This window comes from Burkholderia sp. THE68, assembly GCF_009938265.1.
GTDB lineage: Bacteria > Pseudomonadota > Gammaproteobacteria > Burkholderiales > Burkholderiaceae > Caballeronia.
This window is the reverse complement of the sequence record NZ_AP022316.1, coordinates 1,188,420-1,649,792: the sequence shown is the minus strand read 5'-3', so window position 1 is coordinate 1,649,792 and position 461,373 is coordinate 1,188,420. Positions and strand designations below refer to the sequence as shown.

The following is a 461,373-nucleotide window of genomic DNA, read 5'->3' as shown; positions in this document are numbered from 1 at the left end:
CCGACCAGCCCATGCACCGACGCGATGTTGATCACGCGGCCCCAGTTGCGCGCGCGCATCTGCGGCAGCGCGACGCGCATCGTGTGGAACGCCGAGCTCAGATTGATCGCGATGATCGCGTCCCAGCGATCGACCGGGAATTCATCGATGGTCGCGACGTGCTGGATGCCCGCGTTGTTCACGAGGATATCGACGGCGCCGAATTGTTCGTGCGCGAAGGCGATCATCGCTTCGATCTCTTGCGGCTTGGTCATGTCGGCGGGGTGGTGCACGGCTTTCGCGCCGGTCGCTTCGATCTGCTTGAGGGCGGGGGCGGTATCGCCGAAGCCGTTGAGCACGAGGTTCGCGCCGGCCTGTGCGAGCGCAGTGGCAATGCCGAGGCCGATGCCGCTCGTCGAGCCGGTGACGAGTGCCGTCTTTCCTTCAAGCGATTTGTTCGATGCGGGTTGGGTCATGGGCGGTTTTGTCTTTCCAGATGGTTTGGGTTTGTTTCGAGGCCATTGCTTGGCCCGGCGCTTTGGTTGGTCTTGCTCTGGTTGAGAGTTTGGCTTGACGGTTGTGGGCGCGTAATTAGGGTTGCCGATGGGTTTTTTTTCTCGCCGGATCCCGTTGGCGTGTTGGTCTATTAGCGTTGCCCCTGTGCGGGGCGGCAGTCACTTTCTTTGCTGCTGCAAAGAAAGTAACCAAAGAAAGCAGCTCGAGACGCCCGCGGTCACACGCAATTTGGGTAGTCTTCTCCTCGCTCGTGGCGTCTGTAGCGAGTGCCCTCACAGGCCACCTCGGGCTTGGACCGCGCACGGTCTGCCACATCGCACCACGTGCGTGGCTGGTTCAGCACGAAAAGGCTCCGGCCTGCTTCGCGGCCGATGGGTCAATCGGGTCTGCGTGTGCTTCTGCGTTTCCCTTTTCTCGTCGGTTTCCCTTGCATACCCAACGGCAGCGCGCAGCGCTGTGCCGAAGCTATTTCGTGCTGAACCAGCGCACTATAAGAACTAGCTAGTCAGACCGTGCGCGGTCCAAGCCCGGTTAGGCCTACGAGGGCACTCGCTACAGACGCCACGAACAACGAGAATAGTGGCCAAATTGCGTATGACCGCGGGCGTCTCGAGCTGCTTTCTTTGCCTACTTTCTTTGCAGCAGCAAAGAAAGTAGGTGCCGCCCCGCACAGGGGCAACGCTAATAAACCGACACGAAACCGGGATCCGGCGAACACCTGGTGGCACAACTGAAGTTTGACTTTGGCACGGCGGAGAGTTTGGCATTTTCCCGCCAAATTCACCCCTTCACAGTCGATTTCAACACTAGACGGTCGCGGAAAGTTTGTCCTTTTCTCGGAAATGGGTCAGAAGTCTGGCAATTTGCGGATTTTATGACGAGGTAGCGTCCACTCCGGGCCCCGGAAGTCTGTGGTCTTGACGATCGTCCAAGATGCGCTGCATGAATTGGAATCGCAGTACTGCTCGTGTGCTCGCTGACTCCGACGTCGGAAGGAAACAATCTCCAGACATATTAGCTTAAAGCTCATTCTTTCTTGGTTACTTCGAGGCAGTCTCGGAAGACTACGAATGAGAATTGTCCGACTGCTGTGGAATAAATGGGGTTGCATCAATGACTGAAGGCACTGGTTGCGCGCCGCGTTGCCCGAACATCGGCACTTCGCAAAGATTCCCGCGCCCGGGCTACGGAAACGCACAAATGGTGGACGTCGAGTAAACCGGCATTCTGGAAGGTCGATCATATCCAATCCACACGGCGCAAACCGCGCACGCGATTCTTCGCCGGACGCGCCTTTGACCTTGTTGCGTCCGTGCAACGCTGAACGAGCTTCGCTACCAATGTTGGCGCTTGTTGACAATCGGCGTGGTGCACACGGCGGGCGGAAGCAATGCGACATTCAGCCGATAGCTGCGATGCGCCGTGAGCGCGCGAAACCACTAAATCGGTCCCTGAACTTCGCGGAGGTCCGGCTATTGAAAGGGGCAAGTGAAAAGGGCCACACGAGTCTCAGGCATGAAAATAGATTTGTACGAAAGGCGGCGAGCAACGCAAATCCATTTGAATTTTCGGACTTCTCAAGACGGGCTGTCCGAGGACGGTTGGCTACTCGGATCCCAGCACTTCAATGTCCGCGATATGGGTAATCCTTCTGCGACGCTGTAACCAGTGACGTGGGTCGTCTGAGCGACGATCTGACCGATTCGGGAACTATGCTCTCTTCGTGGCGGCGCGCGCAGGAAGGCGGTCGGACATCATGCGTTTCGACCGTATTCAGTCTTCAGCCACCGTCGGAGTTCGAGCGTTGGGGGTGGACTTTGCCGGAAACTCCTCGTTGCAAGTTCAGCAGGCGTGCGGAGGTCCGTTACATCGGCGCTACCAAGCAAGCCGCTGGCAGTCGCAGAGGGACGGGGCCGACCCCTCGCATTTTTCTTTGCTGAGGAGACCAGGAGGCACCCTCTTAGAGCCAGAGGTCGATTCTTCAGACCTCGATGCCGATAAATACGTCGTCTTTTTCCGGAAAAGCGGTGCTCAGAACAGGCCAGTTGCACAACCCTGTCTGGCTCCATCTGAGTGTGCGAGTTACTGCGTAATTGAAGTAAAGTTCGCCAACGCGGCTACCAGAGGCGGCTGCAAGTCTTGCAATAAGTTGATTGTCCGGATGTGCATGCCCTTTTCCGCTTGTACTGAGGATGAAGCGGTGGCACCCAATTGATTTCAATAGGCTTGCGTCAGTGTTAGCCTTGCTGCCGTGATGGGAAACCTTCAGCAGGTGAACCTCAATGTCGCGCTTGAAGCAGTTGAACAGTCCAGACTTTACGTCGCTCGCGAACGCGTCGGCGGCGAGTAAAAGTCGCCGCCCGTCATATTCGAGCAAAAGCGCGATGCTGCTACCGTTCGGGACCGACTGATCCGCATTGAAGTGGTCTGTCGAGGTGAGCGTTTTGAAGTTGCCCGGCGGCCACGGGTCTTTTTGTCCCAGCAAGTCACTTGGTGCGTGTTTCGTTCCAGGTGGAGTGCCAAGGGTGCGCCATTGTTGCGCAAGGGCTGAAAGTCGCCTCGGGCTCGGGGAAAGGACATACACCTTCATGTCACCGGTAAGCTTAATAGGCGCGACCACATGAAGCACAGCTTTGTTATCAAAGGCTTTGTTCCAGCAATACTTGCCCTCGATGAGGGCGGTAAGCTCGTCGCCCTCCTTAGGTCCCAATCGATCGGCTGTCCCATGAACGTGCGTGTAGCCGTTGAACCAGATGTCATTAATCTCGAGCCAATCAGGCTTATCCGTTAGCAACTCAATGACGCCTTGGATGTGGTCGAGGTCGTAATGGGTTACTACCAGCGCCTCGAGCCGCAAAACACTGTCGACCTTGCTCTTTTCGAGGACGGATATCAGGTTGGCGCATGTACCGCTGGGCCCGCCATCAATCAAGATATGACATGGCGCTTCTGGCGTACCATAACTGATAAGCAACGCGTCACCATGTTCGGCCTGAATCGCCTTGACCTCAAACATGCTCGGCTCCTTTGTGAAATGGATTCGGCGCTAAAACAACGGAAGCATCCCCATAAGCTACCAATGCAAGTCCCAGCGCGATGTCGGCCACTAGGAGCTTTCTCCTTAAACGAAGCATGAGTTCGCCGATTGATACCACTTCAGTGCTTTCGGGCGAAACAGCTTCTCGCAGAGCGAGCGCCAGCTCGAGGGCGGATTTGTTCGCATGGCGTCCAAGTACATCGGTCATGGCAGCGATCACCACACGGGCCCCTTCTCTCATGAGCACGTACGGAAGCCCTGCGCCGACCATGCGGCTATACCCCGAGGAACATCCTATTGCAATCGCGATGGGGTGCTCGTTTCCAATATAAGCAGGAGAAATTGCACCAATGATCAAGGTGTCGTCGGCGCCCAGATGTAACTCGTTGTTTTCGATATGAACAACAAGCATTAACAAGGATGGACGCTCGCTTCGAATCGCGTTCACCCACTCGCGCCATGAATTTGGACGAATGCAATCCAGCGTCTCGACAACGTCGCTTGTGCGAAGATGTCTCTGCGGCGACGCATCTTGCTCTTGGTCGAACTGGTCCGCTTCGTTGCTAGCACAAAACAAGATCGGATTGACGTTCGTTATCTGTTCGCGTTTATTAAGCGCGGTCGGAGACGCGAGCCAGATACCTGGCGGGCTGCCCCGAAGCCATGTTTGACGCTCAATAACTGCGGTGACGCCGAGGAAACCCATCGGACAAAATTGCGTGAGAGCCGCCCGCTTGGGACAGGCCGGAACTGCTTCGCCCTTGGAAAGACATGCATTGCTCTCTGTGCACAGTCCACCAACATTATTTGGCGGAATTTGCCCATCGTACAGGTATTCCAACGGGAAAAAGGCGTCTGACTGTGTCGTCAGTTGAACTCTGTCAATGTGGAGGGGCCATCCTTCGACGTGATCTCGGAGGTAATTGAGTAGAAGTCTTCCATGGTTAGCCAGATAGAAAAGCGTTTGTGCCGTCGACGCGTCTGGATTGACGACAGCTCCTTCCAGGATCTTTAGCATCTCCTGCCGCGCCGTGTCGGCTTGTGTATTCGAGATTGGCGATAACTGAATCCTCAAATCCATCAGCGACGTGAGACTCGGCTCGCCTCCGAGACTATCGTTGACCAGCAAGGCGAGATCGAATCGACTTTGATGATGAGCAATCGGAGAGGCGATGCTCTCAACATTGAATTGAACCCAGTCGTCAGGATCCCCCTGCAGGCGCGCCGTCTGAAGAATGCGTGCGCCATCGCTAACAATGAAGCGAAGGTCCATACGTCGATTTTGCAACGCATAGTCGAAGCACGCGGCGGTTGAACGCCCGTAAGGAGGAACGTCAATTGCAAGAGTTACGGGGTCCGAGCCAAGCTCGAGCATGTGGACCTGGAATTTCTTTGCGTCACCCTGCCACTTGACTTCCTCGTCGGGAAAAATCTGCCGATCCTCATCGAGCTTAGTCTTCGGACGGATGTCAACGAGGATCTCGATGCTTCCCGACGTTGGTAGGCGTCGGATGAGTTTAGATCCAGACATCAATCGCGCATCAAGCACGCGCGTGCTCGGTTGCGAATCGTCCTCCGATTCCACGAGCGCGATACCATCCCCTGCGCGGGCGTCACGCGCGGATGTACTGAACGCCGCGCCTTCCTTCAGGACCCGAGATCCGGTCTTCGACGGCGCACCGTCTGTGCGTAAATCGGAGTCCGGCTCGTCCACCGGCCTCCAGGGAGAACTTGGGGCAACAAGATCATCTTCTGGATCGCGTCTGGGTGACTCGATGGCCGGCCCTGAAGGCGCGCGTTCGACTGAGGTTAGCGGCAAATATGAAGGGCCATCGTCTGGGCGGATGAACCTGCTATTGCTGTCCAGAATGAATGTCTGCGTCGCCGCCACTACCCGCGCCTTCTGTCCGGTTTTGGCATTTGCGGCTTTCACTGCATCGTCAATCGGCGTCCAACGTTCGGACCACGCGGAGAAGAACGCTTCTAGCCAAGGGCGAGCCTGAACACGATCGACTGGCACAGAAATCAAGCAGCGGGCGCGATGCTGTTCGCGCGAGTGCAGGAAGCGTTCAATAGTGCCATTGGTCTCCGCGCCAACCATGATCGCGACCATTGTCGGCACCCGAGTTCTTGGCAGCTCCTGGGAGGACAGGACGTAGACGTCGGTCGCCGACGCATCAGTCTGCCACGTGGCATTGGGCAAAGCATGGAAGCCATCCGGGTGCTCACTGCGCACCAAGTTGGACGCTTCCACGACCAGGCGATTTGACTGTGCTCGACGAGTCGTTGGCAACGGGACGGACGCTCGTCCGGGCCATTCGACAAACACATGCTCTGGGCTGACAACTTGGCTCAGGTCGCTCACGATCGCGTCAACAGACGCTGGTTGCTGCTCCCATACGGACTTAGAAACACGGATTCGAAGCCCTTCTCGCTCTACAATATCCTTCAACGCCTCTGCAACTTGGATCGCTAGGCCGGGCTCTACAAAGTCGCTGGCAGCGAGCACTTGGGGCGCATGGCCCCAAAGCGCAACGCGGTGCCATGGGATGTTTCGTTTAAGGAGCCGTCCGATCTCACGGGGATCCGTCGGTACAAAGCGAACGTTCCGTGCCAGCAAAATCCCAAGGCCTGCACGAGCAGAAGGTGCGAATCGTGCGTCGGATCCAAGCCATTTATTGTCGTCAAACATTTCGCCCTTTCTTCAATCAAACACTGCTGGACTTGGTTAGCAAGCGGGCTTTTCCTCAATGGAAGAGCGTCCGTCCCTATCCGTTGAGGTAACTCGGTGTGTTATGAAAAAGGGGCGATTCTTAATCAGCGAACAGCCTGCTCTTGGAGGCTATCAACCACTCTTCGCACAGACCGCCCTTCAACGTGAGCATCCGTCTAACTCCGGATCATCGGATCTAGATTGAAACGGGCCTTAGGCGTTAACGGCGGAAGCATTAATTTCTTGAGGGGAGGAGTTCTCAGCCTTTTGCGACAGGGCCCTGCGTCTGTGTGTGAGGTTAATTTCCCACTGTCGGACATCAAACAAGTCGCAACTTGACCGCTCCAGATCCTACAATGTCCAGATATCTCTCCAACATCTTCGCGGCGAATTCCCTACTTGCGATTTCGATGAATTCGGTGACTTCCTTCGTATTCGGGCGTAACAGCCTCGTGCTCGGACCGACGCCGGCGCTCGCGGTCCGTAAGGCGGAGCCGGAGCATCCAATACACCACGACGTCGGCCGTCGTGAGCGACAAAAACTGCAGCTTACGCTCGATGATGGACGAAGTAGAACTCCCTCGACTTATTCTTCTATGCGTCCGTGTCGTAAGAGCAGCCTCGTCTTGGTCTGCGCAAGGGGGCAGAGCGCGTCTTGGATTGGTGTTGGCGCTAAGCGGCCACGGGAGGGTTGCGGGCACACGAACGCGACGCTACTCGACATCCAGCTTCCAAGGCCTGGCTAGGTATCTGCTATCTTTTCACCAACGAGACCAATCATGAGGACATCAACTATCAAGCGAAACGTTATGTAGCGTCAGCCGAATCGATAAGACCGCTCTTCGCTGCAAAGCCATCAATCTTTCGAGTTACTTTTTGCCGGCCGTTCCGTGAACAACGCCCTGATGTTTCCACTGGTGGGCTGCAACACCGCAAGTGAATCATTGTGCATCTGTTGCCACTCGCGACACATTCCGTTAAACGAGGAAATTCCGTCTGCAAAGTGTGGAGGGGTGCCTTCGAGGTAGCTATCAAACGACGAGATGCAAGCTTGGACCGGTGTGGCGTCGTCGAAGGCGTCCGACCACAAAGGTAACAAGAGTGACCGTGTGCGAATCATATGTTGCAGTAGTTCCATATATCCGCGATGGCACGACATCAGAAGGAAGTCCGGTGGCGTGCTATGCAGTAAGAGCGACTTGACCTTATGCATAATTGATCGTCGGTCGCGTCTATTCGCCAGTTCAATGTGCAGACACTGCGATGAAGGTGACTCGACGATAAGTTGCAGCACCCCTTGTGGTGCAAATCCCTGTCGACACGGCCGTTGAGTGACGTACCAGACCGTGTTCTCGGAGACTGTGGTCAAAAGATAGCTCGAATCCGAGCTCTCTTCAGAAACATTGGTTTGTCCTTTTTTCATTGAAGCCTCAAGTTTGGGTGATTTGCAACAAATGCGCTCTACGAATGCATTACCGCTTCGAATGCCGCGTCGAGCGCATCGGCGGAGAGCGTTCGGACGAGCTCTTTAGCGGACCGTAGGCTATCCACTCCTATTACATCGAAGGAAATGTGGGCGCTAGCCGAACGAGGACGGAGATCATCGAGTTTCCGAGTCCAGTCGGCTTCTTGTGTGGCATCTATGCCCTCGATCAAGACGCCAATTTTAATCGGCTCGTTCAGCGCAAAACTGCTCAGCGGTAACGTTTCGAATGCAAACCTAAGCTGAGTAGCTCCGAGGGCGGCTTGGCCGCGTAGGATGCATCGACACCAATTAGCGGTGCTCTCATTGAGAATGGCGTCGCCCGTTGCAGGCGCATCCTGAACGGCGGTCGGCTCTCGAACCGAGAATATTGCATCGCCCATTGAAAGTATCGCGAGGGCGGATGCCGCCGCATTGGGCTGCTTTTGAAGCAATTCAATCTGATGAATTAAGAAATTTTTTTCTCCTGGGTTGGTGGCGTAAAAGGACCGAAGGGCCGGTGTGTCGCCTCCTTCGGCGTGAAGATGTACGACGGGCGCTGGTATCGGAAAGCGCATTTTCTCTGTTCGACATGTTGTCTGGCGGCCGGATCTGGCTTTCGCGGCGCGGACATTCGGTCCGATCTGAGCGAGCCTCTTTGAGATCTGCGTGTCGGTCGGCAAGCGCCGGTCGTGGGAGAGCACGAAGCGCGGATTCCAAATGCGGGCGTCGCACGGGCTCGCCTTTGAGTCGAATCTTGCGTGCAATGTAGACGCGTGGCGGCGCTCGGTGTCTGATTGCCGGAGTGCTGATGAGCCATTTTTGCTGTTCCTTTGAATTAAGCCCGACACATCGCGCCCAACACATGCGATGGCGGCATCATGTCCTGTTTCCTCGGGCGCTGGACCGCAGAAATCAATATCGTGCACGGTCACGACGTCGCGGCCTGCAAGAAAAATGGGGCGATCTTTGATGACTTGCTGTGCTATGGCCAGCTTTGTTGAATCTGCCTTAAGTTCCTCGCCGCCCAGCGCCCACAAAACGGGGGACGAAAGTCTCCGGAAGAGACACGCAGTTTTGTCTACAGGCCCGTGATCGCCTGTGGCCAAAACGATATCCGTCGGTTCCTTCGGCAACTGCGCGAAGACAGTCTCATTAAACGAACCCTTCAAATACAAGAAGGACGAGACGTGTTGACCAAACCAGAGCTCTGCAGCTTCATGCCTGGACGGTGATGGGAAACCACGCAATGAGCAGATGTCCTCTCGACATATCTGATTGACATCAAAACCAAAGTTGTCAGGTACAAGATTCTCCACGACGACCTCCGGTAAGGAGTTGAGTTGGGGGGGGCGCCCCCGTTTCCTGCACCTTTTCGAGCAGACTCGATCGAGAAGGGCTTTGTTGAAGAAGCATTGCAGCTTGTAACGCCGACAGTAGCGCCCATCCTTGCAAAATCCCGCTTGTCCAGTCAATCAAAAACATAGTCATGCTAAGCAACTAATTCATGAAGAGAATCCAGCTTGTTCAGCACGGCGTTATGTAAGGGTCGCAGCCCGCATCCGGCGCATGTTTTAGGCTGAGCAGAGGGATGGGCCTTGTACTCGATCTCGGCCCAAGATCCGTCTTCGTGGAAGACTTGATGGCGCCCCAAAAAACACGGTGCCGCACAAAGTACGCCGAGTGTGTACAGCCTAACTTCCTCCGACTCCTCAGTGCACTTTCCAGAGGAATCGGTCGACACCCAGTGACGTGTGTAGCGCGCGGCGACAAGCAAGCGGTTAGGGCATCCCTGAGCGTTTGGCGCGAGAGGTGCCGACCGGAGGTTTGTGGAGCCAGCCATGTTGCGCATTGTTGAACTCCTTTTGAAGTGAGAAAAGAGGGGGGGCAGGCGAAGTGTAGGTCATGATCGGCGTAAACCAAAGAAGAGCCGCTCCGAAGCGAGCAGGCTGAGCTTCTCGCTGGGATAATTAAAGCAACAGCTGTGAGCACTTCGAAGTCACAGGTAAACCTTGCGCCTTAGGCGTTCGTGATCTATCTTTCAGGACCAGGGGGCTGCCACCTTGCAATACGTTGGGGCTGGTACTTAGAGAAGGATGGAGTGCAGCGCAGTTGAACATGTGCAGTACAACTATGCGATCTGGCTTCACGAAAGAATTCGCGTTGTTGGTCGATTGATTTACTGACGCACGCTCGAGTCATCCGTCGGTACAGGGCTTGGGATGAGATCCATGAAGCCTCTGCGCCTTCAAGTGGAGCAAGTCCACGCGGTTCCCGCGCGACTCGACACAGATGTCGAAGTTCTACGTACGGACACACGCTGGGATGTAACAGGCAGGAAGTTGTTGGTCGCATCGACGAAGACAACGAACAGGGCGCAAGTGTTAAGGCTCTCTGGGTTTCCGACCTACACAGGAGAAACGTCATGAAAGCAGCAGAAAGAAGCTTCGTGCAAAACGATAAGTATGCCTACATAGTGAAGCTGTCGACGGGCGAGAAGCTATTTTGGGGGGCACCGGAACGTGTAAATGTCTCGGTAACTCTGGAATCTACTGGGCCCGCGCAGGACCGCACAATCATGGACGACTTTTACGGGCGTCTAGAGGCCTACCGAGATACTGGCCGAACAATTCGAGGCAGTAATTGCATCGTGTACGTTAAGTTGGACGCGCGCGTCGCAAATGTATTTGCGTACCCTCACCGCAAAGAGGGCAGCAAGAAGATGCGCAAGCCTCAACAGCTTCATTGAGGTCTTCTGCGACCCGAACCGGTGACTTTCCGTCGAGTGCGGCGGGACGGTGTCGCGAGAACTGCGAGTCACAATTAATTTAAGGAGGGCTGCAGTATGTCCGAAAATGAATTGGAAAGTGTCGATGGGAACAAGACGGACCGACGCGTTATGGATCGTCGTTCGAGAGACTTAAGGTCGAGCCATGCCGTTCCACTGTTTTCGAAGCGCAGAGACGCTGACGCTGACGGCCACCGTCTTGGCTCGATCGAAGTGGGCCAGGAAGCGCCGTCGGCGAAAACTCGCGCGTTTAACGGACTCATGCGCTTTGTCACGAGCGTTCGCAATGTTTTAAGCAAAAGCGGGGGTCTGCAAGCAGGCTTGAGTGGGCTCGATCAGGAGGCCGGGAACGTCGTGAAATCACTTTCGCGGGTCAAATCGACTGGAGCTGAAGATGACCTCCAAGGTCGCGAAAACGAAAGCTCGTCAATCGCGAGTCTGCAGACAGAGAGTCGTCCATGGTATAGCGGAACTCCGTTACTCGGTGAGCCGCGTGCCCCGAGTTCAAATGGCTCGTGTGCTGCACTTGGTGAGGACCAATCTATGGTCGACCAACGCGTCATTGCGCTGATGGGCGACAATCGACGGAAATTTCGTTCAGGCGAATCTGTTCCGGACCTCGCCTCAACACCGCCGGGAATGAGCGACACGGAAACGTTGGACGAAGTCTGCCGACGGATTGTGGGGGGGCCTGTCTATCCAGAAGGGGTTAGAGTGGAGAATGATGAGATATTGTCACCTTTCGAATTCTGGTATGCCGCTTGGTTCGAGCGCCGTGGGCGGCCTTGCACACTCGTGGTGTGCAAATTTGGACGAGACCCGACCGATGTCTCACACTTGTATTTCACGTCCGAGCGTAGTCAATTGACAATCTTTCACGGAATCCGTCGTTGCAAAAGGGACCTCGATCTTTCGCGTGCCTCTCGCAAGAGACTAGAGGCCATGTGCGTCGACATGTACGAGCTAGACGGAAGGAACCGGCAGATGCCTGAAGTACCGCTTCACGAGCGCATAACAAACGAGTGGCTTGGCGACGACTTGATCCGCGCCATGCGCATCGCGGGGATCCGAACCATCGGTGAGGCAAATAAGTTCCTACTCAGTCACATGAAGCGCCGCAACGCTGACCGTCAGCGCAGCGCAGGTCCCGCAATCTACCACGCCACAGAGCGTGGACCTGTTTCGAGAGGCATTGATATCTCGTCGTCGCCCCCGTGGGCACATGTGCTTCGCGAGACGGAATACGACTCTCGGAATCCGAGGGCAGCTGAGGTCGAAAAAAGGAAGAATGGAGACGGATGCGCGATCACGACGCTGAAAGGGGATAGTGCAGTTGGCCGTGAAGCTGATGCGAGCTTTCGCTCGTCCGGTAGAAGGGTGCTGCAGGACAACACATTTATATACAGGAATGTCCAATACCGCGTGAATGTCGTAAGCGGAGACCTCCGGACGGAGCGGGGACGCGTTGAGATTTGGGAGCGAGCTGATGGGTCAATTCGCGTAGGTCCTGACGCGCAGCATTCAGTGACACGAGTGTTACCAATTCGTCGGTCTGCGAGTGGGCGGGGAACCGCGTTCTTTCCAGCGACACAATTCCAGCGCAGGTCATAACGACGTCTGACATCCCTCGGTGTTCAAGGCGCCCAACAGACGAGCGTGTCGTAAAAAGCGGCCCGCGCTGGACATGACGCCTGAGAACTACCCCTACTAGCCGCATCACCCAGATCCTCAAGGAGGGGACATGGGCACCTCAGAAAACAGCATCATTTCCAGCCAAGCCATGGTCGGCCTCGGTGATCTTGATCCTCTTCACAACCCACCAAAAGCCTCGTTGTCCTTTAGTGAACTCCCCAGCGTGCTTGCGAGCGCGGGAATGACTCGCAAGGGCAAAGCGTGGGCTGAGCGGCTCTTTCTGCAACGAATCGATTTCTTGCAGCGAAAGGTTCCGGAGGATCTCTATCCTGGTGAATCCGAGCTATTTGAGCAGGTTTGCAGGAAGCTGCATTACGGTACTGTAGACAACGAGCTGAAACAGGCCGTCAGGGAATGCCTCAGCACGGATGTTCTGCAGATTATCACTCAGGTCACCCTTGCAGATGTCATGGTGCCAGATTCCACCGGGCTGTTCGACTCATGTCTGATAGACCTTACTTTCGATGCGCTTATCATCGAAAAGAGGCGTGCATACTTGCTCGACTACCGACATTTCTCAAGTATGAGAAACAACCCGCTCTATGTTGAGACCAATCGAGGGTGGCGAGCACCAAGGATCAAGGCAGCGGCGGCGAAGCTGGGCATCAGTTACGGATTCGTCATCGGGCGACTCCTTCCAGACGAACCGATCGAGTTGGAGGATATCGCAGGGCGTCACGGAGAACATTGTGTTGAGTGGACCCCGCTGCCGCATTCTTCATCCGTAACCAATAGGGTTCAAGCCGAACTTTTCGCAGGCGGCGCGACGAGTTGGGAAGAACTGAACCGACACGGTCACGATGATGACCAAATCGAGCGGGCGATAGCTCATGGCCGAGCCTACTGCCCCAAGCGGGACCCCATCTTTGCCGGATTCGAGGGAGCGACCCTTGACCTGTACCCTAATCGATCGACCTACTTGAGTTCATTGGCGTCGGCTTGAGTCTGAGAAACGCGGGTGACTTTAATCGACCTTTTTTATCTAGGAGTGTTCCGATGAGTGTTGTACATAAGAAACTGACGCTGGAGCCGCAGTCTTTTGTCACAGACACGATGAAGTGTCTGCCCGACGAAGACCAGAGCAGTAAGCATAAGAGAATTTTGGATTTTCAAGCACCACGCTGGAGTATTCCAGCCTGGTCCTTTGGCTCCAGCGGAAAGAGCGCAAGTCGCGTAAAACCGAGCGGAGGGTGTTGGTCAAGAGGTGACCGTCCGCCTATCGGCCTGCGCGACCGAACTTTGATTCGCGATGCGCCAGCGCAACCTGGCGCGCACGGTTTCGTTACTGTGATAGCGCAGGTTTAGGAATGGAAGTTGGTTCATCGCGGCTGAGTAAGGAACTCCGCGATGGGTGTGTCGGAAAACGCAGCAAACTTACAGGAAGCGGACGATCACGTTGTTATTTCGACCATAAAGCCAGGAACGCCGCTGACGGATGCACAACTGCAGAGTCTCATGCGAGCTGCAGGCGTTCTGCCCCTTGGTCAGGCGTTTATCCGGGAGGTACGGAAACGGCAGCCTGACACGGCGCCAAAGTCAGATCGGGAATGCCAGAATGTCACGGGTCGCTACGTAAGCGGTTTGATGTCCCGTGTTATGCAGTTTGGCAGCGTTTTTCCCGAACTTTGCGCATTGTTTGTGGCCGATAGCCGTCTCTTGAACCCGGGAGTTATTGAGTTCTGGAACAGAATCAGGCTTCGTGGGGTTGAGACGTTTGATGCAAACGGCCGCCGGTGCGGGCCGGTCTCGCGTCCGATGCACGCGCTCGTGCTTGAGAAAACGAACGCATATTTTCTTGAACTCAGGCGCGTATCGGAGGTTCAGAAGTCGTCGCATTTCGTCCAGGCCAAGGATGGAACATGGACGTCTCCCAACACGGAGGCGGCGGCAGCACGATACGGTATCGGCTATCGATTGATGCTTGATACCCAGATTGGACCGTATCTGCAAGGGAATCTCTCGTATCTGTCGTCCTGCCTTCTGCCTGACTATCGGAAGCCGGACGAGGCTGAGATAAAAAAGGTGATACAAGCCGTTCGCGAGAACGGAGTCGTGCGGCGTAGGGATTTGATCGGAGCGGGTCACGCCGGCGAAGCTGTCAAGTGCGCGATCGCGCAAGGGCGTGTCTTTTTCGCTCTTCATGAAAAGGACCTGACGAACGTTGAGACGGCGTATTTGTATTCGGACCGGGCAACATATGTCCGTCACCAGCTAGAGCAGAAAGCGCAAGGCGCTCTAGCACCGCCGCCGCTTAAGCCACTTCCTGTGGAAAAGCAGGTGTTCACGTGGGACGGTAAGGCTTGGATCGTAGTAAATGCAGGAGACACGAAATACTGGGTTCGGCGCGATGTGAATGGGCCTACCCAGGAAGTAAGAATCGATGAGGTCCGGGACTACTGCGCACGTGGAGAGTGGGTCTATGAGGCAGTGACGCCGCCCCGAGTCATGCGTATCAGCGACAAGCGGCGGACGGAGGCGGAGGCGCTTTACGAACTGATCGGGCGGCCGGACTCGGAGTGGCGATGGCCGTATGGGCCGAATCAAGATGTCCTTATGTCGACGCGCACGGTATCGAGGATCCGGTGCGCAGTGCAGAAGGCGGAATTGGAAGGCACGTCGCCTATTGACGCGCTCGTACGCAACTACGATAACTGTGGTTCTCGGTTCGATCGAGTTGAAGAAGCGGAATACGGGGTATGGCTTGAGTGTCTCAAGGAGGATTATCTCCATGATATCAAGCCAACCTTTGGTTCGGTAACACGGGTCTATGGCTCGCGATGCAAGGAAAAAGGTGTAACTCCGGTTAGTGGTGAGACGATTCGGAGAAGGTTGAGACGGATCGACAAGGCCGTAGTAGTGCTCGAGCAGGATGGTCGATTTGCTGCCTATGAATACGGGTCGTTTGTTCCTCGGGACAAAATTAATCGACTTGTTAAAGGGAGAATCCCGTTCGAGCTTGCGCATATAGACCACACACCTGTGCCGGTCACGCTAGTTTGCAGCGTTACCGGACGTGTGCAGACCCGCAGGGCTTGGCGGAGTGTCATGCGCGATGCGGCGACTTTTCGCGTGCTCGCACATACCATCCATTATGGAGTACCGAGCTATGAAACGCTGTATCGATTGCTGAGGGAAGCAGTTCGTCGTAACGAAGGGAAACTGCCTCAGTACCTTGTGTGTGATCGCGCGCTGGAATTTCAAGCAAAACAATTTCACGCGACCATCGCAAGGTACGGGATTATCAAACTAAACAGGCCGGCGCGAACTCCCCGTGCCGGGCAGCCTGTGGAGGCCGGGTTCAAGAAGGATGACAATGAAATCCTGATGAACATCTCGGGGCATGCGAAATATGATGTGGACTTTCGTAAGTTGCTGGACCGATTCAAAGTTTGCGAGACCGCAAGGCATACGCTGACTGAGATTCGAGATATGTTCGATAAGCTTTACTACGAAATCGAACCAATGTACCCGTCGTCGCGAACTGGGCATGAGTCGATTGTTGACTATGAGAAAAGAGTACTGGACAACGTGGGTCGTTCTCACATTCGAATGGTCAAGAATGACTTAGAGTTTAATTATCTCTGTATGCCCGCTGTGCCTAAGGGTTACAGAAAAGTGACCGATGAGGGCACGATTGAGGTGCTCACGCTCGAATACCATGCATCTGAATTGAAGGATGCCGAAGTCAAAGGGAGGTATGTTCTTGTGCGCTATGACCCCGACAATATCGGGCGCGTGGCAGCATGGGTTAAGGGAGCATGGGTAGAGTGCAGATCAAATCACTACGATGTGTTGAGGGAGTTCTCTCACTTGGAGCGTCTGGCTTACCAAGAGTATTTGACAGGTGAAGGAGAGGACAAAGCAAAGAGTAGGACTGCGCGCGGCATGGCCCTCGGACGATTGCTGCGCGATATGCGAACGAAAGCGGACGGGAAGGTGCTTCACGGCATCGCTCTCGAGAATGCGGGCAAGACCTACACGCCTGAGAACCAAGAAAGACCGAAGGTCAAGATGAAGGTCAAGCTCAAACCGCCGCCGGTAGCTAGTCCTTACGAAGACGGCACATCGGACGAGGATTTGGGCGTGGATGATGACCACAACTGGACCGATGACGACATACCGGTCTTTGCGTCGTACGCTGACAGAGTCTGATAGGCTCTGGCTGTGATGTTTAACTGTTTAAGGAGAGTTCGAATGCAACGAATGCACGCACAAAATCGCGCCCCGTCTCTTATTCGAGATGGACCAAGTCACATGCCAATGGGAGCCTGTGAATGGCTGATGTGTTATGCAAACCCGAGACGCGCCGGCTTGCTCCGGAGCAAATAGCGCGCATTACTTATATGCGCGACCACTGGACCCTCGCGTATGATCGGTTCACCGAGTGGTTCGAGATTCTGATGGACGCTGTTGCTACGGACGAGCCTGGGAAACTAGTCGTCCTCATCGCGCCCACACATGTTGGCAAGACCGCGTTAATGAAGCACGCTGACCGGGCGCTGGTCGAGATGGCTCGTCAGGACGGCCTTCCTGTGATGGGTGGTACCTATATTCGCCTTCCAGCTCCAAATCGAGGTAGCCTCGATAAAGGCGAATTCGTTGATCGCCTTTTGGAGGCGACAGGGCAGCCTCGGGAGTTGCTCGCGCATACCGTTTCGTACGGTGATATTCGCGACGGGGCGCTCAAGCCTTGGTCCTTGCCAAGGGCGGGCCGGGCGCCGACACACGCCGCTCGGATGCGGTTGCTTATAGACAGAATCAATAAGGGTTACTATTCAGCAGTTTTTCTCGACGAAGCGGGTGAGATCCCGCTGCTGCTAAAAAGCGGGAGGATGATGGAGGCGGCGATGCAGATCAAAGAGATCGCCGATCTCACGAGAAAAGTGGCGTTTCTCGCGGGCGGCCCAGAGATCGCACCGCTTCTATGGCAAAACGCGCAGCTCACAGCGCGCATTCAGCCGGTTTGGATGTTGCCTCTCGATCCCACGGAAGAAGATGATGTGAAGCAATTCGCGGGCGTCGTTAACGCGATGGCTGAAAAACTCGGCCCGGATTATATTAAGGAGGGCGTTTTTACGAAATCACACTGCGCGTATATGGTGGAGAGGCTTTGGGGAACAGTCGGCCTCGGCACAAAGGTCATACTTCGGGCGACAGCCGCTTCGTTACGTCGAGGAGGAGAGCCGTTGGATTGGGATGATCTTCGACTGTGGGTGGACTATTTGCATCAACACATGGCTGGTCAGATGGAAATCGAGCATAAGATGTTTTATGCTGCCATGGATCCGGAGAGCCGTGAAAACTATTGGGCTAGTGCGTCTCATCTTGCCGTCACGCCCACGAACTTTCACAAAAAGGGAAAGGACGCCATTCTTGTCCCCTCCGTGTTGCCGAAGGCTGCGTCTAACGCGCCCGTGTCTCGCGCAGGAAAGCGTGGGCTCACGCGTAAGAACCTGCCCGAACGCCCGCCTATGAACAACTTGCCTGGCGAGCCTGGTGCAGACGCTGCTCCATCAACCCCCAGTCAAGCAGCCAACTAAATGTCGTTGAAGAAAGCGGCCACGAGGTGGCCCGCTTTCTTCTGGTTGATTTTGCTCCAATGACGGAGTCCTACATGCCGCTGAACTATTTGGCGATACAAAACGAAGGAACATGGGCGGTTGAGTCATTAAGCAGTTTTGTGCATCGACAAGCGGAAGCGCAGCACGTTGCAGTAAATGCGTTTATCAGAGCGGCAATCGGTGATGAGACAGCGTCACATAGGCGGTATATGGCAAGTCGAAATGTAGAAGCGGGAAACGATCGCGGAGAGCAATGGTTGTCACGATTGGAAACTCTTACGCAGCGTTCAGGTTTAGATTGCATGACGTTTAAGCGTTTCCGGGAAATCGTAGACATAGACCTCGATGTTCACGCTTATCGAACCTTTTGCCCTTTCTGTCTTGAGGAAAGCGCCGACGAGCCAGGCGGTTGTTTTATACCGTTGATATGGCGTTTGAAGTCGTATAGGTCGTGCATCAAACATCGCCGTTCGATGACACGAATTTGCCCACATTGCGCATGTTCAACGCTTCGTATATTCGCGGCCGGCGGAAGGAATGGGTGCTGCACGAAGTGCGGCCGATGGATGGGGCTGAAGGTCGGCGACGATAGGGCCGGCTCGTGCATAGTCAACGACGACGAGTTGCACTTAAGTCTTTGCGCAGCGGAATTGATGGCGGTCTGTCAAAGCGACGAGGTAGCTTGGACGAATGCGCGAACGTTTGTCCCTCAGCTTATCTCGGAGCAGTTTCCGGGTCGACGCACGCGGCGTTTCAAACGAGGGCTGGGCGCAACGCTGAACCGTGCCACGTATAAAGGGCGGGAGTTTCGTCTCAATCTGATGGAGTGGAGAGCGTTGTCACATGTCACGGACACGAGCCTGCTTCATACGTTACAGGCGCGTCCAATCCCGGATATCAAATCACACACGTGGTTTTCTGACACATCAAGAACAGCGGCGAATGGCAGGCGTCCCAGTTTCGGCGCAGTAGTGCTGAGAGTGTTGGAGAAAGCACGCGATGCGGCCGTACCCGTGTCCGTGCAAAGCTGTATGCTCGAGGCAGGGTTCGCCTCTGCGTACAACGCATATATCCATCATCCGGATCTTGCACGATTAGTCGCTCGTCGATTTTCTGAGTACCAGAAGTCCGCGCGCGAATTGCGGAAGCTGTCTCTGGAAGCGGCTGTTATCGCAGCGATGAGCCAACTTAAGGAGGCTGGAGAACCTGTTTCCTGCCGACGAGTGGGAGAAATCATCAATCACGAAGGTTCGATCGGCGAACTGCAGAAAGCATACACCGAGGTCTGCCGGAGTTTCCGAGAATAAACAAGTAACGCACTGAATTGATAAGTCCAAAACGGGCCTGCAGCCATGTTTATGCCGCATGGTGGGTAAAATATACAAAAACGCGGGATGTTAGGGTAAACCTTATATTGAAGCTAGGACAGTGGCATTTCGGACACTGGTCGAGCCGCGAATACGTTACGCGACCGCGAGGTTGTTTGGGGTCGACCCTGAGGCGCAGCAGGTCGGCCGGCTGTCGTTTGACCGCGTTAGCCCGTGTTTCGGTGCAAGGTGTTCATCACGGTCCTCGGCTGGCCTCAAGGAGAAACGGAGATGCGTGCGAGCGTTCCGGCGGGACGTCCATCTGTGTACACAGATATGGTGATGGGCGCTGGCACGTCGTCCGAAGCGGAAAGGCCCAGAGTGAGGGCGCTTGCCGCGATTTTCGGCAAGGTCAATCGTTTTTCCAGCAGGGACAACGGCAGGCTGAAGTATTGCACCTGCCTATTCACTGTTTCGAGCTCCGTCTCCGCCCACGATGCGAGGAGATCCTTCAGGCCGAAGGTTCGCTCTGGATGAAAGGTCTACGCGCCAGCATGGTGTACTAGCAAGATAACTAATCATGCGGGCTCTTCCGTCGTGGAGAGGTTTTTTTTGCGCTTCGCGACACCTTTTGGCGCGACCTGGACAGTGGCGTTTCCCGCCCCGGCCTTGGCCTTAGAGGGACGTTCCGCTCGAAGCTTCTGTTCCTTCTGCTTATTGAACTCGGCTTCCCTTTCAGCCGAAGGCTTAGGTCGTGGGCTCGAAATAATCATTCCTTTCTGCAGCGCTTCCTCGAGTTCCGGAATATCTAGCTCGGCTCGTTTGACACCTAACACCATGAGGCATTGAATGTAGAAGCCCAACGAGAAGCGCCCCCGCTTAATCTTTATTGCCAAGGAACGGCGCGCTTCCGGCGCTCCAATTTGTTGCAATAATAGGGACAGTTCCTGGATGTTGATTTCCCGCTTCGCCATCTCAGCGCGCAGATGGCCACGAGCAACCTCATAGATATCCGTCGGACCTTTGGGAGTCAGCACCATCGCCTCGTATCTGAAAAAATTACAAACCGTGTCGAGCAGATTCCAACCTTAACAGAGAAATCTTCGAAAAGCAGGCGCATCAGTGCTCTCGGTGATCTCGACCTTGAACAATTCGCGGCCTGAGGATCTCTCTGTCGAAGGCTCTCACCGCACAAGTAGCGTGGGTTCGCGTCGCAAAAAAACCTTATAAGTAAAAAATACAATCGATCAAAAGCGCCTGTATTGAGGGTGGGCAACTTTCATCAGATTTAACAATTGTCTTCCGGACTGTTGCTTTCTGCGGTCCCCGAGACCGTAGGATGGGGACGTTATCAAAGGATCTCGCGCTCGGCGTTGTTAATATAATCGATGACCAACGGGGCGTACATCTTGAATTGATAACTTGGCCAAACGTATTTTCAAAGGCCATAGCAGGGCCGGTCCTGCCTCACGGCCGAGCACACTCTCGCCCTTGGGAGGCATGCGGCAAAACTATGGCGGAGCCAGAAAGGGCAGCTAGCGTGTGCCCCAGAACGTGTAACCATCGAAAACAGAGGCGACGCTCTGCTAGCGAATCCGTCCGAAGTCACTGAGGTGCGACCGTCCGCTGCAGAACGTCACAACTCATGCTTTTCGCCTTCGATCTCCTCACCGCCGACATATCCATGCGGAAATTCGTGCTAGCGATGACAGTGAACGATAGTCGGTTCCACGACCACCAAGGGTTGGAGAAGGGAACGCATCCCTCATCAACAGCATCTCGGTCGTGGCTCCCGTCGAGTCGTCAAGCTCCGGCCTGCGCAACGGTGCATATCTCGTTGCTCCCTATGTGGTCAGCATGGACGAACCCCGACGTATTCTGTAGTAATGTTTGCCCGAGTGAACGCCGACTGTAGTTCATTTGCGTCGCGGATGTCTCATCGGCGTCACTGACGACACCCGTGCGGCGTGTGTTGAGGTTCTGCTACGACGGTATAGCTCGCAAGTCGATCTCCCGGGCGATTGATACAGATTTCACGGCCGCCGACTTCGACGACCAAGTTCTCATCCCAAACAATCCTAATCGGCGTTCTCCCGTGCGACGATGAGCGTGCCGCTTCGCAAACGTTGCGTTCTGAACCCTCAGCTCTGGAGACCGAGGCGGGCCTATCGCGAAGCGCGCCTTCCTCAATCGCATCTGAGTCGCGAATGAGTCGCGAATGAGTCGTTGAGGGAGGCATATGCGGCGTTGGCCAATGCGCTGTCGGAGCTGCTCAACCATATCTACGGTTCGTGCTCGGCGCTTCCAAAGTCCGGTTCGTCACTCCGATTCGACTAAGGCGCGTGAAACGGGTCGGCGACTTGAGTCTGCTATGCTGCGGGCGCGCACCCGCCAGTACGCAGATGCACTTACGCGCATGAGTTTAAAATTTGAGAATGCTTCAGAATTTGTGACAAATGCCTATCCGTAATGCGGCTCGACGGTCGGCGCTTGACGCGGTCGGTCCATTGATAGGAGCTACTGGGCTCTTACCCGTTGCGTCAGTTCCAGACGCTTTCTGGAAAGCGCCGATGAAGTAAACGTCGGGTCGTTTCGACAGGAAATAATCCGCACCCAAAGACCCTTGGCGAGACACTCAGCCCATAGCGAATGGCGGGTTAAGCCGAGTCTGGTCGTGGATCTCGATTTCGCCGAATGGGCAGCCGGCGGTGTCGCAGTAACAGACCATGATGGCATTCAGTAGGGGCGCCAGCGCTCCGATTTTCGTGCGTCACCCGGTGAGGTTGCGCGAGCCGAATTTGTCGCTGCAGTGCTCGTCTACTCTTGCTCGCCGTGGGGTATATTTCTCTACCGTCAACATGTGTTTCCCCGTTGAAGCGGAAGCTAGGTCATGGAGAAACAGGGGCGACTGATTAATTCTTTCGACCGTCCGCGAAATTGTCGACAGGTCGCTACCGTAGATGGAACATCGTCGTATACTTCGCGTTGATTCTCAGAAGCACGTCTTTGTCAACTCGAGATGGCAGATGGAAAAGAGCCTCGAACCTGGTGCTAGCGCATCGAGCATTGAAGAGCAGTCGTCTACGAAGTGGACGATGGACATGCCTTTTCAGGCTCTTGCTCTCACAGGCGGAGGCTATCGAGGCCTTTTCACCGCTCAAGCACTTGATGTGATGGAAAAAGAGGCCGGGCCCATCGCTCGGCATTTCGATCTCATTTGCGGAACTTCGATTGGCGGCATCGTAGCTCTCGCAGCCGCCTTTGAGGTTCCTATGTCGCGAGTGGTGGAGGTCTTCGTCAGCGAAGGTCAAACCATCTTTCCGCCGGGTAAGAAACCTACCGGGCTGGGTGTGGTCTTGGATCTGTGGAAGTACAAGTCAACGCCTCGTTATGCGAGTCAAAATTTGCGCGCGGTCATCTCGCAACTCATACCCGCCGACGCCACGCTCAGCGATGCACTCCATCCGCTCTGTATCCCTGCCGTCAACGTGACGGAGGGCAAGCCTCAGATATTCAAGACGCGCCATAAGGCGGAGTGGCGACGTGACTGGAAGCTGAAGGCAGTCGACGTTGCGCTCGCGACGGCGGCGGCGCCAACGTTCTTCGAGTTGGCGGAAGTCGGGAACAGTCGGTATGCGGACGGAGGCTTGTTTGCGAATGCTCCTGATCTTGTCGCGATACATGAAGCCGAGCATTTCTTCGATGTTCCGAGGGAAGGAATAAGGCTGCTGAGCGTCGGCACAACCACACGAAAGTACTCGGTGTCGCATAGTGCCGGTCGCGCGTTTGGCGTCCTAGATTGGATGAGCGATCAGCGGCTTTTCAACGTCATAATCTCGGCGCAGCAGCAGTTCGTGGACCAACTCGTAAGTCATCGGCTCGGCGAAAACTATCTACGCATTGACCACGAGCCTTCCAACGAACAGGCGAATGACCTAGGTCTTGATGTTGCGACCGAAGCGGCGCGCACGACGCTATTGGCTTTGGCAGATAAGGCCGTCACGGACGTGCTTGGCACGAAGCTGCGGCCATATCTTAAGCATGAGCCACAACTAGAGCTGGTGAGGGGAGACTGATGGGGAAAGCAGTTCGGCTGTTCAACGGTGGCGCAGAACAGACGCTATATGGCCGCGTCACGCCGACCCAGGAGCAGCGGCAGTTTTTGCAGGCGCAGTGGAACGCGATGGCCGATCACCTGAAGGCGAGGTTGTCTGGTTGGGGCTTTCCTGTCTCCACCTGGCTGCAGGGGTCCTACAAGTACGGCACGCTCATCAAGCCCGTGCATAAGGGCGAGGAATACGACGTCGATGTGGGTATTTACTTTTCATGGAATGCGAGAGCGAATGAGGCCCGTCCCACCGCGCAGCAGATCCGGGACTGGGTGCAGGAGGAACTGCGGGAATACAAGAAGTCGGCTCCCGAATTGAAGGAGGTGGTCGAGCCTGCGAAAGAACGGTGCTCCCGAGCCATCTATGCGCAACAGTTCCACATCGACACGCCGACCTACCATCTCGATCCTGCGACGGACACGAGGCGGCTCGCGTGTCTCTCCGGCGCGTGGGAAGACAGCGACCCGAAACAGCTATACAAGTGGTTCAGAGACGTGGTTGGTCCTGACAATCGTGACCAACTCCGACGCCTCGTGCGCTATCTGAAAGGTTGGGCCGCAGTTGCCTTTGAAGACGCACCCGAAGCGAGGCCCAGTTCGATTTTGCTAACGGTGACTACCGCAGAAGCATACAGTCAGATGTGGGGCGTGAGGCTGCTGGGCGCCGATGACGACGACGCTCTGATCGCGGTCGTCGGAAAGGTTTACGAGCGTCTGGCGAAAGACCGCCGCGTCCCCAACCCCGTCGACCGCAACGAAGACCTGAATCGGATTCGCGACGAATCCTGGACTGCATTTCTCATGCGGTTGTCGGTACTGAACGACGCGGCGCAGACAGCTGATACCGCCGAAGATGAGGCGGCCGCCGCCCTCGCATGGGAAGGCGCATTCTCATTTTTGATGCCACTTCCTGAGACCGACGAAGTGGAGGTGGTCGAAGCAACAACTGATCGAGCGCTCATGCAGGTTCCCGAGATCAACGTGAAGGTGTACGACCGTCGCGGTGGCAACCTCATTGCGACCTACCGCAACGAGGTGCCAGGCGTACCGAAGGGCAGTTGGCTTGTGTTTGAAATCGACAATAGGCACGTCGTTCCGCAATACGCCGACATTTGCTGGACCGTGCGTAACGACGGTGAAGAGGCAGACCACATCGGAGACTTGGGACATATCAGGCGTGGCATAAATATGCACACGACTGAGGAGCACACCGCCTACCTGGGAAAACACTACATGGACTGCGTCATCAGACTCAATGGGTCGATCTTCGCGGTGCGTCGGGTTCCGGTGAACATCAAGCGAGAGCAACAGAAGCTTCTCGGCCAAACGAAACGGGCCTGGATGAAATTGCGGACCCGAAAAGGGCGCAGGGGCTAGTGAAGACGGCGATCACCATTGCGGAGGTCTTCGCTGAGTAGCGTGGTTCGGTGGAGGTCGGATGCGATAATCGCAGAAAACAGAATCAAAAATCCCGACGAGGCCAACAAGAGTGACGACCGAAAGCGTTCCGCCCAACCCCCCACGAAGCCTGGGGCAGCTGGCGCTTGCCCTGCACCGCAGCGGAAAGCCGGACCTAGCAATCGACATATCTCAGGATGAGACAGACGCACTGGCGACCTCCGAATTTGCGCATTCCTTTGGCATTTCGGAGCAGCGGCTGATATTCAACTCCTTGACCGGACGGAATGAGCAAGTCGCGCGAGAGGTTTTAACACACGACGGAGTTGATTCACCTCAGGGGCTCTTCGATGCTGCGACGCGGTTGCTGCGCGAGGAACGTTTCCAAAGGCCGTATGCCGCATCGCGGCTGATCGCGCTGGCCAGTGCAACGCGCGACGTTCTCGCCGAGGCCGCTGTTTACCTCGGTGCAGGGCCTCGAGCGGTATGGGAAATGGCGGAGATCTTCGGCGATGTGCTTTTACAACTCGAAGGAGTCCGGTTCGAAGCCCTTCTCTCGTTTTGTTCAGCTGTGAAGCCCGGCTCGCAAGGCTCCCTCCGAGCGTCGCAGTTGTTCGAACCTCTTGTAGCGCTTTTTGAGACGAGGCCGGACCTTCGCGAAGCGGCACTCCAATTGTGTAACACGCAACTTAACGCGGAAACTGTCGATGTGTACAGCGCTTCCCTCTACGCATTGGATCGCACAGATCGCGACGTTGCGCTGTCGCAGATGCTTCAGGGGTTAGCGTCGCCAGATGCTCTGAGACGTACAGCATGCGGTTGGATGCTCGTCTTCGTTTGTAGGAAGCAAGATCTTGCGGAGGTAGAAATTGCGGCCATCAAGCCTCAACTCCTACTACATCTTTCTGACACAAAGTCAAACGTTCATGACCTTGCATGTAGCGCAGTGGTCGCAGCGCTGCCTGGTCGCGAACTCGCTCCCGAAGAGTGGAGAGTGTTGCTTGAGAAGGAGGACGTGTCCGCTCTCAAGGCGCTCGCCGCTGGCCTTCGGGATATTCACCGTGCATTGAGCAATCCCGAAGACATCGTCGGTTTCATGAGACCGTGTCTTTTCTTCGATGCCAGCTTTCCGATGGAACTCCTGCACGTCGACCACATGATGTCGCTGCTCGCCGAGTCCGGTCATGAACAAATCTCACTCACCTGGTTCACTGACTGGATTGCTCGGCATGGCAGCGGAGTTTTCAATGACCATGCGTTCGCGGAGTCGTTCGATCAGACCGTGCACTGGCTTTTTGAAAATCCGTCGTTTTTCAGCAAACTCACGACTCAGTGGTTGCTCAGCGAGCACCGCAATTTGCCAGCAGCAGCTGGCGGGCTATTCTCGTACGCGTCTATAACCAAAGTTGCGCCGGTCGGCTTCGATATGTCGATTGTTGATGAGCTCGACCTCGAAGGCCTTGTCTTCATTTGTAGAAGAGTCGCTGGTTTTCTGCTTCACGAAGCTCAGTCGCTTACCTTAGTTTTGTCGATGCTCAAAACAAGGGACTCGGCTACTCGTACGTATGCGCTCGTGCGAGAAATGTTGACCAACGAAATCGGTTACGACTATCCGGCGGCCACAATCGATAAGGTCAAGGTCCATCGGATGCGATGCGACGACCCTGTTGAGCAGAAATTCCTCGAAGAAATCGTCCAGCACATCGAAGACGTGAACGCAGCACTCAACGCTCTTCCTTTCGCGAACGAACTTCAGCCGCCGACACGCCTGGCTCGCAGCTTCGCGAGAGCGCGCGACAAAGAGATGTCCCAGAAAGTGCGGGAAGCAAGCGACAAGTCCGTCTTTGCGCAAATCGTTCACAGGGTGCCGCTAAAAGCAGGAAAGGGCTTCTTCAGTTATGCGGCAGACACCTATACCGAAACCACTGACATGGTTACATTAAGCAGCAGCGCGACTTTGCCTCGGCGAGACGTCCACGACTCTGTAGGAGCGGCCCTGCGACGTCTCCGGTTTCAGTCGGCGAAACGAGGCGAAAAATGAAGCTTGTCATCTCTAGCTTCCTTCGGACGTTGCGCGAACGAGACGAGTTCGACAAGTTGTTGCCGGACCTCGTTCTTGCTATGGGCTACAGGCCGCTTGTCCGGCCGCAAACGGGTGTACGCCAATTCGGTGTGGACCTGCCAGTTGTCGGAACAAATCCCGACGACAAGGTTGAAGAGTTGGTGTTGTTCACGATCAAACGGGGTGATGTCGGACGTCATGATTGGTCAAGCGGCTCACAGGCGGTCGGTCCGAGTCTCGATGAGATTCGCGATGTATACCTAACGAAAGACGTTGAACCGGCGCATCAAAAACTACGAAAGCGAATTGTTCTCGCGACCACCGGCGACTTGAAGCAGGACGCGCAGCGAAACTGGACCGCATACTGTGAAAAGTACAAGCATGAAGCGCTGTTCGAGTTTTGGGGTGGTGACAAGGTAGCGGAACTGATCGAACGGTATATGCTTGACGAGCATGTCTTCTTCGAGGAAGACCGAACTGATCTTCGGAAGGCGCTTGCCTTTGCGGGAGAACGTGACTACTCGATGACCGACCTGGACCGGATGTTAATGCGACAGCTCGGCCTGGTCGGCGATGGGACGCTCGCGGCGGATTCGAAAGACGGCAAGCATCTCGCTAAAGCGCTCACCCGGCTCAACTTGGCATTGCACATGTTCACCAAGGCCGCGCAAGACGCGGGCGACACGCGACAAGCCTTGTGGGCTGCGGAGCGCTTTATTCTGAAGGCATGGCACCGAATTCAACTTTCACAGGAACCGGACGATCGGCTCGCGCTGGTGGCATACACGAGCTTGGTGAAGAGCTACTTGGACTGCGGTCTGACATACCTCAGAAAAATTTCACCTTACGTCCAGATTCGCGAAGGGATGTCTGGATATTGTCGCGAGAGCAGCGAATACGCGGTCGTCTTGCAAGAGCATATCGGTCTCATCGCGAGCGTGGGTTTGTCAGTCCTTTGCATCGCCGGCGCGAAAGAAGGACCTGGCGAAGCGGCCGCTGTCGCCGACCTTCTCGTCACGATGCTGGATAACATGGAAGCGACCGGTTCGCCTCGGCTGGATGAAAATGCGGTCGACATCGCCCTTGCACTTCTGTTGTTGACTTTCACGGATCGAATCGATGCAGCGAAGCAGTGGCTTGAGAAGCTTTGCGTAATGGTCGAATTCGCGTTTGCGCGACGTATGGGTTTTCCAATCAGCAGCGACTCTTTTGATGACCTCGTTGACATCACCGTGCATCCGGACGAGACTCTCCTCGCTGATGCGATGGGAGCCTCATGGCTGACGGCTACGCTTGCGACTTGGTGCGCCGTACTTGAAATGGACGCCCAATATGGTTTCCTTGCTAGTCGGTTAAAGGAGAGGTCGCCGACCGTTCGACCTCAGCTTTGGCACCCAGACGCCGAATCTGTGAAACGCTGGTATAGCGCAGCATCACACAGGGAAACCGGTGACACTGAGGTCATTGACCTGCCGCTAGACATCGGACGGTTGCGGGAGCGAATGAAGCGCTTCTTCGAGCTTGACAAACGAGACGTGATGAAGACGTCGCCAGCTCTGCGCTCAGGCTTCTACTGTCTCGACTACATCGCCAGCCGGCACTACCGCACGCCTGTCCCGGCACGAAATTGGTATGGGCTAGCGTTTGCGGCGCCGCAGTCCGAAGAAAACGTACCTTCTAAGAGCGGCCCGGAGCAGACGACGGGCGATTGAGCGTTAGCGTGTTTGAGCTCAGCGACTCACGTCCGAATTATCACGTCTACCGTGAACTCGCCGTATCGAAGTCGTCGCTCCAAAGCCATCTACCGGTTCGCCATTCGATGTTGGGTGTCCAAGCAAGAATGGGCCCCCACGGACCGCTCATCGACGATGGACGATTCGGGCGATGCTGTCCCAATCTGGTGTCGGGGCGACCTTTATTCCATGAGCGTTAGCATAGTCGACCACGTACTGTGACTCTTTCCACGGTACCGCCGGGTCACTGGTAAAGCCATGATCGGCGGCTGCCGAAGGCTTACCGCACCACGCCATGACGACAGCTTTGCCGTTGTCTGTTGAAAACTGCTCGGCGGCGATCGATTTCGTCTCCAACGACTTATCCTGCATGAACTTAGCAAAGACGGTCATGTAGACATAGGGCAAGTTTTGCTCGCATTCTGCAAACGACGCGAAGGTGTATTGCGTGGTGCTCCAGTGCACTTGCCATTCCGGTAAGTTATAGACCGTCAGCATGACCTGCACAGCTTCCGTAGTTCGCTCGGGATGGAAATAGCGCTGGTCGAACGCTTTCCAGTCCTCCACGGATTTCGCCGCGATGTGGCGATTAGTCGGTTCAGCATGCGCTGCCGTCGCAAACATAACACATAGGCTTGTGCATAGCGGTGGGACCACGTGCGCGAATGTTTTGCGGATCATATCCGTCTCCTTATTCGACTGCGGATCAAAGCGATCTCCATTCAGGGTAATTGCCGGGGTGCTGTGATCGCCGATACTTGTCTGGAATGGCGCGCGAAAAAACGAGGAGAATGTTCCCTATTGCTTTTCGCGAAGCGGGTGCCTTGAAAAAGCTGCTGAGCGAAAACTCTTGCAACTCGGCAGCTTCGGCCCATGTCGCTGGTATGCCGTTGTTCAGTCAGCATGATCTTGCCCATATGGAAAAGACAGGAACAATCCTCGGAACGTGGAGTCCCCAGCGATTTGCTCCATGAACCGTGAGCAATCCAAGCTCGAAGACCCTCTCATCCGTAGATCTTTGAAGCAAACGGTTAAATCTAAGCTGTTGCCCCACTGCGGTCAAATTGCATGTGTGCAGCAACCAACTTAACCTCAACCGGGCTTGCGTGCCCCGGGGCCGGAATATGACGTACAGCGTCCTCAGGCGGCGAGCGCGTCTTGCCCCGCAGCGACTGGGACCGGAATGCCAATATGAAGCCGTGGGTCGAATCGGTCGACACTCGATGAGCACGTCGATAGACCGGGCCTAACTGCTCTCGCTTCAGGCTTTGCCCAAGGCGTTCATGTTCGACCTCGACGAACTCACTTCGACGCTCGATTGCGGCAGCGGCAAGCGCTCGGCTGCCTGATTGACGTGGATTGACCGAGCGACCCTGACCACTTACCTTCAATGCCAACCGGCGATGCGATGTCGAAAGTCCTCGGACAAGCCGCAAAGATTGCTGTCTTCTCGGCGAAGGCGCAAAAATTGCTACTAATGGTACCGTCGCATTGGGCGATATCTTTGTGCCTCAGGAAACGCATTGATGAAACTGCCGATTCTTGTCGTTGAAGACGATCCGCGCGACTGTGAACTGACGCTGATGGCCTTGGAGAATTGTGGCGTGCGCGTCCCGGTCGATGTAGCACGTGATGGCAGGAAAGCGCGAGACTATCTTTTGTGTGAAGGGAACTGGGCCGGACGTCCTGCGGTGAATCCATCAATGGTCTTACTCGATATGCAGCTTCCCGAAATCGACGGGGTTGACGTGCTTGAATTAATTCGTGGCACTCCGTCCACACGCTTTGTTCCCATTATTGCGGTGGCGGCCTCGAACCGCTCGGACGACGTCGAGCGGGCTTACAAGCAGAAGGTCAATGCGTACATCGTGAAGGCATTTGATTTGCAGACGTATGTCGAGTCGATGTGCACGCTGCTCTCAGCCTGGTCGCGAAATCGTACGCCTCATTAATTAGACGGGCGCGATGATGGCGCGCTCTGGGAATCACAAGGAATCACATGAGCACCTCGTCAATGCCCGGTACGCATGCCATCACCTTTGACGTTCCCCATCATCTTGTTGAAGCGTTCACGGAAATCACAAACGATTTCTTCGCGCGGGCGCATGAGGGCACGACGCCTGCTCAACGCGCGGCAAAGGTTCGCGCACAGGACAGGGAACGTGGACTGACCTCACTCGTGGTTTTGCTCGATGTAGCGGGGAGCGATGCCGTGCAAACTCGGGTGATCGCAGCGTTCTTGGCTGGCTTGTACAACGGAGAAAAATATCCTTTCGATCTCCGGGAGCTTCGCCGTCTCGACGACGACCTGTTCGAGCACTGTCTTGCCGTGCTGCGAGTGTACAACGCTGCGTCGAGCGCGGTTCGGAAGTATTTTTCCGAGGATGCAACACGGTGGCAGTCACTGATTGAGCGCTGGACTGGCCTGCGCGACGAGAACGCAGTAGAGGAGCAGACACTCCCAGGTGGGCAGAGCTATTTGTGCGACTACGTTGCATATAGTGATTCGCCGGGATACCGAGACGTGACGCTGTTTGCAACGATCCGCACCGCAGGCAAAGTCAATCGGGCAGTCGGGTTGTCGCTTACCGCAAGCAGTTGCGCACGGCTTGCTGAAGATCTCCTTGAACTGCATCGGCGCGCGTGGGAGAACGGACCCGCGATTGATGCGACCGAGGGGGAGTCACGGCCGCCTTGGATTTGAGGCAAGGGTCTCAACAGCAGCAACGAGCAGAGATGCATCGCCGGCGTTCGACCGGAGATCCCGATATCTCGTTAATCTCAAGGCGAACCTATCAAACGGTTGTTCCACGTAGTCGACGGAGCTGTGCTTGCGTCGCCCCAACGCCATGAGAAGCGGACAAATTCCAATTGAAAGATGTCGATGACCCAAGGTCGTCAAAATCGCAGATCTCGTCTAATGCGCCCCAATAACTCAATAAGCATCATCGGATGCCCTTATAGCAAATGATAATTATGACGTATTTTGTAGTAATGTTTACCCTCATGTTGTTTGGCGTATTTTGTAGTAATATCCGTCGTGCGCCGCACCCTGATGATGTCTGCGTCGTATTCAACTAGGAGATGATCATGCGACTCCATGTGGCCTCAGACCTGCATTTGCATAATGATCGTGGATTGCAGCCAGACTCGCGTCTTCTCCCTGTTAAAGCAGATCTGCTGGTCCTTGCAGGTGACATCGATTACGTTGAAAAGGTGTCCTCGCGCTACGGCAATTGGCCTTACGACGTGGTTTACGTGCGAGGAAACCACGACCTCTACTTCCGCCCTTATGAACGCTCAATTTCCAAGGCCGCTGAGCACATGGGTGCTGGGCGAGTGCGGATGCTTGAGCGAAGACAGATTTGCTTCGAGAGCGTTCGCCTGTTGGGATGTTGCCTTTGGACCGATTTCGAATTAGTCGGGGACGTCGACGACGTTATGCTGCTGAACCAGGAACTCGGGCCAGATTATCGATGCCTTCGCCGAACCGACGGAAGGCTCCTCACTTGCCAAGATACGCGAGCGGAACATCGAACTTCCGTTCAATGGCTGGCAAGAACGCTTCGCGAGCCGTTTGACGGAGCGACCGTGGTGATTTCGCATCACGCGCCGCATCGACGGTCGGTCAACCCTGAGTACGGCGTTAGCTGGAGCAGTGCTGCTTTCGCGAGTGACTTGTCCCATCTCCTGCGGCGAGTGAAGCTTTGGATTCACGGTCACACGCACGTCTTCGCTGATTACAAAGAAAGGGGATGTCGCGTGCTCTGTAACGCCGCCGGCTCCGTGCAGCGGCCCAATTCGTCCTTTGTTCCTGACCTGGTCGTTGAGGTATGAACACCGACCTGGCCGCATCGCGTGTGCCGCTCGTACCGCAACCCGAGGTCGGCGGCAGAAACACAGGGAGAATTGAGCAACTTTCAAGCTTCGCGATCCGATACGCAGAAGCGCAACACGTTCAGTTCATTCACCTGTATCGGTACGTCATTCACCCGCTGTTGAGTCACACGGATACTGTACGGACACGCGTTATGGTGCCGACCGGCGTGGTCATCGAGGCGATCAGCGCGTCCGCGTCCGAATGGACATCGGCACTGACCGCGTTGAGTGGGGTGCCGGAACTGCGATTGTGTTCGATGCTGCCGTTCTACGGCGCTATCGCTGCACGCCGGCTGATATCAGCGGGTCGTCGCTGGTGCCCGCAGTGCCTTGAGGACATGGCCGATGCCGGTGAATCGTGTATCTACGAGCCGCTCGTGTGGCGGTTGAGCGAGGTGAGAGTCTGCCCACGTCATGACGCTTCTCTGGGTGACACCTGCACAAGCTGCGGGCGCGGCGGACAAGCATCGCTCACTGCCAATGCACGCGTGGGCTGTTGTCGGCACTGCGGAAAGTGGTTAGGCAGTCGAGAGTCTCGTGCCGAACAGCGCGCTGTTTCTACGTTCGAGCGGTTCTGTGCAGAAGCTTGCGAGGATTTGCTGATACTCACTCAGACGTTGGAACCAGGACAGGAGATCTTGCCGTCTAGAACGTCAATAACCGGGTTGCGCGACGTGTTCTTCTCCGGTAATGGAAGCGCAATGGCTCGGAGACTCGGCGCTTTGCCTTCCATGTTGAACGCCTATGCGAGCGGCGAGCTTCCAACACCGCTCCACATTTACCTGCGCGCCGCCTATGTGACGGGCGCTTGCCTGCGACAGATACTTGTCACCCAACAATTTGATTCTCTCCAGGAAGCGCACACTGATACCGAATTCGTGCTCCATCGCGCCCGTTCGAAGGCGTCGTACAAACAAGAACTCGTTGACGAGCGCCTTCACGAGGCTATTGCCGGATCGGGTGAGATGTCCGTCGAGGCAATAGCACGTAGTCTGAACCTCGAGCCAGTCACCGTATGGCGGCGCAGCGGCAAACTCGCGCGGCAGGTCGCTAAGAAACACGCACGATTCGTAGCACGACGCTCTGCACAAAAGAAGGCGAAGTTCGTTGAAGAAGTCCGGGCCCTTGCCAAGCGTTACAAGTCGTCTGGGCGTTTAGCAACCCAGACAGACATCAAGCACGAACTCAATGACGCAGGGTGTGGAATCGATCCGTGGAAGCGCTCGGTCATTGATGCGATCCTTGCGGAAACATTCGGCTTTAGATCACCTTCCCGAGAAGGCCTGACAGGAGAATGATATGGCAACTCGCAGAGTCAAGAATGAGACGATGCCTAGCGATGTGGTCTCTGTTGCGGTCGCGGCTCAGCTTCTCGGTAGAACGGACGAGGATGTCGAGTTTCTTCTCCGGACGCGGATCCTCACGCCTGTGAAGCGCGGCAAAAGCACCGGTGCGGTACGACTCGCTGACGTTTTGGAGATTCGTCGCGAATTTTGGTCTTCGCTGGCCGAACTCGCCGTTCAGTTTATCCGCGCCGTCGAGCACGAAACCTTGGATCTCGCGCTCGAAGAGACAGAGGGGGCCACTAAGAAGGGCCGAGTCAACAGCAGGAGCGCCTCGTCTTGACGGTGTTAAGCGACCAAAGACAAGGCGCGTGTCGACTTACGGAACGAGAAGCGCGAGAAACGTCTCACACTCCCGTTTGATTTCATCGATTTTGGACTTTGGCATCGACAGTTGCCCCCAGAATCGCGGCTCGTTCCAAGCCATTACGCGCTCCTTCGTGCTGGAATTCTGCGTTAAGAAACCCCAGAACCAGAGGTCGTCCCAAACGAGCATGTCCTCGGCTATGAATCCGGCGGCGCAAAGTCTTGCATTCATTGAATCGAAGCTCGTCCCCAGACCGGCAGCAGGGATTGCTTGCGAGATACGTTTGATGACGGCGTCAACCGGCAGGAATACGCGGTCGTCTTTTCCAAAGATCTCAGCGGCGTCCGCCTCCTCGAGAAAGTGTGAGTCGTCGCACTTTGATCGGTGCAGTTTAATGACGCATTTAACGAACAATGCAGACGTCTTTGGTCCCCAGCCGGGCACGTTCATTAAAGACCGGAACAGACGCTCCCAGGGCTCCCTACTAAAGTTGGGCAACTTGCTGAGCTTCGATATGTACTCGCTAAGTTCGCCCAGTCCGGGCATGCGGTCATCCCAAGGCGCCGCCTCGATGTGCTTCCAGAAATTCGACAGAGCCTCGAGGTCGGGAGACGGCTGCGTATGAGCGATCAGATGAAGCAGTGCGCAAATTCTTGCCTTCGGCGTTCGGCAGTGAGCAAGGGTTCGCCGATATTCGGCAATCTGGAACTCCTCGTTCCAGTGATGGTTGGATTTAAGAAATTCGAAGACTTGATGCAGCTTGTTCATCTTGGTCAAGTGTGCAGGAATTAGATCTTTTTGGAGACACTCATGTGGGTGCGTCAGTTAACGGCAAGAAGCTGGCGAATCTTGATGATGGATTTGCATGCCGAATGAGGCACTAAATCCATTGCGTTGGGACCTTTGAGGGAAGGAGAAGATGTTTCGAGTCGAAATTGCTGTTTCACCTCGTCGAGGTCCGCCTGAACGACTTCAATGGTTTGTGTTACTCAACTTGACCGGCCGCGCCACCATCATCGTCAACGAAGCGGGAGATCGAATCTTTCGCTCGACGTCGATATTGAGGATTCGGCGGTCCCCGACCCTGTAAAGCTGGCCGCAAGTCTTTGGCCAAAATTGATCGCAGAGGGCGTGAGTCTGTGCCACGACGTTGACGTCGTCGACTACATCCAGGCGGAGATCCGAACGCGAAATGGAGGTCGAATGTGGCGCCAAGCCAACACATGGCTGTGGCAAGACGGAACGCTGCACGTGTTGCGTTCACATCCAAAAATACGTGGTCGGACTCTCGTCATAGCACGAAGTGACGCAGATTCGCTCGCTACTCGGTGCTTCTCGTCTGCCGCTGATCTCAAATAGTGGCAGAACTACTGTCTAACAAATCCTATTTAAGCGAGCGCCGTCTATGCGGATGCCCGGCTGTCCGTCACGCTTGCATCGAAGAATTCCTGTGCCTGCGCTAACTCCTCGAGGGCGAGTTCCAGCTGCGATTGAACGTCAGCATGTTCAACGGGTGTCTTATCGGGGCAACATGCGCGAAATGCACGAAAGGCGCGATCCGCGTTCCGAGACGCAGCCATGAATCGCACTGCTGCGCTCGCCTCTGGCGAATGTGATGTCACAGACATGCTTTCTTTCTCCATCTAATCGGTCATTCAATAATAGCGGGCCGCAGCGACGTCCGTTTCGCGCTCGATCCGTGCGGTCGTCTTGCCACCTGGCGAAGTTCAGCCGCTTCCAAGCCTCTGATCCGTTAAGAGTGACACAGTTGAAACATAGCAAATGTTCGCGCTACGGGAGCTAGGTCGCGTCTACGGCTCGCCAATCACTTTGGTCGCAGTATTCAATAGGGCTAATTTATAGATATAATGCATGGTATGGAAGCCCTTGATGATGATTTTCCGGTTAAGCATCTCCTAGGATGCCTTGCGGCGGATTCCCGCTCGTCCAGCGAAATCGCACGCTTGGCGGGCGTAAGTCAACCAACCGTCTCAAGACTTCGGTTGTCAGACGGTATTCGGGTTCGGCGCAGCGCCCCATTCAGTAAGCTATGTGAGTTCTATGGTATTGAATATGCGCCGAGCAGGCTCCGCAGCGCCTATAACGACCTCCTGAGAGCGGCGATTCTTGAGTCATGGGACGGGACGGAGGAGCATGGCGAGGCATTGCTTGTAGTCATTCGAGGCCTCAAAGCGTTGCGCTGAATTCATTTGCGGCGCGGCATAGCTGAGACGCTCGAACTACGCGACGGCATAACCTCCGCCGAATAATTCACGAGCTGAAGCAGAATATCTTCGAATCGACTGAAGTTCTAAACAGGGTGAGGAAGAAAGCAGCTTCGTTTCGTTGAAGGTATACGGTCGTCATTGAAGCGCGCGGCCCTATTGTTCATGCAGTATTTGCTACCGCAGTCTCCCGATGCTAGGCTTGAAAGAGGTTCCTTAAACCGGATGCGCTGAGAGAGTCAAATTGCTGGGAAGGCACTTCCAAGTGGTGCGCGGATTGTTCCCGTGGCATAGTTCAGCGCTTTCAACCTAATGAGGCCAAATGTGGCTACGCTCGAGAATGTAGAGGCACAACTCAGGAAGCTGCAGGCGCAAGCCGAACAGATCAAAGCAAAGAGTTCTGCCTTGGTTGTTCGGAGGATCCGAGATTTGATGACTGAACACGGGCTCACGATCGCTGACCTCTCAGAGAGACCGACGACCGGCGCAGCGAGAGGACGTTCCTCTACCAAGACACCTTCGGCTCCGGGAGAAGCGAAATATCGGGACCCAGCGACGGGAGCAAGTTGGTCGGGGCGTGGTCGTGTTCCAGGGTGGATCGCAGGGGCCAAGGATAAGACCAAGTTCTTAGTCGACGGGTTGGCTCCGATCGCGTCGACGCTCTCTCCCGAGAAGAAGAAAACTGGGAAATATCCGCGCGGTCCACAGCCCGCCAAGTTCCGAGACCCGAAAAGCGGGGCGACTTGGAGCGGACGCGGTAAAGCGCCGGCGTGGCTTGCAGCAGCCAAAGACCGAACCAAATTCTTGATCGACGGCGCTGCCGATGGCACTAGTTTTGAGGTCATTGGGCGCGGCGCAGGAGGGTCGACAAAAAAAGCGGTAGCACAAAAGGTCGCGACGAAGAAGGGTAGTAAGAAGGTTACTGCCGTTCGGGCGTTGGCTGGCGCGTCTGAAAGCGCGCCGACGAGCAAGGCAGTGGGCAAGAAAGCGGCAAAGAAAGTCGCTAAGAAGGCTGGGGGCAAAAAAAAGGTGGCCGCGAAAAAAGTCGCAGCACGAGGCCCCGGCAAGAAGACCGCACGCGTTGCCGCGAATTTCGGCTCAACGCGTGGTGCTGCTACTAAGAAGGCAGCCGGTAAAAGCGCTGCCGCCTCAGTTGAGTCCACGCCTGTCGAGTTGAATGCAGCGTCGAGCGAAGCTGGAGCACAGGTCGCAGAATGAGGTTCAACGATTCGCTGTCAAAATAGGGAGGCGTAGGTACTCAGACGGCGAAGTGTACGTTGAATCGTCAAAACTATCGTTATCTGCGTTATGGCGGCAGACGCTTCCCGCCGCTGCGGCATGATGCCAGTTCAACTGGACCGACAATCCGGATCGGGCGCACTTTCGGCCCCTGCTTAACCAGAAAGAGCGGGTGGAGTCTATCGACTCACGCCGCATCGGGGATGAAACCGGTCTTCGACGCCTGGCCTCGAAAATTGACGTCCTTGCGCGAATTTCCTTGCCGCCTCGCAATGATGAGCCACCGCAACGCCGTTGCCCACTCTACTGATCAGGGTGGCTATTCCCTGCGTAAAATCGAAACCCGTACAGTTACGAAAGTCGTACGATGCGGCCGAAGTTGAACTGTACGAAGAGCGGGCAAAGGCCGTCTGCAGCGACATCCGGATCTTGATGGAGCGCTGCGTAGAAAACGTGTTGCTCAACGGAGTCGTAGTGCGATTTCGCCGAAGTGTGACAACGCAAGGAAGGATTAGCAGGCTCGCGAGAATCACAACGGAGGACTGTGCAACGATCGATGATCTCATTGCGAGATACTCGGCTTTCGAGCACTCGCAGACCAACGAGCTACCTGCAGAGTGCCCTGATATCGAAGTCCTTGAGCGCGATGTCGAGATGCTCTGCGGGTGGGTGAAAGAATTCTCGTCTCGTTGAGCGCCGGCGGAGTTCGGCCATATTCTCTGGCTGGCGGGGAGCGCGGGTCAATGAGGCCGAGTGACGACCAGTGCAAGTAGGTCGATGCTACAAACCTACTCGGCCGATACTAAGCGCCAATGGATCGAAGGGTGATTGCGGTAGCGATCTCAATTGCGATAATGTGAGGACGTGTAGCAACAGGCGTCGAGTGAGGTGTCGCGCTGAAATTCGGCCAGCTGGAGTGCAATATAGAGTAGAACCCGCCCGTCAAAGGTGCTGAGATCAAGGCCGGTAGCGTCGCTGATTTTGCGGATACGATAGTCGAGCGTGTTGCGGTGAATACCAAGTGCCTCGGCTGTCGCACCCGGGTGACCGTTATTTGTGTACCAGGCTCTCAAAGTATCGAGAAAACTCTCCGAACCCCGTTGACTCTGATTTATCCGGGAAAGCGGAACCATTAATTGGGTTGCTTGCCAACTCTCGGCTAGCCCGGACAGCAGTACTGGCAGTCGGAAGTCGTAGTATGAGTACTTGATTACCTCAGGATCAAGCCTCTGACCCACCCGCATCGTCGCGCGAGCACTCTCCCACGATTGGTATAGGCCCTCAATGCCAGTTAATGCAATTCCAAGGCTGAGCGAGTATTTCGCCTTTGTACACCGTGCGAGAAGCGAGCTGAGTCTTTGGATAGCCCTCTCTGCCACACCGGCGATTGGAGACCAATTGTTATCAGTTTGTTCTAAGGTTACGAAGACAACTACTTCCTCTCGTGAAGTCCGGGCGGTTAGGATGTTTGATTCTTCGTGCAGCAAGAATTGCTGGATGCTCTCGAAATCCTGAAGCTCATCTTCTGGCCTTTCGAACGGCGCCGTCAGTCTGCAGATTACTGCCGCGCGCGTAAGCCCAATATCAATGCCGAGCCGACGAGCCCACGTCCTCAATTCTTGCTGAGACTTGGCGTCGGTCTGTCTTAGCGTCTGAAGGACAAACTCCTCACGATGCCGAGTATTTTGCCGCAGTTCATTTGTAAGTTGGTCGCGCTCCACGACCATCTCGGCGATAACCCGCAATAATTTCGCAAATCCGCGTACTTCAGAGGGCTCACCTGTAATGCCCAGAACCCCACATAAGTAGCCATTTGCGTGCAGCGGCAGATTGATGCCAGGCTTTACTTGAGGCAGACGCTTCGCCATCTCAGTGTCGATCTCGACGTCGCGGTTGTTCGCGAGTACAAGTTGTGCTCCCGAATGCAGCGTGCCGATGCGCATAGGGTCGGTACTCGCAATTACCGACCCGTGTGCGTCCATAACGTTGACGTCGAAAGGTAGCACGCTTGTCGCGCGTTCTACAATTTCGGCTGCGAGTCTGGAATCGATCTGAGAGCTCATGAGAGCCGAGCTTATCAGCTTTTCTCGCTTTCTTGGTCGCTCGCTACCAGCTCTCGCGCTACCTTTGAATTATGCTTTACCAGTTACCTCTTCGGGAGAGACAACTCGAAGCAAATTTGTGGAGCCTGGTCGGCCGAACGGCACGCCCGCTGCCACTACGATGGACCGTCCGGTATTCGCAAGCCCTTCGGCCCGCACACTGCTGACTGCGGTCACGATAATGTCTTCCACTCCGTCGGCCTCCTTCGTCACACGAGAATGCACGCCCCAGACAAGCGCAAGGCGCCTGGCGACTTCGACTCTGGGTGCCAGGCTCAAGATCCCCACGCGCGGACGCAAACGGGCCAGCCGCATCGGAGTAGTGCCCGAAGACGTATAGGTGACCGCGATGGCTAGAGGCAAGGTGTCGGACACTGCCTCGATTGCAGCACCGATCGCGTCCGTACCATTTGACGAGCAATTGATCGAAATTGCTTTCATGAGCTCTCGGTACAGAGGATCGCGCTCCGTTGCCGCGATAACTCGGTGCATGATTTCCACGGACTCCACGGGGAAGCTTCCGGACGCCGATTCTGCCGAAAGCATCACAGCGTCGGCACCGTCATAGACAGCGGTTGCAACGTCTGACGCTTCCGCGCGAGTCGGAATTGAGGAGGTCGTCATTGACTCAAGCATTTGCGTCGCAACAATCACGGGTTTTCCCGCGTCTCGCGCCAGTCGAACAATACGCTTTTGTACACCAGGCACTTCTTCTGGGCGCATCTCAACACCTAAGTCTCCCCGGGCAACCATCAGACCATCTGCTGCCCGGACCACTCCAACGATATTTTCGACCGCTTGGGGCTTTTCAATCTTGGCAACAATCAACGCTTGTTCACCGATCAACTCTCGCGCTTCGTGAATGTCCTTCTCGGATTGAACGAAGGAGAGGGCGACCCAATCAACGCCGAGCTCGAGCCCGAACGAAAGATCCTCTCGATCCTTCTTTGAGAGTGCGGGAATATCTAACGTTGCCTCGGGCAGGCTGACTCCCTTTCGGTCCGAGATCGTCCCCTCGGTCATCACACGCGTCACGATCTTTCCCGGCACCACTCTCTCGACCTGGAACCGCATCTTCCCATCGTCTACGAGCAGATGATGTCCCGCCCGGATAGCTGCGAAAATCTCGGGATGTGGGAGGAAGACCCGCGTGTTGTCGCCAGGACGATTATCGTCGTCAAAGGTGAAGGTTTGATTCTTCTTGAGCTTTTCGCGCTCACCTTCGAATGGGCCGACTCGAAGCTTTGGCCCTTGCAAGTCCAGCAAGATTCCGAGGGGCCTGCCGATCTTGGCTTCCACTCTTCGGATCGCGCTATGGCGTGCAGCGTGATCGTCATGTGAGCCGTGACTGAAGTTGAGTCGAAAAACGTCAACGCCCGCCTGGGCCATCGTCTCGATTACCTGTTCATTCGAACTTGCGGGTCCGAGGGTTGCGACGATTTTGGTCGATTTGAGTGTTGACAGCGTGCTACCAGATTTGTCGCACATGACTGGCCTCTGATTCAGGTTTAATTTGATCCGACTCGTGGGTTCGTTGGTTAAGGCTTGCGCACAGCGAGATGCTTTTACTTCGCTCTTGCCGAGGCTTAATTAAAGGTAGCCTTCAACGAAACGCCAACTTGCAACGTTGCTGCGATATTCCGCGCGGTGGCCTTGACGTTTGCTCCAGCCTCAAGCAGAGCCTCTTCGAGCGTGCAAGCTCGTTGTACAGACGGAAACACAGCAGCGATCCCTGCGTCGAAAACGGCCGCAGAACTAGGCAATACGCCGCCACCAACCGCGATTACCGGAACGCCATACAATCGGGCAATCTTGGCGATGCCGATTGGCGCCTTCCCCCGAGCGGTTTGCCCGTCGATGCGGCCTTCACCTGTAAGGACAAGATCTGCTTCACGAACCGCTCCCGCGATGTTCATGGCCTCAGTAACGATGTCGATTCCCGGCCTCAGCGCGCCCTTCAAGACTCCCAGAAACGCGGCCCCGACACCGCCCGCAGCACCCGCCCCAGGCGTTGACGCTACGTTGATGCCAAGATCAAGCGCCATTACAGCCGCATAATTCCTTAGAGCGTTGTCGAGCAATTCGATGGTTTCCGACGTTGCACCCTTTTGAGGGCCGAATACTGCTGATGCACCCTCTGCTCCGATCAGTGGATTGTCGACATCACATGCCACGTCGAACTGACAGAGATGAACACGGGGGTCGAGTCCGCTCAGGTCGATATTCGCCAGGTCCGCCAGCGGGAGGCCACCAAGAGGAAGTGGCGCACCGGCAGAATCCAAAAATCTCGCTCCGAGCGCCGAGAGAAGCCCTGCACCCCCATCATTTGTTGCACTTCCGCCTATTCCGATGATGAACTTGCGGCTGCCAGCATCTAACGCGTGCCGGATCAGTTCGCCTGTACCGAGGGTGGTAGTGAAGCGAGGGTCACGTCGTGTAGGCGAAACGAGGTTAAGTCCGCTTGCGGCCGCCAATTCGATGACTGCGGTGCTGTCACGCAGAATTCCGTATGTTGCCTCAACAGGCCGACCGAGCGGGTCGGTGACAGTTGCCGTGCGACGTGCTCCGCCGCACGCTTCGAGTAGAGCGTCAACTGTGCCTTCACCGCCATCGGCAATGGGGAACCGCACGTAGGTTGCATGAGGAAGAACTTCGCGGAAGCCGGCCTCGATCTGTCGGGCAGTCTCAGCAGCAGTCAGGCTTTCTTTGAACGAATCTGGAGCGATAATTATCTTCAAGTTTTCGACCCGGGCGGTAGATTAACGTTGAAGAAATTCTATGGTCGTAATGGGCCGATCCACATCGTGCAAATGCCTAATCGGACCTCGTCGACAGCTCGCCTATATTGGTCGCTCGCACAATGCGTGAGTACGATGGGACTTCAGGCAAGCCCAAGGGCCATAGAAGCACGGGTGGTGAACAGTGTCAGCGAGGCTACGCTTAGCTATGTCTGCGAGGAAAGTGTGTTAAGTGACCGTTTCAGTTCAGACCGATTATGCAAGGTACGTGTCATCGATCCAGGCCGGCTTGCGATCTCGACCTGGCAGCGAGGGCTTGCCCCATGTCATACTCCATAGTCTCTTGCAGCGACCGAGGCGTAACGAGTCCTCCGTCGTTCAGATGCACAGCCAGCCCGACCCCATTCAACTCACCGAGGCGCGCCCAGGAAAATAGCTCTTCGTACACTTTGTCGCGGATAACACATACGAAGTAGGATGCCTCGCCAATCTGTCGCCGCCAAATCCTATAAACGGTAGAGCAGTCGATGCTGCCGTCTTTCTGTTGGTCGAAGGGAATCATAGATATTCCAGAAGGTCATATCTCACCATCTGGCAGCGATCGTTTGAAGTTTCTAGATTTAGATTCCATTAACCATAAAAGTCAAGATAGGGTTTGACAGCCCTTCGTCGAGACGCGCGCGCAGCAACGAGCCGGGGCCGCCGATTCGATCATCCAGCTTCTACGCATAGAGGCGCGCTTGAGTAGCGCGCCCGTTCGGTAGCGGGGAAAGAGGCACTCAGAACCTACTTTAAACGCGCGCCCTGCGCTCGATGAGCTGAGTTGAGAGGTCCTCGATAACGTTTGACCCCAAGTCGAACGCACTAAAAAGGGCGTACAAGGGCGCCAGCGTCGGAGTCAACAGCCCGCCTATAGCCGAAGGAGGTGTGCTCAGCGGGACTGACGCACAGAGTGTTATTTCATCTTGGTAAGCCTTACGTCCCGGCGAGAGGTAGCGTCCAGGATACGTCCACGAGGTCAATTCCCGACCTTGAAGGCCGGACCATCTAAAGGCGAATTCGAGTGTAGACGTCTCCTCGGCGCAGCCCATAGCCTTGGCAAAGGCAAGCCCAACAGCAATGGCCTCGGTGCAATCCAGAACTGGCAATGTGAGATCCAAGGCCGTGCCTGGAGCAGGACTATTATTTGTCAGTTGGAGGTCGTCAAACAGGACGCGAAGTTGGTAAAACGCTCCTCTTGGATCGAATTGCATGAAGTCGGTCTGCCTACCTTTGGGAAGTACAACGAGCGCCTCCCACAGTCCGTTGTATATGTGCGGTCTATCTGATTCATCGGCGAAGCTTTCTCTAACGAGCCACATCGGCCAGCCCGTGTACTCTGGATTGGTCGCGCTTAGAAGATGGAGGAAAGTGTTAAGACTCTGCTGGGCAACCGGTCCGTTGACAAACATCGCGACCTCCCAGAATCCGGTGGTCGGCAATTTGACAGACCGGTCGACAACAACCGTCGAGAACCGACGTTTTCCTTGGTCTAAGATCTCCTGAAGGTGGTTCTCTATTCCGTCGCGCTTGGTTACCGCCACATCAAGCGCACCCAATGCCTCTCTCACCGTTTCTGCAGAAAGTCCGCTCAGATGCCGACGCAGAAAACACCCGATGTCGGCCTCACGATTGTGGACGCAAATATCCATCAAAGAGGGCCAATCGTTCCAATTCGCTCTGGCACTACTCGGTCTTCTATTTGTGTTAGGAGAGCGAAAATAAACGTCACCAACCGCTACAACTTTTTTTCCTTCCACGATGATGTCCGACTTCGCGGCAATTGGTGTGCGCACACCTGAAGGAATTGCGATCACGGGAAAATTAATCCCATCTCGCGCTACGAAGCGCACAGCTACTTCGAAAGGTTCCGACGCGAACCGACCGATGAGAGAGTGAATCTTGTCAGGATGGAAAACCTCCATCACGTTGTCGGGAACACGAGTCAGGTCAGGGACGAGTAGCTCGTCATCGAATCCGACTAAGAATAAGCCCCCGTCATAGTTGCGCAATGACAACATGCCCCGAACAAGCTTCGCTTGACCCTCCAACGCGTCGGGATCGAACCATGTCTTGATCTCAACGGAAAGGGTCTCACTTGGTCGGTCGACGAGCGCTTGAATCCTGGAATTATCAAACTCCAACACATGTCTCTCCAAGGTTGCGTTGCGGGGCGTGTATTGGACTTTTCGACCGAGTCCCCTTGTCCGGTCGCGGTCCAAAAAATCGCATCAGCTTCCCACGCTCAAGCTCATCGCCGAGGAACGCAGTTCGAAGCTGTCTAGTTGAACCGCCGATGTACCGCACCTCTTCGATTGCTGTACGTTCACCCTGAATCTTTCCTTCGCGAGCGGGGCGAAACACTCTTCGACCGTTTGGATCTTCGACGAACAATCCAAAATGGGCGGCGTTCGAGGCAGCATCGACAATCTCGTGGTTGATATGCTGATCCCTGAAGCTGTACCCGATTGTCATCAATCGGGCCCCCGCCTCGCGCAGGCGTGCTCGAAACTCCTGCATATATTGAAGTTCGGATCGGTTGTCAGTCGGCGATGAAGATCATCATGGTCCGACAGACGCCCGGTCAAATCGTCGGCAAGTTCGCCGGCCAACCAGCCATTCCAGTTAGGGGTGAAACCGGCGCCATGTAAGGGGAGATGTGTCATCTGGTTCTCGAGGGCGATGCGTGTCCGAGCATTCGACGTTATGAATGTGGCTCGTCTATGACGAACCGCAATCGAGACCTGCAATGCACGACAAACTTGTCCAACTCAGCTGGACAACTGCTGCCACCCGATATCGGTGCATTAGAATAAAAATGAGGCTCAGTTGAGCGCCGAAGCTGCGAAGAGGTCGACGCGCGGCTTCAAGAGTAGGAGCGGCAGTCAAAAGTGAGGAGACTGGCGAACGCAAAGTTCCTTGGTGCGACGACAGCCTGCTCTCAGGAGGCGTTTGGCAGGCCGCCAGCCACCACCTTACGCTTTCAATTGAGGTCCGGCGAAAGATCGACTACCACGTTCGGCTCGACCCACGAGATAGCTGAATGAGGCGCCAAGCGAAATCCAGAGAACGAGCTGCAAGCCTACGGATGCAATCCTAAAATTCCAAAGAAGTGAAGCTGGGAAGTTCGAGGGAACCTCGTCAACGGTTGGAAAGAGCAAGAGCCCAAGCACGAGTAGAACGATATACAGAGCGCCAGTCGTACAATTCGTCTTCCAATCATCCAGCCTACCCTTGAGCGTTCCATGCACTCCAGTGCAAATGATCAGTGCGGCGACGGAGAAAACAAGGAAGAGAAAATATACCGCTGTCCGAGATCCGATAGTCTCCGGGTCCCCGATCGATGGCGGATTGGGTGGATATTTGACCGCCGGGATGGCGGCGAAGGCAAGGAACGCGAAGAGCGCTGGCCGGATGCTCAATTTCGGCGCAGCGACATCGTTGACCCGTCCGTTGAAGAACGCAAAGGTTAGAGCGAACAATCCTCCGACGGAAACACCAAAGACCACCACGGCAGTCAATAAGCCTAACCCTGCCTGGGTTGGCCGCGAAACTATCTCTTCATCATGGTCATGCGTGTTGTTGCTTGAGGCATGCTTTGCGGCCTCGCATTGAGCTTCGAACGCGATGGCCTGGGTAACGAGAGGCTCGCCTGTTGCGCGAGCGAATCCGAACGAAACCAGTCCTGCTAGCAATCCTGCAAACATGCCTTTTACAAGAAGTCGCCCGACCATGATGAATCTCCATTAGTGGCAGGGGAAGCCGAGCAAGTGTCGGCCGTCATGAACAAACTCATGAACGTACATACCAGGAATCAGCGAAGTTGCCCCCTCTTCGGCGCCCACAAAATAAATGGCAACGAGAAGGAGCAATCCACCGAAGATAGCCCACGGAAGGATCTCTCTGACAGGAATCGGCGAAGGCAGCGCAATAGGGTCTAGCGTCATGTCATTCATAGTAATGGCTCCGAGTTTGCGAGTTAACCTACCCATGGCGACTTAGGGTTCTGCTCGAAACAACATCAATTTCAACTAGTATCGACAAAGCTGCTCCGATTTCGTCAATGTGCCAAACAACTTCTAAATCCTTCCTCAAGCTCTTTGCGATCGAGATTGCGCCCAATCAAGACGTATTGCGTTTCCCGAGCTTGCTCCTGCCTCCACATCTCGAGTCGCTTCACCGACGTCAACATGCGTACGCTCTGAAATGCCACACGTTCGTTAAAGCCTTTCGCGCTGAAGAGGCCCTTCGAGCGTAAGATGTCGCCGCCGCCCTCCTGCAGTAGCATGCCTATCCACGTCATGAAGCGATTCATGTCGATTGGCCGTTGTTCAGAAAGAACGATGGAAGAGATGCTTTCATCGTGTGTATGCGCGTGACCGTCCAGAAATTGTGGGTCGACCTCCAGCTTGACCTCGAGTTGAAAAGCGTTTGTTCCGATCAGTTGAGAAGGGTCAATCTCCGAATTTGTCGTGCGGTAGACCTTCGCTATCGGATTCAGCCGTCTCACAACATCCTCGATTTGGGCAAGCTGGCTAGCGCTCACGAGATCGACTTTATTCAACAGAATGATGTCCGCAAAACCCAGCTGCTCACGGGCTTCTTCGTGCTCCGCTAGGCTCTGAGCGAGATTTATCGCGTCAACTACAGTGACAAATGCGTCCAAACATATGGCCGACCGCACTTCGTCGGATACAAAGAACGTCGAGGCCACGGGCGCGGGGTCCGCAAGTCCTGTCGTCTCGATGAAGATGCCATCGAGATTGCTATGCCGTTGTCGCAACCTCCCGAGTGTTTCAATCAGATCGCCGCGAATAGTGCAGCATAGGCACCCATTGTTGAATTCGATGAGTTGCTCGCCTTCGTCTCTAACCACGAGTTGGCCATCGATCCCTACTGCTCCGAATTCATTGACTATCACAGCCAACTTGCGGCCCTGTTGATTCTTCAGAAGATGATTCAGGAGAGTCGTCTTTCCGGCGCCCAGAAAGCCTGTGATGACTGTCGCCGGGATGCGCTCATCATGGATAGCAGTTTGCATTGATCATCCGTCAGAAGGTTGGTATTCCGCCGAGCAAACTGCATCGGCGGGCTGACGCGATTAGCCAACAGCAGCAGTTTCGGCGGTTTTCGGATCCCCGCCGGGTGTCGTTACAACGGTTCTGGTCATTGGTGCGATCGCGTTCGCGAAGATCTCTTTCCGAGTCGCCGGAGGAAGCTTGTCGCCTCGAAGTTCGTCGTAAGGGACGACAATCCAGCAGGCACATCCCCAGATGCACTCTCCGGCAAGCCCTTGGAATCGAATCGCCGGTTCAGAGATCATCGGCCCTATGTCGATTAGCCACGAGTGCTCGTTGAGCTTCTCTTCCCAGCTCAACTTATCGTACGCATCTCTGCTGGACCAAAACGCGTTCAAATCGGTCTTAGCCATACCCGGGAGAATAATGACCGAATAGGCGGTGAGCGCGTCGAAGAATTCGTGAGGAAAAACCTGAACGGGCTTGTCGCCGCCTTCAAGAAGGTAGTTCTCCGTTATCATGTCCTTCATTTTCTTGCAGACAGCGTCGGAGTCCATGTCGCGCGGTACATGTACGTGAACTTCTGCATAGTCCGTTCGAAAGGCGTCCTTCACTCCGTCATACGTTGGAACAAAGTCCGTCCATTGATTCACGACCGCATCCCACTTTTCGCCGTGTTCACCTGGGAGCACCTGAACTCCCGGATGGGTAAGCTTGGCCACATTGAACAGCGTCCAGTTCCGGGCCTTGGCACTGAGGGTTTCATGTGGCGCGCCCGTGAATCCTGCGGGCCGCAGCGCCTTGAAGAGTACCCGCCCATGCTGGTCAACCGCGAAGCGCATAAATGAGTCAGCCACGAACCGATTCGTTACCATGTGTCGGAACGAATCGCGGATACGTTGCTCCCCCGTTTCCGTGTAGGCCGTCAGTCGCATCCAACTTTGTTCCGGGTTGACAACAAAGAATCCACCAGTGAACGGATTCTTGTAGAGGTCGCCCCAGACGGTCATGACACCATTGTTCTTTTCATCATCGAGCATGCAGTCAAGATCATTGAGTGCCGTGTACATCGTGGGTGTGTCGCGGTGGACGTCCGGATCACCGCTTGATGACAACTGGCCAACTCCGATAACCGGCAAGCGCCGACCAAGCTTCACGTTGGACAAGTGCCTTGCTAGGTCAACGACGATCCCTGTCCCCGTCCCACCAGCCAGGCTGAACGGGACGAGGACCATCGAAGGGATCTGAGCTTGTTCGATATGTGCGACGAACTTGTCCAGCGCATCGTTCAAAACTCGATCTCCGTCATAGTAGGCCTTCGCGTAGATCGCCTTCGCAACAGCCCTCGGAATGTGCTCGCCGGCCTTCGGCAGCGGTATGTTCCGGTTGACCCACGATTCATAGTTGGGATTCCAGTAGTAGCGCGGATACTCTAGTTTCAAGAACTCACGCATCCGGTTCGTCGAATTGAAGAGATCCTCCTTCGATGGGACTTGGAGGGCAATGGGGTGGAAAAGAAACCGTTCCTGCGGAATTCCACGGGATTCGAGACGTTTGCGGAAAGCCCCTGCATAATCTGTAACGATTCCCATGTCCTGATCGCCGATGTCGACCACCATCGCAGCAAAGCGCGCGCGAGGATCTTCAAGTAGGTCTTCGATTTCACCTGTTCGTAGCAGCGCCTCGACATACGCGGCACCGGTTCGACCAACTCCGACAACATGGATGCAATGCTCTGATTGATTTCCAGTACTGCTGTGGTAGAGCGACTTAGCCATGGCACAGGCTCCTTAGCAATTTGCGTTGGTGAGTGGTACGGCTTGACAAGCTTGCTGCTCGCAGTGGACCTGATGCTTAGCACCTGATCGTGAAGGTTTCCGTTTGGTCCACGAAGCCAAGATCACGCAGCACGTGCGCGACCGAAGTTGCGCGTTCGTTAGCGACGTACAAGATGTAGTCTTCGACGAAGAGGCCCGGATCTCGCGAAATCGTTCCGCTTTCGATGAGTTCAACACCCTTCTCAAGATTATTCCGATGCAGGGTGGCGCTCCAGATGGGTGATTCAATAAAGATTGCCGTGTCGTCGGCACGGACAATTTTCAAAAATTTTCCACCCGAGACCGTGGGCACGAGGGCGCCATTACCGTACTTTGAGACCACGATGGACCAGTCGAGCGGCATACGGCCTCCTCAAAAAAGCCGAGTCTTCAAAATCGCGACGATGGATTAGCCGAGCGAACCTATGGCAGAAGGACTTTCGTCCCCACGGACATTCACGTACGGGACCTGAATCCACCTCGACCTTGCTCCAAGGCTCGCTCCCGCCATTCCCTGAAAGGTTGTCGACGGTTCGCACAGAATGACTCCGTGCTCAAGTAGCCACGAGTGTCCTCCAACCTTCTGAGGTCGGTCTTGAGTGTCATACACAGTTCTCGATTGTCCGAAGATGCGCAAATCGTTCTTTCTAATCTGGGGCAGGATGAATTGCACGGAGCCCGGATGGCCACCTTCGCTTAGAACTGGCTTGATGGATGGGTGAAATGCGCTTTCTATGCGCGCCGCTAGGCCGCCCGCGCCACTCTCACCATTACTTGTGCGCGCCTCGACGAACTCCGGTCGATATGTAGGAAGAAGGCCAATTTTTCCCAGAAAGCCTTCCTCGATGGGAATATCTCCTGTGTCGACATCCGCGAACCCGAACATATGAATCCATCGCTTTCCGTATTGCGTGCGCGAGGCCGAATGTTGCGTGGCAGGCGCCGCGATCCAATTCAGCAACCTTAGCGCTTCCCAGAAATTTGCTCCATTTCGCTCAGTGATGAGGGAGGCCAATTCGGAGTCGACGCGTGCGTGCGTGGCGGGCAAGCTCCTGGTTGCTTCCCATACATGCTGTTGAGGGACATATAAGAAACCAGCAGTGAATGGATTGCGGTAAAGGTCTCCGCACGCTGTGACGGCACCTTGGTTCAACAACTCGTCGCTCATGCAGTCAAGTTCGTTGAGGACCGGGAAGATGTGAGCGCCAACGTGCCGGGGCGCGTCGCCATCGCATGGACCGATTCCCACCCCGGCAACTAAAATGCGTCGGCCAAAGCGAATATTCGAGAGATGCCTCGCGAGGTCCATCACGATACCGCTCGACGTGCTACCACCGATCCCGAAGCAAATTGAAACTAAGGATTCGCCGGGGGTGTTACTGACATTCTTCGCGAAACGGCTTAACGCCGTGGCGGCAGGTCTTTCGCCGTCATAGTAGGCCTGTCCGTAAATGGCTTTCGCTAATGCTCTTGAGGGAGATGCTTGCGTGTCATGAGCCTCATTGGCATTGAGCCAAGGCTCAAATCCGTCTGCGCTGTTGCTGAATGGGTACTCCAGTCTCAAGAACTCAGGGTAGCGCTCGAGCGTACTGGTCAGGTCCACCTTCGTCGGTACCTCCAGTTGCAAGATCTCAATATGAGCTCTTTCACCGGCGAGCCGCATGCTGTGCCGTCGGATCGCGTCGAACGACGAATTTTCCCCGACGTCGATTACCAGCACGTTGACGATCGAGCCCTCATTGGTCAGTTGTGTCCGGTCAATGCAGCTGAGAGACTTCTCAACGCTGGCGGCGCCGGCTGATCCAATCCCTACGACATGAAGGCGTAAGGGGAGGTTGCTCGCATCCTTTACTCGATGAACGCCACGCTTTAAGGAATCAATCTTCCTCTTTTGGATTTTTTCTTCGGTGCTGGCGATCCCGGGTGTTGGGCGACCACGAAGGGGATCGATGCCTGTATTGCTGACCATTTCATACTCCCATGAAGGCAGATTGAAACAACGGCAGCTCGGCGAACCGTCAAGCAAAAGGGCCCCAACCGCACGTCGTTCGGTTGGGGCCCTTTTGCCCGAGACCTGATCGACTCTCTTGGCGATCGGTCTGAATTTATTTGCTGTGTACAGCAGTCATTGCATGGCTAAATTTATAGGCAGGACAAGTACGTGTGTCAAGAACGAATCAATGCTCTGGTCTTAAAATTTTGGTGTAACCTGTAAAAATAGGCGTAACTGGAAAATGTTGAAGACAAAGGTATCTATAGTCATAGCGCCGGCGGTCTAGCGCGAACGAATCGGTAGCGCGGCGCAGCTCGATCTTTCCTAACGTTCGTCTCTTTTTTCGCACATCTGCAACCCAATGAGTTCAGATGAACGAACACGGGCGCAGACACACAGGATCTGACGCGCCCTTGTTTGCAGCGATCGTTTTTCCGGAGTATGCGAACGACTTGCAGCAGGATGCACCATAGCGGCCGTGATCCCTTGTGGCACTGCTGTGTCACCAGCAACTCGCTCAGTAAATCCTTCGTCGCGTTAGCTCGCGCTTGTGACTAGTACTACCGGTCCGTTCGTGCGCCGTGCTTCGATTTCTGCATGGGCGCGCGCCGCATCGGCAAGCGCATAAGTGTGAACGTCGGGAATAGTCACCGCCCCCGCTCGGACAACCTCGAAGAGGGCCTCCGTCGACTCCGTCAAGCTTTTCTTGTCGAAAGTGAAATGCGGCAAGCTTGGGCTGGTCACGATCAGTGAACGCGCCTTAAGGCTATGGACGTCGATGAGAGGGGCAGATCCCCCCGCATTGCCAAGCACCACTGCCATCCCGCGAACTCGGAGCAGGTCCAAAGAAGGCTTGAAAGTCGGCCCGGCAACTCCGTCGTAGACAACTGCGATCGAGTTTGCACCATACACGCTGCGGATCCGCTCGTCCCACCTCACCGGCTGTTCACCAGTCAGAAATACCTCATCACACCGTCCGACTTCGCGCGCAAGCTTCGCTTTCGCTTCGCTACCTACGGTTCCAATTACCGTAGCTCCCAGATGTTTTGCCCATTGAGTCAGGATTAGGCCGACGCCTCCCGCCGCTGCGTGCACAAGTACTTTGTCCCCGCGTTGAACTGGAAATACTTTACGCACGAGGTATTCTGCTGTCGTGCCCTTCAGGAGGATTGCCGCTGCCTGGACGTCGCTGATGTCGTCGGGAAGAACAACGATGCGGCCAGCGGGCACCAAACGGTGCGTTGCATATGCGCCAATTGCCAGCGTGTAGCCCACACGTGCACCTACCGTGATGTTGGGTTCGCTCACATCAGGGCCGACTGCCTCAACAATACCGACTCCCTCAAAGCCGTTGATGAAGGGTAGCCCAGACGCAGGTTTGATTTCTCCTCGGCGATGATAGATGTCTAGGAAGTTGACACCAACTGTAGTTTGTCGGAGCAGAACCTGTCCAACGCCGGGCTCTCCAATCTCAACATTTTCATAGGTTTGAATGTCCGAATCGCCGTAATTTCGTGCCAGAACTGCGTGAGCTTTCATATATCTCTCCTCGAATTTGATCCGCTTGTCACTACTTAAACTGGTGACGAACGGTAACACGTTGTTCAGGCGTCGGCAACCGGTTAAACTGGTGACATGGAAAAAAAGCTCAGTTTCAGATTTCCGAGTGCGCGGCCGGGACTTGATTTGTTGTCGACCGTTGGCGCTAGGGGCACAGACACTAAAGTCGAGCGCCTCAAGGCTCCTTCGGACCTTGCAAGGTGGCTTTTCGAGGCTGGCCTGGTACGGGCTCCGCATGCCAGCCTCAATGAGGGCGATGTCGAGCGTGCGAAGAAGTTGCGCGAAGCGATTTATCACACCGTCCTGAGCCGTATGTCGGGCGGAGCGGTTGCGCAAGACGATGTACAAACGATCAATCGGATGGCTCGGGTCGGCTCGCCGGTTAAACAATTGACAAGTGATGGTCGGTCCTTGGCCCAAGTTCCACCGGATTCCCTGGAGGAGCCCGGCGCGGTGTATTTGGGGCAGGTTGCAAGAGATGCGATTGATATATTGAGTTCACCTCTATCTGAGCGGATCAAGGCGTGCGCTAATCCAGTGTGCCAAGCGGTTTTCCTCGATCTTTCACGTCCGAACAGCCGGCGTTGGTGTTCAATGGGAGAGGGCGGTTGCGGGAACCGTGCAAAAACTAGAGCTCGACGAGGGCGGCTGAAAGAGTCCCCAATCAAGATGTAGAGCCATTGTCGTTACCTCAAATCTCGAGGGTATGGGTCACCAGCGCCGACTGAGAACGCCCGAAGCGTGCGTCAATTTCTGGGTCCGCGATGCAAGCGTGGATTCGCAGGTTCCGCCATGGGAAGGGCAAATAGAATTGTTTATATTCGGTGCGCTTGCATATATTTATATGTGTCCCGAGAACTGTCCGTGCTCTTTTGCAGTTGCCTGCTTCGACAACTGCCGACTGAGAACCTGGCCGCCGATTTGGCGGTTGCGTGGTTAGAGCGCAAGGGAGTCTTTAAGCATCTAGTCAAGACCCACGGGCGCTACCGCTCGCACGCCACAGCGTTTGGAGGCCGCAGATCCATCGGTTGTCGCCGCGATTGTTGCGACCGCGCTCTGGCCGATCCGGCGCGATGACGGGTTCGGCAACGTCACATCACCACAAGTCGACCGAGGTACCCTTAAGACAGGCGTTCGCGCGCCCGTATCCTTGGGACGGGCTTTGCTCAAGCATCCACCGGAGGGCACTTTTACAGTTCGTCGGCGAAGAACGTGCACGCGCGTGGATGAGTTGTACTTATGGTAGCCGTGCGGGTAGCAGCTCGCGCAACTCGTCCCAGAAGGGGCCTTCTAGGCCGCTCTGCCAGCGACCAGCCTGCATGGCGCTGCGAAAAGTCTTCTCGCGCAGTAGTAGGTCTGACGCAAGCCTGTCTGAGTACTACTGTTCAAATTAGCGAGAGCAGTCACGTTGCGGCGTCGTGGAGTTGCGACCCAACGTTATGGAGCAGAAAGAGAGTCATCTGCAGCGGTGCACGGCCTTCGAAAACTGATATTCGCATAGCACATCAATGCGGCAGACTCGGTGTGTCATCGGTGCGCTGGAGCCTCTCCCTTTTCACCAAAAAACTGGACCGGGACCGTATGTGTGCCGGTCAGAAAAAGTTCGGAATCGGGAAAAAGCTCATAAAAATCATGGGCGTACGAGGTTTACGGATTCGACGAAAACTACGTGAAAGAAGGCAAGCTAAACGTGTTTCATACCGCCGCCCTGCGCTAGGCCGAACTGGGCATCATGACTCATCACGGACCAAAAAAATGTAACCGGAGAAATGTCTCTTGAAAAGTTACACAAACCAGCTAGCATTGCGACATCACATAACCCAATCCACGCCGATGCGTGGGCACTCAAGGAGCCTTAAATGTCGAACGCGAGCGTAGTGCCAGGTCTTTCAATCAAGCAAGTTGAGGCAGACGGTGTCAGCGTTTTTTACCGGGAGTCGGGTCCGACCGACGCACCCGTAGTTTTGTTGCTGCACGGCTTTCCGTCTTCGTCGCACATGTATCGTGACCTGATCCCGCGCCTCGCGGATAAGTACCGTGTAATCGCCCCGGATCTGCCTGGTTTTGGGTTCACGACGGTGCCGGAAGGTCGCGGTTACAAGTACACGTTCGACAGTCTTGCTGAGACGATCGCCGCGTTCGTGGATGTGTTGAAGCTGAAGAAATATGTTGTGTATGTCTTTGATTACGGCGCACCCGTGGGGTTCAGGCTAGCGTTAAAGTATCCGGAGCGCGTGAGCGGGTTGGTCTCCCAGAACGGCAACGCGTATGAAGAAGGCCTTGGAGATGCATGGGATCCGATTCGCAAGTACTGGGCGGAGCCGACGCAGCAACATCGGCAGGTGGTGCATGATGCAATCCTCAACTTCGAAGGAACGAAGTTCCAATACGTACATGGCGTGTCGAATCCAGAAAGCATTGCGCCCGAGTCATACACGCTGGACGCAGCGCTGTTGGAGCGCCCGGGACAGAAGGACATTCAGCTCGATTTGTTTTTAGACTATCAAAATAATCTTAAGTTGTATCCGCAGTTTCAGAGTTTTTTCCGGTCTAAGCAACCGCCGACGCTGGCAATCTGGGGCAAGAATGATCCTTTTTTTATCCCGCCAGGCGCGGATGCATATCGACGCGACAATCCGAAAGCGGTGGTCGAGATGCTGGATACGGGGCACTTCGCGCTTGAGACGCATGCTGAGCACATCGCAACGTCAATTCGCGAGTTTCTGAGCAACAATCTGTAAAGCGGAGCTCTGAAAGCGTGGGCAATTGAAATTCATAGGACGCAACTAGGAGTTCACAATGAAAGCGGTTGTTCTAGATGGATTTGGCGGTCTTGAGGCGCTTGTATTTAAAGACATTCCGAAGCCGGAGCCCAAGGAAGGTACGGTTGTAATTAAGATTAAAGCGTTCGGTATCAATCACGCTGAGATGCACATGCGTCGGGGGGAGTGGGCCGAATCGGCGCGTGTGAGCGGGATTGAATGCGTAGGGGAAGTCGAGGCCTGCCCGGGCGGTGAATTCGCTCATGGTACAAAGGTGGCCGCCCTGATGGGGGGGCTGGGGCGAACGATCAATGGCAGCTACGCGGAGTACACGCGGGCGCCGGTGACGAACGTTGCTTCCATCGAATCGAATCTGTCCTGGGCCGAATTGGCGGCAATCCCAGAGACATACGCGACGGCGTGGACGTGCCTGTTTCGCAATCTCAAGATCGAGCGTGGGCAAACTATCTTGATTCGAGGCGCCACGTCATCTTTTGGTGTGGCAGCTTTGAACATGGCGGTCAACGCGGGCTTGACGGTTATTGCAACGACCCGCAGCGAAGCGCGGTTCGAGAAACTGTTGAAGCTTGGGGCGACGCGCTGCGAAATTGAACGCCCTGATCTGTCTAAGCATATCGCGGAATGCAAGCGACTTGATGCTGTTTTGGACCTTGTGGGAAACAGCACGGTGCTTGATTCTTTGTCGATGGTGCGGCGAGACGGAAAGGTATGCTTGGCGGGATGGCTCGGTGGCTTGGCACCAATCGCTGATTTCAACCCGCTTTTGCAGATGCCGAGCGGGGTTGATCTGACGTTCTTCGGCAGCTTCGTGTTTGGTACTCCCGGCTTCCTGCTGCAAGACGTGCCTCTGCAGAAAATCGCGGAGGAGGTTGCTGCAGGCAAATATTCTGCGAAGCCGTCGCGAGTGTTTAAGTTTGATGAAATTCGCGAGGCACATCGCGCGATGGAGGCGAACGAGGCCAATGGCAAGATGGTCGTTGTGATTGACTAAGAAGTTATGAACGAGACTGCGGCGCATTAGGGCCGCAGTTATATCATTTGGTTTGGGGAACCTGCTAGCGGTCGATCACTGGTCGTTAAGGTGATGAGGCATTGGGGATGTAGTCGCAATGTGTTTCCGCATTGCGTTTGAGAATGAGTCGCCGGATTTCAATGTGCAAAACCTTATGGACACACGGACCGCTCGGTTGGCACCCAATGGCCGAAGGCTTGGCCTGCGGGGGATCTTGGTCGAGGGCCACGAGGGAATGGCTTGAGACAACGTCAAACTGGCGCCTACTTCGCATGCGGGCGTGCAACTGAAACCGGTAAAGCAGGGGTATGCGTGTAGCTAGGGAAGGGCCGGTCGCTTGGAACTAAGCCGGGCCGAGGAACGCCTTCGAACGAGAGGACGCGGCGTCAATCTACCTGGTATCAGACTGGTTTGACATTCGCAACCAATCCGTGTAACTATTTTGAGAATAATTCTTAGGTTACGTATCAGCAAGCATCTGACCCGAGATTGATGGTCGTGGTGGCGGTAAGCCATCCGAAGACGGGCGAGGCGCTGTGCGGCGACGACCTCAACGCAGCTCGACCACCACTACATGAAGAAAATAATTACTAAGCTGGACGTTGTCAGGGAGCGCGGCAACGAAGTTCAAAATCACGTCGTTGACGAATTTTTGGGAGGGCGGCTCTCTCGTCGTGAACTCCTTCGTGCTGGAAGCGTACTCGGCTTGTGGACGCTGACAGGCGGGAATGTCAGTTTGGCAAGGGCTACGGCGGTGGACAACCCCGTTGGGACAACGCTAAGGATTGGTCATCCAACGCCGTCGAGTGCAATCGACCCAGTGACGGCTTTCGACGTAGCAAGCCCGGCGCTTCTGAACCAAGCTGGGGAGTATTTGGTGAATGTCGACGGCGGGACTGGCGTTCTTAACCCGTGTTTAGCAACTTCATGGTCGGTGAATTCGAAGGGCGATATTTGGACCTTCAAGATTCGAACTGGAGTGAGGTTCAACAATGGCCAACCTCTTACAGCGCGGGATGTCGTGGCAACGTTCGCGCGATTAACCAGCCCTTCGGTTGGCTCAGCGGCATTGTCGCTATTCAAGGGAACGCTTTCGGCTAATGGGGTGCGTGCGGTTGACGATCATACCGTTGAATTCCACTTAGACGGGCCAAATGGGGCGTTTCCGTATTACGTATCGTCTGACAATGTGAACGGCGTGGTTTTGCCCTTCGACTATGCTGGTCCGTACGAGAAATCCTTCATCGGTACAGGACCGTACAAGTTGTCCGAGTTTCTGCCACAGGTAGGCGCCTCGTTTGTCCGAAACCCGGGATATTGGGGTCAAGCACCCTCGATCCAACGCGTCGAGTTCAAATTCTACGAAGATCAGCAACGGCAACTGATCGCGATTCAAGGTCGAGAAGTGGATTTGTTGACCCGGTTCACGGTCCATGGTGGGTTGGGGGTGATGAACAATCCGCAGTTCAAGATCCAGGGTACACGATCTAGCACCCACCGACAGTTGCATATGCGAACCTCGGACGGTGAGTTCAAAGACAAGCGGGTGCGGCGAGCGCTGGCAATGAGCTTGGATAGAGACGCGATCGTTCGGGGCCTCCTGCGTGAGAAGGCGGTGATTGGTAATGACCATCCCTTTGCACCATTCTTCTCGACCTTCGACTCAACAGTCCCTCAGCGCGGACGAGACATTAATGGGGCAAAGGCGCTTTTGGCACAAGCTGGGGTGCCCAACGGCTTCTCTGCGACCCTGACCACAGAGGCTTTTCTGGAAATGCCAGATCTTGCCGTCGTAATACAGAACGCGGCGAGGTCGATCGGTATCAATTTGGCGCTCAGAGTGGAGCCTCAGGCAGCGTATTACGGAGCTGGTACCTTAGGAAAGTCGGACTGGCTGGACTCGCCGCTCGGCATGACGGACTATGCGCATCGTGGCGTCCCAGATGCTTTCCTAAAGGGTCCGCTGATGGCGAATGGACCGTGGAACGCGGCGCGTTTCGCAAATCCCCGCTATGACGAGCTCGTCAAGGTGTACTTGTCGACTTTGGATGTAAGTGCAAAGAAGCAAACCGCCGGGCAAATTGAGCGGTTGCTAATCGATGAAACTCCTGTGATTATTCCCTACTTTTCCGACAGCCTTACATTGACCCGTGCAAATGTAAGCGGGGTGCGGTTCACGCCAATGGCTCAGTTGTATGTTGATCGTGCTATTGTCAGTTAAGACGAAAGCGTTATGTAAAAATTCGGTTGCGGCTCAGTCGAGCAATCACCGAATCCGGCGAAACGATCGAAGTGGTGCGAAGTGTTTCCTCTAGTCTGAGCCAATCATGAAAAGTAATGTCGACCACCAGCTTCGCCTGTTCATCGAAATCGCCAGTTGCAAGTCGCTGTCAGCTGCGGCCGAAGCTTTGTCACTCACGCAATCGGGGTTGAGTCGCCAGCTTGCCAGCCTGGAGGAATATGTGGGCCAGCCTGTGTTCGTCCGGCATGGACGAGGTGTCCAACTTACCGAGGCAGGTCAGAAATTGCTGGAGGCCGCGAGCTCCGCGTATCAACTGGTCGACAATACGATTGTTCAGTTGCGCAATCAGCACGGGGTGACCGCTGGCAACCTGCATGTCGCCACGATTCACACGCTTAGCTATTACTTTATGGCCGATGTGGTTGCGAAGTTTATGGCGCAACGGCCCAACGCAAGCGTGGCGCTACTGGGGCGCAGCTCGCCCGGAGTGGTGGAACTGGTCGAAAGCGGCAAGGCTGAGATTGGATTTGTGTATGACTCGGCGGTGGCGTCGGATCAGATTGAGATAACGCCTCTGTTCGAAGAATATATGTGCCTCGTTGTACATGAGAATTCGCGCTTTGCCTCGCAGAAGAGTATTGACCTGACTGCGGAGGCGCCGCCGCTTATCGTCTTCCCCGCGAGCTATGCGCTCCGAAGGATGTTACATACTCGAGACTTTGATGCCAAGATTGCGGCGGAGGTAGAAACCGTCGACGCAATGCTGAAATTGGTTTCACTGACTAACGGTCAATGCATCCTTCCGGACCTCATCCCTGCAAAGCTGCTGCAAGAGTACCAGCTCGTGCGCGTCAAGATCGATCAGCCACTAATGAAACGCAGGATAGTCTGCGTGACTAGACGAGGCCGCCCTCTCTCTTCCATGACTTCCCTGATGCTGGAGATCGCGCGCGAAAGCGCTCCGAAAGCAAGGGTGTGATCATAGCAGCTATGAACTAGGGTTCATGGCTGCAATCAAAATCATCTCCGATACTAGTGGTCATGATCTTCCGAATAAAAGTGCTTCGGAGGGTTATGCAGTGAACTCGGCACCCGTCGTCGGTATATCGATTCTCGAGGAACTTGTACGGCGTAGCGCCTTTACTGTGATGTCAGATTCGGAATGCTAAGTATGATCCCGCGACTTGTTTAAGATCCGCGAGGATCACAGATAAATCTGGCGGTTGCGTTAGGTAATTGAGGGCGAGGGGCCGAAGACGATCGGGCTCAGTGGAAAGTTGCGTCAATGCCGTCTCATAGCTGACGACGCGTCCATTAATCATGTCACCAACGGAGTTATCTTCATGCAAATCGGTACTGCAATCGTGTCCGGCGCTAGTCGTGGCATCGGCCGCGCTACTGCCATTCGCTTGGCGAAGGATTTTGGCTCGCTCGTGCTTATTGCGCGTGATGAAGGGCTGCTGCAGAAAACGGCGAAAGAGGTTCAGTCAGCGGGTGCAGAGGCGTTGGTATTACCTGTGGATCTTCGAGAACCTGCCGCAGCGAAGACAGCTGTGGAGCGAACGATTGCGGAGTACGGACAGATCAATGCAGTGGTGAATATCGCAGGGGCAGTTCCGCAGGTAGATGTCCTGGAAATGACGGACGAGCAATGGGAAGACGGCTTCGCGCTCAAACTCCACGGTGCGCGGCGATTGGCGATTCATGCATGGGATGCGCTCAAGAAGTCGAACGGGTCAGTGATTTTCACGTCGGGGAATTCTGCGCAGGCGCCCAAATCAGGTTTTGCGGCAGTTGCAACGGTCAATGCAGCCATCGTCGCAATGGCGAAGGCGTTCGCAGATCGAGGTGTTGCAGATGGCGTTCAGGTAAATAGCATCTTGCCAGGCCCTGTCATGACTGACCGTCGGCGGTCTTACATGGAGAGGTATGCGCCGGCGCATGGTATGACTGTCGAAGAGGCACTGGAGAAATTCCCGGAACAAGCTGGTATTACGAGATACGGCAAGCCTGAAGACATTGCGGAGTTCATGGCGTTTGTACTGTCACCAGCGGGACGTTGGTTGATCGGTGCGTCACTGCGCATGGATGGTGGAGAAATCAAGGGGCTTTGATCGCTGCGGTGCAGCGCGCGGATTGACATTCTTGGCATCGCAGCCGCGCGCTTGTTCGAATTTGAAGAATTTTTGGAGATTGAAATTGAAGCGCTTTTCGGCTGGTTTGAAGTTAATCGCAGTAGTCGGTGCTGGCGTGGTGTCGTGTTCCGCCTCCGCAGCCCTGAACTCAGCAAACGAGTTGTTGCCGATTCCGCACAGCCTTGAATTGTCGGATAAATCGCCAAAGACAAAGGCGGTAGAAGTGGCGTCGTTGCGGTATGCGGCGTTCTGGAACACAGGCGACGAGGATTACGCCAAACGTGCGTTGGCAGATGACTTCGTGGACAGGACGCTGCCGGCGGGTCGTGCGCCGGGACTCGAAGGTGCGTTGCAGGCTTCGAAAAATTTTCGAGCAGCAGTACCAGACCTTACGTCCGACGTCGATGATATGACCGTGGTTGGCGACAAGGCGCTTCTGCACCTTCATTTTAAAGGTCATTTCACTGGAAAGTTTAAGGATCTGCAAGGTACAGGACAGACGATTGATTTCCAAGCGTTCGACTTGTATCGCGTTAAAGACGGCAAGATCGTTGAGAATTGGCATCTAGAAGACAATCTTACTTTGCTGAAGCAGTTGGGTGTAGTTAAGCAGTAGTCAAGCGAGCATCGGAACAGTACAAGGGGAAAGTAATGAAGGTCGCAGAGGATACGACGGTGGTATTTGCCCATGGCGCGTGGGCAGACGGTTCGAGCTGGAGCAAGCTCCTTGGTCCACTTAAGGCAAATGGCGTCAACGTGGTATGCGCACCGCTTCCTCTGCGCTCGTTACAAGATGATGTGGAGATGGTGGCGTCGGTAGTCGATCGCAGTGCTGGGCCTGTGGTCTTGGTCGGACACGCGTATGCCGGCGCAGTGATTGGAGCTGTGACGCATCCACGAGTTCAATCATTGGTGTTCGTCGCTGGATTGGCGCCAGATGAGGGGGAAACGGTAGCTGATGTGTTTTACCGTGATGCAAAGCATCCGGACACGCCGGAACTTGCACCGGATGATCATGGATTTATCTGGATGTCGACGCGGGGGTTCCAAAAGGCTTTCGCCCAAAATGCTCGGACCGATGAAAAAGATCTATGCGAGGCCACGCAGCGCCCAATCTCCGTTCGATGCATACAAGAGAAAGTGGGCACGCCCACGTGGAAGTCGACGCCAAGTTGGTATCTTGTAGCCGAGCAAGACCGAATGATCAATCCAGATACACAGCGGTTTATGGCCGATAGGATGAACGCCCGGATACGTGTCGAGAATGTCGACCATACCCCTTCGATTACGGCTCCGGAGGTTGTGCTGGAGGTCGTTTGGGAGGCAGTGAAGCACGGATTGAGTAAGGCAGACGCCTGAAGGTTTTGGGATGGATGACTCGCCTTAGAAGCGGTCGCAAAGTAAGACGAGTCGCTAGGAGGCAGAAGCGATGGAATCGATGGAAATGGAAAGGCGCCAAGCATTGGTGCACAACCTTAAGGTTGCACGTCAAGATGCTAAAGCCAATTACCGTGATGGGATGGCCGCGTTAGCAGGTGCCGTAAATGTAGTGACGACATTAGTAGGTGGACGCGCTTTCGGTTTTGCTGCGACGTCGGTATGTAGCATCACGGACGAGCCGCCGACGTTGCTAGTTTGCCTGAACCAGTCAGCGTCCGTGTTCGAACCGTTCCAGAAGGCGTCGCGACTGTGTGTGAACACGCTCGGCGCCGGCCAGAAGACTGTTGCCAGCGTGTTCGGCGGCAAGTCTAGTCAAGAGGAGCGGTTTGGCACGGCCGACTGGACGAGCTTAACGACAGGCGCTCCTGTATTGGTCGGAGCGACTGTGTCGTTCGACTGCCGAATCAAGAGTCGCACGGCCGTCGGCACTCACGACATCATTATCTGCGAGGTTGAGTCGATCAGTCGATTGGCGGACGCATCGGGATTGGTCTACTTCGGCCGAAAATATCATGCGCTTCGATAGAGCATTTTGAGTTCGGCGCGCCCCCGCACCGGATCAGGCGGGCGCGCGATACCAGCTGACCTGTCGTGATAATGCAGCCTTGATCCGGTCTACTCCGCACTGCATTTCTGTTTCGTTTAAGCTTGCATAGCCGAGCCGAATGGCTCTCACGTTGTGAGAGTCGGCCGAGAAAGTCGAACCGAGAAGGATTCGGACCTTGTTCTCGATTGCGTCATCGAAGAGCTGTGCCATGTCGACACCTTCCGACATGCGAACCCATAGTGCCAGTCCTCCGTCGGGAATGTCGAGGCTGGCAAAGGATCCTAGATACTCGCTCACGAGTGCTGCGGCCGTGTGGCATCGAGCGTGATATACCTTCGCCGCGTGCCGGATGTGACGTCTCAGCTCCCCGCTCTGCATGAGATCAGAGACAGCGCGCTCGGTTACTGAGTTCCCTTGACGGTCGATAAGAACGATCTCGTTTGCCATTCGATGAATGATCGATGGCGGGGCAACCACATAGCCTACCCGGAGTCCGGGGGCCAGAATCTTCGACAGCGAACCGATGTAAATCACTTTGCCGGTTCGATCGTTCGCCGCCAATGGTTGCATGGGGTTGTGATTAAAGTGGAATTCGTGGTCGTAGTCGTCCTCGACAATCACAAAACCAAATTCGTGTGCTAGCTGCAACAGCTCCATCCGCCGTTCAATAGGCATCGTCACCGTGGTCGGGAACTGATGATGAGGAGTGAGATAGACGGCGCGGACACGGTGCAATTGGCAGGCAGCCCTCAAAGATTCCGGCCTCATTCCGAAATCGTCTTGCTCGATGCTAACTACGGACGCACCACACGCTCTGAAGGCGTCTCGTGCTGGAGGGTAGGTCAGTTGCTCTAACGCAACTGCATCACCCGCTCGCACCAAGATCCGGGCTGCTAGATAGATTCCCATTTGACTTCCGCGAACCACGCATATGCTCTCGGGATCTGCTTTCAGTCCTCTTTCAATGCCCAGCATCGACGCTAGCGTAATTCTGAGTTCAAGAAGCCCCCGAGGATCGGAATATCCCAACTGATTGCCCCGCGCAGACTCAAGTAGCGCCAGCCGAAATGCACTTGCAAGCGCACCAAATGGAACGAGACGTGTATCGGGTGCACCGTCCGTAAAGTCGATGATTCCCTTTGGCGCGGCCGCCGGTAGTGGTTGGGTCGAGCCGTACACAGGGTAGTCAGGATGGGCAATCGCTCCTTCAACAATCCTGCCGCCCGGATTAGTCCAACTAGCGCCATGCACCTGCGGAAGATTGGGTGAGACGAAGGTACCTCGACGACCCTCCGTCGTAAGCCAACCTTGAGCCGCCAATTCGTCGTACACAAGAACGATGGTTTTCCTGTTCACGCCAAGAATTGCCGCAAACTCGCGTGAGCCTGGTAGGGGCGTACCCGGCAAAAGTAATCCTGCCCGAATCTTCTCAACGATGCCTTCCCCGATCTGGACGTTGAGGGGACGAGATGAGTCGCGGTCGGGCGACATCGTCCATTCCCAAGTTCTCAACGCACACTTGCGTCCCGCCATCCTCGTCCTCCGCGTTAACGAGCATACCTGGACCCGTCAAATCAAAAAAACTGGATGACTACCCGGGTCCAAGGTCAGCTTACCATCGTCTCAACTCAAGAGAGAAGCAGAACCGAGGAAGATTGGCATAAAGGGTTCAACGCATCCGTGCTGGTGATTTGTAGTGGTGCATTGATACTCGAAGAATTCAAATTAAGCATTCATTGAATAGGATTACGAATCAATGGAATGGAGGTGGAGAAGCGCGTACATCCGGATCCGGACGTACAACCATGCTGCGGAACGGACGCGGTGTATTCAAACCGAAGTAAATCTCTTTAAGGAACGTCGGACGTGGGCAAATTCGATTCTGATGAGAAAGTGCTGGGAAACGTCGATGATACGACCGGCAAGGTTTGGTCTTCGCGGCGCAAGGTCATCAAACTATCCGTGGCAACAGCTGGGGCAGTTCTGACTGGGCAACTGATGCCGATGCGCTTAGCGCGGGCTGATAGTGGAGAAATCCACGTGGCGAGCATGTTCGATCTAACCGGAAACCTGAACATTTATGGTGTTCAGGCGATGAACGTCTCGAAGTACGCGATTGAGGCGATCAACAAAAGCGGCGGTGTTCTGGGAAAGAAGCTCGTGCTACACGCGTACGATACGCAATCCAAGATTGAACTGTACTCGCGCTATGCCCAAGAGATCGGATCGGACGATCGTGTTGCCGCTGTCGTCGGGTGTTTCACTGGGGCATCGAGAGAGGCCGCACGTCCAGTTCTGAGTCGGTACGGAAAGATTCTTTTTTTCCCAACGATTGACGAGGGCGGCGAGTGCGACAAGCTGACCTTCATGCAGGGCAGTGACTGTCTTCAGCAAGAAGCACCGTTGATCGAATGGGCAGCAAAGAACGTTGGGAAAACCTTCTACATTGTTGCTGCTGACTATGTCTATGGGCACGTTGCGACGGCGTGGACGCAGTCGCTTGTGAGCAAACAGGGTGGGACGATCAAGGGTATCGAGTATGTCCCGTTGGACGTGTCGGACTTCGGCTCAACGATTAGAAAGATTCAAACTGCTGGTCCCGCCGTCGTCATGTCAAATCTGGTGGGGAACAATCACATCGCATTTTACCGACAGTTCGCCGCCGCCGGCTTGAACAAACATATCAAGATTATCTCGCCTACATTTGGCCTAGGGAATGAACAGAAGGTCTTGACGCCGGAAGAAGCGAGCGGAATCGTGGTCGCGTACTCTTACTTCGAATCAATCGACACCCCCGCGAACAAGCAGTTTATCGACGGCTTTAGAAAGATGTTTCCGAATGCAGGCCCCATTTCCGACCCGCCGGCGCAAGTGTGGAACGGGTGGCAGCAATGGAAGGTCGCCGTGGAGAAGGCGGGGACGACAGATACTGCGAAGGTCGTGGCAGCGCTCGAATCTGGTATTCCCTATGTTGGGCCGAGCGGGAAAGTGTCTACCGATGGATCGTCGCATAGAAACATTCAAGACATTCACCTTGCCAATGTATCGAATCAGCAGGGCTACGAAATCATCCAGTCGTTCAGCCAGGTCAAACCATCTAGGGAAGTTGTGGGTGCGGGAGCGTGTGATTTGACGGGGAAAGACGCAGCGTCCCATCGAATGATCAACCCACGATTCTAGGAGAGAGGAATGTCAGCTTTACTGGTCATTGCTTCTTCGATCCTGACAAGCGTGTCTGTACTCGTGCTCATCTCGCTCGGGTTGGCGCTTATATTTGGTCTGATGAAGATCGTCAATATGGCTCACGGCGAGTTCATCATGGTGGGGGCATTCACGGTTGTGTCTCTCGTTCGCTTCATGAACTGTCCGCTTTGGATAGCGGTATTACTTGCTGGTGTTGCAAGTGCAATTCTGGGCGCCGTCGTCGAGAGAACACTGGTTCGTCCCCTTTACAAACTCCGCCTGGTTGATACGCTTCTTGTTACATTCGGGCTCAGCCTTGTGTTGTTTCAACTCGCGGTCGACATCTTTGGAACGACTTCACCGGGAATTTCGACGCCGCTCGGGGCGATAAGCGTCGGAGAGTATTCGCTTTCGGTGTACTCGGCCGTTGTGCTTCCTTGTTCCGCAGTTGCGGTGATAGGCGCGCTATATCTCATTTTCACAAAGACGAGGTACGGACTACTCGCTCGAGCAACCGCACAGAATCCTGAAATGGCGAGTGCATTAGGGGTGTTTGCACCACGTGTGAATTTGCTGACTTTTTCACTCGGCTGCGGTATCGCGGGGTTAGCTGGCGGCCTTATTGCGCCAGTCGTTGCGGTCAGCCCGTCCTTGGGACAAGCGTACGTAGCCCAAGCCTTCATGGCTGTGGTGACTGGCGGTCCCGCATTCCTGATGGGATCAGTGGCCTCGTCCGCTCTGCTGGGTAGCATCGCAAACATCGTCTCTCAGGTGCTGACCACACTCTGGGGGGTTGCTGCGCTACTGCTGGCGGCAATGTTCATCATCCGATTCATGCCTAGAGGCCTCTCTGCCTCCTGGACCCGTAAGTTCTAAATCTTACGTAGATCGAGGAATCCATGCAGATCGACCACCATTTGGAGAATGACGCTGTCGGCGTCCCCGTCGCCGAGCCGGAGCATGTAGTCCCGGCGGGATGGTTCAGCCGAGCGTCTCGTCGTGGACTTGTTTGGCCATTGTTGGTCGCAATTATTGCGATGGTCATCGGGCCACATTTGCCCACACCGCTGCAGTTGAAGAGCACGCTTTGGTTAAGTTTTGGGATTGGAGCCCTAAGCCTCGACCTCGTCTGGGGTAAGGCTGGCATCTTCAGCTTCGGGCAGAACGCCTTGTTCGGAGTTGGCGCGTACGCCTATGCCATAGCTGCTATCAACCTATTTCCAGCGACTAATGAAACCGCCTCGGCACTGATAATCGCGGTTGTAGCCTCCGCTGCGTTTGCGGGCTTGCTTGGCTACGTTCTGTTCTATGGCCGAATTGGAGACGTGTACTTCGCGATTGTCACGCTTGCAGTGACTCTGGTCTTTTACACAGTAATTTCGAGTACGTCAGGACCCGAGTTTCACCTCGGTGAAGCACAGTTGGGCGGGTTCAACGGCATTCCATCAGTTCCATCTATCGCACTGGGGATTCCGGGGAGTAACAGCAATAGCGAATTTACGCCACCCCAACTTTTTGGGTTCGCGGTATGTGTGTCTTGTTTTCTGTATGGCTTGGTCAGATTCCTGGTGACAGGACGGTTCGGCGCTCTGTTGGCAGGCATTCGGGAGAATGAGCTTCGAATGGAACTGCTGGGTTACGACACGCGCAAGCTCAAACTCAGCGTATTCGTGATAGGTGGAGCGATCGCTGGTGCCGGCGGAAGTTTGTTCGCTGCTTGGGGCACATTTGTGAATCCCTCCATGTTTAGCCTCTCGCAAGCCGCGTTGATCGTAATTTGGGTCATGGTTGGCGGTCGCGGTTCGCTTTTGGGAGCGTTCGTAGGTGTCGCCCTGGTCCAGTGGATTTCCGATGCGGCCGATGTGGTGGTGAGTCAGCAAACCCCAATGGTCCTTGGCGTCCTTCTGATCGCTACCGTTCTTTTGGCGCCGTCTGGCTTGTTCCCGCTTGCATGTCGCGCGGTACGAGGTGTTCTTAAGCTGGGCGCTTTCGCCAAGCCACGGTTCATCCCGGTTCCGTTACAGAAAACCGAGGAGGCGACTACCACCGACACGCGTGGGGCCCAGCCTCCGGTTGTTGGAACCGCCCGCGTAGGTTTGGACGGAAAGCTGCTTGCGCGAGACGTCAAAAAGAGCTTCGGTGGTCTCACCGTGCTTCGAGGGGTGAGCGTTGAATTTGCAGGCCCGGGGATCCATGTCGTGATCGGCGCGAACGGCGCCGGGAAAAGCACGTTCTTCTCAGTGCTGACGGGGCGGTATCTCGCATCCAGTGGAAGTGTGGAGCTCGACGGAAAGGACATTACGACGATACCCACATACAAGCGAGCGCGAAACGGACTTGGCATCAAAACGCAAGTGCCCAGTCTTTTCCCAGGGCTCACCGTCGATGAAAACCTTGCGCTCGCTTCTCGTGTTCAGGGTGCTTCAAGCGATGCCTCCGACGTCAGAAGCACTTTGGAGACTGTTGGACTCCAGCGAAAGAGGCACGTTCTGGTTTCTCAGCTTGCGCACGGCGAACAGCAATGGCTTGAAATTGCAATGGTGCTCAGTCAAAACCCGTCAGTGATTCTTTTGGATGAGCCAGCAGCGGGCATGACGGCGGAAGAGCGAACTGCGACAGTCCGGCTAATCAGGCGCTTAGCGGTGACCCATACCGTGATTGTGGTGGAGCACGATATGAACTTTATTCGCCTATTGGAAGCTCCGATTTCAATGCTGCATCAGGGAGAGATCTTCAAGCAGGGAACGTTCGAAGAAATGACTTCTGATCCTACCGTAATTGACGCTTATCTGGGGCGAAAGCATGTTACTCAGCGCTAGCAATGTTTGGTCAGGCTACGGCGACATCGTAATCCTGAGCGGGGTGGATCTTCAGGTTGATGTCGGAGAGCGCGTTGCAGTCTTGGGTCGCAACGGCGTGGGGAAAACAACCCTTGTACGGGCCTTGTCGGGTGCTCTTCCCTGTAAGCGAGGAGCGATTCGTTTCAACGGCGAGGAGATCACTTCGGAGGCGGCCCATGAACGAGCTCGAAAGGGTATTGCATACGTGCCTCAAGGGCGTCAGATTTTCTCTCAGCTGACCGTCCTGGAGAACATGTTGGTCGGCGCATATGCAGCAGGTTTCAATAATGCGAGGGTCGTTCAGATGACTGACGAGCTACTGACCTACTTTCAGACACTCAAGCCGAAGCTGAAAGACCTTGGCGGGAGTCTGAGCGGGGGGCAACAGCAGCTTCTTGCACTTGCAAGAGCGCTCATGACGGAGCCCAAGATACTGTTGCTTGACGAGCCCTCAGAGGGAATTCAGCCTTCTCTTCTCGATGACATCGCCGAGGTACTCAACAAAGTCTCGAACGATACAGGGTTGGCGGTACTGCTGGTCGAGCAGAATTTGGACTTCGCCAAAAAACTGGCAAGCCGAGGTTATTTGATGGAATCCGGCCGCATAAGGCGCAACGTGGCAATAGATGAATCTGCCAACAATGGCGAACTAGAGCGTGAATTATTTGGCGCGGTTGCTTCGACCGGAGCGTGATGGTCGAAGGGCGTTGAAGTAGTGTCCTCGATAACTTTTAATCTGCTAGGGTTAATTCCAGGAAAATTATGTCTACGCTTTTGAAGTCCACTGTGGTATCGGCCTCTGAGCTTCACTACATTACGGCAGAGGATGCTATCCGTAGCTTTAAAGACGGTAGCCTGTCTCCGGTTGATTTGATGAAGGCTGTGATCGATCGTTGCGAAAAGGTCAACCCGATTGTGAATGCAATCACGAATCGGTTCTACGAGCAGGCTCTGAAGCAGGCGGAGCAGGCTGCTGAGCGCTATCGATCCGGCAAGAATGTAAGACCGCTTGAGGGCATCCCGTTGGCCGTGAAGGAGTTGCATCCAATTGAGGGCGTGACCACGTCCTGGGGGTCCAAAATCTTTGAGGGCGTAGCGGCCGATCGTACCCTTCCGGCGGTGGAGCGCCTGCTTGGCGCCGGTGCGATCATGCACATTCGAACGACAACTCCAGAGTTCGCGCATTGTGGTCATTGCCACAGTCCGCTGTACGGCGTCACGCGAAATCCCTGGAATCAGAAGTACAGCAGTGGGGGTTCTTCAGGTGGCGCTGGGGTAACCGTCGCAGCAGGCATGACGACATTGGCAGAGGGGGATGACGGCGGCGGCTCGATTCGGATGCCTTCGTCGATGTGCGGCATCGTTGGCTATAAGCCTTCGTACGGTCGAGTGCCGGGACTGTTGCTCGACACGATGTTCGAGTCGATCGTCCATATTGGTCCGATGACACGGTCGGTTAGTGATGCTGCGATGATGCTCAATGTGATGTCTGGGCAACATCCAGATGACATTACGAGTTTGCGCGACACCGTAAAAATTCCGGAGAGTAACACAACGCCCTCTTTGAAAGATGTGCGCGTTGCTTTTTCGCCTGACTTAGGCTATTACGAGATCGATCCCGAAGTGGCTCGAAATACTCGCATTGCCGTAGAGAAGATGGCAGACGCGGGGGCAATCGTCGAAGAAGTTGATCTGGGCTGGAGCGACCTGGTCTATGACGCATGGGTGACTCACTGGGAGGGCCTGCTTGCGACGCTCGCACACCATCACATCCCTGAATGGCAGTACAAGATGGATCCGTTCGTGAAGAAACTCATTAACAAGGGGCTTTCGCACAGTGCAGTTCGGGTGAAGCAAACAGAGATGGTCCGCTCGAACATGTGGAAGCTGCTGTCCCCGATTCTCGCGCGAAATCAGATTCTGGTTACACCCACAATCGCACTTCCGGCGCTTAAGGCTGAGCATCGCAACGACGATCCTGCGTTCAACATCAACGGCAAAGCTGTTGATGCCTTCCTCAATTGGGCTTTGACCTACCCGTTCAATCTGCTCAGCCAATGTCCCGCGTTCTCGCTGCCCTCTGGGTTTAGCGAGTCAGGCGTGCCCACGGGCGTGCAATTCATTGGTCGGCCGTTCGAAGACGCTGCCATCTTCGAGGTTGCGCGAGGGTTCGAGGCGATTGCTCCGTGGTCGTCTAAGCATCCGAAGCTCTGATTGTTAGAAAAGAAGGGGTCGGCGGCTCGCATTGTGCTAAGCGTCCATTCAATCTTTTGCCACGGGGCGATGCATCAGCCGTCCTGACATGAGATAGCTATTGGCCACCAGACCTTCAACTACATCGACTTTATTGTTGCGATACAAACAACCGAGATTTTGAAATGGCAGAAACGTTGTATCTATCAAAGGCAGAGCTTGTCGCCAGGGCACTTGCGCAGATGAATGGTGAGTTGACTGAGGAGCAATGGACAGATAGACAGAAGCTGGCGCTGACGTGCAGAATTCTTTTCGACGGTGGCCATGATTCAGGCTTGGCTGGCCAAATCACCGCGCGTGCTCCTGAGTCAGAGACGTTCTATACCCAGCCTTTCGGCCACGGATTCGACGAGATCACTGCGTCGAATCTTTTGCAAGTGAACGAAGATCTGAGGACACTGGACGGTAAAGGGATGCCAAATCCAGCAAATCGGTTCCATACATGGATCTATCGGGCACGTCCCGACGTAAATTGCATCATTCATACGCATCCCCGATTCGTTTCGTCGCTTTCGACCCTCGAAGTGCCGCTGATTGTCTCTCACATGGACATGTGCCCACTGTACGAGGACTGTGCATTCCTCGAAAAATGGCCTGGAGTTCCTGTCGGCAACGAGGAAGGCGAGATTATCTCCGGTGCGTTAGGTGACAAGCGAGCCATCTTGCTTTCGCATCACGGGATGCTGGTGACGGGAAAATCAGTGGAGGAAGCCTGCGTGCTCGCCTTGCTGATGGAGCGTGCGGCACAAATGCAACTCACGGCGATGGCTGCGGGAGAAATGAAACCGATTCCTCCTGAGCTTGGTCGTGAGGCTCATGACTGGATTTCGACGCCGAAACGTCATTCAGTGACCTTCGGATATTTCGCGCGGAGGGCATTGGCCACCCACGCAGACTGTCTCAAGTGAACAACCTCAGATCTTGTTCACCTGTTATAACCTTCAGAGGCACACATGGCACAACCCAAGTTCAAGGGAATTATTGCTTACCCCATCACGCCGTTTCACCCCGTGGAAGGCGGAATCGATGTAGAGATGCTGTCGCAATCTATCGAGAAGCTTGTCGGCGATGGCGTCCACGCCATTGCTCCACTTGGCAGCACAGGCGAAAGCGCCTATTTGTCGGATGACGAGTGGGACTGCGCTGCGGAAGCGTCGATCAAACAGGTCGCGAAGCGGGTTCCCGTCGTGGTTGGAATTTCAGACCTTACGACGCGCAATGCGATTCGTCGCGCCAAATTCGCGGAGAAGCAAGGGGCGGACGCCGTGATGGTTCTCCCTATCTCGTATTGGAAACTGTCCGAGCAGGAGATTTTCGACCATTACGCTGTAATCGGAAAAGCAGTTGGAATCCCGATCATGGTGTACAACAATCCGGCGACGAGCGGCATCGACATGAGCCCGCAATTGATCGCGCGAATGGTCCAGGACATCGACAGTGTCACGATGGTGAAGGAGAGCACCGGCGACATTCAACGCATGCACAAGCTCCACCAGCTGTCGGACGGGGCCATTCCGTTCTACAACGGCAGCAACCCTCTGGCTCTCGAGGCGTTCGTGGCGGGCGCGGTGGGTTGGTGTACGGCAGCGCCGAACGTAATCGCAAACCTAACAGTCGAGCTCTATGAGTCGGTAGTGGCCGGGGATCTAGATCGTGCGCGAACCGTCTTCTATCGCCAGCTCCCGGTGCTAGAATTCATCCTGAAAGGCGGGCTTCCTACGACCATCAAGGCAGGGCTCCAGCTTGCGGGGCTTGATGTGGGCGTTCCTCGTGCGCCGTTGGCACCATTGTCTACTGAAGGGAGAGAAACGCTTAAGAAGCTGGTCAAGCAGGCCCTCCAAGCGTAAAGCGCCCGCTGACGGCTTTGGTTGAACTGCCGGGTGGTGTTGTCTGATTGGTAACGCCCGGCAGTTTGCTTTGAAAAGCAGGGCAAACGGCGATGCGTTCTTCTCGCGGTCCCACCGGCAAATGCCTTACCATGCGGTGATCAACGTGGGGTCGTCCGCCTCAATCTCATTGCGCCCAGATGGTCGAGCGCGATGCAGCGTGCTTCCGATGAACTTTTTCCAGTTTTACGCGTTGCAACACTTGCTATTTGATGCGCGCGTATGAGCTTCACTGCGTCGGTGGTCTCAGAATTCTGTCTTCGGTGGTTGCGTTCTACTCGAACGTGCGCGCTCCACTGGCCGACTTACACGCACTTTTCGTTGTCTCTGGGCTACCTGTCACGACTTTCCTTGTGTGGGCTTTCGCAGAATGCAGCACGGGACCCACGGTCCGTTTCAGAACGTTCGGCTTTTCCCGACTAAAAAGCTTGTGATCCGTGACTCACCCTTCCGAGTCACGGCCACCAAGTTCCGAGCGAAATGCAGAGCCTCAGCAGAGAGTGTCGGCTGATCGACCGGTATGGCCGCATTGTCTCGATTCTCGCTCTGAGTCGGGCTGATCGGATGTCGGATTGGTCGCTCCTCGAACGGGGAGCTAAATTCAACCAACACGTCAGTCGTCGCCAGTTCCTCATTTGCGCGGTATGAGTGCGCTGACACGGGGCGCCTTTGAGCGGAGGAATTCTGCGCGAGTTGTGTAACTTTGAGGCTTTCGGGTATTTCCTGGGACGCATCCACGAAACCAACGTCTACAGCACCTGTGCCTACATGATTGACGATTTCCGCAGAAGTTGCTTCCATGACCATCACGTCCACAGTCGTCTGTCGGCCGAAAAGGTTCGTCAGGACTTCGCGTACGACTACCTGCGTCGTACCGTGTACCGTTGCTACCCTCAATTCACTTGGCGCGGGCTTTCTCGAAACCTGCAGTTGACTAATTGTCGTATCTACAAGTTTGTAGGCGGTCTGCGCCGCGCGCCAGAGAGTGTCGCCCTGTTCCGTGAGTTCGATTCCGCGCCCGTGTCGTCGAAACACTGGGTGGCCAACTACCGTTTCAATTTCCCGAAGTTGTTTGCTCAAGGCAGACTGAGTCACGCCGAGAGTTATCGCGGCATCTGAAAGCGACTTATGTTTCGCTATCTGGATGAACTGGCGGAGTTGGTAGTCAACGCTTTTCATGCTAGGCCTCGCTTCTCCACCGACACTTGTGCGTCGGTGGATCCGGGTTCCAGTAGGTTTTTTTAACGCGGTTTCATTTGCCTAGTCTTTTTTCATCAGACTGACCGACAAGATCGCAACTAATCCAAGCAGGCAAAGATACCAGGAGAGGTACAACGGGCTTCCGTTGCCTAGCTTAACCAGGTACGTTGCAATCATCGGGGCCAAGCCACCACCGATTGCCCCTGACGTTTGCACGGCGAGAGAGATGCCGCTGTATCGCACGGATGCGGGGAATTGTGTCGAGAAAAGATTACCTTCCGGTCCGTAAAGCAACGCATAAACGCCTGCAAGTGCGACGAGCATTGCCACATACATCGACGTCGTCGAAGCAGCAAGAAGGTCAAAGAACATGAACCCGAAGACGCATATACCGACTGCACCTAGCCCGAACATCGCTCGGTGTTGAAAACGGTCGGCAAGCAAGCCGGCGATGGGAATCGTAACCAGAGCAGCTGCGGATCCCCAAATCATGGCATTCAAGATCAATGAACTGGAGATGTGAAGGTGCTGGGTCGCGTACGACAACGAGAACGTTGCGACTGTATAAAACCATGTCACCTCAGCCAGGCGGGCACCGGCTACGGTGAGAAGCTCGCGCTTGTGGTTTCGCAGCACATATAGCACCGGTGCGCTGACCTGTTCCCCTTGCTTCTGCGCCTTCACAAAGTCAGGAGACTCGGAGATCTTGAGTCGAATAAACCAGCCTACCGTCAGTAGTGCAATGCTTGCCCAGAAAGGGATCCGCCACCCCCAGGCAAGCATGTCTTGCTGCGGTAGCTTCGACACTGCTGCCATCGCAAGCGAGGAAAGTACCAGACCGAATGCAACGCCGGCCTGCGGGAGACTTCCGAAGAACCCTTTCTTCCCTTTTGGCGCGTGTTCCACCGCCATGAGAACGGCGCCACCATACTCACCACCAATCGCGAGGCCTTGGACAACTCGCATCAGCACAAGAATAACGGCCGCCCAGTACCCAATCTTTTCATATGTGGGCACGAGACCAATTAAGACGGTCGGCGCGCCCATCATGATTAAGGTCAGCAGAAGCATGGACTTTCGGCCAACTTTATCGCCAAAATGACCAAATACGACTGCGCCGATCGGGCGTGCGAAAAATCCTACTGCGTATGTTCCAAACGCTGCGAGCGTTCCAGTGATAGGGTCGAACGCAGGGAAGAAGATTTTGTTGAAGACAAGCGCCGCAGCGGTACCGTACACAAAGAAGTCATACCACTCAATTGTGGTACCGATTAAGCTCGCAATCCCGACGATGGTATAGGTTCGCGGTGAGTGTTTCTCACGCGCGGCGCCTGCCGCGCCGTCGATGGGCGACATAGACATGGTTCTCCTCCGTGCTTTGGGAATCCGGCGTCGGGCCGGTGTTGATGATTACCGCCTATTGCCTTTCCTCTTCAGCAGAACCGATGTGCTACGCTGACAAGACATAAGTTGCGGGTGTGACAAGCGAACACACACTGATAGTATCGACGGCTAGTTTGTAATGAGCTATGCAATCAGCCTCATAGCTGATATGAACAACTGATGCGATCGGAGCGCTGCGGAGAGCCGCAGCGCTCCGATCACTGACATCAATGTGGACTGGAATTTTCGGGCGGAACCTGGGTTGTCGCGAGTGCGTTTCAGGCATCACCCTCAGCGAGCGCTCGTCGTACTGCTTCTTTTTTCGAGCCGGCAGGTGCCTCTTTATTCACAAGCCACAATGCCAGGCCAATCAAGACGCCACCTGCCGCTTGCATCCACGTCAACGACGTTCCGAGAATGAAGTACGACAGGACTACTGTGAACAGCGGAGCCAGAAACAGATAGCCGCTGGTCTTTGTCGCACCGCCTTGTTTCAAGGCCACGAACCAGAGCCCAAAGGACCACGTCGACGCCGGGACCGCGAGCCAGAAGAACCAGCCCCATTGGGCCGGCGTTGTTGTCGTAGGCCAATGTTCGCCACTTCCATAGGCTATCGCGAGGATCACGATTGAACCAATCAGCATCTGCCAAAAACTGAGCGCCCAGGAGCCCATCCGCAAATTCGCACGCTTGTTCACGATCGTCGCTGCTGCCCAGCAAAGCGCAGAGCCCAAACCAACGAGTTCTCCGGTCAGCGCACCGGGTGCCGTCGTTCCGGCTCCTGATGTCAATCCGATGGCGAGCACGACACCAACAATGCCCAGAAGCAGGCCTACGATGCGTCCAGCACTCAGGGCCTCACCGAGAAACAGGCGACTCAGCACAGCAACCCAGATGGGATTGGTGAACAGCAGGATGGCGGCAGTAGATGCAGATACGGTGCGCATTGCAATGAAGAGCAAGCCCATCACTGCGGTCGTCTGCAAGAAACCGATCACGATGATGAGCGATGCGTCCTTCAGTGAGAGACCGTCTGGCAAAAGGGCATGAAAAAGAGAACGATTGTCGAGAAATATGAGCGGAAGCGTGGCGAGCGCCGCGACGAGAAACCGCCAGCCCACCAACAGCATCGCTGAAAATCCCTGATTCAACAGTATTTTTCCGGACACGAAACTTGAGCCCATCAGGAACGTTGAAGCAACTAGGACAAGGAAGAACTGTGCACTCGATCCACCGGGGCTCTTGGAGTGTTGTGGCATAAATACCTCACTAGTACTGGTGTCAAAATGGATGCGAGCCTCAACAGGCCGCCTCTCGCAACGGATGGTGTACATACTAGTAGGTACAGTTTCATGTGTCGATATACTTTTTGTATCGACTACATGGAAGAAATGGTTGGAATTAGCCTTCGAGAACAGAGGCTGCGATGGTAAGACAAGTTGTCACTACTTTAGCCCTCGATGTTTGCCGCCCATGTCATGTTGGGAAAGATCACAGGGCTTTCGCCTGAAACACTTCATCAGATTCGATCGGCCAAGGTGACGGGCGACCCGAAGAGGGAGGCGCTCATTCGCTTCGTACCAAATCCGCTGAACCTACGCGGAACGATCAACGAACGCGAACTGAGCACCATCCGCGCCGCTTCCTACACTGTGGACAGGGTGATGGTTGCGCTGATTTTGTAACGTGATAGCGCACAGGTTCAGACAATTAATCTGAGGTTCCAGAGTGACGAGTCCTACGCTCCCAAAACTGCCCACGTAGCAAAGGCGCTTCCTGAATGCCGCGCGGAGATTGCCAGCTATCTGGAAGCGTCTCTCGAGGTTGTCATTTTTTCTCGCAGAACCGGTGCGGTGGAGACGTCCCGCCATTCGCAATTGGTGTAGCGGTACTGACTTTTGAATCAACTGCTGCCAGAAGCGGAGGACGCCGCTCGACAGGCGACGCTGCTCGGTCTCACGAAGACGCGGCTGTCGCGGGCGGTGAAGGTACGGTGGCTCGATGTTTTGACGTCCGATCGAAGCTACGGATAGTCGCCGGACAACGATGTGTTAGGAAATCGCCAGTGTCCGAGAACTCGACTTCTATGATTCAAGCCTCACTTCCGAGCGTACTTTCCTGGATTGCCGGTTATCCTTCAACGATTCTCACAGGCTGCGTTCCTGCTGAATTCCGCCGCATCCTCCGATAGTCAGTTAATCCGTTCTATTTTGAAATGCACCTCCGCGTAGGCGGCATTGCAACTCCATACTTCCTTTCCATCGCGATAAAAAACAGCGACCCCCTTCGTTACAGTGCATTGCGCTCGTGGCCAAACCGCGCTGTGGCCGTTCATCGCTGCGGACAGAGCGTTCCGCTCCTTACAAGTGGCTAGATAGCTGCCGTCGCGTAGCGACATGACCGACATGAGAGAAAGTTGCGAATACCAATATCTTAACCCGTCAGTACGTCAGTTACCTAGCGACGACTGAGTCACAAATCGAGGAAACTTTGCAGCGATTAGGCTCGACTGGCGGCCACGGATGACAGCCCGACTGCATCGCTTGATGGTTCCCAAATATATCAGCCACCTCATGGCTTACGCGAGCGCTGACTTTTATGGCCCATCACGGCCGAGAGGCCGTGCGGTATTGTTGCTGGCGGAAATTTCGGCCCGGTGATTGGGCCCGTACAGCAGAGAAGCCGCGCTTACTTCCATGCGCGGCTTCCTGTTATTACTGATACGCGTCGCACGATACCCTGAGGTACCTTCGCCGAGAGCTTCACTTGTTTTTGGCTTTCACGCGCGATCGATAGGCGTGGAGCAGAGGCTCGGTGTAACCGCTGGGCTGATTGTGACCTTCGAACACCAATGCACGGGCCGCTGCGTAAGCAATCGAGGAATCAAAGTTGGGCGCCATCGGAAGGTAGTCTGAGTCGCCCTTGTTCTGTTCGTCGACTACTTTTGCCATCCTTTCGAATGCGCCGTTCACGTAGTCCTCGCTAACGACCCCGTGGCGCAACCAATTGGCAAGATGCTGACTCGAGATTCGCAATGTTGCGCGATCTTCCATCAAGGCGACATCGTTAATGTCAGGAACTTTCGAGCAGCCAATGCCTTGGTCGATCCAGCGAACAACGTAACCGAGGATACCTTGTACATTGTTTTCGACTTCTGCTTTCTTGTCTTCTGGCGTCCACTCAGACGAAGAAGACACCGGTACTTGCAGCAGCGCCTCAAGCAACTTGTCTCGCTCGGACTCATAGGACGAGCGGGCGAGATCATCCTGTACTTGTTGGACGTCGACCTGATGGTAATGAAGAGCATGCAACGTCGCTGCCGTGGGCGAGGGCACCCACGCCGTGTTGGCCCCGGCTTTAAGCTGGGCGCCTTTCTGTTCGAGCATGGCATGCATTAGATCCGGCATGGCCCACATACCCTTTCCAATCTGAGCTCGTCCTTTGAGCCCAGCGGAAAGCCCAGCCAGGACGTTATTCCGCTCGTATGCGGCAATCCACGGTGTCGCCTTCATGTCACCCTTGCGCAGCGCGGGGCCTGCCAGCATCATAGTGTGAATCTCGTCGCCCGTACGGTCGAGGAACCCGGTATTAATGAAGGCGACTCGCCCACTGGCCGCCGCAATACATGCGGACAGGTTCACACTCGTACGTCGCTCTTCGTCCATAATGCCCATTTTGATCGTCCCAGCAGGCAGTTTGAAGAGCGATTCAAGGCGCGCGAAGAGTCTGTCTGCAAAAGCCACTTCGTCTGGCCCATGCATCTTCGGCTTGACGATGTAAATCGAGCCAGCCTGAGAGTTGAGCTTCATTCGGAAATCGTGAAGCGCACACAGGGTTGTCACCACACCGTCGAGAATTCCTTCGGGAATCTCCCGATCATCGCCGTACAGTACAGCATTGTTGGTCATCAAGTGACCAACGTTGCGGATAAACAAGAGCGAACGGCCCCGCAGGTTGACCTCGTTTCCTTCGGTGCCTTCATACTTTCGATCTGCGTTTAGCCTACGAACAAACTTAACTCCACCTTTGTCGACCTGTTCTGAAAGGGTACCTTGCATAAGTCCCAGCCAGTTCCGATAAAGATGCACTTTGTCCGCCGCGTCGACAGCGGCGACCGAGTCTTCACAATCAATGATCGTGGTGATAGCTGATTCTACAACGATGTCCTTTATCCGAGCCTTGTCTACCTTCCCGATCGGGCTATTCACATCAAACTGGATCTCGAAGTGCAACCCATTGTTTTGGAGCAGAACACAAGTGGGAGCGTCGGCCGGTCCGCGAAAGCCAACGAACTTGCTTGGATCCAACAATGTTGTTTCACTCGCCTCTACCCCTACCACCAGTTGCCCTTTCGAAACATAGTATCGAATCGCGGCAACATGGGAGCCATTCTTTAGCGGAACAGCTGAGTCGAGGAAGCTCCGGCCGAATTCAATGACCTTGGCACCACGAGCCGGATTATAGGAAACGCTCCGCTCCGCCCCGTTGTCCTCGGAGAGTGCGTCCGTGCCATACAGTGCGTCATACAGGCTGCCCCAACGTGCGTTGACCGCGTTGAGTGTGTAGCGCGCATTCGACAGCGGAACAACAAGTTGCGGGCCTGCTTGCGATGAGATCTCCGAGTCAACGTTGGCAGTCGTAATTCGTGTGTCGAACACCGGCGGCTTGATGTATCCAATCGATGTCAGATAGGTCCGGTAGGCAGCGATGTTCTCGATCGGCCCAGGGTTACCGCGATGCCACTCGTCTATAGCAAGCTGAAATCGGTCGCGCTCTTTTACCAGTTCACTGTTTTGCGGGGCCAAGTCGTTCACCAGGGCGGCGAATCCACTCCAAAACTCCGAAGCCTTCAGCCCCGTGCCCGGAAGAGCCTCATCCTCAATGAATCGGACCAACGACGATGCGACGCGAAAGTCGCGCGCTTGCTGTACGTAAGACATGATCTACCTTTTTCCTCAGAATTTACTGCTGAACAACTTGCACACCGGCCGTCGCCACAAGCGCGTCTTCGTTTGGTTTTGCGCCAGAGACGCCTACGGCGCCGACCACCTGGCTGCCCAGGGTAATCGGAACTCCGCCTCCTAATGTTGCACTCAGCGGGGCGCTCAGGAACGCGACTCGCCCTCCATTAATCATATCCTCGTACTGCTGAGACTCTCGACGACCAAGCGCGGCCGTCCGTGCCTTTTCAATAGCAATGTACGAGCTGACAGGAGCGGTATTGTCCATGCGCAACAGTGCGAGAGGATGGCCGCCATCGTCTACGATTGCGATTGCCATATTCCATCCATTCTTCGTTGCTTCCGCAGTCGCTGCCGCCAGAATACGGTCAAGCTCTTTCTGACCGATGATTTGCTTACTTTGCATTACTTTTTCTCCTATTTTTCGAGAGATTCGTCGACGAGCTCAATCCAGTGTCGAACCGGAGTTCGGCCTGCGCTTGCAAGATGGGTTTGGCACCCAATATTAGCTGTTAAGATTTCTGATGGATCTTCCGCCTCGAGTGCATCAAGCTTGTTGTCGCGAAGCTTCATTGCCAACTCAGGTTGGGTTATCGAGTACGTCCCAGCCGAACCACAGCAAAGATGTCCGTTCTCCACTGCGGTAAGTTCAAAACCCAACCCCGTCAACACCTCCTCAACTGCGCCCCCAAGCTTTTGAGCGTGCTGAAGCGTGCAAGGGCAGTGAAACGCGACGCGCTTCGATTGCCTTTCCCGAAGGTTTTCGAGCGGCTCTCGCGCAAGGACCTCGACTAGATCTTGAGCGATCTCGCTCACGCGCGCTGCTTTTGCTGCATACCGCTTGTCATGCCGCAATAGATGACCATACTCCTTCACGAACGCACCACATCCGCTAGCGGAAATGACCACGGCTTCAGCACCTGCCTCAATCGCTGGCCACCACGCGTCGATGTTTCGCCGAGCACGGGTCAACCCTTGCTCATGTGCGTTGAGGTGGTAGTCGGTCGCACCACAGCAGCCCGCACCCTGAGCGGGTGTCACGCTTATGCTTAAGCGATCAAGTACGCGGGCCGCAGATGCGTTTGTGTTAGGTGAGAGCGTGGGTTGGACGCATCCCTCAAGCATCAAGACTCGGCGACTGTGTCGTGGTTGCGGCGGCTCCTTACCGAGCGCGATCGCAGCAGGAATCTTCTGCTTTAGCTTTTGCGGCATGAATGGTCGCGCGAGCTGGCCCGCTTTGAACAGCGTAGCAAAAATACTCTTTCTCGGAATGACATACCTGAGACCGGATCGAAGCGCTTTCGCACCGAGGGAGCGTCCCACGCGGCGTTCGACTTCCGCACGTCCGATATCAAGGAGCGAGTGGTAACGCACGCCAGACGGGCAAGTGGTTTCGCAGTTCCGGCAACTCAGGCAGCGGTCGAGATGGGTTTGCGTCTCTTCTGTGACTTCGTGACCCTCAAGTACTTGCTTGATAAGGTATATGCGGCCCCGTGGTCCATCGAGCTCATTCCCAAGTAGTTGATAGGTCGGGCAAGTTGCATTGCAAAATCCACAATGCACGCATGACCTCAAGATATCTTCTGCTTCACTAGCTCTTTCGAGCGACTTAGCCTCTGAGCTGAGATTGGTTTGCATCTTTGGCCCTGTCCTTAAATCTCGGGGTACATACGGCCCGCGTTGAAAATATTGCTCGGGTCCAGTTGGCGTTTGAGCCGTTGATGCAGTTGAAACAACGGAGCCGAAAGCTTGTGGAACGGATCGTCGGTAACGTCGGGCGTGTAACACGTGGCGTGACCGCCATGGCGCTGTGCCAACTCTCGGATTGCAAGCGGATCTGCTTCAGATTTCAGCCAACGTTGAGTGCCACCCCAATCCGTCACGCACCGACCCGGCAGCTCGATGTGAGGTGCAGCTGCTGGCATTGACAAGCGCCAAAGCGGCCGTTCGTCCTTGAAGAACGGAAGGTCAAATTCGCGCAATTCTTGCCAAAAACTGGTGCTGACCTCGTCGCCTCCGACTAGTTCGCGGGCGGCCTTAACTGATCCGCTTCCACCCTCGATTCTCAAATGAAGGACATCATCGATATGGCAAGCGCCGGAGATCGGAATCCCTTCGCTGCGCCACTTAGCAAGCATGCTAAGCGCCGCTTCCGAAGTTGCCTCCAAGCCGACACTCAAGACCGAACGCGGTCTCGGTAACACTTTGAGCGACACCTCTGTCAACAATCCAAAAGCCCCAAAGCTGCCACACAGTAACCGTGACACGTCGTAACCTGCAACGTTCTTCATTACCTCACCGCCAAACCTCAAGTGCTTGGCCGAACCCGTAATCAGCCGGCAGCCCAGCACGTAATCGCGCACGGACCCGCTGTACGCGCGCCTGGGACCGGAAAGGCCGCTCGCGACCATGCCACCAATGGTTGTCTCTCCACCGAGGACAGGGGCTTCGGAAGGGAGCATCTGGCCAGCGGCGTCGAGAATGATCTCGAGCTCTTGCAGAGTAGTTCCCGCTCTGACTGTGACCACCAATTCTGTCGGATCGTAAGACACGATTCCGCGATGTCGACGGGTATCGATTTCCTTGCCAAGAGTTGATCGCCCCAAAAATGACTTCGAGTCACCGCCTCGGATTCGCAGTGGCTGCTTTGAGTTCAGCGCTGTACGCACTTCTCCAAGCAACTCTTCGCTACAGTCTTGCTCAGCAATTTGCGCAAACATCAGAAACGCTCCAATTCGGGAAAAGGCAATTGGCCGTGATGCACGCGCATGCCACCATACTCTGCACATCGATGCAGCGATGGGATGTTCTTTCCAGGGTTGAGCAAGCCGCTCGGATCGAATGCAGCTTTCACGGCGTGGAAAAACTCGATTTCATCGGAATTGAACTGAACACACATTTGATTTATTTTTTCACGACCGACACCGTGCTCGCCTGTGATGCTACCTCCGACCTCTACGCAGAGTTCAAGGATCTTCGCGCCGATCGCCTCAGCTCGGTCGAGCTCTCCTGGCTGATTGGCGTCAAACAAGATTAGGGGATGCATATTCCCATCGCCAGCATGGAACACGTTCGCTACACGAAGTTGATACTCTTCTGAGAGCCTCGCGATTCCGCTGAGCACCTTCGGAAGCTCGCGTCGAGGAATCGTCCCATCCATACAGTAATAATCAGGCGAGATTCTCCCGACTGCAGGGAATGCGTTCTTTCGCCCGGCCCAGAATTTAAGACGCTCAGCTTCGTCGCGCGCAATCCGAATATCAATAGCGCCGGCATCGCGAAGCAGTTCCTCAACCCTATTCATGTCCTCCTCGACGTCGCTTTGGGTGCCGTCAAGTTCACACAGTAGAATTGCTTCTGCCTCGACCGGGTAGCCCGCACGAATAAAGTCTTCGGCGGCTCGGATTGCCAAGTTATCCATCATTTCCAGGCCGCCAGGGATAATCCCCGCCCCGATAATGTCAGCGACAGCTGCCCCGGCTTTCTGGACATCGTCGAAGCTTGCGAGAAGGACCTTGGCGCTTTGAGGCTTCGGAAGCAACTTGACAGTCACTTCCACGACTACACCCAACATTCCCTCGGACCCCGTAAATACCGCCAAGAGGTCGAAACCGGGACTATCAAGAGCCTCGGACCCCAATTCGACTACGTCCCCATCGATCGTCACCATCGTAACTTTCAAGATGTTGTGAACCGTCAGGCCATACTTGAGGCAATGAACGCCACCAGCGTTTTCTGCAACGTTGCCACCGATAGAGCAGGCAATCTGAGATGACGGATCGGGTGCGTAGTACAGTCCGTGCTTAGATACCGCTTGAGAGATGGCAAGATTTCGAACCCCTGGCTGAACTCGCGCCGTGCAAGACAGAGGATTGATATCGATGATATTGTTGAACTTCGCCATAACCAGCAGGATGCCTTTTGCGAGTGGCATTGCGCCGCCAGACAGACCCGTTCCTGCGCCCCGAGCTACTACAGGAATGGAGTGTTTGCGGGCGAAGTTCAACACGCTTTGCACTTGCTGGACCGTCTCTGGCAGGGCGACGCATAGTGGCACCGTTCGATACGCCGAGAGCCCATCGCATTCATAGGGCCGCAAATGTTCGTTGCTGTGAAGAATATTCACATCAGGAAGCGCCAACCGCATAGCCGCAACGACCTCATCGCGATCAAAGTCTGGCAGCTTGCCGTCAACAAGTTCGTCGTACGCGAAACTCATAAGCCTTCTCCAAAAATCGACGAAGATCCCTGCTCAAACATGCTGGGGCGATCTTCCTTGCCGCATATTCTTCCGTCGTCAGTAGGGTGATGTCCAGCAGATTACTGCTGGTCGTACCAGTTTGTTCGTAACTTCTAAAAGCGCATAATAGCGGTTGAAGCGGCGCAATCCCAAAGCGGCAGCGGCGTTGGCGACGATTGGCGTCGCTTTTTTTAGAGGAGGGTTCATGGTCGTACCACCTTGGGAAGATGAGATCCGGAACCGAGAGGACGGAGCGCAGCAACTGGCGGACGTAGTCGCGGATAGAATCGAGAGACTGATCGTCGACGGCGTTTTGAAGGCCGGTCAATTGTTGCCGTCTGAACGGCGACTCACGGAGAAGCTGGGTGTTTCCAGAACGGCCGTGCGAGAAGGCATCAAGATATTGCGGGCACGCGGTATGGTGAAGACCTCACATGGTCGAGGATCCTATGTCACCGAGATCATCGGAGATACGACTCTACCTCCGATGATGCATTTGCTGACGGATCATCCGAGAACACTGTATGACCTCCTCGAAGTACGCTCATTGCTCGAGGCGGAGGCCGCTCGGTTGGCCGCTTTGCGAGGAACAGCGGCAGACTTCACGATGATTCAACTCAGGTATCGCGAGATGCTTGCTTCGCATGAAAGCAACGTGGATGCGGCGGTTCACGCAAAGCTCGACCATGCTTTTCACTTAAGCATTTGCGAGGCTTCGCACAATCCGATCTTGGTACACATGCTGCGCTCTCTTACAGATTTGCTGCTTAGTTCAATCTATGCTTCGGTCAACAACCTGTATCACAGAGAGCCATACAAGAAGAAGATTGATCAGCAGCATAAGAAACTCTTTGAGGCGGTGATCGGGAAAGCCCCCGACTCTGCTCGTAGGGCCGCCGCCGAGCACGTAAGGATCGTTAGCCAGAGCATGCAGGACCTGGAGCAGGAGGAGCGTCGGCTTGTCCGTGCGACACTCCGTCTTGAAGGATGGCGGTAGCATGAAACTGTGGCTCTGAAAGTCGCAGGCCGTTCTTCGCTACGGATAAAGAAAATCGTACGGTTGAGTCGTCGTTCTATCTCACTCAGCCTTGCGTGGACAAGTCAGGGTGCTTGCTGCATATATCGGCAATCCAGTTGGTAAGGCATCTCGTTGCTGAACTGACGTGGTTGCGGTGTGGATAGACGATTGAGATCGGAATAGCTGGCGTTCGAAATTCTGAAAGGACTTCTTTCAGTGTTCCGTGTTTGAGGTATTCCTCGACGATATACCGGGACGGTTGAATAATTCCAAATCCTTGCAGGGCTGCATCGACGTACGCGTTGCCCTCGTTCACAGTAAACTTACTTTTCAATGTGAGTTTGTATAGTTGTTGATCTTGTTCGAATTCAAAGGGCACGACTTTGCCGGTCTTCGATGAAAAATAGTTCACGGCCGTGTGTGCAGTCAGGTCCTTGGGGCAGCCTGGAATTCCATGCTTTTCGAAGTATGAAGGCGCTGCACATGTCACAACTTTCGCATTGCCGATTCGCCGAGCAACTAGACTGGACTCTTCGAGCGAACCCGCACGAATCACACAATCAACCCCCTCTTGAATGAGGTCGATGTTTCGGTCAGCAAGACCGACTCTTACGTCGATATCTGGATAGAGGTCAAGGAATTCCTGCAAAGAAGGCAGGATGAGAGAACGAGCGATCGTCCCTGATGTATCAATTCGAACGGTTCCCGATGCCGATGACCTTGCAGTTGAGAGCCTTGCTTCAACCTCCGAGAGATCACCGATGATTTTCGCGCATTGCTCGTAGTACATCCGACCCGCATCGGTGAGACTGACCTGGCGGGTACTACGACTGAACAAACGAACGCTAAGCTGATCTTCTAGCGTCTGAATGGTCCGACTCACCGTGCCACGCGGTAGGTCCAACAAGTCGGCCGTTCTTGAGAAGCTGTTGGTTTCAGCAACACGCGTAAAGATCTTTATGGCTTCCAATCGGCCCATGAATGCTCCTGATTACTTTGTCTGTTTGTACCGTGAGACGACAGTACCTAGGTTCGCAGTTCGCATCTCCCTGCAGAGGCCTGCGTCGATTTTCTCTTGTGCACCGATGGTCTCCAAGGTATGACTGCCTGCTCATATCTGGTGGGGTCGTCAGCACAGGTGGATACTTTCAGTTCCTGAAGATTTGCGCGCGATCACTGTCGGCACGGGCGCGGTCTTGAGGATTCAAGCACCGTCAGTACCAGGTGAATTAACGGAATGTAACTTGTTTTGGGCGAAAATAACAGTTACTGTAAGTGAAGATGCACAAAAGGAGAAAGTTGACATGACCGCCGGACCCTCTGTCCCGGTGACAGACCTTGTGCTTGATTTTATGAACACCGTCATCAGCGAACACGGAAAGCAGATCGACCTTCTAGAGACGGACGAGGCGGTGCTGCGTTGGTTGGAGGCGTCGAAGACGCCGGGTGCAGTAGAAGAACGCTTGTCCCACGTCGAGGGTATCGCGGAGGACGCACGAGGGCTTCGTGAGGTCATCCGCGACCTCGTGGTGCAACGCAAGTCAGGACAAGGATTGGCGATTGAAAAGCTCAACTCTGTCTTGGCCGGGAGCGTGTTCGCATTCGAACTTGTCGAAGCCGGTGAGGGAGCCTGGGTCTCACGTCGGAAATGCGTAACTTCAACGCGGGCCTCAGTGCTTGCACCAGTGGCAGTTGCGGCGGCGGAGTTTCTCGCATCTGAAGACTTTAGGCTTGTCAAAAAATGCGAGAGCGAACAGTGCTCGGTGTGGTTCTATGACCGGACAAAGGCGCATCGACGACGTTGGTGCAACATGGGGTTGTGTGGAAATAGACAGAAGGTTGCGAGATTTCGCCAAAAATTAAGGGAAAATTGACAATTTCTTCGAAATCACCCAAGCCAGTTGCGGTTCAGTTGAGCTGTGGGTGCCTTTGCGGTCGCTCCACGCCATAACCACGCATAGCTGCTATGAATCAGGATTCATGGCTTAATTGCGTCGATTCCTCAATACTTCAAACCAGCGGACAATCTCGCACGACACGCGGCGAGTATGTCTATTTGGACGGCAGCGCGTTAGCGCTAGCGAAATGTTCTGTCGAAATGGAGATGGAGACGACAATGGACTTGCGAGCAAAAGAATACTTCGACGATCGTGCCACGCGCGAGATGCAGGAAAACTTGAAGCCGAAAGAACGGACTCTTCAGGAAAAGCTTGCGTATGCGTGCAAGATTTTGGCAATGACGGGACAAGAGGCAGGTCTGGCTGGACAAATTACTGCGCGATCGGATAAGCCGCGATGCTATTGGACGTTGAGATTCGGGCTCGGATTTGACGAAGCAACACCGGATGACTTCATTGAAGTGGACGCAGATCTTAAGACGATCAGCGGGACGGGGATGGCAAATCCGGCGACACGATTCCATCTGTGGGTGTACGAGGCGCGCCCGCAGACCAATTCAATTATCCACACACACTCGCCTTATGTGTCAGCGTTGGTGTCGGCACGCCAGCCGCTTGTGATTTCGCAAATGGATATGACGCCGCTGCATAACGACTGCGCGTTCTTGGCGGACTGGCCTGGAGTGCCTATCGCCGACCAAGAGGGCGTGATCATCTCGAAGGCACTCGGCGACAAACGAACGATTTTGCTGGCGCACCACGGGCAACTGACTGCAGGCGCATACGTGGAGGAAGCGACGTACTTGGCGGTCTACTTGGAACGAGCTGCCCGGATGCAGGTGAGGGCTCGGGTTTTTGGGCCGATAACTCCGGTATCGGACGAATTGGCAGCAGAAGCTCACGATTATCTTCTTAAGCAATCTATCGTAAAGGGCACGTTCGATTATTGGTGCCGCCAGGCAGACCGACTGTAAAGTCGTTGCAGGGTGATATCGCTGATCGTCCGGAAGCAGGTAGTTGAGGAGTGAGACGCCGAAGCAGCTTGCTTGTGACTATTCAACGGAATCGAGGTTGAGTAGTCACAGGTTAGGGTGCCGGCGTCTTTTGTTTTGATGCAAGCAATGAAGGGTCAGACGATGAACGAAGAACGACGATCGCGAGCAGCAGTCTTGGAATTTCCGGCCACAAATAACGCGAAGCTTTTAGATGGCACCAGTGGAAAGCTCGTAGGGCGTAAGGGCGGGCGGGTAGTCGCCGAGCATCGAACTTCGGTGACTGGAAACAGTCAGTGGGGATTGATCTTCGCGATTATGCTGGTCGCGATCAACTTGCGTCCAGGAATCGTGTCGCTTGGGCCAATACTGCCAGCTATCCAGCGAGAATTCGGGCTTTCGCATGCGATGGCGTCGTTACTAACGGCGATCCCAGATTTGCTAATGGGCTTGCTGGCAATTCCGACGCCGTGGCTTGCTCGGCGCTTCGGTCGGAACGGGGTCCTTTTGGGGGCTCTAATTCTCTTGAGTGCTGCGACGATTGCGCGAGGGTTTGTAGGTACGACCGAGGCGTTACTCCTCGCAACGGGGGGCGTAGGGGCCGGAATAGCAGTCGCGGGGGCGTTGTTCGGCGGGCTGATCAAGGAGCGCTTCCCAAAAAAAGTTGCGTTGCTCATGGGCATTTATGCTACGGCGCTATCGTTGGGCAGTACGGTTTCGGCAGCGGCGACGGGTGTCTTAGCGGCGAATCTTCCTGGTGGTTGGCGTAGCGCTGCGGCTATATGGGGTTTGCTCGGCGTGCTGGCAATCTACGGTTGGCGTGTTGTTGCAAAATCGGAAACGAGCGTATTGAAATTGCAGCCGACGTCAGCAGCGAGTGCGACACGGTTACCGTTTAGCAACGCGAAGGCTTGGCTGGTCGCTCTGTTCTTCGCATGCGACAACTTTCTATTCTATGCATTGCTTTCGTGGATTGCCGCGATGTACAACGAGTTCGGGCTTCCTGCAAGCGAGGCCGGGCTGATTCTGGCGAGCTTCACTGCGGCGTTCATGTGTGCAAATCCGATCATTGGTGCGTTGAGTAAGAAACATGATCGGCGCGGATGGTTGTTTGTCTGCGCATGCTTTATCGTCGCGGGGCTGTCAGGTGTGGCGTTTTCGCCCATGCATATGCCCGTCCTGTGGGTTGCACTTGTGGCATTCGGTCTTGGCGGCGGTTTTACACTTGGAATGACGTTGCCGCTCGACAATACCCACGGACGCGAAGAGGCAAACAGTTGGAACGCGTTTTCGATGCTCATCGGCTACTTGATCGCAGCCGGGGGCCCTTTCATTGTTGGGCTTCTCAGAGATTGGACCGGAACGTTTCATATTCCAGCTGTGGGGTTGGTCGGCGTCGGATTAATTATGGTTATGTTTGTTCCTTTCTTAAAGCCTCGAGAGCTTCCGAACCTCGATATCTAAGCCTTGCTATCACGCTACCACGGCCTTGATTGCGGTTACAGAGTCGTAGGCCGCCTCAGAAAAGTGGACTATCTGATTAGTGGGCTGTGGCGAGACTGCGCAGCCCGTAATCCGACGTCGTGAGTGGCGCTCGAGTCGCCTCCCGGTCTGAATGGCGGGTCGTTTGATTAACAAGCACAAGTGGCTGAATGCAGCGTGCACCACAAGCGGAACCGCTAGGTGAGCCGTTGAGGATGGCTAAACTTACGCAGCATTCTGACGCTGTCGCGCACGGAAATTAGCGACTTTATGTCGATTGCCACATAGAGCCATGCTGCACCACCGTCTCCGATGGGCTTTGGTCTTATCGTAAAACCAAAGGACGCAGTCGTCCGACTCGCACTTTCTGATCAAGTCGAAATCTCCGCGCGCAATGAGTTCTGCGGCAGATACTCCAATTTCGATCAGAAACTGCTCTGGCGTCCCCCGCTCGTAGGAGGGTGTCATGGTCAGCATGCCGCCCTTCGACTTGGAGAGTTGAATCGTATACTTGCCGTGCGAAAGAAACGAGTTCAATGGTGCGATGTCGATTCGCTTACCATTCTTTTTCTGATGTACGAGCTTGCGAATAATATCTCTTAGATTCTGGGCCGCCCCCAAAAGCGCGCCTCGCTTAAAGACGGAAATCTCTGATGACGGCGCGAATCCCTCGGCCCTCATCCATTCAATCACATCTTGGTCGGTTTTCAGAAAATCGTACAGGCCGTCTTCTGATCGAGCTACCGTGTTGAGAAAATCTAGCGCAGGGTCATCCGCTAAAAGTAAAAAATCGGGGTCAGACATGCACGCTCCAAAATACCTATCCACTTAAGACCGGACGAATTGACGCGAATGCCTAACGATTAGGCAGACCGACTGTAACCAGTAAACGTAATATACAGGATTTCCGGATGAGACTCACCGGATTGCAAGATGCGCAACCGATAGCCACCCGGCGCCGCTCAAATTGTCGTTGAAGTGGGCTCGCGATTGCAGCAGCTCGTCGCCGCGAAGCTGCAGTCGGCAAGTCGGTGTGTGTTCTTGTTCGAGGACGTAGGAGGCGACTTCGTTACTAGCGCCGGTGTTGACACCTATTGATGTTCCTTCGGAATGACCGGTTCGCCACGGCTCATGGGCAGTCATCCGTGGATCGCGAGGCGGCTACACGCGGGGCCACGTCCGGCTATGCGAACATCGTCGGTAAGGCGGAAAAAAGCCGAGTCAGCGGGGCAGGCTGAGCCCCAAGCTCAATTACCGAGTATGGCAAGCGTGGGGTGCACCTCTATGGAGTCGGCGGTGTTCGGTCACAACTCCATAGTGCAGGGTGGTGCGTCGGCAAACAGGTTAATCAGCCACAGCATGGCACGCGGTGTACCGTGCAGGCTGAGTGCCTGCGAGAGCAAGTCGAGGGTCGACGCGAAGAATGCCGCACCGCACCCCTTGTCAGAGGCGCTAGGCCACCACGTTACGAGGGGTCCCGTTTCGAAACAGCGTGATATTTTCCACGAGCTGATCGGCCAGTGACTGAATCGCTTCGTCACTTGCCCACGCGACGTGCGGTGTCAGAATGAAATTGTGCACGTCTCTTAGCGAAACAAAGGGATGGGAGGCAGAGGGCGGCTCTTCCGTTGCGACGTCGAAGCCTGCACCTGAAATCAGTCCATCCTGCAACGCCCTGACAAGTGCTTCCTCGCTTACCAATCCGCCGCGTGCAGTGTTGATGATCAACGGCTTCCGCTTCATCTGCTGGAAGTCTGCCCAATCAATCAGATTTCGCGTGTCCGGAAGCAGAGGGACATGCAAGCTGATGATGTCGCTCGTCGCGAGTACTTCGTGAAAGGGCGTGTAAAGAGGTCCCATCCCGTCTCGGCCTTTGTAGCTCGCGAACTTAACCTTCATATTCAGCGCGCGAGCCATATCACCGACAGCTTGCCCAAGCACACCGTCGCCAATGATTCCGATGGTAGAGTGCGCCAAGTCACGGATAGGATGATCGAAAAAGCAAAACTGACCAGTTTCCTCCCAACGTCCACTGCGCACAGATTCTCTATAGGCAACGATGCTTCGTCTCAAGGCGAAAATTAGCGCGAACGTATGCTCGGGTACCGTGTGAACAGCATAGCCTTGGATATTCGAGACCGCAATTCCTCGCTCCCGACAAGACTGGAGATCAACGTTGTCTGTGCCAGTGGCCGCGATGGCAACCATCTTCAGCTTGGTCGCAGCCTCGATCATTGCCCGGCTCAGTTTGACCTTATTCGTAATAACTACGTCAGCCTCCGCGATACGCCCCGCGACTTCATGGGGCAGAGTATTCTGGAACACCCGCAATTCGTGGGGAAACGGAAAGCTTTTGAGGCTGGTTTGGGGGGAGAGTGTTTCCCTGTCCAGGAACACGATCTTGAGGCTTTCACCAAGCTCGCTCATTTCATACCCTTCATGGTTATCGGCACTGTTCCCCGCTGCCTCGTGCGGCGCCATATTTTGCGCCAGCATGGCAGCGGGATCATTGCAAGTTTTTAGCTTTCACTGAGCGCGTCTTCGAGGAAGCTCAACCGGTCTTGTCCCCAGAAGAGCTCGCCGTTGTAGACATAAGACGGAGAGCCGAACGCCCCGGCAGCAATAGCCTGTTCCGTATAACGCCTGTACTCTTCCTCAATGCTCGAATCGCCTGCAGCCGAAAAGAGTGCATCAGCGTCGAACCCCGCTGCGCTGACAATTTCCATGAGCGTCGCTGCGTCGGAGATATCCTTCTCGTCTTGCCACTCTGCTTTGAAGATTGCTTTCGTGAGGTCCTGAAGTGACAGACCACGATGCTTTGCTGCGATGACCACCTTTGATGCCAAGTCCCCGTTCGGGCACATATATTTCGGCATTGGATTCACATGGATACCCAAATTCTTGCAGAAACGCTTGAGTTCGATGATTCGATATTGCTGCCGCTCGGGCGCACGTTTCGATAGCAAAATGCCGCCGGTGCGCGAGTACACGTGAGGTAAGTCGACGGGCATGTAATCAACATTCGCGCCGTGCTTGCGCGCCATCGCTTCCAACCGGTCCGCACCGAGATACGCCCAGTCCGAGTTGATCCAAAAATAATATTCAATACGTCTCATTTTGCTTCCGTTACGTGAGGAGTGTAGGGCAGGGGGTCTGAATGTTCAGTCGTTGTTTCTTGTGCCCGTGACCGCATCGCGGCCGCACAGAACAGTGCGGTTACGGCCAAGCCGCACAGGAACCACGAGACATAGATTGGGTTTCCGTTGCCTTGGCGAATTAGGTACGTCGCAATAATTGGCGCGAGGCCACCACCGATTGCCCCGGAGATTTGAACACCCAACGAGATGCCGCTGTAACGAATCTCGGCTGGGAATTGTGCCGAGAACAAGCTACCCTCCGGACCGTACATAAACGAGTAGCAGATACCAATCGCGATAATCATCGCCAGATACACCATGCCCGTAGTTTTCGCTTGAAGCATGCTAAAGAACGCAAATGCGAAGAAGCAGACCAGTCCAGCGCCTACCATGAACACTTTCTTATGCCCGATGCGGTCACCGATCAAGCCGGCCAAAGGCATCATGAACAAGCCAACAGTTGCGCCAATCGTCACGCCGTTGAGGATGACTTGCTTAGGCAGACCTACGTTCATCGTTGCGTATGAAAGCGCAAATGCGGTAACCGTGAAGAACCACGTGGTTTCACCGAGCCGGGCGCCGATGATCTTGAACAGCCCCGCGCGATGATGTTTTAGCACTTCGAGTGCGGGAACCTTTACCTCCTTGCCCCGACTCTTCATCGCCTCGAAATCTGGCGACTCAGTTACCTTCATCCGGATGAACCAGCCCACGCCAACGAGCACGATGCTCGCCAGGAACGGAATGCGCCAACCCCAAGTCAGCATGTCGTGCTCGGGCAGCCCGGCAACAGCAGCCATTGCTAACGAGGAGAAAATGAGGCCAGGCGCGACACCGGTCTGGGGCAGACTACCGAAGAAGCCCTTTTTGCCTTCGGGGGCATGTTCCACCGCCATCAGAACCGCACCTCCCCATTCACCACCAACCGCTACACCTTGGAGGAAGCGCATGAACACAAGCAGGCCGGCTGCCCAATATCCGATCGATTCATACGGCGGAATCAGACCCACAGCGACGGTTGGAACCCCCATCAGTAGCAGCGTTACCATAAGCATGGTCTTGCGGCCGACGCGGTCACCGAAGTGACCAAAAATGACGCCTCCAAGCGGTCGAGCGAAGAAGCCAACTGCGTATGTGGCAAATGACGCGAGTGTACCGGTAATGGGATCAAACGCCGGAAAGAATATCTTATTGAAAATCAGTGCGGCAGCTGTGCCATAAATATAAAAGTCGTACCATTCGATGGTGGTGCCTAGAAGGCTCGCAATCCCAGCTACGACATACTGTCGCCTGGTCTTAGTACCCCGAGTGCGGGGCGCTGCTTCACTGACGTGTTTTTCAGGCGTCGACATGTCTCCTCCGTCTACCTGTTGAGTCACATTCGAGCGGGCGCAAACTTAGGTTTCGAACGTCAAGATCCGGTTCGTATTTTTTGCTTGTGTTCACGTACCGGGAGTTTCGATGTGAAACCCGCAGTTGCGCCTGCTCCTGGCTACCGTGCGCGTCCTACTTGCCGGTACCATGTAGTTTTGAAGAAAACAGATCTCTAAGCTATGGACTATCTCGCATAGCTGATATGACACGAACCGCGACAGGTATCGTAAGGAACAGAGGAGCGAGCTTGGTGTCGAACGCAAAAAATCCTTTTGAATCATCGAGATCAGCCGGTCGGAGAGCACGCTGATGCCAGCCTACCTCAGCAGCGCGGGTGCTGAAATTTGAGGTTGAAGTCAACGATTGCTTCAAACTAGCTGATACTTCCGCACTGCGCTCGCATTCCATCGAATGCCGTTGTCGGGCTGATCGCTCGTGACTATACCGACTTATTTTGCTCTTTTAAAAAATCCACAATGAGCCTTGCGAGAGCTTCGGGAGCGTCTTCCGGCAAGAAGTGTCCTGCCGAAGGCACAACCTTTAAGGTTGCGTCGGGCAACGCTGCAGCAAGGCGTTCAGCAAATGCAACCGGCTGGAATTGATCCTCGCTTCCGGACACTAGAAGGACTGGACATGTGATTCGCTCGATTTCGCCGATTCGCGAGGTCAAGTCCTCGCTTTTTAACGAGCGTGCCGCCCGTAGATAAGCAAGTCGCCCTGGTACTCCAGCAAATGGACGTTCGAAAAGTTCAACAAGCTCGGGTGTGACGCGGTTCTTATTGACCATGCCTTGGCGCAAGCCCTTCTCAAAACCCTTCTTCAGGTCGAAACTTGGATCGGCAAGGATACGATCCCACGCGGTACCCTTGAGGCGAGCGATTCCTGGCTCCGGAAATGAGTCGTAAGCGACGCTGTCAACGAGCACAATCCGTCGAACCCCAACTGAGACGTCAAGCGCTAGTAGTTGTGCGACCCCTCCGCCAATGTCATGGCCGACCACTGTTCCCGATTGCCACCCGAGCCTGCGAAGAGCAGCTGAGATGATCGTCGCCTGACTCGCTACACCCAGATCCATTTCTTCAGGCTTTGACGATTTTCCATAACCCAGCAGGTCGAATGCGATCCAGCCATGGCCTGCTGCCGCTAGAAAGGGGGCGACTTGCCTCCAAAGACGTCGATTGGTCGGTATGCCGTGCAGAAGCACAATTGACGGGGTAAGGGTGCTGCGCGAAAAATGCAGATGAGCGCCGTCGATGTCTACTTCGCCTTCGAGACCATGATCCATGGTTTATCCTAAGATTATGTACCTACGAGTATGTACAATGAGTGTCAAAATTGAACTCAATCCGAAATTGCGAGCTCCAGAAAACTCATCAATGAGGCGCGCGCATCGCCTGCGCGTGATATTTGCATCGCGCGGCTGATTGCGAAACTGCCCTGTATCGCCGACAGTACCATGAGGCTGATTTGATCGGCCGGCAGATTTAATGTGAGTTGCCCCAGTCGCTCCTGCTCGTTGAGCACCTCAACGATTCGTCGCTCAAGATGCTGGAAATATCGAGCCAGAGGCGCGCGTAATGCCTCTTCTTGGATCGCCGAGTCCCAAACTAACCGTCCCACGCGGCATCCGAGCAATGGCTCGGTATTTTGCTCGATGTAGGTAGCTAAACCGGTACGGAAACTTCCCGCGACGTGAATCGCGTCCTCAAATTCCTGAATTCGTTCGTTCACTACCTCTTCGATAACCAGTTGGGCGAGGGCAACCTTACTTGGAAAGTGATGATAAAAACTACCTTGGCCCGAATGACTGCGCTCTTGAATCTCGCGGGGACTGGTAGCCTCGTACCCCTTCTCCCATAGAAGTGCCTTTGCCGCCTCGATGATCTGTTCTTTCTTGCCCATACAACGCTCAACCGTACAAATTTTGTTCTGTACAAACTACTAGGTACAGCGTGCCGTGTCAAGTCCAAAAAAGGGCCAGATAAATCAACTACGAACGCTCTAATAACCGGTTAAACTGGTCTCGTTGAGAGACCCACAGCAGGGGGCTATTCACGATAGGAGTAGTGCATGACAGTTAACCGGTTGGAATCAGAGTTTCGCTTCAATTCGGGCCGCTTGTCGCTTGATTTGGCCGCAACTATAAGACGGCGAGCATCAGCGCCGAAGGACGTATTATCGGGCGTAGGAGCGTGTGGCAGGTGGCTGAAAGCGGCAGGTCTCTTTGCGCAAGCTCCGGCGTTGAGCCCGCAAAACGAGCGCGATCTGTACGCCCTTCGCGAGGCAGTGTGGGGTGCCGTGAGCGGTTCGATGCATAATGCCCTGTCGGACGACGCTGTTTCGATCGTGAATCGCGCCGCCAAATTTCCACTTGCGACCCCTCAATTGAATGCTCGGGATGGGTCGGTCTCGGTCGTCTCAGAGGATCCTTTTGCAACCGCACTTTCTCTTATCGCGCGCGATGCGATCGATCTCGTCAGCGGTCCGCTTCGTCATCGAGTCAAGGCATGCGACCAACCTGACTGCCGAATGCTTTTTGTTGATACATCACCGACGGGACAACGTCGATGGTGTTCCATGCAGCGCTGTGGCAGTCGCGCGAAGGTTCAAGCGTTCAAAAATCGACGTGAACAAGCTGCGAACTTGCAGGAAGCTGGATGAGCGTTCGCTCGCGCCTAGGTGACCCGAACGTACTAGACAGAGTTCCTCAAAGCGTACTAATATGGTTACCGGTATTTACTGATTTTAATGGTTACATCAAGAAGTGCTGATCGGAAAGCTTGCCAAGTTATCGGTGAATCGACGGGTTGGCTAGGTTGCCGACAAGCGGGCACAAAATTGCTGGCGATGCGAGACGATAAGACATTGTCGGTTTGAGTATCTTTAAGCTTGACCGTGACCATGTCTCCTTGCGATATGGCCATTCAGCCCGCTCCCGTAGCGGGCTGTTTTTTTGGAAGACGTGGGATCACTCCACAGCGAACAGGCTCGTTCAGATCGGTCATACCTGCTGTGAGGTAATCTCTGTAGCTTGCTCAGACCTGAGCATACACACTCGGATACACTGGGATAGGGACGCTGCGATGAATAGGCGGTTATGGCCAGGAAAGACGTTTTTTAGAAGCGAGACACGTTCTTAATGACTTCAACACTACTTGTTCTACTCGCAGGGCTTTGGGCAGGAACGCAGAACGCGTTGGCTGGTGGAGGTTCATTCGTCACGTTGCCTGCATTGATTGTGGCTGGTATGAGCCCGCTCGCCGCCAATGTAACATCCACGGTAGCGCTGTTCCCGGGACAGGCAGCGTCGGGCGTCGCAGCTCGAAAGCTGGTAACCGGAGCAGCGAGCTTGCCGTTCTGGGCATTGTTCTTGATAAGCTTGGTGGGTGGTGCAGCTGGGGGGGTGCTACTTCTGCATACGCCGTCCAAGTTGTTCGAACATCTGGTTCCTTGGCTTGTTTTGTTCGCAACCCTTGTCTTCACGTGGGGAAGCTTCTTTCGCAAGCCCGGAAAGACTGCCGTTCACATTGGGCCCATCAGAACGTCAGTCGCGCAATTCGTTATTGCGACATACGGCGGCTATTTTGGTGGAGGCATTGGTTTCTTGATGATGGCGGCGCTGACGATGGCGGGGGTTCAGACACGGAATGCTGCGGCAATCAAGAACGTTCTGGCAGGCGTCATGAATGCGTCAGCCGTTTTCTTGTTCCTGAGGTCCCCCGAGTTACATTGGAATTTCGCATTGATTATGGGGCTCGGGGCGATGGTTGGAGGCGTTTTTGGGGCTTGGGCGTTGCAGAAAATTAATGAACGTTCTTTGCGTTTGATGGTGGTCTGCATCGGCCTCGCGCTTACGGTGGGGCTGTTCCTTAGACCGCTGTGACACGCACCATTCGCTGTTCCAGTTAATGCTACCCGCGCAAGAGGAGAGCAACAAACAGTCATACTGAAGGCTAGCCATCGATGGATGGAGTTGCTCGGTCATTCAGCCCATTTGCCGGTCGAGCTCCAGCCTGGCGTCTCTATGCCTTCCTTTGTACGAAATCTGATCGGAAGCGCATTCCTTCTGTAGATAATTTGCCGGGGACGAAAGCGCAGTAATCGCTCCGCTCCGGTAAACGACTGAATCTCAGTCGAGTCAAAAATTACTTCACCGTTTCCAGACATTTGCAGTGTGTCGCCGGTTTCGAAGTCTACAAAGAGAAACCCGCAATTTGGATTAAGTAGAATATTTCCGAGGGTTGCGAAATGGTTATTTCCAGAGAAATCTGGTAGTGTCAGGCTGCCGTCGGCGGTGACGCGCACAAAACCAGATTTTCCACCTCGATGAGAGACATCGACTTGGCGCCCAACTCCCTGCCGATCAAGATACGACGCGATAAACATTGCGGTCGATCTCCGGATGAGATTTGCTTCGCGGTTACCGATCGTGGTCAAGATTTCTATCAAACCTTCTTCAGTCTCGTCAGGTCTCCGTGCGAAAAAACTGTCGCGTCGTTGAATGTATCGCGCACAGTTGCCGAAGCTTTGCGCGACCTGCACATCGAAATAGAGGTTTGAATCGCGCCGGATCAAACCGTTCAGTCGATTGCGCCGGCCAGTATCTAAAGCAATTCCCAGCAGGCCAATTGGTTTCTCGTTTTGCAGCCCACTCGCCGCAGGATCTGAAACGCCAAAAGTCGCATTGACACGCAACGAAACATCGTCTATAGCATGACAGAAGCCAGGGTGTCCGCAGAGAATAGTGGCCCACGCATAGCCTGCAGTATCAACTACACCTACAACGATGAAAGGCAACAGAGGAAAGAACGTTTTGTGTTGCTGGATGAGGTGATCTCTCAAGTGTCGCCTTGCGATGTCGTCCATAGCCTCAACCACACCGGCAGAAGCTTGGAGAAACAACTCACCCTCGTGCCAAGGAGATGACACTTCGTTCGTCCGGTCGTTCACGTCGAATCTCCTCACTTTTTCCCTAGAGTCTCAACGTTGCGCGATTAAATACAACACGACATTTGACACGAAGAGATCTCTAACCGTGTCAATATAGACCGGAACCGATGTACAGATAAGTCAGGCTGATTGAAACTCAGTGTTTCGGCGGAGGCGCCTCCGATGCAGTTCTCCGGCCACCGGTGGAGTAACTCACCCACTAGTGCGCGCGGTACGTACCGTTTGGGTACGGCGCGTCAATCGACCTGATCGAACGCTCTACTTCTCTTCAGTGCGTTGACCGTGAAGTCTACGAACGTGCGGACTTTTGCTGATGGGCGGCTGCCGCCAACGTGTAGCACTTGGACAGGGATAGGGTTGTCTGTAAATTTCTCCATCACGATTTGCAACTGCCCGCTGGCTATTTGGTCTCTCACTTGATATGAGAGGACCTTGATTAAACCAAGACCGCTAACGGCGGCCGAGATCGCGGTCTCGTTGTGGTTACAGATGAGTCGGGGGTTTAACGGAATCGTCGCTTTGACACCTCCGTCTAACCGCCATTCGGACGTTGAACGGGCCCTCGAGCTAAGTACCATAGCGTGGCGCTGAAGGTCGAGCGGTTCAACGGGAATCCCGTGCTCCTCAAGGTATGCGGGGGAGGCACAGATCACGCGTCGCACATATCCAAGACGTATAGCCTTGAAATTCATATCGGGGAGATGTCCAATCCTCAACACAACGTCGAGCTCCTCCTTGATCATGTGAGAGACACGGTCCTCAAACTCCGTGTGAACATTGACAGAAGGGTAAGCCTCAAGATAATCGAAGACTACTGGTAGAAGGTACATTTTGCCGAACAGCGCGGGTGCGCTGACCGCCAAAGTACCGTTTGGGGCCTGATGAAAGTTTGAGGCTGTCGCGTCTGCCTCGTTCATGTCTTGCGCGATCTTGACGCATGCTTCGTAATATCGCTGACCCGCCTCTGTAAGTGTAGTTGCCCTGGTCGTTCGAGTAACCAACGCCGCGCCAGTTCTCTGCTCAAGACTGCTCACTGCCCGCGATATTGCTGATGTGCTTAGCTGTAGCGACCGGCCAGCACCTGCGAAGCTCTTCAGCTCCGCCACCTTGATAAAGGCCAGCATTTCAAACCATCGATCCATGGGTCTTTGCCGCGCACGTTCGGATGCTCCCGACTCGGCTAGTGTCAGGAGGACAGAGTGGACTTGCTATTCGCTCGACTAATTAAGGAAGCCTAGCCGCTACTCCTTTTGCTATTGGCGCCTTCCTTCCTAGCGGTTCAGTCGGGCGAGAAGACTTGACGTATCCCAACGAGCGCCTCCCATCCGCTCGATCTCTGAGAAGAAATTGTCAATAAGAGCCGTGCCGGGAAGGCTGGCACCATTTCGGCGGGCCTCATCCAAGCAAATTGACAGGTCCTTTCTCATCCACTCCACAGCAAAGCCGAAATCGAATCGACCTTCGCTCATCGGCTTCCAATGATTCTCCATTTGCCAAGACTGCGCGCTTCCCTTGGAGATTGCTTCAATGACGTTCTCGATATTCAACCCCGATTTCTGGGCGAAATGAAGGCCTTCTGATAGACCTTCGATAAGTCCAACGAGACAGATTTGATTGACCATTTTCGTCAATTGGCCTGATCCGTTCGGCCCGAGCAGCGTAATGGCGCGTGCGTACGACGATTCCAGAATCGGTTTGACCAAACCGTAATGTTCCTCTGAACCCCCGCACATAATCGTCAGCGTTCCCCGCTCAGCGCCGAGTCTGCCCCCCGATACTGGTGCGTCCACGAACCCAATGCCATGGGAGCGTGCAGCATCATTTAACTCGCGCGCAACCTTTGCCGAGGCAGTCGTGTGATCCACGTAGACGGTGCCAGCTTTCATTGCTTGAAACGCACCATCTTTCCCCATGGTGACAGAGCGAAGGTCGTCATCGTTGCCGACACAGGAGAAAACGAAATCTTTGCCTTGCGCAGCTGCCGTAGGGCTTTCCGCACTATGACCACCGTACTTTTTGACCCAATCAGCCGATTTGCTCGCCGTGCGATTGAAAACGGTCACCTCATGCCCACCCTTGCTAGCGAGATAGCCAGCCATCGGGAAGCCCATCGCGCCCAGACCGAGAAAAGCAACTTTTGCCATTTCAGTACCTCAAGTCCTAAGTGTTGTTGTGAACATAAATAGACGGATCTAACGCTAGGAGTTTGGCATATCGGCCAGCTCATCCTTGCCATGGCTCACCTTTCCGCCAAACCTAGTTCGCCCTGGATAATCCTATTGGGGGGACCACCTGCGGTCAAGGTATGAAAAAGCTCGACCACGTTCATAAGGGCTATGCAGGCACGCTGGCTCTTATTGCCGCAAGAAGCTATGCTTTGGTCTCATATCTGATATTCCATAAAATAGGTGTTTTGCTGCCGAATCGCGTGGTTTTTAAGGCTACAACGAGGTTTTCAGAACACGATCCTCGTTGCCCTTGTGGAATGAACACCAAATTTTTTACCGCGTAATTTTGGAAAATGAAGGTCTCAATGACTCATCAGCCGCCAATCAGGCGACGGAAGTGGAGCGCTTAACCGTCCAAGGCCACTTCTTGTTGGTGTCCAAGAATTTCACCAGACGCTCCTTCGTCTGGTGAACAACGATTCTGGGCGCAATGGCCATCTGGGCGTCGTTTAAAGCAAGCAAATCGACTATGGGTTGAATATCGCTGTCGGACATCCGCCATACGTCGGTGCTTCGGCCAACGCTATCGGTCGCCCCCAGCACTCGTGCGACGCGCAGGAACAAGTCAATCGAGGCGGTCCCATAGCCGTAACCCTGAAGAAAAAATGCGAAGCAGGCGAGGTGGATGAAATGCCGAAGGAGAGACTCGTTCGCTTCGCCGCAACGAAACGCTTCGATGGCCAGATGCCCTCTCAAAGAAAAATCGAGAAAGCGAGAGCTTGCAACGGGAAGCAGCAGCAGCTTGCTTTTCGTTTGGCCCTTTCCGCTTGCACGCGACGAGGCTTGAATGAAGGAGTTGCGCATGATCGTTCCGGACTCTCATATCCTGCGACGGATAGCTTCGACAGTGCCTCGACCGGACGTTGTGTCAATCGTGTCAGTTATCGCTGACTTGGCACGGCGAAGGTCGAACCAACTGAAGGACCACTGTCTGAACACGTTAGACGCAGTGGCCTACAGCTTTGCTATGTTTAGGGCGTTATTCTGCCAAAGGTTAAGGTCAAAAAGTTCGGATACACCAAGCTATTCCGTTTTCGACTACCGGTACTGCGTGAAAGCGCCCGCAGGCTGTCCAAGGCTTCGCGTTCGTGAGATTCGTTAAGTGTCTTCGCTATCGACAGAAGACCTGCCGGCGGACTCGTAAAACTATGTAAACCAGCAATTAACTGATACAGCGGTTACACTTTGACGGCCGACCGAGGCTGCGACTCGACCTGACAGAGAAGGAGCGTTATGAATCGGAAGCTACACTTAAGCGCATTCATGCGTCCGACCACGATACATACCGGAGCATGGCGCTACCCTGGCGCCCATGCAGACGCGAATTTCAACCTGAAGCATCTTAGAAGCTTTGTCTGCACTTTAGAGCGAGCAAAGTTCGATGCGTTCTTCATGGCTGATCATCTCGCCGTCTTGAACATGCCACTTGGAGCGCTCCGGCATAGCCACACCGTGACATCCTTTGAGCCGCTGACTTTGCTTTCGAATCTTGCAGCAATGACTGATAGTATTGGATTGGTGGCGACGGCATCAACAACCTATGAAGAACCTTTTCATGTGGCGAGGCGGTTCGCCTCGCTTGACCATCTGAGTGCCGGCCGCGCAGGCTGGAACATCGTGACAACTGCAAATCCCGACGCAGCGAAAAATTTCGGGTTTGACGAACATGCGCAGCACCATGATCGCTACGATCGTGCTTCGGAGTTCTTCAAAGTCGTGACGGACCTTTGGGATAGCTGGGCTGACGACGCCTTCATCCGAGATGCGCAATCCGGTCGTTATTTCGACCCGGCTCGGATGCGCGTGCCGAATCACAAAGGGCCTCATTTTTCGGTAAGAGGACCGTTGAATATTGCCCGCCCTCCCCAAGGGTGGCCGGTTATATTTCAGGCAGGAGCCTCTGGTGCGGGCAAACTGCTTGCAGCCGAGACGGCGGATGTGGTATTCACTGCGCAGGCGACGCTGAGCGAAGGAAAACGGTTCTATCGCGAATTGAAGCGAAGCGTCGAAGGACGGGGACGTTCCCCGAGCGATATCAAGATCATGCCAGCGGCTTTTGTTGTAGTCGGGGAGTCCAGGGACCAGGCTCGCGAGATTCGAGAGCGTCTTGACACCCTAGTTCACTTTGAGAGTGGCTTGGCGTCGCTTTCCATTGCATTGGGATGTGAGGTCGCTCATTTGGACCCGGACGGGCCGCTGCCGGAGATTCCTGAAAGTAATGCAAGTCAGAGCCGTCGCCAGCGTATTGTTGAACTCGCACGGAAGGAAGCTCTGACGATACGGCAGTTGGCTCAGCGACTTGGCGGGTTTTCTGGACTTGAGATGGTCGGGACGGTGGCAGACATCGCAGACCAAATGGAACAATGGCTCGTGGAAGATGCGGCAGACGGGTTCACAATTCTGTTTTCGCACCTGCCCATGGGGCTGGAAGCCTTTGCTTTAGGAGTGGTCCCCGAACTCCAAAGACGCCATCTGTTCCGTACTGGATACCAGGGCCGGACGCTGCGTGAACATTTAGGACTTAAGCGTCCGCCGAATCGACACTTCCCAAGTCGGTGAAGAATGAAGGTCTGTTGCGTTGGAAGCGAGCCGGTTCAAAAGAACGCCGAATAGCAAAGTCAGGCCATTGCGCTGTCTCGTACGATTGCGAGCGTTGTCTTCTCGACCATCAAGCAACCGGAAGCATCGGATGCGTGCCAGACGTAAAAATCAGAAGGGGTATGTATGAGTGATTTGAAAGGCTTCTCTCTGCCACGGACACCGTTGGGACGGTGTAGCCTGGCGCCGAATCCACCGTGGTATTACGTTGCCAATGCGCTCGCTATTGAGTATAGGGTTGAAGCGCAGGCAGCTGCGAGTTTCCTCCCCCCAGGCCTAAAGTTGCGGTCCGATAGCGCGGCGGTGTACTTTGCCGACTGGCAATCCGTGACTGAACACGGTGAAGAGAATCTGGACCCGGTGCGAAGCCAGTATCGGGAAACAATTTTCTTGCTTTCGGCGGAACTCGACGGTGAGGCGGTGGCGTTCTGCCCATTTATTTGGGTCGACCAGGACGTTTCGCTAATGCGTGGGCTGGTCGCCGGCTGGCCGAAGCAGATCGGGTCGGTGTGGATTACCCGAAGCTATGAGCTGCCTTCGAAGGCCTCGCCCAATGTTGGCGAGGGCGGCAACTTTGGAGCGACGCTAGCAGTAAAGGACCGTAGGTTCGCTACTGCGCGCGTGAAACTGAGAGAGAAAACGTCAGAGTTGCCAACGCCGGACTTCGCGCGAGCAGTCAATGTACGTTATTTCCCAGATCTATCGAAGGGGAACCACGGTAATCCCCTCGTACACGATCTGGTTCAACTCAAATCTCGCGACGTTCAAATTGGAGAGATTTGGAAAGGGGATGCAGATTTAGAGATGCTCGACGACCCGTCCTTCGAGGTATCGGCTCTGAGACCCTTGGAGGTGATCGCTGGATATCGCTTCAGTTTCGCTTTCACTGTGGACGATATTCTCGTTCTTAAGCGCTACTAGAGCGTTAGGTGAGGGCCGAGTTTCGCAGTGGTCGAGAAAAACCTTGCGTAGAACCGTCCCTTCATTTAGCGTGTTGTTGGAAGTTGCCTTATCTTCGTGCGAGGCAATTTTTCGTAGGTCCGAGACTCGGGGCACGTCATTTTAATCGTTCAAAGAGGGAACGGTCCGATCGTTACGATAGCCCGTCGCTGCTATGTATTGAAGTTGACCTTACCCCGCTGAGTACACCATTCGTAAGTTAGTGGTCTCGCCGGTTTTCGGTTGATGCAGTTGCCGGAATTGGTCCGGCGCCAGTTGCCCCAAGGCACTATGCGGGCGCACCGAGTTGTAGTCCGTGCGCCAGGCTTCGATTCGCTTTCGTGCATCGTCGAGACTGACGAAGGCATGCTGGTTCAAACACTCTTCGCGCAGTCGGCCGTTAAAGCTCTCGATGTGCGCGTTTTCCACCGGCTTACCCGGACGGATGAACTGCAGCTTGACACCATGTGCGTGCGCCCATGCGTCGAGCGCCTTGCTCACGAACTCCGGCCCGTTATCAACCTGAATCAGGTTCGGGCATCGCCCCCGCTGACGTAATTGCTCCAGCACGCGCGCCACGCGAACGCCCGTCAACGAGAAGTCGACCTCGATGTGGGGGCACTCGCGGTTCCACGTGTCAATGATGGTCAACATGCGAATGCGTCGGCCATGCACCAAGCGCATCAGCAACAAAGTCCATCGCCCAGCTTTCGTCCACGCCGTTCGGCGTGGGCATGACCACGCGCAGATGACTCGGACGCTTCTTTCGCCGTTTCAGGCGGAGCGACAGGCCTTCTGCGCGGTACAGCCGCTCAGTCCGTTTGTGATTCTGGACGAGCCCCTCCCGGCGTAGCAAGACATGCAGTCGAGGCGAGCCAAACCGTGGCCGCTCCTGTGCCAGCTCGCGCATCCGTTGCCGGACTTCGCGGTCGGCGTCGGGCGACACCGGTCGCCGGAACGTCCTGCGATTCAGACCAACGAGCACGCACGCCCGGCGCTCCGAATAGTCATGCTGTTCAATCACCTGCTGCACGACTTCCCGGCGCTGCGCGGGCGAACTCACTTTTTTCCAAGAACATCCTTCAGAACCTGGATGTCCAGCGCCTGGTCCGCGACCAGCCGCTTGAGGCGCTGATTTTCTTCCTCCAGTTGCCGCAATCGGCGCGCTTCCGACACATCCATGCCGCCGTAGCGGCTACGCCAGTTGTAGAACGTCGCATCCGATATGCCGTGCTTGCGGCACAGGTCTGCGACCTTCATACCCGCATCGGCTTCCTTCAGCACACCGATAATCTGCTCTTCGCTGAACCGCGACTTCTTCATGACAAGGTTTCTCCTGCGGCCTTGCCACTAACTTTACAGTGGGATACTTCAGAGGGGTAAGGTCAAAGTACCTCTGAATGGCGCTTGCGGTGGGTCGCACAAACTTTGTCTGAAATACATCTCAGCAGCAAGATGCTGCCTGCGACAGTTTCCCCGGGCCTTGCTTTGCCAAACATACAGTCCTCCCCAGTCACGGGGAGGACTGTAGCGGTCTGCGCCGAGAACGCGCGCGGTCAATTTCGATAAATCGAGTCTGAAGGTCAGTCCAGATCGTACGTGGTAGAGCCTTTGGTTTCCCGCAGGAATAGTGTGCCGATAATGAAAGTTGCGCCGGCGATCACGATTGGATACCAAAGTCCTGAATAGATGTTTCCTCTGGCTGCAATAATTGCGAATGCAGTTGCTGGTAGGAACCCCCCGAACCAGCCGTTTCCGACGTGATACGGTAGGGACATCGATGTATATCGGATTCTGGCCGGAAACAATTCTACTAACATCGCCGCAAGCGGACCATATACCATGGTCACGAACAAAACCAAGATCGTGAGCACTCCGATCGCCATAGGCCAATTTATCTGACTTGGATCAGCCTTTTCGGGGTAACCGGCCTGCTTAAGTGTCTGGGACAGAGACGTTTCGAAATCGGCCGCTTTCATCTTTGCATCTGCTAGCGTGCCGTCGTACGCGTTGACGATTGTTTCGCCTATCTTGATTTCGGCAATCGTTCCTGTGGGCGCGGCAACATTCTCGTAGTTGAGGCCCGCTCGGGACAAAGCTCCCTTCGCGATGTCGCATGAACTCGTGAACTTCGCCGTACCCACGGGGTTGAATTGGAACGAGCATTGCGACGGATCTGCCACAACGGTAATCGGAGCACGTGCACTCGCAGCTTCGAGTGCCGGGTTGGTATAGTGCGTCAGGCTCTTGAACAGCGGAAAGTATGAAAGGGCCGCAATGAGGCATCCTGTCATGATGATTGGCTTGCGTCCAATTCTGTCGGACAGTGCGCCGAAGAACAAAAAGAAAGGCGTGCCGATCAGCAAGGCAACTGCGACCATCATGTTCGCGCTGGTACCGTCAACCTTCAAGGTTTGGGTAAGGAAAAAGAGGGTATAGAATTGACCTGTATACCAGACCACGGCCTGACCTGCTGTGAGGCCAAACAAGGCCAAGAGGACGATCTTTAAGTTCTTCCATTGACCAAATGCTTCCGACAATGGAGCTTTTGATGTCTTTCCTTCAGCCTTGATGCGCTCAAACACTGGGGATTCGTGCAGTTGCATTCGGATCCAGACAGATACTCCCAAGAGCGCGATGGATACAAGGAAGGGTACTCGCCAACCCCAAGCAGCGAACGCGGCTTCGTTAAGAATTGCTCTTACCGAGAGGATGACAAGTAGCGAAATGAATAGTCCCAGCGTAGCCGTGGTTTGAATCCACGCAGTCCACGCACCACGCTTCGCTGGGGGCGCATGTTCAGCGACATAAGTTGCCGCACCCCCATATTCACCTCCCAGGGCCAACCCCTGCAGCATACGCATGACGATGAAGATTATGGGCGAGACAATGCCCATCGTGCTGTAACCAGGTAGTAAGCCCACGACGAAGGTGGATAGGCCCATGAGAAGAATGGTTGCAAGAAACGTGTACTTGCGACCAATCATGTCCCCAAGTCTGCCGAAGACAATCGCACCGAACGGACGAACGGCGAACCCAGCGGCAAATCCGAGTAGCGTGAAGATAAATCCGGCTGCTGGGTTCACGCCAGAGAAGAATGTCTTGCTAATGTATATGGCGAGCGAGCCAGCAAGGTAGAAATCGTACCACTCGAATACCGTGCCTAGCGACGATGCGAATATTACTCGACGCTCTTCCTTACTCATAGGGGCGGGCGTTACCCGCCCGTCAAGTGTGGCCATTCCTTGTCTCCTGAATCTAATTCAACTTCGATGGTCAACAGCCGAGCGAAGCCAACGCTAATATTGGCTTCCGATAAGGCGGCATGCAATGACTACGGGAATGCTGCGTTTGAGTTCCTCATCAGATTTGGAAATCTGTGTCCTGATTGGCCGAAATTTCCCGGGGCTACGCTACGAACCCGATGGGGTGCACATTGGTATTGCTATTTACCGCTTGAACCGCTGGAGCAGGTCGGGGAGTTCTGATAACGCCGAGAGTTGATGCTTCTGCATCGCGAATTTGTACTCGACCGGATTGTTCTGCCGATTTATGCGAACGGCATTGAAGCCGAATGCACCCGCTCCTCCGACGTCCCATGCGTTGGACGATACGAAGCACACTTCGTTTGGGCGTACCTTGAGAAGTTCGCATGCGTATTGATAAACACGGGGGTCGGGTTTGTAGATCTTGATGTCGTCAACAGAGATGCACGCGTCAAGCGTCAAGTCCAAATTTCCTGCACGCATGGCACCCTCAAGCATGCTCGTACTTCCATTGGACAGGATTGCTGTTAGATAGCCCTGCTCCTTCAGGGTTTGCAGCGTCTGGAGCGCGTCAGAGTATGCGCGGAGTTCAAAATACGCGTCCAGCAGTCGTTCCTTAAGATCGGAGCGGTCTTGGAGGCCGAAGCTCTCCATAGCGAATTCAAGTGCTTCGATCGTCAAGGTCCAAAAATCAGCGTACTTGCCCATCAGGGTCCGAGTCCATGAGTACTCGAGCTGACGTTGTCGCCAGACTGCTGACAGTCCCTCAGCGCAACTCCCGACAGCGTCTGCATGCCGCATGACGGCCGAGTTGACGTCAAGGAGGGTGCCATACGCATCAAAGATACAAGCACGAATCGAGTCCACGTCTATCTCCATATCGAGTAACAATGTGAAACCAGTATATCCGGTTAAAACGGCGTAACGTGCGGTTGAATGATCAGGGTTTACGCGAGATGAGCGTCGCGACATTGTTCTGGTAAAACATAACTTAAAAGGTTACCTATGAGGAGGCCGCATATCGCGGGCGCGTCACGCACTGTGGTTTCTCTCATAGCAGCTATGACTTTTTGTTTATGGCGTACACGAAGACATTGGTCGAGACTTGGGCGCATTGGATACGAAAATCCTTGCACCCCTTCAATGAGGGATGCCATCTCATAGTGTCTGGTGGATCATGGAGGTTGCCATGCCGCGTTACGCTCGGGTTCTCGAAAAGGTCGCTTTTGGTGCGACGGTGTGCTTTGCGCTGTACTGCGCGGGGTTGCTGGTGATGAAGGCACACCCCGATATCACGACATCATGGGTGTGGAGCGGGCTTGAGCGATCAGTGAGTGCTCAGTACAACGCTGCTCAGGCCAACCCGGCGGCGTTCGCAACGTCAGGTTGGCGTAATTAATGTCTGGGCGAAAGACTTCGGAGGCGATAGGGTGGGATCACACGTAGAGGGTAGCGCAGAGACTGTGGACCGGGCAGATATAGAATCGAGCTCGAGCGTTGGAAATAACTACCCGGGAGCCACAACCTCAAGCGAAATTGCGGCTAATTTAGAATCGGTTCGTGTGCGCATAGCGCAAGCGTGTGAGCGTAGCGGTCGCGACCCTGGCAGTGTCAGACTGCTTCCGGTTACTAAGACTATCGACGATCAGCGCATCCGCATGGCATATGGCGTTGGATGTCGCAGTTTTGGTGAAAACAAGGTCCAGGAGGCCGCCAAGAAAGCCGCCGCGCTGAAGGATCTCCCGGATGCAGCTTGGGCGGTGATCGGGCATTTGCAATCGAACAAAGCGAAGGTGGTGGCAAAGTTCGCGTCGGAGTTCCAAGCGCTCGATAGTCTGAAGCTCGCTGAAGCACTTGATCGACGATTGGAGATCGAGGCACGGCCACTCAGTGTTCTGATACAGGTAAACACGTCAGATGAACCAAGCAAGTACGGGTTGAATCCTGCAGATGTACCGACGTTTGCGAAGGCACTAAGCAAATACAGTTGGCTACGCGTTCGTGGTTTGATGACGCTCGCGGTGTTATCAGAGGACCGAGATCGGGTACGCGCCTGTTTCAGATGTTTGAAGGGCGTTCAAGAGCGACTCAAGGATGGTTCGTTCGGGGGGGCAGCTTTTGACGACCTATCAATGGGAATGTCTGGGGACTTTGAGATTGCGGTCGAGGAAGGTGCAACGACCGTACGTGTAGGTCAAGCAATTTTCGGCGCCAGAGCACTTCCGGATAGCTATTACTGGCCGTCACAAAGGAGCCAATAGGAGTTTTGCGTATGAAAACTGCCGTCGCTATTCGACACATTCACTTCGAAGACCTTGGGACGATCGAATCGTTGCTTGAGAACAGAGATTTCGTAGTTCGTTACGTCGATGCCACGGGTGACGATCTTTCCAAGATTGACGCGCTGCAACCTGATCTGTTGGTCGTCTTAGGGGGGCCAATCGGAGCGTTCGATGATGACTTGTATCCTTTCGTTGGGGAGGAATTGAAGCTTGTTTCGCAGCGGCTGCAGGCAAAGCTTCCGATGGTCGGAATTTGCCTTGGCGCTCAGTTAATGGCTCGGGCGATGGGTGCTGCGGTGTATTCGATGGGCCGAAAGGAGATTGAGTTCAGTCCGCTTGACTTGACGTCTGAAGGATCGAGGAGTGCGCTGTCAAGGATCGGACGAGCGCCTGTTTTACATTGGCATGGAGACCAGTTCGACATTCCCGACGGTGCTGTGCGGCTTGCAAGCACGGCAAAGTGTCCGAACCAGGCTTTCAGTGTGGGCGACCATGCTCTCGCATTGCAGTTTCATCTCGAAGCAAATCCCCTAAGGATCGAACGTTGGTTGGTGGGACATGCAAGTGAGCTCGCGCAGGCCGGAATCGATCCGCGAACTCTTCGTCGCCAAGCGCTCGAGGGTGGCGAGAAGTTGGCAAAAATAGCTCACGAAGTTGTTAGACATTGGCTCGACTCGGCAGGGCTCTAGCAGGCTGTTGAAATACCCTCTGCGCGGGTTGTAGGGGCAAACGTTGATTGAAGGAACCGAACGAGACAAAGACCGAAGCGATGCGCGGTGCGGACGGCGACGCCAAATCGATGTTCACGATGTCCAGACCGGACGATTTTTTGCCAGCTAAACACCCAATGCGACCGATTCGACTGTGGTTGAACGATGCGCTCGCTCGCATGAACGCGGTCTTCTCGCGCATTATGAGAGCGAGCTCAAGGGCGGTCGTCCGAGCATCGCGCCGGAGAAACTAATTCGCGCATTGCTGTCGCAGGTGCTGTATTCGATACGGAGCGAGCGCATGTTGATGGGCAAATCTCCTACAACATGCTGTTTCGCTGGTTCGTCGAACTTGCGATGGACGTTGCGGCTTGGGACCACTCCACCTTCAGTAAGAACCGTGACCTACTGATGGTTCACGATCTCATGGTTAGTCTGTTAGGCACGCTCATTCAGGGTTCGGCTGGGCACAAGAGGTTCGCGCCCAAGACGATGTCGGAAGACGACTCTCCGCCCGACGGCGGGGCCGGTTTTTAAGAGAACTGGCGTGGCCAGAAGCGTAGCAACGACACGCATGAATCCAATACGGACGCTCAGGCGCGTTTGTTTCGCAAGAGTCGTGGGACGGGCGCGATGCTTTGCAACATGGGTCACGTGCTGACCGATAATCGACATGGTCTGTTGGTGAACGCGCAGGTCACGCACGCCATCGGCAAGGCGAAGCGAGCCAGGTCGGCGCAGATGCTTGCAGGCCCCGCGCGAGTCGACGGTACGTCCATTACCGTCGGCACTGTTGAAAAGCTACGATATGTTGTGCTTCGTGGCAACGTGCGTCGCGAATAGTGTGACGCCGCACGTGGCACAAAACGTCGGCCGCGCAGACGGCTCCGCCATCGATGCTCGAATGACACGATGGCCCGGCTACGCTCTCAGTCAGCGCAAACGCAAATGCATTGAGCAGGTGTTGGGTTGGAGCAAGACGGTCGGGAAGATTCCGCAGGCCATGTATCGTGGTCTGAAGTGCATTGACCAACTCTTTCTGCTGACTCAGGCAGCCAACAACCTGACGCACATGCGAACGCTGGCCGCTCGGGCGGCATGAGTGCGAACGCGTAGAAGGATGCGACATTAGCAGCCACCTGAATCAAAGAGCTTCGGCGTCGAATTAGGTGGGAATGCACGCCGCGTTGGCTCTCTCGAGTAAGCGGGCGCCCGTTCAAGAAAGGATTTTTCAACAGCCTGCTAGATTCGCGTGTTCTGTCGAGCGAGCACTCAAGAAATCACAGTAAGAGTCGATCTTCCTAAAGATAGACACCCCCGTAATCAACACGCGTTCGGCTCATCCTCACGTCAACGGCCGGCAGTGAGCCGCTCGAATCATTAGGGTTACGTGTGCTGAGGCTGGTTAGCGGACTGACATTTGCTAGTCCCGCAGCGCACACGATTGATCTCATTCTACGCATACCTCTGCTGTCGCGAAGGCGAGATTCAATCTATTGTTGGGCACCCGTTACAAATTCTGTGCCGAGTCAGCATCGGTAAAACCACCGACCAGAATTGGTTTGTGTTTCCCATTTAGTGAGGATACTTTGTTTCCTATGGACAACCCACAGGAGCAAAGATGGAACGGACTGACATCGATCCCTTGTCGGATCTCTCGCGAGGAGCTTCGGCCGAGGCAAGCGAAGGTGGAGTTAAGCAGGTACTTATCGCAAGTGTAGTCGGCACGGTCATCGAGTGGTATGACTTCCTTGTGTACAGCACGGCAGCTGCCCTCGTATTTAAAGATCTTTTCTTTCCGGCCAATGATCCCTTCGTTGGCGCGATGAGCGCATTCGGCGCCTACGCAGTGGGTTACTTCGCTCGGCCACTTGGGGGGCTTGTGTTCGGCCATTTCGGCGACCGCGTCGGACGTAAAGTTGCGCTCTTGCTCACACTTTTGACGACGGGCGTTGGTACAGCTTTGGTGGGGGTTCTCCCGACGTACGACAGCATCGGGATATGGGCGCCCATATGCCTGATCGTGCTGCGGCTTGTACAGGGGATTGGAGCGGGTGGAGAGTGGGGTGGTGCTGTCTTGATGGTAGTTGAGACCGCCCCGCCGAATCGTCGCGGGCTTTATGGCAGCCTTGTACAGATCGGAAACCCGGCGGGCCGGATTCTCGCTTCGGCAGCGTTTCTACCGGTGATGTTGCTTCCACGCGAGGATTTGCTTTCTTGGGGCTGGCGAATCCCTTTCCTGGTCAGCTTGCTCATGATGCTTGTTGGAGCATTTCTCCGAGCCCGCGTGTCTGAGACTCCGGCCTTCAGGCGTCTGCGGGCCCAATCGAAGACATCAAAAGTCCCTGCGCTAGACGCTTTCAAATATTACAAGCGTGAGCTTTGCATCGCCGCTGGGTTGAAGATGAGCGAAGTTGCGTGGCCCGGTGTTCTTGGCGCCTTCGCTGTGACGTTTGTTCACCAGAAGTTCGGACTTCCGGACAACGTCATTGTCACGGCTATTTTGATCGCCGCTGGGTGCGAACTCGTCTGTATGCCCTTGGCCGGCGCGATTGCGGACAAGGTCGGTCGCACGAAGGTCTATTTGTTTGGGATTATTTCGGCAGCCATCCTCGCGTTCCCCGTCATGTATATGATTAATACAGGAGATGCCTTTCTGGTGTCGATGGCGGTTGTGATCGGCATGGTCATGACGCAGGGCATAATGTTCGCGCTCCAGGCGAGTGTAATTCCGGAGTTGTTCGGGACGGCGGTTCGTTACAGCGGCGTATCTTTGGGTTTCCAAGTTGGCGCGGCGGTCTCGGGTGGCCTCACTCCCCTTATCGCAACAGGACTAGTGCATTGGGCGTCGGGCAGCGTCTTACCCGTATCGATCTATCTTGTATCGCTTTCAGTGCTCAGCCTCATTGCGTTCTATTCAATTCGCAAGCGAAACAAGGCTTCTCATCTATATGACTGACGTATCGAAGGCTGCACCCACTGAACACGATGAACCTTCTGTACCAAGCGATCCGATAGGACTCGGGAAGCGGACTCTGTTTCTGCGAAAGCAGAAAGGGATGAGCTTGGACGAGTTGGCGACGGCGTCGGGGCTCACGAAGGGATACTTGTCCAAGGTGGAGCGTGGCCTGTCGGTACCCTCGATTTCAACTGCACTTCGGCTAGCAAGATGCTTTGGGCTGAGTGTCGGACAACTGTTGGGAGACGAAGAAATCGACGACTCGATCACTGTAGTGAAGAAATCTGAGCGCAAGCCATTCATGAGGAATGGCTCGAAAGCCGGGAGCAACTACGAGTCTATGGCGGGCCACAAGGCACTGCGTGCAATGGAACCTTTCATCATGAAACCGCCTCGCGAGTTCCAAGATGATCGCCGTTTCCAGCACGTGGGCGAAGAATTCATGTTCGTGCTCGAGGGTGCCGTCGAGATCGAATTCCCGGCCCGACGGATACGGCTTGACGAGGGGGACTCAATTTACTTCGATTCGCACATTCAACACCGAACCCGCTGCGTGGCAGGTCAGGCCCAAGTACTTGTGGTGGTGTATTCCCCACCGGAAAACTCGCAATGAACACATGACACAAAGTTTCATGTGTGATACTTTAGGTTTCACTAACACGGAGGTTAGTCATGAGCACAGTGCAAATTCGGTCGAAGGACGAGTATCTGAAGAAGACAGCGGCCAACGTTGAGCGTCATTTGGCAATCCCAGAGTGGACTATCAAGCAAAAGCTGGCACTGTCGGCGCGCATGCTGGCAGCGGCAGATCACGATTCAGGCCTTGCTGGGCAATTGACGGCTCGCGCAGCGCAGCCCGGTTCGTATTGGATGTTGCGTTTCGGACTTGGTCTGGAAGAAGTCACACCAGACAACCTGCTTTTGGTCGACGACGATTTGAACGTTCTCGAGGGTGAGGGCATGCCGAACCCTTCGAATCGTTTTCACCTTTGGATTTATCGGCATCGTCCGGACGTCAACAGCGTCATTCACACCCATCCTCCGCATGTCTCCGCGCTGTCCATGATTGGCGTCCCTCTTGAAGCAGCCCACATGGATACATCGATGTTCCACGACGACTGTGCTTGGTTGCCGGAATGGCCTGGCGTTCCTGTGGGAGATGACGAGGGGCGCATCATAAACGAAGCGCTAGGCGACAAGCGAAGCATTTTGCTCGCGAATCACGGCCAGTTGTGCGCCTGCGGGACGGTCGAGGAAGCGACAATCATGGCGCTTTTCTTCGAGAAAGCCGCGCGTCTCCAACTTATGGCAATGAGTTGTGGAAAGATTCAGGCAATCGACCCCGCGCGGGCAAAGGAAGCACATGACTACCGATTGAAGCCCCGTACTATTGGTGCGACCTTCGCGTACTATTCCCGCCGCATCCTGAAAGATGAGCCGACGCTTCTCGACAGCGCGGGTACCTGAAGTATGCAGCAGCCTTTTTGTAAGGGGTGAGCTTCAAAGATAAGTGTGCGCTGCTAGAAGAAGGTTTTTTGCCCGCCAACAAAGACACCTTCATATTTAGTTGAACAAATTGAATGAGGCTCCATTAGCTAGTCGTGCCTGATTGCTCTGCGGGACTAAACCAGTGCCAAGTGGATTTGCGTGCAGCACGCAAGAAGGCACCCAGACACGTACTTGAGCAGATGAATGTTGCTCACTGTCCAGAATCTTGATTGTGCAAATATATTGGAGGAGTCAATGCTCAAGTTAGACTTTCATCCCGCAGGCCGTCATTTCTTGCAGATTCCCGGGCCGAGCCCTGTGCCGGATCGGATCCTACGAGCGATGAGCTACCCGACAATTGACCATCGCGGTCCGGAATTCGGCATGCTCGGTCTGCAAGTGCTTGACGGCATCAAAAAAATCTTCAAAACAAAACAGCCGGTCGTGATCTACCCCGCATCAGGAACCGGGGCGTGGGAAGCGGCGCTGTCGAACACGTTGAGTCCCGGTGACCACGTTCTGATGTTTGAAACGGGACATTTTGCGACGTTGTGGAAGAAAATGGCGGAGCGCCTTGGTCTGCGTCCAGAATTCTTAGGGCTTCCAGGGATCGAAGGCTGGCGACGCGGCGTGCAGGCTGACTTGATTGAGAAGCGCCTGCGCGAAGACAAACAGCATTCGATTAAGGCAGTTTGCGTCGTTCATAACGAAACGTCGACGGGCGTTACCTCTGACATCGCGGCGGTGCGTCAGGCAATTGATGCTGCGGGTCATCCTGCACTTTTCCTGGTCGACACGATTTCCGGTTTGGCATGCGCGGACTATCGCCATGACGAGTGGGGCGTAGACGTGACTGTATCCGGCTCGCAGAAAGGGTTGATGCTCCCGCCGGGAATCAGCTTCAACGTTATCTCAACGAAAGCGATCGCCGTGAGCCAGACGGCAAAGCTCCCGCGAGCGTTTTGGGAGTGGTCGGAAATCGTCGAGATGAACAAGAGCGGGTACTGGCCCTATACGCCGAATACGAACCTGCTGTATGGCCTGGCCGAGGCGATTGACATGATCCTCGGGGAGGGGCTTGAAGAGGTCTTTGAGCGTCATAACCGGTTGGCTGAAGGTTGCCGTCGGGCTGTACGGGCGTGGGGACTTGAGATTCAGTGTAACGATCCATCCGTTTATAGCCCGGTGCTCACGGGAGTGATGATGCCGGAGGGGGTTGACGCGGATTCGGTTCGAACGGTCATTTACGACAATTTTGATATGTCTTTGGGTACTGGGCTCGGAAAGATGAAAGGCCGCATGTTCCGGATCGGGCACCTTGGCGACTGTAACGACTTGACACTGATGGCGACCTTGGCCGGCGTGGAGATGGGGCTTCGCTTGAGTGGAGTACCAATCGTATCAAGCGGTCTTCCGGCAGCAATGGACTGGCTACAAAGCCAGGCCAAACAGCCACACTTCGAGGCGGCTGCGTAACGCGGATCCAAGCGCGGCGCCGAGTCGCCGCGCTCGAGTGAGCAACCGGGCCAACTCGTTTTTTGGCAGAAGAATCCGGTTCGTTTAGTAAACAGCACATGCACTCGATTCGAATTAATGTTGGCGTTGGTTAACGCTTTCGCTGCTACCGAGCCGCCCGTGAGGGGTCAGCCCTCGGCTTTCGCGAACGACTCCTGGATGAGTTCGGATGGGAAATTTCTCTACCAAGACTACGCCGGCGACGACAGGAGTGTCGTTTGTGCAACTGAGTCAAACGGTTCACTGACGAAGATCACCGAGCAATCCGTGAACGCTGCGTCCAAAATTAGCCTTCAGGGCCTCACAGGAATTTGACATAGCAATTGGCCTGCGGCGGCGAATGTGGATGTGGATATTTTCCAACTTTCTGCCGCAGACCTGGTAGGGCCGGCTGACCGTCCGACGCTATTGAATCGATTGTACGGTGGCAACTTTGAACACGGAGACCGAGGACGTGAGTGACTCAGCTTGCTCATCTAGAGAAAGGGCTGCAGCAGCTGCCTGCTCCACAAGGGCCGCGTTTTGCTGGGTTACCTGATCCATCTGACTTACTGCTTGACAAATCTGCTCGATACCGGTCTGTTGTTCACTTGACGCAGCAGCAATCTCTCCAACGATCGTCGATACCTGTTCGATTGCTTGCTTCACTTCAGTCACCGTCGCGCCTACCTCGCGTGCTTGGGCGGCTCCGTCGCGCACGGTCGTAACGGAAGCCTCTATCAGGGACTTGATCTCCTTCGCCGCATGCGAACAACGCTGAGCCAGAGACCTGACTTCACCTGCAACCACTGCGAAGCCGCGCCCTTCCTCGCCGGCTCGTGCGGCCTCAACAGCCGCATTTAGCGCGAGAATATTGGTTTGAAATGCAATGCCTTCGATTACCGCTGTAATCTCTGAGATCTTGCCAGCACTCTGACTGATCTGTTCGATGCTCTCAAGCATAGCGTTGACCGCTCGATTTCCGTCCGCCGCCAGATTGCTAGCGCCGCCAGCGAGTACGTCAGCGTGACGGGCGTTATCAGCGTTTTGCTTAACCGTCTGTGTGATCTGGGCCATGCTCGCGGCGGTCTCCTCGAGGGATGCAGCCTGTTGCTCCGTGCGAACAGAGAGATCTGCGTTTCCGCTCGAAATCTCGTGCGAGGCCATGCGCACGGCATCCGCTGCCGATCGAACCGCCCCGATGACCTTCCCAAAATTGGCTTGAAGATCATTGAAGGCCTGAGCCGTGTGGCCCACTTCATCCATTCGAGCAATGCTGACGCGTTGAGTCAGATCAAGATTGCTTCTCGCATGTTCCAGCGCCGATTTCATGTTGCGTAGGCTACGCACGATTGAGCGTTGCAGGCGCAACGCCAGACCGCCACTGAAAATAGACGAAAGCAGGATGACACCAATCAAGGTGATGAAGGAGCGCTCGTAGGCGGTTTGATTCTCGTGACGCAGGGCGTCGCCTCGTTGAATGTTATATGAAATGTGCTGCTGCACTTCTCTTTCAACAGCAAGGCTGGCGTTACGAAGCGAACCGCCGTCTTCGAGACGTTCCATGATAGCGTTCGCGTTATCATGGGTGTAAGCCGTCATGAAGTCCTCTTGTCCGTCTGCGAAGACAGTGAGCGCGGCGCGCTCCTTCTCGAGCAGGGCCTTGTCCGTTGCATCCGTGGCGTCTTCGCGCTCGTATTTGTCGAGGGCCGAACGCGCCGACTCAAGGTTCTCGATCATCTGCCGCGCAATCGAAGACTTTCTCTCCGGGTTAGTTTGATTGATCCATCGGAACAGGAGAAGTCGATTCTTGCCAATGTTAGATATGGCCGAATTTAGGTCGTCGACCGACTGCGTGACGGATTTTTGGAAATATTCAAACCGTTGCTCAGCGCGGTTTAGCTGGTACAGGCCGCCAGCTCCTACGATGACCAACGAAGAGACCGATACGCCTAACGCAATCGCAAGCCATTTGGAAATAGAGATGTTCATTTTGTTCCGTTTCATTTCTGGGCGGCGTCTTGCTTCTCGCTCGTCGCTTGTGCAAAGAAGCGCTGCCGCCCCTCGTCATCCAAAGAATTCATTACCTCGGCGGTCTTTTCATCGATCAGTCGCACGATCAAGCCGGTGATGGTGCATCCGAAATACGCTGCCAGACGCTCAAGGTTCCTTTTCGACGGGATGGGAACGAGACAGCTAATGCGTTCATGCTTACCACCCGCGCCGAGTCGAACTGTTCGATATCGCTTTTGGCGCTCGGAGTTCGATAGGGCCATGGACTTCCTCTTGATTTTGTCAATGTTGCTCCGATGGCCGTTCGCTAAGTACATACTCAGGAATTTTCATTACTACGGCCCCAGTGCGATTCAGTTAAGGGAAAACGTGCGTTACGCAGTAACGCATCAGAGAGTGGATGCCCACCAAGAATGCAACCTTCTCCGTTCTTGCTGGAGAAACGCATCGATTACCGCGTCCATGCCGACAGGGGGTGGCACAAAGCGCACGGTTCACAAGGTGCGAACAAGGCACTTGTCGGCACGAACGATATGCGATCGCTTTTCTCGTTCGGAGGTCGAGTTGACGCCGGTCTCAAGTGCTTGGACGTGACCACATTGATGTGTCCAGCGGGTTGTTCGGTTAATTCTCGACGGAAGCCACTCTAACGGCACAAAGCCCCACCCGCGCTTGAGCATCGAACCGTGCGAGTCCTGGCAACTATCATTCAACTTCTTGCTGACACTCTCTCCGTTAGAAAAGGGGGCAGTCTGATAAGCAACCGGCGCTCATGCAACACCCAGTAGCTCATAACAGCTATGACGACGATGGATTGCAAAAAAATGCCGTCAAGATCTTCAGTTTGCGCAAATTTGTTCGATAGCCGGAGAAGTCCCCCAGAAATTTTCAAGCGGTAGACAACGCTTCCTAGGAAAGCGTGAAGAGAATGTAGGTATGAAGTAATCGAACTGTTTGGCAAATGTATTCAAGCTAGATCGACCACACCCCAGAAGCTCGACCATATGGACGACGTCTGCCCTGGCATAGGCTCGTCAGGGATAGAAGTCGTTTTGAGCTGACGGTTCGAGCACGTTAGACAACGTGCTCACGGAGACTCCAAGACGCGATGAGTTACAGATTGAAAACATGCATGCGAGCGATGAGGCGCCACAGGGTTGTGTTGGTTGATGTACTCTGTTTAACAGCATGTTTACTAGTTACAGGATACGTTCTCTTCAAGGTAGATGTCTTCCTGCCCCGAGCGAAAGTACCGAGCGAGCAGACGATCACTCCGGAAGAAATTCCAATCTTCGCTTCGGTGCTCTGCCTTAGTCTTCTGGTTTTTTCCTGGCGACGCATGGCAAAGCAGAAGAAGGAAGCCGAGGCACGACGGGCTGCCCAAGAGTGCTTGCGCCAGATGGCCTACCAAGACCTTTTGACGGGACTTCCCAATCGGCGGGCGTTTGTTGAGTTTTTGAAGGATGTCATGGCCGCGCCCATAGCAGGTGGCGCCTGTCATGCATTGATCTTGATGGATCTAAATGGATTCAAGCGGATCAATGATTTGTTCGGGCACGCTGCGGGTGATCGCGCTTTGGTTTTGGTTGGTCAAAGATTGGTCGGAGTAACTCGCAATGGAGATATCACAGCAAGGTTAGGCGGCGACGAGTTTGCGATTGTGGCGAGGCAATTGCCAAGCGCTGAAAGCGCCACGGGCCTCGCACTTCGGATCCTCGAATCTCTGGCGCAACCACTCCAGGTCGATAACTTTGAACACTCCGTTGGCGCCGGGATTGGAATTTGCATATTTCCGTTCGCGGGGGGCACGAGTGATGAAACCATGAGACGGGCGGACGTTGCGCTATACCGGGCAAAGTCGACCGGGGCATCCGGCCTCAGGTTCTTTGACGAAGCAATGGACTGTCACGTCCGTGAGCGTGACCTCATCGAAAGAGAATTCCGAATCGCGCTTTCAAGAGGGGAGATCGAGCCATTCTTCCAACCACTGATTGATCTGCGAACAGGTAAGATTGCGGGCTTCGAGGTGCTTGCGCGATGGCATCACGCCGCGCTTGGACAGGTGGCACCCGAGCGCTTCATCGCGATAGCGGAAGACACAGGGCTAATTAGCAAGCTTACTGATTCCTTGCTGAGCCGCGCTTGCGGTTTTGCCCGTCTCTGGCCCGGTGACATCACGCTTTCGTTCAACGTTTCGGCAGTTGAATTGCGAGACCCGTCCTTAGCCAGCAGGGTTTTTAAAGCGCTGAAAGACGCAGACATTGCTCCAGCACGATTAGAGATTGAAATCACAGAGACAGCATTAGTTCGTGATCTCGACGTTGCCAAGAGCATGCTCGCTGAGCTTAGATTTGCGGGAGTCAAAATCGCCTTGGACGATTTTGGGACAGGCTACTCAAGCCTTTATCACCTACGAAACTTCAAGCTCGACAAAATCAAGATCGATCGCAGCTTTGTGCACGGAATGCTAGACGAGACGCAAAGCGCAGAAATTGTAGCGGCCCTCGTCGGCCTTGGTAGAGGGCTCGGCCTTACCATTACAGCCGAAGGCATCGAAGAACCCGACGAAGGCAAGCGACTACTGGATCTGGGATGTCAGCAAGGACAAGGTCATCTTTTCAGCGACGCGGTTGACGGTATCGGATCTTTACGATTGGTTGAGGCTGCACGGAACACGGATGCCACGGGCAACTCGAGTATTCGGGCCGCGCGCGAGGAAGTGAATGGACTCTCCGCGTGAGGTCCTGCATCGGGGCTCGAAATCATCAGAGGCGGTTCGACGAGAGGGGCGAGCAATCGTACGACGTGTACTTGGGGCCGGCTTCTGAGCGACCATGGCCGATGAAGGAAAAAAGCCACCACTATCAACGCCGCGCTGCCGGGCACTTCGTGGTCGCGATTGCAGTCGTCCCTTGCTGCGCAGCCGCATATTCAGGCGTTTCAACGGTTACAGAAGAGATCTCCCGCCAGATCTTCTGGAGCGTGCGAAAGTACTTGACGCACGTTTTTGACGTGCCTATAAAGGCAACAGTTGGACTCACTCGCGAAAATGATTTCTTGGGACCGGTCGCCAAAATTGCCGACTAGGTCTAGGGCAAAAGGGCCCCAGCCACGATTTGTGGCTGGGGCCCTTTTGCGTTCTGACGAGTTTGCCACCGAGCAACCTCGAGGAGACAGTCTGCCGTTCAAAAGAGCTTCGTGAGTTGGCGGCCTTTCGCTGATTGGAGTTGATGCAGAAGGGCGAGGATCGTTGACTAGTGAAAACCTCTAGTTGACGATTGTTGATTAGCAAAACTAATCTACGCACTAGCACCTTATTTTTGTACCCACCGTCAACAGAGCCGGTTAGGTACATGGCAAAAAAGCCCTGCCTAGACGCTTCGCGTCCTGCGGGGCTTTTTTGCGTCCGCAGTATTCTAAAACAGTGCGCCTACGATGATCGGACGCTGGATAACCCCGGCCGAATTTAGGCCGGCACAACGCAAAAAGAGGGAGTGCTATGTCGAATGTATCTCGTCGTCGTTTTCTCCAACTAAGCGGCGCAGCAGCTGCAACCACCGTAACTGGGAGCCTTTCCTGGCCAACGCTAGCGTCTGCGGCAGAGCCCGTGAAACTTGGGCTGCTCCACTCTCTCACTGGAACAATCGCTATCGCTGAAGCGTCGTTAGTTGATGCTGAGAAGCTTGCTGTCGACGAGATTAATATGTCTGGCGGTGTGATGGGGCGTCCGATTCAAACGGTCATCGAAGACGGCGCGAGTGACTGGCCAACCTTCGCGGAGAAAGCTCGGAAGCTCCTTCAGCGCGATAAGGTCGCAGCGATCGTCGGATGCTATACATCAGCTTCGCGCAAAGCGGTTCTGCCGGTTCTAAATCAGCAGCATGGGCTTCTCTACTATCCGACCTACTATGAAGGTCAGGAGCAGGACTCACAGGTCATCTACACCTCACAAGAAGCTACCCAATCCGTGATTGCGGCCATCGAATGGATGGCAACGCAGCAGGGAAAGACATTCTTTCTTGTTGGCTCAGATTACATCTACCCGCGTACTTGCAACAAGATTGCGAGGCCGACAATCGCAAAGGTCGGCGGCAGCGTGGTTGGAGAGGAATATGCGCCGTTAGGCAATACCGAGTTCTCGTCCATCATCAACAAGATCAAGGCTGCAAAACCGGACTGGATCTACTCGACGGTGGTGGGTGGAAGCAATGTTGCTTTCTACAAGCAGCTTAAAGCGGCAGGCCTCGATGGCCAGAAGCAGAAATTGCTCTCAACGGTTGTCTCGGAGAACGAGATTGAGGGGATCGGACGGGAAAATGCGGCCGGATACTACGCTTGCATGGGGTATTTCCAAAGCTTGAAAAATCCTCGTAACGAAGCGTTTGTGAAAGCGATCAAAGGAAAGTACGGTCAGAACCGGGTGGTGGGCGACCCGATGGAGTGTGCGTACAACTCTGTTTATTTCTGGAAGCTTGCGGCTGAGAAAGCGCAGTCGTTCGACGTACCCAAGGTGATTGCAGCGTCTGCGGGCCTGCGCTTGGATGCTCCAGAAGGCGATATCCACATCAGCCAAACAAATCACCATACCGCGAAGAAGGTACGAGTCGGGCGGGCGCGACCCGATGGTCAGTTCGATGTCGTGTACGAGTCAGGTTTGATTGAGCCTAATCCGTTCCCGAAGCTCTAAGGAGTGAGGCACCATGAGCTTTGATATTTTCGTGATGCAGATCTTCAACGGGCTTAGTAGCTTCACCATACTTCTTTTGATGGCGCTCGGTCTTGCAATTGTTTTTGGTCTCATGGGCGTGATCAATATGGCCCATGGAGAACTGATGGCGCTTGGTGCCTACATGACTTACCTCACGTCTCAGTTCTTCCAAGCGTTTCTTCCCGGATTGATGGGAGTGTACCTGTTCGTCGCGATTTTCGTTGCCTTTATATCGACGTTCGCTTTCGGATATTTCTTGGAGAGGGTATTCATCCGCTACTTTTACGATCGACCTCTTGATACCTTGCTCGCGACTTGGGGTTTAAGTTTGATCTTACAGCAAGTATATAGGTCGATTTTCGGAGCTCAGGAAGTATCCAGTCCTTTGACATCGTGGCTAAGCGGTGCTTGGGAACCAGTGAGTGGAATCCAGCTTCCACTCAATCGCATCTTCATTATGGGTTTAACGGCGGTGGTGGCTGGTGTTATCTGGATGATTCTTTACCGGACGCGTTGGGGACTTCGTGCGCGAGCAGTGACCCAAAATCGGAAGATGAGCTCCGCTGTCGGAATCGATATTAACCGAGTCGATGCCATGACGTTTGCGCTCGGTTCGGGCCTTGCTGGCATAGCCGGAGCGGTCTTCACGATGATCGGGTCCACCAATCCTGGTACCGGTCAGCTGTATATCGTGGACTCGTTCATCGTGGTCGTGTTCGGGGGAATTAGCAGCCTAGTGGGTACGGCCGCATCTGGATTCGTGATTGCGCAGTCACAAACTACCCTTGAGTATTTAATGAGCGGTTCAATGGCAAAAGTGCTGATTATGGTATTGCTCATCACCGTTCTGTATTTTCGACCCAACGGCCTCTTTGTATCGAAGGTGAGAACGTGAAGAATCTGAGCCCCAGGTCTCTGTCTTGGTTTGCTTGCGGATTGACGGCCGTGGTGGTAGTCGCCTTGCCGTTCTTAGTGGAGCCGTTCTGGATCGGCGAGTTCGGAAAATATCTTGCCTTTTCGCTCGTGGCCATTGGGATTGTTATCTCGTGGGGATATTGCGGGATATTATCTCTTGGTCAAGGTATCTTCTTCGGCATTGGAGGCTACGCGTTGGCGATGTTTCTGAAGCTGGAGGCATCAGCACCGAACCTGCCGGACTTTATGGTGTGGAGTAGCGTGAATGAGCTCCCGTGGTGGTGGCAACCATTTGCGCATTTTCCAGTTGCTGTGGCGGCGATCCTGGTTGTCCCCGTTGCCATCGCATTTCCATTGTCGTACGCGCTCTTTGCCAAAAGAGTAAGTGGAGTCTACTTCGCAATTGTGACACTGGCGTTATCACTTACGATGACGGTTCTCATCATCGGTCAGCAGGGTGATACTGGCGGGGCAAACGGCATAACGGATTTTAAGACTTTGATGGGTGCGGATATCCTGAGCGACGAGGCACGACAGAAGATCTATTTTGTCGAAACAGCCATCATCGTTCTCGCCATGATGTTTGGAGTCTGGTTAATTCAGACTCGGCTGGGCAAGATTTTGATTGCGATCAGAGACCGGGAGGACCGAGTTCGATTTTCAGGGTACGACACGGCTTTATTCAAAGCGTTTGTGTTTTCCGCTGCCGCAGTCCTTTCGTCCATCGGCGGTGCACTCTTCACCTTGCAGGTCGGGTTGGTCAGCCCCGCATCAATTGGCGCCGTCGCCTCGGTCGAGATGGTCATATACGCGGCAGTGGGTGGTCGACTTTCTGTTCCTGGCGCTGTTCTCGGCGCTCTCCTGGTCGGATTCATGAAGTCCTATCTGTCCGAGCGTTTTCCTGAAGGGTGGCTCTTCTTTTTGGGGGCGATGTTTATTCTAGTCGTGGCTGTGATGCCCCGAGGACTAGCAGGCGTGACCGAACGACTTTTTCGGCGGGGAGACGCAGCGTGATGCAGGCAATTAACGCAGGAATAACACCCGGTGTCGAAGAGGCTGGCTCGTCGCTCGATATGTTGGATATCAGTGACTTGACTGTCTCCTTCGGAGGGTTCAAAGCTGTCAACGAACTTTCTCTCAAGATATGTGAGCGCGAACTGCGTGTAGTCATTGGCCCAAACGGTGCCGGGAAAACCACGTTGTTGGACCTCATCTGTGGAAAGACGCGAGCAACGTCGGGGAGCGTGAGGTTTCGCGGAATCGAGCTCACCGAGATGACAGAATTCAAAATTGTCCGGGCAGGCGTGGGGCGAAAGTTTCAAAATCCATCGATTTACGAGGATTTAAGCGTTCGGGAGAATCTCGAGATATCTATCCCGCAAGCTCACAGTATTCGGCACTCACTTTTCTTTCGGCGCACTGCCGCAATACGTGAACGTATCGATTCGGTGGCGGAGCAGATCAGGCTGCTGCCTCAGCTGGGGCGAAAAGCGGGCCTGCTCTCTCACGGGCAAAAGCAATGGCTTGAGATTGGCATGTTGCTTGTTCAGAATCCCGAGCTTCTTTTGCTCGACGAACCTGTAGCGGGAATGTCGCCGAAGGAGCGAGAGCAAACGGGAGAGCTTCTCAAACAGATCGCGGCGACCAAGTCGTTGGTCGTTATCGAGCACGACATGGATTTCGTAAGGTCGATAGCACAGCGCGTAACTGTGCTCCATCAAGGTCGCCTATTGGCTGACGGTACGGTCGAACAGGTTCAATCGGACCCTCGTGTCATCGAAGTCTATTTAGGTCATTGACTGGGAGACTGACGTGCTAAACGTCGAAAGACTTAACGTGTATTACGGACAGAGCCATGTCATCCACGATGTTTCGTTGGGAATCGCAGAGGGTGAGGCTGTGGCTTTAGTCGGTCGCAATGGGATGGGGAAGAGCACGCTTCTTAAGTCAATTATCGGGATGGTGGACGCTCGTGAAGGCTCGATCAAATTTAACGATGTGCAATTGATCAAGCAACCAAGTTATAAACGAGTTCACGCGGGACTTGCCTTCGTACCCCAAGGTCGCATGATCTTTTCGCACCTGACAGTGGAGGAAAACTTGCTCACCGGGCTTGAGACGGGAAGGTATAAGAAGGTGCCTGACTATATTTTCGAGTTTTTTCCAGTGCTTGCAGAGATGTCGCAGCGTAACGGCGGCAATTTGTCCGGCGGTCAGCAGCAGCAGCTTGCCATTGCCAGAGCACTCGCATCAAAGCCCAGATTGCTTATTTTGGATGAACCAACGGAAGGCATTCAGCCTTCGATCATAAAGGAAATCGCACGGTCTTTGATAGCCCTACGCAAAGAGCTAGGTATCGCGCTTCTCGTATCGGAGCAGGTTCTTAGCTTTGCGCTTGACGTTGCCGATCGTCTCTTTGTCATCGACGGAGGACGGCTGGTGCGCGAAGCTGAGCGTGAGAGGGTGGATCTCGAAGAGGTTCGGTCGTTTCTTACAGTGTGAGCCACATTTCAGTTGGAGAGAAAAAATGCGACATGGTGATATCTCAAGTAGTAACGATTCGGTTGGTGTTGCAGTCGTGAATTACAAGATGCCTCGCCTGCATACGAAGGCAGAGGTTCTCGAGAACGCACGAAAGATTGGCGAAATGCTTGTTGGCATGAAGCGAGGCTTGCCTGGGATGGATCTGGTTGTCTTTCCGGAATATTCGACCCACGGAATCATGTACGACAGTAAAGAGATGTATGAGACCGCGTCGAGCATTCCTGGGGAGGAAACGGAGATTTTTGCGGCAGCCTGTAGAAAAGCGAACGTTTGGGGTGTGTTCTCTCTGACTGGGGAGCGTCACGAAGAGCACCCGAACAAGGCGCCATACAACACCCTCATCCTGATGAACAATAAAGGCGAGATCGTCCAAAAATATCGGAAGATTATGCCATGGGTGCCAATCGAAGGTTGGTACCCAGGTGATTGTACCTACGTCTCCGAAGGTCCAAAGGGTATCAAGCTAAGCCTTATCATCTGCGACGACGGCAACTATCCAGAGATTTGGCGTGACTGTGTCATGCGCGGTGCGGAGCTCGTTGTTCGGTGCCAAGGGTATATGTACCCTGCCAAGGAACAACAGGTGTTGGTCGCGAAGGCCATGGCGTGGATGAACAACACCTACGTTGCTGTGGCAAATGCGGCTGGATTTGATGGTGTCTACTCGTACTTTGGTCACTCCGCGATTGTCGGATTTGACGGACGCACGCTTGGGGAGTGCGGAGAGGAGGAGATGGGCATTCAATATGCGGAGTTGTCGTTGAGCCTGATCCGCGATGCTCGTCGAAACATGCAGTCGCAAAATCACTTGTACAAACTACTTCATCGCGGATACACCGGGACGATCAATTCTGGCGAGAGCGTGAACGGTGTCGCAGTGTGCCCGTTCAAATTCTATAGCAACTGGATTCAAGATCCGGAGGGAACGAGAAAAGCGGTGGAGGCAATGACGCGGACCGCTCCTGGAACGCCCGAGTGTCCGATCGAAGGTATCCCGTCGGAAGTGCCCGAGCACAAATAACCATTTCTCAACTAAGCCACGTCATGAACGAACGGATCAAGCCTTATCTGATTCAGATTGAGCCGTACTACCGAGCCGTCGGTCAGGAGATCGGTCTATTCGAGGCGGCGTACGCACGGCGAATGCCGCTGATCTTGAAGGGACCCACTGGTTGCGGTAAGACTCGCTTCATTGAGTATATGGCGTGGCGTCTCGGCAAGCCAGTTGTGACCATTGCGTGCAATGAAGACCTTACAGCGTCTGATCTGATTGGTCGATACTTGTTAGATCGAGAGGGGACCGTCTGGCACGATGGTCCACTTACACTCGCGGTGCGGTATGGGGCGATTTGCTATCTGGACGAGGTGATCGAGGCACGTCCGGACACGACCGTTGCGATTCACCCGCTGGCCGACGATCGGCGCGTGCTGCCGATTGATCGACTTGGCGAGTTGCTCCATGCCCATCCAGATTTTCAGTTGGTTATGTCTTACAACCCGGGCTATCAAAGCAACACGAAAGATCTAAAGACGTCAACGAAGCAACGGTTTGGCGCGCTTGATTTTGGCTATCCCGATGAGGTTACAGAAACTGCGATTATTGTGAAGGAGACGAGCGTCGCTGAAGCCGAGGCGAGAAAACTTGTCGGAATTGCCCAGCGTTCGCGTGAATTGCGCGGGCGCGGGCTTGAGGAAGGTATTTCAACTCGAATGCTCGTCCGGGCCGGCTCGCTCATTGCGGATGGAATTGAGCCACATGTTGCATGTCGTCTTGCAATGACGATGGCAGTTACCGATGACGAAGATGTCATCGAGGCATTGAACGGATTCGTCGATGCTTTCTTCAACGAGTGAGTCGGCCCCACGCGGGCGTTGGAACGTAAGTCCCATAAAGGATCAGTTTGATATTCGGGGGACGGCTGAGAGGCGCTTGTGGTTGTATCTCAACGGATTCGGTATCCATAGCCTTGAGGTTGGTGAACTGGTCAATGCTGCGGGGCAAAGTGCAGGCAGCGAACAAACTAGTCGGGCTGCGATTACGGAGACCGCGATTCTCCTTCCGGATGATCTAAGAATCGAGGACGACGGCCGGCTTGGGAGAGCGGTCATCGCGCACGCCGTCGGGCACATTCGGTTTTCGGTTCCGCGAACGCCCGTTGGGACACGAGTGCCAATGTTGGTCGCGATTCAGTCGATCATTGAGGACGCTCGCGTCGATCGACTCATGATCTCAGAGTATCCGGGTTTAAAGCTGTTATGGAGAAAATATTACTGCTGCGGAGAGTCGCTTCAGGAGATGAGCCTGAATTTTGGATCGTTGGCGGCTCGCTTAAGTTTGTCGCTATGTGACGAGGGGTATCGGGACCCCCATCATTGGGTGCAAAAGGGGCGTGAACTGTTCGACTCGCTAGGGACCAATTTGTCGGACATGGGGCGCGTTAGGGAAGTTGCGTCAGTTCTCGCGAGCGATCTCGGCCAAATGCGAGTGCGTTTCGAGACCAACTGCTACGAGTTACAACCCAAGTATCGCGACGACAATAGCTATCTTTGGACAGATTCCGGCGAAGAGTCGATTTCCGGCTACATCCAGCAACGGGGAGTCGAAGCACAAGCCGTCGTCGAGCGAGGCCACGGAGCGGTCGAACCCGCCGAAGATGACCGCGTTTCGACTGTTCCGGTCGATGCAATTTTTACTTATCCAGAATGGAACTACAAGTCGGAAACCTTGCGTCCCGACTGGGTGAAGGTAATCGAGGGAGGTCCACCGAGATGGGACGGAGAAGATGCCAAATCAACGTACCGAGAAACTCAGCTTCGTGCGACGCGGCTACGGTATCGCCAGGCATTCTGGTTTCGCCGAGTGCGACACCAAGCTGAAGGAGATGATATTGATTTGGAAGCTTTGGTTAATTACGTCGTAATGCAGCGAAGTGGCGAGCCTCCCGACGAGCGTATTTTCACACGAGCGGGTCGGCGTCAGCAGGAGGTGTCGGTGCTGATCCTGTTGGATCTATCTCAGTCGACCGCACAAGTTGTAGGTAACGGTGGCCAAAGATTGATCGATTGCCAGCGAGAAGCCTCAGAGACCTCCGTGGCACTGCTGGGTCACGAGAACACCCGTTTTGCGCTCCACGGTTTCGCGTCGAATGGGCGAAAAGAGGTTCGATATGTTCGTTTCAAAGATTTCGGGGAAGCGCACGAGGAGCGCTCCGCAAGGCTTCTGCGGGCGGTGCAACCTGCCTGGTCAACCCGAGTTGGCGCCGCACTGCGGCACGGAGCCAACATATTGAAATCCGAGCGGAACCCTACAAAAACCATTATTCTGGTTACAGACGGTGAACCGTCAGATATCGATGTGTTCGATTCACGCTATCTGATAGAGGACGCGCGGCACGCTGTTGACCAGATCGCCAAGGTAGGAATCACAACGCAGTGCATTAACGTAAATGCAGCAGCGCACGATAGAGTTTGCGAAATATTTGGAAGACGCAATAGCTTGTCGCTGGTTCACGGTTCGCGCCTTGCAGACGCGCTGCCGAGTCTGCTTGCGAAGGCTGTGGCCTAATGCATCACGATCGTAGGGCCCGTTTGTAAGGTTTGCTGTATGAGTGGAACCGACATGATCGAGGGAAACATTGTGGCACATACCGACCCAATTAAAGTTGGCGTGCTTTTTTCCGAAAGCGGTGTGACGTCGTCGCCCGAGATGACTCAACGCTTCGGGACGCTTTTCGCCATTGAAGAGGTCAATTCGCGAGGTGGGATTAACGGTCGAGAAGTTATACCTGTCTTTTATGATCCACAGTCTGAGCCGGCTCGCTACGCAACGCTTGCGGAGCGGCTGATCACGGCAGACGACGTGAAGGTAATCTTCGGTTGCTACATGTCGAGCACTCGCAAAGCCGTCATTCCTGTCGTGGAACGTTGGAACAAGCTGCTGTTTTACGCCACTCTGTACGAGGGTTTTGAGTGCTCGGACCATGTGATCTACACCGGTGCTGCTCCGAATCAGAACAGCGTACAGCTTGCGGAATATATGACCGCTAACTTTGGTCCGCGCGTGTATCTTGTTGGATCTAACTACATTTATCCGTATGAGTCAAATCGGATCATGTCTGACTTAGTAAGTCAGTGTCCGGGAGGCGCAAAGGTAGGAGAGCGATATGTACCCCTAAACGCGACCGAGAAGGATTTTGAAGCAGTATTATCCGATATCAGGAATGTACAGCCAGATTTCATATTCTCGACGGTCGTCGGCAATTCAACGCAATGTTTTTATCGTGCTTATGCGAAAGCGGGTCTCGACCCGTCGAAAATTCCAATTGCGAGTCTGACGACTTCAGAGGTTGAGGTCGGGCAAATGGGCATCCATGTGGCTGCAGGGCACTACACGTCGGCCCCATACTTCCAATCAGTGCAGACACAAGCGAATAGAGCTTGTTTGGAGAGGTTTCAGACCCGTTTCGGTTCAACAGCCGCACCTAACGCGTGCTGGGAAGCAGCTTATTTTCAGTTTCACATTTTCGCTGACGCAATGCAACGCAGCGGGAGCGACGACATCGATGCTCTCATGCCTTGCTTGTTAGGTGCGACATTCGAGGCGCCTCAGGGGAGGGTGAAGATCGAGGCATCGAATCACCATACGTCGCTCTATCCACGAATCGGTCGTGTAGCAGAGGACGGCCAGTTCACTATTGTGCGTGAGGCTCGAGAAGCCGTGTATCCAGACCCGTATTTGGTGGAGCACGCCTTGGGAAATTCAACAACGCATACGACATCTGTGGAGAGTTAAGTGCGCAACGGAAACGAACTTGCGCGCTCCGGTGACCGAGGGCACGCTTTGCAGCCTCGGGCGGGATCACGCGTCCTGAGGGATTTGCGGTCAATGCATGTGTGCATCTTCCATCCAAGAAATCGGGATGGGGAGGCACTAACTCAACAGTTGCAACGTATCGGCTGTCAGGCTCACTGCTTTTGGCCACCGCTGGACGAACCGGTGGAGGGAACGGACCTTGTGTTTATCGGACTTTATCCTGATACGTTGAGCTTCGACTATGCATGGTGTGGCGCCGAAGACGCTCCGCCCGTCGTAGCGGTCGTCAACTATGAGAATCCAACAATCATTGATGCAGTGCTCCGTGTTGGTGCGAAGGCTGTAGTTGCCGCGCCCGTGCGCTCGTTCGGCATATTGAGCGCAGTTGTATTGGCGCAGCAGATTTCTGGCGATTTAAAGAAGCTAAACAAGAGAGTTGTTCGCCTCGAAGAGAAGGTCGACGGCGTGCGAAAAATTGCCGAAGCTCAGGAAATTCTCGTACGTCAGCGAGGAATTACGAAGCTTGAGGCATATCGCGCGATTCGAGCTCAGGCAATGGCCAAACGGGTGGCTGTGGAAGAGATAGCCTCAGCGATCATCGCTGCGGACGAAATGCTTTCACTACGGGGGTAGTTCTGTAGATTTTAAAGGGGAAGGAAAGAACGGTCGGTGCATCATTAGATTCGTACTACATAATTGACTTAAAAAAATTTCAGACTTTGCGATTGGAGGAAGGTATGGCTGAATTAAATTTGGCGGGCGCCGACGTTGATTTGACTTCGTTGACGGTGGAGCGTATCCAAGAAGGTTTTCGTACGGGGCATTTTACAGCTGAATCGCTTGCAAAAGCCTGCTTGTCAAGGATTGAGCAATATAACCCAAAGTTCAACGCTTTGATTTTTCTGAATCCAGACGCCCTCGATGATGCCCGGGAAATTGACCGCAGGCGCGCTGCTGGCGAGAATTTGGGACCTCTCGCCGGCGTACCGGTCGTGATCAAAGATGCCATGGACATGGTTGGATTTCCAACCACCGCCGGTTGGTCGAAGCTGTATAGTGCGAAGGGCGGCGTTGATTTATTGCCCGAGCGGGATGCGCCCGTGGTGGCGCGAATGCGCGCCGCAGGGACTGTCATGCTGGGCAAGACAAACGTGCCGATTCTGAGTCGTTCGGGCACTCACGCGAACGACAGCTGGGCGGGTCCCACGCTGAATGTAGTAATGCCCGACCGAGTTCCCGGTGCCAGTAGCGCGGGCTCTGCCTCAGCGGTCGCGGCTGCGATGGCTGTTATTGGACTCGCGGAAGAGACCGGGGGCTCCATACAGAACCCTGCCTCAGCACAGGATCTTGTGAGCATCAAGCCTACGATGGGGCTGGTTCCTAACGCCGGAGTTGTTCCGCTGTCCGGTAACCGAGACGTTGTAGGTCCGATTGCGCGTACGGTGCACGATGCTGCGTTGTGCTTGGACGTGCTTGCAGGCTACAGTTCCGAGGACCCAAAGACGCTTGCGTCTGTAGGTAATCAACCCGAGGATGGTTATACCTCTTTGCTTCGAAAAGACGCGCTACGTGGCAAGCGCCTCGGCCTCTACGGTGCTGGCTGGCGCAATCAGCCCTTGTCGGAAGAGGCTGCAACCCTATATCAGCACGCAAAACGTGAACTGGAATCGCTTGGCGCTGTGCTAATTGAAGATCCCTTTGCAAATTCCGGTTTTGCGGATCTGCGCGCCCCAACTGCACCTACGCCAAACTTCGATGCACGGGGCATGGAGTCCATTGCGCACGACCTGCACAAGTATCTGCAACGTCTTGGGCCAAATGCTCCAGTGAAATCGTTCAAGGAGTTTGCGAAGCTCGTCGAGGACGCGGATGTATTTGGGCCAGACGGGATGTTGAATTTTATGGGAAGCCTACCGCAATTCGTCACAGCAATCGGAGATCCAGAAAGTCCCCCTGACATTTCTGACTTCATCGCTCTTAAGGCGCGGTATATGCGTATCTTCATCGAGGTGTTCGAAGATCAGAAGCTGGACGGGCTTGTGTTTCCACAGATGCGATGTGAGCTGCCGCCACTGTTTGCAGGGGAAACGATTCAAGAGACCACGGTTGGCGAGATCAATATCGGTGGCTTTCCTGCGGTCACGGTACCGGCGGGCTATTACGCATCCGGGTCTCCGTTCGGGTTAGTATTTGTCGGGCGGCACTGGAGCGAGGCGGAACTGCTTGGCTATGCGTATGCCTACGAGAACGAATTCAACAAGCGCAAAAGTCCGGTGCTTTAATCACCAATAGCGTCGCCACCGTGTGGATCGGTTTGTGATGACCGTGCGCGGCACTATGTGCTGCACGGTCTTTTTGGAAGCGGGCAGTTTTGTTTCCAGCGTTGTAGGCTTCGCGACACACAGCTAAGACTGATATATGCGGCGATGCTTGAGGCTCTGCGCGCGACGGCCTCTATGGCTTTGCACCCATGTCATATCAGACTTGCATTAAAAGTAATAGCGCATCGCGATACAATTTTATACGTCACCCGTGGACCACGGATCGCCCCCGCACATACCGCATGTCTTGAGAAGAGCTATCTTCGAAAGCTGCGCAACTTGATGCTCAAACTTATACGCGGCTTCTTTCCAGCATGTGCACCAGTAAAGTGGCCCGAGCGCGTACGTGCTGCGGTGGGGACACTTCTAGGTGTTGCAGTAACCGGAGGATTTACGCATCTTGCTTTTGGCAAGGCGGCAGCGGTTCCCCTTCTGATTGCACCGATGGGAGCTTCGGCGGTGTTGCTTTTCGGGATCCCGTCGAGCCCGCTCGCGCAGCCATGGTCATTTTTGGTAGGTAACGTTGTCTCGGCAAGCATTGGCGTGACCTGTGCGGCGCTAGTTCACAATCCAATAGACTCCGCAGCGCTCGCAATTGGTCTCTCAATCGTCGCGATGTTCACGTTGCGTTGCGTGCACCCACCATCGGGAGCCGTCGCACTCACGGCGGTTCTTGGTGGACCATCTCTCCACGCATTGGGATACGGTTTCGTTCTTGCGCCAGTGGTTGCTCAGTCAGTGGTTCTGCTCGCGTGTGCGATCATTTATCACGCGATTACAGCTCACAGATATCCTCACGAGCGCGCTGTTGGTGTCGCGCAAGTGGTTCCTGATGCCCGCGCATTCCTACGAAAGGACCTCGGAGTCGTTCTCGCTCGACGAAGGGAGATGCTTGATGTCGACCCAGACGACTTAGAATCGCTTCTGAGCCAGACGCAGTTGCACGCCTACGCTCGCTGTTTCGCGGAACTTACCTGCGAACACATTATGTCGAAGACGGTTGTGACCGTGACGACTAGCATGAGCGTTCAAGCCGCAATGAGATTACTAAGTCGACATCATGTCAAAGCGCTGCCCGTTATAGATGATGCAAACAAGCTATGCGGCATCGTTACACGAGCGGATCTCACCGTATCCCGAGGAATATTTCACTCGACGTTCGTCCGGTCACTCAAGAGGCTGTTCGTTGAGTCACAAACGCCGCCGCTCGTTGCTTGCGCGATGTCAGCGGACGTATGCACCGTTGAGGCAGAGATCCCAATTGGTGAGTTGGTGCCGATGTTTGCACGCCTTGGTCATCACCACATCCCAGTCGTAGACGGCGAGGGACATCTCGTTGGCATGATAACTGAAGCTGATTTGATTTCAGGCCTGTACCACCAGTCCTTGGAAAGGCAGCGTCTGACTGGGTGAACCTGTCTTGTGACTGAGTAGGAGCACCCCTGAAGCTGAGCTGATCGTTAGAGTGAGTGATGACGTACCTTCATCGGCGTTTGTCGCGGGAGATCTTCGCGCCATCGGGCGGCGAACTCAACTGATCGCAGTGGTCTTAGCTGCCAGCCACGTCCGTCGTTAATAGTTGCAGTCGACGCGAACGTTGCATTCATTGAGTTTGCAATGGTAATGCCCCCCGGCATACCGTAGGAAGAGGGACGGCTAACTGTTGACTTGAACTGAGGGCGAGCAAGAATCATTTCTTCTGGCTCCGATACTTTGCTCGAATGCAAAGGTGGATGCGCCCCGTACTTTTGTCGGAATCTGCGCGACTTTGTGCCGTTTTGGCCATAGAATGAGCACGTTGTTGTTTCTTTAAAGCGATCCCCAGAGCGGTATTGAACGAGGAACGGGAAATAGAATGAATCGTGATGAGATGGTTCTAGGCGCCTTTTTCTTCAACCCCCAAGGCGACCACAGAATGTCTTGGCGCCATCCTTTCGCGCCCGGTAAGGAAATCTTCGGGGTTCCGTACTTTCAGCAGTTGGCTCAGACGGCTCAGTCCGGCTACTTGGACATGCTTTTTGTAGCTGACCATGTAGCGATGTGGGATTCGTACGAGAGCAATATTGCGCATTACGCGAACGCACGTCTCGAACCGGTTACCCTTCTCTCAGCGCTCTCGGCGGTGACTCACGACATTGGGCTCATTGGTACGGTGTCGGCTTCTTACAGTGAGCCGTACAACACAGCGCGATTGTTTTCCTCTCTTGATCACCTCAGTCAAGGGCGCGCGGGGTGGAATGTGGTGACCTCGGGAATGGACGAGGAGGCCATGAATTTTGGAAGGGATGCCAATCTCGAGCATCGCTACCGTTACGAGCGCGCGGCCGAGTACCTTGAGGTCGTTGAGTTGCTCTGGGACAGTTGGGAAGATGAAGCCGTGGTCCTCGATAAAGCGAGCGGACAGTTCGCTGAGCCCACGAAAGTACATCGCATTGACCATAGGGGACAGCATTTCAGGGTCAGGGGGCCGCTGAATGTGCCTCGCTCACCTCAAGGCCGTCCTCTGATCGCGCAGGCGGGGGCTTCCGACGACGGAAAGAATCTGGCGGCACGGTACGCGGATCTGCATTTCACGCGGTACCGGGGCATCGATGACGGGCGGGCCTATCGTCAGGACTTCAATCTGCGGCTTGCGAAATACGGAAAGAGTCCTGAAGACATCAGAATTCTGCCAGGTCTGCAACCTATCATTGGACGGTCGGCATCGGAGGCACAAGAGAAACGAGAGTACTTAGAGACTTTAGTGCCAGAGCGCATGGGTGTCGACCTCGTTTCGAGCTGGTGCGGAGTGGATGTCTCTGCAATGCCGCCCGACGGGCCGTTGCCCTCACTGCCTGACGAAGCCAACTACAACGGTCAGCGCACGAATCTTGTGAGAATGCGAGCCCTCAAGGAGCAGAATAAGACCATTCGCGAGGTCGCAAAACTGCTATCGAATGTCGGCGGGGCCCATGTGATGGCGGGAACACCCACCGATATTGCCGATGAGATGGAGTCATGGTACCGCGCCGGCGTCTGCGACGGTTTCGTTCTAATGTTCCCGGTACTGCCGAGCGGCTGTATGGAGTTCGTGAGCGAAGTTATCCCTGAGCTTCAGCGTCGCGGCGTTGCACAGAGCCGCTATCGCAGCGGCACGCTGCGCGAAAAGCTCGGCCTGCGGCAGCCCCGGAATCGGTTTGTGAAGAGTTCGGTCCCGGATCAAATTCCCAGAGGATAGAACGAACGGTCTCTCTGAACACGTCCGCGAGCGCGAACAGAGAGCAAGACAGATGCCTTAGGGCAGCGATTTCGGATCGATGCTTAGTGGCAAACCATGATCATCGTCTCATTGAATCGATATCCAGTAAAAGGATTGTCTGCGGAACGCTTACAAAGCGTGCAGCTCAGCGCATTGGAAGGCTTTCCCCTTGACCGTGTGTTCGCAATAACGGACGGATCGTTCTTGTTCGATCCGCTGCGGCCAGCTCCCGAGCCAAAGACCAAGTTCTTGATGCTCGCGAAGTACGCAAAATTGGCTAAGTTAAAAACTCGGTACTTCGAGCAGGGACAAGTTTTGGAAATTCGCAGTGGGGACGCGATTTCGCAGTTCGATCTTTCCACCGAAGACGGGCGAGATCAGGTAGCGTCGCTCGTTAGCGAGTTGGCTGAAACCGTGCTACCCGGAACACCAAAGGTGGTACATGCGCCGGGCCACCAGTTCACTGACGTAAGCGTCCATTCCGTGGCGCTGATGCGCAGTATCTCGCTGATTAATCTAGCAACGGTTCGCGACTTGGGGCGACATCTTGGCATGGAACTGGATCCCATGCGATTTCGAGCCAACGTATATTTTGATGGAGCGCCCGCCTGGAGCGAACTCGAGTGGCTGGAGCGCGAATTATCGATTGGTAGTGTCAAGCTCAGAATTGTCCGACGCACCAAGCGCTGCGCTGCAACGAGCGTCGACCCGGCGACGGCTGAGCGAAACGTAAATTTGCCGTTGGAAATACAGAGATATATGAAACATGGTGACCTTGGCGTCTATGCGGAGGTGGTTGAAGGAGGGGAACTGACGCCGGGAGATGTAATTTCAATCGATGAACATAGCGGTCAAAAATAAGCGTACCTAAGCACTCGAAGGTCGATTGTCCTTCGGCGTTGCGACCGAGCATAGAGCGATGTCGCTCTCGTTCCGTTGAAACGTTGCCGATTCTAGATCGATCGATCTAGAATGATACTTCACTGAACAGAATTGAACGGAGACAGGTCGCATGATTGAGTTCTACTTCCACCCGACGCCAAATCCGGCGAAAATTTCACTTTTCCTTGAAGAATCGGGTCTTCCTTACCAGTTGAAACCTGTCGACACCAGCAAAGGAGAGCAGCACGCGCCTGAGTTTCGTTTGATCAACCCGAACGGCAAGGTTCCAGCGATAGTTGATAGTGATGGCTGCGCCGGAACGAAGACGGTTGTCTTTGACTCCACTGCCATCTTGATTTATCTGGCAGAGAAAACCGGCCAATTCGGGGGCGCGGCGAAAGATCGCGCGCAGCTTCTATCGTGGCTAATGTTCATCGCAAGCGGACTTGGGCCGTTTTCGGGACAGGCGGTGCATTTCCAATACGCGGCACCTGAGGGGCTTGACTATGCAGTAAACCGTTACCGCCGGGAAGCAGATAGGCACTATCAAGTGCTCAATGATCACTTGAAAGGGCGACGTTACGTCGTAGGTGATAGCTATAGTATCGCTGACATTTCAGCTTGGGGCTGGATCGATCGCGCTCCTCGAGTGTTTAAGGGCAGCGACGACGCGTTGAGCGCTTACCCAGATTTGCAGCGTTGGTTTGCGGAAGTTGATGCTCGGCCTGCCGTCCAACGCGCGAGAGCCGTCAACAAAACCCATGCCTTCAAAGCTGTGAACGACGAGGAGACGAAGCGCTCACTATTTCCTTCAAACTATCCGAAGTACAAACAAATGGAGACTTGAAGCATGGCACGTCCGCGCGAATTCGATGAAGAGGCAGCGCTCGATGCTGCAACGGCACAGTTTTGGTCGCGTGGATACGAGAGTACGTCGGTGCGGGAGCTTGCGGCTTCTATGGGACTAACCTCGGCGAGCCTCTACAATGCCTTCGGAGACAAACGTGCGCTCTTCGAGCAAGTTCTTGAACGGTATGTGGAGCACGGGTTCCGCGATCGTGCAAAGCGCTTTGAGAAGAACTTGGCTCCGCGTGACGCCATCGTCGCCTTCTTTGAAGAGATCATCCGACTCTCGGTCATCGACTCGCACCGCAAGGGATGCCTGATCGTGAACTCGACATTGGAGCTGGCGCCGCGTGACGAGCACTTCCACGGGATATTGGATGGCGTCTTGAAGGAGATAGAGGCGTTCTTTATGCGTTGCGTGTCGGCCGGCCAAAGGCAAGGGGCGATACCGGCCACAGCGTCCGCCGCTGATCTCGCAAAAACCCTTCTTGCGTGACTGATGGGGCTACGTGTGCTGGCCCGGATCAACCCTCAGCGCAGGTTTTTGCAAGGAGCCGCGCAACCGGTTTTGGTGATGATCGGCGCCGTCTGAGGCACGAACGCTCGAGTATCCAGTTGGCGCTACCAGCGTAGTAGTCGCGGCTCAAATCCAGTACCAGTAAGAGCAGAAGTGAATATTCCAAGTGCATACCGAATTCCCCAGAAAACGGGACTGATTTCGGGGCAGTGCAAACAATACACTACGGTCGCGGGTGGAACTGGCAAGCAATCCAACGACAGCACCCCTAAGCGTAACCGAGAGGGTGCTAGGGACTTCACAGCCCAGAATACAGCAACAAATGCAGATACCGAAAGAGGGAGATGTCGAGAGGACACGATTTCCACGAGTGGCCCACTGCGGAAGATAATCCGGTGGATGGTCCGGCATTTGCAAGAACGACCGTGGCGCAACCCATACCGCGACGAAGGGCAGGCAGGTCAATGCTCACAGCGCGCCCCCGCGAGCCCTGGGTCGTCCAACGCGAATAATGAGTACCAGCGTCTCGCCCGAAATAGCGACCCGAAAGGCTAGCTTCGCCCAAAAAGTTTATGTTCGGACGGTGCTGTCCAAATCAGGCCTAAGTCCAAACGAAAAGGCCATCAAGATAAGTCGTCGGACTTCATCGAAGGCCCGAATGAGCGTAGAAAGCGCTTTTAGGCCAAGATGTACGCCAACTTTGACTGCCGACCCGGAGAGGCCTGCATGGTCGTCGAGCGGATCGTTCAAATATTCACATCGCGCGCGTGACCGAAAGAAGTCCATTAGCGTGTATCGGGCAATTGCGTGCAGCCATGCGATCATCGGTTCGTCGGTTCGTCGGTTCGTCGGTTCGTCGGTTCGTCGGTTCGAAAAATGGGGCGGGCATTGTGCACCGCGAGCAGAGTCTCTTGAACCAAGTCCTCGACGTCGTCTTGATAGTGAGTAACCCTCTTGTGTAGAAATCCGCGTAGGTGACGAGTGAACGCTCGCACAAAGTCGTGGTACGCCTCTCGATTTCCGTGAAGACCGCCGATGAACATTTATTTCAGACGGTTTTCGGCTTTTTGCAACATGTTTCGTATGCTGGCAAAACATTGAGTTGATGACGCGGACAAGGACATGACGCGTCAGTGCAACCTACGTTGGTGTTTTAGATCGAGCGTTGCAGAATACCTGAAGCTACTTCAAGCTGCAACAGTACTGTCGTCGTGCATCCGTGTCGAGGAGGATCACCTTTTGCGTACTTTTTAAAAAAGTGTTTTACAGGTTACGATTTCCGGGAAAATATCGCCGTATATGATGGGGCTGTCCACACAATGACCGGGTCTGGTTTCTTGTAAAGGTGATCGGTGTCCAAGGTCATGCGAGCGGCTTGCGGGACTGAGATGCGGTGACAACTCGGTTCGTATTGACGCCGGCATTAGAGCAGACAAGGCAGGTGTTGGACGAGAACGCATAGGCGTGGCTCTGTAGGGCTGATGGGAAGGAATCTGTCCAACCCGACGCCGGTCCCAGTGACGAACGTGACGAGGCAGACCAGAATTACCAACCGAACTGGAGAAATTTGATATGCCTAACGCAAGCGGGGAGCGACTGGTAGTGCAGTATCTCGACCTTTTCTGCCAAGTGGCCGCGAAGAGCGCGAAGGGCGAAGACGTATCGCGGCAGTCGTCGATCCTCTTGGAGAACGCAGCGAAGCAGTTGAGCGCCTGGCGGGGAGACCAAAGGATTGATGCAAAGAGTGAACTGATTCGTCGACTACGAATGCGGGCGGAACTGCTGTCGCGTTCCGCACCAGACCAATCGAAGGTGCTGATGGACGTGGCCGAGAAGTTGAGATCGAATCGGCAACTCTGAGCGGACTTAGCCCGACGAGTTTGAAAGTACCACTGCGATACCCGCTTTCTGAGGTTGACAGCGCTTTCGGCAGCTGGACTAGGTCACGTCGGTCGTAAGGCGGTTGCTGTCCGCAGCCGTGACAATCACGTCAAGCGAGAGCGGTGTCCTTGCCACGAAGTGTTATGCGCAGACTTGAACTCCGGGAAGACATTGACTATCGACCTTCGGGTGGAATCGTTACGCAGTAACGGTCCTGCGTGGGAAATTGGAAAAGATTGGAATGTCGCGCCTAGAGCGGAACTGCTATCGCTAACACTAAGGCCACTCGCAACCGCCGTCTGGCTGCGCGGAAGGCCTGAGACTGGACCGCATACTCATCGGATATCTGGGTGGCGGACGTTGATGTGAACATCAAGACGCTCCCATCTACCAGAGAGCGAGGTTGGCTTTCTACAAGATAATGGTTTCTAAAGTCATTCTTCTTCGTGCCCTCGTTCCTTCTCGGCTTTTCGGGTTTCTGTTGTAGTTGCATCGGATGTCCTTTTAGACCTCTCTTCAGAGGCCTTCGCACCGTCGAGAGGGAACATCACACTCGCGCGTACGGAGTTCCGAAGGGACGCAACTAGGCCCAATCAATCCCGAGTCAGCCCAATGTGTCATCATGTCGCTTGCAAACTGTAATCATCCAAGTCGCTTCTAGCGCGCTGAGGCGGCTGCGCGCGTGTATCACTAACCCACAAAAGTCGATCTGCGTTCTATGGTAATTCGTTGTCAGATAACCAAAAATACGGCTACGCGTAAAAGTCATTCGCATGAGGCAAGCGTGTTTGATACTTTGCTGTCTCCGATGGTCGTATTGCCAGCAAAGACGCGAACGGATCTATGCGGCGTAATTTCAGGCTGGATAAGAGTAGTGTTTGAGACCGAACAGCGATCTAGTTGAGGCCTGCGATTGAGAGTCGAAGGCCTTTTTTTTCATCGTCGGGACCGAGGAGAATTTTCCGTTTGCGTTCTGCTCGCGGTCAGCGAGATACGGATGAGATAGTCGAATTTCGACTAGGTAAGAGAAACTGTTGTGTTTGACAACAATAGAATTGTTGCGAATATCCACCCTAATCACGGTTTTTGTTCTCGCCGTAGCCGGCTGGCTCTGGGAGATCCAGATTCGTACTTACAGGGTACTGAGGCGGGAACGCGTTGACGGCATTGAATCTCTTCCCGATGGTGCACAATTAGCAGACATATTGCGATATTTCATCGGCTACCCTGAAATTGACTGCGAGTTGTACGTGTAGCTGCCGGAGTGCGGCTCCGCGTTGTTTATTTTTTCTCTGTTGCACGATAGAATTCGCAGCCCTCCTTATGATCGTGTCTTTGATGCTCGGAAGGACCTCTTAGAGAAACGAAGAGATGCCGTGCTTACGGTCGATTTGAGTACCTTTGAAAGACATAAACAAGTTAGGTGTAACGAACGCGACCCCAAATCTTCGGAAGATGAAACGTACCCTATCCACGCTTTACCTTAAATTTTTGGTCTGTTCTGTTGCTGGATGCGGCATCAATGTGATGGCCAGTCCCGCTTCTGTTCCGGATCGGGTCATCGTGCTTGATTCTGCTGAGGCTGAGCTGTCACTCATCGATCAGTCGACTCATCACGTCATCGCGACGGAATCCACAGGAAAAGAACCCCACCATTTGACGATTTCGCCAGACGGCTCGTCTTTGATAGTGGCGAATTCGGTATCGAACAGCCTGATGCTCGTGGATCCGCACAGTGGACGTCAGCAACGTACAATTCCAAATGTTGAGGATCCTTATCAGCTTGGGTTCTCTCCTGATCGAAAGTGGTTCGTCACAGCAGCGCTGAGGTTGGATCGGGTCGATATATACCGTTATGATGGTGCCAACGTTATCCTCTCCAAACGGGTCCCGATTGCGAAGACGCCAAGTCACCTCACATTTTCGTCCGACAATCGAACTGTATTCGTGACGCTTCAGGACTCGGGTGAACTCGCAGCGATCGATCTCTTGACGCAAAGCATATTGTGGAAGATGAAGGTAGGAAGTGCGCCAGCGGGTCTCTGGATGACGCCAGGCGATAAATATTTGCTCGTCGGGATGACCGGGGAGGATAACGTGACTGTGGTCGACTGGCGCAAGCATGCGGTTGTGGAGAAGATTCACACAGGCCGTGGTGCTCACAATTTCCGGAATTTGGACGATGGAAAGCATGTAGCCGTATCCAATCGTGTTGATAGCACGATAAGCATACTTGATTACACGTCGCTCACGAACACCGGGGATATCACTGGACTGTTACCGGGCCCGGACGATATGGAGTTGGCGGCCGATAAGCGCTTCCTCTGGGTAGGATTTCGATTTGCGCGTCACGTTGGGGTGATTGATTTGACGACCCGTAAGCTCGTCGACACCATCAAGGTGGGTCGGTCGCCACACGGCATCTTCTTTGCGAACCGAGCACCGGTGGTCCCGCCAAATCCGGATTGATCTCCGGCTTGCCATTGCTTGGCTCGTGTGTAACCTGTGTGGCGCTCAGCGGAGGAGGTGTTGGATCGCGGAGCGGGCACCTATGTGCTAACTGTGTGTGTGAGTCGTGACGTGATCGGCTCGATGATGTCGATGACCTCGGCGTATGAGTCAAGGTTAATGTTCGTAGTGCACTCTCTCAAACGAACGACTCCCAGCATTCGTTTGTACGGGGTGGGTTCGAATCTACCACGGGAGTGCAACAGGTCAAGCGGGAGTTGCGTGAACGTAAAGCGTAGGGAGAGAGCTGCGGCGATCTGAGCAGGCATCTTTGCCTCGCGCTGAGTACGCCGACCATAGTAGTAATCTGGGTGCATCGCTAGGGTCAACTCTTAATTTTAGGCGGAACGTGACCGCTGTGAATTGCAATGACGACACCGAAGAGAGCGAAATCATCTCGAGTATCACACCCTCGGACCAGAAAATCGTATCTGTTGCCGATGCCTCAATCAGAGGCGGACGCAATGATTCTTCAGGTTCGTCTAGGGTTTGAGACGGTCCGAAACGGCCGAGGTGCACACCGTGACGTACTGATGCTGGCTCAAACAATTCTGCTGACGAGTCTCCTGACCCGAAGTGGATTTGGCAACCTTGAACTGGCGTTTATCCGTCAGGTCGAGAGCGAACTTATGGAACTGCTGGAACGTGGCAAAGAAACGGGCAACTGGTTCGTAGCCGAGCCGTTGCTTCTTGACCTTTCGCTGATCGTGAACGAGCACGATCGACAGTTGAGAGAGGTTCGCTTTGGGGCGGTTTTTGATGCAACGGAGAGACTGGATCGGTTGGTCTCAGCTTGTCCGCAGAAGCTCTCGCTGCGATACGCTCGTGAGAGCTGAGCGGAGTACCCTTTTGCGCGAAAAAAAGATCCAACAGCGCAACTTGCTTAGTGTGACGTTCCCTTGATCGAAATGCCGGCGTGATCACTGTTTCCATCTTTGAAGTCCTTCCGCTCAGCGCAATGGAAACGCAAGTGACAACGTCGTGGTTGGTCAACTGCGATGCAGTTGAGGGAGAAGACTACGATCTTGACAATCTGACCGCCGTTTGGAAGGCGAGGAATGCACACGATCAAAGGCTCGTTGAGGCGAATCAGCAAGGCAGTAAGTCGAAGGGATATCGCCCGGGTCCTTATTCTCCTCTGGTTGAGCGTGGCGTGACGGGGTTATCGATTGGTATTTGGCCACGCTGAAAGAAGAGTTGAGTGCTGCGCCAAAGATCATTCCCTTGGGGCGCGTTCAAGTATGAGCGGTAGCGCTTTCACCGAAGCGACCTGCACCGGTACTGCGTCAGAAAGCTGGAATGTCAAAACATTCCAGTTCTCGCTCGCGCAGCCTCTCGATCACTTTCACTTTACTGCAGGTCGGTACGTGACGCTGGGACTCGAGATTGCTGGCGAGAAAGTGCACCACTGCTACACGGTATCGTCAGCGCCGCAATCCCAGAAGGAAGGGCAATTTGAGATCAAGGTTAAGCATTCGCCCGGTGGGACGGTTTCGTCCTGACTTCATGAAAACATGACGGCCGGTGGAGCACTGAAGGTATCGCGCCCCACTGGTGACTTTACCATTGTCAATGGCGAAAACAGAGCCGTTGTTTGTTGCTGGCGGGGTGGGCATTACCCCGCCTATTGCGATGGCCCGGGCAAATTCGGGTTTAAGGCATCAGTTCCGACATCGAGTTCCTTCAGTTTGCTCGAACGGACGAAGATAGCTTGTTTCGAGACGAGTTGCTCAAATCGGGAGTTTATCCGTTGGTACCACTCCTCACTTCACCACGTCTAAGGGAGAGAGCTTGCACTTCAGGAGTGGGCGACTGTGCAAGGAGGCCCTCGACCGCGCGGTGCCGGACTGGGCATCTATAGAGGTGTTTTGTTGCGGACCTGAGTCATTCATGGAGGCAATGCAACTTATTTTTCTAGCGTCAGGGGCACATCCTGAACGCTTCCATCAAGAGAGTTTTGAGCCGCCGGGGCAGGCCCCCGTGCATGTTCCTCCGTTCGTTGGTGTCGCGACGGTTCGTCTGTCGGAATCTGGATTGGACGTTAAATGCGATCTGGGCACGACGATCCTTGATGCAGTCCACTCGTTACTGAATGGACCAAGAATTCCCAACGCCTGCCGCGTGGGCGTTTGTGGAACCTGTAGGCTTAGGAAGCTGGACGGAGCGGTGGAATGAACCACATCGGCGGCATCACCGATGAAGAGACAGCAGAGGGCTTTGTGCTCACCTGCTGTTCCATTCCTTTGTCCGACGTAACCTTGGAATTCTGAGCGGCGGCCGCCGAGTTAGAGCGTTTTTTAATCAGATTGGCAACCGAGGTTGGACTCCGTGAGCACAGTTGCCATGTGCCAATCCGACCACTGCATTCGCAGCACATCCGAAGCCGGTGAGAGATTTTCGTTTTCGAGGCGGTGCATCATCTTCGAGACGAAAATAAGAGAAGATGTCCTAAGCTGTCAACCTGACATTGCTAGCTGACTTTCAACCTGATCGAATGAAGCTCGACACGCGCCTCGTGTGCGGCATCGATACAGATTCAGTGCGCCAGCACATCGCGCGCCGTCTGATCTCCAAGGGTAACAACTTTAGCGTTCGTGTCATCGCCGAGGGAATCGAAACGCGGCGAGCGCGATTTCTTCGCTGCGCACGGCATCACGCTCATGCAAGGATACTTTTCGCGATGCCTGGATTTCGATCAATACCTTAAGCAGCCGATCACTCGTTAGCGTAAGTGCGTCCCGGGTACCTGAAACGAAGCAATGCGTAGGTAGAGCGCAATTCGACATACCTCGGCTTTGCGGCTTCGACTCGGCAAGCGTGTCGTCGGAATGGCGGGCTCATAATCACAGGGTGTGAAGTTCGAACTTGAACTATCCGACGGTGGGGATGCGATCCGATGACCGTGATCTCCCTTTCTGTAGCAACCGACGTTTCGGGGTCCTCCGAGGCGGTTCGTGGACCTTTGAGTTGGCTTCTGAGACTAACAAGTGCCTTCGTAGGTCGCGCCATAACTAACCTGGGCAGACGCTCCCGAAATTACGTCCAGATAGTTGTTCGATGAGTGTACTGTTGGAATCTGGGCGGTACCCCAATTGCCGTCATAAGAGCAGTCTGCTCGTGGAGATGACCCAGTGTATTCCTCCAGCAACTGTCCAGATTGATCTCGGAGTGTTACGACCACTCCAAGGTGCGACCCCGTACGGTCATCGTGCGTGACGTTGTAGAACTGCCAAGTAGTAACGTATCTGGTGCTTAGTGTTCCGTTCGGAGCACGTTCCTCAATGATCGTCACAGTCATGTTGCGGATTTTTGAAGCAACTATTCCTCCTCCGTCTAGAACGTCCATCGGATCCCACGTGTAGACTTTTTGGCGGGACGATGAAGGCATGTCCTGCGCTGCAACGTGGGTTGGAGCGAGCAGATTCGAAAACAAAAGCATCGACACAATCCCCGAAATCAAGGCAACCGACATCTTACACATGTCCTGTCTCCTGTTCGTCGTGAGCCGTCCAGTGAGGTAACATCGGCGCAGTCACGCAATTTGGATTAAGTCTATGGTTCGCATGACTGATTTTCAAGAAACTAAAGGGTCGATTTTTCCGTTATCGCCCGGTTCTGACAGAATGCTGACAACGAAGCGAGGCGTTTCCATCTCTCTTAGTGGAAACCTAGTGCTTGGCTGGCATAGGTCGAACGCTGAACCCACGCCTTTCGTGTCGAGCACGTATGCCCGTCGGGATCTCCGACCTATTTGCTTGTTTGAAGGGCGGGGAGTGTCTATAACGTATGGTAACCGATCGACGATATGACGCATCGGGCGGAAATCACGGCCACATAAAGGAGATTCGGATGAAGCAAGAGCCAAAAAATGCTCCTGAGGAATCGGATGGAGGCGGCAGTTTCACGTGGCCGTGGCGCGTGACAATTACGTCAGCGAAGGCCTCTACGCAGACCGATCCGATAATCCCGTGGCCTTTAGCCGAGGAAGCTTTCCCGCCTTCGGTGAAGAACATTCCCGTCTTCTTACAAGATCTGATAGGTCGCCAATGCCGAATGCTGACGCCATCCTCTGTTGTTGCGGAAGAATTTCGGCACGATCGCGTCAACATTTTGGTGGATGACAGCGGAATAATTACCGACATTCGTTTCTTTTAGAAGAACGCCTTACAGAGCTTGCACAGGGGCCGGGACGCTGCATCGTTGATTATCATCTGACTAATGCCAGTGTCGGTGCATGAACCTAGTTGCGCGAGTCGCAGTTTGAAGCTTCCCAGTTCCCTCGCTTTGGGGACGGGCCTCGTCGTCTTAACGCGAACACGTTTGACGTTGTGACGCGGGCATTCTGCTACGCACCTCGCCCATCTCGGCCGAGCTTAACACTGAGGTGGCTTACTGCCCTCGGTGTCTGCCTCTTTTGCTGGGAATTCTAGCGGCTGAGTTATGCGCGCGAGGGCAAAGCTATTGGGTGGCCACTGATTGCACCATACAGACCGACCGCGACGTACGCAGCTGTTTCAGTACCTAAAATAATGAAGAGCAACGCGTCCTTGCGGCGGTTGGAGGCTTTCTTCCATGCCGTGACATCGATGCCAGACGGCGATGGATGTGGTTCTGGATGTGTGTGCCACTCGCCTAGGTAGTCGCCAGTCTGTTGGGTGTTGGCCCAGTAGCCAGTTGCCAGCCGTTGATGATGCCGTTCCGCTCGGAAAAAACTGAAACGGGACTGGCGGTCCTCTGGCTGCGGCGAAGTGGCATAAGTCACGTGAAGGTGCGGGCCACGTCGGAAGCCCAGCAGAATTCCACCCGTCTCTGGTGCGGACGGCAAGATTTGCCTGAACGGAGAAAGGAGCGCCCACACTTCTTCTTCGATAAGGATGTCTCCGCCCGGCAAGAGCGAGTTCGAAACTCTCAGTTCCCGGAACATGCGGGGCATTCCTTGATCCGACCCAGGTCTTGATTCTTCACTTTCCTTACATCCGCATTCTCGACGTAACGGGTTCTGAACCTGGGCGAGGGGTCTCCCTTCAACCAGTCAATAACGACATCTGTCGCCAACGTGGCGGCGTACATGGGTGAAGACACGGCGTACGGTGTGAAAGAGCGGCATCCCAAAAAGCGCGTATGAGCCGCGTGCTCCAGGACAGGGAATCGCTCTTCGAAGTAATTAGCCCCAAATGCCTGTCGCAGGCAACGATAACAGCCGAGCTTGTTACTCGCGTCGACCCAGAGCGCTTGCACACATTCACCGTTTCCGCGAATGCAAACGTACAGGACGGGACATAGACGGCTCTTGACATGATGAGCGTTCAACCGCTCATTCGCTGCTTCGCTACCGGTGCAGTCAATAACGAGGTCGGTCGAAAAGAATTCGTCGGTCAACGACGGCGCTTCTGGTAACGCCTCCGTGTTGACATACGGGAACTGACGGAGCAACTCCTGGCGCAATGCCACTGCCTTGTTTTGGTATAGAGACGTGAAGCCGAGCGCGTGGCGGCCGAGATTATCGGGCTCGAGGTCACCAAAATCGTAAAGCCGAAGCAGACCGCCTTCGCCCGTTCCTGCACCGAGTCTGACCAGCGCCGCTGCGACGTAGCCACCGATCGCACCACACCCAACTATTTTGATACGGCGACCAACAAGGCTCGGATATGCATGAAGATTGCGCGTATGGATGTACTCCGCGCTGATGTGATCAAGCTTCAAACGCGTGACCTTCTCAACGCCTCCTGCGCCATGCAGGAATTGTCGAAACTGTCTAGGTGCGTTGGCATAGCCGAGGCGGTGTCGCCTATCGAGAAGGAACTGCACACCGAGACCGCCGGCAGGCGTGAAAATCGCGATGACGCAGCCGCCGCGAGTCAGATAAGTCTTATCCGAGCCGAGTCGCTGCTGAATCCTGCTATACAGATCCTTGTCCCATTCCCTGACCCAATTGAAGAATTCGCGGATCGTACGGGGTAAGCCGGTCGGTGGGACGGCCGGCATTGCTGCCGTCTCAAACAGAAGACACGCAAGCGAACCTTTGACGAGTTCCTCAGCATCGATGTTAGCGGTTAATCGGCGTGCTGCAGAGACGTCTTTCGCTATGAGACCGCGCGCGAGCTGGCCGTCCTCTTTCAGGAAGAAATAGGACGCCTTGGGCGTTTCCTCCATGAGCACGTCGTCGACAAGTACCGGCCACGCTTCAGGCGACTGACCGAAGGTCCAATACGCCGCGAACTCGTTGGCGATGTCATCCTTCTGCGGCTTCCCGCTCAGCACATCGTCGAGCACTTTGATCGCTGCCTGGAGGCACTGTTCAACTGCAACATCAGGCCTGTACCGGTCGAGAATGACGGACTCGGGCATGAAATAACAGAGCCCTCCCGTTGCATCGACGTGAGCAATCAGTGCAGGAAGAGAAGCAGGGCGCTCGAGAAGCGTGATACGCGGGTATTGCGTGAAGTCCCAGTCTTCGATTTCCAGGTGAACGGCCACAGTTGCTTTCGCGCACTGTAGCTCGCCGCGAAAGGCTTTTACTCCCTTCCTTGCCTTATACGGCTTCAATCCGTACTCGCGCAGGATCATGTATGTCCGGCCCCGCGCGTCGATGTCGATGTGCTTCATCCGGCCTTGCTCGCACCCACCGCCGGCTTGCTGACTTTGGTAGCCGGAACACGCCGAATGTCGTCGTTGGAAGAATCGATCTCAATCCAGTCGGGTTCGTTCGGGACACGGCTGCCGAGGTGTGCTCTCAAGCCCGTGATAGCGTCGTAGCGACTCGAGTATTGAAGGTTGCGACCGCGCTCGACAGCACCAGCGAGAAGGCCGGCCCGAGCCGACGCTTCACGCCGTTGGTCGGCATTGAGCCGATTGAAGTCTTCCTTCCCTTCGTCGATTCCTGCTTCGTAGATATTCCCGGCCAGCGCAGCGACGAGCTGCTCGGCGGCGCGCTGCAGCGCGATGTCGTCACGGCCCGTGACGCCGTTGAATTCGCGGGCTACGGCGATCATGAGGGAGATGGACGTAGGCCCGCCGTTCCGCCAGTGGAAATCTCGCCACGCTTTGACGTATCGGCAAACCCGACGCAGTTGGCGAGCATGGTTTCCGGCTTCATTCAAGCGATCTTGAAACCATGTAGCGACGTCGTTCGGGTCAGAGTGTTTCCAAAGACCGTCGCGCGTAGCAAGCACGACGGCTTCCAACTCGTCCCATGTCTGGCGCTGGACCTCTACGCTGTCTGCCGTCGCGGACTCGAAGATCATCGTCTCGTACGCCTTGGCGAGGCGCACATTTTCGACGACTTTCGCAAACTCTTCGGCCGATGCTGCATAGAGCGGCACGTCCATGTGTGCCCAAGAGGCAACTTGGATACGACTGCAAGTGTCCTTGTCCGTGATGAGCTGCCAATCCTCGTTGTCGCAGAGGTCGGAGAGCAAGTGCTCAACGAGAACGAAATAGGCCTTCGCCATGCGCTCCGGCGGCCCGTTTTCCTTCCACACGTCGACCGGCAGGTACACGCCGAAATCCCAGTCCATCTCTTGCGGAGGCAAATGACACGCTTGCACGCACGTATCGTAATTCCAGGAGCCTTGCGTCCGAAAGCGCGGGGTCACTTTTGTCGACATGCCGAGCACCGTCGTCGTCGCATCTGCAATGCCCTCACGCAAATGATCGCGGACTTTGTTGCGGCAGGCTCGCAGGAATTCGCGTTGTTCGTCCGTCGGATTGATTTCCGAATAAAAGGTGCCGTCTTGGGCTTGAGCGTGCAGTAGTTTGTGGAGGTTGAGCATCAGGCGACTTCCGTAACGAGAGCGTGTGACCCATAGAAAAACACGGGTTGCGCGGGCGAGTGCTGCATGAACTGTGCGAACTGCTTCTTACCAAGAAGATGTTTTGCTTCTTCGGACGCAGAGCCGAGCAACACTTCTCTGGCAGCCGCATCAACTCGGTCAAGCGCGACCGAGCGGGCTCGCTCGTCGGTGAGTACGTCGTCCACGTGAAGATAGTTGTTCTCTGGCAGCAGATGGCCCAACATAAAGTTGGTCATGGATTCCTGCGCTGAGATACTGAGGCCGAACAGCCGCTGGGGCGTCGCTGCGGGCTTGACTCCGCCCCAATCGAGCAATCCGCCCTCGCGATTGCGGCTAGGGTCGACCGTGAATTTCGAAGACATCGTTCCGATCGACAGGAGACTGACGTCGGCGATGTCGCCGAGTCGACCGAAGAATTTCTGGGCCTCGTGAAGTCCCAGGAGTCCAGGCGCGTTGGCGAACAGCCCGCCGTCCACATATTGGCAATTGTCGAAGACGTAGCGCGGAAAGTAAGTCGGAGCCGCGCTGGTCGCCATTCCAACGTCAACAACGCGGTAACGATGATCGCGCTTGAACGTTTCGTGATGTGGTGTCTTGAACAAGACGGGTTGCCCGCGCGTGTAGTTGATTGCGGGGACGATGACCGGGTGCATGCAATCGCCAACGAGCCGCTCTCCAAAGAGGCTCTCTTGCTCAAGCAGGTTACGAAGGTGCTCACTGCTGTACTTTGCGCGAAGAAATCCTCCAAGGGTGAAGCGTGGACGGAAGATGTCCCTACCATGCTCGACAAAAAGTTCGACCATCTGCGCCGCTGGAATCTCGAGCGCGAGTGCGAGCGCGAGGATCCCGCCGATGGAGGTACCGGCGATCAGGTCGAAGCGCCGCGCGATAGGCATGCCGATTTCTCGTTCGATTTCCGCGAGAATCTTTGCCGTGAATAGACCTCGATATCCGCCTCCCGACAAGGCCAGAATTTGAAAAGGGCGACGGACTTCCACGCAGAGCTCCAGGATATATGCGGACAGGACGCATAATATCTGATGTTTCGTGAAGACACAAGATATAGGTAATTTTGCTTATCCACCACAATATATGGTGCTATTGATTTCATCTTTTCAATAGTATAGATATATCGTTGAGTTAGGACGTGTAGCGGAACGTACGCAAAACGTTCGTAGAGCATGATGGGAGTGTGCCTGAAAGGCGGCCGCAAACATTAGTGGGAAAACAGGTTCGTTGCCTCTGAGCGGTTGGGCCGGAGGGGCATCTGTGCGGTTTCGGACGCTTGTGTCGAATAAATGTGCTTGCACGAAGTGCCGACTGCTCTTCCGCGACGGCACCGAATATGAAACTCGTGAGACAAAAGATTATGTACTAGCCACGCTTGGGATTTTAAGCAGTGTGCGATCGGCCGTACCAATCGGATTGCCGCGTCTCGATCCGCGTAATCAACCGGGACTTCGGAGCAGGAGAGTTCGGCACGGCGGTAAATTGCACAAGCTGAAGCCACTAAAAACTGGAATGATGGGCCGGTGACAAGAAGGAAGCGTAACCCCGTTTTTACGTGGATCGGAGGATCGAGAATCTAGTTTCCTGCAGGCTTTTCTTCGATGCGACCGTCGAAATCAAGATTAACACTCGCATCTGGTATGTCCGTGACCGACGTGTCGGGAATCTTTCCGTCCGGCGGGACCCACCGGAAATCATAACGTTGCTTCGGTGGTATATTTTTTTTATCGAAGATTAGCAGTTCGTCTCCTGGTTCAATGCGCAAAGGAGAAGTGGCTCCCCTTTCAACAATGTACACAGGAACGAGCGATCTATTTCGGATGGTGACTGTGAATCTCGCTGAGAATCTCTTTAAACTGAATCCGCTGTCATTCCCCCGAGAATCAATCCAAGACCACCACTGGGTTTCCCATAAAGCCTCTTCTTTTGGCTGTAGCTTGATCGCGATGCGTCGTCTGAAGCCACTGTTAGTGAGGGTTACGCGCGTCTCCAAATAATTTCTGATGGCCCCGTTTTGATGTGTGATTTGCAGCTTGTCTACGACGGCCGCCGGTTCGCCGTCATCGCGTTTCATGTCGGGGACTATTTCGACTGTGATCTCTGAATCATAAGAGATATCTCCAAAAGCATTGCGGAGAAGATACTCATTGTGAAATTCGCCCCGATAGGCTGAACGCTGTTGGTCGTACTCCACAATTGTGATAGTGTGGGCTGCTAGCTCTGCATACACACAGTTTTCCTTCGCAACGCCCTCAAAAAAATTTAGAATTGGGGTAGCGGCGTCTTTATTCGCAAACATTCTGCGCACGCGCTGCTGTAGAACGTCGCCCGAGTCTCCAAAAAATTGCGCCAAGACTCCTGCTGCGCCAACGAAGCCGAAAAAAATCGCGTCCGAAGCGATATTGACAAAGAGAGAGTCAAAAAACACTCCCGGCTTTCCGGTGATAGAGTTCCAACGTAGAAGTAAAATCACGAAGCCTATGACGAGATACAGACCGAATCCAATCAGGATCGCCAGAAAAAAACGATTGACGGCTCGAAACATCCTAGCGACGCCTCGAAACATCCTAGTGACGGCTCGAAACATCCTAGTGCTCCGTTAGAGGAGCTGCAGCGCTTCCCGTTCAAGGGACGCGTCCGCATCTCGCACAATGGATGGCCGACGACAAAACGGTTCAAACATTCCCTGACAAAGCGGTGTCGTATCGCTTCCGCACGCGGATCTATATCCGCCGAAACTCAAGCATAGTACATCTCGGATGCGAAACAAACAGACGGATGACCCTCTCGCCTTCAATTATCGGTCGGGCCCAATACGCGCCCCAAACACATAAGTCCGGTGCAGCTATTTCCAACGCGTCTTCATCATTCGCGCCCACCTTGATCGTCAAGCCGTCGTTCTTTTGTCTGATGGTAATGACCGACCGCAGCTCTGAGCTGAAATAATCTCCAATCAAAGTCTGATATTGGATAGGAGAGCCCTGAACTAGCGCAAGTTTGGTCAATTCATATCCGTTGTAGAATTCAATCGTCTCCCTATTTGCATCGAAGCTCATTACATTTGGCGTGCCGACGACTGAGTACTCGGCATGGCCAATTGATCGAAGTTCAAATCCCTGCATCCACCCTAACCATAGACGGCCGTCGGGCAGACGCTGTATCGATCTTACATCTCGTCTTTCTTCGTCGGAATAAATTCCGGTAATCACGTTCGGTGGTAAAAGGGCGGATTCTTTCGTGCCGTGCCCAGAATGATTAGATTCTGTTCCAAATAAACCTTTGAAAACGTCAATGGCCGACGTTTCGAGTTCGGCAAATCCACTGTTGGCGGCAGCAAATATTCCGGATGGTTCATCTGCGCATCGTACCAATATTGCATTGAATCCGTAGTCGAAGCCTCCGTGCATTATGACGTCGCGACCGGCAATCGTTGTAATGATTTGTCCGAAGCCATATCTGGACAGTTGACCATCATCCAGATAGCCGGGTTCGAAATATCCTACGTTCCGCACGGCAGCGAAGAACTCGTTATGGACAGAGCATGCAAGCCATTTGCCCATGTCCTCCACTGACGTCCGGAGACATGTCGACCCTATTACCCCGTACTGTGGGTCGTACCTCCAATATGCGTTACCTGCAGACCGATACCCATAAACTCTATGCGGTATGACTTCGTGTGCATTGGCTACGAAGCCTGTACTCGTCATCCCTAGCGGTCGGAAAAGGAGATCGTCAGCTAAAGAAGTGAATTCGCGACCGGTGATCTGCTCGGCGATTAGTCCTAGCAGCGTGTATCCGCTGTTTGAATAAAGAAATCTGCTGCCCGGAATAAAGTTGAGTGCGGACTCATTTTCAAGCCATCCTTGCACGTCTCCGGTTGTTATCTGATCACCTTCACGCCTTCCTGCGAAATAGGCGAGGGCCCATTGATCTCGGATTCCGGACGTGTGGAATAATAGATGACGAAGGCGGACATCCTCAAGTGCAGGTGGCAGCCAAGGAAGATATTCGGTTGCGGGCGATTCCATATGGAGTTTCCGCTCCGCAATCAAAGAAGCCACTATAAAAGCCGTAAATTGCTTCGCCAGTGATGCAACGTGGAAGCGACTTTGTGGGGATATCGAGACGCACTGTTCAATATCCGCCAGACCGGCAGTGTGGTACACCACCTCGCCCTGCTTGCAGACCGATAAGGCTGCACCCGGAAATGGTCTCGTGCTGTCGGATGGTTGGAGCGACGCTAGAAATTCTTCAGGTTTCATTCGTTCGCGCCCTAAATTTCGGTTGCTTCATGACTTGGATTGTTGGAACAGTAGCGATACATCGTACTCTCTCATCAAAGTTACACGCGGTCAAAAGACCGCCGTGCGGACGTCCTCATAGGCCGTGGTCCCACTCATTCAAGGCTGACGGGCTCGGCCTTCCGTTCTGAGCACCGTGAAGCTTTTGGAAGCAAGCTCAGACAGTCCTGAGCCGCTTCCGTCGGCACATCTGTCCTCTTGTTAGGTCGCCATCGGCGCAAATGCGGCACTCATACCGTTCAGCAACACGCGCGCGGTGACACTGTGCCTGCCGTCTGATGGGTGCAAGCAACGAACGACGGACGGAGAGCCGAGCGGGGAGGCTGAGCTTCCGCTTTCGAGCCTATCTCGTAGCATGCCAAGCGGGCGGGGGCGCAAAGGTGTTGTCCCGTTTTCCTATCATGCAAAGTCGCCTGCTCGTGGGGAAGACGCTGTCGGCCTCCGGAAATCCGCGAGGGGCCGAACATCGATCTGCGGCGCTGCGCGTTCGGCGTTTGCGTTATCGCCCACCCGCCGAAAACGCCCCACGCACCTGTCGCGCTCGTCGCGTGTCGTCTCCATGCAGATAACGAGAGGTGGTGGAGATCGACGCGTGCCGAAGATTGTCGCGCACGCATACGAGGTCGACGCCGCGCTCGAGTGCGTGGGTTGCATGGCTATGCCTTAGCCAGTGTGGGCTGACCTGGCGGAGCGTTTCGGCCAACGGCGGGCGCTCGCCCTCAACCGATTCGGCAGCCAGCTCGAAAAATCGCCGCAAAATCTGCCGCAGTCGCGCGGTCGTGATGCCCGTCGTGTCGACGGTGCCCGGTTTTTCGATCAGGGCGCCGACGAGCTTTACGGCGCGCGGCCAGTGATCTCGTGTCACCGGCAAGCCGCGCTCAACGAGGTGCGTCTCCAGCGCGCGCCACGCCAGCGGCGGTAGAGCGACTTTCGCCTTCTTATTTCCCTTGCCCACCAGGCGTAGCCAACGATCACCGTGTTCATCCTCCTGGATGTCGCTGAGCTTCGCGTCGACCAGTTCCTGCGCCCGAAGGCCGGTCGCATACCCAAAATCGAGAATGAAGCGCAAGCGATGCGCAGCCGGACCGCTCCAGCCATAGACGCGCTCGAGTTGTTCGGCAAGGTGTCGCGCGTTCGCCCACTGGGACTGAGTCAGACAACGCCCGGTATCAAAAGGCTTGTTCTGGCCCGCGCCGCGCACGTTGACACCGGCAAAGGGATTGGCTAGGACGTAGTGCTGCTCGATCAGCCAGCGGAACAGCGCCCGCAGCACCGTTAGCGCATAGGAGATGGACGGGGCAGACAAGCCGTCGACGAAGGGGCGCCATTCGACCGATTCACGCGGGCGCGCCGGACCGACCCAGCGCTCGCGCGGCGTCGGGCGTCGCAGGAATGTGCGATACGCCACCGCGTCGTCGGTGGTCAGCGACGAGAGCGGCCGCTGCCGTTCCACGATGGCCCACAGCAGGAGCCGCTCGGCTTCTTTCCGATAGGCCCGCGCCGTGTTGGGCGCTTCGTGCAACTCAAGCCACGCGTGGACCGCCGCGTAATCGGTGTCGGCGTTGAGCAGGCAGGTCGCCGCTGACGCCCGGAAGCGACCCCGCGAACCATCCAGTGCCTCAGGGACGCTCAGCACTTCCCATGGCACCACGAGGCGGTGCGTCGGCTGGCTCACAAGCGCCCGCGCTTGCACAGTCAAGGCCGGGTGCGCTGCAAAGAACGCTTCCACTTCGCGTGCCCCGACCCGGCCAATCCCGGCGAGGGCGCGCCACCAGAGGCGGCGGCGCGGCACGCGCAGGGTCAAGTCGGCAAGGGTGCGCATGCCCGCAGCATGGAGCGCGTGCACCACACGCGGCGACAGCCAGTCCTTCACTGCATCAGCCACTTGAGGCTCGGGAAGCGATGCATGCCGCAACACGTCGAGGGCGCGCACCACGGCAGCGGCGCGGGCGCCGCGCTGCGCTGCCGGGTGGTCGAAGAGTTGCGCCAGTTGGGGTTGCTGGTACGACCGCGCGAAGGCGGCGAGTCGGTTGCGAATCCGGCCGAGCAGGGCGCGGGACGATTGACCGTCTGCCCGCACATGGCTGAGGTAGCGATGCACGGCGGCGCGCGCAGTCAACCCCTCGTACCAAGCGCGCACGGCAGCCAACGCGTCGAGGTCGGGGAACGCGGGGAAGGGCGCGCGGGCGGGCGGGGCGTCGGAATGGGACGGGGCGCGGCGACCGCGCCCGGACGGGGGCGGCGACGGTTTCACGCTTCCAGTTTAGGTCGTGCGTGGTGCGATATCGATAAGAACAGTTATCGAAATGGACTCGCCAAAGCAACCGCCCCTTTATATCTCGAGTACTGGTTTAGGAATTCGGCTTGCTCGACTAGATCACACGTATAGCTCGCGTTCGCCGGGCGTCCAGGACAAAGGTGCTGCGAACGAAGCGCGCACGCAGCGGGACCCGCTTCGGCAACTGAGCACGGTGTTTCCGCGCAAGGCCTTTCAGCAGCGCGGATGGTCGCCTGCTCCCATCATTGATTACCTGTCGTCCAGAATACACGACGATTGGCAGACTTCATGCGCCCTAAAGACTCGGACCGAACTGCCGATAACCAAGGAAACTCCCAACCAAATAGCAACCGATAGCCGAGGTATCGCATGTCGCAACTCGCGATCGAGGAAATGCCGACGCGTCCGAAGGTTCTCAAGTTTCGACAGAAGCCGGTGAAAGGACGGCGTCGAATACGTCGCTGTGCTTGAGCTTGAGGCCGATGATTTCGTTCCGCCACGGCTCGAGTGGGCAATGATCGATGTAGACGCGATCCCGTATCCGTTCCAGACATGTCACCTCCGAAAGGAAGACCACGTGAAGATTGGAGAGGCAGGAGACCAGGCGGCCGTTGCCAAGGCCGATACATTCTTTGAAGAAGGCTTCGTACTCGACCAGAAATATCTGATTTGCGGTGAACGATTCAGTGGTGGGATGGCGGTCGTATATCACGCGACTGGTGTGCTGGATTCCCGAGAGCACGCAGTCAAAATTCCGCTGACGGCTGCCGATAGCGAGCTATCCAGACTTTCGTTCCTTAGGGAGGAACGTGCGCTTTCAGATCTCTGTCACGCGAACATCATTCGTCTCCAGGATAGCGGCAGTCTTCTCAACGTACCGTTCCTAGTGCTTGAGTGGCTTGGTGGCGGTGACCTTAAAAGTTGGATTCAGGAGCACGGCCCAGCTAACTGGAGCGAGTTCTATGAAATTGTGGGTAGACCACTGTTGCGCGCATTGGTCTATGCGCATCAGCGACACTGGGCCCATCGTGATCTCAAGCCTCAAAATATCCTGCTCGATCAGGCTGGTGCACCAAAGATTGCAGACTTTGGAATCGCAAGGAATACGAATCAACCACAGCTTGGGCTGACCTTTTTTCAGACAGGATCGCCTCCTTACACCCCGCCGGAATCGGACGATGGTTATCGGTCCGACCGCAGGGATTTGTATTCATGGGCTGCAATTGCGATCTCTTGTCTTACGGGCAGCTTATTCTATAGCGCCGACGACATGCGGGTGGCGCTGGAAGCGCTTCGCGAATTTGCTGCTCCAAAGGAAATCCTGCGTAAGGCGTTGGCTCAATCTGCAAACGAGCGACACGAGACTGCATCACTCCTTATGGCAGAGCTCGACTCCCACTACGCGGCCGCAATCGCCAAGGCGCAGGCGCCAATAGGGGTACCCATCGTAATCGCATCCGCCTGCATTCAGACCCTCAGGGCCGAGTATGTCGCACTTGACGAAAATGAATCAATTGCCTACATCGTCGGAGACCTGAATAACGCCTGGTCTGCATTCGTCGACGAGCAAGCTGGTACGGTCCAGATATTTGGTGCGACTCTTCGAGCAAAGTGCAAGATTGCGGAATATTCACTCTCAGTCGAGAATCTCGTGATTCATACGCCCGACAGGGCGCGCGAGCTTCGAGAGCAAAATCCCACCGTAGCAGGAGTGACATTCCACGCGGGGAACATACGCGACTACGGCGCCGCTCGGGAAGCATTGCGGACTTTCTTGAGTCGACTCGAGGTCGTCGACAGCGTGCGCGCGCTGCAGGCCGAAGATAAAAGGCGATCCAAATGGTTTGATTGCTGGGGCGAATTTCTCCGGGAAAAGGAACGTCAGATCAAAGTCAAGCAAAGAGAATTCCTCGCTCGCCGCATTGACGATGATGGAGAGTTCCTGGTCGCTACGATCGAAGGCGACTTCGAACGTGAGGAACTCGGTCCCTCGCTCGTCATGCAGACTGCGGGTGGAAAGCCCGTCATTCTGACGGTCGTCGACGTCGAAGCTGATCAGGTCAGGCTGTTTCTCCGCTCTGGCAAGAGAGGGGATATTCGAACATCTAACGTGATTTTGCAGACGAATTTCGAGGCTGAGCGGAAATCTTTGCAGAAGCAGCGGGCGGCATTGGACGATATCAGAGCCGGAAGGGCGGTTAGTCCTGATATTGGGAGTGTGCTTTCTGAGCCGGAGACTGCGGCTCCTCCAGAACCTGCAGGCATGTGCTTTCCGAAGCACCTCAGTGCCGACAAGCGCCAGGTGCTCGACAAGGCAATGGAAGTCAGTAGCCTTCTTGTTGTGAACGGACCGCCGGGCACAGGAAAGACGACGTTGATTGCCGAGCTAATAAGTGCTTACCTGACCAGATATCCTGAACGACGAATCCTCCTGTCATCACAGACGCATGTTGCGCTCGATCACATTATCGCGAAACTCGACGACAAAGGACTGAGCGACCAGGTTGTTCGCATTATTTCGTTCGGCTCGGAGAACGCTCATAAGGTGAGCAAATCGGTAGAACCCTTGACACTCGAGCGAAAAGTTAAGGAATGGTGTCTGAAGGCGGAGGAGCGTTCAGAGCAATTCATCGAAATGTACGCGAAGAATAGGAGTATCAACGCGTTTGAGATCAAGACCGAGCTGCTTGGACGTGCCTACATGGAAACGCGCAAAGCACTTCGTCATTTGCAATCGACGCTGCAGAAGCTAAAGGACAAAAGTGTTCGTATAGACAGGGAAAGGCTGGAGAAGCTCGCGGCAGGTGAGCCTGCGGACCCGCATGAACTACTTACCCAAACCGAACAGACTCTCACTGAGGAGAGTGATCTACGAAGCAACATTGGTTCGCTTGAGGCTCGTCTAAGCAGACTGACTGTCAACCTTGACAGGCTCAACGGCTTGGGAGCCGTCTTTAAAGATGCTGCGGACGCAGATCTCGAAGGTCTGCTAGATGGACTGGTCGGAACGGGGGCAAGCAAGAAAGAATTGATGCCGCTGATGAAACTCCATCTGGACTGGTTGACCAGACTGGGGTCAGAACGATCGTTCCACGGAGCAGTGCTACGAGAAGCACGGATCGTCGCTGGAACGTGCATTGGTTTGGGAAGTACTCCGGCGTTTCAGCAAGATGAGTATGACCTCTGCATCGTCGACGAAGCATCAAAGGCAACCGCGACCGAAACCCTCGTCCCGATGTCTCGCAGCCGACGTACGATCCTCGTTGGCGACCCTAAGCAACTGCCTCCATTCATAGAATCGTTCGAGGACGAGAATGGTGAGCCTGTCTTTTCCGACGACGCAAGAAAAAGTCTTCTGCAGGTTTTGCTTTCTCAGCTTCCTAAGGAAAACGTCGAGGAGTTGTTCGAACAGCGCCGGATGTGCAGCACTATCGGGCACCTAGTAAGTCACGCGTTCTACGAGAACAAGCTTGAAAATGTCAGGGGAGACGATGAGAGAAACGAAGTTGTAGCCCGTATATATCCGACGCCAGTTGTATGGCTATCTACATCCAAGCTCTGGGCCCGTTCGGAAACGCCTGTGCCCGGAAATACATACGAAAACGGTACGGAAGGTCATGAAGTTATCGAGCAGTTGAAAGCAATTGCTCGCCATACCCGGAAGGCGAAAGAGCCGATAGAAGTGGCTGTCATCGCAGCCTATTCGGCACAGGTGGCGCTGTTACGTGACACAATTTCGCAACAGATCGGCCAACATGATGGGTTCACAGTCGAAGTGAATACGGTGGACGCATTCCAGGGTAGAGAGGCTGACATATGCCTTTACAGCGTTACGCGGTCGAACGATGAGGACAAGATCGGATTTCAGCGAGAGAAAGAGCGATTGAACGTCGCTTTGTCTCGAGCACGTGACGCTCTGGTAATCATTGGTGACGCAAAGTTTTGTCACAGCATCAAGGGCCAAAATCCTTTCCGTGAGGTGATCGACTACATCTACGCGAATCCCGACTTCTGTACGATGAGGAATCTATGAGAGACCACGCAGACATCGCGCGAAGGCTCGAATCGCTCGTCGGTGATACGCTGGTTGACTATTTCACAGTGTATTTGCCGGTCCAGCTATTGATGGTGGACATCATCGGCCTCGAGCGCCGCACTGTTCCCGCTCCGACGGAATTTTGTCTACGCGCCATCGAGGCCGGGTTGTGCGAGGGCAGTGACATACTCGGTTTTCTCGGGTTAGACGCCGACTATGGCGATCGCCTTCTCGCGGGCATGCGCGACGGCGACTACATCGACAAGGACGGTTTCGGGAAATACCGGTTGATGCGCCGAGGCAAAGAGTTGCTGAAACAGGGCGGCGAGGCTAGTCCTGCCGATCGACGAATGCAGGTGCTGTGGGACCCAATTCAGCGGGTGATTCTCGACAGAACGCTCGTCTACGCGAAGCAGCGCACAGACCCGGACGGGATAATCGCGCCAATTCCGAACGCGTTCGCGCAACCATCTCCAGATGACCTTGAGGTGGGAGAGATGAACAAGCTTCGTGGTGGCAATGCCGGCGGAGTCGAATCGGGATCCGCTACTTTCGATGTGCTTCGGGTGACCGGTGTTCAGAAGTCGTTTGGGCGGTACAGGCCGTGTCTAGCTCTGGTGTTTTCAAACGCTGACGGGGATCTGTCATTGCGATTGGCCATCAATGGCTCGATTGACAACGAGTTGACAGCGACTTGCGCCAAGCTTGGCCTACCGAAGCTCATCGGCGTTGATCGGAAAATCGGTTCGCGGCCCGGTGTCCAGGCGGTGAGGAAGCGCCAACAGGACTTGCAGTGCGGTGAGGCTGGCAGCAAGAACGTCGCCCAACTCGTCAAGCGTCGCAGTATGCTTCGCTTCAAGCTCCAGACATTCGAAAAACGTCTGAGCGAAGAGCACGTCGAGTCGCTCGACGCAAAAAAGGCCGAGTGCCAGAAGGAATTGGACGACGTCAGTTCTCAATTGGAACGCTTGTCAGTGGTTCCAGTCCGCTGTCACGAAGTCGACCACTATCTAGTCGAAGCGTTAAAGGATGCTAAATCTGCGGTCACCATCACGACGACAAATCCGTCAGCAATCAAGGTTGATGGAGAGATTCTCGGATACCTTCGCTCGTGCCTTATGAAAGGCGTCAGGGTTACGCTGTGCATATCGGACCGATTTGGAGATAATGATGCCACGCTGGCCACGCTGGACAAGCTCTCGCGTAATGGGACATTGTTGGTTCATTTTCTGCAGAATGATCAGCGCTCCGTCTTTGAAATTGAATGGGACGGAAAGCACCTTCTTTTTTCCAACGAACCACCGCTAGGAAACCGGCGTCGCCCGACCTCTCCCCGCGAGTTTGCGGGATATTTTGTTACGGACGAACGGGCGGTTTCACACTATCGGGACAGCTTCCTCACTTTCCGGCCGGAGGATTTTCTGGTCAGGTTACGAGCGGCGGTCGGGAACAATCGCGCGATGCAAAAGCAACGACGTCGCGGCCAGGCTGGCGAGCCAGTCAGGCGCGCGTTGGCGAAGTGACCGTTTCAAAGAAGCGAGCAACTACCGCATCGTTGGGAGACACTTGTCGGCAAGTCCAAACAACCTACCGCTACTGCGCTACATCTTTACCGTCAGTGTGAGTTCGCTGATGCATGCAGTTGCAGTCCTGCCGCGCGACGCCGCTAACGTCAGCATTCCGCCAAGTTGCTGACGATGAATGAGCCGTGGAATTCTTCGGCGTCAGGCGGCGCGGGCGGCCTTGGCTCAGATGCCAATAGCTGCCGGCAGGGGGAGCGGGCTGCCGGTGTTGCCATGCCAATAGCCAGTCATGTCCGCGTCGAGCTGCTACTCGCGATGGGTGCGGGATGAGTTGGGAAACTCTCGATTTGAGGAGCGGTTAGGTTCGATCCTCTGGGGGATCGAACAAAAATTGCGCCCCCGGAGTTCGGAGACAGTGCCGTTCGCGCATCCCTTCACTCGTCGTGGGGCCGACAAATCCTTTTGGAGGCCAACGTCAGTTGGTCGTCGCAACAGTCGGGCTTTCCATCAGCGCAATAAGAAAATCAGTGGAACCGGCGGCATCCGCCAAGATGCCCGCCTACTCGGCCAATTCAGCGGACTGTTCGGTTGAATCGTCTATCAATGTAAAGCGTTTGTCAGATCTGTTGAAAGTGTGCTGAAACAAAGTTAGCAACCCGGCGAGGCGATCATGCGAACGGAGAGTTCAACGCAACTCGGGCGCAGGTATTGTTTCATATTACTTATATCGTGCTTGATGGCAGGTTGCGCGCAGAACATGCCGTTGCATGATAGGACGGCGCCAGCATCACTTGATGGCATGAATTGGAAGTGTGTGGGGCTGTACGAAGAAGTCGATAGGATGGAACGGGATAGCACGATTCAGGAAGGGGCTGAGCGGGACGCCACGCTTAAGAAGATCGGCCAGTACATTCGAGACCGTAACGATGCTTCGTCGACGAAGGAACTGGGGACATGCTGGAGCAGTCCACGGGAATACCACGCTAACTACGATCTCCTTTTCACTGAATTTGATGATCTCGGTCTGGCCGCAGATATACGAGAGTGCCAGACTGAAAAGAGCCCCGGTAAAGATACGAATTCCGTAACAGCTCATGGAACCGAATGCCTCAAAACCTCGCAACTTGCGCAAGTATATGAAGTCCTCAAGCCATACGACTGTGGCAGTTTAAAGGCAAATGAAGTTTGTACGGCGACACCCGTCAACATTATTATCTTCACGCATGGGTGGCACGGTTCATCGCGACCGGATAGTTGGTACACAGTGGGTTTCAGAAGCTTCCTGGAGAGCATGGCGACACTCGAAGCTGAGAAGGCAAGGCGAGGTGATACGACCAAGCAGAGACGCGTGATCGGCATCGAAATCGCTTGGCGGGGTGACTCATTGCTTTTCCCAGACGTGCTTTCCGTTTGGGACAGAAAGCAGGCAGCAGAAACGATATCGCTTGGCGCCGTGCAGGGCATGATCTCGCGACTTCACGAGTTTTATCTGCGTAATACGTGCCATATAGATAACCGCAATCAGATGCCGGGTAATCTGAATCGTTGCGGCCATGCACGGATGCTGATGATTGGACACAGTTTCGGTGCGTTAATCGATTTCAGGTCTTTAGTAGGGAAGGTTGCGACCGGCCTGCGGCTCGACAATACCGCGCAGTTTGCGTATTCATTTGGGGATCTTGTTGTCCTTGTCAATCCGGCTTTTGAAGGCGTTCGATACGACCCGACGTTCACCGAAGCACATTGGCGCACGGTTTTTCCGCAAGCTTCTACGATGGGCAACGACGACTCGAAGCAGTCGCAATTACCAATCATCGTCACGTTACAAAGCAAAGGTGATACAGCAACCAAATTCTGGTTTGAGGCGTTTCGCCATGTTACGACCGTGTTCGACAATCCGCAGTCAGACGATGAGAAGATAGAAAACGTAGGCGCGGTCGGATGGGTAAAGCGGTTCGAGACGCATGAACTGGTTCAGGCAGCGAACGGCGACCCAACGGGAAGTAGCAAAAAGAGATCGCTGGCCGACAGGGTCGATTGCCGTGCGAAGAAGTGGGCGGTGGCACAGTTCGCCGCACTCAACCGCGACGACGTGTCCATCGGTGATGGGATGATGCTCAAATTCTCGGGTACCGGTGCAAACAAGTCGCCAGACAATGTTTTGAATCCGGGGAGCCGCATCGATGGATTTCCACTTTGGATGGTGAAGGTCGACTCAAGTCTCATGAAGGACCACAACGATATCTGGAGCTCCGGAATGACCGAGGCCATCCTTCAGCTCTACTGGACCTCTGTGCTGCAAGCGGACATCGTGGCCTCAGGATTTACGGGCGAAGAGGCACGAAAGCTCAAAATCCAGCAGCCGATCTGCTTGGTCGATGCGAAGCTATGAACCTTGGGTTCATCCTTTGAGCGATGCGTAACGAGAAGACCATGAAAGCTTGGAAAATGCACCTCGTGTGCGTCTTGAGCTTTGCAACGGCTACCGTCGGAAACGGAGCCGAACAACAACCGGTGCCGCCTTATCTCGTGGAAGTTGTACCCATTCATCTGCTGCAGAGCACGTTGAATGCGCGGGCGAAAACGGGTTGGCGAATGCGGTCGACCTCGCAGGTCGCCTGTCCGCCTAAGGCGCCGAGACGATATCCAGAGGCGCCGTGCATGATGATTATCATGGAGCGCGGCCCTTGAAACGACCGATGATCATGTCGTCAAGTCTATATCAGAGGTGCACAATCTCGAGAAACATACGGGTTCCTATGCTTTTCCTGATCTGCTTGCGGAAATGAACACGTATGAATGTCGGCGGGTGTCCGGGGCTCGGCTGACCTCCTTTTTCGAAGTCAGGCGTTTTTGATCATTGCGACCATTTGCGGTTCCCGAAGGAACGCTGCAAACGGACGGCTTTTGGACGCCGAAGCATTTGTGAGCGAAGCATTTGTCTTATGGTGGGATTGCCACCGCCGTTCGTTCGGTAAGCTTTCAATCAGTAAAAGTACGCAGCTAAGTTTATCGACCGGATCACCTATTCTTCACAACACCAAGGGTGCTGCGTTGAATCGGGTTCGCCTTGCGCGAAGCCATTTCGACGCGACAAAGCACAACAATTTCCGCTGCACAGGAGACTGCCATGCCGCGCAAGGGAAGACGGGCCTTTATGAAGATCGCCGTTGGAACTCCCTTTCTAGCGAGCGGAGGGACGCGAGCGGCGACGCCCGCAATGGCTTATCCCGATCAAAGAATGCAGAACTTGGGATTTTCTAGCTATAGATTCAGCGACGGTGCATATGAGCACTTGGTCTATGTCAAGGGCGCGGGCCCCGATGTCGTCGTATTGCACGAATTGCCAGGCTTCGACGACCACACTGTGAACTTCATTGACAGACTGTCAAAGGAGGGGTTTCGGATCCACGCACCGCACCTCTACGGCACGATGCTATGGACCGATACATTCGTCAACTTTGGTCAACTGTGCATCAGCAGGGAATTCGGCTACCTTAAAGCAAATCAATCCGCGCCTGTGTGTGACTGGCTGCGTGGTCTCGCGCGCTCAATCAGCGAAGAAAGCGCGAACGCGCGCATTGGTGTCATTGGAATGTGCCTTACTGGCGCGTTTGTTATTCCAATGATAATTGAACCGGGCGTACGGGCCGGCGTTATCTCGCAGCCAGCCATCCCGTTACCATTGAAATATGCGGCTTTTCGTAGGGGCGCGGGCGAATGGATGCAGCAGGTGAATGTGTCAGACGCAGATTTCAGCGCGGCGACGAAACGCTGTGCACGCGACAAGGTTCCTATTCTCGTGCAGCGGTTCAAGAACGACCAAATCAGTTTCCCGGATCGCAACTGGCGAATCAAGCAAGCGTTCGGTGACAACGCGGAGCTCTATGAGTACGAAAATCCGAGGTTGATGGAATCTCCTCGTGATTTTCCGCACGCTCTGTTGACCAAGGAGTACGACACTGCGACGTTCGAGGGTGGGAAGGAGTCTGAGAATTCGACGCGTGTAGCACTGGCGAGAGTCGTGCGCTTCCTCAAACAGAATCTTTTTGTTCCATCTACCTAACGTAAATTTTGCACCCGACAGCAGTAGGCAGCGCCCACTTGTTGGAGCACATGATGAGCATCCTGCATCGCGGAGCATGGGCTGTGGCTAACGGAGTGCGAACCTCGACTGTCCTTCAATTGAAGCGATGTGCGATCGCGCCTTTTGCGTTGGTGCTGCTTGGGGCATGCGGTGCGACACCGACTGTTATGCAGTCTGCCGAGAAAAACCTTCAGGTTGATGGTCCGAATGAGCAGAAGTTTCATTCTGTCCTCTATTTCCCCAAAGGCGAGGCGCTGCACTATCCCGGCGATATTGTTGCTCTTGAAAAGAGCCCACAGTCGATCATTGGCGGCCCTAGCGTGAACTTGAGTGGGGCGGCGGGGTTCCTCCATGCAGACGCGCAATATGTTATCGACGAACCTCCGCGAGGTCTAAGCGGTCGCACCGAGGACCGCATCAAGCATTTCCAGAAGAGCGATAGTAAAGCGATGTTCGTGTCGCACATCGTCCGCTACCGCGTTTACGCGCCTTCGAACGACAGCGCGTATCAGATGGTGGACCAATGCTTTGTGTACAACGCGTTTACAGCAAAAGGAGTTGTGGAGAACGCGGCAGACGGGAGGCTGACCCGACTGACAGGATGGCTACGCTGCACGGACAAAAGCAAAGGGGGCAACGGAACCAACGTGGCAGAGACGAGCGAGAATAGCTTAGCATCCGCAGCGAGCTTTCAGGCGCGTTCCATCGACACCTTATATGGCGACGGGCTCGCCGCACTCAAGCCACTCGAAAACCAACTCACACAAGACGTCCAGCGCGACGGATACACACACCTACTCGTTGTAGTTATGGGATGGAACACGTCGCAAGACGAGGCGATTAGAAATTTTAATGACATAGTGGGCAATATCGTCGAAGCGGCCTACCCACCGGATATCTCTCTGTCGGACGAACGCAAGAAGGATATACGCCGTCCTGGCAAGCCTTTACCGTTTCGGCCGCTCGTCATCGGTGTAACGTGGCCGTCGTTTTGGAGCAATCGGCTCTCAAACTTTTTGAGCTACAAGAACAAGGCGGGAGACGCTGATGAACTGGGCTTGTCGTGGCTGAACGTGTTGCTGAATAGAACGTTGCCGTGCGTACTAAAGAGTACGGCGAGACCAGACGGACAGATTCAACTTCGCACCGTCCTTATCGGGCACAGCTTTGGCGCTCGTGCCGCGACCCGTGCCCTTTTCAGTTCGCCAATGCTGGAGACAGGTACGACGAGCCTTGGTCCTCCGAAGTCGCCAATCGACCTCGCAATCGGTCTACAAGGCGCAGTAAGTATCAACCGCTTCGTGCCGACGCGAAGCGACGAAGGAGCACCCTATCGCGATTTTTCGAGAATGGTTGACACGACGGTCGTGCTCACGGCGTCAGAACACGACGCGGCGACGTCGCGACCGTTCTGGTACGACGCATCGGGTTCGATCGCCTCGTTCAGGACGGCGTGCAACGGGGAGAGCGCCGACTACGGGCAGCGCTTTTCATGCTAGAAGGCGACCGACGATTCAAACGTGCAAGCTCCTCTCAAAATCTGCGCCGCAGCAAACGACAAAGATTGCCCAAGCAGCCTCAAGGCGACCCAAAAGTCTGTCAGCTCGAAAGTAGTGTACATCGACACCTCGGCGGGCATTACGGAGTTCAACTCGCCGGGCTCTGGTGGCGGAGCCCACAGTGATATATACCGTTTGCCAATGGGTCGGCTCTTGTGGAGACTCATTTCCGACTACGCACCGCCGGAACCACGTATGCGCAAGGTGCCGTTAACCTGCGGGAACCCGGCATAGTCCGCGAGTCTGCGATCTTATCTCGTGTCAACTGCGAAGAGACGGCTGGTGGAGCTCACAGTTCATCAGGAAGATAGGCGAATGAGACGACCAATGCGAATCTTGATGGCCGCGTGGCTCCTGACATTCGCGTCTGCGCATGTTGAGGCGATTTCGCTCGCAAGCTTCGACGAGGAGCGCCTTGCCTCATACACTGAGACGCCTCCTCCTGGCACAATCACGGTGACTTGGCTGGGCACCACGACATTGCTGTTTGATGACGGTGTAAGTCAGGTTCTGGTCGATGCTTTCCTCTCGAGACCGTCGCTTGGCCAAGTTACGTTCGGACGTCTTCAGACTCTGAGTGGTTTAGTTGACAAAATCTTATGTGACGCACATGCCGATCGCCTTCGTGGAATCTTTGTTACGCATTCACACTATGATCATGCGCTCGACGTCGCTCATGTCGCATTGAAATCTGGGGCGTTGCTCTATGGTACGCATAGCACACTAAACCTCGCGAGGGGTGGTGGAGTAAAGGATGAACAACTTCGCCACTTCGTTCGATGGCGGAGCGAACCGGTCGGCGCTTTTGACGTAATGCCGATTCCGTCAAAGCATTCTCCGCCGCTTCCATTCGTGAACGATAATATCGGGGAAAGGATCCGCGAACCAATCCGACAACCACTTCGTCAAAGTGCTTATGTGGAAGGCGGAACCTACGACCTCCTCATCACACACGGTTCGCATCGCATCTTGGTGGTTGCATCTGGGAACTACGAAGAGGGTACTCTTCACGACGTGCGCGCCGACGTGGTTTTTCTGGCCATCGGCGGGATTGGTACGCGTAGCGTCGACTACCACACGCGGTTTTATGACAACACTGTTGGATGCGTGAGGCCAAGGCTCGTGATCCCGGTGCATTGGGACGATTTTTTTGAGCCACTTTCTGGCGAACTGCCCGCAATGCTTGGCGCAAATACTACGTTTCGGTACATACGCCAGCGACTGCAGGCCGATGGCATCGGTCTGGGCGTCATGCAGGGGCTCCAGAGAGTGAAACTGTTCGACGACGATTCGCTGCAGATGCCGCTGCGCGAGCCGTCACAGGCGTGTGACGACTACGACTAGCGCACAGGTCTGAGATTGTAGAGAGATGTAAGCGCTGAGGGAGCGCTTGACGCGTTCCGTGTCTTGGCCTATGACCTGTAAACCGGTGGTGAAGCGAGCTAAGCTGGTGATTTCCATACAGAGAGTGGCGCCTAGCCGGAGCGTGAGCCAAGAAGCAGTATCAGGTCGACGTGACTCGATCGAGGCGACTATCGCACGGTCAATCGACAATAACGAAGCGCATTTTGCGTGTGTGAGGCGCGGCGGATCATTGTGCTGATACGGTCCGACAGCCGGACGAAGGAGCGTTTGCAGGGGCAGCGTTGGATCGATTGGAATATTGCAGTCTTGCTGACGCCACGTAGCAGACGGGAATGCGTTGCGGCAGGCCCTTGACCCGCCGATGCATCGAGGGCTGCGGTAGTCAAGCGGCAATGCCGGAAAACGATTCGGAGGCAATCAATGTCGACTCCCTTTGTGTCTGAAGGAAACAATCCACAAGCGCTCTTTACCTTGAAACTGCATCGCGGTGAAAGCATGGTTCTTATTGCCATGAACTGGCGAAACGGGGAACCGCCGAACAACTTCGTCGGCTGGTTTATTTCTTACCGAGAACCCGGCAGAAGTAACTATGTGGCGCTGAAAAATCGACTCGGATTTGAATATGAGGATGACCAGCCGAGCGACCATTTCGTCTCAACCGAATTGGCGCCTATTCAGAAATTCAGATGGGTTCACTTTCCTTTCCATGCGGAGAATGCCGGTACCTTTGATTATCGAGTCGTGCCAGTTTGGATGGACCCAGACGACAAGCTCAGTTACGGCGTGGCGCAAGAGGCTGGGATTGATCTTGGAATCGACACCTACGAGAATGAACTCAACGTCGCTTTCACGCGTGGTTTCGTGTCGTCACAGGCATTCGTCGAGCGATATTTGAAGGACCACCACACCATTGACGAGCTAATTCCGGACGACCCGGACCAGGGCCTGTCATTCAAGCCTACGCATCCGGACGCAAATCGAGCCCTGGCGTGGATGGGGTTCGAGGCCAGAGAGGCTATTTTGGAATTGCTCGAAGAAGCGGTCGACGATATTACCGCCAAGGTTGACGCAATCGCGTACGACTTCAACGTTCCTGAAATACTGGAGAAATTCGAGGCGTTAGGGACGCGCTTGCGCATCATCATTGACGACAGCAAGAGCACGACGGGCGGCCACGACCGCATAGATTCACCGGAGTCACAGGCCGCTGCCAGGCTGCAAGCGGCAGGCGCGGAAGTGAAGCGGCAACATATGGGGAACTTGCAACACAACAAAACCATAGTTGTCAGAGGGCGGTCACCTAAGGTCCTGTGCGGCTCGACCAATTTTAGTTGGCGAGGACTGTACGTGCAGGCAAACAATGCCATCGTCGCACGGGGCGCACTGGCGGCGGAGGTGTTCGAGGAGGCCTTCGAATCGTATTGGAGCGGATCTTCCGCGAGCACCTTCAGAAAGTCGCCGTCAGCGTCGAATCCTTGGAAACCTTTGGGTCTGCCGAATGTCAGCGCGGCGGCCACCTTTTCGCCGCACGGTGCGGACAGCGAAGTACTCGACACACTTGCTGCCTATGTTTCCCGACATACGACGTCCAATGTGCTATTCGCGCTTGCTTTCCTGTATGAGGCCAAGGGTAGTCTGCGCGATGCCATCACGAACCTTGAAGGAAGGAACGACGTTTTTGTCTACGGGATGTCTGACAGAAAGCTGGGTGGTCTGGATATGCAGATGGCGAATGGTCATATGGTCGTAGTTCAACCCGATTATCTCGTCAGCCACGACACTCCACTACCGTTCCAAGCCGAGCCGAGCAGCCTCAGTTCTAACAATGCTGGTACCCGCCTCCATCACAAGTTCATTGTTACGGACTTTAATACACCGAATGCGCGCGTATACGCTGGATCGTTCAATTTTTCACCGACTGCCGACAAGTCCAATGGCGAGAATCTCCTAGTCTTTGAGGACCAGCGGATCGCTACAGCCTACATGGTCGAAGCGATACGCCTCTTCGATCACTACGAGTGGCGTGTAGCTCGCCACAATGCAAAGGCTGATGGGAAGCCACTGGTACTGCGTAAGGCACCTCGCCACCCCGGGGAGGTGCCGTGGTGGCAGGAAGATTGGACGGATAGACGCAAGGAGTCCGACCGCTTGCTGTTCTCGTGAGAAAACCGTATAGGGTTTTGCGAAATGATGTTTGTAAGCGTCACCGGCACATATTGCGGGAAGCAGAATTCAGCTATCAACTGAAGGACAAGAGAAAGGCGGGATAGAGGAGCGCGCGCAACCACGAAAGTTGCAACGTGATATTGGATCCAGGTGTGTTGGATTTATTGCGGCGGGTCAGGTTTTAATCGGCGCTTACTTCAAGGGTAGGCGCCGAGTGGCGCGCAGGCGGTGTGAGTGCATTCTCAACGACGCTTTTGAACAGCGCGCTAGGACGGACTCAGACAGGCGCGCTCGGTTGAACGGATCGTTGCGGCGCCTACGTAGGCGGGACCAGGCACGTCGGCATGGTGCGGTCAGCCGAAAATGTTGCATGTTCCATGAACGTGCTGATGGAGGGTGAGAGGCGATTTACTCGGCAGTTCCCGAGTGTCGAGCTCTAGAACGCAATGGTGTTCCTACAATTGCAGAATCATCGCTTTCGACGTCGTACGGGCAGATCTTTGAGTTCTTTCTCGTACAGAGAAGCCTTCTCGGAGACCGAAATCATGCTATCGAGACCCAGCTTTTGCCTCATTTTCATCTCTCTCTTAAAGGCGGTCACCGCGTCCAGTGGAATTCGATGTTGACCGTCTTTCGCCACTCGTGTGCCGGCCAGACTTCCCTCGGCGATGAGAGTCTCAACAAAGTTTCGCGACACATGAAGCATCTTAGCAACCTCGTCGCTCTTAAGTTCTTTAGAACTCACAAGTCTTCTCCGTCGTTCCGCAACATACGTCACAAGTCGAATACGGACACGTGACCACTGTTGAGCGAGATCAGCAGTTGTCCCCTTAGCATGGAACCCTCCAATCCAGAGGAAGCGATCATCGCTTTGCCTGCGCGTCCGTTGTGTCGTTGTGTCGGCCCTTCGTTGGGACGTTCTAGGCCGGTATCTTGATCAATTAAATTCACTTCGTCCGAATAGCTCGAAGGTGACGTTTCGGACCGACTCCGAGTCTATCTCATTGATGTCCATCCACGCACACCAGGTATATGCAGCGTTCAGGTCAAATCCAGGTTCGCCAACGAGGACATACCTGCGCCCTGTTTTTGTAACTCCTCGCCGAGATGTGACGTCGAGCTCTACGACTGCCGAGCTGACCCGACCCCGGCTTCCGGACATTGCGCCGACGAAGTGGCGTTGCCCGTCGTTCGTTTCGAACACGCTCCACCTGAGCAACTCTATTTCGGGCTCTTCGGAGACTGGGCGAGTTTTCCAAAGCGGCAATTCGGCAGCCTCCTATCAGCGACCCGTTGGTGCATGCGGATGTTTTGAGCCGGTCGGGCAACACGGCAGCACTATGAGTTCGTCAGTCGTGCGTGATTTCACACGCAACAAACCCACTATAGTCCATTTCTCGACCCAAACAAGGTTTTGATTTATCTGACGATTCGAGACACGCTCAGCGTGATTTGGATTAACGGACTGCGCTCTGGAGGAGCAGTAGCATCAACGCATCGACCCTCCTCCATTTGACCCTTTAATTTTACGTCGGAAATTGGGACTCGATCACTCGGCGTCGGCGGGAGGGTTCAGCACTTAACGTCCGGCCGGACATCCATGTGAGATCAGTAGAGGCGTGGAGCCCCAAGGCTGGGGGCCGGAGAGTACGGGGTCCGTTACGCCGGAAATTCCGCTTTCATCGACTGCTTGTGGAGAGAATGAGCAGCGGATTGCAGCGAGCTGAATTTTTCCTTCGACGAAACGGGCGTCTCGTCAGCACCGGCTGCCCTCATCAGACTTTCGAGATTCGAGTCCTTGCGAACCAAAGCTGCCTGCATCGCGGGTGAGGCGACTGGGTAAGTTTCGCTTAAATGATTTCTCATTCCTCGATTTTCTTAGTAGATCGCGTGCGATTTCACACGATATTTGTCGGTGGTGACAAGCGACATGGCTCTCCGCTGTTGCGAACATCCTGGGAATTTTAGCTATGCGGCAAATCCACCGATCGTCAGGCCTAGAGGCTCGCGACGGCGGAGTATCTGCTCATTCTGAGCAGATTCTGTCCAGTTGGAGCAGATACTTGCAGGTATTTGTAGCAACGCGCCGAACGAGAGGTGCAGGCTTTGTTTCAGCCATTCGCCCACTGCGATAAGATATGTAAGGTATTTGTTATATTATTCGCCGTGATACAACGTGAAAAAACAGCGATAGCAAATACGTCGCTCGGTGATCGCGTCGCCGCAGTTCGGTCTTCGGGTCGCAAAGGCTTTCGTTTGATGGCACGGGTCCTCAGTGGTTGGCGGTTGCTTCTCGAGCGACCGGCGTCATCTCGAAGCTACGTCCATTCGGAGCCTTGTCCGTCTGTACACCCACTTAAAATGGGATGGAGTCCTCCCAGGGTCCGTCATATCGCGGCGGAATTGGTTTCGGGCCAGGACCTAAAGGCATGGGGAAGATGTCAGTTACAAGGGCTCCGCTTGGGTACTGAGACGGCCAGAAATTCTGGCTCATTTCAGCTCGAGCTTGCTCGAGGTCTCTAAATCCGAATGCGATGGGACTCCATTGATACTCGACAAGCAACATGTCGCCGTCTAGCACATATATAGCGGGCAAGAATTTTCGAAAGAGCGTAAGGGTGCTCTCGTGCTTTAGCAGTGGAATTGCACATCCTTGTCCAGACAAGCGCAGGCAGAGTTCGATTTGGCCGGAGGTTGTCTTGAGCCGGTCGAGTGATGCTGCCAACGGTTTTCGAATCAGCGAAGATGCCTTAGTACCTGGTAACGGATTTATGACAAGGGCATATTTTTCGTGCGTGCGCCAGCCGAGTTTTCGTGGAAACTGTTCTCTGTGCAGTAGAAAGGCGACTCCCTGGTCTGCCTGCTTCACCTGAGGGAGGTCGCACCACGCCCAATCATCGAGGCCGAGGTACGAATGAAGGAAATAGTTATTGTTGTCGTGGTGGCGAGCATGACCTTCGCCAGCGAAGCGGTCAACGAGTAGAGCGACCACCGAAGGAAGGCTTTCGCGGTTTCTAATCTTTCCTTTTTGAACTTGCTCCAACAGCCCCGGGAAGAATCGTTCCCAATCGAAATGCATGCATTCTCCCTGAGTGTAATCAAGGGTATCGCCAAGGAACGAGTCGGCGATACAGCCTGCTGCGGATAACCGGCAGCAGTATGCTTTGAGGTTGCGCGTGAATTCGACGTAGGAGCCATCAGCCTCGAGAGCATCGATGAGTTCGGGACAGTCGTCTGCCAACCAGCTTTCAATCACACGCGAGTCGAGATTGGCGTAAAAATGCGGACCACATTCATACAGGTCAATCAACTTTCCGGCGTAGTCCATTGCTTGCTGTAATAGCGGGTCTTCTGAATTTTTCCGCATATTGTTAGGCAGACAGCGAAGGTCAGGGTCAGTGGGTTCGAGATGGGGAAAGTTGTAGCTGAACGGACGGTCGAATTTCATCGTAGATGGATAAGTGATGTGACAGACAGTATGGCTGTGTGTTTTATCCACCGTTCTTGATGCACCTCGTGCGTCAAGATTCTGAGACATTCCAGAGCCGAGCCAGGCCGACCGATGGGCTACATATTGGCGATGCAACGGCGTTGCTCACACTCCCTGGGGCGAGTACTAGCGAACACACGATCGACAATGAGAGAGGTTTCGTTTCCCGTTGTGATTGACGCTGCGGAACGACTCGAACGGCCTTCGTCTCCGCGCCGAGCAGAGTGCCGTTGTCTCAGGTGAAACCCGTCAACTAGCTCGTCGACAGGTCATGGCGCTTCATGTCGTCGATGGAGACACGTCGAAAGGATTTAAGCGAGCCGGCCGAGTCCGAGATGGAAGTTGTCTTCGCTCGGACGATGATTGTGCCGTCGCTGCTCGCTTTCATGAATATCGTGCGGCGCCTTCTGGCGTAATTAGGTTCGGGCGGGCCATCCAGTCGGTCCGGAAAGCATATAGCAGCTTCTGTCGCGTCATACGCGAACCGATTCTTTTCCCGAGCGACGCGCTTCGATCCTTCGGCTGGCCGGGGGAGATTTCGTCATTAGGCGGAAGGCTAAAAACGCTGGCTATTCAAATCACATTCACCTTAGGTAAAAATCATGCAAATCGTGAAAGGCATCTCCGTCGAGAGGGCTCCGAGCTTTCATGCCCCCTTCGAACAAGCATTTCTTTATGTGGTCGAGCTCCTTCAAGACATGGACGCCAGTTTGCAATTCGGAATCGTTCCCGCCGTCCCCGAGGTTCTTATCTGGATGCTTGAAAAGCAGCAGCCCGAGATGCTCGACAATCTGCGCACTGAAGCTCGGTTGTCTCGATTTGAGAAGCTCTTGACTCTTTACCACGACGTACGGATTCGGGCAGGACTAATTCAACGAGAACAGCACTGGGAAGCAGAGGCCGAGATGTGCTGCGAACTTGAGGACTGGGGCCACGTCGAACTCGAGCACATCGCGGAAGCGATTCAAAGCACGCTGCAGGTCGGTGACCCCGACACAGCGGCGTTCTTCGCCCAAGTTGTGGATAGTGCTCGCCACCGGCGTGAAACATCCCGGCAGGCGGAGGCCGAACTGGCGGGAGCCGATGCACCGGAGAACGGAATTGCGAAGCCATCTGAGCTCGTGCCGTGGATGGTTGGTGACACTGTTCAGGTGGGGATGAACACCGACTCTGCAAACGCTGGCGACGAAACCGACCCGGTAAATCTCGCGGAACATTACGCAAAGCAACTTCTCGTCGCCGGCGACAACGGACGATACCCCGACTATTGGACCTGCGCCTATGCCGAGGCGGTTGTTGCCTGGGTCGAAGAAGACATGCCGGGTGTCGCCGCTGAGCTCGTGGGGCAGGGCAGAGCTTCTGACCTACTCGATTCAGTTGGGCATTTTCTTGAGTCGATGCGTCAGGTCGAGCATCTTTGGGATGTGCTCAGTGCACCATTGAGGCGACATTTGTCAGAGACACGTGGTTCGGAAGCGGACGTCAGCCAGATGGTCGAGCACGTAGTGCGGGCCGAATCGACCGGACAATCTGAGGCTGACGTCATACGTCGCACAGCACTCGTTGTCGAAATGTTGTCACGAAGGTCCGCCGGTGCCAGCACCTCGCGTTCGCGACTGAGTGTCTTTGAAACTGAAACCATGTCGCGAAGCGACGACAGCCTGGGGTGGATGGCTAATGGCTCGACGTGTCGTATTGTAAAGACCAGCAGCCTGCCCGCCAATATTCGCGCTGCAACGAACGAAGCCTACTGCTTGCTAGTCGACATGGAGAGCCAGTCGCATCTGGACGCGGCAGAGCTTGCCAGTACACGCGAAGGAGGCGGCGTTGACGTGCATATCGTCGAGCGTTCGGACGGAAGTCGGACCAGCGTGATTGCAATCAACAAAAAGTTCTGGTGCGAATGGAACATCTTCATGGAAGTAATGCCTCGGTTTCGAACAAATATCCCGATTCTTTATTTGATGAAGAGTAAAAGTGTTCTTGTCGTCCGTCCGTTCTGTTTCTTCGCCGAGAATGCTAGAGTCCGCAATAAGGACCTGCGCCTGATTGAGACTTATCTTTTGAAGCACGATGCTGTCGGTGACTACTACCAAAGGAATGTCCTTGCAGAAACGAAAAAATTTCGACCCCTGATTTTCGATAAGTCTTGAAACACTTGGGATAGGCGCCCAGGCTGACAAGCAAGCACCAGGGAAGTGAGTGCTGAATGCAACTCTTCCGCTTCAGGACAGTCGTTGAGAGCAGCTTTGCACGTCCGGGCGACACTGCGTTACGATAAGCGAAAAGGCAAGAAGATAGGCATGGCCGGGTCAACTGTAACAGCAAAGGGGCAGTCCGCCATGCCTGCCGAGTTTAGGGCAGCGCGGCATCATTGTCGTTGCCGTTTAGTTGCGGCACCGGGGTATTCCTGAGGGTTTCGCTGCCTGCTCACATGAGCCGTCAACGCCGAGGCGGGCTTTCGAGCCCACAACGCGGGTACAGATGCGACAGCGTGGAAGCCGCCTCTATCTACGATGGAAACAGGCATCGCGCACAAAGTTGATTAAGTTTAGGCGACGTAAAAAGACGTTGCAGGCTTGTAGGGCCATAGTGGCTTAAGGCGTTTTTGCAGCAGTTTCGGAAGCAGATGAAGCGGCATCCGCCTTTCCAGCCCGCAGCTGTTTCACAAGGTCGAGAGTAAGGCCTTCAAGCTTTACTACCCTAGCGTCATTGCTCAGACGCAGTTCCTTTTCCCGGGCGTCGAGCGCCGTCTCACGCTCTTTGACTCTGTCTAGCTCCCCATTGGTGAGCGTGGCGGCGACGAAAAGAACCACGAGCGAAAGGATGAGGGGAAGAAAATATGGCAACCTCGTGCTAAGTTGGAAAACCTTTGCCCACCCAGACAATGGCCCTTGCGGGTCAGGCGGCTCTGATGCGGCCATGGCCGACGGAGAGAAATCCGCTCCGCTGACCATAGCCCTTTCTAAAGGCTGATTCAAATACGCACGCGTCGTGAGTGGAGTCCCTGTTGCATATGGAATAGTGTTTTGGAAAGCAACAGGCGCCATCATCTCAAGGAATGCGATTAGGATGTCGGGATTATTGCCAACGAACTTCAGTAAGCTTCCTAATCCAAAAATCGAGCAGCCGAGGATGAGACTGCCGTATTCTATGGACTCGATTTTAAAATCGAACATGACGGAGGGCGCTTTCTCGCCGTCGTGTGATCCTGACCACCAGTCTCGAGCTTGGCGTATAAGATTTGTTCCAAAATCACGCCGAAGCTGGTACTCGAGGAAAGCAAGCGTTTCGCTGTCGAACTGCGCGCCCGGTACATACGAAAACCAAAATTCGCGTCGCAGATCCGAAAGGGGCTGACTGAGCAGGGGTACCCGAAATTGGATAAAGAATGCGGGTTCGGAGGATAATAAGCGAAGTGCCGAACCGTGAGGCGCATCTCCGAAGATAGTGCCCGACGGCTCGGTGGGTGCGGCCTGTCCTTCACTTGGAGTCATATCGTTCTCCCCCTCGTGCTGAATGAAAGAGGCGTCGGACACGCGCACAGGATACTTCACTCTCGAGGCCAGAATGACGGAGATTTTGTATTGTGGAACGCGCTGTATTTATAAGACAATTTATTGCGTTGTTGCTCGGCGACAGTTTAGCGCGTAATAAACACAGCTTGCTCTGTTTGAGGGTGTCGTCCGCAATGGGCGCGCCGCGCCCTCGACCGTAGATTCACGGAACTGAACGTTTCAGGCCATGGTGAAAGCCCACCAGAGGCGGGAGATGCAAATGCCGTGAGGGACCGCAAATGTCCGTTTGACTCAGCGTCAATCTTGAGTGCTCGTCTGCCGATGCTACCCGTCGACGAGCTGCGGCGGTTCGACGGGCCTTTCTCCGGCGTCGCATGGTGATGCACCATCTGATAATCGAAGTTGAAAGGGCAACATGCGATACATTATTTTCTGCCTAGAGAGTAGACGGTCGGCCCGGAGCGCTCCCCGGCTCGGCACAGTAAAGCTGTTGAATCTCATTGAGGCAGTCAGGCTTGAATTTGTCGCTCTTCCAATCGGACATAGCCGTACGCTTGCAGGAATGCAGCTGTTTTCGGAGAGAAGACTCGGCGGCGAGTCCGCATCCGTGTTCTGAGGCCTGTGTCAAGATATGACCTTGCTCGACATCTACTGCAATTCGACGTTAGTCGGGACTCTGACGGAACAGGTCCAAGGTGCCGTCTTCACCTAGCCTAGGGCGCACTTCTTGGGCGGGCCTCGGCGCGCGCTAGGGTGTCGAACACTGCTCGTGCTAGTGCTTTGATGTCTTCGACGTCTTGGATCGTTACCTCGTGCCGCTCCGTTCCAGACGAGCCGGCTCGCTGGATAACTACGCCTGCGACTCCGTCCTTTATCAGGATGTTCAGCCGAGCCTCGTTCATTTCGACGCCATCGGCAGAATTTTCGCTGATGAAGGCAGTCGAAACGGTTAGCACCGGCGGATACGGTGGCGTTGGGGATTCGAAACCACCCACACAAATCGCAGCTTTGCAGCGTTTCCATAGCCGGACTCGCGGATCAATCTCCGTCACGGATCGGTAGACGGCCGGTTGTTCGATAGGTTCAACGGTGTGTTTGCCTGCATAGACCGTCACTGTCGTCCTGCTGTATTCGGAAGCAAATGCCCTGGCCATCTGGCGCAACTTGCGAAACCTGGAATCATCGTCGAGACACGATATCGGCGTGATACCTCCGAGGTTGCCTTGGCGCGACACGAGATAGTGATAGCGGGACATCGGCGGAGCTGGGAAGAGGATACGACATATCGCGTACAACTTCGTCAAGGGTAGCGTGGTATCTGCTAGCAAGGCAGGAAAATATAGTTTGTCTTCTACTTCAATTTGGAAGACGCTTCCGGAAGTCTTCATGCGAGCAAGGGCCTTCGCTCGGCGGCCGAGCCGCCGACGGAATTCCGGCTCGTCAATGAGTTCGCCCGACCGAATCATCACGCGTCTCGATTTGAGAGCTTGCCGCTCAATCATTTTTTCAAACGCATTCTTCGGCCCCATCGGCTCTCCCCATTCTGTCGTCCGATTGATGGTCGCTCTCGGAACGATCCAAGGCGCGGGTCTTGAGTTACGCCCATGCCACGTGCCTCACAAGTCGGTAGCCCTTGCGATCACGCTCACCGATTGATAACGCGTGAACATCCGTGCACCTGATTCGTCAGTCGGCGTTTGCTACTTCGCAGTTTTCAGCAGAGCGCTCGACTTTTGAGTCCGAAAGTCGACTTCGGGTAATCTCCAAGCTGAAACACGCGTCATGTTACGAATCGAGCGAATGCAATAATCCGGCTCATTGATGGTGATAACCCATTTATCTTCGAAGGGGTCAAGGAACCATTCCAGAACCTCCGGCGATTCTCTCAAGTCCATTTCATCTGGACGCGGCGCATGATCTCATCACAAGGATGTAGCATCGCGAGCACCACGATCTGCGGCATTACCGGTCAGCGTCAGACGCACTATGTCCACGTCGTGTTCTCGTCGAAAAGTTCGAACGTCACATCCTGGACAGATTTAGGTTCGTTCAGTTTCAGCCACGCGAACCACGTGTATGCAGCGTCCCAGTCAAAGCCGGGAGCACCGACAAGGATGTATTTTCGTCCTGTGTCGGTGGTTCCTGTTCGGGAAACGCAATCCAGTTCCACGATCGCCGAACTCACTCTGCCTCCAAGGAAGTCAGGCCTTGCACCGACAAAATATCGAGAGCCATCATCCGTCTGGAAGATTCTCCGTTTAATCAGGGTTATCTCAGGTTCTTCAGTGACCGGCTTAGTCCCCCAAATGGGCACGGTGCTGTCCCCCGCGAAGTAGTCGTCCTCGCTGCATGCGCGAATAGCAAGCGCGATGTGCCAAGAATCGCGCTGAGCAATGTGTTGCGTGTGGATCCACACGCAGTGAACTATAGTTCAACTTGCGTCGAAAGCAAGCCAGAGTTTTAGGTCGAGCGAGCAACGACTGTCGACGAGGTCACTCTTTGGCCGAGTTGCTTGCCGCTCGGAGGTCGACTCGATCTACGAACCGCTCAATCTCGGCGATCCACAGCACAGCGGAGCACTGGAGCAGAAGCGTCAAGGGATAAGTTCCGTCGGTGATTTGTTCTTCGAGTGCTCGAAGCGAAACATCTACACCGATCGTTTGTAGGCGGCGCGCGAGTTCGCCGTACGTCACGCCGGGTCGATTACTGATCTCCGCCTGTAACAGGAGTGCCGCTCGCATTTCCCAACTGCCCGTGTCTTGAAGCGGGTCTCGCCATTGCGGCGGGCACTCAGCGCCGATTACATCGAGCGTATGCAGGAAAAAGGAACAGCGCATTGCGCCGCGCTGTATCTTGCCCTCCACCGAACGCGCCGTCTCGATTGCCCCAGTGGCTTTCATTAGCGACGCTAGATCGGAATAGTTGAGGTCCTTCCGGGCAAGCACGGCTCGCATGACCCGAGATGCGAGCTTGCTCCAGCCCACAGCGCTAGCTTCGTTCACGAAGTTCCTTCCATAGCGGAATCGTTATCAACTGCGTGTGAATTCGCACGTAGGGTGTTGTCAATGGAGACAACGGACCACGCTCCAAATACCACTATGGTGACCTTTGCCCTTCAGGAGGCGTAGCTTAATTTTAACGCTCAGCAGATGTCGAGAATTGAAAAATAGGGCTCGAGAGATTATGCACTGTCCCTGCTGCCCCACGCCGTCGCGAAGTCGGCCGGTTTTGGGGAAAACTAGTGGCTCTCCGAACCGGTCGTGCTCTATCGGTTTCATCCATACACGATACAAGCGAAAAAAGCACCGCGACTGCTTTACCACTTCCATGTCGTGCCGTCCGTTTCTAGGTTTGGAGGCTCGAGAGTTCGTAGGCGATTGTGCCAAAGCCTAGCAAAAACTGAGGAACGGCACTGTCCGTATCACGAGTTTCGGAGGAGGCTCATCGGCAGTGCATCGGCAACAAAGCTCCGGAAATTGAGTCGGGATATGGAGGTGAAAGCACGATTTGAGAGAACAGTGGTCAGCGGGCTCGAGTAAATTGACGGACGCTTCACGATTCGGTCGGATCCGTTCCCTTCAAATACCGTTGACGGCGAACAATTTGGCAGGCGCGCGCTCAGAAGCAGGCGAGGTCCAATGAGGCAACACCTCCGGCTTATCATTCGTGCCCGTTCCGGGCAGCGAGATAACGTTGCGGCAGACGTAAAAGTGTTTGGGAAGCTTGTACCGGTCGAGCATGTCAAGTCTTGTCTCGAAACTCTCTGAGCAGTCGTTCCAGGACAGGTCGAATTCGGTCTGTGCCGAGTGAAAACGCTGCCGGAGAGCAAACGGTTGAATCGGGTAGCGCACGAGCACGCTCGACCCCTCCGTTGCATAGACTATTGGTAGCTCGGTGCGGAAGTGATGGAGCCAAGGTTCGATAACGCTTTCGAAGTCAATCCTCACCCGGCCGTCGTCGAGGCTGAGCATTGCTCGCAATTCATTCGCAGCATCCGAAGTGAATGCGAGAAAATCGAATCTCATTGCTCCGTCGGTAGAGTGTAAGCGCCAAGCCTCGTCAAATTTTGCCTTCAAGGGAACGACGAAACAATACTTCTCGGCAACGAGCCGCAAGATGTCGTCGGCTAAGGCTGACGTGGGTGCAATGAAGGCGGTATCCGGGCATGACGAAGCCTGTTTACGAGCGAACTGAAGTGAAGAGTCGGTTGCCGCGATGTATGAACGGAAGACCGCCGGTGCCTCGACGACTCCTTCTTTCTTCGGAAATCTGGCGTTGAATAAATCACATAGCAAGGCCGTGTCATCTACAGCGTCACGTCGCGCGTCGACACTCCATCTGGGGAACGCGATTCGTAGCAAGTTCTCGATGTCCTCCGCCATGCAGGGCCATCGAGAAGTTGGAATAGACGCATGGTTGCTCCACATGAGAGAACCGTTGGGAAATTCGAACAGTGACCGGGCGATTGTCAAGAACCGACCAAGGCGACGCGAGAAGTGGGCGTCCGCATTAACTTCCTTCAGCTCGCGGAAAAAGTCGGGGCAATCGTTCGACAGCCACCAGAAGAACGTTCCGTGGTCGATGGTCTGGGAAAGATAAAGCGGATGCGCTTCGAGAAGGTTTGAAAGCAGTGTCGTTGCACGCACTAGGGCTTCGTGAGTAAGCTGCGCTACGTGTGGGTTGGAACTGGGTAGGGCAATCGGCATATTCGTTCGGAAAAGTTAGGGGCAGCGTTACGCGCGTCGTCATAAGGACGCTGCATCCGCCCATGACGAATAGGCACGCGGTTTATTCGGCGTGAACGGCACTTGTCAGCGTGGGCGACGGATTGCGACGTTGGCGCATGCATCAATCGATCTCAGTTGGGTGCCGCGCGCGGTCACGGATGAGGGGCTCGGGCCTCGCAATTTCGACTCAATGACTTCGCGCGAGCTTCGCGTCCCCGATCAGCCCTAGCCGTTGCCTATGAATATGTATTTCAGGAACTCAACGACGCAGTCTGGGTTGCCGTTATGGCGATAGATGGGCCGTGTGCGTTCCCGTTCGACATGGCGTTGGGATGTCCTGAGTCATCCGAAGGCCAGTGGAGGACTCGGTCGAAATGTGAGCAGATCCCTCATCGGCGTACGAGCCCTTTGCGCACTTAGACCAGAGGCTGTCGAACTCGAGCCGGGTGTCCTCGTCTGTCAAATCCCAAGCATCTGAGACCATGACATGACGGTCGCGTGCCGCGACCTCCTTCCAAGCGTTGGACTCGGCCTCGGTCAGCGATTCGTGGTCTTCCTCAATTGCCGAAGCTAGCCACATCGATTCGTTGAGGTCGTCGTCTATGCTATAGGTGGATGCTAGCACTGCTGTGTCAAAGACCCAGAGAACAAGGAAGTCGTCGCCAAGACTCGCATCCGCGAAATACGGGGCGTTCATCGTCAACGCCACGGCTTCTTTCGCGAGCATCAGGCAGGCGATGCAGCACGCCATCGGGTCGCGGATGGACCTTTGCAAAAATGTTGGAATGCTCGGACTCGAAATCTTCGGAATCGACTCCGCTTAACGGTACGACGACGACTTTATTCGAAAGATATCCGTCTGTGACGATATCGAGCTCATCGGACTGCAATATGTAGCATCGACCAGAGTCTCCTCGCCGTGAGTGCTCCTTTATATGCGCCAGGAGAGCGGTCCTGGTTTCGTTGCTTGTATCTTCAAAAAAAGCGTTATATTTGTTTTTGCGAGACTTCGGGCGGGCCATGTTTAAAATATTCTGTCGTCTACGAGATGATGGGCACGGATTAAGGGTGTGGCGCCGTTTAAGCAAGCCCCTCATGAAAATATCCAAATATTTATGTTATACGAGGAGGCAGCGCTCAGGTTGTCGGAATAAATTGGCAGGAGGGCTGCGCGTCAGCGTTTAAAGCCTCGATGATGTGTACTTGTCGAAGAAGGGTATGCGTTATGTTTTGATTTCCTCAAATCAGCTCGTGGGCGGGTTTTCGAATGGTGGCACTCTGATGGCTTGGTTGGCCGGCCGTGGCGCCACCGGGAGACCGGCGCGCAGCCCGCACCTCCGTTGCGCTTTCCCCGCGCCGCGATGCATTGTCAAGGTTGTGTTCATTCAGTAGTTTGCAAAAAACTTTTTTAATCAAAGAGTGCCGGGGAGGAGAGGCAGATTATCAAAATTTACCGTTCACAAAAAACGTCGATTTCTTCTCGAAAATTTTTCACTTAATTATTGCAATTTCAATTTTCAATGCACAACACCTTGCATTATCAATGTTGACTGAGGTGGTTTCATTCTGAGGGGTGAGTCACTCGCATCAACGAATTGTGATGAAATCGACGTAAAGAACGCATTGCCTTTGAAGGTTTCGGATTATATACTCGTGCATGATTCGATTTAAGATGGGTATATTTTACGTATGGCAGGTTCTAAAGATAATCAGGCCGATGCTGGCCACGTTGCCTTTCGGCTTGGCTCGCTCGAACGGGCTAGCGATTATGCGAGCGTGTTCGACGAGGCCGTGAAACTTGACGCGTCCGCTCCGGTTTTTGGCGCGTGGGTCGATCCTTCGCTCCTGGACGGACTGGAGGGCAAATCCGTGTTTCGCGTTGGCGCCATCAGATTCGACGAGATTGTCGTTATGACGATGCGTATGCAGAAGGGGCGTTGTCAGTTTATCTGGTTGGCCGACGCGGCCGATCCCGAGTTCTGGGCGGCGATGGATGAATTCAGGAAGGCCGGGCAGGCGGGATTTGCGTTCAGACCTAGTCCGAACGATCTCTGGTTCATCCCGTATCGAACGGATAATCTCGGGCCTACCGTCATTGACCCGCATCGCGCGGAGTCAGGTCGCGAGGACAAAGGGTTTGTGCAACTAGCGACCGTGCTTCTTGCGCGGGATTCCATCTCTTTGATAGCCACGAGCATGATACCGGGGGTGCCGGTTGAACATAAGCAGGTCAACGTCCTCGCGACGCGCCGAGTGATGAGCTTAATCGGGGCGATCCAAAAACTCGAGTCTGAACGTCGAGGGTCGACCGGTTGAGAGGCATTTGAGCAGTCGGCTCCCTGGAGCAGTCGATAGCTACCCTTTGCTCCATCTCGCGATGCATGCAACGACGATTGCAACCATCAGTCAACCACTCCTGTCAGTGGTCGTGTCATCGTTCGTAGAGTGTGGGACTCGGACACGTCGCCGAGTTTCCCTGACAGGAATGGCAGCGGTGCGCAACTCGGCCAGGAGATCGTCGAGCGTGGGCCCGGGTCCAATAGGGCGCGTGTGCAATTCAAGTCCCACAGCCTCAAGAAGGCTTATCAACTCCACTGCCGCAAGTTCTTGAAGCTGCCCGGTCTCGAAACGGCGAATCTGAGCACGAGTCATTCCGCTGCGTTCTGCAGCGCGTTGCTGCGTGTGTTTCGCCGCAAGCCGGGCCCGACGGAAGGATTCGCCCAACTCGAAGAGGTCCATGTTTCCCCTCAGACGCGTCATGTGCCGCACTTGATGTACCGCAAGTTGCACATTACAAGGCAAAAGTCGGATAACGTATTCAATGTGACACATTACGAGATCCGGAAGCAACTTACGTCGCCACTGCTGCCACGGATTCAACCGTGTGCGACGTCGAGGCGGCCTGATCAGCCGAGAAAGTCAGTGGCTCGGCTCATCCTGCGAAAAGCAATCGGAAGTCCCCGCACGAAGGAGGTGTATTAGGGGGCAATCAATCTGATCACGAATGAGCAGATCCGGCTCGAAATGAGCAGATTCGCCGATTGCGAGCAGATTTTTCATCGGTATCGTCCAACGGCTGAGCGAAGTGGCGGGCCTTCAAAGGCATCATCGCTTTGGCGTGTCTTGCGGGGCTTTTGTGTCACGGTGAGCGCTTGCGCCGAGGGGAATTTTTAAGCTCTGCATCGTATAGTCCCATACGCGCGGAGGCCTGGACCATTTCATCCAGGCCCTGACGCTGTGACTCTTCCGTGCTCACCTTGTACGCAAGGACTTTCGCGCGTGAAATGCGCCGGTGACCCCCCGGAGTTAAACGCACCCCTGTGAGCCGCCCGTCCCGAATGAGCGTATTAAGGTGAGTACGCGAAACGTGCAAGAGCTTTGCCGCTTCTTCGCTGGTCAACTCGATGTCATCGTCAACTTTTTCGTGCATGATTTCGTCCGGCGCCTTACGGAAGGCTTTTGCCGGGAGCGACTCTGCAGAGGCAAATATTTGTGGCAAAACAGGGGAATCGTCGTCGTCGAAGCTGAGGATCTCTGCGGTGCTCAGGAGGAGGGACAGCCGTGCTCGATTGCAACGCGTTGAGTCACCTTTCAGCATGAATGTCTTCACAAACGCCTCTTCCAAGACCTTTGAAATTAAAGTCGTCGCTTCTTTGCGCTGGAGTCCGACGCCTAGGAATTGGGTCTTTTTGCCATCAGTGCAGCGTGATTGCAAATCAGACAGAAAGTTGCCGCTTAGAACTGTAATCACGCTCTGCATCTGCTCACAGAGCATCTGATTTAAGAGTTTGCGGCTCGGCGCGGCAAGCGATGGTTTCGATTGAGCGGCTTTTTCGCGCTTTTTACCCCGGGCTTCCGATCTGGCGGGCATGGTGACGCTCCATGATTGCGATTGGCCAACAAACACTCTAGCGATATTCGTCAAAAACGTCAAAATCGAAACAAGAACATACCGCGAGGTTTCGGTTCGTCCGTCGGTGCTCCTGCTCTCAAATCGCGTTTTCTATGCGAGAGCATCAGACATTGAAGGTGCGGCATCAGGTTCGTCACGACTCGTGCCGCATATGGCGTGCGTGAAGCGCCTCACCGATTCTCGTGACAAGTCCTACAACTAGCGCGTTACCCATTAAGAAAGCGCGGCTGACGTCGGACACACCTGGGGCCTCCGTGAAACCGCGCGGAAAGCCATTCAAAGCTTCCAATTCTTCCGGCAGAAGTCTCCGGAGGCGGCCTGAGGGCGTCGCAATGACATGCTTGGTGCGCGAAGCGCCGGTTCCACCTTCTGACGTGATGATTGTCCGACTCGGGATGTCGAGGCGGTCTGGGAAATTCATGGCGCCTTCTGTGAAGTCGTACGCAAACCCGTTTTTCTCCCGAGCGATGCGTTTCGCTCCTTTGGCTAGCTTGAATTTTTCTGCGGATTTTGGACTGACGTAGAACGACTCGGGGACAACGACCGTCTTTCGAACAACGTCCCCCAATGTCATGGCTTCGACGTTTCCTGTATAGGCTTGGTAATCGTCAATCGCCAGCGTGCGCGCCTTCGCGGTCCAGACGTTGCCGTCGAGCATGAGTCCGTTGTTTGCAAACCGAGACTTGCCATTCGAAAGAGGCGTATATGCTATTTGCGTAGTGAGGGGTTCATTGGTGACCGCGAACGCCGGGTTCGCTCCGTCCGATGGGCGTTCAAGCGTGTTGGGAAACGCCGACTGGAGGATGCCGTCGCGATGCCACGCCAATCCATCGTTGCTGAGCGCGTCCTTGATGGCGCGGTAGGTATTCGTCGAACTATGATAGGCGACGATGAATACTCGGCGACGCTTCTGAGGGAAGCCATATTCCGACGCGTTCACAACACGCCATTCTGCTGCGTATCCGAGATTACACAGAGTGCTCAGTACCGTGGCGAAATCGCTTCCCGGACATGCTGCTGGAGAAGCAAGAAGACGGTCTACATTTTCTAGGATGAGGTACTGAGTGGGCTGTCCTGCTTCAAGGCGTTGAGTGAGAAGCTGCGCAATGGCCCACCATAAAACGCCTTTTCGGCCAGCGAGCCCCTTGGATTGGGACAACGGCTTGGCGACGCTATAGTCTTGGCAGGGAAATCCGGCGACGAGCACGTCAGGCGCGGCTTCGCAAAGCGCTGCCTGACCTCTTGAAGAAGCCAGGAAGGTGAAGATGTCTTCGTTGAAATGGTTCTTATCAGTCCAGCGAGCGGCATACACGTCAGATGCATGCTGGGCCTTTTTGGATGGTTCGAACTGGTTACTGAGAGTTACCTCGTATGGCTGACCGTGTACTCTATCGAGCCCCAATCTGAATCCGCCGACGCCGGCGAAGAGTTCTGCAACGTTGAGCTTGTGTGCAGCTTTTGATGCACTGTTGTTCTGGTTCTGCTGATTCGACACTTTTCATCCACGAAGGAGTTGCGGAGAAAAGTGAAGAACCGGGTTTTAGCCCATGGGCTTCTTAACGGTGAGTGACGTTCCCGAGGGAAGTAAGCTGATGTCGCGCTTTGTCAGCGCGTGAGATGCGACGTTCGCAACCTTGATGTTCACTCGTGATACGGAGTCACTCGCGGTAGAGGCGCGCGTCGACCAAGCGTAATTTGCGGAATGAGCCTTATCGAAAGTCGCGTCGAAACCTAAGCACCAGCAAAATTCCATTTGCGGGTGCGATGACGTCATTGCCCTGAGCGCCAGAACAATTTCAAGAGGCCAGACGGAGGAGCTTGGACACTCAAGCTGCGTGAATCTTCCACGGGGGTACAAAGCCGCAACTCGGACTCATGCGATTTAAAGCGGCTTGCGGGACATGGAGTTTCCGCCTGTCAGTGAAGCCAGCATAAGAGGCGAAACTTGCCGAATCTTGTGTGGACCACGCTGCGTGAAAGTTCGTCGCGCCTGAACGATTGACGCTTCAGTCGGAACGGCACAGCAAGACAGTCCACATCGGACCGAGCGATGCTGGAGCGGGGGCGCCGGCAATCAAGCCGTGATGAAGAGCGCGGGCCTTCCTTGTGAGACGCTCGTCCGTACCGACACAATATGCATAACGGTGGCAGTTAGGATATCGAATAAGTCCCGGACTCTTCACCGGCGGATATCGCCGACAGGCTGCCCTGCTGATAGAGTCTCTTACAATGGCACAACTGGTTTGGATCGACACCGCGTTAGCGAGCCGCCATCGACACGGTCTTGTCCGTCTCCAGACTTTTTTGAACCGTCGCCGCTTTCTTTTCCGCAGATCAACGTCGACGGTGATTTGGCTGGTCAACGCTTCCTTTTCAAGATAGCGATTGTGTCCGGCAATTCATGAGGCTGTCCCAGAGGAGCGCTTCAATTGGGATAGTGAGATAGATGGCAATCTGTTCAATCGTATCTAGGGATAGGTTTGGTGCAGACCGTTCTATCAACCCTAGATGGCCCTTGGCCATTTGAAGGTCACTGTTCATCTGACTCTGGACAAGCCCGAGATCGGCGCGGTTCATTCGAATGTTCACGGCGACCACGTGTCGAAGGTTTTTGATTCGCCTGGCAGTGGGCTTCGGGTAGGAACAGTCTGAGAAGAAACTGCAGGGGTCGACGCGCAGGGCGTAAGCAAGTTGTCCGATAGTGTCAACTCGAACATTCCCGTTTTTGTTTTCAATGAGATGAAGAGTGTTCGGGCTGATCTTCGCCTTGAACGCGAGACTCGCTTTGCTTAGGCCCTGCTGCTCACGTTGAAGCTGAACCGCCTCTGCAAAGAGCGTCCGCGCCCGCTGACAGGGTTCTGCCATGATTTAAAAAGGACTGGATTGATTAGCCGAGATCTTACAACGCCCCCAGCGAAGCGCGAGCGATGTAGAAAACAAAAACTTGTTTTACAGAACGAGTCGCTTGGCGAGAAAGACGAGTAACGGAAAGGGCAGGTGAGATTCTCGGTTGCGCCTCACCGTCTCCGAGGGAGTTCAGATTATTTCCAGGCTATTGATGGCGTGTCACCTCTCGGCAAACGCCGCCTCGTCAAAGAGGGCCACGATGCTCGAGCCGTTGCCCGGTAAAAGGCCGGCGGTGCGTGGCGCATAGCTCAGTGAGGCTCGGATGAGGGGGGGCCGGCAGGCGGCGTTTGGACGATGCCGCAATCCCCGTGACAAGTAACCTGTGCGAGCATGTTCATATGAAGGCCGAAATTTAGGTTATTTTTACCTGAAAATTCGGCCTCCCATTACTTAAGTTTGACGGCAATGACAAACTCAAGTTGTTCCACCAACACCGGAGCCATCGGCAAAAAAGCGTCAAACAATGCCCGTCAGGTAATAGACCGTGATGACGAAGAACACAGCCAACGTCTTGATGATCGTCACCGCGAAAATGTCCTTGTACGATTCGCGATGAGTAAGCCCGGTCACCGCGAGCAGCGTAATAACGGCGCCGTTGTGCGGCAACGTATCCATGCCGCCTGAAGCCATCGCCACCACCCGATGCAGGACTTCAAGCGGAATATGCGCCGCCTGAGCACCAGCGATAAACGTATCGGACATCGCCGCGAGCGCGATACTCATGCCGCCCGACGCCGAGCCGGTAATCCCCGCCAGCGCGCTGACCGAAATGGCCGCATTGACGAGCGGATTCGGAATGCTCTTGAGCGCATCGCTGACCACGAGAAAGCCCGGCAGCGCCGCGATCACACCACCGAAGCCATATTCAGAAGCGGTATTCATCGCAGCGAGCAAGGCCCCGGCGACAGCCGCCCGCGTGCCCACCGCAAACCGCTCCTTCACACGCGAGAACGCCGTCAGCAACACCAGCACGATACCCATCAACAACGCACCTTCGACCGCCCAGATCGCAACGACGGTCTTCACCGCCGTGGTAACCGGCGCATGCACGCCCGGCAGCACTTCCGGCGGCACGGTATAGCTCGCGCCATACCACGTCGGAATCCACTTCGTCAGCGCGAAATTCGCCACGCCCACGAGAATCAGCGGCGCGATCGCGAGCAGCGGATTCGGCAGCGACGTCGATTCGACACGCTCCGGCTCGTTGACGAGCGACGTGCCGTAACCCTCACCCTTGGCCATCGCCGAGCGGCGGCGCCATTCGAGGAACGTCAGCCCCACCACGATGATGAACAGCGAGCCGATCACGCCCAGCCACGGCGCGGCCCAGCCGGTCGTCTTGAAGAACGTCGTCGGGATGATGTTCTGGATCTGCGGCGTGCCCGGCAGCGAATCCATCGTGAAGGAGAACGCGCCCAGCGCGATCGCGCCCGGCATCAGGCGCTTCGGAATATTGCTCTGGCGATACATCTCGGCCGCGAACGGATACACCGCGAATACGACGACGAACAGCGACACGCCGCCATAGGTGAGCAGCGCGCACACCGCGACGATCACCGCATTCACGCGCGACTTGCCGATGTATCGAATGGCCGCGGCAACGATCGACTCGGAGAAGCCCGACAGTTCGATGACCTTGCCGAACACCGCGCCGAGCAGGAACACCGGAAAGTAGAGCTTCACGAAGCCGACCATCTTCTCCATGAAGATGCCGGAAAAGACCGGCGCGACGGCGGCGGGATCGGTGAGCAGAACGGCCGCGAGGGCCGCGATCGGTGCAAAAAGAATGACGCTGTAACCGCGATACGCGGCAAGCATCAGGAACGCCAGGGCGGCGAGCACGATGAGGAACGACATTGAGTCTCCGTGAGTGGTTTGTTCTTTGAAACGTTCGCGCGCTTCTTCTGGAAGCGCTTCGGCGCGGGGTACGCACCGCGCGGGCGGAACGCAGGTTCCGTGCCAACACGTTGAAACCCATGCCGGACGGGCATCGGGCAATCATGCCACTAAAACGTTTCAACCGGATGTCTCAAAATGGAGACGATCCGGCTCGCGCGAAACCGCCCGAACTCCTTTTGCAACCTAGTGCAGATGCGGATTGCCGGTGCGTCTCCGAATTGAGATATTCGGTCTCGAAAAAGAGAAAACGGAGACTCTGGCCTCATGCGCAACGATTGGATCAACGTGCCGTTGGACTACAGCGACGTCATGCGCCGCGCGATGGAGTCGCTATTCAAGACCTTCGAGAATCTGAGCGAAGGCACGTTCATCGTCGATGCGGACGCGCGCGTCGTGTGGATCAACAAGCGCTACGCGGCGCGCTTCGGATTCGACGATCCGCTCGACGCGATCGGCCTCGACTGCGAGACGGTGATTCCGAACAGCCTGATGCGCGAAGTCGTCGCGACAGGCAAGCCGATCCTGCTCGACGTGCTCGAAACGGACCGCGAGCCGCTCGTCGTCACGCGTCTGCCGCTCAAGGACGAATCGGGCGCGATCATCGGCGGAATCGGCTTCGCGCTCTTCGACGAAATGAAGGCGCTCACGCCACTTTTCGCGCATTACTCGCGCGTGCAGCAGGAGCTGATCGCCACGCGACAGTCGCTCGCGCAGGCGCGCCGCGCGAAGTACACGTTTTCGAGTTTCGTCGGCACCAGCCCGGCCAGTCTCGAAGTGAAGCGGCAGGCCCGGCGCGCGGCGCTCGTCGATTCGCCCGTGCTGCTGCTCGGCGAAACCGGCACCGGCAAGGAACTGCTCGCGCATTCGATCCACGGCGCATCGACGCGCGCGGGCAAGCCGCTCGTCACGGTGAACGTCGCAGCGATTCCGGACACGCTGCTCGAAGTCGAGTTCTTCGGTGCGGCGGCGGGCGCCTACACGGGCGCGGAGCGCAAGGGCCGCGTCGGCAAGTTCGAGCTGGCCGACGGCGGCACGCTCTTTCTCGATGAAATCGGCGACATGCCGCTGCCGCTTCAGGGCAAGCTGCTGCGCGTGCTGCAGGACAAGGAGTTCGAGCCGCTCGGCTCGAATCGCATCGTGCGCGCCGACGTGCGGATCATCGCGGCGACGTCCGCCGATCTGCCCGCGCTCGTCGCGTCGGGACGTTTTCGCGCGGATCTGTTCTATCGGCTGAACGTGCTGACGATTCACGCGCCGCCCTTGCGCGAACGCCTCGCCGATATCGAAGCGCTCGCCTACGCGATCCTCGAAGACCTGTCGGCCGATACGCGTCCGGGGCACGTCGGCCATTTCGTGCTGCACAAGGACGGCTTGCGGCTGCTCGAAGCGTATTCGTGGCCCGGCAACGTCCGCGAACTGCGCAACACGCTCGAGCGCGCGCTGATGCTTTCGGAGACCGAGCACATCGACGCCCGCGCGCTGAGCGCGTTCATCGATGCGGGGCGCGTCGCGATCGCGGCGCAGGCGGAACCGGTCGCGCAGGAAGGGGACGCTGCGCCGGATGTGTCGTATGCGGACGCGATGGCCGACTTCGAAAAGCGCTTTCTCTCCGATGCGCTGCGCGCAAGCGGCGGCCGCGTGGCCGATGCGGCGGAGAAAATCGGCATCGGGCGGGCGACGCTGTACAAGAAGATCGCCGCGCTCGGAATCGCCGTCTGAAGGCTTTTGCGACAAGTCAAATCGACACGAAAGCTTCGCGTGGCATACTCCCGAAATCGAAAATAACAACCAAGAATCAAGGGGTAACGGATGAAAAGCGGGATGAAGCTCGGCAAGGCGACAGGCCTTTCAGTCATGCTTGTGGGCAGCGCGTGGGCGCTTGCCGGATGCAGCAGCGCGCCGCCGCTTTTCTCCAACGACGGACGTCCGACCCAGCAGATCCAGTGTCCCGCTTACGGCGGCTGGCGCAACTGCACGGACAACGCGAAAGCGCTTTGTCCGAGCGGCTACGATGTGCTCGATCAGTCGACCGAGAACAATCAGAACGCGCTGCTGATCGCCTGCAAGGGAAGCTAGCTGCGTGCCGGTCAGCCTTGCTGCGTCTCGCGCAGCATCGTGACGTCGTAACCTAGCGCGCGCGTGCGCTCGATCAGCGCGCGGCGCAACTCGGCCGACGGTTTCGCCTCGCGCGTCAGAATCCACAGATAGCGCCCGCTCGGTTCGCCGACGATGGACCACGTGTAATCGTCGGCGTGATCGAGAATCCAGTAGTCGCCGACATAGAACGGACCGAAGAACGACACCTTCAGCTTGGTCCCGTTCGATCCCGGGACGATCTTCGCGCGTCCTTCCGCCGACCGGTACGGGCCGTTCACGCCGCCTTGCCGGCACGCGTTCACGACCGACACGAGGCCGTCCTCACGACGCGCGTAATTCGCCGTGACGGCTTCGCAATTGCGCTCGAAGCGGTTTTCATAGCGCGCGAACTCGTGCCAGCGACCGAGATAGCGATCGAGATCGACGGCCTTCGAAGGTTCCGGCACGTTGTCGTTGCCGCTCTTGCGCGCGCCATTCGATGCACATGCGGCAAGCGCTGCGATGCCGCCGATCAATGCCAGCGCGGCGGCGCCGTATGCCCAGGATCGTCCGATTTTCATGTTGCTTGCAGGGTGAGATATGCGAAGGAAGACGGATCAGCAAGCTTCGTTCCGTCCGCGGACGGCTCCCGAATTTGCTCACCTCTGGACGCATTTCATGACGCGCGCGAGAACCGGCGCAAGGCGCAAGTGGCTGTCCTGACAAGGTTTTCTTTCGCAGGCGCAGAAGGAAAGGCTGCTATCCACCGCACTCCCGAATCACCTCACCTTTATCCACGTTCATCCGTCGGAGGCAAGCCGGCGCGCCGCGCGCCGCTATTGGCGCGAGCCCACGCTACGATGCGGCGCAACGAGCGCACGAAAATCGAATACGTTTAAGAACAAGGGCTTGCACTATTCACTTAACCATGTGACTGAGATCGCCATCTTGCTTCGCGATCCCGATGATTCACCAAAGAGTGAGCCGCTTGCGCGTCGGGCGACTCACCGTCGCCTGACTCCCGGAACGTCTCACCTTTAGGCGCCGCTCAAACTGCTGGGCGGCGCGGCGAGTCTCTGCGCGCTGGTCGCGCTCGGCCTCTTTCTCGGTGCGAAAGGCTAAGCGCGCGACTTCAGGACGACGAGCGCGCTCGTGAGCCTCAAGCTCGTCGCGCAGCCGCTTCTGACGTGGTGGCCGTCGAGCGCGATTCTGCTTTCGACGGTGTTATCGCTCGTCACGGTCACGTTGTGCCTGACGATGATGCTGTGAGCACGCAAAAAAAAGCGCCCGGCGCGAGCGCGTCGGGCGCAACCACCTTCTGTTCGACGGTGGAGGAGGGCCAGTTCAGACTGCTGCCTCTGATTCTTCGACTAGGTTGATGCTTACCGCGAACTGCCGTCGTTGCGCATGTCGGTGCGAAGCTGCGCGTGCCGCTCCTGATACGGACGCAACTGCGGATAACTCAGCGAATTGACGGCATCGAGATCGCCCGCGCTACGTGCGGTGGCGAGTTCCGCCTTCACTTCCGCGCGTGACTTTCCGGCGAACGTCGATTGGGCGAAAGCCGGCGCGGTTGCGAGAAGCGCGGACAGAACCAGACCGCCGATCAGCGTGTTTTTCATGGAAAACCTCCGGAATGCGTGTGCGTCGGGGCCGACGCTTGAGATGCAGTCTAGGAGGAATCCTATTGGGCAAAAATACCGATTGAGCCAACACATTGTTGTCGAGACTGGTTGAATGCTGGCCCGGCATGCCCAGTCCCGGCGCGCTCGACGCCACTTCCATGGGCGTCATGTTTCGTTTACGAATCAAAAACTAAACGGAATGGGACTTACCCCCGACTTATCCACAGATTCTGTGGATAACCATGGGGATAGCTCGCCGCGAGCCGCATGCAGCCGCGCCGTGAAGTAGTTTGCTCATTTCGTCGCAAAAATAGTCCGCGAAGCGTGAGCGAACATCGAAGACGATTTCCCTGCGTTGCGCCTATCATGTGCACGCGTGTCGTCTGAAGACGGCGCTTCCGGACAGGTCCATCGTCCGGGTCATCCACCTTTTCATCCTTTTCACGGGGGAAGATGTCATGGCTTTGAAGATCGCGGTGGTCGTTGGGAGCCTGCGGCGGGATTCATTCAACAAGCAGCTCGCGCATGCGCTCGCGTCGCTCGCGCCGGGCGATTTTTCCTTCGAATTTCTCGACATCGGCAGCCTGCCGCTCTACAGCCAGGACTACGACAGCGATTTCCCGGAAGTCGCGCGCGCGTTCAAACAGCAGATCGCCGATGCCGACGGCCTCCTAATAGTCACCCCGGAGTACAACCGCTCGATTCCCGGCGTGCTGAAGAACGCGCTCGACTGGGCCTCGCGTCCGTGGGGGCAGAGCGTGTGGGGCGGCAAGCCGGGCGCGATCATCGGGACTTCGGTCGGGGCGATCGGCACGGCGATCGCGCAGTCGCATCTGCGCGGCGTGTGCGCGTATCTCGACATCGCGTTGATGAATCAGCCCGAGATGTACATCAAGCACGACGAAAGCCGAATCGACGCGAGCGGCAAGATCGTGAGCGAGGACACGCGTAAATATCTGCAGGGTTTCATGGACAAATACGCCGCGTGGGTGCGCGACCGGGCTGCCTAAGCACGCTCCACACGAAAAAACGGCCCGCGCGAGCGGGCCGTAATCGTTGAACGCTGTGCGCCGCGAAATCAGACGTGATGATGCCCCGTCACGCGATCCCAGCCGTGGCGGATCGCCGCCTTGAAGCGTTCCCACGTATCGCCTTCGGGATGCTTGCTCTCCCAGTCGCGGCGTGTCTCGTACTCCATCTGATCGTCCCACGCGCGGCTGCGATAGCGGTCGTCGTTGCCGAGCGTCGCGCCGTATCGATACGCGCCCTGATAGTCCTCGTAAGGCGCGCCCGTGGCCGAATACTTCGAATCGTAATCGGCGCGGAAGTCCTCTTCGTACTCCATGTACTCGTTGGGCACCGTTTGCGGACCGGCGCCCGGCACCGGACCGACCGGCCCGGCCGCCTGCGTCCCCGCGGAAGCGACGACCGGATCGGGCGACGAACCCGTCGCGCGCGTCGCACCCGGCTGATAAGGCGCAGCCGGTTCGTCGAGCGGGCCGAGCGGTTCGACCGAACGCCATTCCGACGCCGTATCGGTACGAACGCCCGGCAACGGATCGCGGCCCATCAGCGCATCGCGCTCGGACAGCGAACCGGCCGCGAGCGGATCGACGCCGGTCGTCGCGTACGGATCGCGGCCCGTCACCGGGTCGCGTCCGGCGAGCGGGTCGCGCGCGGCGCGTTCGGCGTCGCTCATCATCGATTGAGTCTGCGACAGCGGCGATTGCGACTGCGATTGCATCCCGCCACGCGGCATCAGCACGTCGTCGGCCGGATCGCTGACGTAGTCGCGCGGCGTCACCGCGGCCGGGTCGCCAAGATCGGCACGCGGATAAGCCCGCGCGCGCGTCGCCGCCATGTCCGGATCGTTCACCGGCTCGCGGCCCGGCACGCCGCTGCCGCGTCCGAGACCGAGTTCGTCGAGCACCGAGTGGTCGCGGTCATCGGCGGCCGCTTCGGGCATGCCGTGTTCGAGCGTCGTCCAGCTCGCTGCGCGTTCGTCGATATCGATCGCGCCCTGGTCGGACAGCGTGGCGCGCACGATGTCGGCCTGCTCGACGCTCGGCGTATCGACCGCCACGAGCACCGCGCCGCGCCGTACGGCCTCCGAATAATGTGCGACTTCGGGCGGCTGATCGCGTCCGCCGAAAAGCATGCTGAAAAAGCGTTCGATGTTGGCGAGCATGCCCGGCTCGCGATGCGTTTCGGCATCGGGCATGTCGGACGGCGCGGCGGCGTCGTCGCGCTTCGGGTTGGCCTGCAGTTCGATGTCCGCGCGCGGGAAGCCTGCGGCGAGCAAGGCCGCGCGCGCGTCCTCTGCTTGCGCATAGGTGTCGAAAACTCCGATGACGGTGTGTCGCATTTACGCCTCCTGCGGATGGGCGGAATTCCGGAATCGGCGAAAGTAAGTCGCCGCACGTGCCGTCGATTACGCAACTCGCGTGCCGGATGCGCGCGAGCGGCGCGGGCAGGAAGACAGAGGGAGAGACGCGCGCCGCTTTTACAACGGCGCGTACAAAAAACGAAGACGTTGCGCGGAATTCAACGATCGACGGACGGCGTCGCGCCCGTTTTCCCCGCTTCGCGCATGCGCTCGCGGATGGCGCGCAGCAGCGAGTCGAGCAGCGCGATGTCGAACGGCTTCGACAGCACGCGCGCGCCGACCTGCCGCGCGCGGTCCAGCTCTTCTGCGTAGCCCGTGACGAGAATCACCGGAACGTGCGGATCGAAGCGTTGCAGCATCTCGGCGAGATCGATGCCGTTCATCTGCCCCGGCATGTGGATGTCGGAGAGCACGACGTCGAACGGGAAATCGGCCGGGACTTCGGTGCGCGCGGCTTCGAGCACGGTGGCGGCGGCATCGGCGTTGAAGACGTAGGTGACGCGGTGGCCCATCATCGTGAGCAGCGCCTCGGTGCCCGCGGCGACTTCTTCGTTGTCTTCGACCAGCAGCACGCGCAGGCCGTCCGCTTCCTGCTCCGTGGTGCGTTGTTCCGCCGGGGCCGCGCCCGGCGCGAGCGCATCCGCGCGTGGCAGATAGAGGCGCACGGCGGTCCCCGCGCCGATCGCGCTGTCGATCGTAGCGAGGCCGCCCGCGCGCTCGCAGAACGCGAAGACCTGCGGCAGGCCGAGACCCGTGCCCATGCCTTTCGGCTTGGTCGTGAAGAGCGGCTCGAACGCGCGCCCGAGCACGTCGGAACTCATGCCGAAGCCGTTGTCCTCCAGCGTGATCTGCACGAATTCGCCGGTGATCGGAAAGCCGTCCTCGTGACGAAAGCGCACGTTGTCGGCGCGCACGGTGAAGGTGCCGCCGTTGGGCATCGCGTCGCGCGCGTTCACCGCGACGTTGATGAGCGCGAGCTCCAGCTCCGCCGGATCGACGCGGATCGCCCACACGTCCGCCGCGACCTCGACGTTGAGCGCTACCTTCGCCCCGAGCGATGCGCGCAGCAGCTCGCGCCCCGCCGGCACCCATTTGCCGATGCCGATGGTCTCGCTGCGCAACGGCTGCTTGCGCGCGACGCCGAGCAGCTGCCGCGTCAGCGACTGGCCGCTCTTCAGCGCGCGCTCCATCGCGGACAGCTCGCGGTCGAGGCCGGCCGCGCCGCGCCGCCGCGCGATCTGCACGTTGGTCGAGACGATCATCAGCAGATTGTTGAAATCATGCGCGACGCTGCCGACGAGATTGCCGAGCGCTTCCATCTTGCGCGCCTGCCGGTAGGCGGATTCGATCGAGCGGCGCATCGACGCCTCGGCCTGCCAGCGCTCCCATGCTTCCTGTTCCGTCGCGAGCCGCCGCAGCGACTGGCCGATGACCGCCCACAGCACGACGCACGGCGCGAAGATGGAGAGCGCGAGCACGCTCAGATGCCGCCACCACGCGGCCCAGATCGTCGCGATCGGATAGCCGCTCGAAACGTAGATCGGATACGTGCCGACGCGGCGGAACGCGACGATCTTCAATTGATTGTCGAGCCCGGAGACCATTTTCACGACGCCGCTCCTGCGTCCCGCGACGTACGCGTCGCGCAGCGGCGAGCTGGCCGCGAGCGCCATGCGGTCGGCCGGGCGCGGCGGAAACCAAGCGAGCACTTCGCCGTCCGAGCGCGAGAGGCCGAGCGAGACGCTCGGATTGTCGCCGATCAGCTCGCGATAGAACGCGCCGAAATATGACGGCCGCAGCGCGATGGACACGATGCCGTCGAACTTGCCCGCGGGCGTCAGGCGCGCGACCGCCGTATTGAAGACCTGCTCGCCGGCCACGCGGCCGATCATCACGCGGGAAATCTGCTCGATCTGCTGACCCGCGCGCAGCCCGCCGAAGTCCTCGCGATTCGCAACGGAGATATCGGGCGTCGGCCAGACGCGGCTGGTCGCGAGCAACCTGCCGTCGGGGCCGAACACCGAAGCGGCCGCGACCTGCTGGTAGGTCGTGCTGATTGCCTTGAGGCGCTGGTGGATGGTCGCGCTCTCGCGAAGGATCGCGTCGGCGTCGAGATCGTCGAGCAGATCGACGATGCGCTCGTTCAGCGTCACGTTGAGATCGAAGACCTTGAGCGCGTGCTCCTCGGCGACGCGGGCATTGCGCGCGACGATCTCGGAGGCATCGGCGACGCGCGCGTGGTAATCGGTAAAGGCGGTGATGGCGACGTACACGCACGGCAGCACGATCGCGGCGACGAGAAGCGCGTAAAGCGTCAGGCGCTGCGCGGCGAAATTGCGCTCGGGAACGACCGGATACGGCGGCTCTTCCTGCCATGATTGCGCGGCGGATTCGGCGTCGGACTCCTCACGTTGCAGCGTCATTTTTGGCAGCGAATTGGAAAACTTACTCGACGTTCGCGCCATTGGTACGCTGCGGCGCTCGTCCGTGGACCGCCCGTCGAGCGCGAGCGATGTAACCGCAAGTAGAACGCAGGAAGCATGCCGGTCGGTTCCTTGCAGCGCGCGCGACATTCGAGGAAAACCTCTGACGCCGCGCACAGTTAGCGAGATTATCGGTAGCGCAAACGTACACAAAAGGATGACAACGTATCACATCGGAAGACGCCGAGTGAAATTCACCTCGTTGCGCTCCCGTTTCGTCAGATTAATTCTGGCTTTGCACTTTGGCGAGTTGCTTTGACATTCTGATAGTCAGACAATGCAATCCTCCGCTGTACGCGCCGCCAGAGCGCGCGCCGGAGATAACAAGCAGCCTCACGGCGCGCAACGGGGAAGCAGTACGGCCTGCAGGCGAACACGCCGGCAGGCAGCGCGACCGTTCGAGGAGAGGAAGGCCACGATCCGGCAGGTCCGGATCACGCAGGGGGCAGGCAACATGATGCCGGTCGGAAGCCAACATCTGATCACGCAGCGGACGCCCGCCGCCTGGCGCGCGCATGTCCGCCGGCGGCGCGCGTGGCTCATCGCCGCCGAACTGGATCTGCGACAGCGTCCGCAGTTTCGCCGGACCCGCGCGCTCACACCGATCTCGCCGTAAAGATCGCCATAAAGATTGCCGCGCGGATGCCGTAATCACATGCGAGAGCATGCCGTGTGTGCGGCTCGACCGTGCCCAGCCCAAAACCGCCCAAGAGATCCTGCCGACCATGCCGTTGCCGATTGTCATTGCCGATGATTCCCTGCTCGCGCGCAAGGTGCTGACGCGCGCGCTGCCCCCGGACTGGGACGTCGAGATCTCCTACGCCACCAACGGGCGCGAGGCGCTCGACCATTACCGGGCGGGCCGCGCGTCGGTCATGTTTCTCGATCTCACGATGCCCGACATGACGGGCTATCAGGTGCTCGACGCGTTGCAGCACGAGGACCTGAACACCTTCGTGATCGTCGTGTCCGCCGATGTGCAGCCGATGGCCCAGCAACGGGTCCGCGCGCTCGGCGCGATCGCGTTCCTGCCGAAGCCGGTGACGCCCGAAGCGCTGCGTCCCGTATTGAAGGAGTACGGACTCCATGGTTGATGCCGCACTGAACGAAGACCAGCGCGACGCGCTGCAGGAAGTCGCCAACATGGCGATGGGCCAGGCCGCGACGCGCCTGTCGAAGCTGCTCGGCACGTTCATCGAGCTGTCGGTGCCGCGCGTGCGCGTGGTGAGCGTGGCCGAGGCGTCCGCCGCGCTCTCCGAGATGACCGGCATCACCGATACCGTCACGGCCGTGCGCCAGGGCTTTCGCTCGGATATCAAGGGCGAGGCGATCGTGCTATGCAAGAGCGGCAGCGTCGACCAGTTGTGCGCGCTCGTCGACGATCCGTACACCAAATCCACCTATGAAACGACGACGCGCACCGAGCTCGTGTTCGACGTCGCCACCGTGCTGATGGGCGCGTGCGTGTCGTGCATTCTCGACCGCCTCGGCCGCTCGCCGATCTTTTCGCCGCCGGGCATGCTCGGCATGGAAATCGGGCTCGACGATGTCTTCCAGCCCGCGATGCTCGCCTGGAAGACCGCGCTGCTGCTCGAAGTGAATTTCGCGCTCGAAGACCACAGCTTCCGCGCCCACCTCGTGATGCTGATGGCCGAAGACGCCATCGCGCATCTGAACGAAGCGCTCGACGCGCTTCTCTCGAGCCTCTGAACGGGACGCCATCGTGAGCATGGACGAACTGCGGCACGCGCTCTCCGAACTCGTGATCGAGCGCGTCGGCTTCGGCATCTTCGTGCTCGATCGCGACCTGAACGTGCTGATGTGGAACCGCTTCATGCAGGACCACAGCGGCAAGACCGCCGAGCAGGTGACGGGCAGATCCATCTTCGCGAGCTTTCCGGAACTGCCGCGCGTGTGGCTCACGCGCAAGATCGAAAGCGTGTTCCAGCTCGGCAGCTTCGCATTCAGCTCGTGGGAGCAGCGGCCGTATCTCTTCAAGTTCGACCATGACCGGCCGATCACCGGCGGCGTCGACTTCATGCAGCAGGACTGCACCTTCATGCCGCTCACGCTGGAGCGCGAGGTGCGCGCCGTGTGCGTGACGATTTCCGACGCGACGCACGCGAGCATGATGCAGCGCGCCCGCGACGAAGCCGTGGCCAAGCTGCAGGAGTTCGCCGACCGCGACGGTTTGACCGGCATCGCGAACCGGCGCTATTTCGAGCTGCGCCTGCGCGACGAATTTTCACGATGGCAGCGCTACGGCGGCGAGCTGTCGATGCTGCTGTTCGATCTCGACCACTTCAAGCGCATCAACGACGATCTCGGCCATCTCGTCGGCGATACGGTGTTGCGCGTGATGGCCGAGCGCGTCGCGAAGAGCGTGCGCGTGCAGGATGTGTTCGGGCGCTTCGGCGGCGAGGAATTCGCGCTGCTGCTGCCGTGCACGCCTTTCGAGGACGCGATGATCGTCGCCGAGAAAGTGCGCCGCGCGATCTGCGAGACGCCCATCGACGTGCAGGGCGCGCCCGTGCCGATCACGGCGAGCGTGGGCGTGGCGCGGGCGCGCACGGATGTGACGTCGTCTTACGAGGCGCTCATCAACGAAGCCGATGCGGCGCTCTACACGGCCAAGCGCGAGGGGCGCAATCGGGCGGTCGGGTTCGCCTGAACCTTCGCCCGGCGCGCCGCGCCCCGGCCCGCGCGTCCCGTGCGGCTTAGGCGCAATCAGGCAAAGAATTGATATACTCTTTGCCGCTTCCGGCGCAGTCGCAGCCGGCTCGCGCCGGCTTTTTCTCTTCGATCTTTCCGCACAGCGCCAGGTGGTTCCGCGCGCGTCGGATTGCATCGAGACTGGCGCCTGATCTCTTAATTTGCCCTTGGGGGCGCCACAGCGGAGTTCGTCTTGGCCGTTTCCAACATCATCGCTGACGATCCTGCTCCAGACGCCGCGAAAACGTCGTCGGGAAGTTCGTTCTATCTTGCGATGCGGATCCTTCCCGCCGAACAGCGGGACGCGATGTACCAGATTTACGCGTTCTGCCGCGCGGTCGACGATATTGCCGACGAAGGCACGCTCCCGCGCCGCGAGCGCGCGCTCGCGCTCGACCAGTGGCGCGCGGACATCGACGCGTGCTACGCCGGCGCGCCGAGGCAATCGCTCGAAGCGCTGACGCGCCACATCCAGGCTTTCCAGCTTTCCCGCGACGACTTCCAGGCCGTGATCGACGGCATGGCGATGGACGCCGCCGGCGATATCGTCGCGCCCGACGAAGCCACGCTCGACCTGTATTGCGATCGCGTGGCGAGCGCGGTCGGGCGGCTATCGGTGAGAATTTTCGGGATGCACGAGGACGCCGGGCGGCGGCTCGCGCATCATCTCGGGCGCGCGCTGCAACTGACCAACATCCTGCGCGACATCGACGAAGACGCGGAAATCGGCCGCGTGTATCTGCCGCGTGAACTGCTCGCGCGCGAAGGCATTTCGACGAGCGATCCGGCGAGCATCGTCGGCGATGCGCGCCTGCCGCGCGTGTGCGCCGTGCTCGCCGAACGCGCGAAGGGCCACTACAAACAGTCCGACACGATCATGGCGGCCTCGCCGCGTGCTCTGGTGCGCGCGCCGCGCATCATGTCGGCGGCGTATCGGACCGTGCTCGACGCCAATCTGAAACGCGGCTTCGACCTGCCGCGCACGCGCGTGAGGACGCCGCGTTCGCGCCTGCTGTGGATCGTGGCGCGCAACCTGATCTGATGTCCCGGCGGGTCATCGTCGTCGGCGCGGGCGTGGCCGGGCTCGCCGCCGCGGTCGAGGCGCAACGGCGTGGCGCGCGCGTCGTGCTGCACGAAGCGGCGCCGCACGCGGGCGGGCGCTGCCGCTCCTTCTTCGATCCCCGGCTCGGCGCCACGCTCGACAACGGCAATCATCTGCTGCTTTCCGGCAATCATTCGGCGATGGCCTATTTGCGCACGATCGGCGCGGCGGAAACGCTGCTCGGCCCGACGCATCCCGAATATCCGTTCTTCGATGTCGCGACCGGCGACGCGTGGACGGTCCGCATGTCAACGGGCCGCCTGCCGCGCTGGATCTTCGACGCCGGCGCGCGCGTGCCCGGCACGCAGCCCGCCGATTATCTGCCGTTCCTGCCGCTCTTCTGGGCGAAGCCGGGCCGCACCGTCGAGGAATCGGTGCGCAGCAAGGATCGCGTGTGGCAACTGCTCGTGCGCCCGCTGCTGCGCGCGATGCTCAATGCCGATCCTTCGGAGGCGAGCGCGGCGCTCGCGGCGGGTCTCTTGCGCGAGACGGTCGCGCAGGGCGGGCAGGCGTGCCGGCCGCTCATCGCGAGAAGCGGGCTGTCGCATGCGTTCGTCGAACCGGCGCTGCGGCTGTTGCAGTACGGCGGCGCGGAAATCCGGCTCGGCTCGCGCGTCGCCAGCATCGGGGTTTCGGGCACGGATTCGAAGGAGCGTGTAAGCTCGCTGGCTTTCGAAGGCGCGGCCGAGCCCATCACGCTCGGCGCGGGCGACGGCGTCGTGCTCGCCGTGCCGCCCGATGCGGCGCGCCGGCTGGTGCCGGATCTGAGCGCGCCGGATGCATCGCGCGCGATCGTCACCGTGCATTTCGCCGCCGATACGCCCGACGGCATTCAGCCGCTGACGTGCGTCGTCAACGGCATGTCGGACTGGATTCGCGCGGCCGACGGGCGGCTTTCGGTCACGCTCGCGAGCGCCGGCCGATGGCTCGCGACGCCGCACGAAGACATCGCGCGGGCGGTCTGGCAGGAGACGGCGCAGGCCGTGAAGATGCCGGCCGTGCCGACGCCGCCGTGGCAAGTCGTCGTCGAGGAACACGCGACGTTTGCCGCCGTGCCTGCGCAGGAAGGTTTGCGGGCCGCCACGCGCACGCGCTGGCACAATTTCACGCTCGCGGGCGACTGGACGGCGACCGGCCTGCCCGCGACGATCGAAGGCGCGATCCGTTCCGGCCAGAAAGCCGCGGACGCGCTGTTGAACCCATCGATGGAACGCTGATGAACGATTTATCCCTGTCGGCCGTGGGCGCGCAGGTGCCGGGCGCCTCGCTCGACGCCGCCGTCAACCAGGCCACCGACGCGCTGCTCGCGGCGCAACATCCGGACGGCTACTGGCTCTACGAGCTCGAAGCGGACGCAACCATCCCGGCCGAATACGTGCTGCTCGTCCACTATCTCGGCGAGACCGCCGACGTACAACTCGAAGCGAAGATCGGCCGCTATCTGCGGCGCATTCAACGCGAGGACGGCGGCTGGCCGCTTTTCACCGACGGCGCGATGGACGTCTCCGCGACCGTGAAGGCGTACTTCGCGCTGAAGATGATTGGCGATTCGCCCGACGCCGGGCACATGCAGCGCGCCCGCCGCGCGATTCTCGCCGCGGGCGGCGCGGAGAAGGTGAATGTGTTCACGCGCATCCTGCTCGCGCTGTTCGGCGTCGTGTCGTGGCGCGTGGTGCCGATGATGCCCGTCGAGATCATGCGTCTGCCGATGTGGTTCCCGTTTCATCTGTCGAAGGTGTCGTACTGGGCGCGCACGGTGATCGTGCCGATGCTCGTGCTCAACGCGAAACGTCCGCGCGCGCGCAATCCGCGCGGCGTGCGCATCGACGAAGTGTTCACGAATCCGCCCGTCAATACCGGCATGCCGGCGCGCTCGGGGCACCAGAGCCGCGGCTGGTTCGCGTTCTTCCGCGTGGTCGATTCGATTCTGCGCGTAGCCGACCCGCTGCTGCCGAAAGCCGGCCGCGAGCGCGCGATCGATGAAGCGGTGCGCTTCGTCGACGAGCGCCTGAACGGCGAGGACGGTCTCGGCGCGATTTTCCCGGCGATGGCCAACTCGGTCATGATGTACGACGTGCTCGGCTACCCGCCCGAGCATCCGCACCGCGCGATCGCGCGCAAGTCGCTCGACAAGCTGCTCGTCATCGACGAAGCCGACGATGGCGAGGCGTATTGCCAGCCGTGTCTGTCGCCGGTGTGGGACACGTCGCTCGCGGCGCACGCGCTGCTCGAAACCGGCATGCCGAAGGCGCGCTCGGCGGTGGCGCGCGGCCTCGACTGGCTGGTGCCGCTGCAGATTCTCGACGTGCGCGGCGACTGGATCTCGCGCCGTCCGAACGTGCGGCCGGGCGGCTGGGCGTTCCAGTTCGCGAACCCGCATTACCCCGACGTCGACGACACGGCGGTCGTCGCGATGGCGATGGAGCGCGCCGATCGCGAGAACGGCACCGCGATGTACGGCGAGTCGATCGCGCGGGCGCGCGAATGGGTCGTCGGCATGCAGAGCAGCGATGGCGGCTGGGGCGCGTTCGAGCCGGAAAACACGCAGTTCTACCTGAACAACATTCCGTTTTCGGATCACGGCGCACTGCTCGATCCGCCGACCGTCGATGTCTCCGCGCGCTGTCTGTCGATGCTCGCGCAGCTTGGCGAGACATCGTTCAACAGCGAGCCTGCGCGGCGCGCGTTCGATTACATCGTCAGGGATCAGGAGCGCGATGGAAGCTGGTACGGGCGCTGGGGCCTGAACTACATCTACGGCACCTGGTCGGCGATGTCCGCGCTGAACGCGGCGGGCGTCGCGCCGACCGATCCGCGCATGGAGCGCGCGGCCGCCTGGCTCATCGGCATCCAGAACACCGACGGCGGCTGGGGCGAGGACGGCGAGAGCTACAAGCTCGACTATCGCGGTTACGAGCAGGCGCCGAGCACGGCGTCGCAGACGGCGTGGGCGCTGCTCGGGCTGATGGCGGCGGGCCTCGTCGAGCATCCGGCGGTCGCGCGCGGCATCGGCTATTTGCTGAGGACGCAGCAGGCGCACGGCCTGTGGGACGAAACGCGCTTCACCGCGACGGGTTTTCCGCGCGTGTTCTATCTGCGCTACCACGGTTATCGCAAGTTCTTCCCGCTGTGGGCGCTCGCGCGCTATCGCAATCTGACGCGCGAAGGCCTCACGCGCGTGACGGTGGCGATGTGAGCGCGCCCGTCGTCGCCGTGACCGGCATGGCGTTCGAGGCGAAAATCGTGCGCGGACGCGGCGTTGACGTGGTGTTCGCTGCGCGCGCCGACTGGCTCGAGCGCGCGTTGTCGGACGCGATCGCGCGCGGCTGCTCGGGCGTCATCAGCTTCGGCACGGCGGGCGGGCTCGCGCCGGATCTCGCGCCGGGTGCGCTGATCGTGGCCGACAGCGTCTGCGGACCGTTCGGCGAGCTGCAGACCGATGCGGCGTGGTCCGCGCGCATCGCCGATGCGTTCGCGGGCACGCCGGTCGGGCGCGTCACGCGGCGCGGCAAGATGGCGGGCGTCGCCGCGCCCGTCAAGAGCGAGGCGGAGAAGCGCTCGCTGCATTCGTCGACGGGGGCGCTGGCCGTCGACATGGAATCGCATATCGCCGGGGCGATCGCGACGGCGCGCGGGCTGCCGTTCGCGGTGTGCCGCGCGGTCGTCGATCCGGCGTGGCGAACGTTGCCGCCGGCCGCCACGGCCGGTTTGCGCGACGACGGCACGACTGCCATCGGCCCGATTTTGCGTGAATTGCTGCGCGATCCGACGCAACTGGGCGCGCTCTTGCGGCTCGCGTCCGATGCGCGTGAGGCCCGCGCGACGCTCGTGCAGGCGCGACACGCGCTGGAAACGGCGCGGGCGCTGGCGATGGGTTGATCGAAGACACCGCAGTACCCTTGCTTTCTGCGGGTTAACCCTCACCTCGGTATAATCAGGGAAAACCCTAATCATCGCGCGTCGATTATTTGCACGACGACGCGCCAGCACCGAAAGTGAGGTACCGCAAATGAATTTCCATACCCGCAAATGGGTCAAGCCCGAAGATCTGAACCCGAACGGCAGTTTTCCAGACTGACATCTCGATTCGTCAAAACGGAGAGGCCGGTTTGGGGTTGTTACATTCTTCATATGTAACAACCATACCGCGGCCCCCGAAGTTACAAATCTATCAAACACCTTTCGTGCATTCTTCCACGGCATTCTTCCGAAGCATTCTCCCAGAACAGCCCTCGCCATTACTGCGGGCCTGACTTCTCCAGCCAACTCATCTACAGCGAGCTGTTGGCTCATGTCAGCGTCCAAAGCTGCCATATCCTGCGCCTGCGTTGTGTCCGATGTCCGGTTGACTCCGGGCCACGGCGCTAACGCCGAAATTTGAGCGTAGTGACCGCGTCGCATTCGACCGCTATTTAGCGACATTGCCAGCGAGCACAGTCTCAACAAGCGTTCGAAGCTGCTTACGTTTCGACTTCGATAAGTGACCCCACGCCAGCACCAACTCTGCAAGGTCTTCGTCTTCGCAATAGAAATATGCCGCCGGCACGCGCAGCACATTGGCCAACTTCAACGCAATTTCAAAGGGCGGTTCGTGTACCCCTGTCTCGTAACGACTGATTCGAGCACTCGCCGTATGTTCATCAAGTCCAATTTGGACGCCCAATCTGTCTTGTGGAATTTCCGCTTGACGTCGGGCATGCCGGAGTCGCTGACCGAAGAGTGAGGCGGATTGCTTAATTTTCATTCTACGAATATCGTAGGATTCACTTGTTGAATCTCTACGAAATTCGTAGAATCGGATTTGTCAGTGTGCCATTTCGACGTATAGCCGAAATCATTGGCTCGTCAAGGGTCTCCTTCAGACCAGCTTTGCCGAATTAGCTGCGGAGGCTGCCATTTATCTGGAGCGCGCAGTTGCGAGCCGGCGCCGGAGGAACGTTGCCTAGCGCAAACGTCGGTGCTGTTAGGGCGCCCGTGTTGGTGACCTTCATAAGCCAACCCGCATGGACAAAGGACGGCACTACACAGGGGCCATCTCAGTGTCAGCCGAATGGCGCGCGCAAGTAATCGAGGAGGTTTGATGCCCCTTTGCCCAAAATTCGTCCCTCCGGCAGAGCCTGAAATCCTTTTATCGTCCTGGAGAGTTTTTGAGACATCGGATGGCTTGCTGCATCTTGTCGGCTTCGACTCATTTAGCCGAGGACGCGTTAGCTGGGCTGTCGGTGTCTTTGACCACGATGCTATGCGCGCATTTACAAGCGACGGGAACACCTATCGACTCGTTGGGAAGCCCGGGACGTTCTGGGACGTTGAACGCGTGTGGGAGTGCTGGTTTCAGGCCAACTGCGAAGGCGCGGTCACCGATGTCACGGAGCTGCTGATTGGAGGGTCCGCCGTCGACGTTTAACGGTACCGGACGTACGGTGAGAGACGAAACTGGCCTCGGCGTGTCGGCTCGCTTTGAGCAAGCCTTTCCGCGCCAGCAGTTTCATCGATTCCTCGCGGAGTAGGAACTGGCCACTTAAGCAAGGGAATATCATGCCGCAGTCGACGCATAGTGCGGAGAACAAAACAACGGCCAACGAAGAGTGGCTAGAACATATCATTCATCGCGCAGTCGTTGCGGCCATCCTTTGCGACCCGAAAGGCGCTGAAGCGCTGTTGGAAATCCCTGATGCGGCGCTTGGCCGCATGTTCAAGAATCATCTTTGCAAAGCCGTTGGCCAAGCCACCGTGTATGGAATCGACCTCCCAGCGCTCCGCGAGAAGGAAGATGAACTTCGCAAGCGCGTCGGACCTGAGTCGAATCGGATGCCGGAACACAAACCTTCGCCAAAATACCGTGACGCGAACGTTGCGCGTTACCCTCTTGTGCTTCAAGGAAAAGTGCTCCGAAAGCACGACTTCTGCAACTCTGCCGGCGTCACGGAAAAAAAGCTGGCTAAGCTCGTTGAATCGCAGCGAGTATTTCGCGTGTTCTTTGGTCCAGAAGCCTACTACCCAGCGTTTTTCCTCTCGCCCTCAATCTTCCGTGACGACTTCAAAAAAGTCGTACGCGCTCTCGGAAGAACTGACCCTTGGACCATATTCGACTTTTTCACGATGCCTCATGAGTCACTGGGCGGAGCTACACCGCTTCAACGGCTATCAGTCGGAGATGTCAAGCCGATAGTAGAGGAAGCTGCTAGCTTCGCGGAACAATACTCGCGGCTTTTCCCTCAGGCACGAGGCCTCACTTCCTAACGTCCGCTGGCCGTGAAAGAACTGCTTAACTTCGCGCTCTGCAACCCCATACTCTTAGTCGCGCCGACAGTCGCGCTCGCAGTCATCTTGGTTTTGCTGCTCGTCAAAAAGAGATATGTGAATGAAGGCGTTTTGTTTAGGCGCATGCCTGCGCGGCAGTGCGACCCACCACGCGCGGCATCGGAGAAGAAAACATGATTTCGCATAGCCATGTCGACCTCGAAATTGCACTCCGCAAGTTCCACGGGTTAGGCCTGGAAGATGGGGACCTCGGATATGCCTACTGGTACGAAGTTGGACAGTTACAGAAACGAGCGGCGGGGATGCAAGCGCGAATAGACGCACGCAGCAAAGAGCTGGAACAGTTACGTGCCATGCCACCGAAGGACAATTGAGAACAACGCTACGCTAGGCGGTTGGGGCTCTCACAGCTTGGCCGGTTGCTCCTGCAATGTTCTTCATACCTGCCGGAAAGCTTAGATGGAACCCTTAGTCTGCAATTACGTCCCTCCCTACGTTCGTGCGGAAGCGGCCGAAACGAAGTATCCGGTTGAGATTGAAATCTGTGGCGAGTACTACCGTCTGCCGTACACGGAGATGGAGGGCGAGAAGGCGTGGTATCGCGACTTCAAGCAAGTAATCATCGGAATGCACGTCTCGTGGTTGTGTTCGGTAACGCGGGACGAATGGGAAGCCCTGACTTTCAACATGGTGATGTCGTTGGTCAGGCACACAGGCTTCCACCTAATCGAGGCTCGAGCAGTTGTGCACGAAGCTACTGTCGGCGCCGACAGACTCATGGAAATGGAAAACGACCAGGTGTTTCGTGATGAATATCCGGCGGTCGCCGCTATGTATGACGTTGAATTCAAGCGGCAGCTTGCGAGATTGCAGGCAATGGTGAAGGCTTGTCCGGAAACCAAAATCGTGCCACCAGGGACCGTTCGGCGGCGAACGCAAGGCTCCAAGCGCAAGCCTCGCTCAGCAAAAGGCGCCCCGAGTGCATCCAGTGGCGAAGCATCGTGAACAACGGGGCGGAGCGCTCACGAAACCGCTGGTCGCGTAGCCAGCGGCGTCGCTCAGGTCGCCGATTCGCGCGTGCGGCGATGTGAGTCACGGGAGCTATTTGACCCGCACACGCTTCGTTGGCTCTTCTGGTACGAAGTGGGATAGCTACTGAAAATTGCAGCCGGCAGGCAACGAGAAACGGGCAAACTCAGCAAGAAACTGGAACAGATGCGCGCCATGGGACTGCATGACGATTGAAATCTATGCAACGCCAGGGGCTGGGGGCTCGCACCGATGGAATCCGGCGCGTGAAGATGGTTGTACTTCGAGCGGTGAGCCACAATGTCAAGGAAAGCGGAGATTCCGGCACCATGCGAAGCCGATGATTTCATGTCGACCACTGACGCGGCGAAGCTGCTATTCGTTTCCCGTCCGCATGTTGTGAAGCTGCTTGCACAGGGAAAGTCAAGCTTCACCACAAAGCTGGGAAAAAGCCGGTTCCTGACGAAGGCGTCAGTGCTGGCTTATCAGGCGCACCTGGATACTGAGGCAAAAGCCTAAGCTTCGGCAGCCGACAACGAATGATGCAAATATGGCGGAGTCCAACCGCCCGCTTCACACGATGAAAAACTGGAGGCGAGCGGGAGATGAATATCGTGGCGTGTACGATAGTCGATTCAAGTATCTGCCGCGGGAATGGAGGGCGGAATGACGGACCGATGTGTGCCTCATGATTCTCCAAGAGAGCTGGGTGCGCTATGACGCGTGCGAGGACCTTGCTAGTCAGCTATCCGCGTACGCATCGCGAAAGATTACTATCTCTGGTCTGTCGCCAGACGTGGCGTTGACTCGCGCCGAGAGAGGCGTGATATTGAAGGTCGACTTGGGCGAATGGGACTTCTCCCAACGTGAGGTGACCTGGGTCATGAAGCGCACCCGGCAACTGCTACTCGCTGCGACCGACGGCTAGCGAGCACACACGCTGAGAAAGCTCACGCAGCGCCCGCCCCAATAGGCAGACCCAGCCCGCTCTAGGCGTGCCTCGGTGAATGTGCCTGCGTTCTTAGGAGGTTTTGCTGATAAAAAACTTCAGGTGCATTGGCAGTGAGCCAAACGAAGATGACCACACCAATTGAACGGTCCAACTTCGAGCGACTATTCGCGGAGGCAGAAAGGCTGTCCGAAGACTTCATTCCAAGCTGGCAGATGCGGAAATCCCCTAGGTGCGGCATCATCCGCTCGGGACCCACAACGGACAAGTGGTGCATTTTCGCGCCTTCGTCCGATGTCGACCAAGCATGGGCGAAAATTAAACGCGCCGTTAAAAGCGACAAGCTGCTCCCCTCGGAGATAATCCTCGAAAGAGACGGCTTTGTCTGCTCGCGGCAGCCTCAGTATATCCTTATAGCCCTTCAATACATTCGGAGTCGAAGATGTTAAGGCATGTCGACCTTACTCGGACGTTCACACGACCGAGTGAGCAGCCAGAGGATGATGATTGGACAAGCTATCTCAACTCGAAGCATGGGGGGCTGAATTGGGCTGACCTGCACGAAAAGCGTGTTGCTGTAGTCGTCGGAGAAGCCGGCATCGGGAAGACGACCGAATTCAAAGACGAAACGGAGCGCCTGAAAAAACAGGGCAGGGCTGCCTTCTTCGTGGAGCTCAGTCAGCTAGCGGTGAGCGACTCATGGGAACTGGCGCTTGGCCACTCAGATTTAGAGTTCGAGACATGGCAGCAGTCGACGGATGTTGGGTACTTCTTTCTGGACGCAGTCGACGAAGCACGACTGACCAGTCACGTTGCTCTAAAGAAGGCGCTCCGGCTTGTCTATACCAACCTGCGGGCATATTTCCCTCGCGTGCGCGTCGCGATTTCCAGCAGATTGACTGACTGGTCAATCGAGGATGTGCAAACTGCAGTTAAAGAATGGTTGGTCGAACCCATCGACAAGGCTTGCCGAGAGCCGGACCTAGATACCCCAGACGTGCCGCAGGGTCGTGCGACGCTACCTTCCGTGGGTGAGCCACCCAAATACGAACCGCCAGAGACATTCGTCGCATCTCTCGCGCCGCTGTCAATTCCGGAAGCACAGAAACTGGCTCGCGCTTGGGGTGTTCGGAATGAGGGAAAATTCTGGTCTGCTATTAACGATGGTAACTATAAACATCTAGCGACTCGCCCGCTCGACCTAGACTGGATGGTAGGGGTTTGGAAGGCAAAGGGTTGTCTTGGAAGCTATCGAGAACTCATCGAAGGCAGTGTCGCAAATCGGCTGCTAGAAACTAACCCCAGTTACCGTGCGTCGGATGCTGTTCTTTCCCCAGCACAGCTTCGGCAAGGTGCTGAACTATTGGCCGCCGCAACAGAATTGTCGGGGCGTGCCTACATTTCGTGCGATATATCGTCACCCGTTCGCGAAAGCGAGATTCTGCCTCATCAGGTGTTGCATGATTGGAGCGATGTCGAGGTTTCGCGACTGCTGGCGTCCGCATTGTTTGATGAAGCAACGTTCGCGCGTGTGAAATTTCATCACCGGACCACGCGTGCATACCTAGCTGCCTGCTGGTTAGACGGGGAACTGCAGGCGGGGGTGCCGCTGCATCGCATCCTGATGCTGTTCGTTGCTGCACCATTTGGTGAGCCCGTATTGATTCCCGCTCGGCGATGGGCGCTTTGCTGGCTGACAGCAATCAATGCGAAGGCTCGGGAGTGGGTCGTCCGGCACTTTCCCGAGATGCTTCTTTTTGACGGCGACCCAGAATCATGGGATACATTGTCAGCAGATGCCGCTTTCGCCAGCTACGTACGGAAACGGAACGAAGGCTATCGGCCGGACTGGTACAACGACGCCGCAGAGTTCATGCGGGTCGGAAAGCGGCTTACCAACGGCCTCCTTGCAAGCTACCTTTCCAACGCGGAATTGCCAACGAGCGTTAAAGTCTCGCTCTTGCCCATTGCTGTGCATGCACGTCTGACCGATTGCGCTACGGCTGCTTTCAACATTTTCTCGGACTCTAATTCAAATTCGCGCGAGCAGCTGCTGGCACTAGACGCGCTCGAGACGATAGCAACACCCGAGCAACGCCTAGCTATCAAGGAAAGGCTGCTATCGGCCTCGCTTCCATCAAATGAGCTTATCGCGGCGGCGCTTGCAACTGCGGGCGCCGAATCCCTCACGACGGCAGACTTGACCAAGACTATTGCGATGACTGCTGCTGAGGATGAGTATGGACACGGACCGATGGCGTCGGCCATCAGCAGGGACATACTTCCGAATACGACTGTACAATCTGCGACAGCGATACTGGAAGCGGTCGTCGCAAGCCTACCTGTCGCGAGCGAGGCAACCGAGTTCAACAAGTATCACGGCCCAAAGCCGCTCCGCGCATGGCTCCTGGACGTTCTTCCCGCATGTCTTGAGCGGTTGCTGTCAATTCTCGACGTCACGATAGACGAATATCCGCCAGCCTGTCTTGAGGGGGCAGTTTGCATTGAGGTGCTGCGTAACAGCTGGTACTCAGACCATGAATTGACAAGCGTCCACGACGAGATTGCTCGCCATCCGCGCCTGCGGTGGCTGCTCGCCACAACCTTCGCACAATCGTCCCGAATCTCGCATCTGACTACACGAATATGCTGGTCTGGCTGCTTGGTTAATTTTGGCGCGACAGACCTCTCGGGTCTGACCAAGCGCGCAAACGATGAGCACTTGCCGCCAGCGGAGCGTGAGTTCTGGTTTCAAGTCGCAAAGGAGATGGCGGCGGGTCATCTCACACGACCCGCAAGCAAGGACGCTCTCGCTGCGCTCGTGGTTGGCCCTGACCATAAGGCACGCGCGGACAGGATTGCCGCAGACCTCGCCACAAGGGTGTCCAGCCGGTTGCAGCAACGCAAATGGAACGGGGAGCGTCGTCAGCGCGAACGTGAAATGCTCGCACAAAGCGAAAGGCATAAGGAGCAAGTCAGAGCTGCGATTGCTCACATTCGAGATACAAGCCATATGGGGACGCTGTGCTGGCTCGTTCAATATTCCTATGAACATGCCGGTCGTAACGATTTCTACCGCGTCGACTACGGAGTAATCGCCCGCAACTTGGGGCAGGACGTTGCCGACGCGCTCGCTGCAGGATTAACGAAGGTCTGGCAACGCTGCGAACCGCCTAGTCCAGCTGAATACCCGAATGGTACAGTTCCGTGGGAGGTTATTCTCGCATTGGCTGGGTTGTATACAGTTCTGAAGGAGGGGCAGCATGTGGCGGCCCTTACCCAGAGCGATGTCGGCCGGGCCGCTCGTCTTGCTGTCTGGGAACTTAAGCGGCCACCTGAATGGTTTGACCAGTTGGTCACCAATAACAGGTCCGCAGTGGAAGAGGCTTTGCACCCATGGATTTTGAGCGAAGCTCTTCAGGAACACGCGACGACCCATACGCGGCGAGCGCTCGACCTTGCCCTTCATTGCCGTGGTTCAGTTCGCGCCAGATTGCTACAGCCGCTGGTTCCGTCCGTTTTGGGCCGGCAAATTCCTTCACCGGCGATTTCCAAGGAACTGTTCGACGCGCTGCGTGCTGATGGCATCGTGCCTCCAGAGACGGTGGAAGAGTTTTGCGATGCCATGCTGGTCGAATCCATGAAGGCGGATGGTCTGCTCGGCGACTCACATTGGCTACGAGTCTGGCTCGAGCAAAATCCTCACCATGCGTGGACATGGTTCGAGCGTAACCTTCCTACTGACGACGCGACCGCCAAGGCGCGAGTGAAGCAATTTGTTGACGCGCTGTCCGATTTCAAGTGGATTCGAATGCCAGCGGACGATTCCACGGTCGAAGTCTTGATGCAACTTCATGCGCTGGTCTCGAAACACCGTTCGGCAGCGGACGCTGCTTCGGAGAGGGTGCAGGATGATTCGTTTGCTCCTTCCATGACGCGGACGCTAGAGACGATACCCGGAATTCTCGTTCGTGTTCCTGGAGTTGCCGCGCATCAGGCGTTACTGAAGCTTGCTTCAATTGAGACCGAGCTAGTGATAAAGACGTGGATTAAGGGGCGCGTCTACGAACATGCAGCTCTGGAAGTATCTCTCACAGCCCAATTCGAAGTCGACGATTTGCGTTCGATTGGACAGGTATTGCACCGCGAACCTCGGAGCGAGCGTGAACTTTGTGAACAAGTGCTCTCGAGATTGGAGGAGATTCGGATTGGGATAGAACAGGGTCCGTTCAGCGACCGGGGGTTGTTCGCTGCTGGTATGCGAGAAAAGTTACTGCAGCTTTGGCTTTCGGCGCGTTTTCGCGACACGCCGAATCGAAGGTTCAGCGTTCATCGCGAAGAGGAAGTCGATGACGACAAAGAGACCGACATACAGCTAAGCGCAAGCAGTTGGAACGTCTGCATTGAAATAAAGCCCGTTGACCATCGACGCGGGTATTCTGTCGCGTCCTTGACCGGTACCCTGCGTGACCAACTCGTTGGGCAGTACTTGAAGGGATTTAACAGCAGTCACGGCATCCTCGTGCTCTTCCGACTGGACAATAAAGGGTGGAACATCCCGGGGGTTGGCAAGGGACAACCATTTCAGGCGCTGGTCGTATACCTGCAGGAACAGGCTCGACTCATCAAGGGAGAACACCCCGGCATCCAGGAACTGATTGTATTCGCCATCGACTGCATGCCGCCCATTCCTTCGCGTGCAATCGAGGATGGACGTGCTGTAAAGGTGCTTCCGGCTCAATGAGCACCGACCTGCTGCTTGGGTTGTGCTCGCTCCATCAGGCTCTCGTGGAAAGGTGCGTAGATGTCGGCGAGGTGTGCCGGCAGTTCAGGGGTCGCACACCACGCGCTCTGGTAAAGCTCTTCGAGCTCATGCGAGGCGGCTGGCGGCACTCGCTCGAGCGCCTGCGCCGGAACCTGGTTTCCCGGCCGGGTATGATGCTGCGCTTACCATACGCCGTGGTATCCATGAGAATCCCGGGGAAATGCGTTGCCTGACCACATCTGCTACGACTGTTTTATCGATGAGCACCTCCGCGAGTTGGTCCGTCGTGAGGGCGCCGTCGACGAATGCCGCGCTTGCGAAGAACAACGCGAGGGCATCACCGTTGGGCGGCTCGGCAAAATCCTAGAGCCCATTATGCGCGACTGCCTTCGCGTCGGCGATTCAGTCCGCGACATCGACGCCGACGGAGAACTTTACTATCGCCAACTCGGAGACAGTCTTTCGGGTTGGGTTCAAGAGTTTCTTGGCAAGCATTACAACTTCGAAGACGAAATTGTGGACGCCATCGTCGGAGCCGATGACTATAACCCAAGGGATGGAGATGGACCTTTCTGGGACGACATGCAGAGCTATGAGCGCGTCCAGTATCTCCCCGGCGATTACCACGAAAGGTGGAAGGAAACGCTCGCCGATGTCAAGCATCGCAGGCGATTCTTTAGCGAGAAAGCCCGACTGTTCTTCGCGCAGCTTTTCGAGGGCGTAGAAGACCTATATGTGCCAGGCAAGCGCCGGACTCCGGTAGTTCGTCGGCTGAGTGCGGGGACCTGCCTGTATCGCGCTCGAGTAGTAAGCAGTGCATCCGAGTTCAAAGAGATGCTCGCGGACCCGTTGAAGCACATCGGGCCGCCTCCGGCCGCAGATGCACGTGCGGGTCGAATGAATGCCGAAGGCGTTTCAGTGTTCTACGGCTCACTGAAGGCAAAAACCTGCCTGGCTGAGATGGGCCCCGCCATCGGAAGTGACATCGCTCCGATTGAGCTGAAGACCACAAGGAAACTGCGAGTCCTGGATTTTGTCCCGCTCGATAGTGCTCGCTCAAGCAAGAACCTAAGCTTCTTCCGGCCTGATTTTCGGGCGGAAACCGCGCGGCGGCAGTTTCTCAGCCTGCTGCACACGTTGATTGCGCAGCCGATTACGCCTGGTCGCGAATCTGACTACCTCATCACGCAGACGATGGCGGAGTTTCTCTCGCACGTCACGAAGCCGGCGTTCGACGGAATCATGTTTCAGTCGGCGCAGCAGCACGGCGGAACGAACGTTGTCTTGTTTCCGAACGCAATGGTCAACGATGCTGGCGAGCCACAGGACCTCCCGCTTTCACTCGCAGACGGTGACGTGCGCCTGTACAGAACCCAGTCGGTTGCGTACTCTCACGAGCGACAGCACTTTTATCGCGCCCCCGATTCGGATGAAGTCATTCCGATACGCGAAGTCAACGAGCGTTGGCCAATCGCCGGGGACGACCCCTTTAACGGCCAATTCTGATTGTGCCGCCGGAGGGCGCCAGGCGGCCCATTCCTGCTGGTCGTAAGTGTGTAAATTTGCTCCGAGCAAGGCGACAGGTTAATCACCATATGTTAGTCTCCCCGGACAGATGAGCATCATTCAAAAAGTCACATAATCAAGTATCTGCGAAAGGATATACGTGTGAGACGGCAAACTCGCGCGTCGGGGCATGGCCGTGCTCTGAGGCAAACGGGCATAAGTTCGGGACGCTCAAATACGGGTCCCGACTTGGTGTCCCTCATGAGGGACCTCGCGAGCGACGAGAAGACCGGCGTCAATGCCAGTTTGGGCTTCACGTACCAGCATTGGTACGCGGCGCTCTTGGCCATCGAGCGCCTCGGCGTAATGGACGACTACCTTATTATCCTCGAGTTCAAGGAAGACGTAGCCATCGTTGATTCGCCGGAGGAGCCCTCACGAGCCGAATTCCATCAGGTCAAAAAGAACGAGCAGTCCGGAATCTGGACCTTGCGCGACCTGCTCGCTACCGGCACGAAGAAGTCCGGCGAAAAGACGATGTCCACCATGGCCAAGCTGGTCTTGCGTCGACACAGTTTCCATCCACATCCAACCGTCCTGTGGTTTGCGTCGAACGTCGGGTTCAAACTTCCTCTTGAGGAGGGTGAAACGCCACGCATGACGCATGACGCCAATCTCATGGACCTGTGCGACAGCGAACTGGCGACACTTCGGTCCGCGCTCGCGAAGGAACTCGACGTTGATGAGGATACCGTCGTCCTCGACGATTTCCGCCTGATTCGGACTGGGCTGCCGCTCGACGAACCTCATCGTTTCGTCGCCGGAACGCTGGATGAGCTCGCAGAAAAGAAGAAACTCCCGTTCCAGATGAAACGACCGGTTCTCGGCGCCAGGATGGTGGCCAACGAGTTTGCCAAGGTGGGAAGCAAGAACAGCTACGCGAAGACGTTCACCCAGCTCAAAAAGCGTGGTGTTTCACGTAGCCAGGTTGCAGACATTCTGGTGCAGGTCGAGAACTTCAAACAGGACAGCAGCCACGACGTCCTAAAGGATTGCTTCACGCGACTCGACGCCGAAGTGCACGACTACGAAATTCTTGAAGATGTGAAGTTTGAGCTGGTTCGCGTATGCGCCGACCTGACGGACCGGACAAACATCGAACTCCGCGCTGTATGCATTGCGTTGGCGAGAGCGCGCGACACGTTCAAGCAGGCGCAAAGACGCTTCCGGTTGCTAGGCGAACAGATGGAAGCGATAGTCTACGACGCTGAGAAAGCCAGCCCGGAACTATGCGGCAGCTATACCTTGGGATACCTTCATTGTCTCGCGCTTCTTATTATCAAAAATGCAACCGACATCCTTATATTCACTGCTGCGCCTGGTGCGCAACAAGAGGTTAAAAAGTGACCCGGCTCGTGACCTTCAAGAAGCTCTGGCTAGCATCCGAAAGAGACAAGCGCGGGCGCGAGCTGAGCTTCGGGCAAAAGACTCTCCTGCTGGGACCTAACCACACCGGCAAGTCACGCATCTGCAAGAGCCTTTACTGGAGCCTCGGGTGCGAACCGCAGTCGCTGGTCTCCGGCAACTGGGACCCGGCTACGGTTGGCTTGCTCGAGTTCTCCTTCGCGGAAGAAACGTACTTCGCCCTGCGCAAGGGACGTGCGATGGGATTGTTCTCGTCCCAGAAGCGCCTGCTATTCGCGACCGACAGAAACAGCGAATGGGTTGAACGAACGGCGAAGCTTTTCGGCTTCCATCTGAAACTGCCGCGGCCAGGCGGTGCCGCATACGGCCAGGCTGGGTTGGACTATATGTCGTTGCCGTTCTACGTTGACCAGGATGGCAGCTGGGGCGCCGACTGGACGACCTACGACAACCTTGGCCAGTTTTCACGCTGGAAAGAGCCCGTGTTCGCAACGTTGACCGGTTCGCGTCCGAGCGCCTATTTGATAGCAAAGCAGAAGAAGGAAGAGATTGACCGGCGCTTTCGCACGAAGGAAGCTGACCTCGCCGCGCAGAAGGAGGCATTCCTGCGGGTTCGCGAATCGCTTCCCAAAGCAACACCCTCGCTCGATATAAGCGCGTTTCGGGCCGAACTTGTCGAGCTGGCAAAGTCTGCGCAGGCGGCGCAGGCTGAACAGATGAAGGCACGCGAGCGCCTCATTGTGGTTACGGGCGAGCGCCAGAGCCTCGAGTCCAAGCTGAAGCTGGCAACCGCTGCGCAGCATGACCTCGGAGGAGACTTCGAGTACCTGAGCGCAGTACCCGACGACACCAAGATTGAGTGCCCGACTTGCGGTGTTCTGCACACCACTTCGTTCCACGCGCGGCTGTCCCTCGGGCAGGACCTTGAGGAAATGAACGAGCTCGTCGCGCAATTAAGCGACAACCTGGATGCGTGCAAGTTGAAGGAGTCGGAGTTACGTCAGACGCTTCGCAACATTGAACGCCACGTCGAGAAGTACGAGCAGGCATTGTCTTCCGGCCGCTCGCGTACCCGGCTGGATGAGGTGCTGAGCGCTCATAGCAAGCGCACGCTCGACGAAGCATTCTCGAAGGTCGAATCGACCCTCGGTACCGAAGTCGCTGCGTTGAGGAAGGAGCAGGCGGCAGCTGACGTCGCGGTGAAGCGCTATGACGACAAGCATCGCAAAGCTGATGTGAGCAAGTTCTACAGCGCCGAGCTGCGACGCCTTTCTGACCTGCTCAATATTCCCACATCCGAACGCATCGAAGACACCGGGATTGGGAAGCGTCCGAAGGCAGGTGGTAGCTCGGGACGCCGCGCCATTCTCGCGGTGCATCTCGCACTGGTAGCGTGCAACTTCGAGAAGGGTGACCTACCATTGCTCCCCGTCATCATCGACACATTGCAGCAGTCCGGCCAAGATGACCCGAACCTCGGGCGGATGTTCAATATCGCCGCAGACCATATCGGCGAAAGGCAGCAGCTTTTCATCGCGATGGAGCGACTGCCGGCCGAGGCGATTGTCGATGGATTCGACGTGCAGACGTTCGAAACGCAGCAGGGCCTTCTGCGTAGCGACCAATTCAACAAGGTAGCTCTGACCATTCGACCAATGTTGGGCGCGGTACGAGAGCGCATCCAGCAACAGGCGTCGACAAAACACGAGTCTTGAGTAGGCCACTCTGCGCGTCGATTGGTGGGCCCGCACGCGATGCTTCGAGACAACTCACCCAGTGTCTCGCATGATGGGCCTAGCCTTAACTAGCGGGGATGAGTAACTCGGCTTACGACCCTTGCTACGGTAGTTGTAGCGGGACGCTTGTCCTGGTCGTCGAGGATGATTTCAGTGGTAACCGTGCGAATCAACTACGCTTTCGCCCACGATAGACCGGCGTCCTGCTCTTCTTCCTCGGTATCGAAGACGCCGAGAAATCCCGATGCTTCCATCGAAGGCGAGACGGGTAACGCGAACGTCATCATCTGGCCGTCACTTGCTCAAGATATTTCGGCAGGTAGCGCTGGGCGCATCGCTGTTCGCGGTGTACGGAACATGGCAATGCGAGGGCGAGGTCCACCACCTGGTCGCCAACGGCTTGTCCATATGTCGTATCTGCTCAGCGGCATGACGACCGTCAGTCGAAATTTTTGTTGAGCAGCTACCGGCTTTGCTGAGCGAATGGGTTGATGGGGTAGACCTTCTCGGGCTCCTTGACCCGCTCGAGCAACTGGACCGTAGACCATCCCGCCACGATTGTCTCCAGGCCCCGCAACACATTGGCTTCAAGTGGCTGTATTCCCGCATCTCCTTGAAAGTTAGCGCTGAACGCTGAGTGAAATCGGTACTGGAAGAGCCCTGAGACTTGGGCGATTCGTTCGGGCGTATTGGAGTCTGTGTAGATGACCGACTCGGGCGAGAACGGGTCGTAGTAAATCAGGTGTGGGTAGTCAGTTTTGATTGCAACGAGCGGCTCATCGCAGACCTTGAGCGACCCAACGAGCTGGATTGAGCCCTTCATGCCCTTCGGCGTTTTGAACACCCAGATTCGCCCTGGCGAACGTTCCAACTGTTCTGAGAGCTTCATGTTGTTGGAACCAAAATACCCGACCTCACGGTTCTTGAGGTTGGTTTCGAGCTTTTGCCAGTAATAAAAGAGGTCCATGGAGCGACGCTTGATTGTTCCGTTGGTTGATACATCGCCTTCGATATTACCAACTCGGCTCGGGAAATCCGACATGGAGCAGGTAGCTCGTCATGAGTAGGAGTATCGTTGTCTGAGTCTCGATTGGCATGCCCATCAAAGGGCTCGTCCAGGGGGGCAAATCGGGCGCACGCGGCGGCCGGTCGGCGAATGGCTTTCCCGGTGGGAATTGGCCGGGTACCACTGGGAATCCGTCAGGCGGTGGGCGTGCCGACGTTACACATCGAGGAGGTCGATGACGGGTCGTTTGTCGAGGTCGTAGCCAAACCGCAACGATGTTTGGGGGCGCTATCGTACAGGGCCACGGCCTCTAGCCGAAGCCTGCTCATACCGACGCGTGTTTGCTTCCTTATAAGGAAGCAAAATCTCGCTGTTTGCTTCCTTATAGTGCAGCAAGCCTCTTCAGTGTTCATCTCCTCGCAGTTCGCCTCAGGTTTGCCTGAATTTGTTTGCAGCCAAATCTCCTACGGCCGCGGCCAGGTTTCCGAGCGCGCGCTTCCAATGCGAAATCATCACCCCTGTTCCGCGGCATACATATCGCTGACCGTTCCGCGGTGAGCCGCGCGACTGGTCGGACATCAACGGCAGCGGTCGCGGGACAACCGGTACTGTGGGATAGTCTTGAGACACCGGACAGGGTGGCGAAGTTAGCGCCCTGAGACGAACGGCTGACGGGCGACGCTGGCTCCGAGGGGCATCTCACGATGTTTTGGAACGTGTCTGAAGGCCCAGCTTAGGATAAGGCGGGGCTCTACTTCACCAAGGGGCACTCGAAAAACAAAGCATGTACACGGAGCGAAATGCTCAATCAAAAGAAGAAACAAGTATGGGCTATGCGTGGGCAAAGGATGGTAGTCATCGTACGTTGCCGCTGTCCCGGTTTCAGTTGCGTCTGAATGCGAGACGCGTCCATGTGACGCCTTGGTTTCGATTCGACTCTTGGATGGAACCGGTCGTTTCGCTGTACACACAACGTAGGCCGCAATCTGCAGCTAGCTGCACCGTTTCCTCGTCTGTTACCTCGAACATGTGACGTCCCGCGGGGACCAGGCCATGCCGTATCGTCATCAGGGCATGTCCTCCGGCAAGTAAAAGTGAACTCAGGTGGCGCATCGCGTGTATCCGCTCTGAAGCGTCGAGGTGCATCCATACGGCGGTCAGCATGGCCACGTCGAACGCCAGGTTCATCGAACGCACAACGTTGAGGTCCGGAAGACTGTCGTCGACCCACTCGATTCGGCTCGACCTATGGCGCGTTGAGCCGAAGTTGCGAAGCTCATCCACGGGCTCGACCGCGACAACGCTATGGCCCATCTCGGCTAGCGCTGCCGCGTCTCTGCCGCTGCCGGCTCCGAGGTCGAGAATAAGCGAGGGCATTTTTGGGAACAGGTGTGCCACGTCGCCATGAAGGTCGGAGAATGACATGTTTTCCCAGCGTTCAATCATTTGAGCGGCATTTTCAGCGTAGCCTTCAGCTCCTACGACATTGCTCGACATATCAGTTCCGGCTCTTAGCGGTAACTCAACGCTTCAGTTCGACTTCTAGGAAGACTCGAGGCTACTTCGTTGACGAGACAGTCGTCGGCGTCGCGTGTGGGACTGCAATGACCCTCGTTCGTTCCGTTTCGCCCTTGAACACGGCTTGTTGTTCAGGTGGGCTTCCCCTGGTTCACACGTCACTCAATGCACCCCTTACGGTGTCGCAGAACCACTGCTGAGCGCCCGAGTCCTCGGCGTGCGGGTACCAGTACAAATTCACCTCGAAGGGCTGTATTTGGAACGGAAGCGGTAGGACCTTCATGCGTCCTTCGCTTGCGAATGCTCGGGCGACTCGCGTTGGCAGCGCGAGCACCAAGTCTGTCGTTGCAATCGAGGAAAAGAGGCTGGTGAAGTGGGGAACCCGGAGGACAATCCTTCGTTTCAGGCCCATCTCGCTGAGCACATCTTCGACGAGATGATGGCCCGTGAAAGGTGCCACCACAACGTGATTTGCCGCCACGAACTGCTCTAAGGTCAGGGTATCGCCGATGCCCGGATGCGATGCGCTCAGGAGGCAAGAATAGCTTTCTTTGAACAGAGTCGCTTTTCTCGCCTCGCCGCCAACAAACTGCAGGTTTCCTACGACGGCGTCCACATATCCGGTCTGCAGCCACTCAGCAACGAGGTTACTGTCAATCTGCACGATTTCGAGGCCGACGAAAGGCGCGATGGCCTGGAACTCGCGAACGAGGATGGGCAGAAAATATAGTTCGCCCAGGTCGGAAAGCGCGAGTCTGAAAGTGCGCTCCGAAGTTGAGGGGTCGAACTGTCGCGTCGCTGAGATGGCCGATTCAATGCTGTTCAGTGCGGCTTTAAACGAGCTGAACAACTGCGTCGCGTTGAATGTTGGGACCATGCCGTCCCGACTACGGGTGAACAGCGGGTCGTGAAGGAGGTCCCGCAGTCGATTCAACGAGTAGCTGACTGACGGCTGCGTAATACTCAGGCGTTTCGCTGCTCCGCTGACGCTCTGTGTCTCGTAGATTGCGACGAACGTCCGAATCAGGTTCAGGTCGATGCTCATGGTTACCACCTATATAGATGGTATCTATTTTAAGAACAAAAAAGAGATGATTGGTCTTATTCCTTCTGCGCTCATAGCATAGGTGCATCGAACGGAACTAACGCCATGAAAACTATTCACCAAGCGTGCTACGAAATCCTCCGCAACCAAGGCCTGACCACCTTCTTCGGGAATCCGGGCTCGAATGAGCTTCCGTTTCTCAAAGATTTTCCGAGCGACTTCGACTATGTCCTCGGCCTTCATGAAGGCGCCGTGGTCGGAATGGCAGATGGGTACGCGCAGGCGACCGGACGACCGACGTTGGTCAATCTGCATTCGGCCGCAGGCACGGGTAACGCCATGGGTGCACTTGCTAACGCCTGGAACTCCCACACTCCGCTGGTCGTGACGGCGGGTCAGCAAGTTCGCGCCATGGTCGGCGTCGAAGCTCTGCTGGCAAACGTCGATGCCGCTTCGTTGCCGAAGCCGCTGGTCAAATGGAGTACCGAGCCGTCCAGCGCGCAAGAAGTACCGCTGGCGCTGAGCCGCGCGATTCACACTGCTGGCACCGGCGCAAAAGGCCCGGTCTACCTGTCGGTCCCGTATGACGACTGGAAACAAGAGGCGGCTTCCGGTGTTGACCACCTCGCGACGCGCCGCGTTGAAATGGCGGGCGTCCCCACACCTGCGGTGCTCCAGAAGCTTGCTCGCGAGCTGGACCAAGCAAAGAACCCGGCGCTGATTGTCGGTCCGGACGTCGATGCCAGCGATGCCAATGGCTTTGCGGTGACGCTTGCCGAAAAACTCGCGATGCCGGTCTGGATGGCGCCTTCGGCTCCGCGCTGCTCTTTCCCCACGACACATGCGTGCTTCCGTGGCCTTTTGCCCGCTGGCATTGCGAGCATCAGCCGACTGCTTGATGGCCACGACCTGGTGCTGGTGGTGGGTGCGCCCGTGTTCCGCTATCACCAATACGAGCCTGGCGAGTTCCTGCCGCAAGGCACGCGCCTTATTGCGATTACGTGTGACATCAACGAGGCAACGCGTGCTCCGATGGGTGACGCAATCATTGCGGAAATCGCGCCGACTCTCGAGGCGTTGAGCAACGTGGTCTCGAAGACTTCTCGCCCGATGCCCGCCGCTGTTCGTCGGCCGGAACCGGCACCTGCCGAAGCGGGACGTCTGGCTCCAGAGCGAGTGTTCGACATCCTCGATGAAATGGCGCCACGTGACGCAATCTATGTGAACGAGTCGACGTCGACGACGAACGTACTCTGGCAGCGTCTGCGCATGACGGAACAAGGCAGCTATTACTTCGCTGCTGCGGGTGGTCTCGGCTTCGCGCTCCCGGCAGCGGTCGGCATCCAGCTGGCAAAGCCCGCGCGCCGCGTGATTGGCGTGATTGGCGACGGCTCCGCGAACTACGGAATCCAGGCTCTGTGGACGGCGGCCCAATACAACATTCCGACCATCTTCCTCATCATGAAGAACGGCACCTACGGAGCGTTGCGCTGGTTCGCTGGCGTGCTGCAGGCCGAGAACGTACCGGGGCTGGACGTGCCTGGACTGGACTTCTGCGCGCTCGCACGTGGCTACGGCGTTGAGGCGCTCCACGCAGATTCGGCTGAGTCGCTCACTTCTGCCCTTCGACAAGCACTTGCCGCAAACAAGCCTGTGCTTATCGAGGTTGAGACTCGTGCTTAAGGCGCAGAGGTAGCGTGTCATGAAAAAGCTTGTCAACGTCGCGGATTTTCGCGCGAGCGCCAAGGCCCGCCTCCCCAAGATGGTGTTCGACTATCTCGAAGGCGGAGCCGAAGACGAAATTGGTCTTCGTCACAACCGAGATGCTTTCGAGACAATCAAGTTTCAGCCGCGCCGTCTTGTTGACGTCAGTACCCGCAACACGCAGGTGAACATCCTCGGTAAGGCGGCAAGCGCGCCGCTTGTTATTGCACCGACTGGCTTGAACGGGATTTTCTGGCCGCAGGGCGACCTCGCGCTCGCGCGCGCTGCTGGCAAGTTCGGCATTCCGTTTGCGTTGTCGACCGCTTCGACGGCTTCAATCGAAGAAGTGGCAAAAGCAGCGACCGGCGAAATCTGGTTCCAGTTGTATGTAGTTCACAGGAAGCTCGCCGAGTTGCTCGTCAAGCGCGCGCTGAATGCGGGTTACACGACGCTCATTCTGACCACCGACGTTGGGGTGAACGGCAAGCGCGAGCGCGACATGAGGAACGGCTTCGGGATGCCCATGAAGTATTCGGCGAAGACCATCCTTGACGGCGTGCTTCATCCGCGTTGGTCGCTGGACCTCGTTAGACACGGCATGCCGCAACTGGCGAACTTTGCAAGCCAGGATGTGCAGGACACAGAGCTGCAAGCAGCGCTGATGAGCCGGCAGATGGACGCGAGTTTTGCGTGGAATGACCTGAAGTGGCTCCGCGACCTATGGCCTCACAAGTTGCTGATTAAGGGCATCAGCCGTGCTGATGACGCGCGCCGCTGCATCGAGCTCGGGGCAGACGGTGTGATTCTGTCCAATCACGGCGGCCGACAACTGGATAGCGCCATCGCACCAGTTGAAGTGCTGCAGGAAACCGCGAAGGCCATTTCCGCTCCAGTTTTCATTGATAGCGGCATTCGTCGGGGTTCGGATGTGGTGAAGGCAGTTGCGTTGGGTGCAGATGCCGTTCTTCTTGGACGTGCAACGCTGTACGGGCTTGCAGCGAGTGGAGAAGCCGGCGTGGACGCAGTCCTCTCGCTCCTCAAGGTCGAAATCGACACGACGCTGGCGCAAGTCGGCTGCCCATCGGCAAGCCAGTTGAACTCTGATTTCTTATGGAACGGCGGTCAGTGCAAAGTCGGTGACTTCAGCACCGCTGATTCCATCTCTGCTTAGAAGGTTGTCGTCATGGAAGATATTCAAATCACTGGCCTGCGTGCGCGCGCTGTCAACGTGCCGCTTCAATACCCGGTCAAGACGGCAGTCGGCACTGTCGCTACGTCCCCGCTGGTACTGATTGACCTGCTCACGAACGCGAACGTCACCGGACACGCGTACGTGTTCACATACACCCCTCTTGCACTGAAGCCTACGCTTCAGATGGTCGACGAGTTGGAGACGCTGATTAAGGGCATGCCGCTGTCACCTCATGACATCGACCGTGCCTTCAATGCTCGCTTCCGCCTCATCGGCAACACGGGCATTGTGCGTATTGCCACCGCAGGCATCGACATGGCCGTGTGGGACGCGAAGGCCAAAGCCCACCGCTTGCCACTCGTGGAATTGCTCGGCGGTAAAGCACGGCCGCTGCCTTCATACGACAGCCACAGCATGGACGACCTGGAACTGGGCACAAAGCGCGCCCGTGACGCCGTGGAAGCTGGCTTCAAGGCCGTCAAGACCAAAATCGGCTACGCGACGCTCGAGTACGACTTGAAAGTCGTGCGTGCGCTGAAAGAAGTGACAGGTGACGCGGCGCAGTTGATGGTCGACTACAACCAGGGCCTGTCGGTGCCAGAGGCGAAGCGTCGCGGCCGAGCGTTGGAAGCTGAAGGGATTGCGTGGATTGAAGAGCCAACGCTTCAGCAAGATTATGCAGGCCACGCGTCAATCCGCGAAGTACTGAAGATTCCGGTTCAAATGGGTGAAAACTGGTTCGGCCCGGACGAGATGCAAAAAGCGGTCGACAGCGGCGCATGCGACTTCTGCATGCCGGACCTCATGAAAATCGGTGGCGTGACAGGATGGATGAAAGCGAGTGCCATCGCAGAACAACGTAGCTTGCCGATGTCGAGCCACATCTTCCAGGAATTTAGCGCGCACGTTCTCGCGGTGAGCCCAACCGCCCATTTGCTCGAAAAGATGGACATGGCGGGGCCCGTTCTCCAGCCGGACCTTCATTTCAAAGATGGCGAGGCCCACTTTGGCAACGAGGCCGGCGCTGGAATCCGCTGGAACGAGGACGCCGTAAGTCGTTTCTTGTTTTAAAAAGAGCACCACCTTTCCGGACCAAAATAAATTTTCATTTATTAGTCATACTTATCATAAGCCGCTAAGAGCTAATACTCATTTGGAGACAAAGATGGACCATCCCGCCCCCGCTGGTGACGCGTTGTTCAACACGCGCCTGAACTCTCGCCATCTCATGGTGATGTTCTGGTGTTCGATGCTTATGCTTTTCGATGGATACGACCTCGTCATTTATGGGTCAATCCTTCCTCAACTCATGCATGATTGGGAGCTGTCTCCTGTCACTGCAGGCTTCATCGGCAGTAGCGCGCTCTTTGGCATGATGGTGGGCGCCCTGACATTGGGCAGCTCTTCTGACAGATTCGGCCGCCGCCGTATCATCCTCCTTTGCCTGGTGCTGTTCGGAATCGCGGCTTTCGGGAACGCCTTCTGCACCAACACGACGGAATTTGCCCTCTGCCGATTCATGACGGGCATAGGTCTTGGCGGCATGGTGCCGAATATCGTGGCACTGGTCACCGAGATGTCGCCGCACAGCAAGCGCAACATCATGGTTACCGGCATGTTGAGCTTTTTTTCGGTTGGCGGCGTCATTGCCGCTCTTACCGGGAAAGCCATCACACCCGAATTCGGCTGGCGCGCCAACTTCCTTATTGCTGGCATCCCGCTGCTGTTCTTCCCCGTCTTCTACAAGTGGCTGCCGGAGTCAATCAGCTATCTGATTTCTCAAAAGCGCTTCGCACAAGCAGAACCGATTCTGCGCCGATATGCGCCTGACTTTCAAGGCAGCGCGGCAAGCCTGGCAGCTGGGGAAGAGGACGTGGAGCAAACGCGTGTGCGTGCCGTCGAACTGTTCTCCCATGGTCGACTCTTGGACACGCTGTTTCTGTGGGTCGCGTTCGGCATGTGCATGTTGATGGTCTATGGGCTTAACACGTGGTTGCCCAAGCTCATGGCTGCAAACGGCTACTCCTTGGGCTCGAGCCTCTCGTTCCTGATTACGCTGAACATCGGGGCGGTCCTGGGTGGTCTCTGCAGTGGCTGGCTGGCGGACCGCTACGGTGGCAGGCCGACGTTGATTCTCTTTTTCGCAGTAGCTGCCGTTTCCATTGGGTTGTTGGGTTACAGGCAATCGCCGATTTTCTTGAACATTCTCCTGATGGCGGCCGGCGCAACGACCATCGGAACGCTGTGTATCGCTCATGCCTTCGCTGCGCAGCTCTATCCGGCGGGTATTCGTTCGACGGGTGTGGGTTGGGCCGCAGCTGCAGGGCGCTTCGGCGCGATGGCTGGTCCCGCGCTCGGCGGGTATCTCCTGAGTCAGAAATTCGCCATCAGCTTCAGTTTCCTCGTCTTTGCGGCACCCGGAACCGTTGCCGCCATCGCAGTCCTACTGATTTCCAGCCGCCGCGTGCACGCTGTGAGTCGCGTGCCGACACTCGCGTCGCAGGCGAAGTGAGCGTCCAGGTCAAGCATCAACAAGCATCACGGAGAAATAGCATGAGCAATATTGGCGAATCGCAAGTTTGGAATGGGCGCATCTTTTCCGATGGGTGGAAGACTGCGGTGGGCGGAACGCAGGCAGTCGTCGAACCGGCGACTGGCGAGCGCATCGGATTGATTGGCGTCGGCTCGTCCGAAGACATCGACAACGCGGTCGTTTCCGCAACGAAGGCTCAGGAAGTGTGGGCGGCAATGCCGTTTGACCAACGTGCGGCCATCATGCGAGAGGCAGCGCGACTCTTGAAGGAGCGCGCGCCGGAAATCAACGAATGGAACGTTCGCGAATGCGGTTCGACGCGGCCGAAGGCGGAGTGGGAACTGCACGCCACCTACGAGCAACTGCAGATGGCGGCTGCGATTCCCATGCAGCCCGAGGGAGCGCTTTACCCTTCGTCTATTCCCGGTCGCATGAATATTTGCCGCCACGTACCGGTGGGTGTCGTGGGCGTTATCGCGCCCTGGAATTTCCCGATTCTCCTCGGGATGCGCTCGGTGGCGCCCGCACTCGCGCTCGGCAACGCCGTCGTTCTGAAACCAGACCCGCAGAGTGGCGTCGCTGGTGGCCTTTTGCTTGCCAAGGTCTTCGAGGACGCGGGCTTGCCTGCAGGTTTGCTGCACGTGATTCCGGGTGGTCCGGCTGCAGGCGACGCGCTCGTGCGTCACCCGAAGGTGGGCATGATTTCGTTCACGGGCTCGACGGCGGTGGGTCGCTCCATCGGCGAAATCTGCGGTCGCATGCTGAAGAAAGTCGCGCTCGAACTCGGTGGAAATAACGCCATCGTTGTTCTGGGAGATGCGGACGTCGAAGCGGCAACGTCCAGCGGCGCGTGGGGTTCGTTCCTGCATCAGGGCCAAATCTGCATGCAGACCGGACGCCACCTTGTGCATCGCTCTATCGCCGAGAAGTACGCACAGCGACTCGCCGAGCGTGCTCGCAATCTGGCGGTCGGCAATCCCGCCAAAGAGCAGGTGCATCTGGGGCCGCTGATTAACCAAAAGCAGCGCGACCGAATCGACAACATCGTGCAAACGAGCGTCAACGCGGGCGCCACTGTTCTGGCGGGTGGGCGCTATAGCGGCCTCTTCTACGAGCCGACTGTCCTTGCAGGCGTCAAACCCGGGATGCCCGCGTACGAGCAGGAAATCTTCGGACCCATCGCGCCCATCACTGTCTTCGATAGCGATGAAGAGGCCGTGGAACTGGTGAACTCATCCGAGTACGGACTCGCCGCCGCCATCCATACGCAATCGATGTCGCGTGGCCTTGCAATCTCGTCGCGTATCCGTGCCGGGATGGTCCACGTCAACGACCAAACTGTGAACAACGAATTCCACGTTCCGCTTGGCGGGATGGGCGCGTCCGGCAATGGTGGACGGTTCGGCGGGCCGGCCAATGTGCACGAGTTCACCCAGACGCAGTGGGTCAGCCTCACTGACAAGCCCATCCAGTACCCGTTCTAACCCACATGTGAAGCATCGCGACCCGCCAAGACCTCGGCTTCGGCGGGCAAACAACACGGCTTGAAAGCTGTAGACTTGGAGACGGTCAATGAATAAGCCCACTTCGATGAGTCGGCGCACCTTCGTCACTCGCGTAGGTTCCCTCGCTCTCGCACCCGCAATCGGCGCTGGTTTCTCGGCGTGCGGCGGCGGAAGCGACTCGCCTTCTCCTTTGTCGACGGACCAATCACAACAGTTGTCGCTGACGGCAACGCAAGCCGTTTCCGCGATGGCATCCGGAGAGCTTTCGGCTGAGACGTACGTCCGTACACTGCTGGGACGAGCAAGCTCGCTGTCCAGCCTTAACGCTTTCATCACGCTCAACCAAGGCGCAATCGCTTCTGCGCGCGCGGTCGACGCGGCACGTGCGGCCGGGCAAAAGCTGCCACCGTTGGCCGGCCTGCCCATCGTCGTCAAGGACAACATCAACACGAAGAACTTGCCGACTACCGGCGGCACGCCGCGTTTGCAGAACTTCCAGCCGAACAACGACGCGGTAGTTCTCCAACGACTACTGGCGGCGGGCGCAATCGTGCTTGGCAAAGCCAACATGCACGAGCTCGCGTTCGGAATCACGACCACCAACTTCTCGCCATTTGCTGGCTTCGCGCGCAATCCCTATGACACTAACCGGATGGTTGGCGGCTCTTCAGGTGGAACGGGCGTCGCAATCGCCGCCCGAATGGCACCGGTAGGATTGGGAACAGATACGGGCGGCTCTGTTCGTATCCCCGCAGCGTTGAACGGCATCGCGGGATTGCGCCCGTCCGTTGGCAATGGCGGGGCGGAGCGTCGTTATGACGGAACCGGGGTGCTTCCTCTGAGCCACACCCGTGACACGGTCGGCCCTATGGGCCGCACCCTCGAAGACGTCGCACTTCTCGACGCCGTCATCACGGGTACTGACGTGCCCACGGCGACTTCGCTGAGTGGCCTTCGCTTCGGCATCCCAGCGACATACTGGGACGTGGTGGACACCGAGGTGCTGCAAATAATGAATGCAGCAAGGGCGAAACTCCAGGCTGCCGGCGTGACCTTTGTCTCGGTCGACTTGCCGACCATCCGCGACCTGGGCGCGAAGGTTGGGTTCACCGTGGTCTTCCACGAGGCCTCGCTTGAAATTCCGACTTACCTCGCAGCCAGCGGCGGCAGCGACATCACGCTCGCTCAAATCTCCGCTGCGATTGCCAGTCCCGACGTCAAAGGCGGATTCGCGAACGTCGGGTCCGCTGACTCGACAGCGGCGTACCCGAACGCGGTGAACGTATATCGCCCACAGATGCGAGCACTGTTCGATGCCTATTTCGCGTCGAACCAAATCGACGCCATCTTCGCACCGATGACTCCCTTGCCCGCCGTGCCCATCGACCCCGTCAACGGTTCGTCGACCGTCAGCGTCAATGGTGGACCTTCGGTCGACGAGTTCGGCACGTTTATCAGAAATGCCGACCCCGGCAGCATTACCGGCATCCCGGGTGTCACGGTGCCGGCTGGTCGTACCGCCGCAGGCCTCCCGGTCGGATTGGCGCTCGACGGCCCGGTTGGAAGCGATAAGCGGCTGCTCTCCATTGGCATGGCCGTTGAGAAGTTACTCGGCGTCTTGCCGGCGCCAAACGTCTGAAGCGCCGTCTAGCTTTCATGTCAGCGACGGTCGCTCGAACAGAAAACTGCATCGGTGTGGCTGCGGAGGGAGGCCGGCCTCCGCGAACTCCTCGCGGCTGGTACGTAGGTCGGTTTTTCTTGTATAAATGCGTCTCGCTAGAATCTATAAAAAGCTCGCATCCGTAAGGGAGCTTCCTCCTAAACAAGAAAAGAAAGAAGCCTCTTTACGGGCGCGAGAGAGGGGAGTTGGCTTGGTCTGATGGGTGTTTTTACGGCGCTGCGTAATTTGCCTTGAAGTGTCCATGCCGAAGATGCCGCATATCAACCTGTCTGGCGAGTCCGTCTGTCGTCCCCGGACGCAGGCGCGGGCGGATTTTGCAATGCAGGACCCCACCAAAATGATTTAAGTTCGCGTTGAGAAAATTGGCCGCAGTTGTTGATATAGAGTTCGGAACGACGCTAGCCGGTCCGAAAGTACTGAATGCCGCTCATCGTTCGGAGCGAATTCCTGCGATACCGATGGTGGGCTGACCACGATTGAGAAATCGCCATTAGCTGCTAACCATCCGAGGCGTGCCGCTCCGAGCGCAGCGATGCACTGGGCATCCGGCAGACGGCGTATCGGAATTCCAAACGCGTCGGCAATCAACTGCGTCCAGAATGTACTGCGTGCACCGCCACCGATGAGACTGATTGAGGTTTCGCGAGTGCCGTCTGCACGGAGAGCATCGAGGCCGTCCGTCAAGGCGAACGTGACGCCCTCAAGGACAGAATAAGCAAGGGTGGCTCGGTCGGTCGAATCAGAAAGTCCCAAGAACACGCCTTGGGCGTATGGGTCATTGTGAGGCGTCCGTTCGCCGGAAAGGTATGGAAGAAACAAGGGCGCTTTTGCCCAGGCGTTCGCGCGGAGAGTTTCGACCTCAGCTAGTAAACATGCTTCGTCAGCAGAAGTCAGCTTGCAAATCCAGCGAATGCAGCTCGCCGCGGACAGCACGACGCTGGTCCGGTGCCATCTGTCGGGGAGGGCGTGGCAAAGTGCGTGCAATCCTAGTTCCGGGCTCGGTCGGAAACGCTCGGTGACGACAGAAAGGACGCCCGACGTACCGAGAGACAAGAAGCCCTCTCCCGGTTCCGTCGCTCCGACACCGAGCGCGCTTGTCGCCGTGTCGCCTGCGCCCGTTGCAACCAATACATTTGGCGGCAAGCCGAGTTCGCTAGCAACACTTGAAAGGACGCCGCCGCATGCATGGCATCCCTCCAGAATCGGAGGAACCTGCATCTGTGTCATGTCACAAGCATGCAGAAGCTCGTCGGACCACTGTCGCCGTTCAACGTCTAGCCAAAGCGTTCCCGATGCATCAGACGCGTCCGTTTGCTTGGTGCCAGTCAAGCGCAAACGGATGTAATCCTTTGGTAGCAACACGCACGACAACTTTCGAAAACATTCAGGCTCGTGCCGCGCCAGCCAGAGCAGCTTCGGTGCTGTGAGTCCAGGCATCGCGCAATTGCCTGCTATCTCGCGCAGTCTCGGTGCGCGTGCTTCCAGTTCGGAGCATTCGCTGGCGCTCCGCATATCATTCCACAGTATGGCTGGGCGCAACGGTTGGTCCTTTGCGCCCAGCAAAACAGCACCGTGCATCTGACCTGACAGGCCAATGGCCTGTACGCGAGCGAACGCATCGGGATGGTTATTTCGTAGCGTTGAAAGCGCAATTCTCGTGGCTTGCCACCAGTCGTCGGGGTCCTGCTCTGACCACCGATGTCGCGACCGTGAGATTTGCAACGGATGACGAGCGGTACCGACGATATTTCCGTCGCTTGAGAGCAAGAGGACCTTCAACTCGGTCGTGCCGAGGTCAATGCCGAGAAACATCGCTGAAGCTCGATTGAGGCTTGCCTGGAATAACTTAGAGGTCAAAATTGGTAGGCATCAAGACCACGTCTCGTATCGTCAGGCCGCGTTGCCGTGTCAGCATGAACATGATTGCATCCGCCACCTCACTAGCCTCTATCAGACTTCCGGATTCTTTGGCCTCTTTTAGTTTCTCTTCTGGCCAATCGGCCAGTAGCGCGCTGATAACTGGGCCGGGCGATACAGAGCCGACGCGGATTCCGTGCTTAAAAACCTGGCGCCGCACTGTCTGGACAAAGCAATTAATCGCCCACTTGGACGATGCATAAACCGGCTCCCAAGGCGTCGGAAAGTGGGCCGCCAAGGAACTGGTCACCACAATATCGCCGGTCCGCCGAGCAATCATGTGTGGCAGCACGTCGTGAACGTTTTTCATCACGACATTCACGTTGAGATTCAGCATCCGGTCTATTGCAGCAGTGTCTGCTTCGACTAGCTCGCCGCCCACATACGTACCAGCGTTCGCGTGCAGGATGTCGATTTGCCCAGTGATGTCCAGCACGCGGCGTATGAGAACCGAGCATGCTGCCGGGTCGAGCAAGTCGACGACTAAAGGAATGGCCGCGTCGCCGTGCGCGCCGCAGATTGAAGCCAGTGCCGCCTCATCGTGGTCAGCCAGCACGACGCGAGCACCGGCAGTCAACATCGCCTGCGTACTCGCCAAACCTATCCCTGAGGCGGCGCCGGTGACGACAGCGACCTTGCCTTGAAGTTCTGCAGCCATAGAAGATTGTCCCTCCTGTTGTGCCGAATGCTCGTTTGAAAGGGTTTAAATCGCCTCGCTCATCTTGTCCCCAAGGTGAAAGCCGGGCGCACTTTCGACTTTCTCGTCCGTCGCTTTCCATGACGAAAAAAAATGTAGCGCCACCGTGACGGCGAGGGCGCCATCGGTCGCCCCGAGAAATGCCGCGCTGAACAAAAGCCCAATGCGCGAGCAAATAATCTGACTCTCAGCCGGCCCTGTCAAGTTGATTCCGCAAGGGATAACCCCGACGCGCCCGGGAATTCAATGCGCTGGCGGAAGCGTCGCGGGTTTGCGAAACGGTGCGCTGGTCGTCAACTGCTGCTGCACGGTGAGTCAATCTGGCGCCGCTCGGACGTTTTAGTCTAAGGGGCCGCAAATCCTCCAATTGAGCATCGCGCTGGGCGCATTCCTCGGCGAATCTACCTACGAATATGTCAAAGAGTCTCGAGTACATCCCGGTGCCTTTTAACCAAGACAATTACGCTTGGGTGATTACAGACGGAACCTCTGCGGTCGTCGTTGACCCAGGCGTTGCTGAGCCGGTCGTCGCGTACGCTCACTCACGGAAGCTCATCGTCACCGCAGTCTTAATTACGCACCATCACGGTGACCACGTCGGTGGTGTCGAGGAGTTGCTGCGCTACTGCGGCAGGAAAAATGCGCCAGTCTACGGACCGGCTCTTGAACGCATCGACGCGGTGACTTGCAAGGTCGGCGACGGGTTTCGCATCGAACTGGACGAACCACAGTTCAGCGCGGCAGTTATTGCCACGCCAGGCCACACGAATGGACACGTAACGTTTTATCAGCCCTCTGTCGGTGGCCAACCTGGTCACCTGTTTTCAGGCGACACGCTGTTCGCCAGTGGTTGCGGTCGGCTGCTTGAGGGAACCGCGGAAGAGATGCTCGTGTCACTCGACACACTGGCCAGCCTTCCGCCCGCCACACTGGTCCACTGCGCGCACGAATACACTCTGTCGAACCTCGAGTTCGCTCGCGTCTGCGAGCCGAACAACAAATGTGGCGAAATCTGGCAGCAGGAAGCAACCAAGATTCGTGCGAAGGGGCGACCGACATTGCCAACAACAATTGGACACGAACTGTCCGTGAATCCCTTCCTCCGGGTCGGCGAGCCTGAAATTCACGACGTCCTCGTTGAGCGTTTCGGTGTGCCAGTACCTCACCGGCTCGCGGCCTTCATTTTGCTGCGAGCCTGGAAAGACCTGTTTCAAGGCGAATTTCGTGAGCTAACCGAGCGATGGGCGCCAAGGCTTCTGAATTAGAAGACGTAGAAACCCGCGATACCCGTGCGAAAGGGGCCATAAGGGAAGTTCCCCTTGAACAGAGCTCCTTTGCGCGTTAGTGTCAATATTCCAAAAGTGTGCCCCGACAAGACGTACGGCGGGCGCCGAGCAGGAGACATGTGGTGCTTAAACCGTCAACCGATTGGGCAAGCAGCGAAGTATCTGGCGACGATAAGACTGACGCTTGGCAAGATATTCTCAGCGGCAGTTATCGCGAGTGGCAAGTCCCTCAGCGACTGCCGGCTACGTTTTACGCGCATCTACGGCGCCACGATTTTGCCGGCGCCGAAATTGTAGAAACTATCTGTGACCCTTGCGTCGGACGGCGCACCAAGGGACATGTCCGTCGCGATGACGAACTATTCATCGGCGTACAACTGACTACTAGCGGTCGCGAACGCTTCCAGATTGGCGACAGTGGCGTCGAAGTAGCCTCTGGCGATTTGGTCGTTTGGACGAGCGACCAGGAAGTGCAATTCGAGGTCATGGAACGTCTTCATAAAGTGACGCTCATGATTCCCTGGACGCTCATGCGCGAGCGACTGCCGGAGCGCAAGCAGCCTCCTTCTGGTGGCAGAATCGAAAGCCGAACGGGCGTCGGTTCTTTGTTGGCAGTTCACCTGCTAGCGCTATCAAACGAAATTGCATCGCTGGATTCTTCCGTTCAAGGCTCAGTCAGTAGGTCCACTCTGGAACTATTGGGGATTGCGTTATCCGGTCAGCAACACGCTGCTACTTTCGACGCAAGCGCCGCGATGTTCACGAAAGTACAAGACTTTATCCTTAAGCATCTGCATGAAGATGACCTGACGCCGGCACGTATCGCAGAGGGCTGTGGAATTTCGTTACGTTACCTCCACATGCTTTTTCAGCGCAGCGACATGACAGTGTCTGAATTCGTTCTGCATAGCAGGCTTCAGGGGTGCAAACGGGCTTTGTCGGACCCGGCTTATCATCGGTTCCAGATAAGTGAAATCGCATACCGTTGGGGTTTCAATTCCACAAGCCACTTCTGTAGAGCGTTCAAGGACAAGTTTGGTGAATCACCAGGCGAGGCCCGTCGGTCGTCCTTGTCGGTCTAGCACACGACGGGCCGTCCTCTTTTACTACTTCACGTCGCGTCAAATGCCCCGCTATACAGCGGGGCGTTATCTTATCGGCCCCCGTCCGCCAACCATCGCTGAGTTGGGATAGGTCGCGCTACCTTTCCGGGCAACGGTCCGTGCACGCTGAGTCAACTGGCCGCTCACTGCATGCGGTAATTTCTTCGGGAGCCGTCTCGACCACTGTCAGGCGCGGAGTATCGCGCTCGCCTCAGTGAGCGTGCACCGGACGTCGACGATTTTTTACTCTCCGGCATAGATGCCATATTCCAAACGATGCAATCCACCATACCACCGACCTCGCAGCTAACCGACGACGCGGGAATCGCCTCCAAATTCCAAGTTAATGGTGACGGCGAACTCGTAAATGCGCTGGTTCGCGCTGTCGGCCGTCGTCACGTATTGACTGGAGACAGAGCGACGCGGCGGTACCGAACGGGAATCCGCTTCGGTGAGGGAAAGGTTCTCGCGGTGGTTCGACCAGGAACACTTATCGAGCAGTGGAGAGTGCTGGAGGCATGCGTTCACGCTTGTGCGGTTGTCATTCCGCAGGCTTCGAACACCGGGCTTACTGGCGGGTCGACACCCGACGGAAGCGATTACGACCGACCAGTTGTCATCGTCAGCACGAAGCGCATTCGCCGCATCCATTTGCTAGATGATGGAAAGCAAGTGGTCTGCTTGCCTGGCTCAACTCTCAATGAGCTCGAGCAGCTTCTGCGACCGCTCGGGCGTGAACCCCATTCGGTTATTGGCTCGTCATGTATTGGCGCTTCGGTGTTCGGCGGCGTATGCAACAACTCGGGCGGCGCCCTCGTGCATCGAGGGCCCGCTTACACCGAACTATCCGTCTACGCTTCGGTAAGCGAAAGCGGTCAACTGCGTTTACATAACCGGCTCGGGATTGAGCTGGGCGAGCAGCCTGAAGAGATTCTACAACGCCTCGAAATGGGCAATTTTTCGGCCGATGCCATATCACACGATGTCGGCAATGCATCCGACAATGAGTACGCGCGTCATGTCCGGGACGTCGATGCTCCAACGCCGGCGCGATATAACGCAGACCCAAGAAGACTTTACGAAGCATCCGGCTCTGCGGGCAAGGTTATGGTCTTTGGCTTGCGTCTCGATACGTTTCCTGCGGAGAAAGGAGCGAAGGTTTTCTACGTCGGAACGTCACAACCCGAGGTGCTTACTGCGCTAAGACGGGACCTACTGCAGAACCTTGTTGACCTGCCAATCGCCGGAGAGTATCTACATCAGGACGCGTTCGATGTGTCGGCCGACTACGGCAAAGACATGTTTCTTCTCATCAAGCACTTCGGAACTGACCGCCTTCCAATGTTTTTCGCAGCCAAGGCGTGGGCCGACGGAGTGTTCTCGAGAAACAGGTTTCTTCCCGCGCACTTCCCCGACAAGGTCTTGCAAGCAGTGAGCAAATGGTTCCCTGCTCACCTACCTTCAAGGCTCCTCGACTATCGTAACCGCTACGAACATCATCTGATGGTGAAAGTAAAAGCAACAAGCGTGGATGAGACGCGTGCGCTACTTGAACGTCAGCTCGATGGGGAACAAGGAGATTATTTCCTGTGCTCCGAGAACGAAGCCCGAGATGCCTTTCTGAACCGATTCGTGACGGCGGGCGCCGCCATCCGCTATCGAACAATGCACGCTAATACTGTCGAAGACATCGTCGCACTCGACATCGCATTGCGACGTAACGAACATCAATGGCTTGAAAAGCTGCCGGAAGAACTCGAAAAAGCCTTTACGTTGAAGCTGTATTACGGTCACTTTCTTTGTCATGTCCTGCACCAGGATTACATGGTACGCAAGGGCGACGACTGCATCGCCCTCGAGCACCAGCTGCTTGAATTGCAGGATATGAGAGGCGCACAGTTCCCTGCGGAACACAACGTTGGCCACCTGTACGAAGCGAAAGCATCGTTACGCGCCTTCTACAAGCAACTCGACCCATGCAACTGCTTTAATTCTGGCATCGGCAAGACGTCGAAAAAATGGATGTATCGGGACGACGAGACGAGCGGGTGACATCCCGAGAAACTCCGTTGATGCAATGTCCTTTCCCAAAGAAAGCCCACGTTGATACGTGGGCTGAATCCATGCTTGGAGACATGGAGGAGACAACTGCAGATAAGGAGCGCACTCAAATTACCTATGAAGCCGGCCTTGTTCTGACCAGTCTTGCGCCGCGGCCGCCTTGTCGATAGTGCAAAAACGAAATTGCCGAGCTTAAACGTAGTGTCCCGCTCTTTCGAGCACTTCAATCTTGTAACCATCGGGGTCCTGCAGGAAAAAGAAGCGGGCAAGCATTTCTTCGCCACGCTTGAATTCCTTGATAGCTAGAGGATTGAGTCCGAGCCCGGACATGCGGGCATGCTCTTCTTCAAGGTTCGGCACAGCAACGGCAATGTGGCCATACCCGTCGCCATGCGTGTAAGCCACATCTCGACCCTTGTTCCACGTCAACTCGATTTCAACGTCGTTCTCGCTGTTCTTCAGATATACGAGCGAAAAATCTGGAAAGTCCAGGCGGTGACTGGTCTTGAGGTCCAGCGCGTCTTCGTAGAACTTCAGCGCCTTGTCCAGGTCGTGGACGCGAATCATGGAATGGATAATTTTTGGCAATTTCACACCTATACGTCTCAATGCAAAAAGCGGCCCGGTACCGACCGGGCCGCAATGAACCACCGACTAAACCGAGAAGCGGCAGAGCGTCTCGCCCCCATCGATGCGGATAAGGTCGCCGTGGATGTAGCTTGACTCGTCCGAACCGAGGAAAATAGCGAGATTGGCGATGTCTTCGACTTCGCCCCAGCGCTTCAGCGGAATGACATCAGTGAACGCCTTGTCAAAATCCTTGTCGTCGAACAGGGCACGCGTCAGCGACGTCTTCGCGTAAGTAGGGCAGATGCCGTTCACGCGGATTTTCTCGTGTCCGTATTCGATGGCGAGACATCGAGTCAGATTTGCCGCCGCACCCTTCGAAATGTTGTACACCGATTGCTTGGGGTGCCCCTGCAGTCCGGCGGTCGAGACGATATTGACAATGTTGCCGCCGCGACCTTGTTTCAGGAATGCTTTTATGGCTTCCTGGCAACCGAACCAGGTTCCTCGAACATTAACGTCGAAGCAGGCGTCGAGGTCTTCGACTCCGAACTCATGAGCGAGTTTGCCCGCGCGATAGATGCCAGCATTGTTGACGATGACATCCAGTCCACCATAAACCCGCACTGCTTCCTGAACGAGATTGGCCACCTCCGGCTGTTTCGTGACGTTGCACGATACGTAGGTTGCTTCGCCGCCAGCTTCACGGATTGCCGCGACCGTCGTGAGTTTTGCGTCGCCCTCGAATCCGCCCTGATTCGGCTCTTCGTGAATATCGCTCACCACAACCTTCGCGCCTTCAGCTGCATATGACATCGCGATGCCGCGACCGAATCCCGAACTTGCGCCAGTAACGATGGCGACTTTGCCTTTTAGTCTGTCCATGATGTGCTCCTCCTTTGAGTCCTTGGGAATGCGTCTCTGCGTTGAATAATTTAAAACCAGCCAAGTGCCAAAATGTAGCTATGCCGAGAACGTTGTGAAGGTCTGAACGGCAACCTTGCCATCCCTGACAAAAAGCGTATCAGTGGCCAAAGTCACGAACGGTTTGGCTTCCCACGCGAGGTAGCCGATTTCACCTTCCGTGCTTTTGCTGGTGACTTTGAACGCATCCCAAAATGCCGGCTTCGCGCCGTCGAGGAACGCTTTGAAGAAACCGCGAATTTCGCTTTGCCCGCGATAGGACTTTTCTGGCGTGACGATTACGGACCTCTCGTCATAGTCCTTCATGAGTTCATCGAGCCCTTGCGCGAACGCGCCGAGGTGATGGTCGAAGACCTGGTTGGTGGACTCACTTGCTTTGGAAGAATCTGTCATCTTGACCTCTCGTGGTTTTGGGAAGGCACCGGTGCCATCTGGCGGTCGCCCGGTGCAGCCGCATCAGGCCGCCGCATTAAGCCGCGTACGCACGCTGTGCCTCGTCCCACGAGACGTTCACGATAGGCGAACCGTCCGCATTGATGAACGCGAGAGGCCCAAGGAAGGTCATATAAAACTCGGAATCAACCGGGAAGTAGGTCTTGTCGTGGCGAGCGTTAGCCGACTCGTAACCGTAAGCCGGCGCGACAACGGTATCGCCTCCTTGCTCCTTCCCGCCGCGGACGTCCATGCGGCCCTTGGTGAGCAGGTATTCACCGGGACCAACGTGGAAGTGAGCATTGAAAGATGAGCCCGCCGGACAGTCAAAAATAGCGGCCCACGAACCCATTTCGGGAGAGGCGTGGAGCATCTTCCAGCGGATGCCGCCCTGCGACAGCGCGTCAGGGAAGGCCTTCCAAGGAATCTCGTTGATTTGCACTGCCTCTTCTTCGACCTTCGGTTTGATTTGCATTTTCGTCTCCTGAATACAGCCCGGCCTCGAAGCTGGGCTTGGGTCTATGGGGTGATTCAAATATAGGCTTGTACCGTCATTGGTGGTTGCTTGGCAGCGCAGCGGGAGTTGACCGAAAGTGCAATCAATCTGAAATCCCTCTCCGGTCTCGAAGGCCACGCACGGAAACCTCGAACCCGACAAATCTCGAGGAATGGCTCAACTCCTGAAAAGTCGATTTCCCGGGCGAACGGGAGTCTGTTGGCGATAAAAAGAGCCAACTCGACTCCCTGGAATCGTGTTGGCTCCAACAGCTCTCGTGCTGTTGAAAGAAAGCCCAACGACCGCCGCGACCTAATCGTATGCAGCTCGGACGGTCGGGGACGACACGTACCCCTTTGCACCTACAGAACCGACCATCCGCCGCTAATCTGAAGTGATATTGAACTGACGTATCTGCTCTCGTCGGAAGCAAGATAGACCGCCCCCATAGCGATGTCGTAGGGTGTGCCTAGGCTGCCAAGAGGAATCAGAGCGGTGAAGGTCGTGCGCGCCGTGTCTGCGTCCGCCATCTCGCCTCGCCGCTCGACGCCTTTAAAGATGGAATCCATCATGCCTCCATCACCCGTTTCAATCTGGCCCGGCATGATGGAGTTGCAGCGAATCTGAAAAGGCGCGCAGTGCGCAGCGACCGACCAGCTCAGATGACGCACGGCCGCCTTGCTGACACCGTAGCCAACTTCGAATGGCGTTGCGATGGCAGCCGCAATTGACGAGATGTTGATGATTGAGCCGCCACCGGCACGTCTCATCGCTGGAATCGCCGCGCGGCAACCTAGCATCACAGATTCGACGTTCACGAGTTGTAGCCGTCTGAAGTCCTCGACTTGCGTCGTCTCAGGATTCACGTTGTCAGTTGAGCCCAGAATGCCTGCGTTGTTCACAAGGACGTCGAGACGACCATGCTGCTTCTCTATGCCGGCAATGATGTCGTTCCATTGAGCTTCGTTGGTAACGTCCTGAACGACAGAGCCGCAACCTGCCGCTCCAGCCGAAGCGTCCAACAGTCGCTGGTTAATATCGGAAATGATGACCGTTGCGCCTTCATCCGCAAACGCTTTGGCAGTAGCGCGTCCGATGGCTCCGCCACCACCGGTAATCAAACATACCTTCTTCGATAATCTGTTCATATTTATCTCCTGGTTTCTCATTCGGACATCAACATTCAAGCGAGTTTTAAGGCGACCTGAATTCAGCTATTCAATCCCTTCCCACGTGCCGGCAGTCTTCTGACCAGCCCAGAGATAAGGCCGGTTGAAGCCAAGGCCAAAGGTCAGACAAAGCCCGATTGACCAGTTCACTCCCATGTACGCAAAGCTCAAAGCCTCGTTCATGCTGGTGAAAACCGTGCCAACCAGTCTCGAAAGACCGATGGTTATTGCTGCGCCCAACGCGATGTAGAAGGCGCATCCGATGACACCCCCCCAAGGCATTGCGATATACCTGAACGGCCAATTCTGGGTGAGAACGGGCAAGCCAAAATTGATAGAGCAACCGACCATAAAGAACAGTAGCCAGACGTTGTCGCTGGTGTACGTGCCCGAACTCCAGAACGGAGAGACGGGCGAAACGCTGAAGGCCCAAACGCCTAGCAGGTGGGAGATTGAGGTGCACGCAAGGATGACCAGCCAAAGAATGCACATCTGTGCAACTGACTTTCCTGGCTGCTTCATACCACGCGTGAGGTACGGCAGAAGGCCTGTTGCGGTTCCAATCTGAAGAAACGGAAACCACCACGCCGGAATCCAGCGAATCGATGACGAGGTAATAGCGTAGGTAAGCCCGGCGATGAGTAAAAGAAGAACGCCAAACTTCCGGCGAGGAGGCATGTCGGCGACTATCCAGTTTTCACCAGTAAAGCTGAAAAACGCGAGGAAGAAGTAAATGGTCCCAATGATGGGAAACAACCAGCCAGCGCCAAGGCCGGTGAGGTAGACGGCTTTGGCCGTAAGCCAGCCGAGGACCCAGCCACTTGCAATAACAGCAATTCCTCGCTTAACCCCTGAGCGTATTCCGCCGAAGGGCCAGAAGTCGCTGACGGCGCTCAGAATAATCCACCACAATGCGAACAGCTGCCACGATATGTTGTCCAGCCAGAAGAACTGTTCGACCTGCGGTCCGACCCATGGACCGATTGGGGACGCACGAACAGTCCAGTTTACGGCCACAGCGGAAATGATAGTCAGCCCGTAGACCAGAACGATGTCCCGTAAAACTCTGGGCAGAACCGGTGCTTTGGGTGTCGCGTTGACGCTTGCCATGATGTCTCCTCCTTGATGACCAGGTATGCAGCGCCGAAATATCTACTTAGTCTTTTTTTCGGGCGCACGGCCGCTCACGCTTCGGCAGTGCCCCTTGCGAACCGTGCTCGGACGCAGAAACAGCCGGATGCGTTGAGTCGTCTCCAGATTTATTTGGGGTAGCTGCTTTAATTTCGCCGCCTAGATGTTGGGGCGATGATAGACCCGCGACTTCCAGCTACTGTTGTCTCACAGCGCAGGATGGGTTGTCCGTGAGTGCATTTGCATTGCACAAATGCTCTAACATGAGATTCGTGTCAATGCTTAGTTGTGGGTTGCGCGTATCCGGAGCGTCTCTGGTTATGCGTTTGCGAGTTGCATGGACTGTGACTGCGAAGACTATTACAAACGTCGCTGGCACCATCCGAAGTGGACAGAACGTGGGCTCGACCCTAGGGCAAATTGCAGGTTTTTCTTTTTTCATTTGTCGTTGTTCGAGGCCCGGACGTCAGCGTCAGCGTCAGCGTTGCGCTGCACGCCGCCATGAAAGCTTATATTTTGCCGTCAGGTTCCAAGTTTCTCAGCGGTTTATGCTAAGTACCGTCGCGGTCGCGAGCGCCAGCCTTGAATGCGAGGTACGCATGGTCCGAACAGAGAAAGAGAAGATGCTCGCAGGCCAGTTGTACACGGCCAGGCTGACCAGGCCGAGGCCTGAGCGTGGATGCAGCGGTTCAACGCAATACATCCGCGCGACCCAGTGGTCCGAACAAGTGGCTTGGAATTCGGCCGCCCCATTCGGATTGGGCGGAACGTTTGGATAGGCGCTGGCGCAATCATTCTTCCGGGAGTCACCATCGGTGACGACGCATTGATTGGTGCCGGCAGCATCGTTACTCGCGACGTTCCGGCGGGGATGACGGCGGTAGGTAATCCGGCTCGAATTCGTGAGCACGAAACACGATAAATCGCGACTTGACGGCAGACGGACAAGGCGCGCCCCGCCATCGGATTTGTCTTCTCGTGAAGCTTACTCAACCTACTTGCGAATCAGTCGCAAACCGTTCGCTACGACAAGCAAGCTTGCTCCGACGTCAGCGAACACGGCCATCCACATCGTTCCGAGTCCGCCGATGGTCAGTGCGAGAAATATCGCTTTGATGGCGAGAGCTAACGTGATGTTCTGAACCAAAACCGTGTGGGTCGCTTTCGAAAGACGGATGAACGCAGGAATTTTCCGCAGGTCGTCATCCATCAGGGCGACGTCAGCCGTTTCAATGGCGGTATCCGTGCCCATTGCACCCATAGCGAATCCGATGTCCGCACGCGCTAGCGCTGGCGCGTCGTTGATGCCATCGCCGACCATTCCGACCATAGCGTGGTCACCCGACAGGCTTTCGACGACGCGCAGTTTGTCTTCGGGGAGCTGGTCACCCTCGGCGCGGTCGACGCCCACTTCCTTGGCAATCGCCGCCGCAGTGTGTCCGTTGTCACCCGTGAGCATTGCAGTTCGAACGCCGAGCGTGTGGAGCTCTGAGATTGCTTCGCGGCTCGTGTCCTTCACGGTGTCCGCGACAACGAATAAGCCAAGCACGCGCTTGTTATCAGCGAGCATGACAACAGTCTTGCCGTCTCGCTCGTAAGCCTCCAGTCGAGCCTCGAGTTCCGGTGAGCAACGGCCAAGCTCTTCCACGAGCCGGTGGTTACCGAGCGAGTAACGGCGACCATCCACACGTCCCGCGATACCTCGTCCGGGAATCGCCTCAAACTCCTCGACTGAAAGCCGGGCCACGCTATCGCCATCTCCTGCTCGCGTGATAGCTGTCGAAACTGGATGGTCAGAACGACTCGACAAGCTCGCTGCGATTGAACGCACGAACGTGCTTCCAACGTCGGTCGCGTGAAGTTCGAACGCGACCTGCACAGGCTTACCGCGGGTAATCGTGCCCGTCTTGTCCAGCGCAAGCCACCGGAGCTTTCGGCCTTGTTCGAGAAACGTGCCGCCCTTGACCAGAATGCCTTTGCGGGCAGCGGCTGCAAGACCGCTCACTATCGAAACCGGCGTTGAAATGACGAGTGCACAAGGGCACGCAATGACGAGCAGCACAAGCGCCTTGTAGACCCAGTCAAACCATGCGGCGGCGAAAAAAAGCGGCGGAACGATGGCAACGCCAAGCGCAATCAGAAAGACAATCGGGGTGTAGACCTTGGCGAACTGGTCGACAAACCGCTGCGTGGGCGCCTTGGCGCCTTGAGCTTCCTCGACAGCATGAATAATGCGCGCGAGTGCCGAGTTGTCGGCCGCGGCGGTGACCTGAAACTCGAACGACCCTGATTCATTGATGGTGCCTGCGAAGACGTTGTCACCTGGACCTCTTTCAACCGGCATGCTCTCGCCGGTAATGGGCGCTTGGTTCACCGTGGAGCGCCCGTCGGTGAGAGCGCCGTCAAGCGCGATTCGTTCTCCAGGGCGTACTCGGACAATCGCACCCAACTCAACGCGTGTCGCGTCGATGTCGACCCACGAGCCGTCTGCCTGCTTGACCGTTGCGGTCTCAGGCGCGAGATTCATAAGTCCTTCGATTGCATTGCGCGCGCGGTCGAGCGATTTCGCCTCGATTAGCTCCGCAATCGTGAACAGCACCATCACCATCGCGGCTTCGGGCCATTGCCCTAAAGCCAATGCGCCCGTGACCGCAATGGTCATCAGCGCGTTGATGTTCAGGTTAAAGTTTCTAATGGCAACCCAACCTTTCTTGTAGGTGCCAATGCCTGAGCATGCAACAGCCAACAAGGCAAGCCCCGCTACTACCCACACGGATGAGCCGGACCAACTTGCAACTTCGGCACCCAACGCGGCGGCACCGCCGACGGCTAGCGGCCACCATGAATTCTCAATCGGCGCCGGCGCGCGGCTGCTTGCGACCGCTTCGTCATCGAATTCAGGCGTGAACCCAATAGTCGAGAGCGCCTTGACCACTGCCTGAAGGCCGTCGGGCCGATGAACTACTGTAAGGACCCGTTGCATGAGATTGAATTGAATCTCAGAGACTTCCGCCATCCCGCTGAGCTTCTTGCGAATGAGAACTTCCTCGGTCGGGCAGTCCATCTGCAATATACGCATTTGAGTGCGGACCAAGCCTCCGACTGCCGTCGACTGTGCTAGCGCAGCGAGTGTAGATGCGGCTGCGGTTCTTGAGGCTTCTGAAGAGCAATTTTGCTCATGCTTGTCGTCTTCGTCGCATCTATGGCCGTGAGCTGATGACCGCTGGTCATCATAGAGGTCTGGCGATTTTGGCTTGGAGCTACCTTCGGACGCGCTTCCGCCGCAACACGTCTGGCGCCTGTCCAACTCTCCTTGGGCAGGTGGCACTCTGAGTTCCGATTTTTCGCTTCCGCAACACCGTTCCATGTTCTGTTATCCGCTTGATATATGCTTCTAGTAGACACCTTGGAGGAACTCCAAGGTCAAGCGCTATTTGAGGGACAGACTCATGAAGATTGGCGAACTGGCAAAAGCGGCTAATTGCACAACGGACACGGTCCGGTTCTACGAGAAGGAGGGCTTGTTGCCGTCGCCCGAGCGAACGGAGGCAAATTACCGCACCTATACTCGCAGCCACATCGAGCGTCTGCGTTTTATCCGGAACTGCCGCGCTCTCGATATGACGCACGATGAAGTGCGAGCGCTGCTCTCCGCGTCGGACGAGCCGAGCGACGGATGCGGCGCCATTAACTCATTGCTTGATGAGCACATTGCTCATGTCGATGAACGCATTGCAGAACTTGTTCATCTCCGACATCAGCTCGGAACTCTGCGCGCCCGCTGCGCCGGTGAGGCAGCGGTTGACGAGTGCAAAATTATGAAAGAGTTGACTACGATGAAGACCAAACCGGCAAAAAGCCGTGGAACCCACTTGGGCTGAGTGTGGCTCGAGTTCGAATCGTCGAACCGCAGAGCTCCGACGTCGGCATCGCTCAGCTCAAACAGCAGAGAAGTTTCGTCCTCGCAAAAGGCGAAGCTTTTTCGGCATGCACCTTCCCCTTGTGGGAAGGTCAAGCGTCGCTGAATGCCTGTCTGAAATTCCGAGCCTCACATGGAAGCGTGGGACAAACTGGCAAAAACGTGACTAAAATACGTTCGCTATAATCTCGGCCATGAAATTCCTTCGGACACTTCTCCTTCTGCTGCTTTGCGCTGTGCTGCCCATCAGTGGGCTGGCAGCAAGCGGCTTGGCCGGAGAATGTCCGATGCAGATGAGCGCGGGGTCCGACGACGGCAGCGCGATGTCGTCCGAGATGCCCGGCTGCGAGATGACGAATCCGTCCAAGCACCAGAAGACCAAGGACATCTCGTGCAAAACGACTGCTCAATGCCAGCTCGGCAGCCTGTATCACCCGGTACCACGTATCGAAATAACCCGTCCTGCTGCGCTGTCCAGTCCGGTCGTATTCCACTACGCACAATCGCTCGCCGTCCGTGAACTGGCCGGCCTCTGGCGACCTCCTCGTTCCATCTAATCCCTTGCTGACAGGTTCGCCGCATTAGCGGCGAGGTCGTCCTGCATCCAGGACGTGGATTCCTTATGGGAGTCCGCCGTTGGGATTAGAACATGCCTTCAATCATTGGCACGCCGTCATGCCGGCGTGCATCCCTGCGCGCGCATTCACTTTTCGCCGCGCTGATTCTCACGAGCGTAGCCGCCTACGCTCAGGAAACACCTTTTACGCTTGATGCGGCACTTCAGGCCGCGACCGACCATTCCGCCGTCATGGGTGCGGCCCAGGCCTCGGTACGCGCGAGCTCAGAGGCAGCCGTCCGGGCCGGACAATTGCCCGACCCGGTGCTCAAGGCGGGCATCGACAACCTGCCCGTGACCGGGCAGCAGAAATTCACGGTCGGCCAGGATTTCATGACGATGCGTCGCGTCGGCATCGAGCAGGAATGGACGTCGGGCGAGAAGCGCCGACTTCAATCCGCTCTGGCAAACGACGTCGTTGACCGGGAGCGAGCGGGGTATCTGGCTCAGCTCGCGAACACGCGTCAGCAGACCGCCATCGCGTGGCTGAATGCGGTCTACGCAAAAAAGACTGTCTCGTTGCAGCAGGAACTCGTTGACCACATGAGTCATGAGCTTGCCGCGACGAAGGCTTCATATCGCGGGGCGAAGGCGACTGCCGCTGACGTCACGCAAGCGCAGGTTATGCTCGCGCAGACCCAGGACCAGTTGCTCAAAACACGCCAGACCTTCCAGACGGCACTCATCGGCTTGTCGCGATGGACGGCAATGCCCGCGTCCGACGTGACCGGCGAGCCGCCTGCGCCCCTGTCCTACGTATCGACGCTACCTCCGGAGGAACTGCGTGAGGTACAGCCGGCGCTCGTCGCTGCGTCGCGCGACATCGCGCTCGCCGATGCCGATACGGCTGTCGCGAACAGTAACCGAAGCCCGAACTGGACGTGGGGCGTTGCGTACCAACAGCGCGGCGGAGCTTACTCGAACATGGTGTCGATTGGCGTCAGCATTCCGTTGCCCATCAATCGCAAAAATCGCCAGGACCGGGACGCAGCGGAAAAAGCGGAGCTTGGCACTAGGGCGCGCCTGATGTACGAGGACGCGCAACGTCAGGTCGAAGCCGACATCCGCACGCAGTCCGCCACCCTCGAGAGCGGTCGCGAGCGCATTGCCAACCTCTCCGACTCTCTACTTCCCGCTGCTGGTCAGCGCGTACAACTCGCGGCTGCCGCCTATAAGGCAGGCACCGGCTCACTCGCCGACACCTTTGCAGCTCGACGCGCGCAACTAGAGGCTGAACTTCAGGTGCTCGACCTGCGGCGCGACGTGTCCCAGACCTGGGCACAACTTGAGTACCAGGTCGTCCCAGCTTCGATGACCGCCGGTGAGTGAAGGAGAAACGCATGCAAAAGAAACAACTGGCACGCGCAGCCTTCGCGGTGTTTGCCGCAGCGGCGCTGCTCGCCGTCGGCTATGTTGCCGGCACCCATCGTCCGGCTTCGGGGGGAGCAGGCGCTGTCGCCGCCGTCTCTACGTCAGGCGACAAAGCCGACCCGAAAACGGGTCGCAAGGTGCTGTATTGGCATGACCCGATGGTCCCGGCACAGCATTTTGACAAGCCGGGCAAGTCGCCTTTCATGAACATGCAACTCGAGCCCGTCTACGCGGACGAAGGTGGTAGCTCGACGGGCGTCAGCATCAACCCCGGCCTTCAGCAGAACCTCGGTATCCGTTACGCGACCGTGCGCCGTCAGGAAACTTCGGAAGGGTTCGACGCCGTCGGCACTACACAGTTCGACGAGTCGCGGGCAGACGTCGTGCAGTCACGCGTCACAGGTTACATCGACCACCTATATGCCAGCGCCCCGATGCAGCGGATTGCGAAGGGCGCACCGATTGCGTCGCTCTTCGTACCTGACTGGCTGGCACCGCAGGAGGAGTACCTTGCGCTCAGGCGCAGCGGAATGGACAGCAGCATGCTGGAAGCGTCCCGCGCGCGCATGCGGTCGTTGTCGATTCCGAACGGCGTCATCGCGGCCCTCGACCGAACGGGCAAGGCTCAAACCCATGTCGTGCTGTCGTCGCCGGAAACGGGCGTCGTGAGCGAACTGAACGTCAGGGATGGCGCGATGGTCACTCCTGGGCAGACGCTCGCCAAAATCGCGGGGCTTTCAAAGCTGTGGCTGGTCGTCGAAATCCCGGAAGCGCTCGCTTTGACCGTGCAACCTGGCATGACGGTCGACGCTACGTTTAGCGGTGACCCGTCCCAGCACTTCAAAGGCCAGATTCGGGAAATCCTGCCTGGCATCAGCACGACGAGCCGAACGCTGCAGGCTCGCCTTGAACTCGACAATTCAGCGCTCAAGCTGACGCCGGGCATGCTCATGCGAGTCCGCGTCGCTGGCCAGAAGGCAGTGCCGCGGCTGCTGGTGCCTTCAGAGGCCGTCATCACAACCGGCAAACGCTCCGTCGTCATCGTGAAGAATGGCGACGGACGCCTGCAACCTGTCAGTGTCACCGTCGGCAACGACATTGGTAACGAGACTGCCGTCGTCAGTGGTCTGGAGGACGGCGAGACTGTCGTCGCTTCCGGGCAATTCCTCATCGATTCCGAAGCCAGCCTCAAATCGGTTCTGCCGAGGCTCGAAGGTCGCCTCGCGTCGAGCGCAACGGGCGTTACGCCCGCGACCGGTCCGGCTCAAGCCTCTTCTCCGGGGGCGACTCAGACGTATGAGACCACCGGGAAGGTCGAGAAAGTGACGGCGGGCGACATCACCTTTTCGCACCAGCCCGTTCCGGCCCTGAACTGGCCCGCAATGACGATGTCATTCGGTAAGCCCGCGCCAGACGCGTTTCCGGATGTAAAGCCCGGCGAGACTATGCATTTCGTCTTCCGGCAGTCTGGAGATGGCTACCAGCTGACAAAGGTCGAACCTGTCGGAGGCGCCAAATGATTGCGCGTCTTATCCGCTGGTCCATCCGCAACCGCTTCCTCGTGTTGCTGGCTACCGTTCTGGTGGCGTCATGGGGTGTCTACTCGGTGAGCGAGACGCCGCTCGACGCGCTGCCCGACCTGTCAGATACGCAGGTCATCATCAAAGCATCGTATCCGGGCAAGGCACCGCAGGTCATCGAGGACCAGGTCACCTATCCGCTCACCACGACGCTGCTTGGCGTGCCGGGCGCAAAAACCATCCGCGCCTATTCGTCGTTCGGCGACGCGTTCGTGTATGTGCTCTTCGATGACAAGACGGACCAATACTGGGCACGCTCGCGCGTGCTCGAATATCTGAATCAGGTGCAAAGCCGCCTGCCATCTGGAGCGACGGTTTCGCTCGGTCCGGACGCAACCGGCGTGGGCTGGGTGTACGAGTATGGGCTCGTCGACAGAACAGGGCAGCACGACCTTGGGCAACTGCGCGCGCTGAACGACTGGTTCCTAAAGTTCGAGCTGAAGTCTGTGCCCGATGTGTCGGAGGTGGCCAGCATTGGCGGCATGGTGCGCCAGTATCAGGTCGTCCTCGACCCGGACAAACTGCGCGCATATGGCATCACCCAGGCAATGGTGGCCGATGCGCTGGGCAAGGCGAATCAGGAATCAGGCGGTTCGGTGGTCGAGATGGCGGAGTCCGAATACATGGTCCGCTCTTCCGGCTACCTTCATTCGCTGGATGACTTCCGCAACGTCGTACTGCGCACGAACGAAGCGGGTACACCGGTACTGCTCGGCGATGTGGCGCGTATCCAGATTGGACCCGAGATGCGGCGTGGCATTGCGGAGCTGAACGGAGAGGGTGAGGTCGCGGGTGGCGTCATCGTAATGCGCTCGGGGAAGAACGCGCTTAAGACCATCGACGCCGTGAAGGCAAAGCTCGCCGACCTGAAGCGGTCCCTACCCGCTGGCGTGGAAGTCGTGACGACCTATGACCGCTCCCAACTCATCGAGCGCGCAGTGGGCAACCTTAAGGACAAGCTCATCGAAGAGTTCATCGTCGTCGGGCTCGTCTGTGCGGTCTTCCTGTTCCATCTGCGCAGCGCATTCGTCGCGATTCTTTCATTACCGCTCGGCGTGCTCGCCGCGTTCATCGTGATGCGCTACCAGGGTGTCAACGCGAACCTCATGTCGCTCGGCGGTATCGCGATTGCCATCGGCGCGATGATTGATGCCGCCATCGTGATGATAGAGAACGCGCACAAGCATCTGGAAGCGTTCGAGCATGAGTATCCTGGCGCGCGGATTTCTGCGTCTCAACGCTGGGAGCTGATTGCCACGTCTGCGGCTGAAGTGGGGCCGGCGCTCTTTTTCTCTCTGCTCATCATCACGCTGTCGTTCATCCCAGTGTTCTCGCTGGAAGGGCAGGAAGGCAAGCTGTTCTCGCCGCTGGCATTCACGAAGACCTACACGATTGCGGCGGCTGCCGGACTGTCCGTCACGCTCGTGCCCGTCCTGATGGGCTATCTCATACGCGGCCGCATCCCGCACGAAAACGCCAATCCCATCAACCGTGTGCTCATTCGTCTCTACAGGCCGCTGCTCGACGCTACGCTTCGACGTCCATGGCTCGTGATTGGGCTCGCCGTGGTCGCGCTGGCTGCCACGATAGTTCCTGTTTCGCGTCTCGGTGGGGAATTTCTGCCGCCGCTCGATGAGGGCGACCTTCTGTACATGCCGACGGCGCTTCCCGGCATCTCGGCCGAGAAAGCGTCGGAACTGCTGCAGCAGACCGACCGGCTCATCAAGACCGTGCCGGAGGTGGCCACCGTCTTCGGCAAGTCGGGCCGCGCCGACACTGCCACGGACCCGGCGCCGCTCGAAATGTTTGAGACCACGATTCAGTTCAAACCGCGCGACCAGTGGCGCGCGGGCATGACGCCGGAGAAGCTAGTTGACGAACTGGACGCGACAGTCAAGGTCCCGGGATTGTCGAACGTCTGGGTGCCCCCCATCCGCAATCGCCTGGATATGCTGTCGACGGGCATCAAGACGCCTGTTGGGGTCAAGATTTCTGGTACAGACCTTTCGCAGATTGACCGGATTGCGACGCAGGTAGAAGCAGCCGTGAAGGACGTGCCAGGCGTGACGTCCGCATTGGCCGAACGGCTGAACGGTGGTCGTTATATCGATGTCAATATCGACCGGTCTGCGGCGGCCCGTTACGGACTGAGCGTGGCGGACATCCAGTCGGTCATCTCGTCGGCGGTAGGGGGTGACAACGTTGGCGAAGTGATTGCTGGTCGGGAGCGGTTTCCCATCAATATCCGCTATCCACGCGAAGTCCGGGATTCGCTCGAGCGGCTTCGTCAACTTCCGGTCGTGACGGACCGAAACGCGCAAATCCAGCTCGGCGATGTCGCGCATATCGCAATTGCCGACGGTCCCCCGATGATTCGCAGCGAAAACGCGCGTCTCTCGGGCTACGTCTACGTGGACATCCGTAACACGGACCTGCAGTCAGCCGTGAAAGCGATGCAGCGTGCGGTCGCAGAAAAGGTCGTTCTCCCTCCCGGATACTCAATCGCGTGGTCCGGACAGTTCGAGTACCTGGAGCGCGCGGCGGCCAAGCTGCGAACGGTCATTCCCGTGACCCTAGTCGTCATTTTCGTGCTGCTCTTCCTGACCTTCAATTCCGCGGCTGGCGCGTTGTTGCTCATGTCGACGGTGCCCTTCGCGTTGGTAGGCGGCCTATGGTTCATCTGGCTGCTGGGCCATGCCGTGTCGGTCGCGACATCAGTGGGTTTCATCGCGCTCGCCGGTGTGGCTGCTGAATTCGGCGTCGTCATGCTTCTGTACCTCAAGGGTGCACTCAATCGTCGCCTCGAGGCTGGCGAAATGCTGACCGAGGCGCTGTTGTTCGACGCGATTCGCGAAGGCGCCGTGTTGCGCGTGAGGCCAAAAGCCATGACGGTTGCGGTCGTGCTGGCCGGGCTTATACCCATCATGGTTGGTCATGGCGCGGGGTCGGAAGTCATGCAGCGTATCGCTGCGCCGATGGTCGGCGGCATGGTCACCGCGCCCCTTCTGTCGATGTTCGTGATTCCCGCTGCCTGGTTCCTGTTACAGCGCCGTCAAGCGCGAGAGGCCGGCGCGGCCCGTTTTCATCGTGAAGTACCTTCCGGCGCGAGAGTGCCATCAACCGAAACTGGAGAAATTCAATGAAGAAACTGATTGTCACAACCGCAGCGTTTGCAGCCATCGTTGCCACTCCCGCGTTTGCGGGCGATGCCATGGCTGGCATGAACATGTCCGCAAAGCCTTCGGCCGCGAAGGCGTCGTCGAACGCCGCGCTGACCGACGCGGAAGTCAAGAACGTAGACTCGACGACCGGCATGGTCACACTGAAGCATGGCGCGCTGGAAAACGTCGGGATGCCCCCGATGACTATGGCCTTCAAGGCAAAGGATGCCGCGATGGTCAAAAAAGTTCACGCAGGTGACAAGGTTAAGGTTCGCGTCGAGAACGTCGATGGCACCTTGACCATTGTGAGACTGGAGAAACAATCTTGACGAAGTATTGATGCCGGGCTGCAGGCTCGCCGTCGGTGAGCCTGCAGTCCGGTCCGTAGGAGACAGAGGCCCGTGATGCTAGCGACATCAATCAGTGTATGGAACGCGACGGTCAAACGTGTGTTGCGTGTTGCGCTCGGCTTGCTGTTCGTACTAACTTCGCTGGCCGCCCACGCTGTCGACGAGTCAGAACTACTGCCACCTGAACAAGCGTTCCGGTTAAAGGTCACGCTCAGCGCGCAGCAAGAGCTGCTGCTCGATTTCAACACTCACGAAGGTTATTACCTTTACCGGGACAGGTTCAGTTTTGCAGTCGACGGTACACCGATAAAGCCGGACCAGATGCCGCCGGGTGAGCTGAAAAGCGACCCAACATTCGGCATGGTCACGGTGTACCACCGGCCCTTGCAAATCGCTATTCCCTTGCCTCGCCCGATAGTGAGCAGCATCATGCTGTCCGTCACGTCGCAGGGATGCGCAGACCTGGGCGTCTGCTATCCGCCACAGACGCGAAGCTTTCGCGTGGCAGAGAATGGCTCGGTCACTTCCGCCTCAACAGGGGATAACGCGCCGGCTGGTGTCGCCGGATTTCCCGACATTGGCAATGCCCTGCCGTCCGGCAGGCTTGGCATCAACCTGCACCCCGCGAATGGCATCTCCCTCGCCGAACTGCTCGCCTTTCTCCTCGCGGGCCTGCTAATGGCAGGAACCGTGTGCATGTACCCGCTCATTCCCATTGTGACTGCGGTTATCGGGGCAGCGCGGGAACCATCGTCCTTTGGGCGAGGCTTTGCCCTGTCACTCGCTTATGTGCAGGGGCTTGCGATTACCTACGCAGTGGCCGGCACAATCGCAGCAATCATCGGCATTCCGCTAGTGGCGGTAACACAACAGCCCTGGGTGCTCGCCGGCTTTGGCATGCTGATGGTTATCCTGGCCCTCGGAATGTTCGGAGTGTTCAGACTGCAGTTGCCGACGAGCTGGCAAACCCAAGTGACGGAATGGAGTAATCGTCTGCCCGGAGGGCGCGTTATCCCGGTGTTCATTGCGGGCATGCTGTCCGCGCTGATTGTCGGGCCATGCGCGACGCCAGCGCTGGCGGGCGCACTGCTGTATATCGCCAACAGCCGCGACGTCATTGGGGGAGCACTGGCCCTGTATGTGTTGGGTATCGGGATGGGAATTCCGCTTCTAATCGTCGGTACCTTCGGAACTAGAGTGCTACCGCGGGCCGGTCAATGGATGGTCGCGGTCCAGAACGCGCTGGGCGTCATGCTGCTTGCCGCCGCGCTGTGGTTTGTCTATTCGCTGCTGCCTGTTTGGTTGTTGATGATATTGATTGCGCTACTGCTAACCGGTTGCGGCGTGACGCTTCACGCGATTGACCCGCTGCCAACAAGTGCGCCCGCCGTTGCGCGGGTCAGCAAAGCGCTCGGCGTGCTGCTCTTGGTCGCGGGCGTCGCCGAGCTCATTGGTGTGTTGTCAGGTCATCGGGACATCCTCGAGCCCCTTGGCGGTGGAACGCGAGTTTCGTCTGAGAGCAGCAGCCTGGGAACTGCGCGATTCGACGCCATACGGTCGAATGCAGAACTGGACCAGGCGCTCAACGCAGCACGCGGCCGACCAGTTATGGTCGATTTCTATGCGGACTGGTGTATCAGCTGCAAGGAACTCGAGCGCTTCACGTTTACTGACCCGCGCGTAGTAACCGAATTTGCTCAGTGGAAGCTTCTGCGCATCGACGTCACGAAGAACACGCCCGAGGACATAGCAATGCTGCGGCGCTTCGGGCTTTTTGGGCCGCCAGCACTGATTTTCTACGACAGGAATGGCAGGCAGCAACCCGACGCACAACTCGCGGGATTCGTCGGAGCCGACGCGTTCCTGTCGCACCTGAAGAAATGGGCCCAATGACATGAAGCCACGCCCGAATCCCGCGACGTGTCGTAGCGGTGTATTGCGACCAGGCCTATACTGAACTTCATGAAATTCTGGGTAAAGCTCGTCGCATGTTTTCTGATTGCTTGGCTGCCTTTGATTGGCTTCCCGGCATCGGCGACGTCGTGCCCGGAAATGACCGCAATGGCTTCACGGGAAGCGAACGTGTCGAATACCTCGAGCCCGGCACCCTGTGCACATGACGCGAAACACAACGCCATGAACGCCCAGCACGTCTGCCCGGGTGGCGTAGGCGGTTTCCTTTGCGGTGTTCCGGCCATACCCATGAAGTATTCGGTCCTCGTCACGCCTTCGTCACCCGTCTATCGCGCGGTTGCTCCCGCCTTCGCTGAAGAGTTCATTCCGGAACTTCCCGCACCTCCGCCTCGCTCGCTGTAATTCCTCTTTCAACCAGGTTTGAACGGTTTTGTGCCGTGGCTCGCACACGTTCGCTGCGTGCAGCGACTGTCGACCTGTGCATGAACGCTTTACGAGCGACACGATTCAATCGGATTCGGAGCTTTCCATGAACACAACTGTAGGTGCATTGATTGTTTCGGCAGTGCTTCTGGGCGCAAGTGCCGTCAGCATGGCGGCAGCAGGAGCAGGGGTGAGCAACTCTCCCGGCTCGTCACCACAGAGCCGGGAACACGGTTCCATGATGGGCATGGGCGGAATGATGGGGAGTTGCCCGATGATGGGTGGTACGCCCGGTATGGACCCGAAAACGGCCATGAAGATGCACGGCGAAATGATGCGTGCGATGGGCGACATCATGCTCAAGTACTCGGACCAAGCCGGAGCGACTCCGTCGAAGTGAATATGCGTCGGCACTCTCGCACGACATTTCAACACATTGTCTTGAGGATTCAACCATGAGGTGCAACACGAAGACTATGGTGACGATTGCGCTTGCTTTCGCACTGATTCTCGCAATCGGCTATTGGGAACTGCCTCAGATACGGGGCGAACTCGGCAGATTCATCGCGATGGCCAGCGTGCTGATTTGCCCGCTCTCGATGCTGTTCATGATGCGCGGCATGCAGCGCCCCATCGATAGGCCGGAGAAGCCCGGTCAGGCGGTGGAAAAAAGCGGCTCGTAGCTCAGCCATCTGATGCCGTTGCGCAGGGCCGGTGCGGCACGGATGGGCGTCGCGCCGAGTCCTTGCGTACCTCGGGAGCGAACTATGTTCAACGGCGAGTGGATATTTGGTCGTCAGCCATGGAGGGACACATGGAACTGAGATGCGTTGTTGCAATTGTTCGACCCGAAGTCCTTAAGGTATTGGAGCGGCGGCTGGGAACCGTTCACGTTCACGGGTTGACCGTCACGCGAGTTAAAGGATTTGGAGCTCATCCAAACCCCTTCGCGAACGACTGGACAACCGAGCACATCAAGATTGAAATCTTCACCGAGAGTGAGCGCGTCGATGCACTGGTCAAGGAAATAATGGACGCCGCACGCGACGCCTCAGGGGACGAGGGAATCCTCGCGGTCTTTCCTGTGGAGCGTTTTTTCCGGGTACGTACGGCTTCAGAGGCGGTTCCGTGAGCAGACGAAAGTTGGTAAGCCGGAAGCCACTAGGTCACTAACGACAGGGCGGTGACATGCGAAGCATCGTCAAGTAACCGTTCTCGGGTATCGCGCAGGGCTTGGAACGATGTTGAGCGTTCCAGGCTCAACGCACCCCGGCCGCGTTTTCGCGAGGGGCTCTTTCTCGTCGACATCGCAAGGATTTCGGTCGACTTGTTGAACAATCGCTAGACGGCAGCAAGCCGAGGCATGTCCATTTTGCGCGCAGGACCGCCCTTTTTTCTGAACGAAGGCGGAGTCCGGGTGTTGCTAGCCTCTCATCATTCCCCGCATCATCTCGCGTAGCGTTCGTGAGCTGTCTTCGCAACCATTACTCTCGAATACCCCCACCCCCTATGGTACACTGCGAGTCATAATATACCCGGTGGGGGTATGGGGAGAGCATGCAATGAGTCATACGGTTCAGGAGAAGCAGAAGCTTCTCAACAGGGTTCGCCGTATCAAGGGGCAGGTTGAAGCCATTGAGCGGTCGCTTGAAGAAGAGCACGGCTGTTCGGACGTTCTGCAACGAATTACAAGTTGTCGCGGAGCGATGAACGGCCTTCTGGCAGTTGTGCTGGAAGACCACATCAGGAACCATCTCGTCGATGCGAACAACGGCGAAGAGCACGGCGACAGTGCGACAGAACAGCTCATCGAGGTTGTTCATAGCTATTTCAAGTAGAGTCAAAAATGAGTGATTTCAAGAACGCCGCATTCGGCGCAGGACATGACCACATCTTTCTGGGTGCCGGTCACGAAAAGAACGAGCGCAAGACGTGGGCCGTGATTGCCCTCTGCAGCGCGATGATGCTGATTGAAATCGTCGGCGGCAGTATGTTCGGCTCGCTTGCGCTTGTCGCCGACGGCCTGCACATGTCGACGCATGCGGGCGCCATGCTGATTGCGGCCCTCGCGTACACCTATGCGCGCAAGCACGCCAGGGACTCCCGCTTTGTGTTCGGCACCGGCAAGCTCGGCGACCTCGCCGGCTTCACGAGTGCCATCGTGCTTGCAATGATTGCGGTGCTGATTGGCTACGAGGCAGTCTCGCGCTTTCTGTCACCGGTACCCATTCACTTCGGCGAAGCGATTCCTATCGCGGTGGTCGGCCTACTGGTCAACCTGGCAAGCGTGTGGCTGCTGAGCGGCGGTGACCACGGCCATAGCCATGGTCATAGCCACGGACATGGACACGGTCACGACGACCATGCCCATGAAGAGGAGGCGCAGAAGATTTTCGCGTCGTCCGGTGTGTTTACCGTTTCCGTTTTCGAAGACGGAGTGCCGCCTGTTTTCCGCATTACACCTGCGACTGAGGGCTTGCGACTGGACGCCGCGACGGTCTCCGTTACGACAGTGCGGCCTGATGGGACGCAACAGGTATTCGCGCTGGCGGACCGTGGCGACTATCTGGAATCGAAGGAGGACATTCCTGAACCACACGCCTTCAAGGCCATCGTGCGCATGCCGGACGGCGAGCATGAGGTGGAATTCGAAGAGCATGAGCACGGCCACGACGCGCATGAGGCCGCTACCCGCGACCATAACATCCGGTCGGCCTACATTCACGTGATGGCTGATGCGGCGGTTTCCGTGCTGGCTATCATCGGTCTCTTACTGGCGCGCGCATTTGGCTGGCTCTGGATGGACCCACTCGCCGGTGTCATCGGTGCACTGGTAATTGCAAACTGGTCGTACGGCCTGATGCGAGACACAGGCGCAATTCTGCTGGATGTGAACTCCGACCGACGTATGGCGGAGAGCGTGCGTCATGCTATCGAGGACCGTGGCGACAAAGTCGTCGACCTGCATGTATGGCGGGTGGGTCCAGGTCATATGAGCGCCGTGGTGTCGGTGGCAACCGGTGAACCCCAGCGGGACTCGCGCTTCTATCATGCAGTGCTCGAGCGTTTCAAGGGGCTGTCTCATGTCACCGTCGAAGTGCAACCTTCACATGCGGTGGCCTGAGTCATGGCAGTCAAGTCGCCGTGCATCGACGTGTGTGCCTTCGATGACAAGAGCAAATTGTGCATCGGGTGCTTTCGTACTCTCGATGAAATTCGCGGCTGGAAGAAGATGACCGACCACCGTCGCCGTCAGGTGATTAACGACCGGAGACGGCGGCAGGCCAGGCTGCACCGAGAATCACCAGCGTCGTCGGCCGGGCAACCGCGAATGCCGGACGCCTGAATCGAAAGGGAACGCCGTCACAGCTTCATATTGATAACTAGCTTCAATCTTCCACGCGGCACAATCGCACCGGCTCATTGGGGAGTATGGATTTCATGCAGACAGACCAGCGGGTCAGTGTTCTACGGCAAATTCCACGCAGTGTCTGGGTCCTTGGCTGCGTCAGCCTGTTCATGGATGTCTCATCCGAAATCATCCATAGTCTGCTGCCCATGTTCCTTATGGCGAGTCTCGGCGCCAGTGCGACGACGATTGGTCTCATCGAAGGCGTCGCCGAGGCCACAGCCCCTATCATCAAGGTGTTCTCCGGAACTCTCAGCGACTATCTCGGCAACCGGAAATGGCTCGCAGTTGCTGGGTATGGACTGGGTGCGCTTAGCAAACCGCTTTTCGCTGTCGCGCCGACTATCGGAATCGTAGTCACCGCACGCGTCATGGACCGGGTGGGCAAAGGCATCAGAGGCGCGCCACGCGATGCGCTCGTGGCTGATGTCACGCCTTCCCAACTGCGTGGTGCGGCATTCGGGCTTCGCCAGTCGCTTGACACCGTCGGCGCGTTCCTCGGGCCGCTGCTGGCCGTCGTCATCATGCTGGTGTGGGCAGATAACTTCCGGCTTGCTTTCTGGCTTGCTGTCATTCCCGGCCTGCTCGCCGTCGCCCTGCTGACATTTGGCATCGATGAGCCGGCGCGAGACCCGAGCGCGAAGCGCGTTAATCCGATTCACTGGGACAGTCTCAGGCAGCTCGGCACGCGCTACTGGTGGGTTGTCGTCGTGGGTGGTGTATTCGCACTGGCCCGGTTCAGCGAAGCATTCCTTGTGTTGCGCGCCATGGGAAGTGGCGTGCCGATTGCGCTGGTTCCGCTCGTGATGGTCGCGATGAACGTCGTGTACGCTCTCTCGGCCTATCCGTTCGGGAAACTGGCGGACGCGATGAGCCACACCCGATTGCTGGTCGCTGGCCTTGTTATTCTGATTGCGTCGGACGTGGTCCTCGCGCACGGCACGCACTGGAGCGTTGTGCTTGTGGGTGTCGCGCTGTGGGGTCTGCACATGGGAATGACGCAGGGGTTGCTGGCCACGATGGTTGCTCATACCGCGCCTGCACAACTTCGCGGTACCGCGTTTGGCTTCTTCAACCTGCTTGGCGGCGTCGTTACGCTTGTGTCCAGTGTTATCGCCGGCGCCTTGTGGGACCGCCTGGGTGCGGCGGCTACGTTTTACGCGGGAGCAGGTTTCTGCGCCCTGACCATTGCGTTGCTGTTGTTCGTACGGCGGCCAGCGACAACCGCGCGCGCCTGAAGCAGTAAGTTCTCGGGATGCGAAAGGTGCGTGTTCTGCGGGTTTCCGGTGTTCACAGACGCGTAGTCGCAATCGCACGAACGGTCTGCTCTTCACTCGCCGAGCATTTTTCTCGGTTCCGGCCTGTGTGTCGTCCAGCGCCTTTCGTCCAGAATCGCCAGATGACATCCAGTCGTCCCCCGCGGATGCAAGAGCGCTGATGCCGCAACATAAAATGGACAGGCCAGGCGTGTCAAGCCATCTAGCAGCGTCTCGTGAATACGGCGTGAGCGGCGCGCAGGTTTATTCCGGCGTGGGCTCTGCTTCGAGCCCCAGCTGACGCTCGACACACCCTTCTCCATGCTCAGGCGGCTGGCGATGGTCTCAAGCCTGGACTGGTCCTTCGGGTGTAGCTTGAGTGTCGCCGTCACCTCGATACGATTCGGGTCGTCCTCGTAGTCGCGGCTGGTCAGACTCTGGAACGACAGCGGCGCCGAGGACATCGAATTGGACAGTAATGCGCGGATATGGATTTCGTCGGCTTCGCGGCAGACCACCGTCAGGGAGTATTCCCGCACAAGGTCAGCGGCCGACACCGGAGCTGTATTGATTGCACGGCTGACTTCGCGCAGGACAGTGTTCGTGAGCAGCACGACAGCGGTTCCCGCGGCGGCAGGGCCAAAGTGTCCCGCGCCGCATAACACGCCGACGGCGGCTGAAACACCAGAGCGTGGCGGCCGTGTTGACGCCTTGTATCGAACCCTTGTCACGCATGATGACGCCGTCGCCGAGGAAGCCGACACCAGACACGACATAGGCGGCGATTTGCGTTACTCCGGTCGTTCCGTTTCCAGTCAGCACCCCTAGGGTGACGAACTGGCAGGCACCGCTGGCAACGAGCGTAATAGTACGCAATCCCGCTGTCCGTTGACGCATCTGCCGCTCAAGCCCAATGACCACCCCACACGCAAATGCAGCGAGCAGCCTTAAAGCAAAGTCCAGCGTCATGTTTGCCTGTTCGTTTCGTGTGGCGGGCGCGCCCCCAGCCTGTCAATCGTGTGGGAGCGGTATACGCAGTCGGGGCTCACCCGCAACCCATTGCCTGAGGGTGGCTGGCTTGTGCCCTGTAGAGTCCGCCGGCCGCGCGCCGTCTGGCCGCGTGTCCGGTGCCCTTAAGGCGCACCGTGCGTGAGAGGAGCGTTCGTATCCGGCACATGACGTCGACCTTCCGCGCTTGATGGCGTGGCCGTCGGGTAGCGGACAGGCGGGCACGGCGCGTGAGCGAAGAACGGGGACTCACGACCGCGCCGGTATCAGCTTTATTTCAGGAACGTCATCTGCACGACCTTCAGAACAACCAGCCCAACGGCCAGCAGCAGATAGGCGCGCAGCACGCCCATCCAGGCACGCTTCGCGAGCGTGAGGTTCGGAGCTGGCAGTTCGTCCAGCGGCGGCATGCGCCACGTATCACGCACGCCTGCCGGATACGCCTGTACTGCGCCGTCTGCCGTTTCACGACGAAGCCTGCGAATGACCACCGTTGCGGCGTAGCCGAAGACGGCGAGAAGCGTGCCGCCCGCAAGCGTTTCCAGAATCGTTTCACCCGTGATGTCCGGATAGACGACCGAGGCGGTCAGGATGATGGACAGGCGGACCTCAGGTCGACGAATTCGGCAAGTTCATTTACAACGCCACCCCGGTAGCATCACCGGCATTCCTGGGATTACCGTACCGGCTGGGCAAACTACATCAGGTCTCCGGGTGGGCCTGGCGCTAGACGGGCCGGTGGGGAGTGGTAAAAGATTGCTCTCCATTGGTTTGGCCGTTGAGAAGTTGCTTGGCGTCTTGCCGGCGCCAAACGTCTGAAACGCCGTCCTCAGGACCGACCACGCCATTCCGCCGTGTGCGTTCGGAACGCTTTCGACGTGAAACGTTCGTCAATGCCGACGCAGCACACGAAAACCTCAGCGTCTTCATCTCCGGTGCTGATATGAACATTTCCTAGCGCGGTGCCGAAGTACCGCCGTCGCCGAGTAATTAAAAATAGCGACGCTTCCCTTGTGCAAGGCTCAAGAGAGAGGCAAATTGCCAGTTGCAAACCCACGGTAAGGGTTTGTACTGGTTTCGTCTCCTCCATGTTTAAACCGACCTGGATTCAAGCCTGCGTTCGCGCGGGCTTTTCTTTTTCGGTTTTCGTTTGTCGAGGCCCTGACGTCAGCGTTGCGTTTCACGCCGCCATGCAGGCTTCAATTTCGCCGTCAGGCCCCAAGCTTCTCGTTGGCGTTACGGCTTGCAGGCGAGTTGTATCCGGCTTGCTCGCCGGACGTACAGGCTGACCAGGCCGAGGCCCAAGCCTGTTTGCAGCGGTTCAATGTAAACATCGACATGTCGCTTGCCGAGCGATAGCACCTGTTGAAGGACCGGTTCGCCAATGTCGGCGCGGACTCGATTCGACGACTACACGCGCGAGTGCCTGGCCATCGAGGTTGATACTTCGCTGCCGGGCTTACGAGTACAGCAAGTGCGCCATACCAGCGAACTCCGACCCGTTGTCGAGCACTGGTTCGTCTCAATGCGCCACGCCAAGCGGCTGATTGAGCAATGGCGTATCGAGTACAACACGAGCGGCCTCATAGTTCACTCAGTTACCTGACGCCGGTCCAGTTCGCCCGGGCGCACGATGCAAAGCAGCAGTTTTTAACCTCGGACTCTAACTGCAGTTCGGACTAAAGCCGGGGGCAGGTCAACTCAGAGTAATGACGGAGACGCTACTCGATACCCAACTCGCGTTGAATCTTCGTGTCGACCTTCAGGTAACGGAAAACCTCCACGGACTCTTTGATGTCGTCGGTCACGAGTCTAAACCATTTTTCGCGGTCTCTGAACCACGCTTCCTTTTCATCGAGCGAGCAACTCTGTAGATTCTCTAGGCCAGGTGCAAGCTCATGAAGCACAGTAACCATCAAAGTATTCAATGTAATCGCGGCGTTCACCGCATCGAATCTACCCAGTTCATCCCATGCTAGGTCAATATAAGCTCGCAAACTCTCCGGGTTTTTATGGCCGGTGATGGACGCAACCTTCGCGAGAATAGTCGAGTAGTCACTGTCGTTCATTGCGTGAATAACCACATCGGAGCGCGAGCTGACGAATTCCTTTAGATGAATCGCCACCAACGTGGTGATGGCGCGATGTCGAAACATGCTCATGCACGTGCGCTCAGCAATTCCAGCCTGCAATCTGAGGCGACGAAATCCTTGAGTTAGCGCCTCTTTAGTCATGGGGAGCCCCGAGACGTTGATGAAAAACGCGTCTCCCGGTTCTGGACTTCCTCTTATCCGCAAGTAATCTAGATAATCTCCACGAGCCTTGATATATAAACGTAACCGAATCACTAGGTTCATTATTATGGGAATCTTGCGCGTAGCCCCTGGTTCCCGCTTCTTCGTCGACAGCACTATGCATTTTTGATAGGTCAGAGATTCAAGGTTGTCACTTAGTCTCATCTCCTCTAGCTCAGCTGGACGGCATCCAACGACCGAGAGAACGGTAAGTATGGCCTCCCAAGTTTTTCGTTGAAACTCTAGGTGTGCTTTTAGATGCTCCTCGTCTCTGAATATTCTCGCATATCTTGGATGGGTGTTTTTGTGGAAACTTCGTTCAACCACCACGTTGAATAATTTTCCAATGCTTTCCTTCGGCATTGGTTTCTTGAGTTGGCGAGAAGAGGGGTTCGGGTTTTTTTTGAAATGGAAACTGCTGTGAATAATATTTCGCTTATCTGTGACTGTTCTTAAAATAAGTTCTATCTGATGAGGTCTATTCGCCAGGTCAACAATTCTCCGGTGAGGAAGTAAGTAGTCTTGTAGCCACATAAGAAAGCGCACGCAGGAATCCGATATTTCGATAACCTGATTAGCCTCGCGAGGTTTTTTCCCGTCCCTAGTTCTTTCTTTCACCAGGTCGAAGATGAACTGTGAGAAATCATTGGTTTTCAACTCCCAAAAATTGACCCTATGGTTGTGACAGTAACGAACAAGATGGGATAGCTTTACGGCTTCTTGTCGTATCGAACCGCCGCGATGGTCAAGTCGTGAACCGGTTTCCTTGAGCCACAGCATATACAGTTCCAGTTCTATACATGGGAAACCACCAGGCCATTGCATGAACACCATTGCCGGCATCGTTTCCATATTGGAAGGCGCGTAAATTCCAGTCTCGTTGTCGTAATAAGGCTCGACAGGAATCTCCACATCCCGTATAACTGTGAAAAGCTGAGTTTCAGTGATTTCGGTATGGGTGGGGGCGTTTGATTGTATTCGATTAATCATTTCTGACGTCCGCTTCGCCGATTTGCCTTCGGATGTCAAATCTTGCTTCGTGTTCGCGAAGCTTTTCTGTTATTTCTGGAGAATTTCCTTGAAACCCGCGCAATGTCTTGACGGCATCGAAGTATGCACTGATTAATACCGCGCGCCCTCGCAAAAGATTTTGATTCATTTCCCTCAACTCTTGAATTTCGAAGCGCAGACTATTAACTTGCCTTCCTAGGCTGCGTTTCACCTTTCTGTTTGCTTGGAGGGTTGGGAGGGAACTAGCATACACTTCCCGACGCAACTGATTAAAACTTTCCCATCCACCCTTCTCGACTGCAATCTCTGCTGCTAACTTAAATGTATTTAAGGCTAGAGGAAATATTTGCGCATCTCTGCATTCAAACTTCGCTAGCCTTTCTTGAGTTGCACATGCTTCCCGTAGACCGGGGGCGGATGAGAAATCAGGAGAATTTCGAACTCCAAGCATCTGAGTCCAAAGATTTCGGAGACTGTTGACGGCCCTTGGGGATGGCCGATGCTTCCTCTCACTAGCATTGGTTGCCATAGACTACCTCTCCATTAAAGTGCACTATTTCGCTCTTGTGAATCGAACCTTAAGAGCAATGGTATGTTTGCCAGTCTTGGTTACTATATCTACAACATCAATTACGTAGCTTCCCTCTGACAAGGTTAGGTCCAAATAATCCTTGAGGTCCTTATGAGAAATCTCGCTTACTTCTCGTACTTTAAAGTGTCCACATACCCGTCGATAGAGAGCGCTTATGTTTTGCACATCGTACGTGTCACGCTTATGCGAGACGCCGAAGTCCCATAGAGTCTCGGCCAGATAGTCAGCTTCAAGCTCGGAAATTTCCTCGCCAGGGAAGTTCGCCTTGATATAGGCGAGGATATGGTTAATGTCGGTATGGCCAGCCAGCATACGTGCCGTGTCTAGCGCAGCGTACTTAAAGGACCAAATCAGTGTCAAAAGAAATGATTTGCGATTTTCGTGAATACGTGGATACCATCTCCGTCCGTATTCGTCTGTTGGTAGGTCGACGTAGTCGGCGAATTGGTCAAGCGCGAAGTTGAAATCGTGTTTTTCTCTGACCTTCATTGACGGAATCGTTTTATTCATGAATTGAGGCAGATAAAACAAATATCTTTCAAAACTGTCGCGATAGTTCGAAACGAATGAACGAGACTTTTCGCCTAGGTCGCCGAGTAGACCTATCGCAAGTGCCACTGCCCGTGGAACGGGAACGGTCATTGAGCCGTATTGGTCGCGCTCTACATTTTTGCCACGACGCTTCCCAAGCCAGAATCCATCGCCATCCTTGAAGGAAAGGCAGGCTCTTTCGAGATGCGCGATTTCTGTCACTCGAGATGGCGCGAGGTTCGTGATTAAATACGTAGCAGCACCGACCAAGACGTTCATCGCTTCGGAAAACGAAAATCTATTATTGCGAGGAATTCCAGGGCCTGTGTTTATTTGCCAACCCGTTAGCCCAAGTGGAATCAGCTTCGTAGGCAAGTTTGCAAAAAACCAACTTTCTCTCAATTTACATTTGTGCTCACTATCGGTGCGATTTGAGTTGCTCAACCACCCTTCAGCTTTGAAATGAAGCATTGATTTAACGTAAAAATCCACGAACACTTGACCGTAGCTAACAACCCATCGCAACGACTCGTTAAGGTATTCCATTGAGGTTTCGAGTGGCATCCACGGAGTGTGTCCGTTGGGATGCGCCAGAATGTAGAGCGACCCCAGCCCGGATTTTTCATTCGAGCTCAGAAAGGAGGGAATACTTAGGGGAATCTCATTGCTGACTCGCTGCAGCCCCACTATGACAGACACCATCGTTGCTATCTGCGAATGGCCGGCCGTCCGCTTAATTGATTCATCGATTAATGGGGTTCGGTGCGAAATACATTTGCAAAACAGGTCTGCGGTTCTCACAGCCAATTTTGGGAACTTAGCGGAATAATCTGGCTCGAATTGACGGAAAAATGTGGTCGCTTTGGCACTAGTGAACATGGTTAAATCGGTCTGTAAGAGCTCGCATAACTTATTGCGGTTGACATATCGCAGACCACGCGTCGGACCCCGGCCACGAGTTACACGATAGAAGTCATTTTCCGAAAGCCGTGCCGTTACTTCGGTGACTAGATAAGGCGGTAGATGGAAAGAAGCGTCCGCTGAGGTGGTATCGCTTTTCCATCTAAGAAAGCCGTCTGGAGCGAGACGCTTAAGAAAGCGGTTTGCGTAGTCACCTGTAGCAAACAGGCCGCCAGAAATATATTTCTTCGCAAACAAAAGTACGGCCCTTTCATCCAGCAGTTGCAGGCCAGAGGTTGTTGGCCTAAATTTTTGAGAATCACGGAACACCCACTGTGTGAGTGCCTTGAGTACGCTTACGTATGAAATAAATGTGAAGCTTGAGCGAATGTCGCACGCTTCTTCACGTAAAAGAAACGCTAGTTTTTGAACTGTTTCTAAATAAAGCCGGTTCTGTATATCATTGAGACAGGACCCGTCCGGCAGTCGGTCGGTCCAGTTAATTACCAACGCATTTACCCATTCCCCATCGACCAAGGTTGTTCCCTTCTTTCTTATAAGCCATTTAGTCGCTGTGATGGAGCTCAGCAGCCATGTTGCCTTCCAACTCCTAGTGACATTCGTACGCCTGTCACGCACTTCGCTGAGAATGTTCTCTATTATTTCGGCGCGGCTTGTCATCTTCTGCCCTTAGAGTTCTATGCTGGCATCGCCCATAGGGCGGATGGTCACGATGGACCCGTTCCGCAGTTCGGTTGCTAGATGGGGCACTAACTTTTCGGCCTCCCAATGTGCCGCGCGAAGAGCGGGGTCCTGATGTTCAGGAAGCTTTGTGGTGAGCAAGTCTGCCAAGTCGACCAACGTTGCGTTCGGTATGACCTGAGAACCCGGAGCGAACGTCTCGGAATCAAAGATTCCTTTGGCATAGTGATGGTCGCGAAACGTATACAGAATTGACAGCCGCTGGGCATCAATTGGAACAAGCAAGCTACTCGGTAACGTCGCGTCAGCAAATTCCGAATCATTTTCCTCAGGGTGCGCAAAGCGCTCGTGCAGCATTCTGGCAAGTTGACTGCTGGAGTGCGCATGCTGATGCAGCATGTCCTCGATGAAACGCTTCATATCATCGAGAGATGAGAAGTCGGTGCTGGCGAGTAGATATTCCTCCTTGCTCGCTGCGACGAGAATGGTAAGGTTTTGGAAGCGTCGCGTGAGCCGCGCATTCCAAGCCGCGACTAAGGCTGGAGGTATGTAATTTCTGAGAACAACCTTAGTGGTGTTTCCGATTTTGCGGGCTGCCTGTGATACGGAGCCTGTCCGCAGCCATTCGAGAACGGCAGTCGACCTCCGAAGTCGCATGGGAGATATGTTTTTTGGTATTACGCCAGCTGCAATAGAGCGCGGCATGAAGTAGCGGGTGTTCCTAGCATCAAATGCGTACAACGACGCGTAGTGACATGGTCGCGGTCCAAGCTCGTCATGATAGAAAAACAGTCTGTTTTTGAGCGGATGGTCGTGGGCCAGTGCCGTTCGCGGCACGTTGGTCATCTTCAGCAGGAGGTTTATGGCGAACACGCTTTCGGCGTCGAGCGAGCTTTTTTTGAGTGCGGGAATTCGCTTTTTATCTACCTCGAACGATTCACCACCTATCGTTAGTGAAAACCTAGAGCGACCACGTTTGTCCTTTATTTCTGCGTCGAACAGAGGAACTGGATTGAAGACAGGGTTTCGAAGCGTTATGTAAAGGTGAAAAATCGCTAAGTCTGCAGGAGTTAAATACCCCATCAACCATTGAAACCTGCGAACGAAAGGAAATTCAGGGGTAGGCCCGGCTGGCACTGTAACTGGAAAAATCACAGAGTTCCAGTTTGGTAACATACTGTCGCTGTCAAATGTTTCGCCGATGTTGTATTGCCAATCTTTTTCTGCAGTTCTACGAAATCGCTTACTTCCGTCATCACCTACCCAATCTCCGACATCCCTCACCGCAACATTCTTGATGTCTGCAGTCCTACTGTTTGCTTTCTTTATAAATTCGCTTGTCTCGTAAAGTCGAAGTATTCTCGCTAGAGACTCCTCTGTTTCACAAATCACGGTGTTGGGCTCCAGTACCTTTCTCATTACGTGGTAGCCAGAGCCCCGGGTAGTCGACTGATTTGTGTAACTCGCTCTAAGTTTTTGAGCATCGGCTACGCTGCACAAACTGGCTAGCCGCCGGCCGCATTCAGAATGCGCAGCAATCGAATCAAGATAATTTCGCGCGTCCGTCTCCAGAGCGGAGCGTGCTCGTGTCAGCGAATTGCGATACCCCTCTAGGTACTCTGGGTCTGTTCGACTGGTGTCCAGGTTCAGTAATTGGGCGCACACTTTACGCACATTTTCATTCCCTGAGACTTCGCGCCACGTGCCATCAATTACCGTATCGTGCCTAACGCCTTGTTTCCGTGTTACCCGAAAGCTCTTTCGCGGAGGAATCTGGACTCGAACAGGAATTAAACCTGCGATGGAACGTAAGTGCTCGAAGATTGGCTTGATTTTGTTTGTCCAATCATCGGTAAGCGTACGAACGGTGTAGTCATCCTGCAGAAAGTGATACTCAAAAGTGTCGTCGACCAGCTTTTGCCATTCTGACCATTCCCGTGGAAGTCGCTCGATTTTCAGAGCGCGAAAGTACGTTCCGACCTTACTGAGAGTGGTGAGCTCTTGGCGATGCACGGAATAGCTCTCACTGAAGAAAACCTTTTGCTCCAGAGCGTCAAGCAAAACCTTGGTTTCGGAACGGTCCGTAAAGAAATGGCCAAGGTATGTGGTGTGAGGCAGCCCTGACGATTCAACCCAGGCTCCGTAAAATTCACCGTCGTCACCTTGATAGAAGCCCATTGTCAATATTCGCCTGAGGTGAAGTCTCTCCGACTAGCCAGTTAAGCGAGATGACGACCACATTGTGAGAGCGACACACTCTTCGACAACGGAGCTTCGTCTCCAGCTCTGTTGCGGCGCCTCGATACGAAACGACCGGTTGGTGAGATTGCAAATTGCATCGGTTCGGCGAGCGAGTAAGTCCTGAATGAACGGCTGGCGCATGGTTAGCCCAGAGCCGCATCTCCGGCTCCAAGTCGGAAAAGTCGTGTCCGTGTGTCGACGGCTAGGTTTCCAAGGAAACATCTCGAGCCTCATTTAGACAGGTGGCGTTTACTTTTGCCGTTTGTGGTTGCGGAAAATCCTCGGCGAAAATATTTGTCTATTAAAACGGTGGCGCGATGTAAAAAGTAAATAGGCGGGCGAGATACTTTTTGTGCCTCTGTTCTCCGGCAACATCATGGTCACGTCAGGCGCCATCAAGGCGTCCCTAAGCTCGAGGCATCCTGCCACTGTCCAGTTGGTTTCGTATGGTGAAATCGTCAATTTGTGCCGCCGGATTTACGAGCGCATAGTCCCGTCAGGCTTCAGATTAGGAGGTTTTGACGAAAATGGTAGTACAGAAAATTTCCTTCTGTTCGGCGGCAGCCTGCTGCGCTGGATCGACGAAGAAGCCGCGATCTACGCGATCTCGCAACTCGGCAATCAGCGCGTCGTCACCAAGTTCATGTCGGAAATCAACTTCGTGAGCTCGGCGCGTCAGGGCGACATCATCGAACTGGGGATCACCGCGACGCATTTCGGCCGCACGTCGATCACGCTGCGCGCGGAAGTGCGCAACAAGATCACTCGCAAGAGCATTCTGACCGTCGAGAAGATGGTGTTCGTGAATCTGAGCGAGCAGGGCGAGCCCGCGCCGCACGGCCGCACGCAGATTCGCTACGCCGATGAACTGTTCGAGGCGTATCGCCGCGATCAGGGCGCGGTCGAAGCGCCGAAGATGTCGGGCGATGATCTGGTCGAGGAAGAGGCTGAAGAAGCCGCACACTAAACCAAAACGGGCGCTCACGCGCCCGTTTCCCTTCCAGACCGACCCCGAACCCGCTTACTTCGCCGCAGGATCCTCATATTGCGGCAAGCCCTGTCCCTCGCTCGAACTCGGCGACGGCTTGCTCTTAGGCGCATTCTCTTCCGGCGCGGGCGATTTCCCGCCGACACCGCCCGCAGGCGACGCCGCCGCGCCGGGATCCACATACGTCGGCAGGCCTTGCTCTTTGCTGCCGCCACCCGTCGCGCCCGGCGCGCTCGCGCCATCCGGTTCCGCCGCGTTATCGTCGCCGTAATCGGGGAGCGAGGCCGCGCCGCCGCCTGTCAGCAAGTATTGACGCCGCTGCGTGTACGCGTCGCGCACGAACGCGTATTTGTCCAGCGCGGCCGCCGAAAGCAGATCGGTCGCGCCGATCAGATCCGCGCGCGCGCTCACGAAGTTCACGACGAACAACGGCCAGCGAATATCCGGATCCGAGTAACTCAGCGGATTCACACGCCAGTCGACCAGCCACGTCGTCGAATCGCGGACCGAGCTCGGGCCGAGCAGCGGCAGCACCAGATACGGCCCCGACGGCATGCCGTAATGCCCGAGCGTCAGGCCGAAGTCCTGATGATGCTTCGGCAAGCCGGCCGGCGAGGCGATATCGATCAGGCCGCCGATGCCGAACACCGAGTTCATCGCGATACGCATCAGATCCTGCGTCGCGTCGGTGATCTTCAGTTGCAGCAGGTTGTTCGCGAAGTTGGAGAAATCGCCGAGATTCGAGAAGAAATTGCTGACCGCGGTGCGAAACGGACTCGGCGTGTAATCGACGTAGAACTGCGCGACAGGCTTCGCGACGTAGGTATCGAGCGTGTCGTTGAACGTGAAGATCTTGCGGTTCATCGGCTCGAGCGGGTCTTTCGGATTGCGGTCCGGGCCGGTCGCGCATCCCGCGGTGGCGAGCGCGCCCGCGATCACCACACTCATTCCCAAGCTACGCACTGCACGAGCGGACAGCGCCGCCGATCCCAACTTCATTCTTCAATTCCTCGTAAGTTGTCATGTCGTTGCGCCGCCCGCAGCTTCGCCCGGTCCGCCGCGCGCACCCTGCGCGGCTTGCCCATCAGAACGGGCTGGAACACCACGGCGCCGATCAGCGTGCAAAAGAGCGACAGCGCCAGAAGCCGGCCCATGCTGGACGTGCCGGGATGATGCGAGAACCACAGGCTGCCGAACGCGGTCGCGGTCGTGGCCGCACTGAACATAACGGCATGCGTGAGGCTCGACTGTAGCAAGCGCGTCTGGCCGGAACGCCACGCCATCACGAAATAGATCTTGAACGCGACGCCGACGCCCAGCATGAGCGGCAACGCGATGATGTTCGCGAAGTTGAGCGGCATCCGGAAGACGACGCACAGTTCGAGCGTGACGATCGCGGAAACGAGCAAAGGTACCAAAGTTCTCAGAACGTCGCCAAAACGGCGCAGCGCGAGCCACAGCAGCACCGCGATCGCGATGAGCGAATAGAGCGCGGCCTGTTCGAACGCCTTGATGATGGTCTCGGCCGAATGACGCACGGAGATCGGCCCGCCGATCGCATTGGGCTCGGCTTTCTGCACGGCGTCGGCGAAGCGGGCGAGCAGGTTGTCGTCGTTGGGATCGACGCCGGGCGGAATCTTCGGCGATACATCGACGAGCGCCTGACCCTGCGGCGTCACGAACGACGCGACCATCTGCGGCGGCAGCGTCGCGCGCGTGATTTCGCCCGGCGTGAGCAGCGCGCGCAATTGCGCGAGCGCGATTCGCAGCGGCGCGGCCATCGCGTGCTCGGCGCGCTCGCGCGTGGCGGCGTCGGCCTGCGCCAGCTTCGCGAGCGTCTGCGACAGATGTTTGGCTTCCTTGTCGCCGGGGCCGGGATGTTCGTCGGCGGCGAGCGAGAGCTGGTTCGACACGCGCCTGAGCGCCGCGACGCGCACTTCGTCCGTCACCGGCGACGCCGTCGGCTGATCGAGCGCGGGCAGCAGTTGATCGGCCGCCGCCTTGATGAGTTCGAGTTTCTTCGGCTGATCGGCGGGGATCAGCGAGGAGAGCGTCGTCGCGCGATCGACTTCCGGCAGCTTTTCGAGCTTCGCCGCGATGCGGTCCGCGTCCGCGAGCGAGGGCGCGAGCACGGCGACGTCGTTCACCGCGCCTTCCGGCGAATCGCGCAGCGAGGTGAGCGTCGCCATCGACTCGGTGTGCGGGTCTTTCAGATGCAGCGGATTGAAGTCGAAGCGCAGATCGAACAGCAGCGGCAGCGCGCCGATCACGACGACGAGCGTGCCGATCAGAACCGGCTTGCGATGCCTGTCGAGAAATTCATCGACGGGCGCGAGCATCGGAAAACCCGGCGAACGCGCTTCGCCCGGCGGTGCGAACACCTTGATGAGCGCGGGCAGCAGCGTCATGTTGGTCGCATACGCGACGAACATGCCGACGCCCGCGATCAGCCCGAGCTCCGACACGCCGCGATACGCGGTCGGCAAAAACGAGAAGAAGCTCGCGGCGGTCGCGGCGGCGGCGAGCGTGAGCGGCACGGCGACATGGCGCGCGGTTTCCGCGAGCGACACGTCGAGCCGCTTGTGCTTGTAGCGTTCCTCGCGATACTTCACGCCGAACTGAATGCCGAAGTCCACGCCGAGACCCACGAACAGCACCATGAACGCGACCGAGATCATGTTGAGCGCGTGAACCATCATGAGGCCGAGCGCGGTGGTGATCGCGAGCCCGACGAACAGCGTGATGAACACCGCGAGGATCATGCGCTTCGAGCGCAGCGCGACCCAGAGGATCATCAGCACGACGAGAAACGTGAGCACGCCGTTGAGCACGGCGCCGTCCTGCACGGACGCGAATTCCTCGTCGGCGAGCGGCTGTGCGCCGGTCAGATGCAGCGTCGCGCCATATTTTTGGTCGATGCCGATTTCGGATGCCTTCGCGCGAATCTCTTCCGATGTGCCCGCCGCCGCCTTTAGCGCATTGAAGTTCAGCTCCGGCAACACGGTGACGAACGCGCGGCCGGGTTTGTCGCCCTTGGATGCGTCCGCCAGATCGCGCCACGAGAACGCCGCCGGCTGATTCGCGAGCACGCGGTCCAGCACGGTGGCGCTCCTGCCGAGCAGGCCGGCCATCTGGCCGAGATTCACCTGCCCGAGCGTCAACGGCAGATTGAGCGTGGTGTTGAGCGTCTGCGCGAGGCCAGTGAGCGTCGGATCGTGCGCGAGCGTGTTGATCAGCGGGCGCGCCTGCACGAGCTGTTTCGTGACCTGCCCGACTTTCTCCGTCGGCAGATAGAGCAGGCCGTTGTGTTCGAAGAACGCGCCGCCCGCGGGCTGCGACACCGACTTGAAGCGTTCCGGCTCCTTTGCGAGCGCGGCGGCGAGTTCGTTCGCGGCGGCGTCGGCGAATTCCTGCGCGGGCGCTTCCACGACGATCAGCAGCGTCGCGCCGCGCTGCGGAAAGGCTTCGTCGATGGCCTTGCTGCGCGCCGCCCACTCGGGTTCGGTTTCGATCAGCTGGCTGACGTCGGTGCTGATGCGGAAATGATGGACGACATAAATCGTGGAGAGCACGCCGAGCACGAGCGAAACGGCGATAATCCACGCCGGTCGGCGAATGGCGAGCGTAACGAAGCGGGTAATGTTGGACGTCAGCATGAAGACGCTACCTGTGTGTCCTGTTATTTTTGCGCGTGCGAACGCGCGAGTTGCATGATGCCGACCGCCGGATTCCGAATCCTGTCCGCAAGACCACGCGGTGTGCCGCGCAAGTATAGCGGGCGCGCCGGAACACTCCGTGCTTGAACTGTTGCGGCGCTGCGGTGTCGGTATACTGACCCGCAGCCATGCGGCCGCCCTTGCAACCTCCGATGGCCGCATGATTCGCACAACCCGCGCCACCAAACCTGATCAGAGAACGGGTGCCATGAAACGCTATATTTCCGTTTGCTTCGCTTTCCTCCTCGCCTCGATGTTTTTCGCAGGCGAGGCACTCGCACAAACAAGTCCCGATGCCGTCGTGAAGAGCGCGGTCGAGGGCACCGTCACCGCGATGAAGGCCGACCCGCAGGCGCGCGGCGGCGACATGACGAAAATCACGCAGCTCGTCGAGACGCGCTTCTTGCCCGCCACCGATTTTCAGCGCACGACGCGCATCGCGGTCGGCAAGGCGTGGGCGAGCGCCACGCCCGAGCAGCAGAAGCAGCTTTACGACCAGTTCCAGACGCTGCTGGTGCGTACTTATGCGGCATCGCTCGCGCAGTTGCGCGATCAGGACGTGAAGTTCAAGTTCGACGCGCCCAACGTCGACGCCAACACGAAGGACGTGGTCGTCGAATCGCACGTCATCTCCACCGGCGGCGACAATCCCGTGCGCTACCGCCTGCAAAAGACGCCGCAGGGCTGGAAAATCTACGACATCGACATGATGGGCGCGTGGCTCATCCAGGTCTATCAGCAACAGTTCGCAGGTCAGTTGCAGAAAGGCGGCGTCGATGGCCTCATCAAGTTCCTGTCCGAGCACAACGCCCGTTCGGCGGGATGAGCCGGTTCAGGTTCGGCGGTGCTCCACCGCGAACTTGATCAGCTCGGCCTGACCGTCGATATCGAGTTTGCGCTTCAAATTCAGCCGGTGCGTTTCCACCGTGCGTACCGACAGCCCATGTTGCTGCGCGATCTGCTTGCTCGATAAGCCCTCGGCCAGCGCATCGAGGATTTCGAGCTCGCGCGGTGTCAGGCGTTCGAGCGGGGTCTGCATCGACTGTGCCTGAATCATGCGCGCGGCCAGCCCCGCGCTGAAGAAGGTCTTGCCGGCGAGCACCGCGTCGATCGCCTGGATGATCTCGGCGGCGGGCGAATCCTTCAGCACATAGCCGCTCGCGCCCGCGCGCACCGCCTGCTTCACATACTCCACGTTGTCGTGCATCGACAGCATCAGCACGCGGATGCCGGGAAAACGCTCATGAAAGAGCGTCGCCAGTTCGATGCCGCTCATGCCCGCCATGCCGACGTCCATCAACGCGAGATCGGGCGGGTTCGATTCGTCGGCGGCGAGCGCGAGCGCTTCCTTCGCATTGCCCGCCTCGCCGATCACGCGCAGATGCGGCACGGAATCGAGACGTGCGCGCAGGCCGTCGCGCACGAGCGGATGATCGTCGACGAGAATGATACGGACCGGTTCAGCGCTCATCGATATGTCCATGGAGGTTGGGCGCGGCGAGCGGCAACGGCACGCACGCGGTGATCGACGTGCGGCCGAGCTGCGAGCTGACCGCGAGCGTGCCGCCGAGCGTGTCGAGCCGCTCGCGCATGTTGCGCAGGCCGACGCCGCTCGCCGGATCGGTGATGGCGGTGTGCGCGTCGAAGCCGCGGCCGTTGTCGGTGACGTCGAGCGTGACGGCGTGCGTCGCGATATCCAGCGTGATCGCCGCGCGCGTCGCCTGCGCGTGCCGCGCGATGTTGGTCAGCGCTTCCTGCGCGATGCGAAACAGCACGGTGTTGACAGGGTCGGGCAGCGTCGCGCGCTGCGCCGCACAAGGCTTGCCGTCGGCCATCGATTCGAAGCGCACTTCGGTGCCGTCCTGGCCGTCGAGTTCGCGCGCGAGCTGACCGAGCGCGGCGGCGAGGCCGAGATCGTCGAGCATCGCGGGACGCAGCGCGTGCGAGATGCGGCGCACTTCGCGCAGCGTGCCGGACAGGCGTCCGAGGCTCGTCGCGAGCGCGGCTTCGGCGGTCGGCTCGCGCGCCGCGCCGCGTTCGAAACGCGCGAGCGCCGATTCGAGCAGCAGCTTCACCGAAACCAGCATCTGGCTGATGCCGTCGTGCAGTTCCCGCGACAGGCGCGCGCGCTCCTGCTCCTGCGAATCCACCACTTGCCGCGCGAGCAGTTTCAGTTTCGCGTCCGCGCTGCGATGCTCGCTGATGTTGAGCACCGCCGCGCATACCGCGATGATCGCGAGCCCGGCCAGCGCGATCGCGCCGATCCACATCAGCGTGCGCTCGATGTTGACTGCCGCCTGCGAATCGATGCGCGCGAGCGTCGTTTCGACATCCTCCAGATAGATGCCCGTGCCCATCATCCAGCCCCAGCGCGGCAGCGGCACGACGTAGCCGAGCTTCGGCGCGAGCAGTCCGGTGGATGGCCGCCGCCACACATAGCGCACGTAGCCGCCGCCTTGCGACGCCTGCCTGATGAGTTCCTGGATGGTCAGCGCGCCGTTCGGATCGCGCATCAGCCAGAGATCGCGCCCGACGAGATCGGGCTGGCGCGGATGCATCAGCGACGTGCCGCGCATCGTGTAGACGAAAAAGTAGCCGTCCTGGCCGAAATCGAGCCGATGCAGCGCGTCGAGCGCGAGGCGGCGGCGTTCGTCGTCGCTGCGCGGATCGTCGGCGGGGGCGTCGTAGTACGGCGCGATCGCGCTCTTGGCGATCTCGACGTAATGCCGCAGCTCGATCTCCTTGCTCGACATGTACGCGGCCTGCGTGGTGTCGTGCTGGGCCTGCGCGAGTGTTTCAGCCTGCTGGCGCACGCCGTAAGTGATCCCGCCGATCGCCAGCGCGAACGGCACGATCGCCAGCAGAAAGATCTTTGCCTTGAGATTCATCGGCTCATGAAGCGATTCTTGCTACGTGATTCTACGTAGTTCGGTTACGTAGTTGTGCGCTTGTAAGCGCTCGGGCGAAGGCGAATACTACCGCCCAATGCGTCGTCGCGGCGCATGAGACGGCACCAAGGGCTTACCCCAAGGGCAATAACATTCAAGGAGACGCCATGAATCGGGCTTCCGGATTCCTGGTCTGGATCGCGCTCGCGCTGCTGGGCGCGTTCGCATTCGGCACCATCGCACTCGCCCACGGCGAGAGTATCAGCGCACTGTGGATCGTCATCGCATCGGTCTGCGTCTATCTCATCGCTTACCGCTTCTATTCGCGCTTCATCGCGGGCAAGGTGCTGCAGCTCGACGGCCTGCGCATGACGCCGGCCGTGCGTCACAACGACGGCCTCGACTACGTGCCGACCAACAAGTACGTGCTGTTCGGCCATCACTTCGCGGCGATCGCCGGCGCGGGACCGCTCGTCGGCCCGGTGCTGGCCGCGCAGATGGGCTACACGCCCGGCATGCTGTGGATTCTCGGCGGCGTGGTGTTCGCGGGCGCGGTGCAGGATTTCGTCATCCTGTTCATCTCGACGCGCCGCGACGGCCGCTCGCTCGGCGATCTCATCAAGATGGAACTGGGCACCGTGCCCGGCGTGATCGCGCTGTTCGGCGCGTTCCTCATCATGGTGATCATTCTCGCGGTGCTCGCGCTGATCGTCGTGAAGGCGCTGACGAATTCGCCGTGGGGCACGTTCACCGTCGCGGCGACGATTCCGATCGCGCTCTTCATGGGCGTTTATACGCGTTACATCCGTCCGGGGCGCATCGGCGAGGTGTCGATCATCGGCTTCGTCGGCCTGATGCTCGCGATCGTCTACGGCGGCCAGGTCGCCGAGTCGGCGACGCTCGCGCCGTACTTCACGTTCACCGGCGTGCAGCTCGTGTGGATTCTGATCGGCTACGGGTTCGTCGCCTCGGTGCTGCCGGTGTGGCTGCTGCTCGCGCCGCGCGACTATCTTTCGACGTTCCTCAAGATCGGCACCATCCTCGGCCTCGCGATCGGCATTCTGATCGTCGCGCCCGAGCTCAAGATGCCGGCCTTCACGAAGTTCGTCGACGGCAGCGGGCCGGTCTGGTCGGGCAACCTGTTCCCGTTCCTCTTCATCACGATCGCGTGCGGCGCGGTGTCGGGCTTCCACGCGCTGATCTCGTCGGGTACCACGCCCAAGATGATCGACAACGAAGTCAATATGCGCTTCATCGGTTACGGCGCGATGCTGATGGAATCGTTCGTCGCGATGATGGCACTCGTCGCCGCCTGCGTGATCGAGCCGGGCGTGTACTTCGCGATGAACAGCCCCGCCGCGCTGCTCGGCTCGACGCCCGAAGCGGTCGCGCAGACCGTGACGGGCTGGGGCTTCGTGCTGACGCCGGACATGCTGACGTCGACGGCGAAAGCGGTCGGCGAGACGACCATCATCGCGCGGGCGGGCGGTGCGCCGACCCTCGCAGTCGGCATGGCGCACATCCTTCACCAGGTGATCGGCGGCCCGGCGATGATGGCGTTCTGGTATCACTTCGCGATTCTGTTCGAGGCGCTCTTCATCCTGACCGCCGTCGACGCGGGCACGCGCGCAGGCCGCTTCATGCTGCAGGATCTGCTCGGCACGTTCCATCCGGCGCTGCGCCGCACGGAGTCGCTGCCGGCCAATCTCGTCGCGACGGGTCTGTGTGTCGCCGCGTGGGGCTACTTCCTGTATCAGGGCGTGGTCGATCCGTTCGGCGGCATCAACACGCTGTGGCCGCTCTTCGGTATCTCGAACCAGATGCTCGCGGGCATCGCGCTGATGCTCGGCACCGTCGTGCTGTTCAAGATGAAGCGCGAGCGCTACGCATGGGTCACGCTCGTGCCGACGATCTGGCTGCTCATCTGCACGTTGACGGCCGGCTGGCAGAAGATTTTCGACGCAAGTCCGAAGGTCGGCTTCCTCGCGCACGCGGGCAAGCTGAAGGAAGCGTACGACGCGGGCAAGGTGATGGCGCCGGCGAAGTCGCTGGCGGAGATGCAGCGCATTATCTTCAACGATTACGTCGATGCGGCGCTTGCCGGGCTGTTCATTTTCGTCGTCGTGAGCATCGCGGTGTATGGCGTGCTGGCGGTGTTGCGCGCGCGTCGCGAAACCAAGCCGACGGTGCGCGAGACGCCGTTCGAAGCGATGCCCGCCGGCGCGAGCGCGGCGGTTCGTTCGGGACATTGAGTCTTTGCCGGAAAAAGGAGCAAGCGATGTTCAGCGATCTTCAGCAAGCAGGGCGGTATCTCGGCCAGGCGATGCGCCTGATGGTCGGGATGCCGGACTACGACGCGTACGTCACGCACATGCAGACGACGCATCCCGACAAGCCACCGATGAGCTACGCGGAGTTTTTTCGCGAGCGGCAGGAAGCGAGGTACGGATCGGGAGCGGGGAAGTGCTGCTGAGTTGAAGCGGTATAGCGGCAGGTGACAGGGACGCGACGGTGAGAGCCGTCGCGTTTTTTTATGGGCGCGCGGAAATGTCGGTTTTGCCTATTCCATCCGGACGAGGGTAAAATGACTACTTGAAAATGACTATGGGCGCTATCATGACTGTCAAGCGAGTTTCGAAATCGGAGTTCAAGGCTAAAGCGCTTGAATATTTTCGTCTCGTGGAATCGACAGGAGAACATATGATCGTGACAGACCATGGAAAGCCCGTGCTTGAAATCCGGCGCTACGAGGGTTCATCGCTGACGCCGCTGGAAGAACTGCGCGGAAGCGTGCTGTTTTGCGAAGACGCATTCGAGCCGCTCGGCGCGGAAGACTGGGAGGCGTATCGATGATCGTGCTGGACACGCACACGCTCCTATGGTGGATCGGCGGCGGGGCGCTCGGCAAGCAGGCGCGCGCTGCCATCGCGGAGGAATCGGGCGAGGACGGAGAGATCGTCGTTTCCGCCATGAGTGCGTGGGAAATTGCCTTGCTGGTGAGCAGAGGCAAGATACGACTGTCGATGGACGTCAGCGACTGGGTCGAACGGGTCGGTCGAATCGACGCCGTGCGATTCATGCCGGTGGACAGCAGCATCGCCATCCGATCGATCGAACTGCCCGGGGACTTTCACAATGATCCTGCGGATCGCGTGATCGTCGCTACGGCGCGGGCGCTATCGGCGCCCCTGGTGACAAGGGATCGTCTGATTCGCAAATACGAGCACGTCAGGACGATCTGGTAGCTGGAAAACAAAAAGGGCGGATGACCCTAAGCCATCCGCCCTTCGCATTCCTGTTTCGTCAACGCGCGCTCAATTCACCGCCGCCGCCGTCTTCGCGCCCTTGTTCTTCTGCATGCGGCCGATCTCTTCCAGCTTGATCTCCACGTGCTTCGAGAACACGAATTCGGCCGGACGCTGCTTGTCGATCGGCAGATCCTTCGCGAAGGCGCCCGTCGTGCGCGGACCCGAAAGCGCGATCCTCGCGGCCTTCAGCGGATGCGCCACCGTGTCCATCACGGCCGTTGCCTCGAAGCCGCAATGGACCATGCAGTCCGCGCACTTCTCATACTTGCCCGTGCCGTACTTGTCCCAGTCGGTGGTTTCCATCAGTTCCTTGAAGGTCTTTACGTAACCTTCGCCGACCAGATAGCAGGGCTTTTGCCAGCCGAACACGGTGCGCGCCGGGTTGCCCCACGGCGTGCACTGATAGGTCTGGTTGCCCGCCAGGAAGTCGAGGAACAGCGTCGACTGGCTGAACGACCAGTTCTTGCCGTTGTTGCCGCGCTTGAAGATTTCGCGGAACAGATTCTTCGTCTTGTCGCGGTTGAGAAAGTGCTGCTGGTCAGGCGCGCGCTCGTATGCATAGCCCGGCGAAACCGTGATGCCATCCACGCCGATGGGTCCGAGCGTGTCGAAGAACTTCGCCACGCGTTCGGGTTCTGCGTCGTTGAACAGCGTGCAGTTGATGTTCACGCGAAAGCCACGACGCTTCGCTTCCTTGATGGCCGCGACGGCCTTGTCGTAGGTGCCCGGCTGCGAAACCGAGTGATCGTGCGCCTCGCGGTCGCCGTCGAGGTGCACAGACCAGACGAAGTACGGGCTCGGCTCGTAGTCGTCCATCTTCTTTTCCATCAGCAGCGCGTTCGTGCAGAGATACACGAACTTCTTGCGCGCCATGATGCCCTTCACGATCTGCGGCATTTCCTTGTGCAACAGCGGCTCGCCGCCTGCGATCGAAACGACCGGCGCGCCGCATTCGTCAACCGCGCCGAGACATTCTTCCAGCGACAGGCGCTGGTTCAGGATCGGGTCCGGGTAATCGATCTTGCCGCAGCCGTTACACGCCAGATTGCAGCGGAACAGCGGTTCCAGCATCAGCGCGAGCGGGTAGCGCTTGTTGCCCGAGAAATGTTGTTTGAAGATATAGGCGCCAACGCGCGCCTTCTGGAGCATCGGGATAGACAATTGCGTCCTCTCCTTATTCTTCGCGAATCGCGGCTGCCGCAACGGCGGCCACCGGCTGAATCAGTTTCGCGGGGAGTTTGAATTCGACCTTTTCCTCGCGGCCGTTCATCGTCGTGACTTCGACGTTTCCGAACGCGCGCAGGGCATCGATCACATGTTTGACCATTTCCTCGGGCGCCGAGGCGCCTGCGGTGATGCCGACCGTCTGCACCCTGGCAAACCATTCCGGCTTGATCTCTGAACCGTCCGCGACGAGGTAGCTCGGTACGCCGCTCTCGGCGCCGATCTCCCGCAGGCGGTTCGAATTGGAACTATTGGTCGCGCCGACCACGAGCAGCACGTCCACCTGACTCGACAGCTCGCGCACGGCGGCCTGGCGGTTTTGCGTCGCGTAACAGATGTCGCGGGTATCCGGCCCGACGATATCGGTGAAGCGGCGCTGCAACGCGTCGATGATGCCCCGCGTGTCGTCGACCGACAGCGTGGTCTGCGTGACGTAGGCGACGGGAGTATCGGGCGCGAGCGTCATCTTCTCCACTTCGGCTTCGCTCTGCACCAGCACGACGACGCCGGGAATCTGCCCGATCGTGCCTTCCACTTCAGGATGGCCCGCGTGGCCGATCAGAATCAGCGTGCGCCCTTGCGCCACATACTGGCGCCCCTGCACATGAACTTTCGTGACGAGCGGGCAGGTGGCGTCCAGCACATCGAGGCCACGCGTCTGCGCATCTTTTTCGACGCTGCGCGCCACGCCGTGCGCGCTGAAAATCGCTACCGCGCCGTGCGGCACTTCATCGAGTTCGTCGACGAAACGCGCGCCCTTGCTCCGAAGATTGTCGACGACATGACGGTTATGAACGATCTCATGACGCACATAGACCGGTGCGCCATGCCGTTCGAGGGCCCGATCGACGATTTCGATCGCACGGACCACGCCCGCACAAAAGCCGCGGGGTTGAGCAAGGATGATACGCATATTCGAACGAACTCCGACTGACGCGGGTTTCGGGGTTAGCCGGCGCGAAGCTCGCACTTTCCCGATGACGCGGCCCGAACGGTGTTTTGAAGACGTCCGCGCGAGGCCAGGGAAAGCAGACCGGAAAAAACGACACGATGTACGCGGTCTGCGCGCCGAAGTTGACCGCGTATTCTAACGCGTTCCCTTTTTGGGTGCTCAATGCCTGCTTCAGTCCGCGAAACGGCCCGCAGCGCGAAATACGGCGATTTTCAGAACCCAGTAAACTGTCGGACGCTCAGGGCCGCGTGCTGGCGAGACTTGCGCCGCGCGGGCACGCCTGGCCTCGTTCTGGAAGGATTCCGCGCGCCGTGCGGGCTGTGTATTTTTTGCGCAACGCCGGAGTCGCCTGAAACGCCGCGCGCGCCGTCCGGCCACGCTAATGTTCACACGCTATTCGTTTATTTCATGCTATTGATCGCCTGGCTGTCATTCTTGATCTGGATCGTGCTGTTGCTGGCGCGCGGCGGCTTCTGGCGCGCGGAGCCCGCGCCGGCGCTTTCCGATACGACGATCCACGCTGTCGGCAGCGCCGAGATCGCGCGGCGCGGCGCGTGGCCGGCGCTCGTGGCCGTCGTGCCCGCGCGCAATGAGGCGGATGTGATCGGGCGCGCGGTCGGTTCGCTGCTGAAGCAGGATTACGCGGGCGCGTTCCACGTGGTCGTCGTCGACGACCACAGCACCGACGGCACCGCCAGCGTCGCGCTCGCCGCCGCCCGCGACCTCGGCCTCGAAGACCGTCTGACCGTGCTGACCGCGCAGCCACTGCCGCCGGGCTGGTCGGGCAAGGTGTGGGCGCAGTCGCAAGGCATCGGCGCGATCGATTCGCTCGGCCTGCCCGCCGAATTCCTGCTGCTGACCGATGCGGACATCTACCATCCCGCCGATGCCGCGACCCAACTCGTCGCGCGCACGATTCTCGAAGACCGCGATCTGGTGTCGCTGATGGTGCGTCTGCGCTGCGACTCCCTCTGGGAAAAGGCGCTGATTCCCGCGTTCGTGTTTTTCTTCGCGAAGCTTTATCCGTTCGCCTGGGTCAACGATGTGAAGAAGCCGACCGCCGGCGCGGCCGGCGGCTGTATGCTGGTGCGCCGCTCGGCGCTCGTGGAGGCGGGCGGTATCGAATCGATCCGCCAGGAACTGATCGACGATTGCAGTCTCGCCGCGCGCATCAAGCATCGCGCGGGCCGCAGCGGCGCGCGTCCGATCCGCCTCGATCTCGCCGAACGCAGCGAATCCCTGCGTCCCTACGATAGCTGGCGCGATGTCTGGAACATGATCGCGCGCACGGCCTTCACGCAATTGCGCTATTCGCCGCTGCTGCTCGCCGGGACCGTGCTCGGCATGGTGCTGATCTATCTCGTGCCGCCGGTCTTCGCGTTGGCGTTCGGCGCGCGCACCTGGCCCGCGTGCGCCGCTTGGGCGTTCATGTGCATCGCCTATGGGCCGATGCTGCGTTACTACCGCAGATCGCTGTTGTGGGCGCCGCTTCTGCCGCTCGTTGCGTTGTTCTATGTCAGCGCGACGATCGGTTCGGCGGTGCGTTACTGGAGCGGGAAGGGCGGACAGTGGAAGGCGCGGGTGCAGGCGCCGGGGCAGGAAGGTTCGTAAGTCGCGAACTGCGCTTACTTCTTCGTCAACATGGCATACAGCTCGATGACCATGTTCGGCGAGAACGAAAACGGCACCCACCCGTGCCCGCTATGACGCAGGATCAGCAGACGGTCGCCATTCGGGTACTTCTGCGTCGCCATGACCGGATCCTTGGTGGCCGCGAAGCGCCATCCCGGCGCGATTCCCGCCGGCTGCTCCGGCGACATCGACGCGCGCACGTTCGACAATTCCTCGATCAATTCCGACACGCCTTCCGGACTCAGTTTCACCGTCTTGCCCGCGATCGTCATTTCGATCGCATCGCGCTCCGGGCGTGACACGACGAGCGTGGGCGGTTCGTTCAGGCCCGGCGGTTCGGCGGGCGCGGTGAAATCGTCCGGCTCACGCGCGCCGCCCAATGCGGGCGGTTCGTCAGGCGACGCCTGATTCGACGCAACAACGGTTTCGTTCGATTCGACAGATGATCGGTCAGATGCGGCAGCGGTCTGGAGGAGCGTATCGAGGCTCGACTCCAGCGCGCCGAGCTGGTCTTGTAGATTCATGCGAGTGTGTCTGTGTCTGGCAACTGGGCGGCGAGGCAACGATTCTACCCGCTCGAATTTGGCGAGGTCGGCACAGGTTGTAACCAATTGCACCGAACGTGCGGATTACACGACAGTTTTTCGTCGGCTCAAAAAAACAAAACCGGCATCTCCGAAGAGATGCCGGTTCGCAGGGCGCGCATCACGCGCCCGTCCTGCCTTACTTCGCGCGCACTTCCGACAGCGCGGCGTTGAGCGTCTTGCTCGGACGCATCACCGCTTCGAGCTTCGCTTCGTCCGGCTTGTAGTAGCCGCCGATATCCGCCGCATTGCCCTGCACGGCGGCGAGTTCGTCGACGATCTTCTGCTCGTTCTCCGCAAGCGTCTTCGCGAGCGGCGCGAACAGCGCGGCGAGTTCGCGGTCTTCCGTCTGCGACGCGAGTTCCTGCGCCCAGTACATCGCGAGATAGAACTGGCTGCCGCGATTGTCGAGCTGACCGGTTTTCGGCGACGGGCTCTTGTTGTTGTCGAGCAGCTTGCCGGTGGCCGAATCCAGCGCCTTCGCGACGAGCTTCGCACGCGCGTTGTCGTTCTTGATGCCGAGCTCTTCCAGCGACACCGCCAGCGCGAGGAATTCGCCGAGCGAATCCCAGCGCAGATGGTTTTCCTGCACGAGCTGCTGCACGTGCTTCGGCGCCGAGCCGCCCGCGCCCGTCTCGTACAGACCGCCCCCCGCCATCAGCGGAACGATCGACAGCATCTTCGCGCTCGTGCCGAGTTCCATGATCGGGAACAGGTCGGTGAGGTAGTCGCGCAGGATGTTGCCGGTGGCCGAGATCGTGTCCATGCCGCGAATCACGCGCTCCAGCGTGTAACGCATCGCGCGCACCTGCGACATGATCTGGATGTCCAGGCCACGGGTGTCGTAGTCCTTCAGGTAGGTCTCGACCTTCTTGATCAGTTCGGCTTCGTGCGGACGATACGGGTCGAGCCAGAACACCGCCGGCGTGCCCGAGTTCTTCACGCGCGTGACGGCGAGCTTCACCCAGTCGCGGATCGGCGCGTCCTTCACGAGGCACATGCGCCAGATGTCGCCCTTCTCGACTTCCTGCGTCAGCCCTTCGATGGCTTCGTTCGTCGCGTTATCGACGATGCGCGCCGTGCCGTCTTCCGCGATTTCGAAGGTCTTGTCGTGCGAGCCGTACTCTTCGGCCTTCTGCGCCATCAGGCCGACGTTCGGCACCGTGCCCATGGTCTTCGGGTCGAACGCGCCGTTGGTCTTGCAGAAATTGATGATTTCCTGATAGATGCGCGCGAACGTGCTTTCCGGGATCAGGCACTTCGTGTCTTGCGGACGGCCATCGGCGCCCCACATCTTGCCGCCGGCGCGGATCATCGCGGGCATGGAGGCATCGACGATCACGTCGTTCGGCGCGTGCAGGTTCGAGATGCCCTTGGCCGAATCGACCATCGCCATCGCCGGGCGCTTTTCGTGGCAGGCGTGCATGTCGCGGATGACTTCGTCGCGCTGCGATTCCGGCAGCGCCTCGATCTTCGTGTACAGGTCGACGAGACCATTGTTCACGTTGATGCCGAGTTCCTCGAAGAGCTTCGCGTGCTTGGCGAACGCGTCCTTGTAGAACACCTTCACGGCGTGACCGAAGACGATCGGGTGCGAGACCTTCATCATGGTCGCCTTCACGTGCAGCGACAGCATCACGCCGGTGTCGAACGCGTCCTGCATCTGTTCTTCGTAGAACTCGACCAGCGCCTTCTTGCTCATGAACATGCTGTCGACGATCTCGCCATCCTGCAGCTTGACCTTCGGCTTCAGCACGATGGTCTCGCCGCGCTTCGTGACGAGTTCCATACGCACTTCGCGCGCTTTATCGTTCGTGACGGACTTTTCGCCGTGATAGAAGTCGCCGTGCTTCATGTGCGCGACGTGCGTGCGCGAGGCCATGCTCCACTCGCCCATGCTGTGCGGATGCTTCTTCGCGTAGTTCTTGACGGCGAGCGGCGCGCGGCGGTCCGAGTTGCCTTCGCGCAGAACCGGGTTCACGGCCGAGCCGAGGCACTTGCCGTAGCGCGCGCGAATGGCCTGCTCTTCGTCGTTCTTCGGCTCTTCGGGATAGTCGGGCAGCTTGTAGCCCTTCGACTGCAGTTCCTTGATCGCGCTCGTCAGCTGATGCAGCGACGCGCTGATGTTCGGCAGCTTGATGATGTTGGTGTCGTCGAGCTGCGTGAGGCGGCCGAGCTCGGCGAGGTTGTCGGGGACCTTTTGCGCGTCGGTCAGGTATTCGGGGAATTCGCCCAGGATGCGCGCGGCAACCGAGATGTCGCTCGTCGTGACGTTGACGCCCGCCGGCGCGGTGAAGGTACGGATGATCGGCAGAAAGGCGCTGGTCGCGAGCAGCGGAGCTTCGTCGGTCAGGGTGTAGATGATGGTGGGTTGCTGATTACTCATCGCTTGTCTCGACATCCGAAAACAGGTTGGAAAAAACCGCCGGCCTCAATCGCCCTTCCGGCAACAAACCGCTATTCTGCCTGATTTTGCGGTTCGCGCGTGTGAATTTAGCGGCGCGCGAACGGACAAAACTGGCGTTTTCCTTGCTAGATCAATGACTTAACTTTTTTCAAGTCTTATACAAGAGTTGGCGATTTGCGCGCCGTTACGCCTGCCGGAACGTTTCACGAAATGATTTCGTGTTTCATGCAGCGAGATAGCCGTTCGCCCGAAACCAGTCGAGCGCGTCCTTCAGCCCTTGCGCGTACGGCCGCGCGCTGTAGCCGAGTTCCCGCTGCGCCTTTGCCGACGTGAAGTACATCTTGTTCTTCGACATCCGCAATGCGTCGCGCGTGACCATCGGCTCCTTGCCGGTCAGTTTGGCGACGAGTTCCGCGCCGAGCGCCACCGGATAGAGCGGCCCGCGCGGCAGCCTGATGGTCGGCGGCTTGCGGCCGACGAACCCGGCGATATCCGCGAGCATCTGCTGCAAGGGCAGGTTCTCCCCGCCGAGGATATACCGCTCGCCGATCTTGCCGCGTTCCAGCGCCAGAAAGTGCCCGTTCGCGACATCGTCGACGTGCACGAGATTGAGGCCCGTATCGACGAACGCGGGGATCTTGCCCGTCGCCGCTTCGACGATGATGCGCCCGGTCGGCGTCGGGCGCACGTCGCGCGGGCCGATCGGCGTCGACGGATTGACGATCACCGCCGGCAGCGCGTTCTGCGCGACCATGCGCTCGACGGCGCGCTCGGCCAGCACCTTGCTGCGCTTGTACGCGCCGATCGTGCTCGCCGCGTCCGAGGGCTTCGTCTCGTCGACGATCGCGCCCGAACTCGTCACCTTCAAGGTCGCGACACTGCTGGTATACACGATGCGTTCGACGCCTTCGGCCAACGCCGCGCGCATGGTCGCTTCGGTGCCGTCGAGATTGGCGCGCTCGATCTCACTCGGGTCGGGCGCCCAGATGCGGTAATCGGCGGCGACGTGAAAAAGAAAGCGCACGCCCTTGAGCGCCGCGCGCATCGATGCCTCGTCGCGCATGTCGCCGACGACGATTTCCGCATTCAGCGATTCGACGTTCTTGCGTGGGCTGGTCTTGCGCACGAGCACGCGCACGTCGAAACCGCGTTCGATGGCGAGCCGCGCAACCGCGGACCCGACAAATCCCGAGGCGCCCGTGACGAGCACGCGAGAGCCGGAAAAATCAGTCATTCTTACCTCGTTGAAAACGCTGGCGCGGCGGTCTTTCGTAACAACTGCCGCGCGGGAAAGCATGCGCCGATCGGCCGCGAAGCCCGATGTGACAAGGACTTGCGGCTCATGCTAAGGTCCGTGCCTGCTGCCGGCGCGGGGCCCGCGCAAAACATGAACATAACCGGTCAACGATGCCTCAAGACACTCGAAACCTGACTGCCTGGATCTACCTTGCCATCGCGATCACGCTTGCCGTCGTGTTCTGCATCGATGTGCTCACGCCGATGCGCGTCGCGATCTGGGTCTTCTACGTGCTGCCGGTCGTGCTCTGCGTGTGGGTCGACCGGCCCGCGGTGCCGATCGTCACCGCGGGCGCGTCGGCCCTGCTGATGATCGCAGGATACGCATTCGCAGCGGTGGACCCGACCGCCAGCCGCGAAGTGCTGCAGGTCAATCGCGCGATGGGCATCGTCGTGCTGCTCGTGCTCGCGGCGGTGGCGCATCTATATATCAAATCGCGGCTCGCCGTACAACGCACGACCTGGTTGCAGCAGGGCATCATGCAGCTCGCCGTCAAATTGCGTGGCGAGCAGTCTCCGGCTTCGATCGGCGTGAGCATCCTGCGTTCGATCATTCCCTACGTGAACGCGAAAGTGGGCGTCGTCTACGCGCTCGACGGCGATGCGCTCGTGCGCGTCGCGGCGTGGGCGCTGCCCGACGAAGACAGCGCGCCGCGCCGGATCGCGCGCGGCGAGGGGCTCGTCGGCCAGGCTGTCGCCGATGAGCGCGTGCTCGAACTGCGCGACGCTTCGTCGCATTATCTGAAAACCGGTTCCGCGCTCGGCTCGGCGGCGGCGTCGCGCGTGGTGATCGCGCCGCTTTTTGCCGATGGCGAAGTCGCGGGCGCCATCGAAGTCGGTTTCGTCGGCGGCGAAGGACGTTTCGACGATGCCCGCGCGCTGCTCGAAATGGCGTCGGAGCCGGTCGGCATGGCGATACGATCGGCACGTTATCGCGCGCGGCTGGTCGAATTGCTCGAAGAAACGCAGCGGCAGAGCGAGGAATTGCAGGTGCAGCAGGAAGAACTGCGCGTGTCGAACGAGGAACTGGAGGAGCGCGGCCGCGCGTTGCAGGATTCGCAGGCGCGTCTCGAACAGCAGCAGGCCGAACTCGAACAGACCAATGTCCAGCTCGAAGAGCACACGCAGCATCTCGAACGCCAGAAGGCCGAGCTTCTGCAGGCGCAACAGGAACTGACCGCGAACGCACTGGAAATGGAACGCGCGAGCCAGTACAAGTCCGAGTTCCTCGCGAACATGTCGCACGAACTGCGCACGCCGCTCAATAGCTCGCTGATTCTCGCCAAGCTCCTGCAGGACAACAAGCAAGGCAACCTGACCGACGAACAGGTGCGTTACGCGGCAACGATCCACTCGTCGAACAGCGATCTGCTTTCGCTCATCAACGACATTCTCGATCTGTCGAAGGTCGAGGCGGGACAGATGGACGTGCAGTTCGCGCCCACTTCCGTCGATTCGATTCTGCAGACGCTGCAGCATTCCTTCGCGCCCGTCGCCGGCAGCAAGGGCGTCGAATTCGTCACCGGGCGCGGCGAGAACGTGCCGCAGTACTTCGTCACCGACAGCCAGCGGTTGTTGCAGGTGCTGCGCAACCTGCTGTCGAACGCGTTCAAGTTCACCGAGCGCGGGCGCGTGACGGTCGCGGTCGAACGCGCGAGCGAAAGCGCGCTGCGCTTCGAGGTGCGCGACACGGGCATCGGCATCGCGCGCGAAAAGCAGGACATGATCTTTCAGGCGTTCCAGCAGGCCGACGGCACGACGAGCCGCAAATACGGCGGCAGCGGGCTCGGGCTGTCGATTTCGCGCGAATTTTCTCGCCTGCTCGGCGGCTCGGTGTCGGTGTCGAGCGAACTGGGGCAGGGCAGCGTGTTTTCGGTGACGCTGCCGATCGCCGCGCGCGAAGGCACCGTCACCGCGAAGCTCGACACGATCGTTGCGCCGAGCGAGCCCGCGCCCGCGACGGTGCAGCCGGTGCAGCCGTTGCCAGTGCAGGCGCCCGTCGTGATGCCCGAGCCGATCGCCATCGTCGACGATCGCGCCGACCGCAAGCGCCCGGATCGCGTGATCCTCGTCATCGAGGACGATCAGACCTTCGTACGCATTCTCTACGATCTCGCCCACGAACTCGACTTCGACTGCGTGCACGCGGCCACCGCCACGCAGGGCGTCGAACTCGCGCGCTCGCTGCAGCCGAACGGCATCCTGCTCGACATCGGCTTGCCGGATCAGTCGGGCCTCACGGTGCTCGAATGGCTCAAGCACGATCCGCTCACGCGCCACATTCCGATTCACATCGTTTCCGCGACCGATCACGCCGATGTCGCGCTCCATCTCGGTGCGATCGGCTACACGCTCAAGCCGAGCGCGCGCGAGGAACTGGCCCACGCGATCCGCAAGCTCGAAGCGCGCTCGGCGCAGGGCATGCGCCGCGTGCTCGTCGTCGAGGACGATCCGGCGCTGCGCCAGAGCATTCACGCGCTGCTCGCGAGCGAGACGGTCGGCATCGTGGAGGCGGGATCGATCGCCGAGGCCATCGAGGAAATGCAGCGCGCGCCGTTCGATTGCGTGGTGATGGATCTCGCGCTGCCCGACGGCTCCGGCTACGACCTGCTCGAACGCGTGTCGACGGGCAGCGGGCAGGCGTCGCCGCCGGTCATCGTCTATACGGGGCGATTGTTGTCGCAGGAAGAGGAGCAGCGCCTGCGCCGCTACTCGAAATCGATCATCATCAAGGGAGCGAAATCGCCGGAGCGCCTGCTCGACGAAGTGACGCTGTTCCTGCACAGCGTCGAGAGCGCGTTGCCGCCGGAGCAGCAACGCATGCTGCGCGCGGCGCGTCAGCGCGACGACGTATTCGAAGGCCGCACGATCCTGCTCGCCGAAGACGACGTGCGCAATATCTTCGCGCTCTCGCGCGTGATCGAGCCGCTCGGCGCGACGCTCGAAATCGCGCGCAACGGGCGGGAAGCGCTCGAAGCGCTCGCGCGCCGCGGCGATATCGACCTCGTGCTGATGGACGTGATGATGCCCGAGATGGACGGCCTCACCGCGATGAGCGAAATCCGCAAGCGCACGGAATTTGCGCGTCTGCCGATCATCGCGCTGACGGCGAAGGCGATGCCGAGCGATCGCCAGAAATGTCTCGAAGCGGGTGCGGACGATTACATATCCAAGCCCATCGACGTGGATAAGCTCGTCTCGCTGTGCCGCGTATGGCTGCGCCAGCGATGAACGGAGCCATTTCTCAGATGAACGAAGGCAGACACGACGAAGAAGCGACGTTCGACATCGAGCTGAAGCTGATTCTGGAAGCGATCTACCTGCGCTATCAGCACGACTTCCGGCACTATTCCGTGAGTTCGCTGAGGCGCAGGCTCGCGCAGGCCGTGCAGGACTTCAGCGTGCCGACGCTTTCGCACTTGCAGGAGCGCATCCTGCGCGACCCGGCGTTGTTCGCACGGCTCTTTCAGTACCTCACCGTGCAGGTGAGCGAGATGTTTCGCGACCCGCAGTATTTCCGCGCGATCCGCGAGCAGGTGGTGCCAATTCTGCAGACGTATCCGTCGATCAAGGTGTGGGTCGCGGGATGCAGCAGCGGCGAGGAATTGTGGTCGCTCGCGGTGCTGTTCGCGGAAGAGAAGATCGCGGAGCGCACGGTGTTCTACGCGACCGACATCAACGCCGAAGCGTTGCGGCTGGCCGAGAGCGGCATCTATCCGCTGGAGCGGATGGCGGGCTTCAGCCAGAACTATCTGGCGGCGGGCGGCAAGCGCTCGCTGTCGGACTACTATCACGCGGCCTACGGCGCGGCGAAGTTCTCGCAGACGCTCAAGTCGCGCGTGGTGTTCGCGGATCATAGTCTCGCGACGGACAGCGTATTTCTCGAAGCGCATCTGGTGTCGTGCCGCAACGTGCTGATCTATTTCGATCGCGCGCTGCAGGATCGCGCGCTCGGCCTGTTCAGTGATTCGCTCGTGCGGCGCGGCTTTCTCGGCCTCGGCAGCAAGGAGAGCCTGCGCTTTTCCACCTACGCCGACCGTTTCGCGGACTTCAATGCGCGCGAGCGGCTCTATCAGAGGGTGTGACGATGTTCGACGCGGACCGCATCGGGGCAGTCGTGATCGGCGCATCGGCGGGCGGCGTCGAGGCGCTCAATCAGTTGCTGCCCGCGTTGCCGAAGACCTTCGCGCCGCCGGTGCTGGTCGTCGTGCATGTGCGGCAAGGGCAGCCGAGCCTGCTGCCGGGCTTGTTCGCGACGCGCTGCGAGCTCGTCATCGAGGAGCCGTTCGACAAGGACGAAATCGCGCCGGGCACCGTGTATTTCGCGCCGCCGGGCTATCACATGCTGGTCGAGTCGGAAGACGGCGCGGCGCCGGCGATCGCGCTGTCCGTCGATCCTCCGGTGCGCTTCTCGCGGCCATCGGTGGACGTGCTGTTCGAATCGGCGGCGCATGCCTACGGCGCGCGGCTGCTCGGCATCGTGCTGTCGGGCGCGAACGACGACGGCGCGCGCGGCGCACGCGCGATCCGCGACGCGGGCGGCGCGTGCTGGGCGCAGGACCCGGCGACGGCCCCGGCGCCCGCGATGCCGCTCGCAGCAATCGCGCAAGGCGCAGTGAACGAAGTACTGACGCTGGACGACATGGCGATGCGGCTATCGCAATGCATCGGGCGTCAGCCATGACAAGAAGGCAAGGAGTCACCAGATGACGCAACCCATCCACGTGCTGATCGTCGACGACATCCGCAACAACATCACCGCGCTCGAAGCGTCGCTCGCGCGGCCGGATCTGTCGGTGCTGAAGGCCGAATCGGGGCCGGCCGCGCTCGAGCTGCTGCTCAAGCACGAAGTCGCGCTGGCGATTCTCGACGTCAACATGCCCGGCATGGACGGGTTCGAACTCGCCGAACTGATGCGCGGCAGCCCGCGCACCGCGCACGTGCCGATCATCTTTCTCACGGCGACCGCGCAGGACGCGAGCCGCACGTTCCGCGGCTACGAAGCGGGCGCGGTGGATTTCCTCTACAAGCCATTCGATTCGCGCATCCTGAACTCGAAGGTCGATGTGTTCATTCAGATGGAGCGTCAGAAGCAGCAGCTCGCGACGCAGCTTGCGACCGTGCAGCAACTGCTCGACGCGAACGAGATGTTGATGGCCGTGCTCGGCCACGATCTGCGCACGCCGCTGTCGGCGGTGATCGCATCGGCGGAATATCTCGCGCGCTTCGTGCCGGACGAGAACGTCGCGAATATCGGCACGCGCATCAAATCGAGCGGCATGCGAATGGTGCGGATGGTCGATCAGTTGCTGAACCTCGCGCGTCTGCGCGGCGGCCGCGTGACCTTGCAGCCGCGCGCGGTGGAGTTGATGACGCTCGCGAAGAATATCGTCGATGAATACGAGGCGCGCGTCGGCAAAGGGCGCATCTTCGTGCTGCGCCAGGGCGATACGCTCTTGCAGGGCGACGGCGACCTGCTTTCGCAGGTGTTCTCGAACCTCATCGGCAATGCGTTGCAGCACGGGCTCGAAGGCTCGGCGATCCAGGTGCGGCTCGACGGCAACGCGGACGATGTGACCATCAATGTGCAGAATGCCGGCGAGATTCCCGCCGAGGTCCTGCCGACGATCTTCGCGCCGTATCGCTCCGGCCGACGCCAGCACGAATCGAGCGGTCTCGGGCTCGGGCTTTACATCACGCGCGAGATCGCGCAGATGCACGGCGGCGACGTCGCCGTGCGCTCGGCGGCCGATTCCGGCACGGTGTTCGAAGTCACGCTGCCGCGCGTGCCGCATCCGCGCTCGGGCGAGCGCGCCGACATGGCGCAGCCGTTCCGCCTGAGTTGACGAGCGTGTCTACAATGCGCCGTATGAACTTCTGAGAGGAGAAAGCGCGATGCCAGGCCCGGATCTGGATACCAGAATCGAAACCTATTACGTGCGCGTGCGCGGCGTCGTGCAGGGCGTCGGCTTCAGGCATTACACGGTCAGAAAGGCGCACGCGCTCGGTGTGCGCGGCTGGGTCGCCAATCTCGACGACGGCTCCGTCGAAGCGATCGTGCAGGGCGCGGCCAATCAGGTCGATTTGATGCTCGAATGGCTGCGACGCGGGCCGCCGCATGCCCGCGTCACCGATTTTCATAGCGAAGAGCGTTACGTCGAGAAGCGGTATGAGCGCTTCGAGCAGCACTAAGTCACTTCGCCACCAGCAGACTCTCCGCAAACTGCCATTCCTCGTCGCGCCACTGATGCGTGCATTCGAAGCCCGCATCGGCGGCGATCGGCGCGACTTCATCGGCCGCATACTTGTGGCTGCTTTCCGTCCAGATCGTCTCGCCTTCGCGGAACTCGACGCGCAGGTCCGCGCCGCGCACGCGCACGGAAACCGCGCGCTTCGCACGCAAATGCATTTCGATGCTGCGCGCATCGGGGTTGAAGCGCGCGACGTGTTCGAAGGCATCGAGCGGAAAGTCGCCGCCGAGTTCGCGATTGATCCGCGCGAGCATATTCAGATTGAACGCGGCCGTGACGCCGATCGGATCGTCATACGCGGCGATCAGGACCGGCAGCGGCTTGATGAGATCGGTGCCGAGCAATAGCGCATCGCCGGGCTGGAGCATGCCGCGGATCGAGCGCAGGAACTTGGTGGCCGCGAGCCGCGCGAAATTGCCGATGGTGCTGCCGAGAAACAGCACGAGCAGTCTTTCGCCTTCCTTGCGCTTCGAGCTGACTTCCGACAATCCCGCGAGGTAATCGCGTTCATGCCCGACGATCGACACGCGCTCGATATCGCTCAGTTCGCGCCGGCACAACTGCAGCGCGGTGCGAGAAATTTCAATCGGATGGTAAGCCGTGGGCTGCTTTTTGCACAGCGCCTCGAGAATGCGGCGCGTCTTGCGGCCGCTGCCGCTGCCGAGTTCGGCGACCTGAATCTCGCCCGGCATGGCCGCGACGATATCGGTGGCGTGATCCTTCAGCACGCGCTCTTCGGCGCGCGTGACACCGTATTCGGGCAGCGCGGTGATCACTTCGAAGAGGGCAGAGCCCACTTCGTCATACAGATACATCGAGGGCAATTCTTTTTGCGGACGTTTGCTGAGTCCTGTGTACACGGCCTCCGCGAAGGCGTTGGCAAAGCGGGGCGACAAGGCGGGTTGAGTCATGACGTCTCCATCGAAGCGGCGTTTTCTTCGCGTGCGATCTTCAAAGGCGATGGCACGGCGCGTGTTGCTGCGGATGCAATGACGTGAGCGGCGGGTTCGTGCGCAATGCCGCTCGGGACTGTGGAAAACGGACCGGAGCCATGGGCCGGACCGCCAAGGGTCGCCGATCATCATGACCGGCTAAAGACAGTCGCGTGAGACGGCGCTCATGGTGCCAGGTTCACGCGGCGAAGTTCATGCCGAAATGCGAAGCCTTTGTTTAGCAAGAAGCGGGCGCGCCCGCCGGTTCGTGTTTGAAGCAGGTTTTGAAAAAGGCCCGCGCGCGGCGTTTAGAATGCGACGTCCCGTTTCATTCGGCTTGCATTCACCTTCCGCGCAGAGCGCCACCCTTGATGAATCAGCATGACCTCGCGCGCGGCATCGCGCTGTCCGTCGGCGCTTCGGCGCTTTTCGCGCTCATGTCGGGCTATACGAAATGGCTCGCGCCACTCGACGGGCTCGACATCTTCGCATGGCGCATCGTGTGGACATTGCCCGGCGCGCTTGCGCTCGTCGCGGTGCGAAAGCGCTGGCCGCAATTATGCGCCCTCGTTTCGAGGCTCGCCAAAACGCCGCATTTGCTGCTGGCGTTCGCCGCCGCCGCCGCGTTGCTCGGCGTGCAACTGTGGATCTTTCTCTGGGCGCCGCTGCACGGGCGCGCGCTCGAAGTATCGCTGGGCTATTTCCTTTTGCCCCTCGCGATGGTGCTGCTCGGACGTTTCCATTACGGCGAGCGCCTCGATGCTTTCCAGTGGGCGGGCGTCGTCGCGGCGGCCGTGGGTGTCGCGCATGAGCTCGTCGTCACGCATGCGTTCGCCTGGCCGACGCTCGTCGTGATGCTGGGCTATCCGCCGTATTTCGTGTTGCGCCGCAAGCTCAACACCGATCCGCTCGTGTCGTTCGCCGTGGAGATCATGTTGATCGCGCCCGTCGCCGTGATCATGCTGATCGTGCGCGGCTCGTTCGCGGATGTCGCCGGCTCGCCGCAGCTCGGCTTGCTGCTTGTCGGTCTCGGCGCGTTGAGCACGATCGCGCTGGCGTCGTATCTGCGCGCGAGCCGTCATCTGCCGATCGCGCTCTTCGGCATACTCGGTTATGTCGAGCCGGTGCTGCTCGTCGGCGTGGCCGTGCTGCTGCTCGGCGAGCCGTTTTCGATGCGGCAACTCGGTACGTATGTGCCGATCTGGATCGCCGTCGTGTTGACGGGTGTGCATAGCGCGCGTCTTCTGATGCGCGAGCGCTCGCGCAAGAAGGCATTGCCGATGAGCGAGCATCACGCGAGTGTCGAGCATGAAACCGTCGCGGAGGAAATCGAGCGCGTCGACTGATCAGCGCGCGCTGCGCGTTTCGATGGCGTCGTGCAGATCGCGCATCAGGCCGAGCCCGAACATCAGCTCGACGAGAATGAAGAGCGGTCCGATCAAGAGTCCGACGATATCGTCGACGAACGCGGGCTTGCGATGTTCATAGCGCACATGCCCGATGAACTGAAACACCCAGCCGATCACGAACATGCCGACGCCGATTGCCAGCCATATCGATGTGCCTTGCGACGCGGCCCATTGCCCGAACGCCGCACTCGACGCGGAGACGATGCCCATTGCGATGCCGAGCGGCACATCGAGCCAGAGATAGTAGAGCGTGGCGAGCGCGAACAAAACCCAGGCGGGCGTGAGCAGAAACGCACCCGACAACACGGGCCATGCGGGACGGCTCAGCAATGCGGCGATCGCGAGCACGATGAGCGGAATGCCGACGAAGTGCGTGGCGATATTGCGCCTGTCGCGGTGATAAGCGGCGTATTGCGACAACTGATCGGTCAGCGTGCGCATGTCGGGCGTCTCCTTCGTGTTCTTTTATTTCACGAATGATAAGCCGCGCGGCGACATCGGCAAGTAGAGCATTTCCTTTAGTCGAATGCAAAAAAGCGAGCCCGAAGGCTCGCCCGAATCGAACGCACTGGTTTTATCGATATGCAATGCCCAGTGCGCGATGCGATGGTGACGGCCTCCCTTACTTCTTAGCCGCGTCCACCTTCGCATCGGCGGCCGTCTTGTTAGCGTCGCTTTGCGCCTCGACTTTTTCCTTATCGGCCTTTGCTTGCGCCACGTTGGCATCCTTCGCTGCGTCCTGCTTCTTCTTGTTGGCCTTCGTCTGTGCAGCGTGTTTCTTCTTGTCGGCTTTCGCCTGTGCCTTGGCGGCATCACCGCGAGCGTCGGAAGCCTGTTCCGGCGTGGTCGCCTGCGCTACCTTCGCGGCTTCCTTGTTGGCGTCGGCTTGCGCCGATGCCTTGTCCTCGTTCGCCGACGCCTGTGCCTTGGCGGCATCGTGCTGCGCATCGGCCTTCTTCTTGTTGGCGGTCGCCTGAGCCTCGGCTTTTTCGTTGTTTGCCTTCAGTTGCGCTCTGCCGGCATCGGTTGCGGCGGTTTGCGCGAATACGGTGGAAACGAGCATGGCGGATGCGAGAGCAGCGACGATCTTCTTCATGGTTTGAAACTCCCTTGATCTTTTCTTTGAGGACACGTGGCGCGCAGTGCGCCGCGTTGACGATGAAAACGCCTAGTCCGTCGATGTAGTTGACAGTCTTCTGGTGACAAACAGTAACCAGTGGCGAGCAAATGAAACGGCGTGCGGTAAAAGCGGCTGGCGTGGCTTGTGCCGGCGAATTGCTTTACCGGGATCGATCGGAAAGTTGTTACCGTTGTGCGAATTCAATTCGATTTGTAACGTCTTCCATAAACTTCGGCATCCGAAGAGAATTCATCCGCGTATTTGTAATCGTTGAAATGTGCAGTTACCAACTGCTGCAGTTATTTCTTAGCTGTCTGCTTAAGATGACTTCCATAAACCCGGCCAAACGGGAAATGGAGAAGCTCATGAAACGCGCAGCACTTGTCTTGTTGATGATCGGTAGTTTGACGGTGGCGGGCCAGGCGTCGGCGCATGGGCATGGCGGCGGTCATCATGGCGGCGGCGGCGATGGCGGTGCGATCGTCGGGGCGCTGATCGGCGGCGCGGTGCTGGGCGCGCTGGTGACATCGGTCGCCAGTGCCCAGCCGACCTATGCGCAGCCCGTCTATCAACAACCCGCGTACGCGCAGCCGGTCTACACGCAACCCGCACAGCCGCCCGGCTACTGCTACGACAACTATCGCGGCGCCTACGTGCCCTGCTATTGATCGCCCAGGCAACGAAGACGCGGCACGTCGTTTGCGCTGATGTGTACGGAATCGCTGCGTCGAATGCGCCGCGACCGATACGCAAACTCTGGAGACTTGCGATGAACGCGACTACGAAGAAGCTGGTGATTTCCGCGCTCGTGCTGGGCTTGTCGGGCGGCGCTTATGCGCAAGCAGGCGGCTCGATGGGCGGGGGCGGCAATGGCTCGTCCGGTTCCGGCTCGGCGGCGGCGGGCAAGGGCGGCGGCGTCGGCATGAGCGGCACTGGAATGGGCGGCTCGTCGGACGGCACAGCCGGCACCGGCGCGAAGAGTGGCATGGGCAACGATGCCACCAACGGCATGAGCCAGGATCAAAACACGATTCAGCGCAGCGCGCCGAACAACGGCAACATGAATTCGGGCGGCACGCCGTCGAAGGGCACAGGTACGCAGAAGGGCTATTGATTCGGCGCCAGCGCGCAATCAGGTGCGATCGCCGCGTCGTCCGGACGCGATTGCGGCATCCGCCGAGCAGCGGCGCGCGATATTACTTCGAAAGAGAAAGAGAAAGAGAAAACTGACTGTTACTGACCGTTCGCCGATGCGGCATCGACCGATGCTGCCGGTTCGAACGCTTTCGCGCGCAAGCTGACCTTCTCGGCATAGGCGCGCGAGCCGCCGTAGCTCTTCAGCGCGGCATCGAGGTCGCCCTGGGCGGATTTCATATAGCCGTGCAGGATGGCCGAGCCGGTTTCGATGTTGTCTTCCGGATCGGTCAGATCCACGTTGCGCACGAGCCGCTTGTGCGCAGACGGCACGACCTGCATCAGCCCGGTGGCATTGTTCGGCCCTTTGGCCGTTTCCTTGAAGCGCGATTCGATCGAGATGATGGCGAGCAGTAGCGCTGGAGGAAGCGAATATTTGGACGCCGACGACATGACCGCCGTTGCGATCGTCTGAGCCTTTTCGCGCGCCACGCCGAATTTGCGCGTGAGAACTTCCGAAATCTTGTGGCTTGCCTGCTGGATCTTCGGGTCTTGCTCGGCGGTGGACTGCGCCGCGACATCGCTTGCGGCGAGCGGATTCTCCTGCGCGAGCGCGCCGTGTGAGGCGCTCAGCGTGACTGAGAGGGCGGCAAGGATGACGAGGAAACGGCGCATCGGTTGGACGGATCAAAGCGGAATCGCATTATAGCCGCAGAAAAAATCCTTGTGGATCATACACTTGTCTTAAATATGATGTTTCGTTTCGAAAATCGGAACGATTTACGTGCGCTCGGCGCGTTTCGCCGAGGGAGCGGAAATTCCTTCACCCGCCTCTTCTGAAAGGCGCAGGAACATCGGCAGCGAGGCCAGAACGACGAGCGCCGTCACGATAAAACCGCACGCGAGCTGCCAGCGCTCTGTATGCGCGCTGCCGGAAACGAGCATGGTCGCCTGGATCGTGCCGGCCGCGACCGTCACGCCGACCGCCTTCATCAGTTGCTGCGCCGTGCCCTGAAACGACGTGGCGGCGGCAAGACGCGGCTTGGGCACATCGGCGAAGGCGAGCGCGCCCATCGTCGCGAAACTGAGCGAGCGCCCGAGTCCGCCGAGCAGCAGGAGCACGAAGATCGCGGCGGCGGGCCAGGCCTGCGACATCGTCGAGCAGACGAGCAGGACAGCCGCGAACACCACGCTGCCTGCGCATAAAACCGTGCGTACCGAGAAGCGCCGCAACGCGAGCGCGGTCATCGGGCGCATGCAGAACGAGCCGAGCGCGCTCGCGAAAGTGACGAGGCCGCTCGCGGTCGCGCTATAGCCGAAACCGGTTTGCAGCGTGAGCGGCACGAGAAAGGGCAGCGCGCCCGCGCCGGCGCGAAACAGGCTGCCCGCGACGGTCGCGGCGTGGAACGTGGGAATCGAGAGCAGCGAGAAGTCGATGGCCGGATTCGACACGCGCCGGCAATGCCGCACCGTCACGCGAAAAAGCAGCAGGCCGACGGCGACGCAGATCCACGGCACGCCCACCGGCAGCACGCCACGCCCCGCGCTCTCGATGCCGATCATGAACAGACTGAGCGATGCGCCCGACAGCAGCATCCCTTGCAGATCGGGCGGCGTGCGATCCTCGATCGGCGATGGCGGCAGCAGCTTCCACGTGAGCAGCAGGCCCACGATGCCCACCGGCACGTTGACCCAGAAGATGCTGCGCCACGAGAGCGCGTCGGTGAGAAAGCCGCCGAGCGGCGGACCGAGCAGGGGACCGACGAGCGCGGGCATCGTGAGCCAGGTCGTCGCCTGCAGGAGTTCTTCGCGCTTGACGCCGCGAAACAGGATCAGGCGGCCGACGGGCACCATCATCGCGCCGCCGAGACCTTGCACGACGCGCGCCGCCAGCAATTGCGGCAGGTTCATCGCGGCGGCGCACGCGACGGACGCGAGCGTGAACGTGGCGATCGCCCACATGAACACGCGGCGCGCGCCGAAGCGGTCGGCCACCCAGCCGCTCGCGGGAATGAACACGGTCAGCGCGACGAGATACGCGGTGATCGCGCTGGAAAGATGGACCGGATCGACCTGAAGATCGCGGGCCATCGTCGGGATGGCGGTCGCGACGATCGTGCCGTCCATGTTCTGCATGAAGAGCGCGCTGGCTATGACGGCGGCGGTGATCCGGAAGTTGCCGCCTTTCACGATGCCGCGCTCGCTCGGGTGCTGAAGGCTTGCTGCAAGGCGTGCTGAAATGGGGATGGTTGCATGGCGCACAGTCTAGCGCGATACAGCGCGTGCGCGCTCAGGCACGCGTGAGCGCGACGCTTGCCGCCATCTCCATGAAATAGGCCAGCCCGGGCGTGACGCGCTGCGCGTCTTTCGCTTCGTCGTCCCAGCGTCGCAACGCGATGGCGTCCTGCGCGTAGGGCTTGGCGAGAAAGGCTCGCGCGGCTTCATCGTCGAACATGCCGCCCTGCAGGCGCAGGCTGCGTACCGAATCCGCCGATAGCCGCGCGTGATACGACGGATCGATCGCGCACAGGCAGCGCTTCGCATCGACATGCAGGCGAATCGGTTCGAGCACGGCGGAGGAAAATAGCGGGCGCAGGAACGGCAGCGCGAAGTACTGATGCAGATCATCGACGCCGCGTTCGGTCGGCGTTGCGCCCTGCAGGTTCAGCAAATGCCCGAGGTCGTGCAGCAACGCGGCGACGATGAGTTCGCGGCTTGCGCCTGCCTGCTCGGCGAGCGTCGCGCTTTGCAGCGCATGCTGCAACTGCGTCACCGGCTCGCCGCTATAGGCGATCGAGCCGTGCTGATCGAAGAGATGCCGGATGTCGTCGAGAGAAAGGGCCATCGTATGGAAAGGGTATGCTGATGACGTGAAAACGCGCGATTCTCGCAGGCCTTCATGACGCGATGATGGCCGCGCGCGCAAGGATTCGTTCCGATGCCTCTGTTCTTCACCCGTCATCCCGCCCTCGCCGGACTCGATCGCGCGTCACGGCGCGACGTGCGCCGCATCGCGTGGTATTTCGCGCAACGGCACTGGAGCGTGCACGCGCCGGCGTTCGTGTGGATCGTGTTCGTGCTGCTGCATACGCGCTATCAGATCGTGCCCGAACGGCGCGATTATCTGCTGATCACGCTCGCGATCTTCGTGCTGGCGGTGATCAATATCCGCCTTCATATCGCGCGCTATCTGAAGCCGGCGCGCGCCGTCTTCGACACGCTCGGCAGCACGGCCGCGCGCACGATCACCGGCCGATGATGTCCGTGTTGCAATGCCGCATCGCGCGAAGAGACCCCGTTTTTCGCGTGTTACGATGCCTGGTCGACCCGTATCCACCGAACGCAAGATGGCAACGCTATACGAAACGCTCGGCGTGAACGAGCACGCCACGGAAGAAGAAATCAAACGCGCGTATCGCAAGGCCGCGATGCGCTGCCATCCGGACCGCAACGCGGGCAACGAAGACGCCGCACGCGCGAAGTTCCAGGAAATCAAGGAAGCCTACGCCATCCTCTCCGACCCGGCCCAGCGCGGGGTCTACGACCGCATCTATGCCGAAGAGATGGGCCGCTGGCAGGAGCGCGTGCGTCAGGAAGAAGCGGAGCGCGAGGCGCGCGAAGCAAAGGAACGTGAGGCACGTGAGGCGCTCTATGCGGAGCGCGTGTCGCTCGCGATGCGTTTCGCCTCGCAAGGACATAATCGCGATGTCGTGTTCGGCGTGCTGCTCGGCGCGTCGTGCGACGAACCCACCGCGCGGCAGATCGCGGACAGCGCGATCGCGCTGCATGAATCGCGTCAGGCAAGAGAAGAACGAAAAGAAGAGCCGGAAGAAGAAGTCGAGGCACGTGGCAACGACAAGAAGGAAGAGAAGGAAGCCGCCACCGCCGACGCTTCTAATCCGCTCGGCGCGATGTGGTTTCAGTTCCTCAACAATTTGCGTTTCTGATTATTGACTGCATTCGCGAGGAACACCCTGTTTTATGAGCGGGGCGGCGAAAAACCAAAAATCGAATCAGGTAAAAGCGATCAGTCAGGCTGCAAGTCTTTCGCTGCGCATATTGCTTTGCTTCGGCGCGGGCGGGTAGACACACCAGTGTCCGTCGTCGTGACGGAAGAAGAACAGTGCTCTCGACGCCGCCCCGTGCAGGGCTTCGACACACACATAGCGACGCCTGTCGGAACGCGTGCGGCTGAACTGCCTCACATGCACGGGCATGCTGCCCGGCGCGAGCCATTTTTCGACCTGGTAACGAAGGGACCGCTCATTCGCGCATTTCATTTCAGTCTCCTGCATGCAGCATTCATGATCGGGTTATCGGCCGAATTCGCCGATGTTTAACGCCCGATCGATGAAACCCCTGCCGCAACGCATCACGTTCTTGACAAAGCACTTTAACTCTACGCCTTGAATCCGTGAGCCGTGCCCGTTTTTGCGAAATAGCAACAGTGAGCTTTCGCGCGCCCTTCTGCTGCACCCCGTTCATGCAAAACCCGTAACGCCATGGATTCATCGTCATCCAACGTGCTGCGCGGGTATGTGCGCGATCGTTCATATCAAATGGCCGATGCGTACGTTACCCGTCACTGACATCCAAGCGAACATCGTGCCCGCGTCGCGCGGATCAAAGCGGGCGCGCGAAGCTCAGTTCGTGACCATCGGGATCGGTGAGATGGAAGTAGCGCTCGTGCCACGGCGCATCGCGTGGCGCGAATTGCGGCGCGATGCCGTGCGCCAGCGCCTTCCGATAGAACGCGTCCACATCGGACACGTAGATGATGACGCGGCCCCAGAACCGGATCGGGCCGTGCGTCTCGCTGGTGAGATTGAGAAACGAGTTTCCGAGCGCGAACGACGTAAACGCCTCGTTCGCGCCGCCATACAGCGTGCGAAAACCAAGCGCCTCATAAAAGCGCACCGCGCGCGACATGTCGTGAGTCGCGAGCGTGATCGCGCTCAGGCTTTCGACGTGCGCGTCGCTGTCGCCGGGTTGTGGTTCGCTCATCCCGGATGATGGTGATGCGACACGAGCGGCAGCACCGAAAGATCCGGATGCGTGCCATCGACGATGCTCTTGCCGATATGCCGCGCGTCGTCCACGGCGTCCTGCGCGGACTTGTAGGCGTCCTCGCCGTCGGCATGAAAGTGCACCGCTTCACCCGGCATATTCGCGTTCGCGCCGGGCCTGCACACATGACCGATATACACATAGCGGTCCACTTTGCTTTGCGGCGCATGCTCGGGCGTCGGTTTCAACTGCGGCAGCACGTGTATCTCGAACCCTTCGTAATCGAAGACGTGCCATTGAGCGGGATCGTCGGGCATGATCGCCTCCTTGGAGTCATGTTCGCTCGCTCGACAACGTTACTCCTGTTGCCGCGATGAATCCACCGCGGTGCGCGCTCACGTAGGATGTAAGCGGAGAATTGACATCGTCTTCGCGCGCGACGGATACTTTGCGCGCACTCGCGCGCGAGCGCATCCGTCAGCCGTTTCCCCGCTTCGGGAGGCGCCGTGAAGCCAGCCACGCCACATCGCACGGTCCTCGCGCGCGCCATGCCGCGCGCGGCCGCGCTCGTCGGCGACATCACCGCGGGCACCGTCTCCACGCTCGTCATGCTGTGCTACGCGATGAGCCTCGGCACGCTCATCTTCAGCGCCGACCTCGCGCGCTATGCCGAACTCGGCGTACCCACCGCGCTCGTCAGCTGCATCGTCACGGCGTTCGTCATCGCGCTGACGAGTTCGATGCGCATGAACATCGGCGGGCCGGACAGCAACGCGACCGCGTTTCTCGTCGGCGTCGCGGCGGGCGTCGCGAGCAGCGTGCGCGCGAACGGCGGCACGCCTACCGTGATCCTGCTGACGGTGCTCGTCGCCATCGCGTTGTGCTCGCTCGTGACGGGGCTGATTCTCTTCGCGATCGGTTCGTCCAAGCGCAGCCGCTCTCTGCAATTCCTGCCGTATCCGGTGATGGGCGGCTTTCTCGCGGGCACGGGTTATCTGCTGATCGCGGGCGCGTTTCGCGTACTGACGGGCGTCGCGCTCGACTGGCACACGCTGCCGCGGCTCGTGCAACTGCACTGGCTCGCGTGGGCGCCCGCGCTTTTCGTCGGCGCGCTTGCGACGATCCTCGCGCGCACCTGGCGGCATTCGGCCGCGTTGCCGATCACGCTCGTCATCGGCATCGTGCTCTTCTATGTGCTCTTGCGCGTCGCCGGCATCTCGCCCGACGATGCCCGCAACATGGGCCTTCTGCTCCAGCATGTGCCGATGCACGCGCTGCACATTCCGGAGCTGCATCTGCCGTCGTCGCTGGCGCATGGCGAGATCGACTGGCGCGCGATCGTCGCGCACCTGCCCGAGACGCTCATCGTCACGTCGGTATCGGCGATCACGATCATCATGAACTCGACCGCGATGGGCGCGGCGACCGGACAGGACATCGATCTGAATCGCGAGATGCGCGCCGCGGGCCTCGCGAATATCGCGAGCGGTCTGTTCGGCGGCATGGTCGGCTATCAGTCGTATAACCGCTCGATGCTCAACGCGCGCGCTGGAGCGACGAGCCGCGCCGCGGGCGTGTTCGCCGCGCTCGCGTGCCTGTTCGTGCTGATCGCGTCGCCCGATCTCGTGTCGCTCTTTCCGGTGCCCGTGCTCGTCGGCATGCAGATTTACATGGGTCTGCGGCTCATGATGGACTGGCTCGTCGGCGCGTATCGCAAGCTCACGTGGCATGAATATCTGCTCGTGCCGCTGATTCTCGCGGTGATCGCGTTCTATGGCGTGATTGCCGGCGTCGTCGCGGGCGTGGTCGCGGCGTGCGTCACGTTCGCGCTGCTCTATGGCCGCGCCGGCTGCGTGCGTATGGAGTTCGACGGCCGCACGCGCACTTCGAATGTCGAGCGCAGCATCGAGGAAACGCGGCTTCTGATCGATCGCGGCGACGAGATCTGCGGCGTATGCCTGCAGGGTTTTCTGTTCTTCGGCTCGGCGAATTCGATGCTGCAGCGCATCCGCGAGCGCATTCGCTCGCATGGGCCGCGTCCGGTGCGCTATGTCGTGCTCGATTTCGCGTGGACCAACGGCATGGACGCGTCGGTGTCGCTCGCGTTTGTGAAGCTGCGTCAGGCGTGCGGGGCGATCGGCGCGGATCTCGTGCTGACCGCGTTGCCGCGCAACTCGCGCGCGCTGCTCACGCGCACCGGCGCGCTCTCGCTCGGCCTGCGCGAGTTCGACACGCTCGATGCGGGCCTCGAATGGATCGAGGCGCAGCAGCTTGCCGCGTTGACGCGCGCGCCCGAACCGTGCGTGCCAGCCGGCGATTTTCGCGCGATGCTCGCGCCGCATTTCACGGCGCGCGCGCTCGAAGGGCTGGCCGGTCTGCTCGATTTGTGCGACATCGGCGCGGGCGAAGCGCTGTTTCGGCGCGGCGACGCGGGCGATGCGCTCTATATCGTCGAGGCAGGGCGCGTGACCGTGTCGCTGCCGCTTGCGGACGGGCGCTCGGTGCGGCTGCGCTCATTCGGCCCAGGGACGATCATCGGCGAGATGGCGGTTTATACGAACGCGCCGCGCAGCGCGGATGTCGTCGCCGATGAACCCGCGCGCCTGCGGCGTCTCACGCTCGCGGGCCTGCGCACGCTCGAACTCGATGACCCGTTGACCGCGCAGGAATGGCATCGCTTCGTCGTGAAGATGATGGCCTCGCGTCTTGCCGTCGCGGACGAGGCGTTGCGCGCGGCATCGTGAGCACGCATCCGGCGAGCGATGCGTGCCCGGCGTGCGTGCGCGTCAATTGTCGCGTTCGCTGCCCTTGATGCGCCCTTCGAAGATCGCGGTGTTGATGTCCCAATCGTCGATGGTCGCGTAGCCGCGGCCGTCGACGGTCGCGAGCACCGCGCGTCCGCCGACGATGCGCTTCATCTGCGCAGGCGTGAGCGATGCTTCTTCGGTTTGTGCGCCGCCGGGCGGCAGATCCTGGATGACAAGCGTGTGTTTCATGATGGTTCTCCCTGGCTAAATGGAATCGGACGTGTCGAGCACGGCACATGCTCGCCCGTGTTTTTGCAAGCGCCATGCCATTCGATGTGACGAATGTGGGCGTTCGCTCATGCGTCGCTGCAAGGCATGCGTGGCGTGGCGCGCGGCATCTTCCGTTCATTCGATGCGCCTCTTGATCGCCGCGGCATCGGCCGGTATGTTGGATGCGCGCGAACAGGTCTGCGATCTGCTGTTGGCGCATCCTGCCGCTCATCATCGAGGCCACGACCATGATCCACCTGCTTCGCACCATCCTCGCGATGGCGCTCGCCATCGTCATGAGCGGCGCGTTCGCGCAAGACGCATCCCAATCGATCGCGATGCTCGACTGCACGCTCATCGACGACAACGCCGCCTACAACGACGCGGAAATCAACCGCATTCAGTCCGAGCGACTCACGATGGTGAGCGGCGCCCTGCGCGACGACCTGCGCGAGCGCGCGCTGTTTCGTGTCGCCGACAATGCGAAGGCCGGCGATCTGATCGCATCGCTGCAACGCACGCAGGACATGAACGCGTGCAACGGCTGCGAATTGCGCGTGGCGAAGCAACTCGATGCGTCGCGTGTCGGGGTGTGCTGGGTGCAGAAGATCAGCAATCTGATCCTCAACATGAACCTGCGCGTCGAAGATGCGGGCACCGGCGCGACGCTCTTTCAGCGCTCGGTCGACATTCGCGGCAACACCGACCTGTCGTGGCGGCGCGGCGCGAAGGCGCTCGTCGATCTGCTCGCGAGCGATCCCGCCGCGACGCGCTAGATTGGCGCGTCGCAACATCCGTTGGCGAATTCGGGAATTTCTCCCGGCCGATGCCGTTGCCACGGCAGCGCCGATTGGGCTAAGTTGGACCACGAACTCGAACAAGCCAAACGAAACCGTTGGAGACGACCATGCATGTCAGATTCAGGGCGGCGGTCCTCGCGCCATCGCTCGCATTTGCTGTGAGCCTCGCGCACGCCGCCGCGCCGACCGCCTATGTCACGACCGAAAACGCCGGCGTCGGCGTCATCGATCTCGACAACCTCTCGCTCTCGAAAACCTGGGACCTCGGCAAGGACGGCCCGCGCGGTCTGTCGCTGAACAAGGACGGCACGCGTCTGTATGTGGCGAACAAGGCGACGAGCGATCTGTCGGAGATCGATACGTCGTCGGGGAAGGTCGTGCGCCGCGCGAAGATCGGCAAGAATCCGGAGTTCGTGCGCGTGTTCGGCGGCCATGCGTACGTAACCTACGAGCCGGGCGAAAGCGGCGGCCCGCCGAAGCCGGGCGAGCCGGAGAAAGACGACGACGATCCCAACTCGCCGCCCGCCGAAATCGCGATCGTCGATCTGAAGACGATGAAGGTCACGCATTCGGTCAAGAGCGGGCACGAGACCGAGGGCGTCGAGTTTTCGCCGGACGGCAAGCTGATTCTCGTGACCAACGAGGGCGATGACACCGTGTCGGTCTATCGCGTCGGAACGGGCAAGCCGGTACGCACCGTGAAGCTCGCGAAGGGCTCGCGCCCGCGCGGCATCAAGGCGTCGCCCGATGGCAAGCAGTATGTCGTCACGCTGGAGAACGCGAACAAGTTCGTCGTGCTCGACGGGACGAGCCTCAAGACCGTGAAGACCGTCGACACGAAGACGGGTCCGTATGGCGTGTCGTTCGATCCATCGGGCAAGCGGCTGCTGGTGGCCGCATCGCGCGACAAGACCTTGCAGGTCTTCGATGGCACCACGTTCGAGCATATGCAGGACGTGCCCGTCGGGCAGCGCTGCTGGCACTTCAGCTTCACGCCGGACGGCTCGAAGCTGCTGCTCGCGTGCGGGCGCTCGAACGCGGTCTATGTGCTCGACGCAGCGGACTACAAGGAGGTCAAGCAGATCGGCGACTTGCCGCTGGCGTGGGGCATCGTCACGTATCCGCCGGGCGCGGGGTCCATCGTCGGGCGTTGATCGTCACTTGATCGTGCATGAAGACATGGCCGCGTTGCGCGGCCATTTCGCTTTCTGCGGCGCGTCATTGCATGAAGCGCAACGCGCCGCATCCTCGCCGGCTGATAGTATCGGCGTGACCGACCTTATTTGACAGTTATCGTCAGCGCCGCGCGGATAATGCGTGGCGAGGTCCGGATCGAGGCCTTCAACGCCAGCGATGGCCTATTCATCGAACCATGCCGAAAATCTCCGTAGTCATCCCAACTTATAACGCGCAGAAGTACATCGTCGAAACATTGCATTCGCTGTTGCGACAAGACGCGGACTTCGAGATTCTCGTTCTCGATGACGCCAGCACCGATTCCACGCTCGACCTCGTGCGCGGTCTGAATGATCCGCGCATTCGCCTTTTCCCGCTCGAAAACAACGTGGGACGGCCAGCGAATGCAAATCGGGCGTTCAACCTGTGTCGTGGCGAATATATCGCGCGCATCGATCATGACGACATCGCCGAACCCGAGCGGCTGAGCAAGCAGGCGGCGTTTCTCGACGCCAATCCGGATGTCACGGTCGTGGGCTCGCAGATCCGGCACTTCGGCGAAGAAGACATGACGAGCGAATTCCCGCTCGATGACGCGAACATCAAGGCGCGTTTCGTAACCGGCGCCGCGTACATCGCCAATCCGAGCACCGTGTTCCGTCGCGACTTTGTGCAGCAGCATGAGCTTCGTTACGACCCGAACCTCGATGTCGTCGATGATCTCGGTTTCTGGTTCGACTGCATGCTGCACGGTGCCCGCTTCGCGAATCTGCCGGAAGCGCTCACGTCGTATCGCATTCACAGTGGCATGACATCCCTCAACCTGAATCTGCAGAAGCTGCATTCGGCCAAGATACGTCTTTACTCGCGCATCCTGCCGACGTTCTATCCGCGCATGACGGGACACGATGTCGCCAACGTGTGCAGGCTGTATGCGTGGCCGCTCGAAATCGACATGAGCCTGGACGACGTTCTTGCGTTGCATCGCTCCATGGGCGTTGCGATCTCCGAGATCGATCTGCGCTGGGGCGCGGATCCCGCGCAACTGGAAGGCGGGCTTCTCGGCATACTCGGCCACAGAATGGGCTTGAGAGACCAGAAGAACCCGCGCAGCGATGAAGAAAAACATCAATGCAACGTCGCGCTCTGGGACGGCATCAACGCGCGCGGCATTCCGTGGAAGTCCTGGCAGGAATGAGCCGCGCGCATCCGTGCCGCTTCACTTCCACGCGTAACGCATCCCCACCCACACCCCGCGCGGCGCACCGACGCCGAGAAACTGCTCGTTGACGGTGTCCGCCCCGTTGAACGTGTGATTCGGCCCGTTGAAGAAGTTCTCGCCGAGAATCGCGAAGTTCGCGTAGCGCTTGTTCAGCAGGTTCTTCACCGTCGCGTAGACCTGCAGTTGCTTGGTCACGTTGTAGGTCGTATCGAGATCGATCAGGAAATAGCCCGCGACGCTGCCGTTCGCGTCCTGATTGTTCTCGTCGCCGCGCGCGAAGATATTGCTGCGATACGTGAGATTCGTGCCGATGTTCCAGCGCGGGATCGGGTTGTAGTCGACGCGCATCTTCACGGTGTTCGCCGGAATGCCCGGAATGCGATCGCCCGAATGCACGGTGATGTTGCCGTCGCCGTCCGCGCTCGAGTTGCTGGCGCTGCTTTCGGTCCACGTCGAACGATACGTCGCGTTGACATAGCTATAGCTCGCCGCGACGCCGACCGGTCCCCATTGCGTGCGCCCTGCCAGCTCGAAGCCTTGCCGGCGCGTCTTGCCGACGTTCTGGAAATAGCCGAGCGTGCTGGCCGCGCCCTGGCTGCTGACGAACTGGATGTCGTCGGTGAGCGTCGTGCTATAGGCCGCGGCGCTCCACGTCGTATGGCTGCCGACGCGCCCGCGCGCGCCGATCTCGAAGGTCTTCGAGATCACCGGCTTCAGGTCCGGGTCCGCGATGAAATCGTTGGGCAGCGAGCAGGGCGCCGCCGGGTCCGCGCACGCAAGCTCGATGGCGGTCGGCGAGCGCATGCCTTCGTTGTAGGTCGCGTAGGCGGTGAAGGACGGCGTCGGATTCCAGTTGAAGCCGATGGCCGGATTGAAGCGCGAGAACGTGTGATTACCATCGAGCAGCGGCTGCACGCCGCTTTCGTCGCCGATCGTCGCCTTCGCCCAGTTGTAGCGGCCGGCGAGCGTCATCGACCATTGCTCGTTGAATGACAGCGTGTTCTCGAAGTAGATGCCCCAGTTCTCGTTGCGCGTCTTCGCGTCGGTCTGCGGCGCGAACGGACCCAGGCCGATGGTCGCGCGCGTATCGGTGAATTCCGCCGGCTGCGACGACTGCGTGAAATGCGAATTGGCGAAGTCACCCGCCGCGCCGAGAATCAGTTGGTTATCCTTGCCGAACAGCTTGTTGAGCAGCGTGAGCTGCAGGCTCGCGCCATAGCTGTCCGTCACGATCACCGACTGATCGTTGAAGGCTTGCGTGAGTTCGTCGGCATCGTCGCCGTTCGGGTCGAAATCATCGTTGACGTTGGAGCTCACGTTCTTGTTGCGATAGTGCCGGTAGTACGCGTTGCCGCTCAACTGGATGTTCGGCGTGAAGTAATGTTCCGCGTTGATCGTCAGATAGCCGACCTGATTCTCGTTGGTGTCCGGAAACGTGTAAGCCTGCCGGAAGTTGTCCATGAACGAGCGCGGGATCGTCTGCGAGCCGTTCAGGGTGTTGTCGGCGCCGCCCATCGAAACGGAGATGGTCGTATCGGCGTCGGTGTAGCGAATCTTGCCGAAGGCCTGACGCAGGCGGCTCGAATTGTGGTCCGCCCAGCCGTTATCGTTGGTGAGGTTCGCGGTGAAGTAATAGTCGAGATGATCGCCGATCACGCCGCCCTGTTCGATCTGCGCGACCTTGCGCCCCCACGAGCCGAAGCTCAGATCGACGTTGCCGCCGGGATTGCTGCGGCCGTTCTTGGTCTGCACCGCGACCGCGCCGCCGAGCGTATTGAGGCCGAAGGTCGGATTCGAGCCGGGGATGATCTGCATCGTCTGGATCGCGGCCTGCGGAATCAGATCCCAGTTGACGACATCGCCGAAGGGCTCGTTGATACGCACGCCGTCCATGAACACCGAGAGCCCTTGCGGCGTGCCTAGCAAGGGCGAGGCCGTAAAGCCGCGATAGTTGATGTCGGTTTGCGACGGGTTGCCTTGCGCGTCGTTGGTATCGACACTCACGACGTTCTTCTGCAGATAATCGGTGACGGTCGACGAATGCTGCGCTTCGATATCGGCGCCTTTGATCGTCTGCACGTTGGCCGGCACTTTTTCGAGCGGCGTGCCGACGCCCATGAGCGGCGTGGTGCCGACGACGATGATCGAAGGCAGCTCCGTGTTCGGCGGCGTATCGGTCTGCGCGACGGCTGCCGATGCCGGGGCGGGTGCTTCGGCAGTATCGGCTGGGGGCGTCTGTGCCCACGCGGCCACGGTGATGCTCGCAAACGCGCTGCCGAAGACGAGCCGCAATCCTGCTCGGGGTTTGAACGGATGCGCGCGCGCGGGCAGGCGCTGCATGCTTCTCATCGTCGTCTCCTTTTATATTCTGATCCACGCGAAAGGAATGTTTCCCTCAATGAAAGCGTCGCATAAGAATGGACGCGTGGACCGGGAGCTTTTCCCGATCGCGCAGGGAAGCGTTCCCAATCGCGTTCCACCTACCTCACCGCATGAAGAAGGCGTGCGTAGAATGCATTCCGTGATGCCATCCGAATCCTTGCCCACTCTCGCAAAAGACGTCGACCGTCCCGCGCCGCGCTCGTCGGTATGGCGCGATCTCGCGTGGGTGCTGGCCGCCACGCTCGTGGCCGGCGCGCTGTTCGCGCGTTTCGATTTCAGCGAGTTCGCGTATCGCTGGACGCGCAGCGCCGAACGCTTTCAGCTCGACGAACTTCCGCCGACGCTCGTCGTGCTCGCCGTCGGCTTCGCATGGTTCGCGTGGCGGCGTTATCGCGAGGCGCAGTCGGAAGTGCGCCGGCGGCGCGCGCTGGAGGAAGAGGCCGAGCATTTGCTGGCCGAGAACCGGCGCCTCGCGAATCAGGCGCTCGCCGCGCAGGAGACCGAGCGCCGCCATCTCGCGCGCGAACTGCACGACGAGCTCGGTCAATACCTCAACGCGATGTCGCTCGATGCGGGGCGCATTCGCGATCTGTCGGCGGGGCGCGAGGCGGAGATTCATCGGCTTTCGCTGGCGCTGATGCAGAGCGCGACGCACGTGTATCGCGAGATCGGCGGGATGATCCGCAAGCTGCGTCCGATCGGGCTCGACGAATTCGGCTTGCCGACCGCGCTGGAACATTGCGTCGAGGGCTGGCGCGAGCGCTTGCCCGATGCGACCTTCACGCTCGCCGTCGACGGCGATTTCGACAATCTGAGCGATGCGCTCAACATCACGCTTTACCGGCTCGTGCAGGAAGGGCTGACGAATGTGTCGAAGTTCGCGCGGACCTCGCGCGTGGAGATTTATCTGGCGCGCGCGCCGGAGGAAATCGTCGTGACGATGGCCGATGACGGACCGGGCGTCGATCTGTCGAAGCCGCGCATGGGGCTGGGCCTGATCGGCATGCGCGAGCGCGTGGAAGCGCTCGGAGGAGAGTTTCAGATTGCGAGCGAGCCGGGGGCGGGGTTTTTGTTCTGTGCGCGCGTGCCGGCTCAGGCGGGACTGCCGTTGCCCACTTCCGGCCCGAACGACGCAGCGGCCGACGAAGCGAAATCGGCGAAGTGAAGCCCGAGGCGATTCGCGATCTGCGCAAGCTGCACGCCATTGTCCGCGCCGAATTTCTGGCGGATCACCGATTGATGATTCGCGACCGTCTTCTGACTCAAACCCAGCTTCTCCGCGATGCTCGGCAGCGTGTAACCCTGCACGAGCAGACGCAGCACCTCGAACTCGCGCGCGGACAGTTGCCGTCCCGGCGGCCCTTCCTGAATCGTCGCGCGCAACGCGAGCGCCTGTGAAATATCCGGACTCAGATAACACACGCGACGCGCAACGGCGCGCACCGCTTCGACGAGCACGTCGGGCGCGCTCGCTTTGGTGACATAGCCGCGCGCGCCGGCATCGAGCGCGCGGCGCACGAAGATCGCTTCCTCGTGCACGCTGAAGATCAGCACGCGCGCATGCGGCTCGCGCGCCAGCATGCGCCGCATCGCCTCGATACCGCTTGCGCCGGGCAGTGCGAGATCCATCACGACGACATCCGGCTGCAACGCGCAAAACTTTTGATAGGCCTCGGCCGCGTTCGCCGCCTCGCCCGCGACGCTCACGTCGGGACTCAGTTCGAGCAGACGCTTGTAGCCTTCACGCACGACGGCGTGATCGTCCACGAGCAGCACGGAGATGTCGGCATTCATGGTTTGTCTGCTCCTTCTTCTGAACCCTTACCGCGAGCAAGCGCCGCGATGCGCTTCGAGTTCGCATCGTTGCGAAAGACGATGGGCTGTTCCTGCGGCTCCTGCCTGATCGATGCTGCGCGCACCACTTCGATCACGCGTTCGTGATGCGGAGACTTGTCGCACACCGGATCGGCATTCGCGGGGTCCTGCGTCAGCAGATACGCCTGGCAGCGGCAACCGCCCATGTCGATGGCTTTTTCGTCGCAACTGCGGCACGGCTCCTTCATCCAGCCGAAGCCGCGAAAACGGTTGAACGCATCGCTCTCGTACCAGATGTCCTTGAGCGGCGTCTCGGTGACGTTCGGGAACGTGAGGCCCGGCAGCGAGCGCGCGGTGTGGCATGGCAGCGCGGCGCCGTCGGGCGCGATGCCGAGAAACACCGAGCCCCAGCCGTTCATGCAGCGCTTGGGTCTGCGCTCGTAATAATCCGGCACGACGAAAAAGATCTTGCACCTGTCGCCGATCTCGCCGCGATAGCGCTCGACGATCGCCTCCGCTTCATCGAGTTGCTCCTTGGTCGGCATGAGTTGCGCGCGGTTCGTATGCGCCCAGCCGTAATACTGCGTGTTCGCGAGTTCGAGATACTCGGCGTCCATCGCGAGCGCCATGTCGATGATGCGTCCGATATGCGGCAGGTTATATCGATGCAGCACGCAGTTGAGCACCATCGGAAAGCCGTGCGCCTTGATGAGACTCGCGACGCGTTTCTTGTAGTCGAAGGTCTTCGTGCTGGACAGAAAGTCGTTGAGTTCCTGCGATGAATCCTGAAACGAAAGCTGGATGTGATCGAGCCCGGCGTCCTGCAATGCGCTGATGCGCTTCTCCGTCAGGCCGATGCCCGACGTGATGAGGTTCGTATAGAAGCCGAGCTTGCGCGCCTCGCCGACGAGCGTTTCGAGATCGTCGCGCAAGAGCGGCTCGCCGCCTGAGAAGCCGAGTTGCGCCGCGCCCAGCGCGCGCGCCTGACGCAATACGTCGATCCATTGATCGGTGTCGAGTTCGCGCGTGTGATCGGAGTAGTTCACCGGGTTGTAGCAGAACACGCAATGCAGCGGACAGCGATACGTCAGTTCCGCGAGCAGCCACAATGGCGGCGCGATCGGTGGGTCTTCCTGTGCGGGCTTTGCGATCGGTTCGGACAAGTCGGTCATGATGCTACTCCAGCCAGCCTCTGGCGCGCGCGCCGGCGATGAACGCCCGCACATCGTCACCGAGATTGCTTGCATTGAACGCCTGCTCGAGATCCGCGACGAGCGCCGGGATATCGCGCGTGCCGTCGCAGCGCAAGAGAATCTGCGCCGCGCTCTGATTGAGCTTCACCATGCCTTCGGGATAGAGCAGCACATGGGCATCCTGCGCGGGCTCCCATTGCAGACGAAACAGGCGCTTTAGTTTCGGATGCAACGAATCGTCGGGTGCATCGACTGCTTCCTGCTTGCGTTGGGTCGGGTTGCTGTCGCTCATTGCGGGAAGGCCTTTTCGATCGAATCGAGCATGGTCCAGAGGATATCGAGCTTGAACTGCAGGATATCGAGCGCGCGTTGTTGCTGCTCGCGCGTCCTGAAGTGCGCGAGCGTCACTTCGAGCCCATGTTCGACATCGCGCTGCGCCAGCGACACGCGCGAGCGGAAATACGAAAGTCCTTCAGGCTCGATCCATGTGTAATGCTCGGGCCACATCGCAAGACGATCCTTGTGGATCTGCGGCGCGAACATCTCCGTGAGCGACGAGCACACCGATTCCTGCCACGGCGCGCGGCGCGCGAAGTTCACATATGCATCGACGGCGAAGCGCACGCCGGGCGTCACGAGTTTCAGCGACCAGAGATCGTCGCGCGAGAGGCCCACCGCATCGCCGAGGCGCGCCCATGCCTCGATGCCGCCGGGCTGATCGCCGTGACCGTCGTGATCGAGGATGCGCAGCACCCAGCGGCGCCGCGTTTCGCGATCGGGACAGTTCGACATCACCGCCGCATCCTTCAGCGGAATGTTGATCTGATAGTAGAAGCGGTTCGCGACCCAGCCGCGTATCTGTTCTTTCGAGCAGCCGCCGCTATTCATCTTCACATTGAACGGATGATGAATGTGATACGCCGTGCCCTTCGCGCGCAATTGCGCCTCGAATTCATCGCGCGTCCATGCAGGGCCGTCGTCCTTCACGGCGGTGAAGATCGGGCCTGTGGTCGGGTTCAGCATCGGATCGAGCATCGGGCGGTCTCCAGTCATAGCTCGAAGCTCATGCCGTCGTGCGCGACTTCGATGCCGTGCTCAGACAGAATGCGCCTCTCCGGCCCGTCCTCGATGAGGATCGGGTTCGTGTTGTTGATATGGATCAGCACCTTGCGCACGCCCGCGCGATCGATCGAATCGAGCACGTCGATCATGCCGCCCGCGCCGCTCTGCGCGAGATGGCCCATATCCTTGCCGGTCTTCTTCGTGAGGCCGAGGCGAATCATTTCGTCGTCGGTCCACACGGTGCCATCGACGAGCAGCAGATCGGCTTCGCGCATCGCGTCGAGCACGTGCGATTCGAGCGCGCCGAGCCCTGGCGCGTAGAACGCGCGCTTGCCCGTCGCGGTATTGGTGAACATGAGGCCGATGTTGTCGCCCGTTTCCGGTGCATCGCGATGCGGCGAATAGGGCGGCGCCTTGCTCGACAGCGGCAATGCGTCGATGCTCACGCGCGGCAGTTCCGGCACGCTGGACGATGCGCCATCGAGCGCGATGCGCCTGTGCTCGACACCGCAGTAATGCGCAAGAATCGACGTGACCGGAAAGCCCGTCGAGAGGTCCTGCCATACGGCGTCGGTCGTATAGAGCGGCAGCGGCGTGCCGCGTTCGCGCAGCATCAGAAGACCGGTGACGTGATCGATTTGCGCATCCATCGTGATGACGGCGGCGATGCCGGTGTCGCGCACGCGGCGCGCGGGCTGCAACCCGGGATTCGCCGCGATCTGCGCGAGTATGTCCGGCGATGCGTTGACGAGCAGCCAGTCCTCGCCGTTATCGGTAACAGCAATGGACGATTGCGTGCGCGCACGCGCCGCGATGGCGCCGCGCCGCACGCCGTCGCAATTGCGGCAGTTGCAGTTCCATTGCGGAAAGCCGCCGCCCGCCGATGATCCCAGCACGCGAATTTTCAAGGCAGCATCCTCCGCAGGAGACCGTCGCGATCCACGAGTTGATGTTTCATCGCGCCGAGAAAATGCACCACGATCAGCGCGGCCATGATCCACGCGATCGTCCCGTGGATGCCGAAGAAGATCTCGCGCAGATGCTTGTCGTCCCAGCCCCATTGAGGCAGCGCGAGACCCCAGAATTTCGTGCCGAATTTGTTGAACGATGAGCCGAGATAACCGGTGAGCGGCATCCCCACCATGCCTGCGTATAAAAGAGCCTGCGTAATGCTCGCGGCGGCGCGTTGCCACGTCGGCATCGGCGGCAGAGGCGGCCGGCCATAAGCCAGGCGTACCAGGATGCGCATCAGCACCAGCAGGAAAACCGTGATTCCAAGCGACTTGTGGAAGTTGATAAGGTCCGATTTGAACGGCAGGCCGCGCGGCAGCCCGACCATATAGAAGCCGACGCACAGCATCGCGATGATCGCAATCGCGATCAGCCAGTGCAGCGCGATCAACGGGCGTGCGTAGCGTTCGCCTGCGGCATCGATGCTGCCGTTGCGTGACGTTGCGTCAGTCCGCGCAGTGCTCATGACATCTCTCCCGTGAAAATGGTTTTCGTTCTCCAGGATACAGGTCCATTTTTATCGCCAGGCTAACGATTGGCGATCAGCAATTCCCCCCGTCCGTCCACCGCGAGGTCGCCTGCGTAGCGGCGCGGCAACATCTTGCCCGCGAGTTGTGAAAAGGGTGCGATCTCGCGCGCGAGCATGCGCGTGAGCAGCAGCCAGAACACGTCGAAGCCGCGGCCGCCTTCGGTGAAGGTCGGCGGGATGCGAGATGGCGCGTTTGTCAGCAACAGCGTGCCGCGCCGCATGCCGTATCCCAAGTGTGCGCCCACTTTTCCGCCGATGCAGACCGTGCCCGCGACGAGCCGTGACGCCGCGAAATCGCCCGCATCGCCCGCGACGAGCACCGTGCCGCGCCGCATGCGGTCCGCGAGGCGCGCGCCCGCGTTGCCGTGAATCGCGAGCGTGCCGCCGCTCATGCCTTCCATGTCGCCGGGCAGTGCCGCAGCGGCGAACTCTCCGGCGTTGCCGTGAATCGAAAGCCGTCCGCCCTGCATTTCACACGCGCTGTAAGCGCCCGCGTCGCCATATATGTATAACTCGCCGCCGGACATCTTCATGCCCGCATGGTCGCCCGCCGCGCCATGCACCGTCAGCGTGCCTCGATCCATGTGCGCGCCGATGCTGTCGAGCCAGCACGCGTCGCCTTCGATCGTGAGCGCGGGCGTGTCGGCTTGTTCCAGCGCGATATCGAAGAGATCGCCGAGTGCGCACGTTTCGCCCGCGCCTTGCAGCACGATGCGCGGCAACTCGGTCCGCGATATGGCCGCGAGCGATGCAGGCAGTAATTTCGACCCATCGACGCGAAAGCCCGGCGCACTTTTTACGCGCAACGTGATCGCGTTCATGCGCGGCTCCCGTCGATATCCTTCGACAATTCATGCAGCTTGAAGTGATACGGCCCGAGCTTGCCGCCGTAATTGCCGGCGGAAACGCGCAGCACGCCGCCCGCGCGCCCGATCTTCGTCGCGGCCGCGATGCCGGCTGTCATGGCCGCACCGACATCGGCATCGGTGAGGCCGTCGATCACGATTTCGAGCACGCACGCGACGTCCGGCGTCAGTTCGCTCGTCTTCGACAAACCGACGAGCGTCGGGCAGAACGCATCGTTGGTGGACGCGCTCGCGCCCGCGTACTTCGAGCCGATCTTCGATCCCGAGCGCACCACGCCGCCCGGAAACGGCGTAATGATGTTCGGCAAAGCGTGCATCGCGGCGACCGCTGATTCAGCGGCGTGCAACGCGCTGTCCGTGTCGCGCGCGAGAAACAGCAGATTGCCGCCGCCCACCGCTTTCACCGTCGCGGTGAATTCTTCGCAGACGAACTCGCCGTCCATCACGGGCACGCGCCAGTAGCGTGTGCCGTCGAGCATTTTCGATATCTGATAACCGTCGCCGAAGAAACGCAGGCCCGCGCCGAGCGGCGCGTTGTCGGAGAGCGGCGCGCGCGTCGTCGCCGGATCGATGCCGCCGAACACGGCCGTGGTCGGGCATGTCAGCACGCATTGGCCGACGCGCCGCGCGATTTGCTTGGCCAGTTCCTTCGACGATATCGCGAAGATCAGCACCGCGACGCCTGGCCTGCCATCCGGTGTTTCGTCGGCTGAAAGATCGCGCTCGATGCCCGCTTCGCAGCCGCAATCGATGACGGACGTGGCAAAGCCCGTCAGCGAATTGGCCGCATGCCGCGCCCAGGTCGGCGTATGCGCGGTGATGACGAGGCGTGTCGCCTTCATCGGGAAGGCTTCGGCGAAGGTGTCGTCGATCTGCGTGTCGTTGATGCGCATGCGATCTAGCCTCCGCTCGCGGCGAAGCATGCAACCGGCAGGAGCCTGCCGCCGTTGCAGCATGCGCAGATTTCGTCGTCGCCGATGGCGATGTTCTCGAAGCGCGTCGCGAGATTCGCCTGCGCATAATCGCGCACGCGCTTTTCGATCGCGCGGTCGTACTCGGGGCTGACGTAATGAATGCCGCCCGTGGGCGTCGCGAGCAGCGTGCCGTCGCGCGCGATCAGCGCGCCATCCTTGAATACATACGCGGGCGATGTGAACATGCGTTCGCGATCGGCGTCGTCGCGATACACGGCGATATCCGCCGCCGCGCCCGCGCCGAGATGGCCGCGATCCGTGAGGCCGAGCAGCTTCGCTGGACCGGCGCGCGTGATGATGGCGATGTCGTACAGCGAGAACTCGCGCGTGATCCCGCTTAGCGCGCTTGCGGTTTTCGCATCGGCGTGAAGCGTATCGAGCTGCGCGTCGCGGAAGGACTTGTCCATCAGCAGACGGATCAGATGCGGATAACTCGTGAAGGGCGCGCCATTCGGATGATCGGTCGTCATCGACACGCGCCACGGGTCGTCGACGAGCAGGAAGATTTCCAGCCCGATGATCCATTGCAGCGCGTTCACGAAGCTTTGCTCGCGATACTTGAACGGCACGACGCCGCAGCCCGCATCGCATTCGATATCGCCAAGCACCCATTTGCGCGGCCGGGCCATCGGCGCGTTTTTGAACTGCATCATGGTGTCGCCGGATGCGGTGACCGTCTGACCGAAGATGATCTGGCCGACATCGATCGTCACGTTGGGCCGCGCGTTCACCGCTTCGGCGATCGCGCGCGCGCCGGTTGAAAACTTGCGCGGGCCTTCGGTGCCGTAGCTGTGGAACTGGATATGCGTCAGATGAATGGGCAGACCTTCGGCCGTATCCATCGTCCTGATCGTCGATTCGAGATTGCCCGGCACGCCGAGATTGCTCGCGTGGACATGCAGCGGATGCGGCACGCGCAGATCGGTGAGTGCGCGCGTGAGCGTTTTCAGGACATCGCGCGGCGTGATGCCGTAGTGCACGTGCCTTTCATCGACATCGAGCGAACGCTGATTGAACTTGAACGCCGAGATGCCGCCGGGATTCACCACTTTCACGCCGAGCGCCTTGCTCGAATCGATGGTCCAGCCGACGTAATCGCGCAGGCGCTCGAAGTCTTCATTCGCGGCGAGCATCTGCAGGAAGAGTTCGTCGTTGCCCATCATGACGTAGGCGCCGTGATCGATGATCGGCGTGTCGCCCATTTCCAGATGCGCATGGCGCGCGTTCGACGCGATCATCGCGGGCTCGAACGCGGCCGTATAGCCCATTTCCGCGTAGCGATAGCCGGCCGCGAGCGTGCCCGGCGCACAGACGCCGCACGACGGCAGGCGCATATAGCGGCCTTCGTTCGGACGATCGGGCACGGCGCGCGGATCGTCGCGATGATCTTCCGGCAGCAGCAGGCGCGACAGATTTGTCTTGCCGCCGCCGATATGCGAATGCAGATCGATGCCGCCCGCCATCACGACCATGCCGCTCGCGTCGAAATCGCGCTCGGGCGCGATGGATTCGCCGTTCGCGTTATGGACGATGCGGCCGTCGCGGAAATAGATATCGCGCTTTTCGCCATCGACGCCGTTGGCCGGATCGTAGAGCGTGCCGCCCTTGAGGCGCGTGAGGCTCATGACGGCCTCCCTGCCTGCGCGAGCTGCGCTGCGATCGATGCGACCGTCGGCAGGCCGGAATCGCGCGCGGCGGTGAGCGGCGCGACGACCGAGGTATCGATGCGAAACAGATGCCCGCCACTGTCGATGCCCGGAATCGCGACGGGTATGAAGACGGTCGGGCCGGTGCGAGCGGGCAGTTGCATCGACGGATGGCCGAGGATGATTGCGGGCGTGCTGTCATCGAGCGATGCGGGCAATGGCTCGGGCGTGAAGCTCGAAATCCAGACGAGCGCATCGGTTTCGCCGCGGCTCAGGAGCGTTTCAGTGCGATAGCGATGTGCATCGTGATCGAGCGGCAGGCCGTATGCGACGCGCGTGCGCAGCGGAAAGCCCGAAAGCCACGTTACGGCCTGATTGACGGATGCGGCGCCGTCGTCGCCGGTCAATGCCAGTGCACCGGCGCGCGCGGTGCGGTTGAGCGCCTTGACGATGCGTTGCAATGCCTCGATTGCGAGCGCCGCATGTTTGGTCGACAGCGTCGAAGGCTCGTAGATGAACGCGGTGTACTGCGCAGAATGGATGCGCTCAGTCAGCGCGACGATTTCGTGTGCCGGAATAGGGCGGCCGCCTTCGACGTGCGCGGACCAGAGCGCGAGCGTATCGAAGGGATCGGCGCCGGGCAGGATCGATTCGGTGTGGGCGTTCGCTGCTTTGTCGATGTCACATCCGACGAATACGATGCTCACATCGTGTCCTGCGCCGATTGCGCGCTCGTAGAAGCGCGGATAGCGTCGTGACGGCTCGCACGCGAACACGACGACGAGATCGGCGCGTGAGCGCACTTCCGAGAGCGTCGTGAAGAAGGCGCCGCGGTCTTGCAAGGCGCGGTTGCTGTCGGCGAGCGTGTCGCCGTGCAGATGATCGAGGATGGCGCCGTGTTGCGCCGCGAGTTCATAGAGCGCGCGTGCGCCGGCTACGTCGGTCGCGAGTCCACCGAACAGCGGCCGCCGTGCGTTGGACAGGATCGCCACGGCTCGCGAGAGCGCCGACGCGAGATCGGTGGGTTGACCGTCGATCGTTGGGCTTCGACTTGCGTCGTGTGGGGTGACTTGGGCAAGTGATGCCTTTAGCCTTTCGCAGGCGGTCTGCGGTGCTGACAGGCCGTGGGCGGCGGTGGGTGCGAGCGTGATGTCGTCGCATAGCATTGGGCAGAACGGGCAGGTCCAGGGTTTTGTGGCTCCGGCCTGAGGGTTCTGTGTCGTGGGGGTGGCGGGCATGGTCGTGCTTTTAAGCAAGGCTTATGCCGGTTTGGGGTTGGGGTTGTTTTCGCTGGATCCCGTTTTCGCGTCGGTTTATTAGCGTTGCCCCTGTGCGGGGCGGCAGTCACTTTCTTTGCTGCTGCAAAGAAAGTAACCAAAGAAAGCAGCTTTCCCCATCCAAAGTACTTCATGCCGGCCCCGGCACAGGCGATCGGTCTTGGCACAGCAGTAGCGAGTGCCCTCGTAGGCCTAACCGGGCTTGGACCGCGCACGGTCTGCCACAGCGCACCGCTCGCGTGGCTGGTTCAGCACGAAATGGCTCCGGCCCGCTACGCGGCCGATGGGTCAATCGGGTCTGCGTGGGGTTCTGCGTTTCTATTTTCTCGTCGGTTTTCCCTTGCATACCCAACGGCAGCGCGAAGCGCTGTGCCGAAGCTATTTCGTGCTGAACCAGCGCGTTCAAACGAATAGCACGTCAGACCGTGCGCGGTCCACGCCCGAGGTGGCCTACGAGGGCACTCGCTACAGACGCCACGAGCGAGGAGAAGAACACCCAAATTGCGTGTGACCGCGGGCGTTTCGAGCTGCTTTCTTTGCCTACTTTCTTTGCAGCAGCAAAGAAAGTAGGTGCCGCCCCGCATAGGGGCAACGCTAATAGACCGACACGAACACGGGATCCGACGACAAACAAGCGCAAGAAGCAAAAACAAGAACAAGAACAAAAACCTGCTCCGCATTGCAACACACTGTCACCTATGCATCACCCGATGCAACACCTCCTTGCCAAAGGATTACACCCAAAACCAAAGCCCAAGCCGCTTGGCATGGATATTGAGAGTTCACCCCTCCAAAGCTCCGCGATGCACATCGCCCCGACCCACGTTGCCATCGTGAATCGCGGAAGCCACGAGCCACGCATCGGCGCCGCTACGCGCAGCGAGTTCGAGATCGGCGCAATCGCGGATACCTCCCGCACCGATCACCTCACGCGCACCGGCAAGCGCGCGCACGTCGGCGAAGGTATCGAGATCGGGCCCGGCATACGCGCCCACGTGATCGAGCGTCATCACGATCACGCGCGACGGCCACCACGCGCTCTCGACATGCGCGGACCCAAGCGCGCGCCCGCCGCGATAGTCGAGCGACAGGATCGGCTCGGAGCCGTCAGCCGATGCCTGAGCGATCGCGCCGATGTCGAGCAGGGTTTCGGTGCCGAACACGGGCACGAGCGCCGCCGGCGATGCGGACCGCGTCAGCCGCACGACGCGTTCGACGAGGGCACGCATCGGCGCAAACGCGGTAAAGCCCGCGTCGAGCCAGATGCGCGAGTCCTCGCCGAGGGCATCGCATAGCGCGGCAAGCGCGTGGTCGTGCGCGCCGCGCTGCAGGATCGCGCCCAGATCGGCGACGTACAAGGTGCGCGCGCCGGTGGCGGCGACGAGCGCGCGGGCGATCGCAACCGGATCGCTCGTCGCGCACAACGAAGACTGGATCGGCCGATAGCGCGAACGCTCGCCTCGCACGGCGCGCACCGCGTGGCCGTCGAGCAGATCGAGAACGGGTATCACCTGCATGGATGGCTTTCCTTTGACCAAGATCTTTGTATTCGAGTATCTCACCGGCGGCGGCATCGATCCGGACGCGGCAGGCGCAGGCAGCCTCGCCGATCTCTCCGCGCTGATCGTCGAAGGCCGCGTGATGCGCGACGCCATCGCCGCCGATCTGCGCGCGCTGCCGGGCATCGACGTAACCGTCGCAAGCTCGCGCTTCGAACAGGTCGATGACACGCAAGGCTTCGTGCGCCCGCAACCCGGCGAGCCGGTCATACGCTTCGTCGCCCGCGTGGCGCGCGAACATGACTATGCCTGCATCGTCGCGCCCGAATGCAACGGGCTGCTGCTCAAGCTTTACGATGCCGTCGGCCAGGCGCGCTGGCTCGGCTGCGCGAAGGAGGCGATCCGCGCGGCATCGAGCAAAAGCGCGACGGCCGCGTGCCTCGCCGCGCGCAGCATTGCCGCGACGCCCGCGCTCGAACCCGAAAACGCGGCCGCCGCGATCGGTCGCCGCTGGGTCGTCAAGCCCGACGACGGCGCGGGCGGCCTCGACACCTACGTCTACGACGATCTCGCCGCCGCGCGCGCCGAATACGAAGCGCGCGCGGAAGCGGGCCGCAATCCCGTGCTGCAGGAATGGGTCGACGGCGAGCCGCTGAGTCTTTCGCTGATCTGTCGGGAACGGCTGTCGCGGCTCGTCAGCATCAATCGCCAGCGCATCGGCCTGTCGGATGCGGCGGGCTCGGGGCGGCGCGAGCGCATCGTGCAGTTCGATGGCGTCGATGTCGATCGCATCGACCGGCATGGTCCGCAAGGGCGCGCGCTCGAACGGCTGGCCTTGCGCGTTGCCGAGGCGTTTCCGGGTTTGCGCGGCTTCGCGGGCATCGATGTCGTGTGGCATCCGGAGCGCGGGCCGGTCGTAATCGAGGTGAATCCGCGTCTGACGGTCGCGTATGCGGAACTCAGCCGGCGCGGCGGCAGGAATCTCGCGGCCGAGCTGCTCGCGGCGCATCGCGTGCCCGGCTTCGACGGCGATGCCGGATTGCTGCGCGCATGTGGCGGAGCGGCGTCATGACGGCGCCGGCATCGAACGATGCAGCGGTTTTCGGCTGGGACGTGGGCGGCGCGCACGTCAAGGTGTCGATGGTGACGCGCGCGGGCGCGCTCGCCGATGTCGCGCAATGGGCGTGTCCGCTGTGGCAGGGCATCGCGCATCTGGAGCGCGCGATCGACGGCGTGTTCGAGCGCTGGCCCGTCGCCGCCGATGCATCGGCGCGCCACGCCGTCACGATGACGGGTGAAATGGTCGATCTCTTCGCCGACCGCGCCGAGGGCGTGCACATCCTTACCCGCACGCTCGCGCAACGTCTCGGCGCACGCACCCTGTTCTACGCCGGCGCTGCGGGCTGGCTCGCGCGCTCGGCGTGTCCGGATCGGTGGCGCAGCGTCGCGTCGGCGAACTGGCTCGCGACCGCGCAATGGGTCGCGACGTGCATGCCGGATGCGTTGCTCGTCGATATCGGCAGCACGACGACGGACATCATTCCGATCGTCGGCGGCCGTGTCGCCGCGCGCGGTTCGAACGACGCCGCGCGGCTCATCAGCGGCGAGCTCGTGTATCAGGGCGTCGTACGCACGCCATTGTGCGGGGTTGCGCATCGCATCGCGTTTCGCGGCGAGACGACGGGCGTGATGAACGAATGGTTCGCGACGACCGCGGATGTCTATCGGCTGACGGGCGAGCTGTGGCCCGAGCACGATCAGCATCCGAGCGCCGACAACGGACCGAAGACGGAAGCGGCGAGCCGGGCGCGCATTGCCAGGATGATCGGCCGCGACGCCGCCGATGCGAGCGATGGCGAATGGCGCCGCTTCGCGCAAAGCTGGCGGCACGAACAGTTGCGCACGCTCGAAGCGAATCTCGCGCGCGTGATCGCGCAGGATGCGGCGCTCGCCGCCGCGCCGATCGTGGGCGCGGGGTGCGGGCGCTTTTTGGCGGCGGCGCTGGCGCGGCAGGAGGCGCGCGGTTATGTCGATTTCGCGCGGCTGGCTGGTGTCGCGCATGACGACACGACGCGCGCCGAATGGGTATCGACGTGCGCGCCGAGTGTGGCGGTGGGGCTGCTGGCGTCGATGGCGTCGAAGGGCGCGGCGGGCAACGAGACGCGTCCATACGACGATGCGTCGCCGCGCGCGGCGTGATAGCGTGCGGGATATAGCGAGACGAAGACGTGGTATGGAACCGGGTGCGTGGCCCGGCGGCATGATCGAACGAGGACAGGAATCATGTGGGTGGTGAAGATCGGGGGTAGCCTCGGTCACGACCCGGCGCTGCGCGAGTGGTTGACGCGGCTTTGGGAAGTGGGCGGAGGGCGCGTCGTGATCGTGCCGGGCGGCGGCGACTTCGCGGATGCGGTGCGGCAGTATCAGCACGAATGGCAGTTCGACGATCTGGCCGCCCATAACATGTGCCTGCTCGCGATGGCGCAATACGCGATTCTGATGCAGGGCGTGGTGCCGGAGCTGATGCTGGCGTCGAACGAGGATCGCATTCGGCGTGCGTTGCGGGATGGGCGTGTGGCGGTCTGGGTGCCGACTGATCTGATGCGCTCGACGCCCGATTCGATGACCAACTGGGAGACTACGTCGGATAGCCTGGCGGCGTGGCTCTCTTCTTCGCTCAATGCGGAGCGGTTGATGATCGTTAAGTCTTGTGAGGTGGATGCGGGTGCTTCGATGGAGACGCTGGCCGCGAAAGGCATCGTGGATCGGCGGTTTCCCGCTTTTGTGCGGGATGCCAATTATGTGGTTGAGATTTTTGGTAAGGGCGATGCGGGGGTTATGAGGGATCGGTTGCTTAATGTGGCGGTTTAATGGGTTGGTTTTTTGGTTTGTTGCCGGATCCCGTATTGGTGTTGGTCTATTAGCGTTGCCCCTGTGCGGGGCGGCAGTCACTTTCTTTGCTGCTGCAAAGAAAGTAACCAAAGAAAGCAGCTCGAGACGCCCGCGGTCACACGCAATTTGGGTAGTCTTCTCGTCGTTCGTGGCCCCTGTAGCGAGTGCCCTCGTAGGCCTAACCGGGCTTGGACCGCGCACGGTCTGTCACATCGCACCACATAACACAATGGTTCAGCACCAAATGGCTCCGGCCCGCTTCGCGGCCGATGGGTACATCGGGCCTGCGTGTGCTTCTGCGTTTCTCCTTTTTCGTCGGTTTCCCTCGCATACCCAACGGCAGCGCGAAGCGCTGTGCCGAAGCTATTTCGTGCTGAACCAGCGCGCTCAAACGACTAGCTAGTCAGACCGTGCGCGGTCCAAGCCCGATTAGGCCTGTGAGGGCACTCGCTACAGAGGCCACGAACAACGAGAAGAACACCCAAATTGCGTATGACCGCGGGCGTCTCAAGCTGTTTCTTTGGTTACTTTCTTTGCAGCAGCAAAGAAAGTGACTGCCGCCCCGCACAGGGGCAACGCTAATAGACCGACACGAAAACAGGATTCCATAGAAGCCCAGGCGAACCACCTGGACCCTAACCCCCAACCCCATGCAACACCCGAACCCACTTCTCAACGCGCCTGGGATCAAGCCTCCCCCCGCGTCCTTCGCGTTCCTCACATAAAGCCCCACGAAACCCGGCAATATCCGGCGAGAGCATAAGAATCCTGTCCCGGTCATCCCAACGCAGCGACCCGGCGACCGCGGTCATCACGCCTTTCGACCGCGCATCCGCGATGCACCCCGCCAGCACCCCGACATCGACGCAATCGAACAACGTCCGCCCGTCCTTCAGCGCCGTATCGAACACGATGCCCACAAAACCCAACTGCGCCGCGAGCACAGCAAGCTCACGATCCACGCCATCGTCCGACAGCAACACCGGCACGACCGCCGCCGGCAAGCTCGCCAGATGCCGCAGGCACGCAACAGCCCCCGCCCCCGGCGATACCCCCACCTTCACATAATCGACGCCAGCCGCCGCGACATCGAGCACCCGCGCGGTGATCTCGTCGAGCGCATCGTTGGGCAAATCGCCGATGGTCGCGCTGATCGGCCGCACCGCATACCGCGCGCGCAACTCCCGCACGATCCGCGCGATCTCGCCGACCGCGACGCCTCCAAGCGCCCCCGCGCTCGGCTCCTTCAGGTCGATCAGTTCGGCGCCGGCGTTCGCGGCATCGAATGCTTCGTCGGCCGAGCGGACGCTCGCGAGCAATGCGGTCATCGTCGAAACTCCAGAGGGTTTGCTGCGGAAACAGCGTCAGGTCAGCGCCTTCGCGCGATGCGCCTCGATCGCGCGCAACAGCCATTGCCACGCCTCGCGCTCGGCGTCGCCCGCGGTCTTGTCGATGGCGATGCGCAGATACGCGATCTCGCTATCCACCTTCTCAGCCGGCAGCATGAAGAGCCGGCTCACGAGAATCGCGCCTTCGACGACCGCCGCCTGCGCACGGTTGAAGCCCGCGAACGGCGCATGGTTTGCGCGATGCACGCATTCCATGCGCAATGTGGGACGCGTTTCGTCGTCGAGTATTTCGGCTAGACGCAGCTCAGTGTGCGCGAGCGTTGTCGCGAGCCGCACGCTAGGAACGGTGTCCGCCGCGACCGTCGGCCAGTCGCGCGCGAAGCCCGTCACGCAGCCGGCGAAGACGCGCACGTCCGTCGTGAAGTTGATCACGGCGCTCTTCGTGGATAGCACGTTGTCGAGCGTCGTCGATGGACGGAACGGCGCGAGAATCGCGGTGCCTTCTTCGAAGCGCACGCCCATCGGCGCGATGTGCGGCCGGCCATCGCGGTCCGCAGTCGTGACGATGGTTTCGTAAATCATGATGGTCGGCCAGGGAATTCGTGACCGCACGAAAGAACCGCGAAACGCAGGGGCGCGGCTTCGTGCGGGTTGGCCCGCATTCAGCGGGTAGCGATATACATCGTGATTTCAAAGCCAAAACGCATATCGGTGAAGCTAGGGGTAGTCCATTGCATGGGCGTTCCTCCATCTGAGTAGGTTGATGTCGCTTCAATCATATGCCGATGCAGACGCCGGCCATTCGACGATGCAAGCGCCATGCCAGTGACATGAAGCGGATGCCGAAGAGCGCCGCTTGCGCTGCGTGCAACTCGACTGTGACGGAATCAGAACAAAGTGTCCCATCCGGTGATCGATGTTCGCATCAGGGCAAATCCGGAATAAGGCATTGCTTATGCCCGCACAAGTTAATCGTGAATTCCTTTCCTCGCGGCCACTGCTTACTCTGCAATCACAGCAGGCGCAGGTCTCTTTCACCGTCACTGTCGAGGAAACGGAATGAACGACTTCAGCAAGGCCGCCGTCGAGGCGGCGCGCAATCCGTCCGATCCGCGCTCGCGCTATGCGGCCGGCGTCATGAAGTATCGCGAGATGGGCTACTGGCAGCCCGACTACACGCCGAAGGACACCGACGTCATCGCGCTCTTTCGCATCACGCCGCAAGCGGGCGTCGAGCCCGAGGAAGCGGCGGCCGCCGTGGCGGGGGAATCGTCGACGGCGACATGGACCGTTGTGTGGACCGACCGCCTCACCGCATGCGACATGTATCGCGCGAAGGCGTATCGCGTCGAACTGGTGCCCAACGCGCGCGCCGACGAGCCGCAGTACTTCGCGTACATCGCTTACGAGCTCGATCTGTTCGAGGAAGGATCGGTCGCGAACCTGACGGCGTCGATCATCGGCAATGTGTTCGGCTTCAAGCCGCTCAAGGCGCTGCGTCTCGAGGACATGCGTATTCCGGTTGCGTATCTGAAGACGTTTCAGGGACCGCCGACGGGCATCATCGTCGAGCGCGAGCGGCTCGACAAATACGGGCGGCCGCTGCTCGGCGCGACGGTGAAGCCGAAGCTCGGTTTGTCGGGCAAGAACTATGGGCGCGTGGTGTATGAAGGGCTGAAGGGCGGGCTCGATTTTCTGAAGGACGATGAGAACATCAACTCGCAGGCGTTCATGCACTGGCGCGACCGCTATCTGTTCGCGATGGAAGCGGTGGCCCGCGCGCAGGCCGAAACCGGCGAGGTGAAAGGCCATTACCTGAACGTGACCGCCGGCACGATGGAAGACATGTACGAGCGCGCGGAGTTCGCGAAGGAACTGGGCTCGTGCATCGTGATGATCGATCTCGTGATCGGCTGGACCGCGATCCAGTCGATGTCGAAGTGGGCGCGCCGCAATGACATGATCCTGCATCTGCATCGCGCGGGGCATGGGACTTATACGCGGCAGCGCAATCATGGCATCTCGTTTCGCGTGATCGCGAAGTGGCTGCGCATGGCGGGCGTGGATCATGCCCATGCGGGCACGGCCGTGGGCAAGCTGGAAGGCGATCCGTTGTCGGTGCAGGGGTACTACAACGTGTGCCGTGAGGCGCGCAATGAAGTCGATCTGTCGCGTGGGATTTTCTTCGATCAGCCTTGGGCGGGATTGCGGAAGGTGATGCCCGTGGCGTCGGGCGGCATTCACGCCGGGCAGATGCATCAGTTGCTCGATCTCTTTGGCGATGACTGCATTCTGCAATTCGGTGGCGGCACGATCGGGCATCCGCAAGGGATTCAGGCCGGGGCGACGGCCAATCGCGTCGCGCTCGAGGCGATGGTCAAGGCGCGCAATGAAGGGCGGGATATAGCAAATGAAGGGTTGGATATTCTCGATGCCGCTGCGCGTGGGTGTACGCCGTTGAGGCAGGCGCTCGAGACCTGGCGCGATGTCACTTTCAATTATGCGTCGACGGATACGCCGGATTTTGCTGTTACTGCTTCGGCTTCGGTTTGATGCTTAGTGTTGTCGCCGGATCCCGTTAGCGTGTAGGTTTGTTAGCGTTGCCCCTGTGCGGGGCGGCAGTCACTTTCTTTGCTGCTGCAAAGAAAGTAACCAAAGAAAGCAGCTCGAGACGCCCGCGGTCACACGCAATTTGGGTGTTCTTCTCGTCGTTCGTGGGCTCTGTAGCGAGTGCCCTCGTAGGCCTAACCGGGCTTGGACCGCGCACGGTCTGACTAGCCAGTTGTTTAAGCGCGCTGGTTCAGCACGAAATGGCTTCGGCACAGCGCTATGCGCTGCCGTCGGGTATGCAAGGGAAACCGACGAGAAAAGAGAAACGCAGAAGCACACGCAGTCCCGATTGACCCGTCGGCCGCGAAGCGGGCCGGAGCCATTTCGTGCTGAACCAGCGTGTTATGTGGTGCGATGTGACAGACCGTGCGCGGTCCAAGCCCGGTCTGGCCTTTGAGGGCACTCGCTACTGCTGTGCCCTAGATGTTCGCCTGTGCCGGGGCCGGCATGAAGTACTTTGGATGGGGAAAGCTGTTTCTTTGGTTACTTTCTTTGCAGCAGCAAAGAAAGTGACTGCCGCCCCGCACAGGGGCAGTGCTAATAGACCGACACGATCACAGGATTCCCCGAATGAAACCCATCAACTTCAGGATACCGAAATGCTCATAACACAAGGAACCTTCTCTTTCCTTCCTCCCTTGACCGATGAGGAAATCTCCGCCCAGATCAACTACGCATTAGATCAAGGCTGGGCCTGCTCGGTGGAATTCACCGACGATCCCCACCCTCGAAACACCTATTGGGAAATGTGGGGCCTCCCCATGTTCGATCTCCACGACGCCGCCGGCGTGCTGATGGAAGTGAACGCCTGCCGCAAGACCTACCCCGATCACTACATCAAGGTGAACGCTTTCGACTCGGTACGCGGTTTCGAAACCATGCGCCTGTCATTCATGGTCAACCGCCCCGAACAGGAACAGGGCTTCCGCCTCGAACGCCAGGACGAAAGAAGCCGCGTGCAGCGCTACGCGATCCGCACCTACGCCACCGATCGTCCGAGCGGCGAGCGCTATCGATGAGGAGAGTAAATCATGAGCGCCGAAGCCACGCTCGAAAAGGAAGCCCTCGCAACACATGCCGATCTGATGGCGCTCTATCGCGAATCGCGCATCGGCGAAGTGCTGGCGGAACTCGACCGCGATCTCATCGGTCTTGCGCCTGTCAAGACTCGTATCCGCGAGATCGCCGCGCATCTGCTCGTTGAGCGCGCCCGCGCGACGCTCGGTATCGCGTCGGGTGCGCCCACGCTGCACATGTGTTTCTCGGGCAATCCCGGCACCGGCAAGACCACGGTCGCGCTGCGCATGGCGCAGGTGCTGCACCGGCTCGGCTATATCCGCCGCAATCATCTCGTCTCGGTGACGCGCGACGACCTCGTCGGCCAGTACATCGGCCACACCGCGCCCAAAACGCGCGAAGTGCTCAAGCGCGCGATGGGCGGCGTGCTGTTCATCGACGAGGCCTATTACCTGTATCGCCCGGAGAACGAGCGCGACTACGGGCAGGAAGCGATTGAAATCCTGCTGCAGACCATGGAAAACCAGCGCGACGATCTCGTCGTGATTCTCGCGGGATACGAATCGCGCATGGAAACGTTCTTCCACAGCAATCCGGGCTTTCGTTCGCGCATCGCGCATCACCTCGTGTTTCCGGACTATGCGCCCGATGAGCTGCTGCAGATCGCCGAGCACATGCTGACCGACATGCACTACCGCTTCGACGACGACGCGCGCCGCGCCTTCGAAGAGTATCTCGCACGCCGCATCAGGCAACCGAACTTCGCCAACGCGCGCTCGGTGCGCAATGCGCTCGACCGCGCGCGCCTGCGTCAGGCAAATCGTCTTTTCGCGGCCGCCGAAAGCGGCAGCGGCGCTGCCGACGCCCACGCGCTGATGCAACTCGACGCGAGCGATATCCGCGCGAGCCGCGTGTTCACCGATTCATGACGACAGGGAGAAGCGCGATGCAGGATGGACGCACGACCTTATCGAAGTTCCTGATCGACACGCTGGACCGCAAGCCCGGTCCCGAAGCGGCGAGCGGCCTGTCGGCGCTGCTGATCGATGTGGCCGCGTCGATCAAGACGATCGCCGCCGCATTGACGCGCGGCGCGCTCGGCGGACAGCACGGCACGGCCCATTCGATCAACACGCACGGCGAGGAACAGAAGAAGCTCGACCTCGTGACCAACGACATCTTCCTGCAGCATTGCGAATGGGACGGACTGCTCGCGGGCATGGTGTCGGAAGAGATGGACGCAGTCTATGCGATTCCCGATGCCTATCCGCGCGGCGAGTATCTGCTCGCGTTCGATCCGCTCGACGGCTCATCGAATATCGATATCAACGGCGTGGTCGGCTCGATCTTTTCCGTGCTCAGACGCGGCGCCGACGAAGACCAACCCGCCGACGAAGCCGCGTTCCTGCGCCCCGGCCGCGAGCAGGTCGCGGCGGGCTACGCGATCTACGGCCCATCGACGATGCTCGTGCTCTCCGTCGGCAATGGCACGCACGGCTTCACGCTGGAACGCGATGTCGGCAACTTCGTGCTCACGCATTCCGATATCCGCATTCCCGAGGATTCATGCGAGTTCGCGATCAACGTATCGAACGAGCGCTTCTGGGAGCCGCCCGTGCGCCGCTACGTGCAGGAATGCAAGGACGGCCGCACCGGCTGCCGCACGCAGGACTTCAACATGCGCTGGATCGCGTCGATGGTCGCCGAAGTGCATCGCATCCTGATGCGCGGCGGCGTCTTCATGTATCCACGCGACTTCAAGACGCCCGAGATGGAAGGGCGCCTGCGTCTGCTTTACGAAGCAAGCCCGATGAGCTTCCTCGTCGAACAGGCGGGCGGACTGTCGATCACGGGACGCGAGCGCATTCTCGATGTCGAGCCGAAAGCACTGCATCAACGCGTGCCGGTGATTCTCGGTTCACGCAACGAAGTCCAGCGCATTCAGCGCTATCACGGCGAATACGATCGCGGCGAGGACAAGCCGTTCACGTCGCCGTTGTTCAAGGAACGCTCGTTGTTCCTGCCGGAAACGCAAGCGTGAATCGCATCTGAAACAGCGCTCATTACATAACAGCAGGGAGGCAAGCGCATGTCAGTCAAGCATCCGATCGTCGCGGTGACGGGCTCCAGCGGCGCCGGCACCACCACCGTCATGAAGAGCTTCACGCATATCTTCAGGCGCGAAAAAATCAATGCGCAAATCGTCGAAGGCGACGCATTTCATCGCTACGATCGTCTCGGCATGCGCGAGGCGATGAAGCAGAGCGAACGCGACGGCCTCGTCAACTTCAGCCACTTCGGGCCGGAAGCAAACCTGCTCGAAGAACTCGAAACCCTGTTCGATACCTACGGCGAAACGGGCGGCGGCAAGTTTCGCCATTACGTCCACGATGAAGGCGAAGCCGCGCACTACAGGCAGGACGCGGGAACCTTCACGCCGTGGGAAGACATCACGCCCGGCACGGACATGATGTTCTACGAAGGCCTGCATGGCGGCGCGGTGACCGGCAAGGTCGATATCGCGCGTCATGCGGATCTGCTCGTCGGCGTGGTGCCGATCATCAATCTCGAATGGATTCAGAAGCTGCATCGCGATCAGACGATGCGCGGCTATTCGCACGAGGCGGTCGTCGATACGATCCTGCGCCGCATGCCCGATTACGTGAACTACATCTGTCCGCAGTTCTCGCGCACGCATGTGAATTTCCAGCGCGTGCCGACCGTGGATACGTCGAACCCGTTCACCGCGCGCGAGATTCCGCAGCCCGACGAGAGCTTCGTCGTGATCCGCTTCGCCAAGCCGAAGGGCATCGACTTTCCGTATCTGCTGACGATGCTGCATGACTCGTTCATGTCGCGCCCGAATGTGATCGTCGTGCCGGGCGGCAAGATGGGTCTCGCGATGCAGCTCATCTTCACGCCGATGATTCTGCAGTTGCGCGACCGCTGCGCGCGCGCCTGAGACAGGTTTCTCATCTTCGCATCGAAAGGAGGCATCTCATGAATGCCGTCGCTGAAGCTTTGCCCCGACTTAATCGCTCACCCGACTCACACGATACGCGCCAGATGGCGAACGCGCTGCGCATGCTCGCCGTCGATGCCGTGAGCCAGGCGAACTCCGGTCACCCCGGCATGCCGATGGGCATGGCGGAGATCGCGGTCGCACTGTGGGGACGTCATCTGAAGCACAACCCCGCCGATCCCGACTGGCCGGATCGCGACCGCTTCGTGCTGTCGAACGGTCATGGCTCGATGCTGCTCTACGCGCTGCTGCATCTGAGCGGCTATGACGTGTCCATCGACGAGATCAGACGCTTTCGGCAGATGGGCAGCAAGACGCCCGGGCATCCGGAAGTGGGCGTGACGCCAGGCGTCGAAACGACGACCGGGCCGCTCGGACAGGGTTTGACCAATGCGGTCGGCATGGCGCTGGCTGAAGCCTTGCTCGCGCGCGAGTTCAATCGGCCGGGGCATGAGATCGTCGATCATCGCACGTATGTGTTCGTGGGCGACGGCTGTCTGATGGAAGGCGTGTCGCATGAGGCAGCGTCGCTCGCGGGCACGTTGCGGCTCGGCAAGCTCACCGTGCTCTACGACGACAACGGCATTTCGATCGACGGCCACGTGGACGGCTGGTTTGCCGACGATACGCCGAAGCGCTTCGAGTCCTACGGCTGGCATGTCGTGCGCGCGGTGGACGGCCACGATGTCGACGACGTGTCGCACGCGTTGCAACTGGCGCGCGAGTCGGATCGTCCGACGCTCATCTGCTGCAAGACGGTGATCGGCCTTGGCGCGCCGAAGCTGGCCGGCACGCACGACGTGCATGGCGCGCCGCTGCCCGCCGACGAAGTCGATGCGACGCGCCGCGCGCTCGACTGGACGCATGCGCCGTTCGAGATTCCGTCTTCGATCCGCGCGTCGTGGGACGCGCGCGAGGCCGGCGCGGCGGCGCAGCAAGACTGGCATCGCCGTATGGACGCCTATCGCCGCGTGTTTCCGCGCGAAGCCGCCGAGTTCGAGCGCCGTGCGCGCGGCGCGCTGCCCGCGAACTGGCGCGACACCGCGCATGCGCTGGTGCGCGACGCGGACCGCGCGCGGCAGACGGTCGCGACGCGCAAGGCCTCGCAACTCGCGATCGAGGGCCTCGCGCGCGCGTTGCCCGAACTGCTCGGCGGCTCGGCCGACCTGACCGGATCGAACCTCACGCGCTGGAAGGACGCGGTCGATGTAACCGCCGCGCCGGAAAAGGGCAATTACATCCACTTCGGCGTGCGCGAGTTCGGCATGAGCGCGGTGCTGAACGGCGTCGCGCTGCATCGAGGTTATCTGCCGTTCGGCGGGACCTTCCTCACCTTCTCCGACTACTCGCGCAACGCGCTGCGCATGGCCGCATTGATGAAGACGCGCACGGTGTTCGTCTTCACGCATGATTCGATCGGTCTCGGGGAGGACGGCCCGACGCATCAGCCGATCGAGCATGCCGCGAGCCTGCGCATGATTCCGGGCCTCGACGTGTGGCGTCCCTGCGATACGGTCGAGACGATGCAGGCGTGGATCAGCGCCGTCGAGCGCGACCGGCCTTCGTGTCTGTTGCTGTCGCGCCAGAACCTGCCGTTCGTGCCGCGCGACGAGGCGCAGATCGACGGCATCGAGCGCGGCGGCTACGTGCTCGCCGACTGGCCCTCGACATGCGAACGCGATGCGCGCCGCGTCGTGCTGATCGCGACGGGCTCGGAAGTGGCGCTCGCGCTCGCGGCTGTCGAGCCGCTGAAGCAAGAGGGCATTCTGGCGCGCGTCGTGTCGATGCCGTCGACCACCGTATTCGATCGTCAATGCAACGTGTGGCGCGAACGCGTGATGCCGGAAGGCGTGCCGCGCGTCGCGATCGAAGCGGGCGTCACGTCGCTCTGGCGGCAGTACGTGGGTTTGAAGGGCGGTGTGATCGGCATCGACCGCTTCGGCGAATCCGCGCCCGCGAGCGAACTGTTCGCGCACTTCGGCGTGACGACCGACGCGCTCGTCGAGGAAGCGCGCCGCGTGGCGGCCTGAATTTTCGCTACTTGCATGGAGACATCACGATGGCTTTCATCGCATTGAGGCAGTTGCTGGATCACGCGGCGGAGCACGGCTACGGCGTGCCCGCGTTCAACGTCAACAACATGGAGCAGGTGCACGCGATCATGCAGGCGGCCGAGGCGACGCGAAGTCCCGTGATCCTGCAGGCGTCGGCGGGCGCGCGCAAGTATGCGGGCGAGCCGTATCTGCGGCATCTGGTGCTTGCTGCCGTCGAGGCGCATCCGGATATTCCGGTGGTGCTGCATCAGGATCATGGCGCGAGTCCGTCCGTGTGCCAGCAGGCGATCCGCTCGGGCTTCACGTCCGTGATGATGGACGGCTCGCTCATGCCCGATCAGAAAACACCCGCCGATTACGACTACAACGTGGAGGTGAGCCGGCGCGTCGTGGAGGCGGCGCATTCGGTGGGCGTATCGGTGGAGGGCGAACTGGGCTGTCTCGGCTCGCTGGAGACGGGGCGCGCGGGCGAGGAGGATGGCGTCGGCGCGGAAGGGACGCTGAGCCACGATCGCCTGCTGACCGACCCCGACGAAGCGCGCGCGTTCGTCGAGGCGACCGGCATCGATGCGCTCGCGATCGCCATCGGCACGTCGCACGGCGCGTACAAGTTCAGCCGCCAGCCGACGGGCGATATTCTCGCGATCGACCGCATCGCGGAAATTCACGCGCGCGTGCCGGATACGCATCTCGTGATGCACGGGTCGTCGTCGGTGCCGCAGGAATGGCTCGCGATTATCCGCGAACATGGCGGCGACATTCCGGCGACTTTCGGCGTGCCGGTGGAGGAAATCCGGCGCGGCATCGCGAACGGCGTGAGGAAGGTGAACATCGACACGGATATACGTCTCGCGATGACGGGCGCGATGCGCCGCGCGATGGCGTCGGCGAAGTCGGAGTTCGATCCGCGGCACGCGCTGAAGGCCGCGACGGCGGCGGCGCGGGAGTTGTGTATCGAGCGGTTCGAGGCGTTCGGTTGCGCGGGGCATGCGGATAGAATCAGGCCGCTGGGGCTGGAGGCGATGGCGCGGAAGTATCACTGAGGGGAACGCCGCTCGTTGGCTCGGGGCGGGCGGCGCTGGGTCAGGCGGGTGTCGTTTCGGCAAGATACTCGGAGAGTTCGCTGTCGACAGTCAGGAATCTGAGCACTTCCGTCCGCGCCTGTGCAACCAACAGGCGATCGAACGGATCGCGATGCAGGTCAGGCATGGTACGCACCGCGAGAGCATGTTTGAGTTGAACAGGAAGCACGATGAACGGTTGCGCTTCAAGCTCGTCGATGGTTCGTGCGGCGCGCGGGTCCAGCTTGCCGCGCGCAGCCTTGATCGACAGCTCCCAGATGGTGGCCGTGCTGACGTAGACCTGCTCCGCCTCATCAATCGATTTTCGAATACGAGCGGGTAGTCGCCGATCTTTCGACACACGCCAGATATAGACATGAGAATCGAGCAGCACACGCATCATCGGCTCTCTTGGATGACGTTGATTTCTTCCGGAAAAATTGGACCGTTGACCATCTGTTCGATGATGTCATCGGGCAAGGGCTTGAAGGATTCATCCTCGAAGGCGCTCTCGTCTTCGGGGTCGAACACGATGATCGAACCAGTGGCGTCAGGATGGTCGTTATCGAAATTCCTGACCGACCGTACCTTGAGCAGTAACACCGGACGCTCGCCACCGATAGCCACATCCTTCCCGTCCGCTACGAGTTCCAACAGCTTCTGCAGATCTTTCTGCGCTTCTTCGACACTAAAGATATACACGATTACTCCGGATAACTAAAAAGAGCCTTCATGCTAACGGAGTCCGACTAACCCGCCAATATGCCGAACGGCCAAGCCAAAAAATTGGGAGCTATCTCATGCCCACCGAATCGCCAACCGCAGAACTCGGCGCGACAGCATCCGCATTCACGCTGCCCGCGACCGACGGCCAGACCTACATGCTCGATTCGCTGAAAGGCAAAAACGGTCTCGTCATCGTGTTCATATGCAATCACTGTCCCTACGTGAAAACCGCGATACCGAACCTGATTCGCGACGCGCGCGCGCTGAAGGACATCGGCATCAACATGGCGGGCATCAATTCGAACGACGCGAGCGTCTACACCGACGACGCCTTCGACCGCATGATTGCAGTCACGCAGGAATGGAATCTCCCGTTCCCCTATCTGCATGACGAGACGCAGGAAATCGCGCGCGCCTACGGGGCGGTATGCACGCCGGAATGCTTCGGCTTCGACCGGGACTTGCGATTGAAATATCGCGGCCGCATCGACGCCTCGCGCAAGGAAGCGATGCCCGATGCGCGCCGCGATCTGTTCGAAGCGATGCGCTCGATAGCGCAGCACGGCGAAGCGCCCGGGCAGCAATACCCGGCGCTCGGCTGCTCGATCAAATGGAAGGCCTAGCTTTTCTGCTTCGTGCTTCCTGGCGCATGCCACGCCATCAGATCGTCGTCTGGCCGATCGACCTCGCATCCCCAGTCGAGCGGCTGATCCTGATCGAAGCGCTTGCCCAGTTGCCACGCGATTTCTGCGCGCGCGAGCTGCACGCCGAGATAAAACGCATGGCCGCCGTCGTTCTCGACCTTGAGTTCCGGATACAGCGCGAACGGATCGACTGCGACGTGATGTCCATCGCGGTTATAGACATGAATGCCATCCGCCGAAACTTGCACGCGAAAATTCGGATCGCGCACCGCAGCGGCGAATACGCCGATTTCGTCGGCATCGTAGGGAAACGGCCGCTTCGCATGCAGCGCCGACAGATCGCCTGAAATGCCCTTGGGCAGCGTCTGCGTTTCGCGCGCGGCATGCATCACGCGGCGCGCGACGTCGGCTTCGCGAACGGCGCGCCGCGCGTGCAGACTCACCGACGTCGTCAGCACGGCGGCCACCCGCAACTCGGCTGCCATGCCGAACAGCACCGCGTTGATGCCGCTCGTGTCCGCCTCGGTCAGTTCGGTCACGTTGCCGACGCCCATCATGATGGGCACATCGGGATAGCGCTCGCGCAAGGACACATAGCGCGCGATGGACGCTGCGAGCCCGAACGGAATCGGATCGAGAATCGGATCGGCGAGAAAGGCGCGGCCCTGCTTCGTCAGTGCGTCGATCGCGCTGTCGAGCGAGGCGACGTCCGCGGGCTCGCGCGGCACCAATATCGGCGTCGAGGCGATTTTATCAGCAATCCATAACGTATCGATATTGAGGCTCATCACGTAATCCGCGCCCGCGCGCCCGCCGCGCACGAGTTCTTCGTCGCGCATCGAATCGACGCTCACGCGATAGCCTTGCTCCTTCAGCATCATCACGGCATCTTCGAGATGTGGAAACGCCGTCTCGGGCAGGCAACCGATGTCGATGACATCCGCGCCTTGTCTCTTATATTCGCGCGCGCGCGCCGCGATGCCATCGAGATCGAGTCGCGGCGCATCGACGATTTCCGCAAAGATCTCCGTCTCGTAGCGCGACAGATCGACATGCCGTGCCTCGCGCCCGAAGAACTGCGGCAGGTCCTTCACTTCCTCGGGACCGCGCTCGACCTTCACGCCGTAGTGCGCGGTGAGGGCATCGAGATCGCCGCGGCATCGGCCGGGCAGGATCATGCGGCTCGTGCCTTCGGTCAGAGGAACGGCGACGCGCCGGCGCACCATGTCGGCGGTCATCAGTCCCGCGACCTGCAGGCCGATCTCGCGAACTTCCCACGTAAAGGGCGATTTCTTCGCGACGGGCGCGATGCTTTCGAGCACTTGCTGAAGGCTCAATTGCGCGAGCCGGCCGGTCAGGAAGACGATGTGTTCCATGCGAGCTGCAGGTCCGACAGGCGTTGATCGAGCGCGGCTTCGAGATCCTCGAGCGAGCGGGCCACGGTGGTGTGCGCGAAGCGCGCGAGCCGCTCGACGTTCTCGAACTCGATCGCGCGCGGCCTCACTTCGACCCATTCCTTCGGGGCGTGCGTGATGACGGACGGCGCGGTATCGCAAGCGAACACGATGCCCGGCACGCATTGCTTGCCGGCTTGCGCATAGAGATTGGTGGGCAAAGTATCGGAGATGCCGAACGCGCATTTGGCGACGGTATTGCTCGTCGCGGGCGCGATCACGACCGTGTGATATTCGCCGCCATAGATCATGCCGACGGGCACGCTGCTCGCGCTGTTGTCGCGAAAGACCTTGAAGCGCTCGCGCAGCTTCGCGAGTGTCCAGCCATAGAGCGGCAGCACCTCCTCGCCGGCGGCGGAGAGAAACAGATCGACGCCGGGCAGACGCAGCGCGAGCGCGATCGATTCCTCGAGCATGTGACCGGAGCCGGTCACGCACCACGCGAAGCGCGCGTCGGGCTTGAACTCGTCGAGCCGGCGGGCAGGCGTGGGTTGCGTCATGCGTCGGATGCGGGGTTGTCGGATGCAGGCGTATCGTGCGACAGGCGAATATGCAGACGATGCATCTTCCGATACAGCGTGTTGCGGCTGATGCCGAGCACCTTCGCCACATTGCTCACGTTCCAGCGATGCTCGTCGAGCAGCTGCAGCACGGTCTCGCGTTCCTTGACCTGGATTGCGTTGAGCGACGAGGTGTCGGCGTCTTCGGCGAGATGTGCGAGCGGCGTGCTCGCGGCGGGACTCGGCGCGCGGGTCGCGGTGGTCGTCGTGCCCGCGCCGTTGACGATCTCCGGCGGCAGATGCGCGCAGCGGATTTCAGGCCCGTCGCAGAGCGCGATCGCCATTTGCAGCACATGACGCAACTGACGGATATTGCCCGGCCACGGATACGCGAGCAGCGCCTGCCGCGCTTCGGCGGAGAGCGCGGGCGGTTCGTCGGATTCGGTTTCGAGAATATGGCCGATGAGCGCGAGCGCATCGGCGCGTTCGCGCAGCGGCGGCAGGTTGATCTCGATGCCGTTCAGGCGGTAGTACAGGTCCTCGCGGAACATGCCCGTCTGCACGAGTTCGATGAGATTGCGGTGACTCGCGCTGATCAGCTGAAAGTCCACCTTGACGGTGGTTTCCGCGCCGAGCGGCGTCACCTCGTGTTCTTCGAGCACGCGCAGCAGACGCGCCTGCAGCGTGAGCGGCATATCGCCGATTTCATCGAGAAAGAGCGTGCCGCCGTTCGCCTGCACGATCTTGCCGCGCCGGCCTTCACGCTGCGCGCCCGTGAACGCCCCCGCGCGATAGCCGAACAATTCGCTTTCGATCAGATTCTCCGGCAGCGACGCGCAGTTCACCGCGACGAACGGACCCGTGCCGTTCGGGCTGATGCTGTGCAGCGCGTTGGCGAAGACTTCCTTGCCGGTGCCGGTTTGTCCGCGCAGGATGATCGGGATCTTGCGCTGGATCACGCGTGCCGCGAGCTGAATCTGCGAGGCCATGCGCGGGTCGCCGAATTCCAGATGCGCGAGTTTGTCGAGACGTCCGGTCGCGGCGGGCTCGCGCATGTCCTTCTTCGGCGCTTTGGCGCGCGCGCCCGGCGCGGACAGATCGCGCGAGACCGGATCGTTCATGAGGATGCGCGTCGTGCCGTTCGTGCCATCGCGCGGCGTCTGCGCCGTGAGGAAAAAGCGGCTGTTCGCCTTCGCGCTATAGACCGTCACCGGATGGAACGAGCCGCGGATGCTGCGCGCGATCATGTCTTCGAGCGTCGCGTTGAACGCCTCCTCGATGCGCTTGCCGCACAACTCGCCGGGCGAGCGCAGGTCGAGCTGAAAGAGCGCGCTGCGGCTCGCCGCGAGCACGACGCCTTCGTCGCTGACCGCGAGCTTGCCCGCGTGCAGAGTGCCGACGAACTCGGGCCGGCTATGAAAGTGAATCAGGTTCGCGTGCCGGTAGCGCGCATCGATCAGACGATTTTCGATCATCTGCCGCGACATCCCGACGAGCACGAGCGAATGCTGCTGCAGGAGCTTCGAGCGGCTCGTCACGTCGAGCACGCCGACGACCGTGCCGCGCTCATCGAAGATCGGCGCGGCCGAGCATGTGAGCGACGTATAGCGCGGATAGAAATGTTCGTGCTGGCATACGGCGATGCAGTCGCGCTCGATGAGGCACGTGCCCATGCCGTTGGTGCCTGCCTCGCGTTCGCTCCACAGCGCGCCGACGCGCAGACCGTCGGCGGCGACGGCTTCGCCGAACGGCACCGACGACACCTGATGCACGATGACCCCGTCCGCATCGACGAGCACGACGGCGAGTTCCGGATCGGCGAGCTGCTGATACAGCGTCGTCATTTCGAGCTTCGAGCACGCGATGAGATCGCTCGCGGCTTCGCGGCGGTCGTTCAGTTCGTGCTGCGTGAGCACGGGCGGCATGACGAAGCGGCCGGGATCGAGCCTGAATTCCGTGAGGCACCGCAGCCACGATTGCGCGACCGAATCGCTGGCGCGGCGTGCGGCCAGCGGATTATTGACGATGTTCAGCACTTCCCGGACATGCGTGTCTACGTCAGCAAGCGACGACATGGGGGCAAGTCTCCGTTGCGCCGCATTCCGGTGCGCGGGGATCGCGCGGCCGTCCGGCGCCGTATCTGTTGTGTTTTACGCTGGCGCTGCGGCTGTGCTGCCTGGTGCGGATGTCTCGCTGTTCCGCTCGCAGGCGCGCCTCGTGGCCGGGTAGTCGGGGTGTTTCAGGTGCTGTCTGCGACCCGATCCGGCCCGGTTCTCAAAAACTTTACATCCTATGACGCATCGATTCAATAAGGAGTCGCATAGAGATGCACAAACGCGCCCGTTTTTTGCTTGCTGCTTACAGATGGATTCGGCGATGGGCGCCGGGTTTTCTCTCACGGGCCGCTGTGCGCGGCGACAGGCATATGGGCCGATTCGAACCGATTCGCGAAGCTGTTCATGTTGCGGCGCAACCTGGCGGTTCCGCCGGTGCGATGGATGTCGTGTATATCGAGGGACTCACCGGGCAGACGGTTATCGGTATTGACAAGAGCGAGTTGCATGATCCGCAGACGGTGCGGATGAGCCTTGCCATCGGTGTGCCGTTTCTGCGCGCGTGCGCGACGGACAGGATCGAGGATACGGTGAATTATGCGGCAGTGCGGGAAGCGATTCATGGGCTCCTCGCGTCGCATGGGTTGCAGTTGCTTGAGGCGCTCGCGGAACGGATTGCGCAGATGCTTATCGCGGATTTCGGGGCGCACTGGGTCAGGGTGACGCTGGCCAAGCCAGCCAAGTTCGATGATGTCGATGCGGTGGGGGTTGTGATCGAACGGCGGCGGTTGGTGGATTCCGATGCCCGGAAGGGGGCGCAGGTTAGTCTTGCCTGGATCGGCAGGGGGTATGTGCCGGAGTGATTGGTTTTGGTTTTTCGCCGGATCCCGGTTTCGTGTTGGTTTATTGGCGTTGCCCCTGTGCGGGGCGGCAGTCACTTTCTTTGCTGCTGCAAAGAAAGTAACCAAAGAAAGCAGCCCGACACGCCCACGGTCACACGCAATTTGGGTGTTCTTCTCCTCCTTCGTGGCGTCTGTAGCGAGTGCCCTCGTAGGCCTAACCGGGCGTGGACCGCGCACGGTCTGACAAGCTAGTACCCAAAGGACGCCGGTTCAGCACGAAATAGCTTCGGCACAGCGCTACGCGCTGCCGTTGGGTATGCAAGGGAAACCAACGAGCAAAGAGAAACGCAGAGGCCCACGCAGTCCCGATTGACCCATCGGCCGCGTAGCGGGCCGGAGCCAATTCGTGCTGAACCAGCTACGCACGCGGCGCGATGTGACAGACCGTGCGCGGTCCAAGCCCGATGGGGCCTACGAGGGCACTCGCTACAGACGCCACGAGCGAGGAGAAGAATGCCCAAATTGCGTGTGACCGCGGGCGGCTCAAGCTGCTCTCTTTGGTTACTTTCTTTGCAGCAGCAAAGAAAGTGACTGCCGCCCCGCACAGGGGCAACGCCAATAAACCGACACGAATACGGGATCCAGCGACAACAACCCCAAGCCGACCCTTTCACTTCCCCTTGATCCCGCAGGCCTTGAACGCATCCTTCTGCAAATCCCGATACCGCTTGGTCTGCGCCTTCGCGCGATCGACCCGAAACTCCGCTCCCCCCTCCCCACCCAACGTCGCATACTTCGAAAACGTCGATTGCTCGACGTAATCATCATAAGTAAGCACCTTCGCGATCTTGTCGATCGCACACGAGCATTTATAGACGTTGGCGAAATCGTGCCCATTGTCGTCCATGCATCCGAGCACGTATTCCACGCGTCCTTCGGTCGGATAATCGTGAGTCCTGGCGGGCGCGGCGGCGCCCCCGCCACCCGTCGCGGCGATCGAAAGCGGCGAAATCAGCGAGAGGCAGGTGAGCACCGTCAACGCGCAGCAACGTGGGGTCATGCGATAAGCCTCATGGTCATGAAATGAAAAACGGCCGGCACACCAGCACGTACGCACCGGCCACACGGTTTCAGCTCGGTGAGAACGGATGCGACATCGAGCCCTTCTTCGATACTACCTCCTGCGCCGACGGCTCGCCCGCCACCGCGCGCGCAATCGATTCCTTCGTCGCCTGATAGTTGTAATCGTGAATCTTCTGGTCGTCATCCGCCTCCCAGTGGATGAACACGCCGACGCAAATGAACAGATCGTCGGCTTCATCGGCGGGAATGACGCCGCTTTCCACGCTGTCGGCGACCGCCATCGCGACCGCGCGCTGCGCCGGGCCGAACATCTGCACGGCCTGCTTGGCGCCCTTGATCGTCACCTTGTTGAAGAGAATCGTGTTCGGCTTGGTCATCAGATTCGGTGCGACCACGGCGAGTAGCGACGTGAAGCCATCCTTGTTGTTCGTGAGCGCGTGGCAGAACGCCGTCTCGGCAGCGGAACCTCGCGGTCCGATGATCAAGTCGATGTGTGCGACCTCGTTGCCATCGCCGACGAGCGACTCTCCTACCAGGACGCGGTTGATCTTGGCCATGCTGTTCCTCCAGTGATGTGTGGTTCTCGGGACTAGCGACTTGCTCTCGACTCGCGACGGTAAGACTCAAAGCCGCGCAAGGCTCGCGTTCGACCGGACTTTCCGATGCGACCGCTCAACCGCGAACTTCCTAACATGTTCCGTGCCAATTTTTTGTTCGCGCGGGCAGACTTCATGCATTCATCGATGAAGTCATCAGCGCAACGAAGAGCGTCGCCACCGCGAGGTCCGCGCTCGTGCCCGGATTGATGCCGCGCGCCTTCAATCCGGCATCCCACGCATCGAGCGCGGCAGATGCCGCAGGACGTCCCGCCGCGCGCCAGTTCGCGCGATGCATCGCCGCATCGCGCGTGACACTTTGCGCCACCGCCGCGCCTTGCTTGCGCACTATGTGCGAGTCCGGCCACGTGGCGAGAAAGCTCAGGAACGCCTCGAGCATCGCGCGATGCTCCGTCGCCGGCCCGATCGCGCCGGCCGCGTCGAGACCCGCGTCGAAGATATCGGCGAAACCGTTCTCGTATTGACGCGCGATGCTGTCGCGATCCGCCGCGAGGGCCATCGCCGCGCGCAAGCTGACGGTCGGCGGCGCGTGCACCGGTTGCTCGGGCGCGTCGCCCAGGCCGCCCGGATTGGCGAGCGCGATCGCGCGATAGGCGAGCCGCGCATCGTCGATATCAAGCTCGGCGAGCACGCGTTGCGTCGCCGCATGCCAGCGCCGTGCATCGACCGGTTCGCTCGCATCGAAGCTTTCGAGCGCGGCGCACAAGGGCGCGGCGAGCAGCACGATGCCGAGATTCGTGTTGCAGCCGACCGCATCGAACGTGCGGCGCACGGCGTCGAGAATGCGCGCGCCCACGCGTGCGCCCGGCGTGAAGAGGCCCGCCGCCGCCGTGCCCGCGCTCGCGATGAATTGCGCCGACGTCATGCCGTGCCCCGCGCTTGCGATGCTCACGTTGCCCGGCTTCATGGTTTCGACATCGAGCCGGCACGCGCGCAGGAATGCCGTGCGCGCGCGTTCGGCACGAGGCGCGTCAAACGCGTTCATCGCCGCTGGCGAGCGCGAGCGCGCCCTTCGATGCGATGCACTTGCGATCGAGCAGATCGTCGACGAGCAGCGCCGCGATATCGAGCGGCGTCACGGATTGCAGCCCGCGCCACGCCGCAACGCCGTTCACTTCGAGCACGACGGGCCGCCCGCCTTCCGCCGCGATCAGATCGACGCCCGCGTAGTCGAGCCCGAGCGCCGCCGTCGCGCGCACGGCGATGTCAGCGAGCGCGGGCGACGGTTGCGCCGGCTCGCAGCGTGCGCCGCGCGCGAAGTTGTGAATCCAGTCGTCGCCGCCGACGCGCTTCATCGCCGCCACCGCCTGGCCGCCGATCACGAGCACGCGCCAGTCGAAGCCGGGTTCGCCCGCATCGACGAAACGCTGCAGATACGCGACCTGACTGAAGGCTTCGAGCGGCGGCAGGCTCACGCCGGGCTTCATCAGGCCCTTGCCCTGCGAGCCGAAAAGCGGCTTCATGACGACTTGCCGGCCCGCCGCCGCCTCGCGCATCAGCACGCGCCGCGCATGCGCAGGCGATTCGCCCGCCCATGTGGCGGGCGTCGGCACGCCGTAGCGGTTGAGCAGAAAGCTCGTCATCGACTTGTCGACGCTGCGCTCGATCGCGCGCGCATCGTTATAGACGGGCACGCCGGATTCGCGCAGCGCGTGCAATATGCCGAGCCGCAACGTGACCTGCTCGAACGTGCCGCCCGCGATGCCGCGCACGAACACCGCGTCGGGCAGCGTGTGGCCGAAGCCGGGAATCGCGAGGCCGTGTGGCTTCCATGTCGTGTCGATGCGGCATGCGGCGAGATCGACGCAACGCGCTTCCACGTCGCGCGCGCGGAACGCTTTTTTAAGTCGGCCGGTGTGCCAGCCGGTTTCATCGGTCATGATCGCGACGCGAAAGCTCATGACGCGTCTCCGAGCCATTGCGCATCGAGCAGCGGCTTGTCGACCCTGCCGCCGTGATACGTCGCGCCGCTTTCGAGGCTCGACACCCACACCTCGGCGGGCGCGAAGAGCGCGGGGTCGATCTGATAGAAGTCGTAGTTGAACGACGTGAAGATATCGGCGAACGGACGCCCGTAATCGCGCGCGTTCGACGAAGGCAGTTCGGCCGCGAGGCGTTTCGCGACCGCGTCGCTTTTGACCGTCAGATGCACGCGGCCGCCGTAGAGGATCGCGTCGTTGGTGCGGCCCATCGCCTGTATGCCGTCGGGCGCGGGGGGCGGCAAAGGCGCGCTGCCGCTGCCTTCGACGATCTCGCCCAGGTCGACGCCCAGCACGTGCGTCTTGTGCAGCGCAACTTCCACGACGCGCGCCACGACCTGCACCGTTCCCGCGACAGAGTGCGTCGGCGTCACGGCGATCACGAGGTTCTGCGCTTCGAGGCCGCAGTCCTTGAGCACCTTGTCGATGACGACTTGCGGCGGCAGCCGATCCACTTCCATCACGAGCGCGCCGCGCTCATGCCGGTCGCGATAGCCGAGTTCGTCGAATAGCGGCTCCTTGCACGCGAGCGCGCGCGCCGGGCCCGAGCCGAGCGAAAAGAACTTCTTGCCGCCCGTCTGTTCCTTGGTCGCCGAAAGGCTCCAGCCCGCGTACTGGCTCGCGAGGCAGGCGAGCACCGGATTGCTCGTATGCACTTCGATGAAGCCCGGCCAGAGCGGCGCGTCATCGAACGCGACGCGCCGCGCGACGCGTCCGAGCCCGCCCATGCAGATGCGCGCGATCAGGATGCCCGCGTCGGCGCTGCCCTTTGCGTTCACGCCCGCATCGACGATCACGGTGCCGCCGTCCGTGCGCGTGACGTCGACGTGAAGGCGCGCGGCATCGTCGATGAGACGCGCGACGAGCCGCTCGCTCGATGCGTTGACGCTCAGCGCGGCGTCCGCCTGAAAAGTTGAAGTCATGGTCGCGATAGGGTTTCGATGCGTTGCAGAAGGCGCGCGTGCTCGCGGTCCAGCGCGCAGCGCAAATCGTCGAACGCCGGCGCGGACACGGTCATCGTGCAAACGGGCTGACCCGCTTCGATACGCGCGCCGACGAGCGGAATGTCGTGACACGCGGGGTCGGCGAAGCATGCATCGCTGAACGCGCGAGACGCGGTGAAGCCTTCATATGCGAATACCACGCGCTGTCCGGCGTGGAGCGGCGGCGTGCGCGCGAGCATGTCGGGCGTGTGCGGCAGTTCGCCATGCAGACACGCATCCAGATGCGCGCCGACCAGCCCGCGCGGCCACGCGTCGGGCCATGCGGCTTCGTAGAGCGCCATCGTCGAGGACGGGCGCGTGTTGATTTCGAGCACGCTGAAGGTGTCGCCATCGAGCAGGAAGTCGATGCTGTTCAAGCCCGTCAGATCCGTCTGCCAGACGATCCTGTCGATCGCGTCGACGATGCGCGCCGCGACGTGCGGCGGCAACCGCACCGGCCCGAGCGAGCCCGCGTGCACGAAAGGCAGGCGTCCCGCCTCGACCGTCAATTGCTCCGCGAAGCCGATCACCGCCGCCTCGCGATGCGCGGCGAGGAACAAGGCGGACATCGAGCGGCCTTGCGCGAGCCGCTGAAAGTACGCGCAGGCGGGCGCGCGTTCGACATTCGCAGCCCATTCGATATGCGTGCCGCCGCAGCCATCCGAGCGCTTCATGAGCCAGTTATCGCGCGACTCGGGCATCGCGTATCGCACTTCCGGATGCGCGATGTGCGCCTCGTCGAGCAGCGCGAAGAAACGCCGCGGATCGCGCACCGCCGCCGCCTGAGCGCCGTTGCCGATGAAGCGCGGCACGCCCGGCGCGCGCGACAGTTCGCCCGCGAGCGATTCGAGCCCGCTCGTCACGATGAGGCCGAGCATGCGCGGCAGGCGCGCGGCATGTTCGAGCGCATCGAAAAGACGCGTCCGATCGATCGACAGCCCATTGCCACCGATATCGAACCACATGCCCGCGTGTTCGCGCGTGTCGCGGTCGCCGAAGATATCGAGCGCGACGACGTTCAGCCCCGCGCGCGCGGCCGATTGCGCGACGAGCCGCGCGGACAGGCCGGCCACCGCGATGCGCGGCGCGCGCGAGACGTCGGCTGACATCATGAACTCTGTCCCGCGACGATCGCGCGGGCTTCGTCGAACGCTTCGGGGAAGCCGAGATAGACTGGCTTGCCGCCGGTGCGCATGCGCAGAAAGAGCCGATGCTCGGCCTGGTACTTCACATTGCCGATCGCCAGCGCGCCAATGCCGACCGCGTCGGCGCGCGCCGCGCCCGCGAGCGGCTTGCCGTCGTCCATCACGTTGACGCCCGCGATGCCTTCGGGCGGCACGGCGTTGACATCGGCGGCGATCAGGAGGTTCTTTGCATGCGCGAGATCGGCGGAGGTCATCACCTGCACGCCGGCGACCGCCGTCGCGAACACCACTTCGGCGCGCGCGAGTTCGCGATGCAGCTGATCGGGCGAGCCGGTCGCGACACCCGAAGTCGCGATATCGAAACGGCGATTGATCTCGTCGCTCACCTGCGTCGCGCGCGAATGGCTCGAATGGCTGGCGACGGCCACGTCCGCGCCGAGCGATGCGGCCATCGCCGCCGCCACGCGTCCGACCGCGCCCGTGCCGCCGAGTATCAGCACGCGCTTGCCGCCGAGATCGACGGAATGCGCGGTTTTCAGATGCTTTTCCGCGAGTGCGACGAGCGCGGCGGCGGTCGTGTACGCGCCGCTCGGATCGGTGAAGACGGAGACTTCGAAGGGCGGGACCATCGCGTTGCGGGCGCGTTCGAGCATGTCGGCGGCGAGCATCACATCGCGTCCGCCGATGAAGATGCCCGTGCGCGACACGCCCTTCGGACCGCGCGAGAAGATTGCGTCCTGCGTGAGTTGCACGACGCTGTCCTCGTCGACGTTGCAGTAGGGCACGAGGATCTGATAGCCGGCGTCGGCGGCCATGTTCACATCGAACGGGCTCATCTGCGGCGTGCTGGTGAACATGTGCAGAACGTAGGGTCTTTCGGTGGCTTCGGGCATGGCGATGGACTCGTTGTGCGTTGATGTCGCGTTGATGTCGCTTTGAACTCGTTAGCTGCTGTCGATGCGTCGTGCGTGTTCAGGCCGCGTTCGCGCCGTGATGCCGTCGGTCCGCCGCGCGCCAGGTCGCGCCGCGATTGCGGCCCGCGGCGACCGTGAACGTGAGCGATGCGCCCGGCGAAACGCGCTGCGCGGCGGCGAGGGCGCGCTCGGCGTCCTGCGCGCTCGCGACGAACGCGAAGCCGACCGGACCCCACGAAGTCTGTCCGATGCCCGCTTTCTGCTCGGCGGCGACGGCTTCGAGCGCGCGCGCGACGGCGGGACTCGCGAACACGCCGCCTTGCACGGGCGCGAAGTATTCGCCGATGGTGTGCTGAAGGTCGCAGATGGCGTCGGCGAAGATGTCGAAGTCGGCCTCCGCGACGGCGGGCAGGATCCGCATGAGCACGAGATGGCTCAGATGCGCGGCGAGCATGGCGGGGAAGGGCGCGAGCGAGGCGAGGCCGCGCTTTTCTGCGTCGCCGTGCAGGCCTTCGCGCGAGGTGTCGTCGATGAGCAGCACGCGCCAGGCTTCGGGAAACGGCTGGCGCGCGATGAGCGGCGGCAGCGTCGTCCTCGACGGGTTGCGTGCATCGCGCCCGCCGTCGACGATCAGTCCGCCGTGATCGAAGGCATGTATGCCGATGCCGGAGCGCGCGCCGCGTGCGAGGGTTCTTGCGATATCCGCGGTGCTCGCTGTATGACCGCGCGCGCGGGCGAACGCGGTGCCGAGGGCGAGGGCCAGTTGGGTGCCGGAGCCCAGGCCCGTGTGCGCGCGCGGGGTTTCGTGTACTTCGATGTCGATTGCCGGGCCCTTGCCTAGCGCGGCTTCCAGTTGCTTCAGGTGCTGTTCTATGCGGTCGCGTTGGGTATCGCTGGCGGCGCCTTCGATGAGCGCCTCGCGGCGCGATGCGGGAGCCTGCCGGGCGGTGATGCGCGTGCCGTGCGCGTCGATGGCGAGGCCTACGCTGCCGAAGGCGCGGCCCAGCGAGCCGTTTGGATCGATGAAGCCGAGATGCAGGCGCGCAGGGGATTCGACTGTGATCGCCGGGGGCGGGGATAAGCGTCCGGGGGTGGGCGGCATCGAAGTGGGCTTCCTGTTTTGTGGCGGATTTTTTGGGGCCTTGGGGTTAGGCAAATCCTGTACCAGGAGGCTTGTGCTTTTGCTTTTGCTTTTGCTTGCGTTTGTGCTTGGGGTTTTCGCTGGATCCCGGTTTCGTGTCGGTCTATAAGCGTTGCCCCTGTGCGGGGCGGCAGTCACTTTCTTTGCTGCTGCAAAGAAAGTAACCAAAGAAAGCAGCTCGAAACGCCCGCGGTCACACGCAATTTGAGTGTTCTTCTCGTTGTTCGTGGCCTCTGTAGCGAGTGCCCTCGTAGGCCTAACCGGGCTTGGACCGCGCACGGTCTGACAAGCTAGTACCCAAAGAACGCCGGTTCAGCACGAAATAGCTTCGGCACAGCGCTACGCGCTGCCGTCGGGTATGCAAGGGAAACCGACGAGAAAAGAGAAACGCAGAAGCACACGTAGACCCGATTGACCCATCGGCCGCGCAGCGGGCCGGAGCCATTTCGTGCTGAACCAGCCACGCGAGCGGTGCGATGTGTCAGACCGTGCGCGGTCCAAGCCCGGTCTGGCCTACGAGGGCACTCGCTACTGCTGTGCCCTAGATGTTCGCCTGTGCCGGGGCCGGCGTGAAGTACTTTGGATGGGGAAAGCTGCTTTCTTTGGTTACTTTCTTTGCAGCAGCAAAGAAAGTGACTGCCGCCCCGCACAGGGGCAGTCCCAATAGACCGACGCGAATACGGGATCCGGCGACAACACCATCAACGAACACCCGCAACCAAAACCCCTAGTCATACTTGATATACCGAAACCGCTGATCATCGGAAGGCGTGCCCTCGAGCGGCCCATCCTCCTTCCCGGGTTGCCACTGAATAACATCTTCGATCTTCGAAGCCAAGGCAAAGTCCTTATCCGTAATCCCCTTAGCCGAATGCGTCTTGAGTTTGACGACAACAAACGCATAGGAAACGGTGAGATCAGGATGATGCCAGGCCGCTTCGGCCAGATGCCCCACAGTATTGACGACCATGAGCGTGCCCTTCCAGCTTTCGGTTTTGAACTTGCGCCTGAGCCACCCATCCTCCAGATACCAATGCTCGAGCGCGCCCGTCAGCCTTTGCTGGATTTCCTCGTCGGAATAGACCTTTTCGGCTTGAGCCATGGCGAAGCCTCCAAATAGAAAAGAACAAAGCCAAGTATGCGCCAAAGAAAACATGCTGCATCGCGTCATGTCACGCGATCCGTTCCGGTGTTCCATCCCGCTCACTCTTTCGCGTATTTGACACAGTATGTGTCGCCACCCGACAGGAACCTGCCCGCATACGACACCATGCCCCGCCAAATTCCCGATTTGAAGCTGGCGAATGAAACCGGCATGGAATATGCAATTGGCCTCTCTACGCAAAAGTCCGGCTATGTACTGGACGAAGCGCAACTCGTTACCTGCATTTGAAGGCGCGCACGATGCAACCCGGTAGCGTGGTCATCCCTGGGTCGGAGGCATCACCATTCTGGAGGAGACATGAACTTACGCACCCTGGTTCTTGGACTGGCGGTGGCAGCGACGGCAAGCCTGAATTCTTTTGTCGCTCAGGCCGACTCGCAGCTCGACAGCCTGATCAAGAATCCCTCGAACTGGGCGGCGCAAGCGGGCGATTACTCGAATCACCGCTATAGCACGCTCAAGCAAATCAATGAAAACAACGTCGGCAAGCTACAGGTTGCCTGGACCATGTCGACAGGTGTGCTGCGCGGCCATGAAGGCTCGCCGCTCGTCATCGGCGACACGATGTATATCCACTCGCCGTTTCCCAACAAGGTCATCGCCATCAACCTGAAGGATCAGACCTTCATCTGGCAATACCAGCCGAAGCAGGACAATCAGGTCATCTCGGTAATGTGCTGCGATACGGTCAACCGTGGTCTCGCGTATGGCGACGGCAAGATCTTCCTCCAGCAAGCCGATACGAAGCTCGTCGCGCTCGACGCCAAAACCGGCGACGTCGTCTGGACCGCGCAGAACGGCGATCCGAAGAAGGGCGAAACCAACACCAACGCGCCGCACGTTTTCGGCGACAAGGTGCTGACCGGCATCTCCGGCGGTGAGTTCGGCGTGCGCGGACGGATCATCGCGTACAACATCAAGGACGGCAAGGAAGTCTGGAAGGCCTACAGCACCGGTCCCGACAACGAAATGCTGATGGACCCGCAAAGCACGATGACCTGGACCGACGGCAAGATGGCGCCTGTCGGTGCGGACTCGTCGCTCAAGAGCTGGCAGGGCGATCAGTGGAAGTACGGCGGCGGCACCACGTGGGGATGGTACGCATGGGATCCGAAGCTCAACCTTGTGTACTACGGCTCGGGCAATCCGGGCACGTGGAACCCGACGCAACGTCCGGGTGACAACAAGTGGTCGATGACGATCTTCGCGCGTGATCTCAACACGGGCAAGGCGAAGTGGGTCTATCAGATGACGCCTCACGACGAGTGGGACTATGACGGCGTCAACGAGATGATCCTCTCGGACCTGAACATCGGCGGCAAGAAGGTGCCCGCGATCGTTCACTTCGACCGCAACGGCTTCGGCTACACGCTGAATCGTGAATCGGGCGAACTGCTCGTGGCGCAGAAGTACGACCCGGCGGTGAACTGGGCCGATAGCGTCGATCTGAAGAGCGGCCTGCCGATTCGCAATGCGAGCTACTCGACGCAGAAGGCCGGTCCCGATCACAACGTCAAGAACATCTGCCCCGCGGCGCTCGGCTCGAAGGACCAGCAGCCGGCCGCCTTCGATCCGGGTTCGAGCCTGTTCCTCGTGCCGACGAATCATGTCTGCATGGACTACGAGCCGTTCCAGGTCGATTACGTGTCGGGTCAGCCGTTCGTCGGCGCGACGCTTTCGATGTATCCGGGCCCGAACGAAAAGGGGGCGATGGGTAACTTCATCGCGTGGGATGCCGCGAAGGGCAAGATCGTGTGGTCCAAGCCGGAGAAGTTCTCGGTATGGTCCGGCGCGCTCGCAACGGCCGGCGGCGTGGTGTTCTACGGCACGCTCGAAGGCTACATCAAGGCAGTACGCATCAAGGACGGCAAGGAGCTGTGGAAGTTCAAGACGCCGTCCGGGATCATCGGCAACGTGTTCACGTATCAGTATCAGGGCAAGCAGTTTGTCGGCGTGTACTCGGGCATCGGCGGCTGGGCCGGCATCGGCATGGCGGCGGGCCTCGAGAAGTCGACAGAAGGTCTCGGCGCGGTGGGCGGCTACAAGGAGCTCGCGAAGTACACGGCGCTGGGCGGCACGCTCTTCGTGTTTGCGATTCCCGGCGGCTGATGTTCTTTGTTTGATGAGTGCTGGTTGATAGAAGGATTGCGCGGCGGCTGCAACGGCCGCCGCGCGGAAACACCCCATATACAAGACATGTTCAAGGAGTCAGACGTATGAAAGGCGGATCACTCTTGCTGCTGTCGATGACGCTGGTTGCGTCGTCCGCTTCGTTCGCCCAGACGCCTCCGGGCCCGGGACAGATGAAGCCGGTCGCGTATAAGGTCGTCGACGGCAACAAGGTAGACAGCGACACGCTGCAAGGCTGGAAAACATGGCGTGCACTTGCGTGCGAACGCTGTCACGGGGCGAAGCAGGAAGGGATGGTCGGCCCGTCGCTGATCGATGCTTTCAAGACGCTGGACAAGAACGAATTCCATCGCACGGTATTCGGCGGTCGCGTGGACAAGGGCATGCCCGATTTCAGCGCGAGCCAGATGATGCAGAAGAACTGGGAGAACCTCTACGCGTATCTCAAGGGGCGCTCCGATGGCAAGATCAACCCGGGCGACCTGCAGGCAATCGATGCAAAATAAGGATGTCGCGCGCATGATGTGCCGACGTCCGATGATTGCTCTCATACCCGGAGGTGTCGATGTCTGATCGTAATGCGAGCCGCGCCGCTTCGTTCCGATTCATGGCCGTGCTATGCGCGGCATTCGCGACGTTCTCGGCGCAACAGGCTTTCGCGCAAGGGGCGGGCGGCCCGCCGCCCAATCTGCCCAACAACGATGGCGCGGACGGCGTGCTGCGCGTGTGCGCCGATCCGAACAACATGCCGCTCTCGAACCAGAAGGGCGAAGGTTACGAGAACAAGATCGCGAGCCAGATGGCGAGCGATTTCGGCTACAAGCTCGAATACACGTTCTGGCCGCAGCGCATGGGTTTCGTGCGCAATACGCTGCGCGACAAGGTGCCGCAAAGCGAGCGCTTCAAGTGCGATCTGATCATCGGCGTGCCGAAAGGTTATGAGCTGACCGCGACGACGCGTCCGTACCTGCATTCCACCTATGCGATGGTGTTTCCGAACAAGCCCGAATACGCGAGCATCAAAACGCCTTCGGATCTGATGAATCTGCCGCCCGAGCAACTGAAGAAAATGAAGCTCGGCATCTTCGTAAAGAGTCCGGCGACGGACTGGCTGCTCAGTCATGACCTGATTCAGCAGGCTGTGTCCTATCAAGGGCAGAGCGGCGATCCCGAGGCTTTCCCTGGCGAGATCATCGAACGCGATATGGCGAAGGGCGATGTCGATGCGGCTTTCCTATGGGGGCCGATCGCGGGTTATTTCGCCAATCGCTCAGACAACAAGGTGCGCCTCGTGGCGTTCCCGGCGGGTCAGCCGATCCGTTTCGACTACGAGATTTCGATGGGCGTGCGTTACGGCGAAAAGGCGTGGCGTGACAAGGTCGATAACTGGATTGCGTCGAATCAGCCGAAGATCGATCAGATTCTTTCGAGCTATCAGGTTCCTTTGCTGCCGTTGCAGCCGGTTGCCGCGCAATGAGGGGCGCTCTTTGCGGGTGCGCCCTTGCGTGCGCTGCGTTGATGGCGTCGGTGGGTGTCAGGGCTGCGGATGCGCCGGCTTCTTCGGCGTCCGCGCCGGGGGCACAGATTGCACCGGCTGAGCGATTGCTTTTCATGCAGGCGCATATGAATGGCGTCGAACCGCAGACGGAACTCGATTATGCGGTGGATTATTCAGGGCCGCCCTCGAAGATCAATGATACGTTGCGTGTTCTTGTGGTGAGCCCGGGGAATAGCAAGAACGACGCGCGCGTGACGGATCGCACGGGAAGCGTCAATGTGCCGGGCGGGCTGCCGTGCAATCCGGCGATCATCTATTTTCTCGAGCACGACATCACGGAGATGGAGCAGCTGACGGGCGGTCAGCGGCGCTATTTTCAGCAGCGGGTGAGGATGGCGCTGGCGGCAGGGCCTGAGATTACTTCGGTATCGAGCGAGTCGCTTGGGCTTGGCAAGCATGCCAAGGCTCAGCAGATCGTTATTCAGCCGTATTTGAACGATCCTAATTCGGAGCGGTTCGCGAAGTATACGGGTAAGCGTTATACGTTCGTCATGGCGGATGATGTGCCTGGGCGGCTGCTCATGATTCGCACCGAAGTGCCAGGGGATGGGAATGATTTTGCTCATCCTTTGCAGAAGGAAACGATTGCTTATCAAGGGGTTCTGAAGAATATGAATTCTCCTGGGGGGGCGCCGGTTAAGCCGGCGAATGCGCCTAGGGCTAGTCGGTGAAGTTGGGGTTTTTGGGGTTTGGTTTTCGCCGGATCCCGTTTTCGCGTCGGTTTATTAGCGTTGCCCCTGTGCGGGGCGGCAGTCACTTTCTTTGCTGCTGCAAAGAAAGTAACCAAAGAAAGCAGCTCGAGACGCCCGCGGTCATACGCAATTTGAGTGTTCTTCTCGTTGTTCGTGGCGTCTGTAGCGAGTGCCCTCGTAGGCCTATCCGGGCTTGGACCGCGCACGGTCTGACAAGCTAGTACCCAAGGGACGCTGGTTCAGCACGAAAGAGTTCCGGCACAGCGCTACGCGCTGCCGTTGGGTATGCAAGGGAAAACCGACGAGAAAAGAGAAACGCAGAAGCACACGCAGACGCGCTTGACCCATCGGCCGCGTAGCGGGCCGGAGCTTTTTCGTGCTGAACCAGCCACGCGTGCGGTGCGATGTGTCAGACCGTGCGCGGTCCAAGCCCGATTAGGCCTACGAGGGCACTCGCTACTGCTGTGCCAAGACCGATCGCCTGTGCCGGGGCCGGCATGAAGTACTTTGGATGGGGAAAGCTGCTTTCTTTGGTTACTTTCTTTGCAGCAGCAAAGAAAGTGACCCCCGCCCCGGGGAGGGGCAGTGCCAATAGACCGACAAGAATTCAGGATTCCGTAGAAGCCCACGCAAACAACCCCATCCCCGACCCAACCCCCCCCCCGTGAACTTCATCCGTTCCCTAACCCTCCGCCAGCTACAAATCTTCGTAATAGCAACCCGCTGCCCAAGCTTCGCCCGCGCCGCGGAAGAACTCCACCTGACCCAACCCGCAGTATCGATGCAAATCCGCCAGCTGGAAGAAGCAATCGGCCTCCCGCTATTCGAACGCGTAGCACGCCGTCTCTCGCTGACGGAAGCCGGCGAAAGGCTCTCACACCACGCAAGCCGCATCCTCGGCGAGATAAAGGACGCCGAAGACGCGATGATGTCGCTCACGCAAGCCGACAGCGGTTCGGTCGCGGTCAGCATCGTCAGCTCGGCGACCTACTTCGCCCCCAAGCTCCTCGCGCTCTACCGCGAGCAGTATCCAAAAGTCGATATCCATTTCTCCGTCGGCAACCGCGAAACGCTGCTGCGTTTGCTGCAGGACAATGCCACCGATCTCGCCATCATGGGCCGCCCGCCGCCCGAACTCGGCACCACTGCCGAACCGCTCGCCTATCATCCGCATGTGATCGTCGCGCCGCTAGCGCATCCCTTGCGTCAGGCGAAGGCGTTCGATCTGCAGGAACTTGCGAACGATACGTTCCTCCTGCGCGAGCCGGGATCGGGCACGCGCGCCGTCGCGGAACACGTCTTCCGGCAGAACCTCTTCGTGCCCGCGCGCAGCGTCACGCTCGGCAGCAACGAAACCATCAAGCAGGCGGTGATGGCCGGCATGGGCGTGAGCCTCATTTCCCTGCACACGCTTTCGCTCGAACTGCGCACAGGCGAGATCGCCGTGCTCGACGTGAACGGAACACCGGTCGAGCGAACCTGGCAACTCGTGCATTCACGCTCGAAACAGCTCTCGCCGACCTGTCTCGCATTTCGCCGCTTCCTGCTGGAGAATGCCGAGCCGTTTCTCGAACGCGAATATGCGCAGTTCGGATTGCGCAGACCAAAGCGGCTCGCCGACGCCGGCAACGTCCGATGAGCTTTCGCATCATTGCACTCTTCTTACTGTTTGCGTGCGCCACGATCGCGCATGGCGAGACTGCGCTGCCGATCACCCAGATCGCGCCGGGAAACTACGCGCATCGCGGCCACGACGACGTCGCCACGCCCGAGAACGGCGGCGATATCGCGAACGTGGGCTTCGTCGTCGGCACGCGTTGCGTCGCGGTGATCGACACGGGCGGCACGCTCGCCGAGGGACGCGCGTTGCGCGCCGCCATACGCGCGGTCACAGCGTTGCCGGTCTGCTATGTGATCAACACGCACATGCATCCGGACCACATCTTCGGCAACGCCGCATTCAGGGACGATCATCCGCAATTCGTCGGCAGCGCGACGCTCGCGCAAGCGGAAGCCACCCGAGCGGACAACTATATGCGCGCGCTGAATCGCGAATTGGGCGCCGCCGCGGCAGGCAGCGAAATCATCCCGCCGACGATGACGATCGACGGCTCCGGCACGCTCGATCTCGGCGGACGCACGCTTACGCTGCGCACATGGAAAACCGCGCATACCAACAACGATTTGACGGTATACGATGAGAAGAGCGGCACGTTGTGGACGGGCGATCTTCTGTTCGTGCGCTGCATCCCTGTCGTCGATGGCAGCGTGGTCGGCTGGCTCGACGATATCGCGCGCATTCGCCAGATGAATCCGCGTCACGTCGTGCCCGGACACGGTCCGCTCGATCCGCCGTGGCCGCAATCGCTCGATGCCGAAGAGCGCTATCTCGCGGATCTGGCGCGCGATGTGCGCGCAGCCATCAAGCGCGGCGAAACGATTCGGCAGGCCGTCGACAGCATCGGCCTCGACCAGAAGGATAAATGGCTCCTCTTCGATATGTACCACCGTCGCAACGTGACGGCCGCCTATGCGGAACTCGAGTGGGAGCAGTAGTGCAGCGCAGCATTGGAGGGACATCATGAAGACAGCATGGTCCGGCACTCGCGCGATGACGATCGCGAGCCTCGCCGTCGCGGCGCTCGCGCCCTACGCCGCGCAGGCGGCCCAGCCCGACGACGATCCCGACAAGGTGGCGCGCTGGCTCGATTTCAAGGACGGCGCATTCAAGGGCCGCACGATCGACTCGCATGGCGATGCGGTCATCAAGCTCGACGCGCCCGCGCGCGCGGCCGACGCCTCCGTCGTGCCGATCGCAATCAACGCGCAGTTCCCGCAGACGCCCGCGCATTACATCAAGAAGATTTATCTCTTCATCGACGAGAATCCTGAACCGTACGCTGGCTCGTTCGAGTTCACGCCGGAATCGGGACTGGCGACGATCGAAACGCGCGTGCGCGTGGAGGACTACACCTTCATGCGCGCGATCGCGGAGACGAATGACGGCAAGCTCTATAGCGCGGTGCGTTTCGTGAAGGCATCCGGCGGCTGTTCCGCGCCCGCCGACAAGGACGACGACGTCGCCGAGCGCGCGGCGGGACAGGTCAGGCTCCAGCCCGAGGGACAGGTCGTAGCAGGAAAGCCCGGCGTCGCGCAAGTGATGGTGCGTCATCCGAACCGCACCGGCATGGCGATGAACCAGATCACACGCAACTATGCAACGGCGTACTTCGTCCGCAAGGTCTCCGTCACGTATGCGGACAAGCCGGTGATGACCGCGAACGTCAATTTCTCGATCAGCGAGAACCCGAACTTCCGCTTCTATTTCGTGCCGGGCGCGAGCGGCGAGTTGAAGGCGCATATCGAGGACACGAAGAACAAGAAGTGGGACGGCGCGGTAGCGGTGAACGCGCAGCCGGGCAATGCGCAAACATCGGCGATGAAATGACGGCGCGTGGCTTGCGCGCGTTCGTTTTCACGCTGCTGATCGCGGCTGGCACGCTCGCCCACGCGGCGATGAGCGGCATGCCCGCGCCCGTCGCGATCGCACCGGGCGTGTACGCGTTCATCGGCGATAACGATGCCGTCGCGCCGAAGAATCATGGCATCGTCGCGAACAATGGCTTTATCGTCGGGCCGGATGGCGTGACGGTGATCGACACGGGGTCGTCGTATCGCTATGGACGCGCGATGATCGAAGCGATCCGCAAGGTCACGCCGTTGCCGGTGAAGCTCGTCATCATCACGCATCAGGCGCCCGAGTTCGTGTTCGGCGCGGCCGCTTTCCGCGACGACGACGTACCGATTCTCGCGCACGCGCGCGCCGCGCAACTGATTCGCGAGCGCTGCGCGATCTGCCTCGCGAATTTGCGCAAGACGCTGGGCGAAGACGAGATGGCCGGCTCGCGCGTGACCGTGCCCGACAAAACCGTCGATGGCACGACAGAAATTGAAAGCGGCGGGCGCAAGCTGCAACTGCTGCACTTCGGGCCTGCGAGCACGCCGGGCGATCTCGCCGTGCTCGATACGCAATCCGGCGTGCTGTTCGCCGGTGGTCTCGTCTCGAACGGACGCATACCGGAACTGCGCAACGAGCAGATTCCCGGCTGGCTCGCCGCGCTGGAAAAACTGCGTGCGCTCGATCTGAAGACGGTCGTGCCGGGCTTCGGCGCGCCCGTGGACGGCGACGACATCATGCAGACGGGCGTGTATCTGCGCGAACTCGATCAAAACGTAAAGCGCGCGTACAAGAGCGGCGTCGGCCTCACCGAGGCGATGCATACGGTCCAAGTGCCCGCATTCGCCAACTACAAGCTCTATGCGATCGCGCAGCCGCAGAACGTGCAGCGCATCTATCTGCAACTGGAAAAACCGTAGCGCGTTGATGCAGTGATCCTTCTCACGCCGTAAAACCACCAGGAGACTAGACGATGGCCCAGCTCGTAGCGCTGTACAAGAACCCGTCCGACACGAAGGCATTCAACGATTACTACGCCTCGACTCATGCGCCGCTCGCGAAGACGCTGCCGGGTCTGCGGCGCTATGAGATCAGCACGGGTCCGGTGGCGACGGCGTCGGGCGATTCGCCTTATCACCTCGTCGCGCTGCTGCAATTCGATTCGCTCGAAGCGATCCAGACGGCGCTCGGCTCGCCCGAAGGTCAGAAAACCGCCGCCGATCTCGCCAACTTCGCGCAAGCCGGCGTCGAGTTGCTGATGTTCGACACGAAAGAAGCCTGACATCTCCACGCCTTCGAGGATGCGCGCGCATCCTCGAAGCGCCTCGCATTTCCTCAGTACATTTCCCCCGCAGCACAAGACCCGCATCGCCGAATGGAGATGCCGCATGGTTTTGTATCTATCGATATATAATCGGTTCTGTATCGGACGATATAAAACATCGGCCACTCATTCGATGGAGCAGGATCATGGCGCGACCGCGCAATTTCGACGAAGACAGCGTGCTGGACGCCGTCGCCGACGCGTTCTGGACGCACGGCTACGACGGCACCTCCACGCGCGACCTCGTGCAGTACACGGGTCTTACGCAACCGAGCCTGTATAACGCTTTCGGCGACAAGCGCGCGCTGTTTCTGCGTGCGCTCGATCACTATCTGGATCACACTTTGCGCGAGCGCATTCAACGGCTCGAATCGTCGATGACACCAGGCCGTGCGATCGCCGCCTTCTTTCGCGAGATCGTCGAGCGCTCGGTGTCGGACGAGCATCGGCGTGGCTGCATGCTGGTGAACGCGGCGCTCGGCGCATCGCCGGAAGACGAGGCGTTCCGGGAACGCATTGCAGCGGAGATGGCGTTGCTGCGCGCGTTCTTCGAGCGGTGCATGAAGGCCGGCATCAAGAGCGGCGATATCGAGCGCGTGGTGCCCGCCGAGGCCGCCGCGACGAATCTGCTCGCGGTGCTGCTCGGCCTGCGCGTGCTGGCGCGCGTCGATCCGAAGCCTGCGTTGCTGAGCGGCGCCGTCGCGCCGACGCTGGCGATGCTGAAGTTGCCGCCGCTCGGTCTGAGCGCCGGCAAGCGCTGAACCTCCATACCTTTTACGTCACGTCGTCCGGCCGCATGCACACGCATCCGGCCGCGGGAGCCCTCATCATGTCGGATCAAACCGTATCGGCTGCACACGCCGGTCAGCACGCTTCACTCGACGCCCGCGCGCTGTTCGCGATGCTCGCAGGATTTTGCGCGAGCCTCGTTGCGATCGGCCTTGCGCGCTTCGCATACACGCCGCTCATTCCGCCGCTCATCGAGGCGCACTGGTTCACGTCATCGCAGGCGGTGACGCTCGGCGCGGCGAACTTCGCGGGTTATTTCGCGGGCGCGCTGTTCGGCCGCGCGATCGCCCATGCGCTCACGAACCGCCACGCGCTGCGTCTTCTGATGGCGGTCGCGACGGCGGCCTTCTTTGCCTGCGCATTTCCGCTCTCGATAGCGTGGTTCTTCGCGTGGCGGTTCCTGTCGGGTCTGTCCGGAGGCGCGACCATGGTGCTCGTCGCGACGACGATCCTGCCGCACATTCCGCCGGCCCGGCGAGGCTTCGCGAGCGGGATGATCTTCATCGGCCTGGGCTTCGGCATTGCGGCATCGGGTACGCTGATTCCGAAGCTGCTGCATTACGGTCTGCACGATACGTGGATGGGTCTCGGCGTGTTCTCGCTCGCGCTCACGGCGATCGCGTGGTTCGGCTGGCCGGCGTCCAATCCGCCCGCCGTCGCAGCGCAGGACGCGGCCCCGCGTCTCAATGCACACGATGGCGCGCGCTTGCGTCTTCTGTATGCGCAATATGCGGCGAACGCGCTGGGCCTCGTGCCCGTGATGATTCTGCTCGTCGATTGCATCGCGCGCGGTTATGGCCGTGGCGCCGATGTGGGCGCGCGTTATTGGGTGATGTATGGCGTCGCGGCGATTTTCGGGCCGCTTATTTGCGGAAGCGTGGGCGATCGCATCGGCTTCGGCATGGCTTATCGTTTTTCGTTGTTATTGCAGGCGTTGTCGGCGGCGTTGCTGGCGTTGTCGGCGAATCCTTATGCGATCGGTGTCGCGACCATCGCGCTCGGCGTTTCGACGCCGGGTATCGTGCCGCTTGCGCTCGGGCGTGTGCATGAACTTCTGCCGCACGATCACGCGGGGCAGCGTGCGGCATGGAGCCGGGCGACGTCGGCGTTCGCGCTATGTCAGGCGATGGCGGGCTATGGCTATTCGTTCCTGTTCTCGCACACGCACGACAACTACGCGTTGATTTTCGCGTGTGGGGCTAGTGCGCTTGCGATCGCGTTCATCGCCGATCTCGTCGTGAACCGCAAGCGGGTGACCGGCTAGTCGCCGGATTCGGCGTCCGAATCAGCCACACTCAAATCCTCGCGCCGATGATTGATCACGAGGAACACGCACATCAGCACGACGAACGCGACGACGAGCATCGTCGCGTTGAAGAGAACGCGCTCATAACCCAGTTCCGCGACGTTGATGAACGGATAGGGATAGAAATCGGACAGTCTTCCGCGCCATAGCGTCACGCAAAGATAAGACAGCGGATAGACGAGCCAAAGCGCGCATCGTCGCAACGACAGATGAAAGCGCGGCACGAAGAAGAACCAGTACAAGGCCGCGAGCGCGGGCACCACGGTATGCAGCGATTCGTTGACGAGCGCGCGATACCCCGACGGCGTCCACAGATAACGCAGCAACGCGTTGTACGCGATCCCGACGAACACGATATACACGACCACCGCCGTCACGACAGTCGGCCTGCGAAAGAACCGCGCGAGCGGAAACCGCGCGCGCGTCGCGACACACGTAAAGCAGAACGCAGTCAGCAGCACGGTCAGATTCGTCAGATAGCTGGTCATGCGCGCCACGCCCTCGAACACGGTGAAGCCGCGATTGACGAGGCGCGCGATGGTGATGTCCGTCTGCGCGGCGAACGCGAGCCACGCGATCATCGCGATGGCGGCCGCGAGCGCGAGCGACGCGGTGCTTGGCGTGTGGAGCGGCAACTCGGACTCTTGCCGGGAATCGGTGGAAGGCAATTTCGACATGGGGCCATTTTACGTGCATGGCGGCCACCGCCGATTGAAGCGAAAGCGCCCGCATCGACTGCGGGCGCTTTCGCTCATCGCCACGCCATCACCGATCCGCGAGCTGCCCCGAAATCGCCCTGACCGCGAACGCACCGACGATCATGAACGCCGCGACCGCATACAGCCCGATGCTGTTGTTATGCGTCGTCACGTTCAGCCAGCCGACCATGTAGGGCGACACGAAACCCGCGAGATTGCCGACGCAATTGATCCCCGCGATGCCTGCCGCAGCGGACGTGCCCGCGAGAAACGCGGCAGGAATGCCCCAGAACAACGACAGCGCCGACAGAATGCCCGCCGCCGCAACCGATAGCGCGATAACCGCGAGCACCGGTTGATGCCCGACATAACCGCTCGCGGCAAAGCCTATCGCGCCGATCACGAGCGCGATGGAAAAGTGCATGCGGCGCGAGCGGAACTTGTCGGCGCTGATGCCCGTGAGGATGATCGCGGGAATCGCGACGAGATACGGCACCGCCGAAAGCCAGCCGATCACTTCGACGTTCGTGAGCCCGCTGTCCTTGATGATCGACGGCAGCCAGAAGCTGATGCCATAGAGCCCGATGATCTGGCAGAAATACACGCCGCACAGCTTCCAGATGTTGATGTCGGAGAGGAACGCGCGCGCGTTGTGATGCGCCGTCTTGTCCGCGTCCTCGCGTTCTACCGCATGCGTGACGAGGCGCTTTTCATCGTCGGTGAGCCATTTCGCCTGACTGGGCTTGTCGACCATGAGCCACAGCACCATGATGCCGACGACGAACGCCGGAATCGCTTCGATCAGAAAGAGCCATTGCCACGCGGCCATGACGCCCGAGTGCCTGAACGCAGAGAGAATCCAGCCCGACAGCGGGCCGCCTACGATGCCCGCGAGCGGAATCGCGATGTAATACACGCCGTAAGCGAAACCGCGCTTCTTCGCCGGAAACCAGTAGGTGAGATAGAGCATGATGCCCGGCGAGAAACCCGCTTCGGCGACGCCCAGCAGAAAGCGCACGATATAGAACTGGGACGGTGTCTTCACGAAGAGCGTGATTGCGGAAATGATCGCCCACGTGATCATGATGCGCGCGATCCAGCGCCGCGCGCCCACGCGATGCAGGATCAGATTGCTCGGTACTTCGAAGATGAAATAGCCGATAAAGAAGATGCCCGCGCCGAGTCCGTAGACTGCATCGGAAAAGCCGAGATCGGACAGCATTTGCAGCTTCGCAAAGCCGACGTTCACGCGATCCAGATAATTGCAGAGATAGCACAGCACGATGAACGGCATGATGCGCCACGTGATCTTGCGGTACACGTCCGTCGTGGCGGATTGTGCGACGCCTAGCGTTTCGCTGATTTGGCTCATGTCTCCTCCGTCGCCCTTTGCCGGGCGTTGAGAGTGCGAAGCGCCCGGGTCATCGAATGTCCCGGGCGCACAAGGGGGTCAAAGAACGTGCATATCCTTAACTGGCGAGTTTCTGCGCGGGCACCTCCAGCTTCATTTCGGCGCGGAAGATGTCTTCCATCTCGCGGCGCACGCGCACCGCTTCCTTGTTCGCGTCGAATGCGACATCGCTCCAGCGCACGGGTTGTCCCGCCGCGACCGGACGTTGCAGCACCATGTTATGGGCGAGCCCGATAGGCAATGCGCCCTGAATCAGCGAATCGGCGGAGGGCATCAGTTTGCCGTAGACGGTGTGGCCGCCTTCACCGTCGAGACGTTCGCCCGCGCGCAGATCGCGCTTCGCGGTGGCGGCGACGTCGCCATGAAAGCCCGAGGTCGCGCCGGTCGCTTCGCCGCGCACGGCGATGCTCGCTATCGATTGCCCGAGTTCGAGTCCGATCAGGTGATACGGCTTGTACATCGCGGCGAAGCGGCCCGTGCTGTCGGTCTTGAGGCCGTATTGCGCGAAACAGTCGCGCACGTAGTCGGTCGGCGCTTCGAAGACCGCGTACACGCCCCAGCGCAGATCGCGGAACACGGGACGTCCATCGCGTTCGAGCGATGACACCACTTCGACGCTGCCGCGATGCGGAAGAATCCCGCCATCGGATGCGGGACGCAGCAGCGTCGGCAGATCGTCGACGCCGCATGCGGGAAACGCGAGGCCATCGGCGGGCGGGCGCAGATCGCAGGCATTCGAGACCGCGGCCATTTCGAGCGCGGACTTCGTGCCGTCGAGAAACGAGTTGAACATCTGCGCGTTGAAGTCGCCGGAGCCGACCTGTTCTTCGGTGAAGCCGTAATGGCCCCAGACGGTATCGGGCGTCGATTGATGATAGATCGGCAGGTACTTCGTGCCCTTGCCCGCGCAGATCACTTCCATGCCGATGGTGCGCGCCCAGTCCACCAGTTCCGCGATCAGCGCGGGTTGATCGCCGGAGGCCATCGAATAGATGATGCCTGCTTCCTCGGCGCGTCGCGCGAGCAGGGGGCCGGCGAGCACGTCCGCTTCGACATTGACCATCACGATGTGCTTGCGATGCTTGCAGCACAGAAGCGCGTGATGAATGCCCGCGGCGGGGCTGCCGGTCGCGTCGATGACGATATCGACGTGATCGCTTGCAATCATCGCGTCGGCATCGTCGGTGATGAAGGTGGAGCCGTTGGCTCTGGCTTCGCTCCAAGAACGCGCGGCGTAGCGCGCTTCTTCCCAGCCCACGCGCTTGAGCGATGCGCGCGCGCGATCGGGCGAAAGGTCCGCGACGCCGACGAGATGAATGCCCGGCGTGCGCGGCGCTTGCGACAGATACATCGAGCCGAATTTTCCTGCGCCGATCAGACCGACCTTGACCGGCTTGCCTTCCTGCGCCCGAGCCTTGAGTTTCGCGATGAGCGACATGCTGTGTGTCTCCTGATTGATTCGCGTCTGCGTGCTCTGCCTTTGCAGAGTTCAGGAAAAAGATAGCAGCGACTTTCTTGCAATAGAATGGGCAAATCGGCAATCGCTCTGTGCGCAAATCCCCATGCGTGGCTTCGACTGGGACGACATTCAGGCTTTCCTCGCCATCTCGCGTTCGGGCCGGCTCACGGTTGCGGCGCAGCAGATGGGCGTTGATCATTCGACGCTGAGCCGGCGCGTGGCCGCGCTCGAAACGGCGCTCGGCGTGCGGCTCTTCGATCGCAGTTCGCAGGGGTTCGTGCTGACGCCCGAGGGTGAGCGCGTGCTGAGCGACGCGGAAGGCATGGAAAGCCTCGCGACGCGCATGCGTCACCGGCTGGAGGATGCGTCCATTGGTCTGACGGGTAGCGTGCGTATCGGTACGCCGGAGGGCTTCGGCACGTATTTTCTGGCGCCACGGATCGCGCAGATTGCGGCGGTGCATCCGCAGCTCGAGATCGAGTTGATCGCGAATCCTCGTATGTTCAGTCTTTCGAAGCGCGAGGCGGATCTTGCGGTCAGCATGACGCGGCCCGCGCAAGGGCGTGTGTATGCACACAAGCTGACGGATTACGCGTTGGGGGTTTATGCGTCGCGGGATTATCTGGAGCGGCATCGCAAGATCGCATCGCGGCGCGATTTGCTCAGGCATCCCTGGGTCGGATATGTGGAAGATCAGATGTGGTCGGCGGAGTTGAATTATCTGCCGCAGATTTCATCTTCTCTCGTGCCTGCAATTCGTATTTCAAATGTTATCAGTCAGGCGGCGGCAGTATCGGGTGGTGTGGGGCTCGGGGTCTTGCCGTGCTTCATCGCGCGGACCGATGCCAATCTTGTGCGGTTGCTGCCGGAGGAGATCGCGTTGTCGCGGTCTTATTGGCTCGTGACGCTCGCCGAAACGCGGGATGTCGCGCGGGTCAAGTGGCTGGCGGATTTCATCCGGAAGGAATGTGAGGGGAGGTGGTTTTTGGAGTAGCTGTTTTGCTTAGCGTTTGGGTTTGTCGCCGGGGTCGGCGACAAACCGATCGCATCACGAATCGAATATCAAGCCAACTTCGAAGCCGCATCCCGCAATGCCGTCCTCAATCCTTCCTCCACCACGGGATGATAAAACGGCATCCTCAACATCTCATCGACGGTGAGCTTCATCTGCAACCCCCACGCAAGCAGATGCGCAATATGCTCCGCATCCGGCCCGATCCATTCCGCACCGACAAACCTGCGGCTCCCGCGATCGACATACACATGCATCAGCCCGCGATTCCTGAGCATCACGCGGCTGCGCCCCTGATCCTCGAAGCTCACTTCCCCAGTCACAAAGGAATCCACCGCCAGGTCTACATGACGCGCACCGACCATTGCAATACCCGGATCGGTGAACGCGATCGCGATCGGTGCCCGCCGCTCGACCGGCACAACCTGCGGATAACGCGCCGCATTCGTACCCGCCGCGCGACCTTCATCGGCGGCTTCGTGAAGCAAGGGCAGCACGCCGTTCGCATCGCCCGCGATGAACACCGGACGCGTGCCCGCCTGCAGTGTCAGCGGATCATAGACGGGCAAGCCATCGTCATCGAGTTCGAGCGACGTATCGTGCAAGGCAAGTCCGCCGACATTCGGCTTGCGCCCCGCCGCCACCAGCACGTAATCGAACGTATCCTCGACCAACGCGCCCTCGCTGGAGACGTAACGCAGGCGCACTTCATCGCCTTCGCGCACAGCGCTCTCCACCTGCGCGCGCGGCTCGAAATGAAACGCCTCGCTGAACACGCGCTGCGCATAAGCCCGCACATCGGGATCGGTCAGCGGCCCGACGCGTCCGCGCGCACCCAGCACCGACACCCGCACGCCCAGCCGCGCCAGCGCCTGCCCGAGTTCGAGGCCGATGACGCCCGCGCCGATCACAGCAACACGCTTCGGCAAGTCATCCCACGCGAACACATCGTCGTTGATGACGGCGCGATCGCCTAGCGCGCGATACATCGCCGGCATGACGGGACTCGATCCCGTCGCGATCACGACGCTCTTCGCATGCACTCTGGTGTGGTCGCCCACTTGCAGCAGGTTATCGTCGATGAACCGCGCATAGCCGGTGAGCTTGTCGGCGTCGGGCGTCGCGTCGACGCCCGCGACGACGAAGCCGACGAAGCGATCGCGCTCGCGCTTCACCCGCGCCATCACCTCGCGCCCGTCGACGCGCACGGCGCCGTCGACATGCACGCCGAAAGCCGCCCCGTGCGCCGCGTGATAAGCGGCATCGGCGGCGGCGATCAACAGCTTCGACGGCATACAGCCGACGCGCGCACACGTCGTCCCATGCGCGCCGCCTTCGATGAGAATCGCCGACGCGCCCGCCGCTTTCGCGGCGCGATACGCGGAAAGCCCCGCGCTGCCCGCGCCGATGATGGCTACATCCGTATGGATCGTGTTCATGATGGTGTCCCGAATGGTTGTTGCATCTGCCGACCATCATCGCGCGCGGCGCCGCAAATGCGAATGCTCGTTCGGATCGATTTCCTGCTCGATCGTCTCATCCGTCCACGCGACGAAGTGATGTATTCATCTAGACGTCTCATCCGCGTCACTGTCTCGTCATGTTCGCTTTCTAGAATCTCCCGAACGCAGCAACGCGCCGCGCTGGCCCGCGCGCTCGTGCAGCGCGCGCGCATCGTGCTCGCCGACGCGACGATCTGAACAAGCAGACCGGTCTCGACGTGAAGGCGTATTTCGCAACCGACTATGCGGGCATCATCGAAGCGATGCGCTTCAACAAGGTGCAGATCGGTTTCTTCGGCAATGCATCGGCCATCGAAGCGGTGGATCGCTCGAATGGCGAAGTGTTCGCGAAGGTGAAGTACAAGAACGGCGAGGCGGGCTACTACTCGCTGCTCATCACGAATGCGAACAGCAAGTGGAAGTCGCTCGATCAGGTGCTGAAGAACACGAAGGACATCAATCTCGGTTTCGGCGATCCGAATTCGACCTCGGGCACGCTCGTGCCTTCGTACTATCTGTTCGCGAAGAACGGCATCAACGCGAAGCGCGCGTTCAAGAGCGTGCTGCCGTCGAGCCATGAGGCGAACATGCTGGCGGTCGTGAACGACAAGATCGATGTCGCGACCAACAACACCGACATGCTCGACACCATCAAGACGCAACATCCGGAGCTGTATCCGAAGGTTCGCGTGCTGTGGAAGTCGCCGCTGATTCCGTCGGACCCGCTCGTGTGGCGTCGCGATCTGCCGCAGGCGACGAAGGACAAGTTGCGCGGCTTCTTCGATCACTACGCGGAGAAGGATCCGCGCGAGCAAGCCGTGATGACGGCGATCTCCGGTTATTCGGGTTTCGCGGACTCGTCGAACGCGCAACTCGTGCCGATTCGCCAGATGGCGCTGTTCCAGAAGAAGGAGCAGGTGCAGAACGACGCGCATCTCGACACCGCCGACAAGAACGCACAGATCGCGGCGCTCGATCAGAAGATCGCCGCGCTCGACGCCACGGCGGCGAAGTAAATGAAGCCACTGGATATCAGCACCTTCGAGGCCGGCATTGCACGTCCCGTGCAGGCGAGCGCGCCCAAGCGCAGCTGGACGTCGATGCTCGGCTGGATCGTCTTGATCGCCGTGCTCGGGCTTTCATGGCAGAGCGCGGACATGCGTCCGCTCGATCTGCTCGGCGCATCGGGCAACATGAGCCAGTTCGCGCGCGACTTCTTTCCGCCCGACTTCGCGGAATGGCGCACGTACGTGCATGAAATGATCGTGACGCTCGCGGTTGCGGTATGGGGCACGGCGCTCGCGCTGATCTGCGCGGTGCCGTGCGGACTGCTGTCGGCGCAGAACATCGCGCCGGTGTGGATCGCGCAGCCGGTGCGTCGATTGATGGACGCGTGCCGCGCGATCAACGAGATGGTCTTCGCGATGCTGTTCATCGTCGCGGTGGGACTCGGACCGTTCGCGGGCGTGCTCGCGTTGTGGGTGCACACGACCGGCGTGCTCGCGAAGCTCTTTGCCGAAGCGGTCGAAGCCGTCGATGCAAGGCCGGCCGAAGGCGTGCGCGCGACGGGCGCGAGCAGCCTCGATGAAATCGTCTATGGCGTGCTGCCGCAAGTGCTGCCGCTGTGGATCTCGTTCGCGCTGTATCGCTTCGAATCGAACGTGCGCTCCGCGATGGTCGTCGGCATGGTCGGCGCGGGCGGGATCGGCGTCGTGCTGTATGAGGCGATCCGCTCGTTCAATTATGCGCAGACGGCGGCGGTGATGCTGATCGTCATCGTGATCGTGTCGCTGATCGATCTCGTGTCGGGCTGGGTGCGCGAGCGCGTGATCTGAAGCACGCTATGAGCTTTCGATGCCGAGCGCCGTAATCAGGCGCTCGCGTCGTCCCAGCGCCTCTAGCGAACGCTTGCCGAGATGGGCCGCGACGAGATTGAGCAGGCCCTCGCAGAACACGAGATACGCGCCCATGCTGTTGCTGAAGAAACTGCTCTCGTGCGGAATCAGGAACGCGTGACGCGCGGGCGGCACGCCGAAGCCATAGCAGACGAAACTCGTGAGCGCGCTGAACTGGCGCAGGCCATGCACGCGCCCGCGCTTCGTATCGGCGAGCAGACGCGCGGCGCCGCGCAAATCCGCAGGCGATAACTGCGCGATGAAGCCTTTCCACATTGCCGATCGAATCCTGCATAACGAGGGGTGGCGTCAGGCGCAGCTTGCCAGCGAGAGCAAGTCGAGGAACTGTGTGCCGGCGTCCGCGAGCATGCCGGAGTTGTCGATCTTCACGACCTGCGCATGCGGCGGCAATTCGAACGCTGGCCGGCGCGCGAGACGCGCTTCGATCTGCCGCGCATCTTCGCGTGCGCGCCGCGCGAGGCGCGAGGCGAGCACCGCAGGCGTCGCATCGATATGCACGAAGCGCGCGTCGGGATAACGCGCGAGCGCGAGTTCCGCGTGTTGCCGCGAGCCGTTCACGACGACCGGCATGCCGCGCGCAAGCCACGCATCCAGTTCGATGCCGATGCCATAGCGCAGCCCGAGGCTTTCCCAATGCATCGCGAAGAGGCCGTACGACAGCCTCGAAGCGAATTCGTCGTGCGAGAGCACGATATGGTTCTCGCCGTCGGCGGCCGGGCGCGTGATATAGCGGTGCGCGAACATCACGCGTGTGCCGACGCGTTCGCGGGCGAAGCCGAGCAGCGAGTCCTTGCCCGCGCCCGAAGGCCCCATTACATAGATCAGCTTTGCGCTGTCGACCTTGGTCATGCCACGACATCCTGTGCGTTGTTGAACGGAAGGCGCTGCCACAGCGTGAACGGCGCGCCCGGTTCCGGCTCGATGAAAAGCGCCGCGCCATGCATCGGCAAGGGGCCGAGCGTCTCGATGCGGCGATTCCACTCCGACACGATCGACGCGCGTGCGTTCGCGTCATCGAGCGAGTCGGAGAGCGTCATGTGGAAGCGATATTCGTCGAAGGCATACGGATAGCCCCATTCGCGCAGCAACGCGATTTGCCGCGCGCTCATGCCATCGGCGATGCGGCGCTCGATGCTTTCGTGCGAGGGCATCGCGCGCACCGCGCGAAGCGCCTGCAGCGCGCCGGCGGCGAGGGTGCGAAGCGTGTCGTCGTCGCGGGAAACGGACGGGCGCAACGCGACGAAACGGCCCATTTCGGCGGGCCGCACGGGCATCTCGAAGCGCGGCACGGAAGCGGCCCATGCACGCGCGCACGCGAGCACGTCCGCCGGCTCGACGCCTGGCGCCAGATGAAACGGAGCGATGAGCGTCGCATGCCAGCCGTAACGGCGCGGCGCGTGCGTCACGGCGTGCACGGGCGTCGCGGTTTCGCGACCGTTCTCGGGATCGCGCCCGAGCCAGTCGCAGCCTTCGCGCCACCAGGCGGACGTCGCGGGCGGCGCGTAATAGAGCGCCATGCGTGGCTTGGCGGCGATGCTCATAGATCGTGCTCGACCAGCAACTGCACGCGATCCGCCGCGAAATGCGTGATGCCGTACTTGATCGGCACGCCTTTCTCGTCGACATCGACGTTCTCGACCCACAGCACCGGCTGCTGCCGATTGATCTGCAAACGCCGCGCCACATCCGACGAAGGCAGCACGCTGCCGATACGGCTCCATTTGCGCGTGTAGTCCTTCACGCCGAACCGTTCGAGCGCCGCGCTCATGCCGCCCGCCGCTTCGATGGCCTCGGGCAGATCGTTGAAACGCGCGGCCGGATACCAGTTGCGCGCATAGGTCATCGGGATGCCGTCGGAATCGTGACGCGTCTCGATCTGGTAGACGAGCGTGCCCGCGCGCACGCCTAGCGCCTTCGCGACGGACGGATCGGCCTTCACGCGCTCCGAGCTCAGCACGACGCCCGCCGACGTATGCTTCTGGCGCCGCAGGTTCTCCGTGAAACGCGTGCGCCGCCCGATCTGATAGTCGATCGCGCCAGGCTGAACGAACGTGCCGCGTCCCTGCTCGACGCTCACGAGCCCCGTCGCCGCGAGCCGCAGCATCGCGCGGCGCACGGTGTGGCGGTTCACGTCGAAGCGCTTCGCGAGCTCCGCCTCGCTCGGCAGGCGTCCTTCGTCGCCGAAGCTCTTCGCGGCGATCTCGGCGGCGAGGATCTGTTCGATCTGCCGCCAGACCGCGACCCCCGCACCGCGCTCGACCGCATGAAGAGGCGCGGCATTTTCACTGGATGTCATTGCGCTGTCATTCCTGTCGGTTTGAATATCGTTCTCCCGGATTGTAGTGCGCAACTCGTGATGAAAATGTGAAAGCTTCTCCACATGATTAAACGTCTAGACGACTAGATAAGACGACGAGTAGCATAACGCGACCGGATCCTTCCAGACATAGGGAAAGCGATGAGTACTTCAATGGAGCCGCAGGACGCCCCGGCCCGCCGCGCATGGATGGCGGTGCTGGCGCGCACGCCGCGCGACACGCTGAAACAGGCGCTGGACGCGGCGCTCGATGGCGCGAAGGTGCCCGACTATGAGTGGCTGCGCGCGCCGGACATCGGGCTTGCGATGGTGCGCGCGCGCATCGGCGGCACGGGCGATGCGTTCAATCTCGGCGAAACGACCGTCACGCGCGCCACGCTGCGCTTGCGTACCGGCGACGGCAGCGCGCCCGTCGGCGTCGCGGTACACATGGGCCGCGACAAGGAGCGCGCGACACTCGCCGCGCTCGCCGACGCGCTTCTGCAAATGCCGCGTTTCAAGGACACATTGCAGACGCGACTGATCGCGCCGCTCTCCGCGCGCATCGCCGATGAACGGCGACGCAAAGAGGCCGAAGCGGCGGCGACCAAGGTCGAATTTTTCACGATGGTGAGAGGCGAATGATGCAGATCGACATGACCACGCTCGTGCCCGGCTTCAAGGACACGGTGCACGACGCACAGCGCGTATTCCGCGCGCTGCTCGATGCGCTGTCGCGCCCGGGCAGCATCGTCGCGATCGATGCCGCGTTGCCGGACAATCACGCCATGCGCGATGGCCTCGCCGGGCGCGTGCCGCTCGCGGCGTTCGCCTCGCTGCTGGCGCTGACGGATTATTCGACGCCGGTGTTCATCGAACGCGAAGACACGGTGCTCGGCGATGCGCTGCGCTTTCACGCGAGCGCGCCCCTGACACGCGATCGCCGCGCGGCCGCGTTCGCCTATCTCGACGATGCGCGCACCATGCCTTCGCTCGATGCGTTCTCGCACGGCGATCCCGAAGCGCCCGAGGACGCCGCGACGCTGTTCATCCGCGTGCCGTCGCTGAGCGAAGGCGAGCCGCTCGTGTGGCGCGGCCCCGGCATCGCGCAATCGCGCACGGTCGGCATTGCGGGGTTGTCGCGCGAGTTCTGGCGCGAGCGCGCGGCGCTCACCGCGCTGTTTCCGTGCGGCATCGATTGCTACTTCGTGACGGGCGGCGCGCTCGTCGGCCTGCCGCGCACGACGCTCGTGGAGGTGAACTGATGTACGTCGCGGTCAAGGGTGGCGAACGCGCCATCGAACGTTCATGGGACGTGCTCGCGAAGCAGCGTCGCGGCGATGTCGCCGTGCCCGAGTTGTCCGTCGCGCAGATTCGCGAGCAGATGCGTCTTGCCGTTGCGCGCGTGATGACGGAAGGCTCCGTCTACGATGAAGACCTCGCCGCGCTCGCGATCAAGCAGGCGGCGGGCGATCTCGTCGAAGCGATCTTCCTGCTGCGCGCGTATCGCACGACATTGCCGCGCTTCGGTTACACGCTGCCGGTCGATACGGAAGCGATGTGCGTCGAGCGCCGGATCTCGGCGGCCTTCAAGGACATTCCCGGCGGCCAGATGCTGGGCGGCACGTACGACTACACGCAACGCCTGCTCGATTTCACGCTGCTCGCCGAAGGTGAAGCCGTGAGCGATGCAACGATCGCGCGCAAGGACGTGGAAGCGAGCGCGATGCCGCGCGTGCTTTCGATGCTCGACAAGGAAGGTCTGATGGAGCAGGAGCGCGCGCACGAGAATGCGCCGGAACCAGGCGACCTTTCGCGCGAGCCGCTGTCGTTTCCCGCCGATCGCCCGACGCGTCTGCAAAATCTCGCGCGCGGCGACGAAGGCTTTCTGCTCGCGATCGGCTATGCGACACAGCGTGGCTACGCGCACAGTCATCCGTTCGCGGGCGAGATCCGTCACGGCGAAGTCGCGGTGGAAATGCATATCGACGAACTGGGCTTCGCGGTCGAGATCGGCGATATCGACATCACCGAGTGTCAGATGATCAACCAGTTCGCGGGCAGCGGCGACGTGCCGCCGACCTTCACGCAAGGCTATGGCCTCGCGTTTGGCCATTCGGAACGCAAGGCGATGGCGATGGCGCTGGTGGATCGCGCCTTGCGCGCGCAAGAGCTGGGCGAATCCGTGGGCTCGCCCACGCAGGACCCGGAGTTCGTGCTGTATCACAGCGATAACGTGGAAGCGTCGGGATTCGTGCAGCATCTGAAGCTGCCGCACTACGTCGATTTTCAATCCGAGCTGGAATTGCTTCGCCGCTTGCGTGCGGCGCATGGCGCGGATGACAACAAGGAGAATGCGGCATGAACGCACTCACCGAAGGTTATAACTTCGCCTATCTCGACGAGCAGACCAAGCGCATGATCCGCCGTGCGCTGCTCAAGGCGGTGGCGGTGCCGGGCTATCAGGTGCCGTTCGCGTCGCGCGAAATGCCGCTGCCTTACGGTTGGGGCACGGGCGGCTTGCAGGTGACCTCGGCGATCATCGGCGCGGGCGATACGCTGAAGGTCATCGATCAAGGCTCCGACGAGACCACGAACGCGGTGAACATCCGCCGCTTCTTCGCGCGCACGGCGGGCGTGGCCACGACCACGCGCACCGCCGATGCGAGCATCGTGCAGACGCGTCACCGCATTCCGGAGACGCCGCTCACGGAGCAACAGATCATCGTCTATCAGGTGCCGATGCCCGAGCCGCTGTTCCGGCTGGAGCCGCGCGTGACCGAGTGCCGCAAACTGCACGCGCTCGCGGACTACGGCCTCATCAACGTGAAATACTATGAGGATATCGTGCAGCACGGCAGCATCGCGACGACCTACGATTATCCGGTGCTGGTAAACGACCGCTATCTGACATCGCCCTCGCCGATCCCGAAGTTCGACAACCCGAAGATGCACATGAACGCCGCATTGCAACTCTTCGGCGCGGGCCGCGAACGCCGCATCTACGCGATTCCGCCTTATACGAAAGTGAAGAGCCTGGATTTCGAGGATCATCCCTTCAGCGTGCAGAAGTGGGAACACGCCTGCGCGCTGTGCGGATCGCACGAAAGCTTTCTCGACGAGATGATCGTCGACGATCAGGGCACGCGCATGTTCGTCTGTTCCGACAGCGACTACTGCCACAGCCGTCGCGATGACGATGAGGTGGCGCAATGAACGCACTGCTCAAAGCAACGCGCCTGACGAAGCGCTACGACGGACGCGGCGGTTGTGTCGATGTCGATCTCGAGGTCCATCCGGGCGAAGTGCTGTGCATCGTCGGCGAATCGGGTTCGGGCAAGTCGACCTTGCTGAACGCGCTCGCGTTACGCAGCGAGATCGACGGCGGCGCGCTCGCGTACACCACGCGCGACGGCGAAACGCTCGATCTGCTGACGCTCGCCGAACCGCGCAGACGTCTCTTGTCACGCACCGAATGGGGCTTCGTGCACCAGAACGCACGCGATGGCCTGCGCCGCAACGTATCGGCGGGCGCGAACATCGGCGAGCCGTTGATGGCGATCGGCGCGCGCCACTATGGCCGCCTGCGCGAGACGGCGGCGGACTGGATGAGCCGCGTCGAACTGGATGCGGCGCGCATCGACGAATTGCCTGCGGCGTTTTCGGGCGGCATGCAACAGCGTCTGCAGATCGCGCGTAATCTGGTGACGGGACCGCGCCTCGTGTTCATGGACGAGCCCACCGCCGGCCTCGATGTATCCGTGCAGGCGCGTCTGCTCGATCTGCTGCGCACACTGACGAGCAAGCTGCATCTCGCGGCCGTGATCGTCACGCATGATATCGGCGTGGCGCGTCTGCTCGCGCATCGGCTGATGGTGATGAAGGACGGACGTGTCGTCGAGAGCGGCCTGACGGATCAGGTGCTCGACGATCCGCAACATCCTTATACGCAGACGCTCGTTGCGTCGGTGCTGCCCGTTTGAGGTGCGAGACATGACCATGAATTCCTTTATCGACAACGACCGTCTGATGTTGCAGGCGCGCGGCATCGAAAAGACCTTCACGCTGCATCAGCAGGGCGGGGCGCGCATTGCCGCGCTCTCGGGTGTGTCGCTCGATGTGGAGCGCGGCGAGTGCGTCGTGCTCGCGGGCGCATCGGGCGCGGGGAAGAGCACGTTCCTGCGCTGCATGTACGGCAACTATCTCGCCACGCGCGGCACCATCGCGATTCGCGACGACAGCCGTTCGTCGCGCCATGTCATGCTGACCGACGCCGCACCGCACGACATCATCCGCCTGCGCAATACGACGATGGGCTACGTCAGCCAGTTTCTGCGCGCGATTCCACGTGTATCGTCGCTCGATCTGGTCGCCGAGCCGCTGGTGTCGCGTGGCGTCGATGAAGCCGAAGCGCGCGAACGCGCGAGCGCGTTGCTCGAACGCCTCAACGTGCCGCGCCGCCTGTGGACGCTCGCGCCCGCGACGTTCTCCGGCGGCGAGCAGCAGCGCGTGAACATCGCGCGCGGGCTGATCGCGGCGCATCCGCTGCTATTGCTCGATGAGCCCACCGCGTCGCTCGATGCCGAGAACCGCGACGTGGTCGCCGATCTGATCGTCGAGGCGCGCGAGAAGGGCGCTGCGATCGTCGGCATCTTTCACGACGAGGACACGCGCGAGCGCGTCGCGACCCGCATCGTGCGGCTCGCGAGCGCCAGCGCAGCATCCATCCAAACCGACTCCGGAGTGTTGCAGACATGCTGATCAGTAATGCGCGCATCGTGACGCGCGACGAAGATTTCGTAGGGACCGTGCGCGTCGAGGACGGGCGTATCGCGGAGATCGCGCCGGGCAATACCGCCGCGCGCGAGGCAGAGGACTGGGGCGGCGACTATCTGTTGCCGGGTTTCGTCGAGCTGCATACGGACAACATCGAGAAGCATCTCGCGCCGCGTCCCGGCGTGCTGTGGAATCACGAAGCGGCGATCATCGTCCATGACGCGCAAGTGGCGTCGGCGGGCATCACGACCGTGTTCGATGCGCTCGGCGTCGGCTCGCGTCCCGAAGACGGCGTGCGTGGCCGCGAGTTGCAGGTGCAGTGCGCGAAGTCGATCGGCAAGTTCGTCGAGCGCGATCTGCTGCGCGCCGATCACTTCCTGCATTTGCGTTGCGAAGTGGGCACGACGGATGTGGTCGAAGTGTTCGATTCGCTGTCCACGCATCCGCTGTTCAGACTGGCTTCGGTGATGGATCACACGCCGGGGCAACGGCAATGGCAGGACCACGCGAAGTGGCGCAAGTATCAGGAGCGTCACGGCAAGTGGAGCGACGAGCACGCCAGCAAGATCCTCGCCGAACTCGCGGAGCATCAGGAGCGCTATGCGGCCAAGCATCGCGCGGAGATCGTCGAGCGTTGCAGGCGGCTGAACATCTCGCTCGCGAGCCACGATGACACGCTCGTCGAGCACGTCGAGGAAGCGGCGCGCGACAACATCTCGCTCGCCGAATTCCCGACGACGCTCGCAGCGGCGCGCGCCGCGCGCGAGCATGGCATCGCGACGATCATGGGCGCGCCGAACGTGGTGCGCGGCGGCTCGCATTCAGGCAACGTGTCGGCGCTGGAACTGGCGCGCGAAGGTCTGCTCGACATTCTGTCGTCGGACTATGTGCCGTCGAGCCTGCTGATCGCCGTGTTCGATCTGGTCGCGAAGGCGGGCTGGTCGCTGCCGCGCGCGGTCGCGACGGTGTCGTGGGCGCCCGCGCACGCGGCCGGTCTGACCGATCGCGGCGCCATCGCTACGGGCCTGCGCGCGGACTTCGTGCGCGTCGCGTCGGTGGACGGCGTGCAGGTGCCGCGCGAAACCTGGCGCGCGGGCCGGCGCGTGTCCTGACGGCGCGCGCTTCATTTCCCTTCTTTCCGATAGCCACGCGTCAGCGCTTCGTCATACACGGGTAAGCCCGCGTTGACGAGGCGCAAGCTTCTTCAGTACCCTCTCGCGAGTTCGCTATGTGAATCAGTGTTCGTATAGCGAACTTTTAATGCCGATCGGGCACGCATCAACTATCGAAGAGGGAATGAAGTGAGTAGAAGTCCTGCCGTGAACGTACAGACGTTCATCAACGAACATCCGTTCTCGCCGTTTCAGTGGCTCATCTTCGTGATGTGCTTCGTGATCGTGCTGCTGGATGGTTTCGATACCGCCGCCATCGGCTTCATCGCCCCTTCGCTCGTCACCGAATGGCAGATCAGCCGTCCGGCGCTCGCGCCCGTGCTGAGCGCGGCGCTGTTCGGGCTGGCGGCGGGCGCGCTGCTGTCCGGGCCGCTGTCGGACAAGCTCGGCCGTCGCGCGATGCTGCTTTCGTCGGTGCTGCTGTTCGGGCTCGCGTGCCTCGCGTCGTCGTTCTCCGCCGACATCACGCAACTGACGACACTGCGCTTCATCACCGGCGTCGGTCTCGGCGCGGCGATGCCGAACGCCGTCACGATGATGAGCGAGTTCTGCCCCGACAAGCGCCGCGCGACGCTCATCAACCTGATGTTCTGCGGCTTTCCGCTCGGCGCGGCGTTCGGAGGCTTTCTCGCGGCGTGGATGATTCCGCATTTCGGCTGGCGCAGCGTGCTGATGCTCGGCGGCATCGCGCCGCTCGTGCTGTCGGTGCTGCTGATCGTGAAGCTGCCGGAATCGGTGCGCTACATGGTGGCGAAGGCGAAGCCCGTCGAACGGATTCGCGCGACGCTCGCGCGCATTTCGTCCGACGCGATGCAGGCAGGCTCGTTCTTCATGACCGAAACCGCGCCCGCCGCGACGGGGCAAAGCGGCATCAGCGTGGTGCTGTCGCGCCCGTACATCGTCGGCTCGGTGATGCTGTGGCTCGCGTACTTCATGGGCCTCGTGATCTTCTATGCGTCGATCAACTGGATGCCGATCCTGCTCAAGGAATCCGGCCTGCCGCCGCAAAAGGCGACGCTGATTTCCGCGCTGTTCCCGCTCGGCGGCGTCGGCGCGGTGCTGTGCGGCGTGCTGATGGACAAGTTCAACGCGAACCGCATCATCGCGGCGTGCTACGCGCTGACCGCCGTGAGCGTGTATCTGATCGGCCAGGCGGTGGGCAACGTGGGCCTGCTCGTGCTCATCGTGTTCCTCGCGGGCGTGCTGATGAACACCGCGCAATCGTCGATGCCAGCGCTCGCCGCCGCGTTCTATCCGACCCAGGGCCGCGGCACGGGCGTCGCGTGGATGCTCGGCATCGGGCGCTTCGGCGGCATCGCGGGATCGTTCCTCGTCGCCGAGCTGACGCGGCTGCATTTCAGCTTCGGCGGCATCTTCGCGACGATCGCGGTGGCGGGCGTCATTTCGGCGGTCGCGCTGCTGATCAAGCAGGCTGCGCATCCGCAGACGGCCATCGCAGGCGATCTCAAATCGACCGAGCCAGTCGGGCATTGATTCGATTGATCGTGGCAGGCAACGCCCCGCGTGACTCTGGTTACGCGGGGCGTTGTCATTTTCTGCGCCACGCATCGCGCCGCTAAAGAACCCTCACGCCCTGCCGATAAATTGCACGTAGCTTTCGATCACGAGGCCGCGTCGCATGCGCGCGCGCAAACGTAAAACGGCTCACGATCGGAAGCTCGCAAGCGAGCGCCAGCCCCGGCGCACCCACCGGCCCCTTCAACCCGATCGTGAATAAACTTTCCTTCAAGACCAAGCTCATGAGCACCGTGGGCTTCGTATGGCTCAGTCTCATCCTGCTGTGCGCGCTCAACGCGATCTCCACGAAACACTCGCTGATGCGCAACCGTGAAAGCGCGCTCGCCGAGCAGGTTCAATCCGCGACCAGCGTCGTCAGGTTCTACGTCAAACAGGCGCAAAGCGGCGCGCTGCCCGAAGACGAAGCGAAGAAGCTGGCCATCGCCAGCGTGCGGGCGATTCGCTACGGCACGAGCGGCTATCTCGGCATCCTCGATTCGAAGCTGTTCCAGGTCCTGAATCCCGTGCGCCCCGACACGGAAAACAAGATCAACGATTTCATCGACAGCACCGGCAAGCATTTCACCGCCGAGATCGTGAAACACGGTCTCGACGGCTCGCACATCACGACGTATCTGTATCCGAAGCCGGGCGAGCAGGAGCCGCTGCAGAAGATGACCTACGGCGACTACGTGCGCGAATGGGACTGGCACGTCTACACGGGCGCGTATATCGACGACATCGACGCGGCCTTTCATGCGATCGTGCTCAAGTCGCTGTTGCTGATCGGCGTGATCGGCGCGGCGCTGACGCTCGCGATGGCGTTCATCATCCGCGGCGTGCTGAAAAGCATCGGCGGCGATCCGCGCGATGTGGCGATCGTCTGTCAGCGCATCGCGGCGGGCGATCTCGCGCAGACCGTGCAAGTGACGCGCGGCGACGAATCGAGCCTCATGCATTCGATGCACACGATGCAGTCGCGTCTCACGCAGACCATCGCGCAGATCAAGCTGGTCGCGGACGGCATCACGGCGGCGTCCCGCGAGATCGCGGACGGCCATCACGATCTTTCGTCGCGTACCGAAGAACAGGCGGCGTCGCTCGCGGAAACGGCATCGAGCATGGAAGAACTCACCTCGACCGTGCGTCTGAATTCCGACAACGCCGGACAGGCGAGCCAGCTTGCCGCGAGCGCGTCGTCGACGGTGGAAAGCGGCAGTGGCGTCGTGCTCGGCGTCGTCGCGACGATGGACAGGATCGCGGGCAGCTCGGAGAAGATCGTCGATATCATCGGCGTCATCGAAGGCATTGCGTTCCAGACCAACATTCTCGCGCTGAACGCGGCCGTGGAAGCGGCGCGCGCGGGCGAGCACGGGCGCGGCTTCGCGGTGGTCGCATCGGAAGTGCGCGCGCTCGCGCAGCGCTGCGCGGCGGCAGCGAAGGATGTGAAGACGCTCATCGACGAATCCGTGACGAACGTCACGGCGGGGCAGGATCTCGCGCAGCAGTCCGGCGACACGATGAAGCAGATCCTCACGTCCGTCACGCGCGTGAACGACATCATGAGCGAGATCTCGTCCGCTTCGTCGCAACAGACGCAGGGCATCGAGCAGGTGGGTGTCGCGATCACGCAGATGGACGCCGTCACGCAGCAGAACGCGGCGCTCGTCGAACAGGCGACGGCCGCCGCCGCCGCGCTCGCGGTGCAGGCGGAAGAACTGAAGCGCGCAGTCGCCGTGTTCAGAACCTGAAGATCCGGGCGGACGCGCCTTTCAGTGCGCGCTCCGGTGTTTGTGAATCGTCAGACCGTGGCATAGCGCGTGCTGACTCGTATCGTGCGAACCGGCCGCTGCGCGCGCGGCGGCCGGCAGGCAAATCAAGCCGCACGAATCGCATTTTGCAAACCGCCAACCGGAGTGATCGACATGAAACGTTTCGCCCTTCCCGCCACCGCGGGCGCATTTGCGCTCGTCTGTGCGTCCGCTTTCGCGCAGGACAATCCGCCGAGCTCGAACACGGGCCTACAGGCCGGCGACAATGCACAAACGACGACGCAGCCCGCACAGTCGAAATCCCACGCGCACAAGTCCACGCATTCGAAGCAGGCGCACAAGAGTCCGATGAACGCGGGCCCGTCCACCGCGCCGAGCGGGACAGCGACGCCGAGCGGCCCCGGCGCGCCCGTCAGCGCGAGCGGCTCGGGGCAGTAGCGCGCGACGCGCATCAGCGCACGAAGGTGCCGAGCCCGTCCTCGTCGTAGTACTCGAGCGTCACGCGATCGCTGAGAAACGATACCTTCGATATCGTGCCGGGATTCGCGTTCTCGTTGACGAGCGTGAAGGTGAAGACATCGGCATCCCAATGCGAGATCGGCAGTGTCATCGGACGCGGGCCGATGAGAATCGCGAGCGCGCCGCCCTGATCGACCACCTGAATCGGCCCGAAGTAGTCGTTCCTGTACGTGCCGATGTAAGTCGACAGCGCACGCGCGGGCAGCGGCGAGGCCGGCGGCGTCGCGCCGACGAGCGAGCCGGACGGCTTCGACAGGGGCGCCAGCGCATCGCTGTACAGCTTGTACCAGTCGCGCTGGATCGAGCCGAACTGCACGATGTCGAAGAACTGCTGGTTGAGCGCTTCCGGCACGCCGATCGGGAATGCGTTTGTCAACGCGACGATCGCGAGATTCGTCGACGGCACCACCATGAAGTTGGTCGCCGCGCCCGCGCTGAACGCGCCCGAATGGCTGTACGACGCACGCCCGGCGCTCGTCTGGCCCACGTTGAAGCCGTAGCCGTAATAGCCCGCGGGATTGCCGCCGCCCGGCGGCGAGCTTTGCGCCTGCGCGGTGGTGGCCGCGGCGAGGGCGGCCGCATCGACGATGCGGTTGCCGTTGAAAACGCCCGCGCCGAGCATCATCGCGAGCCACTTCGCCATGTCGTTCACCGACGAACTCACGCCGCCCGCGGGCGATTGCGCATCGGGCATCGTGCCGAGGCCCTGCACCCACTGATTGCCGCGCTTCACGTGGCCGGTCGCCCGGTTGGATCGCGCGATGAAGTCCGCATAGCGCGAGCTGGTGCTCGTCATGCCGAGCGGCTTGTAGAGCGCGGTATCGGAGAGCGTCGCCCAGTCGATGCCCGCAGCGGCCGCCACGGACTCCGCCGCCGCCGTAAGTCCGAAGTTCGTGTAGAAGTACGAATGGCGAAACGGATGCAGCGGCAGGAAGCGCAGCCGCTGAAGCACTTCCGTTTGCGAGTAGCCCATGTCTTCGAGCTTGTCGCCCGCGTGGTCGGGCAAGCCGGACTGATGCGAATACAGATCGCCGATGGTAACGGCCGCGCTCACTTCTGCATCCGAGAGCGTGAACCACGGCAGATGCGCGCGCACCGGCGTGTTCCACGCGATGCCGCCCGCGCCCACCTGATGCGCCACGACCGACGCACCCACGGACTTCGACACCGACGCGAGCTGAAACACGGTATCGGCATCGACTTTCTGGCCCGAACCGATGAGCCGCGTGCCGAAGCCCTTCGCGTAGACGGTCTGCGTGCCGCGCACGACCGCGATGGCCATGCCCGGTATGCCGGTGCTGCTCAAAAGATTGTTGGCGAGGGTGTCGAGCTGGGATAGAGCGGCGTTGACTTGCGCGTCCGGCACGGGGCCGGTTTGCGTGCCGCCCGACGATTCCGATGCGTTGGCGTTGTCGGAATCCGAACCACCGCCGCATGCGGCGATCGTGCTGCATAGCGCCGCGCCCAGAAAGCGGCGGCGTCCTTCAGAAGGTCCCATACTCGCGTCTCCCCGATGTCGCGCACGTCGCGCGCAGAGCGGATTCTATCCGGTAAAGAATCCGTCAGGCGCGTGTCGTGGGACTGGAAGCGCGGCGCGCGTTACTTCGCGAACAGCGACGACATGTCGGCGAACGCCTTGATCTCGACGGCATTGCCGGACGGATCAAGGAAGAACATCGTCGCCTGTTCGCCGACTTCGCCCTTGAAGCGCACATGCGGCTCGATGACGAAGCGCGTACCCGCGGCGCGCAGCTTGTCGGCCAGTTCCTCCCATTGCGGGATCGACAGCACGACGCCGAAGTGGCGCACCGGCACGGCGTCGCCATCGACAGCGCTCGTCGTGCGATGCCCGGCTTCATCGGGCGCGAGATGCGCGACGATCTGATGCCCGTAGAAATCGAAATCCACCCAGGCGTCGGAGCTGCGGCCTTCCGGGCAGCCGAGCAACTCGCCGTAAAACTCGCGCGCGGCGGCGAGGCTGTGAACGGGAAACGCGAGGTGAAACGGCGGCATGGCGTGCTGAGTCGTGCTCATGGCGATGAATCCTTATTCGACGTGTGGGGAACGAAGGCCTCAGTGTATTGATAAATATTTGTGTTGAAAAACGATATATTGCGGGAGTCAGCCCCAATATTTTCGATGAATCGACATGCTGCGCGAACTTCAGACTTTCATCGCGGTGGCGCGCCACGGCACGTTCGCGGGCGCGGGCGCGCACATCGGTCTCACGCAATCGGCCGTGAGCGCGCAGATGCAGCGGCTCGAAGCGCATCTCGGCGTCGCGCTGTTCGACCGCACCGGCCGCTCCGCGACGCTCAACAAGGCGGGCAAGCGCACGCTCGAACTCGCCGACGAACTGATCGCGCTTTATGCGCGCCTCGCCGAGCCGGACGGCGAGGACGGGCGTGGCGGCTCGCTGTCGGTCGGCGCAATCGCGTCGGCGCATGCGGCGCTGCTGCCCGATGCGATCGGCGCGTTCCGGCGCGTGCTTCCCGCGTGGCGCATCCGGCTGGTGCCGGGCGTGTCGCTGAATCTGCTGGCGAGCGTCGATGCGGGCGAGATGGACATGGCCGTGCTCATCCGTCCGCCGTTTTCGCTGCCTGCGGAACTGCGATGGCGCACGCTCGCCGCCGAGCCGTTCGTGCTGCTCGCGCCCGCTGCGAAGAAGGGCGCGGGATGGCGCGAGCTGATCGAGTCGGAGCCTTTCATCCGTTACGACCGGCGCTCGTTCGGCGGCCGGCAGGTGGACACGTTTCTGACGAAGCGCCGCATCGCGGTGCGCGATTCGATCGAAGTCGACGAGTTGCCGGGCATCGCGCAGCTGGTGGCGCGGGGTCTGGGCGTGGCACTCGTGCCGGTGTCGGATGGCATCGGTGCATGGCCGCGCGGCGTGGTGCCGCTCGATCTCGGCGATGAGACGTTTCATCGCGAGATCGGTCTTGTCGAGCGGGCGTGGCGTGCGCGTGCCGATGAGCCCGACGCGGCGGCGCGCCTTGCCGACTGCATCGTCGAGGCGGCGGCGCGCGGCGCACGCGCACGAAGGCGGAACGTGCGGCGCGGCATCGCCTAGAATGCGTTGGAGCGTTCTCCCTCGGTGGATCTCCATGGACGACGAGCAGCACATCGGCGACGCGAAATCGCGTCTCGCGGAATCGGCGTTGACGCTTGCGCAGTCGGCCGCGCGTCGCGGGCGGTCGGCGCTTGCGTGGCTGGATCGCATCGATCCGGGTACGCATCGGCGCATCAAGGGTTTGCGGCTCGTCACCGCATACGGTCTCGCGGCGGCGCTCGGCGCGTTGCAGGACGTGACGCAGAGCGTGCCGGCCGGCGTGTCCGTCGGCGCGCTGGCGGGTGGATTCGCGCTGTGGGCGAGCGTGTCCGAGGCGCGCACGACGCGTTTCGAATCGAGCCGCGATCTCGCAGTGCTGTGCATCGCCGCTGCGTTCGGCGCGCTCACGTTCGCGTTGTTCGGGCCGATGCTGCGTGAATACGGGCGCGGCGGCTCCGAGCTCGTGCTCGTCACGGGCGCGTTCTTCGCGGGCTATCTGAAGCGCTTCGGGGTGACTGGCGCTGGCATCGGCTCGCAGCTTTATATCGGACAGTTACTCGCCTATGGGATGAATCTCGCGCCCGGCGATTCAAGGGCGATTCTGTTCGCCCTGCTGATCGGCATGCTGGCGGCGATCGTGCCACGCGTGCTGAGCGGGCCGGCGGAGCATCCGGCCGTGCTGCCGGCGCTGGCGTCCGAGCCCGCTTATGGCCGTCACGCGATATCGCCCGCGTTCGCGATGGGGTTGCAGGCGACGTGCGGCGCGCTCGTCGTGGTGCTGCTGAACCGTGCGATCGGGCTAGTGGAATCGGCATGGGCGATCACGGCGTGTGTGTATGTCGTGGCGACGTCGGCGGTGGGTACGGCGGAGCGCGTGCGGCGACGTATCTATGGGACGCTTGTCGGGGTGCCGCTCGGGCTCGTGTGTCTGCCGCTCGCGGAGCATTGGCCGGTTGTCGTGTGGACATTGTCCGCATTGGCGATGATCGCTTATGCGATGGCGTTGCCGGAGCGGTATGACATCGCCTGCGGGGCGTTCGCGTTTGTGCTGGTCGTGACGCTGGCCGCGAGTGGGGTGCATTCGGTTGGGCTGCTGACCGCGCGGGCCTGGGAGACGTTGCTTGGTGGGGCGTTGGGGTTGGTGGCTTCGCGGGTCGTTTTTCCGTTGCGGGTGGTTAGGGAGTGAGGGGGCTGGTTTCAAGCGCAAACGAAGAAGCAAAAAACCAGTCACCGCTTCGCCCGTACACACGCCGAGGCGGGCGGGCCGTGAAATTGCCTATTCGGCTGGAAGGTTGGAATTGGCGGGACAACAGACGTTGGGGCATTCGGGCAGGAATGAAATTTCGACCCGCTTGCCGTTTATCAGGCGTGCAGGCTCGTAGATATGCGTATCCGTTTCAATATCGCCCCTCAGAAATCCGAGTTGTGCAAGCAGTCGCTTCCCCGCAGCCAAGCGTGCCTCTGCTAGCCCCTGCGGATCATGCTCTGTCGCTTCTGCATGCCCGCTTACCTGGGTTATTTCCTTTGTAACGTGGTTAGCATAAGCGGCTCTCTGCTTTGCCACCCACTTCGCAAGTCGCAGGACTTCCGCCGTGGGGACGTCCCCACTGTTTGCATTGAAATAGATATCGAAGTTCTCGCTCGGAACGCAGGCGAGCGCGCCGGTCGATGCGATGAAGAGGAGGCTCGAAAGCGCTTTACATGCTGTAGATGACATAACCGGCAACGCTGTCTGCATTCTCAATGGCTTGTTCCGGGTTCGCCTTGCCGAAAGGAAGGCACTCTCTCATGAAGTATTTCCAATCCTTGGTCGCCATCGTGTCTTTGAAGTGACTCGCTTCATGAATCAGAGTCGAAACCATCGAGTCCTTTGCATAGGACATCGGTCGCATGTCGCAAAACGCGTCACGTATCGCGATGGTGTGCGTCACGGTATCTGGAGCACAAACTTCGGCTACCGCGCCGATGGCGTTTCTGGTGTTCGGCGTGCATGAAATATGCGTCGAGCGTGTCGGGTCCCATCGCACGAAGTTGTACGCGTTCAGATTCTTGAGAACCCGAGAGATGGCGGAAAGGCCATTGATAAGCCTTTGGCGGGTGGCTTCGTCACATCGACCGAACCAGGTATCGACACGCACTCTGTCTGCTTGCGACCACCTTTGGAGGTCCCTGAGACGGGCATTGGTCAAGTGAACCGCCTCATCTCTGCAATCCAATACCAGTTCTGCAAACTTTGCATTAGTCATATTCGAGCATATGCGCTCAGCGTTTGCGTCGATAGTCACGGACGAACCTTCGACGGTATTGGTCATTGACGCATGAATTTCGATGAATTCTCTTGCCATTGGTCTGCTTTGTCGTTTAGCCAAGTTGACAAGTCAGTATAACGAACTTACATGGATGAACCGTCAAGGATCGTCACAAGACGATCCAGCCACTGCATGTGGTGAATCACCGCCCCGCCACCCGAACCAACAACCGATCCAGCACCTCAAAATCCACCGGCTTGACAAGATGTGCATCGAACCCCGCCTGCGCGGAGCGCTCCTTGTCGCTGTCCTGCCCAAACCCGGTCATCGCGACGACCATCGCCCCCCCGATGAGCCGCTTCGAGCGCAGCGCCCGCAGCACCGCATACCCGTCCATATCCGGCAAAGCGAGATCGAGCAGAATCAGCTCGGGCGGAAAATGCCGAACCACATCGAGCCCTTCCTTGCCGTGATACGCGATACGCACGTCATGCCCTTTCATCTGCAACAGCATGGCGAGACTATCCGCCGAATCCTGGTTATCGTCGATCACGACGACGCGCAACCCATCGCCGACCTCCCGCGCGGCGCTTTGCGCGAGCACGCGATGCGGACGCGGCGCGTCATCCACCGATGCATACGGCAATCGCACCGTGAACGTGCTGCCCTGATTCGGCCCGTCGCTCGCAGCCGAAATCGACCCCCCGTGCATCTCGACGATCGACCTGCACAACGTAAGCCCGATGCCGAGCCCCGCCTCGCCAGGATTGAGATAGTGGTCCTCCTGCACGAACAGATCGAAGATGGAGGTGAGCCCCTTCTGCGAAATGCCACGCCCGGTATCGGATACCTTGAGCAGCAGCGCGCTCGTCTCGGGCTCGACTTCGACCGTGATCGTGCTCCCGCGCGGCGAGAACTTCGACGCATTGTTCAACAGGTTCTGCACGACCTGCACGAGCCGCGTGGGGTCGCCCATCACATGGACGGGATCGCGCGCCAGCTTCGTCACGACGCGCTGCGTGCGCTCGTCGATGAACGGATGCACGAGCTCGATGCTGCGCGCGACGATATCGCTCACATCGACGCGCGCCATGCGCAGATCGATCTTGCCCGTCGTGATGCGGCCCATGTCGAGCAGATCGTCGACGAGCCGGCCGAGATGCGAGGTCTGTCTGTCGATGATGTCGCGGCACGCGTTGACCCGCTGCGGCATGCCCTTTTCCATCTGCATCACGCCGATCGCGTTTCGCACCGGCGCGAGCGGATTGCGCAACTCGTGCGCGAGCGTCGCGAGAAACTCGCTGATGCGCCGGGACGATACTTCGAGCTGCTCGAGGCGCTTGCGCTCGCTCATGTCGCGCGTGACCTTCGCGAAGCCGCGCAGCACGCGATGCTCGTCGTACACCGCGGTGATGACGACGTTCGCCCAGAATAGCGAACCGTCCTTGCGCACGCGCCAGCCTTCGTTCTCCACGCGGCCCGTGCGGATCGCGGTCTGCAGTTCGATCTCCGGCAGGTTGGCGGCCAGATCCTCGGGACAGTAGAACGTCGAGAAATGCCTGCCCATGATCTCTGACGGCTGATAACCCTTGATCCGCATCGCGCCCGTATTCCAGCTCGCGATATGGCCGCCCGGGTCGAGCATGAAAATCGCGTAGTCGCTCACGCTTTCCACGAGCAGACGAAAACGTTCTTCCGACAGACGCAGCTTCTCCTCTTCGGCGCGCTTCGCGGTGAGGTCGCGCGTGCATTTCGCGTAGCCGATGATCTCGCCCTTCGTATCGCGCGCCGCCGTGATGACGACGTTTGCCCAGAACAGCGTGCCGTCCTTGCGCACGCGCCAGCCTTCATCCTCGAAGCGCCCGGTCGCATATGCCTGCTTCAGCTCGTACTCGGGCCAGCGGCGCTCGACCGCTTCCGCCGGATAGAAGCGCGACAGATGCTGACCGATGATCTCGTGCGCCTCGTAGCCCTTGATCCTGCGCGCGCCCGTGTTCCAGCTCGTGATGCGGCCGTTAAGGTCGAGCATGAAGATCGCGCAGTCTTCGATCGCATCGACGAGCGCGTGATATTGCGCGTGACTCATCGTGGGCTCGCCTGGCGTGTCGGGTCCGTGGTCGAGCTGGGGCACGGCTGCTCTCGATCTGGTCATGGTTCTGATGGTCAACGCAGCAGAGGAAGTCTGATTTCGCCAGTTTACCCGTTGACGACCCATCGCACCCGTGCCTCTTCAACAGGCGCCAGCGAGCCGCGCGCGGCGCTGTCGTGGACAAGGAGGAATGCGCAAAGCGCTCCCTACACAGCGCGCGTATCCATCCATTCCTATCCTTGCTTTTGAGGGGATTTCAACGCCGGTTCACGCACGTAGACTGCGTGCACATTTCAGAAGGTCGGTTGCTTGGCAGGCAGTGCAATGAGGCCGATTGAAGTGGTTATGTGAAACCCTCAGGAGCACTATCATGATCAGCAATCTCAAAGGCATCATCTTCGTCGCGGCGCTCGCGGGCGCATCCTACGCACTCGCAAGCGGGTATGGTCCCGCGCCGCATTACGCACCGATGGACGGCGCGCCCACATCACAACAAGGCATGAACATGCAGACCATTGCTCAGGATGCGCAACAGAGCAATGACGCGAGCGTCGATAAATCCAAGCAGCAAAGTCCGCTGATTCAGGCACAGGATTGAGCGTGCTGCATCACGTCGCGTCCCGCCGGTCACGCCGGCGGGACGCGTTCAGCGCTCGCCGTCGAAGAGCGTGCGCAACATGCGTTCGGGGTTCGCGAGAAACGCACGCGTCACCTTGAAGTGCTCGGTGTCTTCATAGGCGACCCGCGCGAGGCCGTCTTCCGTGAATTGATAGATCCACGCATCGGGGTAGGCCATGAGTATCGGCGAATGCGTGGCGATGATGAACTGCGAATCGTCATTGACGAGATCGTGGATGCGCGCAAGCGCGGCGAGCTGGCGCTGCGGGGACAGCGCCGCCTCGGGTTCGTCAAGCAGATAGAGGCCTTGTCCGCCGAAGCGTTCCATCAACAGCGTGAGGAAGGACTCGCCGTGCGATTGCTCGTGCAGCGACTTGCCGCCATAAGACGAGATGATCGGCGGGCCGAAGCCGGGTTCGTCGTCGAGCTGCTCGATTTCCGTCGCCACGTTGAAGAAGCTTTCCGCGCGCAGAAAGAAGCCGTCGCGCGGCCGTTTGAAGCCTTTCGCGATGCGCAGATACTCATGCAGCGCCGAATGCGACGCGCGCGTGCCGAAGCGGAAGTTCTTCGTGCCGCCTTCGGGATTGAAGCCCATCGAGACCGCGATCGCTTCGAGCAGCGTCGACTTGCCCGAGCCATTTTCGCCGACGAGAAACGTGACCTTCGGATGCGGTTCGAGCGTATCGAGCGCGCGCACGGCGGGCAGCGAGAACGGCCAGACGTCGAAAGACGGCGCCTTGTCGCGCATGAGCGTGATGCGGCTGATGTACTGGCTCGAGATCATCGGCGCCGCACGTTCAGTGGAACGCCTGATTCGCGGCGGATTTCGCGGCATTCTCCGCGCCCACTTTCTCGACCGTCTCCTTCGCGCGCCCGATCTCGATCTTTGGCATGAACAGCATCGCGATCACGGTGCCGAGCGCGATCACGAACATCGCGGTGAAGGTCATGTGCAGCGAATGATGCAGCACGAGGCGAATTTCGTTGTTCATCGCGAAATCGCCCGGCACGCTCGACAGCAGTTGCTTGAGCTGATCCGCATGCACGGGCGGCAGGCCGTCCGTATGCATGAGGCCGTAATTCTGCACCGCGCCGAACACGGCCGCGCCGAGCGTGTTGCCGAGATTGCGCGAAAACAGGTTCGATGCGGTGGCGCTGCCGCGCTCGAGCGGCTGCACGATCTCCTGAATCAGGATGAGGCACGACACGCTCGTGATGCCCATGCCGAAGCCGAGCACCGCGGAGCCGACGCCCGCCCAGACCGGGCTCGATTGCGGGCCGAGCAGCACGAACGGCAAGGCGCCGAGCGGAATGAACACCGGCCCGACCATCAGGAGACGCCGCAGGCCGATACGGCTGAACGCGCGCGACGTGAAGGTCGCGCCGCTCGGCCAGCCGATCATCATCATGGTGAGCGCGAGGCCCGCTTCCACCGGCGTGCGGTGCATCACGCCCTGCACGTACATCGGCAGGAAGGTGGTGAGGCCCATCATCGCCATGCCGGCCAGGAGGGTCGCGATGTTGCTCGCCGCGATCGGCCGATGCGACCACAGGCGAAACGAGATCATCGGATCGGCGGCGCGGCGCTCCTGCACCACGAAGCCCACGATCGCGAGCACCAGCACCGCGATCTCCACGCCGACGCGCGTGCTGCTCGCATGTCCGGCGTCGGTGAGCGCCATCATCAGCGCGGCGACGGCCGCCGTGAAAAAGAACGCGCCGGCGAAGTCGATCGCCGGACGGTCGTGGCGCTTTTCCTCGTGCAGGAAGAGCGTGAAGAGCAGGGCGGCCAGAATGCCGATCGGCACGTTGATCCAGAAGATCCACGCCCACGAGAACTGCCGGATCAAGAGGCCGCCGACCATCGGGCCGAGCACGGCGGACACGGCCCACACGCTCGCGAGATAGCCTTGCACCTTGCCGCGCTCGCGGGCCGGATAGAGATCGCCGACGACCGTCAGCGCGACCGGCAGGATCGCGCCCGCGCCGACGCCCTGAACCAGCCGGAACACGATCATCGCGGGCATCGACCAGGCGAAGCCCGCGAGCACCGAGCCGATCAGGAAGATCGCGATGCCCGCGAGCAGGGCGGGCTTGCGGCCGTACAGATCGGCGAGCTTGCCGAACACGACGGTGAGCGCCGTCTGCGTGAGCAGGAACGACGAGAAAACCCAGCTATAGAGATTGAGGCCGCCGAGCTGCGTGGCGATTTGCGGCATCGCGGTGGAGACGATGGTGGCTTCGATCGCGACCATGGCCATCGAGGCCATCACCGCTGCGATGACGAGGGGACGTGCCGTTTTGCTGTTCTGTGACATGCGTTTCGGATGACATGCCTTCCACGGCGCGCAACCGACGACGATGCGCGCGAGCGAAGCCATGCACGATGGATGAAGATGCGGCGGCGGCCTCTGGCTTGCGAATTCCTTGCAGCCAAAGCAATGTCGCCGATGAAAATGCGCCGGATGCAATGTTATCCCGCGCGGCGAAACGCTGCTCGACGAAGCTTCCCGCGCGCTCATTCAATGCTAATTCTTCGCGCCTAGGCTTGATTTCGTGGACGGACAGCGCGCTTCCTCCGGCGGCCGACGGTCCGTTTCACGTTCTCGTATCTCCTCAGCCCTTGGCGCCGGCCGCGTGCGGACCGGCGTTTTTTTCGGCGCGCCAAGCACATGTCCCCTTTCAGACCGAAATCACCGGGAATGTCGCCTAAAATCGAACGGGCTGGCGAAACGCCCCGTTCCCTTCCGAAGCGGCGATCTCGAATGATCAAATCACTGAAAAATCAACTCGTCGTCGCGCTCGGGCTGCTCGTGACGGTGATCGGCGTCGTGCAGGGCGTGAGTTCATATCAGTTGAGCAAGACCGGCATGAGCGCGCTGCTCGACCTGCGGCTCGAACAGGTGGCGGCGCGCATGCGCGACGGCTATGCCGAAGGCATTCCGGAAAATCCCGCGCGCGGCTCGCAGGACGATCGCGATGTCGTGGTCGTCGTGTGGAAGGCCGACGCCGATCTGCCGTTCCGCACCACCGACCCGTCCCTGCATTTTCCGCGCGACGCGCACGCGGGTTTCTCCGGCGCCGAAGTCAACGACGAGCACTGGCGCGTCTTCACGCGCCAGGAGCCGACCATGACGATTCAGGTCGCGCAACGTTCGTCGGTGCGCCGCGAGATCGCGCAGGAAGCCGCGACGCAAACGCTCTGGCCGATCGCCGTGCTGCTGCCGCTCGTGTGGATCGCCGTCGCGCTCGTCGTGCGGCGTTCGCTGCGGCAGTTGAATGAACTCGGCGCGGAGGTGCGGGCCATCGACATGGGTCATCTGCAGCCGCTGCCGACGGTCGGCGTGCCCACCGAGCTCGCGCCCTTCATCCATTCGATCAACACGATGATCGAGCGCCTCGCGACTTCGATCGAAAAGGAGCGCAAGTTCATCGCCGACGCCGCGCACGAACTGCGCACGCCGCTCACCGCGCTTCAGCTTCAGGCGGATAACCTCGCGCCGCATATCGTCGCCGGCAATCAGGAGCGGTTCCAGGAATTGCGCAAGGGCATTGCGCGCAGCGGCAAGCTCATCGCGCAGCTGTTGCGGCTCGCGCGCGCCGATGCGCCGGTGAGCGGCACGCCGCTGGTGCGCGTGGATCTGTCGGAAGTGGTGACGGGCGCGGTCGCCGACGTGCTGCCGATCGCGATTGCGCGCGGCATGGACATCGGCGCGGAGGAAATGCTCGACGTGCATGTGCGCGCGGTCGAGACGGACATCGGGATGGCGGTGCGCAATCTCGTGTCGAACGCGGTGCGCTATACGCCCGATGGCGGCACCATCGATCTGCGCATGCGGCGCGACGGCGACCTGGTGTGGGTCGATGTCGTCGATACGGGGCCGGGCATCGCCGAGGAGTTGCTGCCGCGCGTATTCGACCGTTTCTTTCGCGCGAACCCGGACGTGGAGGGCAGCGGGCTCGGCCTCTCCATCGTGAAGGCGATCGCCGGGCGCTATGGCGGCGACGTGACGCTAAAAAATCGCACCGACGCTCGCTCAGGCATCGTCGCATCGATCAGTTTTCCCGTGGAGGAGGTCAGCGAGAACGCGGCCGCGCCGGCATTGAACACATAAGGTTTTGCGCCGATTACAATGCATTCGCTGCGTGGCGCAAGGCGAATATCGCCGGTCAGTAAAAGCATTCGAAAAGACCGGTCGTGCGTTTTATTCGTTTGTGCCGCATCCCGGGCGCGTGGCGCGCCCTTCTCGCCGGGTGCGGGGTGGAACATGCGAATTCTCCTGATCGAAGACGACGTGCAGATCGGCACGAGCCTCATGCGTGCGCTCAAGGATGCCGATTACGCCGTGGACTGGGTGCGCGACGGCAACGCGGGCCGCGAGGCCATCGGCGCCGCCGAATACACGGTGGTGCTGCTCGATCTCGGCTTGCCGGGCATGACCGGCATCGAACTGCTGCGTCAGGCGCGCACCGCCGGCAACGCAACGCCCGTGCTGATCCTCACCGCGCGCGACGATCTCGACACGCGCGTGCAGGGCCTCGATCTCGGCGCCGACGACTATCTGCTCAAGCCCTTCGACATGCCCGAACTGCTCGCGCGCATCCGTGCGGTGCTGCGCCGCAAGGCGGGCTACGCGGTCTCGCGTCTCGGCGACGATTCACTCTGCCTCAATCTCGATCAGCGCACGCTCACGTGCGGCGAGAATTCCGGCGTGCTGTCGGCGCGCGAGTTCGCGCTGATGCACGCGCTGCTCGAACGTCCCGGCACCATCTTTTCGCGCGATCAGCTCGAAGATCGCCTCTATGGATGGGGCAAGGAAGTGGAGAGCAACGCGGTCGACGTGCTGATCCATTCGGTGCGCAAGAAATTCGGCGCGAGCGTCATTCGCAACGTGCGCGGGCTCGGCTGGACCGTGATGCTCGGGCAGGCGGGGCGCGAGGAGCCGAAATAGCGCGCGTCACGGCGCATCGTGATGCCGCCCGAGTGCGCCGCAGAAGTACGCGTTGTAGTCGTGATCCTGCGTTTCTACCTGACGCATGCGGCGTTCGAGATCGGCCAGATCGCTCGATGACGCGAGGTATTCGTCGCTGGCGTCGCGGTCGAGGAAAAAGCTGCCGAGGGATTTCGAAAAACGTTCAAACATGATGTGCTCCCGTCATTGAAAGAAGGCCTGTATGGGGCCGACGGAAATCAGGTTATGCCGCGCGAATTAGAAACAAATGAGAGGCCCCGATGACGGCCCCGCGTCACGCGCATTGCCGCCCTTCGCATGACCAAGCGTTCGCCAACGCACCGTGAAACCGATCGCATTGCGGGCAGCCACCGCCGCGCCGCACCATCCCGTGCTATCGTGTTTTCATAGGGGTTTCATACGGAACGGCCGCCATGAACGATGTGTCTCGTATCCTCAGTGCCCGCGACCGCGCCGAACTGCTCTGCTGGCTCACGTGCGGCAGTCTCGGCGCGTACTACCTGAATGGCGACTGGCCGGCGGCCTCGTTTCACGTGCAGGCCGCGCACAAGTGGCTCGACCGGCATCAACGGCTCGCGGACTGGCTCACGGTCGCCAAGCTCGCGGCCATCGCCCGCGAAATCGCCACCCAGCATTGCGCGATGCTCGAAGCCGACTGGGCGCGCGATGCCGTCGAGGAGATCCTCGACAGCGAAGATCTCAACTATCAATCGGATGTCGTGCGTCAGGTGTTCGACGATTGCCGCCGCGCGCTCGCCGAAAAGCGCACTCCGGAGTGAAGCGGCGCTCGCGCGCACGGTGAGGTCTGGCGCGTTTCACTGTATGGATGTACAGTAGGGCCATTTTGTTCTGAGCGCCCCAATGGACGCGCCGTCCTTGACCCCCGCACCGCGCCGCATCGCGCATCTCGACATGGACGCGTTCTTCGCGTCCGTCGAACTGCTGCGCTATCCCGAGTTGCGCGGCATGCCGGTCGTGGTGGGCGGCGGCCGCAGCGCCACGCCCGAAACGCTTCCCGACGGCACGCGCCGCTTCAGGCGTCTGCGCGACTACGCGGGCCGCGGCGTCGTCACCACCTCCACGTACGAAGCGCGCAAGTTCGGCGTCTTCTCCGCGATGGGCATGATGAAGGCCGCGCAACTCGCGCCCGACGCCATTCTCCTGCCGACCGATTTCGAGTCGTACCGCCATTATTCGCGCCTCTTCAAGGCGGCCATCGCGACCTTCACGGCGCAGATCGAGAACCGCGGCATCGACGAGATCTATATCGATGTGAGCGAGCTGCCTGGCGAGCCGGCTGAGATCGGCAGACGCATGAAGGACGCCGTGCACGACGCGACCGGGCTGACGTGCTCCATCTGCATCGCGCCGAACAAGCTGCTCGCGAAGATCGGCTCCGAGCTCGACAAGCCGGACGGCCTCACGCTCCTCACGATGGACGATCTGCCCACGCGCATCTGGCCGCTCGCCGCGCGCAAGGTGAACGGCATCGGTCCGAAGGCGAGCGAGAAGCTCGCGGCGCTCGGCATCGTCACCGTTGGCGACATCGCCGCCGCCGATCCCGGCTTGCTGCAGACGCACTTCGGTCACACGTATGCCGCGTGGCTCGCGCGCATCGCGCAGGGACAGGACGAGCGGCCGGTCGTGGTGAGTTCGACGCCCAAGTCGATGAGCCGCGAAACCACTTTCGAGCGCGACTTTCATCCGAAGCAGGATCGCGCGACGCTCTCTGCGGAGTTCACCGGCCTGTGCACGCGCGTCGCCGACGACTTGCAGCGCAAGGGCTATGTCGGGCGCACGGTGGGCATCAAGCTGCGCTTCGACGACTTCCGCACCGTGACGCGCGATCTGACCATTCCCGTGGCGACGGCCGATCCCGTCGAGATCCGCCGCGCCGCGACCGAGTGCCTGAAGCGCATCGTGCTCGACCGGCGTATCCGGCTTCTGGGCGTCAGAGTCAGCGCGCTCGCCGGGCGCGATGAGAGCGGCTTCATCGAGCCGGTGCAGGTCGAGTTGCCGTTCGATATCGCCGATTAGTCGCGCTTGCTCAGGCATCAATGATCCGATCAATCCGCCCGGCTCTCCGCTTTATCACGTCGACGCATAACCAAAGCTCGCATCGTTCGTTGCCGGTCGAATCGTCGCGCGTTAGATTCTTCGCTTCCCCGAAGTCATAGACTGGTATCCGCTCGACCGTGACGATTCAGACCGCCCCCAATCCCGCTCTCGCTTCACTCGCGACATCCGCGGACGCCGCCGATCAACCCATCGAGATTCGCAAGTTCGACGCGCCGCTCGGCGCCGAAGTGATCGGACTCGATCTGTCGAAGCCGCTGTCGCAAGCGGACTTCGCGCGCATTCATCGCGCGCATCTGGATCATCACGTCCTCGTGTTTCGCGATCAGCGCATCACGCCGGACGAGCAGGTCGCGTTCAGCAAGCGCTTCGGCCCGCTGCAGATTCACGTGCTGCATCAGTTCGGGCTGGCGGGGCATCCGGAAGTGCTGATCGTGTCGAACATCGTCGAGAACGGCAAGCCGATCGGGCTCGGCGACGCGGGTCACTTCTGGCATTCGGACCTCTCGTACAAGGACAAGCCGAGCCTCGGTTCGCTGCTGCATGCGCAGGAGTTGCCGGCGCTCGGCGGCGACACGCTGTTCGCGAATCAGCATCTCGCATGGGACACGCTGCCCGCGCATCTGAAGCAGGCCGTCGAAGGCCGCGTTGCCGAGCACACCTATCTCGCCAAGTATGGCGAGTTGCAGAAGCGCAGTCCGTGGCGTCCCAATCTGTCGGCGGAGCAGGTCGCGCAGGTGAAGCCGGTGACGCATCCGATCGTGCGCACGCATCCGGAAACGAAGCGCCGCGCGCTTTTCGTCAGCGAGCATTTCACCACGCGCGTGATGGGTCTGCCCGAAGACGAAAGCCGCGCATTGCTCGCCGAACTGTTCGCGTACAGCACGCGGCCCGAGTTCATTTACCGGCATCAATGGCGCGAGCGCGACATGGTGTTCTGGGACAACCGCTCGGTCATGCATCTCGCAGCGGGCACGCCGGACGATCAAAGGCGCAAGCTGTATCGCACGACCATCGAAGGCGACGCGCCTTTCTGAATACACAATATCGCTTAATTCACGGGGTTTTTGATGCATTCTCGATCAGGCAAGAGCGCCGCACGCGCGCTCGTGGCCGCGCTCGCGGTATCGCTCGGCATCACATCGGCGAGCGCGCATGCGGAAGGCACCTTGCGCATCGCCGAGCAATTCGGCGTCGTGTACCTGCTGCTCAATGTCGCGCGCGATCAGAAGTTCATCGAGCAGGAAGGCAAGAAGGAAGGGCTCGATATCAAGGTCGACTGGGCCAAACTGTCGGGCGGTTCGAGCGTCAACGATGCGCTCCTGTCCGGCTCGGTCGATATCGCGGCGGCGGGCGTCGGCCCCTTGCTGACGATCTGGGACCGCACGCACGGACGGCAGAACGTGAAGGGCGTCGCGTCGCTCGGCAATTTTCCGTATTACCTTGTATCGAACGATCCGCGCGTGAAGACCATCGCCGATTTCACCGACAAGGACCGCATCGCGGTGCCGGCGGTCGGCGTGTCGGTGCAGTCGCGCATCCTGCAATACGCGGCGGCGAAGCAATGGGGCGACAAGCAATTCGACCGCCTCGACAAGCTCACGCAAGCGGTGCCGCATCCCGATGCGACGGCGGCGCTCATCGCGGGCGGCACGGAGATCAACGCGCACTTCGGCAATCCGCCGTTCCAGCAACAGGAACTCGCGGGCAATCCGAAGGCGCATATCGTGCTCAATTCATACGACGTGCTCGGCGGCCCCGGTTCCGCGACGGTGCTCTACGCGACCGAGAAATTCCGCAACGAGAATCCGAAGACGTATCGCGCGTTCGTCGCCGGTCTCGCCGATGCCGCGCAATACATCACGCAGCATCCCGAGCAGGCCGCCGATATCTATCTGCGCGTAAACAACGCGAAGCTCGACCGCGATCTGCTCATCAAGGTGATCAAGGACCCGTCGGTGAAATTCACGGTCGCGCCGCAGAACACGCTGGCGCTCGCGAAATTCATGCATCGCGTCGGCGCGATCAGAAACGAGCCGAAGTCGTGGCAGGACTACTTCTTCAGCGATCCGGCGACGAAGGACGGAAGCTGAACGAACGCGCGCTTATCGGCGAGCGCGAATTAGATATGCGCATTGATTGGTTATCACGGGCGCTGCGCGCCGGTATCGTGTTCATTTGCATTCGAGCACATTGAACATGGCCGCCAATCCCCAAGCGCTCTATTCGCGCGACGCCGATCTCGACGTCGCGACGAGCAACAAGCTTCTCAGCGCGAAGAACGTCACGCTCGAATACCGCACGCCCGAACGTCTCGTGCGCGCGACGCACGATGTGAGCTTCGACGTGTACGGCGCCGACCGCTTCGTGCTGCTCGGGCCATCGGGCTGCGGCAAATCGACCTTGCTCAAGGCTGTCGCCGGTTTCATCGAGCCCGTGGCGGGCAGCATCGAAATCGGCGGCGAGCGCGTGCGGGGTCCGGGCGCGGATCGCATCGTCGTGTTCCAGGAGTTCGATCAACTGCCGCCGTGGAAGACCGTCGTGCAGAACGTGGCCTTTCCGCTGCGCGTCGCGCGCAAGCTCGGCCGCGCCGAAGCACGCGAGCGCGCGCTGCATTATCTCGACAAGGTCGGCCTCGCGAAATTCGCCGATGCCTATCCGCATACCTTATCGGGCGGCATGAAGCAGCGCGTCGCTATCGCGCGCGCGCTCGCGATGCAGCCGCGCGTGCTGCTGATGGACGAGCCGTTCGCCGCACTCGATGCGCTCACGCGCCGCCGCATGCAGGAAGAGCTGCTGCGCCTGTGGAGCGACGAGCGCTTCACCTTGTTGTTCGTCACGCATTCGATCGAGGAGGCGCTGATCGTCGGCAATCGCATTCTGCTGCTGACGCCGCATCCGGGACGCGTGCGCGCCGAACTGAACAGTCATCAATACACGCAGGAAAGCATGGGTCGCGGCGAGTTTCAACAGAGCGTGGCGCGCATTCATCGTCTGCTGTTCGAAGAGGATGTGCAATGAGCACGCCGCATCTGACCGTGCCGCCCGTGCGGCCCGAATACGAAGTCACACCTTCCGCGTCGTTCGATGTCGAACCTCATGCGCCGCTGCCGCTTGCGAAGCGTCTCGCGGACCGCACGTGGCTGCGCAAGTCCATCATCGCGATCGTGCTGATCGCGCTGTGGGAGATCGCCGCGCGCGCCGTCGACAACGATCTGCTGCTGCCGACTTTCAGCGCGACGTTCGTCGCGTTCGTGCAGGGCATCGCTTCGGGCGAGCTCATCGAGAAAATCGGCATTTCGATGTCGGTGCTGTTGCGCGGCTATGCGCTCGGCGCGGTGCTCGCGTTTCTGCTGACATCGCTTGCGGTATCGACGCGCATCGGACGCGACATCCTTTCGATGCTCACCGCGATGTTCAATCCGCTGCCGTCCATCGCGCTGTTGCCGCTCGCGCTGCTGTGGTTCGGCCTCGGCACGGGAAGCCTGCTGTTCGTGCTCGTGCATTCGGTGTTGTGGCCGCTCGCGCTCAATACGTATGCCGGTTTTCAGGCGGTGCCCTCGACGCTGCGCATGACGGGCCGCAACTACGGCCTCAACGGCATGCGGCATGTGATGCTGATTCTCGTGCCCGCCGCACTGCCGTCGATCCTCGCGGGGCTGCGAGTGGGCTGGGCGTTCGCGTGGCGCTCGCTGATCGCGGCGGAACTCGTGTTCGGTGCAAGCTCGGGCAAGGGCGGTCTCGGCTGGTACATCTTCCAGAACCGCAACGAGCTTTATACGGATCGCGTGTTCGCGGGACTGGCCGCGGTCATCGTGATCGGACTCGCGGTCGAGCATCTCGTGTTCGATACCGTCGAGCGCGTGACGGTGCGGCGCTGGGGCGTGCAGCAGTAAGCGGCCCTCAGCTTCCGGCCCGAATGAAATCGATGAACGCGCGCAACGGCCCCGGCATGTGGGCGCGGCTCGGATAATACAGCCTCGGCCCGGTGAAGCTCTGCCACCACGGCTTGAGCACGGGCACGAGCGCGCCGCTGTCGATGGCTTCGCGCACGAATTCGTCGAATGTATAGACGAGCCCCAGTCCGGCGATGGCGCACGCGCGGCTGACCTCGATCGACGAGGTCACGAGCGGCCCTTGCGGCACGATGCGTATCACGTCCTTGCCGCGCATGAATTCCCACACCGCCAGCACGCCGCTTTCGAAGCGATGGGCGATGCACGCGTGATTCACCAGATCGCGCGGATGCTTCGGCTCGCCGTGCGCCGCAAGGTAAGCGGGCGACGCGACCGCGACGAAACGTTGCGTGGGCGGACCGATCGGCACGGCAATCATGTCACGCTCGATACGTTCGTCATAGCGAATGCCTGCATCGAAACCGGCGGCGAGCACGTCGATGAAGTTATCGCTCGCGCTCAGTTCCAGCGTGATGCCCGGATGCGCCGCGAGAAAGCGCGCGATGATCGGCGGCAGCACCTCGCGCGACACGATGGTCGGCACGTTCAGGCGCAGCGTGCCCATGGGGCTGTCGCGGAAACCGTTCACGGCATCGAGCGCGCCCGCGATTTCCGCGAAGGCGGGCGCGAGGCGCTCGATCAGCCGTTCGCCCGCTTCGGTCGGCGTGACGCTGCGCGTCGTACGATTCAGGAGCCGCACGCCCAGACGCGTTTCGAGCCGGCGAATCGCCTCGCTCAGCGACGAGGCCGACACGCCCCGCAACAACGCTGCCTGCCTGAAGCCGCGCGAGCGCGCGACCGCCAGAAACGCGTGCAGATCCGACAGGTCCGGTTCGTTCATTGTTCGCCTCGGCGCACAGCCCATGCAGATTGAGGCGGATTATCGCACGCGCGGTTTGCTCCCATAATCTCCGTCATCCCTTCTTTCTTCTTTGGCGGAGAACCATCATGGAACAACACGGACTCGGCAAGACCGGACCGAAGGTGTCGGTCATCGGGCTCGGATGCATGGGCATGTCGGGCATGTACGGGCCGTCGGATCGCGCGGAAAGCATCGCCACGATTCACGCCGCGCTCGAAGCGGGCGTCACGCTGCTCGACACTGGCGACTTCTACGGCATGGGCCACAACGAGATGCTGATCGGCGAGGCGTTGCGCAGCGCGCCGCCTTCACGCCGCGACGCCGCGATTCTCAGCGTGAAGTTCGGCGGCATGCGCGACCCGGCGGGCAACTTCATCGCGTTCGACGGCCGTCCCGTCGCCGTGAAGAATTCGCTCGCGTACACCTTGCAGCGACTGGGCGTGGATCATATCGACATCTACCGGCCCGCACGGCTCGATGCGAACGTGCCGATCGAAGACACCATCGGCGCGATCGCCGAGATGATTCAGGCGGGCTACGTGCGTCATGTGGGGCTGTCGGAAGTGGGCGCGCAGACGATCCGCAAGGCCGCCGCCGTGCATCCGGTCTGCGACCTGCAGATAGAGTATTCGCTGATCTCGCGTGGCATCGAGCAAGCGATCCTGCCGGTGTGCCGGGAACTGGGCATCGGGATTACCGCGTATGGCGTGCTGTCGCGCGGACTCATCAGCGGACACTGGAGCAAGGACGCCGCGCAAACGGGCGACTGGCGCGCGAACAGTCCGCGCTTTCAGCAAGGCAACGTCGAACGCAACCTCGCGCTCGTCGATGCGTTGCGCGCGATCGCCGATGCGAAGGGCGTGAGTGTTGCGCAGATTGCGATCGCGTGGGTGCTTGCGCAGGGCGATGACATCGTGCCGGTGATCGGCGCGCGCCGTCGCGATCGGCTGACGGAATCGCTCGGCGCGCTCGATATCGCGCTCACGAACGAGGAACGCGCGGCGATCGAAGCGGTGGTGCCGAAAGACGCGGCGGCGGGCGATAGATACGAGGCCGTGCAGATGGCGCATCTCGACAGCGAGAAGCGGTAAGCGTTCAGTTCTTGCGCAGAAACACCCACGCATTGAACGCGGCGCCCACGAACATCAACACGCTCGTCATCACGAAGACAGAGGGCATGCCCGAATGCGCGGCGATGAAGCCGCCCGCGAGCGGCCCCGTCACCTGTCCGATGTATTGCGCCGAGGTCGCGTAGCCGAGGATGTAGCCGACCGCGTTATCGGGCACATTGTGGCGCACGACGCTCGTGATCGCGGGCAGCAGGCCGCCCAGTGCGAGGCCCATCAGAAAGCGCAGCACGACGAGCTGCGTGCCGTTGGTGACGAAGATCTGCGGAATCAGCAGCACGCCGCATGCGGCGAGACATCCGACGATCACCTTCGGCGCGCCGACGCGATCCGCGAGCCGCCCGATGCGCGGCGCCGCGAGCACGCTGCCGAGCGCTGCGGCGGACATCACGACGCCCGCGACGAGCGTCACCTGCTTCGGGTCCTTCACGAGCTGCGATACATACACGGTGATGATCGGCTCGATCGACATATTGGCGAACATCAGCAGCATCGCGCTCGCGAGCATCCCGATCACGGGCGTGAGGAGCGGCACGTCGCGCCAGCCGCCGCGCGGCTTCGTTTTCGCGTGATCCGGCGCGCGGCGTTCTTCCTTCACGAGAAGCGTCGTCATGATGAACGAGCAGAAGATGAGGCCGCCCGCGAGAAAGAACGTCGCGCGTATGCCGATCAGACCCGGCAACAGCCCGCCGATGAGCGGCCCGACGAGATTGCCCGCCATCATGCCCGCCGCGTGCGTGCCGAGCGCCCACGCGGTGCGGTGCTTCGGCGTCTGCGTTGCGATCATCACGATGGCGCCGCTCGCATAGCCGCCGACGAGCCCCGCGAGAAAGCGCATCGCCACGAGTTGCCAGACCGTCTGCACGACGCCGAGCAGCGACATCGTGATCGCCATGCCGAGGCTCGCGCGGATCAGGATCGGCTTGCGGCCGTAGCGGTCGGCGAGCCGTCCCCAGAGCGGCGCGACGAGGCCCGCCGCAAGAAAGGTCGCGCCGAACGCGACGCCCGACCATTGCACCGCCGCCTCCACCGACGACGCGCCCAGTTGCTGCACATAGAGCGGCAGGAAGGGCAGCAGCAGCGTCATCGCCATGATGGTCGTGAACGAGCCGAATACGCAGACGTAGAGATTGCGCTGCCAGTGAACGGAGCCTTCGGACATGGATGCGGGCGGGTGTCGGGATCAGCGTGAGACTGTCGCAGATTTTGCGGCAGTGCGCTTGGCGCATGATGCGGCACGCAAACTGCGACGCGTGTAGGATCGATTCCGATCCACCGATGGAGAGACGCCGAGTGAAAATCGCGACCTTCAACATCAACGGCATCCGTCCGCGGCTCGGCGCCTTGCTGACATGGCTCGAACGCGAATCGCCGGATGTCGTCTGCCTGCAGGAACTGAAAGCGACGGACGCGCAGTTTCCCGCCGACGCGATCGCGAACGCGGGCTATGGCGCGCTATGGCATGGACAGCAATCGTGGAACGGCGTGGCGATTCTCGCGAAGGATGCCGAGCCCGTGCTGAGTCGGCGCGGGCTGCCCGGTTTCGAGGACGACACGCATAGCCGGTATATCGAAGCGGCGGTGGGCGGCTTGGTGATCGGTTGTCTTTATCTTCCGAACGGCAATCCCCAGCCCGGCCCGAAGTTCGATTACAAGCTCGCGTGGTTCGAGCGTTTCAACGCGCATGCGAAGGGATTGTTCGACAGCGGTCATCCGGTCGTGCTCGCGGGCGATTACAACGTCGTGCCCACCGACGAGGATATCTACAACACGCGCTCGTGGCTCAAGGACGCGTTGCTGCAACCGGAGAGCCGCGCGGCGTATGCGGACCTGCTCGCGCAGGGCTGGACGGATGCATTGCGCAAGATGTTTCCCGATGAGCGCGTCTATACCTTCTGGGATTACTTCCGCAATCACTGGCAGACCAACTCGGGACTGCGCATCGATCATATCCTGCTCAGCAAGGATCTCGCGAAGAAGGTGGAGCACGCGGGCGTCGATACATGGGTGCGCGGCGAGCCGCATGCGAGCGATCATGCGCCGACGTGGGTGACGCTCAAGCTCGGGCGCAGCAGGAAGAAGACGGCCTAGTCTTTACGCCTGCACGGCATCGCGCGTCGACTGCAGCGATTCGAGAAACTGCATGACGTGTTCGCGGCCGCCCATCGTCCATGGATCGAGATGATCGGCGTTTTCGATGAGCGCGAGTCGCTTGTCGCCGCGCGCCGCGTCGAACAGGCGCTGGAAGTGCGCGGGGGGAATCACGCCGTCTTTGGTGCCGCCGTAGATCAGCAGCGGCGCAGCGATGGCCGCGATCTTCGAAAGACTGTCGTAGCGGTCGCGCGCGAGCAGGCGCACGGGGAAGAGCCAGAAGCGTTTCGCTGCCACATCGACGATGCTCGTGAAGGGCGCTTCCAGGATCAACGCGCTGATCTTTGCTTCGCTGGCCAGTTGCACGGCGACGCCCGAGCCGAGCGAATAGCCGTGCAGCACGATGTTCGTCGAATGCGCGGCGGCATGGGCGTAGGCGGCGCGGGCATCGGCGTAGAGACCGGCTTCGTGGGGCTTGCCGGGATTGCCGCCGTAGCCGCGGTATTCGGCGAGCAGCACGCCGTAGCCCGCTTCGATCATTTCGAGCGCGATGTGGGCGCGTTGGGTGAGGTCTTCGCCGTTGCCGTGGAAGAGGATGATTGTGGGGGGGGTTCTGGTTCGGGGCGCCTTGTAGCGCATGGTCAGGGTTATGGCGTCCTCGGTTATCACCGTTATCGGTTCGGTGAGTGCTTCAAGCTCGGCGTTCTTCAAAGCCTCGATCTGTTCGAGTGGATAGACGAGCCTTCCTTGTAGCCAATAGAGCCCCGCCAAGGCTATGGCGTAAGTGATGGCTATCGCGGTCAGAAGTATCCACAGGACATCGCGCATTTTTTCTTCGGGGGCGGCATTTTGGGTTCTCTCTATGGTAGTGGGTTTGATTGGGTTTGTGGTTTTTCGCCGGATCCCGATAGCGTGTCGGTTTATTAGCGCAGTGCTAATCGACCGACACGCCAACGGGATCCGGCGAAAGCAACAATTCAATCCCTGACATCCACATCCCCCTGCCGAAGGCTCAACGGCATCTCCGCAGCGATCTCCATCTCAATGTCCCCCGAATCGCGCCCGCGATTGAATAGCGCATTGAGCAAGATAGCAAACACAGCAGCAAGCGTGATCCCGCTATGCGTGAGCGGCCCCGCCCACGCCGGCATATGCGCGAAAAACGCGGGCGCAACGAGCGGAATCACCCCCACCCCCAAACTGATCGCGATAATAAGCAAGTTGTTCTTGCTATCGAAATCGACCTTGCTCAGGATCTTGACGCCGGTCGCCGCGACCATCCCGAACATCGCGATCCCCGCGCCCCCAAGCACGACGACCGGTATCGAAGCAATCAGATTGGAAAGCTTCGGCAACAGCCCGAGCAGAATCAAGATCACCCCCGACACCGCAACGACCCAGCGGCTCTTCATTCCGGTAATCCCCACCAGCCCGATATTCTGCGAAAAGGAAGAATGCGGAAACGTATTGAAGATGCCGCCGATCACCGTGCCGAGACCATCGGTACGCAACCCGCGCGTCGCATCGATACGGGAAACCGGCCTCATCGCGAGGTCGCCGAGCGCGAGAAACATGCCGAGCGATTCCACCATGATGACGACCATCACGAGGCACAGCGATGCGATCGCCGCGAAATCGAAAGTCGGCATGCCGAACGCGAACGGCCGCACCGGCGCGAACCACGCGGCCTGACCGATGCCCGAGAAATCGACGAAGCCGAGCGGCAGCGCGATCGCAAAGCCGATCGCCATCCCCAGCAACACCGAAATGTTCGCGATGAAGCCCTTCAGATATTTGTTGATGAGCAGAATCGCAAGCAGCACGATGGCCGCGATCATCAGGTTCTTCGGCTCGCCGAAGTTCGCCGCGCCGCGCCCGCCGCCTGCCCAGTTGATCGCCACCGGAAAGAGCGTCATGCCGATGGTGAGAATGATCGTGCCCGTGACGATCGGCGGAAAGAAACGCATCAGCCGCCCGAAGAACGGCGCGATCAGTATGGCGAACACGCCCGCCGCAATGGTTGCACCGAAGATCGATGTAAGCCCCGCGCCGGACGACGCCATCGCGACCATCGGCCCGACCGGCGCGAAGCTCACGCCCATGATGACCGGCAGCCGTATGCCGAACTTCCATACGCCGATGCACTGCACCAGCGTGACGATCCCGCACGCAAAAAGATCCGAGCTGATCAGAAACGCGATCTGCTCCTTCGGCAGCTTCAACGCCGCGCCGATGATGAGCGGCACCGCGATCGCGCCCGCGTACATCACGAGCACGTGCTGTATGCCAACCGCAAGCATCTGACCGAGGGGCAACACTTCGTCGACGGGATGGATCGTTTGGGCCATGTGCGCTCCGGCGGCTCGATAGACAGTCGTCCGAGTATTGCACCGCCTGCTACACAAAAAAATATTCGCGCCGCTATACATGGCATGGCATGTCGATACAGCTTCCAGCGGACAAAGCCTCGCCGCTGACGCAGTGAACGCATGAGCGCCTTCGGCGATGCACTACACTGACTGACGCGTCGAACCGGAGCGAGCCGCGATGCACCTGCTATTCGTCGATGACAACCACGCCTGCGTCGAGACCCTCGTCGACATCGCAAGCGGGCTGGGCCACACGTCGGCCGTGGCGCACGACGGCGCCAGTTGCCTCGCGCTCGCTTCGCGCGAACATTTCGACAGCATCTTCCTCGACATTTCCCTGCCCGACTCCGACGGCCGCGAAATCTGCACCGCGATTCGCGCGGCGGGCCCGAACAGCGGCGCGCGCATCATCGCGATGACCGGTCACACCGATTTCGTCGCGACGAGCGGCGAGACCCGCTTCGACGGCTTTCTTCTCAAACCGATCAGCCTGCAGGCGCTCGAACTATTTATGCTGCCGCGCTGAATGTTCGCGCATGTTCCTCAGGAGATTTGACCGGTCTTTGTTCAGCCCGTCGCGAACGACCGGCAGCAATTGCCGATTCACCATGGACGCGTGAACCCTGCGGCGAAATGATCCGCGAATCCCTTGCACCATAAGGCTTTCCGGACTGTCAGATTTCGGGATGGCATGCTACATTCCGAGCGCCTTGCGTCGCGCTTGATGTCGATGATTATCGGGCGACGCAACAAACCAATAACATCATTCGCACAGGGATCGCGGCATGGAAATGGTCGGCGGAATGCGGCTTGCGCAGTTGTTCAACAACAACCAGGAAGAGTTGCTCGCGGAATGGTTCACGCAGCAGCACGCCATCGCGTCACGGCGTGGACTCGTCGGCGAGGCGGAATTGCGCAATCAGTTCACGCAATTCATCTCGCTTCTGGTGACGGTGCTCAGTACGTCCGAGCGCGTCGATTTCAAACTGCCCGCGTGGCAGGACGTGCGCTCGTTTCTCGCGGACATGTCCGGACAGCGCGCGCGTCAGGGCTTCTCGCCGGTCGAGACGGCGATGTTCGTGTTCTCGCTCAAGCAGCCGCTCTTCGTGCGCCTGCGCGACTCGCTCGCCGACGATCCCGCGACCCTCGCCGATCTCACCTGGACCATCAGCACGCTCTTCGACGAACTCGGCCTCTTCACGACCGAAGTCTTCCAGGCGAGCCGGGAACAGGTCATCGTGCGTCAGCAGCAGGAACTCCTCGAACTCTCGACGCCCGTCGTGCAGTTGTGGGACGGCGTGCTCGCGCTGCCGCTCATCGGCACGCTCGATTCCGCGCGCACGCAGGTGGTGATGGAAAACCTGCTGCAGAAGATCGTCGAGACGGGCGCGGCGATTGCGATCATCGACATCACCGGCGTGCCGACCGTCGATACGCTCGTCGCACAGCACTTGCTGAAGACGGTCGCGGCGGCGCGGCTGATGGGCGCGGACTGCATCATCAGCGGCATTCGCCCGCAGATCGCGCAGACCATCGTGCATCTCGGCGTGAACCTCTCGAACGTGACGACCAAGGCGACGCTCGCGTCGGCGTTCGTCGTCGCGCTGCAGCGCACGGGCAAGTCGGTGTCGGCGGGGCTCGCGCACGACGCGCCGCGCGGCGGCCGTCCGGGCGATGGATTCGATTCGCTGCAAGCGGAATGACGGCGCATCGCGCCACTCGAAGCACTGAACGGGGCCTCAAGCGATGGAACGCATTCCGATTCTCACGATGGGCAAGCTCCTGCTCGTCACCATTCAGGTGGACATGCACGACCGGCTCGCGCTCACGCTGCAGGACGATCTGACGAGCCGCATCGTGAAGGACAACGCGCGCGGCGTGCTGATCGACATTTCCTCGCTCGACGTGGTCGATTCGTTCATCGGACGCATGATCGGCAACACGGCGGCGATGGCGCGCGTGCTCGATGCGGAAACGGTCGTGGTCGGCATGCAGCCCTCGGTGGCGATCACGCTGGTCGAGCTCGGGCTCACGCTCTCGGGCGTGCGCACGGCGCTCAACGTGGAGAAGGGCATGGCGCTTCTCGCGAAAAACGGCATGGCCTGAGGCCGCCTGCACACGATGCCATGATGATCCTCAACTCCACAGCCGCGCCGACGTCCTCGTCGCCGCCCGACACGCTGCCGATCCGCTCCGACGAGCAGATCGTGCGGTTGCGCCAGTTCGTGCGCGAGAAGGCCGTCGCGCAGGGGCTGTCGCTCATCGATCAGACCAAGTTCGTGACCGCCGCGAGCGAGCTGGCACGCAATACGCTCATCTACGGCGGCGGCGGCGACGTACATTGCTATCTCGTCGAGCGCAACGGCCGCCGCGGCCTCAGACTCGAATTCGTCGACAACGGTCCCGGTATTCCGGACATTCAACGCGCGCTCTCCGATGGCTTCACGTCGGGCAGCGGCCTGGGCCTCGGCCTCGGCGGCGCGAAACGCCTGTGCGACGAGTTCGATATCCGCTCGGCGCCAGGAGAAGGCACGCACGTCTCGATCACCAAATGGAAACCGTTCTGAAGGAATCGATGGCCGCGCAGCAGCGCTACGAGATCGCCGAGGCGAGCCAGATCGCCTACGCGCGGCGCTCGATCGGCGAACTCGCGCGCGGGCTCGGTTTCAACGAGACGACGGCGGGCGAGCTCGCGATCGTCGTCACCGAGTGCGGCACGAACCTGCTCAAGCACGCACAGCGCGGCGAGCTGCTCGTGCGGCCGCTCGTCGACAAGAACGCAGACGCGCAGCGCTACGGCATCGAAGTGCTGTGCATCGACAGCGGCCCGGGCATCGCCGATCTGCACCGCTGCTTCGAGGATGGCTACACGACCGCGGGCAGTCCCGGCAACGGCATGGGCGCGATCGAGCGTCTTTCCGGCGAGCTCGACATCTGGAGCGCGCCGGGGCGCGGCACCGTGCTGCGCGTCGTGTTCTGGAATGCGCCGCGCGCGGCGAACCTGCCGGCGGCGCCGCTGACGTATGGCGTCGTGAACCTGCCGCTGCAAACCGAAACCGTCAGCGGCGATGCCTGGGCGTGTCACGCGAATCAGGACGAATTCACCGTGCTCGTCGCCGATGGCCTCGGCCATGGTCCGCTTGCGAATGTCGCCGCGATCGAAGCGGCGAAGGCGCTCGCCGCGAATGGCGATCTGCCGCTCGACCACATCATGGAAGCCGCCAACGCGGCGCTGCGCCCGACGCGCGGCGCGGCGGTCGGCATCGCGCGCATGCCGGCGTCAGCGTTGGTGAATGACATGCCGGTGACGTTCGCGGGCATCGGCAATATCTCGGCGAGCGTGTGGAGCGAAGCGTCGCACAGGCATCTGGTGTCGCATGCAGGCATCGTCGGGCATGCGGCGCGGCGCGCGCAACTGTTCGATGTGCCGTATCCGCCGAACGCGCTCGTCGTGCTGCATTCGGACGGGCTCACCTCGCGCTGGGATCTCGCGCGCTATCCGGGGCTCGCGATGCGGCATCCGGCGCTCGTCGCGGCGGTGCTGTACCGCGACTTCACGCGCGGCCGCGACGACGTCACCGTGTTCGTCGCGCGCGTGTCCGGAGGCGCACGATGATGCAGCCGCTCTACGCGATGGGCATCGAAGACGAGCGCGATATCGTCGCGGCCCGCGTGAAGGCGCGCGACGCGAGCGCGGCGCTCGGCTTTTCGGCGCAGGATCAGACGCGCATTGCCACGTCCGTGCTCGAAGCCGCTCGCACCGTGCTGATCGCGGGACCGGCGGCGCGCGCCGAATTCCTCGTCGATGACGCTGCGCGTCCGGCGCGCTTCGTCGTGCGTTTTCTGGCGGGCGCAGGCGCGGGCGAGCGGCTGCGCGCGATGCATCACGACGACTCGCAAGCCGCGCTCGGCCTGCTCGCCGCGCAGCGTCTGATGGACCAGTGCGCGATCGCCGATGAAGCGAACGGCGTCACGTCGATCTCGCTGGAAAAGGCATTGCCCGACGGCGCGCCGTGCGACGTGCAAGCGGTGAAGCTCGTCCTCTCGCGTCCATCGAGTCAGGACACCGCCGCCGAGCTGCAACGCCAGAACCGCGAGCTGATCGCCGCGCTCGCCGATCTGCGCGAGCGTCAGGAAGAACTGACGCGCCTCACGCGCGAACTCGAAGACACCAATCGCGGTGTCGTCGCGCTTTACGCGGAACTCGATGCGCGCGCCGATCATCTGCGCCGCGCGGACGAATCGAAGTCGCGCTTCCTCTCGAACATGAGTCACGAGTTCCGCACGCCGCTCTCGTCGATCCGCGCGCTGTCGAAGCTGCTGCTGGAACGTATCGACGGCGAGCTGACCGAAGAGCAGGAAAAGCAGGTGCGCTTCATCCGCAAGGCAGCGGAAGATCTGTCGGAAACGGTCGACGATCTGCTCGATCTCGCGAAGATCGAAGCGGGCAAGATCGAAGTGCGTCCCGCCGAATTCGAAGTCGATACCTTGTTCTCGGCGCTGCGCGGCATGCTGCGGCCGTTGTCGCCGGGCGGCGCGGTGGAGCTCGTGTTCGATTCGTGCGAAGGCCTGCCGCCCATCCGCACCGACGAAGCCAAGGTCGCGCAGGTGTTGCGTAACTTCGTGTCGAACGCGCTCAAGTTCACCGAGCGCGGAGAAGTGCGCGTCAGCGCGAGCTATGACGAGACGCGCCGGCTCATCACGTTCTCCGTCGCCGATACGGGCATCGGCATCGCGCCCGAGCATCAGCAAGTCGTGTTCGAAGAGTTCGGTCAGGTCGAGAATCGACTTCAGCAATACACGAAGGGCACGGGTCTCGGATTGCCGTTGTGCCGCAAGCTCTGCAAGCTGCTCGGCGGCGATGTGTCGCTCACGAGCGAGGCCGGGCGCGGCTCGGTCTTCAGCGCGACGATTCCGGCGCACTACGGCGCGGACTTCGACGCGGCGCGTCATGCGGCAAGCGACACGCGGCCCGCCGTGCTGATCGTCGCGAGCAATCCGGTCGAGCGGCTCGATTGCGAAGCGGCGCTGCGCGAATCGCCGTATCGATCGATGAGCGCCGCGACGCTCGACGAAGCCGGCCGCCTGCTCGTGCACACGCAGCCTGCCGCGCTGCTGCTCGCGGTGCGGCCCGCGCCATCGGAAGCGTGGATCTGGCTCGCGGCGCTGCGCGCACAGGCCGCGACGCGCAGCATTCCGATCGTCGTGCTCGGCGAGGGCGACGATCGCCATGAAGCGCAGGCGCTGGGCGCGACCGCGTTCATCGGCAAGCCGGTGGGCGGCGGCGAACTGCCTCGCGTGCTGGATGTGGTTACGGGCAAGGGGCGGGCATCATGAGAAGCGACTGGAGCGAGGTGCTCATCCTCAACGTCGACGACAACGACGGCGCGCGCTATGCGAAAACGCGCATCCTGTCGCGCGCGGGCTTCAACGTGATCGAGGCCGCGACCGGCACTGCCGCGCTGGAACGCGTGCGCGCCGAAGCGCCCGATCTCGTGCTGCTCGACGTGAAGCTGCCCGACATCAACGGGCTCGAAGTGTGCCGGCAGATCAAGGCGTCGCCGGAGACCGCGAGCGCGCTCGTGTTGCAGACATCGGCGGCGGCCGTGCACAGCCTCGATCGCATTCGCGGTCTCGAAGGCGGCGCGGATAGTTATCTGACCGAGCCGGTCGAGCCGGCTGAGCTGATCGCGCATGTGCGTGCCTTGTTGCGCGTGCGGCTCGCGGAAAACGCGCTGCGCGAGAGCGAGGAGCGTTTTCGCCAGCTCGCCGAAAATATCGACGACGTATTCTGGATGCTCGATCCCACGTCCGGCGAACTGCTGTACGTGAGTCCCGCCTACGCGCGTCTCTTCGATACCGGCGGCGGCGCGCCCGCGCCCGTGCCCGGGCCGGATCACTGGTCCGGCGATATCCTTCCGCTGGATCGCGGTCACGTTGCCGATGCGTATCGGCAACTGCTCGCGAACGGCACGCCGTATCAGGTGGAATATCGCATCGTGCGCGCGAGCGGCGGTCCGCGCTGGGTGGCGGAGCGCGCGTTTCCCGTGCACGGCGCGGCGGGACATCCGGCGCGGCTGTATCGCATCGCGGGCATCGTCAACGATATCTCCGAGCGCAAGGCCGCCGAATTGCTGTTGCGTGAAGCGGATCGCCGCAAGGACGAGTTCCTCGCGATGCTCGCGCACGAACTGCGCAATCCGCTCGCGCCGATCCGCAACGCGGTGGACTTGCTCGACCCCCATCGCGAACCGTCGGTGCAGCATTTCGCCACGGTGCGCGCAATCATCGACAGGCAGGTGCGGCATCTGAGCCGTCTCGTCGACGATCTGCTCGATGTCGCGCGCATCACGCAAGGCAAGATCACGCTGCGCCAGGAGACCGTGGATCTCGCCGCGGCGATCGCGGCGGCGATCGAGACCGTGCAGCCCGCGTTCGACAGAAAGCGTCATACGTTGACGGTGAATCTGCCGGATGCGCCGTTCTATATCGTCGGCGACAACGTGCGGCTCGCGCAGGTGTTCGGCAACCTGCTGTCGAATGCGTCGAAGTACAGCCTGGAAGAAGGCGAGATCGCGATCGAAACCGCACAGTTCGGCGATGAGGTACGCATCGTCGTGCGCGACCGGGGCATCGGCATCGCGCCCGACATGCTGCCGCATATCTTCGATCTGTTCGTGCAGTCGGAGACGTCGCTCGAACGCTCGGAGGGCGGGCTCGGCATCGGCCTGCCGCTCGCGAAGACGCTCGTCGAGCTGCAGGGCGGGCGCATCGAGGCGTATTCGGCGGGACCGCAGGCGGGCAGCGAGTTCATCGTGTGGCTGCCGCTCGCGAAGGATGCGCAGGTGGCCGCGCAGGGCGTCGCGCAGATGCCCGCGAGCGTGGCAGGCGGCAGGCGCGTGCTGCTCGTCGACGACAGCGTGGATGCGGCCACCGCGATGGCGCTCCTGCTCGAAGCGGACGGCTTCGACGTGCGCACGGCGCACGACGCGATCGAAGCGCTCGCACTATCCGATATCTTCGCGCCGCAGATCGTGCTGCTCGATATCGGCTTGCCGGGTATGGATGGATATCGCCTTGCAGGCGAGATGCGCGCGCGGCCCGCAACCGCCGATGCGTTGCTGATCGCGGTGACGGGATACGGGCAGGCGCATGACCGGCAGCGTTCGAAGGAAGCGGGCTTCGACCATCATCTCGTGAAGCCGGTCGCGTTCGAGGAGATTCAGCGGGCGGTGTCGGACAGGTTCACATGATCGGGATTCCGAAGGATCGTCCGCCGGGATCGCATGGTTTTGCAAATTGACGTCAATATCTGGTTACATGCGTCAAAAAGGTTGCATCGGCTGATAAACGCGAACTATCGCGGGTGGATTGCGGCACAATTGCGCGGCTATCCCGCAGCCGCCGAGCGGTCTGTGCCGCAAAACTTTCCGGACCAGCGATCGTGTCTTCCTCGCCCCTCGTCACCGCCGTCATTCCCGCTTTCAACGCGGAATCGCTCATAGGCGAAGCGATTGCTTCGATCCAGGCTCAGACCATCGAAGACTGGGAACTCATCGTCGTGGACGATGGCTCCGCTGATCAAACCCTGGCCGCCGCGCGTCAGGCCGCCGGCGACGACCGCCGCATTCGCCTGATCCGCTTCGACCGGAACGAGGGCATCAGCATCGCGTCGAACGCCGGCTTCGACGCGGCGCGAGGCGAGTTCATCGCGCGCCTCGACTCCGACGATCGGGCGCTTCCCACGCGGTTCGCCGTCCAGGTCGAGGCTTTCAGGGAAAGCAGGCGTCTGGCTGCAGCGGGATCGCACGCTCGCGTATTCGGCGAAGGTGTTCCGGATGGCAGCGTCGCGTATTGCACGCTGGGAGACGCCGATCTCAAAGCGCGCCTGTTCGAGGGTTTCAACACGTTGAGCGGCGGCACGCTCATGGTGCGGCGCTCGTTCGTTCGTGAGCACCGCATCCGCTTCGACGATGACGCGGGCAGCGCCGAGGACCTGGACTATGCCGTGTCGGTCATGATCGCGGGCGGACAGCTTGCCAATGTCGATCAGGTGCTGACCGAGCACAGGAACCATAGTGGCAATTTCACCAAGACACGAGAGGACCTTGCACGCCCGGGTCTTCAAATTTCGGTGTCGCGTCTTGTCGGTCTGGTATCCGAGCCTCGCTGCGCGTGACATTGATCTGATCGTGGCCATGTGGGAACGGTTCGATCCGCCTTTCACCGACAGCTTCCTCGACACCATGCGCGCAGTCGACCGACTCGTCGTCGCCAATGTCATGGACTTTGGGCAAAACACATCGATAGTTCCCGGCGTCGTCGTCGACCGTCTGGCCTATCTCGCCAATCACTACCGCGACCATCTCGATGCGTCTGCCATTCAGGCTGCGCGATCCTACGTTTCACCGGCCGTCCGCACCATGCTCGAACAAACCGGCCTTTGAGTCCGCGTTTTCACCTAGCAATTCGAGGTTGACTCGCGCGCCCACGCGTCCGAAACTTTAGCCACTGAAGTGTGATCACAGGTCACATAAAACGCATCGCAGCAGCCGAACGAAAGAACGGAGGCAGAGAGTGGCGACACGCTCGACGACGGACTTACCCGCGCTCGAATTAGTTGCACGCGAAACGATGGCCGGCCGCGTCCACGCGCAGCTCCGGCAGGCGATCATGACGGGCCGCTTTGCGCCCGGACAGTTGCTGAGCCTGCGCAGCGTCGCGGAGGCAGTCGGCTCTTCGACCATGCCGGTGCGCGCCGCGCTCACGCGCCTGCAGGCGGAAGGCGCATTGATCGACGGCCCCGGCCGCGCGCTGATGGTCCCGCCGATGACGCTCGACCTGCTCGACGAACTGCGCGACGTGCGTATCGCGCTGGAAGGGGCGGTTGCGAAGCGCGCGGCAACGCGCATGACGCGCGCGCATCTCGAAGCCTTGCAGGCGATCTTCGACACGATGGACGCGCATGTCGAAGCGGGCGACGTACCCGCGTATCTGCGCAGCAACTTCGAATTCCATATCGCCATTTATACGCACGGCGCGAGCGATCTGACGCTCTCGACGATCCAGAACCTCTGGATGCGAATCGGCCCGTTCCTGAATCTCGTCGCACCCGACATTCCCCATATGCGCCGTTCGATGGCCGCGCATCGCCATATCGTCGAAGCGCTCTGGAAAGGCGACGGAGAAGGCGCGCGCGCCGGCATCGAAGAAGATATCGGCGATGCGGCCGCCGATCTGCAGGAGCGCCTGCAAAACGGCGACATGTCGAACGAAGCAAGCGCCTGAGTCGTACCTGAGTCGCACGGCAACGACAACAAGAAAAGGAGACAGGCATGACGGTTCTTCAGATGCTGAAACCGCACGCGGGCTTGCGCGTGCTCGTGACGGGCGGCGCATCGGGCATCGGGCTCGTGATCGCGCGCGCGTTCGTCGATGCGGGGGCGCGCGTGCACGTCTGCGATGCGAGCCCCGACGCGATCGATGCGCTGGCGCAAGCCGAAGCGAGCGCGGAGTGCAATGCGATTACATCGACGCTCGCGGATGTGTCGGACAAGGATGCGGTCGAGCGCGTGTTCCTCGACGTGCAGAACGAACTCGGCGGACTCGATGTGCTCGTGAACAACGCGGGCATCGCCGGACCGACCGGCGGCATCGACGAGATCGACGTGAACGAGTGGGAGCAGACCGTCGACGTGAATCTGAATGCGCAGTTCTATTTCGCGCGCCGCGCAGTGCCGCTTCTGCGCGAGGCGCACGGTGGCGGGACGATCATCGCGTTGTCATCGGTGGCGGGACGGCTCGGCTACGCGTTTCGCACGCCCTATGCGGCGACGAAGTGGGCGGTCGTCGGCATGACCAAGAGCCTCGCGATCGAACTGGGGCCGTCGAATATCCGCGTCAATGCGATTCAGCCGGGCATCGTGAAAGGGCCGCGCATCGAACGCGTGATTGCCGCGCGCGCGAAGCAGCTGAACCTCTCCTATGAAGAGATGGAGAAGCAGTATCTCGCGAAGGTTTCGCTGCGCCGCATGACGACGCCCGAGGAAGTCGCGGCCACCGCGCTCTTTCTGTGCTCGCCCGCGGGCAGCGGCATCTCGGGACAGGCGATCTCGGTCTGCGGCAACGTGGAAGTCCTTTAAAACAACGAGGATCACATGGCAACGAAACGCAAGGTCATCATCACATGCGCGCCGACCGGGGCGATCCATACGCCTTCGATGTCGCCGTATCTGCCGCTGACGCCGCAACAGATCGGCGATGCGGCGCTCGCGGCCGCGCAGGAAGGCGCCGCGATTCTGCATCTGCACGCACGCGATCCGAACGACGGCCATCCGACCCAGGACCCCGCCGTGTTTCAGGAATTCCTGCCGCGCATCAAGGCCAATACCGATGCGGTCATCAACATCACGACGGGCGGCAGTCCGCACATGACGGTAGCGGAGCGTTTGAAGCCGGCGCATCACTTCAAGCCGGAAGTCGCATCGCTCAACATGGGCTCGATGAACTTCGGCCTCTATCCGATGCTGGAGCGCTTCAAGGACTTGAAGTACGAGTGGGAGCGCAAGCATCTGGAGAATAGCCGCGATCTGGTGTTCAAGAACACGTTCGCGGATATCGAATACATCCTCACTTCGTGCAGCGACAACGGCACACGTTTCGAGCACGAATGCTACGACATCTCGCATTTGTACAACCTCGCGCACTTCGTCGATCGCGGGCTCGTCAAGCCGCCGTTCTTCGTGCAGAGCGTGTTCGGTTTGCTGGGCGGCATCGGACCGCATCCCGAAGACCTCGCGCATATGAAGCGCACGGCGGATCGTCTCTTCGGCAGCGACTACGTGTGGTCGATTCTCGGCGCGGGCCGTCATCAGATTCCGCTCGGTTCGATCGGCGTCGCGCAGGGATCGAACGTGCGCGTCGGTCTCGAAGACTCGCTGTGGATCGAACCGGGCAAGCTGGCCGAATCGAGCGCGGCGCAGGTGAAGAAGATCCGGCAGGTGATCGAAGGGCTGTCGCTCGATATCGCGACGCCCGCCGAAGCGCGCGAGATGCTCAAGCTGAAAGGCGCGAGCGACACCAACTTCTGAGACGGAGGGCATCGTGAACGCCAGGCTCAAAGTAGTCGCGATGCCGACGGGCTGGCTCACCGTCGATCGCTCATCGCAGGTGTATGGCCGCTACTTCGGACAGCAGATGAAAGTGCCGGTGTGGTCGACGGCGATCGTCGGCGCGCAGAAGAAGATCGTCGTCGATACGGGCATCCACGATCCGGGCTGGGTCTCCAGCTTCGTGTGCCCGTGCGATCAGGCGCCGGAAGAGAAGCTCGAACGCGCGCTGAAGGAATACGTCGGCTGGAGCGCGGAGGAAGTGGATATCGTCATCAACACGCATCTGCATTACGACCATTCCGGCGGCAATACGCTCTTCAAGAATGCGCGCTTCATCGTGCAGGCGGCGGAGTGGGAATACGCGGGTCATCCGCTGCCGACGCAGGCCACGTATTACCAGGAGTTTCTGATCGGCCGCGAGCCGCTCGCGTATTTCCGCTGGCAGTTCGTCAACGGCCTGACCGATATCGTGCCCGGCGTGCGCGTCGTGCCGACGCCGGGTCATACGCCGGGTCATCAATCCGTCGCGGTCGATACGGAAGAAGGCGTCGTGCTGATCGCGGGCGATTGCGCGAACTGCATGGAGAACATCGTCGATCTCGTGCCGGTGGGCATCGTGCATGAAACGCTCGCGGAGATCGGCTCGCTGTCGCGTATCCGCCAGATCGCCGATTTCGTCATACCCGGACACGACCCGAACGTCGTGCCCGGCAGCGCGGGCATCGCCTTGCCCGCAAGTGCGCGTCTGCCGCACGTTCGAAGCTAGCAGCGCCCGCTTCATAACCATACGAAGACCGGAGGAAGACATGAAAGCATTGACGCAGTCGATTCGTCATGCGGGACGGGCCGCGCTCGGCCTCGCGTTCGCGGCGGCGCTCGCCGTGTCGGGGCAGGCGCACGCGGCCGGCAAGTACAAGATCTTCTTGTCGATGAGCTATGTCGGCAACGACTGGCAGACGGAAGCCGCGAACATGGTCAAGGCGATGGCCAACACGCCCGCCCTGAAGGACAAGGTCGACCTCGAAGTGCAGGTCGCCGGCACCGACGCGCAGAAGCAGATCCAGCAGATCAACTCGATGGTGCAGGCGGGCGCGAAGGCCATCGTCATCTATCCGATCTCGCCGACGGCGCTCAATCGCGCGATCAAGAACGCGTGCTCGAAGGGTGTCGTCGTTGCGGCGTATGACGGCGAAGTGACCGAGCCGTGCGCGCACAACGTGACGATCGACCAGCATCAAGCCGGCACCGTCACCGCCGAATGGCTCGCGAAGACCATCAACGGCAAGGGCAACGTCGTGATGATCACGGGCGTGCCGGGCACGTCCGTGGACCGCGCGCGCACCGAGGCGGCGAAGGCCGTGTTCGCGAAGTTTCCGGGCATCAAGATCGTGGCGGAAGGCACGGGCATGTGGAGCCAGGCGACCGCGAAGACCGAGCTCTCGAAGATTCTCGCCACCAACAGCTGGGACAAGATCGACGGCCTGTGGATGCAGGTGGGCTGCTTCACGGCGGCGTCGATGCAACTCGAAGCGGGCATCGCCGATGACAAGATCAAGCCGTGCGCGGGCGAATCGTCGAACGGGCATCGCGTGCAGATGCTGCCGCCGGGCGAGGTGAAGGGGCAGGGCGGGTATCGCTCGATCGGCTATCGCTCGATCTCGTACGGCGCGCCGCCCTATTCCGGCGCGATGGCGCTCAAGATGGCCGTGAAGAAACTCGACGGCGGCGACTTCCCCGCGCGCGTGACGCTCAAGCTGCCGCTCGTGCTGACCTCGGAATCGAAGCTCTGCAAGACCGGCAGCATCGACGAGCTGAAGGCGGGCTGCACCGCGTTCCCGCCGGACAAGGTGCCGCCGGGCTGGTTCGCGGACATCTACTCGGAAGATACGAAGGAAGTGGGCTTCAACGCGGCCCTGACGGGTAATCAGGACTGAGATCGAGGCATGACGATGAACGACGCATCATTGGCGATCGATCTGTCGAAGGTGACGAAGCGCTTCGGCGCGACCGTCGCGCTCGATGGCGCGTCGTTCTCGGTGAAACGCGGCGCGGTGCATGCGCTGCTCGGCGAGAACGGCGCGGGCAAGTCCACCACGGTCAAGCTGCTATCGGGATTGATGCAGCCCGATGCGGGCAGCATCCGCGTATTGGGCCGCGACGTGACGATGAAAAGCCCGAAGGACGCGCATCGCGCGGGCGTGCAGACGGCGTTTCAGGAGATGACGCTCGTGCGCGATCTCACGGTCGCGCAGAACCTCTTGATGTCGTACGAGCCGACGGGTTTTCTCGGGCGCATCAAGAAGCGCGACGCGCAGCGGCAGGCGGCGGAATGGCTCGACAGACTCGAACTGTCCGACGTGCGCCCGGGCGCATACATCCGCGATCTGTCCTTGCCGGTGCGGCAGAAGATCGAAATTGCGAAGGCGATCGTGCGCGCTCCGCAAGTGCTGCTGCTCGACGAACCGACTTCCGCGCTGTCGGGCCGCGATGTCGCGTGGCTTTCGAGGCGCATCGACGAAATGAAGGCGAGCGGCGTGACCTTCGTGTTCATCTCGCATCGCATGCAGGAAGTGCGTGAGTTCTGCGACAGCCTCACGGTGTATCGCAATGGCCGCGACGTGGGCGCGTTCGACGCCGCCGATATCTCCGACGACGAAGTGATCCGCCTCGTCATCGGCCGCTCGATGGAGGCGAAGTATCCGCCGAAAGTCGCTTCAGTGAAGCTCGACGCGACGCCCGCGATCGAGACGCGCAATGTTCGCGTCGATGGCGTCGTGACCGATTTCGATCTCGCCGTGAAGCCCGGCGAAGTGCACGGCATCGCGGCGCTGCAGGGCATGGGGCAACGCGAGCTGTTCGAGGCCCTGTTCGGCGCGACTTATATCGACGATGGCGAGATACGTATCGATGGCAAACCGGTCACGCTCACCTGCACGGCGGATTCGCTGAAGGCCGGCGTATCGACGAGCTTCCTGCCGGAGGACCGCAAGACCGAAGGCCTGTTCCTGCGCTTGCCGGGCGGCGAGAACGTGTCGCTGCCGGTGATCGGGCGCTATGCGCGCTTCGGCCTCATCGACCGCAAGCGGGAGCAGGCCGCGATCCGCCGCTCGCTCGCGCAGATGGAAGTGAATCCGCGCGCGCTCTACAAGCCGTGCCTCTCGTTCTCGGGCGGCAATCAGCAGAAGATCGCGATGGCCAAATGGCTGCTCACGCAAAGCCGCGTGTGGCTCATGTTCGATCCGACGCGCGGCATCGACGTCGGCACCAAGCACCAGATCTTCGTGCTGATGCGCGCGTTCGCGGCGGCGGGCGGCGCCGTGCTGTTCTATTCGACCGATGTGCCCGAACTCGTCAACGTATGCGACCGCGTTTCGGTGATGTATCGCGGGCGCAATGTCGGTGAACTGAGCGGCGATGCGCTGACCGAAGAGAACGTGATGCGCAAGATGCTTTCCAGTTGAGAGGTTGCTCATGAAGATAGCTGTTGCGTCGCCCGATAGCGAGGTCGTGCGGCCGGGCGCGCGTGTGGGATTGGGCGCGCGCATCGATCATCATCGCGGGCTCATCATCGCGATCGGCGCGCTCCTCGCGATGCTCACCGGATGGGTCGCGCTGTCCGCGACGCCCGTCGGGCTCTACGACATCGGCTCGGTGATTTCGAGTGCGACGACACTCGCGCTCGCGGCGATCGGGCAGACCATCGTCGTGCTGTCGGGCGGTTTCGATCTGTCGGCGTCGGCGGTCGTGTCGCTCGCGAACGTGCTCGCGGTGCGCTTCGTGCAGGGCTCGCCCGTCGAGCAATGGGCGGGCGCCGCGCTGATTCTCGCAATCGGCGGCGGCATCGGCCTCGTGAATGGCGCGCTGATCGCATGGTTTCGCCTGCAATCGATCGTCGTCACGCTGGCGACGATGTTCATGGTGCAGGGTCTGACGCTGCTGATTCAGAACAAGCCCGGTGGCAGCGTAGGCGATCAGTTCGGCGCGCTGCTCACGGCCGATCTCATTCCCGACAAGCTGCCGATGTCGGCGGGCTTGCTGGTCCTGGCGTTGCTGATCTGGTCGTTCATCAAGCGCACGCGCTTCGGCGTGGGCTTGTATGCGCTCGGCAGCGACCCCGACGGCGCGTATGCGAACGGCATGCCGGTCACGCGCTATCGCATTGCGACTTATGCACTCGCGGGCATGTTCTACGCGGCGGCGGGCCTGTATGTATCGGCGCAGACGGGTTCGGCCGATCCGCTCGTCGGCCGCCCCTTGCTGCTGTCGATGTTCACCGCGGTCGTGCTCGGCGGCACGCTGCTCGGCGGCGGGCGAGGCGGCTGCGTCGGGACCGTGTTCGCCGCGATGACGCTGATGATCACCGTGAACATCCTGCTCGTGCTGAACGTGTCCGCGTTCTTCACGACCATCGCCGAGGCCGTGATCCTGATTCTCGCGGTGCTCGGTTCGTCGATCGGCAAGCAATCGGCGGCGCACGAATGCGCGCGTCACGCGGCGCAGTGGTTCAAGGCGATGCGAACGGGAACGCGGGCGCGCGACGATCGCCATGCGCGCCACGTCACGTTCGAAGTCGATGATTTTCGCCCGGTCGAGAACACGGAACTGAAGGGGCGCGTCATCGCCGACTGGATCGAGCGCAATCGCGAATGGGTCAAGTACGTCGTGCCGGCGTATCTGCTGTTCTTCGCGGTGGTGGTCATCACGGGCTTCGTGTATGGGCCGGGCGTGCTCGTCAGCGCGAATTTCTACAGCAGCCTGCTCACGTTGACCTTGTTTCTCGCGATTCTCGGTTTGGGGCAGGGCGCGGTGATTCTGACGGGTGGTCTCGATCTCTCGATGCCGTGGCTCATCACGCTATCCGGCGTCCTGTTGACCGGACTCACACACGGCGTGAACGGTGCCGCGGCGTGGGCCGTGCCGGTGGTGCTGCTCGTCGGCTTGTTGGTTGGTGTATTCAACGGCGTGGGCGTCGTGATGCTCGGCTTGCCGCCGATCGTCGTCACGCTCGCGGCGAACGGCCTGCTGCAAGGGCTGACGCTGATCTATTGCAACGGCTCGCCGCAAGGATGGTCGCCCTCGGCGATCAGCCAATTCACCAACGAACGATTCGGGCCGTTGTCGCTCGCGGCGTGGAGCGTGCCGGTGTTTCTCGTCATCGCGCTGGTGCTGTTGCATCGCACGCCGTTCGGCCGTCGCGTGTATGCGGTCGGCAATTCGCCGGTCGCGGCGAAGCTGTCGGGCGTGCGAGTCGGCACGACGCTGATCGCGGTGTATTGCCTCTCCGGTTTGTGCTCGGCGATCGTCGGCCTGCTGCTCGCCGGGTTCAGCTCGCAAGCGTTCCTCGGCATGGGCGATCCGTATCTGTTGCCGTCGATCGCGGTGGTCGTCGTCGGTGGCGCGCTGATCACCGGCGGACGCGGACACTATCTCGGCGTATTCGGCGGCGCGTTGCTGCTCACCGCGCTGGGCACGTTGCTCGCAGGAACCACCGTGCCGCCCGCGGTGCGCGACATCATCAACGGGCTCGTCGTGCTCGCAGCGGTCATCACGTTGCGGGACAAGAAAAGCTGACCCATTCGAATGAGGACCAGACACAGATGCAGGCGAAAAACATTGCGGTGATCGGTTCGGGGCGCATCGGCCGCGCGTGGGCGATCGTCTTTGCAAGAAGCGGCTTCACGGTCAACGTGCACGACGCTTCGAAGGAGATGCTCGCGGGCGCGATTCCCGCGATCCGCGAAAGCGTGCAGGATCTCGCATCGTTCCATCTGATCGACGAACCCGTCGATACGATCGTGGCGCGCATCAGCGCGCGCGAAAGCCTCGCCGACGCCGTCGCCGATGTGGATCTCGTGCAGGAGAACATCGCGGAAGTGGTGGACGCCAAGCGCGCGTTGTTCATCGAACTGGATCGACTGACGAAGCCCGATGCGCTGCTTGCGAGTTCGACCTCGGGACTGCCCGCATCGACGTTCACCGAAGGCATCGAAGGCCGCGCGCGCTGTCTGGTGGCGCATCCGGTGAATCCGCCTTCGCTCGTGCCGCTCGTCGAGTTGTGCGGCGCGCCGTGGACCTCGCCGCAAGCGCTGGAACGCGCGCGCATCATCTACGAACAGGCGGGACAAAAGCCCGTCACCGTCAATCGCGAAATTTCGGGCTTTCTGCTCAATCGCCTGCAAGGCGCGCTGCTCGACGAAGCGTTGAGTCTCTACGAACAAGGCTATGCGAGCGCCGCCGATCTCGACACCGTGATCCGCGACGGCCTCGCGATGCGCTGGTCATTCATGGGACCGTTCGAAACCATCGACCTGAATGCGCCAGGCGGCGTGGCCGATTATGCGGCGCGTTACAGCGGTACGTATCGCGCGATCGCGTCAGGACGCACGCCGTTCGACTGGCCCGCCGGCACGCTCGGCAAGCTCGATGCCGAACGCCGCGCCGTCCTGCCGCGCGACCGGATCGAGGAACGCAGCCGCTGGCGCGATCGCCGCCTGATGGCATTGCTCGCGCATCGCCGCGATGTCGAGGACCGCGAAGACTAACTCAAGGAGACAACGATGGCCGAAGTACGCTTGCTGGTCGACGCGAACAATCATCTAGGCGAAGGACCGTTGTGGGACGTGAAGGAGGAACGGCTGTACTGGATCGACAGCACGGCCGCCGAAATCTATAGCTGTCGCGCGGACGGCGGCGACGTGAAGCGCTATTTCGTGCCGCGTCATATCGGCTCGATGGCGTTGCGCGAGCAAGGCGGCGCGGTGGTCGCGCTCGCCAACGGCCTGCATTTCTACGACTTCGACGCACAGACCGTGCAGTTCATCGCCGATCCGGAAAGCGACGATCCCGAGACACGTTTCAATGACGGCAAGGTGGATCGTCGCGGCCGTTTCATCGCGGGCACCATGTCGTACGACTTCGACCGCTACGACGCCGATCGCGGCCAGCGCTCGACGCGCAGCGGCGGTCTCTATCGGCTCGATACGAACGGCAAGGTCACGCGGCTCGACAGCGGCATCAGTTGCTCGAACGGCCCATGCTGGAGCCCCGACAACAAGACCTTTTACTTCACCGACACCTACAGCAAGGAGATGTACGCGTACGACTACGACATCGAGACGGGCGCGGCGACGAACAAGCGCCTGTTCGTATCGGCGCACGACATGGCGGGCACCTTCGATGGCGCGACGGTCGACGCGGAAGGCTATATCTGGTCCGCGCTCGTGTTCGGCGGGCGCATTCTGCGCTTCGCGCCCGATGGCAAGCTCGATCGCGTCGTGCCGTTTCCGGTGCGCAATCTGACGAGCGTGATGTTCGGCGGACCGAATCTCGACATCCTCTATGTATCGACGATGGGCCGTCCGATGTGGGGCATTCCGCAGAAGGAGCGCGACAAGGGCGGCCTCTTCGCGGTGACGGGGCTCGGCGTGCGCGGCATTCCCGAGCCGCGTTTCGCGGGATGAGGCGCGGGCGTTATCATTCGGGCCTCAGGGTTACGAACGGTATCGCCCGACATGGATACGAATCAGCTCCTTGCGTCCTTGCCCGCGCGCATCGACGCGATCGTCTCGCGCGGCGCGAAGGCGCATCCCGATCACATCGCGTTGCATGAGGACGCGCGCACGCTGACCTATGCGCAACTCGACGATGCCGTCGATGCGCTCGCCGCGCGTCTTGCGGCTGCGGGCGTGCGCGCCGGCGATCGCGTGATGCTGATCGGCGAGAACGGCGTCGCGCTCGTGGCGTCGCTTTTTGCGGCCAGCCGTCTCGATGCGTGGGCGCTCGTGACGAACGCGCGTCTGTCCGCTGTCGAACTCGACGCGATCCGTGCGCATGCGAAACCGCGTATCGCGCTCTATACCGTCGAAGCCTCCGACGATGCCGCGCATCACGCGCAACGCGATGGCGCTTCGGTCGAATCGCTCGACGTAATTTCGATAGGCGCGTTCGCACTGAGCGCCGTCGATGCGACTTCCGCGCAGGAGCCGCACGGCTTGCCATCGGACCGGCAATGCGCCGCGCTCATCTACACGACGGGCACGACCGGTGCGCCGAAGGGCGTGATGCTTTCGCATCGCAATCTGCTGTTCGTCGCGGCGGTATCGAGCACGCTGCGCCGCGTGGGTTCCAGCGATCGCGTCTATGCCGTGCTGCCGATCTCGCATGTGTTCGGCCTCGCTTCGATGTGCCTCGGTTCGCTCTACGCGGGCGCGATGCTGCGGCTCGCGGCGCGCTTCGATACTGAGCGCGCGGGACGCGTGCTCAGCGAAGAACGCATGACGATCTTTCAGGGCGTGCCCGCGATGCATGCGAAGCTGATCGATCACTTCACGCCGCGCGGCGGCCTGAACGCGCCGTCGCTGCGCTTCGTCTATTGCGGCGGCTCACCGCTCGACATGACGCTCAAGGCTGCCGCCGAAGCGTTCTATGGCGTGCCCTTGCACAACGGCTATGGCATGACCGAAAGCAGTCCGACCGTGTCGAACACATCGCTCGATGTACCCGCGCGTGATTCATCCGTCGGTCCGTTGATTCCCGGTGTCGAGGCGCGCATCGTGCCGCTCGATAACGACGATACTGGCGAACTATGGGTACGTGGCCCGAACGTCATGCTCGGTTATTATCGCGATCCGGCGCAAACGGCGGCCACGGTGACGGCGGACGGATGGCTCAAGACCGGCGATCTCGCGCGCTTCGAGAACGGCAATCTGTATATCGTCGGACGCAGCAAGGAACTCATCATCCGCTCGGGTTTCAACGTGTATCCCGCCGAAGTGGAACAGGCGTTCAACAGCCATCCCGCCGTGCTGCATTCCGCCGTGATTGGACGAAAGGTGGAGGGCAACGAGGAGGTGCTCGCGTTCGTCGAACTGAGGCCGGGTTGCTCGACGAACGAATGCGAACTCGCGGAGTGGGTGAGCGCGCGGCTCGCGCCATACAAACGGCCTTCGTCGATCCGCATTCTCGACGCGTTGCCCGTCTCCGCGAGCGGCAAGGTGCTCAAGCATCGGCTCGGGACGCTCGCTAGTTAGTGGCAGCCTTCATGTCTTCGCCCGCGCCGCCCAGCGATTGAAAGAGCGCGGCGGTATCGGAGAAGCGGGTTGCTTGCGCGAGCGCGTAATCGAGCTGTGTTTGTAACGCCTGGCGTTGCGTGTCGAGCAAATCGAAACGGCTTACGCCGCCAGCCGCGTAGCGCGCGCCGGTCGTATCCAGATTCGCTTGTGCTTCATTTGCTGCGATTTCGCGCGCCTGCAATGCGCTCGCGTCGTTCTGAAGCGCGGTCAGGCTATCGGCGACTTGTTGCAGCGCGTCCAGCACGGTTTGTCGATAGGCTTGCATCGCCGCGTCGTAGGCCGCTTCCGACGAGCGCTTCTTCGCGCGCAGTTCGCCGCCATGAAACAGCGGCTGCGTGAGATTCAGACCGGCATTCCATACGTTCAGGCTGTTGAGCATGTCGTGGATGTTGGTGCGCTGGCTGCCAACTCCGGCCGATAGCGAGAACTTCGGATAGAGATCGGCCGTCGCCACGCCGACATTCGCGCTCGCCTGATGCAGCAAGGCCTCGGAGGCGCGGATGTCGGGACGTTCGCGCGCGAGCGTCGAAGGCAAGGTGAGCGGCACGCTGCCGGGCAGATGCAGCGAGTCGAGCGTGATCGCATCGAAATCGGCTTTGGACGGCTCGACGCCGAGCAACACCGCGAGCCGGTGATCGGCCTGATCGCGTTGCGTGATGAGCGATGGCAAACTCGCGCGCGTCTGCTCGACCAGCGTGCGCTGGCTGCGTACATCGAGCGTCGCGACGCCGCCTGCGTGCAGTCGGCCTTCCATGATGCCCAGTTGCCGGCTCTGCGCATCGACGAGACGTTCGGTGAGCGTGATCTGCTGCTGCAACGAAGCGCGCCGTATCGCGGTAGCGACGACATTGCCCGCAATCGTCAGCCGCGCCGCATCGAGTTCGAACGACTGGTAATCCACTTGCGCGCGCAATGCTTCGAGCGCGCGACGCTCGCCGCCGAAGATATCGAGCGTGTACGACACGCTGACCGATGCATCGAAGAGCGTAAATGGTCCGGGGCTCGGAATGGGCACGCCGAACGCGGCAGGATCGACCTTCTGACGCGTGCCGGAGAGCGAGGCATCGACGGCGGGGAAGTACGTCGCGCCCGCTTGCGCCCGATAGTCTTCGCGCGCCTGCACGAGCTTCGCGCGCGCTTGTTCGAGCGTCGGACTGTCGTTCAGCGCGCGATCGACGAGACGGTTCAGCGGATCGGAGCCGAACTGCGTCCACCAGAGCGGCAACGCATGCTCGGCCGATGGAAAGCCTTGCGATGCCGCGGACGATTTGACGTAGGTCTGCGTATCGGGCGGCGCGGGCGCGTGAAAGTCGGGGCCCACGGTGCAGCCGCACAAGACGATCGCGCAAAGGGAAAGGATCGGTTTCATCGACATCTTCCTAGTCGAGCGTGCGCCGGTAGAAGCGCAATGCAATGCACATGACGATGACGGTGAAAAGCGCCATCGGCCAGACCGAAGGCCACAGGTCCGCCCAGCCGTTGCCCTTGAGCAGAATGCCGCGAATCAGGCGATTGAAATAAGTGAGCGGCAGCAGATTGCCGATGAACTGCGCCCAGCCGGGCATGCCCGCAAACGGAAACATGAAGCCCGACAGAAGGATGTTGGGCAAAAAATAGAACATGGTCAGCTGCATGGCCTGAAGCTGGTTCTGCGCGAGCGATGACAACGTGATGCCCACCGTCAGATTCGCGGCGATGAACAGCAGCGCGGCGAGATAGATCGCGAGCGGATTGCCGACGAACGGCACATGAAACACGAAGCGAGTGGCCGCGAGAATGATCGACGCCTGAATGAGGCCGATGAACACGTACGGCACGATCTTGCCCGTCATCACTTCGAGCGGGAGAACGGGCGTGGCGAGCAGGTTCTCCATCGTGCCGCGCTCGCGTTCGCGTGTCATCGCGAGGCCGGTCATCATGACTAGCGTCATCGTGAGGATCACGCCCATCAGACCGGGCACGACGTTGTATTGCGTGATGCCTTCCGGGTTGTAGAGGTTGTGGACCTGCACGTCGAAAGGGGCGGGCGTCGCGTTCAAATGCGCGAGCGGACCGGTCATGTCCTTGCTGGCGACCGACTGCACGAGTCCGGTCAGTGAATTGCTCGCCTTGCTGACCGCGTTCGGATCGGTGGCGTCCGCTTCGACGAGCAGCGCGGGCCGCTCGCCGCGCAACAGCTTGCGCGAGAAATCGGCGGGAATGTCGAGCACGAAGAGCACGCGGCCCTGCGCGAGCGCGCGGCGCCCCGCTGCATCGTCGGGAAGTGTTTCGACGATGTCGAAATACTCGGAGTGCGTCATCGCCGCGATGAAGCTGCGCGAGAACGGACTCTGATCGCCGATGATGACAGCCGTCGGCAAATGCTTCGGGTCCGTGTTGATCGCATAGCCGAACAGCGCGAGCTGCACGATCGGCAAGCCGACGATCATGCCGAACGTGATGCGGTCGCGCCGCAATTGCAGAAACTCCTTGGTGACGATGCTCCACCAGCGCGTGAAGGAGAAGCGCGTGAAGACCGCCAGAAAGCCGCTCACGCTCATGATGTCACCTTGAAGTTATCGGTGGCGCGGCTCATCAGATAGATGAAGACATCTTCGAGCCCGGTGTCGATGCGTGCGGCGCGCGTTGCGCCGTCCCTGGTCGCATCGCGCACGGCCTGTTCGAGCGCGGCATGATCGCTGCCGCTCACGTGCAGGGCCGAGCCGAACACGACCGTCTGATCGACGCCCGGCGTCTTGCGCAAGCGCTCCGACAGCGCACTTAGATGCTCGCCCTGAATGGTCCACGTGGAGAGGTTCTGCGATGCGATCACTTCGCTCGCGGTGCCTTGTGCCAGCAGCTTGCCGTAAGCGATATACGCGAGCTTGTGACAGCGCTCGGCCTCATCCATGTAATGCGTGCTGACGAGCACGGAGATACCTTTCGCGGCGAGACGATGCAGCTCTTCCCAGAAGTCGCGGCGCGCGGTGGGATCGACGCCGGCGGTGGGTTCGTCGAGCAACAGCAGTTTCGGCTCGTGGAGCATGCAGGCGGCGAGGGCGAGGCGTTGCTTCCATCCGCCCGAGAGCGAGCCCGTCAGTTGATTCGCGCGGCTTTGCAGGCCGAGCGCTTCGAGCGCGCCATCCACGGCCTCGCGGCGATTCGCCATCTGATAGATGCGTGCGACGAAATCGAGGTTCTCGCGGATCGTCAGATCTTCCCAGTACGAGAAGCGCTGCGTCATATAGCCGACGTTGCGCTTGATCTCTTCGCTCTCGCGCACGATGTCGTAACCCAGACAGGTGCCGCTGCCGGAATCCGGCGTGAGCAGTCCGCACATCAGGCGAATCGATGTTGTCTTGCCGCTGCCGTTCGGACCGAGAAAGCCGAAGATCTCGCCGCGCGCGACCTGCAAGGACACGTCGTTGACGACGTGCTTGTCGCCGAAATGCTTGTTGAGTTTGTGCACGTCGATGACGTAGGGCGTTTCCTGTGCGTTCATTGCAACCTCACCGCGACGGGTTGGCCGGGATGAAGCTTCGCCGCGTCACTTGCCTGAGGATGGGCCTCGACCATGAACACGAGTTTCGAACGGCTTTCGTTGCTGTAGATGACCGGTGGCGTGTATTCCGCCTGATTGGACACGTAGGTGATTTTCGCGGGTACGTCTTCCGCGCAGCCGTCGCAATGAATCGATACCGCGCGGCCCGTCGCGAGGCTGCCGACCACGTTCTCAGGCACGAAGAAGCGAACCTTCACGTTCTGCGGCGGCAGCATCTGCACGACAGGATTGCCCGCCTGCACCCATTCTCCGACGCGATAGAGCGTGTCGTACACGAGTCCGTCCGCGGGCGCGGCCACGCGCTTCTGATCGACTTTCCATTGCGCCTGTGCGACGAACGCCTGCGCGGCCGCCACTTGCGCGCGCTGCGCGGCGATCTGTTGCGGCCGGCCCGGCAAGCGTGCGATATCGACCTGCTCGCCGAGATCGCGCACTTGCGCGGCGGCGGCATCGGCGTTCGCGCGGGAGTCGTCGAGTTGCCCTTTGGCGATGCCGCCCGCGCTGAATTGCGCTTCGTCGCGGCTCAGTTGCAACGCGGCCTTGCGCGCGTTCGCGCGCGCCTGCGCGAGTTGTGCACGCACCGAAGCGACCTCTGGAGCGCGCTTCCCCGTGAGGATGTCTTCGAGTTGCGACTGGGCGGCCGTGAGCTGGCGCTGGGCCTGATCGAGCGCTGCCGTTTCATCGACGGATTCGAGCGCGAAGGTGCCCGCGCCCGCTTTCACTGTTTGCCCGCGCGCGACGGATAGCGCCGTGAGCTTGCCCGATTGCGACGAACCCAAGTAGACGAATTCGCCCTCGACATAACCCTGATAGTTATCGCGATCCTGGTGCGAGCACGCCGCGAGACTCGCGGCGAATAGCAAGCAGAAAGTTATGCCGGTGACGCGGCTCATGACGTGCTCCGAAAATAAGCGTTTTGTGTTTCTTGGTTGGTGTACCAAACAATACGTGAACCGGGACGTCGATGTCAAGCGGAGCGCACGTTTGTCGCACACGTCCTGCGTTTGAAGAGAAGCATAGGAGAGAGAACGACGGCCGCGAGGTGATCAGGGCGATAAAGACAGACGAATCACGCCGGGTAAAAATTCGGACTCGTATCGCGGTAAGAGTAAAAATGACCGACGTAAAGGCGGGCATTACATCTGCTTCGCCGATTGCGACATGAGGCGAATGCGATATGGACGATCTTTTGAAAATTGCGCAGGACTGCGGCTTTTCGGTGGTACTCGAAGGCCGGATCGGAACTCAGGAATACAACAGCGTGAGCGGCCCGTTGCAGGCGCTGGAAAAATTTGCGGAAGTCATCCGCGATACGGCGTTACAAGAACAACCGCCGCACGATGAATGACGCACTCCGCCCCGGTTTGCATCGGGGCGGAGTGCGCGCTCTCAGTTGGCGGACGTGACAGGTGCGACGGCAGCCGGATCGGTTATGCTCGGCCGCCCGGTTTCGATATGACCCGCGATGCGGCGCGAGAAGCTCGCGTCGTCGCGGTCACTTGCCGTCACGTCATACCAGTGATGGCTGGCCGCGAGATTCCAGGTTTCCTCGACCGTTGCGCCCGGCGGCACATTCACCTGACGCGCGTGTGCACCGTATGCGTTATCGACCACGGATAGCCTTGCATGCGCATTGCCGTCGTTGACGAAGCGAAGCACGAGGTTGCCGTTCGCGATGTCGTAGTGCGCCTTGACTTCCGCTTGCGCGTTGCGCTCGGCGTGCTTGTCCGTCGCGCGCGTGACGCTGCCGGCATAGTTGCGTAGGAAACCATTCGGTCCGTACACCGTGAAGGCATAGACGCCGTTGGTGTTGACGAGATCGAACGTTTCGCGCACGGACTTTCCTGCTTCGACGGTGTAGCGCCACGGACCATCGCTGCGATTGCCCGAATACACGTAGAAGTGCGCGCCCTGACGGCCCGTGTTCGCGAACTCGATGACAAACTGATTCTGCTTGCTTTTCGCGTGGCCGTTCACGTGCAACTCGTAAGGCAATGCGCGGGCGAAACGTGGCCCGGATTCCTGAGCGTCGATCGGCGCGGGCGTCGTGGGGACGGTCGGCGGCGGTTGCGTCGAGCACTGGTTGTCCGCGATCGTGCGGTAATTGCTCGTGTCCGGGAGCGTCGGCATGCGTGAATCGGTGGTGCGGAAATCGAATGCCGCGGTCAGGTCCCCGCACACCGAACGACGCCACGGCGTGATGTTCGGTTCCATCACGTTGAAGCGTGCTTCGATGAAGCGGATCACCGACGTGTGATCGAAGACCTGCGAGCACACGAAGCCGCCTTTCGTCCACGGCGACACGATCGTCATCGGCACGCGCGGCCCGAGACCATAAGGCAGATTGTCGACGGTATAGCTGCCGCCGCGCGCCGGATTCACGATGTTGTGTATTTCGCCGTCGGTCGTGACGGTCGATAGGCCTTGCGCGCGCGAGGTCGGCGGCTGCGGCGGCACGACATGATCGAAGAATCCGTCGTTCTCGTCGTACATGATGAAGAGCACGGTCTTGCTCCACACCTCGGGATTCGAAGTCAACGCGTCGAGCACTTGCGACGTGTATTCCGCGCCATAGGCCGGCGTGTATTTCGGATGCTCGGAAAACGCTGCGGGCGGGCACAGCCACGACACTTGCGGCAAGCGGTTCGCGAGCACGTCGGCCTTCAGATCGTCGATCGTGCGCACGGTCTGCGCGCGCTCATGGAGCGGCGTGCTGGGCTTCGCATTGATGAAGTTCGTGAAGTTCTGCAGGATGTTGGTGCCGTAGTTGCCATTGAGCGGATCGTCGCCCGTCAGCCCTTGCTGATAGATCTGCCATGAAACGCCGGCTTCCTGAAGCCGTTCCGGATAGGTGGTCCACGACAGCAATTGATAATTCGGCGGGCCGTCGCCATCCACGAAATCGTTGTTGTCGAGAAGCGGGCCGCCCTTCGTGCCCGTCGGGTCGACCATGCCCGTCATGAGATAGGCGCGATTGGGGTGTGTCGGTCCGGGCAGCGAGCAGAAGTAGGCATCGCAGACGGTGAATGCATCGGCCAGCGCATAGTGAAACGGAATATCGCTGCGCAGATGGTAGCCCATCGTCATGTCGGTCTTGTTCGCGCACCACTGATCGTAACGGCCCGCATCGATTGCAGCGTGCGTCTTGTACCAAGAGTGGTCCAGATCGCCGACACATTGCGCGCTCGTCGTCGAGGTGTCGAGATGAAACGGCAAAACGGGCTTCGTCGGGTCCGCTTTCGACGGCTGGAACCATACGGGCTTGCCGTTCGGAAGCGGGATCGGAAAGCGATCGTTATAGCCGCGCACGCCGCGCAAGTGGCCGAAGTAGTGATCGAAGGAGCGGTTCTCCTGCATGAACACGACGATATGTTCGACATCCTGAATGCTTCCGTTGCGCGAGGCGGCCGGAACCGCCAGTGCGCGACGGATCGAATCGGGAAAGGCGGTGAGCGCTGCGGCGGCACCCGCCGATTGGGCGACGGTTTGCAGGAAACGGCGACGGCTAGGCGAGGTCATCGGTTATTTTCCTTCTGCTTGGGGGAAAAGCGGTAGTCAGCGATGCGTGCTGTCATCGGAGTCCGGCGCATGACTCAGGACGGGCGTGACCTGGCGGCTGTCGGCGTCCAGGCTCGCCTGTGCGCTTGCAACCGGGTCGCTGGCGAATACGGGCAATGCCGCGTCCGTAGCGGCGCTATCGGACGCGGCATTCGCATTCGGCGATGGGATGGGCGTTGCGTTGTCGCCGGGACCACAGGCAGAGAGCGACAGCAACAACGCGGAGATCAGGACTGAACGACACAGCATGAGCGGGTTCCTCTGGCGTACGCATGCGATGATGAATGCGGACGCCAGTGTGCTGATGCTGCGCGAAAGTTTTGTGAAACGTTTGCGTGAGATGCGGGTAACAGGTGCTTTCTTTTGCCTTCTATCGACGGGTTTTAGTTAGATAGATGAAAGAAAGTTATCTGATCGAGAAGAAGTGCGCCAAATAGTTCGGATCGCGAATTAAAGTCAAAGATAGCCTCCCTCCGGCGCTTCGTGAGGAAGCATCCATCCAAAGAAGACCTGCGCATCGGTGAGCTTGCCGTTCTGAATGGTGAGAATCTCGGTGTTGCGAAATGCGCTGCCATCCTTCATGCGCAAATCATAGGTCACGAACACATGTTCTCCATCGCGTACGAGATGAACGAATCTGAAGTCGTCCGTCACCTGCGAATTCGGCCAGCATCGTGAGAAGTAGGTCGCGCGGTCGAGCCGGTTGTCGCGCGGACTCGTGAAGTGAAAATCGTCGGCGATGAGGGCTTCGATCGTGTCGCGATCCTTCGCGACATACGCCTCGTAGACGCGCCTCGCGACTTCGATCGAATCGACATGCTGAACAGGGGTGGTCATCAGGTATCTCCTTTGCTAAGGGTGCGCGCCTTCGTGCGCTGCAACTGTTCCGACGAGCAAGCACTCGCAGGATCGACGCCAAATGAGCCATTCAATGTATCCAGATGTAACGTGAAAGCGCGATCGGCTTTGCGCGCCCTTCGCATTCGAATTACATTGCGATATCCGCGTGACTCGAATTCACATCGATAAAAAAAGGAGACGCTCTGATGAAGGTAACGAAGAGACAACGCTTGCTCGCGCTCATGTTTGGCGCGTCGATAGCCGGGACGCTGTCAGCGCAAGTCGCGCGGGCGGAAGCACCGGTCGTTGAAACGATCGCCGTGGCGGGGCTTGCGCAGCCATCGGATATTCTGATCGATCGCTGGGGCGTGCCGCATATCTTCGCGGCGAATGACAGCGATGCCTTCTTCGTGCAGGGCTTCAATGCGGCGCGTGATCGTCTGTTCCAGATCGATCTCTGGCGCAGGCGCGGACTCGGTGAACTCTCGGAAGTATTCGGTCCCGCATACATCGAACAGGACAAGGCGACGCGGCTCTTTCTGTATCGCGGCGACATGGCGACCGAATGGCAACGCTACGGTCCCGATGCAAAGCCCGCGGCGACGCGTTTTGCTGAAGGCGTGAATGCGTATATCGGCTGGCTTGCGGCACATCCCGATCGCATGCCCTATGAATTCCGCAAGATCGGCTATTGGCCGGCGAAGTGGAATGCGGATGACATCGTACGCATCCGCAGCCACGGTCTCACCAGAAATCTGACGAGCGAGGTGGCGCGGGCGCGCGTGGCGTGCCGGAGTTCGCTCGATGCGGATTCGGTGCGTTTCGGCCTGCAGCCGCAATGGAAGGCGCAGATGCCTGCTGGCCTCGATCCCTGCCTTCCGGACGACGTCCTCAAGGTCTTCACGCTTGCGACGCAAGGCGTGCGTGTGACCAGGGAGTCGATGAAGAGTGCCGATGCATCCACGACGATGATCGCCGCCGCAGAGAATCCCGAGGAAGTCACCGAAGGCAGTAACAATTGGGTGATCGCGCCATCGAAGTCGACGACGGGGCGCGCGATCATGGCGAACGATCCGCATCGCGCGTATGCGGCGCCGAGCCTGCGCTACATCCAGCAGATCAGCACGCCGACGCTGAACATCATCGGCGCGGGTGAACCTTCCGCGCCGGGCATTTCGATCGGGCACAACGGTTCGATTGCTTATGGCCTCACGATCTTCAACATCGATCAGGAAGATCTCTATGTGTACGAGTTGAATCCGGCGAATCCCCGGCAGTATCGCTATAAGGGTAAGTGGGAGCCGATGCGTGTCGTGCGCGAGCAGATCGCCGTGCGCAATGGATCGCCCGTCACCGCCGATCTGCTTTTCACGCGTCATGGTCCGGTGATCTATACGGAAGAGGGCAAGCATCGCGCATTCGCCGTGCGAACGGCGTGGCTGTCGCCCGGCATGTCGCCTTATTTCGATTCGATGCGCTACATGCGCGCGAAGAACTACGCGCAATTCAAGGCTTCGCTTGCGACATGGGGCGCGCCGACCGTCAATCAGGTATACGCGGACACGGAAGGCAATATCGGTTGGGTGCCGAGCGGACTCGCGCCGATTCGCCCGAACTGGGATGGCCTCATGCCCGTGCCCGGCGATGGCCGCTATGAATGGGCGGGCTTCTGGCCGCGCGATGCGATGCCTTCGGTCTATAACCCGGCGCAGGGTTACTTCACCACGTCGAATGAAATGAATCTGCCGGCGGGTTATCCGTACGCGCAACGCAAGCTCGGTTTCGAATGGACCAACGGGTCGCGCCATCAACGTATCGATGAGGTTTTGAAGTCGCTTCCGAAAGTCTCGATCGAAGACTCGGAGCGTTTGCAAAACGATATCGTGTCGATTCCCGCGCGCAGGCTCGTTGCATTGCTCGCGCCGCTTTCCAGCGATGACGAAGACACGCGCGCCGCGCTCGCGATGCTGAACGGATGGGATGCACACATGGGCGCGGATTCGCCGCAAGCGGCGCTCGAAGAAGTGTGGCTCTCGCGGCATCTCGGCCGCACGTTCAAGGATGCGGTGCTGCCGAAGGACGCGGCGGCGTCGTTCGGCGCGCCCGACACGGCCGTGATGCTCGATACGCTGGAACATCCGGAGACGCGCTTCGGTGATGACGCGCAAGCCAGACGCGACGCCGTGCTGCTTTCGAGCCTGCACGATGCTTATGAAGAGATGCGGCATCTGCAAGGCGCGGACGCAAGCAAGTGGCAATGGGGCAAGCTGCAGACGAACCTGAACGCGCATCCGCTCGCGGATGCCGTCGATGCGGACATGCGCGCGAAACTCAATGTCGGACCGATAGGAAAGGGAGGCAGCGCCTATACGCCGAATCAGTCAACGTACCGTGCGAGCGATTTCCGCGAGACCAATGGGCCGTCGTTTCGCGTGGTCGTGGATGTCGGCAACTGGGACGACTCGCGCGCGGTGAATCTTCCCGGCGAGTCCGGCGACCCGGATAGCCCGCATTATCGCGATCTCGCGCAGATGTGGCTCGATGGGCAGTACTTCCCGCTGCTCTATTCGCGCTCGGCTGTCGAGGCGGCGACGGAAAAGCGCGTGCATCTCGTGCCGGACTCACATTGAGCGCGCGTTTCCCAGGCGACATTGTTGCGAGATAGGCAAGGCATCTTCAACGCAAGCGGCGATGATCTTCGCGCCGCCTTGCGTCACAATCCAAATGCGGTGGACGGGCGCTGGCTGGCGCCTCGCCGGACTCCTCATCCGGTTCGTCCTCCGCGCTTTTCTCGTCTGTCCCCCTCCTGATGTTCTTTCGACGGCCTTCGTGCTTTGTCGTGGGAATAGATTGGCCCATGTATGGGTTAACCAATCGAAGCCTCTACGCTTGAAACCTAGGTCGCGTGAGTCGAAGCCGCGCAAGGGCCCTGTGCGTTCGATGAGGTTCGTGGATCGCGTGCGATCCGGTCAACCTATATCCGTCGGAGTGTGAACATCATGAACGCCATTGCCAAAATCGTCGTGTCTCTCGCCGTGGTCGCGGCCCCCACGCTTGTTTTCGCGCAGGATCAGAATGGTCCGCTGACTCGTGCGCAGGTGAAGGCCGAGCTCGTGCAGTTGGAGCAAGCCGGATATTCGCCTGCCATGGGTGAGCAAGCCAACTATCCCGCGGACATCCAGGCGGCGGAAGCGAAGGTCGCTGCGCAACAGAACGCGAATGAAGCGAACGAGGCTTACGGGGGCACGCACGCGGGCGGGGCGGCATCGGGTTCCGGCCCGATGCATACGCCAATGTCGATGAAGCATGGTTCGATGTCGGATTCGGATTGCGTCGGCCCCGCGGGATTCTGCAGGCCGTTTTTCGGAAGCTGACTTGTCGCCGGCTTTTATCGGACGCGAGGAGATTGGTCAAGACTTCTCGCGTTCGCAGGCCTTGTGCGAGTCCAGAAAAATATTTTGCGCAGGGGGCTTGCGATGACATCATCGGCCCGTCATAATCTCGTTCTCTGCTGCTGATGCAGCGACGCAAGACGGAAGTTGATGTGATTCTTGCGATGTGCTCTTTAAAAACTAACAGCCGATAAGTGTGGGCGCTTGATAGCGAGTGCGGTTTCAGTCTTTCGGGGCTGAAGCGATAGCAAAAGTATCAAGAGTCTCACGCGAAGTATCAGAGGAAGGTTTATCTGTCGAGAGATGGATTAATCATCGTCAGTACGTTGAGTGAGCGACCGGTTCTTAACGGAACCGAAAAACAGTAACAGGTTTGAACTGAAGAGTTTGATCCTGGCTCAGATTGAACGCTGGCGGCATGCCTTACACATGCAAGTCGAACGGCAGCACGGGGGCAACCCTGGTGGCGAGTGGCGAACGGGTGAGTAATACATCGGAACGTGTCCTGTAGTGGGGGATAGCCCGGCGAAAGCCGGATTAATACCGCATACGATCTACGGAAGAAAGCGGGGGATCCTTCGGGACCTCGCGCTATAGGGGCGGCCGATGGCAGATTAGCTAGTTGGTGGGGTAAAGGCCTACCAAGGCGACGATCTGTAGCTGGTCTGAGAGGACGACCAGCCACACTGGGACTGAGACACGGCCCAGACTCCTACGGGAGGCAGCAGTGGGGAATTTTGGACAATGGGGGCAACCCTGATCCAGCAATGCCGCGTGTGTGAAGAAGGCCTTCGGGTTGTAAAGCACTTTTGTCCGGAAAGAAAACCATCGCCCTAATATGGTGGTGGGATGACGGTACCGGAAGAATAAGCACCGGCTAACTACGTGCCAGCAGCCGCGGTAATACGTAGGGTGCGAGCGTTAATCGGAATTACTGGGCGTAAAGCGTGCGCAGGCGGTCTGTTAAGACCGATGTGAAATCCCCGGGCTTAACCTGGGAACTGCATTGGTGACTGGCAGGCTTTGAGTGTGGCAGAGGGGGGTAGAATTCCACGTGTAGCAGTGAAATGCGTAGAGATGTGGAGGAATACCGATGGCGAAGGCAGCCCCCTGGGCCAACACTGACGCTCATGCACGAAAGCGTGGGGAGCAAACAGGATTAGATACCCTGGTAGTCCACGCCCTAAACGATGTCAACTAGTTGTTGGGGATTCATTTCCTTAGTAACGTAGCTAACGCGTGAAGTTGACCGCCTGGGGAGTACGGTCGCAAGATTAAAACTCAAAGGAATTGACGGGGACCCGCACAAGCGGTGGATGATGTGGATTAATTCGATGCAACGCGAAAAACCTTACCTACCCTTGACATGGTCGGAATCCCGCTGAGAGGTGGGAGTGCTCGAAAGAGAACCGGCGCACAGGTGCTGCATGGCTGTCGTCAGCTCGTGTCGTGAGATGTTGGGTTAAGTCCCGCAACGAGCGCAACCCTTGTCCTTAGTTGCTACGCAAGAGCACTCTAAGGAGACTGCCGGTGACAAACCGGAGGAAGGTGGGGATGACGTCAAGTCCTCATGGCCCTTATGGGTAGGGCTTCACACGTCATACAATGGTCGGAACAGAGGGTTGCCAAGCCGCGAGGTGGAGCCAATCCCAGAAAACCGATCGTAGTCCGGATCGCAGTCTGCAACTCGACTGCGTGAAGCTGGAATCGCTAGTAATCGCGGATCAGCATGCCGCGGTGAATACGTTCCCGGGTCTTGTACACACCGCCCGTCACACCATGGGAGTGGGTTTCACCAGAAGTAGGTAGCCTAACCGCAAGGAGGGCGCTTACCACGGTGGGATTCATGACTGGGGTGAAGTCGTAACAAGGTAGCCGTATCGGAAGGTGCGGCTGGATCACCTCCTTTCTCGAGCTTCGCACTTCAACATTGAGCGCTCACGCTTATCGGCTGTAAGAAAGACAGGCTAAGGGTCTGTAGCTCAGTCGGTTAGAGCACCGTCTTGATAAGGCGGGGGTCGTTGGTTCGAATCCAACCAGACCCACCACCCGAGAGAGGCGTGCTGATGAGAGGCAACTCGTAGTCAGGCCACGGAAGGGGGATTAGCTCAGCTGGGAGAGCACCTGCTTTGCAAGCAGGGGGTCGTCGGTTCGATCCCGTCATCCTCCACCAAGTCCTCAATGCCAAGTGTTTGCTGCAAGCACTTGGCATTGGCGACTATAGCCAGTTGATGCTGCAAGCAGTGCAACACGCTTGTCGGCTAAACGTTCTTTAACAATCTGGAAGAAGTAGTAAAGAGAGTTGCTGAAAGCACTTAGAGATGGGTGTGAGTAAGCGCTCAGGGTAGTGATTGTATCAAGTATGAAAAGGTGATCGAAAGATTGCTTTGGAATACGGCACAACGCGAATACTCAGCCTATAGCGAAATGAGTCGTCCCCTTGCGGGGATGAGATCAGAGTAAGCGCTAAAGCGCTAACTCTGATCGCTCAGACACACTCGTTATAGGGTCAAGCGAACAAGTGCATGTGGTGGATGCCTTGGCGATCACAGGCGATGAAGGACGCGGTAGCCTGCGAAAAGCTACGGGGAGCTGGCAAACGAGCTTTGATCCGTAGATGTCCGAATGGGGAAACCCGGCCCGTATGGGTCATCCTAAGCTGAATACATAGGCTTAGTGAAGCGAACGCGGTGAACTGAAACATCTAAGTAACCGCAGGAAAAGAAATCAACCGAGATTCCCAGAGTAGTGGCGAGCGAAATGGGATCAGCCTGTACTCTTTATTTGACTTATTAGCCGAACGCTCTGGAAAGTGCGGCCCTAGCAGGTGATAGCCCTGTAGGCGAAAATAGGTTGAAAGAACTAGGTGTACGACAAGTAGGGCGGGACACGTGAAATCCTGTCTGAAGATGGGGGGACCATCCTCCAAGGCTAAATACTCGTGATCGACCGATAGTGAACCAGTACCGTGAGGGAAAGGCGAAAAGAACCCCGGGAGGGGAGTGAAATAGATCCTGAAACCGCATGCATACAAACAGTCGGAGCCTGGAAACGGGTGACGGCGTACCTTTTGTATAATGGGTCAGCGACTTACGTTCAGTAGCGAGCTTAACTGATTAAGGCAGGCGTAGCGAAAGCGAGTCCGAATAGGGCGATCAGTTGCTGGGCGTAGACCCGAAACCAAGTGATCTATCCATGGCCAGGTTGAAGGTGCGGTAACACGTACTGGAGGACCGAACCCACTAACGTTGAAAAGTTAGGGGATGAGCTGTGGATAGGGGTGAAAGGCTAAACAAACTTGGAAATAGCTGGTTCTCTCCGAAAACTATTTAGGTAGTGCCTCGTGTATCACCTTCGGGGGTAGAGCACTGTCATGGTTGTGGGGTCCATTGCGGATTACTACGCCATAGCAAACTCCGAATACCGAAGAGTGCAATCACGGGAGACAGACATCGGGTGCTAACGTCCGGTGTCAAGAGGGAAACAACCCAGACCGCCAGCTAAGGTCCCAAAGATTGGCTAAGTGGGAAACGAAGTGGGAAGGCTAAAACAGTCAGGAGGTTGGCTTAGAAGCAGCCACCCTTTAAAGAAAGCGTAATAGCTCACTGATCGAGTCGTCCTGCGCGGAAGATGTAACGGGGCTCAAGCCAGTCACCGAAGCTGCGGATACACGTTGAAAGATACGTGTGTGGTAGGAGAGCGTTCCGTAAGCCTGCGAAGGTGCGTTGAAAAGCGTGCTGGAGGTATCGGAAGTGCGAATGCTGACATGAGTAGCGATAAAGGGGGTGAAAAGCCCCCTCGCCGTAAGCCCAAGGTTTCCTACGCAACGTTCATCGGCGTAGGGTGAGTCGGCCCCTAAGGCGAGGCAGAAATGCGTAGCTGATGGGAAGCAGGTCAATATTCCTGCACCATTGTTAGATGCGATGGGGGGACGGATCGCGGAAGGTTGTCCGGGTGTTGGACGTCCCGGTCGCTGCATTGGAGAAGGCGCTTAGGCAAATCCGGGCGCGTAATTCAAGGGTGTGGCGCGAGCTTCTTAGGAAGCGAAGCAATTGGAAGTGGTTCCAAGAAAAGCCTCTAAGCTTCAGTCTAATAGTGACCGTACCGCAAACCGACACAGGTGGGCGAGATGAGTATTCTAAGGCGCTTGAGAGAACTCGGGAGAAGGAACTCGGCAAATTGGTACCGTAACTTCGGGATAAGGTACGCCCTTGTAGCTTGACTGGCCTGCGCCAGGAGGGTGAAAGGGTTGCAATAAACTGGTGGCTGCGACTGTTTAATAAAAACACAGCACTCTGCAAACACGAAAGTGGACGTATAGGGTGTGACGCCTGCCCGGTGCCGGAAGATTAAATGATGGGGTGCAAGCTCTTGATTGAAGTCCCGGTAAACGGCGGCCGTAACTATAACGGTCCTAAGGTAGCGAAATTCCTTGTCGGGTAAGTTCCGACCTGCACGAATGGCGTAACGATGGCCACACTGTCTCCTCCCGAGACTCAGCGAAGTTGAAGTGTTTGTGATGATGCAATCTCCCCGCGGCTAGACGGAAAGACCCCATGAACCTTTACTGTAGCTTTGCATTGGACTTTGAACCGATCTGTGTAGGATAGGTGGGAGGCTATGAAGCGTGAACGCTAGTTTGCGTGGAGCCGTCCTTGAAATACCACCCTGGTTTGTTTGAGGTTCTAACCTTGGTCCATGATCTGGATCGGGGACAGTGCATGGTAGGCAGTTTGACTGGGGCGGTCTCCTCCCAAAGTGTAACGGAGGAGTACGAAGGTACGCTAGGTACGGTCGGAAATCGTGCTGATAGTGCAATGGCATAAGCGTGCTTAACTGCGAGACCGACAAGTCGAGCAGGTGCGAAAGCAGGTCATAGTGATCCGGTGGTTCTGTATGGAAGGGCCATCGCTCAACGGATAAAAGGTACTCTGGGGATAACAGGCTGATACCGCCCAAGAGTTCATATCGACGGCGGTGTTTGGCACCTCGATGTCGGCTCATCTCATCCTGGGGCTGTAGCCGGTCCCAAGGGTATGGCTGTTCGCCATTTAAAGAGGTACGTGAGCTGGGTTTAAAACGTCGTGAGACAGTTTGGTCCCTATCTGCCGTGGGCGTTGGATATTTGAAGGGGGCTGCTCCTAGTACGAGAGGACCGGAGTGGACGAACCTCTGGTGTACCGGTTGTCACGCCAGTGGCATCGCCGGGTAGCTATGTTCGGAAGAGATAACCGCTGAAAGCATCTAAGCGGGAAACTCGCCTTAAGATGAGATATCCCCGGGGCTTCGAGCCCCTTGAAGGGTCGTTCCAGACCAGGACGTTGATAGGTCAGGTGTGTAAGTGCAGTAATGCATTGAGCTAACTGATACTAATTGCCCGTAAGGCTTGATCCTATAACCAGTGTGTTTGTTGCCTCCTCAGGAGCCCGCACTGGCGAGTCACAGCGTGTGCGACAATCGCCACCCGAATTCTTTACCGCTTCTTCCCGGATTGGTTGTGTTGACCACGTCAACTCAACAACAAGTCATGCCTGATGACCATAGCGAGTCGGTCCCACCCCTTCCCATCCCGAACAGGACCGTGAAACGACTCCACGCCGATGATAGTGCGGATACCCGTGTGAAAGTAGGTAATCGTCAGGCTCCTCATGCCGAAAACAAAAACCCCACCCCGCAAAGGTGGGGTTTTTGCGTTTCTGGCGGCGATTTGCACGCGATAGTCCGTTCCGACACCATCCCCTCTCCGAATACGCGATTTCTGTCGGTAGAATGGCGTCGAAAGGTTGTATCCGTCATGCCGACCCTTCCCGGAGCGCACATGAGAACGAGCCTGTTGATTGCCGCCGTCAGCGCCGCATTGCTTGTCGCGGCGTGTGGCAAGAAAAACGACGCAAGCGAGTCCAGCCTGGGCGACGCGATTTCCGCCGACATGAAAACCAACCGCGGCCTGCTATGCCTGAATCGCAGCGGCCGTGGGCCGTACGCGTTTCCATCGGCTTATAGCAGCCGGGACCTCAACGAGTATTCGGCCGCCGCGCTGCGCGAGCAGCTCGCCGCGCTCGAGAAGACCGGGCTCATCGCTCGCGCCGCGCCGACGCCGGCGAACGCGAACGCCAAGCAGAACGGCATCGCGTATAGCCTGACGGGCGAGGGGCAGAAGTACGCGGTCGAAACCACTCGGCCCGCTGGCGACCCCAACGCCACCAATGACCCACGCGCCTGGATGATCTGCTACGCGCATGTCAAGCTGGACAAGGTCGTAGGCTGGACCGAGCCCGACCCCACCGCGCACCGCTCGGATGTCACCTATACCTACAAGCTCGAAAACGTCGCGCCCTGGATGGACGATCGCGACATCAAGCGCGCCTTTCCCGACGTGACCGCCGCCGATCGCGAAGCCGGCGAAACGAAGCTGCACATCATTCTGGAGCAGCGTCAGGACGGTTGGGTACGGGTCGACTGAAACCGCCCACTCGATACCGAACTTCGACGCATGGCCAACTCCGCTTTCGATCCCTCCGCTGGGCCGCCGCGCATGTCCGACGTCGCGCGCCTCGCCGGCGTATCGAAGATGACGGTGTCGCGCGTGCTCGCCGGCCACAGCGTCGCGCTGGCGACGCGCGAGCGCGTGCAAAAGGCGATCGACGAGCTCGGCTACGTCGCCGATGCCGCGGCCGGGGCGTTGTCGTCGGGGCGATCGGAATTCGTCGCCGTGCTGGTGCCGTCGCTCGCGAGCTCCAACTTTTCGGACACGGTGCGGGGCCTTTCCGCATCGCTCGAGCCGCACGGCCTGCAACTCCTGATCGGCGACACGGACTACCATCTCGATCGCGAGGAGCGGCTCGTGCGCTCGATGCTGCGTCATCAGCCGCGCTGTATCGCGCTGACCGGCTCGCGTCATACCGAAGCGACGTGCACGCTGCTGCGTCGCGCGGGCGTGCCGGTGGTGGAGATGTGGGACTCGCCGTCAGATCCGATCGATACCGCCGTCGGTTTCTCCAATGTCAGCGCAGCGAAAGAAATGGTGCGTTATCTGGCGAATCAAGGCCACGAGCGCATCGGTTTTCTCGGCGGAGCGAGCGAACTGGACCGTCGCGGTCTGGATCGCCTGAAAGGCTTCCGCGCGCAGATGAAGGCACTCGGCTTCGACGACGAACGCATCATTCGTCTGGGCGATTCGCCGATCACGATGAGCCACGGCGCCCCGGCGATGGCCGCGCTGCTCGAAACCTGGCCCGACACGCAGGCTGTGATGTGCGTGAGCGACATGTCCGCGTTCGGCGCGATAATGGAATGTCACCGGCGCGGCCTCGCGGTGCCTGACGATATCGCCGTTGCGGGCTTCGGCAACTTCGAGGTCGCCGCGTGCTGCACGCCATCGATCACGACGGTCTCCGTCGACGCATACGGCATCGGCCTGCGCACCGGCGAGACCTTGCTCGCCGCACTGGAGGCGCACGAGCAGGGCATCGTCAGACCGGCAGGCAAGCGCGTGCGCGTCGGGTATTCCGTCTTGCCTCGCGAGAGCGCCTGAGCCGGGCAAGCCGTGAAGGGCGTGCTAACATTGCCCGAAATGTTACCGGTAACGTCACTACAAACAGCGGCGTCGGCGATCGTGCCGAACGACTGTGTATCACGGAGAGACAATCCCATGTCCCAACACAATCCCAAGCGTCTGCGCAGCCAGGAATGGTTCGACGATCCCTCGCATGCCGACATGACCGCGCTATACGTCGAGCGCTTCATGAACTACGGCCTCACGCGCGAGGAGCTGCAGTCGGGCCGCCCGATCATCGGCATTGCGCAGACGGGCAGCGACCTCGCGCCGTGCAATCGCCATCACATCGAACTCGCTGCGCGCACGAAGGCGGGCATTCGCGACGCCGGCGGCATCCCGATGGAGTTCCCCGTTCATCCGCTCGCGGAGCAGAGCCGCCGCCCGACCGCGGCACTCGATCGCAATCTCGCGTATCTCGGCCTCGTCGAAATCCTGCACGGCTTTCCGCTCGATGGCGTCGTGCTCACCACCGGTTGCGACAAGACCACGCCCGCCTGCCTGATGGCGGCCGCGACCGTCGATATGCCCGCCATCGTCCTGTCGGGCGGTCCGATGCTCGATGGCTGGCACGAAGGCAAGCGCGTCGGCTCGGGCACGGTGATCTGGCACGCGCGCAATCTGCTCGCGGCGGGCGAGATCGATTACGAAGGCTTCATGCGTCTGACGACCGCATCGTCGCCGTCGATCGGTCATTGCAACACGATGGGCACCGCGCTCTCGATGAACAGTCTCGCCGAAGCGCTCGGCATGTCGCTGCCGACATGCGCGAGCATTCCCGCCGCGTATCGCGAGCGCGGGCAGATGGCGTATGCGACTGGCAAGCGCATCGTCGAGATGGTTCGCGAAGAGTTGAAGCCGTCGACGATCATGACGCGCGACGCGTTCATCAACGCGATCGTGGTGGCGTCCGCGCTCGGCGCGTCGACCAACTGCCCGCCGCATCTGATTGCGATCGCGCGGCACATGGGCATCGAACTGAGTCTCCACGACTGGCAGATCCACGGCGAGCAAGTGCCGCTCATCGTGAATTGCATGCCGGCGGGTGAATATCTCGGCGAGAGTTTCCATCGCTCGGGCGGCGTACCCGCGGTAATCCGCCAACTCGACGAGGCCGGACTCATCAGACGCGACTGTCTGACCGTATCGGGCCGCACGATCGGCGAGATCGCGCACGATGCCCCCGCCGCCGACAACGAAGTCATCCGCACCGCCAGCGATCCCTTGAAGCACGGCGCGGGCTTCATGGTCCTGTCGGGCAATTTCTTCGATAGCGCGATCATGAAGATGTCGGTCGTCGGCGACGCATTCAGGAAGACCTATCTCAGCGAGCCAGGCGCGGAAAATACCTTCGAAGCGCGCGCGATCGTCTTCGACGGTCCCGAGGACTATCACGCACGCATCAACGATCCCGCGCTCGAGATCGACGAGCATTGCATTCTCGTCATACGCGGCTGCGGCACCGTGGGTTATCCGGGCAGCGCGGAAGTCGTGAACATGGCGCCGCCCGCGGAGATGATCAAACGCGGCGTCGATTCGCTGCCCTGCATGGGCGATGGACGGCAAAGCGGCACGTCCGCGAGTCCGTCGATTCTCAACATGTCGCCGGAAGCGGCGGTGGGCGGCGGTCTCGCGCTGCTGCGCACGAACGACAGGATTCGTGTCGACCTGAACGCGCGCAGCGTGAACATCCTGCTCGATGAAGCCGAACTCGAAAGCCGCCGCGCGCAATCCGCATTCGCCGCGCCCGCCGCGCAGACGCCGTGGCAGGAGCTGTATCGTCAGACGGTGGGACAGTTGTCGACGGGCGGATGCCTCGAACCCGCGACGCTGTATCTGAAAGTGATCGAAACGCGCGGCAATCCGCGTCATTCACATTGAGCGAGCCGCCATGTCCTACGCCATCTATCCGAGTCTTGCGGGCAAGCATGTCGTCGTGACGGGCGGGGGCAGCGGCATCGGCGCGTCGATCGTCGAGGCCTTCGCGAAGCAGGGCGCGCGCGTGTTTTTCATCGATGTCGCCGAGGCCGATGCGCGTTCGCTCGAACAGTCGCTCGCCGGCGAAAAGCATGCGCCAACGTTCTTGCATTGCGATCTGCGCGATACCGCGGCCATCGAAAAAACGTTCGATGCCATCGCAAACGAGGCCGGCTCCATCGACGTGCTGGTGAACAACGCCGCAAGCGACGACCGCCATCAGTGGGACGGCGTGAGCGCCGCGTATTGGGACGAGCGCATGGCCGTGAACCTGCGGCATCAGTTCTTCTGCGCGCAGGCGGCGGCGCAGCGCATGCGCGCGAACCAGCGCGGCGCGATCGTGAACATGGGCTCGATTTCATGGCATCTCGCGCTGCCGGATCTCACGCTCTACATGACCGCGAAGGCCGCGATCGAAGGGCTCACGCGCGGGCTCGCGCGCGAACTCGGCGCGCACGGGATTCGCGTGAATACGGTGATTCCGGGCGCTGTGCGCACGCCGCGCCAGATGAAGTTATGGCAGTCGCCCGAAAGCGAGGCGCAGGTCCTCGCGCAGCAGTGCCTGCACGAGCGGATCGATCCGGAGCACATCGCGCGCATGGTGCTGTTCCTCGCATCCGACGATGCGGCCCGCTGCACCGCGCGCGATTATTACGTCGATGCGGGGTGGTTCGGCACGTAACGCGTTACGTCACGCAAGCCGGCCGGTTCAGATACGCGCATCGCGCCGGCGCGCCGTTTTCGGTGTCGCCTTGATTGTCGGCATCGTGCCGGTTTCGATGTAGTGCTGCACGGCGTCGGCAGCCTCGTCATAGCCGCGCTCATCGAGCCAATGCCACACTGCCGCGAGAAACAGCCCGAGACTCGCATGACCGCAATGGGCGATGACCTCCGCGATGCCTTCCGCGAGCGCCTCGTTACGGCCCTCGGGACGCATCGCGCTCGCAACATGCGATGCGGCGCGCGATACGAGCATCGCGTGCATCGTATGCAATTGCGGATTGAACGTGCTTATTGCGTTTCTTCTTTGACTGCCGCCCATGGGGCCCCCCGTCTACAGCGTGCTGCGTGCCCGGATGCGATACCCGCATCGAAAAGAAGAGCACGCGCCGCGATTGGTTTTCGAAAGCGCCTTGTTGCGACGCCGGGGTGCGTTTAAGCAAGAAGCGGGCCGAAGCGTTGCCACGGCGTGCAATTATGTCGGCTTCGCCTTGCATGGCGCGGCAGTCCCGGCGTGGACATCGCTCGGACAAATGCGCGTGAAAAGACGGCTCAGCATGCATTTCGTACAATCGGATGTCGCGCGCGGCGCCCAATCCCTCAAAACATGCGCCTGCCATCCTCTTTTTCGATCGATCTGCTCATGCGACAGTCCCGCGCCGCGTTGTGCGCGCTCACGCTGCTTGCGGGCTGCGCGTCGGGTGCGCCCGCACAAAGCGAGGAAGCCGCGTCCGTCGTGCAGTCGCTACTGCCGCAACCGCTGCGCCACGCAAAGCGCACCGCCTCGGGCTATGAGAACAATTACGGGCATTTGCCGCGCGAGTCGTTTCTGAAGTGGCGCTGGGAGCGCTTCACGCAAGGGCTGCCGAAGCCGCCCGCGAATGGCTACGCCTTCCCGATGGCGCACCCCGACATCGCCTGGCTCAAGGCGAATCGCACCGCCGATACCCTCACGTGGATCGGTCATGCGAGCGCGCTGGTGCAGATCGACGGCGTGAACATCCTCACCGATCCGGTGTTTTCCGAGCGCGCATCGCCGCTGTCGTTCGGGGGACCGAAGCGCAAGACGCCGCCCGGCCTCACGCTCGACGAGCTGCCGCACATCGACATCGTGCTGATTTCGCACAATCACTACGATCACCTCGACAAGCCGAGCGTCGAAGCGCTCAACCGGCAAGCGGGCGGCCCGCCGCGTTTTCTCGTGCCGCTCGGCATCATGCAGTGGATGAACGACATTGGCGTGACGAACGTCGAGGAACTCGACTGGAGCGACGAAACCCATGCCGCCGGGCTCGATATCTGGTTCGTGCCGAGCCAGCACTGGTCGGCGCGCACGCCGTTCGATCGCGCGGAAACGCTGTGGGGCGGCTGGGTCGTGAAGACGCCGGCGGGCGCCGCGCATCCGTATTCTTTCTACTTCGCGGGCGACACCGGCTATTCGCCGGATTTCCGCGATATCGGCGCGCGTTTCGGCGGCTTCGATCTCGCGCTCATTCCGATCGGCGCCTACGACCCGCGCTGGTTCATGCACGCGCAACACGTCGACCCGGAAGAAGCGGTGCGCATGTTCCAGGACGTCCGCGCAAAGAAGGCGATCGGCATTCACTGGGGCACGTTCGAACTGACCGACGAGCCGCTCGACGAGCCGCCGCGCCGTCTCGCTGACGCCGTGCGCAGCGCCGGCCTCCCCGCCGACGCGTTCACCGTGCTGAAACACGGCGAAATGATTCAGCTCGACACGCCAAACTCAAGCGCGGCCACAATCGGCCGATAACACGGTCTGGGAGCGCGGCTTTCACGCGCCCGAATTCATCCTACAATTGAGACGCCTTCGTCATCGAGGCGGGCTCGCGGTTGCGCGCGGGGCGGCAATCGTCTTCATTTACTGATAGGGCTTATCGCGTGAAGCAACTGTCCATTCGGCATCGCATTCTGGCGAGCTTCGGCATCATCCTTACCCTGATGCTGGTCATGGCCGCACTGTCCTACACGCTGCTCGGCGGGATCGACCGGGAAGCCAAGAGCCTCGAAGACGATTCGATGGTCGGCGTCTCGCTGTCCAACGATCTGCGCGCGGCGTGGTTCGAGAACTACACGCTCACGCAACGGCTCGTCTTCATCGACAACGACGCGGAGCAATTGCGCCGCGACACGCAGCGTCTCACCGAGACGCGCGCGGCCATCGACAAGCTGATGGACACCTACGTGCCCACCATCTTCGAAGATGAAGACCGCCGTCTCTTCAACGATTTCAAGCGTCAGCGCGAGCTCTACGTCCCGCTTCAGGATCAGACGCTGCGCGAACTCGCGAGCTCGAAGGACGCCGCCGTCGCGACCTTCAACACGCGTCTGACGCCGGTATGGGAAGCGGGACAGACCGCGACGCGCGCGCTCGTCGACCACAACGAGACCTTCAACGCGAAATCGGTGGAAAGCATTCGCGGTTCGGTGCAGAAGTCGGAAATCGCGCTCGCCGTCATGATGCTGATCGCGATCGCGGTGGCCGCGGTGCTGGGCTTCCTGCTGATGAAGGCGCTGACCGTGCCGATGCTGCGGCTCGTCGATGTGGTGGACAAGATGCGTACCGGCGACCTCACGCAGCGGCTCGCGCTTGCGCGCCGCGACGAATTCGGCACGCTGGAATCGGGCTTCAACCGCATGACGGACGAATTGACGG

General features: G+C 59.0%; 382 protein-coding genes, 2 tRNA genes, 3 rRNA genes and 11 pseudogenes (2 of these 398 running past the window's edge). 233 read left to right on the top strand and 165 right to left on the bottom strand.

The features are described 5' to 3' along the window. From BTHE68_RS21005 to BTHE68_RS20990, 4 genes are all read right to left on the bottom strand, one after another. Positions 1 to 455: the 5' portion of a 3-hydroxybutyrate dehydrogenase gene (locus tag BTHE68_RS21005; RefSeq protein ID WP_162068138.1), read on the bottom strand. 340 nt of this gene lie to the left of the window's left edge; only the first 455 of its 795 coding nucleotides appear in the window; it begins with the start codon at positions 453 to 455; its stop codon lies off the left edge, out of view. Positions 456 to 2,476: 2,021 nt separating this feature from the next. Continuing rightward, a complete protein-coding gene (locus tag BTHE68_RS21000) occupies positions 2,477 to 3,511 on the bottom strand; it encodes a ComEC/Rec2 family competence protein (RefSeq protein ID WP_162068137.1) in 1,035 nt (344 codons plus the stop codon). Beyond that, the gene (locus tag BTHE68_RS20995; RefSeq protein ID WP_162068136.1) at positions 3,504 to 6,224 is read right to left on the bottom strand and encodes a hypothetical protein; all 2,721 of its coding nucleotides are present in this window, start codon (positions 6,222 to 6,224) and stop codon (positions 3,504 to 3,506) included. Before BTHE68_RS20995 ends, BTHE68_RS21000 begins: the two co-directional genes overlap by 8 nt. A gap of 1,482 nt (positions 6,225 to 7,706) precedes the next feature. Beyond that, entirely contained in the window at positions 7,707 to 9,026 is a 1,320-nt protein-coding gene (locus BTHE68_RS20990) for a hypothetical protein (RefSeq protein WP_162068135.1), read from the bottom strand. A gap of 1,106 nt (positions 9,027 to 10,132) precedes the next feature. Here BTHE68_RS20990 and BTHE68_RS20985 point away from each other — a divergent pair. From BTHE68_RS20985 to BTHE68_RS20965, 5 genes are all read left to right on the top strand, one after another. Continuing rightward, a complete protein-coding gene (locus tag BTHE68_RS20985; RefSeq protein ID WP_162068134.1) occupies positions 10,133 to 10,456 on the top strand; it encodes a hypothetical protein in 324 nt (107 codons plus the stop codon). 1,780 nt (positions 10,457 to 12,236) lie between these two features. Next, on the top strand, positions 12,237 to 13,130 hold the full coding sequence (locus BTHE68_RS20980; RefSeq protein ID WP_162068133.1) for a hypothetical protein: 894 nt from the start codon (positions 12,237 to 12,239) through the stop codon (positions 13,128 to 13,130). 404 nt (positions 13,131 to 13,534) lie between these two features. Next, positions 13,535 to 16,339: a TnsB C-terminal domain-containing protein gene (locus tag BTHE68_RS20975; RefSeq protein ID WP_162068132.1), complete on the top strand. Its 2,805-nt coding sequence runs from the start codon at positions 13,535 to 13,537 to the stop codon at positions 16,337 to 16,339. A gap of 122 nt (positions 16,340 to 16,461) precedes the next feature. Then, positions 16,462 to 17,727 (top strand): hypothetical protein, encoded by a 1,266-nt coding sequence (locus tag BTHE68_RS20970; RefSeq protein ID WP_162068131.1) that lies wholly within the window; start codon positions 16,462 to 16,464, stop codon positions 17,725 to 17,727. A 74-nt stretch (positions 17,728 to 17,801) separates the two neighbouring features. After that, positions 17,802 to 19,055, top strand: a complete 1,254-nt coding sequence (locus BTHE68_RS20965) for a TniQ family protein (protein WP_162068130.1) — start codon at positions 17,802 to 17,804, stop codon at positions 19,053 to 19,055. Positions 19,056 to 19,633: 578 nt separating this feature from the next. Here BTHE68_RS20965 and BTHE68_RS20960 read toward each other — a convergent pair. Then, positions 19,634 to 20,095: a DUF6471 domain-containing protein gene (locus BTHE68_RS20960; protein ID WP_162068129.1), complete on the bottom strand. Its 462-nt coding sequence runs from the start codon at positions 20,093 to 20,095 to the stop codon at positions 19,634 to 19,636. A gap of 1,400 nt (positions 20,096 to 21,495) precedes the next feature. Further along, positions 21,496 to 21,681: pseudogene (locus BTHE68_RS36915) on the bottom strand (porin); the annotation flags it as partial. 400 nt (positions 21,682 to 22,081) lie between these two features. Here BTHE68_RS36915 and BTHE68_RS20955 point away from each other — a divergent pair. From BTHE68_RS20955 to BTHE68_RS20940, 4 genes are all read left to right on the top strand, one after another. Then, positions 22,082 to 23,131, top strand: a complete 1,050-nt coding sequence (locus BTHE68_RS20955) for a CBASS cGAMP-activated phospholipase (protein WP_162068128.1) — start codon at positions 22,082 to 22,084, stop codon at positions 23,129 to 23,131. Beyond that, positions 23,131 to 24,540, top strand: coding sequence for a CBASS cGAMP synthase (locus BTHE68_RS20950; RefSeq protein WP_162068127.1), 1,410 nt, complete (start codon positions 23,131 to 23,133; stop codon positions 24,538 to 24,540). Before BTHE68_RS20955 ends, BTHE68_RS20950 begins: the two co-directional genes overlap by 1 nt. A 112-nt stretch (positions 24,541 to 24,652) precedes the next feature. Beyond that, complete coding sequence (locus tag BTHE68_RS20945) at positions 24,653 to 26,602, top strand: hypothetical protein (RefSeq protein ID WP_162068126.1); 1,950 nt, start codon at positions 24,653 to 24,655, stop codon at positions 26,600 to 26,602. After that, a complete protein-coding gene (locus BTHE68_RS20940) occupies positions 26,599 to 28,335 on the top strand; it encodes a hypothetical protein (RefSeq protein WP_162068125.1) in 1,737 nt (578 codons plus the stop codon). The genes BTHE68_RS20945 and BTHE68_RS20940 overlap by 4 nt, the downstream gene beginning before the upstream one ends. A gap of 147 nt (positions 28,336 to 28,482) precedes the next feature. Here BTHE68_RS20940 and BTHE68_RS20935 read toward each other — a convergent pair whose 3' ends face one another. Further along, entirely contained in the window at positions 28,483 to 29,037 is a 555-nt protein-coding gene (locus BTHE68_RS20935; RefSeq protein ID WP_162068124.1) for a hypothetical protein, read from the bottom strand. Between the two features lie 845 nt (positions 29,038 to 29,882). On the opposite strand from BTHE68_RS20935, the gene BTHE68_RS20930 reads away from it, so the two are divergent. The 5 genes from BTHE68_RS20930 to BTHE68_RS20910 all read left to right on the top strand — a co-directional run bounded on the left by BTHE68_RS20930 (position 29,883) and on the right by BTHE68_RS20910 (position 33,861). Next, positions 29,883 to 30,308: a response regulator gene (locus BTHE68_RS20930; RefSeq protein ID WP_162068123.1), complete on the top strand. Its 426-nt coding sequence runs from the start codon at positions 29,883 to 29,885 to the stop codon at positions 30,306 to 30,308. A 47-nt stretch (positions 30,309 to 30,355) separates the two neighbouring features. Beyond that, positions 30,356 to 31,060, top strand: a complete 705-nt coding sequence (locus tag BTHE68_RS20925) for a DUF7673 family protein (RefSeq protein WP_162066892.1) — start codon at positions 30,356 to 30,358, stop codon at positions 31,058 to 31,060. A 386-nt stretch (positions 31,061 to 31,446) separates the two neighbouring features. After that, entirely contained in the window at positions 31,447 to 32,193 is a 747-nt protein-coding gene (locus BTHE68_RS20920; RefSeq protein WP_162068122.1) for a metallophosphoesterase, read from the top strand. Beyond that, the gene (locus BTHE68_RS20915; protein WP_162068121.1) at positions 32,190 to 33,533 is read left to right on the top strand and encodes a TniQ family protein; all 1,344 of its coding nucleotides are present in this window, start codon (positions 32,190 to 32,192) and stop codon (positions 33,531 to 33,533) included. Before BTHE68_RS20920 ends, BTHE68_RS20915 begins: the two co-directional genes overlap by 4 nt. Position 33,534: 1 nt before the next feature. After that, positions 33,535 to 33,861, top strand: a complete 327-nt coding sequence (locus BTHE68_RS20910; protein WP_162068120.1) for a hypothetical protein — start codon at positions 33,535 to 33,537, stop codon at positions 33,859 to 33,861. Between the two features lie 36 nt (positions 33,862 to 33,897). Here the strand turns inward: BTHE68_RS20910 and BTHE68_RS20905 are convergent, their stop codons facing one another. Beyond that, positions 33,898 to 34,653, bottom strand: coding sequence for a hypothetical protein (locus BTHE68_RS20905; protein WP_162068119.1), 756 nt, complete (start codon positions 34,651 to 34,653; stop codon positions 33,898 to 33,900). Between the two features lie 1,109 nt (positions 34,654 to 35,762). Between BTHE68_RS20905 and BTHE68_RS36905 the strand changes: the two genes are divergently transcribed. After that, positions 35,763 to 36,089: an Lrp/AsnC family transcriptional regulator gene (locus tag BTHE68_RS36905; RefSeq protein ID WP_232077989.1), complete on the top strand. Its 327-nt coding sequence runs from the start codon at positions 35,763 to 35,765 to the stop codon at positions 36,087 to 36,089. Between the two features lie 345 nt (positions 36,090 to 36,434). Further along, a complete protein-coding gene (locus BTHE68_RS20900; RefSeq protein WP_162068118.1) occupies positions 36,435 to 37,328 on the top strand; it encodes an H-NS family nucleoid-associated regulatory protein in 894 nt (297 codons plus the stop codon). A gap of 863 nt (positions 37,329 to 38,191) precedes the next feature. Here BTHE68_RS20900 and BTHE68_RS20895 read toward each other — a convergent pair. From BTHE68_RS20895 to BTHE68_RS20845, 11 genes are all read right to left on the bottom strand, one after another. Then, positions 38,192 to 39,412 carry a sugar diacid recognition domain-containing protein gene (locus BTHE68_RS20895; RefSeq protein WP_162068117.1) on the bottom strand — a complete coding sequence of 407 codons (1,221 nt, stop codon included), beginning with the start codon at positions 39,410 to 39,412 and terminating at the stop codon, positions 38,192 to 38,194. 69 nt (positions 39,413 to 39,481) lie between these two features. Further along, a complete protein-coding gene (gene pyk, locus BTHE68_RS20890) occupies positions 39,482 to 40,939 on the bottom strand; it encodes a pyruvate kinase (RefSeq protein WP_162068116.1) in 1,458 nt (485 codons plus the stop codon). Positions 40,940 to 41,037: 98 nt separating this feature from the next. Beyond that, entirely contained in the window at positions 41,038 to 42,189 is a 1,152-nt protein-coding gene (locus BTHE68_RS20885; RefSeq protein ID WP_162068115.1) for a glycerate kinase, read from the bottom strand. A gap of 791 nt (positions 42,190 to 42,980) precedes the next feature. Further along, positions 42,981 to 44,375, bottom strand: coding sequence for an ATP-binding protein (locus BTHE68_RS20880; RefSeq protein ID WP_232077988.1), 1,395 nt, complete (start codon positions 44,373 to 44,375; stop codon positions 42,981 to 42,983). A gap of 828 nt (positions 44,376 to 45,203) precedes the next feature. Beyond that, positions 45,204 to 45,962, bottom strand: coding sequence for a CbtA family protein (locus BTHE68_RS20875; RefSeq protein ID WP_162068114.1), 759 nt, complete (start codon positions 45,960 to 45,962; stop codon positions 45,204 to 45,206). 12 nt (positions 45,963 to 45,974) lie between these two features. Further along, entirely contained in the window at positions 45,975 to 46,184 is a 210-nt protein-coding gene (locus BTHE68_RS20870) for a CbtB domain-containing protein (RefSeq protein ID WP_162068113.1), read from the bottom strand. A gap of 104 nt (positions 46,185 to 46,288) precedes the next feature. Next, complete coding sequence (locus BTHE68_RS20865; RefSeq protein ID WP_162068112.1) at positions 46,289 to 47,269, bottom strand: CobW family GTP-binding protein; 981 nt, start codon at positions 47,267 to 47,269, stop codon at positions 46,289 to 46,291. 60 nt (positions 47,270 to 47,329) lie between these two features. Continuing rightward, positions 47,330 to 49,024, bottom strand: coding sequence for an FtsZ/tubulin family protein (locus tag BTHE68_RS20860; protein ID WP_174258083.1), 1,695 nt, complete (start codon positions 49,022 to 49,024; stop codon positions 47,330 to 47,332). Between the two features lie 76 nt (positions 49,025 to 49,100). After that, positions 49,101 to 49,427 (bottom strand): hypothetical protein, encoded by a 327-nt coding sequence (locus tag BTHE68_RS20855; protein ID WP_162068111.1) that lies wholly within the window; start codon positions 49,425 to 49,427, stop codon positions 49,101 to 49,103. A 45-nt stretch (positions 49,428 to 49,472) separates the two neighbouring features. After that, positions 49,473 to 51,032: a hypothetical protein gene (locus BTHE68_RS20850; protein WP_162068110.1), complete on the bottom strand. Its 1,560-nt coding sequence runs from the start codon at positions 51,030 to 51,032 to the stop codon at positions 49,473 to 49,475. A 561-nt stretch (positions 51,033 to 51,593) separates the two neighbouring features. Then, entirely contained in the window at positions 51,594 to 52,595 is a 1,002-nt protein-coding gene (locus tag BTHE68_RS20845) for a quinone oxidoreductase family protein (RefSeq protein ID WP_162068109.1), read from the bottom strand. A 96-nt stretch (positions 52,596 to 52,691) separates the two neighbouring features. Between BTHE68_RS20845 and BTHE68_RS37275 the strand changes: the two genes are divergently transcribed. From BTHE68_RS37275 to BTHE68_RS20800, 9 genes are all read left to right on the top strand, one after another. Further along, positions 52,692 to 53,291: a CGNR zinc finger domain-containing protein gene (locus BTHE68_RS37275; RefSeq protein ID WP_162068108.1), complete on the top strand. Its 600-nt coding sequence runs from the start codon at positions 52,692 to 52,694 to the stop codon at positions 53,289 to 53,291. Positions 53,292 to 54,475: 1,184 nt separating this feature from the next. Next, positions 54,476 to 55,357, top strand: coding sequence for an alpha/beta fold hydrolase (locus BTHE68_RS20835; protein ID WP_162068107.1), 882 nt, complete (start codon positions 54,476 to 54,478; stop codon positions 55,355 to 55,357). A gap of 58 nt (positions 55,358 to 55,415) precedes the next feature. After that, positions 55,416 to 56,390: a zinc-binding alcohol dehydrogenase family protein gene (locus BTHE68_RS20830; RefSeq protein WP_162068106.1), complete on the top strand. Its 975-nt coding sequence runs from the start codon at positions 55,416 to 55,418 to the stop codon at positions 56,388 to 56,390. A 595-nt stretch (positions 56,391 to 56,985) separates the two neighbouring features. Continuing rightward, a complete protein-coding gene (locus BTHE68_RS20825; RefSeq protein ID WP_162068105.1) occupies positions 56,986 to 58,632 on the top strand; it encodes an ABC transporter substrate-binding protein in 1,647 nt (548 codons plus the stop codon). 106 nt (positions 58,633 to 58,738) lie between these two features. Next, complete coding sequence (locus BTHE68_RS20820) at positions 58,739 to 59,632, top strand: LysR family transcriptional regulator (protein ID WP_162068104.1); 894 nt, start codon at positions 58,739 to 58,741, stop codon at positions 59,630 to 59,632. A gap of 364 nt (positions 59,633 to 59,996) precedes the next feature. Next, on the top strand, positions 59,997 to 60,767 hold the full coding sequence (locus BTHE68_RS20815; RefSeq protein WP_162068103.1) for an SDR family oxidoreductase: 771 nt from the start codon (positions 59,997 to 59,999) through the stop codon (positions 60,765 to 60,767). Positions 60,768 to 60,852: 85 nt separating this feature from the next. Next, positions 60,853 to 61,404, top strand: a complete 552-nt coding sequence (locus BTHE68_RS20810; RefSeq protein WP_232077985.1) for an ester cyclase — start codon at positions 60,853 to 60,855, stop codon at positions 61,402 to 61,404. Between the two features lie 35 nt (positions 61,405 to 61,439). Then, positions 61,440 to 62,147 (top strand): alpha/beta fold hydrolase, encoded by a 708-nt coding sequence (locus tag BTHE68_RS20805; protein WP_162068101.1) that lies wholly within the window; start codon positions 61,440 to 61,442, stop codon positions 62,145 to 62,147. 70 nt (positions 62,148 to 62,217) lie between these two features. Next, a complete protein-coding gene (locus tag BTHE68_RS20800) occupies positions 62,218 to 62,754 on the top strand; it encodes a flavin reductase (protein ID WP_232077984.1) in 537 nt (178 codons plus the stop codon). Positions 62,755 to 62,787: 33 nt separating this feature from the next. On the opposite strand, the gene pdxR is transcribed toward BTHE68_RS20800, so the two are convergent. Continuing rightward, a complete protein-coding gene (gene pdxR / locus BTHE68_RS20795) occupies positions 62,788 to 64,308 on the bottom strand; it encodes a MocR-like pyridoxine biosynthesis transcription factor PdxR (protein WP_197919686.1) in 1,521 nt (506 codons plus the stop codon). Between the two features lie 333 nt (positions 64,309 to 64,641). On the opposite strand from pdxR, the gene BTHE68_RS20790 reads away from it, so the two are divergent. From BTHE68_RS20790 to BTHE68_RS20760, 7 genes are all read left to right on the top strand, one after another. Beyond that, positions 64,642 to 65,955, top strand: a complete 1,314-nt coding sequence (locus BTHE68_RS20790) for an urea ABC transporter substrate-binding protein (protein ID WP_162068100.1) — start codon at positions 64,642 to 64,644, stop codon at positions 65,953 to 65,955. A 9-nt stretch (positions 65,956 to 65,964) separates the two neighbouring features. Continuing rightward, positions 65,965 to 66,834: an ABC transporter permease subunit gene (locus BTHE68_RS20785; RefSeq protein ID WP_162068099.1), complete on the top strand. Its 870-nt coding sequence runs from the start codon at positions 65,965 to 65,967 to the stop codon at positions 66,832 to 66,834. Between the two features lie 23 nt (positions 66,835 to 66,857). Beyond that, positions 66,858 to 68,777, top strand: a complete 1,920-nt coding sequence (locus BTHE68_RS20780; protein WP_162068098.1) for an ABC transporter permease subunit — start codon at positions 66,858 to 66,860, stop codon at positions 68,775 to 68,777. After that, entirely contained in the window at positions 68,761 to 69,492 is a 732-nt protein-coding gene (locus BTHE68_RS20775; protein ID WP_162068097.1) for an ABC transporter ATP-binding protein, read from the top strand. Before BTHE68_RS20780 ends, BTHE68_RS20775 begins: the two co-directional genes overlap by 17 nt. A 68-nt stretch (positions 69,493 to 69,560) precedes the next feature. Continuing rightward, a complete protein-coding gene (locus tag BTHE68_RS20770; protein WP_162068096.1) occupies positions 69,561 to 71,012 on the top strand; it encodes an amidase in 1,452 nt (483 codons plus the stop codon). 164 nt (positions 71,013 to 71,176) lie between these two features. Next, complete coding sequence (locus BTHE68_RS20765) at positions 71,177 to 71,959, top strand: aldolase (protein ID WP_162068095.1); 783 nt, start codon at positions 71,177 to 71,179, stop codon at positions 71,957 to 71,959. A 45-nt stretch (positions 71,960 to 72,004) separates the two neighbouring features. Then, complete coding sequence (locus BTHE68_RS20760) at positions 72,005 to 72,898, top strand: dihydrodipicolinate synthase family protein (RefSeq protein WP_162068094.1); 894 nt, start codon at positions 72,005 to 72,007, stop codon at positions 72,896 to 72,898. Positions 72,899 to 73,333: 435 nt separating this feature from the next. On the opposite strand, the gene BTHE68_RS20755 is transcribed toward BTHE68_RS20760, so the two are convergent. The 3 genes from BTHE68_RS20755 to BTHE68_RS20745 form a co-directional block, all read right to left on the bottom strand. Further along, positions 73,334 to 74,116, bottom strand: a complete 783-nt coding sequence (locus tag BTHE68_RS20755) for a LysR family transcriptional regulator (protein WP_162068093.1) — start codon at positions 74,114 to 74,116, stop codon at positions 73,334 to 73,336. Positions 74,117 to 74,197: 81 nt separating this feature from the next. Further along, entirely contained in the window at positions 74,198 to 75,493 is a 1,296-nt protein-coding gene (locus BTHE68_RS20750; RefSeq protein WP_162068092.1) for an MFS transporter, read from the bottom strand. A 305-nt stretch (positions 75,494 to 75,798) separates the two neighbouring features. Continuing rightward, on the bottom strand, positions 75,799 to 76,779 hold the full coding sequence (locus BTHE68_RS20745) for a DMT family transporter (protein ID WP_162068091.1): 981 nt from the start codon (positions 76,777 to 76,779) through the stop codon (positions 75,799 to 75,801). A 219-nt stretch (positions 76,780 to 76,998) separates the two neighbouring features. Here BTHE68_RS20745 and BTHE68_RS20740 point away from each other — a divergent pair, with 219 nt between their 5' ends. Beyond that, a complete protein-coding gene (locus tag BTHE68_RS20740; protein WP_162068090.1) occupies positions 76,999 to 77,205 on the top strand; it encodes a hypothetical protein in 207 nt (68 codons plus the stop codon). Positions 77,206 to 78,282: 1,077 nt separating this feature from the next. Here the strand turns inward: BTHE68_RS20740 and BTHE68_RS20735 are convergent. Genes BTHE68_RS20735 through glcD form a run of 5 tightly spaced genes read right to left on the bottom strand, consistent with a single transcriptional unit; the run spans position 78,283 to position 84,700 of the window. Next, the gene (locus BTHE68_RS20735; protein WP_162068089.1) at positions 78,283 to 80,460 is read right to left on the bottom strand and encodes a malate synthase G; all 2,178 of its coding nucleotides are present in this window, start codon (positions 80,458 to 80,460) and stop codon (positions 78,283 to 78,285) included. A gap of 22 nt (positions 80,461 to 80,482) precedes the next feature. Then, positions 80,483 to 80,887, bottom strand: coding sequence for a GlcG/HbpS family heme-binding protein (locus tag BTHE68_RS20730; RefSeq protein ID WP_162068088.1), 405 nt, complete (start codon positions 80,885 to 80,887; stop codon positions 80,483 to 80,485). A gap of 11 nt (positions 80,888 to 80,898) precedes the next feature. Continuing rightward, complete coding sequence (gene glcF, locus BTHE68_RS20725; RefSeq protein WP_162068087.1) at positions 80,899 to 82,119, bottom strand: glycolate oxidase subunit GlcF; 1,221 nt, start codon at positions 82,117 to 82,119, stop codon at positions 80,899 to 80,901. A gap of 14 nt (positions 82,120 to 82,133) precedes the next feature. Beyond that, positions 82,134 to 83,201 carry a glycolate oxidase subunit GlcE gene (gene glcE, locus BTHE68_RS20720; protein WP_162068086.1) on the bottom strand — a complete coding sequence of 356 codons (1,068 nt, stop codon included), beginning with the start codon at positions 83,199 to 83,201 and terminating at the stop codon, positions 82,134 to 82,136. Then, entirely contained in the window at positions 83,201 to 84,700 is a 1,500-nt protein-coding gene (glcD, locus tag BTHE68_RS20715; protein WP_162068085.1) for a glycolate oxidase subunit GlcD, read from the bottom strand. Before glcD ends, glcE begins: the two co-directional genes overlap by 1 nt. Before the next feature lie 226 nt (positions 84,701 to 84,926). Between glcD and glcC the strand changes: the two genes are divergently transcribed. Beyond that, positions 84,927 to 85,718: a transcriptional regulator GlcC gene (gene glcC, locus BTHE68_RS20710; protein ID WP_162068084.1), complete on the top strand. Its 792-nt coding sequence runs from the start codon at positions 84,927 to 84,929 to the stop codon at positions 85,716 to 85,718. A gap of 85 nt (positions 85,719 to 85,803) precedes the next feature. Here the strand turns inward: glcC and BTHE68_RS20705 are convergent, their stop codons facing one another. Then, positions 85,804 to 86,718 (bottom strand): LysR family transcriptional regulator, encoded by a 915-nt coding sequence (locus BTHE68_RS20705; RefSeq protein WP_162068083.1) that lies wholly within the window; start codon positions 86,716 to 86,718, stop codon positions 85,804 to 85,806. A gap of 325 nt (positions 86,719 to 87,043) precedes the next feature. Between BTHE68_RS20705 and BTHE68_RS20700 the strand changes: the two genes are divergently transcribed. From BTHE68_RS20700 to BTHE68_RS20690, 3 genes are all read left to right on the top strand, one after another. Continuing rightward, entirely contained in the window at positions 87,044 to 87,613 is a 570-nt protein-coding gene (locus BTHE68_RS20700; RefSeq protein WP_162068082.1) for a CGNR zinc finger domain-containing protein, read from the top strand. Positions 87,614 to 87,855: 242 nt separating this feature from the next. Then, a complete protein-coding gene (locus tag BTHE68_RS20695; RefSeq protein ID WP_162068304.1) occupies positions 87,856 to 88,611 on the top strand; it encodes an aldolase in 756 nt (251 codons plus the stop codon). Positions 88,612 to 88,749: 138 nt separating this feature from the next. Beyond that, on the top strand, positions 88,750 to 90,093 hold the full coding sequence (locus BTHE68_RS20690; RefSeq protein ID WP_232077982.1) for an MFS transporter: 1,344 nt from the start codon (positions 88,750 to 88,752) through the stop codon (positions 90,091 to 90,093). Between the two features lie 243 nt (positions 90,094 to 90,336). Here BTHE68_RS20690 and BTHE68_RS20685 read toward each other — a convergent pair whose 3' ends face one another. The 6 genes from BTHE68_RS20685 to BTHE68_RS20660 form a co-directional block, all read right to left on the bottom strand. Beyond that, complete coding sequence (locus BTHE68_RS20685; protein WP_162068081.1) at positions 90,337 to 90,915, bottom strand: CGNR zinc finger domain-containing protein; 579 nt, start codon at positions 90,913 to 90,915, stop codon at positions 90,337 to 90,339. Positions 90,916 to 91,563: 648 nt separating this feature from the next. Next, positions 91,564 to 92,538 carry a D-2-hydroxyacid dehydrogenase gene (locus BTHE68_RS20680; protein WP_162068302.1) on the bottom strand — a complete coding sequence of 325 codons (975 nt, stop codon included), beginning with the start codon at positions 92,536 to 92,538 and terminating at the stop codon, positions 91,564 to 91,566. A gap of 92 nt (positions 92,539 to 92,630) precedes the next feature. Continuing rightward, positions 92,631 to 93,227, bottom strand: a complete 597-nt coding sequence (locus BTHE68_RS20675) for a 2-hydroxychromene-2-carboxylate isomerase (RefSeq protein WP_162068080.1) — start codon at positions 93,225 to 93,227, stop codon at positions 92,631 to 92,633. After that, positions 93,224 to 94,600 (bottom strand): MFS transporter, encoded by a 1,377-nt coding sequence (locus BTHE68_RS20670; RefSeq protein WP_162068079.1) that lies wholly within the window; start codon positions 94,598 to 94,600, stop codon positions 93,224 to 93,226. Before BTHE68_RS20670 ends, BTHE68_RS20675 begins: the two co-directional genes overlap by 4 nt. 461 nt (positions 94,601 to 95,061) lie before the next feature. Continuing rightward, a complete protein-coding gene (locus BTHE68_RS20665) occupies positions 95,062 to 95,907 on the bottom strand; it encodes an alpha/beta fold hydrolase (protein WP_162068078.1) in 846 nt (281 codons plus the stop codon). Positions 95,908 to 95,963: 56 nt separating this feature from the next. Next, a complete protein-coding gene (locus tag BTHE68_RS20660; protein ID WP_162068077.1) occupies positions 95,964 to 96,524 on the bottom strand; it encodes a TetR/AcrR family transcriptional regulator in 561 nt (186 codons plus the stop codon). 168 nt (positions 96,525 to 96,692) lie between these two features. Between BTHE68_RS20660 and BTHE68_RS20655 the strand changes: the two genes are divergently transcribed. Next, the gene (locus BTHE68_RS20655) at positions 96,693 to 97,283 is read left to right on the top strand and encodes a CGNR zinc finger domain-containing protein (RefSeq protein ID WP_162068076.1); all 591 of its coding nucleotides are present in this window, start codon (positions 96,693 to 96,695) and stop codon (positions 97,281 to 97,283) included. Positions 97,284 to 97,761: 478 nt separating this feature from the next. After that, positions 97,762 to 98,505, top strand: a complete 744-nt coding sequence (locus BTHE68_RS20650; protein WP_162068075.1) for a sulfite exporter TauE/SafE family protein — start codon at positions 97,762 to 97,764, stop codon at positions 98,503 to 98,505. Positions 98,506 to 98,603: 98 nt separating this feature from the next. Here the strand turns inward: BTHE68_RS20650 and BTHE68_RS20645 are convergent, their stop codons facing one another. The 4 genes from BTHE68_RS20645 to BTHE68_RS20630 all read right to left on the bottom strand — a co-directional run bounded on the left by BTHE68_RS20645 (position 98,604) and on the right by BTHE68_RS20630 (position 102,604). Further along, the gene (locus BTHE68_RS20645; RefSeq protein ID WP_197919683.1) at positions 98,604 to 99,572 is read right to left on the bottom strand and encodes a pyridoxamine 5'-phosphate oxidase family protein; all 969 of its coding nucleotides are present in this window, start codon (positions 99,570 to 99,572) and stop codon (positions 98,604 to 98,606) included. Positions 99,573 to 99,808: 236 nt separating this feature from the next. Then, positions 99,809 to 100,714: a LysR family transcriptional regulator gene (locus BTHE68_RS20640; protein WP_162068074.1), complete on the bottom strand. Its 906-nt coding sequence runs from the start codon at positions 100,712 to 100,714 to the stop codon at positions 99,809 to 99,811. A 129-nt stretch (positions 100,715 to 100,843) separates the two neighbouring features. Then, on the bottom strand, positions 100,844 to 101,716 hold the full coding sequence (locus BTHE68_RS20635; protein WP_162068073.1) for an NAD(P)-dependent oxidoreductase: 873 nt from the start codon (positions 101,714 to 101,716) through the stop codon (positions 100,844 to 100,846). A gap of 408 nt (positions 101,717 to 102,124) precedes the next feature. Further along, a complete protein-coding gene (locus BTHE68_RS20630) occupies positions 102,125 to 102,604 on the bottom strand; it encodes a hypothetical protein (protein WP_162068072.1) in 480 nt (159 codons plus the stop codon). A 429-nt stretch (positions 102,605 to 103,033) separates the two neighbouring features. Between BTHE68_RS20630 and BTHE68_RS20625 the strand changes: the two genes are divergently transcribed. Next, the gene (locus tag BTHE68_RS20625; RefSeq protein WP_162068071.1) at positions 103,034 to 104,359 is read left to right on the top strand and encodes an LLM class flavin-dependent oxidoreductase; all 1,326 of its coding nucleotides are present in this window, start codon (positions 103,034 to 103,036) and stop codon (positions 104,357 to 104,359) included. Between the two features lie 165 nt (positions 104,360 to 104,524). Beyond that, positions 104,525 to 105,319, top strand: a complete 795-nt coding sequence (locus BTHE68_RS20620; protein ID WP_162068070.1) for an acetoacetate decarboxylase family protein — start codon at positions 104,525 to 104,527, stop codon at positions 105,317 to 105,319. A 210-nt stretch (positions 105,320 to 105,529) separates the two neighbouring features. Here BTHE68_RS20620 and BTHE68_RS20615 read toward each other — a convergent pair. The 3 genes and pseudogenes from BTHE68_RS20615 to BTHE68_RS20605 form a co-directional block, all read right to left on the bottom strand. Next, a pseudogene (locus BTHE68_RS20615) lies at positions 105,530 to 106,660 on the bottom strand (IS3 family transposase). 260 nt (positions 106,661 to 106,920) lie between these two features. Next, positions 106,921 to 108,579: an MFS transporter gene (locus BTHE68_RS20610; protein WP_162068069.1), complete on the bottom strand. Its 1,659-nt coding sequence runs from the start codon at positions 108,577 to 108,579 to the stop codon at positions 106,921 to 106,923. A gap of 207 nt (positions 108,580 to 108,786) precedes the next feature. Further along, positions 108,787 to 109,470 carry a haloacid dehalogenase type II gene (locus BTHE68_RS20605; RefSeq protein WP_232077981.1) on the bottom strand — a complete coding sequence of 228 codons (684 nt, stop codon included), beginning with the start codon at positions 109,468 to 109,470 and terminating at the stop codon, positions 108,787 to 108,789. Between the two features lie 322 nt (positions 109,471 to 109,792). Between BTHE68_RS20605 and BTHE68_RS20600 the strand changes: the two genes are divergently transcribed. The 8 genes and pseudogenes from BTHE68_RS20600 (at position 109,793) to BTHE68_RS20565 (ending at position 117,518) form a co-directional block, all read left to right on the top strand. Continuing rightward, complete coding sequence (locus tag BTHE68_RS20600) at positions 109,793 to 110,002, top strand: hypothetical protein (protein WP_162068067.1); 210 nt, start codon at positions 109,793 to 109,795, stop codon at positions 110,000 to 110,002. A 64-nt stretch (positions 110,003 to 110,066) separates the two neighbouring features. Beyond that, positions 110,067 to 110,864: a YggS family pyridoxal phosphate-dependent enzyme gene (locus tag BTHE68_RS20595; RefSeq protein WP_162068066.1), complete on the top strand. Its 798-nt coding sequence runs from the start codon at positions 110,067 to 110,069 to the stop codon at positions 110,862 to 110,864. 11 nt (positions 110,865 to 110,875) lie between these two features. Then, positions 110,876 to 111,574, top strand: a complete 699-nt coding sequence (locus BTHE68_RS20590) for a glutamine amidotransferase (protein ID WP_162068065.1) — start codon at positions 110,876 to 110,878, stop codon at positions 111,572 to 111,574. Between the two features lie 80 nt (positions 111,575 to 111,654). Continuing rightward, positions 111,655 to 112,697 (top strand): annotated as a pseudogene (locus BTHE68_RS20585) (IS5 family transposase). A 519-nt stretch (positions 112,698 to 113,216) separates the two neighbouring features. Then, positions 113,217 to 114,554, top strand: a complete 1,338-nt coding sequence (locus tag BTHE68_RS20580; protein WP_162068064.1) for an MFS transporter — start codon at positions 113,217 to 113,219, stop codon at positions 114,552 to 114,554. A gap of 100 nt (positions 114,555 to 114,654) precedes the next feature. Then, positions 114,655 to 115,167, top strand: coding sequence for a helix-turn-helix domain-containing protein (locus BTHE68_RS20575; protein ID WP_232077980.1), 513 nt, complete (start codon positions 114,655 to 114,657; stop codon positions 115,165 to 115,167). Between the two features lie 59 nt (positions 115,168 to 115,226). Further along, positions 115,227 to 116,021, top strand: a complete 795-nt coding sequence (locus BTHE68_RS20570; protein ID WP_162068062.1) for an aldolase — start codon at positions 115,227 to 115,229, stop codon at positions 116,019 to 116,021. Between the two features lie 276 nt (positions 116,022 to 116,297). Further along, complete coding sequence (locus BTHE68_RS20565) at positions 116,298 to 117,518, top strand: pyridoxal-phosphate-dependent aminotransferase family protein (RefSeq protein ID WP_162068061.1); 1,221 nt, start codon at positions 116,298 to 116,300, stop codon at positions 117,516 to 117,518. Between the two features lie 444 nt (positions 117,519 to 117,962). Here the strand turns inward: BTHE68_RS20565 and BTHE68_RS20560 are convergent, their stop codons facing one another. Together BTHE68_RS20560 and BTHE68_RS20555 are read right to left on the bottom strand one after the other, a co-directional pair. Beyond that, the gene (locus BTHE68_RS20560) at positions 117,963 to 119,528 is read right to left on the bottom strand and encodes a methyl-accepting chemotaxis protein (protein ID WP_232077979.1); all 1,566 of its coding nucleotides are present in this window, start codon (positions 119,526 to 119,528) and stop codon (positions 117,963 to 117,965) included. A gap of 11 nt (positions 119,529 to 119,539) precedes the next feature. Next, positions 119,540 to 119,812 carry a hypothetical protein gene (locus BTHE68_RS20555; RefSeq protein ID WP_162068060.1) on the bottom strand — a complete coding sequence of 91 codons (273 nt, stop codon included), beginning with the start codon at positions 119,810 to 119,812 and terminating at the stop codon, positions 119,540 to 119,542. Between the two features lie 1,076 nt (positions 119,813 to 120,888). Here BTHE68_RS20555 and BTHE68_RS20550 point away from each other — a divergent pair. The 17 genes from BTHE68_RS20550 to BTHE68_RS20470 all read left to right on the top strand — a co-directional run bounded on the left by BTHE68_RS20550 (position 120,889) and on the right by BTHE68_RS20470 (position 140,312). After that, on the top strand, positions 120,889 to 122,289 hold the full coding sequence (locus tag BTHE68_RS20550; RefSeq protein WP_162068059.1) for a putative bifunctional diguanylate cyclase/phosphodiesterase: 1,401 nt from the start codon (positions 120,889 to 120,891) through the stop codon (positions 122,287 to 122,289). Positions 122,290 to 123,048: 759 nt separating this feature from the next. Beyond that, positions 123,049 to 124,236, top strand: a complete 1,188-nt coding sequence (gene urtA, locus BTHE68_RS20545) for an urea ABC transporter substrate-binding protein (protein ID WP_162068058.1) — start codon at positions 123,049 to 123,051, stop codon at positions 124,234 to 124,236. 13 nt (positions 124,237 to 124,249) lie between these two features. Further along, positions 124,250 to 125,152 carry an urea ABC transporter permease subunit UrtB gene (gene urtB / locus BTHE68_RS20540; RefSeq protein WP_162068057.1) on the top strand — a complete coding sequence of 301 codons (903 nt, stop codon included), beginning with the start codon at positions 124,250 to 124,252 and terminating at the stop codon, positions 125,150 to 125,152. Then, a complete protein-coding gene (gene urtC, locus BTHE68_RS20535) occupies positions 125,149 to 126,186 on the top strand; it encodes an urea ABC transporter permease subunit UrtC (protein WP_232077978.1) in 1,038 nt (345 codons plus the stop codon). Before urtB ends, urtC begins: the two co-directional genes overlap by 4 nt. Then, a complete protein-coding gene (gene urtD / locus BTHE68_RS20530) occupies positions 126,186 to 126,971 on the top strand; it encodes an urea ABC transporter ATP-binding protein UrtD (protein WP_174258099.1) in 786 nt (261 codons plus the stop codon). Before urtC ends, urtD begins: the two co-directional genes overlap by 1 nt. A 13-nt stretch (positions 126,972 to 126,984) precedes the next feature. Next, positions 126,985 to 127,674, top strand: coding sequence for an urea ABC transporter ATP-binding subunit UrtE (urtE, locus tag BTHE68_RS20525; protein ID WP_162068056.1), 690 nt, complete (start codon positions 126,985 to 126,987; stop codon positions 127,672 to 127,674). Positions 127,675 to 127,699: 25 nt separating this feature from the next. Next, positions 127,700 to 128,737 (top strand): aliphatic amidase, encoded by a 1,038-nt coding sequence (locus BTHE68_RS20520; protein ID WP_162068055.1) that lies wholly within the window; start codon positions 127,700 to 127,702, stop codon positions 128,735 to 128,737. Positions 128,738 to 128,760: 23 nt separating this feature from the next. After that, complete coding sequence (locus tag BTHE68_RS20515; RefSeq protein ID WP_162068054.1) at positions 128,761 to 129,570, top strand: CbbQ/NirQ/NorQ/GpvN family protein; 810 nt, start codon at positions 128,761 to 128,763, stop codon at positions 129,568 to 129,570. Positions 129,571 to 129,889: 319 nt separating this feature from the next. Continuing rightward, positions 129,890 to 131,281, top strand: coding sequence for a nitric oxide reductase activation protein NorD (locus tag BTHE68_RS20510; RefSeq protein WP_162068053.1), 1,392 nt, complete (start codon positions 129,890 to 129,892; stop codon positions 131,279 to 131,281). Positions 131,282 to 131,335: 54 nt separating this feature from the next. Continuing rightward, positions 131,336 to 132,508: a transporter substrate-binding domain-containing protein gene (locus tag BTHE68_RS20505; protein WP_162068052.1), complete on the top strand. Its 1,173-nt coding sequence runs from the start codon at positions 131,336 to 131,338 to the stop codon at positions 132,506 to 132,508. Positions 132,509 to 132,601: 93 nt separating this feature from the next. Further along, complete coding sequence (locus BTHE68_RS20500; protein ID WP_162068051.1) at positions 132,602 to 133,162, top strand: ANTAR domain-containing response regulator; 561 nt, start codon at positions 132,602 to 132,604, stop codon at positions 133,160 to 133,162. A 104-nt stretch (positions 133,163 to 133,266) separates the two neighbouring features. Beyond that, positions 133,267 to 134,811 (top strand): amidase, encoded by a 1,545-nt coding sequence (locus BTHE68_RS20495; protein WP_162068050.1) that lies wholly within the window; start codon positions 133,267 to 133,269, stop codon positions 134,809 to 134,811. Between the two features lie 144 nt (positions 134,812 to 134,955). Continuing rightward, a complete protein-coding gene (locus tag BTHE68_RS20490; protein WP_353622652.1) occupies positions 134,956 to 136,263 on the top strand; it encodes an HPP family protein in 1,308 nt (435 codons plus the stop codon). A gap of 442 nt (positions 136,264 to 136,705) precedes the next feature. Then, entirely contained in the window at positions 136,706 to 138,067 is a 1,362-nt protein-coding gene (locus BTHE68_RS20485) for an LLM class flavin-dependent oxidoreductase (protein ID WP_162068049.1), read from the top strand. A gap of 96 nt (positions 138,068 to 138,163) precedes the next feature. After that, positions 138,164 to 138,949, top strand: coding sequence for an MOSC domain-containing protein (locus tag BTHE68_RS20480; protein WP_162068048.1), 786 nt, complete (start codon positions 138,164 to 138,166; stop codon positions 138,947 to 138,949). 151 nt (positions 138,950 to 139,100) lie between these two features. Then, on the top strand, positions 139,101 to 139,817 hold the full coding sequence (locus BTHE68_RS20475; RefSeq protein WP_162068047.1) for a glutathione S-transferase family protein: 717 nt from the start codon (positions 139,101 to 139,103) through the stop codon (positions 139,815 to 139,817). Between the two features lie 3 nt (positions 139,818 to 139,820). After that, the gene (locus BTHE68_RS20470) at positions 139,821 to 140,312 is read left to right on the top strand and encodes a TetR/AcrR family transcriptional regulator (protein ID WP_353622651.1); all 492 of its coding nucleotides are present in this window, start codon (positions 139,821 to 139,823) and stop codon (positions 140,310 to 140,312) included. A 125-nt stretch (positions 140,313 to 140,437) separates the two neighbouring features. On the opposite strand, the gene BTHE68_RS37270 is transcribed toward BTHE68_RS20470, so the two are convergent. Next, entirely contained in the window at positions 140,438 to 140,635 is a 198-nt protein-coding gene (locus tag BTHE68_RS37270) for an NrsF family protein (RefSeq protein ID WP_353622656.1), read from the bottom strand. 343 nt (positions 140,636 to 140,978) lie between these two features. Next, positions 140,979 to 141,376, bottom strand: a pseudogene (locus tag BTHE68_RS20460) (sigma factor); the annotation flags it as partial. A 529-nt stretch (positions 141,377 to 141,905) separates the two neighbouring features. Between BTHE68_RS20460 and BTHE68_RS20455 the strand changes: the two are divergent. The 8 genes from BTHE68_RS20455 (at position 141,906) to BTHE68_RS20420 (ending at position 148,877) form a co-directional block, all read left to right on the top strand. Further along, positions 141,906 to 142,193 (top strand): hypothetical protein, encoded by a 288-nt coding sequence (locus BTHE68_RS20455; RefSeq protein WP_162068045.1) that lies wholly within the window; start codon positions 141,906 to 141,908, stop codon positions 142,191 to 142,193. Positions 142,194 to 143,741: 1,548 nt separating this feature from the next. Beyond that, positions 143,742 to 144,683: a YVTN family beta-propeller repeat protein gene (locus BTHE68_RS20450; protein ID WP_232078027.1), complete on the top strand. Its 942-nt coding sequence runs from the start codon at positions 143,742 to 143,744 to the stop codon at positions 144,681 to 144,683. A gap of 503 nt (positions 144,684 to 145,186) precedes the next feature. Then, entirely contained in the window at positions 145,187 to 145,558 is a 372-nt protein-coding gene (locus BTHE68_RS20445) for a transcriptional regulator fis family protein (RefSeq protein ID WP_162068044.1), read from the top strand. 122 nt (positions 145,559 to 145,680) lie between these two features. Beyond that, positions 145,681 to 145,911, top strand: coding sequence for an SRPBCC family protein (locus BTHE68_RS20440; protein ID WP_162068295.1), 231 nt, complete (start codon positions 145,681 to 145,683; stop codon positions 145,909 to 145,911). A 52-nt stretch (positions 145,912 to 145,963) separates the two neighbouring features. Next, positions 145,964 to 146,224 carry an FAD-binding oxidoreductase gene (locus tag BTHE68_RS37265; protein WP_162068043.1) on the top strand — a complete coding sequence of 87 codons (261 nt, stop codon included), beginning with the start codon at positions 145,964 to 145,966 and terminating at the stop codon, positions 146,222 to 146,224. A gap of 388 nt (positions 146,225 to 146,612) precedes the next feature. After that, entirely contained in the window at positions 146,613 to 146,897 is a 285-nt protein-coding gene (locus BTHE68_RS37260) for a 2Fe-2S iron-sulfur cluster-binding protein (protein ID WP_162068042.1), read from the top strand. Positions 146,898 to 147,216: 319 nt separating this feature from the next. Then, positions 147,217 to 147,429 (top strand): hypothetical protein, encoded by a 213-nt coding sequence (locus tag BTHE68_RS20425; protein WP_162068041.1) that lies wholly within the window; start codon positions 147,217 to 147,219, stop codon positions 147,427 to 147,429. A gap of 1,142 nt (positions 147,430 to 148,571) precedes the next feature. Then, positions 148,572 to 148,877, top strand: coding sequence for a hypothetical protein (locus BTHE68_RS20420; RefSeq protein WP_162068040.1), 306 nt, complete (start codon positions 148,572 to 148,574; stop codon positions 148,875 to 148,877). Between the two features lie 283 nt (positions 148,878 to 149,160). Here the strand turns inward: BTHE68_RS20420 and BTHE68_RS20415 are convergent, their stop codons facing one another. From BTHE68_RS20415 to BTHE68_RS20385, 7 genes are all read right to left on the bottom strand, one after another. Then, positions 149,161 to 149,646: a Mov34/MPN/PAD-1 family protein gene (locus tag BTHE68_RS20415; RefSeq protein WP_162068039.1), complete on the bottom strand. Its 486-nt coding sequence runs from the start codon at positions 149,644 to 149,646 to the stop codon at positions 149,161 to 149,163. After that, positions 149,631 to 151,328, bottom strand: coding sequence for a ThiF family adenylyltransferase (locus tag BTHE68_RS20410; protein WP_232077977.1), 1,698 nt, complete (start codon positions 151,326 to 151,328; stop codon positions 149,631 to 149,633). The genes BTHE68_RS20415 and BTHE68_RS20410 overlap by 16 nt, the downstream gene beginning before the upstream one ends. Beyond that, on the bottom strand, positions 151,325 to 152,494 hold the full coding sequence (locus BTHE68_RS20405; RefSeq protein WP_162068038.1) for a CBASS cGAMP synthase: 1,170 nt from the start codon (positions 152,492 to 152,494) through the stop codon (positions 151,325 to 151,327). The genes BTHE68_RS20410 and BTHE68_RS20405 overlap by 4 nt, the downstream gene beginning before the upstream one ends. After that, positions 152,494 to 153,513: a CBASS cGAMP-activated phospholipase gene (locus BTHE68_RS20400; RefSeq protein WP_162068037.1), complete on the bottom strand. Its 1,020-nt coding sequence runs from the start codon at positions 153,511 to 153,513 to the stop codon at positions 152,494 to 152,496. Before BTHE68_RS20400 ends, BTHE68_RS20405 begins: the two co-directional genes overlap by 1 nt. 587 nt (positions 153,514 to 154,100) lie before the next feature. Further along, positions 154,101 to 155,069, bottom strand: a complete 969-nt coding sequence (locus BTHE68_RS20395) for a hypothetical protein (protein ID WP_162068036.1) — start codon at positions 155,067 to 155,069, stop codon at positions 154,101 to 154,103. 178 nt (positions 155,070 to 155,247) lie between these two features. Beyond that, entirely contained in the window at positions 155,248 to 156,786 is a 1,539-nt protein-coding gene (locus tag BTHE68_RS20390) for a serine hydrolase domain-containing protein (protein WP_162068035.1), read from the bottom strand. A gap of 538 nt (positions 156,787 to 157,324) precedes the next feature. Beyond that, positions 157,325 to 159,079, bottom strand: coding sequence for a site-specific integrase (locus tag BTHE68_RS20385; protein WP_162068034.1), 1,755 nt, complete (start codon positions 159,077 to 159,079; stop codon positions 157,325 to 157,327). Positions 159,080 to 159,617: 538 nt separating this feature from the next. On the opposite strand from BTHE68_RS20385, the gene BTHE68_RS20380 reads away from it, so the two are divergent. The 7 genes from BTHE68_RS20380 to BTHE68_RS20350 all read left to right on the top strand — a co-directional run bounded on the left by BTHE68_RS20380 (position 159,618) and on the right by BTHE68_RS20350 (position 173,836). After that, complete coding sequence (locus BTHE68_RS20380; protein ID WP_162068033.1) at positions 159,618 to 163,136, top strand: AAA domain-containing protein; 3,519 nt, start codon at positions 159,618 to 159,620, stop codon at positions 163,134 to 163,136. Then, positions 163,133 to 164,662: a hypothetical protein gene (locus BTHE68_RS20375; RefSeq protein WP_162068032.1), complete on the top strand. Its 1,530-nt coding sequence runs from the start codon at positions 163,133 to 163,135 to the stop codon at positions 164,660 to 164,662. Before BTHE68_RS20380 ends, BTHE68_RS20375 begins: the two co-directional genes overlap by 4 nt. A gap of 841 nt (positions 164,663 to 165,503) precedes the next feature. Further along, complete coding sequence (locus BTHE68_RS20370) at positions 165,504 to 167,054, top strand: hypothetical protein (protein ID WP_162068031.1); 1,551 nt, start codon at positions 165,504 to 165,506, stop codon at positions 167,052 to 167,054. A 738-nt stretch (positions 167,055 to 167,792) separates the two neighbouring features. Continuing rightward, complete coding sequence (locus BTHE68_RS20365; RefSeq protein ID WP_162068030.1) at positions 167,793 to 168,728, top strand: dienelactone hydrolase family protein; 936 nt, start codon at positions 167,793 to 167,795, stop codon at positions 168,726 to 168,728. A 50-nt stretch (positions 168,729 to 168,778) separates the two neighbouring features. Further along, a complete protein-coding gene (locus tag BTHE68_RS20360; protein ID WP_197919681.1) occupies positions 168,779 to 170,248 on the top strand; it encodes a hypothetical protein in 1,470 nt (489 codons plus the stop codon). Positions 170,249 to 170,635: 387 nt separating this feature from the next. Further along, entirely contained in the window at positions 170,636 to 171,652 is a 1,017-nt protein-coding gene (locus tag BTHE68_RS20355) for an MBL fold metallo-hydrolase (protein ID WP_162068029.1), read from the top strand. Between the two features lie 441 nt (positions 171,653 to 172,093). After that, complete coding sequence (locus BTHE68_RS20350) at positions 172,094 to 173,836, top strand: phospholipase D-like domain-containing protein (protein ID WP_162068028.1); 1,743 nt, start codon at positions 172,094 to 172,096, stop codon at positions 173,834 to 173,836. Between the two features lie 472 nt (positions 173,837 to 174,308). Here the strand turns inward: BTHE68_RS20350 and BTHE68_RS20345 are convergent, their stop codons facing one another. Beyond that, the gene (locus BTHE68_RS20345; protein ID WP_162068027.1) at positions 174,309 to 174,584 is read right to left on the bottom strand and encodes a helix-turn-helix domain-containing protein; all 276 of its coding nucleotides are present in this window, start codon (positions 174,582 to 174,584) and stop codon (positions 174,309 to 174,311) included. Between the two features lie 1,611 nt (positions 174,585 to 176,195). Next, positions 176,196 to 177,287: a hypothetical protein gene (locus tag BTHE68_RS20340; protein ID WP_162068026.1), complete on the bottom strand. Its 1,092-nt coding sequence runs from the start codon at positions 177,285 to 177,287 to the stop codon at positions 176,196 to 176,198. A 644-nt stretch (positions 177,288 to 177,931) separates the two neighbouring features. On the opposite strand from BTHE68_RS20340, the gene BTHE68_RS20335 reads away from it, so the two are divergent. Then, positions 177,932 to 179,482, top strand: a complete 1,551-nt coding sequence (locus BTHE68_RS20335) for a hypothetical protein (protein WP_162068025.1) — start codon at positions 177,932 to 177,934, stop codon at positions 179,480 to 179,482. Positions 179,483 to 179,926: 444 nt separating this feature from the next. Here BTHE68_RS20335 and BTHE68_RS20330 read toward each other — a convergent pair whose 3' ends face one another. The 5 genes from BTHE68_RS20330 to BTHE68_RS20310 all read right to left on the bottom strand — a co-directional run bounded on the left by BTHE68_RS20330 (position 179,927) and on the right by BTHE68_RS20310 (position 186,301). Further along, the gene (locus BTHE68_RS20330) at positions 179,927 to 180,826 is read right to left on the bottom strand and encodes a hypothetical protein (RefSeq protein WP_162068024.1); all 900 of its coding nucleotides are present in this window, start codon (positions 180,824 to 180,826) and stop codon (positions 179,927 to 179,929) included. A gap of 734 nt (positions 180,827 to 181,560) precedes the next feature. Beyond that, positions 181,561 to 182,376 carry a hypothetical protein gene (locus tag BTHE68_RS20325; RefSeq protein ID WP_162068023.1) on the bottom strand — a complete coding sequence of 272 codons (816 nt, stop codon included), beginning with the start codon at positions 182,374 to 182,376 and terminating at the stop codon, positions 181,561 to 181,563. A 963-nt stretch (positions 182,377 to 183,339) separates the two neighbouring features. Beyond that, positions 183,340 to 183,849, bottom strand: a complete 510-nt coding sequence (locus BTHE68_RS20320; RefSeq protein WP_162068022.1) for a DUF6471 domain-containing protein — start codon at positions 183,847 to 183,849, stop codon at positions 183,340 to 183,342. Positions 183,850 to 184,425: 576 nt separating this feature from the next. Beyond that, positions 184,426 to 185,493 carry a hypothetical protein gene (locus BTHE68_RS20315; RefSeq protein WP_162068021.1) on the bottom strand — a complete coding sequence of 356 codons (1,068 nt, stop codon included), beginning with the start codon at positions 185,491 to 185,493 and terminating at the stop codon, positions 184,426 to 184,428. A gap of 364 nt (positions 185,494 to 185,857) precedes the next feature. Further along, complete coding sequence (locus BTHE68_RS20310) at positions 185,858 to 186,301, bottom strand: hypothetical protein (protein WP_162068020.1); 444 nt, start codon at positions 186,299 to 186,301, stop codon at positions 185,858 to 185,860. Positions 186,302 to 187,263: 962 nt separating this feature from the next. Between BTHE68_RS20310 and BTHE68_RS20305 the strand changes: the two genes are divergently transcribed. Further along, the gene (locus BTHE68_RS20305; RefSeq protein ID WP_162068019.1) at positions 187,264 to 187,890 is read left to right on the top strand and encodes a hypothetical protein; all 627 of its coding nucleotides are present in this window, start codon (positions 187,264 to 187,266) and stop codon (positions 187,888 to 187,890) included. A 90-nt stretch (positions 187,891 to 187,980) separates the two neighbouring features. Here the strand turns inward: BTHE68_RS20305 and BTHE68_RS20300 are convergent, their stop codons facing one another. The 6 genes and pseudogenes from BTHE68_RS20300 to BTHE68_RS20280 form a co-directional block, all read right to left on the bottom strand. Continuing rightward, a complete protein-coding gene (locus BTHE68_RS20300; RefSeq protein WP_162068018.1) occupies positions 187,981 to 188,313 on the bottom strand; it encodes a helix-turn-helix domain-containing protein in 333 nt (110 codons plus the stop codon). 400 nt (positions 188,314 to 188,713) lie between these two features. Next, the gene (locus BTHE68_RS20295; RefSeq protein ID WP_162068017.1) at positions 188,714 to 189,445 is read right to left on the bottom strand and encodes a helix-turn-helix domain-containing protein; all 732 of its coding nucleotides are present in this window, start codon (positions 189,443 to 189,445) and stop codon (positions 188,714 to 188,716) included. A 175-nt stretch (positions 189,446 to 189,620) separates the two neighbouring features. Next, positions 189,621 to 190,982: a DNA (cytosine-5-)-methyltransferase gene (gene dcm, locus BTHE68_RS20290; RefSeq protein WP_162068016.1), complete on the bottom strand. Its 1,362-nt coding sequence runs from the start codon at positions 190,980 to 190,982 to the stop codon at positions 189,621 to 189,623. A gap of 680 nt (positions 190,983 to 191,662) precedes the next feature. After that, a pseudogene (locus tag BTHE68_RS36895) lies at positions 191,663 to 191,821 on the bottom strand (transposase); the annotation flags it as partial. Between the two features lie 39 nt (positions 191,822 to 191,860). After that, the gene (locus tag BTHE68_RS37255; RefSeq protein WP_162068015.1) at positions 191,861 to 192,352 is read right to left on the bottom strand and encodes a helix-turn-helix domain-containing protein; all 492 of its coding nucleotides are present in this window, start codon (positions 192,350 to 192,352) and stop codon (positions 191,861 to 191,863) included. Positions 192,353 to 192,850: 498 nt separating this feature from the next. After that, positions 192,851 to 194,251, bottom strand: a complete 1,401-nt coding sequence (locus BTHE68_RS20280) for a GntP family permease (RefSeq protein WP_162068014.1) — start codon at positions 194,249 to 194,251, stop codon at positions 192,851 to 192,853. Positions 194,252 to 194,557: 306 nt separating this feature from the next. Here BTHE68_RS20280 and BTHE68_RS20275 point away from each other — a divergent pair, with 306 nt between their 5' ends. Then, the gene (locus BTHE68_RS20275) at positions 194,558 to 196,012 is read left to right on the top strand and encodes a sigma-54 interaction domain-containing protein (RefSeq protein ID WP_162068013.1); all 1,455 of its coding nucleotides are present in this window, start codon (positions 194,558 to 194,560) and stop codon (positions 196,010 to 196,012) included. A 90-nt stretch (positions 196,013 to 196,102) separates the two neighbouring features. Beyond that, positions 196,103 to 196,369: a hypothetical protein gene (locus BTHE68_RS20270; protein WP_232077975.1), complete on the top strand. Its 267-nt coding sequence runs from the start codon at positions 196,103 to 196,105 to the stop codon at positions 196,367 to 196,369. Positions 196,370 to 196,380: 11 nt separating this feature from the next. Here the strand turns inward: BTHE68_RS20270 and BTHE68_RS20265 are convergent, their stop codons facing one another. Beyond that, entirely contained in the window at positions 196,381 to 196,950 is a 570-nt protein-coding gene (locus BTHE68_RS20265; protein WP_162068012.1) for a lipocalin family protein, read from the bottom strand. A gap of 801 nt (positions 196,951 to 197,751) precedes the next feature. Next, the gene (locus BTHE68_RS20255; protein ID WP_162068011.1) at positions 197,752 to 197,991 is read right to left on the bottom strand and encodes a DUF4148 domain-containing protein; all 240 of its coding nucleotides are present in this window, start codon (positions 197,989 to 197,991) and stop codon (positions 197,752 to 197,754) included. A gap of 461 nt (positions 197,992 to 198,452) precedes the next feature. Between BTHE68_RS20255 and BTHE68_RS20250 the strand changes: the two genes are divergently transcribed. Next, positions 198,453 to 199,004, top strand: a complete 552-nt coding sequence (locus BTHE68_RS20250) for an NADPH-dependent FMN reductase (RefSeq protein WP_162068010.1) — start codon at positions 198,453 to 198,455, stop codon at positions 199,002 to 199,004. A 68-nt stretch (positions 199,005 to 199,072) separates the two neighbouring features. Here the strand turns inward: BTHE68_RS20250 and BTHE68_RS20245 are convergent, their stop codons facing one another. Together BTHE68_RS20245 and BTHE68_RS20240 are read right to left on the bottom strand one after the other, a co-directional pair. Next, complete coding sequence (locus tag BTHE68_RS20245) at positions 199,073 to 200,359, bottom strand: hypothetical protein (protein WP_162068009.1); 1,287 nt, start codon at positions 200,357 to 200,359, stop codon at positions 199,073 to 199,075. Positions 200,360 to 200,538: 179 nt separating this feature from the next. After that, positions 200,539 to 202,803, bottom strand: a complete 2,265-nt coding sequence (locus BTHE68_RS20240) for a hybrid sensor histidine kinase/response regulator family protein (protein WP_162068008.1) — start codon at positions 202,801 to 202,803, stop codon at positions 200,539 to 200,541. 514 nt (positions 202,804 to 203,317) lie between these two features. On the opposite strand from BTHE68_RS20240, the gene BTHE68_RS20235 reads away from it, so the two are divergent. From BTHE68_RS20235 to BTHE68_RS20200, 8 genes are all read left to right on the top strand, one after another. Further along, positions 203,318 to 203,479 (top strand): hypothetical protein, encoded by a 162-nt coding sequence (locus BTHE68_RS20235; RefSeq protein WP_162068007.1) that lies wholly within the window; start codon positions 203,318 to 203,320, stop codon positions 203,477 to 203,479. 109 nt (positions 203,480 to 203,588) lie between these two features. After that, positions 203,589 to 203,957, top strand: a complete 369-nt coding sequence (locus BTHE68_RS20230; RefSeq protein ID WP_162068006.1) for a response regulator — start codon at positions 203,589 to 203,591, stop codon at positions 203,955 to 203,957. After that, a complete protein-coding gene (locus BTHE68_RS20225) occupies positions 203,950 to 204,573 on the top strand; it encodes a chemotaxis protein CheC (protein ID WP_061175042.1) in 624 nt (207 codons plus the stop codon). The genes BTHE68_RS20230 and BTHE68_RS20225 overlap by 8 nt, the downstream gene beginning before the upstream one ends. A 19-nt stretch (positions 204,574 to 204,592) precedes the next feature. Next, entirely contained in the window at positions 204,593 to 205,534 is a 942-nt protein-coding gene (locus BTHE68_RS20220; RefSeq protein WP_162068292.1) for a GGDEF domain-containing protein, read from the top strand. A gap of 234 nt (positions 205,535 to 205,768) precedes the next feature. Continuing rightward, on the top strand, positions 205,769 to 206,617 hold the full coding sequence (gene hpnD / locus BTHE68_RS20215) for a presqualene diphosphate synthase HpnD (protein ID WP_162068005.1): 849 nt from the start codon (positions 205,769 to 205,771) through the stop codon (positions 206,615 to 206,617). Then, on the top strand, positions 206,617 to 207,894 hold the full coding sequence (gene hpnE, locus BTHE68_RS20210; protein WP_162068004.1) for a hydroxysqualene dehydroxylase HpnE: 1,278 nt from the start codon (positions 206,617 to 206,619) through the stop codon (positions 207,892 to 207,894). Before hpnD ends, hpnE begins: the two co-directional genes overlap by 1 nt. Continuing rightward, positions 207,894 to 209,873: a squalene--hopene cyclase gene (shc, locus tag BTHE68_RS20205; protein WP_162068003.1), complete on the top strand. Its 1,980-nt coding sequence runs from the start codon at positions 207,894 to 207,896 to the stop codon at positions 209,871 to 209,873. The genes hpnE and shc overlap by 1 nt, the downstream gene beginning before the upstream one ends. 26 nt (positions 209,874 to 209,899) lie before the next feature. Next, positions 209,900 to 210,556, top strand: a complete 657-nt coding sequence (locus tag BTHE68_RS20200; RefSeq protein ID WP_232078026.1) for a phosphorylase — start codon at positions 209,900 to 209,902, stop codon at positions 210,554 to 210,556. Between the two features lie 529 nt (positions 210,557 to 211,085). On the opposite strand, the gene BTHE68_RS20195 is transcribed toward BTHE68_RS20200, so the two are convergent. Beyond that, the gene (locus tag BTHE68_RS20195) at positions 211,086 to 211,421 is read right to left on the bottom strand and encodes a helix-turn-helix domain-containing protein (protein ID WP_162068001.1); all 336 of its coding nucleotides are present in this window, start codon (positions 211,419 to 211,421) and stop codon (positions 211,086 to 211,088) included. Positions 211,422 to 212,215: 794 nt separating this feature from the next. Between BTHE68_RS20195 and BTHE68_RS20190 the strand changes: the two genes are divergently transcribed. The 9 genes and pseudogenes from BTHE68_RS20190 to BTHE68_RS36890 all read left to right on the top strand — a co-directional run. Next, on the top strand, positions 212,216 to 212,920 hold the full coding sequence (locus BTHE68_RS20190) for a hypothetical protein (protein WP_162068000.1): 705 nt from the start codon (positions 212,216 to 212,218) through the stop codon (positions 212,918 to 212,920). A gap of 194 nt (positions 212,921 to 213,114) precedes the next feature. Continuing rightward, positions 213,115 to 213,315, top strand: coding sequence for a hypothetical protein (locus BTHE68_RS20185; RefSeq protein ID WP_162067999.1), 201 nt, complete (start codon positions 213,115 to 213,117; stop codon positions 213,313 to 213,315). A gap of 85 nt (positions 213,316 to 213,400) precedes the next feature. Then, the gene (locus tag BTHE68_RS20180) at positions 213,401 to 213,946 is read left to right on the top strand and encodes a hypothetical protein (protein WP_162067998.1); all 546 of its coding nucleotides are present in this window, start codon (positions 213,401 to 213,403) and stop codon (positions 213,944 to 213,946) included. A 372-nt stretch (positions 213,947 to 214,318) separates the two neighbouring features. Then, positions 214,319 to 214,489, top strand: coding sequence for an excisionase family DNA-binding protein (locus tag BTHE68_RS20175; RefSeq protein ID WP_162067997.1), 171 nt, complete (start codon positions 214,319 to 214,321; stop codon positions 214,487 to 214,489). Positions 214,490 to 215,361: 872 nt separating this feature from the next. After that, positions 215,362 to 219,663 carry an NACHT domain-containing protein gene (locus tag BTHE68_RS20170; protein ID WP_162067996.1) on the top strand — a complete coding sequence of 1,434 codons (4,302 nt, stop codon included), beginning with the start codon at positions 215,362 to 215,364 and terminating at the stop codon, positions 219,661 to 219,663. Between the two features lie 246 nt (positions 219,664 to 219,909). Further along, on the top strand, positions 219,910 to 221,190 hold the full coding sequence (locus BTHE68_RS20165) for an RES family NAD+ phosphorylase (RefSeq protein ID WP_162067995.1): 1,281 nt from the start codon (positions 219,910 to 219,912) through the stop codon (positions 221,188 to 221,190). A 261-nt stretch (positions 221,191 to 221,451) separates the two neighbouring features. Continuing rightward, the gene (locus BTHE68_RS20160) at positions 221,452 to 222,597 is read left to right on the top strand and encodes a dsDNA nuclease domain-containing protein (RefSeq protein ID WP_162067994.1); all 1,146 of its coding nucleotides are present in this window, start codon (positions 221,452 to 221,454) and stop codon (positions 222,595 to 222,597) included. Positions 222,598 to 222,605: 8 nt separating this feature from the next. Next, entirely contained in the window at positions 222,606 to 224,330 is a 1,725-nt protein-coding gene (locus BTHE68_RS20155; protein WP_162067993.1) for a hypothetical protein, read from the top strand. Between the two features lie 270 nt (positions 224,331 to 224,600). Continuing rightward, positions 224,601 to 224,810: pseudogene (locus tag BTHE68_RS36890) on the top strand (hypothetical protein); the annotation flags it as partial. 4 nt (positions 224,811 to 224,814) lie between these two features. On the opposite strand, the gene BTHE68_RS20150 reads toward BTHE68_RS36890, so the two are convergent. From BTHE68_RS20150 to BTHE68_RS20140, 3 genes are all read right to left on the bottom strand, one after another. Then, positions 224,815 to 225,393: a hypothetical protein gene (locus tag BTHE68_RS20150; protein WP_232077974.1), complete on the bottom strand. Its 579-nt coding sequence runs from the start codon at positions 225,391 to 225,393 to the stop codon at positions 224,815 to 224,817. Between the two features lie 846 nt (positions 225,394 to 226,239). After that, complete coding sequence (locus BTHE68_RS20145; protein ID WP_162067992.1) at positions 226,240 to 226,854, bottom strand: class I SAM-dependent methyltransferase; 615 nt, start codon at positions 226,852 to 226,854, stop codon at positions 226,240 to 226,242. A gap of 172 nt (positions 226,855 to 227,026) precedes the next feature. Next, complete coding sequence (locus BTHE68_RS20140) at positions 227,027 to 227,920, bottom strand: LysR family transcriptional regulator (RefSeq protein WP_162067991.1); 894 nt, start codon at positions 227,918 to 227,920, stop codon at positions 227,027 to 227,029. 105 nt (positions 227,921 to 228,025) lie between these two features. Between BTHE68_RS20140 and mdlC the strand changes: the two genes are divergently transcribed. From mdlC to iaaH, 6 genes are all read left to right on the top strand, one after another. Continuing rightward, complete coding sequence (gene mdlC, locus BTHE68_RS20135) at positions 228,026 to 229,603, top strand: benzoylformate decarboxylase (RefSeq protein ID WP_162067990.1); 1,578 nt, start codon at positions 228,026 to 228,028, stop codon at positions 229,601 to 229,603. Positions 229,604 to 229,622: 19 nt separating this feature from the next. After that, positions 229,623 to 230,795, top strand: a complete 1,173-nt coding sequence (locus tag BTHE68_RS20130; RefSeq protein WP_162067989.1) for an alpha-hydroxy-acid oxidizing protein — start codon at positions 229,623 to 229,625, stop codon at positions 230,793 to 230,795. Positions 230,796 to 230,807: 12 nt separating this feature from the next. Continuing rightward, the gene (locus BTHE68_RS20125) at positions 230,808 to 231,887 is read left to right on the top strand and encodes an enolase C-terminal domain-like protein (RefSeq protein WP_162067988.1); all 1,080 of its coding nucleotides are present in this window, start codon (positions 230,808 to 230,810) and stop codon (positions 231,885 to 231,887) included. A gap of 94 nt (positions 231,888 to 231,981) precedes the next feature. Beyond that, positions 231,982 to 233,328, top strand: coding sequence for an MFS transporter (locus tag BTHE68_RS20120; protein ID WP_162067987.1), 1,347 nt, complete (start codon positions 231,982 to 231,984; stop codon positions 233,326 to 233,328). A gap of 41 nt (positions 233,329 to 233,369) precedes the next feature. Further along, the gene (locus BTHE68_RS20115) at positions 233,370 to 234,833 is read left to right on the top strand and encodes a benzaldehyde dehydrogenase (RefSeq protein WP_162067986.1); all 1,464 of its coding nucleotides are present in this window, start codon (positions 233,370 to 233,372) and stop codon (positions 234,831 to 234,833) included. A 268-nt stretch (positions 234,834 to 235,101) separates the two neighbouring features. Next, on the top strand, positions 235,102 to 236,493 hold the full coding sequence (gene iaaH, locus BTHE68_RS20110) for an indoleacetamide hydrolase (protein ID WP_232078025.1): 1,392 nt from the start codon (positions 235,102 to 235,104) through the stop codon (positions 236,491 to 236,493). Positions 236,494 to 236,877: 384 nt separating this feature from the next. Here the strand turns inward: iaaH and xylB (BTHE68_RS20105) are convergent, their stop codons facing one another. Both xylB (BTHE68_RS20105) and BTHE68_RS20100 read right to left on the bottom strand, forming a co-directional pair. Next, positions 236,878 to 238,347, bottom strand: a complete 1,470-nt coding sequence (xylB, locus tag BTHE68_RS20105) for a xylulokinase (protein WP_162067984.1) — start codon at positions 238,345 to 238,347, stop codon at positions 236,878 to 236,880. 34 nt (positions 238,348 to 238,381) lie between these two features. Continuing rightward, entirely contained in the window at positions 238,382 to 239,110 is a 729-nt protein-coding gene (locus BTHE68_RS20100; RefSeq protein ID WP_162067983.1) for an SDR family oxidoreductase, read from the bottom strand. Positions 239,111 to 239,562: 452 nt separating this feature from the next. Between BTHE68_RS20100 and gloB the strand changes: the two genes are divergently transcribed. The 3 genes from gloB (at position 239,563) to dld (ending at position 243,590) form a co-directional block, all read left to right on the top strand. Continuing rightward, on the top strand, positions 239,563 to 240,414 hold the full coding sequence (gene gloB / locus BTHE68_RS20095; protein WP_162067982.1) for a hydroxyacylglutathione hydrolase: 852 nt from the start codon (positions 239,563 to 239,565) through the stop codon (positions 240,412 to 240,414). A 143-nt stretch (positions 240,415 to 240,557) separates the two neighbouring features. Further along, complete coding sequence (locus tag BTHE68_RS20090; protein WP_162067981.1) at positions 240,558 to 241,517, top strand: helix-turn-helix domain-containing protein; 960 nt, start codon at positions 240,558 to 240,560, stop codon at positions 241,515 to 241,517. A 297-nt stretch (positions 241,518 to 241,814) separates the two neighbouring features. After that, positions 241,815 to 243,590 carry a D-lactate dehydrogenase gene (gene dld / locus BTHE68_RS20085; RefSeq protein ID WP_162067980.1) on the top strand — a complete coding sequence of 592 codons (1,776 nt, stop codon included), beginning with the start codon at positions 241,815 to 241,817 and terminating at the stop codon, positions 243,588 to 243,590. A 201-nt stretch (positions 243,591 to 243,791) separates the two neighbouring features. On the opposite strand, the gene BTHE68_RS20080 is transcribed toward dld, so the two are convergent. The 6 genes from BTHE68_RS20080 to BTHE68_RS20055 all read right to left on the bottom strand — a co-directional run bounded on the left by BTHE68_RS20080 (position 243,792) and on the right by BTHE68_RS20055 (position 248,297). Further along, the gene (locus BTHE68_RS20080) at positions 243,792 to 244,187 is read right to left on the bottom strand and encodes a VOC family protein (protein WP_162068290.1); all 396 of its coding nucleotides are present in this window, start codon (positions 244,185 to 244,187) and stop codon (positions 243,792 to 243,794) included. A gap of 66 nt (positions 244,188 to 244,253) precedes the next feature. Then, a complete protein-coding gene (locus BTHE68_RS20075) occupies positions 244,254 to 245,051 on the bottom strand; it encodes an SDR family NAD(P)-dependent oxidoreductase (RefSeq protein ID WP_162067979.1) in 798 nt (265 codons plus the stop codon). Between the two features lie 78 nt (positions 245,052 to 245,129). Continuing rightward, positions 245,130 to 245,483, bottom strand: a complete 354-nt coding sequence (locus BTHE68_RS20070; RefSeq protein WP_162067978.1) for a nuclear transport factor 2 family protein — start codon at positions 245,481 to 245,483, stop codon at positions 245,130 to 245,132. A 76-nt stretch (positions 245,484 to 245,559) separates the two neighbouring features. Then, positions 245,560 to 245,997: a cupin domain-containing protein gene (locus BTHE68_RS20065; RefSeq protein WP_162067977.1), complete on the bottom strand. Its 438-nt coding sequence runs from the start codon at positions 245,995 to 245,997 to the stop codon at positions 245,560 to 245,562. Between the two features lie 383 nt (positions 245,998 to 246,380). After that, on the bottom strand, positions 246,381 to 247,166 hold the full coding sequence (locus BTHE68_RS20060; protein ID WP_162067976.1) for an SDR family NAD(P)-dependent oxidoreductase: 786 nt from the start codon (positions 247,164 to 247,166) through the stop codon (positions 246,381 to 246,383). A gap of 66 nt (positions 247,167 to 247,232) precedes the next feature. Further along, the gene (locus BTHE68_RS20055) at positions 247,233 to 248,297 is read right to left on the bottom strand and encodes a hypothetical protein (RefSeq protein WP_162067975.1); all 1,065 of its coding nucleotides are present in this window, start codon (positions 248,295 to 248,297) and stop codon (positions 247,233 to 247,235) included. Positions 248,298 to 249,009: 712 nt separating this feature from the next. Here BTHE68_RS20055 and BTHE68_RS20050 point away from each other — a divergent pair. Beyond that, positions 249,010 to 249,240: pseudogene (locus BTHE68_RS20050) on the top strand (DapH/DapD/GlmU-related protein); the annotation flags it as partial. A gap of 72 nt (positions 249,241 to 249,312) precedes the next feature. Here BTHE68_RS20050 and BTHE68_RS20045 read toward each other — a convergent pair. Continuing rightward, on the bottom strand, positions 249,313 to 251,382 hold the full coding sequence (locus BTHE68_RS20045; protein ID WP_232077973.1) for a heavy metal translocating P-type ATPase: 2,070 nt from the start codon (positions 251,380 to 251,382) through the stop codon (positions 249,313 to 249,315). A 385-nt stretch (positions 251,383 to 251,767) separates the two neighbouring features. Here BTHE68_RS20045 and cadR point away from each other — a divergent pair, with 385 nt between their 5' ends. From cadR to BTHE68_RS19970, 15 genes are all read left to right on the top strand, one after another. Continuing rightward, the gene (gene cadR / locus BTHE68_RS20040) at positions 251,768 to 252,199 is read left to right on the top strand and encodes a Cd(II)/Pb(II)-responsive transcriptional regulator (RefSeq protein ID WP_162067973.1); all 432 of its coding nucleotides are present in this window, start codon (positions 251,768 to 251,770) and stop codon (positions 252,197 to 252,199) included. A gap of 232 nt (positions 252,200 to 252,431) precedes the next feature. Beyond that, positions 252,432 to 252,794 carry a hypothetical protein gene (locus BTHE68_RS20035; protein ID WP_162067972.1) on the top strand — a complete coding sequence of 121 codons (363 nt, stop codon included), beginning with the start codon at positions 252,432 to 252,434 and terminating at the stop codon, positions 252,792 to 252,794. Between the two features lie 92 nt (positions 252,795 to 252,886). After that, the gene (locus tag BTHE68_RS20030; protein WP_162067971.1) at positions 252,887 to 254,182 is read left to right on the top strand and encodes a TolC family protein; all 1,296 of its coding nucleotides are present in this window, start codon (positions 252,887 to 252,889) and stop codon (positions 254,180 to 254,182) included. An 11-nt stretch (positions 254,183 to 254,193) separates the two neighbouring features. Then, entirely contained in the window at positions 254,194 to 255,744 is a 1,551-nt protein-coding gene (locus BTHE68_RS20025; RefSeq protein WP_162067970.1) for an efflux RND transporter periplasmic adaptor subunit, read from the top strand. Then, a complete protein-coding gene (locus BTHE68_RS20020; protein ID WP_162067969.1) occupies positions 255,741 to 258,947 on the top strand; it encodes an efflux RND transporter permease subunit in 3,207 nt (1,068 codons plus the stop codon). Before BTHE68_RS20025 ends, BTHE68_RS20020 begins: the two co-directional genes overlap by 4 nt. After that, the gene (locus tag BTHE68_RS20015; protein WP_162067968.1) at positions 258,944 to 259,294 is read left to right on the top strand and encodes a copper-binding protein; all 351 of its coding nucleotides are present in this window, start codon (positions 258,944 to 258,946) and stop codon (positions 259,292 to 259,294) included. Before BTHE68_RS20020 ends, BTHE68_RS20015 begins: the two co-directional genes overlap by 4 nt. 75 nt (positions 259,295 to 259,369) lie before the next feature. Further along, positions 259,370 to 261,208, top strand: coding sequence for a protein-disulfide reductase DsbD (dsbD, locus tag BTHE68_RS20010; RefSeq protein ID WP_162068289.1), 1,839 nt, complete (start codon positions 259,370 to 259,372; stop codon positions 261,206 to 261,208). A 69-nt stretch (positions 261,209 to 261,277) separates the two neighbouring features. Beyond that, complete coding sequence (locus tag BTHE68_RS20005; RefSeq protein ID WP_162067967.1) at positions 261,278 to 261,631, top strand: hypothetical protein; 354 nt, start codon at positions 261,278 to 261,280, stop codon at positions 261,629 to 261,631. A 127-nt stretch (positions 261,632 to 261,758) separates the two neighbouring features. After that, positions 261,759 to 262,052 (top strand): hypothetical protein, encoded by a 294-nt coding sequence (locus tag BTHE68_RS20000; protein ID WP_162067966.1) that lies wholly within the window; start codon positions 261,759 to 261,761, stop codon positions 262,050 to 262,052. A gap of 55 nt (positions 262,053 to 262,107) precedes the next feature. Continuing rightward, a complete protein-coding gene (locus BTHE68_RS19995) occupies positions 262,108 to 262,335 on the top strand; it encodes a DUF2933 domain-containing protein (protein WP_162067965.1) in 228 nt (75 codons plus the stop codon). A 131-nt stretch (positions 262,336 to 262,466) separates the two neighbouring features. Beyond that, on the top strand, positions 262,467 to 262,784 hold the full coding sequence (locus BTHE68_RS19990) for a P-II family nitrogen regulator (RefSeq protein ID WP_162067964.1): 318 nt from the start codon (positions 262,467 to 262,469) through the stop codon (positions 262,782 to 262,784). Between the two features lie 430 nt (positions 262,785 to 263,214). Next, positions 263,215 to 263,490 carry a metal/formaldehyde-sensitive transcriptional repressor gene (locus BTHE68_RS19985; RefSeq protein ID WP_162067963.1) on the top strand — a complete coding sequence of 92 codons (276 nt, stop codon included), beginning with the start codon at positions 263,215 to 263,217 and terminating at the stop codon, positions 263,488 to 263,490. Positions 263,491 to 263,498: 8 nt separating this feature from the next. After that, a complete protein-coding gene (gene dmeF / locus BTHE68_RS19980) occupies positions 263,499 to 264,776 on the top strand; it encodes a CDF family Co(II)/Ni(II) efflux transporter DmeF (RefSeq protein WP_162067962.1) in 1,278 nt (425 codons plus the stop codon). Between the two features lie 3 nt (positions 264,777 to 264,779). Continuing rightward, positions 264,780 to 264,998 carry a DUF1289 domain-containing protein gene (locus tag BTHE68_RS19975; RefSeq protein ID WP_162067961.1) on the top strand — a complete coding sequence of 73 codons (219 nt, stop codon included), beginning with the start codon at positions 264,780 to 264,782 and terminating at the stop codon, positions 264,996 to 264,998. Between the two features lie 95 nt (positions 264,999 to 265,093). Further along, positions 265,094 to 266,299, top strand: coding sequence for an MFS transporter (locus tag BTHE68_RS19970; protein ID WP_162067960.1), 1,206 nt, complete (start codon positions 265,094 to 265,096; stop codon positions 266,297 to 266,299). A 296-nt stretch (positions 266,300 to 266,595) separates the two neighbouring features. Here BTHE68_RS19970 and BTHE68_RS19965 read toward each other — a convergent pair. From BTHE68_RS19965 to BTHE68_RS19940, 6 genes and pseudogenes are all read right to left on the bottom strand, one after another. Then, a pseudogene (locus tag BTHE68_RS19965) lies at positions 266,596 to 267,286 on the bottom strand (MgtC/SapB family protein); the annotation flags it as partial. Between the two features lie 311 nt (positions 267,287 to 267,597). Then, positions 267,598 to 267,933, bottom strand: a pseudogene (locus tag BTHE68_RS36885) (manganese transporter); the annotation flags it as partial. Between the two features lie 1,113 nt (positions 267,934 to 269,046). Further along, positions 269,047 to 270,648, bottom strand: coding sequence for a site-specific integrase (locus BTHE68_RS19955; RefSeq protein WP_162067959.1), 1,602 nt, complete (start codon positions 270,646 to 270,648; stop codon positions 269,047 to 269,049). Then, on the bottom strand, positions 270,602 to 271,159 hold the full coding sequence (locus tag BTHE68_RS19950; RefSeq protein WP_162067958.1) for a hypothetical protein: 558 nt from the start codon (positions 271,157 to 271,159) through the stop codon (positions 270,602 to 270,604). The genes BTHE68_RS19955 and BTHE68_RS19950 overlap by 47 nt, the downstream gene beginning before the upstream one ends. A 24-nt stretch (positions 271,160 to 271,183) precedes the next feature. Next, positions 271,184 to 273,334 carry a hypothetical protein gene (locus BTHE68_RS19945; protein WP_162067957.1) on the bottom strand — a complete coding sequence of 717 codons (2,151 nt, stop codon included), beginning with the start codon at positions 273,332 to 273,334 and terminating at the stop codon, positions 271,184 to 271,186. Between the two features lie 9 nt (positions 273,335 to 273,343). Further along, positions 273,344 to 275,533 carry a hypothetical protein gene (locus BTHE68_RS19940; RefSeq protein WP_162067956.1) on the bottom strand — a complete coding sequence of 730 codons (2,190 nt, stop codon included), beginning with the start codon at positions 275,531 to 275,533 and terminating at the stop codon, positions 273,344 to 273,346. Positions 275,534 to 276,083: 550 nt separating this feature from the next. Between BTHE68_RS19940 and BTHE68_RS19935 the strand changes: the two genes are divergently transcribed. Further along, the gene (locus tag BTHE68_RS19935; protein WP_502710594.1) at positions 276,084 to 276,563 is read left to right on the top strand and encodes an acyl-CoA thioesterase; all 480 of its coding nucleotides are present in this window, start codon (positions 276,084 to 276,086) and stop codon (positions 276,561 to 276,563) included. 54 nt (positions 276,564 to 276,617) lie between these two features. Here the strand turns inward: BTHE68_RS19935 and BTHE68_RS19930 are convergent, their stop codons facing one another. Together BTHE68_RS19930 and hpnN are read right to left on the bottom strand one after the other, a co-directional pair. Beyond that, positions 276,618 to 277,532: an MlaA family lipoprotein gene (locus BTHE68_RS19930; RefSeq protein WP_232077972.1), complete on the bottom strand. Its 915-nt coding sequence runs from the start codon at positions 277,530 to 277,532 to the stop codon at positions 276,618 to 276,620. A 47-nt stretch (positions 277,533 to 277,579) separates the two neighbouring features. Next, on the bottom strand, positions 277,580 to 280,240 hold the full coding sequence (hpnN, locus tag BTHE68_RS19925) for a hopanoid transporter HpnN (protein ID WP_162067954.1): 2,661 nt from the start codon (positions 280,238 to 280,240) through the stop codon (positions 277,580 to 277,582). 268 nt (positions 280,241 to 280,508) lie between these two features. Between hpnN and BTHE68_RS19920 the strand changes: the two genes are divergently transcribed. Beyond that, entirely contained in the window at positions 280,509 to 281,126 is a 618-nt protein-coding gene (locus tag BTHE68_RS19920; protein ID WP_162067953.1) for an MlaC/ttg2D family ABC transporter substrate-binding protein, read from the top strand. Positions 281,127 to 281,132: 6 nt separating this feature from the next. Here the strand turns inward: BTHE68_RS19920 and BTHE68_RS19915 are convergent, their stop codons facing one another. Both BTHE68_RS19915 and BTHE68_RS19910 read right to left on the bottom strand, forming a co-directional pair. Beyond that, positions 281,133 to 281,771: a response regulator gene (locus tag BTHE68_RS19915; RefSeq protein ID WP_061175029.1), complete on the bottom strand. Its 639-nt coding sequence runs from the start codon at positions 281,769 to 281,771 to the stop codon at positions 281,133 to 281,135. Next, the gene (locus BTHE68_RS19910) at positions 281,761 to 283,188 is read right to left on the bottom strand and encodes a cache domain-containing protein (protein ID WP_162067952.1); all 1,428 of its coding nucleotides are present in this window, start codon (positions 283,186 to 283,188) and stop codon (positions 281,761 to 281,763) included. The genes BTHE68_RS19915 and BTHE68_RS19910 overlap by 11 nt, the downstream gene beginning before the upstream one ends. A 167-nt stretch (positions 283,189 to 283,355) precedes the next feature. Here BTHE68_RS19910 and BTHE68_RS19905 point away from each other — a divergent pair, with 167 nt between their 5' ends. The 4 genes from BTHE68_RS19905 (at position 283,356) to BTHE68_RS19890 (ending at position 286,433) form a co-directional block, all read left to right on the top strand. After that, positions 283,356 to 285,440: a carbon starvation CstA family protein gene (locus BTHE68_RS19905; RefSeq protein WP_162067951.1), complete on the top strand. Its 2,085-nt coding sequence runs from the start codon at positions 283,356 to 283,358 to the stop codon at positions 285,438 to 285,440. Positions 285,441 to 285,466: 26 nt separating this feature from the next. Then, on the top strand, positions 285,467 to 285,661 hold the full coding sequence (locus BTHE68_RS19900; RefSeq protein ID WP_162067950.1) for a YbdD/YjiX family protein: 195 nt from the start codon (positions 285,467 to 285,469) through the stop codon (positions 285,659 to 285,661). Positions 285,662 to 285,801: 140 nt separating this feature from the next. Then, on the top strand, positions 285,802 to 286,041 hold the full coding sequence (locus BTHE68_RS19895) for a type II toxin-antitoxin system Phd/YefM family antitoxin (protein ID WP_502710593.1): 240 nt from the start codon (positions 285,802 to 285,804) through the stop codon (positions 286,039 to 286,041). Continuing rightward, positions 286,038 to 286,433 (top strand): type II toxin-antitoxin system VapC family toxin, encoded by a 396-nt coding sequence (locus tag BTHE68_RS19890; RefSeq protein WP_162067949.1) that lies wholly within the window; start codon positions 286,038 to 286,040, stop codon positions 286,431 to 286,433. The genes BTHE68_RS19895 and BTHE68_RS19890 overlap by 4 nt, the downstream gene beginning before the upstream one ends. 69 nt (positions 286,434 to 286,502) lie before the next feature. On the opposite strand, the gene hpnH is transcribed toward BTHE68_RS19890, so the two are convergent. Further along, positions 286,503 to 287,657: an adenosyl-hopene transferase HpnH gene (gene hpnH, locus BTHE68_RS19885; RefSeq protein WP_162067948.1), complete on the bottom strand. Its 1,155-nt coding sequence runs from the start codon at positions 287,655 to 287,657 to the stop codon at positions 286,503 to 286,505. A gap of 13 nt (positions 287,658 to 287,670) precedes the next feature. Next, positions 287,671 to 288,633: a 4-hydroxy-3-methylbut-2-enyl diphosphate reductase gene (ispH, locus tag BTHE68_RS19880; protein WP_162067947.1), complete on the bottom strand. Its 963-nt coding sequence runs from the start codon at positions 288,631 to 288,633 to the stop codon at positions 287,671 to 287,673. 447 nt (positions 288,634 to 289,080) lie between these two features. On the opposite strand from ispH, the gene BTHE68_RS19875 reads away from it, so the two are divergent. Then, positions 289,081 to 290,283, top strand: a complete 1,203-nt coding sequence (locus BTHE68_RS19875) for a glycosyltransferase (protein ID WP_162067946.1) — start codon at positions 289,081 to 289,083, stop codon at positions 290,281 to 290,283. A 14-nt stretch (positions 290,284 to 290,297) separates the two neighbouring features. On the opposite strand, the gene BTHE68_RS19870 is transcribed toward BTHE68_RS19875, so the two are convergent. The 3 genes from BTHE68_RS19870 to hpnA form a co-directional block, all read right to left on the bottom strand. Continuing rightward, on the bottom strand, positions 290,298 to 290,828 hold the full coding sequence (locus tag BTHE68_RS19870) for a hypothetical protein (RefSeq protein WP_162067945.1): 531 nt from the start codon (positions 290,826 to 290,828) through the stop codon (positions 290,298 to 290,300). Positions 290,829 to 291,027: 199 nt separating this feature from the next. Then, positions 291,028 to 293,274 (bottom strand): NADP-dependent isocitrate dehydrogenase, encoded by a 2,247-nt coding sequence (locus tag BTHE68_RS19865; RefSeq protein WP_162067944.1) that lies wholly within the window; start codon positions 293,272 to 293,274, stop codon positions 291,028 to 291,030. Positions 293,275 to 293,518: 244 nt separating this feature from the next. Continuing rightward, the gene (hpnA, locus tag BTHE68_RS19860; protein WP_061175019.1) at positions 293,519 to 294,529 is read right to left on the bottom strand and encodes a hopanoid-associated sugar epimerase; all 1,011 of its coding nucleotides are present in this window, start codon (positions 294,527 to 294,529) and stop codon (positions 293,519 to 293,521) included. 173 nt (positions 294,530 to 294,702) lie between these two features. Here hpnA and BTHE68_RS19855 point away from each other — a divergent pair, with 173 nt between their 5' ends. Genes BTHE68_RS19855 through BTHE68_RS19835 form a run of 5 tightly spaced genes read left to right on the top strand, consistent with a single transcriptional unit; the run spans position 294,703 to position 300,783 of the window. Next, positions 294,703 to 297,822, top strand: a complete 3,120-nt coding sequence (locus BTHE68_RS19855; RefSeq protein WP_162067943.1) for a response regulator — start codon at positions 294,703 to 294,705, stop codon at positions 297,820 to 297,822. Between the two features lie 17 nt (positions 297,823 to 297,839). Then, entirely contained in the window at positions 297,840 to 298,676 is an 837-nt protein-coding gene (locus BTHE68_RS19850) for a CheR family methyltransferase (protein ID WP_162067942.1), read from the top strand. 2 nt (positions 298,677 to 298,678) lie between these two features. Beyond that, on the top strand, positions 298,679 to 299,275 hold the full coding sequence (locus BTHE68_RS19845) for a chemotaxis protein CheB (RefSeq protein WP_162067941.1): 597 nt from the start codon (positions 298,679 to 298,681) through the stop codon (positions 299,273 to 299,275). A 22-nt stretch (positions 299,276 to 299,297) separates the two neighbouring features. Then, positions 299,298 to 300,437 carry a hybrid sensor histidine kinase/response regulator gene (locus BTHE68_RS19840; protein WP_162067940.1) on the top strand — a complete coding sequence of 380 codons (1,140 nt, stop codon included), beginning with the start codon at positions 299,298 to 299,300 and terminating at the stop codon, positions 300,435 to 300,437. A gap of 49 nt (positions 300,438 to 300,486) precedes the next feature. Continuing rightward, on the top strand, positions 300,487 to 300,783 hold the full coding sequence (locus tag BTHE68_RS19835; RefSeq protein ID WP_162067939.1) for an acylphosphatase: 297 nt from the start codon (positions 300,487 to 300,489) through the stop codon (positions 300,781 to 300,783). 1 nt (position 300,784) lies between these two features. On the opposite strand, the gene egtD is transcribed toward BTHE68_RS19835, so the two are convergent. After that, positions 300,785 to 301,753, bottom strand: coding sequence for an L-histidine N(alpha)-methyltransferase (gene egtD / locus BTHE68_RS19830; RefSeq protein WP_162067938.1), 969 nt, complete (start codon positions 301,751 to 301,753; stop codon positions 300,785 to 300,787). 392 nt (positions 301,754 to 302,145) lie between these two features. Between egtD and rarD the strand changes: the two genes are divergently transcribed. After that, positions 302,146 to 303,120, top strand: a complete 975-nt coding sequence (gene rarD, locus BTHE68_RS19825; RefSeq protein WP_162067937.1) for an EamA family transporter RarD — start codon at positions 302,146 to 302,148, stop codon at positions 303,118 to 303,120. Here the strand turns inward: rarD and BTHE68_RS19820 are convergent, their stop codons facing one another. Next, positions 303,121 to 303,624 (bottom strand): Mpo1 family 2-hydroxy fatty acid dioxygenase, encoded by a 504-nt coding sequence (locus BTHE68_RS19820; RefSeq protein WP_162067936.1) that lies wholly within the window; start codon positions 303,622 to 303,624, stop codon positions 303,121 to 303,123. Positions 303,625 to 303,805: 181 nt separating this feature from the next. Beyond that, the gene (locus BTHE68_RS19815; protein WP_162067935.1) at positions 303,806 to 304,279 is read right to left on the bottom strand and encodes a hypothetical protein; all 474 of its coding nucleotides are present in this window, start codon (positions 304,277 to 304,279) and stop codon (positions 303,806 to 303,808) included. 389 nt (positions 304,280 to 304,668) lie between these two features. On the opposite strand from BTHE68_RS19815, the gene BTHE68_RS19810 reads away from it, so the two are divergent. Then, positions 304,669 to 304,971 (top strand): hypothetical protein, encoded by a 303-nt coding sequence (locus tag BTHE68_RS19810; protein WP_162067934.1) that lies wholly within the window; start codon positions 304,669 to 304,671, stop codon positions 304,969 to 304,971. Between the two features lie 101 nt (positions 304,972 to 305,072). Further along, a complete protein-coding gene (locus BTHE68_RS19805; RefSeq protein ID WP_162067933.1) occupies positions 305,073 to 305,417 on the top strand; it encodes a hypothetical protein in 345 nt (114 codons plus the stop codon). 119 nt (positions 305,418 to 305,536) lie between these two features. Here the strand turns inward: BTHE68_RS19805 and BTHE68_RS19800 are convergent, their stop codons facing one another. From BTHE68_RS19800 to BTHE68_RS19790, 3 genes are all read right to left on the bottom strand, one after another. Next, positions 305,537 to 306,112 (bottom strand): transglycosylase SLT domain-containing protein, encoded by a 576-nt coding sequence (locus BTHE68_RS19800; protein ID WP_162067932.1) that lies wholly within the window; start codon positions 306,110 to 306,112, stop codon positions 305,537 to 305,539. Positions 306,113 to 306,217: 105 nt separating this feature from the next. Beyond that, on the bottom strand, positions 306,218 to 307,627 hold the full coding sequence (locus BTHE68_RS19795) for an MFS transporter (RefSeq protein WP_162067931.1): 1,410 nt from the start codon (positions 307,625 to 307,627) through the stop codon (positions 306,218 to 306,220). A 100-nt stretch (positions 307,628 to 307,727) separates the two neighbouring features. After that, positions 307,728 to 308,282 (bottom strand): phosphonate degradation HD-domain oxygenase, encoded by a 555-nt coding sequence (locus tag BTHE68_RS19790; protein ID WP_162067930.1) that lies wholly within the window; start codon positions 308,280 to 308,282, stop codon positions 307,728 to 307,730. Between the two features lie 93 nt (positions 308,283 to 308,375). Here BTHE68_RS19790 and BTHE68_RS19785 point away from each other — a divergent pair, with 93 nt between their 5' ends. Together BTHE68_RS19785 and BTHE68_RS19780 are read left to right on the top strand one after the other, a co-directional pair. Continuing rightward, positions 308,376 to 308,696, top strand: a complete 321-nt coding sequence (locus tag BTHE68_RS19785; protein ID WP_197919679.1) for a hypothetical protein — start codon at positions 308,376 to 308,378, stop codon at positions 308,694 to 308,696. 88 nt (positions 308,697 to 308,784) lie between these two features. Continuing rightward, positions 308,785 to 309,384 (top strand): DnaJ domain-containing protein, encoded by a 600-nt coding sequence (locus BTHE68_RS19780; protein WP_162067929.1) that lies wholly within the window; start codon positions 308,785 to 308,787, stop codon positions 309,382 to 309,384. 84 nt (positions 309,385 to 309,468) lie between these two features. Here BTHE68_RS19780 and BTHE68_RS19775 read toward each other — a convergent pair whose 3' ends face one another. The 3 genes from BTHE68_RS19775 to BTHE68_RS19765 all read right to left on the bottom strand — a co-directional run bounded on the left by BTHE68_RS19775 (position 309,469) and on the right by BTHE68_RS19765 (position 310,761). Further along, complete coding sequence (locus tag BTHE68_RS19775) at positions 309,469 to 309,717, bottom strand: hypothetical protein (protein ID WP_162067928.1); 249 nt, start codon at positions 309,715 to 309,717, stop codon at positions 309,469 to 309,471. Between the two features lie 343 nt (positions 309,718 to 310,060). Then, positions 310,061 to 310,441, bottom strand: a complete 381-nt coding sequence (locus tag BTHE68_RS19770; protein ID WP_162067927.1) for a VOC family protein — start codon at positions 310,439 to 310,441, stop codon at positions 310,061 to 310,063. Beyond that, positions 310,438 to 310,761, bottom strand: coding sequence for a hypothetical protein (locus tag BTHE68_RS19765; RefSeq protein WP_162067926.1), 324 nt, complete (start codon positions 310,759 to 310,761; stop codon positions 310,438 to 310,440). The genes BTHE68_RS19770 and BTHE68_RS19765 overlap by 4 nt, the downstream gene beginning before the upstream one ends. 231 nt (positions 310,762 to 310,992) lie before the next feature. Between BTHE68_RS19765 and BTHE68_RS19760 the strand changes: the two genes are divergently transcribed. Continuing rightward, on the top strand, positions 310,993 to 313,188 hold the full coding sequence (locus BTHE68_RS19760; protein ID WP_162068286.1) for a SulP family inorganic anion transporter: 2,196 nt from the start codon (positions 310,993 to 310,995) through the stop codon (positions 313,186 to 313,188). A 42-nt stretch (positions 313,189 to 313,230) separates the two neighbouring features. On the opposite strand, the gene BTHE68_RS19755 is transcribed toward BTHE68_RS19760, so the two are convergent. Then, positions 313,231 to 313,440 carry a hypothetical protein gene (locus BTHE68_RS19755; RefSeq protein WP_162067925.1) on the bottom strand — a complete coding sequence of 70 codons (210 nt, stop codon included), beginning with the start codon at positions 313,438 to 313,440 and terminating at the stop codon, positions 313,231 to 313,233. A gap of 269 nt (positions 313,441 to 313,709) precedes the next feature. On the opposite strand from BTHE68_RS19755, the gene BTHE68_RS19750 reads away from it, so the two are divergent. From BTHE68_RS19750 to BTHE68_RS19740, 3 genes are all read left to right on the top strand, one after another. Beyond that, positions 313,710 to 314,237, top strand: coding sequence for a DUF3280 domain-containing protein (locus BTHE68_RS19750; RefSeq protein WP_162067924.1), 528 nt, complete (start codon positions 313,710 to 313,712; stop codon positions 314,235 to 314,237). A gap of 131 nt (positions 314,238 to 314,368) precedes the next feature. Next, positions 314,369 to 315,415 carry a beta-propeller fold lactonase family protein gene (locus BTHE68_RS19745; protein ID WP_162067923.1) on the top strand — a complete coding sequence of 349 codons (1,047 nt, stop codon included), beginning with the start codon at positions 314,369 to 314,371 and terminating at the stop codon, positions 315,413 to 315,415. A gap of 218 nt (positions 315,416 to 315,633) precedes the next feature. After that, on the top strand, positions 315,634 to 316,635 hold the full coding sequence (locus tag BTHE68_RS19740; RefSeq protein WP_162067922.1) for a glycosyltransferase family 2 protein: 1,002 nt from the start codon (positions 315,634 to 315,636) through the stop codon (positions 316,633 to 316,635). Between the two features lie 21 nt (positions 316,636 to 316,656). Here BTHE68_RS19740 and BTHE68_RS19735 read toward each other — a convergent pair whose 3' ends face one another. After that, positions 316,657 to 319,008: a TonB-dependent receptor gene (locus BTHE68_RS19735; protein ID WP_162067921.1), complete on the bottom strand. Its 2,352-nt coding sequence runs from the start codon at positions 319,006 to 319,008 to the stop codon at positions 316,657 to 316,659. A 175-nt stretch (positions 319,009 to 319,183) separates the two neighbouring features. On the opposite strand from BTHE68_RS19735, the gene BTHE68_RS19730 reads away from it, so the two are divergent. Beyond that, complete coding sequence (locus BTHE68_RS19730) at positions 319,184 to 320,206, top strand: ATP-binding protein (RefSeq protein WP_162067920.1); 1,023 nt, start codon at positions 319,184 to 319,186, stop codon at positions 320,204 to 320,206. Here BTHE68_RS19730 and BTHE68_RS19725 read toward each other — a convergent pair. From BTHE68_RS19725 to BTHE68_RS19675, 11 genes are all read right to left on the bottom strand, one after another. Continuing rightward, entirely contained in the window at positions 320,134 to 320,835 is a 702-nt protein-coding gene (locus BTHE68_RS19725) for a response regulator (protein WP_061174998.1), read from the bottom strand. The genes BTHE68_RS19730 and BTHE68_RS19725 overlap by 73 nt on opposite strands. After that, positions 320,832 to 322,028, bottom strand: a complete 1,197-nt coding sequence (gene pqqE / locus BTHE68_RS19720) for a pyrroloquinoline quinone biosynthesis protein PqqE (protein WP_162067919.1) — start codon at positions 322,026 to 322,028, stop codon at positions 320,832 to 320,834. Before pqqE ends, BTHE68_RS19725 begins: the two co-directional genes overlap by 4 nt. Positions 322,029 to 322,032: 4 nt before the next feature. Continuing rightward, positions 322,033 to 322,341 (bottom strand): pyrroloquinoline quinone biosynthesis peptide chaperone PqqD, encoded by a 309-nt coding sequence (gene pqqD / locus BTHE68_RS19715; RefSeq protein WP_225936295.1) that lies wholly within the window; start codon positions 322,339 to 322,341, stop codon positions 322,033 to 322,035. Continuing rightward, positions 322,338 to 323,084 (bottom strand): pyrroloquinoline-quinone synthase PqqC, encoded by a 747-nt coding sequence (pqqC, locus tag BTHE68_RS19710; protein WP_162067918.1) that lies wholly within the window; start codon positions 323,082 to 323,084, stop codon positions 322,338 to 322,340. The genes pqqD and pqqC overlap by 4 nt, the downstream gene beginning before the upstream one ends. Before the next feature lie 14 nt (positions 323,085 to 323,098). Beyond that, on the bottom strand, positions 323,099 to 324,019 hold the full coding sequence (gene pqqB, locus BTHE68_RS19705) for a pyrroloquinoline quinone biosynthesis protein PqqB (RefSeq protein WP_162067917.1): 921 nt from the start codon (positions 324,017 to 324,019) through the stop codon (positions 323,099 to 323,101). After that, on the bottom strand, positions 324,016 to 324,588 hold the full coding sequence (locus BTHE68_RS19700) for a cytochrome b (RefSeq protein ID WP_162067916.1): 573 nt from the start codon (positions 324,586 to 324,588) through the stop codon (positions 324,016 to 324,018). Before BTHE68_RS19700 ends, pqqB begins: the two co-directional genes overlap by 4 nt. Positions 324,589 to 324,650: 62 nt before the next feature. Beyond that, positions 324,651 to 325,472: a formylmethanofuran dehydrogenase subunit C gene (locus BTHE68_RS19695; RefSeq protein WP_162067915.1), complete on the bottom strand. Its 822-nt coding sequence runs from the start codon at positions 325,470 to 325,472 to the stop codon at positions 324,651 to 324,653. Further along, positions 325,469 to 326,410, bottom strand: a complete 942-nt coding sequence (gene fhcD, locus BTHE68_RS19690; protein ID WP_162067914.1) for a formylmethanofuran--tetrahydromethanopterin N-formyltransferase — start codon at positions 326,408 to 326,410, stop codon at positions 325,469 to 325,471. The genes BTHE68_RS19695 and fhcD overlap by 4 nt, the downstream gene beginning before the upstream one ends. Before the next feature lie 5 nt (positions 326,411 to 326,415). Further along, positions 326,416 to 328,116, bottom strand: a complete 1,701-nt coding sequence (locus BTHE68_RS19685; RefSeq protein WP_162067913.1) for a formylmethanofuran dehydrogenase subunit A — start codon at positions 328,114 to 328,116, stop codon at positions 326,416 to 326,418. Beyond that, positions 328,113 to 329,375, bottom strand: coding sequence for a molybdopterin-binding domain-containing protein (locus tag BTHE68_RS19680; protein ID WP_162067912.1), 1,263 nt, complete (start codon positions 329,373 to 329,375; stop codon positions 328,113 to 328,115). The genes BTHE68_RS19685 and BTHE68_RS19680 overlap by 4 nt, the downstream gene beginning before the upstream one ends. Before the next feature lie 821 nt (positions 329,376 to 330,196). Next, positions 330,197 to 330,931, bottom strand: a complete 735-nt coding sequence (locus tag BTHE68_RS19675) for a HisA/HisF-related TIM barrel protein (protein ID WP_162067911.1) — start codon at positions 330,929 to 330,931, stop codon at positions 330,197 to 330,199. A gap of 13 nt (positions 330,932 to 330,944) precedes the next feature. Here BTHE68_RS19675 and BTHE68_RS19670 point away from each other — a divergent pair, with 13 nt between their 5' ends. The 3 genes from BTHE68_RS19670 (at position 330,945) to BTHE68_RS19660 (ending at position 333,784) form a co-directional block, all read left to right on the top strand. Beyond that, a complete protein-coding gene (locus tag BTHE68_RS19670; protein ID WP_162067910.1) occupies positions 330,945 to 331,985 on the top strand; it encodes an ATP-grasp domain-containing protein in 1,041 nt (346 codons plus the stop codon). After that, positions 331,982 to 333,112, top strand: coding sequence for a hydantoinase/oxoprolinase family protein (locus BTHE68_RS19665; protein WP_162067909.1), 1,131 nt, complete (start codon positions 331,982 to 331,984; stop codon positions 333,110 to 333,112). The genes BTHE68_RS19670 and BTHE68_RS19665 overlap by 4 nt, the downstream gene beginning before the upstream one ends. A gap of 84 nt (positions 333,113 to 333,196) precedes the next feature. Beyond that, a complete protein-coding gene (locus BTHE68_RS19660; RefSeq protein WP_162067908.1) occupies positions 333,197 to 333,784 on the top strand; it encodes an amino acid kinase family protein in 588 nt (195 codons plus the stop codon). Positions 333,785 to 334,440: 656 nt separating this feature from the next. Here the strand turns inward: BTHE68_RS19660 and BTHE68_RS19655 are convergent. The 3 genes from BTHE68_RS19655 to pqqA all read right to left on the bottom strand — a co-directional run bounded on the left by BTHE68_RS19655 (position 334,441) and on the right by pqqA (position 335,891). After that, on the bottom strand, positions 334,441 to 335,133 hold the full coding sequence (locus BTHE68_RS19655) for a (5-formylfuran-3-yl)methyl phosphate synthase (RefSeq protein WP_162067907.1): 693 nt from the start codon (positions 335,131 to 335,133) through the stop codon (positions 334,441 to 334,443). Between the two features lie 36 nt (positions 335,134 to 335,169). Next, entirely contained in the window at positions 335,170 to 335,736 is a 567-nt protein-coding gene (locus tag BTHE68_RS19650) for a DUF447 domain-containing protein (RefSeq protein WP_162067906.1), read from the bottom strand. An 80-nt stretch (positions 335,737 to 335,816) separates the two neighbouring features. Further along, the gene (pqqA, locus tag BTHE68_RS19645) at positions 335,817 to 335,891 is read right to left on the bottom strand and encodes a pyrroloquinoline quinone precursor peptide PqqA (protein ID WP_008354335.1); all 75 of its coding nucleotides are present in this window, start codon (positions 335,889 to 335,891) and stop codon (positions 335,817 to 335,819) included. Between the two features lie 322 nt (positions 335,892 to 336,213). On the opposite strand from pqqA, the gene BTHE68_RS19640 reads away from it, so the two are divergent. The 7 genes from BTHE68_RS19640 (at position 336,214) to fba (ending at position 344,900) form a co-directional block, all read left to right on the top strand. After that, positions 336,214 to 337,707 carry a form I ribulose bisphosphate carboxylase large subunit gene (locus tag BTHE68_RS19640; RefSeq protein WP_162067905.1) on the top strand — a complete coding sequence of 498 codons (1,494 nt, stop codon included), beginning with the start codon at positions 336,214 to 336,216 and terminating at the stop codon, positions 337,705 to 337,707. A gap of 656 nt (positions 337,708 to 338,363) precedes the next feature. After that, positions 338,364 to 338,783, top strand: coding sequence for a ribulose bisphosphate carboxylase small subunit (locus tag BTHE68_RS19635; RefSeq protein ID WP_162067904.1), 420 nt, complete (start codon positions 338,364 to 338,366; stop codon positions 338,781 to 338,783). A 12-nt stretch (positions 338,784 to 338,795) separates the two neighbouring features. Next, positions 338,796 to 339,710: a CbbX protein gene (cbbX, locus tag BTHE68_RS19630; RefSeq protein WP_162067903.1), complete on the top strand. Its 915-nt coding sequence runs from the start codon at positions 338,796 to 338,798 to the stop codon at positions 339,708 to 339,710. Between the two features lie 17 nt (positions 339,711 to 339,727). Next, the gene (locus BTHE68_RS19625; protein ID WP_162067902.1) at positions 339,728 to 340,822 is read left to right on the top strand and encodes a class 1 fructose-bisphosphatase; all 1,095 of its coding nucleotides are present in this window, start codon (positions 339,728 to 339,730) and stop codon (positions 340,820 to 340,822) included. Between the two features lie 48 nt (positions 340,823 to 340,870). Continuing rightward, positions 340,871 to 341,743 (top strand): phosphoribulokinase, encoded by an 873-nt coding sequence (locus BTHE68_RS19620; protein ID WP_162067901.1) that lies wholly within the window; start codon positions 340,871 to 340,873, stop codon positions 341,741 to 341,743. A 38-nt stretch (positions 341,744 to 341,781) separates the two neighbouring features. Beyond that, the gene (gene tkt / locus BTHE68_RS19615) at positions 341,782 to 343,833 is read left to right on the top strand and encodes a transketolase (RefSeq protein ID WP_162067900.1); all 2,052 of its coding nucleotides are present in this window, start codon (positions 341,782 to 341,784) and stop codon (positions 343,831 to 343,833) included. A gap of 29 nt (positions 343,834 to 343,862) precedes the next feature. Next, on the top strand, positions 343,863 to 344,900 hold the full coding sequence (fba, locus tag BTHE68_RS19610; protein WP_162067899.1) for a class II fructose-bisphosphate aldolase: 1,038 nt from the start codon (positions 343,863 to 343,865) through the stop codon (positions 344,898 to 344,900). Between the two features lie 40 nt (positions 344,901 to 344,940). Here the strand turns inward: fba and BTHE68_RS19605 are convergent, their stop codons facing one another. Both BTHE68_RS19605 and BTHE68_RS19600 read right to left on the bottom strand, forming a co-directional pair. Next, a complete protein-coding gene (locus BTHE68_RS19605; RefSeq protein WP_162067898.1) occupies positions 344,941 to 345,321 on the bottom strand; it encodes a type II toxin-antitoxin system VapC family toxin in 381 nt (126 codons plus the stop codon). After that, positions 345,318 to 345,620: a hypothetical protein gene (locus BTHE68_RS19600; RefSeq protein ID WP_162067897.1), complete on the bottom strand. Its 303-nt coding sequence runs from the start codon at positions 345,618 to 345,620 to the stop codon at positions 345,318 to 345,320. Before BTHE68_RS19600 ends, BTHE68_RS19605 begins: the two co-directional genes overlap by 4 nt. A gap of 98 nt (positions 345,621 to 345,718) precedes the next feature. On the opposite strand from BTHE68_RS19600, the gene BTHE68_RS19595 reads away from it, so the two are divergent. Next, positions 345,719 to 346,267, top strand: coding sequence for a thioredoxin family protein (locus BTHE68_RS19595; RefSeq protein WP_162067896.1), 549 nt, complete (start codon positions 345,719 to 345,721; stop codon positions 346,265 to 346,267). Here BTHE68_RS19595 and BTHE68_RS19590 read toward each other — a convergent pair. The 3 genes from BTHE68_RS19590 to BTHE68_RS19580 are packed head-to-tail and all read right to left on the bottom strand — an operon-like array spanning position 346,264 to position 350,317. Then, positions 346,264 to 347,664 carry a DUF6513 domain-containing protein gene (locus tag BTHE68_RS19590; RefSeq protein ID WP_162067895.1) on the bottom strand — a complete coding sequence of 467 codons (1,401 nt, stop codon included), beginning with the start codon at positions 347,662 to 347,664 and terminating at the stop codon, positions 346,264 to 346,266. The genes BTHE68_RS19595 and BTHE68_RS19590 overlap by 4 nt on opposite strands. Continuing rightward, on the bottom strand, positions 347,643 to 348,242 hold the full coding sequence (locus BTHE68_RS19585) for a flavoprotein (RefSeq protein ID WP_162067894.1): 600 nt from the start codon (positions 348,240 to 348,242) through the stop codon (positions 347,643 to 347,645). Before BTHE68_RS19585 ends, BTHE68_RS19590 begins: the two co-directional genes overlap by 22 nt. After that, positions 348,239 to 350,317: a sigma-54-dependent Fis family transcriptional regulator gene (locus tag BTHE68_RS19580; protein ID WP_162067893.1), complete on the bottom strand. Its 2,079-nt coding sequence runs from the start codon at positions 350,315 to 350,317 to the stop codon at positions 348,239 to 348,241. The genes BTHE68_RS19585 and BTHE68_RS19580 overlap by 4 nt, the downstream gene beginning before the upstream one ends. A 350-nt stretch (positions 350,318 to 350,667) precedes the next feature. Between BTHE68_RS19580 and BTHE68_RS19575 the strand changes: the two genes are divergently transcribed. Continuing rightward, on the top strand, positions 350,668 to 351,159 hold the full coding sequence (locus BTHE68_RS19575; RefSeq protein WP_162068285.1) for a dihydroneopterin aldolase: 492 nt from the start codon (positions 350,668 to 350,670) through the stop codon (positions 351,157 to 351,159). Between the two features lie 649 nt (positions 351,160 to 351,808). Here BTHE68_RS19575 and BTHE68_RS19570 read toward each other — a convergent pair. The 9 genes from BTHE68_RS19570 to BTHE68_RS19530 form a co-directional block, all read right to left on the bottom strand. After that, positions 351,809 to 352,198, bottom strand: coding sequence for a hypothetical protein (locus BTHE68_RS19570; RefSeq protein WP_061180290.1), 390 nt, complete (start codon positions 352,196 to 352,198; stop codon positions 351,809 to 351,811). Positions 352,199 to 352,268: 70 nt separating this feature from the next. Next, entirely contained in the window at positions 352,269 to 352,778 is a 510-nt protein-coding gene (fae, locus tag BTHE68_RS19565; protein WP_162067892.1) for a formaldehyde-activating enzyme, read from the bottom strand. Between the two features lie 172 nt (positions 352,779 to 352,950). Further along, entirely contained in the window at positions 352,951 to 353,823 is an 873-nt protein-coding gene (locus BTHE68_RS19560; protein ID WP_162067891.1) for a triphosphoribosyl-dephospho-CoA synthase, read from the bottom strand. Beyond that, positions 353,810 to 354,739 carry an ATP-grasp domain-containing protein gene (locus BTHE68_RS19555; RefSeq protein WP_162067890.1) on the bottom strand — a complete coding sequence of 310 codons (930 nt, stop codon included), beginning with the start codon at positions 354,737 to 354,739 and terminating at the stop codon, positions 353,810 to 353,812. Before BTHE68_RS19555 ends, BTHE68_RS19560 begins: the two co-directional genes overlap by 14 nt. Continuing rightward, the gene (mch, locus tag BTHE68_RS19550; protein ID WP_162067889.1) at positions 354,736 to 355,740 is read right to left on the bottom strand and encodes a methenyltetrahydromethanopterin cyclohydrolase; all 1,005 of its coding nucleotides are present in this window, start codon (positions 355,738 to 355,740) and stop codon (positions 354,736 to 354,738) included. Before mch ends, BTHE68_RS19555 begins: the two co-directional genes overlap by 4 nt. Further along, complete coding sequence (locus BTHE68_RS19545) at positions 355,737 to 356,912, bottom strand: ATP-grasp domain-containing protein (protein WP_162067888.1); 1,176 nt, start codon at positions 356,910 to 356,912, stop codon at positions 355,737 to 355,739. The genes mch and BTHE68_RS19545 overlap by 4 nt, the downstream gene beginning before the upstream one ends. Further along, the gene (locus BTHE68_RS19540; RefSeq protein ID WP_162067887.1) at positions 356,909 to 357,838 is read right to left on the bottom strand and encodes an NAD(P)-dependent methylenetetrahydromethanopterin dehydrogenase; all 930 of its coding nucleotides are present in this window, start codon (positions 357,836 to 357,838) and stop codon (positions 356,909 to 356,911) included. The genes BTHE68_RS19545 and BTHE68_RS19540 overlap by 4 nt, the downstream gene beginning before the upstream one ends. A gap of 79 nt (positions 357,839 to 357,917) precedes the next feature. After that, entirely contained in the window at positions 357,918 to 358,961 is a 1,044-nt protein-coding gene (locus tag BTHE68_RS19535; RefSeq protein ID WP_162067886.1) for a beta-ribofuranosylaminobenzene 5'-phosphate synthase family protein, read from the bottom strand. Between the two features lie 766 nt (positions 358,962 to 359,727). Further along, positions 359,728 to 360,102, bottom strand: coding sequence for a 4a-hydroxytetrahydrobiopterin dehydratase (locus BTHE68_RS19530; protein ID WP_162067885.1), 375 nt, complete (start codon positions 360,100 to 360,102; stop codon positions 359,728 to 359,730). 360 nt (positions 360,103 to 360,462) lie between these two features. Between BTHE68_RS19530 and BTHE68_RS19525 the strand changes: the two genes are divergently transcribed. The 11 genes from BTHE68_RS19525 to BTHE68_RS19475 all read left to right on the top strand — a co-directional run bounded on the left by BTHE68_RS19525 (position 360,463) and on the right by BTHE68_RS19475 (position 371,379). Beyond that, on the top strand, positions 360,463 to 362,274 hold the full coding sequence (locus BTHE68_RS19525; protein WP_162067884.1) for a methanol/ethanol family PQQ-dependent dehydrogenase: 1,812 nt from the start codon (positions 360,463 to 360,465) through the stop codon (positions 362,272 to 362,274). Positions 362,275 to 362,381: 107 nt separating this feature from the next. Continuing rightward, a complete protein-coding gene (locus BTHE68_RS19520; protein ID WP_162067883.1) occupies positions 362,382 to 362,801 on the top strand; it encodes a c-type cytochrome in 420 nt (139 codons plus the stop codon). A 59-nt stretch (positions 362,802 to 362,860) separates the two neighbouring features. Beyond that, positions 362,861 to 363,772 carry a substrate-binding domain-containing protein gene (locus BTHE68_RS19515; protein ID WP_061180218.1) on the top strand — a complete coding sequence of 304 codons (912 nt, stop codon included), beginning with the start codon at positions 362,861 to 362,863 and terminating at the stop codon, positions 363,770 to 363,772. Further along, complete coding sequence (locus tag BTHE68_RS19510; protein WP_162067882.1) at positions 363,769 to 364,524, top strand: hypothetical protein; 756 nt, start codon at positions 363,769 to 363,771, stop codon at positions 364,522 to 364,524. Before BTHE68_RS19515 ends, BTHE68_RS19510 begins: the two co-directional genes overlap by 4 nt. Positions 364,525 to 365,209: 685 nt before the next feature. After that, positions 365,210 to 366,184: a LysR family transcriptional regulator gene (locus BTHE68_RS19505; protein WP_162067881.1), complete on the top strand. Its 975-nt coding sequence runs from the start codon at positions 365,210 to 365,212 to the stop codon at positions 366,182 to 366,184. Next, positions 366,181 to 367,101 (top strand): quinoprotein relay system zinc metallohydrolase 2, encoded by a 921-nt coding sequence (locus BTHE68_RS19500; protein WP_162067880.1) that lies wholly within the window; start codon positions 366,181 to 366,183, stop codon positions 367,099 to 367,101. The genes BTHE68_RS19505 and BTHE68_RS19500 overlap by 4 nt, the downstream gene beginning before the upstream one ends. Positions 367,102 to 367,126: 25 nt before the next feature. Then, a complete protein-coding gene (locus BTHE68_RS19495; RefSeq protein WP_162067879.1) occupies positions 367,127 to 367,993 on the top strand; it encodes a quinoprotein dehydrogenase-associated SoxYZ-like carrier in 867 nt (288 codons plus the stop codon). Then, entirely contained in the window at positions 367,990 to 368,922 is a 933-nt protein-coding gene (locus tag BTHE68_RS19490) for an MBL fold metallo-hydrolase (protein WP_162067878.1), read from the top strand. The genes BTHE68_RS19495 and BTHE68_RS19490 overlap by 4 nt, the downstream gene beginning before the upstream one ends. Before the next feature lie 53 nt (positions 368,923 to 368,975). After that, positions 368,976 to 369,284, top strand: coding sequence for an EthD family reductase (locus BTHE68_RS19485; RefSeq protein ID WP_162067877.1), 309 nt, complete (start codon positions 368,976 to 368,978; stop codon positions 369,282 to 369,284). A 188-nt stretch (positions 369,285 to 369,472) separates the two neighbouring features. Next, positions 369,473 to 370,087 (top strand): TetR/AcrR family transcriptional regulator, encoded by a 615-nt coding sequence (locus BTHE68_RS19480; protein ID WP_162067876.1) that lies wholly within the window; start codon positions 369,473 to 369,475, stop codon positions 370,085 to 370,087. Between the two features lie 68 nt (positions 370,088 to 370,155). Then, positions 370,156 to 371,379: a YbfB/YjiJ family MFS transporter gene (locus BTHE68_RS19475; protein ID WP_162067875.1), complete on the top strand. Its 1,224-nt coding sequence runs from the start codon at positions 370,156 to 370,158 to the stop codon at positions 371,377 to 371,379. Here the strand turns inward: BTHE68_RS19475 and BTHE68_RS19470 are convergent. The 3 genes from BTHE68_RS19470 to BTHE68_RS19460 form a co-directional block, all read right to left on the bottom strand. After that, the gene (locus BTHE68_RS19470; RefSeq protein ID WP_162067874.1) at positions 371,376 to 372,098 is read right to left on the bottom strand and encodes a Pr6Pr family membrane protein; all 723 of its coding nucleotides are present in this window, start codon (positions 372,096 to 372,098) and stop codon (positions 371,376 to 371,378) included. The genes BTHE68_RS19475 and BTHE68_RS19470 overlap by 4 nt on opposite strands. 88 nt (positions 372,099 to 372,186) lie before the next feature. Further along, positions 372,187 to 373,491: an MFS transporter gene (locus tag BTHE68_RS19465; protein WP_162067873.1), complete on the bottom strand. Its 1,305-nt coding sequence runs from the start codon at positions 373,489 to 373,491 to the stop codon at positions 372,187 to 372,189. Between the two features lie 97 nt (positions 373,492 to 373,588). After that, on the bottom strand, positions 373,589 to 374,968 hold the full coding sequence (locus tag BTHE68_RS19460; RefSeq protein WP_162067872.1) for an NAD(P)H-dependent oxidoreductase: 1,380 nt from the start codon (positions 374,966 to 374,968) through the stop codon (positions 373,589 to 373,591). A 16-nt stretch (positions 374,969 to 374,984) separates the two neighbouring features. Here BTHE68_RS19460 and BTHE68_RS19455 point away from each other — a divergent pair, with 16 nt between their 5' ends. Beyond that, positions 374,985 to 375,983, top strand: a complete 999-nt coding sequence (locus tag BTHE68_RS19455) for a LysR family transcriptional regulator (RefSeq protein ID WP_232077970.1) — start codon at positions 374,985 to 374,987, stop codon at positions 375,981 to 375,983. Positions 375,984 to 376,051: 68 nt separating this feature from the next. Here the strand turns inward: BTHE68_RS19455 and BTHE68_RS19450 are convergent, their stop codons facing one another. After that, a complete protein-coding gene (locus BTHE68_RS19450) occupies positions 376,052 to 377,440 on the bottom strand; it encodes a dihydrolipoyl dehydrogenase (RefSeq protein WP_162067871.1) in 1,389 nt (462 codons plus the stop codon). A gap of 57 nt (positions 377,441 to 377,497) precedes the next feature. On the opposite strand from BTHE68_RS19450, the gene BTHE68_RS19445 reads away from it, so the two are divergent. The 3 genes and pseudogenes from BTHE68_RS19445 to phnE all read left to right on the top strand — a co-directional run bounded on the left by BTHE68_RS19445 (position 377,498) and on the right by phnE (position 379,338). Then, the gene (locus BTHE68_RS19445; protein ID WP_162067870.1) at positions 377,498 to 377,701 is read left to right on the top strand and encodes a hypothetical protein; all 204 of its coding nucleotides are present in this window, start codon (positions 377,498 to 377,500) and stop codon (positions 377,699 to 377,701) included. Beyond that, a pseudogene (gene phnD, locus BTHE68_RS19440) lies at positions 377,692 to 378,519 on the top strand (phosphonate ABC transporter substrate-binding protein); the annotation flags it as partial. The gene BTHE68_RS19445 and the pseudogene phnD, both read left to right, overlap by 10 nt. Continuing rightward, positions 378,520 to 379,338 (top strand): phosphonate ABC transporter, permease protein PhnE, encoded by an 819-nt coding sequence (gene phnE / locus BTHE68_RS19435; RefSeq protein WP_162067869.1) that lies wholly within the window; start codon positions 378,520 to 378,522, stop codon positions 379,336 to 379,338. It begins immediately after the preceding pseudogene. Between the two features lie 6 nt (positions 379,339 to 379,344). Here phnE and BTHE68_RS19430 read toward each other — a convergent pair. From BTHE68_RS19430 to phnF, 4 genes and pseudogenes are all read right to left on the bottom strand, one after another. After that, positions 379,345 to 379,687: pseudogene (locus BTHE68_RS19430) on the bottom strand (MurR/RpiR family transcriptional regulator); the annotation flags it as partial. A 20-nt stretch (positions 379,688 to 379,707) separates the two neighbouring features. After that, a complete protein-coding gene (phnN, locus tag BTHE68_RS19425) occupies positions 379,708 to 380,268 on the bottom strand; it encodes a phosphonate metabolism protein/1,5-bisphosphokinase (PRPP-forming) PhnN (protein ID WP_162067868.1) in 561 nt (186 codons plus the stop codon). Continuing rightward, positions 380,265 to 380,960 (bottom strand): DUF1045 domain-containing protein, encoded by a 696-nt coding sequence (locus BTHE68_RS19420; RefSeq protein ID WP_162067867.1) that lies wholly within the window; start codon positions 380,958 to 380,960, stop codon positions 380,265 to 380,267. The genes phnN and BTHE68_RS19420 overlap by 4 nt, the downstream gene beginning before the upstream one ends. Continuing rightward, positions 380,957 to 381,715, bottom strand: coding sequence for a phosphonate metabolism transcriptional regulator PhnF (gene phnF, locus BTHE68_RS19415; protein ID WP_162067866.1), 759 nt, complete (start codon positions 381,713 to 381,715; stop codon positions 380,957 to 380,959). The genes BTHE68_RS19420 and phnF overlap by 4 nt, the downstream gene beginning before the upstream one ends. A 162-nt stretch (positions 381,716 to 381,877) precedes the next feature. On the opposite strand from phnF, the gene phnG reads away from it, so the two are divergent. From phnG to BTHE68_RS19365, 10 genes are all read left to right on the top strand, one after another. After that, complete coding sequence (gene phnG, locus BTHE68_RS19410) at positions 381,878 to 382,360, top strand: phosphonate C-P lyase system protein PhnG (RefSeq protein WP_174258081.1); 483 nt, start codon at positions 381,878 to 381,880, stop codon at positions 382,358 to 382,360. Next, complete coding sequence (gene phnH, locus BTHE68_RS19405) at positions 382,357 to 382,980, top strand: phosphonate C-P lyase system protein PhnH (protein WP_162067865.1); 624 nt, start codon at positions 382,357 to 382,359, stop codon at positions 382,978 to 382,980. The genes phnG and phnH overlap by 4 nt, the downstream gene beginning before the upstream one ends. Beyond that, the gene (locus BTHE68_RS19400; RefSeq protein ID WP_162067864.1) at positions 382,980 to 384,080 is read left to right on the top strand and encodes a carbon-phosphorus lyase complex subunit; all 1,101 of its coding nucleotides are present in this window, start codon (positions 382,980 to 382,982) and stop codon (positions 384,078 to 384,080) included. Before phnH ends, BTHE68_RS19400 begins: the two co-directional genes overlap by 1 nt. After that, the gene (locus BTHE68_RS19395; RefSeq protein WP_162067863.1) at positions 384,077 to 384,931 is read left to right on the top strand and encodes an alpha-D-ribose 1-methylphosphonate 5-phosphate C-P-lyase PhnJ; all 855 of its coding nucleotides are present in this window, start codon (positions 384,077 to 384,079) and stop codon (positions 384,929 to 384,931) included. Before BTHE68_RS19400 ends, BTHE68_RS19395 begins: the two co-directional genes overlap by 4 nt. Next, complete coding sequence (gene phnK / locus BTHE68_RS19390) at positions 384,928 to 385,698, top strand: phosphonate C-P lyase system protein PhnK (RefSeq protein ID WP_162067862.1); 771 nt, start codon at positions 384,928 to 384,930, stop codon at positions 385,696 to 385,698. Before BTHE68_RS19395 ends, phnK begins: the two co-directional genes overlap by 4 nt. A 10-nt stretch (positions 385,699 to 385,708) precedes the next feature. Further along, the gene (gene phnL / locus BTHE68_RS19385) at positions 385,709 to 386,476 is read left to right on the top strand and encodes a phosphonate C-P lyase system protein PhnL (RefSeq protein WP_162067861.1); all 768 of its coding nucleotides are present in this window, start codon (positions 385,709 to 385,711) and stop codon (positions 386,474 to 386,476) included. Further along, a complete protein-coding gene (locus BTHE68_RS19380) occupies positions 386,470 to 387,603 on the top strand; it encodes an alpha-D-ribose 1-methylphosphonate 5-triphosphate diphosphatase (RefSeq protein ID WP_162067860.1) in 1,134 nt (377 codons plus the stop codon). The genes phnL and BTHE68_RS19380 overlap by 7 nt, the downstream gene beginning before the upstream one ends. Positions 387,604 to 387,792: 189 nt before the next feature. After that, a complete protein-coding gene (locus BTHE68_RS19375) occupies positions 387,793 to 389,157 on the top strand; it encodes an MFS transporter (RefSeq protein ID WP_162067859.1) in 1,365 nt (454 codons plus the stop codon). 236 nt (positions 389,158 to 389,393) lie between these two features. Continuing rightward, complete coding sequence (locus tag BTHE68_RS19370) at positions 389,394 to 390,932, top strand: methyl-accepting chemotaxis protein (protein ID WP_162067858.1); 1,539 nt, start codon at positions 389,394 to 389,396, stop codon at positions 390,930 to 390,932. Positions 390,933 to 391,106: 174 nt separating this feature from the next. Next, on the top strand, positions 391,107 to 391,391 hold the full coding sequence (locus BTHE68_RS19365) for a hypothetical protein (protein ID WP_162067857.1): 285 nt from the start codon (positions 391,107 to 391,109) through the stop codon (positions 391,389 to 391,391). Between the two features lie 13 nt (positions 391,392 to 391,404). On the opposite strand, the gene BTHE68_RS19360 is transcribed toward BTHE68_RS19365, so the two are convergent. Together BTHE68_RS19360 and BTHE68_RS19355 are read right to left on the bottom strand one after the other, a co-directional pair. Then, positions 391,405 to 392,970 (bottom strand): serine hydrolase, encoded by a 1,566-nt coding sequence (locus BTHE68_RS19360; RefSeq protein WP_162067856.1) that lies wholly within the window; start codon positions 392,968 to 392,970, stop codon positions 391,405 to 391,407. Between the two features lie 101 nt (positions 392,971 to 393,071). After that, positions 393,072 to 393,506, bottom strand: a complete 435-nt coding sequence (locus tag BTHE68_RS19355; protein WP_162067855.1) for a VOC family protein — start codon at positions 393,504 to 393,506, stop codon at positions 393,072 to 393,074. Positions 393,507 to 393,621: 115 nt separating this feature from the next. Here BTHE68_RS19355 and BTHE68_RS19350 point away from each other — a divergent pair, with 115 nt between their 5' ends. Both BTHE68_RS19350 and BTHE68_RS19345 read left to right on the top strand, forming a co-directional pair. Continuing rightward, entirely contained in the window at positions 393,622 to 394,542 is a 921-nt protein-coding gene (locus tag BTHE68_RS19350) for a LysR family transcriptional regulator (protein ID WP_162067854.1), read from the top strand. A gap of 34 nt (positions 394,543 to 394,576) precedes the next feature. After that, on the top strand, positions 394,577 to 395,707 hold the full coding sequence (locus BTHE68_RS19345; protein ID WP_162067853.1) for an FUSC family protein: 1,131 nt from the start codon (positions 394,577 to 394,579) through the stop codon (positions 395,705 to 395,707). 90 nt (positions 395,708 to 395,797) lie between these two features. Here BTHE68_RS19345 and BTHE68_RS19340 read toward each other — a convergent pair whose 3' ends face one another. From BTHE68_RS19340 to BTHE68_RS19330, 3 genes are all read right to left on the bottom strand, one after another. Beyond that, positions 395,798 to 396,259: a hypothetical protein gene (locus BTHE68_RS19340; RefSeq protein ID WP_232077969.1), complete on the bottom strand. Its 462-nt coding sequence runs from the start codon at positions 396,257 to 396,259 to the stop codon at positions 395,798 to 395,800. Then, positions 396,219 to 396,866: a M35 family metalloendopeptidase gene (locus BTHE68_RS19335; protein WP_162067852.1), complete on the bottom strand. Its 648-nt coding sequence runs from the start codon at positions 396,864 to 396,866 to the stop codon at positions 396,219 to 396,221. Before BTHE68_RS19335 ends, BTHE68_RS19340 begins: the two co-directional genes overlap by 41 nt. Before the next feature lie 106 nt (positions 396,867 to 396,972). Next, positions 396,973 to 398,856, bottom strand: a complete 1,884-nt coding sequence (locus tag BTHE68_RS19330; RefSeq protein WP_162068281.1) for a PAS domain-containing hybrid sensor histidine kinase/response regulator — start codon at positions 398,854 to 398,856, stop codon at positions 396,973 to 396,975. A gap of 373 nt (positions 398,857 to 399,229) precedes the next feature. Between BTHE68_RS19330 and BTHE68_RS19325 the strand changes: the two genes are divergently transcribed. Further along, the gene (locus tag BTHE68_RS19325; RefSeq protein ID WP_162067851.1) at positions 399,230 to 399,457 is read left to right on the top strand and encodes a hypothetical protein; all 228 of its coding nucleotides are present in this window, start codon (positions 399,230 to 399,232) and stop codon (positions 399,455 to 399,457) included. 48 nt (positions 399,458 to 399,505) lie between these two features. Here the strand turns inward: BTHE68_RS19325 and BTHE68_RS19320 are convergent, their stop codons facing one another. Both BTHE68_RS19320 and BTHE68_RS19315 read right to left on the bottom strand, forming a co-directional pair. After that, positions 399,506 to 400,261, bottom strand: coding sequence for an AAA family ATPase (locus tag BTHE68_RS19320; protein ID WP_162067850.1), 756 nt, complete (start codon positions 400,259 to 400,261; stop codon positions 399,506 to 399,508). Positions 400,262 to 400,274: 13 nt separating this feature from the next. Beyond that, on the bottom strand, positions 400,275 to 401,795 hold the full coding sequence (locus BTHE68_RS19315; protein ID WP_162067849.1) for an MDR family MFS transporter: 1,521 nt from the start codon (positions 401,793 to 401,795) through the stop codon (positions 400,275 to 400,277). Between the two features lie 447 nt (positions 401,796 to 402,242). Between BTHE68_RS19315 and BTHE68_RS19310 the strand changes: the two genes are divergently transcribed. Then, complete coding sequence (locus BTHE68_RS19310) at positions 402,243 to 403,592, top strand: ATP-binding protein (RefSeq protein WP_162067848.1); 1,350 nt, start codon at positions 402,243 to 402,245, stop codon at positions 403,590 to 403,592. A gap of 153 nt (positions 403,593 to 403,745) precedes the next feature. After that, positions 403,746 to 404,429, top strand: coding sequence for a response regulator transcription factor (locus tag BTHE68_RS19305; RefSeq protein ID WP_162067847.1), 684 nt, complete (start codon positions 403,746 to 403,748; stop codon positions 404,427 to 404,429). 6 nt (positions 404,430 to 404,435) lie between these two features. Here BTHE68_RS19305 and BTHE68_RS19300 read toward each other — a convergent pair whose 3' ends face one another. Continuing rightward, positions 404,436 to 404,621, bottom strand: coding sequence for a DUF3563 family protein (locus BTHE68_RS19300; RefSeq protein ID WP_162067846.1), 186 nt, complete (start codon positions 404,619 to 404,621; stop codon positions 404,436 to 404,438). A gap of 242 nt (positions 404,622 to 404,863) precedes the next feature. Here BTHE68_RS19300 and BTHE68_RS19295 point away from each other — a divergent pair, with 242 nt between their 5' ends. From BTHE68_RS19295 to BTHE68_RS19270, 6 genes are all read left to right on the top strand, one after another. Continuing rightward, positions 404,864 to 405,229 carry a hypothetical protein gene (locus BTHE68_RS19295; protein WP_061178978.1) on the top strand — a complete coding sequence of 122 codons (366 nt, stop codon included), beginning with the start codon at positions 404,864 to 404,866 and terminating at the stop codon, positions 405,227 to 405,229. An 82-nt stretch (positions 405,230 to 405,311) separates the two neighbouring features. Further along, positions 405,312 to 406,487 carry a DNA polymerase IV gene (dinB, locus tag BTHE68_RS19290; protein ID WP_174258080.1) on the top strand — a complete coding sequence of 392 codons (1,176 nt, stop codon included), beginning with the start codon at positions 405,312 to 405,314 and terminating at the stop codon, positions 406,485 to 406,487. Between the two features lie 230 nt (positions 406,488 to 406,717). After that, positions 406,718 to 407,563 (top strand): TauD/TfdA dioxygenase family protein, encoded by an 846-nt coding sequence (locus BTHE68_RS19285; RefSeq protein WP_232078022.1) that lies wholly within the window; start codon positions 406,718 to 406,720, stop codon positions 407,561 to 407,563. Between the two features lie 33 nt (positions 407,564 to 407,596). Continuing rightward, positions 407,597 to 408,619, top strand: a complete 1,023-nt coding sequence (locus BTHE68_RS19280) for an ABC transporter substrate-binding protein (protein ID WP_162067844.1) — start codon at positions 407,597 to 407,599, stop codon at positions 408,617 to 408,619. Between the two features lie 106 nt (positions 408,620 to 408,725). Next, positions 408,726 to 409,547, top strand: a complete 822-nt coding sequence (locus tag BTHE68_RS19275; RefSeq protein WP_162067843.1) for an ABC transporter ATP-binding protein — start codon at positions 408,726 to 408,728, stop codon at positions 409,545 to 409,547. Beyond that, the gene (locus BTHE68_RS19270) at positions 409,544 to 410,422 is read left to right on the top strand and encodes an ABC transporter permease (RefSeq protein WP_162067842.1); all 879 of its coding nucleotides are present in this window, start codon (positions 409,544 to 409,546) and stop codon (positions 410,420 to 410,422) included. The genes BTHE68_RS19275 and BTHE68_RS19270 overlap by 4 nt, the downstream gene beginning before the upstream one ends. 7 nt (positions 410,423 to 410,429) lie before the next feature. Here BTHE68_RS19270 and BTHE68_RS19265 read toward each other — a convergent pair whose 3' ends face one another. After that, complete coding sequence (locus tag BTHE68_RS19265) at positions 410,430 to 411,323, bottom strand: LysR family transcriptional regulator (RefSeq protein ID WP_162067841.1); 894 nt, start codon at positions 411,321 to 411,323, stop codon at positions 410,430 to 410,432. Between the two features lie 107 nt (positions 411,324 to 411,430). On the opposite strand from BTHE68_RS19265, the gene BTHE68_RS19260 reads away from it, so the two are divergent. Beyond that, positions 411,431 to 412,435, top strand: coding sequence for an aldo/keto reductase (locus tag BTHE68_RS19260; protein ID WP_162067840.1), 1,005 nt, complete (start codon positions 411,431 to 411,433; stop codon positions 412,433 to 412,435). A 4-nt stretch (positions 412,436 to 412,439) separates the two neighbouring features. Here BTHE68_RS19260 and BTHE68_RS19255 read toward each other — a convergent pair whose 3' ends face one another. Then, positions 412,440 to 413,633 (bottom strand): MFS transporter, encoded by a 1,194-nt coding sequence (locus BTHE68_RS19255; protein ID WP_162067839.1) that lies wholly within the window; start codon positions 413,631 to 413,633, stop codon positions 412,440 to 412,442. A 116-nt stretch (positions 413,634 to 413,749) separates the two neighbouring features. Here BTHE68_RS19255 and BTHE68_RS19250 point away from each other — a divergent pair, with 116 nt between their 5' ends. Beyond that, the gene (locus BTHE68_RS19250) at positions 413,750 to 414,562 is read left to right on the top strand and encodes an exodeoxyribonuclease III (protein WP_162067838.1); all 813 of its coding nucleotides are present in this window, start codon (positions 413,750 to 413,752) and stop codon (positions 414,560 to 414,562) included. Between the two features lie 3 nt (positions 414,563 to 414,565). On the opposite strand, the gene BTHE68_RS19245 is transcribed toward BTHE68_RS19250, so the two are convergent. Then, complete coding sequence (locus BTHE68_RS19245) at positions 414,566 to 415,516, bottom strand: alpha/beta hydrolase (RefSeq protein ID WP_232077968.1); 951 nt, start codon at positions 415,514 to 415,516, stop codon at positions 414,566 to 414,568. Positions 415,517 to 415,539: 23 nt separating this feature from the next. After that, positions 415,540 to 416,910, bottom strand: coding sequence for a nucleobase:cation symporter-2 family protein (locus BTHE68_RS19240; RefSeq protein WP_162067837.1), 1,371 nt, complete (start codon positions 416,908 to 416,910; stop codon positions 415,540 to 415,542). Positions 416,911 to 417,109: 199 nt separating this feature from the next. Here BTHE68_RS19240 and BTHE68_RS19235 point away from each other — a divergent pair, with 199 nt between their 5' ends. From BTHE68_RS19235 to BTHE68_RS19145, 19 genes are all read left to right on the top strand, one after another. Then, positions 417,110 to 417,457 (top strand): response regulator, encoded by a 348-nt coding sequence (locus tag BTHE68_RS19235; RefSeq protein ID WP_162067836.1) that lies wholly within the window; start codon positions 417,110 to 417,112, stop codon positions 417,455 to 417,457. 259 nt (positions 417,458 to 417,716) lie between these two features. Continuing rightward, positions 417,717 to 418,634, top strand: coding sequence for an STAS domain-containing protein (locus tag BTHE68_RS19230; protein ID WP_162067835.1), 918 nt, complete (start codon positions 417,717 to 417,719; stop codon positions 418,632 to 418,634). Between the two features lie 43 nt (positions 418,635 to 418,677). Next, positions 418,678 to 419,037, top strand: coding sequence for an STAS domain-containing protein (locus BTHE68_RS19225; RefSeq protein ID WP_061178967.1), 360 nt, complete (start codon positions 418,678 to 418,680; stop codon positions 419,035 to 419,037). Between the two features lie 20 nt (positions 419,038 to 419,057). Next, positions 419,058 to 419,498 (top strand): anti-sigma regulatory factor, encoded by a 441-nt coding sequence (locus BTHE68_RS19220; RefSeq protein WP_061178966.1) that lies wholly within the window; start codon positions 419,058 to 419,060, stop codon positions 419,496 to 419,498. Next, on the top strand, positions 419,483 to 420,547 hold the full coding sequence (locus BTHE68_RS19215; RefSeq protein WP_162067834.1) for an anti-sigma regulatory factor: 1,065 nt from the start codon (positions 419,483 to 419,485) through the stop codon (positions 420,545 to 420,547). The genes BTHE68_RS19220 and BTHE68_RS19215 overlap by 16 nt, the downstream gene beginning before the upstream one ends. Further along, positions 420,544 to 422,268, top strand: a complete 1,725-nt coding sequence (locus tag BTHE68_RS19210; protein WP_162067833.1) for an ATP-binding protein — start codon at positions 420,544 to 420,546, stop codon at positions 422,266 to 422,268. Before BTHE68_RS19215 ends, BTHE68_RS19210 begins: the two co-directional genes overlap by 4 nt. Beyond that, complete coding sequence (locus BTHE68_RS19205) at positions 422,265 to 424,184, top strand: hybrid sensor histidine kinase/response regulator (RefSeq protein ID WP_162067832.1); 1,920 nt, start codon at positions 422,265 to 422,267, stop codon at positions 424,182 to 424,184. The genes BTHE68_RS19210 and BTHE68_RS19205 overlap by 4 nt, the downstream gene beginning before the upstream one ends. A 113-nt stretch (positions 424,185 to 424,297) precedes the next feature. Continuing rightward, entirely contained in the window at positions 424,298 to 425,110 is an 813-nt protein-coding gene (locus BTHE68_RS19200) for a glycosyltransferase family 2 protein (RefSeq protein WP_286202789.1), read from the top strand. Continuing rightward, positions 425,076 to 425,378, top strand: coding sequence for a hypothetical protein (locus BTHE68_RS19195; RefSeq protein ID WP_162066891.1), 303 nt, complete (start codon positions 425,076 to 425,078; stop codon positions 425,376 to 425,378). Before BTHE68_RS19200 ends, BTHE68_RS19195 begins: the two co-directional genes overlap by 35 nt. Positions 425,379 to 425,565: 187 nt before the next feature. Further along, the gene (locus BTHE68_RS19190) at positions 425,566 to 426,219 is read left to right on the top strand and encodes a GntR family transcriptional regulator (RefSeq protein WP_162067831.1); all 654 of its coding nucleotides are present in this window, start codon (positions 425,566 to 425,568) and stop codon (positions 426,217 to 426,219) included. Positions 426,220 to 426,266: 47 nt separating this feature from the next. Beyond that, positions 426,267 to 427,073 carry an SDR family oxidoreductase gene (locus BTHE68_RS19185; protein ID WP_162067830.1) on the top strand — a complete coding sequence of 269 codons (807 nt, stop codon included), beginning with the start codon at positions 426,267 to 426,269 and terminating at the stop codon, positions 427,071 to 427,073. A 15-nt stretch (positions 427,074 to 427,088) separates the two neighbouring features. Further along, complete coding sequence (kce, locus tag BTHE68_RS19180) at positions 427,089 to 428,021, top strand: 3,5-dioxohexanoate:acetyl-CoA acetone transferase (protein WP_061178959.1); 933 nt, start codon at positions 427,089 to 427,091, stop codon at positions 428,019 to 428,021. A gap of 13 nt (positions 428,022 to 428,034) precedes the next feature. Beyond that, positions 428,035 to 428,808, top strand: coding sequence for an N-acyl homoserine lactonase family protein (locus tag BTHE68_RS19175; protein WP_162067829.1), 774 nt, complete (start codon positions 428,035 to 428,037; stop codon positions 428,806 to 428,808). Positions 428,809 to 428,848: 40 nt separating this feature from the next. Then, entirely contained in the window at positions 428,849 to 429,976 is a 1,128-nt protein-coding gene (locus BTHE68_RS19170; protein WP_061178957.1) for a sugar ABC transporter substrate-binding protein, read from the top strand. A gap of 9 nt (positions 429,977 to 429,985) precedes the next feature. Continuing rightward, positions 429,986 to 431,503 carry a sugar ABC transporter ATP-binding protein gene (locus BTHE68_RS19165; RefSeq protein ID WP_232077967.1) on the top strand — a complete coding sequence of 506 codons (1,518 nt, stop codon included), beginning with the start codon at positions 429,986 to 429,988 and terminating at the stop codon, positions 431,501 to 431,503. 10 nt (positions 431,504 to 431,513) lie between these two features. Then, positions 431,514 to 433,613, top strand: a complete 2,100-nt coding sequence (locus BTHE68_RS19160) for an ABC transporter permease subunit (protein ID WP_162067828.1) — start codon at positions 431,514 to 431,516, stop codon at positions 433,611 to 433,613. A 26-nt stretch (positions 433,614 to 433,639) separates the two neighbouring features. Further along, positions 433,640 to 434,584: a 3-hydroxyacyl-CoA dehydrogenase gene (locus BTHE68_RS19155; RefSeq protein WP_162067827.1), complete on the top strand. Its 945-nt coding sequence runs from the start codon at positions 433,640 to 433,642 to the stop codon at positions 434,582 to 434,584. Between the two features lie 15 nt (positions 434,585 to 434,599). Then, the gene (locus BTHE68_RS19150) at positions 434,600 to 435,502 is read left to right on the top strand and encodes an SMP-30/gluconolactonase/LRE family protein (RefSeq protein ID WP_162067826.1); all 903 of its coding nucleotides are present in this window, start codon (positions 434,600 to 434,602) and stop codon (positions 435,500 to 435,502) included. Between the two features lie 51 nt (positions 435,503 to 435,553). After that, positions 435,554 to 437,071 (top strand): class I adenylate-forming enzyme family protein, encoded by a 1,518-nt coding sequence (locus BTHE68_RS19145; protein WP_162067825.1) that lies wholly within the window; start codon positions 435,554 to 435,556, stop codon positions 437,069 to 437,071. Here BTHE68_RS19145 and BTHE68_RS19140 read toward each other — a convergent pair. The 4 genes from BTHE68_RS19140 to BTHE68_RS19125 are packed head-to-tail and all read right to left on the bottom strand — an operon-like array spanning position 437,064 to position 441,547. Continuing rightward, positions 437,064 to 438,482 carry an efflux transporter outer membrane subunit gene (locus BTHE68_RS19140; RefSeq protein WP_162067824.1) on the bottom strand — a complete coding sequence of 473 codons (1,419 nt, stop codon included), beginning with the start codon at positions 438,480 to 438,482 and terminating at the stop codon, positions 437,064 to 437,066. The genes BTHE68_RS19145 and BTHE68_RS19140 overlap by 8 nt on opposite strands. Positions 438,483 to 438,492: 10 nt before the next feature. Continuing rightward, complete coding sequence (locus tag BTHE68_RS19135; protein ID WP_162067823.1) at positions 438,493 to 439,653, bottom strand: ABC transporter permease; 1,161 nt, start codon at positions 439,651 to 439,653, stop codon at positions 438,493 to 438,495. Further along, positions 439,650 to 440,594, bottom strand: a complete 945-nt coding sequence (locus tag BTHE68_RS19130) for an ABC transporter ATP-binding protein (RefSeq protein WP_162067822.1) — start codon at positions 440,592 to 440,594, stop codon at positions 439,650 to 439,652. The genes BTHE68_RS19135 and BTHE68_RS19130 overlap by 4 nt, the downstream gene beginning before the upstream one ends. Then, positions 440,591 to 441,547, bottom strand: coding sequence for an HlyD family secretion protein (locus tag BTHE68_RS19125; protein WP_162067821.1), 957 nt, complete (start codon positions 441,545 to 441,547; stop codon positions 440,591 to 440,593). Before BTHE68_RS19125 ends, BTHE68_RS19130 begins: the two co-directional genes overlap by 4 nt. Positions 441,548 to 441,831: 284 nt before the next feature. Here BTHE68_RS19125 and BTHE68_RS36650 point away from each other — a divergent pair, with 284 nt between their 5' ends. Further along, complete coding sequence (locus tag BTHE68_RS36650) at positions 441,832 to 442,002, top strand: hypothetical protein (protein WP_174258079.1); 171 nt, start codon at positions 441,832 to 441,834, stop codon at positions 442,000 to 442,002. A 41-nt stretch (positions 442,003 to 442,043) separates the two neighbouring features. On the opposite strand, the gene BTHE68_RS19120 is transcribed toward BTHE68_RS36650, so the two are convergent. The 3 genes from BTHE68_RS19120 to BTHE68_RS19110 all read right to left on the bottom strand — a co-directional run bounded on the left by BTHE68_RS19120 (position 442,044) and on the right by BTHE68_RS19110 (position 445,049). Continuing rightward, positions 442,044 to 444,173 (bottom strand): phosphocholine-specific phospholipase C, encoded by a 2,130-nt coding sequence (locus BTHE68_RS19120; protein ID WP_162067820.1) that lies wholly within the window; start codon positions 444,171 to 444,173, stop codon positions 442,044 to 442,046. Between the two features lie 36 nt (positions 444,174 to 444,209). Then, entirely contained in the window at positions 444,210 to 444,461 is a 252-nt protein-coding gene (locus BTHE68_RS19115) for a hypothetical protein (protein ID WP_162067819.1), read from the bottom strand. Between the two features lie 207 nt (positions 444,462 to 444,668). Then, positions 444,669 to 445,049, bottom strand: coding sequence for a nuclear transport factor 2 family protein (locus tag BTHE68_RS19110; protein WP_162067818.1), 381 nt, complete (start codon positions 445,047 to 445,049; stop codon positions 444,669 to 444,671). 209 nt (positions 445,050 to 445,258) lie between these two features. Here BTHE68_RS19110 and BTHE68_RS19105 point away from each other — a divergent pair, with 209 nt between their 5' ends. From BTHE68_RS19105 to xylB (BTHE68_RS19055), 11 genes are all read left to right on the top strand, one after another. Further along, positions 445,259 to 447,682, top strand: a complete 2,424-nt coding sequence (locus BTHE68_RS19105) for a penicillin acylase family protein (protein WP_162067817.1) — start codon at positions 445,259 to 445,261, stop codon at positions 447,680 to 447,682. A 369-nt stretch (positions 447,683 to 448,051) separates the two neighbouring features. Further along, on the top strand, positions 448,052 to 448,426 hold the full coding sequence (locus tag BTHE68_RS19100) for a DUF4148 domain-containing protein (protein WP_162067816.1): 375 nt from the start codon (positions 448,052 to 448,054) through the stop codon (positions 448,424 to 448,426). Positions 448,427 to 448,819: 393 nt separating this feature from the next. After that, positions 448,820 to 450,353, top strand: a 16S ribosomal RNA gene (locus tag BTHE68_RS19095). Between the two features lie 62 nt (positions 450,354 to 450,415). Further along, positions 450,416 to 450,492: transfer RNA gene (locus BTHE68_RS19090), tRNA-Ile, on the top strand. Positions 450,493 to 450,541: 49 nt separating this feature from the next. Next, a tRNA-Ala gene (locus BTHE68_RS19085) sits at positions 450,542 to 450,617 on the top strand. Between the two features lie 334 nt (positions 450,618 to 450,951). Next, positions 450,952 to 453,838: ribosomal RNA gene (locus tag BTHE68_RS19080) — 23S ribosomal RNA — on the top strand. Between the two features lie 136 nt (positions 453,839 to 453,974). Continuing rightward, positions 453,975 to 454,087 (top strand): 5S ribosomal RNA (rrf, locus tag BTHE68_RS19075). Together the 16S, 23S and 5S rRNA genes with 2 tRNA genes alongside form the textbook arrangement of a ribosomal RNA operon. A gap of 175 nt (positions 454,088 to 454,262) precedes the next feature. Further along, positions 454,263 to 454,907 carry an SEN1982 family lipoprotein gene (locus tag BTHE68_RS19070; RefSeq protein ID WP_162067815.1) on the top strand — a complete coding sequence of 215 codons (645 nt, stop codon included), beginning with the start codon at positions 454,263 to 454,265 and terminating at the stop codon, positions 454,905 to 454,907. Positions 454,908 to 454,937: 30 nt separating this feature from the next. Beyond that, positions 454,938 to 455,978, top strand: coding sequence for a LacI family DNA-binding transcriptional regulator (locus BTHE68_RS19065; protein WP_174258078.1), 1,041 nt, complete (start codon positions 454,938 to 454,940; stop codon positions 455,976 to 455,978). A gap of 117 nt (positions 455,979 to 456,095) precedes the next feature. Beyond that, positions 456,096 to 457,880 (top strand): IlvD/Edd family dehydratase, encoded by a 1,785-nt coding sequence (locus BTHE68_RS19060; RefSeq protein ID WP_162067814.1) that lies wholly within the window; start codon positions 456,096 to 456,098, stop codon positions 457,878 to 457,880. 10 nt (positions 457,881 to 457,890) lie between these two features. Then, the gene (xylB, locus tag BTHE68_RS19055; protein ID WP_162067813.1) at positions 457,891 to 458,658 is read left to right on the top strand and encodes a D-xylose 1-dehydrogenase; all 768 of its coding nucleotides are present in this window, start codon (positions 457,891 to 457,893) and stop codon (positions 458,656 to 458,658) included. A gap of 27 nt (positions 458,659 to 458,685) precedes the next feature. Here the strand turns inward: xylB (BTHE68_RS19055) and BTHE68_RS19050 are convergent, their stop codons facing one another. Beyond that, on the bottom strand, positions 458,686 to 458,952 hold the full coding sequence (locus BTHE68_RS19050) for a hypothetical protein (RefSeq protein ID WP_232077966.1): 267 nt from the start codon (positions 458,950 to 458,952) through the stop codon (positions 458,686 to 458,688). A gap of 387 nt (positions 458,953 to 459,339) precedes the next feature. Between BTHE68_RS19050 and BTHE68_RS19045 the strand changes: the two genes are divergently transcribed. Together BTHE68_RS19045 and BTHE68_RS19040 are read left to right on the top strand one after the other, a co-directional pair. Beyond that, the gene (locus tag BTHE68_RS19045) at positions 459,340 to 460,470 is read left to right on the top strand and encodes an MBL fold metallo-hydrolase (protein WP_162067811.1); all 1,131 of its coding nucleotides are present in this window, start codon (positions 459,340 to 459,342) and stop codon (positions 460,468 to 460,470) included. A gap of 188 nt (positions 460,471 to 460,658) precedes the next feature. After that, positions 460,659 to 461,373: the 5' end (the start) of a methyl-accepting chemotaxis protein gene (locus tag BTHE68_RS19040; RefSeq protein WP_286202792.1), read on the top strand. Its footprint extends 851 nt past the window's final position; only the first 715 of its 1,566 coding nucleotides appear in the window; its start codon is at positions 460,659 to 460,661; the stop codon falls past the right edge of the window.

What these genes read in the sequence shown, in the direction of transcription:
- BTHE68_RS20310 (WP_162068020.1), bottom strand. Translation starts at nt 186,301, where the DNA reads ATGCTCGCGAAAGAAGCCGTGGCGTTGACGATGAACGCCCCGTATTTC.
- pyk (WP_162068116.1), bottom strand. Translation starts at nt 40,939, where the DNA reads ATGTGCGACAAATCTGGTAGCACGCTGTCAACACTCAAATCGACCAAA.
- BTHE68_RS19125 (WP_162067821.1), bottom strand. Translation starts at nt 441,547, where the DNA reads ATGAGCCGCGTCACCGGCATAACTTTCTGCTTGCTATTCGCCGCGAGT.
- BTHE68_RS20115 (WP_162067986.1), top strand. Translation starts at nt 233,370, where the DNA reads ATGAGCAATATTGGCGAATCGCAAGTTTGGAATGGGCGCATCTTTTCC.
- BTHE68_RS20960 (WP_162068129.1), bottom strand. Translation starts at nt 20,095, where the DNA reads ATGGTGCTGACTCCCAAAGGTCCGACGGATATCTATGAGGTTGCTCGT.
- BTHE68_RS19205 (WP_162067832.1), top strand. Translation starts at nt 422,265, where the DNA reads ATGAGAAGCGACTGGAGCGAGGTGCTCATCCTCAACGTCGACGACAAC.
- BTHE68_RS37265 (WP_162068043.1), top strand. Translation starts at nt 145,964, where the DNA reads ATGAGCGGTAGCGCTTTCACCGAAGCGACCTGCACCGGTACTGCGTCA.
- BTHE68_RS20195 (WP_162068001.1), bottom strand. Translation starts at nt 211,421, where the DNA reads ATGAAAATTAAGCAATCCGCCTCACTCTTCGGTCAGCGACTCCGGCAT.
- BTHE68_RS19340 (WP_232077969.1), bottom strand. Translation starts at nt 396,259, where the DNA reads ATGCAGACAGCGTTGCCGGTTATGTCATCTACAGCATGTAAAGCGCTT.
- BTHE68_RS20335 (WP_162068025.1), top strand. Translation starts at nt 177,932, where the DNA reads ATGCAAATCGTGAAAGGCATCTCCGTCGAGAGGGCTCCGAGCTTTCAT.
- BTHE68_RS19275 (WP_162067843.1), top strand. Translation starts at nt 408,726, where the DNA reads ATGGCCGCCAATCCCCAAGCGCTCTATTCGCGCGACGCCGATCTCGAC.
- BTHE68_RS19570 (WP_061180290.1), bottom strand. Translation starts at nt 352,198, where the DNA reads ATGACCCCACGTTGCTGCGCGTTGACGGTGCTCACCTGCCTCTCGCTG.
- BTHE68_RS20325 (WP_162068023.1), bottom strand. Translation starts at nt 182,376, where the DNA reads ATGGGGCCGAAGAATGCGTTTGAAAAAATGATTGAGCGGCAAGCTCTC.
- BTHE68_RS20780 (WP_162068098.1), top strand. Translation starts at nt 66,858, where the DNA reads ATGCAGATCGACCACCATTTGGAGAATGACGCTGTCGGCGTCCCCGTC.
- BTHE68_RS19510 (WP_162067882.1), top strand. Translation starts at nt 363,769, where the DNA reads ATGAGGGGCGCTCTTTGCGGGTGCGCCCTTGCGTGCGCTGCGTTGATG.
- BTHE68_RS19540 (WP_162067887.1), bottom strand. Translation starts at nt 357,838, where the DNA reads ATGCCCGAAGCCACCGAAAGACCCTACGTTCTGCACATGTTCACCAGC.
- BTHE68_RS20560 (WP_232077979.1), bottom strand. Translation starts at nt 119,528, where the DNA reads ATGAACATCTCTATTTCCAAATGGCTTGCGATTGCGTTAGGCGTATCG.
- BTHE68_RS20225 (WP_061175042.1), top strand. Translation starts at nt 203,950, where the DNA reads ATGGTTGATGCCGCACTGAACGAAGACCAGCGCGACGCGCTGCAGGAA.
- BTHE68_RS19105 (WP_162067817.1), top strand. Translation starts at nt 445,259, where the DNA reads ATGAAGGTAACGAAGAGACAACGCTTGCTCGCGCTCATGTTTGGCGCG.
- tkt (WP_162067900.1), top strand. Translation starts at nt 341,782, where the DNA reads ATGAATGCCGTCGCTGAAGCTTTGCCCCGACTTAATCGCTCACCCGAC.
- BTHE68_RS20120 (WP_162067987.1), top strand. Translation starts at nt 231,982, where the DNA reads ATGGACCATCCCGCCCCCGCTGGTGACGCGTTGTTCAACACGCGCCTG.
- BTHE68_RS19420 (WP_162067867.1), bottom strand. Translation starts at nt 380,960, where the DNA reads ATGAGCATCGCCGCCAAGCCACGCATGGCGCTCTATTACGCGCCGCCC.
- pdxR (WP_197919686.1), bottom strand. Translation starts at nt 64,308, where the DNA reads ATGGCGGGACGCAAGTGTGCGTTGAGAACTTGGGAATGGACGATGTCG.
- fhcD (WP_162067914.1), bottom strand. Translation starts at nt 326,410, where the DNA reads ATGCGCATCAACGACACGCAGATCGACGACACCTTCGCCGAAGCCTTC.
- fae (WP_162067892.1), bottom strand. Translation starts at nt 352,778, where the DNA reads ATGGCCAAGATCAACCGCGTCCTGGTAGGAGAGTCGCTCGTCGGCGAT.
- BTHE68_RS19130 (WP_162067822.1), bottom strand. Translation starts at nt 440,594, where the DNA reads ATGAACGCACAGGAAACGCCCTACGTCATCGACGTGCACAAACTCAAC.
- BTHE68_RS19140 (WP_162067824.1), bottom strand. Translation starts at nt 438,482, where the DNA reads ATGAAACCGATCCTTTCCCTTTGCGCGATCGTCTTGTGCGGCTGCACC.
- BTHE68_RS20340 (WP_162068026.1), bottom strand. Translation starts at nt 177,287, where the DNA reads ATGAAATTCGACCGTCCGTTCAGCTACAACTTTCCCCATCTCGAACCC.
- BTHE68_RS20100 (WP_162067983.1), bottom strand. Translation starts at nt 239,110, where the DNA reads ATGGCTGCAGAACTTCAAGGCAAGGTCGCTGTCGTCACCGGCGCCGCC.
- BTHE68_RS20695 (WP_162068304.1), top strand. Translation starts at nt 87,856, where the DNA reads ATGGACTTGCGAGCAAAAGAATACTTCGACGATCGTGCCACGCGCGAG.
- BTHE68_RS20905 (WP_162068119.1), bottom strand. Translation starts at nt 34,653, where the DNA reads ATGAACAAGCTGCATCAAGTCTTCGAATTTCTTAAATCCAACCATCAC.
- BTHE68_RS20455 (WP_162068045.1), top strand. Translation starts at nt 141,906, where the DNA reads ATGCCTAACGCAAGCGGGGAGCGACTGGTAGTGCAGTATCTCGACCTT.
- phnG (WP_174258081.1), top strand. Translation starts at nt 381,878, where the DNA reads ATGAGTACTTCAATGGAGCCGCAGGACGCCCCGGCCCGCCGCGCATGG.
- pqqC (WP_162067918.1), bottom strand. Translation starts at nt 323,084, where the DNA reads ATGCTCGATCCGATGCTGAACCCGACCACAGGCCCGATCTTCACCGCC.
- BTHE68_RS19260 (WP_162067840.1), top strand. Translation starts at nt 411,431, where the DNA reads ATGGAACAACACGGACTCGGCAAGACCGGACCGAAGGTGTCGGTCATC.
- BTHE68_RS19255 (WP_162067839.1), bottom strand. Translation starts at nt 413,633, where the DNA reads ATGTCCGAAGGCTCCGTTCACTGGCAGCGCAATCTCTACGTCTGCGTA.
- BTHE68_RS19680 (WP_162067912.1), bottom strand. Translation starts at nt 329,375, where the DNA reads ATGCCCGCCACCCCCACGACACAGAACCCTCAGGCCGGAGCCACAAAA.
- BTHE68_RS20625 (WP_162068071.1), top strand. Translation starts at nt 103,034, where the DNA reads ATGAATCGGAAGCTACACTTAAGCGCATTCATGCGTCCGACCACGATA.
- BTHE68_RS20940 (WP_162068125.1), top strand. Translation starts at nt 26,599, where the DNA reads ATGAAGCTTGTCATCTCTAGCTTCCTTCGGACGTTGCGCGAACGAGAC.
- BTHE68_RS19665 (WP_162067909.1), top strand. Translation starts at nt 331,982, where the DNA reads ATGACGGCGCCGGCATCGAACGATGCAGCGGTTTTCGGCTGGGACGTG.
- phnF (WP_162067866.1), bottom strand. Translation starts at nt 381,715, where the DNA reads ATGACATCCAGTGAAAATGCCGCGCCTCTTCATGCGGTCGAGCGCGGT.
- BTHE68_RS21000 (WP_162068137.1), bottom strand. Translation starts at nt 3,511, where the DNA reads ATGTTTGAGGTCAAGGCGATTCAGGCCGAACATGGTGACGCGTTGCTT.
- BTHE68_RS20060 (WP_162067976.1), bottom strand. Translation starts at nt 247,166, where the DNA reads ATGAACAGATTATCGAAGAAGGTATGTTTGATTACCGGTGGTGGCGGA.
- BTHE68_RS19840 (WP_162067940.1), top strand. Translation starts at nt 299,298, where the DNA reads ATGACGCAACCCATCCACGTGCTGATCGTCGACGACATCCGCAACAAC.
- BTHE68_RS19735 (WP_162067921.1), bottom strand. Translation starts at nt 319,008, where the DNA reads ATGAGAAGCATGCAGCGCCTGCCCGCGCGCGCGCATCCGTTCAAACCC.
- BTHE68_RS20925 (WP_162066892.1), top strand. Translation starts at nt 30,356, where the DNA reads ATGAGCACCTCGTCAATGCCCGGTACGCATGCCATCACCTTTGACGTT.
- BTHE68_RS20580 (WP_162068064.1), top strand. Translation starts at nt 113,217, where the DNA reads ATGGAACGGACTGACATCGATCCCTTGTCGGATCTCTCGCGAGGAGCT.
- BTHE68_RS19060 (WP_162067814.1), top strand. Translation starts at nt 456,096, where the DNA reads ATGTCCCAACACAATCCCAAGCGTCTGCGCAGCCAGGAATGGTTCGAC.
- BTHE68_RS20875 (WP_162068114.1), bottom strand. Translation starts at nt 45,962, where the DNA reads ATGGTCGGGCGACTTCTTGTAAAAGGCATGTTTGCAGGATTGCTAGCA.
- BTHE68_RS19580 (WP_162067893.1), bottom strand. Translation starts at nt 350,317, where the DNA reads ATGTCGTCGCTTGCTGACGTAGACACGCATGTCCGGGAAGTGCTGAAC.
- BTHE68_RS20785 (WP_162068099.1), top strand. Translation starts at nt 65,965, where the DNA reads ATGTCAGCTTTACTGGTCATTGCTTCTTCGATCCTGACAAGCGTGTCT.
- BTHE68_RS20550 (WP_162068059.1), top strand. Translation starts at nt 120,889, where the DNA reads ATGGCAAAGCAGAAGAAGGAAGCCGAGGCACGACGGGCTGCCCAAGAG.
- BTHE68_RS20860 (WP_174258083.1), bottom strand. Translation starts at nt 49,024, where the DNA reads ATGGCTAAGTCGCTCTACCACAGCAGTACTGGAAATCAATCAGAGCAT.
- hpnN (WP_162067954.1), bottom strand. Translation starts at nt 280,240, where the DNA reads ATGCTGACGTCCAACATTACCCGCTTCGTTACGCTCGCCATTCGCCGA.
- BTHE68_RS19235 (WP_162067836.1), top strand. Translation starts at nt 417,110, where the DNA reads ATGCACCTGCTATTCGTCGATGACAACCACGCCTGCGTCGAGACCCTC.
- BTHE68_RS20330 (WP_162068024.1), bottom strand. Translation starts at nt 180,826, where the DNA reads ATGACTCCAAGTGAAGGACAGGCCGCACCCACCGAGCCGTCGGGCACT.
- BTHE68_RS20870 (WP_162068113.1), bottom strand. Translation starts at nt 46,184, where the DNA reads ATGAATGACATGACGCTAGACCCTATTGCGCTGCCTTCGCCGATTCCT.
- BTHE68_RS19315 (WP_162067849.1), bottom strand. Translation starts at nt 401,795, where the DNA reads ATGTCACAGAACAGCAAAACGGCACGTCCCCTCGTCATCGCAGCGGTG.
- BTHE68_RS19750 (WP_162067924.1), top strand. Translation starts at nt 313,710, where the DNA reads ATGATCCACCTGCTTCGCACCATCCTCGCGATGGCGCTCGCCATCGTC.
- BTHE68_RS20485 (WP_162068049.1), top strand. Translation starts at nt 136,706, where the DNA reads ATGAATCGTGATGAGATGGTTCTAGGCGCCTTTTTCTTCAACCCCCAA.
- BTHE68_RS20985 (WP_162068134.1), top strand. Translation starts at nt 10,133, where the DNA reads ATGAAAGCAGCAGAAAGAAGCTTCGTGCAAAACGATAAGTATGCCTAC.
- BTHE68_RS20265 (WP_162068012.1), bottom strand. Translation starts at nt 196,950, where the DNA reads ATGAAAATCGGACGATCCTGGGCATACGGCGCCGCCGCGCTGGCATTG.
- BTHE68_RS19380 (WP_162067860.1), top strand. Translation starts at nt 386,470, where the DNA reads ATGCTGATCAGTAATGCGCGCATCGTGACGCGCGACGAAGATTTCGTA.
- BTHE68_RS19745 (WP_162067923.1), top strand. Translation starts at nt 314,369, where the DNA reads ATGCATGTCAGATTCAGGGCGGCGGTCCTCGCGCCATCGCTCGCATTT.
- xylB (WP_162067984.1), bottom strand. Translation starts at nt 238,347, where the DNA reads ATGTTTCTCGGCATTGACCTCGGCACGACCGAGTTGAAGGTCCTCTTG.
- BTHE68_RS19280 (WP_162067844.1), top strand. Translation starts at nt 407,597, where the DNA reads ATGCATTCTCGATCAGGCAAGAGCGCCGCACGCGCGCTCGTGGCCGCG.
- BTHE68_RS20775 (WP_162068097.1), top strand. Translation starts at nt 68,761, where the DNA reads ATGTTACTCAGCGCTAGCAATGTTTGGTCAGGCTACGGCGACATCGTA.
- shc (WP_162068003.1), top strand. Translation starts at nt 207,894, where the DNA reads ATGAACGATTTATCCCTGTCGGCCGTGGGCGCGCAGGTGCCGGGCGCC.
- BTHE68_RS19730 (WP_162067920.1), top strand. Translation starts at nt 319,184, where the DNA reads ATGCCATCCGAATCCTTGCCCACTCTCGCAAAAGACGTCGACCGTCCC.
- BTHE68_RS19065 (WP_174258078.1), top strand. Translation starts at nt 454,938, where the DNA reads ATGGCCAACTCCGCTTTCGATCCCTCCGCTGGGCCGCCGCGCATGTCC.
- glcD (WP_162068085.1), bottom strand. Translation starts at nt 84,700, where the DNA reads ATGAGTTTCGCGTACGACGAACTTGTTGACGGCAAGCTGCCAGACTTT.
- BTHE68_RS20855 (WP_162068111.1), bottom strand. Translation starts at nt 49,427, where the DNA reads ATGCCGCTCGACTGGTCCATCGTGGTCTCAAAGTACGGTAATGGCGCC.
- pqqD (WP_225936295.1), bottom strand. Translation starts at nt 322,341, where the DNA reads ATGAGCGACAGCAACCCGACCCAACGCAAGCAGGAAGCAGTCGATGCA.
- BTHE68_RS19635 (WP_162067904.1), top strand. Translation starts at nt 338,364, where the DNA reads ATGCTCATAACACAAGGAACCTTCTCTTTCCTTCCTCCCTTGACCGAT.
- BTHE68_RS20395 (WP_162068036.1), bottom strand. Translation starts at nt 155,069, where the DNA reads ATGTTTCGAGCCGTCAATCGTTTTTTTCTGGCGATCCTGATTGGATTC.
- BTHE68_RS19165 (WP_232077967.1), top strand. Translation starts at nt 429,986, where the DNA reads ATGACGATGAACGACGCATCATTGGCGATCGATCTGTCGAAGGTGACG.
- BTHE68_RS20415 (WP_162068039.1), bottom strand. Translation starts at nt 149,646, where the DNA reads ATGTTCCGGGAACTGAGAGTTTCGAACTCGCTCTTGCCGGGCGGAGAC.
- BTHE68_RS19800 (WP_162067932.1), bottom strand. Translation starts at nt 306,112, where the DNA reads ATGCGCCGTTTCCTCGTCATCCTTGCCGCCCTCTCAGTCACGCTGAGC.
- BTHE68_RS19210 (WP_162067833.1), top strand. Translation starts at nt 420,544, where the DNA reads ATGATGCAGCCGCTCTACGCGATGGGCATCGAAGACGAGCGCGATATC.
- BTHE68_RS19640 (WP_162067905.1), top strand. Translation starts at nt 336,214, where the DNA reads ATGAACGACTTCAGCAAGGCCGCCGTCGAGGCGGCGCGCAATCCGTCC.
- BTHE68_RS19320 (WP_162067850.1), bottom strand. Translation starts at nt 400,261, where the DNA reads ATGATCTCGAGCCAGTACATCAGCCGCATCACGCTCATGCGCGACAAG.
- BTHE68_RS19220 (WP_061178966.1), top strand. Translation starts at nt 419,058, where the DNA reads ATGATGATCCTCAACTCCACAGCCGCGCCGACGTCCTCGTCGCCGCCC.
- BTHE68_RS19755 (WP_162067925.1), bottom strand. Translation starts at nt 313,440, where the DNA reads ATGAAACACACGCTTGTCATCCAGGATCTGCCGCCCGGCGGCGCACAA.
- fba (WP_162067899.1), top strand. Translation starts at nt 343,863, where the DNA reads ATGGCTTTCATCGCATTGAGGCAGTTGCTGGATCACGCGGCGGAGCAC.
- BTHE68_RS19305 (WP_162067847.1), top strand. Translation starts at nt 403,746, where the DNA reads ATGCGAATTCTCCTGATCGAAGACGACGTGCAGATCGGCACGAGCCTC.
- phnH (WP_162067865.1), top strand. Translation starts at nt 382,357, where the DNA reads ATGATGCAGATCGACATGACCACGCTCGTGCCCGGCTTCAAGGACACG.
- BTHE68_RS20950 (WP_162068127.1), top strand. Translation starts at nt 23,131, where the DNA reads ATGGGGAAAGCAGTTCGGCTGTTCAACGGTGGCGCAGAACAGACGCTA.
- BTHE68_RS20370 (WP_162068031.1), top strand. Translation starts at nt 165,504, where the DNA reads ATGGAACGGGATAGCACGATTCAGGAAGGGGCTGAGCGGGACGCCACG.
- BTHE68_RS19660 (WP_162067908.1), top strand. Translation starts at nt 333,197, where the DNA reads ATGTGGGTGGTGAAGATCGGGGGTAGCCTCGGTCACGACCCGGCGCTG.
- BTHE68_RS20675 (WP_162068080.1), bottom strand. Translation starts at nt 93,227, where the DNA reads ATGAGACGTATTGAATATTATTTTTGGATCAACTCGGACTGGGCGTAT.
- BTHE68_RS20570 (WP_162068062.1), top strand. Translation starts at nt 115,227, where the DNA reads ATGAGCACAGTGCAAATTCGGTCGAAGGACGAGTATCTGAAGAAGACA.
- BTHE68_RS20740 (WP_162068090.1), top strand. Translation starts at nt 76,999, where the DNA reads ATGTTGGGAAAGATCACAGGGCTTTCGCCTGAAACACTTCATCAGATT.
- BTHE68_RS19605 (WP_162067898.1), bottom strand. Translation starts at nt 345,321, where the DNA reads ATGATGCGTGTGCTGCTCGATTCTCATGTCTATATCTGGCGTGTGTCG.
- dmeF (WP_162067962.1), top strand. Translation starts at nt 263,499, where the DNA reads ATGAGTGATTTCAAGAACGCCGCATTCGGCGCAGGACATGACCACATC.
- BTHE68_RS20445 (WP_162068044.1), top strand. Translation starts at nt 145,187, where the DNA reads ATGATTCTTCAGGTTCGTCTAGGGTTTGAGACGGTCCGAAACGGCCGA.
- BTHE68_RS20020 (WP_162067969.1), top strand. Translation starts at nt 255,741, where the DNA reads ATGATTGCGCGTCTTATCCGCTGGTCCATCCGCAACCGCTTCCTCGTG.
- BTHE68_RS19865 (WP_162067944.1), bottom strand. Translation starts at nt 293,274, where the DNA reads ATGAGTAATCAGCAACCCACCATCATCTACACCCTGACCGACGAAGCT.
- BTHE68_RS19560 (WP_162067891.1), bottom strand. Translation starts at nt 353,823, where the DNA reads ATGAACGCGTTTGACGCGCCTCGTGCCGAACGCGCGCGCACGGCATTC.
- BTHE68_RS20805 (WP_162068101.1), top strand. Translation starts at nt 61,440, where the DNA reads ATGAAGGTCGCAGAGGATACGACGGTGGTATTTGCCCATGGCGCGTGG.
- BTHE68_RS20125 (WP_162067988.1), top strand. Translation starts at nt 230,808, where the DNA reads ATGGAAGATATTCAAATCACTGGCCTGCGTGCGCGCGCTGTCAACGTG.
- BTHE68_RS20735 (WP_162068089.1), bottom strand. Translation starts at nt 80,460, where the DNA reads ATGTCTTACGTACAGCAAGCGCGCGACTTTCGCGTCGCATCGTCGTTG.
- kce (WP_061178959.1), top strand. Translation starts at nt 427,089, where the DNA reads ATGGCAACGAAACGCAAGGTCATCATCACATGCGCGCCGACCGGGGCG.
- BTHE68_RS20355 (WP_162068029.1), top strand. Translation starts at nt 170,636, where the DNA reads ATGCGAATCTTGATGGCCGCGTGGCTCCTGACATTCGCGTCTGCGCAT.
- BTHE68_RS20470 (WP_353622651.1), top strand. Translation starts at nt 139,821, where the DNA reads ATGGCACGTCCGCGCGAATTCGATGAAGAGGCAGCGCTCGATGCTGCA.
- phnN (WP_162067868.1), bottom strand. Translation starts at nt 380,268, where the DNA reads ATGACCAAGGTCGACAGCGCAAAGCTGATCTATGTAATGGGGCCTTCG.
- BTHE68_RS19595 (WP_162067896.1), top strand. Translation starts at nt 345,719, where the DNA reads ATGCCCACCGAATCGCCAACCGCAGAACTCGGCGCGACAGCATCCGCA.
- BTHE68_RS20705 (WP_162068083.1), bottom strand. Translation starts at nt 86,718, where the DNA reads ATGGGCCGATTGGAAGCCATAAAGATCTTTACGCGTGTTGCTGAAACC.
- BTHE68_RS20380 (WP_162068033.1), top strand. Translation starts at nt 159,618, where the DNA reads ATGATCGATGTAGACGCGATCCCGTATCCGTTCCAGACATGTCACCTC.
- BTHE68_RS20160 (WP_162067994.1), top strand. Translation starts at nt 221,452, where the DNA reads ATGAGGGACCTCGCGAGCGACGAGAAGACCGGCGTCAATGCCAGTTTG.
- BTHE68_RS20700 (WP_162068082.1), top strand. Translation starts at nt 87,044, where the DNA reads ATGACCGCCGGACCCTCTGTCCCGGTGACAGACCTTGTGCTTGATTTT.
- BTHE68_RS20425 (WP_162068041.1), top strand. Translation starts at nt 147,217, where the DNA reads ATGAAGCTCGACACGCGCCTCGTGTGCGGCATCGATACAGATTCAGTG.
- cbbX (WP_162067903.1), top strand. Translation starts at nt 338,796, where the DNA reads ATGAGCGCCGAAGCCACGCTCGAAAAGGAAGCCCTCGCAACACATGCC.
- BTHE68_RS19695 (WP_162067915.1), bottom strand. Translation starts at nt 325,472, where the DNA reads ATGAACGCGATCACGTTGCGCGTAAAAAGTGCGCCGGGCTTTCGCGTC.
- BTHE68_RS19355 (WP_162067855.1), bottom strand. Translation starts at nt 393,506, where the DNA reads ATGAGCACGACTCAGCACGCCATGCCGCCGTTTCACCTCGCGTTTCCC.
- BTHE68_RS19995 (WP_162067965.1), top strand. Translation starts at nt 262,108, where the DNA reads ATGAGGTGCAACACGAAGACTATGGTGACGATTGCGCTTGCTTTCGCA.
- BTHE68_RS20835 (WP_162068107.1), top strand. Translation starts at nt 54,476, where the DNA reads ATGTCGAACGCGAGCGTAGTGCCAGGTCTTTCAATCAAGCAAGTTGAG.
- BTHE68_RS19135 (WP_162067823.1), bottom strand. Translation starts at nt 439,653, where the DNA reads ATGAGCGTGAGCGGCTTTCTGGCGGTCTTCACGCGCTTCTCCTTCACG.
- BTHE68_RS20825 (WP_162068105.1), top strand. Translation starts at nt 56,986, where the DNA reads ATGAAGAAAATAATTACTAAGCTGGACGTTGTCAGGGAGCGCGGCAAC.
- BTHE68_RS19920 (WP_162067953.1), top strand. Translation starts at nt 280,509, where the DNA reads ATGAAACGCTATATTTCCGTTTGCTTCGCTTTCCTCCTCGCCTCGATG.
- BTHE68_RS19335 (WP_162067852.1), bottom strand. Translation starts at nt 396,866, where the DNA reads ATGGCAAGAGAATTCATCGAAATTCATGCGTCAATGACCAATACCGTC.
- BTHE68_RS20800 (WP_232077984.1), top strand. Translation starts at nt 62,218, where the DNA reads ATGGAATCGATGGAAATGGAAAGGCGCCAAGCATTGGTGCACAACCTT.
- BTHE68_RS20930 (WP_162068123.1), top strand. Translation starts at nt 29,883, where the DNA reads ATGAAACTGCCGATTCTTGTCGTTGAAGACGATCCGCGCGACTGTGAA.
- BTHE68_RS37275 (WP_162068108.1), top strand. Translation starts at nt 52,692, where the DNA reads ATGGAAAAAAAGCTCAGTTTCAGATTTCCGAGTGCGCGGCCGGGACTT.
- egtD (WP_162067938.1), bottom strand. Translation starts at nt 301,753, where the DNA reads ATGACTCAACCCGCCTTGTCGCCCCGCTTTGCCAACGCCTTCGCGGAG.
- BTHE68_RS20255 (WP_162068011.1), bottom strand. Translation starts at nt 197,991, where the DNA reads ATGAAAAACACGCTGATCGGCGGTCTGGTTCTGTCCGCGCTTCTCGCA.
- BTHE68_RS20975 (WP_162068132.1), top strand. Translation starts at nt 13,535, where the DNA reads ATGGGTGTGTCGGAAAACGCAGCAAACTTACAGGAAGCGGACGATCAC.
- BTHE68_RS19460 (WP_162067872.1), bottom strand. Translation starts at nt 374,968, where the DNA reads ATGTCGCTCATCGCGAAACTCAAGGCTCGGGCGCAGGAAGGCAAGCCG.
- BTHE68_RS19465 (WP_162067873.1), bottom strand. Translation starts at nt 373,491, where the DNA reads ATGAGCCAAATCAGCGAAACGCTAGGCGTCGCACAATCCGCCACGACG.
- BTHE68_RS19240 (WP_162067837.1), bottom strand. Translation starts at nt 416,910, where the DNA reads ATGGCCCAAACGATCCATCCCGTCGACGAAGTGTTGCCCCTCGGTCAG.
- BTHE68_RS19875 (WP_162067946.1), top strand. Translation starts at nt 289,081, where the DNA reads ATGCTATTGATCGCCTGGCTGTCATTCTTGATCTGGATCGTGCTGTTG.
- phnE (WP_162067869.1), top strand. Translation starts at nt 378,520, where the DNA reads ATGAAGCCACTGGATATCAGCACCTTCGAGGCCGGCATTGCACGTCCC.
- BTHE68_RS20685 (WP_162068081.1), bottom strand. Translation starts at nt 90,915, where the DNA reads ATGTCTGACCCCGATTTTTTACTTTTAGCGGATGACCCTGCGCTAGAT.
- BTHE68_RS19985 (WP_162067963.1), top strand. Translation starts at nt 263,215, where the DNA reads ATGAGTCATACGGTTCAGGAGAAGCAGAAGCTTCTCAACAGGGTTCGC.
- BTHE68_RS20185 (WP_162067999.1), top strand. Translation starts at nt 213,115, where the DNA reads ATGATTTCGCATAGCCATGTCGACCTCGAAATTGCACTCCGCAAGTTC.
- BTHE68_RS20245 (WP_162068009.1), bottom strand. Translation starts at nt 200,359, where the DNA reads ATGCGACACACCGTCATCGGAGTTTTCGACACCTATGCGCAAGCAGAG.
- BTHE68_RS19445 (WP_162067870.1), top strand. Translation starts at nt 377,498, where the DNA reads ATGCGAATGCTCGTTCGGATCGATTTCCTGCTCGATCGTCTCATCCGT.
- BTHE68_RS20995 (WP_162068136.1), bottom strand. Translation starts at nt 6,224, where the DNA reads ATGTTTGACGACAATAAATGGCTTGGATCCGACGCACGATTCGCACCT.
- BTHE68_RS20635 (WP_162068073.1), bottom strand. Translation starts at nt 101,716, where the DNA reads ATGGCAAAAGTTGCTTTTCTCGGTCTGGGCGCGATGGGCTTCCCGATG.
- BTHE68_RS19120 (WP_162067820.1), bottom strand. Translation starts at nt 444,173, where the DNA reads ATGACCTCGCCTAGCCGTCGCCGTTTCCTGCAAACCGTCGCCCAATCG.
- BTHE68_RS19770 (WP_162067927.1), bottom strand. Translation starts at nt 310,441, where the DNA reads ATGAGCGAACCACAACCCGGCGACAGCGACGCGCACGTCGAAAGCCTG.
- BTHE68_RS20910 (WP_162068120.1), top strand. Translation starts at nt 33,535, where the DNA reads ATGGCAACTCGCAGAGTCAAGAATGAGACGATGCCTAGCGATGTGGTC.
- BTHE68_RS19525 (WP_162067884.1), top strand. Translation starts at nt 360,463, where the DNA reads ATGAACTTACGCACCCTGGTTCTTGGACTGGCGGTGGCAGCGACGGCA.
- BTHE68_RS20000 (WP_162067966.1), top strand. Translation starts at nt 261,759, where the DNA reads ATGAACACAACTGTAGGTGCATTGATTGTTTCGGCAGTGCTTCTGGGC.
- BTHE68_RS19625 (WP_162067902.1), top strand. Translation starts at nt 339,728, where the DNA reads ATGCAGGATGGACGCACGACCTTATCGAAGTTCCTGATCGACACGCTG.
- BTHE68_RS19855 (WP_162067943.1), top strand. Translation starts at nt 294,703, where the DNA reads ATGCCTCAAGACACTCGAAACCTGACTGCCTGGATCTACCTTGCCATC.
- BTHE68_RS20270 (WP_232077975.1), top strand. Translation starts at nt 196,103, where the DNA reads ATGAAAAGCGGGATGAAGCTCGGCAAGGCGACAGGCCTTTCAGTCATG.
- BTHE68_RS20180 (WP_162067998.1), top strand. Translation starts at nt 213,401, where the DNA reads ATGGAACCCTTAGTCTGCAATTACGTCCCTCCCTACGTTCGTGCGGAA.
- BTHE68_RS19815 (WP_162067935.1), bottom strand. Translation starts at nt 304,279, where the DNA reads ATGAAGAAGATCGTCGCTGCTCTCGCATCCGCCATGCTCGTTTCCACC.
- BTHE68_RS20500 (WP_162068051.1), top strand. Translation starts at nt 132,602, where the DNA reads ATGCATGTGTGCATCTTCCATCCAAGAAATCGGGATGGGGAGGCACTA.
- BTHE68_RS19575 (WP_162068285.1), top strand. Translation starts at nt 350,668, where the DNA reads ATGGGCCGATTCGAACCGATTCGCGAAGCTGTTCATGTTGCGGCGCAA.
- BTHE68_RS20075 (WP_162067979.1), bottom strand. Translation starts at nt 245,051, where the DNA reads ATGGACAGACTAAAAGGCAAAGTCGCCATCGTTACTGGCGCAAGTTCG.
- BTHE68_RS19940 (WP_162067956.1), bottom strand. Translation starts at nt 275,533, where the DNA reads ATGGGCTTCTATCAAGGTGACGACGGTGAATTTTACGGAGCCTGGGTT.
- BTHE68_RS19475 (WP_162067875.1), top strand. Translation starts at nt 370,156, where the DNA reads ATGTCGGATCAAACCGTATCGGCTGCACACGCCGGTCAGCACGCTTCA.
- BTHE68_RS20760 (WP_162068094.1), top strand. Translation starts at nt 72,005, where the DNA reads ATGGCACAACCCAAGTTCAAGGGAATTATTGCTTACCCCATCACGCCG.
- urtD (WP_174258099.1), top strand. Translation starts at nt 126,186, where the DNA reads ATGCAGGCAATTAACGCAGGAATAACACCCGGTGTCGAAGAGGCTGGC.
- phnL (WP_162067861.1), top strand. Translation starts at nt 385,709, where the DNA reads ATGACCATGAATTCCTTTATCGACAACGACCGTCTGATGTTGCAGGCG.
- BTHE68_RS20755 (WP_162068093.1), bottom strand. Translation starts at nt 74,116, where the DNA reads ATGAAAAGCGTTGACTACCAACTCCGCCAGTTCATCCAGATAGCGAAA.
- BTHE68_RS19785 (WP_197919679.1), top strand. Translation starts at nt 308,376, where the DNA reads ATGCCTCTGTTCTTCACCCGTCATCCCGCCCTCGCCGGACTCGATCGC.
- BTHE68_RS19185 (WP_162067830.1), top strand. Translation starts at nt 426,267, where the DNA reads ATGACGGTTCTTCAGATGCTGAAACCGCACGCGGGCTTGCGCGTGCTC.
- BTHE68_RS19975 (WP_162067961.1), top strand. Translation starts at nt 264,780, where the DNA reads ATGGCAGTCAAGTCGCCGTGCATCGACGTGTGTGCCTTCGATGACAAG.
- glcF (WP_162068087.1), bottom strand. Translation starts at nt 82,119, where the DNA reads ATGCAAACCAATCTCAGCTCAGAGGCTAAGTCGCTCGAAAGAGCTAGT.
- BTHE68_RS20575 (WP_232077980.1), top strand. Translation starts at nt 114,655, where the DNA reads ATGAGCTTGGACGAGTTGGCGACGGCGTCGGGGCTCACGAAGGGATAC.
- BTHE68_RS20140 (WP_162067991.1), bottom strand. Translation starts at nt 227,920, where the DNA reads ATGAGCATCGACCTGAACCTGATTCGGACGTTCGTCGCAATCTACGAG.
- BTHE68_RS20045 (WP_232077973.1), bottom strand. Translation starts at nt 251,382, where the DNA reads ATGGACTGCCCGACCGAGGAAGTTCTCATTCGCAAGAAGCTCAGCGGG.
- BTHE68_RS20175 (WP_162067997.1), top strand. Translation starts at nt 214,319, where the DNA reads ATGTCGACCACTGACGCGGCGAAGCTGCTATTCGTTTCCCGTCCGCAT.
- hpnE (WP_162068004.1), top strand. Translation starts at nt 206,617, where the DNA reads ATGTCCCGGCGGGTCATCGTCGTCGGCGCGGGCGTGGCCGGGCTCGCC.
- BTHE68_RS20520 (WP_162068055.1), top strand. Translation starts at nt 127,700, where the DNA reads ATGCGACATGGTGATATCTCAAGTAGTAACGATTCGGTTGGTGTTGCA.
- BTHE68_RS20895 (WP_162068117.1), bottom strand. Translation starts at nt 39,412, where the DNA reads ATGAGCTCTCAGATCGATTCCAGACTCGCAGCCGAAATTGTAGAACGC.
- BTHE68_RS19490 (WP_162067878.1), top strand. Translation starts at nt 367,990, where the DNA reads ATGACGGCGCGTGGCTTGCGCGCGTTCGTTTTCACGCTGCTGATCGCG.
- BTHE68_RS20620 (WP_162068070.1), top strand. Translation starts at nt 104,525, where the DNA reads ATGAGTGATTTGAAAGGCTTCTCTCTGCCACGGACACCGTTGGGACGG.
- BTHE68_RS20005 (WP_162067967.1), top strand. Translation starts at nt 261,278, where the DNA reads ATGAAATTCTGGGTAAAGCTCGTCGCATGTTTTCTGATTGCTTGGCTG.
- BTHE68_RS19535 (WP_162067886.1), bottom strand. Translation starts at nt 358,961, where the DNA reads ATGCCGCCCACCCCCGGACGCTTATCCCCGCCCCCGGCGATCACAGTC.
- BTHE68_RS20750 (WP_162068092.1), bottom strand. Translation starts at nt 75,493, where the DNA reads ATGTCGCCCATCGACGGCGCGGCAGGCGCCGCGCGTGAGAAACACTCA.
- BTHE68_RS20305 (WP_162068019.1), top strand. Translation starts at nt 187,264, where the DNA reads ATGGCAGGTTCTAAAGATAATCAGGCCGATGCTGGCCACGTTGCCTTT.
- BTHE68_RS20170 (WP_162067996.1), top strand. Translation starts at nt 215,362, where the DNA reads ATGTTAAGGCATGTCGACCTTACTCGGACGTTCACACGACCGAGTGAG.
- BTHE68_RS19310 (WP_162067848.1), top strand. Translation starts at nt 402,243, where the DNA reads ATGATCAAATCACTGAAAAATCAACTCGTCGTCGCGCTCGGGCTGCTC.
- BTHE68_RS20845 (WP_162068109.1), bottom strand. Translation starts at nt 52,595, where the DNA reads ATGAAAGCTCACGCAGTTCTGGCACGAAATTACGGCGATTCGGACATT.
- BTHE68_RS20015 (WP_162067968.1), top strand. Translation starts at nt 258,944, where the DNA reads ATGAAGAAACTGATTGTCACAACCGCAGCGTTTGCAGCCATCGTTGCC.
- BTHE68_RS20865 (WP_162068112.1), bottom strand. Translation starts at nt 47,269, where the DNA reads ATGCAAACTGCTATCCATGATGAGCGCATCCCGGCGACAGTCATCACA.
- BTHE68_RS36905 (WP_232077989.1), top strand. Translation starts at nt 35,763, where the DNA reads ATGGAAGCCCTTGATGATGATTTTCCGGTTAAGCATCTCCTAGGATGC.
- BTHE68_RS20915 (WP_162068121.1), top strand. Translation starts at nt 32,190, where the DNA reads ATGAACACCGACCTGGCCGCATCGCGTGTGCCGCTCGTACCGCAACCC.
- BTHE68_RS19115 (WP_162067819.1), bottom strand. Translation starts at nt 444,461, where the DNA reads ATGCTGTGTCGTTCAGTCCTGATCTCCGCGTTGTTGCTGTCGCTCTCT.
- BTHE68_RS20850 (WP_162068110.1), bottom strand. Translation starts at nt 51,032, where the DNA reads ATGGTCAGCAATACAGGCATCGATCCCCTTCGTGGTCGCCCAACACCC.
- dsbD (WP_162068289.1), top strand. Translation starts at nt 259,370, where the DNA reads ATGCTAGCGACATCAATCAGTGTATGGAACGCGACGGTCAAACGTGTG.
- BTHE68_RS19145 (WP_162067825.1), top strand. Translation starts at nt 435,554, where the DNA reads ATGGATACGAATCAGCTCCTTGCGTCCTTGCCCGCGCGCATCGACGCG.
- BTHE68_RS20450 (WP_232078027.1), top strand. Translation starts at nt 143,742, where the DNA reads ATGGCCAGTCCCGCTTCTGTTCCGGATCGGGTCATCGTGCTTGATTCT.
- BTHE68_RS19650 (WP_162067906.1), bottom strand. Translation starts at nt 335,736, where the DNA reads ATGATTTACGAAACCATCGTCACGACTGCGGACCGCGATGGCCGGCCG.
- BTHE68_RS20200 (WP_232078026.1), top strand. Translation starts at nt 209,900, where the DNA reads ATGGCGTTCGAGGCGAAAATCGTGCGCGGACGCGGCGTTGACGTGGTG.
- BTHE68_RS19775 (WP_162067928.1), bottom strand. Translation starts at nt 309,717, where the DNA reads ATGAAATGCGCGAATGAGCGGTCCCTTCGTTACCAGGTCGAAAAATGG.
- BTHE68_RS20970 (WP_162068131.1), top strand. Translation starts at nt 16,462, where the DNA reads ATGGCTGATGTGTTATGCAAACCCGAGACGCGCCGGCTTGCTCCGGAG.
- BTHE68_RS19585 (WP_162067894.1), bottom strand. Translation starts at nt 348,242, where the DNA reads ATGACGCAACCCACGCCTGCCCGCCGGCTCGACGAGTTCAAGCCCGAC.
- BTHE68_RS20410 (WP_232077977.1), bottom strand. Translation starts at nt 151,328, where the DNA reads ATGAAGCACATCGACATCGACGCGCGGGGCCGGACATACATGATCCTG.
- BTHE68_RS19990 (WP_162067964.1), top strand. Translation starts at nt 262,467, where the DNA reads ATGGAACTGAGATGCGTTGTTGCAATTGTTCGACCCGAAGTCCTTAAG.
- BTHE68_RS20420 (WP_162068040.1), top strand. Translation starts at nt 148,572, where the DNA reads ATGAAGCAAGAGCCAAAAAATGCTCCTGAGGAATCGGATGGAGGCGGC.
- BTHE68_RS19300 (WP_162067846.1), bottom strand. Translation starts at nt 404,621, where the DNA reads ATGTTTGAACGTTTTTCGAAATCCCTCGGCAGCTTTTTCCTCGACCGC.
- BTHE68_RS20300 (WP_162068018.1), bottom strand. Translation starts at nt 188,313, where the DNA reads ATGGACCTCTTCGAGTTGGGCGAATCCTTCCGTCGGGCCCGGCTTGCG.
- BTHE68_RS19900 (WP_162067950.1), top strand. Translation starts at nt 285,467, where the DNA reads ATGTTCAGCGATCTTCAGCAAGCAGGGCGGTATCTCGGCCAGGCGATG.
- BTHE68_RS19520 (WP_162067883.1), top strand. Translation starts at nt 362,382, where the DNA reads ATGAAAGGCGGATCACTCTTGCTGCTGTCGATGACGCTGGTTGCGTCG.
- BTHE68_RS20820 (WP_162068104.1), top strand. Translation starts at nt 58,739, where the DNA reads ATGAAAAGTAATGTCGACCACCAGCTTCGCCTGTTCATCGAAATCGCC.
- BTHE68_RS20510 (WP_162068053.1), top strand. Translation starts at nt 129,890, where the DNA reads ATGTTGGTCGCGATTCAGTCGATCATTGAGGACGCTCGCGTCGATCGA.
- mch (WP_162067889.1), bottom strand. Translation starts at nt 355,740, where the DNA reads ATGACTTCAACTTTTCAGGCGGACGCCGCGCTGAGCGTCAACGCATCG.
- BTHE68_RS20250 (WP_162068010.1), top strand. Translation starts at nt 198,453, where the DNA reads ATGGCTTTGAAGATCGCGGTGGTCGTTGGGAGCCTGCGGCGGGATTCA.
- BTHE68_RS19100 (WP_162067816.1), top strand. Translation starts at nt 448,052, where the DNA reads ATGAACGCCATTGCCAAAATCGTCGTGTCTCTCGCCGTGGTCGCGGCC.
- BTHE68_RS19070 (WP_162067815.1), top strand. Translation starts at nt 454,263, where the DNA reads ATGAGAACGAGCCTGTTGATTGCCGCCGTCAGCGCCGCATTGCTTGTC.
- BTHE68_RS19230 (WP_162067835.1), top strand. Translation starts at nt 417,717, where the DNA reads ATGGAAATGGTCGGCGGAATGCGGCTTGCGCAGTTGTTCAACAACAAC.
- BTHE68_RS20295 (WP_162068017.1), bottom strand. Translation starts at nt 189,445, where the DNA reads ATGCCCGCCAGATCGGAAGCCCGGGGTAAAAAGCGCGAAAAAGCCGCT.
- BTHE68_RS19760 (WP_162068286.1), top strand. Translation starts at nt 310,993, where the DNA reads ATGCCGCGCGCGGCCGCGCTCGTCGGCGACATCACCGCGGGCACCGTC.
- BTHE68_RS20665 (WP_162068078.1), bottom strand. Translation starts at nt 95,907, where the DNA reads ATGGATCATGGTCTCGAAGGCGAAGTAGACATCGACGGCGCTCATCTG.
- BTHE68_RS19930 (WP_232077972.1), bottom strand. Translation starts at nt 277,532, where the DNA reads ATGAGTGTGGTGATCGCGGGCGCGCTCGCCACCGCGGGATGCGCGACC.
- BTHE68_RS20955 (WP_162068128.1), top strand. Translation starts at nt 22,082, where the DNA reads ATGGAAAAGAGCCTCGAACCTGGTGCTAGCGCATCGAGCATTGAAGAG.
- BTHE68_RS20390 (WP_162068035.1), bottom strand. Translation starts at nt 156,786, where the DNA reads ATGAAACCTGAAGAATTTCTAGCGTCGCTCCAACCATCCGACAGCACG.
- BTHE68_RS19915 (WP_061175029.1), bottom strand. Translation starts at nt 281,771, where the DNA reads ATGAGCGCTGAACCGGTCCGTATCATTCTCGTCGACGATCATCCGCTC.
- BTHE68_RS19950 (WP_162067958.1), bottom strand. Translation starts at nt 271,159, where the DNA reads ATGGCAACCAATGCTAGTGAGAGGAAGCATCGGCCATCCCCAAGGGCC.
- BTHE68_RS20275 (WP_162068013.1), top strand. Translation starts at nt 194,558, where the DNA reads ATGCGCAACGATTGGATCAACGTGCCGTTGGACTACAGCGACGTCATG.
- BTHE68_RS19155 (WP_162067827.1), top strand. Translation starts at nt 433,640, where the DNA reads ATGCAGGCGAAAAACATTGCGGTGATCGGTTCGGGGCGCATCGGCCGC.
- dinB (WP_174258080.1), top strand. Translation starts at nt 405,312, where the DNA reads ATGGACGCGCCGTCCTTGACCCCCGCACCGCGCCGCATCGCGCATCTC.
- BTHE68_RS37255 (WP_162068015.1), bottom strand. Translation starts at nt 192,352, where the DNA reads ATGGCAGAACCCTGTCAGCGGGCGCGGACGCTCTTTGCAGAGGCGGTT.
- BTHE68_RS20640 (WP_162068074.1), bottom strand. Translation starts at nt 100,714, where the DNA reads ATGGATCGATGGTTTGAAATGCTGGCCTTTATCAAGGTGGCGGAGCTG.
- BTHE68_RS19655 (WP_162067907.1), bottom strand. Translation starts at nt 335,133, where the DNA reads ATGACCGCATTGCTCGCGAGCGTCCGCTCGGCCGACGAAGCATTCGAT.
- urtB (WP_162068057.1), top strand. Translation starts at nt 124,250, where the DNA reads ATGAGCTTTGATATTTTCGTGATGCAGATCTTCAACGGGCTTAGTAGC.
- BTHE68_RS19685 (WP_162067913.1), bottom strand. Translation starts at nt 328,116, where the DNA reads ATGAGCCTCACGCGCCTCAAGGGCGGCACGCTCTACGATCCGGCCAAC.
- BTHE68_RS20480 (WP_162068048.1), top strand. Translation starts at nt 138,164, where the DNA reads ATGATCATCGTCTCATTGAATCGATATCCAGTAAAAGGATTGTCTGCG.
- BTHE68_RS19400 (WP_162067864.1), top strand. Translation starts at nt 382,980, where the DNA reads ATGTACGTCGCGGTCAAGGGTGGCGAACGCGCCATCGAACGTTCATGG.
- BTHE68_RS19945 (WP_162067957.1), bottom strand. Translation starts at nt 273,334, where the DNA reads ATGACAAGCCGCGCCGAAATAATAGAGAACATTCTCAGCGAAGTGCGT.
- BTHE68_RS19850 (WP_162067942.1), top strand. Translation starts at nt 297,840, where the DNA reads ATGAACGAAGGCAGACACGACGAAGAAGCGACGTTCGACATCGAGCTG.
- BTHE68_RS19150 (WP_162067826.1), top strand. Translation starts at nt 434,600, where the DNA reads ATGGCCGAAGTACGCTTGCTGGTCGACGCGAACAATCATCTAGGCGAA.
- BTHE68_RS20405 (WP_162068038.1), bottom strand. Translation starts at nt 152,494, where the DNA reads ATGCTCAACCTCCACAAACTACTGCACGCTCAAGCCCAAGACGGCACC.
- BTHE68_RS20070 (WP_162067978.1), bottom strand. Translation starts at nt 245,483, where the DNA reads ATGACAGATTCTTCCAAAGCAAGTGAGTCCACCAACCAGGTCTTCGAC.
- BTHE68_RS19365 (WP_162067857.1), top strand. Translation starts at nt 391,107, where the DNA reads ATGAAACGTTTCGCCCTTCCCGCCACCGCGGGCGCATTTGCGCTCGTC.
- BTHE68_RS20565 (WP_162068061.1), top strand. Translation starts at nt 116,298, where the DNA reads ATGCTCAAGTTAGACTTTCATCCCGCAGGCCGTCATTTCTTGCAGATT.
- BTHE68_RS19765 (WP_162067926.1), bottom strand. Translation starts at nt 310,761, where the DNA reads ATGCCCGACGATCCCGCTCAATGGCACGTCTTCGATTACGAAGGGTTC.
- BTHE68_RS19590 (WP_162067895.1), bottom strand. Translation starts at nt 347,664, where the DNA reads ATGGAACACATCGTCTTCCTGACCGGCCGGCTCGCGCAATTGAGCCTT.
- BTHE68_RS19530 (WP_162067885.1), bottom strand. Translation starts at nt 360,102, where the DNA reads ATGGCTCAAGCCGAAAAGGTCTATTCCGACGAGGAAATCCAGCAAAGG.
- BTHE68_RS19970 (WP_162067960.1), top strand. Translation starts at nt 265,094, where the DNA reads ATGCAGACAGACCAGCGGGTCAGTGTTCTACGGCAAATTCCACGCAGT.
- iaaH (WP_232078025.1), top strand. Translation starts at nt 235,102, where the DNA reads ATGGCATCCGGAGAGCTTTCGGCTGAGACGTACGTCCGTACACTGCTG.
- BTHE68_RS19495 (WP_162067879.1), top strand. Translation starts at nt 367,127, where the DNA reads ATGAAGACAGCATGGTCCGGCACTCGCGCGATGACGATCGCGAGCCTC.
- urtA (WP_162068058.1), top strand. Translation starts at nt 123,049, where the DNA reads ATGTCGAATGTATCTCGTCGTCGTTTTCTCCAACTAAGCGGCGCAGCA.
- BTHE68_RS20220 (WP_162068292.1), top strand. Translation starts at nt 204,593, where the DNA reads ATGGACGAACTGCGGCACGCGCTCTCCGAACTCGTGATCGAGCGCGTC.
- BTHE68_RS19845 (WP_162067941.1), top strand. Translation starts at nt 298,679, where the DNA reads ATGTTCGACGCGGACCGCATCGGGGCAGTCGTGATCGGCGCATCGGCG.
- BTHE68_RS20935 (WP_162068124.1), bottom strand. Translation starts at nt 29,037, where the DNA reads ATGATCCGCAAAACATTCGCGCACGTGGTCCCACCGCTATGCACAAGC.
- BTHE68_RS20490 (WP_353622652.1), top strand. Translation starts at nt 134,956, where the DNA reads ATGCTTGAGGCTCTGCGCGCGACGGCCTCTATGGCTTTGCACCCATGT.
- BTHE68_RS20690 (WP_232077982.1), top strand. Translation starts at nt 88,750, where the DNA reads ATGCAAGCAATGAAGGGTCAGACGATGAACGAAGAACGACGATCGCGA.
- cadR (WP_162067973.1), top strand. Translation starts at nt 251,768, where the DNA reads ATGAAGATTGGCGAACTGGCAAAAGCGGCTAATTGCACAACGGACACG.
- gloB (WP_162067982.1), top strand. Translation starts at nt 239,563, where the DNA reads ATGTCAAAGAGTCTCGAGTACATCCCGGTGCCTTTTAACCAAGACAAT.
- BTHE68_RS20650 (WP_162068075.1), top strand. Translation starts at nt 97,762, where the DNA reads ATGACTTCAACACTACTTGTTCTACTCGCAGGGCTTTGGGCAGGAACG.
- BTHE68_RS20555 (WP_162068060.1), bottom strand. Translation starts at nt 119,812, where the DNA reads ATGGCCCTATCGAACTCCGAGCGCCAAAAGCGATATCGAACAGTTCGA.
- BTHE68_RS19160 (WP_162067828.1), top strand. Translation starts at nt 431,514, where the DNA reads ATGAAGATAGCTGTTGCGTCGCCCGATAGCGAGGTCGTGCGGCCGGGC.
- BTHE68_RS20030 (WP_162067971.1), top strand. Translation starts at nt 252,887, where the DNA reads ATGCCTTCAATCATTGGCACGCCGTCATGCCGGCGTGCATCCCTGCGC.
- BTHE68_RS19725 (WP_061174998.1), bottom strand. Translation starts at nt 320,835, where the DNA reads ATGAATGCCGACATCTCCGTGCTGCTCGTGGACGATCACGCCGTCGTG.
- BTHE68_RS19325 (WP_162067851.1), top strand. Translation starts at nt 399,230, where the DNA reads ATGATCAGCAATCTCAAAGGCATCATCTTCGTCGCGGCGCTCGCGGGC.
- BTHE68_RS20475 (WP_162068047.1), top strand. Translation starts at nt 139,101, where the DNA reads ATGATTGAGTTCTACTTCCACCCGACGCCAAATCCGGCGAAAATTTCA.
- BTHE68_RS19345 (WP_162067853.1), top strand. Translation starts at nt 394,577, where the DNA reads ATGGACGACGAGCAGCACATCGGCGACGCGAAATCGCGTCTCGCGGAA.
- BTHE68_RS19620 (WP_162067901.1), top strand. Translation starts at nt 340,871, where the DNA reads ATGTCAGTCAAGCATCCGATCGTCGCGGTGACGGGCTCCAGCGGCGCC.
- BTHE68_RS20965 (WP_162068130.1), top strand. Translation starts at nt 17,802, where the DNA reads ATGCCGCTGAACTATTTGGCGATACAAAACGAAGGAACATGGGCGGTT.
- BTHE68_RS20515 (WP_162068054.1), top strand. Translation starts at nt 128,761, where the DNA reads ATGAACGAACGGATCAAGCCTTATCTGATTCAGATTGAGCCGTACTAC.
- BTHE68_RS20055 (WP_162067975.1), bottom strand. Translation starts at nt 248,297, where the DNA reads ATGGCAAGCGTCAACGCGACACCCAAAGCACCGGTTCTGCCCAGAGTT.
- pqqE (WP_162067919.1), bottom strand. Translation starts at nt 322,028, where the DNA reads ATGACCGACTTGTCCGAACCGATCGCAAAGCCCGCACAGGAAGACCCA.
- BTHE68_RS20745 (WP_162068091.1), bottom strand. Translation starts at nt 76,779, where the DNA reads ATGCCACAACACTCCAAGAGCCCCGGTGGATCGAGTGCACAGTTCTTC.
- BTHE68_RS19470 (WP_162067874.1), bottom strand. Translation starts at nt 372,098, where the DNA reads ATGTCGAAATTGCCTTCCACCGATTCCCGGCAAGAGTCCGAGTTGCCG.
- BTHE68_RS20375 (WP_162068032.1), top strand. Translation starts at nt 163,133, where the DNA reads ATGAGAGACCACGCAGACATCGCGCGAAGGCTCGAATCGCTCGTCGGT.
- BTHE68_RS19270 (WP_162067842.1), top strand. Translation starts at nt 409,544, where the DNA reads ATGAGCACGCCGCATCTGACCGTGCCGCCCGTGCGGCCCGAATACGAA.
- BTHE68_RS20830 (WP_162068106.1), top strand. Translation starts at nt 55,416, where the DNA reads ATGAAAGCGGTTGTTCTAGATGGATTTGGCGGTCTTGAGGCGCTTGTA.
- BTHE68_RS19890 (WP_162067949.1), top strand. Translation starts at nt 286,038, where the DNA reads ATGATCGTGCTGGACACGCACACGCTCCTATGGTGGATCGGCGGCGGG.
- BTHE68_RS19805 (WP_162067933.1), top strand. Translation starts at nt 305,073, where the DNA reads ATGAACGCGACTACGAAGAAGCTGGTGATTTCCGCGCTCGTGCTGGGC.
- BTHE68_RS20610 (WP_162068069.1), bottom strand. Translation starts at nt 108,579, where the DNA reads ATGGCCACACTTGACGGGCGGGTAACGCCCGCCCCTATGAGTAAGGAA.
- BTHE68_RS19170 (WP_061178957.1), top strand. Translation starts at nt 428,849, where the DNA reads ATGAAAGCATTGACGCAGTCGATTCGTCATGCGGGACGGGCCGCGCTC.
- mdlC (WP_162067990.1), top strand. Translation starts at nt 228,026, where the DNA reads ATGAAAACTATTCACCAAGCGTGCTACGAAATCCTCCGCAACCAAGGC.
- BTHE68_RS19515 (WP_061180218.1), top strand. Translation starts at nt 362,861, where the DNA reads ATGTCTGATCGTAATGCGAGCCGCGCCGCTTCGTTCCGATTCATGGCC.
- BTHE68_RS20440 (WP_162068295.1), top strand. Translation starts at nt 145,681, where the DNA reads ATGGAAACGCAAGTGACAACGTCGTGGTTGGTCAACTGCGATGCAGTT.
- glcC (WP_162068084.1), top strand. Translation starts at nt 84,927, where the DNA reads ATGGTCGTACCACCTTGGGAAGATGAGATCCGGAACCGAGAGGACGGA.
- BTHE68_RS19045 (WP_162067811.1), top strand. Translation starts at nt 459,340, where the DNA reads ATGCGACAGTCCCGCGCCGCGTTGTGCGCGCTCACGCTGCTTGCGGGC.
- BTHE68_RS20350 (WP_162068028.1), top strand. Translation starts at nt 172,094, where the DNA reads ATGTCGACTCCCTTTGTGTCTGAAGGAAACAATCCACAAGCGCTCTTT.
- BTHE68_RS20365 (WP_162068030.1), top strand. Translation starts at nt 167,793, where the DNA reads ATGCCGCGCAAGGGAAGACGGGCCTTTATGAAGATCGCCGTTGGAACT.
- BTHE68_RS37260 (WP_162068042.1), top strand. Translation starts at nt 146,613, where the DNA reads ATGGAGGCAATGCAACTTATTTTTCTAGCGTCAGGGGCACATCCTGAA.
- BTHE68_RS20680 (WP_162068302.1), bottom strand. Translation starts at nt 92,538, where the DNA reads ATGAGCGAGCTTGGTGAAAGCCTCAAGATCGTGTTCCTGGACAGGGAA.
- BTHE68_RS19480 (WP_162067876.1), top strand. Translation starts at nt 369,473, where the DNA reads ATGGCGCGACCGCGCAATTTCGACGAAGACAGCGTGCTGGACGCCGTC.
- BTHE68_RS20505 (WP_162068052.1), top strand. Translation starts at nt 131,336, where the DNA reads ATGATCGAGGGAAACATTGTGGCACATACCGACCCAATTAAAGTTGGC.
- xylB (WP_162067813.1), top strand. Translation starts at nt 457,891, where the DNA reads ATGTCCTACGCCATCTATCCGAGTCTTGCGGGCAAGCATGTCGTCGTG.
- BTHE68_RS19225 (WP_061178967.1), top strand. Translation starts at nt 418,678, where the DNA reads ATGGAACGCATTCCGATTCTCACGATGGGCAAGCTCCTGCTCGTCACC.
- BTHE68_RS19250 (WP_162067838.1), top strand. Translation starts at nt 413,750, where the DNA reads ATGGAGAGACGCCGAGTGAAAATCGCGACCTTCAACATCAACGGCATC.
- BTHE68_RS36650 (WP_174258079.1), top strand. Translation starts at nt 441,832, where the DNA reads ATGGACGATCTTTTGAAAATTGCGCAGGACTGCGGCTTTTCGGTGGTA.
- BTHE68_RS20770 (WP_162068096.1), top strand. Translation starts at nt 69,561, where the DNA reads ATGTCTACGCTTTTGAAGTCCACTGTGGTATCGGCCTCTGAGCTTCAC.
- BTHE68_RS19740 (WP_162067922.1), top strand. Translation starts at nt 315,634, where the DNA reads ATGCCGAAAATCTCCGTAGTCATCCCAACTTATAACGCGCAGAAGTAC.
- BTHE68_RS19675 (WP_162067911.1), bottom strand. Translation starts at nt 330,931, where the DNA reads ATGCAGGTGATACCCGTTCTCGATCTGCTCGACGGCCACGCGGTGCGC.
- BTHE68_RS19485 (WP_162067877.1), top strand. Translation starts at nt 368,976, where the DNA reads ATGGCCCAGCTCGTAGCGCTGTACAAGAACCCGTCCGACACGAAGGCA.
- BTHE68_RS19215 (WP_162067834.1), top strand. Translation starts at nt 419,483, where the DNA reads ATGGAAACCGTTCTGAAGGAATCGATGGCCGCGCAGCAGCGCTACGAG.
- BTHE68_RS20495 (WP_162068050.1), top strand. Translation starts at nt 133,267, where the DNA reads ATGGCTGAATTAAATTTGGCGGGCGCCGACGTTGATTTGACTTCGTTG.
- BTHE68_RS19820 (WP_162067936.1), bottom strand. Translation starts at nt 303,624, where the DNA reads ATGCGCACGCTGACCGATCAGTTGTCGCAATACGCCGCTTATCACCGC.
- hpnA (WP_061175019.1), bottom strand. Translation starts at nt 294,529, where the DNA reads ATGACTGATTTTTCCGGCTCTCGCGTGCTCGTCACGGGCGCCTCGGGA.
- BTHE68_RS19350 (WP_162067854.1), top strand. Translation starts at nt 393,622, where the DNA reads ATGCTGCGCGAACTTCAGACTTTCATCGCGGTGGCGCGCCACGGCACG.
- BTHE68_RS19870 (WP_162067945.1), bottom strand. Translation starts at nt 290,828, where the DNA reads ATGAATCTACAAGACCAGCTCGGCGCGCTGGAGTCGAGCCTCGATACG.
- BTHE68_RS19395 (WP_162067863.1), top strand. Translation starts at nt 384,077, where the DNA reads ATGAACGCACTCACCGAAGGTTATAACTTCGCCTATCTCGACGAGCAG.
- BTHE68_RS20590 (WP_162068065.1), top strand. Translation starts at nt 110,876, where the DNA reads ATGAAAACTGCCGTCGCTATTCGACACATTCACTTCGAAGACCTTGGG.
- BTHE68_RS20235 (WP_162068007.1), top strand. Translation starts at nt 203,318, where the DNA reads ATGATGCCGGTCGGAAGCCAACATCTGATCACGCAGCGGACGCCCGCC.
- BTHE68_RS19450 (WP_162067871.1), bottom strand. Translation starts at nt 377,440, where the DNA reads ATGAACACGATCCATACGGATGTAGCCATCATCGGCGCGGGCAGCGCG.
- BTHE68_RS20240 (WP_162068008.1), bottom strand. Translation starts at nt 202,803, where the DNA reads ATGACGCTGCAACGTGAGGAGTCCGACGCCGAATCCGCCGCGCAATCA.
- dld (WP_162067980.1), top strand. Translation starts at nt 241,815, where the DNA reads ATGCAATCCACCATACCACCGACCTCGCAGCTAACCGACGACGCGGGA.
- BTHE68_RS20765 (WP_162068095.1), top strand. Translation starts at nt 71,177, where the DNA reads ATGGCAGAAACGTTGTATCTATCAAAGGCAGAGCTTGTCGCCAGGGCA.
- BTHE68_RS19700 (WP_162067916.1), bottom strand. Translation starts at nt 324,588, where the DNA reads ATGAGCACTGCGCGGACTGACGCAACGTCACGCAACGGCAGCATCGAT.
- BTHE68_RS19905 (WP_162067951.1), top strand. Translation starts at nt 283,356, where the DNA reads ATGAATCGGGCTTCCGGATTCCTGGTCTGGATCGCGCTCGCGCTGCTG.
- BTHE68_RS20230 (WP_162068006.1), top strand. Translation starts at nt 203,589, where the DNA reads ATGCCGTTGCCGATTGTCATTGCCGATGATTCCCTGCTCGCGCGCAAG.
- BTHE68_RS20920 (WP_162068122.1), top strand. Translation starts at nt 31,447, where the DNA reads ATGCGACTCCATGTGGCCTCAGACCTGCATTTGCATAATGATCGTGGA.
- BTHE68_RS20730 (WP_162068088.1), bottom strand. Translation starts at nt 80,887, where the DNA reads ATGCAAAGTAAGCAAATCATCGGTCAGAAAGAGCTTGACCGTATTCTG.
- BTHE68_RS20065 (WP_162067977.1), bottom strand. Translation starts at nt 245,997, where the DNA reads ATGCAAATCAAACCGAAGGTCGAAGAAGAGGCAGTGCAAATCAACGAG.
- BTHE68_RS19190 (WP_162067831.1), top strand. Translation starts at nt 425,566, where the DNA reads ATGGCCGGCCGCGTCCACGCGCAGCTCCGGCAGGCGATCATGACGGGC.
- BTHE68_RS20280 (WP_162068014.1), bottom strand. Translation starts at nt 194,251, where the DNA reads ATGTCGTTCCTCATCGTGCTCGCCGCCCTGGCGTTCCTGATGCTTGCC.
- BTHE68_RS20815 (WP_162068103.1), top strand. Translation starts at nt 59,997, where the DNA reads ATGCAAATCGGTACTGCAATCGTGTCCGGCGCTAGTCGTGGCATCGGC.
- BTHE68_RS20145 (WP_162067992.1), bottom strand. Translation starts at nt 226,854, where the DNA reads ATGTCGAGCAATGTCGTAGGAGCTGAAGGCTACGCTGAAAATGCCGCT.
- BTHE68_RS19810 (WP_162067934.1), top strand. Translation starts at nt 304,669, where the DNA reads ATGAAACGCGCAGCACTTGTCTTGTTGATGATCGGTAGTTTGACGGTG.
- rarD (WP_162067937.1), top strand. Translation starts at nt 302,146, where the DNA reads ATGAATCAGCATGACCTCGCGCGCGGCATCGCGCTGTCCGTCGGCGCT.
- phnK (WP_162067862.1), top strand. Translation starts at nt 384,928, where the DNA reads ATGAACGCACTGCTCAAAGCAACGCGCCTGACGAAGCGCTACGACGGA.
- BTHE68_RS19545 (WP_162067888.1), bottom strand. Translation starts at nt 356,912, where the DNA reads ATGATGTCAGCCGACGTCTCGCGCGCGCCGCGCATCGCGGTGGCCGGC.
- BTHE68_RS19910 (WP_162067952.1), bottom strand. Translation starts at nt 283,188, where the DNA reads ATGAATCTCAAGGCAAAGATCTTTCTGCTGGCGATCGTGCCGTTCGCG.
- BTHE68_RS20360 (WP_197919681.1), top strand. Translation starts at nt 168,779, where the DNA reads ATGATGAGCATCCTGCATCGCGGAGCATGGGCTGTGGCTAACGGAGTG.
- BTHE68_RS20035 (WP_162067972.1), top strand. Translation starts at nt 252,432, where the DNA reads ATGAAATTCCTTCGGACACTTCTCCTTCTGCTGCTTTGCGCTGTGCTG.
- BTHE68_RS20655 (WP_162068076.1), top strand. Translation starts at nt 96,693, where the DNA reads ATGACAGTTAACCGGTTGGAATCAGAGTTTCGCTTCAATTCGGGCCGC.
- BTHE68_RS20630 (WP_162068072.1), bottom strand. Translation starts at nt 102,604, where the DNA reads ATGCGCAACTCCTTCATTCAAGCCTCGTCGCGTGCAAGCGGAAAGGGC.
- BTHE68_RS20150 (WP_232077974.1), bottom strand. Translation starts at nt 225,393, where the DNA reads ATGTCGGATTTCCCGAGCCGAGTTGGTAATATCGAAGGCGATGTATCA.
- ispH (WP_162067947.1), bottom strand. Translation starts at nt 288,633, where the DNA reads ATGCGTATCATCCTTGCTCAACCCCGCGGCTTTTGTGCGGGCGTGGTC.
- BTHE68_RS20670 (WP_162068079.1), bottom strand. Translation starts at nt 94,600, where the DNA reads ATGTCGACGCCTGAAAAACACGTCAGTGAAGCAGCGCCCCGCACTCGG.
- BTHE68_RS20660 (WP_162068077.1), bottom strand. Translation starts at nt 96,524, where the DNA reads ATGGGCAAGAAAGAACAGATCATCGAGGCGGCAAAGGCACTTCTATGG.
- BTHE68_RS19295 (WP_061178978.1), top strand. Translation starts at nt 404,864, where the DNA reads ATGAACGATGTGTCTCGTATCCTCAGTGCCCGCGACCGCGCCGAACTG.
- BTHE68_RS20190 (WP_162068000.1), top strand. Translation starts at nt 212,216, where the DNA reads ATGCCGCAGTCGACGCATAGTGCGGAGAACAAAACAACGGCCAACGAA.
- BTHE68_RS19835 (WP_162067939.1), top strand. Translation starts at nt 300,487, where the DNA reads ATGCCAGGCCCGGATCTGGATACCAGAATCGAAACCTATTACGTGCGC.
- BTHE68_RS19050 (WP_232077966.1), bottom strand. Translation starts at nt 458,952, where the DNA reads ATGCTCGTATCGCGCGCCGCATCGCATGTTGCGAGCGCGATGCGTCCC.
- BTHE68_RS19110 (WP_162067818.1), bottom strand. Translation starts at nt 445,049, where the DNA reads ATGACCACCCCTGTTCAGCATGTCGATTCGATCGAAGTCGCGAGGCGC.
- BTHE68_RS20980 (WP_162068133.1), top strand. Translation starts at nt 12,237, where the DNA reads ATGGGCACCTCAGAAAACAGCATCATTTCCAGCCAAGCCATGGTCGGC.
- glcE (WP_162068086.1), bottom strand. Translation starts at nt 83,201, where the DNA reads ATGTTTGCGCAAATTGCTGAGCAAGACTGTAGCGAAGAGTTGCTTGGA.
- BTHE68_RS19500 (WP_162067880.1), top strand. Translation starts at nt 366,181, where the DNA reads ATGAGCTTTCGCATCATTGCACTCTTCTTACTGTTTGCGTGCGCCACG.
- BTHE68_RS19265 (WP_162067841.1), bottom strand. Translation starts at nt 411,323, where the DNA reads ATGAACGAACCGGACCTGTCGGATCTGCACGCGTTTCTGGCGGTCGCG.
- BTHE68_RS19360 (WP_162067856.1), bottom strand. Translation starts at nt 392,970, where the DNA reads ATGGGACCTTCTGAAGGACGCCGCCGCTTTCTGGGCGCGGCGCTATGC.
- BTHE68_RS20025 (WP_162067970.1), top strand. Translation starts at nt 254,194, where the DNA reads ATGCAAAAGAAACAACTGGCACGCGCAGCCTTCGCGGTGTTTGCCGCA.
- BTHE68_RS20130 (WP_162067989.1), top strand. Translation starts at nt 229,623, where the DNA reads ATGAAAAAGCTTGTCAACGTCGCGGATTTTCGCGCGAGCGCCAAGGCC.
- BTHE68_RS19330 (WP_162068281.1), bottom strand. Translation starts at nt 398,856, where the DNA reads ATGAGTCACGCGCAATATCACGCGCTCGTCGATGCGATCGAAGACTGC.
- BTHE68_RS19555 (WP_162067890.1), bottom strand. Translation starts at nt 354,739, where the DNA reads ATGAGCTTTCGCGTCGCGATCATGACCGATGAAACCGGCTGGCACACC.
- BTHE68_RS20600 (WP_162068067.1), top strand. Translation starts at nt 109,793, where the DNA reads ATGCCGCGTTACGCTCGGGTTCTCGAAAAGGTCGCTTTTGGTGCGACG.
- BTHE68_RS19780 (WP_162067929.1), top strand. Translation starts at nt 308,785, where the DNA reads ATGGCAACGCTATACGAAACGCTCGGCGTGAACGAGCACGCCACGGAA.
- BTHE68_RS19790 (WP_162067930.1), bottom strand. Translation starts at nt 308,282, where the DNA reads ATGGCCCTTTCTCTCGACGACATCCGGCATCTCTTCGATCAGCACGGC.